General features: G+C 60.1%; 441 protein-coding genes, 5 tRNA genes, 2 pseudogenes and 2 riboswitches (1 of these 450 cut by a window edge). Of the genes and pseudogenes, 199 read left to right on the forward strand and 249 right to left on the reverse strand.

Annotated elements, in window-relative coordinates; translation table 11 throughout:
• Window positions 1-422: 422 nt before the first annotated feature.
• The gene (locus tag J0F90_RS13800; protein ID WP_016927462.1) at window positions 423-740 is read left to right on the forward strand and encodes an antibiotic biosynthesis monooxygenase family protein; all 318 of its coding nucleotides are present in this window, start codon (window positions 423-425) and stop codon (window positions 738-740) included.
• Window positions 741-786: 46 nt separating this feature from the next.
• Here the strand turns inward: J0F90_RS13800 and zinT are convergent, their stop codons facing one another.
• Window positions 787-1,437 (reverse strand): metal-binding protein ZinT, encoded by a 651-nt coding sequence (gene zinT / locus J0F90_RS13805; protein ID WP_016927461.1) that lies wholly within the window; start codon window positions 1,435-1,437, stop codon window positions 787-789.
• Window positions 1,438-1,734: 297 nt separating this feature from the next.
• On the opposite strand from zinT, the gene J0F90_RS13810 reads away from it, so the two are divergent.
• Both J0F90_RS13810 and J0F90_RS13815 read left to right on the forward strand, forming a co-directional pair.
• Window positions 1,735-3,270: a SpoVR family protein gene (locus J0F90_RS13810; protein ID WP_016927460.1), complete on the forward strand. Its 1,536-nt coding sequence runs from the start codon at window positions 1,735-1,737 to the stop codon at window positions 3,268-3,270.
• 213 nt (window positions 3,271-3,483) lie between these two features.
• On the forward strand, window positions 3,484-5,448 hold the full coding sequence (locus J0F90_RS13815; RefSeq protein WP_072009660.1) for an acyltransferase family protein: 1,965 nt from the start codon (window positions 3,484-3,486) through the stop codon (window positions 5,446-5,448).
• A 268-nt stretch (window positions 5,449-5,716) separates the two neighbouring features.
• Here J0F90_RS13815 and fadR read toward each other — a convergent pair whose 3' ends face one another.
• Window positions 5,717-6,436, reverse strand: coding sequence for a fatty acid metabolism transcriptional regulator FadR (gene fadR / locus J0F90_RS13820; RefSeq protein ID WP_025303107.1), 720 nt, complete (start codon window positions 6,434-6,436; stop codon window positions 5,717-5,719).
• 243 nt (window positions 6,437-6,679) lie between these two features.
• Between fadR and nhaB the strand changes: the two genes are divergently transcribed.
• The 3 genes from nhaB (at window position 6,680) to J0F90_RS13835 (ending at window position 10,359) form a co-directional block, all read left to right on the forward strand.
• Window positions 6,680-8,245, forward strand: coding sequence for a sodium/proton antiporter NhaB (nhaB, locus tag J0F90_RS13825; protein ID WP_016927458.1), 1,566 nt, complete (start codon window positions 6,680-6,682; stop codon window positions 8,243-8,245).
• 120 nt (window positions 8,246-8,365) lie between these two features.
• A complete protein-coding gene (dsbB, locus tag J0F90_RS13830) occupies window positions 8,366-8,896 on the forward strand; it encodes a disulfide bond formation protein DsbB (RefSeq protein WP_033640107.1) in 531 nt (176 codons plus the stop codon).
• A gap of 701 nt (window positions 8,897-9,597) precedes the next feature.
• On the forward strand, window positions 9,598-10,359 hold the full coding sequence (locus J0F90_RS13835; RefSeq protein ID WP_033640106.1) for an aspartyl/asparaginyl beta-hydroxylase domain-containing protein: 762 nt from the start codon (window positions 9,598-9,600) through the stop codon (window positions 10,357-10,359).
• A gap of 113 nt (window positions 10,360-10,472) precedes the next feature.
• On the opposite strand, the gene J0F90_RS13840 is transcribed toward J0F90_RS13835, so the two are convergent.
• The 4 genes from J0F90_RS13840 to J0F90_RS13855 form a co-directional block, all read right to left on the reverse strand.
• Window positions 10,473-10,919: a YcgN family cysteine cluster protein gene (locus J0F90_RS13840; protein ID WP_004932284.1), complete on the reverse strand. Its 447-nt coding sequence runs from the start codon at window positions 10,917-10,919 to the stop codon at window positions 10,473-10,475.
• A gap of 122 nt (window positions 10,920-11,041) precedes the next feature.
• Window positions 11,042-11,698, reverse strand: a complete 657-nt coding sequence (locus tag J0F90_RS13845) for a fumarylacetoacetate hydrolase family protein (protein WP_016927455.1) — start codon at window positions 11,696-11,698, stop codon at window positions 11,042-11,044.
• Window positions 11,699-11,756: 58 nt separating this feature from the next.
• Window positions 11,757-12,779, reverse strand: coding sequence for a lytic murein transglycosylase (locus J0F90_RS13850; protein ID WP_042705494.1), 1,023 nt, complete (start codon window positions 12,777-12,779; stop codon window positions 11,757-11,759).
• Between the two features lie 28 nt (window positions 12,780-12,807).
• The gene (locus J0F90_RS13855; RefSeq protein WP_004932294.1) at window positions 12,808-13,080 is read right to left on the reverse strand and encodes a YcgL domain-containing protein; all 273 of its coding nucleotides are present in this window, start codon (window positions 13,078-13,080) and stop codon (window positions 12,808-12,810) included.
• 136 nt (window positions 13,081-13,216) lie between these two features.
• On the opposite strand from J0F90_RS13855, the gene minC reads away from it, so the two are divergent.
• The 3 genes from minC to minE are packed head-to-tail and all read left to right on the forward strand — an operon-like array spanning window position 13,217 to window position 15,023.
• On the forward strand, window positions 13,217-13,912 hold the full coding sequence (gene minC, locus J0F90_RS13860; RefSeq protein ID WP_004932297.1) for a septum site-determining protein MinC: 696 nt from the start codon (window positions 13,217-13,219) through the stop codon (window positions 13,910-13,912).
• A 25-nt stretch (window positions 13,913-13,937) separates the two neighbouring features.
• Entirely contained in the window at window positions 13,938-14,750 is an 813-nt protein-coding gene (gene minD / locus J0F90_RS13865) for a septum site-determining protein MinD (protein WP_016927452.1), read from the forward strand.
• Window positions 14,751-14,753: 3 nt separating this feature from the next.
• A complete protein-coding gene (minE, locus tag J0F90_RS13870; protein ID WP_004932303.1) occupies window positions 14,754-15,023 on the forward strand; it encodes a cell division topological specificity factor MinE in 270 nt (89 codons plus the stop codon).
• Between the two features lie 237 nt (window positions 15,024-15,260).
• Here minE and rnd read toward each other — a convergent pair whose 3' ends face one another.
• From rnd to yoaA, 5 genes are all read right to left on the reverse strand, one after another.
• The gene (gene rnd, locus J0F90_RS13875; RefSeq protein WP_016927451.1) at window positions 15,261-16,382 is read right to left on the reverse strand and encodes a ribonuclease D; all 1,122 of its coding nucleotides are present in this window, start codon (window positions 16,380-16,382) and stop codon (window positions 15,261-15,263) included.
• Window positions 16,383-16,463: 81 nt separating this feature from the next.
• Complete coding sequence (gene fadD, locus J0F90_RS13880) at window positions 16,464-18,152, reverse strand: long-chain-fatty-acid--CoA ligase FadD (RefSeq protein WP_016927450.1); 1,689 nt, start codon at window positions 18,150-18,152, stop codon at window positions 16,464-16,466.
• 209 nt (window positions 18,153-18,361) lie between these two features.
• Window positions 18,362-18,952: a Slp family lipoprotein gene (locus J0F90_RS13885; RefSeq protein ID WP_016927449.1), complete on the reverse strand. Its 591-nt coding sequence runs from the start codon at window positions 18,950-18,952 to the stop codon at window positions 18,362-18,364.
• 100 nt (window positions 18,953-19,052) lie between these two features.
• The gene (tsaB, locus tag J0F90_RS13890) at window positions 19,053-19,754 is read right to left on the reverse strand and encodes a tRNA (adenosine(37)-N6)-threonylcarbamoyltransferase complex dimerization subunit type 1 TsaB (RefSeq protein WP_028127474.1); all 702 of its coding nucleotides are present in this window, start codon (window positions 19,752-19,754) and stop codon (window positions 19,053-19,055) included.
• Window positions 19,755-19,832: 78 nt separating this feature from the next.
• Window positions 19,833-21,749 (reverse strand): DNA repair helicase YoaA, encoded by a 1,917-nt coding sequence (yoaA, locus tag J0F90_RS13895; protein ID WP_028127475.1) that lies wholly within the window; start codon window positions 21,747-21,749, stop codon window positions 19,833-19,835.
• 133 nt (window positions 21,750-21,882) lie between these two features.
• Between yoaA and J0F90_RS13900 the strand changes: the two genes are divergently transcribed.
• Window positions 21,883-22,227, forward strand: coding sequence for a RidA family protein (locus J0F90_RS13900; RefSeq protein ID WP_015378124.1), 345 nt, complete (start codon window positions 21,883-21,885; stop codon window positions 22,225-22,227).
• Window positions 22,228-22,289: 62 nt separating this feature from the next.
• On the opposite strand, the gene mdtI is transcribed toward J0F90_RS13900, so the two are convergent.
• The 4 genes from mdtI to zwf form a co-directional block, all read right to left on the reverse strand.
• Entirely contained in the window at window positions 22,290-22,619 is a 330-nt protein-coding gene (gene mdtI / locus J0F90_RS13905; protein ID WP_016927446.1) for a multidrug/spermidine efflux SMR transporter subunit MdtI, read from the reverse strand.
• Window positions 22,606-22,974 (reverse strand): multidrug/spermidine efflux SMR transporter subunit MdtJ, encoded by a 369-nt coding sequence (gene mdtJ / locus J0F90_RS13910; RefSeq protein ID WP_025303118.1) that lies wholly within the window; start codon window positions 22,972-22,974, stop codon window positions 22,606-22,608. The genes mdtI and mdtJ overlap by 14 nt, the downstream gene beginning before the upstream one ends.
• Window positions 22,975-23,526: 552 nt before the next feature.
• Entirely contained in the window at window positions 23,527-24,168 is a 642-nt protein-coding gene (locus tag J0F90_RS13915) for a bifunctional 4-hydroxy-2-oxoglutarate aldolase/2-dehydro-3-deoxy-phosphogluconate aldolase (protein WP_033640104.1), read from the reverse strand.
• 150 nt (window positions 24,169-24,318) lie between these two features.
• On the reverse strand, window positions 24,319-25,794 hold the full coding sequence (gene zwf, locus J0F90_RS13920) for a glucose-6-phosphate dehydrogenase (protein WP_028127476.1): 1,476 nt from the start codon (window positions 25,792-25,794) through the stop codon (window positions 24,319-24,321).
• A 447-nt stretch (window positions 25,795-26,241) separates the two neighbouring features.
• Between zwf and J0F90_RS13925 the strand changes: the two genes are divergently transcribed.
• The 3 genes from J0F90_RS13925 (at window position 26,242) to J0F90_RS13935 (ending at window position 29,713) form a co-directional block, all read left to right on the forward strand.
• Window positions 26,242-27,114 (forward strand): MurR/RpiR family transcriptional regulator, encoded by an 873-nt coding sequence (locus J0F90_RS13925; RefSeq protein WP_016927443.1) that lies wholly within the window; start codon window positions 26,242-26,244, stop codon window positions 27,112-27,114.
• 189 nt (window positions 27,115-27,303) lie between these two features.
• Window positions 27,304-28,746: a pyruvate kinase gene (pyk, locus tag J0F90_RS13930; RefSeq protein ID WP_004932339.1), complete on the forward strand. Its 1,443-nt coding sequence runs from the start codon at window positions 27,304-27,306 to the stop codon at window positions 28,744-28,746.
• Between the two features lie 85 nt (window positions 28,747-28,831).
• Window positions 28,832-29,713, forward strand: a complete 882-nt coding sequence (locus J0F90_RS13935) for a leucine-rich repeat domain-containing protein (RefSeq protein ID WP_016927442.1) — start codon at window positions 28,832-28,834, stop codon at window positions 29,711-29,713.
• A 49-nt stretch (window positions 29,714-29,762) separates the two neighbouring features.
• Here J0F90_RS13935 and lpxM read toward each other — a convergent pair whose 3' ends face one another.
• The 3 genes from lpxM to znuA form a co-directional block, all read right to left on the reverse strand.
• Window positions 29,763-30,731 carry a lauroyl-Kdo(2)-lipid IV(A) myristoyltransferase gene (lpxM, locus tag J0F90_RS13940; RefSeq protein WP_016927441.1) on the reverse strand — a complete coding sequence of 323 codons (969 nt, stop codon included), beginning with the start codon at window positions 30,729-30,731 and terminating at the stop codon, window positions 29,763-29,765.
• 150 nt (window positions 30,732-30,881) lie between these two features.
• Window positions 30,882-32,204: a murein DD-endopeptidase MepM gene (mepM, locus tag J0F90_RS13945; RefSeq protein WP_028127477.1), complete on the reverse strand. Its 1,323-nt coding sequence runs from the start codon at window positions 32,202-32,204 to the stop codon at window positions 30,882-30,884.
• A gap of 21 nt (window positions 32,205-32,225) precedes the next feature.
• Entirely contained in the window at window positions 32,226-33,170 is a 945-nt protein-coding gene (znuA, locus tag J0F90_RS13950) for a zinc ABC transporter substrate-binding protein ZnuA (RefSeq protein WP_033641400.1), read from the reverse strand.
• A 78-nt stretch (window positions 33,171-33,248) separates the two neighbouring features.
• Between znuA and znuC the strand changes: the two genes are divergently transcribed.
• Together znuC and znuB are read left to right on the forward strand one after the other, a co-directional pair.
• Window positions 33,249-34,007, forward strand: coding sequence for a zinc ABC transporter ATP-binding protein ZnuC (znuC, locus tag J0F90_RS13955; protein WP_004932357.1), 759 nt, complete (start codon window positions 33,249-33,251; stop codon window positions 34,005-34,007).
• A complete protein-coding gene (gene znuB / locus J0F90_RS13960; protein WP_016927438.1) occupies window positions 34,004-34,789 on the forward strand; it encodes a zinc ABC transporter permease subunit ZnuB in 786 nt (261 codons plus the stop codon). Before znuC ends, znuB begins: the two co-directional genes overlap by 4 nt.
• A gap of 61 nt (window positions 34,790-34,850) precedes the next feature.
• Here znuB and ruvB read toward each other — a convergent pair whose 3' ends face one another.
• The 7 genes from ruvB to J0F90_RS13995 form a co-directional block, all read right to left on the reverse strand.
• Window positions 34,851-35,855: a Holliday junction branch migration DNA helicase RuvB gene (gene ruvB / locus J0F90_RS13965; protein WP_016927437.1), complete on the reverse strand. Its 1,005-nt coding sequence runs from the start codon at window positions 35,853-35,855 to the stop codon at window positions 34,851-34,853.
• Window positions 35,856-35,874: 19 nt separating this feature from the next.
• Window positions 35,875-36,489 carry a Holliday junction branch migration protein RuvA gene (gene ruvA, locus J0F90_RS13970; protein ID WP_016927436.1) on the reverse strand — a complete coding sequence of 205 codons (615 nt, stop codon included), beginning with the start codon at window positions 36,487-36,489 and terminating at the stop codon, window positions 35,875-35,877.
• A gap of 112 nt (window positions 36,490-36,601) precedes the next feature.
• Window positions 36,602-37,123 (reverse strand): crossover junction endodeoxyribonuclease RuvC, encoded by a 522-nt coding sequence (ruvC, locus tag J0F90_RS13975; protein WP_004932367.1) that lies wholly within the window; start codon window positions 37,121-37,123, stop codon window positions 36,602-36,604.
• A gap of 57 nt (window positions 37,124-37,180) precedes the next feature.
• Window positions 37,181-37,924: a YebC/PmpR family DNA-binding transcriptional regulator gene (locus tag J0F90_RS13980; protein ID WP_004932370.1), complete on the reverse strand. Its 744-nt coding sequence runs from the start codon at window positions 37,922-37,924 to the stop codon at window positions 37,181-37,183.
• A gap of 19 nt (window positions 37,925-37,943) precedes the next feature.
• On the reverse strand, window positions 37,944-38,390 hold the full coding sequence (nudB, locus tag J0F90_RS13985) for a dihydroneopterin triphosphate diphosphatase (RefSeq protein WP_004932373.1): 447 nt from the start codon (window positions 38,388-38,390) through the stop codon (window positions 37,944-37,946).
• On the reverse strand, window positions 38,390-40,174 hold the full coding sequence (gene aspS, locus J0F90_RS13990) for an aspartate--tRNA ligase (protein WP_033640103.1): 1,785 nt from the start codon (window positions 40,172-40,174) through the stop codon (window positions 38,390-38,392). Before aspS ends, nudB begins: the two co-directional genes overlap by 1 nt.
• Before the next feature lie 74 nt (window positions 40,175-40,248).
• Window positions 40,249-40,479, reverse strand: a complete 231-nt coding sequence (locus tag J0F90_RS13995; protein WP_320204121.1) for an FmdB family zinc ribbon protein — start codon at window positions 40,477-40,479, stop codon at window positions 40,249-40,251.
• A 215-nt stretch (window positions 40,480-40,694) separates the two neighbouring features.
• Between J0F90_RS13995 and J0F90_RS14000 the strand changes: the two genes are divergently transcribed.
• The 5 genes from J0F90_RS14000 (at window position 40,695) to cmoB (ending at window position 44,454) form a co-directional block, all read left to right on the forward strand.
• A complete protein-coding gene (locus J0F90_RS14000; protein ID WP_033634190.1) occupies window positions 40,695-41,273 on the forward strand; it encodes a hydrolase in 579 nt (192 codons plus the stop codon).
• 53 nt (window positions 41,274-41,326) lie between these two features.
• Complete coding sequence (locus J0F90_RS14005) at window positions 41,327-42,142, forward strand: DUF72 domain-containing protein (protein WP_089185335.1); 816 nt, start codon at window positions 41,327-41,329, stop codon at window positions 42,140-42,142.
• A gap of 102 nt (window positions 42,143-42,244) precedes the next feature.
• A complete protein-coding gene (locus tag J0F90_RS14010; protein ID WP_004932387.1) occupies window positions 42,245-42,640 on the forward strand; it encodes an MAPEG family protein in 396 nt (131 codons plus the stop codon).
• A 102-nt stretch (window positions 42,641-42,742) separates the two neighbouring features.
• On the forward strand, window positions 42,743-43,486 hold the full coding sequence (gene cmoA / locus J0F90_RS14015) for a carboxy-S-adenosyl-L-methionine synthase CmoA (RefSeq protein WP_033640101.1): 744 nt from the start codon (window positions 42,743-42,745) through the stop codon (window positions 43,484-43,486).
• Window positions 43,483-44,454, forward strand: coding sequence for a tRNA 5-methoxyuridine(34)/uridine 5-oxyacetic acid(34) synthase CmoB (gene cmoB / locus J0F90_RS14020; RefSeq protein WP_033640100.1), 972 nt, complete (start codon window positions 43,483-43,485; stop codon window positions 44,452-44,454). Before cmoA ends, cmoB begins: the two co-directional genes overlap by 4 nt.
• 37 nt (window positions 44,455-44,491) lie before the next feature.
• On the opposite strand, the gene J0F90_RS14025 is transcribed toward cmoB, so the two are convergent.
• From J0F90_RS14025 to cutC, 3 genes are all read right to left on the reverse strand, one after another.
• Window positions 44,492-46,336 (reverse strand): FKBP-type peptidyl-prolyl cis-trans isomerase N-terminal domain-containing protein, encoded by a 1,845-nt coding sequence (locus J0F90_RS14025; protein WP_042705480.1) that lies wholly within the window; start codon window positions 46,334-46,336, stop codon window positions 44,492-44,494.
• Complete coding sequence (locus J0F90_RS14030; RefSeq protein WP_033640098.1) at window positions 46,333-46,737, reverse strand: hypothetical protein; 405 nt, start codon at window positions 46,735-46,737, stop codon at window positions 46,333-46,335. Before J0F90_RS14030 ends, J0F90_RS14025 begins: the two co-directional genes overlap by 4 nt.
• A 430-nt stretch (window positions 46,738-47,167) precedes the next feature.
• The gene (cutC, locus tag J0F90_RS14035) at window positions 47,168-47,926 is read right to left on the reverse strand and encodes a copper homeostasis protein CutC (protein WP_004932400.1); all 759 of its coding nucleotides are present in this window, start codon (window positions 47,924-47,926) and stop codon (window positions 47,168-47,170) included.
• Between the two features lie 101 nt (window positions 47,927-48,027).
• On the opposite strand from cutC, the gene J0F90_RS14040 reads away from it, so the two are divergent.
• On the forward strand, window positions 48,028-49,176 hold the full coding sequence (locus J0F90_RS14040) for a MalY/PatB family protein (protein ID WP_033640097.1): 1,149 nt from the start codon (window positions 48,028-48,030) through the stop codon (window positions 49,174-49,176).
• On the opposite strand, the gene J0F90_RS14045 is transcribed toward J0F90_RS14040, so the two are convergent.
• On the reverse strand, window positions 49,173-49,739 hold the full coding sequence (locus J0F90_RS14045; protein WP_033640096.1) for a VOC family protein: 567 nt from the start codon (window positions 49,737-49,739) through the stop codon (window positions 49,173-49,175). The genes J0F90_RS14040 and J0F90_RS14045 overlap by 4 nt on opposite strands.
• 828 nt (window positions 49,740-50,567) lie before the next feature.
• Between J0F90_RS14045 and argS the strand changes: the two genes are divergently transcribed.
• A complete protein-coding gene (argS, locus tag J0F90_RS14050) occupies window positions 50,568-52,298 on the forward strand; it encodes an arginine--tRNA ligase (protein WP_033640095.1) in 1,731 nt (576 codons plus the stop codon).
• Between the two features lie 62 nt (window positions 52,299-52,360).
• Here the strand turns inward: argS and murJ are convergent, their stop codons facing one another.
• The 4 genes from murJ to rimJ form a co-directional block, all read right to left on the reverse strand.
• Window positions 52,361-53,896, reverse strand: a complete 1,536-nt coding sequence (murJ, locus tag J0F90_RS14055) for a murein biosynthesis integral membrane protein MurJ (protein WP_033640094.1) — start codon at window positions 53,894-53,896, stop codon at window positions 52,361-52,363.
• A 106-nt stretch (window positions 53,897-54,002) separates the two neighbouring features.
• Window positions 54,003-54,923, reverse strand: a complete 921-nt coding sequence (locus tag J0F90_RS14060) for a Gfo/Idh/MocA family protein (protein WP_033640093.1) — start codon at window positions 54,921-54,923, stop codon at window positions 54,003-54,005.
• On the reverse strand, window positions 54,916-55,563 hold the full coding sequence (locus tag J0F90_RS14065) for a YceH family protein (RefSeq protein WP_033640092.1): 648 nt from the start codon (window positions 55,561-55,563) through the stop codon (window positions 54,916-54,918). The genes J0F90_RS14060 and J0F90_RS14065 overlap by 8 nt, the downstream gene beginning before the upstream one ends.
• A 9-nt stretch (window positions 55,564-55,572) precedes the next feature.
• Window positions 55,573-56,157, reverse strand: a complete 585-nt coding sequence (gene rimJ, locus J0F90_RS14070) for a ribosomal protein S5-alanine N-acetyltransferase (protein WP_028127485.1) — start codon at window positions 56,155-56,157, stop codon at window positions 55,573-55,575.
• A 346-nt stretch (window positions 56,158-56,503) separates the two neighbouring features.
• Here rimJ and mdtH point away from each other — a divergent pair, with 346 nt between their 5' ends.
• The 5 genes from mdtH to J0F90_RS14095 all read left to right on the forward strand — a co-directional run bounded on the left by mdtH (window position 56,504) and on the right by J0F90_RS14095 (window position 61,195).
• Window positions 56,504-57,709 carry a multidrug efflux MFS transporter MdtH gene (gene mdtH / locus J0F90_RS14075; RefSeq protein WP_033640091.1) on the forward strand — a complete coding sequence of 402 codons (1,206 nt, stop codon included), beginning with the start codon at window positions 56,504-56,506 and terminating at the stop codon, window positions 57,707-57,709.
• 73 nt (window positions 57,710-57,782) lie between these two features.
• Window positions 57,783-58,031: a hypothetical protein gene (locus tag J0F90_RS14080; RefSeq protein WP_016927419.1), complete on the forward strand. Its 249-nt coding sequence runs from the start codon at window positions 57,783-57,785 to the stop codon at window positions 58,029-58,031.
• A 127-nt stretch (window positions 58,032-58,158) separates the two neighbouring features.
• Window positions 58,159-58,806 carry a glutaredoxin 2 gene (gene grxB / locus J0F90_RS14085; RefSeq protein ID WP_033640089.1) on the forward strand — a complete coding sequence of 216 codons (648 nt, stop codon included), beginning with the start codon at window positions 58,159-58,161 and terminating at the stop codon, window positions 58,804-58,806.
• Between the two features lie 32 nt (window positions 58,807-58,838).
• Window positions 58,839-60,479, forward strand: coding sequence for an ABC1 kinase family protein (locus J0F90_RS14090; protein WP_033640087.1), 1,641 nt, complete (start codon window positions 58,839-58,841; stop codon window positions 60,477-60,479).
• A gap of 152 nt (window positions 60,480-60,631) precedes the next feature.
• Complete coding sequence (locus J0F90_RS14095; RefSeq protein WP_016927416.1) at window positions 60,632-61,195, forward strand: lipoprotein; 564 nt, start codon at window positions 60,632-60,634, stop codon at window positions 61,193-61,195.
• A gap of 57 nt (window positions 61,196-61,252) precedes the next feature.
• Here the strand turns inward: J0F90_RS14095 and yebF are convergent, their stop codons facing one another.
• From yebF to cspE (J0F90_RS14120), 5 genes are all read right to left on the reverse strand, one after another.
• Window positions 61,253-61,612: a protein YebF gene (yebF, locus tag J0F90_RS14100; protein ID WP_016927415.1), complete on the reverse strand. Its 360-nt coding sequence runs from the start codon at window positions 61,610-61,612 to the stop codon at window positions 61,253-61,255.
• A gap of 70 nt (window positions 61,613-61,682) precedes the next feature.
• On the reverse strand, window positions 61,683-61,991 hold the full coding sequence (gene yqfB / locus J0F90_RS14105) for a N(4)-acetylcytidine aminohydrolase (RefSeq protein ID WP_004927562.1): 309 nt from the start codon (window positions 61,989-61,991) through the stop codon (window positions 61,683-61,685).
• A 39-nt stretch (window positions 61,992-62,030) separates the two neighbouring features.
• A complete protein-coding gene (locus J0F90_RS14110; protein ID WP_033640085.1) occupies window positions 62,031-62,354 on the reverse strand; it encodes a YebG family protein in 324 nt (107 codons plus the stop codon).
• Window positions 62,355-62,442: 88 nt separating this feature from the next.
• Complete coding sequence (dbpA, locus tag J0F90_RS14115) at window positions 62,443-63,825, reverse strand: ATP-dependent RNA helicase DbpA (RefSeq protein WP_033640084.1); 1,383 nt, start codon at window positions 63,823-63,825, stop codon at window positions 62,443-62,445.
• A gap of 147 nt (window positions 63,826-63,972) precedes the next feature.
• The gene (gene cspE / locus J0F90_RS14120; RefSeq protein ID WP_004927572.1) at window positions 63,973-64,182 is read right to left on the reverse strand and encodes a transcription antiterminator/RNA stability regulator CspE; all 210 of its coding nucleotides are present in this window, start codon (window positions 64,180-64,182) and stop codon (window positions 63,973-63,975) included.
• Between the two features lie 246 nt (window positions 64,183-64,428).
• Here cspE (J0F90_RS14120) and purT point away from each other — a divergent pair, with 246 nt between their 5' ends.
• On the forward strand, window positions 64,429-65,607 hold the full coding sequence (gene purT, locus J0F90_RS14125; RefSeq protein ID WP_033640083.1) for a formate-dependent phosphoribosylglycinamide formyltransferase: 1,179 nt from the start codon (window positions 64,429-64,431) through the stop codon (window positions 65,605-65,607).
• A gap of 34 nt (window positions 65,608-65,641) precedes the next feature.
• Here the strand turns inward: purT and J0F90_RS14130 are convergent, their stop codons facing one another.
• Entirely contained in the window at window positions 65,642-65,881 is a 240-nt protein-coding gene (locus J0F90_RS14130; protein ID WP_033640082.1) for a YoaH family protein, read from the reverse strand.
• A 70-nt stretch (window positions 65,882-65,951) separates the two neighbouring features.
• Complete coding sequence (locus J0F90_RS14135) at window positions 65,952-66,953, reverse strand: glycosyltransferase (protein ID WP_028127489.1); 1,002 nt, start codon at window positions 66,951-66,953, stop codon at window positions 65,952-65,954.
• A 522-nt stretch (window positions 66,954-67,475) separates the two neighbouring features.
• Here J0F90_RS14135 and pabB point away from each other — a divergent pair.
• From pabB to J0F90_RS14155, 4 genes are all read left to right on the forward strand, one after another.
• Complete coding sequence (gene pabB / locus J0F90_RS14140) at window positions 67,476-68,849, forward strand: aminodeoxychorismate synthase component 1 (RefSeq protein WP_033641398.1); 1,374 nt, start codon at window positions 67,476-67,478, stop codon at window positions 68,847-68,849.
• On the forward strand, window positions 68,846-69,424 hold the full coding sequence (locus J0F90_RS14145; protein WP_033640081.1) for a CoA pyrophosphatase: 579 nt from the start codon (window positions 68,846-68,848) through the stop codon (window positions 69,422-69,424). The genes pabB and J0F90_RS14145 overlap by 4 nt, the downstream gene beginning before the upstream one ends.
• Before the next feature lie 446 nt (window positions 69,425-69,870).
• Window positions 69,871-71,235 carry an L-serine ammonia-lyase gene (gene sdaA / locus J0F90_RS14150; protein ID WP_004927589.1) on the forward strand — a complete coding sequence of 455 codons (1,365 nt, stop codon included), beginning with the start codon at window positions 69,871-69,873 and terminating at the stop codon, window positions 71,233-71,235.
• A 268-nt stretch (window positions 71,236-71,503) separates the two neighbouring features.
• On the forward strand, window positions 71,504-73,090 hold the full coding sequence (locus J0F90_RS14155; protein ID WP_033640080.1) for an EAL domain-containing protein: 1,587 nt from the start codon (window positions 71,504-71,506) through the stop codon (window positions 73,088-73,090).
• Window positions 73,091-73,106: 16 nt separating this feature from the next.
• Here the strand turns inward: J0F90_RS14155 and J0F90_RS14160 are convergent, their stop codons facing one another.
• A complete protein-coding gene (locus tag J0F90_RS14160; protein ID WP_033640079.1) occupies window positions 73,107-74,651 on the reverse strand; it encodes a TerC family protein in 1,545 nt (514 codons plus the stop codon).
• Between the two features lie 562 nt (window positions 74,652-75,213).
• Here J0F90_RS14160 and manX point away from each other — a divergent pair.
• From manX to mntP, 5 genes are all read left to right on the forward strand, one after another.
• The gene (gene manX, locus J0F90_RS14165) at window positions 75,214-76,173 is read left to right on the forward strand and encodes a PTS mannose transporter subunit IIAB (protein WP_004927601.1); all 960 of its coding nucleotides are present in this window, start codon (window positions 75,214-75,216) and stop codon (window positions 76,171-76,173) included.
• 56 nt (window positions 76,174-76,229) lie between these two features.
• Window positions 76,230-77,030, forward strand: coding sequence for a PTS mannose/fructose/sorbose transporter subunit IIC (locus J0F90_RS14170; protein ID WP_015378156.1), 801 nt, complete (start codon window positions 76,230-76,232; stop codon window positions 77,028-77,030).
• Window positions 77,031-77,045: 15 nt separating this feature from the next.
• Window positions 77,046-77,888 (forward strand): PTS mannose transporter subunit IID, encoded by an 843-nt coding sequence (locus J0F90_RS14175; RefSeq protein ID WP_015378157.1) that lies wholly within the window; start codon window positions 77,046-77,048, stop codon window positions 77,886-77,888.
• 54 nt (window positions 77,889-77,942) lie between these two features.
• Window positions 77,943-78,401, forward strand: coding sequence for a DUF986 family protein (locus tag J0F90_RS14180; RefSeq protein ID WP_016927403.1), 459 nt, complete (start codon window positions 77,943-77,945; stop codon window positions 78,399-78,401).
• Between the two features lie 218 nt (window positions 78,402-78,619).
• Window positions 78,620-78,802, forward strand: a riboswitch (yybP-ykoY riboswitch).
• Between the two features lie 11 nt (window positions 78,803-78,813).
• Window positions 78,814-79,383: a manganese efflux pump MntP gene (gene mntP / locus J0F90_RS14185; RefSeq protein WP_025159822.1), complete on the forward strand. Its 570-nt coding sequence runs from the start codon at window positions 78,814-78,816 to the stop codon at window positions 79,381-79,383.
• Window positions 79,384-79,445: 62 nt separating this feature from the next.
• Here the strand turns inward: mntP and rlmA are convergent, their stop codons facing one another.
• Window positions 79,446-80,264, reverse strand: a complete 819-nt coding sequence (rlmA, locus tag J0F90_RS14190) for a 23S rRNA (guanine(745)-N(1))-methyltransferase (protein ID WP_033640078.1) — start codon at window positions 80,262-80,264, stop codon at window positions 79,446-79,448.
• 161 nt (window positions 80,265-80,425) lie between these two features.
• On the opposite strand from rlmA, the gene pgeF reads away from it, so the two are divergent.
• Window positions 80,426-81,142 (forward strand): peptidoglycan editing factor PgeF, encoded by a 717-nt coding sequence (gene pgeF, locus J0F90_RS14195; protein WP_033640077.1) that lies wholly within the window; start codon window positions 80,426-80,428, stop codon window positions 81,140-81,142.
• A gap of 52 nt (window positions 81,143-81,194) precedes the next feature.
• Here the strand turns inward: pgeF and cspE (J0F90_RS14200) are convergent, their stop codons facing one another.
• The 3 genes from cspE (J0F90_RS14200) to J0F90_RS14210 all read right to left on the reverse strand — a co-directional run bounded on the left by cspE (J0F90_RS14200) (window position 81,195) and on the right by J0F90_RS14210 (window position 83,279).
• Entirely contained in the window at window positions 81,195-81,404 is a 210-nt protein-coding gene (gene cspE, locus J0F90_RS14200) for a transcription antiterminator/RNA stability regulator CspE (protein ID WP_002221949.1), read from the reverse strand.
• 41 nt (window positions 81,405-81,445) lie between these two features.
• The gene (locus J0F90_RS14205) at window positions 81,446-81,562 is read right to left on the reverse strand and encodes a DUF2627 domain-containing protein (RefSeq protein WP_002211058.1); all 117 of its coding nucleotides are present in this window, start codon (window positions 81,560-81,562) and stop codon (window positions 81,446-81,448) included.
• 682 nt (window positions 81,563-82,244) lie between these two features.
• Window positions 82,245-83,279, reverse strand: coding sequence for an MBL fold metallo-hydrolase (locus J0F90_RS14210; protein ID WP_016927400.1), 1,035 nt, complete (start codon window positions 83,277-83,279; stop codon window positions 82,245-82,247).
• A gap of 220 nt (window positions 83,280-83,499) precedes the next feature.
• Here J0F90_RS14210 and J0F90_RS14215 point away from each other — a divergent pair, with 220 nt between their 5' ends.
• The gene (locus J0F90_RS14215) at window positions 83,500-83,790 is read left to right on the forward strand and encodes a hypothetical protein (RefSeq protein ID WP_033640076.1); all 291 of its coding nucleotides are present in this window, start codon (window positions 83,500-83,502) and stop codon (window positions 83,788-83,790) included.
• Between the two features lie 46 nt (window positions 83,791-83,836).
• Here J0F90_RS14215 and J0F90_RS14220 read toward each other — a convergent pair whose 3' ends face one another.
• The 3 genes from J0F90_RS14220 to J0F90_RS14230 all read right to left on the reverse strand — a co-directional run bounded on the left by J0F90_RS14220 (window position 83,837) and on the right by J0F90_RS14230 (window position 85,987).
• On the reverse strand, window positions 83,837-85,198 hold the full coding sequence (locus tag J0F90_RS14220; protein WP_016927398.1) for an amino acid permease: 1,362 nt from the start codon (window positions 85,196-85,198) through the stop codon (window positions 83,837-83,839).
• A 175-nt stretch (window positions 85,199-85,373) separates the two neighbouring features.
• Complete coding sequence (locus tag J0F90_RS14225) at window positions 85,374-85,610, reverse strand: DUF4060 family protein (RefSeq protein WP_004927680.1); 237 nt, start codon at window positions 85,608-85,610, stop codon at window positions 85,374-85,376.
• Window positions 85,611-85,684: 74 nt separating this feature from the next.
• Entirely contained in the window at window positions 85,685-85,987 is a 303-nt protein-coding gene (locus J0F90_RS14230) for a phage protein NinX family protein (RefSeq protein WP_016927397.1), read from the reverse strand.
• A 170-nt stretch (window positions 85,988-86,157) separates the two neighbouring features.
• Between J0F90_RS14230 and fos the strand changes: the two genes are divergently transcribed.
• Window positions 86,158-86,565 carry a fosfomycin resistance glutathione transferase gene (gene fos, locus J0F90_RS14235; RefSeq protein ID WP_015378164.1) on the forward strand — a complete coding sequence of 136 codons (408 nt, stop codon included), beginning with the start codon at window positions 86,158-86,160 and terminating at the stop codon, window positions 86,563-86,565.
• 39 nt (window positions 86,566-86,604) lie between these two features.
• On the opposite strand, the gene J0F90_RS14240 is transcribed toward fos, so the two are convergent.
• The gene (locus J0F90_RS14240; protein WP_033640075.1) at window positions 86,605-86,880 is read right to left on the reverse strand and encodes a YebO family protein; all 276 of its coding nucleotides are present in this window, start codon (window positions 86,878-86,880) and stop codon (window positions 86,605-86,607) included.
• A gap of 81 nt (window positions 86,881-86,961) precedes the next feature.
• On the reverse strand, window positions 86,962-87,078 hold the full coding sequence (gene mgrB / locus J0F90_RS14245) for a PhoP/PhoQ regulatory lipoprotein MgrB (protein WP_019452853.1): 117 nt from the start codon (window positions 87,076-87,078) through the stop codon (window positions 86,962-86,964).
• Between the two features lie 203 nt (window positions 87,079-87,281).
• Here mgrB and J0F90_RS14250 point away from each other — a divergent pair, with 203 nt between their 5' ends.
• The gene (locus J0F90_RS14250) at window positions 87,282-87,515 is read left to right on the forward strand and encodes a YobH family protein (RefSeq protein ID WP_004927690.1); all 234 of its coding nucleotides are present in this window, start codon (window positions 87,282-87,284) and stop codon (window positions 87,513-87,515) included.
• A 40-nt stretch (window positions 87,516-87,555) separates the two neighbouring features.
• Here J0F90_RS14250 and J0F90_RS14255 read toward each other — a convergent pair whose 3' ends face one another.
• A complete protein-coding gene (locus J0F90_RS14255; RefSeq protein ID WP_004927692.1) occupies window positions 87,556-87,795 on the reverse strand; it encodes a DUF2766 family protein in 240 nt (79 codons plus the stop codon).
• Window positions 87,796-87,980: 185 nt separating this feature from the next.
• Between J0F90_RS14255 and J0F90_RS14260 the strand changes: the two genes are divergently transcribed.
• Window positions 87,981-88,193, forward strand: coding sequence for a YccJ family protein (locus J0F90_RS14260; RefSeq protein ID WP_004927694.1), 213 nt, complete (start codon window positions 87,981-87,983; stop codon window positions 88,191-88,193).
• Between the two features lie 446 nt (window positions 88,194-88,639).
• Window positions 88,640-89,026: a helix-turn-helix domain-containing protein gene (locus tag J0F90_RS14265; RefSeq protein WP_004927697.1), complete on the forward strand. Its 387-nt coding sequence runs from the start codon at window positions 88,640-88,642 to the stop codon at window positions 89,024-89,026.
• 20 nt (window positions 89,027-89,046) lie between these two features.
• Here J0F90_RS14265 and J0F90_RS14270 read toward each other — a convergent pair whose 3' ends face one another.
• From J0F90_RS14270 to lysM, 5 genes are all read right to left on the reverse strand, one after another.
• A complete protein-coding gene (locus J0F90_RS14270) occupies window positions 89,047-89,400 on the reverse strand; it encodes a DUF1304 domain-containing protein (protein ID WP_033640074.1) in 354 nt (117 codons plus the stop codon).
• 427 nt (window positions 89,401-89,827) lie between these two features.
• A complete protein-coding gene (locus tag J0F90_RS14275; RefSeq protein WP_033640073.1) occupies window positions 89,828-90,769 on the reverse strand; it encodes a pirin family protein in 942 nt (313 codons plus the stop codon).
• Window positions 90,770-90,874: 105 nt separating this feature from the next.
• Entirely contained in the window at window positions 90,875-91,039 is a 165-nt protein-coding gene (locus J0F90_RS14280) for a hypothetical protein (protein WP_004934557.1), read from the reverse strand.
• A gap of 23 nt (window positions 91,040-91,062) precedes the next feature.
• On the reverse strand, window positions 91,063-91,218 hold the full coding sequence (locus J0F90_RS14285; RefSeq protein ID WP_016927390.1) for a hypothetical protein: 156 nt from the start codon (window positions 91,216-91,218) through the stop codon (window positions 91,063-91,065).
• Window positions 91,219-91,483: 265 nt separating this feature from the next.
• Complete coding sequence (gene lysM, locus J0F90_RS14290) at window positions 91,484-91,930, reverse strand: peptidoglycan-binding protein LysM (RefSeq protein ID WP_016927389.1); 447 nt, start codon at window positions 91,928-91,930, stop codon at window positions 91,484-91,486.
• A 228-nt stretch (window positions 91,931-92,158) separates the two neighbouring features.
• Here lysM and J0F90_RS14295 point away from each other — a divergent pair, with 228 nt between their 5' ends.
• Window positions 92,159-92,350: a YdfD/YebW family protein gene (locus J0F90_RS14295; protein WP_004934567.1), complete on the forward strand. Its 192-nt coding sequence runs from the start codon at window positions 92,159-92,161 to the stop codon at window positions 92,348-92,350.
• Between the two features lie 123 nt (window positions 92,351-92,473).
• The gene (locus J0F90_RS14300; protein ID WP_016927388.1) at window positions 92,474-92,698 is read left to right on the forward strand and encodes a biofilm development regulator YmgB/AriR family protein; all 225 of its coding nucleotides are present in this window, start codon (window positions 92,474-92,476) and stop codon (window positions 92,696-92,698) included.
• 82 nt (window positions 92,699-92,780) lie between these two features.
• Here the strand turns inward: J0F90_RS14300 and ompC are convergent, their stop codons facing one another.
• The 6 genes from ompC to J0F90_RS14330 all read right to left on the reverse strand — a co-directional run bounded on the left by ompC (window position 92,781) and on the right by J0F90_RS14330 (window position 100,592).
• A complete protein-coding gene (ompC, locus tag J0F90_RS14305) occupies window positions 92,781-93,863 on the reverse strand; it encodes a porin OmpC (RefSeq protein WP_016927387.1) in 1,083 nt (360 codons plus the stop codon).
• A gap of 568 nt (window positions 93,864-94,431) precedes the next feature.
• Window positions 94,432-95,415 (reverse strand): succinylglutamate desuccinylase, encoded by a 984-nt coding sequence (gene astE / locus J0F90_RS14310; RefSeq protein WP_033640072.1) that lies wholly within the window; start codon window positions 95,413-95,415, stop codon window positions 94,432-94,434.
• Between the two features lie 10 nt (window positions 95,416-95,425).
• The gene (gene astB / locus J0F90_RS14315; protein WP_033640071.1) at window positions 95,426-96,766 is read right to left on the reverse strand and encodes an N-succinylarginine dihydrolase; all 1,341 of its coding nucleotides are present in this window, start codon (window positions 96,764-96,766) and stop codon (window positions 95,426-95,428) included.
• A gap of 52 nt (window positions 96,767-96,818) precedes the next feature.
• A complete protein-coding gene (gene astD / locus J0F90_RS14320) occupies window positions 96,819-98,291 on the reverse strand; it encodes a succinylglutamate-semialdehyde dehydrogenase (protein ID WP_033641396.1) in 1,473 nt (490 codons plus the stop codon).
• A complete protein-coding gene (gene astA, locus J0F90_RS14325; protein ID WP_004934585.1) occupies window positions 98,291-99,325 on the reverse strand; it encodes an arginine N-succinyltransferase in 1,035 nt (344 codons plus the stop codon). Before astA ends, astD begins: the two co-directional genes overlap by 1 nt.
• Window positions 99,326-99,377: 52 nt before the next feature.
• Window positions 99,378-100,592, reverse strand: coding sequence for an aspartate aminotransferase family protein (locus tag J0F90_RS14330; RefSeq protein WP_015378175.1), 1,215 nt, complete (start codon window positions 100,590-100,592; stop codon window positions 99,378-99,380).
• Between the two features lie 647 nt (window positions 100,593-101,239).
• On the opposite strand from J0F90_RS14330, the gene J0F90_RS14335 reads away from it, so the two are divergent.
• A complete protein-coding gene (locus J0F90_RS14335; RefSeq protein WP_016927382.1) occupies window positions 101,240-102,214 on the forward strand; it encodes an alpha/beta hydrolase in 975 nt (324 codons plus the stop codon).
• Between the two features lie 2 nt (window positions 102,215-102,216).
• On the opposite strand, the gene J0F90_RS14340 is transcribed toward J0F90_RS14335, so the two are convergent.
• From J0F90_RS14340 to J0F90_RS14365, 6 genes are all read right to left on the reverse strand, one after another.
• Window positions 102,217-103,185: an ABC transporter ATP-binding protein gene (locus J0F90_RS14340; RefSeq protein WP_016927381.1), complete on the reverse strand. Its 969-nt coding sequence runs from the start codon at window positions 103,183-103,185 to the stop codon at window positions 102,217-102,219.
• Window positions 103,175-104,161 (reverse strand): ABC transporter ATP-binding protein, encoded by a 987-nt coding sequence (locus J0F90_RS14345; RefSeq protein WP_033640070.1) that lies wholly within the window; start codon window positions 104,159-104,161, stop codon window positions 103,175-103,177. Before J0F90_RS14345 ends, J0F90_RS14340 begins: the two co-directional genes overlap by 11 nt.
• Complete coding sequence (opp4C, locus tag J0F90_RS14350; RefSeq protein WP_016927379.1) at window positions 104,158-105,108, reverse strand: oligopeptide ABC transporter permease; 951 nt, start codon at window positions 105,106-105,108, stop codon at window positions 104,158-104,160. Before opp4C ends, J0F90_RS14345 begins: the two co-directional genes overlap by 4 nt.
• Window positions 105,109-105,112: 4 nt before the next feature.
• Entirely contained in the window at window positions 105,113-106,069 is a 957-nt protein-coding gene (locus tag J0F90_RS14355) for an ABC transporter permease (RefSeq protein ID WP_004934604.1), read from the reverse strand.
• Between the two features lie 48 nt (window positions 106,070-106,117).
• Window positions 106,118-107,773 carry an ABC transporter substrate-binding protein gene (locus tag J0F90_RS14360; protein WP_042705455.1) on the reverse strand — a complete coding sequence of 552 codons (1,656 nt, stop codon included), beginning with the start codon at window positions 107,771-107,773 and terminating at the stop codon, window positions 106,118-106,120.
• A 187-nt stretch (window positions 107,774-107,960) separates the two neighbouring features.
• Window positions 107,961-109,379 carry an aminotransferase-like domain-containing protein gene (locus J0F90_RS14365; RefSeq protein ID WP_033640068.1) on the reverse strand — a complete coding sequence of 473 codons (1,419 nt, stop codon included), beginning with the start codon at window positions 109,377-109,379 and terminating at the stop codon, window positions 107,961-107,963.
• Window positions 109,380-109,523: 144 nt separating this feature from the next.
• Between J0F90_RS14365 and J0F90_RS14370 the strand changes: the two genes are divergently transcribed.
• Genes J0F90_RS14370 through J0F90_RS14380 form a run of 3 tightly spaced genes read left to right on the forward strand, consistent with a single transcriptional unit; the run spans window position 109,524 to window position 112,101 of the window.
• Entirely contained in the window at window positions 109,524-110,924 is a 1,401-nt protein-coding gene (locus J0F90_RS14370; RefSeq protein ID WP_016927376.1) for a cytochrome ubiquinol oxidase subunit I, read from the forward strand.
• 2 nt (window positions 110,925-110,926) lie between these two features.
• Window positions 110,927-111,934 carry a cytochrome d ubiquinol oxidase subunit II gene (gene cydB / locus J0F90_RS14375; protein ID WP_016927375.1) on the forward strand — a complete coding sequence of 336 codons (1,008 nt, stop codon included), beginning with the start codon at window positions 110,927-110,929 and terminating at the stop codon, window positions 111,932-111,934.
• Window positions 111,935-111,948: 14 nt separating this feature from the next.
• A complete protein-coding gene (locus J0F90_RS14380) occupies window positions 111,949-112,101 on the forward strand; it encodes a DUF2474 domain-containing protein (RefSeq protein WP_004934619.1) in 153 nt (50 codons plus the stop codon).
• Between the two features lie 9 nt (window positions 112,102-112,110).
• Here the strand turns inward: J0F90_RS14380 and J0F90_RS14385 are convergent, their stop codons facing one another.
• The 27 genes from J0F90_RS14385 to J0F90_RS14515 form a co-directional block, all read right to left on the reverse strand.
• Complete coding sequence (locus tag J0F90_RS14385) at window positions 112,111-112,377, reverse strand: hypothetical protein (protein WP_033640067.1); 267 nt, start codon at window positions 112,375-112,377, stop codon at window positions 112,111-112,113.
• Window positions 112,374-112,598, reverse strand: a complete 225-nt coding sequence (locus J0F90_RS14390) for a hypothetical protein (protein ID WP_033640066.1) — start codon at window positions 112,596-112,598, stop codon at window positions 112,374-112,376. Before J0F90_RS14390 ends, J0F90_RS14385 begins: the two co-directional genes overlap by 4 nt.
• 109 nt (window positions 112,599-112,707) lie before the next feature.
• Complete coding sequence (locus J0F90_RS14395; protein WP_033640065.1) at window positions 112,708-113,790, reverse strand: acyl-CoA desaturase; 1,083 nt, start codon at window positions 113,788-113,790, stop codon at window positions 112,708-112,710.
• A complete protein-coding gene (locus tag J0F90_RS14400; RefSeq protein WP_033640064.1) occupies window positions 113,787-114,869 on the reverse strand; it encodes a fatty acid desaturase family protein in 1,083 nt (360 codons plus the stop codon). The genes J0F90_RS14395 and J0F90_RS14400 overlap by 4 nt, the downstream gene beginning before the upstream one ends.
• Complete coding sequence (locus J0F90_RS14405) at window positions 114,862-115,995, reverse strand: sterol desaturase family protein (RefSeq protein WP_033640063.1); 1,134 nt, start codon at window positions 115,993-115,995, stop codon at window positions 114,862-114,864. The genes J0F90_RS14400 and J0F90_RS14405 overlap by 8 nt, the downstream gene beginning before the upstream one ends.
• Window positions 115,992-116,609: a phosphatase PAP2 family protein gene (locus tag J0F90_RS14410; RefSeq protein WP_033640062.1), complete on the reverse strand. Its 618-nt coding sequence runs from the start codon at window positions 116,607-116,609 to the stop codon at window positions 115,992-115,994. Before J0F90_RS14410 ends, J0F90_RS14405 begins: the two co-directional genes overlap by 4 nt.
• A complete protein-coding gene (locus J0F90_RS14415; RefSeq protein WP_033640061.1) occupies window positions 116,606-117,892 on the reverse strand; it encodes a F390 synthetase-related protein in 1,287 nt (428 codons plus the stop codon). Before J0F90_RS14415 ends, J0F90_RS14410 begins: the two co-directional genes overlap by 4 nt.
• Window positions 117,889-118,695, reverse strand: coding sequence for an MBL fold metallo-hydrolase (locus tag J0F90_RS14420; RefSeq protein WP_016927366.1), 807 nt, complete (start codon window positions 118,693-118,695; stop codon window positions 117,889-117,891). Before J0F90_RS14420 ends, J0F90_RS14415 begins: the two co-directional genes overlap by 4 nt.
• Window positions 118,688-119,704 (reverse strand): NAD-dependent epimerase/dehydratase family protein, encoded by a 1,017-nt coding sequence (locus tag J0F90_RS14425; protein ID WP_033640060.1) that lies wholly within the window; start codon window positions 119,702-119,704, stop codon window positions 118,688-118,690. Before J0F90_RS14425 ends, J0F90_RS14420 begins: the two co-directional genes overlap by 8 nt.
• Complete coding sequence (locus J0F90_RS14430) at window positions 119,701-120,708, reverse strand: 3-oxoacyl-[acyl-carrier-protein] synthase III C-terminal domain-containing protein (protein WP_033640059.1); 1,008 nt, start codon at window positions 120,706-120,708, stop codon at window positions 119,701-119,703. Before J0F90_RS14430 ends, J0F90_RS14425 begins: the two co-directional genes overlap by 4 nt.
• A 273-nt stretch (window positions 120,709-120,981) precedes the next feature.
• A complete protein-coding gene (narI, locus tag J0F90_RS14435; RefSeq protein WP_033640058.1) occupies window positions 120,982-121,659 on the reverse strand; it encodes a respiratory nitrate reductase subunit gamma in 678 nt (225 codons plus the stop codon).
• Between the two features lie 2 nt (window positions 121,660-121,661).
• Window positions 121,662-122,384: a nitrate reductase molybdenum cofactor assembly chaperone gene (narJ, locus tag J0F90_RS14440; RefSeq protein ID WP_016927362.1), complete on the reverse strand. Its 723-nt coding sequence runs from the start codon at window positions 122,382-122,384 to the stop codon at window positions 121,662-121,664.
• Entirely contained in the window at window positions 122,381-123,925 is a 1,545-nt protein-coding gene (gene narH / locus J0F90_RS14445; protein ID WP_033640057.1) for a nitrate reductase subunit beta, read from the reverse strand. Before narH ends, narJ begins: the two co-directional genes overlap by 4 nt.
• Complete coding sequence (locus tag J0F90_RS14450; protein ID WP_033640056.1) at window positions 123,922-127,683, reverse strand: nitrate reductase subunit alpha; 3,762 nt, start codon at window positions 127,681-127,683, stop codon at window positions 123,922-123,924. Before J0F90_RS14450 ends, narH begins: the two co-directional genes overlap by 4 nt.
• Window positions 127,684-127,975: 292 nt before the next feature.
• Window positions 127,976-129,835: a carbohydrate binding domain-containing protein gene (locus J0F90_RS14455; protein ID WP_033640055.1), complete on the reverse strand. Its 1,860-nt coding sequence runs from the start codon at window positions 129,833-129,835 to the stop codon at window positions 127,976-127,978.
• Window positions 129,836-129,846: 11 nt separating this feature from the next.
• Window positions 129,847-130,590 carry a glycosyltransferase family 2 protein gene (locus J0F90_RS14460; RefSeq protein ID WP_015378195.1) on the reverse strand — a complete coding sequence of 248 codons (744 nt, stop codon included), beginning with the start codon at window positions 130,588-130,590 and terminating at the stop codon, window positions 129,847-129,849.
• 7 nt (window positions 130,591-130,597) lie between these two features.
• The gene (locus tag J0F90_RS14465) at window positions 130,598-131,653 is read right to left on the reverse strand and encodes a glycosyltransferase family 4 protein (RefSeq protein ID WP_033640054.1); all 1,056 of its coding nucleotides are present in this window, start codon (window positions 131,651-131,653) and stop codon (window positions 130,598-130,600) included.
• A 1-nt stretch (window position 131,654) separates the two neighbouring features.
• Complete coding sequence (locus J0F90_RS14470) at window positions 131,655-132,560, reverse strand: glycosyltransferase family 2 protein (RefSeq protein ID WP_033640053.1); 906 nt, start codon at window positions 132,558-132,560, stop codon at window positions 131,655-131,657.
• A 3-nt stretch (window positions 132,561-132,563) separates the two neighbouring features.
• Entirely contained in the window at window positions 132,564-133,718 is a 1,155-nt protein-coding gene (locus tag J0F90_RS14475; RefSeq protein WP_033640052.1) for a hypothetical protein, read from the reverse strand.
• A gap of 6 nt (window positions 133,719-133,724) precedes the next feature.
• Window positions 133,725-134,573: an ATP-grasp fold amidoligase family protein gene (locus J0F90_RS14480; protein ID WP_028127496.1), complete on the reverse strand. Its 849-nt coding sequence runs from the start codon at window positions 134,571-134,573 to the stop codon at window positions 133,725-133,727.
• Window positions 134,554-135,852, reverse strand: coding sequence for a flippase (locus J0F90_RS14485; protein WP_033640051.1), 1,299 nt, complete (start codon window positions 135,850-135,852; stop codon window positions 134,554-134,556). Before J0F90_RS14485 ends, J0F90_RS14480 begins: the two co-directional genes overlap by 20 nt.
• A gap of 4 nt (window positions 135,853-135,856) precedes the next feature.
• Window positions 135,857-138,037, reverse strand: a complete 2,181-nt coding sequence (locus tag J0F90_RS14490; protein WP_016927353.1) for a polysaccharide biosynthesis tyrosine autokinase — start codon at window positions 138,035-138,037, stop codon at window positions 135,857-135,859.
• Window positions 138,038-138,064: 27 nt separating this feature from the next.
• Window positions 138,065-139,198, reverse strand: a complete 1,134-nt coding sequence (locus tag J0F90_RS14495; protein ID WP_028127497.1) for a polysaccharide export protein — start codon at window positions 139,196-139,198, stop codon at window positions 138,065-138,067.
• 45 nt (window positions 139,199-139,243) lie between these two features.
• Window positions 139,244-140,293, reverse strand: a complete 1,050-nt coding sequence (gene wecA / locus J0F90_RS14500; protein WP_033640050.1) for a UDP-N-acetylglucosamine--undecaprenyl-phosphate N-acetylglucosaminephosphotransferase — start codon at window positions 140,291-140,293, stop codon at window positions 139,244-139,246.
• A 174-nt stretch (window positions 140,294-140,467) separates the two neighbouring features.
• Window positions 140,468-141,430 (reverse strand): NAD-dependent epimerase/dehydratase family protein, encoded by a 963-nt coding sequence (locus tag J0F90_RS14505; RefSeq protein WP_016927350.1) that lies wholly within the window; start codon window positions 141,428-141,430, stop codon window positions 140,468-140,470.
• Window positions 141,431-141,609: 179 nt separating this feature from the next.
• Window positions 141,610-142,509 (reverse strand): winged helix-turn-helix domain-containing protein, encoded by a 900-nt coding sequence (locus J0F90_RS14510; protein ID WP_033640049.1) that lies wholly within the window; start codon window positions 142,507-142,509, stop codon window positions 141,610-141,612.
• Between the two features lie 771 nt (window positions 142,510-143,280).
• Entirely contained in the window at window positions 143,281-144,675 is a 1,395-nt protein-coding gene (locus tag J0F90_RS14515; RefSeq protein ID WP_033640048.1) for a NarK family nitrate/nitrite MFS transporter, read from the reverse strand.
• 349 nt (window positions 144,676-145,024) lie between these two features.
• Here J0F90_RS14515 and narX point away from each other — a divergent pair, with 349 nt between their 5' ends.
• The gene (gene narX / locus J0F90_RS14520) at window positions 145,025-146,809 is read left to right on the forward strand and encodes a nitrate/nitrite two-component system sensor histidine kinase NarX (RefSeq protein WP_033640047.1); all 1,785 of its coding nucleotides are present in this window, start codon (window positions 145,025-145,027) and stop codon (window positions 146,807-146,809) included.
• Between the two features lie 10 nt (window positions 146,810-146,819).
• Complete coding sequence (gene narL / locus J0F90_RS14525) at window positions 146,820-147,470, forward strand: two-component system response regulator NarL (RefSeq protein WP_016927346.1); 651 nt, start codon at window positions 146,820-146,822, stop codon at window positions 147,468-147,470.
• Here narL and J0F90_RS14530 read toward each other — a convergent pair.
• Window positions 147,467-148,978, reverse strand: coding sequence for a YchO/YchP family invasin (locus J0F90_RS14530; protein ID WP_033641395.1), 1,512 nt, complete (start codon window positions 148,976-148,978; stop codon window positions 147,467-147,469). The genes narL and J0F90_RS14530 overlap by 4 nt on opposite strands.
• A gap of 429 nt (window positions 148,979-149,407) precedes the next feature.
• Between J0F90_RS14530 and J0F90_RS14535 the strand changes: the two genes are divergently transcribed.
• Window positions 149,408-150,076, forward strand: a complete 669-nt coding sequence (locus J0F90_RS14535; protein ID WP_033640046.1) for a prepilin peptidase — start codon at window positions 149,408-149,410, stop codon at window positions 150,074-150,076.
• Here J0F90_RS14535 and J0F90_RS14540 read toward each other — a convergent pair.
• From J0F90_RS14540 to chaB, 10 genes are all read right to left on the reverse strand, one after another.
• A complete protein-coding gene (locus J0F90_RS14540; protein ID WP_033640045.1) occupies window positions 150,073-151,683 on the reverse strand; it encodes a hypothetical protein in 1,611 nt (536 codons plus the stop codon). The genes J0F90_RS14535 and J0F90_RS14540 overlap by 4 nt on opposite strands.
• A 231-nt stretch (window positions 151,684-151,914) precedes the next feature.
• Window positions 151,915-153,489 carry an ABC transporter substrate-binding protein gene (locus J0F90_RS14545; protein ID WP_033640044.1) on the reverse strand — a complete coding sequence of 525 codons (1,575 nt, stop codon included), beginning with the start codon at window positions 153,487-153,489 and terminating at the stop codon, window positions 151,915-151,917.
• A gap of 132 nt (window positions 153,490-153,621) precedes the next feature.
• Window positions 153,622-154,293: an ABC transporter ATP-binding protein gene (locus J0F90_RS14550; protein ID WP_033640043.1), complete on the reverse strand. Its 672-nt coding sequence runs from the start codon at window positions 154,291-154,293 to the stop codon at window positions 153,622-153,624.
• Window positions 154,290-155,132, reverse strand: coding sequence for an ABC transporter ATP-binding protein (locus J0F90_RS14555; protein ID WP_016927340.1), 843 nt, complete (start codon window positions 155,130-155,132; stop codon window positions 154,290-154,292). The genes J0F90_RS14550 and J0F90_RS14555 overlap by 4 nt, the downstream gene beginning before the upstream one ends.
• Window positions 155,122-155,991 (reverse strand): ABC transporter permease, encoded by an 870-nt coding sequence (locus J0F90_RS14560; RefSeq protein ID WP_033640042.1) that lies wholly within the window; start codon window positions 155,989-155,991, stop codon window positions 155,122-155,124. Before J0F90_RS14560 ends, J0F90_RS14555 begins: the two co-directional genes overlap by 11 nt.
• Window positions 155,988-157,043, reverse strand: a complete 1,056-nt coding sequence (locus tag J0F90_RS14565; protein WP_033640041.1) for an ABC transporter permease — start codon at window positions 157,041-157,043, stop codon at window positions 155,988-155,990. The genes J0F90_RS14560 and J0F90_RS14565 overlap by 4 nt, the downstream gene beginning before the upstream one ends.
• Window positions 157,043-158,611 (reverse strand): ABC transporter substrate-binding protein, encoded by a 1,569-nt coding sequence (locus tag J0F90_RS14570; RefSeq protein ID WP_016927337.1) that lies wholly within the window; start codon window positions 158,609-158,611, stop codon window positions 157,043-157,045. The genes J0F90_RS14565 and J0F90_RS14570 overlap by 1 nt, the downstream gene beginning before the upstream one ends.
• 174 nt (window positions 158,612-158,785) lie before the next feature.
• Entirely contained in the window at window positions 158,786-159,739 is a 954-nt protein-coding gene (gene cbl / locus J0F90_RS14575) for an HTH-type transcriptional regulator Cbl (protein WP_004934716.1), read from the reverse strand.
• A gap of 300 nt (window positions 159,740-160,039) precedes the next feature.
• Complete coding sequence (locus J0F90_RS14580) at window positions 160,040-160,735, reverse strand: gamma-glutamylcyclotransferase (RefSeq protein ID WP_016927336.1); 696 nt, start codon at window positions 160,733-160,735, stop codon at window positions 160,040-160,042.
• A 252-nt stretch (window positions 160,736-160,987) separates the two neighbouring features.
• Window positions 160,988-161,215: a putative cation transport regulator ChaB gene (gene chaB / locus J0F90_RS14585; RefSeq protein ID WP_016927335.1), complete on the reverse strand. Its 228-nt coding sequence runs from the start codon at window positions 161,213-161,215 to the stop codon at window positions 160,988-160,990.
• A 130-nt stretch (window positions 161,216-161,345) separates the two neighbouring features.
• On the opposite strand from chaB, the gene J0F90_RS14590 reads away from it, so the two are divergent.
• Together J0F90_RS14590 and chaA are read left to right on the forward strand one after the other, a co-directional pair.
• Window positions 161,346-162,164: a siderophore-interacting protein gene (locus J0F90_RS14590; RefSeq protein WP_033640040.1), complete on the forward strand. Its 819-nt coding sequence runs from the start codon at window positions 161,346-161,348 to the stop codon at window positions 162,162-162,164.
• 294 nt (window positions 162,165-162,458) lie between these two features.
• The gene (gene chaA, locus J0F90_RS14595; RefSeq protein WP_004934723.1) at window positions 162,459-163,562 is read left to right on the forward strand and encodes a sodium-potassium/proton antiporter ChaA; all 1,104 of its coding nucleotides are present in this window, start codon (window positions 162,459-162,461) and stop codon (window positions 163,560-163,562) included.
• A gap of 36 nt (window positions 163,563-163,598) precedes the next feature.
• Here chaA and lpxO read toward each other — a convergent pair whose 3' ends face one another.
• The 6 genes from lpxO to putP all read right to left on the reverse strand — a co-directional run bounded on the left by lpxO (window position 163,599) and on the right by putP (window position 171,283).
• On the reverse strand, window positions 163,599-164,501 hold the full coding sequence (lpxO, locus tag J0F90_RS14600; protein ID WP_033640039.1) for a lipid A hydroxylase LpxO: 903 nt from the start codon (window positions 164,499-164,501) through the stop codon (window positions 163,599-163,601).
• A gap of 234 nt (window positions 164,502-164,735) precedes the next feature.
• Window positions 164,736-165,524: a phosphate starvation-inducible protein PhoH gene (phoH, locus tag J0F90_RS14605; RefSeq protein ID WP_015378226.1), complete on the reverse strand. Its 789-nt coding sequence runs from the start codon at window positions 165,522-165,524 to the stop codon at window positions 164,736-164,738.
• A gap of 718 nt (window positions 165,525-166,242) precedes the next feature.
• The gene (gene efeB / locus J0F90_RS14610) at window positions 166,243-167,541 is read right to left on the reverse strand and encodes an iron uptake transporter deferrochelatase/peroxidase subunit (RefSeq protein WP_033640038.1); all 1,299 of its coding nucleotides are present in this window, start codon (window positions 167,539-167,541) and stop codon (window positions 166,243-166,245) included.
• An 11-nt stretch (window positions 167,542-167,552) separates the two neighbouring features.
• A complete protein-coding gene (efeO, locus tag J0F90_RS14615) occupies window positions 167,553-168,689 on the reverse strand; it encodes an iron uptake system protein EfeO (RefSeq protein ID WP_016927331.1) in 1,137 nt (378 codons plus the stop codon).
• A 20-nt stretch (window positions 168,690-168,709) separates the two neighbouring features.
• Complete coding sequence (gene efeU, locus J0F90_RS14620; protein ID WP_016927330.1) at window positions 168,710-169,555, reverse strand: iron uptake transporter permease EfeU; 846 nt, start codon at window positions 169,553-169,555, stop codon at window positions 168,710-168,712.
• Between the two features lie 243 nt (window positions 169,556-169,798).
• A complete protein-coding gene (gene putP / locus J0F90_RS14625; RefSeq protein WP_015378228.1) occupies window positions 169,799-171,283 on the reverse strand; it encodes a sodium/proline symporter PutP in 1,485 nt (494 codons plus the stop codon).
• Window positions 171,284-171,853: 570 nt separating this feature from the next.
• Here putP and putA point away from each other — a divergent pair.
• Together putA and J0F90_RS24895 are read left to right on the forward strand one after the other, a co-directional pair.
• Window positions 171,854-175,825: a trifunctional transcriptional regulator/proline dehydrogenase/L-glutamate gamma-semialdehyde dehydrogenase gene (gene putA, locus J0F90_RS14630; protein ID WP_033640037.1), complete on the forward strand. Its 3,972-nt coding sequence runs from the start codon at window positions 171,854-171,856 to the stop codon at window positions 175,823-175,825.
• A 197-nt stretch (window positions 175,826-176,022) separates the two neighbouring features.
• A pseudogene (locus J0F90_RS24895) lies at window positions 176,023-176,121 on the forward strand (type II toxin-antitoxin system HicB family antitoxin); the annotation flags it as partial.
• A 29-nt stretch (window positions 176,122-176,150) separates the two neighbouring features.
• Here J0F90_RS24895 and tcyN read toward each other — a convergent pair.
• The 7 genes from tcyN to J0F90_RS14665 all read right to left on the reverse strand — a co-directional run bounded on the left by tcyN (window position 176,151) and on the right by J0F90_RS14665 (window position 182,154).
• Complete coding sequence (gene tcyN, locus J0F90_RS14635; RefSeq protein WP_015378232.1) at window positions 176,151-176,903, reverse strand: L-cystine ABC transporter ATP-binding protein TcyN; 753 nt, start codon at window positions 176,901-176,903, stop codon at window positions 176,151-176,153.
• Window positions 176,904-176,906: 3 nt separating this feature from the next.
• The gene (gene tcyL, locus J0F90_RS14640) at window positions 176,907-177,569 is read right to left on the reverse strand and encodes a cystine ABC transporter permease (protein WP_016927326.1); all 663 of its coding nucleotides are present in this window, start codon (window positions 177,567-177,569) and stop codon (window positions 176,907-176,909) included.
• A complete protein-coding gene (gene tcyJ, locus J0F90_RS14645; RefSeq protein WP_016927325.1) occupies window positions 177,569-178,369 on the reverse strand; it encodes a cystine ABC transporter substrate-binding protein in 801 nt (266 codons plus the stop codon). The genes tcyL and tcyJ overlap by 1 nt, the downstream gene beginning before the upstream one ends.
• A gap of 115 nt (window positions 178,370-178,484) precedes the next feature.
• A complete protein-coding gene (locus J0F90_RS14650) occupies window positions 178,485-179,477 on the reverse strand; it encodes a D-cysteine desulfhydrase (RefSeq protein ID WP_033640036.1) in 993 nt (330 codons plus the stop codon).
• 125 nt (window positions 179,478-179,602) lie between these two features.
• Window positions 179,603-180,112 (reverse strand): flagella biosynthesis regulatory protein FliZ, encoded by a 510-nt coding sequence (fliZ, locus tag J0F90_RS14655; protein WP_004934751.1) that lies wholly within the window; start codon window positions 180,110-180,112, stop codon window positions 179,603-179,605.
• Window positions 180,113-180,166: 54 nt separating this feature from the next.
• Window positions 180,167-180,889, reverse strand: coding sequence for an RNA polymerase sigma factor FliA (locus J0F90_RS14660; RefSeq protein WP_016927322.1), 723 nt, complete (start codon window positions 180,887-180,889; stop codon window positions 180,167-180,169).
• Between the two features lie 182 nt (window positions 180,890-181,071).
• Window positions 181,072-182,154 (reverse strand): flagellin FliC, encoded by a 1,083-nt coding sequence (locus tag J0F90_RS14665; protein WP_021504080.1) that lies wholly within the window; start codon window positions 182,152-182,154, stop codon window positions 181,072-181,074.
• Window positions 182,155-182,435: 281 nt separating this feature from the next.
• On the opposite strand from J0F90_RS14665, the gene fliD reads away from it, so the two are divergent.
• The 4 genes from fliD to J0F90_RS14685 all read left to right on the forward strand — a co-directional run bounded on the left by fliD (window position 182,436) and on the right by J0F90_RS14685 (window position 185,810).
• Window positions 182,436-183,836 (forward strand): flagellar filament capping protein FliD, encoded by a 1,401-nt coding sequence (gene fliD / locus J0F90_RS14670; RefSeq protein WP_015378237.1) that lies wholly within the window; start codon window positions 182,436-182,438, stop codon window positions 183,834-183,836.
• Between the two features lie 26 nt (window positions 183,837-183,862).
• A complete protein-coding gene (gene fliS, locus J0F90_RS14675; protein ID WP_004934758.1) occupies window positions 183,863-184,273 on the forward strand; it encodes a flagellar export chaperone FliS in 411 nt (136 codons plus the stop codon).
• A complete protein-coding gene (gene fliT / locus J0F90_RS14680) occupies window positions 184,273-184,641 on the forward strand; it encodes a flagella biosynthesis regulatory protein FliT (RefSeq protein WP_016927319.1) in 369 nt (122 codons plus the stop codon). Before fliS ends, fliT begins: the two co-directional genes overlap by 1 nt.
• A gap of 308 nt (window positions 184,642-184,949) precedes the next feature.
• Window positions 184,950-185,810: a helix-turn-helix transcriptional regulator gene (locus tag J0F90_RS14685; RefSeq protein WP_033640035.1), complete on the forward strand. Its 861-nt coding sequence runs from the start codon at window positions 184,950-184,952 to the stop codon at window positions 185,808-185,810.
• A gap of 465 nt (window positions 185,811-186,275) precedes the next feature.
• On the opposite strand, the gene J0F90_RS14690 is transcribed toward J0F90_RS14685, so the two are convergent.
• Window positions 186,276-187,205, reverse strand: coding sequence for a LysR family transcriptional regulator (locus tag J0F90_RS14690; protein ID WP_033640034.1), 930 nt, complete (start codon window positions 187,203-187,205; stop codon window positions 186,276-186,278).
• Between the two features lie 128 nt (window positions 187,206-187,333).
• Between J0F90_RS14690 and J0F90_RS14695 the strand changes: the two genes are divergently transcribed.
• Complete coding sequence (locus J0F90_RS14695) at window positions 187,334-187,933, forward strand: FMN-dependent NADH-azoreductase (RefSeq protein WP_033640033.1); 600 nt, start codon at window positions 187,334-187,336, stop codon at window positions 187,931-187,933.
• A 172-nt stretch (window positions 187,934-188,105) separates the two neighbouring features.
• Here the strand turns inward: J0F90_RS14695 and J0F90_RS14700 are convergent, their stop codons facing one another.
• Window positions 188,106-188,309, reverse strand: a complete 204-nt coding sequence (locus tag J0F90_RS14700) for a hypothetical protein (protein ID WP_126186666.1) — start codon at window positions 188,307-188,309, stop codon at window positions 188,106-188,108.
• 77 nt (window positions 188,310-188,386) lie between these two features.
• Complete coding sequence (fliE, locus tag J0F90_RS14705) at window positions 188,387-188,701, reverse strand: flagellar hook-basal body complex protein FliE (protein ID WP_004934773.1); 315 nt, start codon at window positions 188,699-188,701, stop codon at window positions 188,387-188,389.
• A gap of 315 nt (window positions 188,702-189,016) precedes the next feature.
• Here fliE and fliF point away from each other — a divergent pair, with 315 nt between their 5' ends.
• The 14 genes from fliF (at window position 189,017) to sra (ending at window position 200,247) form a co-directional block, all read left to right on the forward strand.
• Window positions 189,017-190,711 (forward strand): flagellar basal-body MS-ring/collar protein FliF, encoded by a 1,695-nt coding sequence (gene fliF, locus J0F90_RS14710; protein WP_033640031.1) that lies wholly within the window; start codon window positions 189,017-189,019, stop codon window positions 190,709-190,711.
• Window positions 190,708-191,700, forward strand: a complete 993-nt coding sequence (gene fliG, locus J0F90_RS14715) for a flagellar motor switch protein FliG (protein ID WP_004934775.1) — start codon at window positions 190,708-190,710, stop codon at window positions 191,698-191,700. Before fliF ends, fliG begins: the two co-directional genes overlap by 4 nt.
• Window positions 191,693-192,397 (forward strand): flagellar assembly protein FliH, encoded by a 705-nt coding sequence (gene fliH, locus J0F90_RS14720; RefSeq protein WP_016927310.1) that lies wholly within the window; start codon window positions 191,693-191,695, stop codon window positions 192,395-192,397. The genes fliG and fliH overlap by 8 nt, the downstream gene beginning before the upstream one ends.
• Window positions 192,397-193,758 (forward strand): flagellar protein export ATPase FliI, encoded by a 1,362-nt coding sequence (fliI, locus tag J0F90_RS14725; RefSeq protein ID WP_004934781.1) that lies wholly within the window; start codon window positions 192,397-192,399, stop codon window positions 193,756-193,758. Before fliH ends, fliI begins: the two co-directional genes overlap by 1 nt.
• 21 nt (window positions 193,759-193,779) lie before the next feature.
• Entirely contained in the window at window positions 193,780-194,226 is a 447-nt protein-coding gene (gene fliJ / locus J0F90_RS14730; protein WP_016927309.1) for a flagellar export protein FliJ, read from the forward strand.
• Window positions 194,223-195,452, forward strand: coding sequence for a flagellar hook-length control protein FliK (locus J0F90_RS14735; RefSeq protein ID WP_033640030.1), 1,230 nt, complete (start codon window positions 194,223-194,225; stop codon window positions 195,450-195,452). The genes fliJ and J0F90_RS14735 overlap by 4 nt, the downstream gene beginning before the upstream one ends.
• A 165-nt stretch (window positions 195,453-195,617) precedes the next feature.
• Window positions 195,618-196,103, forward strand: coding sequence for a flagellar basal body-associated protein FliL (fliL, locus tag J0F90_RS14740; RefSeq protein ID WP_016927307.1), 486 nt, complete (start codon window positions 195,618-195,620; stop codon window positions 196,101-196,103).
• A 5-nt stretch (window positions 196,104-196,108) separates the two neighbouring features.
• On the forward strand, window positions 196,109-197,113 hold the full coding sequence (fliM, locus tag J0F90_RS14745; RefSeq protein ID WP_004934798.1) for a flagellar motor switch protein FliM: 1,005 nt from the start codon (window positions 196,109-196,111) through the stop codon (window positions 197,111-197,113).
• Window positions 197,106-197,522, forward strand: a complete 417-nt coding sequence (gene fliN / locus J0F90_RS14750; protein ID WP_004934799.1) for a flagellar motor switch protein FliN — start codon at window positions 197,106-197,108, stop codon at window positions 197,520-197,522. The genes fliM and fliN overlap by 8 nt, the downstream gene beginning before the upstream one ends.
• Entirely contained in the window at window positions 197,522-197,926 is a 405-nt protein-coding gene (fliO, locus tag J0F90_RS14755) for a flagellar biosynthetic protein FliO (RefSeq protein ID WP_033640029.1), read from the forward strand. Before fliN ends, fliO begins: the two co-directional genes overlap by 1 nt.
• Window positions 197,923-198,684 (forward strand): flagellar type III secretion system pore protein FliP, encoded by a 762-nt coding sequence (fliP, locus tag J0F90_RS14760; RefSeq protein WP_004934802.1) that lies wholly within the window; start codon window positions 197,923-197,925, stop codon window positions 198,682-198,684. The genes fliO and fliP overlap by 4 nt, the downstream gene beginning before the upstream one ends.
• Window positions 198,685-198,705: 21 nt before the next feature.
• Window positions 198,706-198,975 (forward strand): flagellar biosynthesis protein FliQ, encoded by a 270-nt coding sequence (fliQ, locus tag J0F90_RS14765; RefSeq protein WP_004934803.1) that lies wholly within the window; start codon window positions 198,706-198,708, stop codon window positions 198,973-198,975.
• Window positions 198,976-198,977: 2 nt separating this feature from the next.
• Window positions 198,978-199,760 carry a flagellar biosynthetic protein FliR gene (fliR, locus tag J0F90_RS14770; protein ID WP_033640028.1) on the forward strand — a complete coding sequence of 261 codons (783 nt, stop codon included), beginning with the start codon at window positions 198,978-198,980 and terminating at the stop codon, window positions 199,758-199,760.
• A gap of 352 nt (window positions 199,761-200,112) precedes the next feature.
• A complete protein-coding gene (sra, locus tag J0F90_RS14775; RefSeq protein ID WP_193159216.1) occupies window positions 200,113-200,247 on the forward strand; it encodes a stationary-phase-induced ribosome-associated protein in 135 nt (44 codons plus the stop codon).
• Window positions 200,248-200,519: 272 nt separating this feature from the next.
• Here the strand turns inward: sra and flgL are convergent, their stop codons facing one another.
• The 11 genes from flgL to flgB all read right to left on the reverse strand — a co-directional run bounded on the left by flgL (window position 200,520) and on the right by flgB (window position 210,674).
• Complete coding sequence (flgL, locus tag J0F90_RS14780) at window positions 200,520-201,479, reverse strand: flagellar hook-associated protein FlgL (RefSeq protein WP_016927302.1); 960 nt, start codon at window positions 201,477-201,479, stop codon at window positions 200,520-200,522.
• 59 nt (window positions 201,480-201,538) lie between these two features.
• A complete protein-coding gene (flgK, locus tag J0F90_RS14785; protein WP_033640027.1) occupies window positions 201,539-203,188 on the reverse strand; it encodes a flagellar hook-associated protein FlgK in 1,650 nt (549 codons plus the stop codon).
• A gap of 285 nt (window positions 203,189-203,473) precedes the next feature.
• Window positions 203,474-204,418: a flagellar assembly peptidoglycan hydrolase FlgJ gene (gene flgJ / locus J0F90_RS14790; protein WP_033640025.1), complete on the reverse strand. Its 945-nt coding sequence runs from the start codon at window positions 204,416-204,418 to the stop codon at window positions 203,474-203,476.
• Window positions 204,418-205,518, reverse strand: coding sequence for a flagellar basal body P-ring protein FlgI (locus J0F90_RS14795; protein WP_004934816.1), 1,101 nt, complete (start codon window positions 205,516-205,518; stop codon window positions 204,418-204,420). Before J0F90_RS14795 ends, flgJ begins: the two co-directional genes overlap by 1 nt.
• A gap of 10 nt (window positions 205,519-205,528) precedes the next feature.
• Window positions 205,529-206,230, reverse strand: a complete 702-nt coding sequence (gene flgH, locus J0F90_RS14800; protein ID WP_004934817.1) for a flagellar basal body L-ring protein FlgH — start codon at window positions 206,228-206,230, stop codon at window positions 205,529-205,531.
• Window positions 206,231-206,313: 83 nt separating this feature from the next.
• The gene (gene flgG / locus J0F90_RS14805; RefSeq protein WP_004934819.1) at window positions 206,314-207,096 is read right to left on the reverse strand and encodes a flagellar basal-body rod protein FlgG; all 783 of its coding nucleotides are present in this window, start codon (window positions 207,094-207,096) and stop codon (window positions 206,314-206,316) included.
• An 18-nt stretch (window positions 207,097-207,114) separates the two neighbouring features.
• Complete coding sequence (locus J0F90_RS14810) at window positions 207,115-207,870, reverse strand: flagellar basal body rod protein FlgF (protein ID WP_016927299.1); 756 nt, start codon at window positions 207,868-207,870, stop codon at window positions 207,115-207,117.
• A 12-nt stretch (window positions 207,871-207,882) separates the two neighbouring features.
• Complete coding sequence (gene flgE / locus J0F90_RS14815; RefSeq protein WP_016927298.1) at window positions 207,883-209,106, reverse strand: flagellar hook protein FlgE; 1,224 nt, start codon at window positions 209,104-209,106, stop codon at window positions 207,883-207,885.
• Between the two features lie 54 nt (window positions 209,107-209,160).
• Window positions 209,161-209,838, reverse strand: a complete 678-nt coding sequence (gene flgD, locus J0F90_RS14820) for a flagellar hook assembly protein FlgD (protein WP_016927297.1) — start codon at window positions 209,836-209,838, stop codon at window positions 209,161-209,163.
• 12 nt (window positions 209,839-209,850) lie between these two features.
• On the reverse strand, window positions 209,851-210,255 hold the full coding sequence (gene flgC / locus J0F90_RS14825) for a flagellar basal body rod protein FlgC (RefSeq protein ID WP_004934826.1): 405 nt from the start codon (window positions 210,253-210,255) through the stop codon (window positions 209,851-209,853).
• Window positions 210,256-210,260: 5 nt separating this feature from the next.
• The gene (gene flgB, locus J0F90_RS14830) at window positions 210,261-210,674 is read right to left on the reverse strand and encodes a flagellar basal body rod protein FlgB (protein WP_015378256.1); all 414 of its coding nucleotides are present in this window, start codon (window positions 210,672-210,674) and stop codon (window positions 210,261-210,263) included.
• Window positions 210,675-210,834: 160 nt separating this feature from the next.
• Here flgB and flgA point away from each other — a divergent pair, with 160 nt between their 5' ends.
• The 5 genes from flgA (at window position 210,835) to J0F90_RS14855 (ending at window position 213,303) form a co-directional block, all read left to right on the forward strand.
• On the forward strand, window positions 210,835-211,488 hold the full coding sequence (flgA, locus tag J0F90_RS14835) for a flagellar basal body P-ring formation chaperone FlgA (protein WP_033640024.1): 654 nt from the start codon (window positions 210,835-210,837) through the stop codon (window positions 211,486-211,488).
• A 129-nt stretch (window positions 211,489-211,617) separates the two neighbouring features.
• Window positions 211,618-211,929, forward strand: a complete 312-nt coding sequence (flgM, locus tag J0F90_RS14840) for a flagellar biosynthesis anti-sigma factor FlgM (protein ID WP_016927295.1) — start codon at window positions 211,618-211,620, stop codon at window positions 211,927-211,929.
• Between the two features lie 39 nt (window positions 211,930-211,968).
• Window positions 211,969-212,403, forward strand: coding sequence for a flagella synthesis protein FlgN (locus tag J0F90_RS14845; protein WP_016927294.1), 435 nt, complete (start codon window positions 211,969-211,971; stop codon window positions 212,401-212,403).
• A 230-nt stretch (window positions 212,404-212,633) separates the two neighbouring features.
• The gene (locus J0F90_RS14850; protein WP_033640023.1) at window positions 212,634-213,008 is read left to right on the forward strand and encodes a type II toxin-antitoxin system RelE/ParE family toxin; all 375 of its coding nucleotides are present in this window, start codon (window positions 212,634-212,636) and stop codon (window positions 213,006-213,008) included.
• Window positions 213,001-213,303: a helix-turn-helix domain-containing protein gene (locus J0F90_RS14855; protein WP_015378258.1), complete on the forward strand. Its 303-nt coding sequence runs from the start codon at window positions 213,001-213,003 to the stop codon at window positions 213,301-213,303. Before J0F90_RS14850 ends, J0F90_RS14855 begins: the two co-directional genes overlap by 8 nt.
• Window positions 213,304-213,305: 2 nt before the next feature.
• Here J0F90_RS14855 and J0F90_RS14860 read toward each other — a convergent pair whose 3' ends face one another.
• From J0F90_RS14860 to flhD, 17 genes are all read right to left on the reverse strand, one after another.
• Window positions 213,306-213,710 (reverse strand): flagellar protein FlhE, encoded by a 405-nt coding sequence (locus J0F90_RS14860; RefSeq protein ID WP_033640022.1) that lies wholly within the window; start codon window positions 213,708-213,710, stop codon window positions 213,306-213,308.
• Window positions 213,710-215,788, reverse strand: coding sequence for a flagellar biosynthesis protein FlhA (gene flhA / locus J0F90_RS14865; protein ID WP_016927291.1), 2,079 nt, complete (start codon window positions 215,786-215,788; stop codon window positions 213,710-213,712). The genes J0F90_RS14860 and flhA overlap by 1 nt, the downstream gene beginning before the upstream one ends.
• On the reverse strand, window positions 215,781-216,932 hold the full coding sequence (gene flhB / locus J0F90_RS14870; RefSeq protein WP_033640021.1) for a flagellar biosynthesis protein FlhB: 1,152 nt from the start codon (window positions 216,930-216,932) through the stop codon (window positions 215,781-215,783). The genes flhA and flhB overlap by 8 nt, the downstream gene beginning before the upstream one ends.
• A 126-nt stretch (window positions 216,933-217,058) precedes the next feature.
• Entirely contained in the window at window positions 217,059-217,457 is a 399-nt protein-coding gene (gene vapC / locus J0F90_RS14875) for a type II toxin-antitoxin system tRNA(fMet)-specific endonuclease VapC (RefSeq protein ID WP_033640020.1), read from the reverse strand.
• Complete coding sequence (gene vapB, locus J0F90_RS14880; protein ID WP_033640019.1) at window positions 217,457-217,690, reverse strand: type II toxin-antitoxin system VapB family antitoxin; 234 nt, start codon at window positions 217,688-217,690, stop codon at window positions 217,457-217,459. Before vapB ends, vapC begins: the two co-directional genes overlap by 1 nt.
• 149 nt (window positions 217,691-217,839) lie before the next feature.
• Window positions 217,840-218,484: a protein phosphatase CheZ gene (gene cheZ / locus J0F90_RS14885; protein WP_004934858.1), complete on the reverse strand. Its 645-nt coding sequence runs from the start codon at window positions 218,482-218,484 to the stop codon at window positions 217,840-217,842.
• Window positions 218,485-218,494: 10 nt separating this feature from the next.
• On the reverse strand, window positions 218,495-218,884 hold the full coding sequence (cheY, locus tag J0F90_RS14890) for a chemotaxis response regulator CheY (RefSeq protein WP_004934862.1): 390 nt from the start codon (window positions 218,882-218,884) through the stop codon (window positions 218,495-218,497).
• A gap of 102 nt (window positions 218,885-218,986) precedes the next feature.
• Window positions 218,987-220,036 carry a protein-glutamate methylesterase/protein-glutamine glutaminase gene (locus J0F90_RS14895; protein WP_033640018.1) on the reverse strand — a complete coding sequence of 350 codons (1,050 nt, stop codon included), beginning with the start codon at window positions 220,034-220,036 and terminating at the stop codon, window positions 218,987-218,989.
• Complete coding sequence (cheR, locus tag J0F90_RS14900; protein ID WP_025159837.1) at window positions 220,036-220,908, reverse strand: protein-glutamate O-methyltransferase CheR; 873 nt, start codon at window positions 220,906-220,908, stop codon at window positions 220,036-220,038. The genes J0F90_RS14895 and cheR overlap by 1 nt, the downstream gene beginning before the upstream one ends.
• A gap of 37 nt (window positions 220,909-220,945) precedes the next feature.
• Window positions 220,946-222,562 carry a methyl-accepting chemotaxis protein gene (locus J0F90_RS14905; protein WP_033640017.1) on the reverse strand — a complete coding sequence of 539 codons (1,617 nt, stop codon included), beginning with the start codon at window positions 222,560-222,562 and terminating at the stop codon, window positions 220,946-220,948.
• A gap of 76 nt (window positions 222,563-222,638) precedes the next feature.
• Entirely contained in the window at window positions 222,639-224,309 is a 1,671-nt protein-coding gene (locus J0F90_RS14910; protein WP_004934873.1) for a methyl-accepting chemotaxis protein, read from the reverse strand.
• Between the two features lie 194 nt (window positions 224,310-224,503).
• A complete protein-coding gene (cheW, locus tag J0F90_RS14915) occupies window positions 224,504-225,004 on the reverse strand; it encodes a chemotaxis protein CheW (protein WP_025303271.1) in 501 nt (166 codons plus the stop codon).
• A 32-nt stretch (window positions 225,005-225,036) separates the two neighbouring features.
• Entirely contained in the window at window positions 225,037-227,058 is a 2,022-nt protein-coding gene (gene cheA / locus J0F90_RS14920; protein ID WP_033640016.1) for a chemotaxis protein CheA, read from the reverse strand.
• Window positions 227,055-228,119: a flagellar motor protein MotB gene (gene motB / locus J0F90_RS14925; protein ID WP_016927283.1), complete on the reverse strand. Its 1,065-nt coding sequence runs from the start codon at window positions 228,117-228,119 to the stop codon at window positions 227,055-227,057. The genes cheA and motB overlap by 4 nt, the downstream gene beginning before the upstream one ends.
• On the reverse strand, window positions 228,116-229,006 hold the full coding sequence (motA, locus tag J0F90_RS14930) for a flagellar motor stator protein MotA (RefSeq protein ID WP_015378266.1): 891 nt from the start codon (window positions 229,004-229,006) through the stop codon (window positions 228,116-228,118). The genes motB and motA overlap by 4 nt, the downstream gene beginning before the upstream one ends.
• Window positions 229,007-229,151: 145 nt before the next feature.
• Window positions 229,152-229,736: a flagellar transcriptional regulator FlhC gene (flhC, locus tag J0F90_RS14935; RefSeq protein ID WP_016927281.1), complete on the reverse strand. Its 585-nt coding sequence runs from the start codon at window positions 229,734-229,736 to the stop codon at window positions 229,152-229,154.
• On the reverse strand, window positions 229,736-230,086 hold the full coding sequence (gene flhD / locus J0F90_RS14940) for a flagellar transcriptional regulator FlhD (protein ID WP_004934891.1): 351 nt from the start codon (window positions 230,084-230,086) through the stop codon (window positions 229,736-229,738). The genes flhC and flhD overlap by 1 nt, the downstream gene beginning before the upstream one ends.
• A 1,345-nt stretch (window positions 230,087-231,431) precedes the next feature.
• On the opposite strand from flhD, the gene ydgT reads away from it, so the two are divergent.
• From ydgT to J0F90_RS14955, 3 genes are all read left to right on the forward strand, one after another.
• Window positions 231,432-231,647: a transcription modulator YdgT gene (ydgT, locus tag J0F90_RS14945; protein WP_004934895.1), complete on the forward strand. Its 216-nt coding sequence runs from the start codon at window positions 231,432-231,434 to the stop codon at window positions 231,645-231,647.
• Between the two features lie 197 nt (window positions 231,648-231,844).
• Window positions 231,845-232,264, forward strand: coding sequence for a universal stress protein UspC (gene uspC, locus J0F90_RS14950; RefSeq protein WP_016927278.1), 420 nt, complete (start codon window positions 231,845-231,847; stop codon window positions 232,262-232,264).
• Window positions 232,265-232,348: 84 nt separating this feature from the next.
• Complete coding sequence (locus J0F90_RS14955; protein ID WP_016927277.1) at window positions 232,349-233,380, forward strand: NADP-dependent oxidoreductase; 1,032 nt, start codon at window positions 232,349-232,351, stop codon at window positions 233,378-233,380.
• Between the two features lie 45 nt (window positions 233,381-233,425).
• Here J0F90_RS14955 and pcp read toward each other — a convergent pair whose 3' ends face one another.
• A complete protein-coding gene (gene pcp / locus J0F90_RS14960; RefSeq protein WP_033641394.1) occupies window positions 233,426-234,073 on the reverse strand; it encodes a pyroglutamyl-peptidase I in 648 nt (215 codons plus the stop codon).
• 97 nt (window positions 234,074-234,170) lie between these two features.
• On the opposite strand from pcp, the gene J0F90_RS14965 reads away from it, so the two are divergent.
• The 33 genes from J0F90_RS14965 (at window position 234,171) to J0F90_RS15125 (ending at window position 272,957) form a co-directional block, all read left to right on the forward strand.
• Window positions 234,171-235,103, forward strand: a complete 933-nt coding sequence (locus J0F90_RS14965) for a LysR family transcriptional regulator (RefSeq protein ID WP_033640014.1) — start codon at window positions 234,171-234,173, stop codon at window positions 235,101-235,103.
• Window positions 235,104-235,615: 512 nt separating this feature from the next.
• Window positions 235,616-237,955, forward strand: coding sequence for a type VI secretion system Vgr family protein (locus tag J0F90_RS14970; RefSeq protein ID WP_033640013.1), 2,340 nt, complete (start codon window positions 235,616-235,618; stop codon window positions 237,953-237,955).
• Between the two features lie 10 nt (window positions 237,956-237,965).
• Window positions 237,966-238,355: a DUF3592 domain-containing protein gene (locus J0F90_RS14975; protein ID WP_016927272.1), complete on the forward strand. Its 390-nt coding sequence runs from the start codon at window positions 237,966-237,968 to the stop codon at window positions 238,353-238,355.
• Between the two features lie 86 nt (window positions 238,356-238,441).
• Window positions 238,442-238,942 carry a hypothetical protein gene (locus J0F90_RS14980; RefSeq protein ID WP_033640012.1) on the forward strand — a complete coding sequence of 167 codons (501 nt, stop codon included), beginning with the start codon at window positions 238,442-238,444 and terminating at the stop codon, window positions 238,940-238,942.
• 171 nt (window positions 238,943-239,113) lie between these two features.
• Window positions 239,114-241,666: a DUF2169 family type VI secretion system accessory protein gene (locus J0F90_RS14985; RefSeq protein ID WP_033640011.1), complete on the forward strand. Its 2,553-nt coding sequence runs from the start codon at window positions 239,114-239,116 to the stop codon at window positions 241,664-241,666.
• A complete protein-coding gene (locus tag J0F90_RS14990) occupies window positions 241,663-242,730 on the forward strand; it encodes a pentapeptide repeat-containing protein (protein WP_033640010.1) in 1,068 nt (355 codons plus the stop codon). The genes J0F90_RS14985 and J0F90_RS14990 overlap by 4 nt, the downstream gene beginning before the upstream one ends.
• A 30-nt stretch (window positions 242,731-242,760) precedes the next feature.
• Window positions 242,761-243,396, forward strand: a complete 636-nt coding sequence (locus tag J0F90_RS14995) for a DUF3540 domain-containing protein (protein WP_033640009.1) — start codon at window positions 242,761-242,763, stop codon at window positions 243,394-243,396.
• 16 nt (window positions 243,397-243,412) lie between these two features.
• Window positions 243,413-243,805 carry a DUF4150 domain-containing protein gene (locus tag J0F90_RS15000; RefSeq protein ID WP_004934933.1) on the forward strand — a complete coding sequence of 131 codons (393 nt, stop codon included), beginning with the start codon at window positions 243,413-243,415 and terminating at the stop codon, window positions 243,803-243,805.
• Window positions 243,806-243,853: 48 nt separating this feature from the next.
• A complete protein-coding gene (gene tagV / locus J0F90_RS15005) occupies window positions 243,854-244,354 on the forward strand; it encodes a type VI secretion system accessory protein TagV (RefSeq protein ID WP_033640008.1) in 501 nt (166 codons plus the stop codon).
• Window positions 244,355-244,383: 29 nt separating this feature from the next.
• Window positions 244,384-244,914, forward strand: coding sequence for a type VI secretion system lipoprotein TssJ (tssJ, locus tag J0F90_RS15010; protein WP_042705419.1), 531 nt, complete (start codon window positions 244,384-244,386; stop codon window positions 244,912-244,914).
• 40 nt (window positions 244,915-244,954) lie between these two features.
• Window positions 244,955-246,301 carry a type VI secretion system baseplate subunit TssK gene (tssK, locus tag J0F90_RS15015; RefSeq protein WP_028128110.1) on the forward strand — a complete coding sequence of 449 codons (1,347 nt, stop codon included), beginning with the start codon at window positions 244,955-244,957 and terminating at the stop codon, window positions 246,299-246,301.
• A gap of 21 nt (window positions 246,302-246,322) precedes the next feature.
• Window positions 246,323-247,525, forward strand: a complete 1,203-nt coding sequence (locus tag J0F90_RS15020; protein ID WP_049272050.1) for a DotU family type VI secretion system protein — start codon at window positions 246,323-246,325, stop codon at window positions 247,523-247,525.
• Window positions 247,525-251,160: a type VI secretion system membrane subunit TssM gene (gene tssM / locus J0F90_RS15025; protein ID WP_033640007.1), complete on the forward strand. Its 3,636-nt coding sequence runs from the start codon at window positions 247,525-247,527 to the stop codon at window positions 251,158-251,160. The genes J0F90_RS15020 and tssM overlap by 1 nt, the downstream gene beginning before the upstream one ends.
• 18 nt (window positions 251,161-251,178) lie before the next feature.
• On the forward strand, window positions 251,179-251,898 hold the full coding sequence (gene tagF / locus J0F90_RS15030) for a type VI secretion system-associated protein TagF (protein WP_028128112.1): 720 nt from the start codon (window positions 251,179-251,181) through the stop codon (window positions 251,896-251,898).
• Between the two features lie 23 nt (window positions 251,899-251,921).
• On the forward strand, window positions 251,922-252,953 hold the full coding sequence (tssA, locus tag J0F90_RS15035; protein ID WP_033640006.1) for a type VI secretion system protein TssA: 1,032 nt from the start codon (window positions 251,922-251,924) through the stop codon (window positions 252,951-252,953).
• A gap of 121 nt (window positions 252,954-253,074) precedes the next feature.
• Window positions 253,075-253,611, forward strand: coding sequence for a type VI secretion system contractile sheath small subunit (gene tssB / locus J0F90_RS15040; RefSeq protein WP_016927260.1), 537 nt, complete (start codon window positions 253,075-253,077; stop codon window positions 253,609-253,611).
• A gap of 3 nt (window positions 253,612-253,614) precedes the next feature.
• Complete coding sequence (gene tssC / locus J0F90_RS15045) at window positions 253,615-255,120, forward strand: type VI secretion system contractile sheath large subunit (protein WP_016927259.1); 1,506 nt, start codon at window positions 253,615-253,617, stop codon at window positions 255,118-255,120.
• Between the two features lie 304 nt (window positions 255,121-255,424).
• Window positions 255,425-255,907 carry an Hcp family type VI secretion system effector gene (locus J0F90_RS15050; protein WP_004961372.1) on the forward strand — a complete coding sequence of 161 codons (483 nt, stop codon included), beginning with the start codon at window positions 255,425-255,427 and terminating at the stop codon, window positions 255,905-255,907.
• 50 nt (window positions 255,908-255,957) lie between these two features.
• Window positions 255,958-256,461, forward strand: coding sequence for a type VI secretion system amidase effector protein Tae4 (locus tag J0F90_RS15055; protein WP_071525932.1), 504 nt, complete (start codon window positions 255,958-255,960; stop codon window positions 256,459-256,461).
• Window positions 256,458-256,916 carry a T6SS amidase immunity protein Tai4 family protein gene (locus J0F90_RS15060; RefSeq protein ID WP_016927257.1) on the forward strand — a complete coding sequence of 153 codons (459 nt, stop codon included), beginning with the start codon at window positions 256,458-256,460 and terminating at the stop codon, window positions 256,914-256,916. The genes J0F90_RS15055 and J0F90_RS15060 overlap by 4 nt, the downstream gene beginning before the upstream one ends.
• A 12-nt stretch (window positions 256,917-256,928) precedes the next feature.
• Entirely contained in the window at window positions 256,929-257,282 is a 354-nt protein-coding gene (locus J0F90_RS15065; RefSeq protein WP_042705545.1) for a T6SS amidase immunity protein Tai4 family protein, read from the forward strand.
• Window positions 257,283-257,327: 45 nt separating this feature from the next.
• Window positions 257,328-257,717: a T6SS amidase immunity protein Tai4 family protein gene (locus tag J0F90_RS15070; RefSeq protein ID WP_042705409.1), complete on the forward strand. Its 390-nt coding sequence runs from the start codon at window positions 257,328-257,330 to the stop codon at window positions 257,715-257,717.
• Window positions 257,718-257,820: 103 nt separating this feature from the next.
• Window positions 257,821-259,551: a type VI secretion system-associated FHA domain protein TagH gene (gene tagH / locus J0F90_RS15075; protein WP_033640004.1), complete on the forward strand. Its 1,731-nt coding sequence runs from the start codon at window positions 257,821-257,823 to the stop codon at window positions 259,549-259,551.
• Window positions 259,551-260,324 carry a PP2C family protein-serine/threonine phosphatase gene (locus J0F90_RS15080; RefSeq protein ID WP_015378289.1) on the forward strand — a complete coding sequence of 258 codons (774 nt, stop codon included), beginning with the start codon at window positions 259,551-259,553 and terminating at the stop codon, window positions 260,322-260,324. Before tagH ends, J0F90_RS15080 begins: the two co-directional genes overlap by 1 nt.
• Before the next feature lie 28 nt (window positions 260,325-260,352).
• A complete protein-coding gene (locus tag J0F90_RS15085; RefSeq protein ID WP_016927251.1) occupies window positions 260,353-261,339 on the forward strand; it encodes a hypothetical protein in 987 nt (328 codons plus the stop codon).
• 15 nt (window positions 261,340-261,354) lie between these two features.
• Window positions 261,355-262,176 (forward strand): type VI secretion system accessory protein TagJ, encoded by an 822-nt coding sequence (locus J0F90_RS15090; RefSeq protein WP_033640003.1) that lies wholly within the window; start codon window positions 261,355-261,357, stop codon window positions 262,174-262,176.
• A gap of 2 nt (window positions 262,177-262,178) precedes the next feature.
• Window positions 262,179-262,754: a type VI secretion system baseplate subunit TssE gene (locus J0F90_RS15095; protein WP_016927249.1), complete on the forward strand. Its 576-nt coding sequence runs from the start codon at window positions 262,179-262,181 to the stop codon at window positions 262,752-262,754.
• Between the two features lie 4 nt (window positions 262,755-262,758).
• Window positions 262,759-264,645 carry a type VI secretion system baseplate subunit TssF gene (gene tssF / locus J0F90_RS15100; protein WP_033632721.1) on the forward strand — a complete coding sequence of 629 codons (1,887 nt, stop codon included), beginning with the start codon at window positions 262,759-262,761 and terminating at the stop codon, window positions 264,643-264,645.
• Window positions 264,642-265,712, forward strand: coding sequence for a type VI secretion system baseplate subunit TssG (gene tssG / locus J0F90_RS15105; RefSeq protein ID WP_033640002.1), 1,071 nt, complete (start codon window positions 264,642-264,644; stop codon window positions 265,710-265,712). The genes tssF and tssG overlap by 4 nt, the downstream gene beginning before the upstream one ends.
• A gap of 56 nt (window positions 265,713-265,768) precedes the next feature.
• Window positions 265,769-268,423, forward strand: coding sequence for a type VI secretion system ATPase TssH (gene tssH / locus J0F90_RS15110; protein ID WP_033640001.1), 2,655 nt, complete (start codon window positions 265,769-265,771; stop codon window positions 268,421-268,423).
• A 49-nt stretch (window positions 268,424-268,472) separates the two neighbouring features.
• Window positions 268,473-269,918: a serine/threonine protein kinase gene (locus J0F90_RS15115; protein WP_033640000.1), complete on the forward strand. Its 1,446-nt coding sequence runs from the start codon at window positions 268,473-268,475 to the stop codon at window positions 269,916-269,918.
• Window positions 269,919-270,063: 145 nt separating this feature from the next.
• Complete coding sequence (locus J0F90_RS15120; RefSeq protein WP_033639999.1) at window positions 270,064-271,992, forward strand: type VI secretion system Vgr family protein; 1,929 nt, start codon at window positions 270,064-270,066, stop codon at window positions 271,990-271,992.
• Between the two features lie 587 nt (window positions 271,993-272,579).
• A complete protein-coding gene (locus tag J0F90_RS15125; RefSeq protein ID WP_033639998.1) occupies window positions 272,580-272,957 on the forward strand; it encodes a hypothetical protein in 378 nt (125 codons plus the stop codon).
• A gap of 181 nt (window positions 272,958-273,138) precedes the next feature.
• Here the strand turns inward: J0F90_RS15125 and sbmC are convergent, their stop codons facing one another.
• A complete protein-coding gene (gene sbmC, locus J0F90_RS15130) occupies window positions 273,139-273,606 on the reverse strand; it encodes a DNA gyrase inhibitor SbmC (RefSeq protein WP_033639997.1) in 468 nt (155 codons plus the stop codon).
• Window positions 273,607-273,629: 23 nt separating this feature from the next.
• Window positions 273,630-274,472 (reverse strand): tryptophan 2,3-dioxygenase, encoded by an 843-nt coding sequence (gene kynA / locus J0F90_RS15135; RefSeq protein WP_033639996.1) that lies wholly within the window; start codon window positions 274,470-274,472, stop codon window positions 273,630-273,632.
• 295 nt (window positions 274,473-274,767) lie between these two features.
• On the opposite strand from kynA, the gene J0F90_RS15140 reads away from it, so the two are divergent.
• The 4 genes from J0F90_RS15140 (at window position 274,768) to J0F90_RS15155 (ending at window position 278,559) form a co-directional block, all read left to right on the forward strand.
• Complete coding sequence (locus J0F90_RS15140; protein WP_033639995.1) at window positions 274,768-275,802, forward strand: LacI family DNA-binding transcriptional regulator; 1,035 nt, start codon at window positions 274,768-274,770, stop codon at window positions 275,800-275,802.
• A 269-nt stretch (window positions 275,803-276,071) separates the two neighbouring features.
• Window positions 276,072-277,307: an MFS transporter gene (locus J0F90_RS15145; protein WP_016927236.1), complete on the forward strand. Its 1,236-nt coding sequence runs from the start codon at window positions 276,072-276,074 to the stop codon at window positions 277,305-277,307.
• Window positions 277,308-277,328: 21 nt separating this feature from the next.
• The gene (locus J0F90_RS15150) at window positions 277,329-278,093 is read left to right on the forward strand and encodes an SDR family NAD(P)-dependent oxidoreductase (protein WP_033639994.1); all 765 of its coding nucleotides are present in this window, start codon (window positions 277,329-277,331) and stop codon (window positions 278,091-278,093) included.
• Between the two features lie 49 nt (window positions 278,094-278,142).
• A complete protein-coding gene (locus tag J0F90_RS15155) occupies window positions 278,143-278,559 on the forward strand; it encodes an RbsD/FucU domain-containing protein (protein WP_016927234.1) in 417 nt (138 codons plus the stop codon).
• Between the two features lie 52 nt (window positions 278,560-278,611).
• On the opposite strand, the gene J0F90_RS15160 is transcribed toward J0F90_RS15155, so the two are convergent.
• Window positions 278,612-279,775: a colicin-like pore-forming protein gene (locus J0F90_RS15160; protein ID WP_227944596.1), complete on the reverse strand. Its 1,164-nt coding sequence runs from the start codon at window positions 279,773-279,775 to the stop codon at window positions 278,612-278,614.
• A gap of 491 nt (window positions 279,776-280,266) precedes the next feature.
• On the opposite strand from J0F90_RS15160, the gene J0F90_RS15165 reads away from it, so the two are divergent.
• Window positions 280,267-281,346: a transketolase-like TK C-terminal-containing protein gene (locus tag J0F90_RS15165; protein ID WP_033639992.1), complete on the forward strand. Its 1,080-nt coding sequence runs from the start codon at window positions 280,267-280,269 to the stop codon at window positions 281,344-281,346.
• Here J0F90_RS15165 and J0F90_RS15170 read toward each other — a convergent pair whose 3' ends face one another.
• Window positions 281,347-281,784, reverse strand: a complete 438-nt coding sequence (locus J0F90_RS15170) for a MarR family winged helix-turn-helix transcriptional regulator (protein ID WP_028128123.1) — start codon at window positions 281,782-281,784, stop codon at window positions 281,347-281,349. It lies immediately after the preceding gene.
• A 154-nt stretch (window positions 281,785-281,938) separates the two neighbouring features.
• Here J0F90_RS15170 and aceE point away from each other — a divergent pair, with 154 nt between their 5' ends.
• Window positions 281,939-284,614 (forward strand): pyruvate dehydrogenase (acetyl-transferring), homodimeric type, encoded by a 2,676-nt coding sequence (gene aceE / locus J0F90_RS15175; protein ID WP_033639991.1) that lies wholly within the window; start codon window positions 281,939-281,941, stop codon window positions 284,612-284,614.
• Between the two features lie 27 nt (window positions 284,615-284,641).
• On the opposite strand, the gene umuC is transcribed toward aceE, so the two are convergent.
• Both umuC and umuD read right to left on the reverse strand, forming a co-directional pair.
• On the reverse strand, window positions 284,642-285,958 hold the full coding sequence (gene umuC / locus J0F90_RS15180) for a translesion error-prone DNA polymerase V subunit UmuC (protein ID WP_033639990.1): 1,317 nt from the start codon (window positions 285,956-285,958) through the stop codon (window positions 284,642-284,644).
• A 2-nt stretch (window positions 285,959-285,960) separates the two neighbouring features.
• Window positions 285,961-286,395: a translesion error-prone DNA polymerase V autoproteolytic subunit gene (umuD, locus tag J0F90_RS15185; protein ID WP_033639989.1), complete on the reverse strand. Its 435-nt coding sequence runs from the start codon at window positions 286,393-286,395 to the stop codon at window positions 285,961-285,963.
• A gap of 294 nt (window positions 286,396-286,689) precedes the next feature.
• On the opposite strand from umuD, the gene fdhD reads away from it, so the two are divergent.
• From fdhD to J0F90_RS15200, 3 genes are read left to right on the forward strand one after another with little or no spacing between them, the layout of a single operon-like run.
• Window positions 286,690-287,532 (forward strand): formate dehydrogenase accessory sulfurtransferase FdhD, encoded by an 843-nt coding sequence (gene fdhD, locus J0F90_RS15190; RefSeq protein WP_033639988.1) that lies wholly within the window; start codon window positions 286,690-286,692, stop codon window positions 287,530-287,532.
• 59 nt (window positions 287,533-287,591) lie between these two features.
• Window positions 287,592-288,509 (forward strand): bestrophin family protein, encoded by a 918-nt coding sequence (locus J0F90_RS15195; protein WP_016927223.1) that lies wholly within the window; start codon window positions 287,592-287,594, stop codon window positions 288,507-288,509.
• Window positions 288,510-288,543: 34 nt separating this feature from the next.
• Entirely contained in the window at window positions 288,544-289,506 is a 963-nt protein-coding gene (locus tag J0F90_RS15200) for a Dyp-type peroxidase (protein ID WP_016927222.1), read from the forward strand.
• A gap of 32 nt (window positions 289,507-289,538) precedes the next feature.
• Here J0F90_RS15200 and arsC read toward each other — a convergent pair whose 3' ends face one another.
• From arsC to J0F90_RS15215, 3 genes are all read right to left on the reverse strand, one after another.
• Window positions 289,539-289,964, reverse strand: a complete 426-nt coding sequence (gene arsC / locus J0F90_RS15205; protein ID WP_033639987.1) for an arsenate reductase (glutaredoxin) — start codon at window positions 289,962-289,964, stop codon at window positions 289,539-289,541.
• A 14-nt stretch (window positions 289,965-289,978) separates the two neighbouring features.
• Window positions 289,979-291,268, reverse strand: a complete 1,290-nt coding sequence (locus J0F90_RS15210) for an arsenic transporter (RefSeq protein ID WP_016927220.1) — start codon at window positions 291,266-291,268, stop codon at window positions 289,979-289,981.
• 69 nt (window positions 291,269-291,337) lie between these two features.
• On the reverse strand, window positions 291,338-291,664 hold the full coding sequence (locus J0F90_RS15215) for a metalloregulator ArsR/SmtB family transcription factor (protein WP_016927219.1): 327 nt from the start codon (window positions 291,662-291,664) through the stop codon (window positions 291,338-291,340).
• A gap of 151 nt (window positions 291,665-291,815) precedes the next feature.
• Here J0F90_RS15215 and J0F90_RS15220 point away from each other — a divergent pair, with 151 nt between their 5' ends.
• From J0F90_RS15220 to J0F90_RS15235, 4 genes are all read left to right on the forward strand, one after another.
• A complete protein-coding gene (locus tag J0F90_RS15220; protein WP_033639986.1) occupies window positions 291,816-292,925 on the forward strand; it encodes a YbdK family carboxylate-amine ligase in 1,110 nt (369 codons plus the stop codon).
• A gap of 95 nt (window positions 292,926-293,020) precedes the next feature.
• Window positions 293,021-293,200: a hypothetical protein gene (locus J0F90_RS15225; protein WP_004935085.1), complete on the forward strand. Its 180-nt coding sequence runs from the start codon at window positions 293,021-293,023 to the stop codon at window positions 293,198-293,200.
• Between the two features lie 213 nt (window positions 293,201-293,413).
• Window positions 293,414-294,010: a hypothetical protein gene (locus J0F90_RS15230; RefSeq protein ID WP_033639985.1), complete on the forward strand. Its 597-nt coding sequence runs from the start codon at window positions 293,414-293,416 to the stop codon at window positions 294,008-294,010.
• 2 nt (window positions 294,011-294,012) lie between these two features.
• The gene (locus tag J0F90_RS15235; protein ID WP_016927216.1) at window positions 294,013-294,786 is read left to right on the forward strand and encodes a DUF3307 domain-containing protein; all 774 of its coding nucleotides are present in this window, start codon (window positions 294,013-294,015) and stop codon (window positions 294,784-294,786) included.
• Window positions 294,787-294,834: 48 nt separating this feature from the next.
• Here J0F90_RS15235 and mgtA read toward each other — a convergent pair whose 3' ends face one another.
• The 3 genes from mgtA to J0F90_RS15250 all read right to left on the reverse strand — a co-directional run bounded on the left by mgtA (window position 294,835) and on the right by J0F90_RS15250 (window position 299,020).
• Window positions 294,835-297,534 (reverse strand): magnesium-translocating P-type ATPase, encoded by a 2,700-nt coding sequence (gene mgtA / locus J0F90_RS15240; RefSeq protein WP_033639984.1) that lies wholly within the window; start codon window positions 297,532-297,534, stop codon window positions 294,835-294,837.
• Between the two features lie 243 nt (window positions 297,535-297,777).
• Complete coding sequence (locus tag J0F90_RS15245) at window positions 297,778-298,476, reverse strand: MgtC family protein (RefSeq protein WP_025303346.1); 699 nt, start codon at window positions 298,474-298,476, stop codon at window positions 297,778-297,780.
• A gap of 268 nt (window positions 298,477-298,744) precedes the next feature.
• The gene (locus J0F90_RS15250) at window positions 298,745-299,020 is read right to left on the reverse strand and encodes a hypothetical protein (RefSeq protein ID WP_154232125.1); all 276 of its coding nucleotides are present in this window, start codon (window positions 299,018-299,020) and stop codon (window positions 298,745-298,747) included.
• Window positions 299,021-299,133: 113 nt separating this feature from the next.
• Here J0F90_RS15250 and J0F90_RS15255 point away from each other — a divergent pair, with 113 nt between their 5' ends.
• Window positions 299,134-300,519 (forward strand): CoA transferase, encoded by a 1,386-nt coding sequence (locus J0F90_RS15255; RefSeq protein WP_033639983.1) that lies wholly within the window; start codon window positions 299,134-299,136, stop codon window positions 300,517-300,519.
• On the opposite strand, the gene J0F90_RS15260 is transcribed toward J0F90_RS15255, so the two are convergent.
• Window positions 300,516-301,391: a LysR substrate-binding domain-containing protein gene (locus J0F90_RS15260; protein WP_033639982.1), complete on the reverse strand. Its 876-nt coding sequence runs from the start codon at window positions 301,389-301,391 to the stop codon at window positions 300,516-300,518. The two genes, J0F90_RS15255 and J0F90_RS15260, sit on opposite strands and share 4 nt — an antisense overlap.
• 101 nt (window positions 301,392-301,492) lie before the next feature.
• Here J0F90_RS15260 and J0F90_RS15265 point away from each other — a divergent pair, with 101 nt between their 5' ends.
• Window positions 301,493-302,908 (forward strand): pyridoxal phosphate-dependent decarboxylase family protein, encoded by a 1,416-nt coding sequence (locus J0F90_RS15265; RefSeq protein ID WP_033641392.1) that lies wholly within the window; start codon window positions 301,493-301,495, stop codon window positions 302,906-302,908.
• 13 nt (window positions 302,909-302,921) lie between these two features.
• Here the strand turns inward: J0F90_RS15265 and J0F90_RS15270 are convergent, their stop codons facing one another.
• Window positions 302,922-303,563: a GNAT family N-acetyltransferase gene (locus tag J0F90_RS15270; RefSeq protein WP_016927209.1), complete on the reverse strand. Its 642-nt coding sequence runs from the start codon at window positions 303,561-303,563 to the stop codon at window positions 302,922-302,924.
• 797 nt (window positions 303,564-304,360) lie between these two features.
• On the opposite strand from J0F90_RS15270, the gene rcsA reads away from it, so the two are divergent.
• Window positions 304,361-304,990, forward strand: a complete 630-nt coding sequence (rcsA, locus tag J0F90_RS15275; protein WP_004935115.1) for a transcriptional regulator RcsA — start codon at window positions 304,361-304,363, stop codon at window positions 304,988-304,990.
• 217 nt (window positions 304,991-305,207) lie between these two features.
• On the opposite strand, the gene dsrB is transcribed toward rcsA, so the two are convergent.
• Together dsrB and cspE (J0F90_RS15285) are read right to left on the reverse strand one after the other, a co-directional pair.
• Window positions 305,208-305,408: a protein DsrB gene (gene dsrB / locus J0F90_RS15280; RefSeq protein ID WP_033639981.1), complete on the reverse strand. Its 201-nt coding sequence runs from the start codon at window positions 305,406-305,408 to the stop codon at window positions 305,208-305,210.
• A gap of 320 nt (window positions 305,409-305,728) precedes the next feature.
• Complete coding sequence (cspE, locus tag J0F90_RS15285) at window positions 305,729-305,941, reverse strand: transcription antiterminator/RNA stability regulator CspE (protein WP_004935122.1); 213 nt, start codon at window positions 305,939-305,941, stop codon at window positions 305,729-305,731.
• 377 nt (window positions 305,942-306,318) lie between these two features.
• Between cspE (J0F90_RS15285) and J0F90_RS15290 the strand changes: the two genes are divergently transcribed.
• The 3 genes from J0F90_RS15290 (at window position 306,319) to J0F90_RS15300 (ending at window position 308,580) form a co-directional block, all read left to right on the forward strand.
• A complete protein-coding gene (locus J0F90_RS15290; protein ID WP_033639980.1) occupies window positions 306,319-306,696 on the forward strand; it encodes a hypothetical protein in 378 nt (125 codons plus the stop codon).
• 513 nt (window positions 306,697-307,209) lie between these two features.
• Window positions 307,210-307,419 (forward strand): hypothetical protein, encoded by a 210-nt coding sequence (locus tag J0F90_RS15295; protein WP_004935132.1) that lies wholly within the window; start codon window positions 307,210-307,212, stop codon window positions 307,417-307,419.
• A gap of 153 nt (window positions 307,420-307,572) precedes the next feature.
• Window positions 307,573-308,580, forward strand: coding sequence for an NAD(P)H-quinone oxidoreductase (locus tag J0F90_RS15300; protein WP_033639979.1), 1,008 nt, complete (start codon window positions 307,573-307,575; stop codon window positions 308,578-308,580).
• Between the two features lie 44 nt (window positions 308,581-308,624).
• Here the strand turns inward: J0F90_RS15300 and J0F90_RS15305 are convergent, their stop codons facing one another.
• Complete coding sequence (locus tag J0F90_RS15305; protein ID WP_033639978.1) at window positions 308,625-309,677, reverse strand: SDR family oxidoreductase; 1,053 nt, start codon at window positions 309,675-309,677, stop codon at window positions 308,625-308,627.
• Between the two features lie 110 nt (window positions 309,678-309,787).
• Here J0F90_RS15305 and J0F90_RS15310 point away from each other — a divergent pair, with 110 nt between their 5' ends.
• Window positions 309,788-310,720 (forward strand): LysR family transcriptional regulator, encoded by a 933-nt coding sequence (locus J0F90_RS15310; RefSeq protein WP_033639977.1) that lies wholly within the window; start codon window positions 309,788-309,790, stop codon window positions 310,718-310,720.
• A 3-nt stretch (window positions 310,721-310,723) separates the two neighbouring features.
• Here J0F90_RS15310 and J0F90_RS15315 read toward each other — a convergent pair whose 3' ends face one another.
• From J0F90_RS15315 to J0F90_RS24900, 3 genes are all read right to left on the reverse strand, one after another.
• Window positions 310,724-311,116, reverse strand: a complete 393-nt coding sequence (locus tag J0F90_RS15315; protein WP_016927203.1) for a YidB family protein — start codon at window positions 311,114-311,116, stop codon at window positions 310,724-310,726.
• A 95-nt stretch (window positions 311,117-311,211) separates the two neighbouring features.
• The gene (locus J0F90_RS15320) at window positions 311,212-311,460 is read right to left on the reverse strand and encodes a GlsB/YeaQ/YmgE family stress response membrane protein (RefSeq protein ID WP_004935146.1); all 249 of its coding nucleotides are present in this window, start codon (window positions 311,458-311,460) and stop codon (window positions 311,212-311,214) included.
• Window positions 311,461-311,474: 14 nt separating this feature from the next.
• Window positions 311,475-311,672 carry a glycine zipper domain-containing protein gene (locus J0F90_RS24900; RefSeq protein WP_004935148.1) on the reverse strand — a complete coding sequence of 66 codons (198 nt, stop codon included), beginning with the start codon at window positions 311,670-311,672 and terminating at the stop codon, window positions 311,475-311,477.
• Window positions 311,673-312,300: 628 nt separating this feature from the next.
• Here J0F90_RS24900 and J0F90_RS15325 point away from each other — a divergent pair.
• Together J0F90_RS15325 and yjdN are read left to right on the forward strand one after the other, a co-directional pair.
• Complete coding sequence (locus tag J0F90_RS15325) at window positions 312,301-313,221, forward strand: Kdo(2)-lipid IV(A) acyltransferase (protein ID WP_033639976.1); 921 nt, start codon at window positions 312,301-312,303, stop codon at window positions 313,219-313,221.
• A gap of 176 nt (window positions 313,222-313,397) precedes the next feature.
• Window positions 313,398-313,817: a VOC family metalloprotein YjdN gene (gene yjdN / locus J0F90_RS15330; protein WP_016927200.1), complete on the forward strand. Its 420-nt coding sequence runs from the start codon at window positions 313,398-313,400 to the stop codon at window positions 313,815-313,817.
• 15 nt (window positions 313,818-313,832) lie between these two features.
• Here the strand turns inward: yjdN and J0F90_RS15335 are convergent, their stop codons facing one another.
• Window positions 313,833-314,027 carry a hypothetical protein gene (locus J0F90_RS15335; protein ID WP_016927199.1) on the reverse strand — a complete coding sequence of 65 codons (195 nt, stop codon included), beginning with the start codon at window positions 314,025-314,027 and terminating at the stop codon, window positions 313,833-313,835.
• Window positions 314,028-314,187: 160 nt separating this feature from the next.
• Between J0F90_RS15335 and J0F90_RS15340 the strand changes: the two genes are divergently transcribed.
• Together J0F90_RS15340 and kdoO are read left to right on the forward strand one after the other, a co-directional pair.
• Window positions 314,188-315,741, forward strand: coding sequence for a sensor domain-containing diguanylate cyclase (locus J0F90_RS15340; protein ID WP_033639975.1), 1,554 nt, complete (start codon window positions 314,188-314,190; stop codon window positions 315,739-315,741).
• Window positions 315,742-316,219: 478 nt separating this feature from the next.
• A complete protein-coding gene (gene kdoO, locus J0F90_RS15345) occupies window positions 316,220-317,113 on the forward strand; it encodes a Kdo hydroxylase KdoO (RefSeq protein WP_033639974.1) in 894 nt (297 codons plus the stop codon).
• A 43-nt stretch (window positions 317,114-317,156) separates the two neighbouring features.
• On the opposite strand, the gene paaZ is transcribed toward kdoO, so the two are convergent.
• A complete protein-coding gene (gene paaZ / locus J0F90_RS15350; RefSeq protein ID WP_033639973.1) occupies window positions 317,157-319,223 on the reverse strand; it encodes a phenylacetic acid degradation bifunctional protein PaaZ in 2,067 nt (688 codons plus the stop codon).
• Window positions 319,224-319,539: 316 nt separating this feature from the next.
• Between paaZ and paaA the strand changes: the two genes are divergently transcribed.
• From paaA to paaY, 13 genes are all read left to right on the forward strand, one after another.
• The gene (gene paaA, locus J0F90_RS15355; RefSeq protein WP_033639972.1) at window positions 319,540-320,478 is read left to right on the forward strand and encodes a 1,2-phenylacetyl-CoA epoxidase subunit PaaA; all 939 of its coding nucleotides are present in this window, start codon (window positions 319,540-319,542) and stop codon (window positions 320,476-320,478) included.
• 21 nt (window positions 320,479-320,499) lie between these two features.
• Window positions 320,500-320,787 (forward strand): 1,2-phenylacetyl-CoA epoxidase subunit PaaB, encoded by a 288-nt coding sequence (gene paaB, locus J0F90_RS15360; RefSeq protein WP_004935173.1) that lies wholly within the window; start codon window positions 320,500-320,502, stop codon window positions 320,785-320,787.
• A gap of 8 nt (window positions 320,788-320,795) precedes the next feature.
• Window positions 320,796-321,554 (forward strand): 1,2-phenylacetyl-CoA epoxidase subunit PaaC, encoded by a 759-nt coding sequence (paaC, locus tag J0F90_RS15365; RefSeq protein WP_033639971.1) that lies wholly within the window; start codon window positions 320,796-320,798, stop codon window positions 321,552-321,554.
• Between the two features lie 9 nt (window positions 321,555-321,563).
• Window positions 321,564-322,061, forward strand: coding sequence for a 1,2-phenylacetyl-CoA epoxidase subunit PaaD (paaD, locus tag J0F90_RS15370; RefSeq protein ID WP_033639969.1), 498 nt, complete (start codon window positions 321,564-321,566; stop codon window positions 322,059-322,061).
• A gap of 13 nt (window positions 322,062-322,074) precedes the next feature.
• The gene (gene paaE, locus J0F90_RS15375) at window positions 322,075-323,133 is read left to right on the forward strand and encodes a 1,2-phenylacetyl-CoA epoxidase subunit PaaE (protein WP_033639968.1); all 1,059 of its coding nucleotides are present in this window, start codon (window positions 322,075-322,077) and stop codon (window positions 323,131-323,133) included.
• Window positions 323,134-323,141: 8 nt separating this feature from the next.
• Complete coding sequence (paaF, locus tag J0F90_RS15380; RefSeq protein ID WP_033639967.1) at window positions 323,142-323,915, forward strand: 2,3-dehydroadipyl-CoA hydratase PaaF; 774 nt, start codon at window positions 323,142-323,144, stop codon at window positions 323,913-323,915.
• A gap of 3 nt (window positions 323,916-323,918) precedes the next feature.
• Window positions 323,919-324,710, forward strand: coding sequence for a 2-(1,2-epoxy-1,2-dihydrophenyl)acetyl-CoA isomerase PaaG (gene paaG / locus J0F90_RS15385; RefSeq protein WP_015378353.1), 792 nt, complete (start codon window positions 323,919-323,921; stop codon window positions 324,708-324,710).
• A 2-nt stretch (window positions 324,711-324,712) separates the two neighbouring features.
• A complete protein-coding gene (locus J0F90_RS15390) occupies window positions 324,713-326,245 on the forward strand; it encodes a 3-hydroxyacyl-CoA dehydrogenase (protein ID WP_033639966.1) in 1,533 nt (510 codons plus the stop codon).
• Window positions 326,242-326,682 carry a hydroxyphenylacetyl-CoA thioesterase PaaI gene (gene paaI, locus J0F90_RS15395; protein ID WP_033639965.1) on the forward strand — a complete coding sequence of 147 codons (441 nt, stop codon included), beginning with the start codon at window positions 326,242-326,244 and terminating at the stop codon, window positions 326,680-326,682. Before J0F90_RS15390 ends, paaI begins: the two co-directional genes overlap by 4 nt.
• Window positions 326,679-327,884 carry a 3-oxoadipyl-CoA thiolase gene (pcaF, locus tag J0F90_RS15400; protein WP_033639964.1) on the forward strand — a complete coding sequence of 402 codons (1,206 nt, stop codon included), beginning with the start codon at window positions 326,679-326,681 and terminating at the stop codon, window positions 327,882-327,884. Before paaI ends, pcaF begins: the two co-directional genes overlap by 4 nt.
• A gap of 15 nt (window positions 327,885-327,899) precedes the next feature.
• The gene (paaK, locus tag J0F90_RS15405) at window positions 327,900-329,207 is read left to right on the forward strand and encodes a phenylacetate--CoA ligase PaaK (protein WP_033639962.1); all 1,308 of its coding nucleotides are present in this window, start codon (window positions 327,900-327,902) and stop codon (window positions 329,205-329,207) included.
• Between the two features lie 78 nt (window positions 329,208-329,285).
• Window positions 329,286-330,224: a phenylacetic acid degradation operon negative regulatory protein PaaX gene (paaX, locus tag J0F90_RS15410; protein WP_033639961.1), complete on the forward strand. Its 939-nt coding sequence runs from the start codon at window positions 329,286-329,288 to the stop codon at window positions 330,222-330,224.
• A gap of 12 nt (window positions 330,225-330,236) precedes the next feature.
• Entirely contained in the window at window positions 330,237-330,833 is a 597-nt protein-coding gene (paaY, locus tag J0F90_RS15415; RefSeq protein ID WP_033639960.1) for a phenylacetic acid degradation protein PaaY, read from the forward strand.
• Between the two features lie 37 nt (window positions 330,834-330,870).
• On the opposite strand, the gene J0F90_RS15420 is transcribed toward paaY, so the two are convergent.
• From J0F90_RS15420 to J0F90_RS15440, 5 genes are all read right to left on the reverse strand, one after another.
• Window positions 330,871-332,268: an amino acid permease gene (locus J0F90_RS15420; protein WP_033639959.1), complete on the reverse strand. Its 1,398-nt coding sequence runs from the start codon at window positions 332,266-332,268 to the stop codon at window positions 330,871-330,873.
• A 20-nt stretch (window positions 332,269-332,288) separates the two neighbouring features.
• Window positions 332,289-333,476 (reverse strand): amino acid aminotransferase, encoded by a 1,188-nt coding sequence (locus J0F90_RS15425; protein ID WP_033639958.1) that lies wholly within the window; start codon window positions 333,474-333,476, stop codon window positions 332,289-332,291.
• A 58-nt stretch (window positions 333,477-333,534) separates the two neighbouring features.
• The gene (locus tag J0F90_RS15430; RefSeq protein ID WP_033639957.1) at window positions 333,535-333,906 is read right to left on the reverse strand and encodes a RidA family protein; all 372 of its coding nucleotides are present in this window, start codon (window positions 333,904-333,906) and stop codon (window positions 333,535-333,537) included.
• A 1-nt stretch (window position 333,907) separates the two neighbouring features.
• Window positions 333,908-334,705, reverse strand: a complete 798-nt coding sequence (locus J0F90_RS15435) for an alpha/beta hydrolase (RefSeq protein ID WP_033639956.1) — start codon at window positions 334,703-334,705, stop codon at window positions 333,908-333,910.
• A gap of 124 nt (window positions 334,706-334,829) precedes the next feature.
• On the reverse strand, window positions 334,830-335,765 hold the full coding sequence (locus J0F90_RS15440; RefSeq protein ID WP_033639955.1) for a LysR family transcriptional regulator: 936 nt from the start codon (window positions 335,763-335,765) through the stop codon (window positions 334,830-334,832).
• A 98-nt stretch (window positions 335,766-335,863) separates the two neighbouring features.
• Between J0F90_RS15440 and J0F90_RS15445 the strand changes: the two genes are divergently transcribed.
• Window positions 335,864-336,481, forward strand: coding sequence for a glutathione S-transferase family protein (locus J0F90_RS15445; RefSeq protein WP_033639953.1), 618 nt, complete (start codon window positions 335,864-335,866; stop codon window positions 336,479-336,481).
• Between the two features lie 4 nt (window positions 336,482-336,485).
• Entirely contained in the window at window positions 336,486-337,400 is a 915-nt protein-coding gene (locus J0F90_RS15450; protein WP_033639952.1) for a PNPOx family protein, read from the forward strand.
• A gap of 37 nt (window positions 337,401-337,437) precedes the next feature.
• On the opposite strand, the gene J0F90_RS15455 is transcribed toward J0F90_RS15450, so the two are convergent.
• Window positions 337,438-337,653, reverse strand: coding sequence for a glycogen synthase (locus J0F90_RS15455; RefSeq protein ID WP_004935234.1), 216 nt, complete (start codon window positions 337,651-337,653; stop codon window positions 337,438-337,440).
• A 214-nt stretch (window positions 337,654-337,867) separates the two neighbouring features.
• Between J0F90_RS15455 and gabD the strand changes: the two genes are divergently transcribed.
• The 3 genes from gabD (at window position 337,868) to J0F90_RS15470 (ending at window position 340,238) form a co-directional block, all read left to right on the forward strand.
• Window positions 337,868-339,343, forward strand: coding sequence for an NADP-dependent succinate-semialdehyde dehydrogenase (gabD, locus tag J0F90_RS15460; RefSeq protein ID WP_033639951.1), 1,476 nt, complete (start codon window positions 337,868-337,870; stop codon window positions 339,341-339,343).
• 90 nt (window positions 339,344-339,433) lie between these two features.
• On the forward strand, window positions 339,434-339,847 hold the full coding sequence (locus J0F90_RS15465) for a GyrI-like domain-containing protein (protein WP_016927177.1): 414 nt from the start codon (window positions 339,434-339,436) through the stop codon (window positions 339,845-339,847).
• A gap of 22 nt (window positions 339,848-339,869) precedes the next feature.
• Window positions 339,870-340,238 carry a glyoxalase superfamily protein gene (locus J0F90_RS15470; RefSeq protein WP_025159860.1) on the forward strand — a complete coding sequence of 123 codons (369 nt, stop codon included), beginning with the start codon at window positions 339,870-339,872 and terminating at the stop codon, window positions 340,236-340,238.
• A 6-nt stretch (window positions 340,239-340,244) separates the two neighbouring features.
• Here J0F90_RS15470 and J0F90_RS15475 read toward each other — a convergent pair whose 3' ends face one another.
• A complete protein-coding gene (locus J0F90_RS15475) occupies window positions 340,245-340,640 on the reverse strand; it encodes a (R)-mandelonitrile lyase (protein ID WP_033639949.1) in 396 nt (131 codons plus the stop codon).
• A 172-nt stretch (window positions 340,641-340,812) separates the two neighbouring features.
• Here J0F90_RS15475 and J0F90_RS15480 point away from each other — a divergent pair, with 172 nt between their 5' ends.
• Entirely contained in the window at window positions 340,813-341,706 is an 894-nt protein-coding gene (locus tag J0F90_RS15480) for a LysR family transcriptional regulator (protein ID WP_033639948.1), read from the forward strand.
• On the opposite strand, the gene J0F90_RS15485 is transcribed toward J0F90_RS15480, so the two are convergent.
• Window positions 341,703-342,692, reverse strand: coding sequence for an aldo/keto reductase (locus J0F90_RS15485; RefSeq protein ID WP_033639947.1), 990 nt, complete (start codon window positions 342,690-342,692; stop codon window positions 341,703-341,705). The genes J0F90_RS15480 and J0F90_RS15485 overlap by 4 nt on opposite strands.
• Window positions 342,693-342,997: 305 nt before the next feature.
• Here J0F90_RS15485 and pqqU point away from each other — a divergent pair, with 305 nt between their 5' ends.
• The 3 genes from pqqU (at window position 342,998) to J0F90_RS15500 (ending at window position 348,235) form a co-directional block, all read left to right on the forward strand.
• Window positions 342,998-345,136, forward strand: a complete 2,139-nt coding sequence (pqqU, locus tag J0F90_RS15490) for a TonB-dependent receptor PqqU (protein WP_181817268.1) — start codon at window positions 342,998-343,000, stop codon at window positions 345,134-345,136.
• A 147-nt stretch (window positions 345,137-345,283) separates the two neighbouring features.
• Window positions 345,284-347,656, forward strand: a complete 2,373-nt coding sequence (locus J0F90_RS15495) for a glucose/quinate/shikimate family membrane-bound PQQ-dependent dehydrogenase (RefSeq protein ID WP_033639946.1) — start codon at window positions 345,284-345,286, stop codon at window positions 347,654-347,656.
• 399 nt (window positions 347,657-348,055) lie between these two features.
• Window positions 348,056-348,235 (forward strand): hypothetical protein, encoded by a 180-nt coding sequence (locus tag J0F90_RS15500; RefSeq protein WP_015378373.1) that lies wholly within the window; start codon window positions 348,056-348,058, stop codon window positions 348,233-348,235.
• A 23-nt stretch (window positions 348,236-348,258) separates the two neighbouring features.
• Here J0F90_RS15500 and J0F90_RS15505 read toward each other — a convergent pair whose 3' ends face one another.
• From J0F90_RS15505 to J0F90_RS15515, 3 genes are all read right to left on the reverse strand, one after another.
• Window positions 348,259-349,692: an EmmdR/YeeO family multidrug/toxin efflux MATE transporter gene (locus J0F90_RS15505; protein WP_004935263.1), complete on the reverse strand. Its 1,434-nt coding sequence runs from the start codon at window positions 349,690-349,692 to the stop codon at window positions 348,259-348,261.
• Between the two features lie 114 nt (window positions 349,693-349,806).
• The gene (gspS, locus tag J0F90_RS15510) at window positions 349,807-350,205 is read right to left on the reverse strand and encodes a type II secretion system pilot lipoprotein GspS (protein WP_033639944.1); all 399 of its coding nucleotides are present in this window, start codon (window positions 350,203-350,205) and stop codon (window positions 349,807-349,809) included.
• A gap of 76 nt (window positions 350,206-350,281) precedes the next feature.
• Window positions 350,282-350,482 (reverse strand): hypothetical protein, encoded by a 201-nt coding sequence (locus J0F90_RS15515; RefSeq protein ID WP_016927170.1) that lies wholly within the window; start codon window positions 350,480-350,482, stop codon window positions 350,282-350,284.
• 217 nt (window positions 350,483-350,699) lie between these two features.
• Between J0F90_RS15515 and J0F90_RS15520 the strand changes: the two genes are divergently transcribed.
• Window positions 350,700-351,134, forward strand: a complete 435-nt coding sequence (locus tag J0F90_RS15520; RefSeq protein WP_033639943.1) for a DoxX family protein — start codon at window positions 350,700-350,702, stop codon at window positions 351,132-351,134.
• 51 nt (window positions 351,135-351,185) lie between these two features.
• Here the strand turns inward: J0F90_RS15520 and J0F90_RS15525 are convergent, their stop codons facing one another.
• The 5 genes from J0F90_RS15525 to J0F90_RS15545 form a co-directional block, all read right to left on the reverse strand.
• Window positions 351,186-352,148: a hypothetical protein gene (locus J0F90_RS15525; protein ID WP_033639941.1), complete on the reverse strand. Its 963-nt coding sequence runs from the start codon at window positions 352,146-352,148 to the stop codon at window positions 351,186-351,188.
• A gap of 263 nt (window positions 352,149-352,411) precedes the next feature.
• Window positions 352,412-353,044, reverse strand: coding sequence for an ECs1377 family protein (locus tag J0F90_RS15530; RefSeq protein ID WP_033639939.1), 633 nt, complete (start codon window positions 353,042-353,044; stop codon window positions 352,412-352,414).
• Between the two features lie 119 nt (window positions 353,045-353,163).
• Window positions 353,164-353,634 carry a MarR family winged helix-turn-helix transcriptional regulator gene (locus tag J0F90_RS15535; protein ID WP_033639938.1) on the reverse strand — a complete coding sequence of 157 codons (471 nt, stop codon included), beginning with the start codon at window positions 353,632-353,634 and terminating at the stop codon, window positions 353,164-353,166.
• Entirely contained in the window at window positions 353,624-355,111 is a 1,488-nt protein-coding gene (locus J0F90_RS15540) for a UbiD family decarboxylase (protein WP_033639937.1), read from the reverse strand. Before J0F90_RS15540 ends, J0F90_RS15535 begins: the two co-directional genes overlap by 11 nt.
• Window positions 355,112-355,581: 470 nt before the next feature.
• Window positions 355,582-355,671 (reverse strand) — tRNA-Ser (locus J0F90_RS15545).
• Between the two features lie 92 nt (window positions 355,672-355,763).
• Between J0F90_RS15545 and mtfA the strand changes: the two genes are divergently transcribed.
• The gene (gene mtfA, locus J0F90_RS15550; protein ID WP_033639936.1) at window positions 355,764-356,564 is read left to right on the forward strand and encodes a DgsA anti-repressor MtfA; all 801 of its coding nucleotides are present in this window, start codon (window positions 355,764-355,766) and stop codon (window positions 356,562-356,564) included.
• A 99-nt stretch (window positions 356,565-356,663) separates the two neighbouring features.
• Window positions 356,664-356,739: transfer RNA gene (locus J0F90_RS15555), tRNA-Asn, on the forward strand.
• 54 nt (window positions 356,740-356,793) lie between these two features.
• On the opposite strand, the gene gap is transcribed toward J0F90_RS15555, so the two are convergent.
• The 4 genes from gap to J0F90_RS15575 form a co-directional block, all read right to left on the reverse strand.
• Window positions 356,794-357,804, reverse strand: a complete 1,011-nt coding sequence (gene gap / locus J0F90_RS15560; protein WP_033639935.1) for a type I glyceraldehyde-3-phosphate dehydrogenase — start codon at window positions 357,802-357,804, stop codon at window positions 356,794-356,796.
• 78 nt (window positions 357,805-357,882) lie between these two features.
• Window positions 357,883-358,857 carry a GlxA family transcriptional regulator gene (locus J0F90_RS15565; RefSeq protein WP_028128346.1) on the reverse strand — a complete coding sequence of 325 codons (975 nt, stop codon included), beginning with the start codon at window positions 358,855-358,857 and terminating at the stop codon, window positions 357,883-357,885.
• 126 nt (window positions 358,858-358,983) lie between these two features.
• Window positions 358,984-359,718, reverse strand: coding sequence for an SDR family NAD(P)-dependent oxidoreductase (locus tag J0F90_RS15570; protein WP_033639934.1), 735 nt, complete (start codon window positions 359,716-359,718; stop codon window positions 358,984-358,986).
• Between the two features lie 13 nt (window positions 359,719-359,731).
• Window positions 359,732-360,754, reverse strand: a complete 1,023-nt coding sequence (locus tag J0F90_RS15575; protein ID WP_033639932.1) for an LLM class flavin-dependent oxidoreductase — start codon at window positions 360,752-360,754, stop codon at window positions 359,732-359,734.
• 149 nt (window positions 360,755-360,903) lie between these two features.
• A riboswitch (TPP riboswitch) is annotated at window positions 360,904-361,006 on the forward strand.
• A gap of 62 nt (window positions 361,007-361,068) precedes the next feature.
• Here J0F90_RS15575 and J0F90_RS15580 point away from each other — a divergent pair.
• Genes J0F90_RS15580 through J0F90_RS15595 form a run of 4 tightly spaced genes read left to right on the forward strand, consistent with a single transcriptional unit; the run spans window position 361,069 to window position 364,224 of the window.
• The gene (locus J0F90_RS15580) at window positions 361,069-361,752 is read left to right on the forward strand and encodes a TenA family protein (protein WP_033639931.1); all 684 of its coding nucleotides are present in this window, start codon (window positions 361,069-361,071) and stop codon (window positions 361,750-361,752) included.
• Window positions 361,749-362,489 carry an ABC transporter ATP-binding protein gene (locus tag J0F90_RS15585; RefSeq protein ID WP_033639930.1) on the forward strand — a complete coding sequence of 247 codons (741 nt, stop codon included), beginning with the start codon at window positions 361,749-361,751 and terminating at the stop codon, window positions 362,487-362,489. Before J0F90_RS15580 ends, J0F90_RS15585 begins: the two co-directional genes overlap by 4 nt.
• The gene (locus tag J0F90_RS15590; protein ID WP_033639929.1) at window positions 362,486-363,253 is read left to right on the forward strand and encodes an ABC transporter permease; all 768 of its coding nucleotides are present in this window, start codon (window positions 362,486-362,488) and stop codon (window positions 363,251-363,253) included. Before J0F90_RS15585 ends, J0F90_RS15590 begins: the two co-directional genes overlap by 4 nt.
• Before the next feature lie 35 nt (window positions 363,254-363,288).
• Window positions 363,289-364,224, forward strand: coding sequence for an ABC transporter substrate-binding protein (locus J0F90_RS15595; RefSeq protein ID WP_033639928.1), 936 nt, complete (start codon window positions 363,289-363,291; stop codon window positions 364,222-364,224).
• On the opposite strand, the gene J0F90_RS15600 is transcribed toward J0F90_RS15595, so the two are convergent.
• Window positions 364,225-364,965, reverse strand: a complete 741-nt coding sequence (locus tag J0F90_RS15600) for a transporter substrate-binding domain-containing protein (protein ID WP_033639927.1) — start codon at window positions 364,963-364,965, stop codon at window positions 364,225-364,227.
• Between the two features lie 284 nt (window positions 364,966-365,249).
• Here J0F90_RS15600 and opgB point away from each other — a divergent pair, with 284 nt between their 5' ends.
• Both opgB and J0F90_RS15610 read left to right on the forward strand, forming a co-directional pair.
• Entirely contained in the window at window positions 365,250-367,553 is a 2,304-nt protein-coding gene (opgB, locus tag J0F90_RS15605) for a phosphatidylglycerol--membrane-oligosaccharide glycerophosphotransferase (RefSeq protein WP_033639925.1), read from the forward strand.
• Between the two features lie 137 nt (window positions 367,554-367,690).
• On the forward strand, window positions 367,691-369,154 hold the full coding sequence (locus J0F90_RS15610) for an AMP nucleosidase (protein WP_015378406.1): 1,464 nt from the start codon (window positions 367,691-367,693) through the stop codon (window positions 369,152-369,154).
• A 36-nt stretch (window positions 369,155-369,190) separates the two neighbouring features.
• Here J0F90_RS15610 and nac read toward each other — a convergent pair whose 3' ends face one another.
• Window positions 369,191-370,114, reverse strand: coding sequence for a nitrogen assimilation transcriptional regulator NAC (gene nac / locus J0F90_RS15615; protein ID WP_033639924.1), 924 nt, complete (start codon window positions 370,112-370,114; stop codon window positions 369,191-369,193).
• Window positions 370,115-370,165: 51 nt separating this feature from the next.
• Entirely contained in the window at window positions 370,166-370,390 is a 225-nt protein-coding gene (locus J0F90_RS15620) for a hypothetical protein (RefSeq protein ID WP_126186879.1), read from the reverse strand.
• A 62-nt stretch (window positions 370,391-370,452) separates the two neighbouring features.
• Between J0F90_RS15620 and J0F90_RS15625 the strand changes: the two genes are divergently transcribed.
• Window positions 370,453-370,528 (forward strand) — tRNA-Asn (locus J0F90_RS15625).
• A 57-nt stretch (window positions 370,529-370,585) separates the two neighbouring features.
• Here J0F90_RS15625 and J0F90_RS15630 read toward each other — a convergent pair.
• A complete protein-coding gene (locus J0F90_RS15630; protein WP_016927118.1) occupies window positions 370,586-371,026 on the reverse strand; it encodes a DMT family transporter in 441 nt (146 codons plus the stop codon).
• Between the two features lie 17 nt (window positions 371,027-371,043).
• Window positions 371,044-371,562 (reverse strand): GNAT family N-acetyltransferase, encoded by a 519-nt coding sequence (locus tag J0F90_RS15635; protein WP_033639923.1) that lies wholly within the window; start codon window positions 371,560-371,562, stop codon window positions 371,044-371,046.
• A 38-nt stretch (window positions 371,563-371,600) separates the two neighbouring features.
• On the opposite strand from J0F90_RS15635, the gene J0F90_RS15640 reads away from it, so the two are divergent.
• Entirely contained in the window at window positions 371,601-372,170 is a 570-nt protein-coding gene (locus J0F90_RS15640) for a helix-turn-helix domain-containing protein (RefSeq protein WP_015378410.1), read from the forward strand.
• Window positions 372,171-372,183: 13 nt separating this feature from the next.
• Here the strand turns inward: J0F90_RS15640 and J0F90_RS15645 are convergent, their stop codons facing one another.
• The 3 genes from J0F90_RS15645 to J0F90_RS15655 all read right to left on the reverse strand — a co-directional run bounded on the left by J0F90_RS15645 (window position 372,184) and on the right by J0F90_RS15655 (window position 374,161).
• Window positions 372,184-372,477 (reverse strand): DUF2623 family protein, encoded by a 294-nt coding sequence (locus J0F90_RS15645; RefSeq protein WP_016927116.1) that lies wholly within the window; start codon window positions 372,475-372,477, stop codon window positions 372,184-372,186.
• A gap of 130 nt (window positions 372,478-372,607) precedes the next feature.
• Entirely contained in the window at window positions 372,608-373,195 is a 588-nt protein-coding gene (locus tag J0F90_RS15650) for a nitroreductase family protein (RefSeq protein WP_015378412.1), read from the reverse strand.
• Window positions 373,196-373,264: 69 nt separating this feature from the next.
• Window positions 373,265-374,161, reverse strand: coding sequence for a LysR substrate-binding domain-containing protein (locus J0F90_RS15655; RefSeq protein ID WP_033639922.1), 897 nt, complete (start codon window positions 374,159-374,161; stop codon window positions 373,265-373,267).
• A 115-nt stretch (window positions 374,162-374,276) separates the two neighbouring features.
• On the opposite strand from J0F90_RS15655, the gene J0F90_RS15660 reads away from it, so the two are divergent.
• The gene (locus tag J0F90_RS15660) at window positions 374,277-374,912 is read left to right on the forward strand and encodes a flavodoxin family protein (RefSeq protein ID WP_033639921.1); all 636 of its coding nucleotides are present in this window, start codon (window positions 374,277-374,279) and stop codon (window positions 374,910-374,912) included.
• Between the two features lie 8 nt (window positions 374,913-374,920).
• Here J0F90_RS15660 and J0F90_RS15665 read toward each other — a convergent pair whose 3' ends face one another.
• The 8 genes from J0F90_RS15665 to ssuD all read right to left on the reverse strand — a co-directional run bounded on the left by J0F90_RS15665 (window position 374,921) and on the right by ssuD (window position 384,421).
• On the reverse strand, window positions 374,921-376,138 hold the full coding sequence (locus J0F90_RS15665; protein WP_033639920.1) for an acyl-CoA dehydrogenase family protein: 1,218 nt from the start codon (window positions 376,136-376,138) through the stop codon (window positions 374,921-374,923).
• A gap of 17 nt (window positions 376,139-376,155) precedes the next feature.
• The gene (locus tag J0F90_RS15670; RefSeq protein ID WP_033639919.1) at window positions 376,156-377,589 is read right to left on the reverse strand and encodes an MFS transporter; all 1,434 of its coding nucleotides are present in this window, start codon (window positions 377,587-377,589) and stop codon (window positions 376,156-376,158) included.
• A gap of 183 nt (window positions 377,590-377,772) precedes the next feature.
• Entirely contained in the window at window positions 377,773-378,648 is an 876-nt protein-coding gene (locus J0F90_RS15675; protein WP_033639918.1) for a MetQ/NlpA family ABC transporter substrate-binding protein, read from the reverse strand.
• A gap of 2 nt (window positions 378,649-378,650) precedes the next feature.
• On the reverse strand, window positions 378,651-379,355 hold the full coding sequence (locus J0F90_RS15680; RefSeq protein WP_016927110.1) for a methionine ABC transporter permease: 705 nt from the start codon (window positions 379,353-379,355) through the stop codon (window positions 378,651-378,653).
• Window positions 379,352-380,371, reverse strand: a complete 1,020-nt coding sequence (locus J0F90_RS15685; RefSeq protein WP_033639917.1) for a methionine ABC transporter ATP-binding protein — start codon at window positions 380,369-380,371, stop codon at window positions 379,352-379,354. Before J0F90_RS15685 ends, J0F90_RS15680 begins: the two co-directional genes overlap by 4 nt.
• A 7-nt stretch (window positions 380,372-380,378) precedes the next feature.
• Window positions 380,379-381,785, reverse strand: coding sequence for an LLM class flavin-dependent oxidoreductase (locus J0F90_RS15690; protein WP_025303423.1), 1,407 nt, complete (start codon window positions 381,783-381,785; stop codon window positions 380,379-380,381).
• An 84-nt stretch (window positions 381,786-381,869) separates the two neighbouring features.
• Window positions 381,870-383,249, reverse strand: a complete 1,380-nt coding sequence (locus J0F90_RS15695) for an FAD/NAD(P)-binding protein (protein WP_033639916.1) — start codon at window positions 383,247-383,249, stop codon at window positions 381,870-381,872.
• Window positions 383,249-384,421, reverse strand: coding sequence for an FMNH2-dependent alkanesulfonate monooxygenase (ssuD, locus tag J0F90_RS15700; protein ID WP_033639915.1), 1,173 nt, complete (start codon window positions 384,419-384,421; stop codon window positions 383,249-383,251). The genes J0F90_RS15695 and ssuD overlap by 1 nt, the downstream gene beginning before the upstream one ends.
• Window positions 384,422-384,699: 278 nt before the next feature.
• On the opposite strand from ssuD, the gene J0F90_RS15705 reads away from it, so the two are divergent.
• Complete coding sequence (locus J0F90_RS15705; RefSeq protein WP_033639914.1) at window positions 384,700-386,616, forward strand: sigma-54-dependent Fis family transcriptional regulator; 1,917 nt, start codon at window positions 384,700-384,702, stop codon at window positions 386,614-386,616.
• Window positions 386,617-387,337: 721 nt separating this feature from the next.
• Here the strand turns inward: J0F90_RS15705 and J0F90_RS15710 are convergent.
• Window positions 387,338-388,186, reverse strand: a complete 849-nt coding sequence (locus tag J0F90_RS15710) for a helix-turn-helix domain-containing protein (protein WP_227944589.1) — start codon at window positions 388,184-388,186, stop codon at window positions 387,338-387,340.
• Window positions 388,187-388,851: 665 nt separating this feature from the next.
• On the opposite strand from J0F90_RS15710, the gene J0F90_RS15715 reads away from it, so the two are divergent.
• The 4 genes from J0F90_RS15715 to J0F90_RS15730 all read left to right on the forward strand — a co-directional run bounded on the left by J0F90_RS15715 (window position 388,852) and on the right by J0F90_RS15730 (window position 395,037).
• Window positions 388,852-389,739, forward strand: a complete 888-nt coding sequence (locus J0F90_RS15715; protein ID WP_033639913.1) for a helix-turn-helix domain-containing protein — start codon at window positions 388,852-388,854, stop codon at window positions 389,737-389,739.
• A 495-nt stretch (window positions 389,740-390,234) separates the two neighbouring features.
• Window positions 390,235-390,408 (forward strand): hypothetical protein, encoded by a 174-nt coding sequence (locus J0F90_RS15720; protein WP_153297017.1) that lies wholly within the window; start codon window positions 390,235-390,237, stop codon window positions 390,406-390,408.
• Window positions 390,409-390,865: 457 nt separating this feature from the next.
• The gene (locus J0F90_RS15725; RefSeq protein WP_042706867.1) at window positions 390,866-393,205 is read left to right on the forward strand and encodes a membrane-bound PQQ-dependent dehydrogenase, glucose/quinate/shikimate family; all 2,340 of its coding nucleotides are present in this window, start codon (window positions 390,866-390,868) and stop codon (window positions 393,203-393,205) included.
• Between the two features lie 191 nt (window positions 393,206-393,396).
• On the forward strand, window positions 393,397-395,037 hold the full coding sequence (locus tag J0F90_RS15730) for a Na+/H+ antiporter (RefSeq protein WP_033639912.1): 1,641 nt from the start codon (window positions 393,397-393,399) through the stop codon (window positions 395,035-395,037).
• Between the two features lie 102 nt (window positions 395,038-395,139).
• On the opposite strand, the gene J0F90_RS15735 is transcribed toward J0F90_RS15730, so the two are convergent.
• Window positions 395,140-395,895, reverse strand: coding sequence for a glycosyltransferase family 2 protein (locus tag J0F90_RS15735; RefSeq protein ID WP_033639911.1), 756 nt, complete (start codon window positions 395,893-395,895; stop codon window positions 395,140-395,142).
• A 321-nt stretch (window positions 395,896-396,216) separates the two neighbouring features.
• Between J0F90_RS15735 and J0F90_RS15740 the strand changes: the two genes are divergently transcribed.
• The gene (locus J0F90_RS15740; RefSeq protein WP_016927098.1) at window positions 396,217-396,459 is read left to right on the forward strand and encodes a hypothetical protein; all 243 of its coding nucleotides are present in this window, start codon (window positions 396,217-396,219) and stop codon (window positions 396,457-396,459) included.
• Window positions 396,460-396,473: 14 nt separating this feature from the next.
• On the opposite strand, the gene J0F90_RS15745 is transcribed toward J0F90_RS15740, so the two are convergent.
• Window positions 396,474-397,103 carry a serine-tRNA(Ala) deacylase AlaX gene (locus J0F90_RS15745; RefSeq protein ID WP_033639910.1) on the reverse strand — a complete coding sequence of 210 codons (630 nt, stop codon included), beginning with the start codon at window positions 397,101-397,103 and terminating at the stop codon, window positions 396,474-396,476.
• Window positions 397,104-397,188: 85 nt separating this feature from the next.
• Between J0F90_RS15745 and J0F90_RS15750 the strand changes: the two genes are divergently transcribed.
• On the forward strand, window positions 397,189-398,124 hold the full coding sequence (locus tag J0F90_RS15750; RefSeq protein WP_033639909.1) for a LysR family transcriptional regulator: 936 nt from the start codon (window positions 397,189-397,191) through the stop codon (window positions 398,122-398,124).
• Here the strand turns inward: J0F90_RS15750 and alkB are convergent.
• Entirely contained in the window at window positions 398,107-398,754 is a 648-nt protein-coding gene (alkB, locus tag J0F90_RS15755; protein WP_033635177.1) for a DNA oxidative demethylase AlkB, read from the reverse strand. The genes J0F90_RS15750 and alkB overlap by 18 nt on opposite strands.
• Before the next feature lie 139 nt (window positions 398,755-398,893).
• Here alkB and rarD point away from each other — a divergent pair, with 139 nt between their 5' ends.
• Window positions 398,894-399,772 carry an EamA family transporter RarD gene (gene rarD / locus J0F90_RS15760; protein ID WP_033639908.1) on the forward strand — a complete coding sequence of 293 codons (879 nt, stop codon included), beginning with the start codon at window positions 398,894-398,896 and terminating at the stop codon, window positions 399,770-399,772.
• A gap of 1 nt (window position 399,773) precedes the next feature.
• On the opposite strand, the gene dhbA is transcribed toward rarD, so the two are convergent.
• The 11 genes from dhbA to citC all read right to left on the reverse strand — a co-directional run bounded on the left by dhbA (window position 399,774) and on the right by citC (window position 410,938).
• The gene (dhbA, locus tag J0F90_RS15765) at window positions 399,774-400,532 is read right to left on the reverse strand and encodes a 2,3-dihydro-2,3-dihydroxybenzoate dehydrogenase (RefSeq protein WP_025303452.1); all 759 of its coding nucleotides are present in this window, start codon (window positions 400,530-400,532) and stop codon (window positions 399,774-399,776) included.
• A 103-nt stretch (window positions 400,533-400,635) separates the two neighbouring features.
• Window positions 400,636-401,826: an isochorismate synthase gene (locus J0F90_RS15770; protein WP_033639907.1), complete on the reverse strand. Its 1,191-nt coding sequence runs from the start codon at window positions 401,824-401,826 to the stop codon at window positions 400,636-400,638.
• A 188-nt stretch (window positions 401,827-402,014) separates the two neighbouring features.
• A complete protein-coding gene (locus tag J0F90_RS15775; RefSeq protein WP_033639905.1) occupies window positions 402,015-402,707 on the reverse strand; it encodes a 4'-phosphopantetheinyl transferase family protein in 693 nt (230 codons plus the stop codon).
• Window positions 402,708-402,868: 161 nt separating this feature from the next.
• Window positions 402,869-404,098 (reverse strand): bifunctional glucose-1-phosphatase/inositol phosphatase, encoded by a 1,230-nt coding sequence (gene agp, locus J0F90_RS15780; RefSeq protein WP_033639904.1) that lies wholly within the window; start codon window positions 404,096-404,098, stop codon window positions 402,869-402,871.
• Window positions 404,099-404,244: 146 nt separating this feature from the next.
• The gene (locus tag J0F90_RS15785; protein WP_015378437.1) at window positions 404,245-405,708 is read right to left on the reverse strand and encodes an anion permease; all 1,464 of its coding nucleotides are present in this window, start codon (window positions 405,706-405,708) and stop codon (window positions 404,245-404,247) included.
• 25 nt (window positions 405,709-405,733) lie between these two features.
• The gene (gene citG, locus J0F90_RS15790; protein WP_033639903.1) at window positions 405,734-406,618 is read right to left on the reverse strand and encodes a triphosphoribosyl-dephospho-CoA synthase CitG; all 885 of its coding nucleotides are present in this window, start codon (window positions 406,616-406,618) and stop codon (window positions 405,734-405,736) included.
• The gene (gene citX, locus J0F90_RS15795) at window positions 406,599-407,147 is read right to left on the reverse strand and encodes a citrate lyase holo-[acyl-carrier protein] synthase (protein WP_033639902.1); all 549 of its coding nucleotides are present in this window, start codon (window positions 407,145-407,147) and stop codon (window positions 406,599-406,601) included. Before citX ends, citG begins: the two co-directional genes overlap by 20 nt.
• A gap of 3 nt (window positions 407,148-407,150) precedes the next feature.
• Complete coding sequence (citF, locus tag J0F90_RS15800; RefSeq protein ID WP_033639901.1) at window positions 407,151-408,656, reverse strand: citrate lyase subunit alpha; 1,506 nt, start codon at window positions 408,654-408,656, stop codon at window positions 407,151-407,153.
• The gene (gene citE, locus J0F90_RS15805; RefSeq protein ID WP_016927085.1) at window positions 408,656-409,576 is read right to left on the reverse strand and encodes a citrate (pro-3S)-lyase subunit beta; all 921 of its coding nucleotides are present in this window, start codon (window positions 409,574-409,576) and stop codon (window positions 408,656-408,658) included. Before citE ends, citF begins: the two co-directional genes overlap by 1 nt.
• Window positions 409,560-409,868, reverse strand: a complete 309-nt coding sequence (gene citD, locus J0F90_RS15810; protein WP_019452464.1) for a citrate lyase acyl carrier protein — start codon at window positions 409,866-409,868, stop codon at window positions 409,560-409,562. Before citD ends, citE begins: the two co-directional genes overlap by 17 nt.
• A complete protein-coding gene (gene citC / locus J0F90_RS15815; protein ID WP_028127715.1) occupies window positions 409,868-410,938 on the reverse strand; it encodes a [citrate (pro-3S)-lyase] ligase in 1,071 nt (356 codons plus the stop codon). Before citC ends, citD begins: the two co-directional genes overlap by 1 nt.
• Before the next feature lie 313 nt (window positions 410,939-411,251).
• On the opposite strand from citC, the gene dpiA reads away from it, so the two are divergent.
• From dpiA to J0F90_RS15830, 3 genes are all read left to right on the forward strand, one after another.
• On the forward strand, window positions 411,252-411,938 hold the full coding sequence (dpiA, locus tag J0F90_RS15820) for a two-component response regulator DpiA (RefSeq protein WP_004940807.1): 687 nt from the start codon (window positions 411,252-411,254) through the stop codon (window positions 411,936-411,938).
• Between the two features lie 102 nt (window positions 411,939-412,040).
• A complete protein-coding gene (locus J0F90_RS15825) occupies window positions 412,041-415,130 on the forward strand; it encodes a beta-galactosidase (protein ID WP_033639900.1) in 3,090 nt (1,029 codons plus the stop codon).
• Window positions 415,131-415,244: 114 nt separating this feature from the next.
• Window positions 415,245-415,320 (forward strand) — tRNA-Asn (locus J0F90_RS15830).
• Between the two features lie 95 nt (window positions 415,321-415,415).
• Here the strand turns inward: J0F90_RS15830 and J0F90_RS15835 are convergent.
• Window positions 415,416-416,249 (reverse strand): oxidoreductase, encoded by an 834-nt coding sequence (locus J0F90_RS15835; RefSeq protein ID WP_033639899.1) that lies wholly within the window; start codon window positions 416,247-416,249, stop codon window positions 415,416-415,418.
• Between the two features lie 105 nt (window positions 416,250-416,354).
• Here J0F90_RS15835 and J0F90_RS15840 point away from each other — a divergent pair, with 105 nt between their 5' ends.
• Together J0F90_RS15840 and J0F90_RS24720 are read left to right on the forward strand one after the other, a co-directional pair.
• Window positions 416,355-417,275, forward strand: coding sequence for an AraC family transcriptional regulator (locus tag J0F90_RS15840; RefSeq protein WP_033639898.1), 921 nt, complete (start codon window positions 416,355-416,357; stop codon window positions 417,273-417,275).
• 165 nt (window positions 417,276-417,440) lie between these two features.
• Window positions 417,441-417,575, forward strand: a complete 135-nt coding sequence (locus J0F90_RS24720) for an Lrp/AsnC ligand binding domain-containing protein (RefSeq protein WP_315902113.1) — start codon at window positions 417,441-417,443, stop codon at window positions 417,573-417,575.
• On the opposite strand, the gene J0F90_RS15850 is transcribed toward J0F90_RS24720, so the two are convergent.
• Both J0F90_RS15850 and J0F90_RS15855 read right to left on the reverse strand, forming a co-directional pair.
• Complete coding sequence (locus J0F90_RS15850) at window positions 417,572-418,699, reverse strand: MFS transporter (protein ID WP_033639897.1); 1,128 nt, start codon at window positions 418,697-418,699, stop codon at window positions 417,572-417,574. The genes J0F90_RS24720 and J0F90_RS15850 overlap by 4 nt on opposite strands.
• Before the next feature lie 138 nt (window positions 418,700-418,837).
• Window positions 418,838-419,896: an alpha/beta hydrolase gene (locus J0F90_RS15855; RefSeq protein WP_126186870.1), complete on the reverse strand. Its 1,059-nt coding sequence runs from the start codon at window positions 419,894-419,896 to the stop codon at window positions 418,838-418,840.
• A 262-nt stretch (window positions 419,897-420,158) separates the two neighbouring features.
• Between J0F90_RS15855 and J0F90_RS15860 the strand changes: the two genes are divergently transcribed.
• Window positions 420,159-421,043 (forward strand): LysR family transcriptional regulator, encoded by an 885-nt coding sequence (locus tag J0F90_RS15860; protein ID WP_033639896.1) that lies wholly within the window; start codon window positions 420,159-420,161, stop codon window positions 421,041-421,043.
• A 150-nt stretch (window positions 421,044-421,193) separates the two neighbouring features.
• Here the strand turns inward: J0F90_RS15860 and leuE are convergent, their stop codons facing one another.
• Window positions 421,194-421,838 (reverse strand): leucine efflux protein LeuE, encoded by a 645-nt coding sequence (gene leuE / locus J0F90_RS15865; protein ID WP_033639895.1) that lies wholly within the window; start codon window positions 421,836-421,838, stop codon window positions 421,194-421,196.
• Window positions 421,839-422,042: 204 nt separating this feature from the next.
• Window positions 422,043-422,615 carry a hypothetical protein gene (locus tag J0F90_RS15870; protein ID WP_033639892.1) on the reverse strand — a complete coding sequence of 191 codons (573 nt, stop codon included), beginning with the start codon at window positions 422,613-422,615 and terminating at the stop codon, window positions 422,043-422,045.
• Window positions 422,616-422,743: 128 nt separating this feature from the next.
• On the opposite strand from J0F90_RS15870, the gene J0F90_RS15875 reads away from it, so the two are divergent.
• The gene (locus J0F90_RS15875; RefSeq protein WP_033639891.1) at window positions 422,744-423,634 is read left to right on the forward strand and encodes a LysR substrate-binding domain-containing protein; all 891 of its coding nucleotides are present in this window, start codon (window positions 422,744-422,746) and stop codon (window positions 423,632-423,634) included.
• On the opposite strand, the gene J0F90_RS15880 is transcribed toward J0F90_RS15875, so the two are convergent.
• From J0F90_RS15880 to J0F90_RS15895, 4 genes are all read right to left on the reverse strand, one after another.
• Entirely contained in the window at window positions 423,631-424,359 is a 729-nt protein-coding gene (locus J0F90_RS15880) for a PA1136 family autoinducer-binding transcriptional regulator (RefSeq protein ID WP_033639890.1), read from the reverse strand. The genes J0F90_RS15875 and J0F90_RS15880 overlap by 4 nt on opposite strands.
• Window positions 424,356-425,231 (reverse strand): glyoxalase III HchA, encoded by an 876-nt coding sequence (gene hchA, locus J0F90_RS15885; RefSeq protein ID WP_033639889.1) that lies wholly within the window; start codon window positions 425,229-425,231, stop codon window positions 424,356-424,358. The genes J0F90_RS15880 and hchA overlap by 4 nt, the downstream gene beginning before the upstream one ends.
• 225 nt (window positions 425,232-425,456) lie before the next feature.
• Window positions 425,457-426,401 (reverse strand): NAD-dependent epimerase/dehydratase family protein, encoded by a 945-nt coding sequence (locus J0F90_RS15890; RefSeq protein WP_033639888.1) that lies wholly within the window; start codon window positions 426,399-426,401, stop codon window positions 425,457-425,459.
• A 67-nt stretch (window positions 426,402-426,468) separates the two neighbouring features.
• A complete protein-coding gene (locus tag J0F90_RS15895) occupies window positions 426,469-427,299 on the reverse strand; it encodes an alpha/beta fold hydrolase (RefSeq protein ID WP_016927061.1) in 831 nt (276 codons plus the stop codon).
• 204 nt (window positions 427,300-427,503) lie between these two features.
• On the opposite strand from J0F90_RS15895, the gene J0F90_RS15900 reads away from it, so the two are divergent.
• From J0F90_RS15900 to J0F90_RS15920, 5 genes are all read left to right on the forward strand, one after another.
• Window positions 427,504-428,928 (forward strand): coniferyl aldehyde dehydrogenase, encoded by a 1,425-nt coding sequence (locus J0F90_RS15900; RefSeq protein ID WP_227944590.1) that lies wholly within the window; start codon window positions 427,504-427,506, stop codon window positions 428,926-428,928.
• Window positions 428,929-429,187: 259 nt separating this feature from the next.
• Window positions 429,188-431,383, forward strand: a complete 2,196-nt coding sequence (gene katG / locus J0F90_RS15905) for a catalase/peroxidase HPI (RefSeq protein ID WP_033639886.1) — start codon at window positions 429,188-429,190, stop codon at window positions 431,381-431,383.
• A 629-nt stretch (window positions 431,384-432,012) separates the two neighbouring features.
• Window positions 432,013-432,810, forward strand: a complete 798-nt coding sequence (locus tag J0F90_RS15910; RefSeq protein ID WP_162835078.1) for a VOC family protein — start codon at window positions 432,013-432,015, stop codon at window positions 432,808-432,810.
• 41 nt (window positions 432,811-432,851) lie between these two features.
• Window positions 432,852-434,141, forward strand: a complete 1,290-nt coding sequence (locus tag J0F90_RS15915) for an alginate export family protein (protein WP_033639884.1) — start codon at window positions 432,852-432,854, stop codon at window positions 434,139-434,141.
• A gap of 502 nt (window positions 434,142-434,643) precedes the next feature.
• A complete protein-coding gene (locus J0F90_RS15920) occupies window positions 434,644-436,026 on the forward strand; it encodes a serralysin family metalloprotease (RefSeq protein WP_033639883.1) in 1,383 nt (460 codons plus the stop codon).
• 107 nt (window positions 436,027-436,133) lie between these two features.
• Here the strand turns inward: J0F90_RS15920 and J0F90_RS15925 are convergent, their stop codons facing one another.
• From J0F90_RS15925 to J0F90_RS15950, 6 genes are all read right to left on the reverse strand, one after another.
• Window positions 436,134-437,186 carry an NAD(P)H-dependent flavin oxidoreductase gene (locus J0F90_RS15925; protein WP_033639882.1) on the reverse strand — a complete coding sequence of 351 codons (1,053 nt, stop codon included), beginning with the start codon at window positions 437,184-437,186 and terminating at the stop codon, window positions 436,134-436,136.
• Window positions 437,187-437,282: 96 nt separating this feature from the next.
• Window positions 437,283-438,893 carry an MFS transporter gene (locus J0F90_RS15930; protein WP_033639881.1) on the reverse strand — a complete coding sequence of 537 codons (1,611 nt, stop codon included), beginning with the start codon at window positions 438,891-438,893 and terminating at the stop codon, window positions 437,283-437,285.
• Window positions 438,886-439,311: a DoxX family protein gene (locus J0F90_RS15935; RefSeq protein WP_033639880.1), complete on the reverse strand. Its 426-nt coding sequence runs from the start codon at window positions 439,309-439,311 to the stop codon at window positions 438,886-438,888. The genes J0F90_RS15930 and J0F90_RS15935 overlap by 8 nt, the downstream gene beginning before the upstream one ends.
• 9 nt (window positions 439,312-439,320) lie before the next feature.
• Complete coding sequence (locus tag J0F90_RS15940; protein WP_016927049.1) at window positions 439,321-440,151, reverse strand: alpha/beta fold hydrolase; 831 nt, start codon at window positions 440,149-440,151, stop codon at window positions 439,321-439,323.
• Between the two features lie 142 nt (window positions 440,152-440,293).
• On the reverse strand, window positions 440,294-441,688 hold the full coding sequence (locus tag J0F90_RS15945; RefSeq protein ID WP_028128351.1) for an MFS transporter: 1,395 nt from the start codon (window positions 441,686-441,688) through the stop codon (window positions 440,294-440,296).
• A gap of 155 nt (window positions 441,689-441,843) precedes the next feature.
• Complete coding sequence (locus J0F90_RS15950; RefSeq protein ID WP_033632605.1) at window positions 441,844-443,034, reverse strand: sugar transporter; 1,191 nt, start codon at window positions 443,032-443,034, stop codon at window positions 441,844-441,846.
• 261 nt (window positions 443,035-443,295) lie between these two features.
• Between J0F90_RS15950 and J0F90_RS15955 the strand changes: the two genes are divergently transcribed.
• Window positions 443,296-443,982, forward strand: coding sequence for an aspartyl/asparaginyl beta-hydroxylase domain-containing protein (locus J0F90_RS15955; protein ID WP_033641388.1), 687 nt, complete (start codon window positions 443,296-443,298; stop codon window positions 443,980-443,982).
• A 17-nt stretch (window positions 443,983-443,999) separates the two neighbouring features.
• On the opposite strand, the gene J0F90_RS15960 is transcribed toward J0F90_RS15955, so the two are convergent.
• Window positions 444,000-444,947, reverse strand: coding sequence for an aromatic alcohol reductase (locus J0F90_RS15960; protein WP_033639879.1), 948 nt, complete (start codon window positions 444,945-444,947; stop codon window positions 444,000-444,002).
• Window positions 444,948-445,033: 86 nt separating this feature from the next.
• Here J0F90_RS15960 and J0F90_RS15965 point away from each other — a divergent pair, with 86 nt between their 5' ends.
• Complete coding sequence (locus J0F90_RS15965; RefSeq protein ID WP_033639878.1) at window positions 445,034-445,456, forward strand: winged helix-turn-helix transcriptional regulator; 423 nt, start codon at window positions 445,034-445,036, stop codon at window positions 445,454-445,456.
• Window positions 445,457-445,486: 30 nt separating this feature from the next.
• Here the strand turns inward: J0F90_RS15965 and J0F90_RS15970 are convergent, their stop codons facing one another.
• The 5 genes from J0F90_RS15970 to J0F90_RS15990 form a co-directional block, all read right to left on the reverse strand.
• Window positions 445,487-446,203: an ABC transporter ATP-binding protein gene (locus J0F90_RS15970; protein WP_004928599.1), complete on the reverse strand. Its 717-nt coding sequence runs from the start codon at window positions 446,201-446,203 to the stop codon at window positions 445,487-445,489.
• Window positions 446,200-447,075, reverse strand: a complete 876-nt coding sequence (locus J0F90_RS15975) for an ABC transporter ATP-binding protein (protein ID WP_016927043.1) — start codon at window positions 447,073-447,075, stop codon at window positions 446,200-446,202. Before J0F90_RS15975 ends, J0F90_RS15970 begins: the two co-directional genes overlap by 4 nt.
• Window positions 447,072-448,358 (reverse strand): high-affinity branched-chain amino acid ABC transporter permease LivM, encoded by a 1,287-nt coding sequence (livM, locus tag J0F90_RS15980; RefSeq protein ID WP_033639877.1) that lies wholly within the window; start codon window positions 448,356-448,358, stop codon window positions 447,072-447,074. The genes J0F90_RS15975 and livM overlap by 4 nt, the downstream gene beginning before the upstream one ends.
• A gap of 10 nt (window positions 448,359-448,368) precedes the next feature.
• Window positions 448,369-449,283 (reverse strand): ABC transporter permease subunit, encoded by a 915-nt coding sequence (locus tag J0F90_RS15985; protein WP_033639876.1) that lies wholly within the window; start codon window positions 449,281-449,283, stop codon window positions 448,369-448,371.
• A 123-nt stretch (window positions 449,284-449,406) separates the two neighbouring features.
• Window positions 449,407-450,525, reverse strand: a complete 1,119-nt coding sequence (locus J0F90_RS15990; protein WP_016927040.1) for a branched-chain amino acid ABC transporter substrate-binding protein — start codon at window positions 450,523-450,525, stop codon at window positions 449,407-449,409.
• A gap of 455 nt (window positions 450,526-450,980) precedes the next feature.
• Here J0F90_RS15990 and J0F90_RS15995 point away from each other — a divergent pair.
• Window positions 450,981-451,056: transfer RNA gene (locus J0F90_RS15995), tRNA-Asn, on the forward strand.
• Window positions 451,057-451,129: 73 nt separating this feature from the next.
• Here the strand turns inward: J0F90_RS15995 and J0F90_RS16000 are convergent.
• From J0F90_RS16000 to J0F90_RS16010, 3 genes and pseudogenes are all read right to left on the reverse strand, one after another.
• A complete protein-coding gene (locus tag J0F90_RS16000; RefSeq protein ID WP_033639875.1) occupies window positions 451,130-452,338 on the reverse strand; it encodes an aldose 1-epimerase family protein in 1,209 nt (402 codons plus the stop codon).
• A 424-nt stretch (window positions 452,339-452,762) separates the two neighbouring features.
• Complete coding sequence (locus J0F90_RS16005) at window positions 452,763-453,065, reverse strand: helix-turn-helix domain-containing protein (protein ID WP_016927038.1); 303 nt, start codon at window positions 453,063-453,065, stop codon at window positions 452,763-452,765.
• Between the two features lie 4 nt (window positions 453,066-453,069).
• Window positions 453,070-453,422: pseudogene (locus J0F90_RS16010) on the reverse strand (type II toxin-antitoxin system RelE/ParE family toxin).
• A 438-nt stretch (window positions 453,423-453,860) separates the two neighbouring features.
• On the opposite strand from J0F90_RS16010, the gene tcuC reads away from it, so the two are divergent.
• Entirely contained in the window at window positions 453,861-455,156 is a 1,296-nt protein-coding gene (gene tcuC, locus J0F90_RS16015) for an MFS transporter (RefSeq protein WP_033639874.1), read from the forward strand.
• A 27-nt stretch (window positions 455,157-455,183) separates the two neighbouring features.
• Entirely contained in the window at window positions 455,184-455,990 is an 807-nt protein-coding gene (locus tag J0F90_RS16020) for a substrate-binding domain-containing protein (RefSeq protein WP_033639873.1), read from the forward strand.
• Here J0F90_RS16020 and psrA read toward each other — a convergent pair.
• Window positions 455,965-456,340, reverse strand: the 3' end of a protein-coding gene (gene psrA / locus J0F90_RS16025) for an L-proline-binding transcription factor PsrA (RefSeq protein ID WP_016927033.1). The gene runs 524 nt beyond the window's last position; 376 of the gene's 900 nt are visible here — the last part of the coding sequence; its start codon lies off the right edge, out of view; its stop codon occupies window positions 455,965-455,967. The genes J0F90_RS16020 and psrA overlap by 26 nt on opposite strands.

Below are 456,340 nucleotides of genomic sequence, written 5' to 3' on the forward strand. Positions count from 1 at the left end.
TATCGTCGATGAGCCATGCATTTGCAATAGCCGTCTGAAAATAGCGATAAGATGCGGTTTAGAGGGGATTATGGCGTCATACCGCCACTGAATTGATATCAACGCTATCAATGATAGCACTCAAAAAAGGCGTGATAAGTAACATTGATTTAACAGAATATAAAAATACCAGCCAACAATTAAACGGAATAAAAACCCAATAAAATAAAGAATACCAACATAACAAACAAAGAGAGCCCCCTCCCTCCGCAGCAGAAAAATCGCGCAAAATTTCAGCTGCCGTTAACCTTGCTTTCACTACTGGAATAAAACACCCGAGCCCTTCGCCCGCCCGCTTATGTTGAACGCTGCAGCACGATATGAACGTTAAAGCCAGAAGCAGCGCCTAAAGTTCACACTGTCGCTATTGTGGAGAACGCCTTATGTTCATCGCCATTTACCAGTTTTCAGTCAAACCCGGACACGAACACGCCTTTCGCCAGGCTTGGCTAGCGTTGACCCAAGGCATCTATCTGCAGCGCGGCAGCCTCGGCTCGCGCCTGCATCGGGATATGGGCGGGCAGTTTATCGGCTATGCGCAATGGCCAAGCCGAGTCGCATGGGAAAGCGCCGGTGATATTCAATTGGATGAACGCTACCGGCAAGCCCGGGAACGAATGCGTGCGACCTTGTTGGCAGATAAAACGCTATTTGAAATGGAAGTGACGGACGATTACCTGCAAATCAGACCGTTTGACTGAGCACAAGCCCACACAGGCGGGCTTGTGGTTGCGGGAGCGAGCGGCATCAATGATGCAGCATCTCATCCACGACTTCTTTGGTTTGCAGTTGGAATGGGTAGTAAGTCGGCCAGTTATCCATCTCTTTCAGCAACGCTTCCTGCGACGTGTTGCCCATAAAGATATGGAAATGCGCCGATTTGCGCGGGCCGATAATGTGATCGCTGAACTGCACGAATTTCGGCGCCAGGCTGCCGGCATCCTGGCATTCAAACAGATAACGCACGCCCTTTTTACCGGAAACATACGTCAGGATCTTATGCCCGGCGTACTTATACTGACAGGCGCTGGATTGGTCACCGCGGTGAAATTCCATGACGCCATTTTCAATGCCGATGGTATCTACATCGGTGGCGTACCCTTTGCGGTAATACGCCTTCACTTCGGCGAAGGTCTTGCGCTTGTCCTGTGCCGCTTTCTTCTTGAACACCGGGTCAAGATCCCCATTGAGCAGATAGGGATACACGGATTGCCACACCCCCTCCCAATCCGCCAGGTTGCGATCTTTGACGTCCTTATCGTCGAATACACCCGCCTCCGCCTTTTTTTCCACCTCCGTCAGCGGCTTGCCGTGTGAATGATGCCCGTGGGCGCACGCCTGCCCGCTGATAAACAACGCGGCCAGCGCCACCGCCAGTTTGCCAAAATGCCTCGCCAAAATGCGCTCCTTGTCCGTTACCATGAAAATTAAAAGTTACAATATAACATAACAATTTTCAATCCTTGTCGTGCAACAGGCATTGTGTTGCGCCCCCCTGCCGCAGGGTTATACTCGAAGAGGGAGTACGGTGCCGCGCCGCCTTCTGCCGGGACGGGCGCCGGATCGACCGCCGTTCGCTCCTTTGCGTACCGGCATTTTTATTTCACTGATTTGCAATGGTTAATTATGACTTGAACTATGCTTGTTACAGGGTCTGCCGTTTGAGCAAGACCCGTGAATAATGAGGGTGCGCTGATGACTACTTCAACACATGAAAAGGTTAAGGATGATAAACGTCTGAGCGATGGACCGGACTGGACGTTCGAACTGCTGCAGGTGTATTTGGAGCAGATCGACCGCGTCGCCAAGCATTACCGACTCGACACCTACCCCCATCAGATCGAGGTGATCACCTCCGAGCAGATGATGGACGCCTATTCGAGCGTCGGCATGCCGATCAACTATACCCATTGGTCCTTCGGCAAGAAGTTCATCGAAACCGAACAGCGCTACAAACAGGGCCAGCAAGGGCTGGCGTATGAAATCGTCATCAACTCCAATCCCTGCATCGCCTACCTGATGGAGGAAAACACCATCACCATGCAGGCGCTGGTGATGGCGCACGCCTGCTATGGCCACAACTCGTTCTTCAAGAATAACTATCTGTTCCGCAGCTGGACCGACGCCAGCTCCATCGTCGATTATCTGCTGTTCGCCCGCCACTACATCAGCCAATGCGAAGAACGCTACGGCGTCGATGAAGTGGAGCGACTGCTGGACTCCTGCCACGCGCTGATGAACTATGGGGTCGACAGGTACAAGCGCCCGCAGAAAATCTCCCTGGTGGAAGAGAAAGCGCGCCAGAAAAGCCGCGAAGAGTATCTGCAAAGCCAGGTGAATACGTTATGGAAGACCTTGCCGCGCGTCGAACGTGAAGAGTCGCCGGAGCAGGCGCGCCGGTATCCGAGCGAACCGCAGGAAAATATCCTCTATTTTATCGAAAAGAATGCACCGCTGCTGGAACCCTGGCAGCGTGAGGTGTTGCGCATCGTGCGCAAAGTCAGCCAGTATTTCTACCCGCAAAAGCAGACTCAGGTGATGAACGAGGGTTGGGCCACCTTCTGGCATTACACCATCCTCAACCATCTGTACGACGAGGGCCGAGTGACCGAGCGGTTTATGCTGGAGTTTTTGCACAGCCACACCAACGTGGTGTATCAGCCGCCGTACAACAGCCCGTACTATAACGGCATCAACCCTTATGCGCTGGGCTTCGCCATGTTCCAGGACATCAAGCGCATCTGCCAATCGCCGACCGAAGAAGACCGCTACTGGTTCCCGGACATCGCCGGAAAAGACTGGCTGGAGACATTGCACTTCGCCATGCGCGACTTCAAGGACGAGAGCTTTATCAGCCAGTTCCTGTCACCCAAAGTGATGCGTGATTTCCGGTTGTTCACCGTGCTGGACGACGATCGCAACAACTATCTGGAGATTGCCGCGATCCATAACGAAGCCGGTTACCGGGCGATCCGCCAGGAGCTGTCGGCGCAATACAACCTGAGCAACCATGAGCCGAACATTCAGATCTGGAACGTGGATCTGCGCGGTGACCGCTCGCTGACATTGCGTTACATCCCGCAGGAACGCGCGCCACTGGATAAGAGCCGCCGCGACGTGTTGAAGCACCTGCATCGCCTGTGGGGCTTCGACGTGATCCTCGAGCAGCAAAATGAAGACGGCAGTGTAGAGTTGCTCGATCGCTGCCCGCCGCGGCCTACGCCGCTGTAACCGCCCTTGCCCCGCCACAACCTATAAACATAGTCAGGGAGTGGCAGGGGCACATTGAGCGCCTCTACGACTATAGACACAAGGGAAAATTCCTAAAGCGTGACATCCCCCTTTTTCACTTTACAAAATTGACTTACCTTTGCATTATGCCAACGTATTTACTCCAATACGCTCAGTGATTATTTAATACTCAGCGAGTATCCAGGTGGACTAATGGAAAATGTAGTAAAAGAAACAGTAAAAAACTATAGACGTGATATTGACGGCTTACGTGCCATTGCAATAATTCTGGTTGTTCTCTATCACTCGGGAGTCGGTTTTCTCAGTGGTGGTTTTATCGGTGTCGACGTTTTCTTTGTTATATCAGGCTTCTTAATTGGCGGAATTATCTATACAGAAACAACACAGAATAAATTCTCTTATTCAAAATTCTATGTCCGTCGAATAAAACGAATCGCACCGGCCTTGATTGCAATGCTGATAGTATGCTCTGCCTTTGCCTTTTTCTATCTATCTGCATTAGAGCTAAAAGACTTCAGCCTTTTTTCCAGCGCGACAATCTTATCCGTTCCTAACATAATGCTTTGGCATAAAACAAACTATTTTTCGCCAAGCGCAGAGTTAAACCCGTTATTAATGACGTGGTCATTAGGCGTTGAGGAACAGTTTTATATTTTCCTGCCAATTATTTTCTCAATTATTGTCAAGACAAATATTAAAGTAGTTAAAACTATTTCTGCACTATCGATAGCCTCTTTTATTCTTTGCATTATCCTTACAAAATCATCACCTCTCTTTTCGTTTTTCATGCTCCCAACTCGGGCATGGGAGTTGGGTGCTGGCGTAATTATTTCAATAATGCATAAAGAGGGACGATTCAACAGTTTGAAAGCTTCACATAGAGAATGGCTTTTTTTGGCCGGGCTCGCAATGATATTATTTGCAGCGCTAACTTTTGACAAAAAAACAGAGTTCCCAGGTTATTCCGCCACCTTACCCGTGCTCGGTTCTATTTTTTTAATTTTAAGCAACGGTAAGTTAAGCTCAATCATTCTTGGCAACCGTGTGATGGTGTTTATTGGATTAGTATCTTATTCTTGGTATCTGTGGCACTGGCCTCTGCTTTCTTTTGCTCGTATAGGTATCGACGAGAGACTGTCATTACATGCCGGCTTACTGATATCAGCCGTTGCCTTATTTATTGCTTACCTCTCCTATCTCTTTGTTGAAACTCCATTCAGAAAAAGGATTCACCTATCCAATCCGAAGATCATTCTTGGTTACATCTTGGTTTCAGCAGCATTGCTCTTACCGACCGCTCTCGGTTATCTCTTGAAAGGTATACCACAAAGACTCAGTCCCGAAGTCGTTCAAGTCGACAAGGACAAGTTAGAGAGAGTTGCTGACCGTTGTCTGGTAGGGTATGGAGCAAAAACCTACTCTAGAGATGAAAGCTGCCTCCCAAACTCCAGTCAGGATGCCGTTGCTCTCGTGGGTGATAGCCATGCAGCGGCCTTACGAGGCGGCGTTGAAAAGTATGCGAAAAAAAACAATTTAGTCGTGTATCAAATTAATAAAGCTTCATGCCCAATGCTGGTTGGCGCAACACGAACCATTAATACCTACCCAGCACATGGTGCTGAATGTGATGAGTTTAATAAAAATGCATTGAACCTTATAAGTGAAAACAAAAAAATCAAAACTGTTATTATCTCCGCCTTGTGGGACTCGGCCATCTATGATAATAGTGGAAGTTACAAAAGTACTGTAACGACAGAAACCGGAATATCTGCTTTAAGCTCTGGCCTTAATGAGTTAGTAAACCAATTAAAAGCCGCTCGCAAGGAAGTTATAATAGTCAGTGATGTCCCCCAACTTGACTTCGATGCAGTTAAAAATATCGACAATCAACAAATACCGCTACGCAAATTAATAAACAGTTTACTTTCAAGAGAAAAATCAGCAGGTGAATTTACCGATCGCTATCAACTGCCACACTCGGACGTAAACGACTTATTGACTTCTATTGCACAAGAAAAAGGCATTAGAAAATTCGACCCTGCTGATAACTTATGCGATAATACCGGCTGCAAGTTTAAGTCAAAAGTTCGTCCGTTTTATTATGACAACCAGCATTTAACTACGTTAGGCAGTATATATGCTCTACACGGGCTATAACGAAGTTTAAAACTCCCCTTGGCACCGGTTCTTTCGGTGCCCTTCATGATAATCTAATAAACCACCTAAAAACCACTAACATGAATTTCACGGTTCTATTTTAAGCTAAAGTTTTAACAAGCTGTAATTAAAGAGAAAATAGTTCATCTAAAAAACACCACATCATCTCCTGATAATAAAGACATCCTGAAAAATTAGAAAAAAACTCACAGTATAAAAATTACACTATGAGTTAATATCTATTAAATAATTGCTATGAGAGCCGCAATCAGCGGCGCGCTTCGGTCAGATCGCTCGGCATGGTGCCCTGCATGCTCTGCCAAATCGCCCCGCTGTCCTTACCGTAGTTGCGCACGGTGTCCATCACCTGGTCGTACAGCTTCTCATGGCACAGCGTGGACAGCTTGCTGTAGAAGGTCAGCGCCAGCTTGCGCGCTTCCGGGTTGGAGAAGTAGTAACGGCCCACGCGGGTGTACAGCCCTTTCAGACCGTTGAAGATCAGGCCGTAGATCGGGTTGCCGGAAGCGAACGCCAGACCGCGGAAGATCTCGTAATCGAGCAGATTGAAAGCGTCCGCCTGATCTTCAACCTCGGCGGCCTTCGCCAACACTTCCTGGGCCTGCTCCGGATGATTGCGCACCGCGGCGCGAATAAAGATCGACGCGATATTGGTGCGCACGGACAGCAGGTTATCGATCAGCTGAGGGACGCTTTTGTGATCGAGACGGGCCACCGTCTCAAGGATATTGAGGCCGGACGTTTCCCAAAAATTGTTCACTTTGGTCGGTTTGCCATGCTGAATGGTCAACCAGCCATCGCGGGCCAGACGTTGCAACACTTCACGTAACGTGGTGCGCGTGACGCCAATCAACTCCGAAAGCTCACGCTCCGCGGGCAAAATAGAGCCAGGGGGGAAGCGATTATTCCAAATACTCTCAATAATGTACTCTTCCGCGAAACCGGCAGGACTCTGCGCCTTTATGACCATGTGTTTGACGTTCCGTTGCGACGATAAAATCAGTAAAAGTAATCAGCTCATCATACCAGATCGTGCTGACATGACATAGCGTGAGCGAAAAACAATAAACGAAAGTGTGCATAACGTGGCAAAAAACGAGCAAAAATACCGGTCGGTGGAATTTTCCCATGGTAAAACAAGCTCAGGTTGCGCACGCCCCCACCGCATTGTTAGGGTACGTGCTACGACTGATTGAAGGATGCATAGAGCACAATGGAAACAACCCTGCGTAGCGCCCTGCTCAAAAATTTTCTGGGGCAATCTCCCGACTGGTACAAACTGACCATTCTCATTTTTCTGGCGATCAACCCCCTGGTGTTCTTTTTCGCCAGCCCGTTTATCGCGGGTTGGCTGCTGGTGGCCGAGTTCATCTTTACCCTCGCGATGGCGCTGAAATGCTACCCGCTGCTGCCGGGCGGCCTGCTGGCGCTCGAGGCCGTGGCCATCGGCATGACCAGCCCGGCGCAGGTTTCGCAGGAAATCGAACATAATCTGGACGTGTTGCTGCTGCTGATCTTTATGGTGGCCGGCATCTACTTTATGAAGCAGCTGCTGCTGTTCGTGTTCACCAAGCTGCTGCTCAACATCCGTTCGAAAACGTTGCTGTCGCTGGCGTTCTGCCTGGCCGCCGCCTTCCTTTCCGCCTTCCTCGACGCGCTGACGGTCGTGGCGGTAGTGATCAGCGTGGCCACCGGCTTCTATTCCATCTATCACAACGTGACGTCAAACCGCCCTGACGGCGACATTGGCGATGACAGCGATTTTACCGGCGAAGAGCGTAAACAGACGCTGGAGCAATTCCGCGCCTTTCTGCGCAGCCTGCTGATGCACGCCGGCGTCGGCACCGCGCTCGGCGGGGTCATGACCATGGTGGGCGAGCCGCAAAACCTGATCATCGCCAAAAACGCGGGCTGGGGTTTTATCGATTTCTTCCTGCGTATGGCGCCGGTCACGCTGCCGGTGTTGGTGTGCGGCCTGCTGGTGTGTTGGCTGGTAGAACGTTTTCACCTGTTTGGCTACGGCGCGCAGCTACCGGAAGCGGTGCGCGACGTGCTGAAAGAGTATGACCGCAAGGCCACTGCGGGCCGTAGCAAACAAGAACGGCTCAAACTGGTGATGCAGGCGCTGATCGGCGTTTGGCTGGTGCTGGCGCTGGCCTTCCACCTGGCTGAAGTGGGGCTGATTGGCCTGTCGGTGATCGTCCTCGCCACCTCCCTGTGCGGCGTGAACGACGAGCACGCCATCGGCAAAGCGTTCCAGGAAGCGCTGCCGTTCACCGCGCTGCTGACGGTGTTTTTCACCGTGGTCGCGGTCATCATCGAGCAGCACCTGTTCAGCCCGGTGATCCAGTTTGTGCTGCGCGCCGAGCCCGCCTCTCAGCTTTCGCTGTTCTACCTGTTCAACGGCCTGCTGTCGTCGGTTTCCGACAACGTGTTCGTCGGCACGGTTTACATCAACGAGGCGCGCACTGCGCTGGAAACCGGCGCGATCGGGCTGAAGCAGTTCGAGCTGCTGGCGGTCGCCATCAATACCGGTACCAACCTGCCATCGGTCGCCACCCCTAACGGACAGGCGGCGTTTCTGTTCCTGCTGACGTCGGCATTGGCGCCGTTGGTGCGTTTGTCGTATGGCCGCATGGTATGGATGGCCCTGCCTTATACGGTGGTGCTGACGGTGGTTGGCCTGCTGTGCGTCCAGTTCACCTTGGAACCGGCGACCGAGCTGTTGACGCAGTGGCATTGGCTGACGCTGCCGTCCATCGACGCCGTCGGCCACTGAGACGGCGCCGGCAGGGTGAACCGACTATTTTTACGCTGAATCCGGCCCAGGTGGCTGGCAGCGAAGAGGAATTGGTTTACACTGCCGGTTCAATTGCTTACTGCATGGAAGAATCTAGATATGTTGCAATTCTTTAACCGCTGTTCACAAGGACGCGGCGCCTGGCTGCTGATGGCCCTGACAGCGTTGGTGTTGGAACTGGTCGCGCTCTATTTCCAGCACGTTATGCTGCTGCAGCCGTGCGTGATGTGCATTTACGAGCGTTGCGCGCTGTTCGGCATCCTCGGCGCCTCGCTGGTGGGCGCCATCGCGCCGAAAACTCCGCTGCGCTACGCGGCGATCTTGCTGTGGATCTACAGCGCCTGGGAAGGCGTACAGCTGGCGTGGAAGCACACCATGATCCAGTTGCATCCTTCGCCATTCAATACCTGCGATTTCTTCGTCAGCTTCCCGTCCTGGCTGCCGCTGGACAAATGGCTGCCGGCGGTGTTTCATGCTTCCGGTGACTGCTCCGTGCGTCAATGGCAATTCCTGACGTTGGAAATGCCGCAATGGTTGGTCGGCATCTTCGGTGCCTATCTGTTGGTGGCGCTGATTGTGCTGGTCGCGCAGTTTGTTCGCCCACGCCGCCGCGACCTGTTCGGCCGCTGATCGGCAGACAAACAAAAAACGGCGCCGGAAGGCGCCGTTTTTTTAGGTATTGCTGTCACATTCCGAGATAAAGCCACCTCAGGTATGTGTAAGGAAGTAAACGAGCACGATCAGCGCTCCAGCTACGGCAAACAGGCGGATCATTTTCATTGTTATACTCTCGAACTTGCGGGAGAGCGGCCAAATTACCCAACTTATCGTTTAAAAAGAAGCATCCCGGCACGGCTAAGGGCGTAATTTACATAACATTAAACTTCTGCCATATCGGCGACTAAAAACGGGCCGCTCTGGCGCATTCCTTTCAGCCTTCGAGCATCAATAAATTACCGTTACTTATGAACGACTGCGCCTTTGTCACATTCAGAGCACAATATTTTGGTGAAGTTTACCCATAAAATCCTTATAGTATCGGCAAAGTGAGTACTACCGATTTCCCTGGTGTTGTTGTGTGTCTTGCCCCTCATCTTTGCAGGGGCTTTTTTCCCCCTTCCCCCCTCACGCAAGCCCTTACCATCGTTAAATAAATTGTTGGAATTTCTCTCTATCCGGCACCAAGCATCAACGCCATTCGCGCACTAAAGATTAAAATCGTTCGCGATGCTTTCCCTATGCTGAATGACGTGTTGACTTTCGCCCTTTCTTCCTGTGAGCCAGGTTTTGGCTGACTACAGCACATCATATGACATCAAGGACACGATACTATGCCGGATACCACATTGCCGCCTTCGTCTCAGCGCCCCTTCCTGCGGCGCATGCTGCTCAAAGCCGGGAAAAAATTCCTGCGCTGGAACGGCGAATTTCAGACTCGCCATTCGCTCATCTCCACCACGCCGCGGATCGGCAATCATGAATTTAATTGGGTGACGGCGCTGGAAGCCCGTTGGCCGGCCATTCGCGAGGAGTTGGATCGGTTGCTGGAACACCCGGAGGATATCCCAGCGTTCCACCAAATATCACCGGATCAGAAACGCATCTCTAAAGGCGATAACTGGAAAACCTTCGGGCTGTTTGTCTACGGGCAACGGGTTGATGAAAACTGCGCCATCTGCCCGCGCACAGCAGAGGCGGTCAGCGAGATCCCCGGCATGCGCACCGCCATGTTTTCGATTCTTAAACCGCACTATCACATCGTGCCTCACAAAGGCCCGACTCGAGCCGTCGTGCGCGCGCATCTGGGATTGATCGTGCCAAAGGATCGGGACAAGCTCTGGATCCGCGTTGACGACCAAATTCTGCACTGGGATGAAGGCAAGGTGATTTTGTTTGATGATTCCTACGAACACGAGGTTCGCAATGATACCGACGAGCTGCGCGCTGTGCTGTTTCTCGATGTCGACCGGCCAATGGACAAAGTGGGCACGGCGGTGAATAAACTGCTGTTCAGCCTGATCAAAGCCAGCCCGTATGTGAAGCAGCCGTTGAAAAATCTGGCCAACTGGCATCGCCGCGCCAAAAAAGCGTGAAGCAAGAGTCTCACGCGCGTGAGCTCAATAGCCAAGAGGGCGGGATGTCTTAACACGCCGCCCTCTGGCATTAAAACTCGTGTTGCCGAGCAACATCTGTCAAGGCATCCGCGTTATCTGGCCCAGTCCGGCTTGTTGAGGATATGATCCTGCCAGTCCACCACTTCGCTCTCGCGCACCGCAATATGCCGCACCGTGATGCGCTCGCCGTGCATCGCCGCTTTGGAACCGCTGATCAGCGGGTGCCAGGGAAACAGCGGCTTGCCTTCGCCGATCAGGCGATAGGCGCAGGTCGGCGGCAGCCAATCGAAGGTAGTGAGGTTCTCGCGCGTCAGTTTGATGCAGTCTTCTTCCAGCTCGAAGCGCCGCTCATAGTTACGGCATTGGCAGGATTTGATGTTGAGCTGGTTGCAGGCTACGTTGGTAAAATAAATCTCGTCGGTATCTTCGTCGATCAGCTTATTCAAACAGCATTGCCCGCACCCGTCGCACAGCGATTCCCACTCTTGTTCTGACATTTCCGCCAGCGTTTTCTGTTGCCAAAAAGCGAGTTGTGACATGTTAGCGTCCGGTTTCGGTAAATGGATAAGTCACCTGCGCACAGGTTCGAGGGGGGACTATATAGACATATTAGCCGCAAGATGCAAGCTTTGCCGCCGACGATGCCGGCGGCGAAGACAGGTCAGATCACCCGGGTGCTGAGCGTTTTGCCGTTCAGGCTGATTTTCAACATGTCGCCGGAGGCCATCGGGCCCACGCCCTGCGGCGTGCCGGTCAGGATGATGTCGCCGGCGCGCAGCGTGAAGAAGCGGCTCATGTAGCTGATAAGCGGCAGGATTGGCGTGATCATGTCGCGCGTATTGCCCTGCTGGCGCAATTGATCGTTGACGGTCAACGACAGCTCGGCGTTTTGCGGATCGCCGAATTCCGCCACCGGGATAAATCCCGACATCGGGCAGGAACCGTCGAAGGCCTTGGCCTTTTCCCACGGCTGGCCGGCCTTTTTAAAGCCCGCTTGCAGATCGCGCAGCGTCAGATCGAGCGCCACGCCATAACCGGCGATCGCCCGCGCAACGCGATCTTCGTTGGCCTGTTTCAACGGTGTGCCGATCAATACCGCCAGCTCCACTTCATGATGCACCGCACCGAACTCTTTGGGGATGGCCACCGGCTGGCGAATATCGCACAACGCCGTTTCCGGTTTGATAAACACCACCGGTTCGACGGACGCCGCGCTGCCCATTTCCTTGATGTGATCGGCGTAGTTGCTGCCGACGCAGACCACCTTGTTCACCGGGAAATCGAGCAGCGAACCCTGCCAGTCTCTATGTTGATACATACCGCTTCTCCCAAACTGTAGAGGCTTGGCGCGCCAAGCCGATTATTGGTGTGCCGGATCAATGCCCGATCGCGTCTGCCATCATACCCACGGCGAGGGCGAAATAGTAAGAGCGATTCCAGTGCATGAGGGTGCGGAAATTATCATAGACCAGGAACGTCCGCCCCTGCAGATCATCCGGCGCGATAATCCAACCGCGCTGCACGGCATGCGGCAACGCACTGCCATCCACACGGCGCACGCCGCGTTTCTGCCAGTCGTTGACGCTGCGCGCCTGCGCGTCTTTCAGGCCCAGTTCGGTCGGATTGAAGCCGGCGGGCAGTTTGACCTCGCGCCCCCAACCGATGCCGGGCTGCCAGCCCTCTTTGGACAGATAGCTGGCTGTAGACGCGAAAACGTCGTCAATGTTGTTCCAGATATCGATGCGCCCGTCGCCGTCGCCATCCGCCGCGTAGCGCAAGAAGGAGCTCGGCATAAACTGGCATTGCCCCATCGCGCCGGCCCAGGAGCCTTTCAGCGGCGTATCGCCGACGTGCCCCTGCTCGACTATCCGCAGCGCCGCCATCAGTTCCTGGCTGAAAAAAGCTTCACGGCGCCCTTCAAACGCCAAGGTCGCCAGCGCAGACACCACGTCTTCCCGCCCCTGAATCTTGCCGTAGGCGCTCTCCATTCCCCACAGCGCGATGATATAACGCCCTGGCACCCGATAGCGCTCGCTGGCCCGCAACCATTGCGTATGGCGCTGCCGATACCGTTCTCGCCCCTGGCGCACCTTGGCGGGCGACATCACCCGCCGCAGGTAATCGTCCAGGGTGATCTTCTGCTCCGGCTGATTGCGATCGGCCTTGATCACTCGATCGACGAAGTGGATTTGCGCAAACGCGCGATCAAGAGTCGCCTGACTGATGCCCTGTTCCCGCGCCCGGCGTTTAAGTTGATCGACATACGCCGGGAACTGCGCCGGATCGCGGCCGCTCGCCGCCAGCGTCGTCTCCTGCGCCGCCTGCGATGCGCCGGGCATCAGCACTCCGCCCAGCGCCAACCAGGCGGCCAATACGGTCTTTCTCGCCGAACGTGTCATCGCGCCTCCCCTGGCCGTGGCGACTGTCTCAGGCCTTATCGCCCGCCAGATGCTGATTGAGCAGGTTTTCAACCGGCGGCGGGAACTGCAGATAATAGCCTTCGTCTTTCAACGCCTGCTTTACCTTTTCGATATCCGCCGAGGCCAATTTCTTGCGCTCATCGAGCGACAGCATCATGGCGAATTGCGGCACGCCGAAACTTTTCATCAGCTCTTCCGGCACACGAGAGAAATCGTCTTTTTTTTCGACATAAAGATAAGTTTGATCGCGTTTCGGGCTTCTATAGATCACACAAAGCATTTTTTTAACTCTATTTAATTGAGGGAGCGTCTTGCCTGGATATAACTCTGACTATAACATGCTTATAGTACATCGGAATATCGCACCCCGAGTGGTATTCCGGGGATTTAAAGTTGCTGAGACTGAGTCAGGATAGATGTCACAATCGCCAATTGAGCTAAAAGGCAGCAGTTTTACCCTATCGGTTGTTCATTTGCATAATTCGCAGCCCGAGGTAATACGCCAGGCGTTACAGGAAAAAGTTGAGCAAGCGCCCGCTTTTCTGAAAAACGCTCCTGTTGTTATCAACGTCGCAACGCTGGAAGGCGATGCGAACTGGAAAGAACTTCAACAGGCTGTCGCGGCGGCAGGTCTGCGCGTTGTGGGTATCAGCGGTTGCAGAGATGAGCGTCAAAAGCGCGCGATAGCCCGCGCCGGGCTGCCGCTGCTGAGCGAAGGCAAAGGCCAGAAAATGGCGGCGCCGGAGCCTGCGCCAGCGCCCGTGGTGGCGGATAACGCCCCCGCCAAAACGCGCATCATCAGTACGCCTGTCCGTTCCGGCCAACAGATTTACGCCCGCAACAGCGATCTTATCGTGACCAGCAGCGTCAGCGCCGGCGCCGAACTGATTGCCGACGGCAATATTCATGTCTACGGCATGATGCGCGGTCGCGCACTGGCAGGCGCGTCAGGCGACACGCAATGTCAGATTTTTTGCACCCACCTGGCGGCTGAGCTAGTCTCTATCGCAGGGCAGTACTGGTTGAGCGACCAAATCCCGTCCGATTACGTCGGGCAGGCCGTACGACTCAGCCTGTTGGATAACGCTTTAACCATACAACCTTTAAATTAAGCCCTTTTGACAAGGAATCCATTTCATGGCACGCATTATTGTTGTTACATCGGGTAAAGGGGGCGTTGGCAAGACCACTTCGAGCGCGGCCATCGCTACCGGCCTGGCCCAGAAAGGCAAGAAAACCGTCGTGATCGATTTCGATATCGGTCTGCGTAATCTTGACCTGATCATGGGCTGCGAACGTCGGGTAGTTTATGATTTCGTGAACGTGATTCAGGGCGATGCCACGCTGAATCAGGCGTTGATCAAAGACAAACGCACTGAAAACCTCTATATCCTGCCGGCTTCGCAGACACGCGACAAAGACGCGTTGACCCGCGAAGGCGTTGAAAAAATCCTCAACGATCTCGGCGAGATGGATTTTGACTTCGTGGTCTGCGACTCACCGGCCGGTATCGAAACCGGTGCGCTGATGGCGCTGTATTTCGCCGACGAAGCTATCATCACCACCAACCCGGAAGTGTCTTCGGTACGCGACTCCGACCGTATCCTGGGCATTCTCTCTTCCAAATCACGCCGCGCCGAGAAAGGCGAATCGCCTATCAAGGAACACCTGCTGCTGACCCGTTATAACCCGGGCCGCGTCAGCCGTGGCGACATGCTGAGCATGGAAGACGTGCTGGAAATCCTGCGCATTCCGCTGGTGGGCGTGATCCCGGAAGACCAGTCCGTGCTGCGCGCTTCCAACCAGGGTGAGCCTGTCATTCTGGATGCCGAGTCAGACGCCGGTAAGGCGTATGACGATACCGTTTGCCGCTTGTTGGGGGAAGAACGCCCATTCCGCTTCATTGAAGAAGAGAAGAAGGGTTTCCTGAAACGCCTTTTTGGGGGATAAACCATGGCCTTATTAGACTTCTTTCTGTCCCGCAAAAAACAGACAGCCAATATAGCCAAGGAACGGCTGCAGATTATCGTCGCAGAGCGTCGCCGCGGGGACAGTGAGCCCCCGTATCTGCCTGATCTAAAACGCGATATTCTGGCGGTTATTTGCAAATACATTCAGATCGATCCTGAAATGCTGCACGTGCAGTTCGAGCAGAAAGGGGACGATATTTCGGTACTTGAACTTAACGTGACATTGCCGGAATCGGAAGAAGCAGCTAAATGATTGCGACGCATTAATTACCCCCTGTATATTTTATGCAGGGGGTAACTGTATGTGCATCCAGTTATTAAGCTTTATCGGTAGCAAAAAAGCGATTTTTCCCTTTGGGACTATTCCCAATTAACTTTGCCGCCGCCTCGTTTAAAGTAAATTCTGGCCAGATTTACCTTCAACGCATTATTTCCTGCCTATATTCACCCGAGCAGAGTTTCCCTACCCTGCCCAGGTGATAATCAGCGATTAATAATCTTTCAGGATGTCCTGTAACGGCGCCATTAATAAATCGCCGCGCCAGCCGCTGATTAATTCAGGGCGACTTTCGCCGTCCTTCAGTTTCCAATGCCAGTTCAGCAATTGGTTAATTTGGCGACGGGATGCCAGCAGCTCGCTGCTCAACCCGCTTTGCTCGCTGACGGTAGCGATCGCCGCCTTGATGTCTTTGAACACCTTCTTGTAGCCCGGCTGATCGATAAGGTTGGCCAACGGCGCCGGCAACTCGGACTCTTCCAGCGCTTCGGCCTCCGCCACTAGCGCCAGCAGCGTTTTGCCGTGATAACGGATCTCCGGCCCGCTCAGCCCCAGAGAATCCAGTTCTCCCAGCGAAGACGGCATATAGCGCGCCACCTGCCACAGGTTCTCCTCACGCACCACGAAGTTCACCGCCAGATCGCGCTCACGCGCCTGGCGCAGGCGCCATTCCGCCAACTTCTGCAAACAACCGAGCTGACGCGGGCGCAGCTGCCAGGCATTGCTGATTTCGCGGTAGGCGACTTCCGGCGCCAGCGCCTCGCTACGGCGTTGACACAGCAGCAGGCACTCGTTATTGGCCGCCGCGGTCCAACCGGCCTCTTCGGTCTCCTGCACCAGCTGTTTAGCCATCGGCAGCAGATAGAACACGTCGGCGGCCGCGTACACGCATTGCCTTTCGGTCAGCGGGCGCGCCAGCCAGTCGGTGCGCGACTCGCTCTTGTCCAGCTCAACCTTCATGTACTCCGCCACCAGCGTCGCGAAGCCGCAGGAGAGCGGCCGGCCGGTGAACGCCGCCAGGATCTGGGTATCGACCATCGGCGTCGGCAGCGTTTTAAAGGCGTTGAGAAACACTTCGAGATCTTCACTGCCGGCATGCAGGAACTTCACCACGGCGGTGTCGGCCAGCAGGTCGACAAACGGCTGCCATTGCTTGATCGGCAGAGGATCGATAAGGGAGAGTTGTTCACCGTCGTAGAGCTGGATCAGGCCCAACTGCGGATAGTAGGTGCGCGTTCTGACAAACTCGGTGTCCAGCGCAATCTGGGCATGCTTTCTCGCCTGCTCGCAGACCTGCTGCAATCCGGCATCGGTAGTGATCAACTGATAATTCAAAACATCATTCTCTTGTAGGATTCAAACACAACAACGCCGGCATTCACCGGCGTTGTTGATAGTCAGGCGCGAGAGCGAAAGCTAGGCGGCATCGGCCGGCTTCGGCGTTTTTAGCTCATCGCGCAGTTCTCGCCGCAAAATCTTGCCGACGTTAGACTTCGGCAGTTCATCGCGGAACTCAACAATTTTAGGCACTTTATACCCGGTCAGGTGCCGACGGCAATGGGTCAACAGCTCTTCCTTGGTCAGCGAGGCGTCTTTCTTCACCACGCAGATCTTCACCGTTTCGCCAGAGGCCTCGCTGGGCACGCCGATCGCCGCACATTCCAGCACTTTCGGATGCTGGCTGACCACATCCTCGATCTCGTTCGGGTAAACGTTGAAACCGGAGACCAGGATCATGTCTTTCTTGCGATCGACGATGCGCACAAACCCCTGCTCGTCCACGGTCACCACATCACCGGTCGCCAACCAGCCGTCTTTCAGCACTTCGTCGGTGGCTTCCGGGCGCTGCCAATAGCCTAACATAACTTGCGGCCCTTTGACCCACAGTTCGCCCGGTTCGCCCGGCGGCACATCGTGGCCATTGTCGTCCACCAACCGAATGTCCGTCGACGGCACCGGCAGGCCGATGCTGCCGCTGTAGTGTTTCAGATCGTAAGGGTTACCGGCCACCAGCGGCGCGCACTCCGTCAGGCCATAGCCTTCCAGCAGGTGTTTACCGGTAGTTTTTTCCCACTTCTCGGCCACCGCTTTTTGCACCGACATGCCGCCGCCGACCGAGAAACGCAGCGTAGAGAAATCGAGCTTGTGGAACTCTTCATTGTTCAGCAACGCATTGAACAAGGTATTCACCCCGCTCATGGCGGTGAACGGGTATTTACCCAACTCCTTCACCAGCCCCGGAATATCGCGCGGGTTGGTGATCAGCAAATTGCGCCCGCCCAGATCGATAAACAGCAGGCAGTTCACCGTCAGCGCGAAAATGTGATACAGCGGCAACGCCGTCACCACCAGTTCCTGCCCTTCGCGGAACAGCGGCGAATAGGCGGCTTTGGCCTGCTCGAGGTTGGCCTGCATATTGCGGTGCGTCAGCATCGCGCCCTTCGCCACCCCGGTGGTGCCGCCCGTGTATTGCAGGAAGGCCAGATCGGCATTAATGATGTCCGGTTTTACATATTGCAGACGGCGGCCGCGCTGCAGCGCGCTGCGGAATGAAATGGCATCCGGCAGGTTGTATTTGGGCACCAGGCGCTTGACGTATTTGACCACGAAGTTGACCAGCGTGCCTTTGGCGGCTGACAGCTGATCGCCCATGCGCGTCAGGATCACGTGCTTGACCTGAGTGTTGAACACCACTTTTTCCAGCGTATGGGCAAAGTTGGAGACGATGACGATGGCGCTGGCGCCGCTGTCGTTCAACTGGTGTTCCAGCTCTCGCGGGGTATACAACGGGTTGACGTTGACCACCACCATGCCGGCGCGCAGAATGCCGAACAGGGCGATGGGGTATTGCAACAGGTTAGGCATCATCAGCGCGACGCGGTCGCCCTTCTTCAGGCCCAGTTCATTTTGCAGGTAAGCCGCGAAAGCCCGGCTGCGTTCTTCCAGTTTGCGGAAGGTCATCACCTCGCCCATATTGATAAAGGCGGGCTGATCGGCATAGCGCTGCACGGCATGCTCAAACATTTCGATCAACGACGAATAGCGATCGGCATCAATCTCTGCGGGCACATCTGCCGGATACCGTTTTAACCAGACCTTATCCAAGGTATTACTCCTGAAATCATTACTAATTATCATCGCAGCCCTCAAACTCGCAGCCTAACCATAACAATATTTTAACTCAGCAGACCAGTTCGGGTTTTAAACATTATTCAGGTTGCGATGTACGTCACTAATTGTCGGATATTCCTTATCCCAAAAAACAAAAGGGCGGCCTGAGCCGCCCTGTCAAATGTGTTCACATCAAGCGTATGCTACTCGGTTACGATGGTTTGCACCTGTGCCGGGCCAGGGTTGTACCAGCCATAGCCTGCGCCCCAACCGGGTCCCCACGGACCTCCGCGCCAGCCCCAGGGGCCCATTGGCGCAGGCGGCATCACCACCTGCTGCACCAGATGCCAGCGTTTGAAACCGGTCACGTTCATCGTCACGAAGCGATACGGCGTCATGCCGATTCGCCCCTCTTTCAGGCCGGTAATGGCGCCGACGACGGTCACCAGCTGGCCTTTGAAATCGACCGGTTCGAGGAAGCCGTTTACCGTGGCCAGCAAGCGGCCGCGCGACGGTTCGCCCAGTATCGGCCGCGCACCGCTGTCGAGCGGCACCGCCGCAATCTCCAGCACCGTGCGCCCTTGTTCGTTGGCGACGTTTACCACAGTGCCGCCGAAACGGGCTTCCGCGCCGGTAAACAGGTTGGGTGCATTTTGTACCGAGGAAAGCTGAGTCACCGGCGAAGGGCTGGAGCCTTTGATCGCATCCGGTACGGTGACGCACCCGGATAAAACCAGCGCGCCGCAGGCGACGGCCAGCAGCGACAGCTTTTTACTTGCAGTGCGGATTAACATGGTCGCAATCTCCTGAAATGGCTGTAACTTTGACCGCGTTTCATCGTTCAAGTTGCAGCCCCTCATCGCCCGGCATCAACATCAGCACAATACGCCGCGATCAGTCGCGGCCCGGCAGTTTTTTCCAGGTGACTTCATTGCGCAGATAGGTCGGCTCGGCGTTTTCCACCGCTACCGCCAACCCTTCTTGCCAGGCTTGCAGCGCCAGCGGCAGCATGTCTTGCGCCTGCGGCAACAGCATTTGGCCGTCACGTAGGCTCAACGCGGAACCCTTGACCAAGTCGGGGTAGGTTTGCCACCCGGTGCCAACATGGGCCCATTCGCCCTGCAGGCGCTGCGCACGCTCCAGCGCCTGCGCGGGCGACAGCACGGCCTCGCCTTCGCTTTCCAACCAGCTGCCGTCCGCCTGGCGCTCGAACTGCCCCCAGTAAACTTCACCCATGCGCGCATCGATCGCCGCCAGCACGCGCTCCGCGCCGCTGACGCGCCAGGCGCCCTGCGCCATGGTTTGCAGCGTGGAAACGCCTATCATCGGCAGATCGGCGCCCAGCGCCAGGCCTTGAGCGATGCCGATACCGATGCGCACCCCGGTAAAGCTGCCGGGGCCGCGACCGAAGGCCAGCGCATCGAGCTGGTTGAGCGCCAGACCGGATTCCGCCAGCACCTGCTGCACCATAGGTAAAATTCGTTGCGTATGCTCACGTGGGCACAGCTCAAACAGGGCGTGGGTTTCGCCTTGATTCCAGACGGCGACGGAACAGGCTTCCGTCGCGGTATCGATCGCTAAAATTCGCGTGGACATGCCAACCTCTGGCGGGAATAAAACTGGGTTTTTCATAAGGGCGCGCATTGTAGCACAGCCCCGTAAGCCCTTCATCTTTCACGTGGCCGACGCATCGGCGGCCTGCAGGAAGGCGATGGCCTGCTTCAGATCGCGGGTACGCGGCGTGGGCGGCAGGCTATTGAGGAACACCTCGCCGTAAGGACGCATCACCAGACGGTTATCGCAAATCACCAGCACGCCGCGATCGTCGGTGTCGCGGATCAAACGGCCGACGCCCTGTTTCAGGGTGATGACCGCATCCGGCAACTGCACGTCATTGAACGGGTCGCCGCCGCGCAGGCGGCAATCTTCAATGCGCGCCTTCAGCAACGGATCGTCCGGTGAAGTGAACGGCAGCTTATCGATGATGACGCAGGACAGCGCATCGCCGCGCACGTCCACCCCTTCCCAGAAGCTGCTGGTCGCGACCAGCAGCGCGTTACCGGCGGCGACGAACTGCGCGAGCAGTTGCCCTTTGCTGGTTTCCCCTTGCAACAGCACCGGCAGCGTCATCGTGGCGCGGAACTCTTCCGCCAACTCGCGCATCATCTGGTGCGAGGTGCATAAGAAGAAGCAGCGGCCGTTGTTGGCTTCGATTAATGGCCGCAGCATGCGCGCCAGCTGGCGCGCCCCGCCGGGCTGATTCGGCGAAGGCAAAAAGCGCGGCACGCACAGCAACGCCTGTTTGGCATAGTCGAACGGGCTCGGCAGCAGCAACGTTTTGGCCTTGGTCAGCCCCAACCGTTCGGTGAAGTGGCCCAGCTGATCGTTGACCGACAGCGTGGCCGAGGTAAAGATCCAGCTGCCCGGCTTCTCGTCCAGCATTTCACGGAAACGGTCGGCCACCGTCAACGGCGTCAGCGCCAGCACGAAGTGGCGCGAATTGCACTCATACCAATAGCTGTAGCCCGGTTCCGTTACCGCCTTGAGGCGTTTGAGGCGCGCGCGGTACAGCGTGGCGCGTTCAAAGGCGGCGTCCAACAGCGCCGAACGCCCCAGCGACAGCTTCATCACGTCATAACACAGCTCCAGCGCATCATCGAGCAGCAACAGAGCGCGCTGCACGTTGGGTTCGCCGAGCACGTCGCGCAGATTGCCGCGGAATCCCGGCTCTCCCAGATTCAGGCGAAAATCTTGCGTGCTCAGGCTGAGACGGTCGGCGCTTTTTTGCAGTTGAGCGGCATCGCGCACCTCGGTGCGGTAGGCGATGGTGATATCCTTCGCCAGATCCAACAGTTGGCGGCTGGTGAGCTGCTGGCCGAAATACTGGCTGGCGATGTCGGGGATTTGGTGCGCCTCGTCGAAAATCATCACCTCGGCTTCCGGGATCAGCTCGGCGAAACCGCCCTCTTTCACCACCATATCCGCCAGGAACAGGTGATGGTTCACCACCACCACATCCGCATCCATCGCGCGGCGGCGCGCCTTGACCACGAAGCAATCCTGATACAGCGGGCAATCGCTGCCCAGGCAGTTGTCATTGGTGCTGGTCACCAATGGCCAAACGAAACTGTCTTCCGCCACTTCGCTGCAGGTGCTGATGTCGCCTTCTTTGGTCTGTGACGACCACTTGCGCAACTGCACCAAATCGATCAGCGTCTGCCCCGCCAGTTCGCCGCCGGCCATCGACTGCTGCTCCAGCCGCTCCAGGCACAGGTAGTTGGAGCGCCCCTTCAGCAGCGCCAGCTTGCCTTTGTACTTCAACGCCTTGGCGACGGTGGGCAGATCGCGCGCATACAGCTGATCCTGCAACGCTTTCGAACCGGTGGAGATGATCACTTTGCGATCGGCGCGCAGCGCCGGCGCCAGATAAGCGAAGGTTTTGCCGGTGCCGGTGCCGGCTTCCACCACCAGCTCCTGCTTGAAATTGATCGCCTCGGTAACGGCTTGCGCCATCTGCCGCTGCGGCTCACGCGGTTTGAATCCCTTGATAGCCTGCGCCAATGCGCCGTCTGTTGCAAAATCGTCTGTCACGCTGTCTCTCTGCCGGTGTCATTCAGCGGTGATTATGCCAAGCCTGCCGCCCGGCTACCACCCACTTTATCGCCGCGCTTTTTCATCACCGGCTGTGCTACCCTTAGCGGGACTATGATATGGAGATAAGCAAATGAATATCGAAAGAATTGATCCCGATCAGCGCTGGTCCGAAGCCGTAGTGCACAACGAAACCGTTTACTACACCAGCGTGCCGGAGAACCTGGATGATGACGCGACCGCGCAGACCGCCAACGCCCTCGCCGCCATCGACGTGCTGCTGGCGCGCGTAGGCTCGGACAAAAGCCGTATTCTGGATGCCACCATTTTCCTGGCCAATACCGCCGACTTCGCCGCGATGAACGCCGCCTGGGACGCCTGGGTCGTCGCCGGCAGCGCGCCGGTGCGCTGCACCGTGCAGGCGCAGCTGATGAATCCGAAGTACAAGGTGGAAATCAAAATCATCGCCGCGCTGTAAGCCTGAGCGCAGACGAAAAAAAACCGCAGGCGTTGCCGTCTGCGGTTTTTTATTGCCCGCTATCAGGACAGTTTAAGGATCACCATTCCCGTCAACAGCAGCGCCAAGCCAATCCAGCCTTTGGCGTTCAACCGCTGGCCGAACATGATCCAGCCTGCGGCGATGGTGGCGGCGATTCCGAAACCGCCCCACAGCGCATAGGCGATCGACAGATCGATGCCCTTTACCGCCTGCGCCAGGGCGCTGAACGCGCCGAGCACCGACAGCAGCGACAGCAATCCCAGCCAAATTTTACGGAAGCCGTCCGACATCTTCAGGAAGATGTTGGCGATGATTTCCAACACGATGGCCAGCCCCAGGAACCCGATGTGGTACAACTCAAACTGTTGCATGGTTGTCACCTCGCGGGCTGACCTGTTTTCGCTCTTTGCGAGTGCCGGATTTCACCAGCATGATGCCGGCGATCAGCGTAGCCAGGCCCAGTACTTTCAGCGCCGAAATGGGCTCGTCGAACCACAGCACGCTGAACAGGGTGATGAACAGGATGCCGATACCTTCCCACAGCGCATAAGCCACGCCCAACGCCACGCGTTTTATCGCTACCGACAACAATACATAAGACGCGGTGATCATCACGTACATCACGATATGCCCGATCATGCCGCCATTGACGCTGGCGTATTTCATCGACAAGGTGCCGATGATTTCGGTCATGATGGCCAAACCTAAAAAGATCCAATAAATCATAATTTTTCTCCCAAACGGCGAATAATGCGCGCCAAGGCATATTTATCCCGATTTATCTCGTCGAACGGCCGCCATGCGGCGCGCAAGACGCAGAGATCCCTGGGGATAAATTGACCCAAACGCAAAAAGAATGTTTGCCCGGCTGAACGGTGACGCGAAGGCCTAAGCCCGCTACCAGCACCGGTTAAGGGAGAAAGACGCTATAGTTCGCTGCACCAGTGATGCTCACTGGCAAGGATTGCAGACAGGAAGAGTTGGCACGTAGAGGTTCTGAGGGTAGTTCCGTTAATAGTCATCATAATAGTTCTCTATTATCAGCCGCACACCGTGCGATTTGCCCAATATCCTCATAAAAGTAAAATTTTCAACTGAGATATTTTTACCACAGCCCAAATAAGAAAGCAAACCGCCGTTTTCATGAAAAAGCAGAAAAAAACGGGTTAAAAATAAGAAAGTTAATCGCGATAAAAATTAAAAAAGGCCCAACGGAGCGTTGAGCCTTGCGAGATCCGCGGGTGAGCAAATAAGCGCCAACCCCAGGCCTGGTGCGGGTTACAACGCGGCACCGCTGACGGCGCTGCGCGCCAGTTCAGTGATGCGCGCATAGTCGCCTTTTTCGAGCGCGTCCGCCGGCACCAGCCAGGAACCGCCGATGCAAAGCACGCTTTTCAGCGCCAGATAATCGCGGTAGTTGTTCGGCGTAATGCCGCCGGTCGGGCAAAAACGCACCTGCGGAAACGGGCCGCCGATCGCCTGCAGCGCCTTCACGCCGCCGTTGGCTTCCGCCGGGAAGAATTTGAATTCGCGCAGGCCGTGATCCATGCCTTGCATCAGTTCAGACACGGTGCTGATGCCCGGGATCAGCGGGATGGTTCCCGCCGTCGCCGCCTGCAGCAAGGCTTCGGTCAGCCCTGGGCTGATGGCGAACTGCGCCCCCGCTTCGGTCACCTGCCGCAGTTGCTGCGGGTTGATCACCGTACCGGCGCCGATGATCGCCTCCGGCACCTCTTTGGCGATAGCGCGGATAGCCTCCAGCCCGCAGGCGGTGCGCAGCGTCACCTCCAATACCCGCACGCCGCCGGCAACCAGCGCTTTCGCCAGCGGCACCGCCTGCTCCAGCTTGTTGATCACGATAACAGGCACCACCGGCCCCGCCGTCAGGATCTGCTCGGCGCTGGTTTTCCAGTTTTTCATCGTTATTTCTCCATTACTCGCGGTTAACAATGGCACGCCCCTGCCACAGGGCTCCGCATGCGCGGACGTCCGGCCGTACCGTAAGTGATGTGGCCCACGCGCAGATCGCAGGCAAAAAAAAGCCGGCAGACAGGCCGCCGGCATTACGCATTATTCGAACTCGTTCCAGGAGCGGCCGTCACGGGTGATCATCGCCACCGAGGCCACCGGCCCCCAGGTGCCCGCCTGGTAAGGCTTAGGCGCCTCGTTGTCGGCTTTCCATGCGTCCATGATGGAGTCGACCCACTTCCAGGCTTCTTCCACTTCATCGCGGCGCACAAACAGCGCCTGAATGCCGCGCATGGTCTCCAGCAGCAGGCGCTCGTAGGCGTCCGCCACGTGCTCCTGGTTGAAGGTTTCCGAGAAGCTCAGGTCCAGCTTGGTGGTCTGCAGACGGTGCTTGTGATCCAGCCCCGGCACCTTGTTCAGTACCTGAATTTCGATGCCTTCGTCCGGCTGCAGGCGGATGGTCAGCTTGTTCTGCGGCAGCTGCTGGTAAGAATCGCTGAACAGGTTCAGCGGCGGGTTTTTGAAGTACACCACCACTTCCGAACATTTGGTCGGCAGGCGTTTACCGGTACGCAGGTAGAACGGCACTCCGGCCCACTGCCAGTTGTCGATATCCACGCGGATAGAGACGAAGGTTTCGGTGCTGCTGCTCTTGTTCGCCCCTTCCTCTTCCAGATAACCCGGCACTTTCTTGCCCTGGACGAAGCCGGCGGTGTACTGACCGCGCACGGTGGTTTCCCGGACATTGGTCTGATCGATGCGGCGCAGTGAGCGCAGCACCTTGACCTTCTCGTCGCGGATGCGGTCGGTCGTCAGATCCGCCGGCGGCGACATGGCGATCATGGTCAGGATCTGCAGCAGGTGGTTCTGGATCATGTCGCGCATCTGGCCGGCCTGGTCGAAATAGCCCCAGCGCCCTTCAATGCCCACCTCTTCCGCCACGGTGATCTGCACCGAATCGATGGTGCGGTTATCCCAGTTGGATGCGAACAGCGAGTTGGCGAAACGCAGCGCCAACAGGTTCAGCACCGTCTCTTTGCCGAGGTAGTGGTCGATGCGGTAGACCTGGGACTCATTGAAGAACTCCGCCACCTGATCGTTGATCACGCGGGAGGACGCCAGATCGGTGCCCAGAGGTTTCTCCATCACCACGCGCGCCGGCTCATGGTTCAGCTTGGCTTCGCCCAACCCTTTGCAGATGGCGCCAAAGGTGCTTGGCGGCATGGCGAAGTAGTTGATGGTGGTGCGGTGCTTCTGATCCAGCATTTTACCCAGTTTGGTAAAGTTCTTGCTGTCGTTGACGTCCAGGTTGCAGAAGTCCAGGCGCGCGCTTAGCGTGGCCCAGAGTTCATCATCCAGTTTTTCCTTCATGAAGGTGCCAAGCGCTTCCTTGACCACTTCGGTATAGGCTTGTTTATCCCACTCCGCGCGGCCGACGCCGATGATCCGCGTATCCGGGTGGATGTGTCCGGCTTTCTCTAACTGGTACAGGGAAGGCAGCAGCTTACGGCGCGCCAAATCACCTTTCGCGCCGAAAATAACCAGGTCACACGCCTGGGCTGTAGAGGTTACCGCCATGTTCATCTCCTCGTTGCAGGATATTTGTAATTTTCTTACATTACTAATGTACTCTGTTTGACTACGGCCAGCAAACCCGGAGCAAAGCAGAAAAAAAGGCCTCAAGATTCCAGTGGAAAGCGCCAATCTACGCCAACGCCCTCACCACGGGCAAAACTGTAATTTTTCGTCTTTTTTGACGCTCTGTTACCATTATGAAAGTTAGACACAGGTCATATTCTGGTGAAAAAACCCTGCATACGCCGTGTCGAGACTGCCAACGGTTACCAGCACGTAGTATATTTTCACTAAACCGGCATTGATTTCTCCTTTGTTTGAAATCGACATACCCTATCGATTCCAGGTTACAGCCGCTCGTTTGGCGTCTGCTTGCACGGCGAACACGGGCGAAATTCGACGCTGTTGCTTGAAAGCCACAGGGATAAAACCATGAGTGACTCTCGTTATATGAATACGCTGGACAAAATCCAGAGCCATCTGGAACGCCTGAGCAAATCTGAAAGGAAAGTCGCCGAGGTGATCCTGGCCTCCCCGCAGACCGCCATTCACTCCAGCATCGCCACGCTGGCGCGCATGGCCGACGTCAGCGAACCTACCGTCAACCGCTTTTGCCGCCGCCTTGATACCAAAGGCTTTCCCGATTTCAAACTGCATCTCGCCCAAAGCCTGGCTAACGGCACGCCCTACGTAAACCGTAACGTTGAGGAAGATGACAGCGTCGATTCCTATACCAGCAAGATCTTCGAATCGGTAATGGCCAGCCTGGATACAGTAAAGGCAAATTTGGATATTGCCGCAATCAATCGTGCGGTTGACCTGCTCACCCAGGCAAAAAAGATCTCTTTCTTCGGGCTGGGCGCCTCCGCGGCAGTGGCGCACGATGCGATGAACAAATTTTTCCGCTTCAACATTCCGGTGGTCTACTTCGATGACATCGTCATGCAGCGCATGAGCTGCATGAACTCCGGCGAAGGCGACGTGGTGGTGCTGATCTCACACACCGGCCGCACCAAGAATCTGGTGGAGATGGCCCACCTGGCGCGGGAGAACGACGCCACGGTACTGGCTATCACCTCGCGCGACACCCCGCTCGCCCAGGCGGCGACCCTGGCCCTGCTGCTCGACGTGCCCGAAGACACCGACGTTTACATGCCGATGGTGTCGCGGATCGCGCAATTAACGCTCATTGACGTGCTCGCCACCGGATTTACCTTGCGCCGAGGGGCTAAATTCAGAGATAACTTGAAGCGGGTCAAAGAAGCGCTCAAAGAATCGCGCTTTGATAAAGGCGTGGTCATTCCCAACAGTTTTGATTCGTGACCCGACGAAGAAAAAATCGCCGTTCAACAGACATTTGAATGACGGCATCAGAGGCGGTACCCTGTTAACATGCTCATGCGGGTAACCCGGGTGAAATATCAGTGTTGTAAAATTACATTTCACGCCTGGTTTCGTTATCCGACGTTATCGCAACACCAATATTTGCTTCACCAGTCAACGGAGTAATACATGTCCAGACGGCTCAGAAGAACCAAAATCGTTACCACCCTGGGTCCGGCTACAGACCGCGACAATAATCTGGAAAAGATCATTGCCGCCGGCGCCAACGTAGTTCGGCTTAACTTCTCCCACGGCAGCCCGGAAGATCACCAGGCTCGCGCTGACAAAGTGCGCGAAATCGCTGCCAAACTGGGGCGTCACGTCGCTATCCTCGGCGATCTGCAAGGGCCGAAAATTCGCGTCTCCACCTTCAAGGAAGGCAAAATCTTCCTCAACGTGGGCGATAAATTCCTGCTGGACGCCAACCTGTCAAAAGGCGAAGGCGATAAAGAAAAAGTCGGTATCGACTATAAAGGCCTGCCAGCCGACGTGGTGCCGGGCGACGTCCTGCTGCTCGATGACGGCCGCGTTCAGCTGAAAGTGCTCGAAGTTCAGGGCATGAAAGTGTTTACCGAAGTGACCGTCGGCGGCCCGCTGTCCAACAACAAGGGCATCAACAAACTCGGCGGTGGCCTGTCGGCCGAAGCCCTGACCGAAAAAGACAAGGCGGACATCGTGACCGCCGCCAAGATTGGCGTCGACTACCTGGCGGTCTCCTTCCCGCGTACCGGTGAAGACCTGAACTATGCCCGCCGTCTGGCGCGCGATGCGGGCTGCAACGCCAAGATCGTGTCCAAGGTTGAGCGCGCCGAAGCGGTTTGCACCGACGAAGCGATGGACGACATTATTCTGGCCTCCGACGTGGTGATGGTTGCCCGTGGCGACCTGGGCGTCGAAATCGGCGATCCGGAACTGGTCGGCATTCAGAAGAAACTGATCCGCCGCGCCCGCACTCTGAACCGCGCGGTGATCACCGCGACCCAGATGATGGAGTCGATGATCACCAACCCGATGCCGACTCGCGCCGAAGTCATGGACGTGGCGAACGCCGTGCTGGACGGCACTGACGCCGTCATGCTGTCGGCGGAAACCGCCGCTGGCCAATACCCGGCGGAAACCGTGGCGGCGATGGCGCGCGTTTGTCTGGGCGCCGAGAAGATCCCGAGCATCAACGTTTCCAAACACCGCCTGGACGTACAGTTCGACAACATCGAAGAGGCGATCGCCATGTCTTCGATGTATGCCGCCAACCACCTGAAAGGCGTCACCGCGCTGATCGCCATGACCGAATCCGGCCGCACTGCGCTGATGATGTCGCGCATCAGCTCCGGCCTGCCGATCTTCGCCATGTCGCGCCATGAGCACACGCTGAACCTGACTGCGCTGTATCGCGGCGTGACGCCGGTGTATTTCGACAGCCACAAAGACGGCGTGATCGCCGCCAATGAAGCGGTCAATCGCCTGCGCGACAAAGGCTTCCTGGTCTCCGGCGATCTGGTGATCGTCACCCAGGGCGACGTGATGGAAACCGTCGGCACCACCAATACCAGCCGTATTCTGCGCGTCGAGTAATCCACACCGCAGACGACATGCCGGCCGGCTCACGTTGGCCGGCATTTTTTTTGCCCCGGTACCGCCATAAACGACGGAGAACACCATGCTCCACCAACGCAATCCCGCAGCGAGCGGTGATGAGCTCGATCTCGATGGCCACGGCCTGACGCAGCTCGACGCGTCACAGTTAGCCGGCCACGCGCTGCGCAAGGTAAGCCTGTACGACAATCAGTTGGCGGCCATCCCCGCCCCCCTCTTCCGGCACCGCAATCTACAGGTGCTGAACATCTCCTGCAATCAGCTCGACCGCCTGCCGCCGGAAATTGGCCAGTTGCAACAGCTTGAGATGTTCGACTTTGGCCACAATCGCGCAAGCGAACTCCCCGAGGAACTGGGGCAGTTGCACCGGTTGAAATACCTCTATCTGAGCGACAACGGCTTTAGCGATCTGCCACACTCGCTGGCGCAGCTACAGCAGCTGGTTTACCTCAATGCGACCGACAACCGCCTGGCCGTTTTGCCTCTGGCGATACCGAGGCTTGCGGCATTGCAGGAGCTGCGTTTATACAACAACCGCATCGGCAATCTGCCCGGCGAAATCGGGCAACTGCGCGCGCTGCGCGAACTGCATATCATGAAAAATGCCCTGACCGCGCTGCCGGCGGAAATGGCGCAGCTCGGTGAGCTGGAGATACTCGACGCGGCCAACAACGCCATCGCCGAACTGCCGGAAGCCTTCTGCCGGCTGCCGCGGTTGAGCGAGCTGAATCTGCGTTTCAATCAGCTGACGCGCCTGCCGAAAAATATCGGTGAGCTGACGGCGCTGAGAAGTCTGGATCTGCGCGCCAACCGCCTGAGCGACCTGCCGGAAAGCCTCGGCGAACTGAGCCGGCTGCGCAAGCTGGATCTGCGCTGGAATGATTTCACCCACACGCCTAAAATCGTCGACATCCTGCGGGCTCGCGGCTGTATGGTGCACATCTGAAGTGACGCCGGCCGGGGTGTAGCCCGACCGGCGTTAGCGGTAGAAAGGATTAACGATACAGATCGTCGCGCGAGTAGGGTTCAATCTCCCCTTCCTTGCGCGTCTTCAGCAGTTTGAGGATCCAGGTGTACTGCTCCGGATTCGGGCCCACCAGGTTTTCCACTTCTTCATTCATACGGCGGGCAATCCGTGGGTCATCAGCGTCGGCCAGATCGTCCATCGGCTCGCGAATATAGATATCCAGCATGCTGGTTTTGCCGTCGTACACCGGGAACAACGGCACGATCGCCGCACGGCATACCTTCATCAGCCGTCCGACCGCCGGCAAGGTCGCCTTATAGGTGGCAAAGAAGTCGACAAACTCGCTGTGCTCAGCGCCGTGATCCTGATCGGGCAGATAATAACCCCAATACCCCTGGCGAACTGAACTGATAAACGGTTTGATGCCGTCATTGCGCGCGTGCATGCGGCCGCCGAATTTACGACGCACGGCATTCCACAGGTAGTCGATCAGCTGATTGCGCTGGTTGTGGAACATCGCCGCCATCGGTTGGCCGCGCGCGGCCATCAACATCGCCGGCACATCTACCGCCCAGCCATGAGGCACCAGAAAAATCACGTTGCGCCCTTCCGCCCGGATCTTGTCCAACACCTCTTCACCGTGCCAACGCACGCGCTTGAGCACTTTCTCGGGCTTGGTGCAGGCCAATTCCGCCATCAGCACCATCGACTGCGGCGCGCAGGCAAACATCTGGTCGATGATGTGCTCACGGTCGCTTTCCGGCAATTCCGGCAAGCAATACAGCAGGTTGATGCGGGCACGACGGCGCGCGCCTTTCGCCAGCTTGCCGGCCAGTTTGCCGACCGCCCCCAGCACCGGATCGCGCAGACGCGCAGGCACCAGCGAAACGCCGGCCATCAGGCCGGTTCCCAACCACACGCCCCAGTAGCGCGGGTATAAAAAGGCTTTTTGAAACTGCGGGATGAACTCTACGTTCGATTTCTTCTCGTTTTGCATGCACGTGCTCTTCGCTTAGCGATTCGGCTAATCATAATTGCCAGCACCGATTTTGCAATTAACAACCGCGAACCGCCCAGATAAAACAGCATCGGCCCGCAATCAGGCCGATGAAATTAACGGCGCCGGAGCGCCGGAAAAAGGGGGACGTTAATCCAACTGCAACTGAGGAACCACTTCCTTCACCTGTGCCAGATAATCGCTGCGGTCTTTGCCGCCCAGCCCTTCGGAACGCGGCAGTTTGGCCGTCAGCGGGTTCACCGCCTGTTGGCCGGTCCACAGTTCAAAGTGCAGGTGCGGCCCGGTGGAGCGGCCGGTGTTGCCGGAGAGCGCAATGCGATCGCCGCGTTTCACCTTCTGCCCTGGTTTCACCAGCAGTTTTTTCAGGTGCATATAACGCGTGGTGTACTGGCGGCCGTGGCGGATCGCCACATAGTTGCCCGCTGCGCCGCTGCGTTTGGCGATCACCACCTCACCGTCGCCGACCGCCAGCACCGGCGTGCCGACCGGCATGGCGAAATCGACGCCCTTGTGCGGCGCCACGCGGCCAGTCACCGGGTTCACGCGGCGCGGGTTGAAGTTGGAGGAGATGCGGAACTGTTTCATGGTCGGGAAACGCATGAAGCCGCGCGCCAGGCCAGAGCCTTGGCGATCGTAGAATTTGCCGTCTTCGGCGCGGATCGCATAGTAATCTTTGCCGCCGGTGCGCAGACGCACGCCCAACAGCTGGCTTTGCGATTTCTTACCGTCGAAATGCTCGCGCGACATCAGCACGGAGAACTGGTCGCCTTTGCGCAGCTTGCGGAAATCGAGCTGCCACTGCAACGCCTTGATCACCGCATTGATTTCGTTGCGGCTCAGCCCGGCGTCGCCGGCGCTGCTGACGAAGCTGCCGTTGACCCGGCCGCTGATCACGTTGTTGCGCCATTCGCCCTGCTGCGCCTCTTTAGACTCTTTGAAGCTATTGCCGACGCGGTCATAGGTGCGGGTTTCGCGGCGCGATACTTCCCAGGTCAACTGCTGCAGATCGCCCGCATCGTTCACGGTCCACGACAGCTGTTGGCCGATCTTCAGATTACGCAGATCGCGGTTTTGCGAAGCCAGCAAGGTGACATCCGACATATCGATGCCGTACTGCGTCAGAATGCTGCCAAGGGTGTCACCGGTGGAAACCACATATTCATGCACGCCGTCGTCGCCGGCATCTTTCTGATCCAGCTCATCCTGCGGGATTTCGTCATCGGGGGTGGGTTGGTCGGCATCTATCGGTTCACTGGCTTCGGGGAGCAATGACCGCATCTGGCTGGATTCTAACTCGACGCTCTTGGCGATGGGATTGTGTTCTGGGTGGTAAACAAAAGGCCGCCAAACAGCGACGGCCAATGTGACGACTGTCAGCGACCCCAGCATGACGCGGTGGGGCCGTGGCAGGTTGTTATACGCCAGAGCGATAGTTCGGACTATCTGCTGCACTCGATATTATCCTCATAAGCTTTACTTCAGGCAGCTCACGTACTGGTTTGACAGCTGAGCCAGGAATTTCCCGTAGCTGTCCTTCCCCAGCGCGATGCCGGTGCCCAACGGGTCCAGCGTTCCGGAACGCACTTTGGTACCCTTGGCGACGGCATTGATTACGGCCGGCCTGAATTGTGGCTCAGCAAAAACGCATACCGCTTTCTGCTCAACCAACTGTGTTCGAATTTGGTGTAGGCGCTGTGCTCCAGGCTGAATTTCGGGATTGACGGTGAAATGGCCCAGCGGACTCAAACCGTAGTGTTTCTCAAAGTAGCCGTAAGCATCATGAAAAACAAAATAACCCTTACCTTGCACAGGCGTAAGCATGTTACCAACATTTTTGTCAGTTTGCGTCAGCAGATTCTCGAACTGGCGCAGGTTTGCGTCTAATTTGTCCTTATTTTGCGGCATAAGTTCCAACAATCTGTCGTGAATCGCGATCGCGGTCACTTTTGCTATCTCCGGCGACAGCCAAACGTGCATATTGTACTCGCCGTGATGATGCCCATGATCGTCATCGGCATGGTTATGCGCTTCGCCTGCATGATCATGATCGTCGTCCTCTTCGCCTTTCATCAGCAACGGCTTCACCGCCGACAGTTCGCTGACAGCCAGCTTTCGGGTCGCCGAGATAGGCACCAGCGCCTTGTTCAAGAACGCTTCCATGTCCGGCCCAACCCATAGCACCAGGTCCGCAGAGCGCAAACGCTGGATATCCGAAGGGCGCAACGCAAAATCGTGCGGCGAAGCGCCGTCCGGCAGCAACACTTCGGTCGGCGTCACGCCGTCGGCGATGGCCGAAGCGATAAAGCCTAATGGGCGAATCGAGGTCACCACCGCAGCGGAAGCGCTGCTCAGCGGGCCGGCCATCAACAGTGCGCTGGCCAACAGCGTACGCTGCAGCCATTTATTTTTCTTTGCCATCATCAGTAATCCCATCGTTTTCATCAACAAGGCGTGATATTATAACATTCGCTTCGTTCTGCAACCTGTAATCTCGAGATGTCTACACTGATAACGCTAAAAAATATCTCCGTCGCCTTCGGCAGCCGCAAGGTGCTGTCGAACATTTCCCTCAGCCTGCAACCCGGCCGTATTCTCACGCTGCTTGGCCCGAACGGCGCGGGCAAATCCACGCTGGTGCGCGTGGTGCTGGGATTGGTCAAACCGACCGCCGGCACGCTGGAGCGTGAGCCCGATCTGCGCATCGGCTATGTGCCGCAAAAGCTGCACCTCGACGCCACCCTGCCGCTGACCGTCAGCCGTTTTATGCGTCTTAAACCTGGCGTAAAGAAAGCCGACATTCTGCCGGCGCTCAAGCGCGTGCACGCCGCCCACCTGCTCGACCAGCCGATGCAAAAGCTCTCCGGCGGTGAAAACCAGCGCGTGCTGCTGGCGCGAGCGCTGCTGAACAAACCGCAGCTGCTGGTGCTGGACGAACCCACGCAAGGGGTGGACGTCAACGGTCAACTGGCGCTGTACGATCTGATCGATCAGCTGCGTAAAGAGCTGGGCTGCGCCGTGCTGATGGTGTCGCACGATCTGCATCTGGTAATGGCGAAAACCGACGAGGTACTGTGCCTCAATCAGCACATCTGCTGCTCCGGCGCGCCGGAGGTGGTCTCGATGCATCCCGAATTCATCGCCATGTTCGGCAACCGCGGCGCAGAGCAGCTGGCGGTGTATCGCCACCATCACAACCACCGCCACGATCTGCAGGGAAGAATTGTCTTGAAGAAAACCGGGAGCCGCGAAGCATGATTGAACTGTTACTTCCCGGCTGGCTGGCCGGCGTGTTGCTGGCTAGCGCCGCCGGGCCGCTGGGTTCCTTCGTGGTCTGGCGCCGCATGTCCTACTTCGGCGACACCCTGGCGCACGCCTCGCTGCTCGGCGTCGCCTTTGGTCTGCTGCTCGACATCAATCCCTTCTATGCGGTGATCGCCATTACGCTGCTGTTGGCTTTGGCCCTGGTGTGGCTGGAACGCCGCCCGCAGCTTTCGGTGGATACGCTGCTCGGCATTCTGGCCCACAGCGCCCTGTCGCTGGGGCTGGTGGTGGTGGCGTTGATGTCCAACGTGCGGGTCGATCTGATGGCCTACCTGTTCGGCGATCTGCTGTCGGTCACGCTGAGCGACATCGTGATGATCGCCGGCGGCGTCGCCGTGGTGCTGTTGGTGCTGTGGTGGCAATGGCGCGATCTGCTGTCGATGACCATCAGCCCGGAGCTGGCGCACGTCGATGGCGTCAATTTGGCGCGGGCGCGCACCGTGTTGATGCTGGTCACCGCGTTGACCATCGGCCTGGCGATGAAATTCGTCGGCGCGCTGATCATCACCTCGCTGCTGATCATCCCTGCAGCCACCGCCCGCCGCTTCGCGCGCACGCCGGAACAGATGGCCGGCGTCGCGGTGCTGCTCGGGATGGTGGCCGTCACCGGCGGCCTGACCTTCTCGGCGTTTTACGATACGCCGGCCGGCCCTTCGGTGGTGCTGAGCGCCGCCGTACTGTTCACGCTGAGTCTGTTCAAAAAACAGCAGGCTTGATTAAAGCCGGGGTATGACAAGGGCCGCATCTGCGGCCCTTTCTTATTGGCGGATTAAAAATTTACTCTTCGCGTTCGAGACCAAAGTGCCGGTAGGCATGCTGCGTCGCCAGGCGGCCGCGCGGCGTGCGCTGGATAAAGCCCTGCTGGATCAGGAACGGTTCAATCACGTCTTCGATGGTTTCGCGCTCTTCACCGATCGCCGCCGCCAGGTTGTCCAACCCGACCGGGCCGCCGGTAAACTTGTCGATAATCGCCAGCAGCAGTTTGCGATCCATATAGTCGAAGCCTTCGGCATCGACGTTGAGCATATCAAGCGCCTGCGCCGCCACCGAACCGCTGATCACGCCGTTGGCGCGCACTTCAGCGAAATCACGCACCCGGCGCAACAGGCGGTTGGCGATACGCGGCGTGCCGCGCGCGCGGCGGGCCACTTCATGGGCGCCCTCGTCGGACAGCTCCAACCCCAGGCACCCGGCGCTGCGCGAGACGATGTGCTGCAGATCCGCCACCTGATAAAACTCCAGCCGCTGGACAATGCCGAAGCGATCGCGCAACGGCGAGGTCAGCGAACCGGCGCGGGTGGTGGCTCCCACCAACGTGAACGGCGGCAGATCGAGCTTAATCGAACGCGCCGCCGGCCCTTCGCCGATCATGATATCCAGCTGATAGTCTTCCATCGCCGGATACAATACTTCTTCCACCACCGGTGACAAACGGTGAATTTCGTCGATGAACAACACGTCGTGCGGTTCGAGGTTGGTCAGCATCGCCGCCAGATCGCCCGCCTTCTCCAGCACCGGGCCGGAAGTGGTGCGCAGATTCACGCCCATTTCGTTGGCCACGATATTGGCCAGGGTGGTTTTCCCCAGCCCCGGCGGGCCGAAGATCAGCAGGTGGTCGAGCGCGTCGCCGCGCTGCTTGGCCGCCTGGATGAAGATCTCCATCTGCTCGCGTACGTGCGGCTGACCCACGTATTCGGTCAGCAGCTTGGGACGAATGGCGCGATCGAGGACTTCTTCCTCATTGATCGGTTCGGCGGAGATCAGGCGATCGGCTTCAATCATTATCTACCTCTTAGCGGCCTTACAAAGCAGCGCGCAACGCGTCACGGATCAGGGTCTCGCAGTCGGCACCCGGCTTGGCAATTTTGCTGACCATGCGGCTGGCTTCCTGCGGCTTATAGCCCAGCGCTACCAGCGCCGAGACCGCTTCGGCCTCCGCGTCAGCCTCAGGCGCTTTCTCCGCGGCGGACGGCAGGCTGATCTCGCTGCTGCTGTTGAACAGATCGCCGTTCAGCCCTTTGAAGCGGTCTTTCATCTCGACCACCAGGCGCTCGGCGGTTTTCTTGCCTACGCCCGGCAGCTTGACCAGCGCGGTGATTTCTTCGCGCTCCACCGCGCTGACGAACTGCTGCGCGGACATGCCTGACAGGATGGCGAGCGCCAGTTTCGGCCCGACGCCGTTGACCTTGATCAGCTCGCGGAACAGCGCGCGCTCCTGCTTGTCGTTGAAACCGTACAGCAGCTGCGCATCTTCACGCACCACGAAGTGGGTAAACACGATGGCCTCTTGCCCCAGTTCCGGCAGCTCGTAAAAGCAGGTCATCGGCATGTGCACTTCATAACCCACACCGTTCGCCTCCAGTAACACCAGCGGCGGCTGCTTTTCCAGAATATTTCCTCTGAGACGACCTATCATTTACCCTCCTGCGGAATGACCGGGCATGGCGCCCTGCCATGCCGTTGCTGGTAAAGCTTATAACATAAAAAAGGCTGGATGAATATCCAGCCTGAGCAATCATCGCTTCGCGTCAGCGCAAACGCCCGCGCGCCAGGTTCAACCGCCCTTCGCTCATCCGCAGCACGTTCTGGCTGAGATGGCAATGGGTGATGGCGATGGCCAGGGCATCCGCGGCATCCGCCTGCGGGTTGGCCGAGAGTTTGAGCAGCGAACGCACCATGTGCTGCACCTGCGCCTTTTCGGCTGCGCCGGTGCCGACCACGGTTTGTTTGACTTGCCGCGCCGCATATTCGAACACTTCCAGATTCTGATTCACCGCCGCGACAATCGCAACGCCGCGCGCCTGACCGAGCTTGAGCGCCGAATCCGGGTTCTTGGCCATAAATACCTGTTCGATGGCGAAGAAATCGGGCTGAAACTGGGTGATGATCTCGCTGACGCCGGCGTAAATCAGCTTCAGCCGCGTCGGCATGTCGTCCACCACCGTGCGGATGCAGCCGCTGGCGATATAGCTCAACTGACGCCCCTGCTGGCGGATAAGGCCATAGCCGGTGACGCGCGAGCCGGGATCGATACCGAGTATGATCGCCATATCTACATCCACCTTGCATGCACGGCGCCGCCGAACGGCGGCGCCCGTTTTACCGGATTACAGCGTCGCCGCCACTTCGTCGGAGATTTCACCGTTATGGTAAACTTCCTGCACGTCGTCGCAGTCTTCCAGCATATCGATCAGGCGCAGCAGCTTAGGCGCGGTTTCCGCGTCCATGTCGGCCTTGGTCGATGGGATCATCGACACTTCCGCCGCTTCAGCTTCGAAGCCCGCCGCGGTCAGCGCGTCTTTCACCGCGCCCAGGCTTTCCCAGGCGGTGAACACGTCGATGGCGCCATCGTCATAGGTCACGATGTCTTCCGCACCGGCTTCCAGCGCCGCTTCCATTACGCTGTCTTCATCCAGGCCCGGTGCGTAAGTGATTACGCCCTTCTTGGTGAACAGATAAGCCACGGAACCGTCGGTGCCGAGGTTGCCGCCGCATTTGGTAAAGGCGTGACGCACTTCCGCCACGGTGCGGTTGCGGTTGTCGCTCAGGCATTCGATCATGACGGCGGTGCCGCCAGGGCCGTAACCTTCATAGATGATGGTTTCCATATTGGTATCATCATCGCCGCCCACGCCGCGCGCGATCGCGCGGTTCATGGTGTCGCGCGTCATGTTGTTCGACAGCGCCTTGTCCATCGCCGCGCGCAGACGCGGGTTGGAATCCGGATCGCCGCCGCCCAGCTTCGCGGCGGTGACCAGCTCACGAATAATCTTGGTGAAAATTTTACCGCGCTTGGCGTCCTGCGCCGCTTTACGGTGCTTTGTGTTGGCCCACTTACTATGACCTGCCATAAAAAATCTCCGAAAAAAACTACTGGACTGAATTGATCACGAACTCTTCAATCGCCTGCTGATTGCTCCACGACTTGGTCAACTTCACGGCCTCGGCCGCCTCAAGCCATTGGTAAGCGTGATGCTCGGTAATTACCGGATCGCGCTCCTCGGGCAACGCCAGACAGAACCAGTGCTCTTTATTGCGCGTGGTTCCCGGCGCATAGCGATGTCGCAAATGGACAAAGAGTTCAAACTCCACGCAGCGCTGGCAATCGAACAACGGCAGGTGCTCTGCTTCGATATCGATGCCCACTTCTTCCATGACCTCACGCCGTGCGGCATGCGGCGGCGACTCATCCTGTTCCAGGCTGCCGGTGACCGACTGCCAGAACTCGGTATCGTCGCGCCGCTGTAACATCAGCACCCGACCACTGGATTTCGCGTAAATCACTACCAGGATAGATTCAGGGCGCTTGTAACTCATCACTCGCTCTCTTGTTCCGCACCGGCTTTCTTTACCACACTGATCGCCAGCTCCTGCAGCGACGCCGGGTTGGCGAAGCTCGGTGCGTCGGTCATCAGACAGGCCGCAGCGGTGGTTTTCGGGAAGGCGATGACGTCGCGGATGTTGTCGGTGCCGGTCAGCAGCATCACCAGACGGTCCAGGCCGAAGGCCAGGCCAGCGTGCGGTGGCGTACCGTACTTCAGCGCGTCCAGCAGGAAGCCGAACTTCTCGCGCTGTTCATGTTCGTCGATGCCCAAAATGCTGAATACCGTCTGCTGCATTTCGCTGCGGTGAATACGCACCGAACCGCCGCCCACTTCGTAACCGTTGATCACCATGTCATAGGCGTTGGCGATAGCGTTGACCGGCGCGGCGGCCAGCTCTTCCGGGCTCATGTCGCGCGGTGAGGTGAACGGGTGGTGCATCGCCGCCAGGCCGCCCTCTTCGTCTTCTTCGAACATCGGGAAGTCGACCACCCACAGCGGCGCCCAGCTGTCGAGTTGGGTCAGCCCCAGATCGCGTCCCAGCTTCAGGCGCAGCGCGCCCATCGCATCGGTGACAATCTTGAAACTGTCTGCGCCGAAGAACAGGATGTCGCCGGTCTGCGCGTCGGTGCGCGCCAGGACAGCTTCCAGCACTTCCGCGCTGAGGAATTTGGCGATCGGGCTCTGCACGCCTTCCATGCCGGCGGCGCGGTCGTTGACCTTCAGCCAGGCCAGGCCTTTGGCGCCGTAGATGTTGACGAAAGCGCCGTACTCATCGATCTGCTTGCGGGTCAGCTGTACGCCGCCCGGTACGCGGATCGCCGCCACGCGGCCTTTGGCGTCGTTGGCCGGGCCGGAGAACACTTTGAACTCGACGTCCTTGACCAGGTCGGCCACGTCCACCAGCTCCAGCGGGTTACGCAGGTCCGGCTTGTCGGAACCAAAGCGACGCATCGCTTCGGCGAAGGTCATGACCGGGAAATCGCCCAGTTCCACGCCCTTCACGTCCAGCCACAGTTCACGCGCCAGTTTCTCCATCACTTCACGCACCTGCTCGGCGGTCATGAAGGAGGTTTCGACGTCGATCTGGGTGAATTCAGGCTGACGATCCGCACGCAGATCTTCATCGCGGAAGCATTTGACGATCTGGTAGTAACGATCGAAGCCGGACATCATCAGCAGCTGTTTAAACAGCTGCGGAGACTGCGGCAGCGCGTAGAATTTGCCCTTGTGCACGCGGCTCGGCACCAGGTAATCGCGGGCGCCTTCCGGCGTCGCCTTGGTCAGCATCGGCGTTTCGATGTCGAGGAAGCCGTGGCTGTCCATGAAGCGGCGCACGAAGCTGGTGATTTTGGCGCGAGTCTTCAGACGCTCGGCCATTTCCGGACGACGCAGATCGAGGTAACGGTATTTCAGGCGCGCTTCTTCGCTGTTGACCTGGTTGGAGTCCAGCGGCAGCGGCTCGGATCGGTTGATGATCTCGAGCGCGTGGGCGAACACTTCCACTTCGCCGGTGGCCATATCTTTATTGATCTGGCTGTCCGGACGCGCACGCACGGTGCCGACGATCTGGATGCAGAATTCATTGCGCAGGTCATAGGCCTTGTCGAACGCCACTTTCTGGTCCGGATCGAAGAACACCTGCACGATGCCTTCGCGGTCGCGCATATCAATAAAGATCAGGCCGCCCAGATCGCGACGACGATTGACCCAACCACACAGAGTGACTTCCTGGCCCACGTGGGACAGATTCAACTGCCCGCAATATTCAGTACGCATACGCTATCCTTTTACACAGCCGATGCCGCGCCGGGCTACTGCGCCCCTGTCGCGCGGCTGTTATCTGATAAATTCTACTTGTTACCCGGTTTAAAATCCGTCGCATACCAGCCGGTGCCCTTAAGCTGGAAGCCGGAGGATGAGATCAACTTGGTCAACGCGGGCTGCCCACACGCCGGGCAGTCTGCCAGCGGCGCATCGGAAAATTTTTGCAATTTCTCTAACCGATGGTTGCAAGCACCACATGCATATTCATAAATCGGCATAGGTCGTTGGATTAAAGAGTGTTGAAAAAAGGGAGTCATTATAAAGGAAATTCATCCGCCCGATAAGTGCGAACACAGCATTGTTACTGCACTAAATGGCGCGTTTTTGTCCGAATCAACACATCGGTTAACAAATTTCCCATTAACCTGCGACAGTTTTTTCACGTAGCCTGATTCTCCCCCGGTTTTGCGCCGAACGCAGCTCGTCCGACGCGCCGAACAGTTTTTATCCACTTCGCAACGAGATGAAATCCATGCTGAAACTTGACGCCCAAACCACCGCTCTGGTGCTGATCGATTTGCAAAACGGCATTCTGCCCTACGCCGGCGGCCCGCACGGCGCCGACCAGGTGGTGGCGAACGCCGCCCTGCTGGCCGCGCGTTTTCGCATGCTGGGCGCGCCGGTGCTGTTGGTGCGCGTCGGTTGGTCAGACTCCTTCGCCGAGGCGCTGAAACAACCGGTGGATAAACCGGCTCCCGCGCCCGCCGGCGGTTTGCCGGCCACCTGGTGGGAGTTCCCCGCGCCGCTGGCGGTCTGCGACAACGATATTTTGATCACCAAGCGCCAATGGGGCGCCTTCTACGGCACCGATCTGGACTTGCAGCTGCGCCGTCGCGGCATCAAATCCGTAGTCTTGGGCGGCATATCCACCAATATCGGCGTGGAGTCCACCGCCCGCGCCGCCTGGGAACACGGCTATGAGCTGGTGATCGCCGAAGACGTCTGCAGCGCGCAGAACGCGGAAATGCACCGTTTCGCGTTCGAACACATCTTCCCGCGTTTGGCGCGGGTGCGCGACACCGGCGAAATTCTTGCCGCGCTCGACCGGTAACGTTAAGTTGTAGCCTGATAATCCAAGCACAAGTAAAGGAAGACGACGCCGTGATCTACATCGGACTGCCGCAGTGGCAACATGCAGCCTGGAACCGTATCGGGCTGCGTGATTTGGCGGATTACAGCCGCTACTTCAACTGCGTGGAAGGCAACACCACCTTCTACGCGCTGCCGAAACTGGACATCGTGCAGCGCTGGCGCGACATGACCGGCGACGATTTTCGCTTCTGCTTCAAATTCCCGTCGGACATCAGCCACAAGGCCGCCCTGCGCAACTGCGCCGCCGAGCTGCAGGCGTTTTACCACTGTCTGAGCCCGGTGCATCAGCGCATCGGCCAGTTGTGGCTGCAGCTGCCCGCGGCCTTCGGCCCCGATGAGCTGCCGCGCATGTGGCAGTTCTTCGAAAGCCTGCCGCAGGAATTCACCTACGGCGTAGAAGTGCGTCATCCGGCGTTTTTCGCCAAGGGCGAGGAAGAGCGCGCGTTGAATCAGGGGTTGCACCAGCGCGGCATCAATCGGGTGATCCTCGACAGCCGCCCGGTGCATCACGCCGCCCCCAACACCGCTGCCGTACGCGATGCCCAGCAGAAAAAACCGAAGCTGCCGGTACACGCGCTGGTCACCGCGGACCAACCGTTGGTGCGCTTTATCGGCGGTGACCAGTTGGCCGATAACCTGCGCTGGTTCGAAGCCTGGCAGCAAAAACTGCCGCTGTGGCAGCAACAGCATCAGCCCTATCTGTTTATTCATACGCCGGACAACGGCGATTCGCCCCAGCAGGCGCAAAAAATTTGGCAGCAGTTGCGCCTGGCGATCCCTGATTTGCCTGCGCCGCCAGACTGGCCAGAACAAGATGCACTGTTTTGACCTATTAATCTGACCAATAACATCAAATATTTCCCCGCGACAGTGAATACAATGACGGCTATGATGCTGACTGCCAGTTTTGGTTAGGGAACGGAGTTAAAAATGGTAAGCGCGCTTTATGTGGTGCTCGGCGCATTGTTGTTGATCAAACTCTCTTATGACGTAGTCAGATTAAGGATGCAGTACCGCGTAGCCTACGGCGACGGCGGTTTCTACGAATTGCAGACCGCCATACGCGTGCATGGCAACGCCGTTGAATACATTCCTATCGCTGCCGTATTGCTGGTGATCATGGAAATGAACGGCGCGGAAATCTGGATGATTCACCTCTGCGGCCTGATGCTGATGGCCGGGCGGCTGGTGCATTACTACGGTTTACGCAACCGTGAGGTTCGCTGGCGCCGTTCCGGCATGGCCGCGACCTATATCTCTTTGTTGTTGATGGTTCTGGCAAATATCTTCTATCTGCCTTGGGATCTGATTTTCAGCCTGCACTGATCCCGTTTTATCATCAGGCGGCCGCGCCGCCTGCTTCCGCTCCGCTTTTTTGCGCTTTTCTGTTAGACTACGCAGCTTCGAATTCTGAACTGATTTGCCGCTATGCCAAACCGCGATACCCTTTTCTCCGCTCCCATCGCCAAATTGGGCGACTGGACCTTCGACGAACGCGTCGCCGAAGTGTTCCCCGACATGATCCAACGCTCGGTTCCCGGCTATTCCAACATCATCTCGATGATCGGCATGCTGGCCGAACGCTTTGTGCACCCCGACAGCCGAGTGTATGACCTGGGCTGCTCGCTGGGCGCAGCGACGCTGTCAATGCGGCGAAATATCAAGGTGCCCGGCTGCACTATCATCGCCGTCGATAATTCGCCGGCGATGGTGGAACGTTGCCGCCGCCATATTGACGCCTTCCGCGCCGACACGCCGGTTGATGTCATCGAAGCCGACATTCGCGACATCGACATCGAAGACGCCTCGATGGTGGTACTGAACTTTACGCTGCAGTTCCTCGAGCCGGCCGATCGCCTGCGCCTGCTGGAGAAAATCTATCGTGGCCTGCGCCCGGGCGGTGCGCTGGTGTTGTCGGAAAAATTCAGCTTTGAAGACGCCGAAGTCGGCGAGCTGCTGTTCAACATGCACCACGATTTCAAACGCGCCAACGGATACAGCGAGCTGGAGATCAGCCAAAAACGCAGCATGCTGGAAAACGTGATGCTGACCGATTCAGTGGAAGCGCACAAAGCGCGTCTGCAACAGGCCGGATTCGAGCATGCTGAGGTGTGGTTCCAGTGCTTCAACTTCGGTTCGCTGATCGCCCTGAAAGCGGGGGATGCGCAATGATCGAATTCGGTGATTTCTATCAGCGCATTGCCAAGAGCCCTCTCAGCCACTGGCTGGATACGCTGCCCGCACAGCTGAGCGCCTGGCAACGCGAATCGCTGCACGGCAAATTCAAGCAGTGGTTCAACTCGGTGGAACATTTGCCGACGCTGACCCCCACCCGTCTCGATCTGCTGCACGGCGTGCGCGCTGAGATGGAGCCCGGCCTGTCGCCGGGCCAGCTTGAAGGCGTCGAGAAAATGCTGCGCACCCTGATGCCGTGGCGTAAAGGGCCGTTCTCGCTGTATGGCATCGATATCGATACCGAATGGCATTCCGACTGGAAATGGGATCGCGTGCTGCCGCACATTTCTCCGCTGGCCGGACGCACCATTCTCGATGTCGGCTGCGGCAGCGGTTATCACCTGTGGCGCATGATCGGCGCCGGCGCACATCTCGCCGTAGGCATCGATCCGATGCAACTGTTCCTGTGCCAGTTCGAAGCGGTGCGCAAGCTGTTGGGCGGCGATCAGCGCGCCCACCTGCTGCCGCTCGGCATCGAGCAATTGCCGGATTTGGCGGCGTTCGACACCGTGTTCTCGATGGGGGTGCTGTATCACCGCCGCTCGCCGCTCGATCATCTGTATCAACTGAAAAATCAGCTGGTAGCTGAAGGCGAACTGGTGCTGGAAACGCTGGTGGTGGAAGGCGATCGCCACCAGGTGCTGGTGCCGGGCGATCGTTATGCGCAGATGCGCAACGTGTATTTCATCCCTTCCGCCGAGGCGCTGAAATGCTGGCTGGAGAAGTGCGGTTTCGTCGACGTGAAGATTGCCGATATGTGCGTCACCAGTCTCGAAGAGCAGCGCCGCACCGACTGGATGACCAGCGAATCACTGGCCGAATTCCTCGATCCGAACGATCGCAGCAAAACGGTGGAAGGCTATCCGGCGCCCCTGCGCGCCGTGCTGACTGCAAAAAAACCCTAGCGCTCGCTTAATCGGGCCGGCCTGCGCCGGCCCCCAGTTACCCGTTGCTGGCATCGACAATCCGCAGCTCATACACCATCGTCGCGTTCAGCGGGATCTGCGGCGCATAGCCCGTTTCACCGTACGCCAACGCCGGCGGCACCACCATCGTCAGCGAACCGTGATTTTTCAGATGACCGATCGCCTCGCGGAACAACGGCGGATAGGCGGAGAGCGGCTGAGACATCACCTTTCCACTGCGATCCATATCCTGAATCACGCTGCCGTCGGTTAAGCTCTCTTTCACCACGATGTCTACCCGCGCGTTTTCCGCAATGGTTTCATCACCCGCATAATCGATGCGATACCAGAAGCCGGAAGGCGATTTCTGCGTGCCCTTCTTCTTTTTGAACTCGGCAACGAACGCCTCACCCTTGCTGGTCTGCGTCTTCGCCGCCTGGTTTCTGGCGTCACTCACCGCTTTTTCCGACTCCGCCAGCGCGCGGGTCAGCTGCGCATCGCTCAACTGGTAATGGCCGTTGAAGGTATCGATCACGCCGGCCAGCAACATGGTTTTATCGGGTGTGATGCCCCAATTTTTACGCTCAGCCAGCATCGTTTGGATATCGCGCCCCAAGGCGACGCCGGCAGCATAGCTCTGTTGCTCCGGTTTTTTCTTCAGCGTTTTCACTTCCGGCAACCATTTGGCCCGCGATCTCAGCCCGCTCAGTTCGTCTTGCAAAGCTTGCTGAGCCTGATGGGCGGCAGCCAGCTCCGCTGCCGTTTTATCCGCCCGTTGCGTCGCTTCATCCCTCTTCTGCGCTGCCTGCGCGCTTTCCGCCGTCACCGCCGCCAGACGTTGTTCCAGCATTTTGGCCTGCTCGGTTTGCGCTTTGTTTTTTTCCTGCAGTTGCGCCAACTGCCGCTGCAGTTCCTCCGTCGCTTTGGCGGCTTCTATCGCCTGCTTTGCCAACGACGCCTGCAGGCTTTTCTCTTGTTGCTCGGCCTGCCGACGTTGGTCATCACGCTCTTTCTGCAGCTGCGCCAGCCGCTGTTGAAGCTCGCCCACCGCCTTGGCGGCTTCGGCTTTTTGTTGTTCCAGCGCCGTCTTCAGGCTTTTCTCTTGTTGCCCCTCCTGCTGTCGTTGGACGCCCTGTTCTTTCTGCAGCTGCGCCAGCTGCCGCTGCAGTTCATCCGTCAACTTGGCGGCCTCGACCTTTTGTCGTTCCAGCTCAGCGGCGGCCGCTTTTTTGTCCTGCTCATAACGCTGACGCGCTTTATCATTGGCGGTTTGCGCCGCCGCCAGCTTCTCCTCCCAAACCTGCTGCCGAACGTTTTCCGCCTGTTTGGGCAAGGCCGCCAGCCGTTGTTCCAGCAAGGCAATGCGCCGATCTCGCTCCGCGGTTTGTTGCTTTTGCCGCTCTAACGCGGCTTGCGCCTCGGCGATCTGCGCCTGAGCCTTGCGCTCCTGCGGCGTCAGGTTCAGCGCCTGTCGCACGCCGCTGGCGAAGTCGCTCAACGCGCTCAGATCGGGAGCCGGTGCCGGTTTATCGGCAACCGTCAGGGATGACGCAACGCGCAGCGCGGTCAGCTCCTGCTGCAGTGATTGAATAGCGGCTTGCTGTTGTTCCAATCGAGTCTCTTTCTCACGCAGCGCCTTTTGCAACTGCGTCAGTTGCTTTCTCTGCGCAGCCGTTTCACGAAGTTGAACCGGCCGGGACGCCGGCTTTTGGATTTCCCGGGGCGGGGTAACCGCGGCGTCAGCCGCCGGTGCATCCTGTTGCTGGTAGCGCTCGGCAAACTGCAATAATGCAGGCACATCGTCATCCGCCACGGCCAGCGTTGGCGCAAGCGCCAGCGATATCATCAGGCTCAGCAGTGCCTTTCTCGCACGAGGGATCATTGGGCGCGTTCTCCGCGCTCAGCCAGACCGGTCATCATTGCAGAACTGATGTCTGCGCAGAGACGGCTGGTGCGATAACGATACAGCGCATCGACGGTTTCCTGCGTGCCCGTATTGATCCGCTGGCGCACGCCGGCATACTGCGCCGCACCGCTCATCAAGGTATCGAACTCGCGTTTGAATTTCTGATATTTCTCGTTATCCATGCCGCGCATGGCATCCAGTTCGCGTTGGCACTGCTGCATGCGCTCGGCCTCACGCTGCCGCTTATCCTGCTCCGCAACTTCTTCTGCGCTGGGCGGCTTACTCAATGTAGAAACGGGCCGCTTGGCGGTCTGGCAGCCGGTCAGGGCCAACGTCAGTAAAAGCGCAGCGGTCCAACTGTGTGCCGTTCGGGTCATTATCATTATCTCCTTGTTAAGTCCGCCGCCAACGCGCTCTGCAGTCGAGCTGACGGCTCTCCTCATTGATGCTGTGATGTTCCGGCCATCAGCCAAGCCGTGTTCGGACATGAAAATGCAGACGCAGCATTGAGAGGCATGGCGCCAACAATTCACTGCATCAATGCATATCAAAAAATCATTTAATATTATGATATTTAAAGGATTTTAATTCACAAACTTATCAGCAGGGCATGACGATCGCAAGAAGAGATGGGGGGTTGGTCGACCGAGATACCGCGTTGAAACGGGCTAATGGTCTTAACAAAACATAAAAAAAGCCCCGGCAAAACGCCGGGGCCTGGTACTTGCGTGATCGCCGAGGGCTCAGTGACACGCAAAGGGGTCTTACGGCCCGGAAACCGGTTGTCAAACGCGGCTAACTGCGTGTTTATGCGCTTTGCGCCAGAGGATCAACCAAGGCCAGCGCGTTTTTCATCGCCTCCACCATTTCGCCATCCACGCAATAATGGCTAAATTCGTCAAACTCGTTATCGGAGCACATGGTGACGCCCGCCTTGCGATAACGCATGGTCGACGGCACCAGATGGCCGGAAGAGCTGTGCAGTTCATGCAGGCCGATATCGACAAACTTATGCAGATTGCTGAGGCGCACGCCGGCACCCGCCATGATCACCGGGCCTTGGCTGGCCTGGCGCAAATCGCGCAGCAACGGCAGGCCAAGTTCGGCGCTCTGCTGCTGGCCGGAGGTCAGAATGCGCGCCACACCCAGCTCGGTCAGTTGCTCCAGCGCCACCATCGGATTCTGGCACATATCGAACGCGCGATGGAACGTCACCGCCATGCCTTCGCACAGCCTCATCACTTCGCGCATGCGCGGCAGATCGATGTGCCCTTCGTCGTCCAGCATACCAACCACCACGCCGGGGAACCCCATCTCGCGAATTTGGCGGATATCTTGTTTGATCACTTCGAAATCCACCGCGCCGTAGCAGAAATCGCCACCGCGCGGGCGAACGATCGGATGCACCGGGATCGAAACCCGCTCACGCGCCAGACGCAGCGTGCCATAGCTCGGCGTCAATCCCCCTTCGCTCTGGCTGGCGCACAACTCGATGCGATCGGCGCCCGCCCGTTCGGCCGTCAGCGCACAGTCGACGCTAAAGCAACAAACTTCCAGTTTTATCATTGTCACCCCCAGATAACGGCCAACATACGGCGGCAATTGTTCATTTCTTCATTTCTCACGTAGGCTCATGCATAGGCATAAACCGGCTCAGGGTTATCACTATGGCATTCAATTTTGATCAATGGGTAGACCGCAGTCACAGTGACAGCGTTAAGTGGGATAAATATCGCGGCAGCGACATCATCCCACTTTGGGTCGCCGACAGCGATTTCACCTCACCGCCGGCGGTGATCGAAGCCTTGCAGCGCCGCGTAGCACACGGCGTATTCGGCTACACCCACCCATCCCCTGATCTTATTGAGGTTTTTACCCGCCGCATGGTAGAGCGCTACGATTGGCACATCAAGCCTGAATGGATCATTTTCCTGCCTGGCCTGGTGTGCGGCCTGAACCTGTGCGTGCGAGCCTGCACCGAAAAACATCAGAGCACGCTGGCCCCCTCGCTCATTTATCCGCCGTTTCGCAAAGCGGCCAAATTCGCCGGGCGTAAACACCTTTCGGTATCGCTAACAGCGGTCAACCAGCGTTGGGGGCTGGATTTTTCCTCGATGCATGATCGGCTCAACGGCAACGAAAAACTCCTGTTGCTGTGCAACCCGCAGAACCCCGGTGGCACCGTGTATCGCCGAGAGGAGCTGTTGCAGCACCACCGGTTCGCTCGCGAACACGATTTAATCGTCTGTTCGGATGAAATTCACTGCGAACTGCTGCTTGAGCCCGGCGCGCGCCATATCCCCTTCGCCACCCTGAATGAAGACGCGGCCCAACGCAGCGTGACGCTGATGTCACCGTCAAAGACGTTTAATCTCGCCGGGCTCGGCGCCTCGATGGCGATCGTCCCTAATGAGGCGCTGCGACAAAAGCTGAAACGCGCGCGCAGCGGCATCGTGCCGGAGGTCAATCTGCTGGCGCTGGTCGCCGCCCAGGCGGCCTATCAATACGGGCAACCCTGGCTGGACGAGCAGTTGATTTATCTGCGCGCCAATCGCGATCGGGTGACAGCACGCATCAACGCCATGCCGGGATTGAAGTTGTTGCCGATTGAAGCCACCTATTTGGCCTGGATCGACTGCGGCGCGTTGCCGGTGGACAATCCGCATCAGTTCTTCGAGCGCGCGGGCGTTGGATTAAGCGCCGGTTTGGATTTCGGCGATCGGCGCTTTGTGCGGCTTAACTTTGGTTGCAGATGGGCCCTGCTCGATGAAGCGCTCGATCGCATGGCGCGAGCCTGTGCGGCGCTGCCTGGCTAACCTTGTTCGCTGGCGACGATGTCTCGAATGGAATACGGATGAAACTTGATCGTGACCGTTCCGTCGGTGATGGCCAGCGTCGGGTTCGGTAGCCGCTCGCCCTCACCTTTTGGCGAGCTTTGCTTCAGCTTGATCCCTGGCGCCAACAATGCTTCATCGGCAAGGTGGCTCAACGCCCGAGCGTACAGCGTCTGAGGATCGCCACTGAGCACTAATTCGACGTGTTCCCAGCCTTCGTGCGGATAGCGTTTCTCCCCTGGATACGGCAGTTCGATGCAGTCTATCCGCCACGGCCCTACGGCCAGCGGCTGAGACAAATCGAACAGGCAGATAGGCCGCCCGTTGATCATCGATTCGGATAGCAGTGTCCCGCACTGCATCAGCCCCTGGCGCCAACGTTCAGCGGTGGCATTCTGGTGACAGCGCAGGGAGATGTGATCGGCGGTAAACGCGGCCAGATCAAGCCGCAATTTGGCGGCAAATTGATGCAGCGCCTGCTCGAAACGCGGCAAATCGAGCGTCAGATCGTCAAGCTCGGCAACGGCCTGCAAGGGAGTGGTCATAGAAACCTCAAAACAACGGAGCGCAAAGTTAAACGCCGTAATTTACACGGTGGCGGCAGCGCTCGCCACCGTGGCGACGTTTTTCGGCGGCGGTGCAGAATGATTTTTGGTTGCGGACGGGGAGAATAAAAACCAGTTTCTTATTAAGATGACAGCTTATTAAAGCAACAGAAAAATAAAAAATAAGATTTTTCGCAAGCCATTATACCTTCTCTTCATGACGTTATGATTTAAGTTATTTTGCACAAAACCCTCTGCACTCCATTGGCCAAGTCGATTGAATAGTCTGGTTTAATCAAACCTGATTCACTTATCGAAGCCACATAAAACCATAAGCACAACCTATTGTAAAAAAAGAAAATAAACCCCATTAATTGATGGGAAGCTAAGGATTATCTTAATTTACCCCCAGACAATTGATTCACCAAGACAACTCCGCTACTTTGGAGGAAATTTAAATTCGAGATGATCATTATGTTATTGCTGACGATATCCTTGGTGTTGATAATTATCGCCGTATACGCCATCTACCGTCATTTCAAATCACGCAGCGTCAACACGCTGGATGCTGGTCGCCGCAATAAAAAACGCTAGCTTCGCAACTCTCCCCTTCGTACATTCTGTTCAGGTCATTCTGCTTTCACCTTCCGGCAATCAACGCGCCGCACCCGACAACTGTTTCATCGCAGCGGCCGCGCCAACTGCTGACGGGCTTCGTCAGATCGGTTACAATTACAGGCTGTTTTGTGGCGGTCGCCCATCGCGCCCGCCACCGTTGAATCCCGCAGGGGCTGGCTTCAGCCCCTCGTTCGTCATTAAGGTAACCCGGTGAATATTCAGGTTCTTCTTTCAGATAAAGTCAGCCAGGCGCTGATCGCCGCTGGCGCGCCAGCCGATTGCGAAGCGCAGGTCCGCCCTTCCGCCAAGGCGCAGTTTGGCGATTACCAGGCCAACGGCGTGATGTCAGTCGCCAAAAAGCTGGGCATGCCGCCCCGTCAGCTGGCGGAAAAAGTGGTGCAACTGCTGGATCTCGGCGACGTCGCCGGTAAAGTGGAAATCGCCGGTCCCGGCTTTATCAACATTTTCCTGAACAGCGACTGGGTCGCCCGCCAGGCCGATCAGGTGCTGAACGCACCGAAATTGGGCATTGCGCCGGTTGAACCGCAAACCATTGTTATCGACTACTCCGCGCCGAACGTGGCGAAAGAGATGCACGTCGGCCACCTGCGCTCCACCATCATCGGCGACGCCGCGGCGCGTACCCAGGAGTTTTTGGGCCATAAAGTGATCCGCGCCAACCATGTCGGCGACTGGGGCACTCAGTTCGGCATGTTGATTGCCTACCTGGAAAAAATGCAGAACGAAAACGCCAGCGATATGGGCCTGTCCGATTTGGAACAGTTCTATCGCGAAGCCAAGAAACACTACGACGAAGACGCCAAGTTCGCCGAGCGCGCGCGCGCTTACGTCGTGAAGCTGCAGGGCGGCGATCAGTACTGCCTGAAAATGTGGCGCAAGCTGGTCGACATCACCATGGCGCAAAACCAGCTGACCTATAACCGCCTGAACGTCACGCTGACCGAAGACGACGTGATGGGCGAAAGCCTGTATAACGCGATGCTGCCGGGCATCGTCGCCGATCTGAAAGCCAAAGGGCTGGCGGTGGAAAGCGAAGGCGCCACCGTGGTGTTCCTCGATGAATACCAGAACAAGGACGGCGACCCGATGGGCGTCATCATCCAGAAAAAGGATGGCGGCTACCTCTACACCACCACCGATATCGCCTGCGCCAAGTATCGCTACGAAACTCTGGGCGCCAACCGCGTTCTGTATTACATCGACTCCCGCCAGCATCAGCACCTGATGCAGGCCTGGACCATCGTGCGCAAGGCCGGTTACGTGCCGGAGTCCGTCTCGCTGGAGCACCACATGTTCGGCATGATGCTGGGCAAAGACGGCAAGCCATTCAAAACCCGCTCGGGCGGCACGGTGAAGCTCTCCGATCTGCTGGATGAAGCCATCGAACGCGCCGAACAGCTGATCGCCGGCAAAAACCCGGACATGCCGCAAGATGAAATGAAGACCGTGGCCCGCGTGGTCGGCATCGGCGCGGTGAAATACGCCGATCTGTCGAAAAGCCGCACCACCGACTATGTCTTCGACTGGGACAACATGCTGGCCTTCGAGGGCAATACCGCACCTTATATGCAATACGCCTATACCCGTGTGGCATCGGTATTCAAGCGCGCCGGGATCGACGAAAGCAGCCTGACACTGCCGCTGACGCTGACCGAAGAGCGTGAAATTGCGCTGGCTACCCGCTTGCTGCAGTTCGAAGAGGTGCTCACCACCGTTGCACGTGAAGGCACGCCTCACGTCATGTGCAGCTACCTGTATGATCTGGCCGGCTTGTTCTCCAGCTTCTACGAGCACTGCCAGATCCTGAACGCCGACAGCGAAGAAACCCGTCAGAGCCGCCTGAAGCTGGCGCTGCTGACCTCTAAAACGCTGAAAACCGGCCTGGACACGCTGGGCATCGAAACCGTCGAACGCATGTAAGCCGCACCGCGCGGAAAGTAAAAAGGTCGCCAAGGCGACCTTTTTTTGTTCTTGCATTCGGCTCAGGCGACGCGGCGCGCAAAATCACGCGGGCGGAAGCCCAACCCGGCCAGCACGCCAAAGTAGGCCACCACACCGGCCACCACCACCGCAGCCAAACGCAGCAAACGTTCCAGCATATTGCCCTGATCCCAAGCCGGCATCAGCCACATCACGCCAATCAGCACCGCCGACATCGCCAGCACGGCGATCACCAGCTTAGTGAGGAACAGCGCCCAACCCGGCTGTGGCTGGAAAATCTTCTGCTTGCGCAGCTGCCAATACAGCAGCGAGGCGTTCAGGCAAGCCGCCAAGCCGATCGACAGCGCCAGGCCGGCATGCTTCAACGGACCAATAAACGCCAGGTTCATCACCTGCGTCATGATCAGCGTGATGATAGCGATCTTGACCGGCGTTTTGATGTCCTGCCGCGAATAGAAGCCCGGCGCCAGCACTTTAACCACGATCAGCCCCATCAGCCCCACCGAGTAAGCCACCAGCGCGCGCTGCGTCATCGCCGCGTCAAAGGCGCTGAACTTGCCGTACTGGAACAGCGAGACGGTCAACGGTTTGGCCAATATGCCCAGCGCGATGGCGCTCGGCAGCGCCAGCAGGAAACACAGGCGCAGCCCCCAATCCATCAGGCGCGAATACTCGTCGTGGTTGCCGCTTGAGAAACTTTTGGCCAGCGACGGCAGCAGGATGGTGCCTAATGCCACACCCAACACGCCGGAAGGAAATTCCATCAGGCGGTCGGCATAGTACATCCAGGACACCGAGCCGGATACCAGGAACGATGCGAAGATAGTGTTGATGATCAGCGAGATTTGGCTGACCGACACCCCAAGGATCGCCGGCCCCATCTGACGCATTACCCGCCAGACTCCGGCATCGCCCAATTTGAGGCGCGGCAGCACCAGCATGCCGATCTTGCGCAGGTGCGGCAGCTGGTAGCCCAGTTGCAGCACGCCGCCCACTACCACCGCCCAGGCCAGCGCCAGCACCGGCGGGTGGAAATACGGCGCGGCGAACAGCGCGAAGCCAATCATGCTGACGTTAAGCAGCGTTGGCGCAAAGGCCGGGATCGAGAAGCGGTTCCAGGTATTGAGGATCGCCCCCACCAGCGACGCCAGCGAGATCAACAGAATATAGGGGAACGTGATGCGCAGCAGCGCCGACGTCAGGGCAAACTTGTCGGGCGTATCGGTAAAGCCCGGCGCGGTGAGATAGATAACCCAGGGCGCGGCCAACATCCCCAGTACCGTCACCACCGCCAGCACCAGCGTCAGCAGCCCGGAGACATAGGCGATAAAGGTGCGCGTCGCTTCTTCACCCTGCTGGCTCTTGTATTCGGCCAAGATCGGCACGAAGGCCTGCGAAAACGCGCCTTCGGCAAAGATACGGCGTAACAGATTCGGGAGTTTGAACGCCACGAAGAAGGCGTCCGTTGCCATGCCGGCCCCGAACACCCGCGCGACGATCGCATCGCGGGCAAAGCCCAACACCCGCGAAAACATCGTCATCGAGCTGACGGCAGCCAAGGATTTGAGTAGGTTCATGTGGTTGTCTGATAGGTACCGTAAATATCAACGCCTGCAACAGCAGGCGTCAGTGAAACAATCGGCTCAGTTTACGCATCCGGAAAAGAATAGCTACCGCCATATGTTACATAGAGTTATCCCGTAGCAAACGCTCGACCACCCGCTGGGCAAGCAGCGCCTGTTCGCCGCCGGTTTCCGGCGCGCTCTGATTGGCGACGGCATCAAGGAAATGCCGCACCGCACCGTCGAAGCCGCGTTGCACCAGCGTACTTTGCCAGCCCGGCACCGGTTGTTCCAACTCGCCCTGCGCATCTTCACGCAGCCAGTGGCGCATATCGGTCAACTGATACAGCGCGCCGTCGGTCACCGCCTGCACGCTTTCGCGCTGGCTGCCGCCGCGGCGATGCATACTGGTCGTCACCTGCGTGTCGCCGCAGGCGAAGTGGTGCTCGGCGTACAGCATTTCGCCTGCGGCGTTGGCGCGCACGCTGCCGCTCAGCAGTTGCTCGCCTCCGCCCGCCAGCCACAGCGCCGTGTCCACCACGTGCAGGTAATCATCCAATAGGGTAAAACGCAGATCGTGCGGGCCGACGCTGTCCGCCCGATGTTTATCCATGCGAATGGAGGCCGGCTGATTCATTTGCTGCTTGAGCTGCCGGTAAAGCGGTGCGAAACGGCGGTTGAACCCCACCATCAGCGTTTTGCCCCGCCGCTCGGCCAACTCAAGCAACTGCTCGCCCTGCTCCAGCGTCTCCGCCAGCGGTTTATCGACGTAAACGTGCACGCCGCGGTTCAGCAGCTCGCCAATGACCGAAAAATGGCTGGCGGTGCTGCTGTGAACAAAGACCGCGTCGCACTGTTCGGCCAGGCTGTCCAGCCGGGAGAAACAGGCCATGCGGTAGCTGTCGCACAGCGGCTGCGCTTTTTGCTGATTGGGCGAAAAACCGCCCACCAGAGTCCAATCCGCCGCCTGACCGAGGATTGGCAGGTAAGCCTTCTGCGCGATACTGCCCAATCCCACCACGCCTACACGCAATTTAGTCATTCGCATCCCTCACCAACAGGTGTTGCAACTGCCGTTTCAGTTCCGCCACTTCGCTTTCCAATGCGCTAACCCTGGCGCTCAGTTCGCCGTCGTCCTCGGATTCGAACGCCGCGGGCGGCGCTTCATCAATCTGGCCGCTGAACAGATGCATGAATCGGCTTTCGCGCTTGCCCGGCTCACGCGCCAGGCGCACCACGAACGGGCCATCTTCTCGCGTGGCCAGCTGTTGCAACACCTGTTCGACTTCCCTGACATCGCTGAACTCGTGCATCCGATTGGTACGGGTGCGCAGCTCGCCGGGCGTTTGCGCGCCGCGCAGCAGTAAGGTGGCGATCACCGCCAGTTCGGCGGGCGAAAGTTTCAGTTGGCCGAACTCGGAGTTGCAAAACCGCTGTTCGTACTTCACTACCCGGTTGCCGAACCCGCTGAGGGTGCGCAGGAAATGTTTGCGCAGCAACAGATCGAGGAGCTGCTGCACTTCGCTTTCGCTCAGATCCATCACCGGTTCACGGTTGGTTTTTTGGTTACATGCCAGCGTAATGGCATTCAGCGAAAGCGGGTATTGATCCGGGGTCGTGACCTGTTTTTCCAACAGGCAGCCGATAACCCGAGCCTCTCTGGCGTTCAATTCATATTTCATCGTTTGGCCTCAACGTGGGGGGAGCCACTCTTTATTGGTGTATGCCGTCAAAACGTGGTCTTGCCACTGGCCGTCGATCAGCAGGTAATCCTTGGCGTAACCTTCGCGTTCGAATCCCAGACGCGTCAGCAATGCGCCGCTGCGCTGGTTGTGCGGCATATAGTTGGCCATGATGCGGTGCATGCGCTGTTGGCGCAGCATATAGCGGATGGCGGACTGCAAGGCTTCGAACATCAGCCCCTGTCCCTGCCATTTCTCCCCCAGCGAATAACCGAGGAAACAGGCGTGAAACGAACCGCGCAGCACGTTGCTGAAGTTCGCCACGCCGCGCACTTCCTGCTCTTGCGGATCGAGCAGGATAAAATAGTAGGCGCTGCCCTGCTTTTGCATTTCAGCGATCATGCCCAGACGCGCCTGCCAGCCGGAAGGATAACAGTGGCTTTCGTCGCGCACCGGCTCCCAGGGTTTGAGAAAGGCTCGGTTCTCGGCATAATAATCCGCCAGACGATAGGCGTCCCGTTCATGCACTAAACGGACCACCATCCGGTCGGTAGTAAGACGTACTTTTGGCGATGCAGAGCGGTAGCCGAACATCATTTCCCCCGCAGTCAAAACGGTTCGATAAGAAGTATTTATTGGGAAGTCGCATGGTTAATTATCCGGCGCCGATCTAATGCCATGACTTTATTTAGCCAATAGCGCCTCAGAACCGCACTTCCCTGCATTCAATATAACCGTAGCCCGCCCTCGAGGTAAAATCCCGGTCGCTCAGTAAATCACCGAATACGCGTTTTACAGCGTTTTTCCGCCTATTTTGCAGCGCAGGTAACACCTTGACGATAAAAAAATATTATCTACTCCGCCCCTGTCGCCGTCCGGCAATTGGGTAGAGAATGGTGGGGTTGCCTTCCCCCTCTCTCTTAATTGCTCATGGTGATGCATGTCTCTGGTGTCGCAAGCGCGCAGCTTGGGTAAATATTTTCTGTTGCTCGACAACCTGCTGGTGGTTTTAGGCTTCTTTGTCGTGTTCCCGCTTATTTCGATCCGCTTTGTCGATCAATTAGGATGGGCGGCGCTGATCGTCGGCATCGCGCTGGGTTTGCGCCAGCTGCTGCAACAAGGGCTCGGCATCTTTGGCGGCGCCATCGCCGATCGCTTCGGCGCCAAGCCGATGATCGTCACCGGCATGCTGCTGCGCGCCGCCGGTTTCGCTACCATGGCGATGGCGGATGAGCCTTGGATCCTGTGGTTCTCCTGTGCGCTGTCCGCCCTCGGCGGCACGTTATTCGATCCGCCGCGCACCGCTTTGGTGATCAAACTGACCCGTCCGCACGAACGCGGCCGTTTTTTCTCGCTGCTGATGATGCAGGACAGCGCAGGTGCAGTGGTCGGCGCGCTGATCGGCAGTTGGCTGCTGCAGTACGATTTCCACTTTGTCTGCTGGGTGGGGGCGGCGATCTTCGTGCTCGCCGCTGGCTGGAACGCCTGGCTACTGCCGGCTTACCGCATCTCTACCGTGCGTATACCGATGAAGGAAGGCATGCTGCGGGTCGTGCGCGATCGCCGCTTCCTCACCTATGTCCTGACGCTGACCGGTTATTACATGTTGGCGGTACAGGTGATGCTGATGATGCCGATCGTGGTTAACGAAATCGCCGGCTCACCGGCGGCGGTGAAATGGATGTATGCGATTGAAGCGGCGCTGTCGTTGTCGCTGCTCTATCCGCTGGCGCGTTGGGGAGAGAAACACTTCCGGCTTGAGCAGCGCCTGATGGCGGGCCTGTTGCTGATGACGCTCAGCCTGTTGCCGATCGGTCTCGCCACCAGCTTGCAGGGCGTGTTCACGCTGATCTGCTGCTTCTATCTGGGATCGATCATCGCCGAACCGGCGCGCGAGACGCTGAGCGCTTCGCTGGCCGATCCACGTGCGCGTGGCAGCTATATGGGCTTCAGCCGCCTTGGTCTGGCGCTGGGTGGCGCGTTAGGTTACACCGGCGGCGGCTGGATGTACGATACCGGACGGACGATGAACATGCCGGAGTTACCCTGGTTGCTGCTTGGAGCCGTGGGCTTCGCTACGTTGCTGGCGCTGTACTGGCAGTTCAGCCCGCGGCGCAGTGCATCGATGATGCTGCGCGGCGGTTAACGCCATAGAAATCCGGCCGAATCGGCAACAGCTGCTATCCTGTTAGTAAAAACACCCACAGGAGCCCGTCGGCATGAACGAAGAAGCAAAATTACCGCAACTACTCGAACATATGATACTGAACTTGCGCATGATTTATGCGCGTTCCACCCTGGTGGAAAAGGCCCTGGCCCATATCCTCGCCAGCGACGCCGGCCTGAAAAACGATATTATCAAACAGCTGCAGGTCGTCACCGCCACCAACGAACGTGACAAAATCGACTTGGAAGAAGCTCGCATTCACCTGATCGATGTGCTCAACTCGGTACCGGCCAAGAAATAACGCCCCCTAGCCCGCGCCGGTGCGCGGGCAATATCGCAATAACGCACCATCCAACACACGCACGTCAAGACAGCCTCGATAAGCTGTGGTAACTATTGCTGTTAAAACCTGACAACCCGGAGCAAGCATGAAACTGTTCATTTACGATCATTGCCCATTCTGCGTTAAAGCCCGCATGATTTTCGGCCTGAAACGTCTGCCGATTCGCCTGGTCACGTTGCTCAACGACGATGAGACGACCCCGCTCAACCTGATCGGCCAAAAAATGGTGCCTATCCTGGTCAAAGACGACGGCGAAGCGATGCCGGAAAGCCTGGATATCGTACGCTATGTCGATAACCTGGACGGCAAGCCGGTGCTGACCGGCCGCACCAACCCCGCCATTGCCGAGTGGCTGCAGCGGGTCGGCGAGTACAGCGCAAAATTGCTGTTGCCGCGTATTGCGCATGCCGATTTCGAAGAGTTCGCCACCGACAGCGCCCGCCGTTATTTTATCGATAAAAAGCAGGCGTCAATCGGTGATTTCGCCGAGCATCTCGCCAACAGCGCCGATCTGATCGCCCAGTTGGAGGCCGATCTGCAAACCCTGTCACCGCTGATCGTCTCCGCCGAAGCGGTAAACGGCGAGCTGTCCGAGGACGACATCCACCTGTTCCCGCTGCTGCGCTCGTTGTCGATCGTCGCCGGGGTTGCGCTGCCGGACAACGTGGAAACCTACCGCAACCGCATGGCGCAACGCAGCGAAGTGCCGTTGCTGCTGGACATGGAACAATAACGTTTGAATAACCCAAAGGATATGGCGTACTGATGCTGAAAATGGTGCTCGCCACCGCTCGCGATCGGGCGCGGCTGAAGGAAATTACCTCCGTTCTGATTCGTTACGGCCTGCAAGACGTTCTGCGTCTGCTGGGCCTGGGGGCTTTGCTGCGCGGCGCCCGCGCTGAACCCGCCCAATTGGACGCCCAAACCCTGCCCGAGCGGCTGCGCGAAGCGCTCGAGGCGCTAGGCCCAACCTTCGTCAAATTCGGCCAGATCCTGGCCACGCGTTCTGACCTGTTGGATCCGGCCTGGACCGACGAACTGGATCGCCTGCACAGCCAGGCGGCGGTGCTGCCATGGGAAACGCTGGCGCCGCAGATCGTTGCCGATCTCGGCGATGATCCCGAGCAACTGTTTGCCGAATTCGATCGCACACCGCTGGCGGCGGCGTCGATGGCGCAAATCTACCGCGCGCGCCTGCACAGCGGCGAACAAGTGGTGGTGAAAGTGCTGCGGCCCGGCCTGGCGAAAACCATTCACGCCGATCTGCGGCTGCTGGCCTCGCTGGCGGAAACCGTAGAGCAGCAGAGTCAGGCGCTGGCGCGCTATCGACCACGGCAGATGGTCAGAGCGCTAGCGACGGCGCTCAATCATGAACTGGATTTGACCCATGAAGGGCATAACTGCGATCGCGTCGCCGGCATGTTCGCGCGTGAACCCGACGTGGTCGTGCCAAAAATCTATTGGCAATGGTCTTCCCCGCGTCTGTTAGTGCAGGAGTACTTGCCCGGCACCGCGCCGGAGAACCCCCGGCAGTTGGCGGAAGCGGGCTTTGACGGCCCGCTGCTGGCGCAGCGCGGCGCCCGCGCCTTTATGAGCATGGTGCTGGAGCACCGGCTGTATCACGCCGATCCGCACCCCGGCAACGTGATGGCGCTGAGCGGCGACCGCGTCGGCTTCATCGACTTCGGCATGGTGGGCCAGCTGTCCGAACGGCGGCGCAACCAGCTGCTCCTGCTGCTGCAGGCCATTGCCGATCGTCAGTCCGAAGGCATCGTCAACACGCTGATCGCCTGGTCGGACAGCGAGCCGCTGGATCTGATGGATCTGGAGCTGGCGGCGCAAAACTTTCTCGACAAACAGGCCGCCGCCACCCTGACGTTGGGCAAGGCTCTGACCGACCTGCTGGTGATGGCGCGTGAACACCAGTTGGCGCTGCCGCCCGATCTGGTGCTGCTGTTCAAGGCGTTAATCACCGCCGACGGCGTGCTGCACCGATTGGATCCGGCCTTCGACATCGTCGCCACCCTCAAACCGATGCTGCAACAAACGGTGCTGCAACGCTATGCCCCTGACGCCGTGCGTCAGCGGTTGTTGGCCCTGGGTGGGGAAGCGCTCGACGCCGGGGAAGAACTGCCGCAAACCCTGCGGCTGTTGGTGCGCCGCCTAAAACGCGGGCAGCTCAATGCCGATATCAACATCAGTAATCTCGGCCAGTTGAGCAAGGCGTTGGAACGCGCCGCCGTCACCCTGGCTATCGCCATTGTCACCGCCGCTTTTGCCCTGGGCCTGGCGCCTTATCTGATGCACTCCTCACTGCAGCTGTGGGGCATTCCGCTGTTCCCGCTGTTGGGGGGAGCGGCCTGCCTGGCCGGCGTGATCCTCTTGGCGCTGCGATTGCGGCGCTGACGCTTTCGGCGTTATCCGATAGGTGTCGCCCGCTTTTGCGCGCACTATCCTCTGCACATCGCCGCCTGCCGTTTTCACGCGCAGGCGGAACGTTTATAATGATTAATCAATTATCTGCAGCACTTTTCGCCAGCAGTCGCAATGAGGCATTAATGAAGAAGATCCTGATGGGCGCAGCCGCCCTGCTGTTCGCCGGCGTATTGGCCGGTTGCAATCAACTGACCCAGTACACCCTGAGCGAGCAGGAAGTGAATGATTACCTGCAGAAACATAACGACTACCAGAAGCAGATCGGCGTGCCCGGCCTGCTGGACGCCAACATCGTGCTGACTCAGTTGCAAAGCCAAATCGGCCGCAGTGAACCGGGTAAAGTCACCCTTTCCGGCGACGCCAAGGTCAACATCACGTCGATTCTCGGCCCGCAGACCGCGGATCTGAAGCTGACGCTGAAGGCGCAGCCGGTCTACGACCGGGCGCAGGGCGCCATTTTCCTGAAGGACATGGAGCTGACCGATTACAGCGTGCAGCCGGAAAAAATGCAGACGGTAATGAAAGCGCTGACGCCGTATCTGAACCAGTCGCTGAAATCCTACTTCGACCAAAAGCCGGCTTATGTGCTGAATCCTGACAACAGCAAAACCGAAGCGCTGGCGAAAAAACTGGCGAAAGGGTTGGAAGTGAAACCGGGTGAATTGGTGATCCCATTCAGCGACTGACGCCGTCTGAGGACATCAAGCCCGCCGCTCGGCGGGCTTTTTATTGCCGGGAAAGCGTTACTGCGGGGCGCTGTAGGCGATTTCACCGGTGTTGCAGTTGAGCGTCACGTTGTAGGTTTTATCTGCCTTGGTGCCACGCACCGTCAACGGCACCTGCCATATCTGATCCTTGCCGCTGATGGCATCCGGGCTAACCCAGGCGATCGGCGTTGCGGTGCCCAGCAGCTTTTTGTCCGACTCCCAGCGCGTAATGCGGTTCTGCAAGAAGTCGCGCTTGACCTGGGCGGCGATATCCGCCGGTTGCAGACCCGCACACTGGCCTACCTTGGCGGCGCGCTGTTCGTGATCCTGCGCCCACACCGCCGTCGATGCTCCCATCATGGCCAACAAGGCGATAGCCAAACCCGTTTTTTTCATATGTCCTCCCGTTGTGATTAGCGCTATCCGGGCGCCCATCCCTGGCTCACAACAGGGCGTCGGCAAAGGGTTACCGTTTGACGAACTCAATGACAAACAGCGCATCCAGGCCCGGATAGATTTCCTTGATCACCTGCTTCAGTTCGCCGAGCGACATGTTCTCCTGCTGCGCGTGGCGTTCGGTCAGCGCATCCAGACGCACCGGCGTTACCGACAGCACTTCGATAAAGCAGAAAAATACGCCGTCCTCATTGCGACTGACGCGCAATACCTCGCCCGGTTCGAAATGCGACTCACTGGCATCCCGAATGGTGATGGTTTTGCGCCCGGCCAGAATGTCTTGCTCAAAGCGGCTGAAGAAAGTTATTTCACGGCTCATTTTAGATCCTTTTTCATCACAACACCGCAACATAAGTCATTATGCCGCCTGCTTTTCTGACGCAGATCCCTCTTTTGGGTTAGAGGCCGCTTTTTTCGCTTTGCTTTCCGCCGGTGTCTTGAGGGTTTCCGCCGGCGATGCGCCGCGCAGAATCAGACCCAGCGCATCTTTATTTTCCGCCAGGAAGAAGCTCAGCCCTTCGCGCTGTTCGTCATCCAGGTTCAGCGGCGCCTGCAGCAGCCACTCCCCAAGGTTGTCCGCCAGATCCAGCATTTTGTCGTAGGCGTCGGCTTCTTTCTTGCTCGCGAAAGTCATTTTTTCCTCACCGTTTCTCACCACCACATATTTAACTTCAACCGCCATGCGTGCGTCCTCAAATACTCAAATTACTGTAATTATGTACAGTATAAATAGATCGTGGCGGGAAGGCAAACCGCCGCCCGCCTTCGGCTTATTTCAGCAGCCGCACCTTGCAGCTTTTGCCTTTGATTTTGCCCTGCTGCAACTGTTGCAGCGCCTTGCGCGCGCTGGCTTTGCGGATCGCGACGTAGGCATGCACCGGGAACATGTCTATCTTGCCCACTTCCGCCGCCGTCAGCCCGGCGTCGCCGGTCAGCGCGCCAAGGATATCGCCGGGACGAATCTTCGCCTTGCGGCCGCCGTCGATGCACAGCGTCACCATTTCCGCCTCCAGCGAGCCGTTGGCCGCCCCGCTCAGCTCGGACACCGGCGACCAGTCGACGCTCATCTGCAGATAGTCTTCAATCGCGTGCGCACGCGCCATTTCCTGCGGCGTGCACAGGCTGATCGCCAGCCCGCTCATGCCGGCGCGGCCGGTGCGGCCGATACGGTGTACATGCACTTCGGGATCGAACGCCAGTTCGTAGTTGACCACCAGCTCCAGCTCTTTAATATCCAGCCCGCGTGCGGCGACGTCGGTCGCCACCAATACCCGGCAACTGCGGTTGGCGAAACGCACCAACACCTGGTCGCGGTCGCGCTGTTCCAGATCGCCATGCAGCGCCAGCGCGCTGATGCCGCGGGCCTCCAGGGCCTCAAGCACCGTCTGACAGTCGCGTTTGGTATTGCAGAACACCACGCAGGACGCAGGTTGATGATAGCGAATGGCCGACACCAGCAGCGCTGGGCGCTGATCGCGCGTAGTCTCATAAAAGCGTTGTTCGATGGAGGCCTGCGCTTCGCCATCGTCCACCTCGACGCTTAGCGGCTGGCGTTGAACGCGCGCGCTGATGCGCTCGATGCCTGCCGGGTACGTGGCGGAAAACAGCAACGTCTGACGTTGCGGCGGCGTATAGCTGATCACATCGTCGATGTCGTCGGCGAACCCCATGTCCAGCATGCGATCGGCCTCATCCAGCACCAGCACCTTCAGCTCGTCCAGCTGCAGCGTTTTCTTGCGCAGGTGTTCCTGGATACGGCCCGGCGTCCCCACCACGATGTGCGGCGCATGCACCAGCGAATCGAGCTGCGGCCCCATCGGTTGGCCGCCGCACAGCGTCAGAATTTTGATGTTTTGCGTGAAACGCGCCAAGCGACGCAGCTCTTTGCTCACCTGATCGGCCAACTCGCGGGTGGGACAGAGCACCAGCGCCTGTGTGGCAACCTGCGTAACGACGATGTTATTCAGCAAGCCAATGCCAAATGCCGCCGTTTTGCCGCTGCCGGTTTTCGCCTTGGCGCGCACGTCTCGCCCTTGCAGGATAGCGGGCAACGCGGCGGCCTGCACCGGCGTCATTTCGGCGTACCCCAGTTCGTTGAGGTTGGCCAACTGTTCGGCTGGCAGCGGCAGGGAAGAAAAAGAAACTGTGCTCACGGCGATAACTCTTATATGACGAATGGAATGGCGGCGCGCCCGCAGGTTGGCGCCGAATCAGCGGTAAATGATAACAGAGATGGGCGGCGTTACGGGCTGCGGGCATAAAAAAACCCGCCGGCGGCGGGTTTCTTGGCAACGCAGTCGTTAAATCGCAACGACGTTGGCTGCGGCAGGGCCACGTTGGCTGTCCTGGATGGAGAATTCAACCTGCTGGCCTTCAGCCAGGGTCTTGAAACCATCGCTAACGATAGCGGAAAAATGAACGAAAACGTCTTTAGAACCGTCGGCAGGCGTGATGAAGCCGAAGCCTTTGCTTTCGTTGAACCATTTAACGTGACCAGTGATCTTGCTCATTTGTGTTTCCTTTACTTGATAAACCTGCCTTGACGGCACGAGACGCGAAAACCTTGCTATATATAGGCCTTCTTTCGCCGTCGCTTATTAACGCACAATCGCCCAGGCAGGGCAAATATTTCTGCTTGTTATAAAAACAGTAAGTTAGCAACAAACCTGGCGTGGCGGCTGTGAACGCAATCGTTTTCGTATATACTGCCCGCCGATCATCAATCCGCTTACTTTCACCGATCCAGGTACGAAACTATGTTAACGATTGGAACCGCCCTGCGTCCTTCCGCCACCCGCGTCATGTTGCTCGGCTCCGGGGAGCTGGGTAAAGAAGTCGCCATTGAATGCCAGCGCCTCGGCCTGGAAGTGATCGCCGTCGATCGCTATGCCGACGCTCCCGCCATGCATGTGGCGCACCGCAGTCACGTCATCAATATGCTGGACGGTGACGCGCTGAAAGCCGTTATCGAACAAGAGCGGCCGGACTATATCGTTCCCGAAATCGAAGCGATCGCCACCGCCATGCTGGTCGAACTTGAACGTCAGGGCCACCGCGTGGTGCCCTGCGCCGAAGCCACGCGCCTGACCATGAACCGCGAAGGCATCCGCCGTCTGGCGGCGGAAGAACTTGGCCTGCCCACCTCCAGCTACCGCTTTGCCGACAGCGAAGCGACTTTCCGGCAAGCGGTCGAGCACATCGGCTACCCGTGCATCGTCAAACCGGTGATGAGTTCTTCCGGCAAAGGACAAAGCCTGATCCGCACGCCTGAGCAGCTGCAAAGCGCCTGGGATTACGCGCAACAGGGCGGACGCGCCGGCGGCGGCCGGGTGATCGTCGAAGGGTTGGTAAGATTTGATTTTGAAATTACGTTGCTGACCATCAGCGCCGTGGACGGCGTACATTTCTGCGAGCCGATCGGCCATCGTCAGGAAGACGGAGATTATCGCGAATCCTGGCAACCGCAGCGCATGTCAGCCACGGCGTTGAGCCGTGCTCAGGCTATCGCGGAGAAGGTGGTGAAAGCCCTGGGCGGGTTCGGACTGTTCGGCGTGGAGCTGTTCGTCTGCGGCGACGACGTGATCTTCAGCGAAGTGTCTCCGCGGCCGCACGATACCGGCATGGTTACGTTGATCTCACAGGATCTGTCCGAGTTCGCCCTGCACGTTCGCGCGTTTCTCGGGTTGCCGATTGGCGCCATCCGCCAGTTCGGCCCTTCCGCTTCAGCGGTGATCCTGCCGCAGCTCACCAGCAGCGATGTGCGTTTCAGCAGCCTGGAAAATGCGCTGCGCGGGCACAACCAGCTGCGTCTGTTCGGCAAACCGGAGATCGACGGGCAGCGTCGCCTGGGCGTGGCGCTGGCGACGGCGAGCACGACGGAACTGGCGGTGGAGCAAGCGAAACAAGCCGCCGCCGCCGTGGCGGTCAACGGCTGATACTCACGGGGCCGCTTGCGCGGCCCCGATAACGTCAATAGTCTTCGTCTTCTTCAGCATCGTCATCCGGCGACGCCTCCGGTGCGGCCTCATGCTGCTCGTCTTCATCATCGAACAGTACCGCAACCTGAGCGCCCTGATGCTTCTCGCGAATTTCCTGCGCAACGCGAGCAATGGCCTCACCGCTGCTCATGCCCTGCTCCATCAGTTGATGGATGCGATCCGCCGCTTCCTGCTGCTCCGCGTGATTCAGTAATGGCATACCTGCATGCATGTGTCGTTCTCTCCGGCAAAAGGGAGAAGGAGTATACGCGCTAACGCGGCGGATCCCAACGTCTGGTGCCTCAGGCCGGTTGCGAACAGCCGTTATCGTTGCGCCACTGCTTCAGGCGATGCCGCCACAGCATGACATGCCACCCCTGCTTCAGGCCGCGCGCATTGGCGAACATCGCTCTGTCGATGCCGCGCTGATAGAATTCTTCGGTGATCTGACTCTGAGCGGCCGGTTCCGGCTCACGACGAATGCTGTGGCAAATGCCCAGCGCTTCGCGGGTGATTTGCCAATGGAAAGCCGGACGAATGGCGACAGTGCCCGCATAGCGCTGGTTGAGCCGCTCCAGCATTTCGACGATTTTCATATAGTGGCGTTGATACTCCACGTTCGCCTTACCGATGCGGCGACGGTTACTGATCGACTTGTCGTGCACCCGTTGACGGTACAGCGGCGTACTTAAATATTTGACCCGTTTGGCATTAAACATGACTTCCGTCGTCCAGGGAATATCCTGGTGATGTAATCCCGGCTCGAAATAAAGCCGATGCTGGCGAATAAAGTCGAGGCGATATATTGCCAGCCATACAACGTGAATAAACTTTCGCGATTTCAGCGCACGTTCAAACCACTGCACGCCGGTGATAACGTCGGTGGTGCGCAAACGCGCCTCAGGAAAAATCAGCTGCAATTCATCTTGGCTGGTAAAATAGCGTTCGCCATTACATTGCATCACGTCTAATTGATGTTGTTCCGCCTGTTCCAGCAGCGTGGAATACATCTCCGGCGCCAGCAAGTCGTCGGCATCGGGAAACGCCACATATTTGCCTTGGGCAACGGCAAGCCCGGCATTACGCGCGTTAGAAACACCGGCATTGGCCTGATCGATCACACGAATATGCGGATGTACCGCCGCGTAACGGTGTGCGATCTCTCCTGAACCGTCGGTGGAACCATCATTGACGATGATCACCTCCAACCGTTGCTCACGCTGGGCCAGCAGCGAGGCCAGGAAAGGCTCCAATAACTCCCCCGCATTGTGCATCGGGACGATCACGCTCAGCATTAACGACATAGTCAGCTCTTCAATGATAATGTAACAAAATAATAATTTTATTTTTCTAAAAGGCTCATTCGGTCAGCGTACGCTTGGGATAGGCGTGAAACCTGCAAATTCCCGCGGTGACTAATGGGACCGAACCGGCCTTTCTTTCTCAAACCAGCGCCAGAAAAGCGCTGAGTAATTAAGCCATTAATTCCAAAGGGCAGCGACGTTGGCTAAAATCGGGCATAACAACATCTCTCCCGCTTCTAATAACAAGCAGAAATAATAAATTTATGAAATTAACGAATCTTTTTTTATATTTCTCGGGTATTGCGCCCTCGATAAATAGGCTTCCAGTGCATTTGATGTTAAATTTTTAACATATCGAAGTATAATCAATGGCGCAAAAAATGCCTTATTTCAGGTTTATTGAACTGCCGTTTATGTGAACTGTGCTGCATGTCGCGCATGGCAAAACATGCATGACGTGACCGTCTATGGCACACTAGCCGCCAGATATCGCCGTCCTCACAGCCAGGTTTATTGACGTTCATGAGCGTAACCGCCCCAAACATAAAATCTTTGCCCTACAGCCGCCGTGCCCTGATGACGCTTTTCGCCCCGCTTTCATCGCAACCTTGGGCGATGCTGCTGCATTCGGGCTTCGCCGACCATTCGCATAACCGTTTCGATATCCTGGTCGCACAACCGCGCGTTACACTCACCACCCACGGTGCCGGCACGACAATTGAAAGTGACAGCGTCACCATTCAGTCGCAGGAAGATCCGTTCTCCCTGCTGCAGCAGCAACTGGCGGCGCAAGGCTGGCAGCCGGCGTTTAATCCGGACCTGCCGTTTCAGGGCGGAGCTCTGGGGCTGTTCGGCTACGATCTCGGGCGCCGGGTGGAAACCCTGCCGCAGTTGGCCGAAGCCGACCTCGCCTTGCCGGATATGGCAGTCGGCATTTATGACTGGGCAGTGATCGCCGACCACCAATTGCAAACCCTGACGCTGCTCAGCTATGGCGATGTCGAACAGCGCTGGCGCTGGCTCAATAGCCAAACTGCGCCTACAGAACGCCCTTTCACGCTGCTGAGCGACTGGCGCGCCAATATGAGCCGGCGGCAATACGGCGAGAAGTTCCAACGTATTCAGCACTACCTGCGCAGCGGCGACTGTTACCAAATTAATCTGGCACAACGGTTCTCCGCCGACTATCTGGGGGATGAATGGCAGGCGTTCCGCCGCCTGAGCGCCTGCAACCGCGCGCCATTCTCGGCCTTCCTGCGCTTGCCGCACAACAGCGTACTGAGCGTCTCTCCCGAGCGCTTCCTGTGGCTGGAGCAGCAACGCATCCAAACCCGCCCGATCAAGGGCACGCTGCCGCGGTTGGCGGACGCGGAACAGGACGCCGCGCAGGCTCGCCGTTTGGCCGATTCACCCAAGGATCGCGCTGAAAATCTGATGATCGTCGATCTGCTGCGCAACGATATCGGCCGCGTCGCCCAACCAGGCAGCGTACGGGTGCCGGAACTGTTCGCCGTGGAGCCGTTCCCCGCGGTGCATCACCTGGTGAGCACCATCACCGCGACCCTGCCAAACCATACCTCGGCGGCCGAACTGCTGCGCGCCTGCTTTCCCGGCGGTTCGATCACCGGCGCGCCCAAGGTGCGAGCGATGGAAATCATCGAAGAGCTGGAGCCGCAGCGCCGCAACGCCTATTGCGGCAGCATCGGTTACCTGAGCGCCTGCGGCACCATGGACACCAATATCACCATTCGCACGCTCGTCACCGAAAACGGTCGCATCCACTGCTCCGCCGGCGGCGGCATCGTGGCGGACAGCCAGGAGCAGGCGGAATACCAGGAGACCTTCGACAAGGTTGGCCGCATTTTGCCGCAGCTAGGGGAGTATGCCCTGTCGTGATCCCATCGAACTCACCGGCCTCACTGCACGCCTTTATCAGCCGCTTTCAACTGCAGTTGCCGCAGGCGACGCAGATTTCGCACAATGTGCGCCCGGCGGCGGTGCTGATCCCGATCGTCTGCCGCGCCGAGCCGACGCTGCTGTTGACCCGTCGTGCCGACTCGCTGCGCAAACATGCCGGTCAAGTGGCCTTCCCCGGCGGAAAAACCGACGCCGAAGACGGATCGGCGATCGTCACGGCGCTGCGAGAAGCGCAGGAAGAAGTGGCGATACCGCCGCAAGCGGTGACTGTCCTCGGCCAAATGGCGCCGCTCGACAGCAGCACCGGATTTCAGGTTACCCCTATCGTCGGCCTCATCCCGCCGGACGTGCAGTTCCACGCCAATGAAGGCGAAGTGGCGGACGTGTTCGAGATGCCCCTGCGGGAAGCGCTGACCCTGTCGCGTTACTATCCGCTGGATATTCATCGCGCCGGCCATACCCACCGCATCTACCTCTCCTGGTATCACAGCCAGTTTATCTGGGGGCTGACCGCCGCCATCATTCGGCGCCTGGCGCAACAGGTCAGTATTTAGCCCGCATTACGTGATCTGACTCGCAATCTGGCACGGTTGCCTGCCTCCTCGGCGGGTAAAGCGATCGCTATCACTTCATTTGATCGCTTTTTCAACTACCGTTCCGTTTGAATGGTTTTAAAAAAACTGTAAACCCTCTCTTAAACCTTACGAAATACCTGTAAAATACCACCGTCCGAGATAAACCACTGTAGAAACAGGGATTAAGCCGGCGGCGTTCAGCACGGAAAGCTGGCGCGATTACCGCTAATGGAGCTTGGGCGAAAGCGGATACCCCGCACAAGGGTTCGCCCCGGGTAATCAGTAAAAAAAGCGACACCACGGATTATTTAATTTCATGCGAAAAAGGCAGCCGAACCCGCACGGCCCTTTTACAATATCGCTGTTCCCTGCGCGGTTTTTGACCGCCGCAGCCATAACAATACGTCTCTTTAAGGAGTTTTAGCGTGATTAGCGTTTTCGACATGTTTAAGATCGGCATCGGCCCGTCCAGCTCTCATACGGTTGGACCGATGAAAGCCGGCAAACAGTTTGTCGACGATCTGGTAAATAAAGGCCTGATGCCTTCTATCACGCGTGTTGCCGTAGACGTTTACGGCTCACTCTCATTGACCGGCAAAGGTCACCATACCGATATCGCCATCATTCTCGGCCTGGCCGGCAACATGCCGGACACCGTCGATATCGATAGCATTCCGGGTTTTATTCGCGATGTAGAACAACGTCAACGCCTGATGCTGGCCAACGGCCTGCATGAAGTCGATTTCCCTCGCGACGGCGGCATGGTCTTCCGCAGCGACAACCTGCCGCTGCACGAAAACGGCATGCAGATCCACGCCTTCGCCGGCGATAAAGAAGTGTACAGCAAGACCTATTACTCTATCGGCGGCGGTTTCATCGTCGACGAGGAGAATTTCGGCAAGGCCGCCGAGCAAGAACTGCAAATGCCATATCCGTTCAACTCCGCGCGCGAAATGCTCGACCACTGCCGCGAGACCGGCCTGTCGCTGTCCGGCATGGTGATGCAGAACGAACTGGCGCTGCACAGCAAGCAAGAGATCGAGACCTACTTCGGCAACGTGTGGCAAACCATGCGCGCCTGTATCGATCGCGGTCTGAATACCGAAGGCGTACTGCCGGGGCCGCTGCGCGTACCGCGCCGTGCCTCCGCGCTGCGCCGCATGCTGGTGGCGTCGGACAAACTGTCCAGCGATCCGATGAACGTGATCGACTGGGTCAATATGTTCGCGCTGGCGGTTAACGAAGAAAACGCCGCCGGCGGCCGCGTGGTCACTGCGCCAACCAACGGCGCCTGCGGCATCGTGCCTGCGGTGCTGGCTTACTACGATCACTTCATCGAGTCCGTCAGCCCGGATATCTACATCCGCTACTTTATGGCGGCGGGTGCCATCGGCGCGTTGTACAAGATGAACGCCTCCATTTCCGGCGCCGAAGTCGGTTGCCAGGGTGAAGTCGGCGTTGCCTGCTCCATGGCGGCGGCCGGTCTGGCCGAACTGCTGGGCGGCAGCCCTGAGCAGGTCTGTGTGGCGGCGGAAATCGGCATGGAACACAACCTGGGTCTGACCTGTGACCCGGTCGCCGGCCAGGTGCAGGTGCCGTGCATCGAGCGCAACGCCATCGCCTCGGTCAAGGCGATCAACGCCGCCCGCATGGCCCTGCGCCGCACCAGCGAGCCGCGTGTTTCGCTGGATAAGGTGATCGAGACCATGTACGAAACCGGCAAAGACATGAACGCCAAGTACCGCGAAACGTCACGCGGCGGCCTGGCAATCAAGGTGCAATGCGACTGACAGACAACCCCGCCATCCGGCGGGGTTTTTTATGGGTAATCAATTCATTGGCCGCTTTTTGTGACAATGTCACCAGAAAAAATCCTGCATTTCTCTCATCGATCCGGCGGTTAGCCTGCAAATTGACCTTCTGTTTTGCCAAATCGAAATAATTTACTGAGTTACCATCAATCTTGTATAACCTCAGGCTAGAATTAGCCGAGCGCAACTTAAGGATCTATGACCTGACCGTGACTCGGGGCTGGATTACCGAACAAGGATTTACCGGATGTTGATGACCCACCTCGCCGCGTCCCGATATCGTTATTACCGTTGGCTGCTGGCCGGAGCGGTGGGCGCGGCTATTCTGTTGGTATCGCTGTATACCCGTTATTATCAAGAGGTCAAAAGTATCGAGCTGAGCCAACAGACATTGGCCACCCGCACCGTCGGCAAGCTCAACCAGCTGCTGACACCGGCTCAGCTGCAGGCAGAGCGCAGCATGGACATGCTGGACCAGCCCTGCGAGAACGTTTCGTCGACCCTGCGCTTTCGCGCCGCGCAGAATCAGGCGCTACGCGCCATGTTGCTGGTAAAAAACGGCATTATTTACTGCTCCAGCCTGTTTGGTTCCCGTCATTATCAGCTGGCCGCGGTCATGCCGACCTTCGTCAACAGCAACGCCAGGCTGGCGCTGCGCCCCTCGCTGGCGGTGAGCAAAGGCCTGCCCACGCTGGTGATGTGGACGCCATCCTCCCGCGATAAAACCAGTGGCGTGCTGCACGTGTTTAATATCGAGCTGCTGTCCAACTTTTTACTCGAGCCGCAGGAGCCTTACGTTCAGCGCGTGGTGCTGAACGTGGCTGACAGCAGCCTGGAATACGGCCGACGCGAAATCCTGAGCCGCGACACCCTGACCAACGATCTGCGCTACACCGCCGGCTCTGCGCTATACCCGTTCTCGATTTCGCTGTTCGGCCCGCAGATCGGCATGCTGGCGCTTTCCGCACTGCCGCGCCATATCCCGCTGGCGCTGCTGATCAGCCTGTTGGCCGCCTATGTGGTCTATCTGCTCACCGCTAACCGCATGAGCCTGTCTTATCACATCGGCCATGCCATCACCCATCGCGAGTTCCGCGTCTATTGCCAGCCCATCATTCATAGCGACACCGGGCGCTGCGCCGGCGTCGAAATGCTGCTGCGCTGGAAAAAGAAGCGTCAAGGGTGGATCTCCCCCGACGTGTTTATTCCGCTGGCCGAGCAGCATGAGCTGATCATTCCGCTGACCCGTTATCTGATGAACACCGTAACGGAAAATCTGCAGCTGTTCCCGCCGCGACCGTCGTTCTACATCAGCATCAACGTCGCCGCCGAACACTTTAAAACGCTCAACATCATCGACGATATCCGCCGGATTTGGCTGCCGGCGCATCCGATGCCGTCACTGATGCTGGAGCTGACCGAGCGCACCGCGCTGTCGGCGATCCAGCATGACCAGATCCGGACGCTGAAAGACATGGGGATCATGCTGGCCATCGACGATTTCGGCACCGGCCACAGCTCGCTGAGCTACCTGAAGAACCTTAGCCCGGACGTGTTAAAGATCGACCGCGGGTTTACCGCGGCCATCGGCACCGACGCGGTCAACGCCACGGTGACCGATACCATCATTACGCTGGCGCAGCGGCTGAAACTGAAGCTGGTGGCTGAGGGGGTAGAAACGGCGGAACAGGCCGACTATCTGCGCTCACGCGAGGTCAATGCCCTGCAGGGGTATTATTTCGCCAAGCCGATGCCGATCCACGTTTTCCCGCTGTGGTTGCAGCAGTACGAATCGCGCGTGAGGAAAGCGGAAGAGCATCCGCCGGAGGCCTGAGTCTCCGGCGGGTGGGTTACGAATGCGCCGGTTCGTCGAAGACGGCGCGGGTGACACGCACCAACTCGATGCGATAGTCGGAGACCTCGACAATATCGAAGCGCAGGTGGTTCAGTTCAATGGTGTCCCCCACCACCGGCATCTGGCCGTAGTAGGCTAACAGCAGCCCCGCCAGAGTGGCGTAGTCTGCGGTTGGGCTGACCAGGTCGTCACAGGCCAGCGCCTGTTCCAGCGAGTGCAGGTCGGTCCCGCCCTTGACCAGCCAGCCGTCGCCTTCCGCCACGATGTCCGGCGTTTCATCTTCGTCCGGAAACTCGCCGGCGATCGCTTCCAGCACGTCCAGTGGCGTCACCAGCCCCTGCACCACGCCGAACTCGTTGGTGACCACCACCAGGCGCCCTTTGGCGCGGCGCAGCACCGCCAGCAGCTTGATGACATCCATGGTTTCCGGCACCACGATCGGCGGCGTGCGCGCGGCAAACTCGGCGATATCTTCCCCTTGCTCCAGCGCCACCAGCAGATCCTTGGCGCGTACCACGCCGACGATCTCATCCACCGAGTCGCGACACACCGGGAACAGGCTGTGCGGCGTATCCAGCAACTGTGCGCGCACCTCCTCACGGGAGCGCTCGCAGTCGACCCAGGAGATATCCGTGCGCGGCGTCATCACGCTGCGCAATGAGCGCGAGGCCAGCGTCAGCACGCCGCTGATCATATAACGCTCTTCCGCCGCAAAGGTTTCATCCCGCGGCAAGGCGACCTCATCGTCCGCCTGCTGCGCGCGCTGCTGCCCCATCAGGCGCATGATCGCTTCCGCGGTGCGCTCGCGCATCGGGCGACGCGCCTGATGCTTGATGAAGTTGCGACGCGCGATCTGATTGAACAATTCAATCAGGATCGAGAAGCCGATCGCGGCGTACAGATAGCCTTTAGGAATATGCAAGCCGAAGCCTTCGGCGATCAGGCTCAGACCGATCATCAACAGGAAGCTCAGGCACAGCACCACAATGGTCGGGTGCGCGTTGACGAAGTTGGTCAACGGTTTGGACGCCAGCAGCATCACCGCCATCGCGATCACCACCGCCGCCATCATCACCGGCAGATCGTTCACCATGCCTACGGCGGTAATCACCGCATCGAGCGAAAACACCGCGTCCAGGATCACGATTTGCACCACCACCGCCCAGAACTTGGCGTAACCGCGGTTGGCGCCATCCTGGTGCGTCTGCCCTTCCAGCCGTTCATGCAGCTCCATGGTGGCCTTGAACAGCAGGAATACCCCGCCGAACAGCAGGATAAGATCGCGGCCGGAGAAGCTGAAATCGCCGACGCTGAACAGCGGCGTGGTCAGGGTTACCATCCAGGAGATCACCGACAGCAGGCCCAAACGCATCAGCAACGCCAGCGACAGGCCGATGACGCGCGCCTTATCGCGCTGCTTAGGCGGCAGTTTGTCGGCCAAAATGGCGATGAACACCAGGTTGTCGATGCCCAACACGATTTCCAGCACCACCAGCGTAAGCAACCCCGCCCAAATAGAGGGGTCCATTAAAAATTCCATATCAGACTCCAGAGAAAAGTGGGAATGAGCGCACGCCGCTCAAACGTGACGATGCCGCCGCTGCATGGGCGCAGTCGACAATAGCAAAGTGACGGGATGGGATTACCGGGAGATGGCCGAAGGGCCGAACAGCATATGCAACGCCAGCAGGTGGCGGGTGAAACCTGGAAAAACAGTTACTTCGGTGACAGTCCATAGGGAGGGCTGAGGCCCTTCACTCCTTAGTGATGAAAGAGGAAATTACTGTATCAGGATTTTTCTGGGGGACAAAGCGGCTTTTTCAACGGCGGTTTAGGGTGACGCCACGCCATATCGTCTGCGACAGCTAAGATTTCTCCGAGCATTCAATAGCGGAGCAGCGTCACAAAAAATATTTTTTCACTCACTAAAATAAATCTCGCGTTCGTGAAGTATCACGCACAGGCATTTGAAACTGCGTGAGAAATGTTAGGCGTGCGTTTCTTTTTTTCTACCATAATGTATCTGAACCGCGGAAGTGACTGCCAAGACGGCGCGGAGAAACGACACAAACCGCGTCTGGAGTTCAACGAGGAGGTAGCGAGTGGCAATAGCTATTATCATCGGCACACACGGGGCTGCAGCGGAACAACTGCTGAAAACGGCGGAGATGCTATTGGGCGAGCAGGACAACGTCGCCTTTATAGACTTCGTTCCCGGTGAGAATGCCGAAACGTTAATCGTCAAGTACAACGAGAAAATCAGTGGATTGGATACCAGCGGCGGCGTGCTGTTCCTGGTGGATACCTGGGGCGGCAGCCCGTTCAACGCCGCCAGCCGCATTGCGGTCGACAAAGAAAACTATGAGGTCGTCACCGGGGTCAACATCCCGATGCTGGTGGAAACCTTCATGGCGCGGGACGACAACCCCGCTTTCGATGAACTGGTGGCGCTGGCGTTGGAAACCGGCCGAGAAGGCGTGAAAGCGCTGAAAAAACCGCAGGAAGAACCCGCAAAACCCGCAGCGCCCGTCGCCAAAGCCGCTGCCCCTCAGGCGCCGTTGGGGCCGAACGACCACATGAAAATCGGCCTGGCGCGCATCGATGATCGCTTAATCCACGGCCAGGTCGCTACCCGCTGGACCAAAGAGACCAACGTCAGCCGTATTATCGTCGTCAGCGATGAAGTCGCCGCCGACCATGTGCGCAAAACCCTGCTGACTCAGGTTGCCCCGCCGGGCGTCACCGCCCACGTGGTGGACGTGGCGAAGGCTATCCGCGTCTGGAACAACCCCAAATACGCCAACGACCGCGTGATGCTGTTGTTTACCAATCCGACCGACGTCTGGCGTCTGGTGGAGGGCGGCGTGGATATTCAATCCGTCAATATCGGCGGCATGGCGTTCCGCCAGGGGAAAACCCAGGTGAACAACGCCGTTTCCGTCGATGAAAAAGATATCGAAGCGTTTAAGAAACTGAACGATCGCGGTATCGAGCTGGAGGTGCGTAAGGTCTCGTCCGACAGCCGGCTAAAAATGATGGACCTGATTAACAAACTCAATTAGTGGCGCCAGCCGCTGATTATTTTACTCAGAGCTTTTTTGGTCATAGGAGAAGTGCAATGGAGATCACCACTCTTCAGATTGTGCTGATATTTATCGTTGCCTGTATCGCCGGGATGGGTTCCGTCCTCGACGAGTTCCAGTTCCACCGTCCGCTGGTCGCCTGTACCCTGATCGGCTTCATTCTCGGCGATATGAAAACCGGCATCATCATCGGCGGTACGCTGGAAATGATCGCGCTCGGCTGGATGAACATCGGCGCGGCGGTCGCGCCGGATGCCGCCCTGGCGTCCATCATCTCGACCATCCTGGTCATTGCCGGTGGGCAAAGCGTCGGCGCCGGTATCGCCCTGGCCATTCCGCTGGCGGCGGCCGGCCAGGTGTTAACCATCATCGTGCGAACCCTCACCGTGGCCTTCCAGCACGCAGCGGACAGCGCGGCGGAGCGCGGCAGCCTGCGCGCCATTAGCTGGATCCATGTCGGTGCCCTGCTGCTGCAGGCGATGCGTATCGCCATCCCGGCGGTCATCGTCGCCATCTCGGTGGGCACCGCTGGGGTGCACGCCCTGCTCAACTCGATCCCGGAAGTGGTCACCAGCGGCCTGAACATCGCCGGTGGCATGATCGTGGTGGTCGGTTACGCAATGGTGATTAACATGATGCGCGCCGGCTACCTGATGCCGTTCTTCTATCTCGGTTTCGTTACCGCCGCCTTCACCAACTTCAACCTGGTGGCGCTCGGCGTCATCGGCGTGGTGATGGCCGTGCTGTATATCCAGCTCAGCCCGAAATACAACAAGTCTCAGGTTGTCCAGGCCGGCCCGGCTAACGCGAACGATCTCGATAACGAACTCGACTAGGAATAGGTGAGAGAAATGGTTGATACGACTGCTCAAAAGAAACTCACGCCGGCCGATATTCGCGGCGTATTCCTGCGTTCGAACCTGTTCCAGGGTTCATGGAACTTCGAACGCATGCAGGCGCTGGGTTTTTGTTTCTCGATGGTGCCGGTGATCCGTCGCCTGTATCCGGAAAACAATGACGATCGCAAACAGGCGATCAAGCGTCACCTGGAGTTCTTCAACACCCACCCTTACGTGGCGGCGCCGGTGCTCGGCGTGACCATGGCGATGGAAGAGCAACGCGCCAACGGCGCGCCGATCGACGACGCCGCAATCAACGGCATCAAGGTCGGTTTGATGGGGCCTCTAGCGGGCGTCGGTGACCCGATCTTCTGGGGCACCGTGCGGCCGGTATTCGCCGCGCTTGGGGCGGGTATCGCCATGAGCGGCAGCCTGCTTGGACCGATCCTGTTCTTCGTGCTGTTCAACCTGGTGCGCCTGCTGACCCGCTACTACGGCGTGGCCTACGGTTACCGCAAAGGGGTCGATATCGTCAACGACATGGGCGGCGGCTTCCTGCAGAAACTGACGGAAGGAGCGTCCATTCTCGGCCTGTTTGTCATGGGGGCGCTGGTCAACAAGTGGACGCACGTGAATATCCCGCTGGTGGTGTCCAAGATAACCGACCAGACCGGGCATACCAACGTCACCACGGTGCAGACCATCCTCGATCAGCTGATGCCGGGCCTGGTGCCGTTGCTGCTGACCTTCGCCTGTATGTGGCTGCTGCGCAAGAAAGTCAACGCGCTGTGGATCATTATCGGCTTCTTCGTCATTGGCATCTTTGGCTATTGGATTGGCCTGCTGGGCCTGTAATCGTTCGAAACGGCCGGGGGGCAACCCCCGGCTTTTTTATGTGTGGAGCAAGAGATGTCACTGACCGACGCCGTACTGATGCTGTTTATCGCCCTGCTGTTGCTGTATTCGCTGTATGACGAATTCGGCATGGATCTGCTGAAAGGCAAAACGCGGCTCAAAGTGCCGCTCAAACGCCGTAACCGCCTCGACAGCCTGATTTTCGTCGGCCTGATCGCCATTCTGATTTACCGCAATGTCACCGACAACGGCGCGGTATTAACCACCTATCTGCTTATTTCTTTGGCGCTGCTCGCTATCTATGTTTCTTATATTCGCGCGCCCAAAATGGTGTTTAAAGCGCACGGATTTTTCTTCGCCAATGTGTTTGTCGAATATAACCGCATTAAAGCCATGAATTTATCGGAGGACGGCATTCTGGCCGTCGACCTGGAACAGCGCCGGCTGTTGGTTCAGGTGACGCACTTGGACGACCTGGAGAAGATTTACCACTTTTTCATTGATAATCAATAAATAAAGAAAAACTCATTTTACTTTCGCTCAAACCTTGCGCTGCTTATGGATAATTAATCGGCAGCGCCATTTCCTTTCTGACTATTATTTCCGCAACATTGTTACCCGCGCCTACATTATATTCCCCCATGAACTCAGATTAATGAAAACGAGTCTCAATTAAGAACAAAAACCACACCAGAATAAAGTTGTCGGCACCGGAAATAATATGGTATGGTTGCGCCGTCATTGGGGAGTAGCCGGTTTCTGGAGAATAAAAACCAGAAACGCCCGTATCAACATACTCGTTTCGCCGTATGAAACGTGGTGCGGGCAGCCAGGTAAGGTTGGCGAGACCATAGACACGTAACTCCGTCGTTTGGTTGGGGGTGGGTTACGTGTATATGGAGCCACCCGGCCGAGGCTATTTCACATGAACCTTTCAGCAACGCTTATTCTCGCTTTCGGCATGTCCATGGATGCTTTCGCCGCTTCGATCGGCAAAGGTGCCAGTCTGCATCAACCGCGCTTTCGCGAAGCGATCCGCACCGGCCTGATCTTCGGCGTGGTCGAAGCGATCACCCCGCTCATCGGTTGGGCCATCGGCCTGTTCGCCAGCCAATACATCATGGAATGGGATCACTGGGTCGCCTTCTCGCTGCTGTTTATTCTCGGCATGCGCATGATCGTCGAAGGGGTGCGCAACAGGCCCGACGAAGAAGAGAAGGTCAAACGTCATGGTTTCTGGTTGCTGGTGGCCACCGCCATCGCCACCAGCCTCGACGCCATGGCGATCGGCGTCGGTCTGGCCTTCCTGCAGGTGAACATCGTGCACACCGCGATGGCCATCGGCTGCGCCACCATGATCATGGCGACCCTGGGCATGATGATCGGCCGCTTTATCGGCCCACTGCTGGGCAAACGCGCCGAAATCCTCGGCGGCGTGGTGTTGATCGGTATCGGCGTCAACATCCTGCTGGAGCACCTCGGCTACCTGGCCTGAGGCGACCGCACTGCAAAAAAACCTGCCGCGGCAGGTTTTTTTGTTTCTGAGTTCAACGCCCCTTAAGCGCGACGTCGGTACAACGCCAGCACGAAATCCGTCTCGCACACAAACTCGCCGCCCTCGGCCAACCGCTGTTGCACCTCCGGCGTAGCGCGCCAGGCGAACGGCGTCATCTGCAGCAGATTGGCGGCCTGCGCGCCCGGTAGGGTCATCGTATAGGCCAGCGCCTCTTTGCGCTCGCAGTCGAATCCGTCGAACTGTTCATCCTGTTCGGCATGCAGCTGCACCTGCTGGTACACCTGCTCTTTCAGCTGGTACAGATGACGCGGGCCCGGCGACACCGTCAGCACCACGCCGCCCGGCTTCACTACTCGCGCCAGCTCCTCCGCCTTGCAGGGTGCATAAATGCGCAAGACCGCATCCAGCGCCCCGTCGGCGAACGGCAAACGGTGACTGGAGGCAACGCAGAACGAGACCGCCGGATAACGTTTAGCGGCATAGCGGATCGCCACCTTGGCGACATCCAGCCCATAGACCGCCATAGTGCGCTCCTGCGCCAGCCTGGCGGCCACGGCGGCGGTGTAATACCCTTCCCCACAGCCGATGTCCAATAACGTGCCTGCATCGGCCGCCAGCGCCAAATCCAGCCACTCGGCCACCTGCGCTTGCAACGGCTGATAATATCCACCGTCGAGAAACGCTCGCCGCGCCTGCATCATTTCCGCGCTGTCTCCCGGCTGCTTCGATCGTTTGTGCTGCACCGGCAGCAGATTCACGTAGCCTTCTTTGGCTTGATCGAACTGATGATTGCCGTCACAACGCCAGTGTTGTGATGAAAAATACAGCGGTTGATGACACAGAGGGCATTGATAAGACATGAATGGGCTTCCAGAAAGACAGGGCGCGGCTAGTCTAAAGAAGGCGTCGGCTTGATGCAAGGCGCATCCCCGCTCGCTTTCGCCGCCAACAACACCTGGCCAAGCGGGGAAAAAGCTGGCTACACTGAGAGTCTGTTTTCTCACGCAGGTGAACATAACTTATGAGCGATCGTTCCGCGCTGCTCGATGCGGTGCCCCATATTCAGCACGGCTTCGGCAGCAAACTCGCGCTGCTACCCGGGCACCTGCTGCCCTACAGCGCCACATTGCCGGAAAAGAAGCAGGTGCACGGCACCCGCATCGTCGACGTGCTGCAGCCGGCGCAGGCGTGCGGTGAAGCCGATGGTTTCTACACTCGCCAGCCCGGCATTCTGCTCAGCGTACTGACGGCGGATTGCCTGCCGGTGCTGTTCAGCCGCCGTGACGGCGGCGCCATCGCAGCGGTTCACGCCGGCTGGCGCGGACTGCTTGACGGTATTCTGGAACAGATGGCAGCGCGCATTCGCCAGGACGGCGGCACCGCCGATTGGGTCGTCTCCATCGGCCCCGCCGCCGGCCCGTGCTGCTACGAAGTCGATGAAGCGCTGGTGGAAAGTTTTAAACAGCGCCTGCCGCTGCCCGCCACGCTGATCAGCCCGCATTACCGGCATCTGGATCTGGCCGCAATTGCCGAATACAAGCTGGCGGCGCTCGGCTTCGCCGCCGTTGACCGCGCCGGCAGTTGCACCATCTGCACGCCGGACGTCGACCCGCAGCGGCCGCAGCGGTTCAAATACACCAGCTATCGCCGCAACAGCCACCGGCGCGCGCAGGATCCGACGCATCCGGGGATCAAAGGCCGCAACCAGTACGCCGGCATCATCATCGCCGCCGGATGACGGAAACGAAAAAGCCCGCGCGAAGGCGGGCTTTTTGTACAGCTGACGCTGATTAGATAGCAGTAACGTTTACTGCAGATGGGCCTTTCTGGCCATCTTGGATTTCGAACTCAACGTTCTGGCCTTCAGCCAGGGTTTTGAAGCCGTTACCCTGGATTGCAGAGAAGTGTACGAACACGTCTTTGCTGCCGTCAGCCGGGGTGATGAAACCGAAACCTTTAGACTCGTTGAACCACTTAACTTGACCTTTGATCTTTGCCATCTTGAGTATTTCCTTTGGATTGTTTAAACCGCCCGAGGGCGTTACATAGACAAACTAGAGTCGTTACTGCTTGAGGCACTAAGATAAGGATCGGCAGAGAAGCGGTATTCAACGCTAACGTCTTTACTCAGAACTTCTTTACTGAAAATGCCACACATATACAGAACTGTACCTCGTTTTACCCAGATGCGTTATCACATACTCTGTATGCGATGGCAAGCCATTTTTAATCACTGAACGACATGTCGCACATATTTGAAACGGTCGAGCGCCACATTTGCTTAAATAGGCCAAAAGATGTTGAAGCATCGGCTATTTTCTGCTTGCCAAAATCACTGCGCCAGACCCCGCATTCTGCTGGAGTTTTAACAAAACTTTCATCGTATTGACGCCTTTCCGTCTCATCATTTCCGCTTTTTTGCCGCTTATAGCGTTAAAAAATTTGAATCTTTATGGAATTTGATATGCAACATCTGAATATCGATGAACGGGGGCCAATTTATTCATCGCTCCTCCGACCATTTACCGCCGGAAAGCCCATTCATCATCGGCTTTCAGCCCTGCCGCCACACCGCGCGAGCAGGAGCAGCACACAGGCGGGCGATGATGTTACCGTCCTGCACAACGGTTGCATAAGCATGCAACGTCCAGACGCCTCTCCCGCTTGCCTGTGGTTCCATCATAAATAATCCGAAGGTCATTATCCCCAATAGCCGGAATAATCTTATGAATAGCAAAAGTGTGGCGTTGAATTAAATCCTGAAGATCGGGTGGTTATTTGAATCACCCCCCGATCTTATCAATTTTGCTAATTACTGCCGCGCTTTCAAACCGTTGCTCTTATTCTTTCCTCTGTACCGCAGGGCGAAGAGACAACGCTTGCTGAGCATCCTGCAACGCGATGCGCTCGCCAATCTTCAGCGGGAGGAATTGATGCTGCTCCAACCCCGCCTCGCTCAGGGCCAGGTTCAACTGCTGCGGCGGTTCGTCCAGCGATTCATCCGCCAGTTCGAATACCCCCCAATGGATGGGAATGGCGCGCGGCTGATTCAGCTCGCGATACAGCGCCACCGACTGCTGCGGATCCATATGCTGCTCCTGCATAAACCAGCGCGGCGCATAGGCGCCAATCGGCAGCGCAGCCACGTCGAACGGCCCCAGCCGTTGACCGATCTCCGCCAGCCGTTCCGAATAACCGCTGTCGCCGGAAAAATAAAACCGCAGTGCCGGATGGTGGATCACCCACCCGCACCACAGCGAGCGATTGCGATCCCACAGCGTGCGCATGCTCCAGTGCCGCGCCGGCGTGGCGTAGACCGTCAGCTCGCCCAACGGCAGACTCTGCCACCAGTCCAGCTCATGCGCCTTCAGCCGATAACGGCGGAACCAGCGCTTCAAGCCAAGCGGCACGATGAACTCGGCCTGGGGGAAACGCCGCGCCAATTGCCGCACCGTGCGCCTGTCAAGGTGGTCATAATGGTTATGGGAGATCAGCACCGCATCCACCGCCGGCAGTTGCTCCACCGTCAGCGGCGGCGGCGTTCTGCGCTTCGGGCCATAAAAGCTCAGTGGCGATGCGCGTTCGGACAACACCGGATCGATCAGGATATAGCGCCCGCTCAACCGCAGCAGCATCGAGGCATGCCCCAACCACCAAACGCAGTCGTCGCTGCCGCTGAGATCGGCAGGTTGCCACCAGCGTTCGGTAAATTGTGCGTAGCCCTGCTGCGGCGGTCTGGGCAGCCCCTGCCGCTTGCGTTCATCTTGCCAACGCTGAAGATCGCCCTCCTGACGCCGCGAAGGTTCCAGGTTGCGAAATCCCTCCGGCGTATGATGCGCCTTGGCCGCGTCGTAATAACGGTTGATTCTTTTCATCCTGCCTTTTCTCCCGACCACTGCGCCCTGCGCGGGCATGACTTTCAGTGTAACAAACCCGATGAAGCTCGCACTTTGTCAGCCGTGCGCTGCATCTCGGGACCTTTTGCCGTATGCTGTTGTCTCACTCCGGTGAGACAGCCAGGGCCGCCAAGAGCCCGTTAAGACTCTCTTAAGATCTTTGTGATTGACTTGTAGGGCATACAGAAAAGGAGAAGTTATGAGTCGTTCTACATCCCGCAAATCAGGCTCAAGCCTGGGGCGCCGTATTCGCAGCGCGCTGCTGGCGCAGAAGCAATACTGGAAAATGTATTTCGCCATGAAGTTGCGCCGGCTGCGCGTGCCTGCACCGTTGGTGCTGCTGGGCGGTTCGCTGCTTGGATTCTTCATGTTGACTCTGCTGATGCTCAGCGTAGTCGCCATCGACGTGATCAGCACTCTGCTGCTGCTGTGCCGGAAACTGCTGGGGCGGGGTCACGGTGAGGGCCGCGCCTTTATGCCGCGCGGCTAACGAGAAAAGGAGCGGAGGCGCGCCATACGCCTCCGCAGCACACGGATTAGCGCTTGCCGCCTTTGCGGCGCGTCAGCATAAACCCGCACCACAGCACCGCAACCCACACCGGCATCAGCAACACCGAAATGCGGATCCCTTCGCTGAAATACATGATCACCAGAATCAGGCCGAGGAACGCCAGACACAGGTAGTTGCCGAACGGATACCACAGCGCCTTAAAGCTGGGAATGACGCCCTGGCGGTTCTTGGCGGCGCGGAATTTCAGGTGCGCCAGGCAGATCATCACCCAGTTGATCACCAACGTTGAAACCACCAGCGCCATCAGCAGCTCAAACGCCTTGCCGGGCATCAGGTAGTTGATCAGCACGCCGATCGAAGTAATCAACGCCGACAGCGCGATGGACAGCACCGGCACGCCGCGTTTATTCACGCGCGTCAGCGCCTTCGGCGCATTGCCCTGGCTGGCCAGCCCGAACAGCATGCGGCTGTTGGCATAAACGCCGCTGTTGTAGACCGACAGCGCGGCGGTCAATACCACTACGTTGAGCACCGTTGCCACCAGATTGCTGTTCAGCGCATGGAAGATCAGCACGAACGGGCTGCCGCCCTCCACCACTTGCCCCCACGGATAGAGCGACAGCAGCACGGTCAGCGAGCCGATATAGAAGATCAGGATGCGGTACACCACCTGATTGGTGGCTTTGGGAATGCTGCGACGCGGATCGGCGGCTTCCGCCGCGGTGATGCCGACCATTTCCAGGCCGCCAAACGAGAACATGATCACCGCCATCGCCATCACCAGCCCCGAGAAGCCGTGCGGCATAAAGCCGCCCTGCTGCCACAGGTTGGTGATGCTGGCCTGCGGCCCGCCGTTACCGCTGGCCAACAGCCAGGCGCCGAAGACGATCATGCCGACAATCGCCACCACCTTGATGATGGCGAACCAGAACTCGGTTTCGCCGTACAGGCGCACGTTCACCAGGTTAATCAGATTGATCAGCACGAAAAACAGCGCGGCGGAGGCCCAGGTGGGGATCTCCGGCCACCAGTACTGAATGTAGATGCCGACGGCGGTCAATTCCGCCATGCCGACCAGAATGAACATTGCCCAGTAGTTCCAGCCGGAAAGGAAGCCGGCGAAATCGCCCCAGTATTTATAGGCAAAGTGACTGAAAGAGCCGGCGACCGGCTCCTCCACCACCATTTCGCCCAGCTGGCGCATGATCAAAAATGCGATAAAACCGCCGATGGCGTAGCCCAGCAGCACGGCGGGGCCGGCCATTTTAATGGTTTGCGCAATGCCGAGAAATAAACCGGTACCGATGGCGCCCCCGAGGGCAATAAGCTGTATGTGTCTGTTTTTTAAACCGCGTTTTAGCGGAGTATCCTGATGCTGACCGCCCATCTTATCCTCATATGGCGTATACCCTTGCCGCTATCGGCCAAGATTTCACCAATCAATAAATGTATCTGCGGGCGGCTTTTTAACACTTAACCCCGTGAGCATCAAGGAGAAGCGCCCCGAGACGGCAGGCCGGAGCGCGATTTTTTTACCGCGAGAAAGCGGATAACGGCAGCGTTCAGCCAGGCATACCGCACAGTTTGGTCAGATTGCGCGCGCCGATCATCAGCGTGGCGACATAAGATTGGCTACGCGTGACCACTTCCACCGCCACGCGATCGTTTTGATATTTTATCAGGTAGGTCGAGGGCCAGCCCTGACGGCGCTGGCCGAAGCTTTCGGCATGACGATCGATCGCCGCATGGGCAATCACCAGATGAGACAAGTTTTTATCACCTTTGATAATGCGCTTCATAAACAGCCTCCGCCAACGACAGCTCTGTTATTAGAAAAAGGAGAAACTCTTACCAATCACCGGTATTGTTCGACTCAGTTAACCTGTCGGCTCATCAGGAAGCAGATCATCGCCGCGCGCAGCGGGCTGGCGCTGTCCGCCTGCCATTCACCGCCCTGAGTGCTCATGCGCGCCTGCCACTGCGGGCTGTCGCTTTGGTTGTCGGGGTTCAGACTGATTTTGTTGGCGCAAATGATCGGCCAGGCATCGGAGGGATTCTTGCAGTAATCTTTACCTTTCACACCACCGTAGGGATACCACTTGTCCGGGTTCTCTCCGGTCAGCAGCGCAATGCTGCGGTTCACTTCGGCATCGCTTTCTTCGTACCATTTAATCATCGGCTTCATCCATCTTTCGTAAGGTTCGCGCTACATTACGATGTCTGTACGACAGTTTTATGACAGCGCCGCCGGTTTTCACATTATCTCTACTAATGCTTTGTCCCCTTTATCTTTCCTTAGCGCCTGCGTAAACTTTTCGCCCTGTTCAGCGCCCAGAGAACGCATGTATGTTGACCGGCCTTAACCATCTGACGCTCGCCGTCAGCAATCTCGATCGCAGCTTCGATTTTTATCGTCATCTGTTGGGATTTATCCCGCACGCCCGCTGGCAAGGCGGCGCCTATCTTTCGTTAGGGCCGTTGTGGCTATGCCTGTCGCTGGATGAAACGCGCATGCAACAACGCGAACGCGATTACACCCATTACGCCTTCAGCGTTGCGCCGGAACACATTGAGCAGGTCAGCGAGCGGTTGCGCCAGGCCGGCGTCGAAGAGTGGAAAAGCAATCGCAGCGAAGGCGAATCACTCTATTTTCTCGATCCCGATGGGCATCAATTGGAGATCCATGCCGGCGATTTGGCCAGCCGCCTGGCGGCATGCCGGGAAAAGCCGTATCAGGGCATGGTGTTTTACTGAGGCGCCCCGGCGACGCAGCCGTCGGCCGGGGCATCATGCTCAACGTTCGGGGATGAAACCTTTGAAATCCAGCGCGGGGTTGAGATCGTCGTCAGCAGCAGCGGCGCCGTCTGCGCCGGCGCGGTGCGCCATACGCTTCAACAGCGCAGTTTGCTGGCGTTGTTGCTCGGCAATCTCCTGCAGCAGGCGAATCTGCTCGTTGGCGCGCACGCTGGCGCGGTTCACCAGGAACCAGACCCACAGCCCGGCCAGCAACGCCACGGCGGCGAGGGCCAGCGACAACAGGCCGTTCTGGCCAAAACCTAAATCGTACATGGACAACCCTATCTACTGCGAAATTCAGGCCGCCATCTTAACACTCGCGGCGGCCGTGCGAACATCCCTGCCAAAAATTGCTTACCAGGGCACGAAGCGGGTCACCGAACAGATGCCCAACGCAAAATTTCCACCATCGTCGCAATAGCTGTCCAGCGCCAGTAGGTAGAAAAACAGGCAGGCAGCGACGGCCGTCATTATCACGAGGATTTTTTTTCGCAACAAATTTAGCAGCCTCATTGTTATCTTGGTAATCTATCGCGCATGTTATCACAGCGAAGTTAAACGAAGTTTAACTTTCCGTTTAGATTTCTGGCTATCGCCCGGTTTTCAGACTGTTACCCTTGCCCTCGCATAGGCGCCGTGGCTAGATGAACCCTCAGGGATAACGAGGAAATACGATGAGCAAATTGATTAAGTGGGTATTGGTGTTGGCGGTCATTTACGGCGGCTTTTTGATCTCGGGCTACGGCGTGCTGATCGGCAGCAACAAAAACGTTGGCGGGTTGGGATTGCAGTGCAAATACCTGACGGCGCGCAACGTGGCGATCGCCCAGTACGTGAATGGCGACAACGGTTTCATCGGCGTAGCCGACTGCCCGCTGTTCAAGAAAATCGAAACGGTGGTGGATTAACCGCCACCGCCCGACGCCGCCGCTCTGCGGCGGCCCCGCCTCAGTTGCGGGTAAACTTCATCTCGATCAGCGCAATCGCCTTGTCAATCGCTCGGCGGGTCACCGGATCGGCGCCGGCAGGATGCGTGGAGAAATCGATGCTTTTGAGCTGACCCGCCATCTTGTCGCGCACTTCGGTCGGCGCAATCACGTCGATAACGTCCAGAATCTGTTTGATGACCAGTTGGCAAGCGACCAGATCGGAAGCCAGTTCCTGCTCGTTGCTCAGCATGTCAGACATAATAAATTTCCTTCTTGATTCAAACGCCGCACAGAATAGCATGGCGTCCGCGCCATTGCCCGCTCTCCCCGTCTTTTTCCCCCATTCTGCGCACCGGCGGGCAAAAGCCTGCGGCGGATTGGCCTATACTTGCTGCATGGCGGTGGTAAAAACCACCCACAAGCCACAACCAACAGGAGAAAGTTATGGCGAATCACAATGTGAAATCCTGGGCGACAGTGCGTGAAACTTCGGTGGAAATCGCCGAAGCCATTTTTGAGCTGGCAGGGAACGATGAAGTGTTGGCGCAGAAAATCTGGGAAGAAGGCAGTGATGAGGCGCTGGAGAAGGCCTTTGCCAAAACCACCGCCGACCAGCTTTATTGGGGAGAGGAAACCGTCGAGCGGAAAAACGTTTGAGCGGTTACGCAACAAAAAGCCCGGGTTTCTGACCCAGGCTTTCCCGATTAGCGCTCGCCCCGCTCAGCGGCGTGCCTGTCTTCTTGCTCTCACGGTTCTTCACCTCCCACACCTTCCGCATTTTTCATGCTCATCACCGGCGTCGCCATAAAAGCGCCGACGCCCACGATTACAACCAGAGTAATAATCACTGTCATTAACATGCGATCACCCCATCAACGTTGAGTTGTTACGGCTGACTCTGTTTTGGCGGTTCTTGCTGCGGCTTTCTTTGCGTCCCCCACCGCGGCGGCGACAGTCCCAGATTAGCCGTTTTTCCTTTCTGCTGACAAGCGGCGGTCAAACGGTTTTTCCGAATAATTGCCCCCCGTCACCGGCGGCATTTTTGTCCACGGCGGCAAGTTGTGTATACTTCACCGCTATGTAGGTCTCACACTGACGCACTGATGATACAAGAACACCACCTCTCGTTGGTCTGCGCCCTCAGCAAATGGGTCGAAACTCACCTCGGACGAGTGATCCATCTCGAAGAGCTGGCCGAGTACTCCGGCTACTCGCTGTGGCACATGCAGAAGCTGTTCAAAGAAGCGACAGGGATTTCGCTCGGTAAATACATTCGCGAACGCCGTCTGGCCGGCGCGGTCTATCAACTGCGCAGCAGTGAAGCGTCGATCTTCGACATCGCCCTGGACTTTGGCTTCGGTTCTCAGTCCCACTTCACCTACATGTTCAGAAAGCGTTTTAATATCACACCCTATGATTTCCGCCAGGATTTGAGCGTTGATCTGCACATCGATCCGCCGCTGCACGTCATTCACCAAAAATCCGCCTGAGCCCGCCGCAAATCGGCGGGTTAACGCGCCCCCCAGACCGCCAGCATCGCGATCGCGGCCGGCAGCGCCTGCACCCACAGAATTTTGCGGCTGGCGCTCAACCCGCCGAACACCCCGGCCGCCAGCACACACCCGAGAAAGAACAGCTGCAGTGCCATATCCTCACGCCAGTAGCTCCATGCCAACCCCAAGGCCAGAAAGCCGTTGTACAGCCCCTGATTGGCGGCCAACACCCGCGTGGCTGCGGCGAACTCCGCCGTTGTGCCGAATGCGCGCCTGCCGAGTGGCGTACGCCACAGGAACATTTCCAACACCAGGATATAAAGATGGAGCGCTGCGATGAGCAGCAGCAAAATATCGGCAAAGAACTTCATGGTGGTTCCAGTCGTTTATTGAAGATGTCATCAATTATAAACTCCTTCGCTCACCACCCTATCGGCGGAGATAAAAAAACCCGCCGAAGCGGGTTTATGCAGGAGTCATTTTTTGAGGTTAGTTTAATACGGCGACCAACAATGCCGCGACAGAGACCCAAAACAGCGCCGTGGCAACCACGACATGGGACAATCTTGCACGATAAAGTACCTGGCTCATAATGACCTCACTGACATCTGACTAACGGGAGACAACCTGACTTCCTGAGGATTATCCTAAACTTCTTCTCACTGTCGTTATATGCGCCAGATCACTTTTCCGCCGAGAACCCTTATATTGTCGTAAAGCTGGAGCCGCGATCACATTAATTACGCCTTATTAGAGCGAAATAAGCCGAATAATCGCGGCGATTATATCCTAACGCTATCAAACATCGTTCCAAGGCAGGCGTGGTGCGGTCATGCGCTCACCAGAATAACCGCTAACCGTCGGGAAACGCGGCGCGCCTTGTTCCCAATCATGCTGAGCCCGAGTAATTTCAGCCTTGGTATGGCCAACGAAATTCCACCAGATAAGGATCTCTTCGTTTAATGGCGCCCCACCGATAAGTAATCCCCGGCTCCCCTGCTGTGCATTTAACCCAATAGAGTTATTCTTCATGCCCAAATAGGCGAATTCATCAGGTGAAAAGATTTCACCATTAAGTTCAAATGCACCAATAAGGGGCAAAAAGCCGATTTCATAATCATCGCGCAACGGCAATTCGATTCTTGCCGCTTCTTCCCATTCCAGATCAATGGCGATTAATGGCGAAAGAGTAAACACCGGTGAACGATAAGCGCCAAATTCCCCGACCAACAAACGATGATTCACGCCGTTATTCTGCCATTGCGGCAAGTCAGGATAATGATCGAAGCGTGGCGCCATGTCGGCATGTTCGGCCGGCAGCGCGATCCATAATTGCGCAGCATGCAACCGCCGCTGCTCGCCCACCGACTGTTCCGTATGCGCAATGCCGTGCCCCGCGGTCATCAGGTTAACCTGCCCCGGGCGAATCACCTGCTCACTGCCGAGGCTGTCTCGGTGCAGCACCTCCCCCTCTATCATCCAGGTGAACGTTTGCAGCCCGGTGTGCGGATGCTGCCCCACATCCATGCCGGGCGAAGTGCCGTTGAACACCGTCGGCCCGGCGTGATCGAGAAAACACCAGGCGCCGACGGTGCGCCGCTCCCGGGTTGGCAACGCACGGTTGATCGGAATGCCCCCCACTTCGGCGTTACGCACGGCAATACGTTGTATCTGGCGCACGCCGTCAACGACGGGGCACTCGCGTGAAGGTGAAGAGAGCGTAGGACGTGGCTGACTCATCGCAAAGACCTCCTGAATGGCGCCGATTCGCCAAGGGTAACCGCCCAAGCTTAACACAGGACAGCTCCCCCGCAGAGCGACGACGTGCAGGCACGTCCGCGCGGTTCAGGGTGCTTTGATATAGCAGCTCTTGATGTCTATATCGTCATGCGCGTGCCTGAGATCGGAGAAATAGGTCACGCCAAAGAGAATTGATACCACCAGCAGCACGGACACCAACAGGCCGATGATCGCCAGCAGTTTGGTTTCATCATGGAGATTAGGCTCCATTTTATCTCCCCTAGTTAATCGCGTCAGGTCACCCACAGCGTGACCGCCAGCGTAAAGATAATCAGTGAGCAGGACGCCACCGCCAACACGACGATCGCAAATTGCGCATCACCCAAGGTTTCTCGATAATTTTTATCCGTTGAGGCGTTACGCTGTTGTTTCACTAAATCGGTTTTCACTCGTTCAACTGCTGCATTGCTGTTTGACGGGGCAAAACATCCCCTCAGAATAAGGCGCCAATGTCGCTGACTTGGTCGCTCCGGCCTCAACCGGGGGATGACGCTATCAATTTTCCCCATCAGGGTCAACACCGCGCCCGCCGGCGAGCGAGCAAGTACACAGGGGAGATGTAACTGGAATGGAGATCGCAGGGAAATAAGAGACGCCTATTGCAGAGGACAAAAAAAAGCCCGGTACGTAACCGGGCCTGGGTAGACCGATGCGTTATTGCGGGATACGCAACACCTGCCCCGGATAAATCTTGTCCGGGCTCGACAGCATCGGCTTGTTGGCTTCGAAAATCTTGTTGTACAGATTGGCGTTGCCGTACATCTCTTTAGAGATCGCGCTCAGCGTATCGCCCTTCTTCACGGTATAGAAGCGGCTCTCGGCGTCGGATTGCGCTACCGCCACCTTGTCTTCCACACCGCTGATCCCCGCCACGTTGCCGATAGCCACCAGGATCTTCTCTTTTAACTCCTGGCTGACGGCGTCGCCGGTCACTACGGCTTTACCATCGACCACCTGCACATCAACTTTGTCGGTGCCCGGCAGGCCGCTCTTATCGAGATGTTCCTTGAGTTTGGCGCTTTGATCTTCGGCGGAGGCATTGCCGGTGACTGTATCCCACAGTTTTTCGCCCGCTTCTTTGACGAAGTTAAACAAGCCCATATTCACTCCTTTTGATGGTTGCAGTAATGCGTTTAAGTAAGGCTTGTTAAGCTTAGCATCGACAAAAGGATATGCCATCCGCTTACGGCGTCAGAAACGGGTAGAGTATTCCGAAAGTGTCGTCAGCGGCGTTTCCATGGCGATTAATCGCGCAATGATGCTGAAAAATCGCGCTTTTCTACCTACACTGTTGCAGACAAGGCAACTCGACGAAGGAGGCGTGCAACGATGTACGCATTGGTGATGTTTGTCTGTTATCTGGATGGCGGCTGCAGTGAAATGGTGGTCGATATATTGCGCGACGAGCCGCAATGCCTGGTCGCGATGAAGGAACAGAACTTGCGACACGCCGGCTGTTATCCCATGGAAGAGTTTATCGACGGCTTCTGGTTGCCAGCCAGCGAATATTCCGATTTTTAACCTTCTCCCCGCGCGATGCTGAGGAATTTCTGATTTCATCGGAAACTTCGTCTTCCTCCGAGGCATAAGGCCGCTGTTTTGCTAAATTGCGGCTCCCGAAGAAGAGAGAGACAGAGAAAGGTCATGCCAGCATCGGCTCATTCCAACGAGCAATATGAAACTCTGCTGCGCGACGTCAGCCTGGCGTTAGGCGACGCAGTGTTGCAGTTAATCAAAAACCATAAAAAGGTATCCGGCGGCAATATTCTTTCACAGCTGGTGACCGAAATAGAGCGGGAGCAGGATCAGCAACGTTTCGCCGCGCTGCGTTCCGCCATTGAGCTGGTCGGGTTGGCGCCTAAAGGCTGAGCTCCCGATAAAACAAAGGCAGGGCTTGCGCCCTGCCTGATTACCAATCCCGACACAGGATGAAGGTAATGAAATTGCAGAATTAGAAACGATACGTCAGGCTGACGGCAACGATATCATCGTTGGCCAGTTTCAGTTTGTTATCGTCGCTCAGCTGGTTGATTTGATAATCGACGTAGGTGTACATATTTTTGTTGAAGTAGTAAGTCGCCCCCACTTCCACGTATTTCACCAGGTCGGCATCACCGATCCCTTCGATATCTTTGCCTTTGGACTGCACGTAGGCCACGGAAGGACGCAGGCCGTTCTCGAATTGATACTGAGCCACCACTTCGAAGTTTTGCGTTTTATTGGCGAAGCCGGAAGTGCCGTTGACGCTGATCGGCGTCATGTTACGGGTTTCGGCATACATCGCGGCCAGGTAAACCTGGTTGGCGTCGTATTTCACTGCGGTGGTCCAGGCGGTAGCGCTGTCACCCTTGCCATACTGCAGCTCTTTTTGCTTGCTGGTGCGGTTGGAATCAGAGAACGCCGCCGCTACGCCGATGCCGGTGCCGCCGATGTCCTGGTAGTCCAGAGACAGGCCGTAACCGTCGCCGTTTTGCTTGGTCACGCTGCGGCCGTCACCGTCGTTTTTACCCTGATACTGCACCGCCAGGTTCAGGCCTTCCACCAAACCGAAGAAATCACGGTTGCGGTAGGTGGCCAAACCGTTGGAACGGGCGGTCATAAAGTTATCGGTATAGCTGTAGGAGTCGCCGCCGAATTCCGGCAGCATGTCGGTGTAAGCCTCGGCGTCATACACCACGCCGTAGTTACGGCCGTAGTCGAAAGAACCGTAGTTGCCGAATTTCAGCCCCGCGAAGCCCAGACGCGTTTTGGTGCCGGCGGTGCCCTGCGCTTCGTCGTGATTGGCCTGGACGTTGTATTCCCACTGGCCGTAGCCGGTCAACTGGTCATTGATTTGCGTTTCGCCTTTGAAGCCCAGGCGAACATAGGTCATATCACCGTCGTTGGACTTACTGTCGCTGAAATAATGCTTGGCGTTAACGCGGCCGTACAGGTCGAGTTTATTGCCATCCTTATTGTAGATTTCAGCCGCGTTGGCGAAGGAGGTGATCGCCCCGAGGGCGACAGCTAAGGCTAATACACTGCGTTTCATCATTTATTTTCCTAGATATTATAATTAGAACCCTGCCCGTCACGCCCAATTTATAATTTGGGCTGTGATTTTATCTTTTGGTATTTTATGAGATCCCCTAATGCTGGGGTGATGTGACATTAGCATCATGAATCAAAACTTAAAATCAAAAAGTTCATGAAACAACGAGGAGAAAGCATGTTTATGTGTAACCAAATATTACAAAAAAGAAACCACTCAACTCATTGAATATAAGAATTTTTTATCACATAAGTTATAACCAAAACGGTGCAATGCACCATTATTGTGCAATTCAGTTTCGTTTTGCGTGCTTTCTGCGCGATTCAAAAGTAACAACAAAATTAGCATGGTTATTAAAAACGTTACTTATTTCACATTTTTATCTTAACAAACTCACCAGGCAATTAAGGCTTTCAGATAACGATCTGACACTGCCTTCTATTCATTCGCACAAAGACACGGATTCGTGACGAATAAAACTCGCCTTACGGGAATAAAAATAGCGGGAAATAGCAGATTAAAATAATGAAAGGAATAACGGCGGCGCGCTGACGGCGCCACCGTGGATAAATCAATACAGCGTAGAGCGGGAAACTTCGCTCAACAACATGCCGGCACGCAGGCCCAACGCCACGCTGGGGTTAGGGAACAGTATCCACGCCCCCTCCTGGCCGACGCGATAGTCCTCCTGCGGCTGCTCGCACAGCAACATGCCCGGTTCCAGCTCGGTGAAGTTGGCCGTGTCATCGTCCAGATGCAGTTTGAAATCTTCGCTGTGCTTGATCAACGAGTGCATCACACGGAAAACCCGAATCTCGGCGCCCGCACGCGCCGGCAGCGCCCCTTCGCTGACCGCCGCCCGCAGAGCGCGATCGATGGTGGCGAACTGCTGCAGATCGTTGCTGCCGAACGGCCGCGCCTTGCCCAGCTCGAGCGTACAGCTCGCCGCATTGAGATGTTCGCTGGAGTAATGGCTAAACGTCCCGCCCGGCGCACTGTGTACCACCAACGCATCCAGATCGGCGGCATCCAGCAGCTTCAACATCGGCTCACTGTACGGGCGTTTCTGAAAGGGCAGAATGCCGAAACGCGGCAAACGCGATTCGCGGATGGCGGTGTGCAAATCGTAATGGAAACGCGCCGCCTGCTCCCCATCGAAAAAGGCGGCGAGCGCACGCTCCAACTGCTGCGCGCGCACGGTTTCGCCGCTGGCGGCGAAGTTGCGGTAGCGGCCGCCAAACATGCGGTTCATATCGCTGTGCAGATAACGCTTGCCGGCCCGCATCGCCGCCGGGTTGCCCAACACCACCAACAGTCGCGCCGTCAGCGGCAACCGGCCGGCAAGGAGATCGCCGACCAGCTGATTGAGCAGCTCAATCGGCGCGGTTTCATTGCCGTGCACGCCCGCCGACATCACCATCGCCTGGCGGTAAGGCTGTCGCGGCGTAAGCTCCAGCACCCCTTCCCCCTGCCAGCGCCACCGCAGCTGCGGTGTTTCACCTTGCCATTCGACGGGTTCGTTCCCTTCCAGCGTCAGGGGCAGTAGATCGATCATGCTGCCTCCCTTAGCGTTGGAACGGATAAATGGCGCCGAGACCGAGGATCGACGTCAACGCATCCAGCGCCTCGCGCCCTTCGCGCAGCAGCAGCGGATCGGCCAGGTCATCCTGCGTCAGGCGGTCGCGGTAATGACGATCGACCCACTCGTTCAACGTTGCGAACAGCCGATCGTTCATCATCACGCGCGGATTGACCGCTCTCAGCTCTTGTTCGTTAAGCGCCACCCGCAACCGCAGGCAGGCAGGGCCGCCGCCGTTGCGCATGCTTTCACGCAGGTCGAACACGCGGATTTCATCGATCGGGCCGCCGCTGCCGACCATGTCGTTGAGGTAACGCCACACGCCGGCGTGCTGACGCGACTCCTCCGGCACGACGATCATCATCTTGCCGTTCGGTTTGGTAAGAATTTGGCTGTTGAACAGATAGGTCGCCACCGCGTCCGCTACCGAGACGCGCTCTGTCGGCACTTCGATCGCCACCAGCTCGCTGTCCAGCGTCGCCATCTTGCGGCGCACTTCATCCAGCGCCTGTTGCTGGCGGTAGAACGCCTGCTGATGATGGAACAGCACGTTCTGGTTGCTGACCGCAATCACGTCGTTATGGAACACGCCCTGATCGATCACCGCCGGGTTTTGCTGCACGAAGACCGTATGCTGTTCATCCAACTGGTGCAGGCGAGCGATCGCCTCGCCGGCTTCGCGCGTCTGGCGCGCCGGATAACGCGCCGGCGCCGTTTCGCCGCCGAATTCCTGACGACCATAGACGAACACCTGCACGCTGCGCTTGGCGTAATCACCGCCCAAACGGTTATGGTTGGCCGCCCCTTCGTCGCCGAACAACGCCACCTGCGGCAGCGCCTCGTGGTGGGCGAAATGCCGATCGTCGCTGAACATCGCCCGCAATACGGCGGTGGTGGTTTCCGCTTCGATGGCGCGGTGGAATTTGTTGTTCAGGTTGGCGGCGGTGAAGTGCACCTTGCCGTCGGCGCTGTCCGCCGAAGGCGACACGGTGGCCGCATTGGCGGTCCACATGCACGACGCCGAGCTGAGCGCCGACAGCAGGCGCGGCGACTGACGCATCGCCTGCGCCAGCACCGCCTCATCGCTGCCGCTGAAACCCAGGCGACGCAGCATCGGCAAATGCGGCCGCTCCTGCGGCGGCAAGACCCCTTGCTGGAAACCGAGATCGGCCAGCACCTTCATTTTCAGCAAACCTTGTTTCGCCGCCAGCTTCGGGTTCGATACGCTGTTTTGATGCAGCGTTGACGCCTCGTTGCCGAACGACAGCCCGGCATAGTGGTGCGTCGGCCCCACCAAACCGTCGAAATTGACTTCATATCCTGACATGTTTATCCCCTGGGGATAGCGTGCGGCAGCGCCATCGCGCCGCCGCAGACGATTAACGGAACGACAAGCCCGGCGAGAGCGTGGCCGGCAGCGACAGGCTTTCGCTTTCCAGCGAAGCCATCGGCCAGGCGCAATAGTCCGCCGCATAGAAGGCGCTTGGGCGATGGTTGCCGGAGGCCCCCACGCCACCGAACGGCGCCGCGCTGGAGGCCCCGGTCAGCGGCTTGTTCCAGTTGACGATGCCGGCGCGCGCTTCCAGCAACAGCCGCTCGAACAGCTCGCGCTGCGGCGATACCAGCCCCACCGACAGGCCGTAGCGCGTCCGGTTGGCGAGCTGCAGCGCCTCGTCAAAATCGCGATAACGCACGATGGTGGTCAACGGCCCGAAATACTCTTCGTCCGGTACGCCGGCCACGCCGGTCAGATCGACGATGCCCGGGCTGAGCAGCGAACTGCCCGGCTCCAGCAAACGCATGCTCAGCAGCGATTTGCCGCCCAGCGCCAGCAAGCGCTGCTGCGCTTTCAGCATGTTCTCCGCCGCGGCTGCCGACACGACGCCGCCCATGAACGGCTGCGGTTCGGCATCCCAACGGCCGACGCGCAGCTCGCCCGCCACCTGAACCAAACGCGCGATAAAGGCGTCGCCTTCCGCCCCCTGCTTCACCAGAATGCGGCGTGAACAGGTACAGCGTTGGCCGGCGGAGATAAACGCCGATTGGATAGCCAGGTTGACCGCCGCGTCCCGATCCTCGAAGCCGTCGACGATCAGCGCATTGTTGCCGCCCATCTCCAGCGCCAGGATCTTCTCCGGCTGCCCCGCCAATTGGCGATGCAGGTGATAGCCGGTGCCGGCGCTGCCGGTGAACAGCAAACCGTCGATATCCGCACTGGCCGCCAACGCTTCGCCGGTTTCGCGGCCGCCTTGCACCAGATTGATCACCCCGTCCGGCAGACCGGCCCGCAGCCACAGTTTCAGGGTCTCCTCGGCGGTCAACGGCGTCAGCTCGCTCGGTTTGAATACCACGCAGTTACCGGCCAACAGCGCCGGCACGATATGGCCGTTCGGCAGATGGCCGGGGAAATTGTAAGGCCCAAACACCGCGAGCACGCCGTGCGGACGGTGGCGCAGCACCGAAGCGCCGTCGGCCATCGCCGTCTGGCTAAAACCGGTGCGCGTCTGATAGGCCTGCAGCGAAATGCCCACTTTGCCGATCATCGCCTGAATTTCAGTCAGCGTTTCCCAACGCGGCTTGCCTGTCTCGCGGCTGATGGTTTCCGCCAGCAACTGCTTGTGTTCTTCCAGCAAGGCGGCGAAGCGTTTCACCAGCTGTTCGCGCTGCTCGAACGGCATGCGCGCCCAAGCGGGGAACGCGGCGCGCGCGGCTTCGCAGGCGGCGGCGACGTCGTCGGCGTCGGCGGCGTTAGCGCGCCACAGCGGCTGGTTGCCGACCGGATCGGCCTTGCCGAACTCGGCGCCGCGGCCCTGCCGCCAGACGCCGTTAATCAACAGAGCAGGATGGGACATCATGCTTTCTCCTGTGCAATAAGGGGGAGCACCCGCACCGGGCTGCCCTGTTCGACGCCCAGCGCCGCAGCGGTGGCGGCGTTGATATGCAGGCGGTCGTCATACAGATCGGCATTGACCAACAGTGCGCGGTAATTCTGATAGTTGTCGTTGGCCACCAGATGCACCGGCGCATCGGCGCGCATCGGCGTGTCATCCAGCACCACTTTCACCAGGCGGCTCTGCTTGACCGCGCGGATATGGTCGATCTCCGCTTCCAGCGTCGGACCGCCGTCGAAGATATCGACGTAGCCCTGATAGCTCAGGCCTTCCGCCTCCAGCAACCGGCGCGCCGGCAGGGTTTGCGGGTGCACTTCGCCAATCACTTTCTGCGCATCTTCGGCCAGAAAATCGACATACAACGGGTGTTTCGGCATCAGCTCGGCGATAAACGCCTTTTGCCCGGTGCCGCTCAGGTAGTCCGCCTTGGCGAACTCGATGGAGAAGAAACGGTGGCCGACGCTCTCCCAGAACGGCGACCGGCCGTTTTCATCGGAGAAACCGCGCATCTCGGCGATCAGACGGCGGGAGAAGCGTTCACGGAACGCGGCGATAAACAGGAAACGCACCTTCGACAGCAGTTTGCCGTTCTCGCCGTGGCGATAATCCGGATCGAGGAACAGCGTGCACAGTTCCGAATGCCCGGTATGGTCGTTGCTGAGGAACAGCGTCGGCACCGATTTATAGACGTTCAGCTGTTTGGAAGCGTGCACCTGCGTGCCGACGCGGAAGCTGTACCAGGGTTCCGCCAGGCCGACGGCCACTTCGATCGCGCAGACCCCCACCGCCTGCCGGCGCTCGCTGTCTTCCAACACGAACAAATAACACTGGTCACTTTGCGGAAGTTCGCCTTGCCAGGTTTTTAACGCCCGCTCAATGCGTGCCGACAAGGTATCTTCATTCTGCGGCAGTGAAGTGAGACCGATGCCGGATTTACCGGCAAGCGTCAGTAAATCCGCCAGATCGCGACGCTCTATAGGGCGAATAATCATCATAATGCGAACCTCTTCTGAATCAGGCTGCGCCGGTGAAGGCGCAGCCCGCTGATTAGCTGCAAATGCGCGCCACGGCGCGCGCGAATCGCGCCAGCCCCTCTTTCACATCCTGCTCAGGGATGATCAGCGACGGCGTGAAACGCACCACGTCCGGGCCGGCGATCAGCGCGATAACGCCTTCTTCGTTGGCCAGTTGGGTGATCTGCTTCGCTTTGCCGGCATAATCTTTCTTCAATTGGCAGCCGATCAGCAAACCGCCCCCGCGGATCTCGGCGAAGATCGGGTACTGGCGGTTGATGTCGTTCAACCCGTCGATGAACCACTGGTGACGTTGCTTGACGCCTTCCAGCACTTCCGGCGTGTTGATGATGGAGAACACTTCCCCCGCCACCGCCGTCGCCAGCGGGTTGCCGCCGTAGGTGGTGCCGTGGGTGCCGACGCCCAGCGTTTTCGCCAGCGCATCGGTGGTCAGCATCGCGCCGATCGGGAAGCCGCCGCCCAGCGCTTTGGCGGTCGTCAGCACGTCCGGCACCACGCCGTACTGCATGTAGGCATACAGGTGGCCGGTGCGGCCGACGCCAGTCTGCACTTCGTCGAAGATCAGCAGCGCGTTATGGCGATCGCACAGTTCACGCAGCCCCTGCAGGAAACTGGCCTCCGCCGGCAGCACGCCGCCCTCGCCCTGGATCGGCTCAACGATCACCGCGCAGGTGCGATCGTTGATAAGCTCGGCCGCTGCGGCCAGATCGTTATACGGCGTATGGGTGATGCCGCCCGGCAGCGGCGCAAAATCCTGCGAATATTTCGGCTGGCCGCCGGCGGAAACGGTGAACAGCGTACGGCCGTGGAACGCGTTGTTGAACGCCACAATCTGATCTTTACCGGCGCCGTGTTGGTCGTGCGCATGCTTGCGCGCCAGTTTCAGCGCCGCTTCGTTGGCTTCTGCACCCGAATTACAGAAAAACACCTTGTCGGCGAACGTGGCGTCGATCAGTTTTTTGGCCAGACGCAGTACCGGTTCGTTGGTATAACCATTGCCCAGATGCCACAGTTTGCCCGCCTGCTCCACCAGCGCCGCCTTGACCGCCGGGTGCGCATGGCCCAACGCGTTAACCGCGATGCCGCCGGCGAAATCGATGTAAGACTTACCCTGCTGATCCCACACCTGCGATCCTTCGCCACGCACCAGAATAAAATCGGCAGGGGCATAAACCGGGACCATCCAGTCATCGAAAGACTGGCGGGTAACTGCGATTGGCTGTTCCATAGTGACCTCATAATCTCAGCAAAGGCTGAATTTTGACTGTAAGGGCCGCTCAAGCCCGGTTAGACCGCCACAATGCAAAAAAACCGTTATTCAAAACCGACTTTCGCGGCGGAGAAAATGCTGTCCCTCACCGCTGATTTAGAAACAAATCTGTTACATAAAATCGGTTTTTCACTATTTATGGCGTATATCCGGTCCCTGAGCGGGGAGTAAATGTTAACGAGCAGTTAAAATACATGTCGTTTGATAAAGAGTGTAGAGCAGCTATCGTGCCAAAACGGGATTTTTGCCGGATTTTGCTATTTTTTACGTTAAAACAACGGCTTATAATGAATATTTATTCATTTTCTATGCATTGGTAATGCATAAATTAAAAAATAAGGCCTAAAATCATCATTGCGTGCGAAATCCTATTCAATTACGAAAAACTTCAGGATTTCTGATCGGGCTCGCAAAAATAATTTCACCCAATTTGCTCGCTATCACACTTTTTGCCCCCATCGGGTGCGGCGGCGCGCCAGCATGGTGCAACGCGGCAGCGACGCCACCCGATAAAGGAGCCGCGTTGACCGCGGTTCCTGCTTTGTACGCCAGCGACTACACTGTGATCCTGACCGCCCCTTCTCTTCTGCGCACAAGGAGCCACCATGCCCAAGAAAACCGTCGATCTCAGCCAGCCGCACGCCCAACACGACATCCGCGCGTTTCTCGACGCGCTGAATGCCGCCGGCGGTAAACCCATGGAGCAGATGAAGCCCAAAGAGGCGCGCAGGGTTTTGGAGGACGCGCAACGCAGCGTCGAGGTACCGCTGCGCGAGGTGGAAATCAGCGAGAAAACCATCCACGTTGAGGGCCAGGATATTCTGCTGCATCTGGTGCGACCGGCCAGGGTCAAGGAGGCGTTGCCGGTATTCATGTTCTTTCACGGCGGCGGCTGGGTGCTGGGCGATTTTCCCACCCATGAACGGCTGGTGCGCGATCTGGTTTACAGCTCCGGCGCGGCGGCGGTGTTCGTCAACTACCCCCGTTCCCCGGAAGCGCATTACCCACAGGCGATCAATCTGGCCTATGCCGCCACGGAATGGGTGGCCGAGTACGGCGAAAAAATCAACGTCGATGGGTCACGGCTGGCGGTGGTCGGCAACAGCGTCGGCGGCAATATGGCGGCGGTGGTCAGCCTGATGGCCAAAGAGAAAGGCATACCGGCGCTGCGTTGCCAGATCCTGCTGTGGCCCGTCACGCACGCCCATTTTGATACCGATTCCTATCATCAGTTCGCCGAAGGCCATTTCCTGACCCGCAACATGATGAAGTGGTTTTGGGACAGCTATGCGCCCGATAAGGCGCAGCGCAAAAACATCTACGCCTCGCCGCTCAACGCCACGTCGGAACAGCTGCGGGGCTTGCCGCCGGCGCTGGTGCAAACCGCCGAGCTGGACGTGTTGCGCGATGAAGGGGAAGCTTACGCGCGTCTGCTTGACGCCGCCGGCGTCGAGGTCACCGCCACCCGCTACAACGGCCTGATCCACGATTACGGCCTGTTGAATCCGCTCGCCCACGTCCCGGCGGTGCATTCGGCGATCCACCAGGCCGGGCGCGCGTTGAAGCACTATCTGTCCTGACGCTAGCCAACCACGTGGCAAGCCACCTGATGGCCGGGAGCCACACTGCGCAGATGCGGCGCCTGTTCACGGCATTGCGCCGTGGCCAGCGGGCAGCGGGGATGGAAACGGCAGCCGCGCGGCGGGTTGGCGGGGTTCGGCGGCTCGCCGCCGGCCGCCCACGCCGGCGAACGTTGCGCATCCAACGTCGGCACCGCCGCCAACAAGGCCTGCGTGTAGGGATGCAGCGGCTGGCGAAACAGCGAATCGCGGTCGGCGCTCTCGACGATCTGCCCCAGATACATCACCGCCACGTCCTGGCACAGATGCTCCACCACGCCGAGATCGTGCGAAATAAACAGCAGCGTCACCCCCTGCCGTTCCTGCAAATCGGAAAACAGATTGATGATCTGCGCCTGGATCGACACGTCGAGCGCCGATATCGGTTCATCGGCGACGATAAATTCCGGTTGCAGGATCAGCGCGCGCGCGATGCCGATGCGCTGCCGCTGGCCGCCGGAAAACTCATGTGGAAACCGCCCGTAATGCTGCGGCGACAGCCCGCAGATCGCCAGGGTATCGAGCACCCGTTCGCGCAGTTCCGCCTTGCTTGCCAGGCCGTGCTGCAACAGCGCTTCGCCGATGGCGTCGCCCACGCGCAGACGCGGGTTCAGCGAGCTGTACGGATCCTGAAACACCAGCTGCATTTTCGGCCGCAGGGCGCGCAGCGCGTCTTTGTTGAGGCTATCCAGCGCCTGCCCTTTGAACAGCACCTCGCCGGCGGTTTTATCGTGCAGGCCGAGCAGCGTGCGGCCGACGGTGGTTTTGCCGCTGCCGGACTCGCCCACCAGTCCGAAAACGCGGCCCTTGCGGATGCTGAAGCTGACGTCGTCCACCGCCTTCAGTTGGCCGGTGGTGCGCCCGAACAGCCCGTCGCGCAGCGGGAAATATTTCTTTAATCCTTTCACTTCCACCAAGGGTTCAGTCGACATGCGGGCGCCCTCCGGCGTTGAGGAAGCAGGCGGATTGGCGCTGCTGAGTCCCGTACAGCGGCGGAATGCCATCGCGGCAGCGCGCGGTGGCCTGCGCGCAGCGCTCGGCAAACGCGCAGTGTTCAGGCAGCCGCGCCAGATCCGGCACCTGGCCGGGAATGGAGTACAAACGGCGACGCCGCTGTCCCGGCACCGGCCGCGAGGCGATCAGCCCCTGAGTATAAGGGTGCCGCGGTTCGGCCAGCACTTCCCGCGTCGTGCCCTGCTCGACGACGCGCCCGGCGTACATCACCGCCAGCCGATCCGCCATTTGTGCGATCACCCCAAGATCGTGGGTGATCAAGATCATCGCCATATTGTGTCGCCGGCTCTGCTCGCGCAGCAACGCCAGGATTTGCGCCTGTACCGTGACGTCGAGCGCCGTGGTCGGTTCATCGGCGATCAGCAGCGCCGGCCGGCACCCTATCGCCATGGCGATCATCACGCGCTGCAGCATGCCGCCGGAAAGCTGGTGCGGGTAGCAGCGCATCAGCGCCTCCGCGCGCGCCAACCCCACCTCCTCCAGCCGTTGCACCGCCTGACGCCAGGCCGCTTTCGGCGACAGAAGTAAGTGCCTGATCAGCGGCTCCACCAGTTGTTCGCCGAGCGTCAGCACCGGATTAAGCGCGCTCATCGGCTCTTGAAAGATCATCGCCAGCCGGTTGCCGCGCAGATCCGCCATCTTGGATGCCCGCAGCGACAGCAGGTTTTGCCCTTCAAAGCGAATCTCACCGCCGTCTACCTGCGCCAGCGGCTGCGGCAACAGCCCCATCAGCGCCATGGCGGTCACGCTTTTGCCGCAGCCCGATTCGCCGACGATCCCCAGCGTTTGCCCGGCCTGCAGTTCCAGGCTGACCTGCTGCACCGCCCGCACCGGCCCCTGCTCGCCCTGAAACGACACCGACAGTCGGTCGAACGCCACCAGCGGTTGACTCATCGTTTTACCCCGCTCATTTTCGGATCGAGCGCGTCCCGCAGGCCGTCGCCCAAGATATTGATCGCCACCACGGTGACGAAGATCGCCAGCCCCGGCGGCATCCACAGCCAAGGGCGGCGCTGAAAGTCGATCAGGCTGTTGGCGGCGTCCATCATGTTGCCCCACGACGGCGTCGGCGGCACCACGCCCAGCCCAAGGTAGCTCAACGCCGACTCGCTGAGGATGGCGTTGGCCACCGCCATGGTGGCGACCACCACCAAAATCGGCACAGTATTAGGCAACAGATGGCCGAAGAGGCGCCGCCGGGTGGAGAGCCCCAGCACTTCGGTGGCCAACATGAAATCCCGCTCGCGCAGCGACAGGATCTGGCCGCGCACCAGCCGCGCCAGCGACGGCCAGCCCAGCAGGCTCAGCATGATCATCACCATGTAGATGCGGTAGTCCGGCGACACGTCGAGTTCGGTCAGCATCGCGCCCATGATGATCAACAGCGGCAGGCCGGGAATGGTCATCAGCAGATCGGCGAAGCGCATGATCAGCCGGTCCGCCACGCCGCCCAGATAACCGGAAAGCGCCCCCAGCACGTAGCCCAGCGTCACCGACAGCAGCATCGACACCAGGCCGATGGTCAGCGATATCCGCCCCGCCAGCAGCAGCCGGGTGCAGATATCGCGGCCGAGAAAGTCGGTGCCCAACCAGTGCGCGCCGCTGGGCGCCTGATTGATATTCAGCACATCGCCGGCATCGTCGCGCCACGGCGACAACGACGGCCCAATCAGGCACAGCAACGCCAACAGCACCAGCAACGCCAGCGAAATCATCGCCGGCCGGTGGCGGCGCAGCCGTCGCCAGGCCTGCGCCGCGGGCGGTGGCGACAGTTGCGCCAGCGCCGGCAGTTGCGCCTGGCGCCAGCGGCGACGGCGGCCGAAAAACAACGTAGCCAACATCGTGTTACCTCAAGCGAATGCGTGGATCGGCGTAGGCGTACAGAATGTCCGCCAGCAGATTGCCGAGAATGGTCAAGGCGGCCAGAAACAGCGTGAACCCCATCAATACCGGGTAATCACGCGCCGCCAGCGAATCGATATGGATATGTCCGGCGCCCGGCCAGTTGAAGATTTTTTCGGTGATCAGCGCGCCGGAGAACAATCCCGGCAGCTCGAACCCCAGCAGGGTGATGATCGGCAACAGCGCATTGCGCAGCGCGTGTTTGAGGATCACCGTTTTCTCCCTGAGCCCTTTGGCGCGCGCGGTGCGAATATAGTCCATGCGGATCACCTCCAGCATGCTGGCGCGGAAATAGCGCGTCAGGCTGCCGGCCTGCAGCATCACCAGCGCCAGCACCGGCAACAGCAGGTGCGCCGCCACCTCCAGCGCCCAGGCCAGCCCGCTCGCCTCGCTGCCGGTGCGCAGCATGCCGCCCGCCGGCAGCCAGTGCAGATCGACGGCGAACCATTTGATCAGCAACAGGCACAGGAAGAACGTCGGAAACGACATGGCGGCGAACACCGCCACGGTGATCAGATGATCGAACAGCGAATAGGGTTTCATCGCCGAGATCACCCCCACCGCCAGCGCGATGCCCCAATACAACACCATCGCCACCGCCGCCAGCAGGAACGAGTTCCAGATGTATTGGTTCAGCAACGTGCTGACAGGGATCTGGTACTGCAGTGAAAAGCCGAGGTCGCCCTGCAGCAGCCGGCCAAGCCAGTGCAGATAGCGGCTGAACAACGGCTGATCCAGCCCGTACAGCGCCCGCAGCTCGGCGGCGCGTTGCGCGGTCAGGTTGATGTTGCCGTCGATAAAGTCGCCGGGCGCCAGGGCGAAAATGCAAAAAATCAGCAAGGAAGCCAACAACAGCATCGGGATAGTCTGCAACAGACGGCGCAAGATAAAGTTTCTCATCGCGGGTTCCATCGCCGCCGCCCGGAATGGCGCGGCGGCGTCAGGGCGTTACGGCGCCGGTTTGACGTTCGGCAGGCTGCCGACCAATCCGTTGTAGATATCCGGTTTAAAGCCGGTGACGCGCGCGCTGCTGGCGCTCAAAATCTCGCGGTTACCGAGCAGGATCACCGGCGGATCGTCCGACAGCGCCTGATACAGCTGGTGGTACAGCGGCTTGCGCTGGGCGATATCCAGCGTGGCGTTGGCCCTGGCGATCAGCGCATCCACCTGCGGGTTGTGGTAGCCGGTCTCGCTCTCGCGGCTGATGAAATCGCGCACGCCGTCGTGCGGATCGTTCAGCGTGCTGGTGCTGAGGGACGCCAGGTCGTAATTGCCCGCCTTGCGCTGCGCCAGCAGCGCGTTGAAATCCAATACCTGCGGTTTCAGCACCACGCCGAGCCGGCGGTAGTTATCCTTGGCGATCGGCACCAGCGCGTCGTTGATCAGCTTTTTGGTCACCAGCAGCGTCAGCTCCAGCTTTTTACCGTCTTTCTGCCGGATACCGTCAGCGCCCACCTGCCAGCCAGCCTCTTCCAACAGCTTTTTGGCCTTATCGAGATCGTAAGCGTAAGGATTGATGCCGTTGGCGTCGTAAGCCCAGGAGATCGGCGAAATCGGCTGGTTGGCGACCTTGCCATACCCTTGGTACACCACGGCGATCAGTTTTTGCCGATCCAGGCCGTAAATCAGCGCCTGACGCACCCGCTTGTCCTGCAGGGCCGGGCGTCTGAGGTTGAAATCAACGCGGCTGTAATCGCTTGAGCTGTAAAGGTTGATATTGGCGAAGCCGAGCAGCTTGAGCTGTTCGATATCGTCCGGCTTGGCGGTAAAGGCGTCGTAGTCGGTCTCACCGGTCTGGAACAGCTGGAAGTTGGTGGCCGGGTTGGTGACGCGGTAGATAAAGCGCGCCATCGGCGGCGGGCCGAGGTAGAAGTTCGGATTGGCGTGGAAGCGGATCTCCTGCCCCGGCACGTACTTGTCGTAAATATAGGGGCCGTTGCCGAGCGGCTTGCCGTTCAAGGCGCGCACGCTGTCGAGCTTGCCGCGCTGATAGTCTTTGCCGTAGTAAGCCCGCGACAATACCGGCCCGCCAATCAGTTGCAACGTGGTCGCGCCCGGCTGGGTGGTGACGATCTGAATGGTGCGATCGTCGATCACCTTCAGCCCGCTGATGCCGGCGGCGGTACCGTTTTTATACTCGGCGCCGCCCTGGATGTGCGCCGGCGTGATATCGGTGTCGCCGTCATAGGCCGGATCGTGCAGCAGCGTCAGGGTAAAGGCGATATCGTCGGCTTTCAGCGGCGAGCCGTCGCTGTAGACCAGATTCGGCCGCAGCCTGATGGTATAGGTCAGATTATCGGGGCTGACCTGCCAGGATTCCGCCAGGCGCCCTTCCGGCTTGCCCTGGCTGTCCAGGCCGATCAGGCGGCTGAAGATCACGTCGGTCACGTTCTCGTCCCAGCCGTTGGTGAACAGATACGGGTTGAAAATCCCCTGCGGTTCCGAGATGCCCGCCACCACGGTGTCTTTGCGCAGCTTGGCGGCGGCCGGCACCCGGCTGACGTCGCTGGCCGGCGTGATGCCTTCGGCCAGCGTTTCCGCCTGCGCGCCGGCGCTCAATCCCAGCGCGCAGATCAACGCCAGCGGCGTCAACCGATAACGCAACAGTTTGTTTAGCTTGTTTTTTATTCTACTCACCCACTGCCCCTCGTCTACCCGTTGATAAAAATGTGACAAAATTTATCGCAGAGTAATGGGCGGCTGGAGGGCTGTCTAACAACGAAACCGGCATTCCATTGCCGAAAAAAGCATTATGAATTTTTCTGGGGCGAAGCGGCGGGAGAAATGCGATTCAGCCGGCCGCCGCCAGCCCCCGGATAAGTTTGGCTAAGGTTTTTATCGCCTCTTCAAAGCGGTCATTCCATTCAAAAGAGGCGTTGAGACGGAAGCAGTGGTTGAAATGGTCGCCGGTGGTGAACATGCGCCCCGGCGCGATGCTGATGCCCCGGGAAAGGGCCCGCCGGTACAGCTCCATCGACGACAGCGCCGGATCGAGCTCCAGCCACAGGAAGTAACCGCCGTCGGGCTGGCTGACCTTCACCGTCGGCGGGAAATGGTGGGCGATCGCCTGACGCATCGCGCTTTGGCGCTGGGCCAGCAGGCGGCGCAACCGCCGCAGGTGGGTGTCGTAGCCGCCATGCAGCAGATAATCCGCCAGCGCCATCTGGGTCGGCACGCTGGTGGAAACGGTGCTCATCAGCTGCAAACGCTGGATCTGCTGCGCATAACGCCCCGCCGCCACCCAGCCGACGCGAAAGCCCGGCGCCAGGCATTTGGAAAACGACGAACAATGCAGGATTTGGCCGCCGCTGTCGAGCGCCTTGGCCGGCAACGGCCGTTCGGCGCTGAAGTACAGCTCGCCGTAGACATCGTCTTCGATCAGCGAGATCTGCCGTTCGCGCAGCAGCGCCACCAGACGCTGTTTGTTGGCTTCTGGCAGGGTGGCGCCCTGCGGGTTCTGGAAGTGAGTCATCAGCCAGCAGGCTTTGATCGGATACTGTTCCACCGCCTGCTGCAGCGCGTCCAGATCGATGCCGTCCTGCGGATGGGTGGCGATCGCCACCGCCTTCAACCGCAGCCGTTCCAGCGCCTGCAACGCGCCGTAAAACGCCGGCGACTCGATCGCCACATAGTCGCCCGGTTGGGTCACCGCCTGCAGGCTGAGGCTGAGCGACTCCATCGCCCCGGCGGTGATGACGATTTCGTCCGGCGCAACCTGCATGCCGCTCAGCGCATAACGTTGGGCAATGTGCCGCCGCAGCGCGTCGTTGCCCGGCGGCAGGTTGGCCAGCGAACTGTGCGGCGTGAACTTGCGCGCTACGCTGCTCAGCGCCCGCGCCAGCTTCGGCTGGGCGAACAGCGTGGCGTCGGGAAACGCCGAACCGAAAGGCACGATGTTCGGATCCTTGCTGGCCTGCAGCACGTCAAAAATAAAGGCGTTGATGTCCACCTGCTCGCTCAGCAACAGTTTCTCGCCGCGCGAAGGCTGAGGCAGCGGCTGCGGACGCGCCGCCACGTAGTAACCCGACTGCGGCCGGGCGACGATCCACCCCTGGCTCTCCAGCAGTTGGTAAGACTGCACCACCGTCATCAGGCTTAATCCGGCGCGTTTGCCGCTCTCGCGCAGCGAAGGCAGCTTGTCGCCCGCCCGCCACACCCGGTTCTGGATCTGTTCTCTAATCTGCTGCGCAAGCTGCTCGTATCGGGTCATAACCATTAACTGTTATATGAAAAAGTAAAATAACTGTCACTATTATAGTCACTGTACTTCGTGATTAACTTAACGCCAAGCTTTTCACATAAAAATGACAGCTATACTCAAGAGGTTAATTTATGTTCAACCCTAGGAGGCGCCATGCTGGGTCTTGATGCACTGGAACTCGCCAGAATACAGTTCGCCTTCACCGTGTCTTTCCATATCATCTTCCCCGCCATCACCATCGGTTTAGCCAGCTATCTGGCGGTGCTGGAAGGATTATGGTTGAAAACGCACAATGAAGCCTACCGTGAGCTTTACCATTTCTGGTCAAAGATTTTCGCCGTTAACTTCGGCATGGGCGTGGTGTCCGGGCTGGTGATGGCCTATCAGTTCGGCACCAACTGGAGCTTCTTCTCCGAGTTTGCCGGCAGCATTACCGGGCCGCTGCTGACTTATGAAGTGCTGACCGCCTTCTTCCTCGAAGCCGGTTTCCTCGGCGTGATGTTGTTCGGCTGGAACCGCGTCGGCCCAGGGCTGCACTTCTTCGCCACCTGCATGGTCGCGCTCGGCACACTGATCTCCACCTTCTGGATCCTGGCCTCCAACAGCTGGATGCAGACGCCGCAGGGGCATGAAATCATCAATGGCCAGGTGGTGCCGGTCGACTGGCTGAAGGTGATCTTCAACCCGTCCTTCCCGTACCGCCTGTTACACATGTCCACCGCCGCCTTCCTCTCCTCGGCGTTCTTCGTCGGCGCCTCTGCCGCCTGGCATCTGCTGCGCGGCCGCGACACCCCGGCGATGCGCAAAATGCTGTCGATGGCGATGTGGATGGCGCTGATCGTCGCGCCGGTGCAGGCGATGATCGGCGATGCGCACGGCTTGAATACGCTGAAACATCAGCCGGCGAAGATCGCCGCCATCGAAGGCCACTGGGAAAACCCGCCGGGCGAAGCCACGCCGCTGATCCTGGTCGGTTGGCCGGACATGCAGCGTGAAGAGACCCGCTTCAAGCTGGAGGTGCCCTACCTCGGCAGCCTGATCCTGACGCACAGCCTGACCGAGCAGGTGCCGGCGCTCAAATCCTTCCCGCCGGAAGATCGCCCCAACTCCACCGTGGTGTTCTGGTCGTTCCGCATCATGGTCGGGCTGGGCATGCTGATGATTCTGGCCGGGGTGTGGAGCCTGTGGCTGCGCTGGCGCGGCGGGCTGTATCAGTCGCGTCCGTTCCTGTACTTCATTCTGTGGATGGGCCCTTCCGGACTGCTGGCGCTGCTGGCGGGCTGGTTCACCACCGAGATAGGCCGCCAGCCGTGGGTGGTGTATGGCCTGCTGCGCACCAAGGATGCGGTCTCCGCGCACGGCGATCTGCACATGAGCATCAGCCTGCTGGCGTTCATTATCGTCTACTGCTCGGTGTTCGGCGTGGGGTATTCCTACATGATGCGCCTGATCCGCAAAGGGCCGCAGCCGCATGAACACCAAGAAGACAATACCGAGGGCCGCCCGGCGCGTCCGCTGTCCGCGGTCAACGACACTCTGGACGACAGGAGCTGAACATGGGTATCGATCTTCCGCTGATTTGGTTTGTCATCATCGTGTTCAGCACCATGATGTACGTGGTGATGGACGGTTTCGACCTGGGCATCGGCATCCTGTTTCCGTGGGTGAAAGAGAGCGGCGACCGCGATCTGATGATGAACACCGTCGCCCCGGTGTGGGACGGCAATGAGACCTGGCTGGTGCTGGGCGGCGCGGCGCTGTTCGGCGCCTTCCCGCTGGCCTATTCGGTGATCCTCGACGCGCTGGCGATCCCGCTGACGTTGATGCTGATCGGGCTGATTTTCCGCGGCGTGGCCTTCGAGTTTCGCTTCAAAGCAACGCCGGAGAAGCGACATATCTGGGACAAGGCGTTTATCTGGGGCTCACTGTTCGCCACCTTCAGCCAGGGTGTGGTGGTGGGCGCCGTGATCAACGGCTTCCCGGTCGAAGGCCGCACCTACGCCGGCGGCGCGCTGGACTGGCTGACACCGTTCGCGCTGTTCTGCGGGCTGGGGCTGGTGGTGACCTACGCCCTGCTCGGTTGCACCTGGCTGGTGATGAAAACCGCCGGTGATCTGCAAGCGCGCATGTATCACCTGGCGACGCCGCTGCTGGCGATCCTGTTGCTGGTGCTGGCTGCGGTCAGTGTCTGGACGCCGATCGCCCATCCGGAAATCGCCGCCCGCTGGTTTACGCTGCCTAACCTGTTCTGGCTGCTGCCGGTGCCGCTGCTGGTGCTGCTCAGCGCCTGGGGCATTCACCGCGGGGTGAAACGCGGCGCGCACTACTCGCCGTTCATGCTGACGCTGCTGCTGGTGTTCCTCGGCCTGAGCGGGCTTGGCATCAGCATCTGGCCGCACCTGATCCCGCCGGCCATCAGCCTGTGGGACGCCGCCGCGCCGCCGCAGAGCCTCGGCTTTATGCTGGTGGGCGCGCTGTTCATCATCCCGATCATTCTGGTCTACACCTTCTGGAGCTACTACGTGTTCCGCGGCAAGATCAGCCATGAACACGGCTATCACTGAGGAGGGAGGACGCTATGCAAGATAAAACGGCGGCAGCCGCTCCGGCGCCCTGGTGGAAACGCATCGGTTGGCTGGTGATCATCTGGAGCGCCAGCGTGCTGGGGCTGTTCGTGGTCGCCTCGCTGTTCCGCCTGCTGATGACCGCGGCGGGCATGAAGTCGCATTGACGCGGCGCCTTATCTGGCCGCGCTGTTGGGAAAGTAAAAAGAGACCACCAGCGTGACCAGCGGCAAGGCGCCGATCTTCACCAGTTCGAAAACTTGTCCGAGCGCTTCGTTTTTCTCCCAATACGCGTGGGCGGCGAATACGCCCACGCTGACCGCGAATATCCCGCACAGCACCTGGCGCGCCAGGCGCAGCCGCTCCATTTCGTCGAAGACCAAGACCTGCTCCAGATAAACCTGGCTGGCCTCATCGCGCAGATTACGGCTTTCGATGTTCATGGGAAGATCTCCACGACCCGCCCCACCGCTTCAAGCTGTTCACCATTCTCCCGTACAATGCCAAGAGAAGTACCATCCTGTTTCATCCAGTACTTATCGGCAATGGTAATCAGTGCAAACGCCATTTTGATGACCTCGGTTTTTTCCATCCCGTGACGCCGGGCGATATCGTTCAGATCATCATCAATTTTGTTCGATAACCGAATCGGCAAGCTGCGCATACTCCACCTCCTGTGGCCGTTGATTTACAGGGGGAAAGTCTACTGGAAGGGCAAATATCGTTCAATTAGTGAACTGCGTAACGCCTCGCACAATCCGCATGCAACGCTATTACGGCTTGCGCCCCATCGCGCTGAGGAAACGTTGCTGCAGGCGCAGCAGCTCCTCCAGTTCCAGCAGGCGGTAGTCGATGCCGAAACGCGGCGCCACCTCGCCGATGATGCGGCTCAGCGCCGGGTAATGGCGGTGGCTCCAGTGCGGGAACAGATGATGCGTCAAATGCAGGTTCGCCCCGCCGAGCCAGTATCCCAGCCAGCGCGGCCGGGTCAGCCAGTCGAAGGTGGTGGCAAACACGTGGTGATACCAGCCGTGCGGCATCGCCCCCTGCGCCGGCGCCTGATAAAAATTGGCTTTGGCCCAGTGGGTGCCGATGATCAACATCACGAACAGCAATGAAGAAAGCATCTGGCTCAGCAAGTAGACCAGCAGGATTTGCCCGATGCCGATGGCCGGCGGCAGCAGCCAGCACGGGATCGCCAGCGCCAGCAGCAGGTGCGCCGCCTTGCCCGCCAGAAATCCGCACCAGCCGCGCGCGCCCTGCTGCGCCATGCGCGCCGCCACGCGGGTGCGGCCCGCTCGGTCCAGCCAATCGAACAGCCAGATGTAGTACGGGAACGTCAGCGCCGCCACCAGCGGCCAATAGTAACGCTGGGCGCGCATAAAGGGCCGCCAGCGCTGGAACGGCGTTTGCCGCAGCACGCCGTTGGCATCGATGTCGGGATCGTAATGTTCGATATTGTTATGGGCATGATGGAACAGCACGTGGCGCACGCGCCAGCAGTCGGGGTCCAGTCCCAGCGGCACACTCACCAGGGCGTTCAGCCAACGGTTGGCCCAGGGCCGACGGAAAAACGCGTTGTGCGAGGCGTCGTGCACCACGTTCACCGTCAGGAACATGCCGATAAAGATAAAGCCGAAATAGCAGGCGAAAAACGCCCAGCCGTTTTGCTGCTGCAGGCTCAGCCCATAACACAGGCCGCACAGCGCCAACAACAGCGCCACCTTCGCCAGCATGCCCCCGTCGGCGAAACGGTGATCGCCGTTGGCCGCCAGATAGTGCTGGGCGGCCTGCATCAGCGCGCGGTGCAACCCGCTGTCGTCGCGCCGATAGGCTAACGGACGCAGCGGTTTCATGGCTGCCCCATCCGGCGCAAGAAGCGCTGTTGTTGCGCCAGCAGTTCGCGATAGCCGATGCAGCGGTATGCCATGCCGTGCCGCTGCGCGATCTCCGCCACCGCGGCGGCCAGCGCCGGATAGTGGCGGTGATTCCAGCCGGGAAACAGGTGATGGGTCAGGTGATAGTTCAGCCCGCCGGTCAGGTGCTCCAGCCAGCGCGGTTCGGGCTGCCAGTCGCAGGCGGTGGCGAAATTGTGCCGGTACCAGCCTTGCGGCATGCTGTCGCCCGTCGGCGCCGGGTAAAACTCGGCCTGCGCCCAGTGGGTGCCCAGCAGCAGGAACACCACCAGCAGCGAGGCAAACATCTGGCTGAGCGCGTAAGCCAACAGCACCCAGCCCCAGCCGATGCCGTGCAGGTGGCCCACGATCAGCGGCACCACCAGCACCAGCGCCAGATGCGCGAGCTTGCACAGCACGAACAGCGCCCAACCGCCGCGCCCCGCCAGCACGCGTTTTTCCCGCAGCGGCGTTTTATCGAGCCGATCGGACCAATCGAAAATCCAGGCGATATAGGGCAAGGAAAGCGCGGCGATCAGCGGCCAGTACAGATGCTGATAGCGCATATGGGGCCGCCAGCGCTGGAACGGCGTCTGGCGGAAAAACCCGTTCTCTTCGGTATCCAGATCGTAGTGTTCGACGTTGGCGTAAACGTGGTGGTAATCCACATGCCGCGTGCGCCAGTAGTCCGGATCGACGCCCAGCGGCAGCGTCACCACCCGTCCCACCAGACGATTGGCCCAGGGCGCACGCAGGAAGGCGTTATGCGAAGCATCGTGGTTGACGTTGACGTTGAGCAACATGCCCATGGTCACGAACAGGAAATAGCAGAAGAAAAACGCCCAGGGCTGATGCTGCATCAGGCTGAGCGCGTAAAACCCGGCGCACAGCGCCAACAACAGCGCGGCCTTGACCAGCCGCGCGGCATCGGCATAGCGATGATCGCCCGCCAGGCAGGCGTGCGCCGCGCGCTTGAGATCGCGATGAAACGCCTGCTCGCCATCGGCGGGAAAACGCAGCGGCGGCAATGACTCAGCCATGCGGTTCCTCCACGGCGGCCGATGCGGCCCCCCGTCCCCAGCCCAGCGCGACGCACAGAGCATGCAACGCCACGGCGGCCATGGCGATATGCCAATAGCGCTGCGGCCAGCCAAGATAGCCGATAAACAGCAGCGGCATGCCCAACGCGACCAGCAACCAGACGGCGCTCGCCCAAGATCGCCCTTCCGTCATGCCGCCCAGCGCCACCGAGCCCAACGCCAGCAGCACCAGCAGCGCCATTTGCGGCCAGCTGATGTCGCCGTAGCCGTAACCGTATTGGTAGACGTAACCGACCACCAGCGAGAACAGCAGCATGGCGCCGCTGAATACGCTGAGCGCCGAACGGCGGTCGCGTGGCCGGCCCGGCGCCGGGCGCCATGCCATACGGAAATAGCGCAGGAACGGCAGATTGCTCGCCCAGAACGGGTTGGCGGATGGCCTGTCGCCGCTGACGCCATAGCTGAACGGCGTGGTCGGCAACGCCGGGCAGAAGGTGCCGAACAGCTTGTCCCAGAAGATAAAGCTGCCGCCGAAGTTCTTATTGGAATACGCCATATCCTTGACGTGGTGCACCCGGTGGTGCGCCGGCGTGACCAGAATTTTTTCCAGCACGCCAAGCTTCGGCGTCAGCGCGTTGTGATTGAACAGCTGAATGCTGTAGTGAAAAATCGAGACCGCGACGAACACCGGCAATGGCACGCCCGCCAGCGCCAGCAGCAAAAAGAACGGGATGGACGTCAGTGACGAATACCAAGAGTTGCGCACCCCCAGCGACAGATTGAAATGCTCGCCCTGATGGTGCACCACATGCACCGCCCACAGCAGGCGGAAACGATGATGCAGACGGTGCAGCCAGTAAAAACCGAAGTCCCACGCCAGCAAAGCAAACAGCCACATCAACAGCGGCGGCCAGGCGTCCAGCAGCCCCAGGCTGAAATGCGCGGCCACGTAGCCGTAGCAGGTGATCTCCAGCCCGCGGAACAGCCACAGCATGATATGGCCGGAGTTCAGGTTGAACACCAGATCGTGCCAGTTGACCGGCTCGCGACGCCCCCACTGCAGCGCCACCGCCTCGGCCACCACGATGAACAGCATGAACACTATCGGCAATGCCAGATCGCTCATCCCACTTCTCCTTTAACCGCGCGCCGGCGCAGGGTGTTCATGCGCAGGGCCAGCCAGCCGGCGAACAGCGCCAGCAGCGCGCCGCCGGCCAAATCGACAAACAAATGCCGGCGCAGTTGCAGAATCGAGAACGCGATCGCCACGCCCCACAGCATCCACAGCGCCGTGCGCACTTTGCGCTCGCCGTCGCTCAGCGCCCACACCGCCAGCACCGTCAGCGCCATATGCAGCGAAGGCAGGCAGTTCTGCGGCGAGTCCACCTGGGTTAACGCCGCCAGCAGTTGCGCGCTGATCCCGACGCCATCGTTCTGCGGATAAGCCATGGTGGTCGGCCACAGCAGATAAACCGCCCCGGCGCCCAGCGCGGTGAGCTGCATCGCCCGCGTCAGCCATGTGACCCGCTGCAGCGGCGCCAGCAGATAACCCGCCGGAACGATGAGGAAGAAAGAGAGATAGAGCCAGATGGCCGAGGGGCTGAACGGGATCGCCCGGTCAAGCGCCGACGGCGGCAGCAAGGTTCCCGCTCCCTGCAAGCGATCGGTCAGGCTATACACCACCCCGACCGTGCCCCAGCCGAGCAACATGTGCCCTAGTCTGAACAGCGTATTTTTCATGTTTCCTCCGCCTGGCGAACGATGCGCCGCCGCTTGCGATCGAACTGCGGCAGTACCGTCTGCGCCGTCAGCCGCCATTCGAGGCGCTCGGTGGCGATGCCCTGGCGAGCGAACAGCGCGATCAGCTGCGCCTGACAATGCGCCAACGCCGCCGGGCTGCAATCGGCAATCAATTCCAACCGCCGTTCGCCGCGCTGGATCAGGCGGTAATCGCTGGTCAGCGGCAGCGCATTGGCGATCGTTCGGCTGCAGGCATCGGCGAACACCGCCTGCGGTTGCCGCTGCGCATCGGGCAGCATCAGCTGATCGTCGCGCCGCCCCTCGATACGGGCGATCGCCCGCGTCGGTTGCCCGCACGGGCAGGGTTCCTTGCGCAGCACCAGTACATCGTCCAGCCGATAACGCACGATCGGCTGCGTGCTGCGGGTAAAGTCGGTGATCAACGGCGTAAAGCGCCGTTCGTCGATCCACTGCGGTTCGATATGCAAAAACTCTTCGTTCAGATGCAGCGTACCGTGCGCGCAGGTCGCGGCAAGAAATCCTTCGGTGGCCTGATACACTTCGCCGACCGCCGGAAATACCTGCAGCAGCAGGCGGCGGTCCTGCTCTTCCAACACCTCGGCCACCGAGATCGCTTTTTTGACCGGCAATTTCACCTGCCCGGCCAGCACCGCCAGCGCCAAGGCGCGCAGCACCTGCGCCGGGGCCACGATGATGCTGGGCGCCTGCCGTTCCAATGCGGGCAAATGCTCGCTGAACGGCGCAAGCAGATCGTAAAACGCCAGGCTCAGCCAACGGTTGTTCACGCTGTGATAGAGATTATTGTCCGCCCGCAGAAACAGCGCAACGCGCTCGCCGGCCAACAGCCCGTCCGGCAGCATCTTCGCCAGCATGCCGCCGGCCCACACCTGCTGCTCGCGCGGGCTGACGACAAACACGCCGCGCTGCCCGGAGGTGCCGGACGATAATCCGACGCTGTAGCGCCCGATCTTCGGTGTGAAATCGCGATCCGCCTCGCTGCGCTGCGCGCAGGCCAGCACCGCATCGCGCTGCAGCCCGGCGGTGTTCATCCGGTCGAACTGCGCCATCATCAGCGCCTTGTCCATCTGCGGCCATTCGGCGAACGGCCGGCGGCTGAAACGCTGAAAATAGGGGCTCTTGCTCAGCACCCGGCGGGCAAAGCTCTCAAGCTGCCGGGCCTGATGCGCCTCCAGCGCTGCACGATCGCCAAAGCGCAGGCGCCTGGCGCGGAAATAGTGCCAAAGGGTCATGAAAGGGATCACAGATCCCCCTCGTGGCACAGCAAAATGTTGACCTGCCCGCCCGCCCACAGCTGGTTAAGCCGCTCCAGCGTGCGGGTGTACGCCGCCGCATCGTCCATCACCAGATTGGCCAGGCGCGAAGGCCCGCGCAGCGTTTGGTAACTCTGCGGCGACCAGGCCGCGTCGCTGGCCAGCAGCGTCCAGCCGGCGTCGGTGAGAATAAAGGCGCCGATATGGCCGGCCGCATGCCCCGGCAGCGGCACCAGCACGATCTGCCCTTCACTGCCCGGCAGCGCGTAACCGCGATCGAACGGCGCCAACAGCGCGGGCAACGCCACCGAGGGAAAAGCCTCCATAAACTGCAGACGGCTCTCGAAATCCGCCGGGATCAGGCCGGGAATAAAGGCGCGCTTCAGCGCCGCGAAACCGCGCAATCCACGGGTTTGCCGCCAGCCTTCGCCGGAGCAAATAAAGTCGAGTTGGCTAAAATCCTGCAGCCCGGCGATATGGTCCGCGTGAAAATGCGAGACGATCAGCGCCTGAATATCGCCCTCGGCGTAACCGGCTTCGCGCAGTTGATGCGCCAACGACTCGGCGGGATCGAAATAGACCGGCGTCATGCGGCGATAAAGGCTGAACACCCCCGACTGCGTGTGCTGCTGAAAATAACGCGCGTAGCCGGTATCCCACAGCCAGCGGCGCTCCCCCACCTCCAGCAGATAGGCGCGCGCCGGGAATTTGCATACCCGGAACCCGGCGCCGCGCAGCGCCATGCAGCCGATATGCGTGCAATAGCCCACTTCAAAAACGGTGACCTTAGCCATGCTGTCCGCCTTCTTGCCGCCGCAGCCACTCGCCGGTCAGACGAATGCCCTGTTCCATCGAATAACGCGGCCGATAGCCCAATTCTTCGATCGCACGGGTCTGGTTCAGCGTCATGTCAAAATGCACCGCCGCCACGCTGTAGCGCGTCAGCAGCGGTTCCTTGCCGCTCAGCGTCGCCCACAGCTCCATGCCGCCGGCCAGCGTATGCAGCAGCGGATAGGGCACGGCCTGCAGCCGGTAACTCAGCCCCAGCTCCTGACGCAGCAGCGCATCCAGCATCTCCGCCAGCCGCTGCGGTTGGTGGTTGGTGATGTTGTACACGGCGCCGGACGGCAATCCGCGCTGCCGACTGGCCAGATCCATCGCGTGCACCACGTTGGGGGCAAAGGTCAGATCCAGCAGCGCTTGTCCGCCGCCGGGCAATCGCAATACGCCGCGATCGCGTTCGAGCTGCTGCAACAGCCGCGGCACGATCACCCGATCGTGCGGGCCAAACAGGCCGCGTGGCCGCAGCATAATGTAGGTGGTTTGCGGATAGATCTTCGCCTGCGCCAACAGGCGTTGTTCGGCGGCGTGCTTGCTGGCGGCATAGTGATTGGCGAAGCGCCGGGCGCGGTAACCCTCGTCAAGATCGTAATGCGGCTGAAAATCGAAGTAGATTGCCGGCGTGGAGATATGCACGAAGCGCCGCACGCCGCAGCGCCCCGCCGCCTCCGCCAGCTTCTCCGTCGCCGCGGCGTTGATGCGGTGAAACTCCGCTTTGCCGCCCCAGGGGGAAGACTTGGCCGCGCAGTGCCACACCCACTCGCAGTCGGTCACCAGCTGCCGGCACTGCTGCGGCGTCGCCTGCGCCAGATCGAGCGCGCAAAACTCGGCGCCCAGCTGACGCAACGCTTCGCCGGCCCGTTCATCGCGGCCGGTGGCGCGCACCTGATGTCCGGCCTCCAGCAGCCACTGCGCCGCGTTGCGCCCCAGCCCGCTGGTCGCCCCGGTGACCAGCACCCTCATGGCAGCAACACCATGCCGGCCAACGCCAGCCCCGCGGCGGTGCCGATCAGCATCACCGGCTGGCCGGGGTTGAAGCGCCCGGTGGTCACGGCGGCATGCAGCGCCGTCGGGATGGACGCCGCCACCTGGTTGCCGTGGTGGCGGTAGATATCTACCAGCGCCTCGCTCGAAACGTGCAGCCGCTTGCGCATGTGTTCGAGCGACAAATGGCTGGCCTGGTGTGGCACCACGGTGGCGATCTGCGCCAGGGTCAAGCCGCTGGCGCTCAGCAGCCGATCGAGGTAGCCCTCAATCAGCGCCGACGCCTGACGGAACAGCGGCTTGCCCTGCATATGAAACAGGAAGTCTTGCTCGCACATGCCGGCGCGCGGGTTGCGGCGCGTGCCGCCGGCGCGGATCTCACAAAGTTCGCTGCCGGCGGGGTAGGTTTCCACCAGGCTGGCGAGGATGCCGCTGGCGCCGTCGCCGCGCTCTACGATGGCGCAGGCGGCGCCGTCGCCGAAGATAAGCGACGACTCTTCATGCTGCCAGTCGATGCCGCGTGAAGCGAGATCCGCTGAGACGATGGCGATACGCCGATACGTTCCAGCGTTCAGCAGCCCCGCCGCCACCTGCAGCGCAGAGATAAAGCTGACGCAGCTGCTGTTGATGTCGAAGCCGGGCGTGCCCGCCGCCAGCCCCGCCACCTTGAGAATATGCGCGGCGGTGCACGGCAATGCCTGCACCGAAATCGCCGAGGCGGAGATCAGCAGATCGATCGAGTCTGCCGGAATGACGCGGCGAGCCAGCGCATCTTGCAGCGCAGCGGCAGCGAGCTCGGCCTGGCTGGCGTCGTCGGCGGCGTGATAGCGATAAACGATGCCCGAGCGTTTTTCAACGTAACCGGCCGGTTTCCCCAGGCGAGCGTCGAGCGTAGAGGAGGCCACGCGGTTGGGCGGCAATGCGGCCCCGGTGGCGATGATTTTCAGAGGCAACAGCTCGGGTGAGCGACATTGTGTGGTCATTATTGTTATTGATTAACCTGACTATCCATAAAGCGATTCTCCCGCACGGCACGAAGGCCACGCGGATCATCCCCGGTTTTTATGTCCCAAAAAGCCTTTCATCAAGGCGGTATCTCTTGTTATCGGCTACCACGGGCCGACGTCCGTCGGCGGAAGCATAAGCGTAACATGACTGAGATAATTAGTTTACGACAAGGCGGCGAGAATGGGCAGACGGCGGGGGAATTATCGGAATAGCGCCGCCGCTGGCGATCGGCGGCGGCGGGGTCAGGCTCAGCGGCGGTTGCGCACCAGTTGATAACGGCGGGTCAGGTACTCTACCGGCGCGCTCCAGATATGCACCAGGCGGCAGAACGGGAACAGCACGAACAGCGTCATGCCCAGCACCATGTGCAGTTTGAAGATAATCGCCACCCCTGCCAGGTGCGCAGAGGCGCCGGCGTGGAAGGTCACTACCGCCTGCGCCCAGGCCACCAGCTTCATCATTTCGCTGCCGTCCATATGCTGGGCGGAGAACGGAATGGTCAGCAGCCCCAGACACACCTGCACCACCAACAACGTCAGGATCATGATGTCGGCGAAGCTGCTGGTGGCGCGTACCCGCGGGTTGGTCAACCGGCGCTTCAGCAACAGCGCGCCGCCGATCAGCGTCATCAGGCCGCAGGCGCCGCCGGCGATCATCGCCAGCTTCTGCTTCACGTCGATCGGCAGGAAGGCCTCATACATCCAGTGCGGCGTCAGCATGCCGAGGAAGTGGCCCGCGAAGATGCCGATAATGCCGATGTGGAACAGGTTGGACGCCAGCCGCATGCCCTTTTTATCCAGCATCTGGCTGGAGCCGGCGCGCCAGCTGTACTGCCCGTAGTCGTAACGCAGCCAGCTGCCGATCAGGAACACCGCGCCGGCCAGATAAGGGTAGATATCGAAGAAGAACTGATTCAAAAATTGCATGATTAGCGTCCTTTGGTTCCGGTTAACGCATCCGTCAGGTCCAGATACTGTGGCGCTACCGCGCCGGCGAAGCGCCGCTGGTGCGCCGTCTGCTGGGCGGAGGCGCAGCCTTGTTCGCCGAGAAACTTGATCTGCTCCTCTTCCCACACCGCATCCAGCGCCTGCGGCGTATCGTCGCGCGCCTCTTGCGCCACCTGCGTCTCCAGCGCCTGGGCCTGCACCTCGCTGCCGGACAGCGCCAGCAGCAGATCAAACAGCACCGCGTACGGGCTTTCGCGCTGCTGCAGACGCGCGCCCAGCAGCGCCAGGATCGGCGCGATGTCCCGCAGCCCTTCCCGCGCCTGCGCCGCGCTGCGGCTGGCCAAATACTCCAGGTACAGCGGCAGGAAGTCCGGCAGCTCACGGCTGTCGATCTCCAGCCCGGCGGCGCGGTACTGCGCCATCAGGTCAACCATCGCCTGGCCGCGATCGCGCGACTCGCCGTGCACATGCTCAAACAGCAGCAGCGAGGTGGCGCGGCCGCGATCGAACAGTTCGCAATAGTCAGCCTGCGCGTCCAGCAACGGGCGCGCGCACAGGCGGCGGATAAACAGAATCAGCTGCGCGCTGTGGTGCAGATCCAGCTCGCTGGCCGGCTCCAGCGCTTCGATCAGCGCCTGCTGATGGTCAAACAGCGCCTGCTCCGGGTAATCCAGCAGGCGGGCGATCACTTTCAGGCTGATCATGAGGCATCCTCCGGCCGCGCGGTTTTCGCGGTCACGTCGATGGCATCGATACGGCGGCTGTTGAACAGATTGAACTTGCCGTCGCTGCCGTGGCAGCCGTCGCCGAAGCTGAAGCCGCACCCCTTGCTTTCCGGGAAGGCTTCGCGCGCCAGCTCGCGGTGGCTCGACGGCACCACGAAGCGATCTTCATAGTTGGCGATCGCCAGGTAGCGATACATCTCCTGCGCCTGCGCTTCACTCAGACCAACCTGCTCCAGCGCGCTGGTGTCCACCACGCCGTCGACGGTTTCCGCCCGCTTGTAGTGGCGCATCGCCAGCATGCGTTTCAGCGCCAGCAGCACCGGCTCGGTATCGCCGGCGGTCAACAGGTTCGCCAGATACTGCACCGGGATGCGCAGGCTCTCGACGTCCGGCAATACGCCGCTGTGCGCCAGCTCGCCGGCGTCGGCGGCCGATTGAATCGGTGACAACGGCGGCACGTACCACACCATCGGCAACGTGCGGTATTCCGGGTGCAGCGGCAGCGCCAGCTTCCAGTCCATCGCCATTTTGTACACCGGCGACTGCTGAGCGGCTTCAATGACGCCCTGCGGCACGCCGTCCGCCAGCGCCTGAGCAATCACCTTCGGATCATGCGGATCGAGGAAAATATCGAGCTGACTCTGGTACAGATCCTTGTCGTTCTCCACCGCCGCCGCCTGCTCGATGCGATCGGCGTCGTACAGCAGCACGCCGAGGTAGCGGATGCGGCCCACGCAGGTCTCCGAACAGACCGTCGGCTGGCCGGCTTCGATGCGCGGGTAGCAGAAGATGCACTTCTCGGACTTGCCGCTCTTCCAGTTGAAGTAGATTTTCTTGTACGGGCAGCCGGTCAGGCACATGCGCCAGCCGCGGCACTTGTCCTGGTCGATAAGCACGATGCCGTCTTCGCCGCGCTTGTAGATCGCCCCGCTCGGGCAGGTGGCGACGCAGGCCGGGTTGAGGCAGTGCTCGCACAGGCGCGGCAGATACATCATGAAGGTGTTTTCGAACTGGCCGTACATCGCCTTCTGCAGGTTGTCGAAGTTCTTGTCCTGCGAACGTTTTTTGAACTCCCCGCCGAGGATCTCTTCCCAGTTCGGGCCGCTTTCGATCTTGTTCATGCGCTGCCCGGTGATCAGCGAGCGCGGGCGCGCCACCGGCTGGTGCTTGCCCTGTTTGGCGGAGTGCAGATGCTGGTAGTCGTAATCGAACGGCTCGTAGTAGTCGTCCAGCGCCGGCACATCCGGGTTGGCGAAGATTTTCGCCAGCACGCCGACGCGGCTGCCCATGCGCGGTTCCAGCTTGCCGTTGATTTTGCGGATCCAACCGCCCTTCCATTTTTCCTGATCTTCCCAGGCGTGCGGATACCCGACGCCCGGCTTGCTTTCCACGTTATTGAACCAGGCGTACTCCATACCCTCGCGGCTGGTCCATACGTTTTTGCAGGTGACCGAACAGGTGTGGCAACCGATGCACTTGTCCAGATTCAGCACCATGCCGACTTGCGAACGAATTTTCATTTGCTGTTCTCCTGCTGACTGCCCTGCGCGTAGTCGTTGCCTTCGTCGTCCAACCAATCAATGCGGTTCATCTTGCGCACCACCACGAACTCGTCGCGGTTGGAACCGACGGTGCCGTAGTAGTTGAAGCCGTAGGCCAACTGCGCATAGCCGCCGATCATGTGGGTCGGCTTCGGACAGGCGCGGGTCACCGAGTTGTGGATGCCGCCGCGTTGGCGAGTGATCTCCGAGCCCGGCAGATTCACGATGCGCTCCTGTGCGTGGTACATCATGGTCATGCCGGCCGGGATACGCTGGCTCACCACCGCGCGCGCCGTCAGCGCGCCGTTGGCGTTGAAGGCCTCGATCCAGTCGTTGTCCGCAATGCCCAGATCGTTGGCGTCGTCTTCGCTCAGCCAGACGATCGGCCCGCCGCGCGACAGCGTCAGCATCAGCAGGTTGTCGCTGTAGGTGGAGTGAATGCCCCACTTCTGGTGCGGCGTCAGGAAGTTCAGCGCCTTCTCCTTGTTGCCGTTCGGCTTGCTGTTCAGCAGCGGCTGCGCGGCGCGGGTGTCGATCGGCGGCCGGTATACCAGCAGGCTTTCACCGAAGGCGCGCATCCACTCATGGTCCTGATACAGCTGCTGACGGCCGCTGAGGGTGCGCCACGGGATCAGCTCGTGCACGTTGGTGTAGCAGGCGTTATAGGAAACGTGTTCGTCCTCCAGACCGGACCAGGTCGGGCTGGAGATGATTTTGCGCGGCTGCGCCTGAATGTCGCGGAAGCGAATTTTCTCGTCTTCCTTGTTCAGCGCCAGGTGCCGATGATCGCGGCCGGTGACGTTGCTCAGGGCTTCCCAGGCTTTCACCGCCACCTGGCCGTTGGTTTCCGGCGCCAGCGACAGGATCACTTCCGCCGCGTCTATCGCGCTCTCGATCTTCGGCCGCCCCACCGCCGGGCCGTCGGCCTTGACGTAGTTAAGCTGCTTGAGGAAGTCGACCTCGGTTTGGGTGTTCCAACTGATGCCCTTGCCGCCGTTGCCCAGTTTGTCCAGCAGCGGCCCCAGTGAGGTAAAGCGCTCGTAGGTGGCCGGGTAATCACGCTCCACCGCGATGATGTGCGGCGCGGTTTTACCGGGGATCAGATCGCATTCGCCCCTCTTCCAGTCCTGTACGCCGTAAGGCTGCGCCAGCTCGGCGGCGGAGTCGTGCTGGATAGGCAGGGTCACCACGTCGGTTTCCTGGCCCAGATGGCCGACGCACACCTCGGAGAAGGCCTTGGCGATGCCCTTGTAGATTTCCCAGTCGCTCTTCGAATCCCAGGCCGGATCGACCGCCGCCGACAGCGGATGAATGAACGGGTGCATGTCGGAGGTGTTCATGTCGTCTTTTTCGTACCAGGTGGCGGTCGGCAGCACCACGTCGGAGTACAGGCAGGTGCTCGACATGCGGAAATCGAGCGTCACCACCAGATCCAGCTTGCCTTCGCCGCCCTGCTCGCGCCATTCCACTTCCTGCGGCATCACGCCGCCCTGCTGGCCGAGATCTTTCCCCTGGATGCCATTTTCGGTGCCCAACAGGTATTTGAGCATGTACTCATGGCCCTTGCCGGAGGAGCCCAGCAGGTTGGATCGCCAGACGAACAGGTTACGCGGGAAGTTCTGCGGATTGTCCGGCTGCTCGGCGGCGAAGCCCAGCGAGCCGTTCTTCAGGCTGTCGACGGTAAATTCGACCGGCGATTGGCCGGCCGCGCGTGCCTGCTCCGCCAGGCGCAGCGGGTTAGCGCCCAGCTGCGGTGCCGACGGCAGCCAGCCCATGCGTTCGGCGCGCACGTTAAAGTCGATTAGGCTGCCGCCGAAGCGCGATTTGTCCGCCAGCGGCGACAGCAGCTCGTCGGTGCCGACGGTTTCATAGCGCCATTGACTGGAATGGTTATAGAAGAACGAGGTGCTGTTCATGTGGCGCGGCGGGCGCTGCCAGTCGAGGCCGAACGCCAGCGGCAGCCAGCCGGTTTGCGGCCGCAGTTTTTCCTGGCCGACGTAGTGCGCCCAGCCGCCGCCGCTCTGGCCGACGCAACCGCAGAAGATCAGCATGTTGATCAGGCCGCGGTAGGTCATGTCCATGTGATACCAGTGGTTGACGCCGGCGCCGACGATGATCATCGAACGGCCGTGGGTCTTCTCGGCGTTTTCCGCGAACTCGCGGGCAATGCGGATGATGTTGTGGCGCGACACGCCGGTGATCTGCTCGGCCCAGGCCGGGCTGTAAGCCTTGACCTCGTCATAGTCGGCGGCGCAGTTGGCGTCGCCCAACCCGCGCTCCAGGCCGTAATTGGCCAGCGTCAGATCGTACACGCTGGTCACCAGCGCTTCGCTGCCGTCCGCCAGCCGCAGGCGTTTCACCGGCAGCTTGTGCAGCAGGATCTCGTCCAGCGCCACGCTGTTGAAATGCTCGCTGTCGGCGCCGCCGAAGTACGGGAAACCCACCTCGGCGACGTCGTCATGCATGCCCAACAGGCTGAGCTGCAGCTCGACTTCCTGTTGCGATTTGCCTTCGCGCTGTTCCAGGTTCCACTTGCCCTTCTCGCCCCAGCGGAAGCCGATGGAACCCTGCGGCGCCACCAGATCGCCGCTGCGGCTGTCGATAGCGACAGTTTTCCACTCGGGGTTGTTTTCCTGGCCCAATCCGTCCACCAGATCGGCGGCGCGCAGCAGGCGGCCGGCGGCGTAGTGGCCGCCTTCACGCGGCTCCAGCAGCACCAGCATCGGCATGTCGGTATAGCGGCGCACGTAGTCGCGGAAGTAGCCGACTTCGCGATCGAGATGGAACTCTTTCAGCATTACGTGGCCCATCGCCAGCGCCATCGCGCTGTCGGTGCCCTGCTTCGGATTCAGCCAGTGGTCGCACAGCTTGGCGACTTCGGCATAGTCCGGCGTCACCGCCACGGTTTTGGTGCCCTTGTAGCGCACTTCGGTAAAGAAGTGGGCGTCCGGGGTGCGCGTCTGCGGCACGTTGGAGCCCCAGGCGATAATGTAGGAGGAGTTGTACCAGTCGGCGGATTCCGGCACGTCGGTCTGCTCGCCCCAGGTCATCGGCGAGGCCGGCGGCAGATCGCAATACCAGTCGTAGAAGCTCAGGCAGGCGCCGCCGATCAGCGACAGGTAGCGGGCGCCGGCGGCGTAGGACACCATCGACATCGCCGGGATCGGCGAGAAGCCGATAATGCGGTCTGGGCCGAAGGTTTTGGCGGTATAGACGTTGGCGGCGGCGATCAGTTCATTGACCTCTTGCCAGCTGGAACGGACGAAACCGCCGCGGCCGCGCGCCACCTTGTAGCTTTTGGCTTTTTCCGCATCGCCGACGATAGAGCCCCAGGCCGCGACCGGATCGCTGTGCTGCGCTTTCGCTTCGCGCCACAGTTTGAGCAGACGCTTGCGCATCAGCGGGTATTTCAGCCGGTTGGCGCTGTACAGGTACCAGGAGTAACTGGCGCCGCGCGGGCAGCCGCGCGGTTCATGGTTGGGCAGATCGGGACGGGTGCGCGGATAGTCGGTTTGCTGGGTTTCCCAGGTCACCAGACCATTCTTCACGTAGATTTTCCAACTGCAGGAACCGGTGCAGTTCACGCCGTGGGTGGAACGCACCACTTTGTCGTGCTGCCAACGGCTGCGGTAGCCGTCTTCCCAGTCGCGGTTAGTGTTCAAGGTCTGGCCGTGCTCGCCAGAAAAAGGCTCCGCCAACTGCTTGAAATAGCGGAAACGGTCTAAAAATTTGCTCATCCGGAATGCTCCTGAAGGCTCTTGTCGTTATAAGAAGACATGCTCAATCTGCCGCCAGCCTACTGACGGCCAACCGGCGGCAAATTGATTGCGATCAAGAGAAAGCGGGAGGCGACGCGCGCGTCAGGGGTGAAATACCACCAAAGTATAGGTGCGATAAATGAGGTTAATTAATTGAATTAAAATGAATAAAGGAGAATATCAAGATGAAGGGGGACAGCTGGGAGGCAAGGCGGGGTATTTGGGGGTAGGACGCGGGAGAAACCTCCCGCGTGATGCTGACTCGTCGCTTTCAGCGTTGAAGCCACAGCGTCGCGGTACCCACGGCGGGCAACGTCAGCTTGACCTCCGTGCCCTCTCCCTGCTGCCGCCAACCCGCCGGAAGGCGCAAGCGGGTGCTCCCCTCTCGATAGTAAGGATTGGCTACCAGCAGCAAGGCGCGATCGCCCAGAATAAACATCCGCGCCGGCATTTGCGGGTCGCTTCCCGCCAGCGGCGTCGATTTTCCCGTCAGCAGATAAGGGGTGAAGGCGGCGATTTGCTGCGACACGGCAGCCACGCCACGCCAGGTGGCGTCAAACTCCCGTTGGTCGAAGCGGCCGGTTTTACGCTTATAAAACAGATCGGTATAAGAATAAAATAACAGCCCCTTGGCGCCGCCGATCAGCGCCTGCCAGGCCTGATTGCGAATTTCCGCCTCTGACGGCGGATGTGGCTTGCGGCGGGCGTCATAAGCGGCGTGATCCATGATTTGCATCACCACCCATGCCCCGCGTGCCTGGCGGGCGGCCTGCACCGTCAGTTCGGTATAACGCGTCGTGCGCGTCAGATCGCGATCGTTCCCCACTGGGTAAGGGTCGGTCGCCAAAATGTCGCTGCTGTTAAAGTAGGCGTCCAACTCCCCGGTTTTGTTCAACACCTGGAAGGTGGGATGATCGCCGTCAAGCCGCTTTATTTGCAGGTTTTTTTCCTCGATCTTATCGAGATATTCCGGCCCCAGTTCATCGTTGATGTACCAGGCGAGCAGGTTGGGCTGAGAGCGCAAGCGCTGCACGTACCAGGCCGTCATCGCCGCGTAGTCGCCACCGCGCGCGGCCGGCGCGAAGCGGCTGCCGCGGTACTGATCTTTGACGGAGTAAATGACCAGCAGCCCGCGCTTGCCTGCGTTGCGGAAAAAGGCGTAAGGATCTTTCTTTTCCCCATAATCATAATTCAGCACCGTGTTGAATCCCGCCGAGGCGATGCGCGCCAAATGCTCATCGGTAGCCACGTTGGCGTAAATGCCCAACGGGAAAAGCCGTTGACCATCGCGCAGGGTAAAGCCTTCGCTGTCGATCGCGACTTTGGCCGCAGGCTGCCCGACGCGAAAAGACAGCTCGCTGCCCTGTGCCGGCTGGGATTGCTGACCGGTGACCTGCTGACGCAGGCGGTATTCCCCCTGGGCCAGGCCGGCCGGCGGTTGGTATTCGATACGGCGCTGCCCTTCAACCTGATAACGGTCGCGGCTACGGTGAACAACCTGCCCCTCGGCATTGAGCAATTCGCTGTCGACCTGCAAATGCTGCGGCTGCGCAGTGACGACCAACGTGTCGACCTTTCCCTGCGCCGACGCGCCGAGCTGATACAACGCCGGCATAGACGCGCGAGCACACGCATAGGCGTCGTCAAACCAGGCGGTACCGGTGCTCCCCTTACGCAGATAAACGCCAAAAGTGATTCGCGCCGCCTGCGGCGGCACGGTATAGCTGGCGTTCACCTGCCGCCAGCCGCTGTCGCCGGTCACCCCAGCCGGATAACTGCCTTCCAGAAAGCGCCCCTGCGCATCAAAGCTCTGCAGATAAACCCCAGCCCCGCCGTCGCGGCTTTGCCCGCGCACGCCGCGGGTCTTGAGCCAGACGCCGAAATCTATCGTCTGTCCGGGCTCAACCTGCAGCGCCTGGTTGAAGGTACGGTATCGCGCTATATCTGCATTGTCATAACGCAGACTCCCCCTGCCACTGTGCGTATCGCCGTCGGCCTGCGCGCCCTGCGCTCGCCAGCCGCTGAGCCCCTGCTCAAAGCCGGGGTTGGTCAACAGATTGGGTTGGCAGTTCTGCGCCAGAGCCGCTGCGCCCCACAAGGCGCAACAGCCCAGAGCCGCCCGCTGATACATCCCCCTCATGGTCATTTCCTTTTCACCACGGCATTGAACAGATAGGTGGCGAACAAATAGCAGGATTTCTGGTAAGACAGCCCCAAATGCTGACGGTAAATCCGCCATTGCCAGTCCGCAGCGCGGATTTTGTTGCCCGACAGCGAATGGGTAGACAACCGGTAACAGGCCAGCGGTTCGGGAATGCAGTAGGCCAGGCCGTTACGCGCCTTCTGCAGCACCGCCAGCCACATCAAGTAGTCCTCATGCCCCACTTTTTGCTGATACACCTTACCGATGCGCTTCTGGTTATAGATGCCGGTGAGATTGCCGATCCAGTTGCTTTTCAACATGTCCTGATAGCCGATAAGCTCATCCGCACCACGGGTGTTTTTGATCAATTTCAGGTCGTCTTCGAAGGTGTAATAATGGGAACACACCACGTCATAGCGGCGGGTTTGCAAAATGCTCGCCTGGCGCGACAGCTTGTTGGGGAGCCATACGTCATCACTGTCGCAGAAGGCGATATAGTCCCCGCTCGCCGCCTCAATGCCGATGTTGCGCGTTTCCGCCACGCCCTGGTTATGCTCATTGCGTATATAGGTGAGGCGATCGTGGATAAACGGCCGCACCACCTCGGCGGTGTTGTCGGTGGACGCATCATCGATCACATACAGGTGATAGTCGGTAAATTGCTGGTTCAGCACGCCAAGGATCGATTCTTTGATAGAGTTTGCCGCGTTGTAGGCGGGCATTATCACGGATATCTTTTCCATTCTGTCCTCACTCAATGAGCTGTTGCCACTGGGGATAAATACGTTCGGGAGAAAAACGGCGAGACTTATCTAGCGCAGCGACAGAAAAGCGATCGCGCAGGTCCGGGTCGCGCATCAGTTCGAGCACGCCTTCGCTGAAGGCGGCGGCATCGTCATCGGGCACCAGATAGCCGTTGACGCCGTTGTCTATCAGCTCGGCCGGGCCGGTCTTGCAATCGTAGGCCACCAACGGCAGGCCGAAACTCATGGCTTCGATCAGCACCATCGGCAACCCCTCATAGCGCGACGTCATCAAATACAGACTGGCCTGGCGATAATAGGCCGCCACGTCGGCGGTGGCCGGCAGCAGGCTCACCTGCCGCTCCAGCCCGGCGCCTTCAATCTGCCGCCGCAGTGCGTCACGCTCAGGGCCGTCGCCAATAATCAACAGCCGCCAATCCGGCATTTGCGCCGCCACCCCGCGCCACAGCGCGATCAGACGATCGAAGCCTTTCTGATTACTCAACCGCCCCACCGCCAGCGCCACCTTTTCCTGCAGCGCCGGCGTCGGCGCCTGTGCGCCGAACGGCGAAACGTTCTCGATCACCCGGCATTTCCCGGCGCCCACCCAGCGAGCGATGGCGTCGCGATCTTGCCGCGTCAGGAAAATCACGCGATCGCCCAACCGGTAAACCAACAACTTCAGCCATTTAAATACGCGCGGATACTGGTGAAAGCTGACGTGCTCGCTCAATAACAGCCGGCTGCGGGCACAGAACAAACGTAGAAAAGGCGTCATCACCACCGACAGTTTTCCCATGGAAACGGTAATGATCGCGTCCGCGCGTTCACGCCGCAGTGCCAACGCCAGCCGCCATGGCCAGAACAGCGAATCGCCGCCGCCACAGCGTAGCCGGACGTCGCTCGCCAGCGGAAAGAAGCTCCGCTCGCCACACAGCGAAAACACCGCCACCTCGTAATTCGGCAGACGCGCCAGCGCATTGGCCAAACCGCTGGCGACCCGTTCAGTGCCGCCCTTGCCCGCCATATTTTCGATGACGATGATTACCTTGCGTGCTTGCATATCATCTCCTGAATCCCTGGCGCACATTGCGCAACAGCCGGCCGCCAACCGAGAACAACCCCAGCCGCGTCAGACAATCGCCATACCATTTGATCATCTTGAACTTGCCGCTCAGGCTGTGCCGCACGATGCGCGACGAGTAATAATTGAACGCCTGGGCGTTTTCCGAATACAGCGAGGCCAGCAGGTGCTTGCAGGCGAATCCGCTGATATGGCGATCGCTGGGACTGAGGAAGGTATTGATAAAGCGGTCGCTGGCCTCCAGATTAAGCTTCGCCGTCATGCGTCCGTAACGCCCCACGTCGAGAAACACCCCGCCGCCGGCGTCATACGCCACTTGCGCGCCCAAATTGGTGGCGTTGACCAGAAAGCCCCAATCCTGATGCTTGTTGAGAAACTCGGGAAATAAAAAGCGGCGATCGCTTTTTTTACGCATGCTGATGGTGGATGATCGAATATCGCCCATTTCCAGAAAAAGAAAATCCTCGCCGGAAGAACCGGATTTGTAGTGAAAGTTGAAGTCGCGTACCGAATCGCCGCTCACCTCTGCATAATTACCGAAGATAATATCAATATGGCGATCTTCATGCTTCTTCATGCGGCGAATAATATAGTTGGTAGTGAAGTAATCATCCGAATCGAGAAAAAACACGATCTCCGATTGCGCTAAATTGGCGCCCAGGTTGCGCGATACCGCCGCATTGCTCTTCTGTTTTTTCTCATGTAGCATCACGTTGCTATTAGTCGCCGCTATCTGGCGAATATATTTGATATCATCCTCGTCAGAGCAATCATCAACCAAAATCACCTGATAGTCGAACCCTTGGCAAGCGCTGAAAATCCGCTTCAGAGTTTTAGGCAGGTAACGCGCACTATTATAAATAGGGATCACGATCGAGAAATCCATTTCTTAACCCTCCAACTTAGAATTTATCATTTCTTTTCCACGGCAAAGCAGCAATAACGACACGTTAAATACCGGGACCAAAAAATAGGTTTCCGTAAAAGTTGTCAGCAGGAAAACAACCACCACCCAGCGCATGAATCGACTCAGCCTGCGCATATTACCCAACAGGTGAAAATAACAAAAAAGCATGACAACAGAGGCGATCCCACCAGCCGAATAAAACATGGCGATGAAGAAGAAATCGACCGGCTTATAGGGTTCGATATTCATGCCGAACAGCGGATTGGGTAGCCCCACCGCCTGAAACATCTGCCAGGAGAACCAGATGCGCCCGGTCAACGCCTGGTTCAACAGCGCATCCAATGCCGGATTGCTCCCCCAGCGTATAACGCTGGCGAACTGGAAGCCTACGATGACCAACGTCAGCGCAATGCAGACTTTTCTATTGGGGGTAAAACGCAGCAGCGGCGCCAGCCAAAACAGCAACAACATCAACAGTGCCAACATAAAACAGGTGCGGGAATAGGAATACATCAGCACCGGGATAATTAACGCCGACACCGCCAGTGAGGCGATATTTTTCATTCCACGCGTTAATTTCGCATGGTCGATCAGGCACAGCAGCATGGCGAACAAGGCAAAAGAATAATACGCCAAGGTATTCGGGTTATCGAAACCCAGCGTTAATCTGTTGCCATAGCGCTCATCAAGGTAAACAAATCCATTGGTGTAAAAGGTATAAGGGATAACCATCAACAGCCCGGCAACCACAAAAGCGATAGCGAACATTTCAGCGCCGCGCACCATCTCGATGCGGCGGAATAAAATTATCACCGCAGAGCTGAATACCGCGCCAAAAAGGTAATCGCCATGTCCGGTGGCGATATTAACCAGAAACAGCAGAACCAAAAAACCCGCAACCGCTTTTTCCGCCATCGTAGCGATGAAAAATGCATAGCCGACATAGAGCAACATCAGGGCATTGAGCCCCATCACAGTTTTATTAATCAGCTCGCTGTTGAACGATCCCGAGGTCAGGAAAGTTTTCACGAAAAAGATCAACAGGAAGGTCAATATGATTGATTGATTGACCAAATCCCGCGACTGATTATAACCAACATTGGCATGCATGTGAAAATTGGAGGCGACTCTCTGCATAAGCGTTTACTCAGTAAAATAACTGCCCCATTCCTGCTCGATGTTTTCCGGCTTAAGCTTGCTTAATCCCGCACCAGGCGTAAACGTCAATTCACCGAAATAGACCTTCTCACCGACCTGGTAGAAATCCACGCGGACATAAGAGAACTGCTGCGCAACCTGGCGAGCCAAACGCGTCATTTCTTCCAGCCGCGTAGGTCGCGGCATCGGTTCGTCGGCATTCGGCAAGTTGATGCGGATTTCGGTGCGGTTCCAGTCGAGATCAAAAATATCGCGCCGATGGGTGCCGAAACGCTGGTAATCCACCTGGATAAACATGCGAATTTCATGGTTGTCGTTGAAACAATGAAACTTGATATCGTTCGGCACCTGCTCACCATCCAGCAACATGCGTTCCACCATGATGCAGGGTTCGATGTCCAGATAATGCTTTTCGCGACTCTGCTCGTAAAAGTTGCTGCGCATCCACGAACTGCTGAGATCGTACAATTCCGCGTAGCTAACCTGTTGCTTGTCGAACACCAACCGGTTATAGCCGCTGCCATGGTTGGCCTTCAGCACGAAGGCGTCTGGCAACTGCCTGAACGTGTCGTAGCTGAGTTCAGTGCCATGCGCATACAGCTCCACCAGATACTCTTCGCCCCACAGGCCGGCAATAAATTCGCGGACCTTGTATTTGTCCGACAAGGTGGTGTAGATGCTGCGCGGATAAATTTTGCGGCGCATGATCTTTTCGCTGAAGCCGGTCGGTTTTGACAGGTGCGGCAATTTTTTGAAATAGAGCGCGTATTTAACCTGATGGTGCCAGGCATCGGGCAGGCGCTTGGAAATGCTTTTAACCAGGGTGTTTAACATGCTCTCTCCTTAATTTGCTGACGAGACGCGGCAGGCAGTAAAAACAGGTCAGCTGCAGTCGGGTAATTTTCCCGCCACGGAATAAACTGTTCAGAACGAAGAACGAAATGAATTCCGCCAGTAGCGTAGACACCGCAGCGCCGGTCAGGCCGTAACGCGGGATCAGCAGCAGATTCATCGCCACGTTCAGCAGAGCCACCAACGGCATCTTGATGGCGATAAAGCGATAACCGGCGAACAGCACGATGCTGCGATACGAAACCGTCCCCATCACTGAGAACAGCGAGGTCAGCGTACAAATAGCCAGGATGTCGGCGGCCGGTTGAAAAGCGGCGCCATACAGCAGCGCAATAGCCGGGTGGGCGAACCACCACAGACCCAGCAGCACCGGCAACGACAGGCCCAATACCACCAGATAAAGCACCCGGATGCGGTACTCCTGCTCCAACGGGTCGCGACAGTTGGCAATACCCGGCATCAACGAGGTGATCAGCGCCATCGGCACAAAAACCCACCCCTGACTGAGGGTGGTCGCGGCGCTGAACCAGCCCACCGCCTGCTCGCCGACCAGATTGCCCAGCATGATTTGATCGATGCGGGTATAAATCACTATCGCCAGACTGGAGATGGCCAACGGCAGGCCCACTTTCAGTAAATAACGGCCATAGCGCCCGGCCTGGCGCGGCATAACCCGCGGCGAGGCCGCAGCTTCCCCACGAAATAGCCAGAGGCGCACCAGATAAGGTACGGCGCTGCTGAGGATGTAGGGTACCGCGAACCACACCAGCGGCAGCGCGGCGCTCACCAGCGCCAGCCGCAGTCCGATCGACAACAGCAGCGCCAGGTTGTTGATCAGCGTATTGCGTTTCGACTGCAGGCGGGCATCGTAATAAATTTTGTACACGTCCTGAATCGAGAAATAGGCGCTGATAAGCAGCAACAGCGTCATCAGTTGACCGGCTGGCGGCTGGCTGAAATAGCTCCATATCAGCATCGGCAGCGCCACCACCAGGAACAGCCGGCGGCGCAAACGCATCGAAGCCAACATCAGGCGAATGCCGCTCGGCGGGCGGCGGGCGACGCGGTTGAAAATGATGCTGTCGGCGCCCAGCTGCACCAGCGGCACCACGATGGCGATCGTCGCCAACAGATAGTTGAGAGCGCCAAACTGGGCGGGCCCCAGATAGCGCGCAACGTAAATGGAGACGAAGATGCCGGACAGGCTGAGCGAAACGCGTTCCAGCATCAGCCACAGGGCATTGGTGATAATGGCCTTCACCCGCTTATTCCTCTGCCTGCCGCTGATCTTCCCGATGGCTTGGATAGGCGAAGTTGTAATAGCTCATGTCGGTCGCCGCCCTTTTCACGATGCCGTTGAGGATTACGCCTCTGATCGCCACGCCATTCTGTTCGAAACGGCGCATGCTGGTTTCGATCTGCTTGACGGTGTTCACCTCAAAACGCACCACCAACAGTGACGTACCGGCGTGATTGCCGACGATGGCCGCGTCCGTCACCGCCAGAATCGGCGGCGTATCGATCAGCACCAGATCGTAGTTTTGCCCGGCCCAGCGCAGGAAATCGGCGAAACGGCGATGCATCAGCAGCTCGGACGGGTTCGGCGGCACCTGACCACGTGGCACGAAGTCCAGATTGGCGATGGCGGTTTTCCGCACCGCCTGTTCCGTCATCACTTTGCCCACCAGCATGTCGGACAGCCCTTGATGAGCGTCGTCCGATAACCAACGATGCAAAAATCCTTTACGCATATCCGCATCGATCAACAGCACCCGCTGCCCGGCCTGCGCCACCACCACCGCCAGGTTGGTGCTGGTAAAACTCTTGCCGCTTTCCGGACTGGCGCCGGAGACCATCAAAATGTTGTTTTTGGCCTCCAGCATGGCGAAATGCAGGCTGGTGCGCAGGCTGCGAATGGCCTCCACCGACAGATCCGCCGGCTCAACCGCCGCCAGGATCGGCAGGCGACGACCGCCGGATTTGGGCAACAGCAGGCGTTGTTCGCGATTGCGTTTCGCCTGCCATGGCGACAGCGGCACGGTGGCGTAGACGTTGATGCCTCGCTTCTCCAGCGTATCGATATCATTGATGCCGCGATGGAAGGCGGTGCGCAGCAGCACCACGGCCGCGGTGCCCGCAGCGCCCAGTATCAACGCCAACAACACGATTAGCATCTTTTGCGGCTGAATCGGTCGGATAGCGGTTTCCGCCTCGTCGACGATGCGAATATTGCCCACCGTGCCGGCCTTGCTGATGCTCAGCTCCTGCTGTTTGTTCATCAGTTGCATGTAAACCTGCTGATCCACCTGCACGTCGCGGGTGAGACGCAGGATCTCCTGCTGCATTTTCGGCAGCGTCTGTACCTGTTTGCCGAGCCGCGCCTTTTCCGCCTCCAGCGTGGCGCGCTTTTCCATCAGCGCCCGGTAAGCCGGGTGCACGCGGGTATAAAGCTTGGAAATCTCCGCCTCCTTGAAGGTCAGCTCGTTGAGCTGGGCTTCGAGCTGCACCTGAGTGTCCAGCACCGACTTGGCTTCCAGCGACAGATCCACCGAATCGTTTTGCTGGCGGAACTGGTTGAGCTGGTTTTCGGCGTTGTTCAACGAGGTTTGCGTTTGCGGCAGCTGCTCCTGCAGGAAGGCCAGCATTCTCTGCGCCTCTTCCGTTTTGCGATCCACGTTCTGCTGCAGGTAGTTATCGGTGATGTTCTTCAGCACCGCCTCGGCACGCTGCGGATCTTCGCTCGGCAGCGTAAACGTCATGATGCCGCTGTCCTTGCCGCTCGGCACTACGCCCAGGTATTTACGCAGATCGTCCACCGCTTCTTGACGCGCGACTTTAACCACGGTGAAACTGGTGCCCGGCGCCGCATCCAGCGCCGAAACGGTCATGCTCCACTCGCCCTGCGCCACCGGTTGCCCAACCACGCCGCTGAACAATTTGGCGCCGTCATGGCTCAGCTCGTAATGTTGCCCATCGCGCACCGTCAGCGTCAGCGCTTCGCCCTGCATGTCCGCCGGCGTTGTCAGCGTACCGATGTCCAATACCGGCGTCTTTTCACCGCTCAGTCGGGCGAAACCTTTACCGAATACCGGGAAATAGTCTGGTTCGACGCGCACCGTCAGGCCGAGGGCATCCACCGTTTTGCCGAGCACGTAGCGCGACTTGACCAGCGTCACCTCATCCTGCGTCGTCGAATTTTGCCCCAGCGAACTGTCCAGCGTTTCACGCAGCAGCGAATCGCCGGACAGCTGATTCTCCACCTGCACCACCGCCGTGGCCTGATACACCGGGGTAGCCAACAGGGCGTAGGCGACGCCCAGCGCACCGGCCACGCCGGTCACGACGGCGATCCGCCAGCGGTTATCCCACAGCGGCCCTACCAGACGCTCCCACTCCAGCTTTTCATCTTGTTCGGCCACCATCACGGACAGCGCATTGTTTTTCATCTTCTGTTCCTTATTCACCCTGCGGAGTTACCAGTTGCGCACGCGCAAGGTAGCCTCGCTGAGATCGTTAAAACTGCTGATGGTCGGCACCAGCTGGCTGATCAAACGGTTCCAGCGCGCGATAGGCGCCGCGGTGACGTACACGACGTCGTAAGGGTGCAGCTGAAATTCAGCGCCCATCGCCAGCGCGCTGGCGTCGGAGAGATCGAACTGATACAGCGTCGCCAGCCGCTGCGGGGGGTTGCCGCCGCTCGGCCGGATCACGAACACCCCGGTCGCATCCGCCACCGTCTGGCTGATCCCTTCGGAAGATCCGAGGGCTTCGGTCAGGGTCATGCCGCTGCGATCCATCTTCAGCGTCGTTTGCTTGCCCACCTCGCCCATCACGAACACTTTCAAGTTGTCATTGCGCGGAATGTAGAGGATGTCGCCCGGCTGCAGCAGCGCGTTCTGGCTGATGTCGCCACGCTGCATCAGCGCCTGCAGCGAGATGGCCCGCTCTTTGCCCTGATGCGTCAGCACCACGTTGCGCCAGTCGGCATTGTCCGTCAGGCCGCCGGCGGCGTTGATCGCATCCAGAATGGTCAGCGGCACGTTGGTGATCGCCTGCTGACCGGAGGTTTTCACCTCACCGGTCACATAAGCCTTCTGCGAGCGGAACGCGGCGATGCTGACATCCACCTGCGGGCTTTCCACATACTGCGCCAGACGGCCGGCGATCAGGCTGCGCACTTCGGTGACGGTTTTACCCACCACCGCCACGCGCCCGATATAGGGGTAAAAGATCGTGCCATCCGCATGCACCCAGTTACCGGTGTCGCTGGCGCTGCGATATTGCCCGGCCGGCGTGGTCAACTCGGGGTGATCCCAGACGGTGACGTTCAACACGTCGCCGACGCCGATACGGTATTGGTAGCTCTGCAACCGCTGGTCCAGCGCCGGATTCGGCTGGGCGACCGGTTCAACGCGCCGCATTTTCTGCAGCAGCATCGGTGACATGCGGTAGACCTGTACCTGGCTGTTCAAATCGAAATCGTCGTCTTGTTGCACGACGATGGCTTTTCCGCTGGTCGGTAAATGTGAGCCGGGAACCACCGTACAACCGCTCAATAACGCGGAGGTGAAGGCCAACGGCATCAAAAGAGGCAAATGAAAATTCATGGAAGTACCGTGATAAACGGGCTGCTGCCGCAGCCCGTGAGAGGATTAACGCCCGACGGTTGGATTATCGCTGAGCATCGTCGCCTGACGCGGTTCGCGCAACATGGCGAAATAACCGCAAAAACAGAACAGAAACGCCACCAGCATCAGGCTTTCCTGCAGTTGCAACACTTCACTGCAAATGCCGATGCAGGCCAGCGTCACCGCCAGCATGGTGCTCATTGCCAGTGCCTGACGCGCATTGAGTCCGCGACGCATCAGAATATGGTGCAAATGATCGCGGCCCGCTTTGAAGGGGCTTTGGCGGCGCAACAGGCGGCGCACCATCACGGTCACCATGTCCATCAGCGGAATGGCGATCAGCCACAGCGCGGTGACCGGGCGCATTACCGCCTGCTGTCCCTGCGTCGCCAGCAACACCAGCCACAGCACGCTGAAGCCGATCACCATGCTGCCGGCGTCCCCCATAAAGATTTTGTTACGCGCGCCGAACAGGCTCAGGTTGAACAGCAGATAAGCCGCCAGCGCGACGATCATGCCCAGGCACCACAGCGCCAGATCTCCCCGGCCACCCAGTCCGAACACGATGGCCAGCGCAATGAAGGTCACGCAGGATAAGGCGCCCAGTTGCCCGTCGATGCCATCCACCATGTTGTAGGCGTTGATCGCTCCCCATACCGCCAGCGGCGTGAGCAGCAACGCGCCATAACCGAGCATCACTTCCTGATGGCCCCAGGCATGGCCCAATGAGGAAAGCTGCATCCCTGCCGCCAGCATCATCGCCAGCGCGATCCCTCCCTGCACCATGACGCGCGGCGCCACGGGCAGATCAAAGCGGTCATCCAACACGCCCAACACCACCAGCGCCGTAATGCACAGCAGATAGACGGTGCTGTCGGGCAGCCAGGCGGGTTGCCACAGCGCCATCAGCATCAGCGTCAGGTACACGGCGATGCCGCCGACCAACGGAATATGTCCCAGATGTTGCTTGCGCGCATTGGGCTTATCCACTAATCCCACCGTCAAGGCGACCCGGCGGGCAATAAGGATCCACGCGACCGCCAGCACAAATATCACGCTCAGTTGATATAACATCGTTCCTCCAGCGAATAAGCACGCTACCGCCCTTGAGTTACAGCTCCCAATGCGCTATTAACAAAAACAAAATTGATCCTGCCAGGATATAAGTCAGCATGAATTAATCCTGAAAAATACAGATTTATCCGCTTGTCGGCGGAAATAAGTAAATAACGTCAGCGTGCGGTTAAGTTATCTATCAGAAAACTCATGTTTAATGGTTCTTTCGATTGCCGAATCAAGTTCAACAGGCGCCACGAAATTATTTTGCACATTACTTTTAAACTGCGTTCTGGCGCAGAATTTCTGTACTCTGACGCGGCTTATTGGGAATTTCTTTCGACTTATTTTACTCACAACATCCAATGCGGTTGCGCCGCATATGCCTACGGCATAAGGAATGCGAATTGTCTTATTTTTTCTCCCCAATGAAGAGGAAATGACGTCGACCAATTGATTCATCGTAAAGTCCGGTTTATCGACGTAGTTGCTGACCTGATAACTTGACTGTTGATCCAGCGCATGTTCCAGCCGCGCGGCAATATTTTCAACGTAGGCCATCGACTTCATATTATTGCCGCTGCCAATCATCACGAAACGTCCGCTGGCGATCTGCCGGAACAGGTTATACACGTTGCCGCGGTTGCCTTCGCCGAATACCACCGTTGGACGGATGATAGTCAACCGATTTTCCACATCGGCCTTGCGCCAGGCTTCATAAACGTATTCCGCCTCGAGCTTGGACTTGCCGTAATGGTTGAAAGGCTCGAAACTTCCTTCTTCGCCGGTTTCCTGTTTGACGAAGCCGTAAACAGCGACGGAGGAGGTGAAAATGATTTGGCGGATATTCAGGGCGGAGGCTGTCATGCAGACATGCCGCGCGCCTTCGACATTGACCTGATAATAGAGCGAAATGGGATCGACGTTGTCCTGATGTTCCGCCGCCAGATTAATGATGGCGTCGCAGCCCGTCAGCGGTTCTTGCAAAGTCTGAGGTTGCGTCACATCGCCATACTGATAGAGCGCGGGAAAATGTGCGCTGGGTTGCTTATCCACGATGACCAACGTCAGATCATCGCGCGCACTGAGACGTTTCGCCAGGCGTGTTCCGATAAAACCGGAACCCCCGATAATAGCTACTTTACGCTTATCCATAATTTGTCACTCAGCAGGTTCTCATTATTCCTGTCGCACCATTGGGACAGGACGCTAATACGCGTTAGGTAATGAGTTCCAGACTGGACAAATCGAACCTGGCTTTCAAATAACAAATAATGAAATAAAAGATTTCATCAAATGTAAAATTATCGCTAAAGATAAAACCTCATTCAGCGCTAATTTTTAACATCGTAAGCAACTTGATATTGCAAGGTTTTATTCGGCAATATGAGATTAATCCGACCTTTGCCCGGCGTCGAAGAGGTCTCATATTTTACCGGCAATTTAAGCTGCCCTTGCTTAGGATCGACACATTCGATGGTGGCTTGATCCATGTTCTCTCCCTGGTAAAGGCAGAGCAGAGTTTGCGGGCTGTTGGTATGGGGGTTATTCAGCGTCAGCGTCAACACCACGCGCGTGTTGTTCTGAATATCATTGATCACCGGGGGGCGGGTTTGGTTGCCGAGCACATATGAAAAATGTGAAATAACCAGCAAAGAGGCGAATACCGTCAGGTATTTCACTACACGGCTGGCGGGTATGCTGAAAAAGCGACGCACCGCCGCCGACTTTTTTTCACGCACCGGTTCTTTGGATGACTCCACCGTTGCAACAGGCGCAGCAACCAGCGTCGATTTATGCAGCTTATCTATTTTTTCATCGTTTGTTTCAGACGACTCACTTTCACTTTCAGAAAGTTCCGCTTGAATATCAACACCAATATCTTCACCGCCATTTAATATATCATCATCAGCGTAGTCTTCATCCTCGGATATAAAGTGAAAAGCCGCTTGATTTTCCACCTTGTAACCCAAACGAGGAATGGTTCTGATAAGCGTGTGTTCCGTGTCGCTAATCTTTTGGCGAATAGATTTAATTGTTTGATTTATCGTTGAATCTGAGCAATAGGTTCCTTTCCAGATATTTTCTATAATTTCCGTTCGGGTAACCAGTTCTGGTGATCTGGCGACAAGCAGCGAAAGAATTTGATACTCCTTCCAACGCAGACGAAATTTCTCCCCGGCAGGAGTCAGAACATCGAGATTCCTAATCTTTATTCTTTTATCAAGATTCACTTTTAATTTCCTTAGCGTGCCTGTCCTGCACACTTTGTATAGAAATATCAAAAAATGTTCAAGAAATTAAATGTAAACTCAACAGGTTGCATTCATCGGATATTGGCCTTTATAAAAATTTTCTGATTTCATTTTTTACATTAGGCCATATTAAGGATGTTCCGTTTATCCAAATGACTCTTTTTCCCTGTTGGCAACATGGATTTCTTTCATGGTCACCGTAAAATTCAAATGAACACCTCATTGATTTAAAAAGGAAAAACTAACCATGTTGTTCGATTGTTAATCGAATGAAATTGTGAAATTTCATTCTTATCCGTGAATTCATTGTGTTTTCCCACCTAATCTGATTGTCAGATAGACTACAAAAAGCCGAAAAAAACAGAATGAGAGTTATCTGATTTAACCCCGTCACACATTCCACTCGGCGTGTGCAGCATCTAAGACAAAACCCTATTACTGATTTTATAACAATCGCACTAATTATGCCTTCCCCTCTCGGAAATTTCATTTAATCTGCGAAAAGACATTAACGCCTTAATGTAAGAATACTCTCAATAAAACGAAAAAAACGTGCAAATAATATAATCCGTTTTGGCGAAAATATTCCCACATTGAGAGATAGTGCTATAAAAAAAGAAAAAAACGGCAAGCGAAGATGAGAATTTTACCTAAAGGCAGAAAATTTCACTGAGGAGGCGAGGAGAGATGACTCGGAATGAGAGAAATATCCCTCCCCTGTCGGGAGGGATTGAGAAAGCGATTTGATACTCAGGCCTTTTTCTTGCGGCCATACACCGCCCAGGTGATGACCACACACAAGATATAGAACACCAGGAATACTTTCATTGCCCCCGCCGGCGAACCGGTCAGCGCCAGCGAGGTGCCGAATGCCTGGGGAATAAAGAAACCGCCTGCGGCGCCGATCGCTGAGATAAAGCCCAATGCGGCGGCGGAGTCCGTCACCGCTTCACGCTGTGCGCTCTCGTCACTGCCGCCGGCCGCTTTCACGCGATCGACAGTGATTTTACGGAAAATGACGGCGATCATTTGGAAAGTCGATCCGCTGCCCAGCCCCGCCGTGAGGAACAACACCATAAAGATGCCGTAGAAGGCGATAAACGAACCGCCCTCGCCCGCTGTCGGCAAGGTCAGGAACAACAGCGCGGCGAACACGGCCATCACCACAAAGTTGATCAACGTCACCCGCACGCCGCCGAAACGGTCAGACAGCGCGCCGCCGACCGGCCGTGCCAGCGCACCGAGGAACGGCCCGAAGAAAGCGTAATGCAGGATCACGACCTCCGGAAATTGCGTCTTCGACAGCATGGCGAAACCGGCGGAGAAACCGATGAAAGAACCGAAGGTCGCGAGGTACAGCAAACTCAGCATCCACAAATGCCCACGTTTGAGCACTGGCAGTTGCTGGCGCAGCGATGCCTTGGCAGCCGCCAGATCGTTCATGCCGAACCAGGCCGCCAAGGTGGCGACCAGCAGGAACGGTACCCAGATCCAGGCGGCATTTTCCAGCCACAGCTGCCCCCCTTCTGCCTGATCTTGCGCCGTGCCGCCAAACAGACCAAACAGGCTGAAAGAGATCGCCAACGGCGCGACCAGTTGCATGACGCTGACGCCCAGATTCCCCAACCCGCCGTTGAGACCCAACGCGCCACCCTGACGCGCTTTCGGGAAGAAGAAGCTGATATTGGCCATGCTGGAGGCAAAGTTGGCGCCCGCAAAACCGCACAGCAGGGAAATGATGACGAATACACTGTACGGCGTGCTGCTGTCCTGCACCGCGAATCCCAGCCACAGGCACGGCACCAGCAGGAAGCAGGTGCTGATAGCGGTCCAGCGACGGCCGCCAAACAGCGGGATCACGAAGGAATACGGCACGCGTAAAATGGCGCCCGAGACCGACGGCAGCGCTGTCAACAGGAACAATTGGTCAGTGGAAAAGTTGAAGCCAACCTTATTCAGGTTGACCGCCACGGCGCTGAACAGCATCCAGACGCAGAAGGCCAGCAGCAGACAGGGAATGGAAATCCACAGGTTGCGGGTGGCGATGCGATGGCCACGCTGCAGCCAAAAGGCGCTGTCTTCAGGATGCCAATCCTGAATCAGCGCACCGGTTTTCTTTGATGAAGGCGTTGCAAGTTGCGACATAAAAACCTCAGACACGGGGGATTATTCCGACACCCTAGGGGGCGGCCCCGGCGGCAAAGTTGATGTATATCAACCCGAATGCAAGTAGTTGGCGGCACAAATAGCGCCTTCATCCCCTTAGGGGTACGTTCTGGATAAAAATTAAATCATTTACAATCAATAAATTAGAATGAAGCACTTCGTCATCCTCACCGCCTCGCCGCCCCCCTGGAAACTAATGGGTACTTCATTCGAGGTATGGGGTTATGCTCAGGGATAATCAAAAATACGGCTGAATCGTTACTTGTTTACCCCGTCGCCGCCTTCGCCCCTGAGCTTCAGCGGCGCCAAATGCCAGGAACCCGCGCTTATGAAACGCCTGTTGGCCCCGCTTTCGATCGTGAATCAGGTCGCCCTGCTGATGTTGCTGTCGGGCATTCTGGGCGTGGCCGGCATGGGGATTTCCGCCTGGATGTCGCAAAGCATTCAGGGCAACGCGCATGCCATCAACAAGGCCGGCTCGCTGCGTATGCAAAGCTACCGTCTGCTGGCGCAGGTGCCGCTGGATGAACGGCATGAAGCGTTGATCCGCGAACTGGAGCGCGACGAAAACAGCCCCGACCTGCAGCGTTCGGTGGAACAGGAAGGGTTGACGCAACCTTTCGACGCCTTGCGCGACTACTGGCAACAGACCCTGCAACCTCGCCTGCGCAGCGCGCAGCGCCCGGCCGACGCCGCGCCGCAGGTGGCGCACTTCGTGCAGCTGTTGGATAAGCTGGTGTCGGATATCGACAGGCAAACCGAGCGCCGCCTGCTGATGGTGACGCTGGTGCAGGCCGGCTTTATCGCGCTGACGCTGCTGCTGCTGATCGGCACCACCTGCTACCTGCGCCGCCGGTTGCTGCATCCGTGGCGACAGCTGGTGGAGATGGCGTTGGCGGTGGGCCGCGGTGATTTTAGCCGCCGCTTCGCGCAGCGCGGCCATCAGGATGAAATGGCGTCGCTCGGCGGCGCGTTGAACACCATGTCCGACGAACTGTCGGCCACCTACAGCGGGCTGGAGCAGCGCGTGGCCGAGAAGACCGCGGACCTGCAGCAAAAAAATCAGATGCTGAGCTTTCTCTATCGCGCCAGCCGCCTGCTGCACGCCAGCGAGCCGCTGTGCAGCCGCCTGACGCCGCTGCTCAACCAACTGCAAATCCTGACGCCGCTGCGCGCCATTCAGGTGCGGCTGTATGAAAACGACAGCCGGGAGCCGCTGCTGCAGCTGAGCGGCAACCAGCCGTTGCGGCCGGAGCATTGCCATAATCCGGTGTGCAGCGCCTGCCTGCACGACAGCGACCGCCAGCATCCCGACAGCCCGTCGCTGAGCTGGAGCCTGAGCGACAAGCTTGGCGACTACGGCGTGATCGTGGCGCAACATGCGCCGCAACAGCCGCTGAACGATGAGCACCGCCAGCTGGTCAACACTCTGGTGGAGCAACTGACCAGCGTGCTGGCCATCGAACGTCAGGTAGACCACCAGCAGCAGCTGATGTTGATGGAAGAACGGGCGGCGATCGCCCGCGAGCTGCACGACTCCATCGCCCAATCGCTCTCCTGCCTGAAAATGCAGATCGCCTGCCTGCAGATGCAGGGCGAAACGCTCTCGCCCGCCAGCCAGGCGCTGGTGCAGCAGATGCGCGAAGAGCTGAACGGCGCCTATCGCCAGCTGCGCGAGCTGCTGACCACCTTCCGCCTGCAGCTGACCGAGCCGGGCCTGCTGGCGGCGCTGCAATCGACGGTAGCGGAGTTCAATCCCAAACTGGGCCTGAACATCAGCCTCGATTACCAACTGGGGCCGCGCACGGTGCCCGCCTATCAGGCCATTCATCTGCTGCAGATCGCCCGCGAGGCGCTCAGTAACATCCTTAAGCATGCCGCAGCCAGCGAGGTGAGCATTCAGGTCATCAACAAACGGGGCGAAGTGACCCTGAGCGTATGCGACAACGGACGCGGCCTGCCGGCCGAAACATCCCGCCCCGACCATTACGGCTTGATCATCATGCGCGATCGCGCCAAGAGCCTGCACGGCCGCTGCGACATTTTACCGCGCGGCGGCGGCGGCACCGAGGTGCGGGTCAGCTTCACGCCGGATAACCACGCCATCGACTAACGGAGACACCATGACGACAGAAACCGCCGCCACAATCTTACTGATCGACGACCACCCGATGCTGCGCAACGGCGTAAAACAGCTGATTGGCATGGACGCTCGCCTGCAGGTCATCGCCGAAGCCAGCAACGGAGAACAAGGGGTCACGCTGGCGGAGCAGCACGATCCGGATCTGATCCTGCTCGACCTCAACATGCCCGGCATCAACGGGCTGGAAACGCTGGATCGCCTGCGCCAGACCGACCTGTCGGGGCGCGTTGTGGTGTTCAGCGTGTCCAACCATGAAGACGACGTCGTCAGCGCGCTCAAACGCGGCGCCGACGGCTATCTGTTGAAAGACATGGAGCCGGAGGATCTGCTGAAGGCGCTGCATCAGGCGGCGGCCGGGCAGATGGTGCTCAGCGAAACGCTGACGCCGATCCTCGCCGCCAGCCTGCGGGAAAACCGCCCCAGCGCCGATCGCGATATTCAGCAATTGACGCCGCGCGAACGGGATATCCTGAAGCTGATCGCCCAGGGGCTGCCGAACAAGCTGATCGCCCGCCGCCTGACCATCACCGAAAGCACCGTCAAGGTGCACGTCAAACACCTGCTGAAAAAGATGAAGCTCAAATCCCGCGTCGAGGCCGCCGTGTGGGTGCTGCAGGGTAAAAACGGTTAATCGCCGCCGTACAGCGGCCCGGTTTGCGCCGGGATCGGCGGCGGTGTCAGGGTTTTGATCGGCGGCAGGCCCGCTTCATCACCGGCGGTCGCCGTCAGCGGCGGCGCCACTTTCAGCTCTATCCAGTTGGACGTCACGCGCTGCTGTTTATCGTCCTCCAGCGTGACCGATAGCCGGTAGCTGTTGGCGGCGCCCGGCGCGTCGTCCCACGGCGGCACGATCGCCGTCCAGCCCTGCGGATCGTTGGCGTTGTGCGGCGGCGTCAGGCTCAGCGCCTGCGTATCCCCCTGCCAACTGACGTGAGCGATGCCGTTCAGCGCCTTGATTTCCAACACCAGCGGCACGGTTTCCCCCGCCTGCAGGCTCCACGGCGGCGTGGCCAGGAACACCTGCAGCGTTTTGCGCTGGCGGAACTCCAGCACCGGCACGTTCTTGCGTTCGATAGGATCGTAGCGGCTGCCGCGCAGCGACTTGGCCTGCGCCACATACTCCGGCGAAATCTGCTTCACCAACGGCACCCCGAGCCGATAGCTCAGCGCCAGCTCGACCTGATCCTGGCTCTGCCCGTCCGCGCCAATCTTATGCAGCGCCTTCATCGTCACCAGCGGCACCGGGGTGTAATTGAGCCCCAGCTGCATCGCGCGCGGATCGTTTTGTTTTTTGCCGCTGCCGAACAGATCGACATTATCGCCGAGATACTGTTCATAGCTGAGCGAACCGCCGATCTGGCGATAAAACGGCAGATAGCCTTGCGTCGTGATGTCGTAACCGCGCGCCGGGCGGCTGAAAAACACGCCATCGCCAGGCTGTTGCGCCAGCGCCGACAGCGGGTAGTAATAGTTGGTGGAGAAACGCAGGTAGTCTCCCCAGGCCTCCGCGCCGACGCTGCCGCGATTGCGCTGCCGGGCGAAATCGCTGTCGAGCGCCGTGTTGTACCCCAGCAGCCAGTCACCGGCGATCCAGCGCTGCCCCAGCGCGAAATTACCGAGCGCCCCGGCGCTTTGCTGCAACCAGCCGATCTGGCTATAGGTCAGCAATCCGTCGACGTCGTACAGCGGGCTGAATAACTGCCCGTTGCTGCCGGTAAAGTCCCCCTCACCGGTCATCTTCAGCGATAACCGGGCGGTGCCCAGCGGCGACAACAGCGCCTGCGCCTGCTGTTGCAGCGCGCCGGTCGCCTGGCCCAGCAGATAATCCTCAGCGCGGCTGCGCATCTGCTGACGGGAAACGTTATTCAGATCTTTTTCGCCGAACTGCTTGGCCATCTCGGCCCACTGCTTCTCGCGCGCGGCGTCATCGGGCGCGCCGCCCAGTTCGGGCAAATTCGCGACCGGATCTGCGGCGGCCGGTTCGGAAGAGACAACGCTCGCCGGCGCCGGCGGGGATTCGGCGCATGCGGGCGCCGCGCCGGCCAGCCACACCAGCGTCCCGGTCAGCCACACCGTCTGGCGGCTGTGCCAGAGTCGTTTTTTGGTTTTGATGAGTCCCGCCTGAATTTCGTCTTTCATGGCACCGTTGGCCACCCTCCCTCCTGGAGCGTGCCAACCCACTGCTTTGCTGTCGCCTTTCCCGCGGCAGATCTGGATACCCTACGCCCCATCAAGGCCGGGGCGCCTCTCCCTTAAAGCCTAACGGCTTGACGAACAGAAACAATAGGATAAACCCCAATCGCTCCCCAGTGACGCCGTCACTTACGTCATTTACCGATCCATTCCGGCCGCCAGGTGAATTCACACTATTTCAGCGCCGATTTTGCCGATAAACAACGCAACACCCCACTGCTGCGCGCCTCCGCGCATGACATTGCATCACTCTGCAATACGTGAAGTGGCGATGCGTACGACTGCGCATTCCTCGCCACTCACCGCATTTCACCCCGATGAAATACGCATTTTGCCGTTATTTTAAACATCTATTTCACGACTGACGGAGTCTCGATGTTTCTTTCCTTACTGTGGCCCGCGCTGTTTTTCACCGCGCTGCTGTCGGCAGGTATGGTCGCCTTCGCGCTCATCACCCGGTTGGAGCGAACGGTGGCCGTGCGCGCCAGCCCACCGAGATTGCGCCGCCGCAGCCTGCTGCTGACGGCCTTCGGTTTGGCATTGACGGCGCTGCCCTTCGACCTGCCGGCAGCGCACCGGCTGTGGTTGCCGCCGGCCGCGGCGCTGCTGATCGCCCTGGCCTGGCTAGACGGGCGCCACCGGTGGCTGCCGGACCGGTTGACCCAGCCGCTGCTGTGGGGCGGGATGCTGTGCAATCTTGACGCTCGCTGGGCGACGCTGAGCGACGCGGTTATCGGCGCCGCCGCCGGCTACGGGGGGTTGTGGCTGCTCAACGCGCTTTATCGACAAGTGCGGCGGCGTGACGGCATCGGCCAGGGTGATTTCAAACTGCTGGCGGCGCTGGGCGCCTGGCTCGGTTGGACGATGCTGCCGCTGTTGGTCTGTCTGGCGGCCATGTTCGGGTTAGGCATGGCATTGACCCGCGGCCGACGCAACCGCCGCGCCTGGCGAACGCGGCAACCTTTCGGCATCGCCTTGGCGGCCGCCGGCTGGCTGTTGCTCTTGATGGACGCCGGCCAGAACGCGCCGGCGTTATTCGGTTAGTTCTTCAGTGTCTCGATCAGCCGATTGAGCAATCCGGCCACTTCCGCCGTGCTGGCTGTTGTCGGATTGGTCAGTGGCTGGATCACCGCGAGCCTGGTCGTGGATAACACCTCATCGCTGCGGATTTCCAACGCATCGGAGGGGGGCGTGCTCAATGAAACGCCGTCCGGCCGCCAGTAACTGCCGCGCGTAGTCTGCACCTGATAACTGCCAAAGCCGAAATCTTTCTCGACGCGGTAATATATTTCGCAGCTCAACGGCCCGGTGCGCCGCAACATAAAGGCGCCTTTCGCGCTATAGCTGCCTTTATTGACGACAAAGGCGGTCGCCTGCGAAGACAGATCGAACGTGATATATAAATCGCACGCCAGCACCTTGGTGCTTACGCCCTGTTGAAGAGTAATGCGCGTTGTAGGTTGCCGATCCGGCGCGGTCAGGGTGCCTAAAAAAGTCCACGATTGCTGTTTCGAGATATTGCGCGGCAAATGGTTGCTGGTGGCGGAAGGGGCAATTCCCCGCTCGCCCAGACTGTACATCGCTTCGACCCCGCTTAAAAACGATGTCACATCGACGGTGCTTTTGCCGGCCACCGGGACGCCGCCGTTGTATACGTTACTGAAGGTTACCTCGGTATTGTTGCTGCAGGCGGCGATCGCCGCCGGGAAAGGCGTCTTAGAACCGCTGTAAAGAGTCAACTGACCGATATCCCAACGAGATTCGTTGATGAATCGGCACAACACGCCCCCGCTCTCCACATTCTGCGCGTCCTGGATATTGATATTGCCTATCGTGCCCTGGGCAAAGTTGGTGGACAACACGCTGACATTGGCGGCGCGCTGCGTATTGCGGTTCTCGCAACCCAACGAATTGATCGTGCCATTAAAATCTTTGAAAGAGTAGATATCGCCGATGCAGTCATCCGCAGCCAACGAGCCGATAGTAGAGTAAAACCCTGAAATTCTGAACGCAGTCCCCTTGGCGCGAGCGGCGTAGAGGCCGTCTATAAAATTGGTGGTGCCGGACTTGTCCATCCACAGCACCCCATCGCCCGGGCGATTGGCATTTGCCTCCATCTGCACGTTCACCAGCCAGTTAATGAACATGTCGCCCGAGACAAACAGCGAATAACCGCCGACCTTGGTGTAGATGTCGCGAATATCAAACTTCGTCATGTTGCGATCGCTGAACCACACGCCGTGGGTGTCATCTACGCCGGTATCATCCCGCAGCGTCAAGCCGTGCAGCGTCAGATTGGCGAAGCCTTTCACCACGATCACCGCTTTCTTCGTTTCGCCCTGTTCGTTGGTGTAACTGCTGTCCGCAGTCTTGACAATTTTGGTCGCCCGCCCCAATCCGACCACCCGCAAACCGATGCCGCCGTAGATGTCCGTTGTCGTCTGAATGAGTACGTGTCCAGCGACCGTATACACCCGCTTCCCCAGGGACAGCGTACCGCCGGCTTGCAGCGCCGCCGCCGCCGCTTTGTTGATCGCCGGCCCCCAGTTGCTTCCGTCGCTGTCCTGATAAAACTGTTCCGGCGTAACAACCTCACCGGCGGCGAGCAAGCTTGCTGCGCGCGCTCCTGAAGCGTTTTCGTTATTGTCCATAATATCTCCTGACGTGATGTGTCCGCATCATTGCGGACGACCGCGGTGAAAGGCGTAAACAACGCCGCCTTTCAGTGCCAATCTATCACCGTCATATGAGCGCGTTATGAAATTTCATTTTATTTCACCCTGACACAACATCTCGCGATTCGAGGTGGCAACAGCAAGCGATTTCACTCGCTGTTGGCCTTTGGTGCGACAGAAAGCTCGGCCAGGCGCGCGGCGTTGCCGCTACTTGCTGACCCGATCCAGATACAGCATGCTGTTGGCGATATCCAGCCGGGCACCTTCGACGTTGTCCCGCAATGCCACCAGCGTTTGCCCCTGCAGCGCCACCACATAGGGCGAGCTGGCCTGCAATTCCCGTTGCAACGTGACGTAACGTGCGCTGCGCGCGGCGCTGTTCCCCTCCGCAGCCGCGGCGCGCGTTTCCGCGCTGATGGCGGGAATGCCCCACTGGGTGCGCCAGGCCAGGGTTTTCGGCCCACCGGGCACGTTATAGGCAAAGGCGCTGGCGTTGGTGTTCGGATCCAGGTAGTCGGCGCCCCAGTAGGTGAAGATCGCCTGAAAATCGCGGCCGCGCATCTTGCCCCACAGATCGCTTTCTACCACCGGATGGATATCCAACCGCAGCCCGGCCTGCGCAAAACTGGCCTGCAGCGCCTGCGCGATGTCGGTATACGGCGGTTGGTTGATGACGATAAGATCGATGCGCGTACCTTCAGCGATGCCGGCATCGCGCAGGATCTGTTTGGCTTTGCCCACGTCGAGCTTAAACGGCCGATCGTCGAGTGCCCCGTCCAATCCCTGCGGCAAGAAGGCCTGATGCACGCGATATTGCCCTTTCAGCAGTTGCTCGGCGATGCTCTGATAATCGACCAGCCAGCGCGCCGCCTGCCACAACGCCGGATTGCCCAGCGCCGGATTGTCTTTGCTGCCGGTGTTGAAACCGAGGTAATAGATCCGGGGCGCATCAGCCTGCTCAATGCGCACGCCAGACGCGTTGCGCAGTGAGTCGAACTGGTCGGCGCCCAGATCGTAGGCCACGTCGGCATCTCCTTTCAGCAACAGCAAACGGCGGGTGCCGGCGTCGCTGACGTTCTTGAACAACACCGTTTTCAACCTTGCCGGCGACGGGGCGTACTCATTGCGGCCAAACAGCAGCGCTTCATGCGGCACATAGTTATTCACCCGATACGGGCCGCCACCGGCGGAATGGCTGCGCAGCCAGGCGTTACCGTAGTCCCCCTGCTGCGCGTGCTCGTTCAACAGCTTTTCATCCACGATCGAAGCCACATTCGCCGTCAGCAGCCGCAGCGCCAATTCGCTGCCGATGTTGGCGGGCCAACTGAGTTGCACCTGGTTATCTCCCACCTTCTTCAGCTGCTGCTCAACGTTATCCGGCGTCCAGCCAAACTCGCCGAGAATAAACGACGGCGCCTTGTTCAACTTCACCGCGCGAACCAGCGAAAAAATCACATCTTCTGGCCGCAGCGGATTGCCGGAAGCGAAACGCTGCTGCGGTTTCAGGGTAAAGGTCAGGCTGCGGCCATCGGCGCCCGCTTGCCAACTGCCTGCGGCGTCCGGCGCCAGCTTTTGCGGCGCGGCGCGATCCGGCGCCACCAGGCGCTGATAGAGGTTGACCAGATTGGCCGAGCTGACGGTTTCAAAGCTCTCCGCCGGATCGAGGCTGATAATGCCCTCCAACGAACTGACCACCACCAAGGTATCCTGCGGGGTGGCAGCCTGCACACCGAAAGCGGCCGCCAGCGCGCCATACAATAAGGTTGGGATTAACCGTTTCATCGATACACTCTCCACAATCACGCGGTTGCGTTGTTTTTCGAGTGTAGGGGGTAAGAATTAACAGAAGAACGACGATAAATTGCTTTATTTATTACCAAGATGGATATGCCCGCCGCATTGGCGGGCATTGGGTCAAACGATGATGCGGCCGTGCGCCATTGCCACCGAACGATCGCACATGTGGTCAATCACGTCCGCATCGTGGCTGACCAGCACCATAGTCAGATCGCCCGCCTGTTTCAGCTCGTTGAGCAGATTGAGGATCTCCGCCTGCACCGACATGTCCAACGCCGAAGTCGGTTCATCCAGCAGCAGCAACTTCGGCCGCAGCAACAATGCGCGCACGATCGCCACGCGCTGCCGCTGGCCGCCCGACAGCTGATGCGGGTAGCGATCCAGCAGGCGCGGATCCAACCCCACCTGGCGAAAGCCCGCGCTGATCTTGCGTTCGATGTCGCTTTCCTGCATCAATTTGAGCGGTTCCGACAGCGTACGCAACAGCCGGTGCTTGGGGTGTAGCGAAGCATAGGGATCCTGAAACACCATCTGCACCTCGCGCCGCAGTTCGCCGGTAAATGCCTGCCCCGGTTGCAGCCGCCGCCCCAGCAGCTCAAAACCGCCCTGCCAGTTGCCATTCAGCCCGGCCAGCACCCACAGCAACGAGGACTTGCCGCAGCCGGAAGGCCCCACCAGCCCGAAACACTCACCCGGTTCGATGTGCAGGTTAACCTCATGCACCACGGTGCGCAGCTCGTAGCCCTGGCGGTGACTGACGCTCAGGTTCTCCAGTGCAATTACGCTCATTTCAACGTCTCCAACAGCGCGCGGTCCAGCACTGGCAGCGGTTTGCCGCGCGTCTCGCGGCTCGGCCGGCACGCCCACAGCGTGCGAGTATAAGGATGCGTGGCCTGCGCCAGCTCTGCTGCCGGCAGTTGATCCAACAGCTCGCCTTTGTACATCACCAGCACCCGCTCGCAGTGGTGCGCCACCTGCTGCAAATCGTGGCTGATCAGGATCAGCCCCATGTTGCGTTGCGCCACCAGATTGTCTATCAGTTGCAGCACCTGATCGCGCATCTGGTGATCCAGCGCCGAAGTCGGTTCATCGGCAATCAACAGCTGCGGATCGTTGATCAACGCAATAGCCAGCATCACCCGCTGCCCCATGCCGCCGGAGAGCTGATGCGGATAACGGCCGCACAGCGCCGCCGGATCGGGCAATCCCACCGCCGCCAGCATCTCCAGCACTTTTTCACGCCGCTCGGCGCGGCTCAGCTTGGCATGCAACACCAGCGGTTCCTCCACCTGACGGCCGATCGGCTGATTGGGATTCAACGCATGCTTGGGATCTTGCATCACCATCGCCACCCGGTCGCCGCGCAGGCGGCTCCACTGGCGCTCGCTCAGGCGCGTCAAGTCTTCGTCGCCCAGCGTCAGGCGCTGCGCCTGCAGCTGCAACGGCGGCGGCAATAGCCCCATCAGCGCACGCGCGGTCAACGATTTGCCGGAACCGGACTCGCCGACCAGCGCCAGCCGCTCCCGCCCCATGCTGAACGAGATATTCTTCACCAGCGCCGCCGGCTGCGGCCCCGGCACGCCGATCGCCAGCCGTTCAACGGTCAATAACGTGTTATCAGTGCCCATGACGAGGATCCATTTTGTCGCGCAGGCCATCGCCCAGCAGGTTAAACGCCAGGCTGGCGAACAGGATCGCCCCGCCTGGCGCGGCGGCGACCCACCATTGGTCGAAAATCACTTTACTGCCTTCGGCCACCATCGACCCCCATTCGGCGGTCGGCGGCGCGACGCCCATGCCGAGGAACCCCAGACCGGCGGCGGACAGGATGATGCCGCCCAGGCTCAGCGCCGCACGCACCACCGCACTCGGCAGGCATAAAGGCAAAATGTGGCCGACCATCAGCCGCAACCCGTTGATGCCCTGCATGCGCGCCGCCGCCAGGTAGTCACTGCGGCGCAGCGCCAGGGTTTCGGCCCGCGCCTGGCGGGCAAAGGCCGGCCAGCTGGTCAATGCCAGCGCCAGCGCGCCGTTCATCAGCCCCGGTCCCATGACCGCCACGAACGCCAGCGCGATCACCAGACTCGGCAGCGACAGGAAAATGTCGGTCAGACGCATCAAAATGCGCTCGACCCAGCCGCCGAGGTAACCGGCGCAAATGCCGACCAGCAGGCCGATGGGAATGGTCAACACCAAAATCAGCGACACCAGGATCAGCGTCGGCCGCGCGCCGTAAATCACGCGGGAGAGCAAATCGCGGCCAAAGCCGTCGGTGCCCAGCCAATGTGCGGCGGAAGGCGGCAGTAACCGCAGCTCGATATGCTGCAGATTGGGATCGAAAGGCGCCAGCCACGGAGCCAGCAGCGCGGTGACGATCAGGATCGCCACCAGCGCCGCGCCCAGCGTCAGCGTGGTCAGACGTCGACCGCGGCGGTAACCGACGACCGGCTCGCTTTGCGGTTCGTGTTCAGAGAGATATTGGCTCATCGGGTTCGCGGATCCACTAAATAGGTCAAGGCGTCGGCCAGCGCATTCAACAGCACGAAACAGGCGCCGATCAGCAGCGTGGCGCCGAGGATCGCCGGCGTGTCGGCGGCAAACAGCGCCGAGGTCAGGTAACGCCCGACGCCGGGCCAGGCGAACACCGTTTCGGTCAATACCGCGCCCTCCAGCAGGCTGGCGTAGGAGAGAGACAGTACGGTGATCAGCGTGCCCAGCACGTTGGGGAACACATGGCGCAGCAGAATGCGCAGGCGGCCGGCGCCCTTGGAACGCGCCAGCGTCACGTATTCCTTGTTGCACTCTTCCAGCATCGCCGCCCGCAGCAGCCGAGTGATGCCCGCCATCGACAGCAGCGCCAACGCCACCACCGGCAGCCACAGGTGGCCGATGGCGTTGTAGAACATTTCACGATCGCCGGACAGCCAGCTGTCGATCAACACGAAACCGCTGCGCGGCTCCATGCTGTACAAGTAAATGTCGTCCAGCCGCCCCGGCCCCGCCGACCAATGCAGCGTGGCGTAGAACAGCAACAGCCCAAGCAGGCTCAGCCAGAAAATCGGCACCGAATAACCGATCAGCGACAGCAGACGCGCCGCGTTATCCAGCCAGCTGCCCGGTTTGAGCACCGCCAGAAACGCCAGCGTAATGCCGCCGAGGGCGCCGAGGATAATGGCGCAGGTGGCCAGCTCCACCGTCGCCGGGAAGGTGCGCAACAGATCGCTCAACACCGGCTGCGCGGTAATACGCGAAATGCCCAAATCGCCGTGCGCCAGGTGCACCAGGTAACGCCAAAATTGCACCGGCAGCGGCTGATCCAACCCCAGCTCGTGCCGCACCTGCGCATAGGTGGCTTCGCTGGCGTGATCGCCCGCCACCTGCAGCGCCGGATCGATCGGCGCCAGGTGCGACAGCATGAAGGTGAACAGCAGCAGGCCAAGCAACGTCAGCGCCAGAGACAGCGCGCCGCCGAGCAGCCGCCCGCCCCAGCGCCAATACCGCCGGGCCGCCCCGGCGCCGGCGGACAGGTCAGCGGCCATTACTTGCTGACCTTGCTGTAGAACACCATGTCAGGGTTGATGCCCTGCACATAGCCCTTGAGGTTGTCACGCACCGCAATCAGGCTGCGCGCCTGCAGGCCGATGACAAACGGCGAGCTTTGCTGCACCTGTTTTTGCAGTTGCTGGTAGTCTGCCACCCGTTTGGCAGTGTCATTTTCCGCGGTGGCGGCCAGCGTCAGCTTGCTCAGCGCCGGGATCTGCCAGTTGGCGCGCCAGGCCAGCGTCTTGCTGCCGTCTTCCGGGTTGTAGGCGAAGGCGGCGGCGTTGGTGTTAGGGTCGAAGTAATCCGGCCCCCAGGAGGTCAGCGTCGCATCGTAGTTAAGCGCTTTCACCTTGGTGGAGACCTGCGAACTGATGCCCGGCACCAGTTCGACCTTCACGCCGCCCTGGGCAAAACTGGCCTGCAGCGCCTGGGCGATATCCAGATACGGCGGCTGGTTGTTGACGTCCAGGCGGAAACTGACGTTGCTCAGCCCCGCTTTGGCCAGTATTTCTTTGGCTTTCTGCGGATTGAAGCTGTACGGCTGATCCTTGAGCGCGCCCAGATAACCGTCCGGCAGGAATGCCTGATGGCTCTGGAATTGCCCTTTCAGCAGATCGTCGGCGATGCCTTGGTAATCGAACAGCCAGCGCGCCGCCTCCCAGAACGCCGGATTGCCGAGCGCCGGCGACGCCTTGGCGTTGAACTGCAGGAAATAAAGCGAGGCGTAAGGAATGGCCAACGGTTTGACGCCCGGCTTACCCTTCAGGGCCGCCATCTGGTCCGCCCCCAGGTTGCGGGCGATATCGGCATCGCCCTGCTCGATCAGCAAACGGCGCGCCGCCGGATCGGGCACGTTTTTGATCAGGATGGTTTTCAGCGTCGGCGCCCCTTCCGGCGAGCCGGGATTGGCGTCCAGCACCACCACTTCGTGCGGCACATAGGTGCGGATTTTGTAAGGGCCGCTGCCGGCGGAGTGGCTGTTCAACCATTGATGCCCCAGATCGTCGCCCTGCTGGTGCGCCAGCGCCTCTTTGGCGTCAACGATCGAGGATACCGGCGCCGACAGCAGGCTGAGCACGAAGGCCGGGCTGACGTTCTCACTCCAGCTGATTTTTACCGTATGTTCGTCCACCTTGCTCAGGTGTTGCTCCACGTTCTTCGCGTTCCAGCCCAGCTGCGTCAGGATAAACGACGGTTCGAGATTGAGTTTAACCACCCGTGAAAGCGAGAAGATCACGTCTTCCGGCCGCAGCGGATTGCCGCTGGCGAACGTGGCGTCCGGGCGCAGGCTGAAAGTCAGGCTGCGATCGTCGGCGCCGGCCTGCCAGCTGCTGGCCAGGGTTGGTTTAAGATCGATGGGATTGTGCGGATCTGACTGGATCAGACGTTGATACAGGCTGTTGAACGACTGCACCGTGGTTAACTCAAATCCCTGGGCCGGGTCAAAGCTGACCACGTCATCGATAGATTGCGCGATCACCAGCGTGTTGGCCGGCGTCGCCGCCTGTGCGTTTACGCTGGCCGCCACGGCCAAAAACAGCAAAGAAGGAACGAGCGCTTTCATCTGAAACTCTCCAAGCGGATGGAATTTATAATAATTTTGCGAGTGTATGCGAGCACGATCGGCAGCTGAAGGTACTTAAATCACTATAGATATTCTTTTTATGTATATAGATGGGATTTTGATTATTAGGCAGGCGATGCAGCATGTGCGGCAGGCATTGCCTGCCGCTATCGATTAAATCTGGTAGTCAATCACCGCATCCAGCTGCGACGAGAAGACCTTGTCTTTGATTTCGGTCAGCGACAACGTCGGGTTGCACAGCTGAATAAAGCGCCAGGCATAGTTGCGCTGCAGCTGGCTGCGTTTCAGGCCCAGCCAGACCGTATTGGGTTCAAACAAATGCTCGGCGTTGAGGCTGACCAACCCGCGATCGCGCTCTTTTTCATACGACATGTCCGCCAGCACGCCCACGCCCAACCCCAGCTCGACATAGGTTTTAATTACGTCGGAATCTTGCGCGCTGAGCGCGATGTCCGGCGTCAGGCCCGCCGATTTGAACGCCGCATCCAGCTTCGCGCGGCCGGTAATGCCCTGGCGGTAAGTGATCAGCGGCAAGGTGCTGAGCATCTCCAGCGTCACCTGCGGCTGCCGCGTCAACTCGTGCCCTTCCGGCACCAGAATGGTGTGATGCCAGCGGTAGTAAGGGAACGCCGCCAGCGACTCGTCGCTCATCAGCCGTTCGCTGGCAATACCGATGTCGGCTTCACCGGCGGCCAGCATCGAGACGATCTCCTCCGGGCTGCCCTGATTGAGCACCACCCGCACCCGTGGGTAAAGCGCGCGAAACTCTTTGATCACCCCCGGCAGGCTATAGCGCGCCTGGGTGTGCGTCGTCGCGATATGCAGCTGCCCCGAATCGTTGCTGCTGAAGACATCCGCCAGGCGACGGATGTTGTTCGCGTCGTTAAGAATGCGCTCCGCCACCACCAGCAGCTCTTTGCCGGGCTCGGTCATGCCCAGCAGCCGTTTGCCGCGGCGAATGAATATTTCGATGCCCAGCTCTTCTTCCAACTCGCGAATATGCCGGCTAACGCCGGACTGCGAAGTAAATAAGGTATTGGCGACCTCGGTCAGGTTGTAGTTGCAGCGCGCCGATTCGCGAATAATTTTTAATTGTTGAAAGTTCATCCCCGTCTCCCTGTTTCTTGCAGTAGCGTCTGCCATATTGATACGGAGTCCTGCGGGGCTGAACAAATAAGAAATAACCTTTACTTATGCAATTTAATACTAAGTGAATTATTTATCGTGGCTCTCGGGGGATGAGGACGGGGGAAAATGATGAATGGCTTTAAAAATAAAGAGATAAATAACCACACAAATAAAGCGACTTAAGTCATCATGCAAAATAAAGTTATTAAATAGAGGCATTAGATATAAAAAAGGGCCCAGCATGCTGAGCCCCTCACCGTTCGCATTCCCGCAGCAGCCTCAGGCGGTGGCCTCGCTGCCGATGCCGCCGGTGCGGTTCTGCTGCAACCATTGCTGTACATAGCGCACCAGATCGCCGATGCAATCATCCTGCATGCCGTGGTGCTTCAGCTCGTTATCCAGCGCAAACAGGTATTGCGCGTTGGTGCCCAGCGGGCCGCTGGCGCTGGCGATCAATGGCGCGATCACCTGGTGGCTGGTGTCTGCTTCAAACAGCGGGTGCTGCGCGTTCATCACGAACACCAGCGCCGTGACGGTCTCTCCGCCATCCAACTGCAGTTCACACCAGGTCGGCACGTAGCAATCGGTCACCATTTCGCGCTTCCAAAGCAGCTCCAGCTCTTCACGCAGCTTGCCTTCCGGCAGACGAAACGCCAATCCGGTGGTCTGGCCGCCCTCTTTCAGCGCCAGCATGCGCCCCGGCTGGTGCAGCGTGCCGCGCCCGGCGGTCAAACGCATGCAGAACGCCCGATGCCAGCCCTGCAGCATGGCGGGCCGCACTTCTTCAGATTCGAAAACCGGATTCCACATCAGCGAACCGTAACCGAATACCCATACCGGGCTGTGATCCGGCCGGCGCGATAGCGTGCATTCCAACGAGGCTGCGCGCTGTTCAGGCGTCAGCAACAGCGACTCCTCAATAGCGCCAAAGGCGGTTTTGCAATCCGCTTTTTGCAGAAAATCTCGCGTTAACACTGTTACAACCTCCCGGGAATACGATTTCTCGTCCTCCCTCGCCACTACTGAACCTTTGCAATTTTATTTTTTGGTGCGGAATTTTATTAATTCAATAACCGCGCCGATTAATAATGACCATATTCTTTTCCCGCCGCGCAATCAAGTTGCAAAGCGGCGTTAACGTGGAAAAGTATTTGTACTGAGCAGCAACAATATTAATTGCCGAGGTCAGCATAACGTCTGCGCGATTCTTACCGGGGCATAGAGGCGTTACTTTTTATGCCAGCGTTCGTCGTCGCCCTTGCGATAGCTTTGCTTGACCGCCGCCCAGGCTACTTTATGCGCCGTCTCCTCCCGGCTGTCGTCACCGCGCCGATCGTCGGGATCCCGGTATTGTTGCCAGGCGCTGTTAAACGCTTCTTTATAGATCGCCTGCGCATGTTCCGGCAGCACATGCTTCACATTGTCCGGCAAGTCGTTCGTGTCTTGGTATGGCATCACATCCTCCCGTGCGTATTGCGTGAACCTTAAGCCTAGCCCACACGCGGTTACGCCTCAATGAGCAAACAATTCTCATTATCAAACGGCATGGTATACTCACCGCCAAACGACTTATAAGGAGATCCCCGTGACTACCGAAGCCCCTCGCTCACGCGCCCCCTACCTGATCGCCGTCAGCGCCGTACAGGACATTACGCCGCACCTGCGCCGCATCACCTTTACCGCGCCCGATCTGCGCTACTACCCGGCCAACGCCGCCGCCGCGCACATCAAGGTCTTTTTGCCGCTCGCCGGCCAAACGCAGCCGGATCTGCCGACGCTGACCGAAAACGGCCCGCGCTGGGCTGCCGATGCCGTGCGCCCGATCGTGCGCACCTATTCCATTCGCGCCGTGCGCCCGGAACAGGCGGAAGTGGACATCGAATTCGCCATTCACGATCACCAGGGACCGGCGGTCGACTTCGCGCGCCAGGCGAAAATCGGCGATAAAATCGGCATCAGCAATCCAGGCGGCCCCAAACCGATGCTGCCGGCCGCCGACTTCTACTGCCTGGCGGGCGATCCTTCCTCGCTGCCGGCGTTGGCCGCGCTGCTGGAAAACCTGCCGCCGCACGGCGCCGGGCGCGCTTTCGTCCGCGTCGATAGCACTGCCGACGTGATTGACCTGAAAAAGCCTGCCGGCGTTGAGGTGAATTGGGTCGTCGGCGGCACAGAGAAAACCGACGAATTGGTCGCTAGGTTCCGCGCGCAGTCCGTGCCGCAGGGTGAAGCGCACTTCTGGCTCGCCGGTGAAGATCGCCTGGTAGTAGAGTTGCGCCGTTACCTGCGGCGCGAACGTCAATGCGATCGTAATCGTCTTTATGCCGTGCCTTACTGGCGTGAGGGGCTAAATGAAGAGGGTTACCACAATAAACGGCATGAAATCATGGATAATATTGACGACTGACCGTCTCATTCTCCTTGATTAACCGAGCAGTAAACGAGTAAACACGACTTTTCTCAAATCTAACGTTAAAAATTAGCGTTATTGCGTAAAAGTAAGTAAATAAAACCGCACCCCGTGCGGTTTTTTTGTTACCCTGATCACATAAAGCAAGCAATTGCTTTCTCAGATAAAAACAACATCACACCGGCGCCGCGGGTGTATCCTAATATAAAATACCTACTGGAAACGCAGAGTTGCCGCATCACGGCGACCGGCGCTGACGGGCTACGCTGTTTGAGAAGGAGTGCCACCCTCATGAAGTCGCAACACGATCCTGGCCGATCCACCAAGTCTCGCCACACCGAATACTCGCTGATCTTCCCCATCGCCGCGCTGGTGGTGTTGAATTTATGGGGCAGCACCGCTAACTTTCCGCTGATTGTCGGCATCAATATTCTCGCGCTGGTGGGGATCCTCAGCAGCGCCTTCAGCGTGGTGCGCCACGCCGACGTGCTGGCCCACCGATTGGGCGAACCCTACGGCTCGCTGATCCTCAGCCTGTCGGTGGTGATCCTCGAAGTCAGTCTGATCTCGGCGTTGATGGCCACCGGCGACGCCGCGCCGGCGCTGATGCGCGACACGCTGTACTCCATCATCATGATCGTTTCCGCCGGCCTGGTCGGCTTCGCGCTGCTGCTCGGCGGGCGCAAGTTCGCCACCCAGTACGTCAACCTCGGCGGCATAAAGCAGTATCTGATGGCGATTTTCCCGCTGGCGGTGATCGTGCTGGTATTCCCGAGCGCGCTGCCGGGCGGCAACTTCAGCACCGGGCAAGCGCTGCTGGTGGCGCTGATTTCCGCCGCCATGTATGGCGTATTCCTGGTGATCCAGACCAAAACCCACCAAAGCCTATTCGTGTACGAGCATGAAGACGACGATGGCGATCCGCATCACGGCAAGCCCTCTTCGCACAGCAGCGCCTGGCACGCCGCCTGGCTCATCGTGCACCTGATCGCGGTTATCGCCGTCACCAAGTTCAACGCCAATCCGCTGGAAGGCCTGCTGACCAAGATGAATGCGCCGGCGCAGTTCACCGGCTTCCTGGTGGCGCTGCTGATCCTGTCGCCGGAAGGCCTGGGCGCGCTGCGCGCCGTGTTGAACAACCAGGTGCAACGCGCCATGAACCTGTTCTTCGGTTCGGTGCTGGCGACCATCTCCCTGACCGTGCCGGCGGTCACCATCATCGCCACCCTGACCGGGCAGACGCTGATCTTCGGCCTGCAAACGCCGCATATCGTGGTGATGCTGACGGTGTTGCTGCTGTGCCAGCTGTCGTTCTCGACCGGCCGCACCAACGTGCTGAACGGCACCGCCCACCTGGCGCTGTTCGCCGCCTACATGATGACGATCTTCGCCTGATCAAAAAGGGGCGCACTCTGTGCGCCCCTGCCTTCGTTATACCGAGAAGAATATCGCCGCGGCGATCCCCCCGAACAAAATCCACTTGATGATGTAATAACCGGTACGGTTCCAGGCCTTCAGGCGTTTCCCCACCCGGCGTATCGCATAGATGTATTTGAACATCTTGTTGACGCCGCCGGTGCGATCGCCCTCTTCATTCGGCGCGGTGGCGGCGCTCATCAGATTGCGCCCCAGCCAGTGGTTAACCGCCTGCGCCCAGCGGTAGCGCATCGGCCGTTCGATGTCGCAGAACAGGATCAGACGATTCTGCCCGCTCTGATTTTCCGCGTAGTGCAGATAGGTTTCATCGAACATCACGCCTTCACCGTCGCGCCAGCTGTAGCGTTCGCCGTCCACCTCAATAAAGCAGCGGTCATCGTTGGGGGTAATCAGCCCCAGGTGATAACGCAGCGAACCGGCGTAAGGGTCGCGGTGGCGCGGCAACCGGCTGCCATCCGGCAGTTCGGCAAACATCGCCGCCTTGACCGAAGGCAGGCTGCGCAGCAGTTCCGTGGTCTGCGGGCACAGGGTCATGGCGGACGGATGGCTGTCCTCATACCATTTCAGGTAAAAGCGCTTCCAACCGGTCTTGAAGAACGAGTTGAAACCGGCGTCGTTGAATTGATCGGACGCCTTGATCTGCTGGATCTCCATCAGCTTCTGTCCTTCGTCGCGGATGGTCTCCCAGTTATCTCTCAATACCGTCAGCTCAGGAAACTGCTCCGGCTTCAGGTACGGCGTGGTCGGCACACGGGAAAACAGATACATGAAGACGTTCAGCGGTGCGGTAAAGGTGGAATGGTCAGACAGCTGACGCCACACGTTGTAGCGCACCCGCCCGCGGTAATGCACATAGACGACGCATAAAATAAGCAAAAGCAGAATGATGTATTTCATGTTTGAATCGCATCAAGGAACCCACACGCTATGCGCCGCGCGGCGCACACCCCAGATAATGTCCTTTTGGCGGCACAGGCAAATTGCGCGCCAATCTGGAACCCATTAATCATTAACGCTAACTCAACGAAAATCTATACAGAAAACCACAATAATTTACACAAAGGTTAAACGAGAGGGGAAATTGCGGAGATAAAAAAGGCCGCCGAAGCGGCCTTTCCATTAGCGGATAGGTTAACTGTAAGCGTTGAGCGTGCGCTGGCACAGAGCGGAACGCACGCAGTCCTGTTTTTCAAAGCGGATAACGCCGATCATCTCGTCCTCTTCGAAGCGTTCCAGGGCATCGCTGAGGCCGGATTTCACGCCGCGCGGCAGGTCGCACTGGGTTACGTCGCCGTTAACGATAACCGTCACGTTTTCCCCCAGGCGGGTCAGGAACATTTTCATCTGGCTGGCGGTCACGTTCTGGGCTTCATCCAGGATAACGACCGCATTTTCGAAGGTGCGCCCGCGCATATAAGCGAACGGCGCAATCTCCACCTTGCCGATTTCCGGGCGCAGGCAGTACTGCATAAAGGAAGATCCTAAACGGCGCACCAGAATGTCATACACCGGGCGGAAATAAGGCGCGAACTTCTCGGAGATATCCCCCGGCAAGAAACCGAGATCTTCATCCGCCTGCAAAACAGGACGGGTAACGATAATCCGATCCACCTCTTTATGGATCAGCGCCTCCGCCGCCTTGGCGGCGCTGATAAATGTTTTGCCGCAGCCGGCTTCGCCGGTGGCGAAGATCAGCTGCTTATTCTCTATGGCTGATAAGTAATGACCCTGAGCTTCGGTTCTAGCCTCGATGGGTGAGCTATCGCGCTTGTCTCGCGCCATGCCGATAGACTCGACTCCCCCCATTTGCACCAGCGAGGTCACAGACTCTTCTTCCAGCTGGCGATGACTACGAGCGTCACGACGAATAACGCGTTTCGCTTCACGACGTGCTTTGATCACTGCTTTCTGTCTACCCATAGTGGCACCTTACAGTTTGTTTCACCTACCGCAACGGCCAGGCCGCGCGATTATGTTTCACACACGTATTAGGTTTTGGCCTCCTCCGAGCCAATAAGAGCCAAGGGACAAGGTGAATCGACGGCAACGCTTAAGCGCCGTGTCTTCACGGGACAACGCGGACTGCATCAATAAACGTGGAGTAAAAAGCGATGAGATTCGGTAGCGATAAGAGTGCGGAGTTGCCGGTAAAAGAGAGTCGGAGAGAGAACCCTCGTTACAACGAGAAATCAGGGGAGATGTGTTATTTTTTCTTTCCAGCCCAACCAAGGACTTTACCATTAGCGATCCCCGCAGTGATATTTACAGCTTCAAGCTGTGCACCGTGTGAAAACTACCGCCAGATGATTACAGTATAATGACATTCAATCCCACGTCGTTACTAAAATGTAAAAAAATTTAATATTTTTTGTTTTCAGTTAACGCAAAAACACTATATCACGCCCAAGACGTCATTCCATAGAAAATTATAATCAATAAATATCAATGTATTACAATTAAAACCCGCGAATGACACTTTGGTTTCCCGATTAAATTTTGCGCAATCAAAAACAGCATGACTGCGTGTTTTTTAATCTGCCGGCAAAGCATTGAATTGCGTTTCATCGTTCACTGCCCCCCTGCAGCGGGTAAGACAAACGTAAAACGAGGCGGAAGATCCCGCCTCGTCATTCCGGCTTCAGGCCTTGAGCAGGCCGCTGGCCAGATAATCGCCGCCCTCTTTCACGCCCGGCAACACGAAGAAATACCCGCCGCCAATCGGCTTGATGTATTCCTCCAGCGCTTCGCCGTTCAGCCTTTTTTGCACCGTCAGGAAACCTTTCTCCAGATCGGCCTGATAGCAGACGAACAGTAGCCCCATTTCCAGCTGCCCGGCATTGGAGACGCCAAGGGAATAACTGTAGCCGCGCCGCAGCATCAGGTTGCTTTGGCTTTCCGGCGTGCGAGGGTTAGCCAGCCGGATGTGCGCATCCATCGGGATCACCTTGCCGTCGGGATCGTTCGCGTAGTCCGGCTCGTCATGTTCATGCTTCATGCCCAGCGGCGCCCCGCTGTGCTTCTCGCGGCCGAAGATGGTTTCCTGCTCCTGCAGCGGCGTGCGATCCCAAAACTCGACGCGAAAACGAATAATGCGCGCCGCCTGATAGCTGCCGCCCGCCGTCCACGCCGGCTCACCGACGTTGTCGCCGACCCACACCACCTTATCCATCAGCGGTTTGTCGTCGGTTTTCGGGTTGGCGGTGCCGTCTTTGAACCCCAACAGGTTGATCGGCGTCTCTTTGCCTTTGCTGCGCGCCGCGTGCGCGGAGATGAATCCCTCCCGCTTCCAACGCACGCTGAGCAGATCCGGCGAATGCTTAATGATGTCGCGCAGCGCGTGAATCACCGTTTCGTTGGTGTTGGCGCAGATCTGCAGCAGCAGGTCGCCGTGGCAAAGCGCGGCGTCCAACGCATCGTTGGGGAAACGGGTCATTTTCTGCAGCCGCAGCGGCTTTTGCGCCTGCAGACCAAAGCGTTCATCAAACAGCGATGCGCCGACCGACACGGTGATGGTCAGGTTGTCCGGGTAAATCTCCGGCCCCATGATGCCGGAATCGAGCGGCGGCAGCTTGGCGTCCACCTCCGGCGCCTTGCCGCCGTGAGTCAGGAAGGCGATGCGATCGGTCAGCAGCCGGAACAGGCGCTCCAGCCCCGCTTTGTCGGTCGCCAGCACATCGAACGCCACCAGCATCATCGCCGCCTGTTGCGGCGTCAGCACCCCAGCCTGATGGCGGCCATAAAACGGCTGTTTCTGCCAGCGCTCATCCTGCGGCGTCGCCAACGGCTCCGCCGCGTTGCCCGCCGCTTGAGCCAGGCGGCTGCCGCCCAGCGCCAGCGCGCCCAGCCCCAGCCCTTGCAGCAAACGGCGTCGCGAAGGCGATGCCGCCCCCTGCGATTGCGGATGCGGCCCGTTATGCGGGCCTGCCTTGTTGCTCATAACCGTATGCCTCAGTCCAGACCCAATACGCCGCGCAGCTGGGAAAGATCTTCCGCCAGCGTGGTGATCGGCCCTTTCAACGCATTGCGATCGGCATCGGTCAGCTTCTCATAGGACTCATAACCCTCTTTGGTTTGGTACTTCGCCAAAATGGTGTCCACGGTTTTGAAGTTGGCGTCGATCTTGTCCAGCAGCGGCTTATTGGCCTTAACCAGCAGCGGGCGCAGCAGATTGACTATCTTTTGCGCGCCGTCGACGTTGGCCTGGAAGTCCCACAAATCGGTGCGGCTGTAACGGTCTTCTTCACCGCTGATCTTGCTGGCCGCCACTTCTTCGATCAGCCCAGCTGCGCCGCCCACCACCTTGCTCGGCGGGAAGGTCAGTTCACTCACGCGTTTTTGCAGCTCAACGGTGTCGTGATACAGACGATCGGCATATTTGCCCATGTCTTTGGTCGAGTTGTCGGCAAAAAGCGCCTTCTCCAGACGGTGGAAGCCGGTGAAGTTCGGGTCCGCCGCTTTCTTCTCGTAGTCGTCTTCGCGGGCGTCGATGCTGCCGTCCAGATCGGAGAACAACTCGGCGATCGGCTCGATGCGCTCATAGTGCTGGCGGGTCGGCGCATACAGCTTGCGCGCCTGCTCCACGTTGCCGGCCTTCACCGCGTCGGTAAACAGCTTGGTCTGTTTCACCAACCCATCGACTTCTTTGGTGACGTAAACCTTGTATTCGGCGATCGGGCCGACCAGGTCCAGCGCGTTCGGCTTGCCGTCGGTGGCGCCGTTGGCCGCTGCGGTGACGATCAGTTTGCCTTTCGGATTGCTCAGCAGCCCGCAGGTCATGTCATATTCGCCCGCTTCCAGCGTGGCGGTCATTTTCTGGGTAAAGCCCGGCGCGATGTTCTCGCGCTCTTCCACCACCATCACCCCTTTCAGGATTTCCCATTCGACGTTTTTCTGGCTGGTGTTGTGCACCACAAACTGCGTCTTGCCGGCCGGGACCGTCAGCTGCATCGGTTCGCACTGCTTGTCGTTAACCGTAACCTTGACCTGCGGCACGTCCGCCGCCAAGGCGTCGAGGCTCAGCGCAAACGCCGGGATAGCCAGTAATGCTGCGTGCAACGCCTTGCGGCGAAATAACGGAGTAGACATACGAGATTCCCTATTAAACATTAATGATTGATTTTACGTTGCGCCGGGGCCGCTGCCGGCTCCGCGCGCTGCGGCAGGAAAAAGAAAATCAGCGCCGGGATCAGATACAGGAAGTAGACCGCCACTTCGCTGACCGTCGGCGCTTCCTGGTAACCGAGAATGCCTTCCAGCAGGGTGCCGAACAGCGAATGGGTCGACAGGGTGCTGCTGAAATCGAAGGCGATGTCCTGGAAGTGGTTCCATAGACCGGCTTCGTGGAAGGCGCGGATCGCCCCGGCGGCCAGGCCGGCGGCGACGAACAGAATGAACAGGCTGGTCCATTTGAAGAATTTGGCCAGGTGCAGCTTCACCCCGCCCCAGTAAATCATCATGCCCAGCACGATGGCGGCCACCAGGCCGAGCACCGCGCCGATCGGCGCCGCGGCGCCCACGTCTTGCTGAAACGCCGCCAGCAGGAAGAACACCGACTCTAGCCCTTCGCGCGCCACGGCGAAGAACACCATCGCTACCAGCGCCCATCCCTGACCTTTACCGGCGCTGAGCGCCTGATCGATAGCCCCTTCCAGATGCACCTTGACCGATTTGGACACCTTACGCATCCAGAACACCATATAGGTGAGGATCAGCACCGCCACCACCGCCACGATGCCTTCGAACAGCTCCTGCTGCTTCTGCGGGAACTCGCCGGTGGTTTCATTGATGAAGATGCCGAGCGCCAGACACAGCGCCGCGGCGACAATTACGCCGATCCACACCGCGCCCAGCCATTGGCTGCGCTGCGTGCGCTTCAGGTAGCTGGCGATCAGGCTGACGATCAGCGCGGCCTCCAGCCCCTCACGGAACATGATAAGAAAGGGAACGAACATAACTAATCACCCCTGAAAAGACCGCGGCGGCAGAGCAAACCGGCTCGAAATGAGCCGCGGCGAGTATGTAAAGAAACGTAAAATACAACGAGAGTGATTATCATTCTGGCAAAAAGAAATACAAGAGGCGCAAGCGTGATTTTTTCTAATCAAATGTCGCCAGGTGTTACAGCCGAATGACGGGCAAACAGGCAAAAAGAAGGGGCGCTCTGCGCGCCCCTTGCCGACTGACATCGAACGGCGTTATACCGTTTTGTATTCGGCTTCCGCCTGATCGAAACGTTCGGTCATGGTTGAGGATGGCTGGCGGCCCATCAGGCTCACCACCACGATGGCCAGGCAACCCAGGATGAAGCCAGGGATGATTTCGTACAGGCCCAACCATTCGTACTGTTTCCAGACGATCACCGTCACCGCACCGACCAGCATACCGGCCAACGCGCCGTTGCGGGTCATGCGCGACCACATTACCGAGATCAGCACAACCGGGCCGAAGGCGGCGCCGAAACCGGCCCAGGCATAGCTCACCAGGCCCAGTACGCGGTTCTCCGGGTTGGCCGCCAACGCGATGGCGATCAGCGCCACCACCAGCACCATCACGCGGCCGACCCACACCAGCTCACGCTGGCTGGCGCCCTTGCGCAGAAATGCCTTGTACAGGTCTTCGGTGATCGCGCTGGAGCACACCAGCAGTTGGCAGCTCAGGGTGCTCATGACCGCCGCCAGAATCGCCGACAGCAGCACGCCCGCCACCCATGGGTTGAACAGCAACATCGCCAGTTCGATGAACACGCGTTCGCCGTTCTGCGACACGTTGCCGGCCTGATCCGGGTTATTGGCGAAGTAAGCGATGCCGAAGAAACCGACGGCGATGGTCCCGGCCAGACACAGGATCATCCAGGTCATGCTGATGCGGCGCGCGCTGCGGATGGTGCGGTGAGAATCCGCCGCCATGAAACGCGCCAGGATGTGCGGCTGGCCGAAGTAGCCCAGGCCCCAACCCAGCAGCGACAGGATGGCGACGAAGTTCAGCCCCTTCAGCATGTCGAGGTTGGCCGGGTTCTTCGCCTGGATCACCAGCATCGACGTATCGATGCCGCCGACGGCGAAGATCACGATCACCGGCGTCAGGATCAGCGCGAAAATCATCAGGCTGGCCTGTACGGTGTCGGTCCAGCTCACCGCCAGGAAACCGCCGATAAAGGTATACAGGATGGTCGCCGCGGCGCCGGCCCACAGGGCGGTTTCGTAGCTCATGCCGAAGGTGCTTTCGAACAGGCGCGCGCCGGCCACGATGCCGGAGGCGCAGTAAATGGTGAAGAACACCAGAATGACGATGGCCGAGATCACCCGCAGCAGCTTGCTGTTGTCTTCAAAACGGCTGGTGAAATAGTCCGGCAGCGTCAGGGCGTTATTGTTGGCTTCGGTATGCACGCGCAGCCTTCCTGCCACCAGCTTCCAGTTCAGGTAAGCGCCGATGGTCAGGCCGATGGCGATCCAGCTTTCAGAGATGCCGGAGAGGAAGATGGCGCCCGGAAGGCCCATCAGCAACCAGCCGCTCATGTCGGAAGCGCCGGCGGACAGCGCGGTCACCACGCTGCCCAAACTGCGGCCGCCGAGAATATAGTCATCAAAGTTATTGGTTGCCCGGTAGGCAAGCAGGCCGATCAGCACCATCCCGAAAATGTACACCAGGAAGGTCACCAGCATAGGTGTGCTCATTGTCATTTAATTCTCCACTTTCATTATTATTCGCGTTTCGCTCCGGCCATGCCGGCGCCGGTAAACCCACGCGCAATGCATTTCACTGGCCGCCGCGCCGGAACGTGGCGCAGCCTGCTAGCGAGTGCAGGTAAAATAGTTTCTGCCCGTAATTGTTGACCGTCGGTTATCCTAGATGAGCCTTTCATCAACCAACAAGATATTTAACAACAAAGTTACACAAAGTTTACCCTGCGTCACATTTACCGGGCTCAAAGGTTGCACTCACGACAAGCAAAATGAGTTGCACCTTGCTATTACCCTTATATACCGCAAGGTAAAGCGCCTGCGGCGTAATAAACCCTGCCGCATTCGCTCAATAACGCAACATTCATGCCAACTGCCCGTGTTAAAAAATCGATGAAACTCACACTTCGCTCATCAGCCTGATTTAACAAGGTTGCACAAAGTTGCAACATGCAGGATATTGTCTGCATTCTTAACCCACACATCTCACGAACCTATCCCAACAGGCTTTCCGGCCTGCTGTTTGTCTAGCCTGATGGGATAGGTTCTAAACACAGGAGTTGGACAGGCATGGGCACTACCACAATGGGCGTGAAACTCGACGAGGCAACACGCGACCGGATCAAGAGCGCCGCGCAGCGCATCGATCGCACGCCGCACTGGCTCATCAAGCAGGCCATCTTTAATTACCTCGAGCGTCTCGAGAGCGGTACCGATATTCCTGAAATTCCAGCGCTGGCCGCAGCGGGCCAGCCTGAAGCGGACGACATTATGCCGCAAGCGCAGGAAGAGTCACACCAGCCATTCCTCGATTTTGCCGAACAAATTCTGCCTCAGTCGGTGACCCGCGCCGCCATCACCGCCGCCTATCGCCGCCCAGAGACCGAAGCGGTGCCGATGTTGCTCGAACAGGCGCGATTACCCGCCGATCTTGCACAGGCCACTCACAAAATGGCCTATGGCATCGCCGAGAAGTTGCGTAACCAAAAAAGTGCAAACGGCCGCGCCGGCATGGTGCAAGGCCTGCTGCAAGAGTTCTCCCTCTCCTCGCAGGAAGGCGTGGCGCTGATGTGCCTGGCGGAAGCGCTGCTGCGCATTCCGGACAAACCGACCCGCGATGCCCTGATCCGCGACAAGATCAGCAACGGCAACTGGCACTCGCACCTGGGGCGCAGCCCGTCGCTGTTCGTCAACGCCGCGACCTGGGGCCTGCTGTTCACCGGCAAGCTGGTGTCCACGCATAACGAAGCCAATCTGTCCCGTTCGCTGAACCGCATTATCAGCAAGAGCGGCGAACCGCTGATCCGCAAAGGCGTGGACATGGCGATGCGCCTGATGGGCGAGCAGTTCGTGACCGGCGAAACCATCGCCGAAGCGCTGGCCAACGCGCGCAAGCTGGAAGAAAAAGGTTTCCGCTATTCCTACGACATGCTGGGCGAAGCCGCCCTGACCGAAGCCGACGCGCAGGCCTACCTGGTTTCCTACCAGCAGGCGATCCACGCCATCGGCAAAGCCTCCAACGGCCGCGGCATCTATGAAGGCCCCGGCATTTCCATCAAGCTGTCCGCCCTGCACCCGCGCTACAGCCGCGCACAGTACGAACGCGTGATGGAAGAGCTTTATCCGCGCCTGCTGTCGCTGACCCTGCAAGCGCGCCAGTATGATATCGGCATCAACATCGACGCCGAAGAGGCCGACCGCCTGGAAATCTCGCTCGATCTGCTGGAGAAGCTGTGCTTCGAGCCGCAGTTGGCCGGCTGGAACGGCATCGGCTTCGTGATCCAGGCCTATCAGAAACGTTGCCCGTTCGCCATCGACGCGGTGATCGACATGGCGCAACGCAGCCGCCGTCGCCTGATGATCCGTCTGGTGAAAGGCGCCTACTGGGACAGCGAAATCAAACGCGCCCAGATGGACGGCCTGGAAGGCTACCCGGTATACACCCGCAAGGTGTACACCGACGTTTCCTATCTGGCCTGCGCCCGCAAGCTGCTGTCGGTGCCGAACCTGATCTATCCGCAGTTCGCGACCCACAACGCCCATACCCTGAGCGCCATCTATCACCTGGCCGGCAACAACTACTACCCTGGCCAGTATGAATTCCAGTGCCTGCACGGCATGGGTGAGCCGCTGTACGAACAGGTGGTGGGTAAAGTGGCCGACGGCAAACTGAACCGCCCTTGCCGCATCTACGCACCGGTCGGCACCCATGAAACGCTGCTGGCTTACCTGGTGCGCCGCCTGCTGGAAAACGGCGCCAACACCTCGTTCGTCAACCGCATCGCCGACGCCACCCTGCCGCTCGACGAACTGGTGGCCGATCCGGTCAGCGCCGTGGAAGCGCTGGCGGCCAACGAAGGTCAGATTGGCCTGCCGCATCCGCGCATCCCGCTGCCGCGCGAGCTGTACGGCGAGAAACGCGTTAACTCCAGCGGTCTGGATCTGTCCAACGAACAGCGTCTGGCCTCGCTCTCCAGCGCCCTGCTCACCAGCGCCAGCCATCCGTGGCGCGCGGAACCGATTATCGACGCCGAATTGGATCAGGGCGTGGAGCAGCCGGTGATCAACCCGGCCGAGCCGGGCGATGTGGTCGGCTACGTGCGTGAAGCCACCGAAGGCGAAGTCAGCCGCGCGCTCGACGCCGCCGCGGCCGCCGGCCCAATCTGGTTCGCTACGCCGCCGACGGAACGCGCCGCGATCCTCGAACGCGCCGCCGAACTGATGGAAAGCCAGCTGCAAAGCCTGCTGGGCATTCTGGTGCGTGAAGCGGGTAAAACCTTCAACAACGCCATCGCCGAAGTGCGTGAAGCGGTCGACTTCCTGCACTACTACGCCGGCCAGGTGCGCGACGACTTCGCCAACGACAGCCACCGCCCGCTGGGCCCGGTGGTCTGCATCAGCCCGTGGAACTTCCCGCTGGCGATCTTCACCGGCCAAATCGCCGCCGCGCTGGCGGCGGGCAACAGCGTGCTGGCCAAACCGGCCGAGCAAACGCCGCTGGTGGCCGCGCAGGCGGTGCGCATCCTGCTGGAGGCCGGCATTCCGCAAGGCGTGCTGCAGCTGCTGCCGGGCCAGGGTGAAACCGTCGGCTCGACGCTGGTCAACGACGCCCGCGTCCGCGGCGTGATGTTCACCGGCTCCACCGACGTCGCCGGCATTCTGCAGCGCAGCATCGCCGGTCGTCTCGATCCGCAAGGCCGGCCGACGCCGCTGATCGCCGAAACCGGCGGCCTGAACGCCATGATCGTCGACTCTTCCGCCCTGACCGAGCAGGTGGTGACCGACGTGGTGGCCTCCGCCTTCGACAGCGCCGGCCAGCGCTGCTCCGCGCTGCGTATCCTGTGCATTCAGGAAGACGTGGCCGAGCACACGCTGCAAATGCTGCGCGGCGCGATGGCCGAATGCCGCATGGGCAACCCGGAGCGCCTGTCCACCGACGTGGGCCCGGTGATCGACGCCGAAGCCAAAACCGGCATCGAACGCCACATCCAGGCGATGCGCGCCAAAGGCCGCAAGGTGTACCAGGCCGCCAAAGGCAGCGCGCAGGATGAGAAAGAGTGGGCGCGCGGCACCTTCATCAAGCCGACGCTGATCGAACTCGACAGCTTCGACGAGCTGCAGAAAGAGATCTTCGGCCCGGTGCTGCACGTGGTGCGCTTCCAGCGCAACAATCTGGACGCGCTGGTCGATCAGATCAACGCCGCCGGTTATGGCCTGACGCTGGGCATTCACACCCGTATCGATGAAACCATCGCCCGGGTGACCGAACGCGCCAAGGTCGGCAACCTGTACGTCAACCGCAACATGGTCGGCGCAGTGGTCGGCGTGCAGCCGTTCGGCGGCGAAGGCCTGTCGGGCACCGGCCCGAAAGCCGGCGGCCCGCTGTACCTGTACCGTCTGCTGGCCAACCGTCCGGACGACGCGCTGCAACGTACGCTGCACCGTCAGGACGAAGAGCGTCCGATGGAAGCCACCGCGCGGCCGCAACTGTTGGGGGCGCTGCAATCGCTGGAGAAATGGGCGGTCACCAGCCAGCACGGCGAACTGGCGGCATTGGCGCAGCGCTATGCGGAACTGGGCCAGGGCGGCACCGTACGCCCGCTGCCGGGCCCGACCGGCGAGCGCAATACCTATGCCCTGCTGCCGCGTGAACGCGTGCTGTGCCTGGCGGATAACGAAGCCGACGCGCTGATCCAGCTGGCCGCCGTGCTGGCGGTTGGCAGCTGCGCGCTGTGGCCGGAAGCGGAACTGCAACGCGACCTGTTCCGCCGCTTGCCGAACGATGTGCAGGCGCGCATCGCCTTCAGCAAAGACTGGCAGCAGGACAAGATCGAGTTCGATGCCGCCATCTACCACGGCGATGCCGACCAGTTGCGCACCCTGTGCGAGCAGATCGCGCAGCGCGGCGGCGCCATCGTCTCGGTGCAGGGCTTCGCCCACGGTGAAACCAACATTCTGTTGGAACGCCTGCTGATCGAACGTTCGCTGAGCGTCAACACCGCCGCCGCCGGCGGTAACGCCAGCCTGATGACCATCGGTTAACGCATCCTCAAGGCGGCAATCCATTGCCGCCTGATTTGCTCGCCGCTACGCAAACCCTGCGCTCGTGCAGGGTTTTTTATTGTCCGCAGCCCGATCGGCCGTTAGCGCCTTGTTATCCTTACAGGGTGGGGCGTCGCTCATGGACGATCACAACATAGACGGATTACTCTGCTTGAAAGCCGCATCAGAGCGCTACGAGACGCATTGACTCTCTGGTTCGGCAACATCCGGGATACGGCAGCCGCAGCGGATTTCTCGCCGCCGCCGCGCGCAATGAATGGTTGAAAGCGGAGTGAATGCGGTCGGGGGAAACGCCCCCGACGCCTTATTGATTCCGGAACTTATCGAGGAATTGCTGGGTACGCTGATGCTGCGGATTGGCGAACAGCGCTTTGGCCGGGCCCTGTTCGACGATGCGGCCGTGATCCATAAAGATAACCCGATCGGCCACGTCGCGGGCGAAGCTCATTTCATGGGTGACGATCACCATGGTGCGTTTCTCTTCCGCCAGTGAACGCATGGTATTGAGCACTTCCCCCACCAGCTCGGGATCGAGCGCCGACGTCGGCTCATCGAACAAAATCACCTCCGGCTGCATCGCCAGCGCGCGCGCGATTGCCACCCGCTGCTGCTGCCCGCCGGACAGCCGACGCGGATAAGCCGCCTCTTTGCCGCTCAGCCCCACCTTGGCCAGCAACGCACGAGCGCGCTGTTCGGCGCTGGCTTTCGCCTCGCCTTTAACGATAACCGGCCCTTCGATGATGTTTTCCAGCACCGAACGGTGCGGAAACAGGTTGAAGTTCTGGAACACGAAACCGACCTGCTGGCGCAGCGCGCGCACCTGATTTTTCTGTTTGCTCAGCGGCTTGCTGCCGTCGATCAGGATATCGCCGACGCGAATGGTGCCGGAATCCGGCTCCTCCAGCAGGTTGATGCAGCGCAACAAGGTGGTTTTCCCTGAGCCGCTCGGGCCGATGATCGCCACCACTTCACCGGCGTCCACCGCCAGATCGATCCCATGCAGCACCGTCTGACCTTTGAACTGCTTGGTCAATTGCTTAACTTCAATGGCACTCATGCGTTACTCCTGATCCTGGCGATTAACGTGGGCTTCCAGACGGTTTTGCAGTGCGGAAAGCAGGGTCGCCATCACCCAGTAAATCAGCGATGCCGCCAGGTACATGGTGAACACTTCCAGCGTGCGCGAGGTGATGAGCTGCGCCTGGCGGAACAGTTCCGGCACCTGAATGGTGGCGGCCAGCGAGGTGTCCTTCACCAGGCCGATAAAACTGTTGCCCAGCGGCGGCAAGGCGGTGCGCGCCGCCTGCGGCAGGATCACCCGGCGCAGGGTTTGCCAACGGGTCATGCCGATGCTGGCGGCGGCTTCCCACTGCCCTTTGTCGATCGACGAAATCGCCGCGCGCAGCGTTTCTGAGGTGTAGGCGGCGGTATTGAGCGACAGGCCAATCAGCGCCGCCGGGAAGGGATCGAATTCAACGCCGAACTGCGGCAGACCGTAATAGATCATAAACAGCTGGGCGATCAACGGCGTGCCGCGGAACAGCGACACGTAAATGCGCGACAGCCACGACAGCGGCCACAGCGGCGAAAGGCGCATCAGCGCCAACAGAAAACCGAGCAACAAGCCTAGCGCCATACCGCCCAGGCTCAGCTGCAGCGTCAGTATGGCGCCCTTCAATAAAAATGGCGCTGAATCCAGCGCCAGTTGAATACTTTCGTGCATTATTTAGTTACGTCCGCGCCAAACCATTTTTCGGAGATCTTCGCCAGCGTGCCGTCTTTTTGCATCTCGGCGATCGCCTGGTCAATCGCGGCCAGCAGCTCTGGGTTATTTTTGCGCAGCGCCACACCGGACTCCTGGCGGGAGAATGCCGGGCCGGCCACCGCCAGCGTATCGCCGGTTTTCTTCACCAGATCCAACGCCGCCAGGCGATCCACCAGGATGGCGTTGATGCGGCCGACGCGCAGATCCTGATACTTGGTCGGGTCGTCGTCGTAGGTACGCACGTCCACGCCCTGCACGTTCTCGCGCAGCCATTGCTCATAGTTGGTGCCCAGGCCAACGCCGACCTTCTTGCCCTTCAGGTCTTCCGGCTTGGTGATGGTGCCTTCGTTGCCCTTTTTCACCAGCGCCTGAATACCGGAAACGGTGTAAGGGGTGGAGAAGTCATATTTCTTCTTGCGCTCATCGGAGAGCGTCACCTGATTGATGACCACGTCGATGCGCTTCGAATCCAGCGAAGCCAGCATACCGTCCCACTTGGTCGGGTTCAGCTTGGCTTTCACGCCCAGATGTTCCGCCAGCGCGTTGGCGAAATCCACTTCGAAACCGGTCAATTTGCCGTCTTCCCCCTGGAAACTGAACGGCGGATAGGTGCCTTCCAGCCCGACGATCAGCGTGCCGCGCTGCTTCACCTGCTGCAGCAGATTGTCGGCGGCGTAGGTTTGAGTCGTCAAACCGGCGGCCAACGCAACGCCCACCACGCCCAATAACCATTGGCGACGAACTTTTGCAAACATCATAAACACCCCTGTATGTTGTTTATCTTTTTTGATATCAGCACTTTAACAGTGCAACCGCCCGCATAAAGGAATATAACCTTATAAATATAGTTCAAAATGGAATAACAAGCGGTATTTACACCTGCGGATGGTAGGCGAACAGCGCCGGCGCACCGCCGGTGTGAACGAACAGGATGGGCCCTTCGTCGCGGAAACGCCGCTGGGCAATGCCGTCGATCAAACCGGCCATCGCTTTGCCGGTGTATACCGGATCCAGCAACACGCCCTCCTGCTGCGCCAGCAGCTGCACCGCCGCCATGCCCTCTTCGTTCGGCATGCCGTACTGCGGCGCGAAATAATCGTCCCACAGCGCTATCGGCGCCAGTTCGTCGATATTCAGCGAACAGGCCAGGGCTTTCTGGATCTGCTCCACCTTCGGCAGTTGATCGATCACGGTGCGCGAGACCGTCACGCCAATCAGCTCAGTTTCAGGCAGCAGCTGTTGCAGCCCCACCGCCAGCCCAGCGTGAGTGCCGGCGCTGCCGGACGCCACCACCACCGAACTGAACGCCACGTTGCTGCACCGGCTCTGTTCGGTGATTTCCAATGCGCACTGCACGTATCCCAGCGCGCCCAGGGCATTGGAGCCGCCCACCGGCACCACGTAAGGCCGGAAGCCCTGCGCCTCGAGGCGCGTCGCCAGTTCCGCCAGTTGCTGCTGTGGATCGTGCAGCGCTTCGCACATCACCACCTCGGCGTTGAACAGGCCGAGCAACAGGCGGTTGCCGTTGGTCAGGTAGTTTTCCGCACGGGTATCGATGGGGTTTTCCAGCAGCGCGACGCAGTGCAGGCCCAGTTTCGCCGCCACCGCCGCCGTCTGGCGCACGTGGTTGGATTGAATGGCGCCGGCGGTGACCAGCGTATCGGCGCCTTGTCGCAGCGCGTCGGCGGCCAAAAACTCAAGCTTTCTCAGCTTGTTGCCGCCCATGGCCATAGGAGTGACATCGTCACGTTTAAGGTAGATTTCGCGGCCGAGGTAATCGGAGAGACGGGACAGTTTTTCCAGCGGTGTGGCGGTGCCAACCAGATCCAGACGCGGAAATTGCGCCAGTTGTTGTTGCAGGTTCACTACTTCCCCCCAGGGAATCGAATATCAACATCTGATAACCGATAGATTTAGCAGATGTGAACTGAATAATCATCCTTTATCACGGGGGGATACGGCAGACCCCGGCCCAGCGGCCGGGGAAAGTCTCAGTAGCTGCGCTGCCAAGCGAGATACTGATCGTACTTGCGCAGCGCAATGCGGTAGTTGTTGTGCGCCGCGGTAGGCAGATCGTCGATGATGCGCTGATGACTGGCGCTGTTGGCGAATTTGTCCGCCGGGTAATTCCGCGCCACCAGCATTTCGTCCAGACGGCGCAACCGCACCACATACTCGCGAATGGTGCTGTGGCTCATCTCGGTCTGTTCGAACAGATACTGCTTGAACGCCATAATGTCGAAATAACTCGGGTGGCTGTTGCAGGAAATCTCGCTGCAAAAGCGGCACAGCGCGGTCAGTTCGTGCTGCACATTTTGCCAGACCGCATCGTCGATCGGCTGATCCATGCGCGCGATGGCTTCTTTATTGATTATCTTGCCGCGAAACACCAGCGCCATGCGGTCCAACAGTTTGCCGCACTGGGAGCAATGGGTCTGGCTGTGCTTGTAATCTTTCAGGTAACGGCTAAGCGGCCGTTTCTTCAACAGTATTCCTGGCATAAGGGGCAGTCCGATTGTCGCATGAGTCATCGAGTTGGGGGCGGCGCTCCGCCGTCAGGTATCGTTCGCCAGCCGCGCACGCAGCCGTTTGATCGCCTGACTGTGCAGTTGGCTGACGCGGGATTCCCCGACGTCCAGCACGGCGCCGATCTCTTTGAGATTCAACTCTTCCTGGTAATACAGCGTCAGCACCATTTTTTCGCGCTCCGGCAACGCCTCGATGGCGTCGATCACCCGCTGGCGCAGGCTGCCTTCCAACAGGTGATGCAGCGGGTTGGCCTCCTCATGCCCTTCCAGCATCGGTTCCGCGCTCTCGCCATGCTCCTCGCGCCATTCGTCGTAGGAGAAAAGCTGGCTGTTATTGGTGTCCAACAGAATTTGACGGTACTCATCCAGCGAGATGTTCAGCGTCTGCGCCACTTCCGTTTCGCTCGCCGGGCGGCCGTAACGCTGTTCCAGTTGCCGCATCACCTGCGCGACCTCGCGCGCGTGGCGCCGCACGCTGCGCGGCACCCAGTCGCGGCTGCGCAACTCGTCGAGCATCGCGCCGCGAATGCGCTGCACCGCATAGGTGGTAAAGGCGGTTCCCTGTAGGGCGTCATAACGCTCAACGGCGTTTAATAGCCCGATTCCCCCGGCCTGCAGCAGGTCGTCAAGCTCCACGCTGGCGGGCAGCCTGACCTGCAGGCGCAACGCCTCGTGGCGCACTAACGGCACGTAGCGCAACCAGAGAGAATTTTTGTCCATCACGCCTTCGGCGGTATACAGATCGCTCACTATGTCTTAAACCTGCGGATAAGAGAGTCAGCGCTATTATGCGTAGGGGGCGAAATGCCAATCGGCAGAACAGTCGCACAAAACAGGCTTTATTTGCGCCATGTAATAACCGCGCGGGGCGCGAGCATAAAAAAACCCCGCCGAAGCGGGGTTTCTTTGCGACAGTTAATCGGGAGAGACGATTAACGCAGCAGGGACAGAACGTTCTGAGTAGACTGGTTAGCCTGTGCCAGAACAGAGGTGCCAGCCTGTTGCAGGATGTTGGCGCGGCTCATGTTGGACACTTCGGTCGCGTAGTCAGCATCCTGGATACGGGACTGAGAAGCGGACAGGTTGTTCACGGTGCTGTTCAGGTTGTTGATAACAGAATCGAAACGGTTCTGTACCGCACCCAGGGAAGAACGCAGGCCGTCAACCTGAGACAGCGCTTTGTCCAGGGTAGCCAGCGGATCAGGAATGTCCACTGCAGTGGTGCTTGCAGCAAATTTCACGGTATCAGCTGCACCGCCAGTACCTGCAGTGAAGGTTGGAGTCGCTGAAACGTAAGATTTTTTACCGTCGGTGGCAGTGGTTTCGACCATGTAGATGGTTTTGCCATCTTTATCAGAACCTGATACCAGCTTCTCATTCGCCTTCAGACCAGATGCGTCAACTTTAGCATCGCCAACGGTACCTGCGTTGTCATACTTGATAGTTGCGCCATCAGCGATCTGAGAACCAACTTTGTTGCCTTTGGTCGTCACATTAAAGGTATCCAGACCCAGCTCTTTAGCGTCGATCTTTTTCAGATCGATATCGATGGTTTCACCGTCGTTAGCGCCAACCTGGATGGTCAGTTTCTGATCGCTGCTCAGCACTTTCACGCCGTTGAAGTCAGTCTGCTCGGAGATACGGTTGATTTCAGACAGACGCTGAGTGATTTCGTCCTGGATGGATTTCAGGTCGCTGGTGGAGTTGGAACCGTTCTGCGCCTGTACGGTCAGACGACGGATGTTCTGCAGGTTGTCGTTAACTTCGTTCAGTGCGCCTTCAGTGGTCTGCGCCAGAGAGATACCGTCGTTGGCGTTGCGGGAAGCCTGAGTCAGGCCTTTGATGTTAGCGGTGAAACGGTTGGAGATCGCCTGACCCGCAGCATCGTCTTTCGCGCTGTTGATACGCAGACCGGAAGACAGACGCTCAATCGCAGTGCCCAGAGAAGACTGAGATTTGTTCAGGTTGTTCTGCGCCATCAGAGACAGGCTGTTAGTGTTGATTACTTGTGCCATTGTTTGCTTTCCTTACGAGTCAGTTGCGTTCTTCGCAACACGGTTAAAAGGTTCGGGCTTGTTTGCCCACGGCGTCAACCACCGTCCCCTCAGGTATCGGCCCTCCCCTAACAACCTTTAGCAATTTTTTAAAATTTTTTGCGCCCGCTGCAATGGCGGAAATAACGCGGTTTTTCCCTCCTCTATTGCGCCATCGTTTTTTTGTTTTTTTCGGTAAACTTTTTCACCACTGGGCCGATAACGCGTAAAGCGAATAAAGTCATCATCAAGGAGAATTACTCATGGCAACGATCAGTTCATTAGGTCTCGGCTCAGGGCTCGACCTCAATGGCTTGCTGGATAAGCTGACCAAAGCGGAACAACAGCGTCTGACCCCTTACACCACCAAGCAATCCAGCTACAACGCCCAGCTGACCGGTTACGGCACGTTGAAAGGCGCACTGGAAAAATTCGACAATCTCAGCAAAGAGATGGCGAAAGAAGATTTCTTCAAGGCCACCACCGCCACCGAACACGACGCCTTCAAGATCACCACCAACGCCAAGGCGGTGCCGGGCAACTACGTGGTGGAAGTGAACAAACTGGCGCAGGCGCAAACGCTGACCACGCAGGCGAAAGTCAGCGATCAAGGCGCTAAATTAGGCGCTGAAGGCGTCACCGACCGCTCCCTGACCATCACCGCCGGCAACCCGCCGAAAGAAACCAAAATCCCGCTCAGCGACGATCAAACCTCGCTGGTTGAGCTGCGTGACGCCATCAACGGCGCCAAAGCCGGCGTCACCGCCAGCATCATGCGCGTTGGCGACAACGACTATCAGTTGGCGGTCAGCTCTTCCACCACCGGCGAAAACAACAAGATTTCTCTGCAGGTCGATAACGACGACCAACTGGGCGATATCCTGAACTACAACGCCACCCGCGGCACCGGCACCGCCATGAAGCAGACGGTCGCGCCGCAGGATGCGGAGCTGACGGTGAACGGCACCGCTATCAAGCGCAGCACCAACTCGATCAGCGATGCCCTGCAGGGCGTCACCATCGATCTGAAAACCAAAACCAAAACCGATGAACCGCAACACCTGGTGATCAGCACCAACACCGCCGGCACCACCGACAAGATCAAAGAGTGGGTCGACAGCTATAACTCCCTGCTGGACACCTTCAACGCATTGTCCAAGTTCACCCCGGTGAAAACCGGCGAAGCGCCAAACCCAACCAACGGCCCGCTGCTGGGCGACAACACCCTGCGCGGCATTCAGTCGTCGATCAAAAGCGCGCTGAGCGCAGCCCAGGACAACCCGGAGTTGAAAGGCCTGGGCAACCTCGGCATTTCCACCAACACCAAAACCGGCAAGTTGGAAATCGACAGCGCCAAGCTGAAGAAAGCGATGGATGAGAAGCCGGATCAAGTCAGCAACTTCTTCGTCGGTAACGGCAAAGACACCGGCATGGCCACCGAGATCCACAACGAGATCCAGAGCTACATCAAATCCGGCGGCATCATCGAAAACTCGACCAAAAGCATCAACACCAACCTCGATCGCCTGAACAGCCAGATCACGACGGTCACCGCCAGCATTCAGAACACTATCGATCGTTATAAACAACAGTTCGTTCAGCTGGATACCATGATGTCGAAAATGAACGGCACCAGTAACTATTTGGCTCAACAGTTCAAGTAACCCTTTAACAAGGTAAAGAAAACAGCATGTATAACCGTAGCGGCACTCAGGCCTATGCACAGGTCAGTCTGGAAAGCGGCGCCATGAGCGCCAGCCCGCACCAGTTAATCGTGATGTTGTTCGACGGGGCGCTCAGCGCCCTGCTTCGCGCACGCATCCTGATGAACCAGGGCGATATCGCCGGCAAAGGCATGGCGCTGTCCAAAGCCATCAATATCATCGACAACGGCCTGAAAAGCGGCCTCGACCCTCAACAGGGCGGCGAGATCGCCGAAAATCTGGCGGCATTGTACGACTACATGAAGCGTCGGCTGATGCAGGCCAATCTGCACAACGACGAAGCGGCGATCGCCGAAGTGGTTAAACTGCTGGAAAACATCGCCGACGCCTGGCGCCAGATCGGCCCTAACTACCAACCTTCGCAGGACGCCGTGTAATGGAACGTCAACAGCAGCTGTTAGCCGCTTATCAACAAATTTACAGCCTGAGCAGCCAGATGATCGCGCTGGCGCAAACCGGGCGCTGGGAGGAGCTCGTCGAGCTCGAATTCGCTTACGTGACGGCGGTGGAAAAAACCGCCGCCTTTACCGGGCAAGCCGGCCCGTCCATGGCGCTGCAGGAGATGTTGCGCAATAAGCTGCAACAGATCCTCGACAACGAAACCGAACTCAAACGTCTGTTACAGCAGCGTATGGATGAGCTGAAAATGTTGATCGAACAGTCCACGCGCCAGAACGTGGTCAACAATGCCTACGGCCAGTTTCATGATCGTGCGCTGTTGCTGGGGGAACCACAGGTCCGATAAGATCGACAATACTGACGAAAATGGATTAAATAGCACTATGCGCTATTACTCTCGGGTTACGTTAGGATATTAATCTATGGCATTTGAATTATTCAGCTTATGGGTAATTGGTAAAATGCGCGCTTCGAGCCTGGCTCTCACTTTAATGGATAAACATCATCCCGACACGGACGTTTTCTGTTCAGCAGGAAATTGATTTTTGATAGATAAAACTCGCCGCTGTGTTTCACGGCCCATGGAAAAATGTTGCTCCAGCGCGGATCAAAGCGTAAAGATATTCCCAGATAATGGCTGCGAAATGAATATCGATGGAACGTACAATTAATCTCTGTCCTGGAATTGGCGCCTCAGCGCACATCATTCAGTATACTGAATTATTATTCCCTTCAGTCTATTTTGAGCAACCACATCTGTATCTGATACAACAAGGCCATAAGCGCGTACGCTGGCAACAACACGAAGTGGTCGCTCATCCCGGCGAGCTGTTGATTATCGACGGCGGGCAAACGGTGGACATTATTAACGGCCCGTCCGAAGACGGCGTATTCAGTTGCCAACTGCTAACCTGCGATCCCCTGTTGCTCACCGTCCAACCTCCGGCCGAGGAAACGCCAGCGCCGATGCCGTTCGATGCCGTCCTGGCGCTGCGCAACCTGCCCTGCGCCCTAAAGCACAGTTTTGAAACCACCGGCCTGGCGCTGACGCTGCGGCAACGCTTTCCCACCATCATCGTGCGGCACAAAATGCTGGAAATTCTGTTGTGGCTGGCCCAATTCGGCATTCGCTTTATTCACAACGAAGCCAAGGATCTGACGCAGCGCGTGCGCCGCTGCCTGGCGACCGATCCGCACAGCATTTGGACGGCGGCCAAAGTCGCGGAGAGCCTGTCGATGAGTGAAGTGATGTTGCGCCGCAAACTGTCGATGGAAAACACCGCGTTGCGCAACCTGATGATTGACGTGCGCATGAGCAGCGCGCTGGCCCTGCTGCAGTCGACCGACTGGCCGATCTCCGCCATCGCGCAACATGTGGGTTATGAAAGCGCCTCGCGTTTCGCCGAACGTTTTCGCAAACGCTTCGGTTTCGCCCCTACCGCCATTCGCGGTCATCAGAGGATTATGGAACCCGGCTCTCAGGGCGTTGAGGCGATGGTCGCCGGAGAAACATAAATAGACGCGCAACAAATGGCTTTATTTAACACAAGTCCCTAACGGTTGTAACAACGCTGAGATACGCTAAGCAATGCCCCTCCGCCGAAGAGCGAATTAAATGATGCGTAATGAAAAGCGATTATTTTCTCTGGCAATAATTGTGTTGGGGCTGTGGCTGCTAGCCTTACTGAATGAAGAAGAGATGATGCGTTTACTGGCCGTACAATAAAACGGCCAGATTTTTTATCGTCTGGTCAGACTTCAGTCCAGTTTAACCAGAACGCCAATTAATACCGCCAGCAGCGCCAACATTAAAATACTGATCAGACGCCATCTGGATTCGCTTTTCGTGCTCATTGACCTGCCTCGAATAATAACCCTACTAATCACGTCATAATAAACGATCACCTGCGCATTCAATAAACCTGACAGCACCATTTTCGGCCCTCTATTCGGTACATTAGTCGGTTGTGGCACCGGCCATTAGCGAGACGATACCCACGGTGCTGCAAGCGCCAATTTTCCCGGCAGCTCCGCCACCAGTTTGTCTACCGCCAGCCGCACCTTGAGCGGCTGGTAAGGCATATAGGGCCACACGACGTTCACCGGGAAACTGAGGCTGGACCCACCGCGCATGATCTCCACCAACGTCCCCGCCATCAAGCGCTCGCGCACCAGCCACTCCGGCAGCCAGGCAATACCGGCGCCGGCGGACACCGCATCGACAATCCCCTGCATGTCATCCATCATCATCTTGGCCGGTGGCCTGAACGGCCGCAGCTCGCCGTTTTCGCCGCGAAGCTGCCAGGGCAGCACGGCGCCGGCGTGCAGATACCCCACCGCCTGATGTCGGCTTAACGCCTCTACCGTTCTCGGCTCGCCGCAGCGCTGCAGATAATCGGGCGAGGCGCACAGCAGCATGCCGTGTTCGCCCAAGCGCCGGGCAACCAGGCTGCCGCTGTCCGCCAGCTCGCCAATGCGAACCGCCAGATCGAACCCCTCGTCGATCAGATCGATCCTGCGGTCGCTGAATGAAATTTCCAGCGTCAGCAAGGGATGTTCATTCGCCAGCGCCGTCAACACGGGCGCAATGCACAAATGGCCGAACAGCACCGGCACCGAGACTCTGAGCCGGCCGCTGACCTGCATCTTGCCGCTGTCGAGCTGGTTTTCCGCCGCCTGAACGTTTGCCAACGCCTGCCGGCAGTGCTCATAGTACAGCGCCCCTTCATCCGTCAGGCTCAGGCTGCGCGTGGTGCGCATAAACAACATCACGCCAAGCCGAGCCTCGAGACGCGATACGATTTTGCTGACCGCAGAGCGCGTCAGATGCAGTTTCTCTGCGGCGGCGGCGAAACTGCCGCCTTCCGCCACGGCGACAAACGCCGGCAGTGCGCTGAGATCGCTTTTCATCTTAATGCTTCCAAATTGGAATCAATTTGGTGAAAACCTATCACCACTGGTGAACATCAAGCAATGATAACCTGCAGTCATTCCGAATCCCCGGTGAAAACCACAGATGACCGTCAGAGGACAACAGCATGAAAAAAATACTGGTACTCAAATCCAGCATTATGGGAAATGACTCGCAGACCAATAACCTGATTGACCGCTATCTGGCGGCGCGTAAGGCGAAAGGACACGAAGATCGGATCGTCGAACACGATCTGACGGCGTTGGATCTGCCGGTATTGGACGGCGAGCTGTTCGGTGCGCTGCGCGGCGCGGAAAACATCAGCCCACGCGCCAAAGCAGCGGTGGCGCTCTCCGACCGGCTGATTGCCGAACTGAAAGAGAGCGATCTGCTGCTGCTCGGCGCGCCAATGTACAACCTCAACGTCCCGACCCAGTTGAAAAACTGGTTCGATCTGGTGGCCCGCGCCCGGATGACCTTCAACTATACCGCCACCTACCCGGTGGGGTTGGTGGAAGGCGTCAATGCGCTGATATTCAGTTCACGCGGCGGCATGCACGCCGGGCATCCGACCGATGCCGTAACGCCCTACCTGCGTTCGGTGCTGGGGTTGATGGGGATCGGTGACGTGCAATTTATCTATGCCGAAGGGCTGGATATGAGACCGCACGGCCTCGCGCAGGGGCTGGCGAATGCCCACCAGCGGATCGCAGAATTGGCGGGCTGAAGCAAACGCGCGGCAGCATTGATTTGTTATAACATAACAAATATGATAACCGCGTTGACGCACCTCGAACGTGCGTCGACGCTCCTACATCAAGTACATAAATGTTTTATCGCACCTTCAACCAGCTATTTCGATAGCTGGTTTTTTTTGCCCATCGACTGGCGTCACGGCTTCAGTATTGCCGGGTGGCGCGTTTCATTTCTCGCTCGCCTGGCGACTGTGTCTTCACCGACAGCGGCGCGACAAACGCCTTCCACTCTTTGCCGGCCTCCTGATGAGCCGCGTTTTTTTGGGCCGATGAATAGTCATCGTTTTGCCCGGCGCATCCAGACAACGCCATGATACCCAGAGCAAGATACAGCGATTTGTACATCATCCTATCCCGATAAATGACCGTCGCTATAAAGTAACAGCGCCGACCCAAATTTCACTGAAAAATGACCGGCAAGTTCATCACACCGGCATATTCATAATATCCTGGTAGGCCGCCACCAGCTTGTTGCGCACCTGCACGCCCAGCTGCAAAGACACCGACGATTTCTGCAGATCGACCATCACATCGTTCAAGCTGATGCCTGGCGCGCCCAGCTCGAAATCCTGCGCCTGCTTGCGCGCCGTTTGTTGGGTCTCGCTGATCTTGCCGAGCGCCGCGGTCAGTTCGCTGGCGAAGCTGACGCCCTGCGGCGCCGCATTCTGCCCCATCTTGCCGGCCTGAACCGCCATGGTCTGCATCTGCTGCAGCACCCCTTCAATGCCCTGAATCGCCATCTGGTCCTCAATCATCTCGTCTCGCCGGGTGACGTTTTCACCCTGCACTTCTCCAATGATGCACACCCTAGCACAGCGTTTTCGGACCTAAAGCGGTTAATTAACTGCAAAAAACCCGGCTTATCGGGCAATCGGAATTGTCTGATAAGGCGAATAATGGCCTGCCCAGAAATGGGAGCGCCGCTATTTAGAAGATATGTGTATCAGGGAGTCTGTTTTGTCACACAACGCTAACCATACCGTTCATCAGCCTGGCAGGGAGCTGCTCAGCGGCCCGTACGGGATCGTGAGCGCCATTGAAGGACGAGACCTAAAATGAGTGCTTCGATAACCGCCGGCGAAAGCCGCGACAACGGCCTGCAGGCCATCTGGAACCGTCTGCGCGCCAACCCGAAAATTCCGTTGCTGGTCGCCGCTTCCGCCGCGATCGCGATCGTCGTCGCGCTGCTGTTGTGGGTGAAAAGCCCCGACTACCGCGTGCTGTACAGCAATCTGAACGACCGCGACGGCGGCGCCATCGTCACCCAACTGACGCAGATGAACATCCCTTACCGCTTTGCCGAGAATGGCGCGGCGCTGCTGATCCCGGCGGAAAAGGTGCATGAAACCCGTCTGCGTCTGGCGCAGCAAGGGCTGCCGAAAGGCGGCGCCGTCGGCTTCGAACTGCTGGATCAGGAAAAATTCGGCATCAGCCAGTTCAGCGAGCAGATTAACTATCAGCGCGCCCTCGAGGGCGAGCTGTCGCGCACCATCGAATCGCTGGGGCCGGTGCAAAACGCCCGCGTTCACCTGGCGCTGCCTAAACCTTCGCTGTTCGTGCGCGAACAGAAATCCCCTTCCGCCTCGGTAACGCTCACCCTGCAACCCGGCCGTGCGCTGGACGACGGCCAGATCAACGCCATCGTTTATATGGTGTCGAGCAGCGTCGCCGGCCTGCCGCCGGGCAACGTGACCGTGGTCGATCAGGCCGGCCGCCTGCTGACCCAGTCCGACGGCACCGGGCGCGATCTCAACGCTTCGCAGCTGAAATACGCCAACGAAGTGGAAAACGGCTTCCAGCGCCGCATCGAAGCGATCCTCGCCCCGGTGGTCGGCAGCGCCAACGTGCGTGCGCAGGTCACAGCGCAGATCGACTTCGCCACGCGCGAGCAAACCGATGAACAATACCAGCCGAACCAGCAGCCGGACAAAGCCGCTATCCGCTCCCAGCAAACCAGCCTGAGCGAACAGATCGGCGGGCCGCAGGTGGGTGGCGTGCCAGGCGCGCTGTCCAACCAACCGAGCGCGCCGGCCACCGCGCCGATTGAAACCGCCAAGCCCGCGGCAGTCAACAATGCCAACGCCACCGCGCAAAACGCCGCAACCACCCGCAGCGCGGCGGCCAGCGGCGTGCCGCAAAATACCCGACGCGACGCGACCACCAACTACGAGCTCGATCGCACCATCCGCCATACCCAGCACAAAGCCGGCACCGTGCAGCGTCTGTCGGTCGCCGTGGTGGTCAACTACCTGGGCACCGGTAAAGACGGCAAACCGCAGCCGATGGGCAAAGAGCAGTTGGCGCAGATCGAAGCGCTGGTGCGTGAAGCGATGGGCTACTCCAGCAGCCGTGGCGATACCCTGAACGTGGTCAATACGCCGTTTACCGACACTCAGGTGACCGGTGGCGAACTGCCGTTCTGGCAAAGCCAGTCGTTTATCGATCGCCTGATCGACGCGGGCCGCTATTTGCTGGTGCTGCTGGTGGCCTGGCTGCTGTGGCGCAAACTGGTGCGGCCGCAGCTGCAACAGCGCCAGGCCGCGCAACAGGCCGCCATCGCCGCCGCCAACGCCCCTGCCGCCAAAGCGGTCGACAGCAACAAACCGAGCAACGAGGAGCTGGCGCAGCGTCGCAAATCGCAGCAGCGCGTCAGCGCAGAAGTCCAGAGCCAGCGGATCCGCGATCTGGCTGACAAAGACCCGCGCGTGGTCGCTCTGGTAATCCGCCAATGGATGAGTAACGAGATATGAGCCTGACCGGAACCGACAAAAGCGCCATCTTGCTGATGACGCTGGGTGAAGATCGCGCGGCGGAGGTGTTCAAACACCTCTCCTCGCGCGAAGTACAGCTGCTGAGCGGCACCATGGCCGGCATGAGCCAGGTTTCACACAAACAGCTCGGCGAAATACTGACCGAGTTTGAAGACGACGCCGAGCAATACGCGGCGCTGAGCGTCAACGCCAGCGACTACCTGCGCTCGGTGCTGGTCAAGGCGCTGGGCGAAGAGCGCGCCGCCAGCCTGCTGGAAGACATTCTCGAATCGCGCGAAACCACCACCGGCATGGAAACGCTCAACTTTATGGAGCCGCAGAGCGCCGCCGATCTGATCCGCGACGAACACCCGCAGATCATCGCCACTATTTTGGTGCACCTCAAACGCGGCCAGGCGGCGGACATCCTGGCCCTGTTCGACGAACGCCTGCGCAACGACGTGATGCTGCGTATCGCCACCTTCGGCGGCGTGCAGCCGGCGGCGTTGGCGGAGCTGACCGAAGTGCTGAACAACCTGCTCGACGGCCAGAACCTCAAGCGCAGCAAAATGGGCGGGGTGCGCACCGCCGCCGAGATCATCAACCTGATGAAAACCCAGCAGGAAGAAGCGGTCATCGACGCGATGCGCGAATACGACGGCGAGCTGGCGCAGAAGATCATCGACGAGATGTTCCTGTTCGAAAACCTGGTGGAAGTCGACGATCGCAGCATCCAGCGCCTGCTGCAGGAAGTGGAAGGCGAGTCGCTGCTGATCGCGTTGAAAGGCGCCGAACAGCCGCTGCGCGAGAAGTTCCTCAAGAACATGTCGCAACGCGCCGCCGACATCCTGCGCGACGATCTGGCCAACCGTGGGCCGGTGCGCATGTCGCAGGTGGAGAACGAGCAGAAAGCCATCCTGTTGGTGGTAAGACGCCTGGCGGAAACCGGCGAAATGATCATCGGCGGCGGCGAGGACACCTATGTCTGATCGCATTAACACCCTGCCCTGGCAGCCCTGGTCGCTCAACGATTTGGGCGAACAGAAACCGGCGTTCGAACTGCCGCCGCTGCCGGATCTCGAACAAAGCGATCCGTCGCCGGACGCGCAGGCCGAATTGCAGCAGCAGTTGGCGACGCTGCGGCTGCAGGCCGAGCAACAGGGCCAGCAGTTGGGCTATGCCGACGGCCAGCAAAAAGGCTATGAAGCCGGTTTTCAGTCCGGTCTGGAAGAAGGCCGTCAGCAAGGGCTGCTGGAAGCGCAGCAGCAGCAACAGCCGCTGACCGCCCACTGGCAGCAGTTGGTTACCGAATTCCAGCACACGCTGGACGCGCTCGACAGCGTGATCGCTTCGCGGCTGATGCAACTGGCGTTGACCGCCGCCAAACAGGTGCTGGGCCAGCCGCCGGTGTGCGACGGCACCGCCCTGCTCGCGCAGATCCAACAGCTGATTCAACAGGAGCCGATGTTCAACGGCAAGCCGCAGCTGCGGGTCCACCCGGACGACTACCCACGCGTCGAGCAGCAGTTGGGGGTGACCCTCAGCCTGCACGGCTGGCGCCTGTTGGCGGACGGCGAACTGCATCCGGGCGGCTGCAAGGTCAGCGCCGAGGAAGGCGATCTCGACGCCAGCCTGGCGACGCGCTGGCATGAACTGTGCCGCCTGGCGGCACCGGGAGAAGTCTGATGACCGCGCGTCTCGGCCGCTGGCTGAGTTCTCTGGATACGCTGGAAAAACGCATCGCCCGCGCGCCGACGGTGCGCCGCTACGGTCGCCTGACCCGCGCCACCGGGTTGGTGCTGGAGGCTACCGGCCTGCAGCTGCCGCTCGGGGCGACCTGCCTCATCGAACGGCACGACGCCGGTGAGGTGCAGGAAGTGGAAAGCGAAGTGGTCGGCTTCAACGGCCAACGGCTGTTCCTGATGCCGCTGGAAGAAGTCGAAGGCATCGTGCCGGGCGCGCGGGTTTACGCCCGCATCGCGCCGGAAGGCCAAAGCGCCGGCAAACAGCTGCCGCTCGGCCCGGCGCTGCTGGGGCGCGTGCTGGACGGCAGCGCCAAACCGCTCGACGGCCTGCCTTCGCCGGAAACCGGTTACCGCGCGCCGCTGATCACCGCGCCGTTCAACCCCTTGCAGCGCACGCCGATCGAGCAGGTGCTGGACGTGGGGGTGCGCACCATCAACGGTCTGCTGACCGTCGGTCGCGGCCAGCGCATGGGCCTGTTCGCCGGCTCCGGCGTCGGCAAGAGCGTGTTGCTCGGCATGATGGCCCGTTATACCCAGGCGGATGTGATAGTCGTTGGCCTGATCGGCGAGCGCGGCCGCGAGGTCAAAGACTTTATCGAGAACATTCTCGGCGCCGAAGGCCGGGCGCGCTCGGTGGTGATCGCTGCGCCGGCGGACGTGTCGCCGCTGCTGCGCATGCAGGGGGCGGCCTACGCCACCCGCATCGCCGAAGATTTCCGCGATCGCGGGCAGCACGTGTTGCTGATCATGGACTCCCTTACCCGCTACGCCATGGCGCAGCGTGAGATCGCCCTGGCCATCGGCGAACCGCCGGCGACCAAAGGCTATCCGCCTTCGGTCTTCGCCAAGCTGCCTGCGCTGGTGGAACGCGCGGGCAACGGCATCAGCGGCGGCGGCTCCATCACCGCCTTCTACACCGTGTTGACCGAAGGGGACGATCAGCAAGATCCGATCGCTGACTCGGCGCGCGCCATCCTCGACGGCCACGTGGTGCTGTCCCGGCGCCTGGCGGAGGCCGGCCACTACCCGGCGATCGACATCGAAGCGTCAATTAGCCGCGCCATGACGTCGCTGATCGACGAAGAGCATTACCGCCGGGTACGCACCTTCAAGCAGATGCTGGCCAGCTATCAGCGCAACCGCGATCTGATCAGCGTCGGCGCCTACGCGGCGGGCAGCGATCCGTTGCTGGACAAAGCGATGACGCTGTACCCGCAGATGGAAGCGTACCTGCAACAGGGCATCTTTGAACGCAGCGGCTACGATGAAGCCTGTCAACAGCTGCAGCAGTTGATTGTTTAACGTCACCAGAGGCGCACAGCGATGAAATCACAATCCCCCCTGATTACCCTGCGCGATCTGGCGCAGGATGCGGTGGAACAGGCCGCGCAACAGCTTGGCCAGGTGCGGCAGGCGCAGCAGGCGGCGGAGCAACAGCTGTCGATGCTGCTCAACTATCAGGACGAATATCGCCAGAAGCTGAATCATACGCTTTGCGACGGCATGGACAGCTCTCGCTGGCAAAACTACCAGCAGTTTATCGGCACGCTGGAACAGGCCATCGACCAGCACCGCCAGCAGCTGCTGCAGTGGGGGCAGAAAGTGGATCATGCGGTGAAGCAATGGCAAGACAAACAACAGCGGCTGAACGCTTTCGAGACTCTGCATACCCGCGCCATAAATGCGGAGCAGCAGCAGGAGAATAAACGGGATCAAAAACTGATGGATGAGTTCGCTCAACGCAGTGCACAAAGGAATATCAACCCATGAATCTGAACGCCCTGCCCGGCCTGGCCTTACCCGGCGATGCCGGCGGTCTGGCCGAACTGACGTCGGCGCTGGATGAGAGCCAGCTGTCATCCGCTTTCGCCCAACTGCTCGGCGCACGTTTCGCGCCCGCCGCCGACGGCAAACAGCCGCCGGTCGCACTGAGCACGGACGATGAACGCGCCCCGGCCCTGAGCCGCAATCAGCTCAATCAACTGCTGGCCACCTTCGGCGAGCGCGGCGGCCTGCTGCCGGGTCTGGCAACCCCAGCCGACGCGCTTTCATCTGAAGGCGCCGAGAGCGAGACGCTCGTGGCCGGCGATAAACCGGCGCAGCCGCCGATCGCCGCCGCCAAAGAGCTGGATGCCGCGACGCTGCAGGCGCTGTATGCCATGCTGCCGGCCGCGATCGTCGCCCAGCCTCAGCCAGCCGATGGCCAACGGCCGCTGCCGGTGGAAAACGCTGACGATGCGGCCGCGCTGCAGACCGGCAATGGCCTGCTGAACATTGCGGCGGCCGGTGATAACACCGCCGCGCGTTCATCGGCATCCCCTGCTCCGACAGGAACAGGCACGAAAACGCCTGCAGCCGATGGCGATAACGCCACGGCGGCGCTCCCGCAATCGACCAGCGGCGAGCGCGCAAGTGCCGCACAGCCGCTGCCGGCGGGCGATACCCAGCAGCAGCCGACGCTCAATCACGCCGTCGCCCTGGCCGCCGCCAGCCCAACGCAAACGGCCGCCCCGGCCGGCTCACTGGTGACGGCGCCGCCTACGCCGCAGTTAAACGCGCAGTTGGGTAGCCCGGAATGGCAGCAGGCGCTGAACCAACAGGTGCTGATGTTCCATCGCAACGGCCAGCAAAGCGCCGAGCTGCGTCTGCATCCGCAGGAGCTGGGCGCCTTGCAGATCAAGTTGAAACTGGACGATCAGCAAGCGCAACTGCACATCGCCTCCGCTCACGGCCAGGTGCGCGCGGCGGTGGAAGCGGCGATGCCGCAACTGCGCCACGCGCTGGCGGAGAGCGGCATCAACCTGGGGCAGAGCAGCGTGGGCGGCGAGTCCACGCCACAATGGCAACAGGCGCAGCAGCAGGCCTCCAACAGCCAGGGGCGTTCCAGCTATGCTGAACACCCTGGCGATGAGGCTGCGGCCGCCGACGGCGTCAGCGCGCCGATGGCGCTGCAGCGCATGGCCAGCGCGGTCAACGGCGTCGATATTTTCGCCTGAGCCGCCGCAAACGCCCAAGCTGGCACCCATTTGCGCGTCTATTCAGGCTATTGCACGCCGCGATAGACGCGATAATACCTTTACATGTCATGCGTGCGGCTTTGCCGCGCGCCATGCCCGCCGCCTCGCCGGCCGCGGGTGGAACAACAGGAATTAGATTTGGCTATGTCTCAGAACACCCTTCCGGCAGCACCGAAACGCTCCCTTCTGGTCATCCTGCTGGTGTTGATCAGCGTCGTCGCCTGTGGCGCCGCGGGCTACAGCTGGTGGCTGCTGCAACAGCATAAAAACGGCGCCGAACCGGCCGCCGCCAAACAGCAACCGCCGGCCGCGCCGGTGTTCATGCCGCTCGACACCTTTACCGTCAACCTGGTGACGCCGGACAACAACCCGGATCGCGTGCTGTACATCGGCCTCACGCTGCGTCTGCCGGACGAAAGTACCCGCCGTCAGCTGAACGATTTTCTGCCGGAAGTGCGCAGCCGCTTGCTGATGCTGCTCTCCCGCCAGGAAGCGAGCCAGTTGGCCAATGAACAAGGGAAGCAACAGTTGGTGGCGCAGATTAAGGACGTGCTCAGCCCGCCGCTGGTTAAGGGACAACCGAAGCAGGTGGTCAGCGACGTGCTGTTCACCGCCTTCATACTGCGGTAATCACTATGGGCGATAGCATTCTTTCACAGGCAGAGATCGACGCCTTGCTCAACGGCGACAGCGCGGGTGATGAACCCGAGGCGGTGGTCGGCAAAGAGAGCGAGGTCAAGCCTTACGATCCGAACACCCAGCGCCGCGTGGTGCGCGAGCGTCTGCACGCGCTGGAAATCATCAACGAACGTTTTGCCCGGCAGTTCCGCATGGGGTTGTTCAACCTGCTGCGCCGCAGCCCGGACATTACCGTCGGCCCGATCAAAATCCAGCCGTATCACGAGTTCGCCCGCAACCTGCCGGTGCCGACCAACCTGAACCTGGTGCATCTGAATCCGCTGCGCGGCACTGCCCTGTTCGTGTTCGCGCCGAGTCTGGTGTTCATCGCCGTCGACAACCTGTTCGGCGGCGACGGCCGCTTCCCGACCAAGGTCGAAGGCCGCGAATTCACTCCGACCGAACAGCGGGTGATCAAACGCATGCTGCGCCTGGCGCTGGACGCCTATGGCGACGCCTGGAGCGCCATCTACAAAATCGACGTGGAATACGTGCGCGCCGAAATGCAGGTGAAGTTCACCAACATCACCACCTCGCCGAACGACATCGTGGTCACCACGCCGTTCCAGGTGGAGATCGGCGCGCTGACCGGCGAGTTCAACATCTGCATTCCGTTCGCGATGATCGAACCGCTGCGCGAGCTGTTGACCAACCCGCCGCTGGAAAACTCGCGGCAGGAAGACAGCCACTGGCGCGAAACCCTGGTGAAGCAGGTGCAGCATTCCGAACTGGAACTGATCGCCAACTTCGTCGATATCCCGATGCGGCTGTCGAAAGTCCTGAAGCTGCAACCGGGCGATGTATTACCGATAGACAAGCCGGAACGCCTGATCGCCCATGTGGACGGCGTACCGGTTCTGACCAGCCAATACGGCACGTTGAACGGGCAATACGCCCTGCGTGTTGAACATTTGATTAACCCTATTTTGAATGCTCTGAGTGAGGAACAGCCCAATGAGTGATCCTAAGCAACCGTCTGGCGAAGGAAAGGAATCCGTAGACGATCTGTGGGCTGATGCGTTTAACGAGCAGCAGTCTTCAGAGAAATCCGGCGCGAGCACCGAAGGGGTGTTCAAGTCGCTGGAAGCTCAGGATGCGCTCGGCAGCCTGCAGGATATCGACCTGATCCTGGATATTCCGGTCAAGCTGACCGTGGAACTGGGGCGCACCAAGATGACCATCAAAGAGCTGTTGCGCCTGTCGCAAGGCTCAGTGGTGGCGCTGGACGGCCTGGCCGGCGAACCGCTGGATATCCTGATCAACGGTTACCTGATCGCACAAGGTGAAGTGGTGGTGGTGGCCGACAAGTTCGGCGTGCGCATCACCGACATCATCACCCCCTCCGAACGCATGCGTCGACTGAGCCGCTGATGACCGCCGCGGCGCCCGTTACCGTCCAAAGCACCCAACACCCCGCCGCGCCGGCCTTGCCGGCCGGTTCGGTGTTGATGCAGGTCAGCAGCGCGCTCGGCGGCATTCTGCTGCTGATCCTGCTGGCCGGTTGGCTGTTCCGTCGGCTGGGTTTCGCCCCGCAGGCGCGCAACAACAAACTGCTCAACCTGCGCGCCAGTTGCCAGGTCGGGCAGCGCGAACGCGTGGTGGTGGTGGAAGTCGACGACACCTTGCTGGTATTGGGCGTCACCGCCCAGCAGATCACCCCGCTGCACACCCTGCCCGCCCCGCCGAAAGACGAGGGCGCGGCCGACGCGGCGACACCGGCGGACTTCCGTCAACTGATGCAAAAAGTTCTGAAACGCCCGGAAAAATCGGCATGACCTCGACTCTTCATACCCTCGTCCGCCGCCCGGCGGTTTGGCTCCCCGCCGCCCTGCTGCTGATCAGCCCGGCGGCTTTTGCACAACTGCCGGGGCTGATCAGCCAGCCGCTGGCCAATGGCGGCCAAAGCTGGTCGCTGCCGGTGCAGACGCTGGTGCTGTTGACTTCACTGACCTTCCTGCCGGCCATGCTGCTGATGATGACCAGCTTCACCCGCATCATCATCGTGCTCGGCCTGCTGCGCAACGCGCTGGGCACGCCGTCGGCGCCGCCGAACCAGGTGATGCTGGGGCTGGCGCTGTTCCTGACCTTCTTCATCATGTCGCCGGTGTTCGACAAGGTTTATCAGGACGCCTATCTGCCGTTCAGCCAGGACAAGATCGGGCTGGAGGTCGCGCTGGATAAAGGCGCGCAGCCGCTGCGCGAATTCATGCTGCGGCAAACGCGCGAAACCGACCTGGCGCTGTACGCCAGACTGGCCAATCAGCCGCCGCTGGCCGGCCCGGAAGCGGTGCCGATGCGCATCCTGCTGCCCGCCTACGTCACCAGTGAACTGAAAACCGCCTTCCAGATCGGCTTTACGGTGTTTATTCCGTTCTTGATCATCGACCTGGTGGTCGCCAGCGTGCTGATGGCGCTGGGGATGATGATGGTGCCGCCGGCCACTATCTCGCTGCCGTTCAAGCTGATGCTGTTCGTGCTGGTCGATGGCTGGCAGCTGCTGCTCGGCTCGCTGGCGCAGAGCTTCTATTCGTAACCCCTGACCGGAGAACGCGAGATGACACCTGAATCGGTTATGGCGCTCGGCACCGAGGCGATGAAAGTCGCGCTGGCGCTGGCCGCCCCGCTGCTGCTGGCGGCGCTGATCAGCGGCCTGGTCGTCAGCCTGCTGCAGGCCGCCACCCAGATCAACGAAATGACGCTGTCGTTCATCCCTAAAATTCTGGCGGTGGTGGCCACCATCATCATCGCCGGCCCCTGGATGTTGAACCTGCTGCTGGACTACATGCGCACCCTGTTCAGCAACCTGCCAACCCTGATCGGCTGACCGTGCTCGCCTTCGACAGCGCCCAACTCACCGTTTGGCTCAGCCACTATTTTTGGCCGCTGCTGCGCATTCTGGCGCTGATCGGCACCGCGCCGATATTCAGCGAAAAGCAGATCAGCAAAAAGGTCAAAATCGGCCTTGGCGGGCTGATCGTCATCCTGATCGCGCCGACGCTGCCCGCCAGCAATATCCCGATCTTCTCCGCCGCCGGCCTGTGGCTGGCGATCCAACAGATTCTGATCGGCGTGGCGCTGGGATTGACCATGCAGTTCGCCTTCGCGGCGGTGCGCCTGGCGGGCGAAGTGATCGGCATGCAGATGGGCCTGTCATTCGCCACCTTCTTCGATCCCAGCGGCGGCCCGAACATGCCGGTGCTGGCGCGCCTGCTCAACCTGCTGGCGATGCTGCTGTTCCTCAGCTTTGACGGCCATCTGTGGCTGATTTCGCTGCTGGCGGACAGCTTCCACACCCTGCCTGTCCAAACGCAGCCGCTGAACGGCAACGGCTTCCTGGTGCTGACTCAGGTCGGCTCGCTGATCTTCATCAACGGCATGATGCTGGCGCTGCCGCTGATCTGCCTGCTGCTGACGCTCAACATGGCGCTCGGCCTGCTCAACCGCATGACGCCGCAGCTGTCGGTCTTCGTGATCGGCTTCCCGGTCACCATGACCTTCGGCATCATGACGCTGGGCATGATGATGCCGATGCTGGCGCCGTTCTGCGAACACCTGTTCGGCGAAGTGTTCGATCGATTGGCGGCGGTGATCGGCGGCATGACCTTCTGAATCCGGCGGCCCCTTCCTTCCCCCTCTTCCGCCTAAGACAAAATGGCAATAAAAACGCTTTCTTGGGACAAAAGCCTGAGAAACGGCTTTTATCCGGATTAAGGTTCAAATGTCTCCGGCGGCTTGAATAAATAAAACCCCGACCTAGAATAGACCCGGCAACAGAAATATCGCTTGTACCACGCTAGCCATCAGCGGCGATAAAAACGTTGACTCCCAAGTGAAAATAAAAAATAACGCAGTCACGCAGGGTTAAATGCGCGACAGATAACTTACACCCTGAATAAATGCGTCCGGCGCCCGCCGGCTGCAGGGCGCAGCATCGACCTTTGCTAACCACAGGAGCGAGTTCATGATTAAAGCGAAAAGCAACCGCAAAGCACGCCGGTTATTCGGTTTGACCCACTGGAAAAGCAACAAGTTTAGAGTTTCGTTTACCGAGATGGCCGACGGCGGAAAATGGAAAGTGGAGAAGAAAAAGAAATAGCAGCGCTATTTATCGTCAGGAAAATAATATCTATCGCGATTTTTCCGCCACTGATTTCAATAATGCCGTTACGCATTAAACAGCGGTGACAATCTTATTATTACTTTCCTGATGAAAAAACGGCGCGTCACTCAGTCAGTAGTGGGAGAACGAGTGACGCGCCAAACGAGTGCGCCCGGTTTCAAGAAGCCTCCCTCCCCGCGGGGCGGAGAAGGCGTTTTCTAAGCGCACTAAAGGGAAACCCGTCGCGGTCAGGCAACGGGGTATTGCTCTTAACGATTCATCTGGAACAGCGACATGCCCTGCATATCGCTGAAGGTTTTATACGACGCCTGCAGCGCCGCCTGCTGCATGAAATAAGACGAGATAGACTCGGCCAGGTCGGCATCCGTCAACGCGCTCATCTGGATCTGGTTGGTCATGTCACGCTCTTTACCGATGCTGTCCAGTTGATCCATCTCCTGCAGCTGGCTGCCCAGCTCGGCGCGCACGCTCAGCACGTTGTTGTAGGAGTTGTCCAGGCCGCGGTTGGCTTTCGCCAGCGCATCGTTCACCTGCTGCTTGGTGGCCTCGTCGGCGCCCTGCAGCGGGGTTTTCAGCGCGTTCAGCGCGATATCGATGCTCTCGAATACGTTGCTGACTGGCGCGCTGCCGTCCGGCTCGGGCTTAGGGTTGCTGGTCAACGACATGAACACCGCGTTGCCGGTATGGCCGATGGTCATGGTGCGGTTGGCGTCCACTTTCTGCTGAACCGTCTTGTCGCCGCCCTGATAGCTGACGGTGCCGCCGTTATCGACGAACGGCGCCTTGTCGTTCACGTATCCGCCGAACATATAGCGGCCGTTGCCGTCGGTGCTGTTGGCCTGATTCAGCAGCTGATCTTTCAGCCCCTGCAGCTGGGTGGCCAGCGACTGGCGATCGTTATCGCTTTCGGTGCCGCCGGCGTTGACGATCAGCGCCTTCATGTCCGCGATGGTGGAGGTCGCGCCGGCCAATACCGTTTCTTCCATCGACACGTTCTGACGAGCGAAGGTGCGCGCCAGCGTGTACTGGCTGTTTTCCGCCTGCGATTGCGACAACATCACCGCGCGTGACGCCGCCAGCGGATCGTCGGACGGGTTGATCACCCGCTTGCCCGAAGAAAGCTGCTCGGCCGCCTTCATGAACAGCGACTGGTTGCCCGTGATGCCGTTCATGTTCTGTTGGTACATCATGCTGGTGCTCATGCGCATGCTGTGGGTTCCTTACTCTGAGCGACCGGCGCCGTTATCGGCGCCGATTAACAATGAAATCAACGAATATTCAGCAGCGCGTCGAACAGCGAGCTGGCGGTCTGAATCACCTGCGCGTTGGCCATGTAGTACTGCTGGAAACGCAGCAGCTCGCCATACTCTTCGTCAAGGTTGACGCCGGACATCGACTGCTGTTGCGCGCCCAGTTGCGTGACGATCTTGGCCTGCGACGTGGCGATGGCCTTGGCGGCAGCGGTCTGGTTGCCGACGCCGCTGACGATGCCGGCGTAAGCGCCGCTCAGGGTCACCTTGCCGTCCACCAGGTTTTTGGTCTGCAGATCCAGCAGCTTCTTGGCGTTTTCGTTATCGCCGCGCCCGCTGTCGTCTTTACCGGCGGCGGCGATCTTGGACGAATCGGTGATGGCCACTTTCAGGTTGCCCGCCACGTCGCTGACCGGCTTCACGGTGAAGCTGTCTTTGGCTTGCGCATTGCCGTCGATGCTCACTTCCAACCCGTCGAAGTTCAGCGTCGGTTTGCCGTCGGCGCTGGTGCCCGGCGTCGCGTTGACTTTCACGTTGTCCGGCAGGCGGCTGACCTGCCAGTTGCTGCCGTCGAACTCGACGCGATAATCGTTGGCCTTCACCTTGCCGGTATCGGTGTAAGCGACCGACAGCGACGCGTCGCCGGTGTTGCGGGTGTTATCCACCACCCGGCCGCCGCTGAAGCTGAAGAAGTCGCCGCCCGCATCGCCGTTCAGATCGAAGCCGGCGCGATGCTGTTGGTTAAAGCTGTCCGCCATCGCCAGCGCCAACTGGCCCAGTTGATTGCGCACGCCGTCCAGCGTTTCGCTGCGGAATTTCAGCACGCCGCTCAGCGTGCCGCTGGTGATCTGGCCTTCCGGCACTTCGCTGGCGCCGTTGCCGCGGTTATAGCCGATGGTCAGACGGGAAGGATCGCTGCTGGAAGGCACGGCTTCCACCTGATAGGTGTTGCTGCCCTGCACCAGCGTCAAGCCGTTGGCGAAGGAGACGGTATAGGCGTCGCCGTCCTGTTGCGTGACCTGTACGCCCACCAACTGGTTCAATTCGGTGACCAGCTGATCGCGCTGATCCAGCAACGCATTCGGCTCGCCGGCGGCGCTGCCGCGCAAACGGGTGATCTCGTCGTTCAGCTTGGCGATCTGTTGGCCGTAGCTGTTGATCTGCTGCGCCGTATCGCTGATCTGCTGATTAACGCCGTTATCCATGTCGCGCAGGAATTTATCGGTATTGTTGAACTGGTTCACCAGGCCGTTAGCCTTGCCCAGCACCGTCTGGCGCGCGGCGTCGTCACCGGCGTTGCTCACCAGGTTCTGCAGGTTGGTAAAGAAGTCCTGCATGTTGGTCGACAGCGGGTTGGTCTTGCTCGCCAACAGGTTGTCGATCTGTGAAATCTTCTCGTAATAGGCGTTTTGCGCCCCGAACGAGCTTTGTGCGCCGCGCAGCTGGTTGGTGATGAACTGGTTGTATTCGCGGTTGACGCTGGTGACGGTCACGCCGTTGCCGATAAAGCCGCTCATGGTGGCCATGCCGCCGTTCTGCGCCAGGATCGCGGTCTGGCGGTTGTAGCCCGCCACGTTGTAGTTAGAGATGTTGTTGCTGACGGTACTGAGCGCCACCTGAGCCGCATTCAGCCCGCTCATCGCGGTATTGATTAAGCTATTGGACATCGGAATTCCTTATGCTGCGGCGCCGGTGGCCCACAGGGTTCTTAATTGAGCTGCTGAGCCTGTTCGCTCAGCCTGTTTCGGTTATCGGCAAAAATGAGAAGAACTTGAGGAAAAAAAGCGGCAATGCGGTCAGCATCCAGCGAGCCTCCATTACCGCCTACCCCCTAAATAATTGGCGCCGCAGCAAGACGACAAGCAAGGGAGACCCCGGGAGCTTGGTTAAGCCAAGTGACCGGGGCGAGCTTGTGCAATCAACGCCGCTGCGGCGTCAAGAATGACGGGGATTTAGAACAAATCGTTCAGATCGTGGGTATAGGCTTTCACCGCCTGCTCCCCCGCGTTCTTCATCTGCTGAATCACGCTGACCAGTTTGCTGGCGTACTGCGGGTCGGTGGCGTACCCGGCGCGTTGCAGCGCATGCGCCGCCTGCTCCGGGCTGCGCGCAGCGGCCACATCGGCGTAGCGCGGGTTGTTGGTCAACAGCTTGACGTAATCGGCGATCGCTTCCACATAGGAACCGTAGACGCGGAACTTCGCCTTCACCTTCTTCGCCGCACCCTGTTCGAACTCGGTGGTGGTGATCTCCGTCACCGGCCCGCTCCAGCTGCCGCCGGCCTTGATGCCGAACAGGTTGTAGCTAGGCGTGCCGTCTGATGTCGGGATCTCGCGCTGCCCCCAACCGGACTCCAGCGCCGCCTGCGCGACGATCAGCTGATGCGGAATGCCACTCTGCTGGCTGGCGACCTTCGCCGGTATCGATAGGCGAGCGACGAAGTTGCCGTTGTTGAGCGACAGCGGCGCGGCGGCCGGCGGGGCCTTCGGCATCGCCCGGCGCACCATTTGCTCCAGCGCCTGGTTCGGCAGCGTTTGCAGCACCTCATTGTCCAGCGCCATCGGCGACAGGCCCGCCGTTTCGCTCGGCACCGCGTTGGCGTTGCTCATCTGCTTGACCATCATGTCGGCCAGCCCCAGCCCTTTTTGCGACATCTGCTGGGCGATTTGCTGGTCGTACATCGAGGTATACAGCCGCGTTTGGTCGCTGCTCAACACCCCGTCCTGCGGCAAGGCGGAACGCATGCTTTTCAGCATCATCTGCACGAACATGCCTTCTACCTGCTGCGCCACCTGCTTGAGGTTGCCCTGCGGGTCGGCCGCCGCGTCGCGCTTCAGGCCGTTCAGCGCCTTGGCGTCATAGGCCGCGCCCGACATCGCCATCAGATCGCCGGCCATCAGATGATTTCCAGCTTGGCGCGCAGGCAGCCGGCGCTCTGCATCGCCTGCAGGATCGACATCAGATCGATCGGCGTGGCGCCCAGCGCGTTCAGCGCCCGGATCACGTTGTTCAGGTTGGCGCTGGCGTTCACTTTCTGCAGCGATCCGCCCTGCTGTTGCACCGAGATCTGGGTGTTAGGCGTCACCACCGTCTGGCCGCCGCCGAACGGTGTCGTCGGTTGGCTGACGGTGTTCTGCCGATCGACCACCACCGACAGGTTGCCCTGGGCGACGGCGCAAGAATCGAGGATCACATCGCGGTTCATCACGACCGAACCGGTGCGCGAGTTGATGATCACTTTGGCGTCCATCGCCCCGACGTTGACGGTGATGTTTTGAATCTCCGCCAGGAAGCGCACCTGAGAGCTGTTGCCCTGCGGCACCAGCACCTGGATCGTGCGGGCGTCGAGCGGCGTCGCGGTGCCGCCGCCGCGTTGGCGGTTGATGGCGTCGCTGATCTGCTGCGCCAGCGTGAAATCCTCGTCGTTCAGCTGAAGGTTGAGAACGCCGCCGCTGCCGAAGGTGGTCGGCAACTCGCGCTCGATGGTAGCGCCGTTGCTGATGCGCCCGCCCGCCAGCTGGTTGACCTGCACGCTGCTGCCGCCGGCCGCCGCGCCCGCGCCGCCGACCAGCACGTTGCCCTGCGCCAGCGCATAGACCTGATTATCCACGCCTTTGAGCGGCGTCATCAGCAAGGTGCCGCCACGCAGGCTCTTGGCGTTGCCCATCGAAGAAACCACCACGTCGATGTTCTGCCCAGCGCGTGAGAACGGCGGCAGTTTGGCGGTCACCATCACCGCCGCCACATTTTTCAGCTGCATGTTGGTGCCCGGCGGCACGGTGATGCCCAGCTGCGACAGCATGTTGCTCAAGCTTTGGGTGGTGAACGGCGTCTGCATGGTCTGGTCGCCGGAGCCGTCCAGCCCCACCACCAGGCCGTAGCCGATCAGGGCGTTGTCTCGCACGCCCTGCACCGTCACCAGATCGCGGATGCGCTCCGCCGCCGCCGGCAAGCACACCAGCCCGACGCACAGCGCGATAAACCATTTTTTCAGCATCAGTCAATCCTTAGAACGGTGAAACATTTAAGAAGAAGCGCTGCAGCCAGCCCATGGTCTGCGCTTCGTTGATATAGCCATTGCCGACGTATTCGATACGCGCGTCCGCCACCTGCGTCGAGGTCACCGAGTTGTTGCCGCTGATGGTGCGCGGGTTGACGACGCCGGAGAAGCGGATGAATTCGGTGCCCTGGTTGATGGCGATCTGCTTTTCCCCCACCACGTGCAGGTTGCCGTTGGCCAGCACCTGGTTGACCGTCACCGTGATGGTGCCGTTGAAGGTGTTGTTGGCGTTGGCGCCGCCCTTGCCGCCGAAGGTGCTGTCGCCGGAAATGTCCATATCGGCGCGCGCATTGCCCAACAGGCCGTCGAGGTAACGCGGCGAGGTGGCGACGCCGAACTTGCTGGCGCCGTTGCGGCTGGCGTTGGCGGAGGAGCTTTTGCTGGCGCTGACGTTTTCCTGCAGCACGATGGTCAGGGTGTCGCCGACGTTGCGCGGCCGGCGGTCTTCGAACAGCGGCTGATAGCCGTAGTTCATCGGCTGCACCGTCTGGAAGATCGAGCCGTTCGGCATCGGCGCGCTGGCCGGCGCGGGTTGCGCCGTGGTCGCGCCGTCCACCAGCGGTTTGTGCGGAATATAAGCGCAGCCGCTCAGCGTCAGCATCACCATTCCCGCCAGCCAGCGTTGTCCCTGCCGCGGCAGGATTGCCATCGAATATGTGGTTACCACGGGTATCGCCTTTGTTTCACGAAAGAGAATGACGGGCGCGGCAAGCCGGGCCCGTCAATGACAGATTACAGTTGCGTCAGCTTTTGCAGCATCTGATCGGAGGTCGATACCGCTTTGCTGTTGATCTCGTAAGCGCGCTGAGTCTGGATCATGTTGACCAGCTCCTCCGCCACGTTAACGTTGGAGGTCTCCACGTAGCCCTGATACAGCAGACCGGCGCCGTTCAGCCCCGGCGTGCTCTCGTTCGGCGCGCCCGAGCTTTCGGTTTCCTGATACAGATTCTCGCCCACGCTCTCCAGACCGCTGTCGTTGACAAAGGTCGTCAGCGTCAGTTGGCCCACCTGCTGGGCGGCGGTTTGCCCCTGCTGGGTGACGCTGACGATGCCGTCGCGGCCGACGGTGATGGACAGCGCGTTCGCCGGAATGGTGATCGCCGGCTGCACCTGGAAACCGCTGGAGGTGACCAACTGGCCGTTCTGATCGATCTGGAACGACCCGTCGCGGGTGTAGGCCTGGGTGCCATCCGGCAGCATCACCTGGAAGAAACCCTGTCCCTTGATGGCGACGTCTTTACTGTTGTTGGTTTGCGACAGGTTGCCCTGGCTGTGCAGACGCTCGGTCGCCACCGGACGCACGCCGGTGCCGATCTGCAGACCGGAAGGCAGCGTAGTCTGCTCGGAGGACTGCGCGCCCGGCTGACGCATGGTCTGGTACAGCAGATCTTCAAATACCGCACGCTGGCGCTTGAAGCCGTTAGTGCTGACGTTCGCCAGGTTGTTGGCGATCACGTCCATGTTGGTCTGCTGCGCGTCCAGACCGGTTTTGGCAATCCATAAGGATGGAATCATCGGTTATTTCCTTGCTGCTTAGCTCACTGAGAGCAGTGAGTTGGCACGCTGTTCGTTTTCATCCACGCTGTGGATGACCTTCATTTGCATTTCAAAACGGCGGGCGTTGGCGATCATGTCGACCATGGTCTCCATCGGCTTGACGTTGCTGCCTTCCAGCACCCCGGGCATCACCCGCACCTGCGGATCGTTTTGCAACTGATTGCCGCGCTGCTGTTGGGTTTCCGGCGTCAGGCGGAACAGCCCGTCGTCACCGCGCATCACTTCGCGCGCATCGGCCTTCACCAGCTTCAGGCGGCCGATCTGCGCGATGGTGTTCGGCGGATCGCCGGCGTTCAGCGCCGAAATGGTGCCGTCGGCCGCGATGGTGATCTCCGCCGACGGCGGCACCTCGATCGGGCCGCCGTCGCCCATCACCGGCATCCCCTGCACCGTCAACTGCCCGGTGGAGGAAATCTGAATGTTGCCGTTGCGGGTATAGGCCTCACCGCCGCCCGGCAGGCTCACCGCCAGGAAACCGTCCTGCTGCAGCGCCACGTCCAGCGGGCGCGCCGTGTAGTTCAGCGCCCCCTGGCTCATGTCGGCGCCCGGCGTCGACGCGGTTACCAATGTGCGGGTCGCCAGGCTCGGCCCGTCGACCGGCACCGCGCGCAATGCGGCGAGCTGGGCGCGAAAGCCCGGCGTCGACGCATTGGCCAGGTTGTTGGCGGTAATGGACTGCTGTTCCAGCGTTTGGCGCGCCGCGCCCATCGCGGTATAAATCGCGTGATCCATAACTCGGCCCTATCAGCGCAGGCTAACCAGCGTCTGCAGGATGGAGTCCTGCGTCTTGATGGTCTGGGCGTTGGACTGGTAGTTACGCTGTGCGACGATCATGTTCACCAGCTCCTGGCTCAGATCGACGTTGGAAGACTCCAGCGCGCCGCTGGTCAGCTTACCGAAGCCGCCGCCGCCCGACAGACCGACGCGCGGCTGACCGGACGCACCGGTTTCTTGCCACACGTTATCGCCCTGCGACGCCAGCCCTTCGGGGTTGGAGAAGTTGGCCATGACGATCTGGCCCAGCACTTGAGTCTGCTGGTTGGAATAGATGCCCACCACTGTGCCGTCGTTGTTGATCTGGAAGTTGGTGTATTCACCGGCGGCATAGCCGTCCTGCGCCACTTTGCTCACCGAGTCGCTGCCCACGTTCTGCTGCATGCTGCCGGCGAAGCTCAGGGTGAAGTTTTGCGCCGGCGCGCCGTCTTTGGCGGCCATCGGGATCACCATGCTGAACTCGCCCGGCGCGCCGTTGGTGCTGGTGGTTTTGACCAGGTTGCCGCTGGTGCTGAACTCCATGGTGCCGGCATCCACCGGAGCCGCGCTGCCGTCCTGGGTGTAGACCTGCCACTTGTTGTCTTCGGTCTTCACAAAGTAGGCGTTGATGTTGTGCGCGTTGCCCAGTGAGTCGTAGGCGGTGATGGTGTTGACGTAGTTGTAGCTGTCCTGTTTGGTCGGATCGAAGGTCTTGTTCTCCGGCACTTTATGGGTGGACTTCAGGTTGGCCACCATCTCGCCGGAGGTGGACGCCTTGGCGTTCATCATGCCTTCAGGAATGCTCAGCGGCACCGGGTTGGCGCCCTGCTGGATGGTCGGCGGAGAGCCGGCCGCCGGGTAGCCGGTCAGCTGCAGGCCCTGCATGTTGGTCAGGTTGCGGTTCTCGTCCAGCTTGAACTGGCCGTTGCGGGTATAGAAGATGCCGCCATCTTTATCCTGCATGCGGAAAAAGCCGTTGCCGTTGATGGCCACATCCAGCGCGCGGCTGGTGCCGGTGGTGGTGCCGCCCTTGAAGTTCTGGGTGATGCCGGACACTTTGACGCCCAGCCCGACCTGCGAACCGGCGAACATGTCGGCGAAGGAGACGCTGCCGGATTTGAAGCCCGCAGTCGCGGAGTTGGCGATGTTGTTACCGATCACGTCCAGGTTGGTTGCTGCCGCGTTCAAGCCGCTGACTGCCTGAGAAAAGGCCATGTTATTCTCCGAATAGTGGTCAGGCTATCGTCCGATTGAGCCTGATGCTTGGGGTTATAAGATCTGTCGCACGTCTTCCAGGGTGGCGTTGCCCGCCAGGCCGAGATCCAGCTTGGCGCCGTTGCCGTCGCGGATCACGCCGTTCACCAGCCCGAAGTGCAGGCTGCGCGCCACCAGTTGCTCGCCGTTGCCTTTGGCGTTAATCGCCACTTTGTAGGCGCCGTCGGGCGCGGTGGAGCCGTCATCCAGCGAGCCGTCCCAGGTGAAGGCGTGCACGCCGGCGGTCAGGCCGCCGATTTCAATGGTGCGCACCACCTGCCCGCTGGCGTTGGTGATGGTGGCGGTCACCTGATCGGCGGCGCGCTCCAGTTCCACGCCGAACGGCGTGGTGCTGACCTTGCCATCCTTGCTGCCGACCAGAATGTTGTTGCCTGGTACCATCACGCCGTGACCGATCAGCGCGGTGGCTTGCAGCGACTGGTTGCTGTTGATCTGGCCGGAGATCGACCCCAGCGTGGTGTTAAGCTTTTCGATACCCTGAACGGTGTTGATCTGCGCCAGCTGCGACGTCAGCTCGTTGTTCTGCATCGGATTGGTCGGATCCTGGTTTTTCAACTGCGCCACCAGCAGCGTCAGGAAGCTGTTGTGCAGATCCTGGCTGTTGGTATTTTTGCTGTTGTTACCGATGACGGTGTTATCCAACGACTCGTTGGTGGTTGCGGCAATAGCCATGGGAAGCTCCGGTTACTGACCCAGCGTCAGGGTCTTCATCATCATCGACTTGGTGGTGTTGAGCACCTCGACGTTGGCCTGGTAGCTGCGGGAAGCGGAGATGGTGTTGACCATTTCCCCTACCACGTCGACATTCGGCATGCGCACATACCCCTTGGCGTCCGCCAGCGGGTTGCCCGGCTGATACACCAGACGCTCGGGCGCCGGATCGTCCACCACCTGGGCGACGCGAACGCCGCCGGTCGGTTGCCCCGGCGCCGCCGCGACCTGGAACACCACCTGCTTGGCGCGGTAAGGTTCGCCGTCCGGGCCGGTCACGCTGTCGGCGTTGGCCATGTTGCTGGCGCTGACGTTCATGCGCTGGGATTGCGCCGATAACGCCGAGCCGGAGATATCAAAAATATTCAGTAAAGACATGCGCCTTATCCTTGTTGCAGCACGGACATCATCCCTTTGATCTGCCCATTGAGCAGCGTCAGGTCGGTCTGATATTTCAGGCTGTTATCGGCAAAGTTGGTGCGTTCGCGATCCATGTCCACCGTGTTGCCGTCCATCGACGGCTGGTCCGGCACTCGGAACAGCAGATCGAGCTGTGGCGGCTGCAGGGTCTGCGCCGGGATGTGGCGCGCCGCCGTCAGGTTGAGCGCCATGCCGTTGCCGCTGACGCGCCCCTGCTCCAGCACCTTGTTCAATTGGCTGGCGAAATCGATATCCCGCGCCTGATAACCCGGCGTGTCTGCGTTGGCGATGTTGGCGGCCAGAATTTCCTGCCGCTGGGCGCGCAAGTTCAGCGCCTCTTGGCCAAAGCGCAGAGCCGCGTCCAGTTTGTCGAGCATGCTCCCTCCGCGAGGTTAGAATTTGGAGTCGACAGCATAAACGCCCCCTGCGCCACCCTATCGCGGGAATAAACGCAAAATGGGGCGCTATTTATCTGCTTAGCCTGCGCGCGCTGCGGGTACACTTACGCGTATCCCGATGAAGCTTGAGAAGATGACGATGAAAGGTAAAATGCTGCTGCTTATCGGCCTGCTGTGCAGTCTGAACGCGCGCGCCGACGATCTGGCGACGCAAATCGAAAGCTTCATCCAGGGCAAGTTCAGCGGTGAACCGGTACAGGTAAAAGTGCGGGTGCGCACGCCGCCGAACCAATGGCCCGCTTGCGAACTGCCGCAGCTGTCGCTGCCGCCCAACGCGCGGATCGGCGGCAACGTCAGCATTTCGGTGCGCTGTGGCCAGGAGCGGCGTTTTATCCAGACGCAGGTGCAGGTGTTCGGCCGCTATCTCGTTTCGGCGCGCGGCATCAGCGCCGGCAGCCGGTTGACGGCGGCGGATCTGGCGTTGAAAGCAGGCCGGCTCGATACCCTGCCGCCGCGCGCGCTGACCGAAGCGGGCAAAGCGTTGGGCGCCGTCAGCCTGCGCAACATCAGCCCCGGTCAGCCGCTGACCCTCGCCATGCTGCGCCGCGCCTGGATTATCAAGGCAGGGCAACCGGTGCAGGTCAACGCACAGGGCGAAGGATTCAGCATCAGCGGTGCGGGCAAGGCGATGAACAACGCCGCCGCCGAAGACAGCGTGCGGGTGCGCATGGCCTCCGGGCAGATCGTCAGCGGCGTGGTCGGGGACGACGGCGCGATCCGTATTACGTTATAAAAAAGTAAAGGTTCCGCAAACCTTGCCGATAAGACAAATCAAGCAGCATTTTATTGGCCACCAGGGCCGCAAAACTTTCATTGCAGCGTCGTCGCCCGCGAGCGGTCACGGCGTAAACGGAGATGGACCATGAGTATCGATCGCACCCAGCGGTTACAGCCGGTTTCCACTGTGCAACCGCGAGAAACCCCGGCCGACAACCCGCTCCAATCGCGCAAGGCCGCCGTGGCGGAAACCGCCGTCAGCGGCACGCAGGTCAAACTGAGCGAGGCGCAGGCGCGCCTGATGCAGCCGGGCACCCAGGATATCGATATGGGTCGGGTCGAGGCCATCAAGCAGGCGATCCGCAACGGCGAACTGAAGATGGACGCCGGCAAAATCGCCGATGCGCTGCTGCAAGACGCGCAGAGCGATGTTCAATGGATCGCCGGACGCGACTGACAGCGCGCGGCGAGTAGCGGTAAAGGATAAGTCATTACTATGGAAAACCTGGCACAACTGCTGGACAAACTGTTGGAAACGCTGCAGGCGCTCAACGGCGTGCTGGAGGAAGAGCACGACTTGCTGTGCTCCGGCCAGTTGCCGGGCGTGGCCTTGCAGCGCGTCACCGATGCCAAAAGCCAACTGCTGGCGACGGTCGCTTACCTCGAGCAACAGCGCCTGGGGCAGGAAAAAACCTGCGGGCAACGCGCCCCCTATGCCAGCCAAGCGCCCCTGGCCGATCGTTGGCAGCGCGTTCAGTTGCTGAGCCAAACGCTGCGCGAAAAGAACCAGCACAACGGTCTGCTGCTCAATCAGCAGATCGACCATAACGCGCAGGCGCTGGCCATCCTCAGCAAAAACAACAAATCGCTGTATGGCCCAGATGGCCAGTCGCACGCCGGCAGCCTGCTCGGCAGAAAAATCGGCGTCTGACCTGACTCATTTCGCCCGGTGAGCCTATCACCGGGCGCGCGTTAACCGGCTTCTGCGCATCCCCTCGCATTTTCTCCCTATCACTCTTTGAATTCACTTAAGACTTTGCGCCAGGCTGCGCATGGCGTGAATTTGGCTGTTTCTTTCCCTTTGGCCGCTTGTCACCCTGTGGTTATTTTTAAACCACTTGAAATATACCCTTAACGGGTATAGATTCGCAGGGAGAGCGAATGGTCGACATTTATCTCACCAAAACCTTTCAGGGTTTTGCCGCACGCGAGCGCATCAGTGATGCCACGATAGTGAAAGCGGCGCGAGAGATGCAACATCAGCTGTACGACGCCAATCTTGGCGGTTGCGTATACAAAAAGCGCATCGCTCGGGCTGGTGCGGGCAAACGTGGCGGCTATCGGGTACTGATCGTTTTTCGCGATGAAGAACGCCTGTTTTTTATGCGCGGCTTTGCCAAAAGTGAGAGAGAAAACATCAGTACGGATGAGTTACAGGGATTGAAACATCTGGCTGCGCTGTATCTGGATTATTCGCCATTCAGACTCTACCAGCTGGTCAACAACAGGGAGTTACGGAGGCTAAGCGATGAGTAAAATTCTTGCCGAGATCCACCAGGAAGTTCAGGGGCTGCACCGCGCCGGTTTCGTCGACGACGTGACCATGCGCACCTTCGACATGCTGTGCCTGCGGCCGGTGAAGCAGTTCGGGCCGGCCGAGATCCGCGCGCTGCGCGAACGGGAAAACGTCAGTCAGCCGGTATTTGCGCTGTATCTCAACGTCAGCAAAAAAGCGGTGCAGAAATGGGAGCGCGGCGAAGCGCAACCGAACTCCGCCGCGATGAAACTGCTGACGCTGGTGGAACGCAACGGCCTGCAAATTCTGGCCTGATGTTACTGATAATTGACGATCACCTGATTGCCAATCACCCGCAGCGGCGGGTTCAACCCGCCTTGCGACTGCACGTAATAGATAAAGCGCAATTCCGCATTGGCCGGCTCGCCCTGCAGACCGTCACTGCTGCCGCTGCCGCCGCCCAGTGGAATGCAGCGGTTCACCGTACACAGCTGCGCCTGCAGCCCCACTGGCTCCGGCCCCAGCAAACGGTAGCGCCAGCTGACGCGGGTGATGCGCGCATGGGCATCCGGCAGCGCGTTCGGCGGCCGCAAAGCGGCGGATTCATCACGCATGCCGCCCTGTTCCAGCGTCACGCCCGCCCCTTCGGCCACCCAGGAGCCGGACACCGCATAGGCGGCGAGCGGCGCCAGCAAACAAAATACGAACAAACAGCGTTTCATCAGGCGGCTCCAATGGTCGAGGTCATGCGAATCTGGCGATCGTCGTTAATCTCCAGGTTGGACAGCACCACGAGCTGCGGCAGGCTGCGACGCAGGAAGCGCGCCAGTAAAGGACGCAGCGCATGGTTAACCAACAGCACCGGCGGCGCGCTGAGCATCTCTTGCCGCTGCAGCGCCTGGCGCGCCTGATCCAGCAAGCGATCGGCCAGCCCCGGCTCCAGGCCGCCGCCGCCCTGCAACGCCTGCAACAACAAGCGCTCCAGCTGGGTATCCAGCCCGATAACCTGAATCTCGCCGTTGCCCGGGAACCACTGCTGCGTGATCGCCCGGCCCAGCGCCACCCGCACCACGGTCGTCAGCTCATAAGGATCGCTCTGCGCCGGGGCATGTTCCGCCAGCGTTTCGACGATGGTGCGCATATCGCGGATAGAGACGCGTTCGGCCAGCAGGTTTTGCAGCACCTTGTGCAACGTCGTCAGCGACACCACGCCCGGCACGAAGTCTTCGGTCAGTTTAGGCATCTCCTGCGACACGCGATCCAGCAACTGCTGGGTCTCCTGGCGGCCGAACAGCTCGCTGGCGAACTGGCCGATCAGGTGATTGAGGTGTGTCGCCACCACGGTGCTGGCTTCCACCACGGTAAAGCCCTGGATCTGCGCCTGCTCGCGCAAGGCGCTATCGATCCACACCGCCTCGAGCCCAAAGGCCGGATCGACGGTTTTGTCTCCCGCCAGCTCCCCAACGGCATTGCCGGGGTTGATCGCCAGCCAACGGCCCGGCTGCGCTTCACCGCTGCCGATCTCGACGCCTTTCATCAGGATGCGGTAGCTGGCTGGCGGCAGTTCCAGGTTGTCGCGAATGTGCACCACCGGCGGCAGATACCCCATGTCCTGGGCAAATTTCTTGCGGATCCCGCGGATACGCCCAAGCAGCTCGCCGTTCTGTTGAAAGTCGACCATCGGAATCAACCGGTAGCCCACTTCCATCCCCAGCGGATCTTCCAACTGCACGTCGGCCCAGCTGGCCTCGGCGGCCTGCGGATTCTCCGGCATCACCGGATCTTCCACCGTTTTCGGCGCCTGTTGTTCACGGCCGCGCAGCCACCAGGCGAGGCCCAGCAGAGCCGCGGTAAACAGCAGGAACACCAGGTTCGGCATGCCCGGCACCAGCCCCAGCAGGCCCAGCACCCCGGCGCTCAGCAGCATCACGCGCGGATTGTTGAACAGCTGGCCCACCATCTGCTCGCCGACATCCTGATCGGTCGCGACGCGGGTGACGATAACGCCGGCGGCGGTGGAGATCACCAACGCCGGGATCTGCGCCACCAGGCCGTCACCGATGGTCAGCAGCGTATAGCTTTCCGCCGCCGCCCCCAGTTCCATGCCGTGTTGCACGACGCCGACCAACAGGCCGCCAACCACGTTCAGCACCATGATCATCAGGCCGGCGATGGCGTCGCCGCGCACGAATTTACTGGCGCCGTCCATCGAGCCGTAGAAGTCGGCCTCCTGGGTCACTTCGGCGCGGCGTTTCTTCGCTTCGTCTTCACCGATCAGGCCGGCGTTCAGATCGGCGTCGATCGCCATCTGTTTACCCGGCATGCCGTCCAGGACGAAACGCGCGCCCACTTCGGCGATACGCCCCGCCCCCTTGGTGATCACCATGAAGTTGATTAACACCAGGATGATGAACACCACGATGCCGATGGCGAAGTTGCCGCCCACCAGGAAGTGGCCGAAGGCTTCCACCACGCGGCCGGCGGCGGCGGAACCGGTATGCCCCTCCAGCAAGATGATGCGCGTCGACGCGACGTTGAGCGACAAACGCAGCAACGTGGAGAACAGCAGGATGGTCGGGAAAGCGGCGAATTCGAGCGTGCGCTGGGTGAACATCGCCACCAGCAGCACCATGATCGACAGCGCAATGTTGAAGGTAAACAGCAGGTCGAGGATAAACGCCGGCAACGGCAACACCATCATCGACAGAATCAGCAGGATCAGCACCGGGCCGGCCAGCACCTGCCACTGCGTATCTTTAAAATTGCCCGGCAAACGAAGCAGGGAGGCCAAATTAGCCATCAGAGTCACTCTCTCTTGCAAAATCCAGTGCTTCCGGCACCGGTAAACGTTCAGGTTTTTTCGGGATCAGGCCGCCCTCGCGCCGCCAGCGGCGCAGTTGGTATACCCAGGCCAACACTTCGGCGACCGCGGCATACAGGGTGGCCGGAATATGCTGGCCGATCTCGCTGTGCCGATACAGCGCACGCGCCAGCGGCGGCGCTTCCAGCATCGGGATGCGGTGCTCCGCACCGAGCTCGCGAATGCGCAGCGCGATTTCACCGGCCCCTTTGGCCAGCACTTTCGGCGCACTCATTTTTTTGTCGTTGTACTGCAACGCGACGGCGTAGTGAGTCGGGTTGGTGACGATCACGTCCGCCTTGGGCACATCGGCCATCATGCGGCGCCGGGCGATCGCCCGCTGCTGCTGACGAATGCGCCCCTTGACGTGCGGGTCCCCTTCCTGATCCTTGAATTCGTCGCGGATATCCTGCTTGGTCATCTTCAGCTTTTTGAAGTGGCTCCACAGCTGATAGAACACGTCGAACGCCACCATCGGCGTCAGCCCCAGCACCACCAGAAAACCGCAGAACAGGATCATCTGCAGCGCATTGCCCAGCGCATCGAGCGGCTGCTGGGTCATCAGATGCAGCATCGCCGCCCAGTTGTGCCACAGATAGAGGCCGGTCACCCAGCCGACCAACGTCGCTTTCAGGATCCCTTTCAGCAGCTCGGCCAACACCTGGCTGGAAAAGATGCGTTTCAACCCGGACAGGGGGTTTAGCCGCTTCATATCGAACTTGATCGACTTGCCGCTGAACAGAATGCCCCCCAACAGCATCGGCGCGGCGAGCGCCACCAGCACCAATCCCGCCATGATCGGCAGCAGCGCCAGCACAGCCTGTCGCAACAGCATGCCGAGCTGGCGAAGCATCTGCTTGTCGTTACTGACCATGCCGTGGTCAAAGTTCAGACCTTGCGTGAGCATCGCCGCCAGCTGTTGCGCCATGTTGCTGCCGGACATCAGGATAATCGCCAGGCCGGAGAGCAGCATCAGCACCGAGGTCAGCTCGCGGGAGCGCGGGATCTGGCCGTCTTCACGCGCCTTCTCCAGCCTGTGGGGCGTGGGGGCCTCGCTTTTTTCCAGATCGCTGTCTTCAGCCACGAAACGCCGTTCCTGTATCGGGAGGGTAAAGAATGGCGGTCAGCATGCCAAAAAATTGGCGATGTCATTGGCGGAACAACGGGGAAAAAGGCGGGTTATTTAGGGGATGAGACCATCAGGGAGACGTTACAACCAATTTTCCAGCCGCAAACCCTCAACGCGCTCAAATTCGCGTCGATTATTGGTCACCAGGATCAATCCTTCGCTGCGCGCATGCCCGGCAATATGTAGATCGTTTACGCCAATAGGCGTTCCCTGTCGTTCCAGCGCAGCCCGGATATTGCCGTAGTGCGATGCCGCTTTGGCGCTGTAATCGAGAATGTCCAATCGGGAGACAAAATCCTCAACGACTCTGGCGTTCACCGCTGGACGAGCGCTTTTCTCCACCCCGTGAACCAATTCGCCATAAGTGATCGACGAAATGACCATTTTACCTGCATAGCGATTGAATGCCTCCAGCACTTCCAGCGGCCGGCGCTTGATGACATAGATAACAATGTTGGTGTCCAGCATATGACTGAACATCAAAACGCTTCCCGCTCGCGCTGGTGCTGTCCGGCACGTTCATTGAGAAAATCATCGCTCACCTCATTTTCCGCACAGAAGAAACTGTCCCAGGTATTCTCCAGGGGGGCAAGAATGCGCTCTTTACCCACTACGCGAACGGTCACTTTAGAAACGGTATCAGGGAAACGCGCCTCTGCAGGCAGGCGTACAGCCTGTGTCCGATTATTAGTAAAGACAGAACCTAACGTCATGGTGACCTCCTTTAATTGGAGTACAAATTATAACCGCCATGATGTATATAGCAATGCTATATACTCAAATCTTTGCGCGACGCTGCGCAACTTTCGGGGCGCGACGCTGCGCAACTTTCGGGGCGCGCCGTCGCGCGCCCCGAAAAGCCTCAGAAACCGAGGCTGTCGAGCAGATCGTCGACCTGCGCCTGGTTGGCGATCACGCCGACGCCGTTCTGGTCGAGCTGCGGGCCGTTCAGCAGGCTGTCGTTCGGCCGTTTTTCCTTCACCGGCTGCTCCGGCATGTTTTCCATCAGCACCATCAGCAGCTGCTTTTCGATCTCCTGCACCACGTCCATCATGCGCTTGATCACCTGGCCGGTCAGATCCTGGAAGTCCTGCGCCATCATGATTTCCAGCAGTTGGGCGTTGGTAAAGGCCGTATGGCCCGGCACCTGATCCAGATACTGACGCGTGTCGTTGACCAGAGAACGCGCGTCGTCCAGTTCGATGGGATTGGCGAACCACTCGTCCCAGCGCCCTTTCAACGCGTTGGCGCCGGATTCCAGCTCCGCCTGGCGCGGTTGCGCCGCCTCCACGCAGTTCAACGCCCGTTCCGCCGCCTGCGCCGTCATGGTTACGACATAGTCAAGACGGTCGCGCGCATCCGGGATCGCCTCTGCCGCCTGGGCGATCGCCTGATCGAGCCCCAGTTCGCGCATGCTGTCGCGCAGCATTCGGGTCAGTTGGCCGATGCGGGAGATGATCTCTCCCGCGGTCGCTGCATCGCTGGCAGGCATTGGAATGTCTCTCATCGCCCTCTCCTTACATGCCCAATTTTTCAAAAATCTTGTTGAGCTTTTCTTCCAGCGTCGCCGCCGTAAATGGTTTCACTACATAACCGCTGGCGCCGGCCTGCGCCGCCGCGATGATATTTTCTTTCTTGGCTTCCGCCGTCACCATCAGTACCGGCATCGCGGCCAGCGCGCTGTCGGCGCGGATGGTTTGCAACAGCTCGAGTCCGTCCATGTTCGGCATGTTCCAATCGGACACCACGAAGTCGAAACCGCCGGCGCGCAGCTTGTTCAGCGCATCCGCGCCGTCTTCAGCCTCTTCGACGTTGTTGAAGCCCAACTCTTTGAGCAGATTTCTGACGATGCGGCGCATGGTGGAGAAGTCGTCCACAACCAGAAATCTGAGGTTTTTGTCTGCCATTGTTACTCCTGAAATAGTTAACCGTTTAATGATGCAACACCGCAGGCCGCCGCGCGGCGAACCTGGGTCATATCGCCGCCGGGTAGACCCTGCGGACTAAAATCAAATGCGCAATGCCTGGCCGCCGGCGATCTGCGCCAGCATGCGCTGGCTCATTCTGTCCAGCTCGACCACTTCGCTGACGCCGCCGCTGGCGATCGCCTCGCGCGGCATGCCGAACACCACGCAGCTCGCCTCGTTCTGCGCCAGGGTATAGGCCCCGGCGCGGTGCATCTCCAGCATCCCCGCCGCCCCGTCGTTGCCCATGCCGGTGAGGATCACCCCCACCGCATTACGGCCGGCGTATTGCGCCACCGAGCGGAACAGCACGTCGACCGACGGGCGATGGCGGTTGACCGCCGGGCCGTCATGCAGCTTCACCTGATAGTTGGCGCCGCTGCGCGTCAGCTCCAGGTGGCGATCCCCCGGTGCGATATAGGCGTGGCCCGGCAGCACGCGCTCGCCGTCCTCCGCTTCTTTCACCGTGATCTGGCACAGCTTGTTCAGCCGCTCGGCGAACGAACGGGTGAATCCCGGCGGCATGTGTTGAGTGATCAGCAGCGCCGGGCTGGTGGCCGGCAGCGGCTGCAGCACCTGGCGAATCGCTTCGGTGCCGCCGGTGGAAGCGCCGATGGCGATCAGTTTTTCACTGCTCAACAGCGGCGCATGGCTGAGGATCGCCGGCGCCGGGCTGCTGGAGCGCTGCGGCAGGCGCGCTCTGACGGCGGTGCGGATCTTCTCGGCAATCAGCTCGCTGTAGGCCAACATGCCCTCGCGAATGCCGAGCTGCGGTTTGGTGACGAAGTCCACCGCGCCCAGCTCCAGCGCGCGCAGCGTGATTTCCGAGCCTTTTCCGGTCAGCGAAGAGACCATCACCACCGGCATCGGCCGCAGGCGCATCAGCTTCTCGAGGAAATCCAGCCCGTCCATGCGCGGCATCTCGACGTCCAGCGTCAGCACCTGAGGATTAAATTTTTTGATCAGATCGCGCGCCACCAGCGGATCCGGCGCGGTCGCCACCATTTCCATGTCGGCATGGCCGTTCACGATTTCCGTCATCAGCTGGCGCATCAGTGCCGAATCGTCTACGCATAACACTCTGATTTTACTCATTACCTCTCCTTGGTCAGCCCATACACGGTCTGCCCACGCAAGTAGAAATCCCGGCTGATCTGGCTGAAATTCTCGGAGTGGCCGGCGAACATCAGCCCCCCCGGCTTAAGCAAGGGAACGAAGCGGCGCAGGATGCGCTCCTGCGTCGCCTTATCGAAATAGATCATGACGTTGCGGCAAAAAATGGCGTCGAATTGCCCCGGCAGCGCCCACTCCGGCGCCAGCAGATTCAGCGGCTGAAAGTTCACTCGCGCCGCCAACTCCGGCCGCACGCGCACCAACCCCTGATGCGGCCCGGTGCCGCGCAGAAAATAGCGCTGCATTTGGGTCGGCGTCAGGGTGCGCAGATCTTCCTGGCGGTAAACGCCCGCCTCCGCTTTTTCCAGCACCTGCGTATCGATGTCGCTGGCCCAGACCTGGCAACTGCCGGCCCGCTGGCCCAATGCATCGCTCAGCGTGATGGCGATCGAATACGGCTCTTCACCGGTCGAGGCCGCGGTGCTCCAGACGCTGTAGCCGTTCGGCCGCGAGCGCGCATGCTCCGCCAGGATCGGGAAGTGATGCGCCTCGCGGAAAAAGGCCGTCAGGTTGGTGGTCAACGCGTTGATGAACGCCTGCCATTCCGCGCTGTTCGGATCGCTTTCCAGCAGCGCCAGGTAGTCGCCGAAATCGTGCAATCCCAACAGCCGCAGCCGGCGCACCAGGCGGTTGTAAACCATCTCGCGCTTATGCTCCGCCAGCACGATGCCGGCGCGTTGATAAATCAACTGGCTGATACGGCGAAAATGCACGTCCGACAGCGGCAGACGCTGCACCATTTGCGTCAACATCGACGCTGTATCCCGGTTAGAAGTTGACGGCGCCTGTTTCATGCCGCCTCACCGGAGAAAAACGTGCTGCTTATGCGGTTTAACAATCTTGGGCTTCCTTTACCACGGGTGAAACTGCGTTGCTGCTGTTACCTGACGCGACGAAGTTATCGTCCGCCAGACGGAATACCGCGACCGCGTCGGCCAGGGTAATGGCCTGCTCTTCCAGCGCGGTGGCGGCAGAAGCGGATTCTTCCACCAGCGCGGCGTTCTGCTGGGTGACCTGATCCATCTGGGTCACCGCCTGCGTCACCTGCTCGATGCCGCGGCTCTGTTCATCCGATGCCGAGGCGATCTCGCCCATGATGTCGGTTACGCGCGTCACCGAACGCACGATGTCCTGCATGGTGGCGCCGGAATTTTCCACCAGCACCGAGCCGTGTTTGACGCGGCTGACCGATTCGTCGATCAGCACCTTGATCTCTTTCGCCGCCTGCGCGCTGCGGCTCGCCAGGTTGCGCACCTCGCCGGCGACCACGGCGAAACCCCGCCCCTGTTCGCCGGCGCGCGCCGCTTCCACCGCCGCATTGAGCGCCAGAATGTTGGTCTGGAAGGCGATGCCGTCGATCACGCTGGTGATGGCGCCGATTTTCTGCGAACTGTTGGCGATATCGTGCATGGTGGTGACCACGTCCCCGGCCAGTTCGCCGCCCTTGGCCGCGGTGGCCGAAGCGTCGCGCGCCAGCTGAGAGGCCTGCCGCGCATTGTCGGCGTTCTGCTTCACCGTCGCGGTCAGCTGTTCCATGCTGGCGGCGGTTTCTTCCAGCGAAGCGGCCTGCTGCTCGGTACGGGAAGAGAGATCGTTATTGCCTTCGGCGATCTCCTGCAGGCCGATCAGAATCGACTCCGCACCGTCGCGCACCGCGCCGACGGTGCCGATCAGCGACTGCTGCGTGCGTTGCAGGCTGGCGAACAACATGCTGATTTCATTGCGGCCATACACTTGAATCGGCGTCGCCAAATCGCCGGCGGCGATGCGTTCAAAGTGGCTGCGGATTTGGTTCAGCGGCTGTACCAACATGGTGCGCAACCACCACATGGCGCTGCCGGTCACCACGATCAGCATCAAGACCGCCCCCGCCAGCATCAGGCCCGCCAGCGTGAAGGAGAATTGGTTGGCGTCTCGAGCCTCGCTGATGTCGCCGTTGACCAACTGCAAATACTGCACGAAGTCAGCCTCAAACAGGTCCTGGGTTTTCTGCGTCGGCTGATCCATAAACGCCTGCAGCTCGCCCTTTTCCAGGAAACCGATCAGTTCACGCAGCGCGCCGCGCAGCCGCTCGTAGCTGGCCTTGGTGGTGGCCGTCTGCTGGTTCTGCTGTTCACTGCTGCGTTCAACCGCCATGAACTGATTGAAATAGAGGTCGGCCTTCTGCAGCGAACTGCGGGCGCTGCTCATCAATTCGTTCACCTGCTCCTGCGGCAGTTTCAGCGCCGCGCGGGTGCCGGCGCGGTTCAGCGTATTGCGGGCCTGCAACAGCGACACCCAGCTCAGGCTGAGCGAATCGCGCTGCTGGCTGCCGAGGGTGATGATGTCGAGGTTGTGGTTATCGGAGCGAAACGCGGAATACGACAGGCCGCTGCTGGCCAACTGCAGAACGCAGAAGGTCATCAACAACAGGAACAAGCTGGTAGAGATACGGATTCGGTTAAACACTGTGAACCTCCTTGCAGCCGGCCGGCGACCGGCCTACGTAGGGAAAAGGGCCTCTGCGAGAGAGGCCCGATACCGGTCAGAACGTTTCCCAGTTATCCTGCAGATCGCTGGCGTTCATTTTCTTATGATTGATTACCGGTGTTACCGGCGCCTTGCTGGTGACAGGCGCCTTAAACTCTTCCTGGCCTTCCGACCTCAAGCGGAATACCGCTACCGACTGGGTCAGCATGCTGGCCTGTTCTTCCAGCGCCGCCGCCGCCGAGGCGGATTCTTCCACCAACGAGGCGTTCTGCTGGGTGACGCGGTCCATTTCCGCTACCGCCTGGCCAACCTGATCGATGCCGCGGCTCTGCTCGTCCGAAGCCGAGGCGATTTCGCCCATGATGTCGGTCACGCGGGTGACGGCGTTGACGATGTCGCCCATGGTTTCCCCGGCGCTTTCCACCAGCACGGAGCCCATATCGACGCGGCTGACCGAGTCTTCGATCAAGCCTTTGATCTCTTTCGCCGCCTGCGCGCTGCGCTGCGCCAGGTTGCGCACTTCACCGGCCACCACCGCGAAGCCGCGGCCCTGTTCGCCGGCGCGCGCCGCTTCCACTGCGGCGTTCAACGCCAGGATGTTGGTCTGGAAGGCGATGCCGTCGATCACGCCGGTAATATCGGCGATCTTCTGCGAACTGCCGGCGATGTCGTGCATGGTCTGCACCACGTTGGCCACCACCTTACCGCCTTTCTGCGCGGTTTCGGAGGCGCTCAGCGCCAGCTGTGAAGCCTGACGGGCGTTTTCGGCGTTCTGTTTCACCGTCGCGGTCAGCTGTTCCATGCTGGCGGCGGTCTCTTCCAGCGACGCGGCCTGCTGCTCGGTGCGGGAGGAGAGATCGTTGTTGCCCGCGGCGATTTCTGACGCGCCGCTGTAGATGGCGTCCGCGCCCTGACGCACGCCGCTGACGGTTTCGATCAGTTCGCTTTGCATGTGTTTCAGGCTGGCCGCCAGCACGCCCATTTCGTTGCGGCTGTTGACGACGATCTGCTGAGTCAGGTCGCCGGCGGCGATCTGTTTGATGTGGTCGATCATGCGGTTCAGCGGGCGCACCAGGATGTGATGGATACCGGTCCAGACCAGTACGATCACCGCCAGCACCACCACCAGCACCACGATCAGCGTCCAAATGGCCGAGTTGTACGAGCTGTTGCTGCCGTCGACCGCGATTTGGTACAGCTTGCCGTTTTGCTCCAGATAAACGTTGTAGCTCTGCTCAAAGTTGTCCTGGTAACTCTGCGTAGGCTGATCGAAGAACGCGTTGATTTTGCCTTCGCCCAGCAGTTGGATCAGCTCGGAGAGCGCGCCGTACAGCACATCGTACTGCTGCTTGAGGCGTTCCGCCGACTGAGGATCCTGGCGCGGGTCCTGAGGAATTTTCTCGTACGCGGCGTAGTGTCTTTCCGCTTCACCCAGCTCTTCCTTCGCTTTGGCCAGCAGTTCATCAATGGTGGCGCCGCTGCCGATCTTGTTGGTATCCATCATGTAGCGAATACCGGCGCGGTTCAGGGAGTTACGCGCCTGCAGCAGGTCAACGCGGCTTTCACTCAGCTGCAGCTGCTGCTGGCGGATCGTTTGCAGGACGGTAAAGTTTTCCTTATCGCTTTTCAGCGAGGAGAAAAAGAGTCCGCCCGAAATCAACTGCAAGGCGCCAAACAGCACCAACACCAGCAACAGGCTGGTGACCACCTTCATACGATTTAACATGATTTCCCTTGTTGAAGCCCGCGCAGACAGGCTCTGATGACGTTGAATGTGAGAGTTATCGGCGCCGTGCGGCAAAACTTTATGCGGGAAAGTAACTATTTTTAGTGGGGGTTCCGGGCGCGGCTGAGGCCATCGCGACAGATCAGGGAAAGTGAAGGTTAAAGGGGGCGGCGCCCCGCCCCTTGAGTCTGAAATCAGACGCTTTTCGCCACGCTGTCGACCAGCGACATCTCTTCGCTGCTCAGCAGCTTTTCGATATCCACCAGGATCAGCATGCGCTCGCCCAGCGAACCGAGGCCGGTGAGATATTCGGTCGCCAGCGTCACCGCGAACTCCGGCGCCGGACGGATCTGTTCGGCGGTGAGCGACAGCACGTCGGAGACGCCGTCAACCACGATGCCCACCACGCGCTGGCCAAAGTTCAACACGATCACCACGGTGTTCTCATCGTAGGAAACACTCTGCTGCGAAAACTTCACCCGCAGATCGATGATGGGAACAATCACGCCGCGCAGGTTGGTGACGCCCTTGATGAACGCCGGGGTGTTGGCGATGCGGGTCACCTGATCGTAGCCGCGAATTTCCTGCACCTTGAGGATATCGATGCCATACTCCTCGTTGCCCAGGGTAAAAATCAGAAACTCTTGCCCTACCGTTTCGCCAGCCAATTTGCTGACGGCTGCCAATCCTGCCATATCATTCACCTTTTAAATCAATAAACTCATTATTATGCGGCGGCGTCCGTCAGACGCTTTTCACGGTTCAAGGTTTGCAACGCCGAGACATCAACGATCAAGGCCACGCTGCCGTCGCCCAGAATGGTCGCGGCGGAGATGCCCGGCACTTTGCGGTAGTTGCTTTCCAGATTTTTCACCACCACCTGATGCTGGCCAATCAGTTGATCTACCAGCAACGCATAGCGGCGGCCGGCGCTTTGCAGGATCACCACGATGCCCTGCGTGGCGTCGGTTTTGGCGCCGTCCACTTCGAATACCCGATACAGCTCCACCAGCGGCAGGTATTCGCCGCGCACCTGCAGCACGCGTTCGCCCCCGGCCAACGGATGCAGATCTTCCGCCTGCGGCTGCAGCGATTCCATCACCGCGTTCAGCGGCAGGATAAAGACTTCGTCGTTCACCTTGACCGACATGCCGTCGAGGATCGCCAGCGTCAGCGGCAACAGGATGCGGATGGTGGTGCCTTTACCGGCCTGCGAACGGATCTCGACGTGGCCCCCCATCTCCTGAATATTCCTTTTCACCACGTCCATGCCGACGCCGCGGCCGGAAACGTCGGTCACCTGTTCGGCGGTGGAGAAGCCCGGCGCAAAGATCAACATGCCGACCTCTTCGTCGCTCATGCTGTCGCTGACCGCCAGCCCTTGCGAAGCCGCCTTGGCGAGAATTTTTTCGCGGTTCAGGCCGGCGCCGTCGTCGATGACCTCAATACAGATGTTGCCGCCCTGGTGTTCGGCCGACAGCACCAGATTGCCCACCGCCGACTTGCCGGCGGCGATGCGGGTGGCCGGCTCTTCGATGCCGTGATCGAGGCTGTTGCGCACCAGGTGCGTCAACGGATCGATAATGCGTTCGATCAGGCTCTTGTCCAGTTCGGTGGAACTGCCCTGCAGCGTCAGCTCCACCTGCTTGTTCAGCTTGCCGGCCAGATCGCGCACCAGGCGCGGGTAGCGGCTGAAGACGTATTCCATCGGCATCATGCGGATCGACATCACCGACTCCTGCAGATCGCGCGCGTTACGCTCCAGCTGGCTCATGCTGTTCAGCAGATCGCCGTGGTTCACCGGATCGAGCGTGCCGGAGCGTTGCGCCAGCATCGACTGGGTGATCACCAACTCGCCCACCAGGTTGATCAGCTGATCCACCTTTTCCACCGCCACGCGAATGCTGGTGGACTCGCTCGCCTTGGCGCGCGCTTTTGGCGCTTCGGCCGCTGCCGCGGCCGGTTTGGCGGCAGGCGGCGCGGCGTCCGCGACCGCCGCAGGCGCAGGCTCCGGCACGGCGACCGCTTCCGGTAAGCTCGCTTCCACGGCGGCCGGTTCGCTCTGCATCGGCGTCGAGAAGCTGATTTGTTCCGGTTCCAGCACGAAGCACAGCACGGCGCTGATGTCGTCTTCGCTGGCGGAGGTGAGCAACGTCACGTCCAGACTGTGTTCCGTCTGATGCGGGTCTTTAACCTCGCCGAGGTTGCCCAGCTCTTCCAACATCAAGGGGATTTCACTGGCTTTCAGCCCGTTCAGGCTGATGCGCATGCCGCCCTCGATCGCCGCCGGCGCGGCCGATGGCTTAACGACAGGCTGCTGAACGGCCGGTTGAGCCGCAGGCGCCTCCTGCTGCTGTTGCGCTTCCAACGCCAGCTGGCGCAGCGCCTGACAAATGTATTCAAAGCTTTCAGCGTCAGGCTGTTGCGAGGTTTTATAGGCGTCCAGTTGCTCCTGCATAATGTCTTTGGTTTCCAGAAACAGGTTGATAATCTCGGTGCTCAGGCTCATTTCCTGGCGTCTTGCACCGTCCAGCAGGTTCTCCAGCAGGTGGGTGGTTTCCTGCAGCACCGAAAAACCAAAGGTCGCCGCGCCGCCCTTGATCGAATGCGCCGCGCGGAAGATGGCGTTCAACGGCTCGATATCGGGGGCCAGCGGATCCAGCTCCAGCAGGTGTTGCTCCATGTCGGCCAGCAACTCGTCTGCCTCATCAAAGAAGGTCTGATAAAAATCGCTAATGTCCATGCTCACGGGGTCACCTCTGGCTGTGAGTCGCGGTTAGTCGGTGCGGGTGCGGAAGCCGGTTGTTCCGGCGCCTGATCGGCCGGTGCTATCGCCGGGGATGCCTGCGGTGGAGCGCTTGGCGTTGGCGCCACCGGTTCCGGGGCTGTCGCCGAGGGTTCCGGCGTTTGGCTGGCCGGCGCGGTCGCCGACGGCGCCAGCTGCTTCAGACTGTCCGGTTGGGCGATATCCAGCGCGTTGCTTTCGGCATTTTCGTGCTCGATGCCCTCTTGCGTTTGCTTGTTCAGCACCAACACGGTGATGCGTCGGTTAATCGCGTCATCGGCGCCGTGCTGTTTCAGGCTCATGGTGGCCGCCATGCCCACCACCCGCAGCACCTTGCCTTCCGCCAGGCCGCCGGCGATCAGCTCGCGTCGGGAGGCGTTGGCGCGATCGGCCGACAATTCCCAGTTGCTGTAGCCGCGCTCGCCGGTGGCGTAAGGGATATCATCGGTGTGGCCGGACAGGCTGATCTTGTTCGGCAAGTCGTTGAGGATCGGCGCTATCGCCCGCAGAATATCGCGCATGTAGCTCTCGACCTGCGCGCTGCCGGTTTTGAACATCGGCCGGTTTTGGCTATCGATAATCTGAATACGCAACCCCTCGTCCATCATGTTGATCAGCAGATGCGGGCGCAGCGCCTTCAGGCGCGGATCGGACTCAATCAACTCATCCAGCTTTTCGCGCAGCTTGTTCAGGCGCAGCTCTTCGGCGCGCGCGTCCGGCGAATCGACCTGTTTTCTCACCAGGCCGTGCTGCTGCGTGGGATCGTCGCCGCCGCCAGGGATTGGGCTGCTCTCGGAGCTGCTCTTGTCGCCGCTGGTCAGGGCGACCTTGAGCGGCGTACGGAAATATTCGGCGATTTGCGTCAGCTCCTGCGGGCTGGCGATCGCCAGCAGCCACATCACCAGGAAGAACGCCATCATCGCCGTCATAAAGTCGGCATAAGCGATCTTCCAGGAGCCGCCGTGATGAGCGGCATGATGCGATTTGCGCTTTCTGACCAGAACGACCGGATGATTCTGTTTCATGCTTCTTCTTCTTCCGTCGCCTGCTGCGCCGGCGCTTTCACACGGCGCACGTGTTCTTCCAGCTCAACGAAAGAAGGACGTTCGGTGGTATACAGCGTTTTGCGGCCAAACTCGACTGCGATCTGCGGCGCGTAACCGTTCAGACTCGACAACAGCGTGACCTTGATGCATTGCATCATCTTGACGTTTTCGGCGCTCTTCTGGCGCAGCAACGTCGCCAGCGGCGAGATGAAGCCGTAGGCCAACAAAATGCCGAGGAAAGTACCGACCATGGCGTTAGCGATCAGCGCGCCCAGTTCAGCGGCCGGACGGTCAGCCGAAGCCAGGGCGTGCACCACCCCCATCACCGCCGCGACGATGCCGAACGCCGGCAAGGAGTCGCCCACCATCGCCAGACTGCCGGCGGGCACTTCGCTTTCCTGCTCGTAGGTTTCGATCTCTTCGTCCATCAGCGCTTCGATCTCGAACGCATTCATATTGCCGCTCACCATCAGCCGTAAATAGTCGGTAATGAACTCCACCAGGGTGTTATCGGCAAGGATGCGCGGATAATTAGAGAAAATTTCACTTTCTTGCGGATTATCGATATCAAACTCGAGCGACAGCATGCCCTGCTGACGCGATTTGGCCAGCAGACGGAACAGCAACGCCATCAGATCCATATACAGATCTTTGTTGTATTTGGAACGGCGCATCAGGCGCGGCAGGGCGCGCAGCGTGGCTTTGATCGCTTTGCCGTTGTTGCCGACGATGAAAGCGCCGACCCCCGCCCCGCCGATAATCAGAAACTCCGCCGGCTGATATAGCGCACCGAGATGACCGCCCACGATCAGGTAGCCGCCAAACACCGCGCCCAATACCACGAGATAACCCAAAATAACTAGCACACGCATTCCTTAAATTAACAATGTGGATGGAAGGTGGGGCAAACGCGCCCTGGCGCGACAGACCAGGCTGCATGTCTGGGGGCGGCATGCCGCCCCTGCGTATCACACGTCGGTATTCATTGCCGAGAGCCGGCAATGTGGCGGCTCAAATGGCGCGTTTGACCTGCTCGTCCAGCAGTTGAGGAATAATATCGGCCAGTTGCGGCGAAAGTTTACGTCTTTTTACGGCGCGGGATGGGGGTTGGCATAAACTGCAGATGAAACCATTCAGCGGCTGGTGCGCGTGGGTGATAAATGCGCCGCCGCAGCAGCTGCAGGCGGAAAGCTGCAACATGCCGCTATCGACGAAGCGCACCAGCGTCCAGGCGCGGGTCAGCGCCAGCAACGGCGCCTCGCCGGCCTGCTGCGGACACTGCTCGAGATAGAGGCGATAGGCTTTGATCACCGCCTCCACCCCGCTGCACTGCCCGCTTTTCATTAAAAACAGGTAAGCGTTGTAAAACATCGACGAGTGAATATTTTGTTCCCAGGTCATAAACCAGTCGGTTGAGAACGGTAACATTCCTTTTGGCGGCGGGCTGCCGCGTAACTCCTTGTAAAGTTTAATCAAGCGCCCGCGGCTGAGCTGGGTTTCACTCTCCAGCATCTGCAATCGGGCTCCCAGCGAAATCAGCTCCATGGCGAGCTGAATGTCCTTGGCTTCTTGAACGATACTTTTCTCAACCATCATCAGGCTCTTTTCTTCGTCGGGCTAGCGTCTTTACTCGATAGCTCTTGCAGTAAATGGCTTGATAGCAAAATGCCGGTATGGATTTGTTGCAGATCGTCGACGCGCGACTCTTTGGTCAGGCGTTCGATGGTCTGGCTTTCGTTAAAGCGGAAGTGGCAAACCAGCTGGTTGGTCTCGGCCAGTTTAACCATTTGCGGCAAAGTCAGCTGCGCCAGCGCATCGGCCATGGTTTCATCAATACCCAGGCGAAACATTGCGGACGCTTTTTCATCGTTGATCAAACGCTGTGCTAAAAGTAAATATGACAGATTGATGTCATAAATATGCTTAAGTAATTCAGACGTACCCATATTCCCCATCCCGACAGACTATGTTTAAAAACATACGCTGGGTGATAAATTTTATCGCCCGTGACTTGGGTTGTTTCCCAAAGTTGGCAAATTAATCTCTCAAAAACGACTGCTATAATTTTCGACAATCGCTAAATTCGACCACTGTTCAGTATTTGCTACGAGCGTAAACCAACGTGTATGGATGTACAGCATTCTGCTTCGATAGTGTTTAGTCACCATGAAACTATTTTTACAAATTTAATAAGATTATTCCTAAAGCAGCGCAACTCTACCCCCGAACCATTAGCACACACAATGTAAGTGAGAGGCAATTTTAAATACAATGTGACATAGATCACAAAAATAAAAAATAATTAAGCCAAATACACCCAAATACGTTCATTTATTGACCGCCAATTTGCTCACAAAACAGCCATAGGTAAAAAAACGTCTTAAAAACAATGTTTATCCGCCAAAAAATTATCTTTTTTAGATCAATTCGAACAAAAGCATCACCAAACCAAAATAACAGAACAAAAATCTGCATATAGGCAACAAACTCAGTATAAATAACCATTTGAGTTACTAAAAAATATCCAAGCTGAAAAATAACCAATGTAAACTATAAGGTTATTAGCTATCGGATTTGACTTAAGCCCTCCGCCTGAGGCTGTTCTAATTTTCAACATCAGGTGATTATGGCTTATCAATGATTCGCAGGCGTAGTGAACAAGCTAACAGACGTAACGATATGTTTCCGTATTAGCACGATGCAAGAATGCTTTTTTTTGAGTTAAATTTCCCCAAAACGTTATATCGGCGGCAACTCATAAAACTTTAATGCTTTTTATTTCTTTTTCTGACGCCGAGATAATTCCCCCTCACCCCAGAGATTATTTACATGGCTTTGGCTTTCATCACTTCATTGTCATAAAATAAAACGCAGTTTTGTTTTACTGTTGATATTTCGTCATCGAAAAAACGGTTTTTCAACGCAAGCAGCGGCGACAAACACCGCCCAATGCCGCGACGGCGCCACGGCCGGGTGAAAAAATCACCGCAAAAGAGGCCCGGCACGGCACCGCGCGCTGGTGCCCAGCACGAATGACGACGCGTCGGCCGTCAACCGCCCTGAGACTTTCCCTATTTCTCCATTAATCAGCAGGCTGAGATTGCTGACGGCGCACTGGCATATTATGATTTATCAAAGCGCCGCTACGGGCGGCGTGACATCATTACCCAGTGCAATTTATCTAATTGAAATGATTTTTGTCAGGTCGTACATCGCTGCCTCGACGGCGTCGCCGTGAGTCGCCATGTGTTATTCACCCGGCTTTAACTATTAACAGGCTATATTTTAATCATGACTGATACGCTCGAATATCTGCTGACATTTCGTAAATGCTCCTCTTTGGACAGCCTGGAGAAGGTGTACGACAAACTGAACTACTCCATTGAAAACGATACGGAAATGAGCAATATGTACCGTGCCGCCGATCACCGTCGCGCCGAGCTGGTTGCCGGTAAACTGTTCGATCTGGGCAAGGTGCCGAAAACGCTGTGGGCACAGGTGCTTTAATTCAGTGAAATTACGTGCGGCAACGGTTTTATCTTTTATTGCTATATAACCGGGATAAATTCAGCTTTTATTGCCGCGCGTGATATGAAACACATTTATTAGGCTCACCAGGTTCTACCCTTTATCCGACGCAGTGCTTCCACCAAGGCCGCCGATGCGGCAGCCTGAAACACGATGGATACAACAAGGAGTCGGATATGGGGTATCAAAACGTTCTGGTCACCGTCGCCGTTGCCCCTGACAGCCACCGCCTGGTGGAAAAGGCCGTCTCCATCGTTCGCCCTTACGGCGGCAGCATCACCCTGTTAAGCACCCTCGCCAATCCGGAAATGTACAATAATTTCGCCGGGCCGATGCTGGGCGATTTGCGCTCGCTGATGGAAGAGGAAACCCGGCTGTTTATGGAAGAACTGCGCCAACGCGCCGGCTACCCTATCGCCGATACGCTGATCGTGCATGGCGAGCTGGGTGACAGCCTGGCATTCGCCAGCCGCCGTCAGCCGTTTGACCTGCTGCTCTGCGGCAATCACCGAGACAGCATGATGAACAAAGTCTCCTGTTCCGCCGCCCGCTTTATCAATATCAGTCATATCGACGTGCTGATCGTTCCGCTCTGAGCTAAGCACATTCGGTCACGTCCCCTTAGCGCCCCTGGACTAGGCTTAACGGACCTTGTTTGCCGCAACACAAAGGAGCTTTCGATGTCCCCTTCTCAACAGAACCGCCGCTTCCTGCTGGCCTCGCGTCCGCACGGCGAACCGACGGCGGCGAACTTCCGTCTCGATACCGTCCCCGCACCGCAACCCGGTGCCGGCCAACTGCTGCTGCGCACCGTCTATCTGTCGTTGGATCCTTATATGCGCGGACGCATGAGCGATGCCCCCTCCTATGCGCCGCCGGTGGAGATCGGCCAGGTGATGGTGGGCGGTACGGTATCGCGCGTGGCGGCCTCACAGCATCCCGATTTCAACGTCGGCGATTGGGTGTTGGGATATGACGGCTGGCAGGAATATGCGCTGTCCGACGGCAGCGGCCTGCGCAACCTCGGCCCGCATTTGCCGCACCCTTCCCGCCTGCTGGGCGTGCTCGGCATGCCGGGATTTACCGCATACATGGGGCTGCTCGACATCGGCCAACCGCAGGCGGGTGAAACGCTGGTGGTGGCCGCCGCCAGCGGTGCGGTTGGTTCGGTGGTCGGCCAAATCGGCAAACTGAAAGGCTGCCGCGTCGTCGGCGTCGCCGGCGGTGCGGAAAAATGCCGCTATGTAGTGGAAGAGTTGGGTTTCGACGCCTGTATCGATCACCGCGCCCCAGACTTTGCCGAACGGTTGGCCGCTGTCTGCCCACAGGGTATCGACATCTATTACGAGAATGTCGGCGGGGCGGTGTTCGACGCCGTACTGCCGCTGTTGAACACCAAAGCGCGCATTCCGGTATGCGGCATCATCGCCCATTACAATGCCACCGGATTACCCGCGGGGCCGGACCGCTTGCCGCTGCTGGAGGGGCTGATCCTGCGCAAACGCATCCGCATGCAGGGCTTTATCATCTTCGACGACTACGGCGCTCGCTTTGACGAGTTCTTGCAACAAATGAGCAGTTGGGTCGAACAGGGGAAAATCAAGTTCCGCGAAGACATCGTCGACGGGCTGGAGCAGGCGCCGCAGGCGTTTATCGGCCTGCTGCAGGGCAAAAATTTCGGTAAACTGGTGATCCGCGTCGCCGACGAATAACCCGCAGCAGGGCGTGGTACGCCACGCCCTGCTTTTAATGTACGGCTAATGTACGGCGCCATCGCCGAATCGCACATCTTCCTCTACCGTCAGCGTCACCTGCACGACAGTGCGCACCGCTTCCACCATCGTCGCCAGCGCCATGCTCGGCTTGCCCGGGTGCGCTGCCGCCAGTTCATGGCTGTACGGAATATGCACGAACCCGCCCCTGACCCGCGAATGATGCGTCTCCAGATAGTGACGCAGACCATAAAAAATATGGTTGCAGTTGTAGGTGCCTGCCGTATAAGAGACCGCCGCGGGGATCCCCTGCCGGCGCAGTTGCTGCACCGCGGCCTTGACGGGCAGCGTACTGAAATAGCCCACCGGCCCGCCGGCCACCACCGGCACGTCAATCGGCTGTTTACCGGCATTGTCGGGAATGCGGGCATCGATCAGATTGATGGCCACCCGTTCCAGGGATATCTCGGCCCGGCCGCCGGCCAGCCCCAGACAAATCACCGCCAGCGGCTGCAATGCCTCAATCGCCGCGATCAACTGCTGATTGGCCACGCCCAATACGCAGGGCAGCTCGAGCACCACGATCTCCGCGCCGGCAATATGTTCACCGGCCAACGCCTGCGCAATCTGCCAGGAAGGATTCACCGCATCACCATCGAACGGCTCAATGCCGGTGATCAAGACTTTGTTCATCATTTCCCCTGATTGAAGGCTAAATTCGTGTACTTCCAGCCTAAAGAACGCAGTATGATTCTGGAAATGGATTATCTTTATATAGGGTATTCATGAAATGAATTTATCCAGCGTCGATCTCAACTTGCTGGTGGTGTTTGAGGCGTTGTATCAGACGCGCAACGTCACCGCCGCAGGCCGGCGTCTTAACCGCGCGCAACCTTCCGTCAGCAATGCATTGGCGCGGCTGCGCATTCTTCTGAACGATCCGCTGTTTATTCGCAGCGGCGGCGCCATGGCGCCCACGCCGCGCGCCCACCAGCTGATGCCGCAAATACAGCGGGTGCTTGAACAGATCCATCTGGCGTTGGCGCCCCCTGCCCATTTCGACCCGGCCACCGCCGGGCAGCGGCGTTTTACGCTGGCGGCCGGCGACTATGCCGATATCTTGCTGCTGCCCGCCATCATCAGCCGGTTGCGTCAGACTGCCCCCGGCATCGATATTCGCGTTTCGCGCCTGGATCGCCACAATATTTACCGGCAGCTGGATCGCGGTGAGGTGGATATCGCGCTGGGAGGGCACCTTTCCGGTGCGGAAAGCCACTATGTGCGCACGTTGTTTGAAGAACATCTGGTGTGTATCGCCAGCCGTTCACACCCACAGCTGGCGGACGGCCGCTGGGATCTGGCGCGCTACCTCAGCCTGCCGCATGGGCTGTACGCACCGGCAGACGACGGCTCTGCCAGAGGGTTGGTCGACCGGCGTCTGGCGGAAATCGGCGGCCAACGGCGCGTTGCCGTGACCTTTTCACACATTGCCGCTCTGCCGGCCGTGGTCGCCGACAGCGATCTGATCGCCACGCTGGCCGCCAGCGCGGCCAGGCATTTTTCCGATCCGCAACGCGTACGCATTCTCCCGCTGCCTGACGAGTTGGCCATCGCGCCTTTCCCCATTGAGCTGATCGCCGGCCGGCAGGCGCAACGCGACCCGGCTTTAATCTGGCTCTGCGAGCTGATAGGTCAACTCTCCTTCGCCTCCTCTCCACGCTAACGGCGGCATTCGCTGCATTTTCAACCGTTCAAACGCATGTTCCCAGGCCCGTCGGCGGGCCCTGGGACGCCCACCAAATAGGAATCATCCGAATTAACATTCGCCAAATTTATATATTTGATCATCTTTAACTGGCAAATGGTAAGGATAAAAAACAGTCAGTGACTTTTTTTACGTAAAAAAAGAGTTGTTTTATAAGCACGTTGACTTATGTGTTAGACATTTATTTTTTGGTATTACCAATTGCCCAATAATTTGAGATAAAAAATGATCTACCCGCATCCATATGTTTTAAATGATAAAAAACAAGATCGTGAGCAAGTTAACGAATTGAGCATTGATCCACAAGGCTATTTTGCAAATGCAGTGCTCTATTGTAGACTGCACAAATCGTGCCTTTGTGTAAACTTTGTTAAATCTTTCGTCAGTTCCTGTCTCCATTCGTGACAGATACGCCATCGGGATCGCGCGTCAATTCTCGTGCGGTAGCTATGCCTAAACCGGGGAATAGTATGGATCGTCTTATCATTGCGCACACGCCTTTGCCCGCCCATCAGCTGTTGTTCAGAAGCCTTTCCGGTGAGGAAAAACTGGCCGGCCTGTTCGAATTCGACGTCGAGCTGCTCAGCCCCGACAATCGGCTCGATCTGAAAGCGCTGCTGGGACAAAAAATCACGCTGGAGCTGCGGGGCAATCCGTTGGCGCCGCGTTATCTCAACGGCAATATCACGCGCATGACCCTCTCCGGGCGAGAAGCCGGCGGCAACCGTTACTATATCTACCGCGCCGTGCTGCGCCCCACGCTGTGGTATCTGACGCAAAACCGCGATTTTCGCATCTACCAGGAAAAGACCGTTCCCGACATCCTGACTCAGGTGCTGGGGCAGTATCAGGTGAAAATCGATAACCGCCTGAGTTACGACTACCGTATCTGGGGGTACTGCGTGCAGTACCAGGAGAGCGATTTCGATTTCATCAGCCGTCTGATGGAACACGAAGGCATCTATTACTATTTCACGCACCAGCAAGACGGCCATACGCTGGTGCTGGCTGACGCGCCGGCGGCGCATCAGGAACTCGCCGGCTACGCCAGCATTCCCTATCAGCTCGCGGAAGGCGGCCTGGTGGAAAACAAAGACAGCATCAATAGCTGGAGCGTTTCTGACGCCATCACGCCCAGCCTGTATAGCCTGGATGACTACGATTTTCGCAAGCCGCGCGCGCGGTTGCTGGAAGCCCGGCAAAATCCCGCCTCGTTCGCGCAGGACAAAGCCGAGGTGTTCGACTGGCCCGGCCGTTATACCGATCACGCCCATGGCCAGTTTTACGTCAAGGTTCGCCAACAGGAGTTCGAAGCGCAGCATGAGCAGATGAGCGGCGAAGGCAATTCGCAGGGCATTGCGCCCGGCTACCGTTTTCAACTGACCCAGGCGCCGCGTATGGAAGACAACCGCGCCTACCTGGTGGTCAGCGCGCATTACTTCATGCAGGAAAACAGCTACGCCAGCAACGATAACGACGTCGGCGAGCAGCGAACCGAATTTCAGGTCGTTCCGGCGGACATCAATTGGCGCCCGGCGCGCACCACGCCCTGGCCGAAAACCCATGGCCCGCAAACTGCCGAAGTGGTGGGCCCGGAAGGCGAAAGCATCTGGACCGATAAATATGGCCGGGTGAAACTCAAGTTCCGTTGGGATCGCCACGGCAGCGGCAACGAAACCAGCTCCTGCTGGGTGCGCGTCTCCAGCGCCTGGGCCGGCTGGAAATACGGCGGGATCCAAATCCCGCGCGTCGGTGAGGAAGTGGTGGTCGACTTTATCAATGGCGATCCGGATCGCCCCATCATCACCGGCCGCGTTTACAACGAAGACAGCATGCCGCCTTGGGATCTGCCCGGCGACGCCACCAAAATGGGCTTTATGAGCCGCAGCAAAGGCGGCGGCGTCGACAACGCCAGCTTCCTGTTCCTGGAAGACTCGCCCGGCAACGAATCTTTCGACATGCACGCCGAACGCAACATGAACATGACGGTGGAAAACGACAAGAACGTCAATATTGACGGCAGTCGCACCACCATCATCGGTCGCCAGCAGGACGACACCGTCACCGGCGACGCCACGTTCCTGTACAAAGCGAAACGCACCACGACGGTCAATGGGCTGGAAACCGCCAACCTGAACGCTCATCAGACGGTGAACATCAAAGGCGGCCGCGACCTGACGATTATCGACGGCGGCGATAAAATCGACATCACCGGCAATCAGTCCTTCAAGCTCGACGGCGCGCAGACGCAAAACATTACGCAAACCCAGCATGTCACGGTCAAAGGCAACCAGACCCTCGACATTACCGAGGGGCAACAAACCAGCACCATCAAACAAGGGCAAACGGTCAACATCACTTCCGGCGGGCAGCACACCACCATCTCCGCCGGCGGGCAGGAATTGACGATTAAAGGCGGCGGCCAAACCGCCACCGTAACCGGGAATGTCACCGAGACCTACAAAAACGATCAGAGCACAACGATCACCGGCACGCTGACCATCAAAGCGAAAACGATCAATATCACCAGCAGCGACGGCGTATCGGTGCAAACACCGAGCTGGAAAGACAACTGCCACGGCTTGAAATGGGTGGCGACCGGGGCTAACTTCGCCTTTTACGGTTCAAATCTTGCGTTGACAGGGGCCAGCCTGAAACACACGATGCTCGATATTTCGCACAACCCGCTGTCGATCAGCAAAACCAATTTCAAGCTCAGTAATGATCCCATGACGTTCACGCAGCTTGGCGCGCTGGTGACCAACGGTGCCTTACGATTGAGCACCAAGGCGCTGGCGATCTTCTTGTAAAGGGACACCCATGTCGAAGGCCAAAAATGTTTTCACCGTTATCGGTTTGATTTTATTGGCTCCCATTCTCAGCCTGGTGGGCTTTTTCAAATTCATCACGGTCGATATCTGGGGTTATTTCAAACATATCGGTTCTTCCCTCAGCGTGATGGAGAACGGTATTTCCGCCTCAGGGCAAATCGTCAGCATTCGCCAGACCAACCTGTGGGACGGGAATCGGCCGGTCTGCGAAGTCGAAGTCAAGTACATCGCCCAAGACGGGAAAAACCGTACGGCCGTGGCGAAAGGCCCGATCAGCGTCGTGGATCTGCCGCGTTATCAGCCGGGCCATTTCATCGCGATAAAGTACGATCCGAAGAATCCCAAAAAAGCGGTGATCGAAGAGCTTTCCCGGCTTTGAGCGAAAAGCATCCCTTCAATCACGCGATCCGAAACGGCTTATCGTTCATCAGTTCGCGAAATCACCTTGCATAAGGAAGTGTCACGATGGGCACGTTCATTGCCTTTTCGACGCAGGACAGCCTCTGGGGACAAATCCTGTTTACCTTCTTTGGCATCCTGGTTGGCTGCGTATTGCTCGCTGCGATCGGCAAAACCTTTTTGTCGGCCAACCGAGCGGCCACGTTGCCTTTGCGGCTGCTGATCTTTGTCGCGCTGATGCTGGCGCTCCTGAAATACAACCAGCAGGTGATGTCTGCGGTGAATGCCCCCGCAGAACTGATCGGATTGCTGATTTTTCCCGGCTTTTTGATGAGTTACCTGGGTACGGCGCCCACCGGCCGCCTGGCGCTGGCGATAGAGCTGCCCTGTTTTGCGGCGCTCGCCGCGCTGCTGATCCTGGGCACCGCCGACGTCGGCTTCTTTGCGCCCTATCACCTGGAGAGCGCCGGCCAATTGCTCGCCAAGGCGATCGCCGCGGCGTTGTCCGTGGCGGCTGTCCTGCTGGCTCGTGGAATAAGCGGAAAGGACAACGCACTGTCCTCTTGATCATCCATTTCGAAGCGGGGCGCTCCCCGCATTGGCGATCGGCTCTGAACGCCGCATCGTTTTCTTCATCTGTTGTGACATAGCCTGATATCTATTAAACCGAAAAACGGATTGTTTTTGAGCAAGCAGCCTGGCTGCCGGCTGATATCCACAGGAAGCTTTACACACACAATGAAAGTCGTAAAACCTCTGCGCCTCAGCGCGCTTCATCGACCCTTCTCTTGGCAAGGGCAAAACCATCTAGGCGTTTCCGTTTTGGCCTTGGCCGACATGGGGGCAGCCCCGCGCCTGCGTCCCGAACCGGAGTTGTGGCAGTTGGCCGCCGACGAACTCACGTTGAGCGGCGGCGTGCTCGATTTGGCTATCCCAAAAGCCTGCGCGGAGTTTCTCGCCACCGGCAACGCCTACACCCATCATCAACAAGACAAAACCGCTTGCGCCGTGAAGATCCAGCTTGATTCGCTGGAAAAAACGCTGGTGGTTTTCGGCGATCGCCATTGGATCAACGATCGCCCCTCTACTCCCCTCCCTTTTGCAGAGATGCGTCTGGACTGGCGCCGGGCTTACGGCGGCGCACAGTTCGCCGATAATCCGCACGGCATCGGCGCCACCCCAGAAACATTTCCGCAAGGCCGCATCCATCGCCTACCCAATGTTGAACCCCTGCAGGGGCGCCTTGCGTCTTCTCGGCAAAGCGCGCAACCGGCAAGCTTTGACGCGTTGGATATCACCTGGCCGCGCCGCTTCTCCCGCATCGGCAAAAACTACGACGCCGACTGGTTGAAAAACGGCTTTCCCGGCTTCGCCAACGATATCGACTGGCGCCTGTTCAACATGGCGGAAAGCGATCAGCAGTTTCCTCAACGCGACAGCTTGCCGCCCCGGGCCGCCTATCGGATTTGGAACATGCACCCTTCAGAACCGGTGCAGCAAGGGCATTTGCCGCCGTGGCGCGCGCGCTGTTTCATCAACCGGCTGCGCGGCGGCGAAACGCATTTCGAAGAGATCGCGATGCGCCACACCACCGTCTGGTTCTTCCCACATCGGGAACAGATGCTGCTGATTTATCAGGGCAGCACACGCATCAATGAAGACGATGCCGCCGACGTGATGCAGCTGATGCCGGCCCTGGAAACCGAAGGCGAGCCCCGCTCCACCGCGCATTATCGGCAGGTGTTGGCCCAGCGGCTGGATAAAGAACGGGGTGCTCTGCACGCTTTTCGTGAACAAGAGTTGCTGCCGGAGGCGTGCATCGGCGCCTGGCTGGATACGGAAACGCCGACGCAGCAAAGCCCGATGGCGGAAAATATCGCCGCCTACGAGCACCAGCAACGCGAAGAGCATCGCCAGCGTCTGCTGCGCGAGGGGCAAGACATCGATGAACTTTTCCCGCGCCCGTCGCAAGAGGCGCCGCCGAAGCTTGACCAGCTCGCCGAATTCGTCGAGCGCCTGGAAAACCAGGCCGAGGCGCAGTATCAGGACATGCTCAAGCTGACGCAAGCCGAGGGCATCGATCCGCTCAACCCCGGTGGGGATCACGTGCCGCCATCCGGTGCGGAAAGCTACCAGCAGCAACGCGATCTGCTGTTCCAGGAGGCGCGCCGCCATCCCGACGCGTTTAGCGCTAAACAGCGTGGGGAAAGCGAGCGCGCGCTGCATCAAATGTATTTAATGTCGGCGCAGGCGCAAAGCCCTGCACTGCGTTTGCGTGGCGATCTGGCGCAAATCATTCGCCAACGCGTCGCCGCCGCCATACTGCGCGATAAGGATCTCAGCGGTCTTGATCTCACCGGCGCCGATCTGTCCGGCATGGATCTCTGCCAGGCTAACTTGCGCGGCGCTTTGCTGGAAAACGCCGATCTGCGCCAAACCCAATTGGTGGGTTGCGATCTTCGCGAGGCGATGTTGGCGCGCGCCGATCTCAGCGGCGCCGTCTTACAGCAGGCCGATTTGAGCCACGCCTCCTTGGCCCTGGCGAAATGCGAAGCGACGGATTTCGGCGGCGCGCGGTTGCACGAAACCAACATTCAGCAAACGTTGTTTCAACGCTGCGATTTCACGATGGCGTCGTTACGCGACTTGCTGGGATACGAAACCCTGCTCGGGCAGTGTGACTTCAACCGCGCCACGCTGGCCAACATTACGCTGATGGAGCTGCAACTGGAGCAGCTGACATTCAGCCACGCCCGGCTCGACAAAGTCAGCTTCGTCAAATGCCGGCTGCTGGCGGTGAACTTCGATCGGGCGCGGCTAGAGAGCTGCGCCTGGGTTGATACCGAGACGCAAAGCCTCAGCTTCCGCGCCGCACGCCTCACCGCCTGCGCCTTCGCGGCCAAGACGCTGTTGCCGCAGGCGGATTTCAGCGACGCGACGCTGAACCAGTGCAATTTGCGCCAGATGCCGTTGCAGCGGGCGAATTTCAACCGCGCGCGCCTCGACAACTGCGACCTGTCGGAAACCCGGCTGAACGAGGCCGATTTCCGTCAGGCCAACGGCAGCGGCAGCCTGTTCATTCGCTGCGATCTGTCCCAGGCCAACCTGCGCGACGCCAATTTCATCGCGGCGATCCTGCAAAAATGCGTGCTGTCAGGCGCCGACCTGCAGGGCGCCAATCTGTTCCGGGCCGATTTGTCGCAGTCGCAAGTGGATCAGGCGACCCGGCTCGACGGTGCCTATACCGCCAGGGTGAAAACATTGCCTCGCCATAACGGGAAGGAAGTATGACGTCAAAACCTGAGCAGATACGCCAGCGCGTGAAACGCGGCGAGCTGATTGCCGGTGAGGATTTGCACGGCCTGTCATTCGCCGGTATGGATTTGGCCGGCGGCATGTTCAACGAACTGAACCTGAACGGCGTGAACTTCTCCGATTGCGATCTGCGCGACAGCGTCTTCAGCGATTGCCGGCTCGAACACGCTCAATTTGCGCGGGCGAACCTGAAGCAAACGGCCTTCAATCAGTGCGTCATGGCGGGCGGCCGCTTCAGCGAGAGCCATATCGAACTGACGATGTTCAACGGCTGCCGGCTTGAACAGAGCGACTTCAGCCGGCTGTCGCTCAACCAAAGCCACTGGATGTCATGCCAATTGGCCGGCGCGAATTTTTCCGCCACTCAGCACGATCGCACCACCTTTTACGAAAGCCCGCTCGACGGCGCAGATTTAAGCCATACGAGGCTGTCACTTGTCACATTCTTTCGATTAAATCTCTGTGAAACAAGGTTTGAAGGGGTTGATTTCGACCGCGTCACGTTTTTCGAATGTGACCACCGCGGCAAAAGTTACGCCGGGCAGCGTCTCATCGCCTGCCAGTTTACCGATAACCAACTGGACGACGTCGATTTCAGCCAGGCGACGTTGCGCCAAAGCAACTTCAAGGGCGCTTCGCTGCGGCGCGCCAACCTGACGGGTGTGCAAGCGCAGCAGTCACTGTGGCTGGAAGCCAATCTGACCCACGCGCAGTGCCGCAGCGGGCAGTTCGATCAGGCGATCTTCAGCGAAGCGACGCTGGACGCCGCCAACTTTAGCCAGGCGCGCCTGTATCAATGCGTGTTCCAGCGCAGCCGCGCGGCGCGCTGTGATTTCAGCGACAGCGACCTGACCTACGCCGACTTCTGTTACGCCGACATCGGCGCCGCCGATTTCCGGCGCGCGCGTTTTATGCGCACCCGCATGCACCGCGCCCACCAGCAGCAAACGCGCTGGGGCGATCGCAGCGGCATTCTCGAGAGCGACGAAGAGCTGTACGCCGCTGAAACCTGGAGCGCACAGCGCCAGAGCCGAATCTGAATGCATTGACCACTTCACGAGGGGATCACCATGAGCGTTGCCAACACAACTCGCGCCGTCAACATCGCACCGCCCCAGCAGGCCGCCGGCCAGGTCGTCAACCTGTTGCCGGACGGCAGCCTGGTGGTGGAGTGCGAAGGCCGCGGCTGGCATTGCCGCCGGGCGGCGAGCTGCCTGCTGACGCCGGCCCTCGGCGATAACGTGCTGGTCGCCGGCTGCGGCCACCAGCTGTGGGCGATCGCTGTCCTCGAGCGCGCGGAACCGCAAAACGCAGCGCGGCTCTGCGTCGCAGGCGATCTGCACATTGAAACGCCGAACGGTTCGCTGTCGCTGCATGGCGCGCAGGCGCTGAACCTGAGCGGCGACGCCATGACGCTGCAGGCGAACAGCGGCGACTGCCACGTCGACAAGATGAAATACAGCGGCGAAGAGCTGTCGGCCTTCGTCAGCCTCAGCCGCCTGGTCGGCAAACGCTGCGAGTCGCTGTGGCATTCAGTCAGCCAGATCAGCCATTCGCTGTTCCGCAAAGTGCGCCAGACCGAGCACGTGCGCGCCGGGCAGCTGGATTACCAGGCGGAAGATTATGCCCGCATTCATGCCCGCAACACGCTGATTACCTCGAAAGACATCACCAAGCTGGATTCGGAACAAATCCACGTCGGATAACCTGCGGAGGCCTTTTATGTTTGCCAACAGCCAAATGATCGGCGTGGACCTGGCGTTTCCCGACGTCTGTCTGACGCCAAGCCCGGCGCCGGTGCCCGTGCCCTACCCGGATATCGCCCTCGCGCCGACCGCCATCCCGAACGCATTCAATATTCTGTTCGTCGGCACCCCGGCGCACAACATGGCGACGGTGACGCCGCTGACCAACGGCGACAACCCCGGCGTGGCCACCGGGGTCGCTTCCGGGACGGTGATGGGGCCGTCCCGCCACCTGACCGGCGCCTTTACCGTGCTGCTCAAAGGCACCCCGGCCACCCGGCTGACCAGCCTCAGCCTGCAGAATTCCACCAACGCGCTCGGCATGCGCATCGTGCCGAGCCAATTAAAAGTGTTGCTGCTTGCGCCCTGATGACGGCGCCTTATTACACAGCCATTCAATCAAGAAGAAGAGGATATTGTGAAAACACGGATTACCCTGACGCTGCTGACCGCCCTGACGCTTGCCGGTTGCTCCACCCCTCCGCCACCGCCGCCGGCGCTCAATAACGACGCCATCGTCAGCAGTGAAGTCAATGGCGTCACGCTAAAGCACCGCGCCGCGGTAAGCACGCCGAAACAGTTCAAACCGATCGGTGAGGAATACCGCAGCCTGTACGCCGCCAGCATCATGAGCAGCCCCGATTATACCGGCACCGCCGTCGGCAGCCTGGACAACGCCGCCGCGTTCTACGCGCTGGGCGAAGTGGAAAACAATTGGCTGGCGATCTCCGCCATCCGCGGCGGCGATCTGGTGGGTTATATCCAGGCCAACGCCGGCGTGCCGGAAGCGCGCTACAAATCGACGCTGCGCAAAGATCTGCCGCGCCGCGCGCGCGCCGCCAAACAGGACTGCGTCAAAGTCGGCGGCGACAGCAAGGCGTGTAAAAACGCCGGCTCAGCCACCTGGATCCTCCAGTAGTCAGTACGCCTGCGGGCGACGAGATTCCCATGATGACGACCCCTATCGCTTCCCGCTGGTGCGGGATGCTGTTTCTGCTGCTGGGCGCGTTGGCGCTCGGCGGTTGCATGTCTTCCGCCAAAAGCGTGCCGTCGCGCTACAGCCTGGTGTTCGATGCCGATCGCCAGGTCAACGCCGCCGCCGGCGCGCAACCGGCGCCGATAAAAATTCGCGTGCTGCTGCTGCGTTCGGATGCGGAATTCATGGATGCCGACTTCTTCAGTCTGCAAAACGACGCCAAAAGCGTGCTCGGCAATAGCCTGCTGGACAGCGATCAGTTCTTCCTGACGCCGGGCCAGACCGGCAAGACGCTCGGCGGGCAAAGCGCGTTGGACGCACGTTACATCGGCGTAATCGCCGAGTATCAAAACCTGGACGGCAAGACCTGGCGCATTTCGCTGCCGCTGCCGGAGCCCACCGAAACCAATTTCTACAAGGTATGGCAATTCTCGCCGGATGAGCTGGAAGCGCATATCGTCGCGGGCGTGAATGGCCTGCGTCCCGTAAAAAAGGTCGACTGACCTACCGCTGCGCTGAAGCGAAGTAACTATAGGTGTGATGATGAAAGATGCTCATAAGGTTGTCTGGACTGAGGGGATGTTTTTGCGCCCTCACCATTTCCAGCAGGCGGAAAACTATCTCGAAGGCTATATGCGCAACTGGGGTCAGGCCCACAGCGGCTGTTTCTGGGGGTTCCTCACCCTGGATCTGGACCAAACGCTGCTGCGCCAGGGCAAAATTGCGCTCAACGCCGCCAGCGGCATCATGCCGGACGGCACGCCGTTTCGCTTTGCCGGCGCCCAGCAGGCGCCCGCGCCGCTGAGCATCGCCGAAAACAAGACCGGTGAAAACGTGGTGCTGGCCCTGCCGACTTACCGCGCAGGGCGTGAAGACGTGATCTTTCAGGAAAGCCCGGAGGCGCTGGCGCGCTATCTGGCTTACGAGAACGAAGTCGACGATCTTAATGCCGTCTCGGTGGGCAGCGCGGCGCTGCAATTTGGCCGCCTGCGCCTGCGGCTGATGCTGGAGAGTGAACTCAACGCCGAATGGACGGCGCTCGGCGTTACCCGCGTGCTGGAAAAGCGCGGCGACAACAGTCTGCGTCTTGATACGGCGCAAATCCCGCCGATGCTGAACTGCCAGGGCAATCCGGTACTGAAAACCTTCATCAACGATCTGCAGGGCCTGCTGCAGCAGCGCAGCCAGCAGATGAGCCAGCGCCTGCTGCAGCCGGGGCGCGGCGGCAGTTCCGAAATGGTCGATTTCATGCTGCTGCAGCTGATCAACCGCCATCTTGGCCAGGTGAGCCATGCCTATCACCTCGACCATCTGCACCCGGAACGCCTGTTCGCCGATTGGCTGCAGTTCGCCACCGAGCTCGCCAGCTTCTCGGCGCAGCGCACCCCGGAAGGCCGCCTGCCGGTGTACGACCACGACAACCTGGCGCTGTGCTTCGGCAAGCTGATGCTGTTGCTGCGTCAAGGATTGTCGGTGGTGCTGGAAGACAACGCCATTCAGCTGACGCTGGTCGAACGATCCCACGGGCTGAACGTCGCCACCGTGCAGGACGCCAAAATGATGCGCGACTTCGGCTTCGTGTTGGCGGTGCGCGCCGACGTGGCCGCCGAGGTGTTGCTGACCCACTTCCCGGCGCAGATGAAGATCGCCCCGGTCACGCGCATCCGCGATCTGGTGCAGCTGCAGCTGCCGGGCATCGGCCTGCGCACCATGCCCGCCGCGCCGCGTCAGATCCCCTATCACGCCGGCTACACCTATTTCGAGCTGGAAAAAGGCGGCGACCTGTGGAAACAGATGGAAAAATCCAGCGCCTTCGCCCTGCACCTGGCCGGCGAGTTCCCGGGGCTGGACATGGAATTTTGGGCGATTCGCAGCCATACGGACCGGTAACCTATGACTCAGGAAAATAGCATGGCGCCGGCGGCCAATCCGCTGGTGGACGCCGCCAACCCGCTGCTGAACGCCATTTCGCAGATCCGCCAGTCGGCTACGCACGCCAACCCGGCGCAGCTGCGCCAACAGCTGATCGACGAAATGCGCCGTTTCGAGATCCGCGGCCAACGCGCCAATCTGCCGTACGAAGTGATCATCGGCGCGCGTTATTGCCTGTGCACCGCGCTGGATGAAGCGGCGGCGCTGACCCCGTGGGGCAGCAACAGCGTGTGGTCCGGCAGCGGGCTGCTGGTGACCTTCCATAACGAAACCTGGGGCGGCGAAAAGTTTTTCCAGCTGCTGGCCAAGCTGTCGCAGAGCCCGCGTGAGCACATCAACCTGCTGGAGCTGATCAATTATTGCCTGCTGCTGGGCTTTGAAGGCCGCTATCGGGTCATGGAAAACGGCCGTTCTCAGCTGGAAACCATGAAGCAGCGCCTGCTGCAGCTGATTCGGTCGGTGCGCGGCGGCTACGCCCCGCCCCTGTCGCCTCATGCGTTGGATCTGCCGGTACAACAGAAACTGTGGCGTCCGCTGGTGCCGCTGTGGGCCTGCGTGGCGCTGACCGGCTTCCTGGCTTCGCTGCTGTTTATCGCCCTCAACTGGCGGCTGGGCGACAACACCAGCCCGGTGCTGGCGGCGATTTACCAAACCAATCTGCCGCAGGTGGCGATCGGTAACCCGGCGCCGGCCGCGCCGCCGACGCTGAGCCTGAAAAGCTTCCTGCGCAAAGAGATCGCCGAAGGGTTGGTGGTGGTGCGCGACGAAGCGCAGCAAAGCGTGGTGATCCTGAAAGGCGACGGGCTGTTCGACTCCGCCGCCACCACGGTGCGCGCCAACTATATCCCGGTCATCGACCGCATCGCCGCCGCCATGAACGGCGTCAGCGGCAAGATCCTGGTCACCGGCTACAGCGACAACGTGCCGATCCGCAGCGCCCGTTTCGCCTCCAACTGGGAGCTGTCGCTGGCGCGCGCCGAAGCGGTCAGCGCCCGCTTGCAAAAACACCTCGCCAACCCGCAGCGGGTCAAGGCCGAGGGCCGCGGCGAGAGCAACCCCGTCGCGCCGAACGATAACAAAGTGAACCGCGCGTTGAACCGCCGGGTAGAAATTACGCTGTTGGTCGCCCCGGAAAACACCCAGGCGGAAATCAACGGCTTGCCGCAAGGAACCGGAAAGTAATGCTCAGTACGTTATTCTCCATCATCACCAGCCGCCTGCTGTGGGGCTTTGTCGGCATTACCGCGCTGGCGTTCATCATCTGGATGATCGGCCCGCTGGTGGCCATCGGCGACTATCGCCCGCTGGAGCCGGAACTCAACCGCCAGATCGCCATTGGCGTCATCTACCTGATCTGGTTCCTGTGCCGCCTGATCCCGCGCCTCTACAGCGCCTGGTTCAACAGCCGCCTGCTGAGCAACCTGCGCGCCGCCGAAACGGTGCCGGCGGAAGACGGCAAGCCCGAGGTTAAACAAGACGATCAGCTGGCGCAGCGCTTCGATGAAGCGGCGCAGCTGCTGAAAAAGGCGCGCTTCGCACCGGGCCAGGGCGACGGCAAACACCGCTGGATGACCCGCTTTAGCCGCCAATACCTCTACCAGCTGCCGTGGTATGTGATCATCGGCGCGCCCGGCGCCGGCAAAACCACCGCGCTGGTCAATTCCGGCCTGCACTTCCCGCTGGCGGATCGCTTCGGCAAATCCGCGCTGCGCGGCGTGGGCGGCACCCGCAACTGCGACTGGTGGTTTACCAACGACGCCGTGCTGCTCGACACCGCCGGCCGCTACACCACCCAGGAAAGCCAGCGCGAAGAAGACGCCGGCGAATGGCAAAGCTTCGTCGCGCTGCTGAAAAAATATCGCACCCGCCAGCCAATCAACGGCGTGATGGTCACCATCAGCGTCGCCGATCTGCTGAGCGACAGCGCCGAAGCGCGCGCCGCCCAGGCCAGCGCGCTGCGCAAACGCCTGATCGAACTGCATGAACAGCTGGGCATTCACTTCCCGGTCTATGTGCTGGTGACCAAAACCGACCTGCTCAACGGCTTTATGGCCTATTTCGGCAGCTTCGACAAAGCGCAGCGCGACCAGATCTGGGGGTTCACCTTCCCTTACGAGCGCTCGCGGCAGCCGGACTTCAACCTGAACGCCGCCTTCGAACAGCACTACGCCCTGTTGCAACAGCGGTTGGACGCGGCGCTGCCGGATACGCTGCTGATGGAACACGACGCGCGCCAGCGCGCCGAAAGCTACCTGTTCCCGCAGGAATTCGCCGCGCTGCGCCCGCTGCTCGGCCACTATCTGGAACAGGTGTTCGCCACCTCCAGTTTTGAAACCCGCTTTACCCCGCGCGGCATCTATTTCACCAGCGGCACCCAAGAGGGGCTGCCGTTCGACCGGGTGATGGGCGAACTGAACCGCTACCTGCAGCTGCCGACGGCCAACTCAGGGGCGCAGGCCAACGCGGCCTGGGACAGCGTGGGCCAGGAAACGCCGATCCCGGCGGCCAAGGGCCAGAGCTTCTTCCTGAAAGAGACGCTGGAATCGGTGGTCTTCCAGGAGTCCGGGCTGGCGGGCAGCAACCGTTGGTGGGAATACCGCAACCGCGCCCTGCACTGGGCGGGGTACATCGCGCTGGCGGTGGTCCTGGCGGTGCTGGCGATGCTCTGGTTCACCAGCTACGGCAACAACAAGGCCTATCTGGCGGAAGTGGCCGCCAAGGTGCCCGGCGTCGAGCGCCAGGGACAAAACCTGACGCAGGTGGGCAACGGCGACATGTTCTCGCTGCTGCCGTTCCTCAACAGCCTGCTGCACCTGCCGGACAGCCAGAACTTTTCGCTGGACGATCCGCCGTTCACCTACCGCATGGGGCTGTTCCGCGGCGATCAGGTCGGTGACGCCGGCAATGCCCTGTACCAAAAAGCGCTGAAAGAGCTGCTGCTGCCGCAGGTGGCGCAACAGATCGCCACCACGCTGCGCAACGACAACCACGGCGACGCGGACTTCAGCTATGAAGCATTGAAGGCCTACCAGATGCTGTATCTGCCGAAGCAGTACGACGGCAAATTCCTGCGCGCCTGGGTGATGCTCAACCTGCAGCGCAACCTGCCGCAGGGCAGCACCCAAAAACAGCTGCAACAGATCGAATGGCACCTGAGCCAACTGCTGGATGCGCAGATCCAGGCCTCGCCCTACGCCAAAGACGAACAGCTGGTGGCGCAGGCGCAGGCCGCCATCAACCGGGCACCGCTGTCGCAGCGCGTCTATGGCCGCCTCAAGCGCCTGTTGCTGAAACAGACCGACATCAAGCCGGTCAGCCTGGTCGATTTGGCCGGCCCGCAAACCGAGCTGGCGTTCAGCCGCAAAAGCGGCAAACCGGTCACCGACGGCGTGCCGGGCCTGTTCACCTCACAAGGGTACTGGAAAGCGTTCAACGACAACATCGACCCGGTGACCGACACCCTGCGCAAGGAAGACGTCTGGGTGTTGAACAGCCAGACGCCGGAGCAGAAGAGCGCCGATTTGACCAAGACCATCCGCCAGCTGTACATGCAGGACTTCATCAGCGCCTGGGATGAGCTGCTGGGGGATATCCAACTGGCCAACATCGGCAACCTGACCCAGCGCATCAGCAGCGCACGCCTGTTGTCCGGCAATCCGTCGCCGATGCGCAACCTGCTGGTCAACGTCAGCAAAAACGTCACCCTGCGCGACGAGAAAAGCGACGCCGACTCCCGCTCGCTGCTGGCCAAAACCGAAGACAGGCTGAACCAAAACGCCAACCGCACGCTGGAGGCGCTGTTCACCAACCGGCCGGCCAACGCCGACGGCGACGTGTCGGCCCAGCCGGAACAGCTGGTGATGGCGCACTTCGCGCCGCTGCTGGAGCTGGCGCAAAGCCAGGGCGAAGGCAATAAGGCGATCCCTTTCGACAGCGTGCTGAAGCAGGTCGATGAGCTGTACAGCTATCTGACGGCGGTTCAGGGCGCGGCCAACAGCGGCATGTCAGCGCCGCCGAGCGACATCATCCCGCGCCTGCAGGCCGAGTCCGGCCGCTTGCCGGTGCCGTTCAAACAGATGCTGCTGTCGCTGGCGATCGGCGCCAGCAGCGACACCCAGCGCAAAGAGATGGAGAACGTGAAAAAACGCATCAGCTTCGAGGTCGGCAGCTTCTGCCGCCAGGCGATCGCCGGGCGTTATCCGCTGGTGGCCCGGGCGCGCCAGGAAGTGACGCCGGACGATCTGGCGCGCATGTTCGCACCGAACAGCGGGCTGATGGACAGCTTCTTCCGCGACAACCTGCAGGGCAAGGTCGACACCACCCGCGCCAACTGGCGTTTCACCCCCGGCGTGGACGGCAAGACGCTGCCCGGCGGCGAAGGCATCCTGCGCTCGTTCCAGCAGGCGCAGCGCATCCGCGACGCCTTTTTCGCCAACGGCACCGCGACGCCCTCTTACCGCGTGACCGTGCGGCCGGTGCGGATGGATAACGACATCCTCAACCTGACGCTGGATATCGACGGGCAGCTGTTCAAATACAGCCACGGCCCACAGGTGCCGCTGGTGGTCAGTTGGCCGGGCACCCGCAATACCAACCAGGTGCATCTGCAGCTGGCGCTGGCCAACGGCACCACGGCCAGTCTGGTGACCAGCGGGCCGTGGGCGCTGAACCGTCTGGTGGACATGGCGCAATCGTCGGGCACCGCCGGCCTCGGCCGTCAGGCGACCTTCAATCTCGACGGCCACCGCGTCACGCTGGAGTTTACGCCCAACAGCATCCGCAATCCGTTCCAACTGCCGGCCTTCTCGTGCCCGTAGCCCCGAAAGGACATGACCATGAGCACTGATTCAAGCGCCCCGACGAGCATTGGCTGGTACGGCAAACTCCCCTCCGCCGGCGATTTCCTGCAACGCCGCTTGCCCGATCCGGTGGTCAACAACTGGGCCCACTGGTTCCATAACGGGCTGGTGAATTTGCAGCGCGATGCGCAAGGGCCTAACGATCACCCATTCAGCAACGCGCCGGTGTGGAACTTCGTGATCCCCGCCACGCTCGGCAGCCAGTACGTGCAGATGGGCTGCCTGTTGCCGGCGCGCGACCGCGTCGGGCGGCGCTACCCGATCTGCGCGCTGCGCCTGTTCAGCCAGCAGGATTGGCGATCGCAACAGTTGAACATGGCGGCGAGTTGGTACCAACAGCTCGGTCATACCCTGCTGAACGGCGTGCGCAACGGTTTCTCCGCCGAGCAGATCGACCGCGCGTTGCAGGCGATCCCGGCGCTGCCCAGCCCGCCGGCGGAAGCGGATTCCGAAATATTGTCGATTATCGGTTTCCAGCATCCGGACGTGCCGGGCCTCGGCTGGCAACAGGCCGCCGACTGCTTCGATCCGGCGCAGTACACCAGCTTCTGGTGGACCAATCAGGCAGACGGACACCCGCTCTACACTCACGTGCACAGCGGCAACCTCACCGTGCAGCTGTTTTCACTGCTGTTCGAGCCCAACGGCTGGGCGCGCCCTGGCCGTGGCGGCCAGTACCCGCAAATGTTTGATTAACATCGTTCGTTGAAGGAAATTTTATGGCTATCGATACCGATACCCTGCTGGCCCCGGTTGACGCGGACAATCCCTGCGGCGACAACCTGGAATACGACGCCGACTTTCTGGCGATGGAACAAGCCGCCACCGGCAAGGCCGAACAACAGTTCGGCAGCACCATCATTCCGGAAGAAGCGCCGGACTGGGTGCAGGTCGAGCGCCTCGCGACCTCGCTGCTGACGCGCACCAAAGACCTGCGCGTCATGCTGTATCTCACCCGCGCCTGGACCCAGTTGCGCGGGTTGCCGGGCTACGCCGACGGGCTGACGCTGGTCCACCAGTCGATGATCCGTTACTGGGACACCCTGCAGCCGCCGCTGGAGTTCGATGGGGAAGCCGACCCGCTGTTTCGCATCAACGCGCTGGCCGACCTTGGCGACAAGGCCGCGCTGGCCGCCAGCGTGCGCGCCGCCCCGCTGCTGAAAAGCGCCGCCGGAGAAATCTCGCTGCGCGATGCCGGCGCCCTGCTCGACGGCAGCAAGCAGGAGTGCCCCAATTTTCCCGGCGGCCGCGCGCGGCTGCAGGATGAACTGGCGCAGCAGGATCGCCCCGAGGGCGCCTTGGTGACGCGCATCGCCAACACCCTGAGCGCCATCCGCAGCGAAGTGACCCGCCATCTGGGGGAAAGCGCGCTGCCGGAAATGAGCGCGCTGACCAAGGTGTTTTCTCTGGTGGCGCTCGCCGGCCAGAGCGAGGCGCCCGCCGCCGCCGAAGCGGACGCGACGCCTGAAACGGCGGCCATGCAGCAACCGGCCGCCGTACAGAGCGCCACTGCCCCGCTCAACTGGCGCAGCGCGCAGATCCAGTCGCGCGACGATGCCCAGTTGATGCTGGATAAGGTGAAAAATTATTTTCGTCTTCATGAGCCGAGCCACCCGGCGCCGCTGATGATCGATCGGGTCCAGCGGTTGATTACGCTGGACTTTATGCAAATCGTCCGCGATTTGGCGCCCGATGGGCTTAACCAACTGGAGACCATTCTCGGTCGCCCCGACAACGAGGAGAACAGCTAGCCGCCGACCTTTGTTCTCTTGACGCATCCGATACCGTCTGCCCCTGCGCAGACCCGAATCAGAACCTGACTCTCCCAGCCGGACGAGGCGCGTTCCCAATCGCCATTAGATGGAGTAAATCATGTCAAACTCGAAATCCCGCAGCGGGCAGAAATTCATCGCCCGCAACCGCGCGCCGCGCGTACAGATTGAATACGATGTCGAAATTTATGGCGCAGAGCGCAAAATCCAGCTGCCGTTCGTGATGGGCGTGATGGCGGATCTGGTGGGGAAAGCGGTCGATCCGCAAGCCAGCGTGGAAGAACGCAAATTCATGGAAATCGACGTCGACAACTTCGACGAGCGTATGAAGTCGCTGAAACCGCGCGTCGCTTACCAGGTTGACAACACCCTGACCGGCGAAGGCAAGCTGAACATCGATCTGACCTTCGAAAGCATGGAAGACTTCTCCCCCGCCGCTATCGCCCGCAAGGTCGACGCGCTGGACAATCTGCTGGACGCCCGCACCCAGCTTTCCAACCTGCTGTCCTACATGGACGGCAAGAACGGCGCCGAAGAGCTGATCTCCAAGATCCTGCAAAACCCGGCGCTGCTGCAATCCCTGACCGACGCGCCGAAGCCGGCGGTTAACGATGACAACAACGAGCGTGAGGATTAATCGATGAGCAACTCGCCTCAGCAACAGAATGCGTTGCAAACCACCGAGACTTTTTCCAGCGATGAATTCAGCGCGCTGTTGAACAAAGAGTTCCGGCCAAAGACCGACCAGGCCAAAGAAGCAGTCGAGAACGCGGTGAAAACCCTGGCGCAGCAGGCGCTGGAAAATACCGTCACCGTTTCTTCCGACGCCTACCGCACCATCCAGGCGCTGATCGCGGAAATCGACGAAAAGCTGTCGCAGCAGATCAACCAGATCATTCACCACGACGATTTCCAGAAGCTGGAAGGCGCGTGGCACGGCCTGCACTACCTGGTCAACAACTCTGAAACCGACGAGATGCTGAAGATCCGCTTCATGAGCATTTCCAAGCAGGAGCTGGGTCGCACGCTGAAGCGCTATAAAGGCGTGGGCTGGGATCAGAGCCCGATCTTCAAGAAAGTCTACGAAGAAGAGTATGGCCAGTTCGGCGGCGAACCGTTCGGCTGCCTGGTGGGCGACTACTACTTCGATCACAGCCCGCAGGACGTGGAGCTGCTGGGCGAAATGGCCAAGATCGGCGCCGCCTCGCACTGCCCGTTCATCGCCGGCACCGCGCCGAGCGTGATGCAGATGGAGTCCTGGCAGGAGCTCTCCAACCCGCGCGATCTGACCAAGATTTTCCAGAACACCGAGTACGCCGCCTGGCGCAGCCTGCGTGAGTCGGAAGACGCGCGCTACCTGGGGCTGGTGATGCCGCGCTTCCTGGCGCGCCTGCCGTACGGCATCCGCACCAACCCGGTGGACGAGTTTGACTTCGAAGAAGACACCGACGGCGCGACCCACGGCAACTACACCTGGACCAACGCCGCCTACGCCATGGCCGCCAACATCAACCGTTCGTTCAAAGAGTTCGGCTGGTGCACCGCCATTCGCGGGGTGGAGTCCGGCGGCGCGGTGGAAAACCTGCCGTGCCACACCTTCCCGAGCGACGACGGCGGCGTGGACATGAAGTGCCCGACCGAGATCGCCATCAGCGACCGCCGCGAAGCCGAGCTGGCCAAAAACGGCTTTATGCCGCTGGTGCACCGCAAAAACTCCGACTTCGCCGCCTTTATCGGCGCGCAGTCGCTGCAGAAGCCGGCGGAATACTACGACGCCGACGCCTCCGCCAACGCCCAGCTTTCCGCGCGCCTGCCGTATCTGTTCGCCTGCTGCCGCTTCGCGCATTACCTGAAGTGCATCGTGCGCGACAAAATTGGTTCCTTCCGCGAGCGCGACGACATGGAGCGCTGGCTGAACGACTGGATCATGAACTACGTGGACGGCGATCCGGCCAACTCCTCGCAGGAAACCAAGTCGCGCAAACCGCTGGCCGCGGCGGAAGTGCAGGTGGAAGAGATCGAAGACAACCCAGGCTATTACAGCGCCAAGTTCTTCCTGCGCCCGCACTACCAGCTGGAAGGTCTGACCGTCTCCCTGCGCCTGGTGTCGAAGCTGCCTTCGCTGAAACAAAACGACGCGTCCTGATGGGCTGAAGTCAGGCCGCGGTAGTGCGGCCTGGCTGATACATCAACCTCATCGTCAGCCTATCGCAGAAAACCCGGATCGCATGTGGAACCAAGATAACGCGAAATAATTAAGCATTGAGCCATTAGCACTTAATAGTGGCTCGGTAACCCGTACCGATAGTTTTCGGTATTTAAGAAGGTGCATGGCACAAGGATATAAATTGGTAATGCATTACCACACTTGCAATTCCTGCTGCTATTACCTGAGTTTTTCAACGTAACGTTAATACTACTGTTAACCCTTAATAAAGAGTGAAGAAACTATGGCTATTGATATGTTCCTGAAAGTTGAAGGTGCCAGCGGCGAATCTAAAGATTCGAATCACAAAGGCTGGACCGACATTACTTCTTTCTCCTGGGGCGCTTCTCAACCGGGCAATATGGGCGTTGGCGGCGGCGGCGGCGCCGGTAAAGTGTGCTTCAACGATCTGCACGTTAACGCGCTGGTCGACAAGTCAACCCCGGCGCTGCTGAAGCACTGCTCCAGCGGTAAGCACCTGACCAAGGTTGAGTTGTCTGTCTGCAAGGCGGGCGGTACTCAGGTTGAGTACGTTAAAATCACCCTGGACGACGTGCTGGTCACCGCCGTGCAGTACACCGGCGCAGGCGGCGAAGACACCGTGGGCGTCACCTACTCCTTCCAGGCGGCGAAAGTGAAACAGCAATACTGGGAGCAGAGCGACAAAGGCGGCAAAGGCGCCGAAAGCAGCGCAGGTTGGAACATCAAGGAAAACCGCGAAGCTTAATCTGCATGCCCCCCGGTTACGGCCGGGGGGATTAATATAGGGAAATAACAATGAATAATAATCGCCCCATTTTTTCAGCAGCATGGGCTGCAAGCACTAAAATATATAACGCGCAATATTCAGCTCAAAATGTTGCCAAGATTATCGGCGGGCGTGTCGCCATGAATATTGCGCCCAATGGAAAGTGGGAAAACACCTGCGCTGTGCGTATGAGCTACATCTTGAATAAATCTGGCTTCCCCATTCCTTATGTAAAAGATCAGACCGTATCAGGCGCCGATCGTCAATGGTATTTTTTTAGAGTTAAAGATCTTATCGCTTATCTGACAAAGATCTGGGGCAAACCCGACCTTCGAGTCAAATTCCCTCCTCCAGGTGGTGGTGAATTAGCCGGAAAGAAAGGGATCATACTGTTTGAAATTGCAGGTTGGAGCGATGCTGGAGGACATGCTACGCTTTGGAATGGGAACGGCGATTGTTATGATCATTGCTATTTCAATGAACCAGAAGCTCGCTATACAACAAATTACGCTAACTTTTGGGTATTGAGATGAAAAAAATCCTTATCTCTTTTCTTTGTATATATGCTACTTGTGCTATAGCACAGAAAAACCAAGAAGAACCCATTGAAAAGTGGCCACCGCAAGCGGCGTACCGAAACTATTTGCAAAACTACAAGGATATTGCTCTGACCTACTGCATTTCCGTCGCTTATAAGACATCACCAGAGGCTAGCAAAGATGCAATTGCCTCATCGAATGGTATCGATGCTTGGTCATACTATGCAATTCGTGATGAAGAATCCCCTATCATCAAGCTGACAAAGCAGTATTTGCAAAAGAATTACAATGCTAAGGATGGGAAAAGCCGCTTAGACTTAATGAAGTGCATGGATATGTACCACAGTGAAGAGCTTGATAAACTTGCGAAAGATTATGTACAGCGCCCTAATGATAATTGGGTGAAAGACAATCCGGACAGAGTAAATGAAAACCCTCCTCGGAAATAATCAGTGAAAAAAATCTCACTGACTGTGGCCATCGCCGCAACGTTGAACGTCAATGCAGCGACAGAAATTGACTATTCCCCTGCCGAGTACCTCAAAAACTACGCGCTTAGCGTTTGTATCGCCGAGGGGTACTCAGCAAAAGAAGTCAAAAACGATGCCACCGCCACCGCCAGGGGTTACATGGAGTTCGGCGATTATTCTCTGGAAGCGCATACCGCTGTCAGGACGCTGGCAAAAGAATTTCTGGCAAAGCACTATGACAGCATGTCTGGGGAGCCGATGACGATGGCAAAGTGCATCGATCTTGTACATAGCCAAGCACTGCAAGCCATCATCAAAAAATATCATGGAAAAGACGATAATTGATATCCGGGGTTATTAAACGAGGGATTTTCTTAAAGGTGATCTTGGATGAGAAAACACAATAACTTTCTGGTGTTTCTACTGCTCGCAAGTCAGATGGCCTTTGCTGAAACCTCTGTTGACTCTCTACCGCAAGAAACATTGTATAAAAATTGGTTAATCAGTCGTTGTTTGGGAAAGTTTACAGATTCAGAAAACACTAGGAAAGACGCGTTTAGAAGCGCCAGCGCTTATCTGGAATTTAGCAAGCTGCCCCTTTCCGCGTTTGAAGAGGGTGAGAAGCTGGTGGAGAGTTATTTAACACAAGAGCGTCAAGCGGCTACCACTGATAGTTATCATACGCTTGAATGCCTCGCTTTATCCCAATCAAAAGACGCTCATAAAATCTTCATCAAGAATAAAGCAATTCACGCAGCGAAAGAAAACAATAAACCTTAGTCACAAAATCACTTTACGGCTTGCCAAAATACCCGCCAATTTTGGCAAGCCAAAGATCGAATCATTAATTATTGCACTACCTCCTAATCAGCAGGAATGCCTTATGCGATTTTCCATTGTAAAAAATAAAAGCGGCCAGGTTCCGCCGCAGAGCAGTTGCGATTTTCTGCCGCCGGGCGGCACCATCGGCCGCAGCGTGGACAACAACCTGGTGCTGCCGGACGAAGAGCGCGCCATTTCCCGCCTGCAGGCGATCGTGCATATTTCCGCTGACGGCGAATGCCGCATCACCAACCGCGGCAACGTTACCCGCGTGCTGCTGAATGACATTCCGCTGGAACGTGGCCGCCAGGTTGAACTGCAGGACGGCGACGTGCTCGGCATCGACGATTACCAGATTGAAGTCAGCGCGCTGCACCAGCACGCCGCGCCACAGGCTCAACCGGTGGCCAAGGCTGTTGCCTCTGCTGTGCCCCCTGCCGCCGCCGCTAAAGAAAAATCCGCCGCGCCAATCCCCAACGAAATCTGGGACAGCCTGGTGGAAGAATTTACGCCGAATGCGCCGGCCGCCGTCACGCCGCCGCCGGCCGCCAATCCAGACAGCCATCCGCTGTTGGACACCCCCGCTCGCGAGCTGAACCCGGCCGATCCGCTAGCGCAGCTGGCGGGCGAGGTCGATCTGCGCCAGCTGCAACAGCAACAAACCGATCCGGCGGCGCTGTTCAACACCGACACCACTTTTGAACGCGAACACATTCTGGCCGATACCACCCCCAGCGCGCTGCTGGCGGAGCAGGCTGCGCCGCCGCGTCCGGCAACTCCGGCCCGGAATGCGCAGCAACCGGAGCAGGAGTTGGATCCGCTGGCGCTGTTCGGCGGTTCATCCGCGCCCGCTTCGCCAGAGACGTTAAACAGCAACGATCCGCTGGGTCTGCTGATGGGCGGCGCCGTGCCACTGGCACAGCCTGAGGAGCCGGTACAGCCGCCCGCGCCGCCGTCTCCGCCACCGATGGCCGCACAACCACAAGCGCCGCGCCCTCAGCCGACGCCGCCGCCCGTGCAGATCCCCGAGCCACAGCCCCAACCTGCACCGCAGTTCAGCCAGCAGGAACCGCCTGCGCAGCCGCCGCGTCCGCGCCAGGGCAACCGCCTGGGCATCGATCCGGTCGCCTACCAGTCCGCTCAGCGGCAGCACGCCGCCGCGCCGAGTGGCGACGCATTGGAGGGGCCGTTGCTGGCGGCGCTGCTGCAAGGCATCGGTCTCGACGATCTGCAACCGCAGCCGCACTTTGACGAACAGCAGATCCGCCTGGCCGGTCGCCTGCTGAGCCTGTTCTCGCAAGGCACCGTCGCCCTGCTCTCATCCCGCTCGATCCTCAAGCGCGGCGTGAAGGCCGAGATGACCATGATCCTCGACGAAGCCAACAACCCGTTCAAGCTGCTGCCTTCGGGAAAAACGGTGCTGATGCAGATGTTCGGTAGCCAGATGCCGGGCTTTATGCCGCCGGAACAGGCGGTGCGCGACGCGCTGATCGACCTGCAGGCGCACCAGCTGGGGATGATCGCCGGTATTCGCGCCATCATCGCCGCCATGCTGCAGTCGTTCAACCCGGAGCGCCTCGAAGAGGAGGCGCGCAAGGAAGGCGTGGCGCCGCGCCTGTCGCTGCCCGCCAACCGCAAGGCTGCGCTGTGGGACTACTTCGTGAAGAACTATCAGCAAACCTCCGGCGAGATCGAGGACGATTTCCACACCCTGTTTGGCGAAGCCTTCCTGCACGCCTATGACGTTGAAGTGAATCAATACAAAGACTCACAGACCAAACCGGACGCGTAATGAATATCACCATAGCCTCTACCTCCAACCAGGGCGGCCGCGCCTCCAACCAGGATCAGACCGGCGAGGTGCTCGGCAACCGCGCCGCCTGCTTCGTGGTGTGCGACGGCATCGCCGGTTTTCCGGGCGGCGATATCGCCGCCAAACTGGCGCGCGACACCATTTTGCAAAACTTTGACGGCGAAAAGCACCTGAACGCCCAGAGCATTCGTCAGCACATCACGCGCGCCAACGCCGCCATCCACCAGCAGCAGCGGCAGTCGGACGAATACAGCAAGATGGGCACCACGCTGGTCAGTCTGTTTATCGATCGCGATTACCAGCTGGCCTACTGGGCGCACGCCGGCGACAGCCGCCTGTACCTGTTCCGCCGCGGCTACCTGCATGCCGTCACCACCGACCACAGCCTGATCCAACAGATGCAGGACGCCGGCTATCAGACCAACGGCATCAACAGCAACCTGCTGTATTTCGCGCTGGGGCTCAACGAAGAGCGCGACGCCACCTACAGCGACGTGCTGCAGCTGGAAGACGGCGACGTTTTCCTGCTGTGCACCGACGGCTTCTGGCACAGCTTCAGCCAGGCCGAACTGGAACAGTCGCTGCACATGGTCAACTCCCCCAGCGAGTGGATCGCCCTGATGCAGCAGGCATGGAAGAAAAACAATAACAGCGATAACTACAGCGCTATCGCCGTCTGGATTGGCTCACCGCAGGAAACCACCCTGCTGCATTCGCTGGCGGATGCGGAGCGGTTTCTGAGCCGCGACTGAGCAGCGCACATTCACAGCAAGGTTCACTATGAAATATTGGATGCCGGGGCTCGTCGCCCTGATGGCGGTACCGACCGCGCAGGCGATGAACTATCGCCTGGTTTACTCCCCCAGCCAGAAGCTGGAAGTGTTTATCGATGACGTCAAAAACAGCAATCCGGCAAGCTGGTGCGGCAAGAGCATCCCGCTGCGCATCGTCTCGGCGCAAAGCCAGGATCCGGCGGTACTGAACGACTTTCTGCCGCGCGTCGGCAATCTGTTGGAAAAGCAGTGCCCGAAAGCCGGCCACCTGCCCTGGACGCTGACCGACAAGCGTGGAGAGAAACTGGCCAGCGGCGAAGCCGCCAAAGCGCGCGGCTGGAAACCGGTGGTCAAACAAGAGGCCTCCGAGCCGCCGGAAACCCCACCGCAACCGGCGATCCCTGCGGCGGTGGCCGTGACGTCTCCGCAGGCGGACAGCGCGCCGGCTCAGCGTTTCAGCCTGCCGCAGGGCTGCCACTTCCGCACCTACTGGAGTGACGAGGCCAACGGCGGCGCGCTGTTCATTCCCGCCGGCGCGGCGCTGCGCTGCGGCGAGGACGGCTGGCTGCAGGGCCGCGGCGCGGTCACGTTGCAACAAGGCGGCCAAACCCTCTCGCCGACGCTGTGGTTCCTGCAAGGTTACCCGCTGGCGCAGGTTAACGGCGGCGATCGCGCGCTGACCGTCGTCAGCGCCAACGCCCAACGGCTGGTTCTGGGCGGCAACCCGCAGGCGCCGGGCAGCTTCCTGCTGCTGAGCTTCGAACCGAAGCTGCACGCCTGGGCGTTCAACGGTGAAGCGATCGTTGAAATGCCGCGCGTCGACGCCGCCGATGAGAACAAGATCAAACAGCGCGTGCAGCAGGCGCAAACCGCCTGGCAGCCGCTGCTGAGCGCCCCCGCCCCGCTGACTTTCAAGCTGGTGGAAAAGCTGGCCACAGACCGCGTTGATCCCGCCAGCGGCAGCTACCTGTCGGTTAACGGCGCCCCTCACTGATTATAAGGAAAGCCTGTGAAATCATTAGCAAGCATGCTGCAAGGCCAGTCGATCGGCGCGGCCATCACCACCGTCGAAAACGATATCAAGGCGAAACCGGCGGATGCCGACCTGCGCGCCGCGCTGGTGCAACTGCTGTGCCTGAGCGGCAACTGGACGCGCGCCAACGCGCAGCTGAAATCCTGGCAGGCGCTGAAACCGATCGCCCAACCGACCACGCTGCTGCTGATGCAGTCGGTCGACGCCGAGCTGCAACGCCAGGCGGTGTTTGCCGGCACGGCCGCACCGGCGCTGCTGCGGCAGGATCAGTCTTGGCTGAAACTGATGGTGCAGGCGCTGCATCTGGATGCGCAAGGGGCGGCCGAACAGGCCCAGGCGCTGCGCGATGAAGCGCTGGAGGCCGCCCCGGCCGGCGCCGGGCGGTTAACGCTGGCCGAAGGCGCCCAAGAACGGCAGCTGCGTTTCGACTGGCTGACCGACGGTGACGGCCGCCTCGGGCCGGTATGCGAACTGGCGCTGAACGGCGTTTACTACTGGCTGCCGTTTGCCGACATCGCCGCGATCCAGTTCCAGGCGCCGCAGAGCGCCATCGACCTGGTGTGGAGCCATGCGCTGGTGCGCCTGACCGATGGCCGCGAACAGGTGTGCCAACTGCCCGCCCGTTATCCGCTGGCAGAGGGCAGCGACGACGCGCTGCTGCTGGGCAAGCGCACCGAATGGCAACCGCTGGGCGATGGCACCCACTATGCGGGGTTCGGCCTGAAAACCTGGCTCAGCGAAAGCGATGAATTCCCACTGCACAGCCTGCGGCAGCTGAGCTTCGACGCGAGCGCCTGACCATGAACGATAAGCGCCCACCCCACTACGACGGCGGCGATCTGCGCCACCAGGGCTATCGCTATCGTCAGGACAGCGAACGCCTGACCTCGCGCGACAAAATGCAGCCGGTGCTGCTCGATATGCTGACCGACGACGAACCGCAGAAAAAGCAGGAGGCGCAGGCGCGCAACCTGGTGTCGCACAGCGAGCTGCGCCGCCGGGTATTGCGCGATCTGCAGTGGCTGTTCAACTGCGTCAACAGCGAATCCAATCTGGATCTCGGCGATTTTCCGCAGGTGCGGCGCTCCACCCTGAATTACGGCATCGCCTCGCTGGCGGGTAAGCGCATGTCGGACATCGAATGGCTCGACATTCAGCGCGCGCTGACCGAATCCATTCTCCATTTCGAGCCGCGCATTTTGCCCGAGGGGCTGCAGGTGCGCTGCATCTCGGATACCGGCTCGCTGGAGCTGCACAACGTGCTGTCGATCGAAATCAAGGGCCGCCTGTGGTGCGTGCCCTATCCGCTGGAGTTTCTGTTCCGTACCGACGTGGATCTGGAAAACGGCCACTTCGATCTGAAAGACATAGGGTAAGGCGATGGACAGTAAACTTTTAGATTATTACAACCGCGAACTGGCCTATCTGCGTGAGATGGGCGCCGAGTTCGCCGAACAGTACCCGAAGGTTGCGGGCCGCCTCGGCATGCGCGGCATCGACGTGGCGGACCCTTATATCGAGCGCCTGATGGAGGGCTTCGCCTTCCTCACCTCGCGCGTGCAGCTGAAAATGGACGCCGAATTCCCGCGTTTCTCTCAGCGCTTGCTGGAGATCATCTACCCCAACTACCTGTCGCCGACGCCGTCGATGGCGATCGCCGAGCTGCAGCCGGACAGCAGCAAAGGCGACATCAGCAACGGCTTCGTGGTGCCGCGCGGCACCATGATGGACAGCCAGACGCTGAAGAAAAGCGGCATCACCTGCAGTTACACCACGGCGCATGACGTCACGCTGCAGCCGGTGCGCATCGCCGGCGTCGAGCTGGGCGGCATTCCGGCCGATATCCCGCTGGCCTCACTGGGGCTGCAGCACAGCGGCTGCGTCAGCGCGCTGCGCATTCGTCTCGAGTGCTACGAAAGCGTGACGCTCAACAACCTGCAGCTGGATCAGCTAATGTTTTACCTGGCCGGGCCGGACATGCAGGCGCAGCAGCTGCTGGAACTGCTGATGCAGCACAGCGTCGGGCTTGTCTGCCAAACGGTGGAACCGCAACCGCAGCGGCGGGCGCTGGCGCTGGACGGACTGCGGCAGGAGGGCTTCGCCGCCGAGCAGGCGCTGCTGCCCAACGACCTGCGCAACTTTGAAGGCTACCGGCTGCTGCAGGAGTATTTCGCTTTCCCGGCGCGCTTCCAGTTTTTCAGCGTCAACGGCCTGCGTCCGCTGCTGCAGAGCGTGCGCGAAGGGAAAAAGGGGCTGCGCCAGTTCGAGATCGTGGTGCTGCTGGATCGGCATGACGCCGCGCTGGAACGGGTGGTCGACGCCGCCCATTTGGCGCTGCACTGCACGCCGGTGATCAACCTGTTTCCGAAGGTCGCCGAACGCATCGCGATCAACGAAAAAAACCACGAATACCATCTGGTGGTCGACAATATCCGGCCGCTGGATTACGAAGTGTTTTCAGTGCAGCGGCTCGGCGGCAGCGCCAGCGAAAAACGCTACGAGCAAGAGTTTCGGCCGTTTTACAGCACCCTGAGCGCGGACGACGGCAACTATGGCGCCTACTTCTCGCTGCGGCGCGAACAGCGCACGCTGTCGGAGCACGCCCGCCGCTACGGCACCCGCACCGGCTACGCCGGTTCGGAAGTGTTCGTGTCGCTGGTGGACGAGCGGCAATCGCCGTGGCACAGCGATCTGAAATACCTCACCGCCGACGTGCTGTGCACCAGCCGCGACCTGCCGTTGATGTTGCTGCAGCAAGATCAGGGCAACTTCGTGATGCCCGATTCGATCCCGATCAAGCAGGTCTCGCTGCGCAAAGGCCCCACCCCGCCACGCCCGGCGCTGGCCGAAGGGATGATCACCTGGCGGTTGATCAGTCAGCTGCAGCTGAATTACCTCAGCATGATGGACGGCGATCCGGAACAGGGCGCCGCCAGCCTGCGCCAGCTGCTGGGGCTGTACGGCAACCTGAGCGAGCCGGCGATCGCCAAACAGATCCAGGGCGTGCGCCACTGCAACCTGCGGCCGGTCTATCGGCGAGTACCTGAACCCGGCCCCATCGTATTCGCGCGCGGCATCGCCATCGATCTGACGGTCGATGAGCAGGCGTTCTCCGGCAACAGCCCTTACCTGCTCGGCAGCGTGCTGGAGCGCCTGTTCTCGCGCCTGGTGGCGATGAACACCTTCACCGAGATGACGCTCTCCAGCCAGCAGCGCGGCGAGATCGCCCACTGGCAGGCGCGCATGGGCAAAAGGACGCTGATATGAGCGCGGAGATGATCGCCACCGAACTGGCGCCGCCGCAGATCAACGCGCTGTATCGCCTGCCGGACAACTTCTGGCCGCGGCTGCGCAGTGCGCCTTACAAGCACGATCTGTTTCAGCTGCTGCGCCGCATCGACGCCCAGGGCGGCCAGCCCTACCTGCTGGGGCGCGCGCCGCTGCCGCGCCACGAGATGCTGCGCCTGGGCCAGGAGCCGTCGCTGTCGTTCGCGCCCTCCACGCTGGCGCAGGTGACGCCGCGCGCCAACGGCCCGCTGCACGACGTTTCGATCTTCAGTTTCGGCCTGTTCGGCCCCAACGGGCCGCTGCCGCTGCACTTGACCGAATACGTGCGCGAACGGGTATACCACCATCAGGACACCACCCTGCTGGCGTTTACCAACCTGTTCCATCACCGCCTGACGCTGCTGTTTTACCGTGCCTGGGCCGACGCGCAGCCGACGGTATCGCTGGATCGCCCGGACAACCGGCGCTTCGACGATTACCTGTCGAGCCTGATCGGCATCGGCCAGCCGGCGCAGCAGGAACGCGACAGCATCAACGCCCACGCCAAGCATTTTATGGCCGGTCATCTGATTCGCCACAGCCGCGATCCGGAAGGCCTGAGCAAAATTTTGCAGCAGTATTTCAAGGTGCCGGTGCGCATCGTCGAAAACGTGCCGCACTGGCTGCGGGTGGAGCCGCGCGAGCAGGCGCGGCTCAAGGCCGGGCGCGGTGCGCCGCGGCTCGGCGAGTCGGCCTTTCTCGGCATCGCGGTGCGCGATATTCAGCACAAATTCCGCATCGAGCTGGGGCCGATGCCGCAGCAGGACTATGACCGTTTCTTGCCGGGCGCAGACCTGTGCCGGCAACTGCGCGACTGGGTGCGCCAATATCTGGGCATCGAGTTCGTCTGGGAAGTGCGCCTGATCCTGGCGAAGGAACAGGCGCACGGCACCCAGCTCGGCGGCGCGCAGCGATTGGGCCTGAGCAGTTGGCTGGCCAACCATCGGCGACAGCGCGATCTCGACGATCTGATCTTCAGCCCTGAACCGCTGGAAAATCCGTTCTGACCCTATTTCGGCCGACGCCCCGCGGCGTCAGGCCACCCTGAGACCTGAGGAAAACCATGTCTGAAATCAGCCGCTCGGTATTATTTGGCAAACTGGATAGCCTGTTATTCACCTCTCTGGAAAGTGCGACGGCGTTTTGCAAGCTGCGCGGTAACCCCTACGTCGAATTGGCGCACTGGCTGCATCAGCTGATGCAATCGCCGGACGGCGATCTGCAGCAAATTGTTCGCCACTTCGCGCTGGACGAGGCGCAACTGGCGCGCGACATCGTCGAGGCGCTCGATCGCCTGCCGCGCGGCGCCAGCGCCATTTCCGATCTGTCCGAGCACATCGACAGCGCGGTAGAACGCGCCTGGGTCTATGGCTCATTGAAATTCGGCGCATCGCGCATCCGCGGCGGCCACCTGCTGCTCGGCATTCTGAAAACCTACAGCCTGCGCCATCTGCTGAAGGCCATTTCCCCGCAGTTCGAGCGCATCAACGCCGATCTGTTGATGGAGCAGTTCGCCGCCATTACCGCTCACTCGGCGGAAAACGCCCAGGATGCGCCGGCGGAAAGCCGCGCCGAGAACGCATCCGGCGCGGCGCGCAGCGGTGAAAGCGTGCTGGCGCAGTATGCCCAGGATCTGACCGCCAGAGCGCGCGACGGCGAAATCGACCCGGTGGCCGGCCGCGATGAGGAGATCCGGCAAATCATTGATATCCTGATGCGCCGCCGCCAGAACAACCCGCTGCTGACCGGCGAGGCCGGCGTCGGCAAAACCGCGGTGGTGGAAGGCCTGGCGCTGCGCATCGTGGCCGGCGACGTGCCGCCGCAGCTGCGCGACGTGAAGCTGTGCCTGCTGGACATCGGCATGCTGCAGGCCGGCGCCGGCGTTAAGGGCGAGTTTGAAAAACGGCTGCAGGCGGTGATCGACGAAGTGCAGTCCAGCCCGACGCCGATCATCCTGTTTATCGACGAAATTCACACCCTGATCGGCGCCGGCGGCGCCCAGGGAACAGGCGACGCGGCCAACCTGCTGAAGCCGGCGCTGGCGCGCGGCCAACTGCGCACCATTGGCGCCACCACCTGGTCGGAATACAAGAAATACATCGAGAAAGACCCGGCGCTCACCCGCCGTTTCCAGGTGGTGCAGGTGCACGAACCGAGCGAAGACAAAGCGCTGCTGATGCTGCGCAGCACCGTCAGCCCGCTGGAGCAACACCACCGCGTGCTGCTGCTGGATGAAGCGGTGGACGCCGCGGTGCGGCTGTCCCATCGCTATATTCCAGCCCGCCAGTTGCCGGACAAGGCGGTAGCGCTGCTGGATACCGCCTGTGCGCGCGTGGCGGTCAGCCAACACGCCGAGCCCGCCCAGGTCGAAGACTGCCGCCACCGCATCGATGCGCTGCAGATCGAATTGGATATCGCCCGCCGCGAGGCCAAGGTCGGCATTGGCGATCCCCTGCGCCCGCAGGAGATTGAAACCCAGCTGACCGCGCTGCGCCAGGAGTTGGAACAGCTGACCGACCGCTGGCAGCAGGAGCTGGCGCTGATCCAAGAGATCATCACGCTGCGCGCGCAGTTGCACCAGCAGGAAGCGGAGCCTGCCGGCGAAGAAACGGAGGCGGCCCCTGACGCCGACGCGCTGCGCGCCCAGCTGGGCGAACTGCAGCAGCAGCTGAGCGCGCTGCAGGGCGAAGCGCCGCTGATCTTCGCCGCCGTCGACGCCAACATCGTGGCGGCGGTGGTGGCCGACTGGACCGGCATCCCGCTGGGCCGCATGGTGAAAAACGAGATTGAAGCGGTGCTGCAGCTCTCCGACACCCTGAACCAGCGCGTGATCGGCCAACGCCATGCGCTGGATCTGATCGCCCGCCGGGTGCGCACTTCGCGGGCGCGGCTGGACGATCCGAACAAGCCGGTCGGGGTGTTCCTGCTGGCCGGGCCGTCCGGCGTCGGCAAAACCGAAACCGCGCTGGCGCTGGCGGAAACCCTGTACGGCGGCGAGCAGAACGTCATCACCATCAACATGAGCGAATTCCAGGAGTCGCACACCGTTTCGACGCTGAAAGGCGCGCCCCCCGGCTATGTCGGCTACGGCGAAGGCGGCGTGCTGACCGAGGCGGTGCGCCGCCGTCCATACAGCGTGGTGCTGTTGGACGAGATCGAGAAGGCGCACCCGGACGTGCATGAAATCTTCTTCCAGGTGTTCGACAAGGGCTGGATGGAGGACGGCGAAGGCCGCCATATCGATTTCCGCAACACCATCATCATCCTGACCTCCAACGTCGGCACCGATCTGATCGCCGGGTTGTGCAGCGATCCGGAGCTGCTGCCGGAGCCGGAAGCGCTGAGCGGCGCGCTGCGCCAGCCGCTGTTGTCGGTGTTCCCGGCCGCCTTGCTCGGCCGCCTGCTGGTGGTGCCGTATTACCCGCTGACCGACGCCACGCTGGGCAACATCGTGCGCCTGCAGCTGGGGCGCATCCAGCGTCGCCTGGCGGAGAATCACGACATCGTCTGCACCTTCGACGACGCGGTCATCGAGCAGATCGTCAGCCGCTGCACCGAAGTGGAGTCCGGCGGCCGCATGGTCGACGCCATCCTGACCAACACCCTGCTGCCACAGATCAGCCGCACCCTGCTGACCGGCAGCGCCAACGACCAGCGCTATCGCCAGCTGCACATCGCGCTGCAGAACCACGAATTCATTTGTCAATTTCAGGCATAACGCCGCGGCCGCCGAGACGGCGGCCCTTTGAATACAGAGAGTCATCACTATGTCGGGAACCGGGATAACCAAACCGAATTCGAACAGCCTGCCGAGCGGCTATCGATTCAACGAATTCGAGATCCAGGAAGCGATCGGCGAAGGCGGCTTCGGCATCGTCTACCGCGCCTACGATCACCAACTGGAACGCACCATCGCCATCAAGGAGTACATGCCGACCTCGCTGGCGAAACGCAACGACGATCTCAGCATCGGGCTGCGCGGCGAGCGCTTCGGCAAAACCTTCCAGGCCGGGCTGAACAGCTTTATTCAGGAGGCGCGCCTGCTGGCCCGCTTCTCGCATCCCGGCCTGCTGCACGTGTTGCGCTTCTGGGAAGAGAACGGCACCGCCTACATGGGCACCCAGTTTTACAGCGGCACCACGCTGAAAAACCTGCAGGCGCAGCAGCCGGAGAAAATCGACGAGGCGTGGATCCGGCGGCTGCTGCCGCCGCTGTTCAGCGCCATCAACACCATCCATCAGGAAGGCTATCTGCACCGCGACATTTCGCTGGATAACATCCAGATCCAGGAGAGCCAGCTGCCGGTGCTGCTGGACTTTGGATCGGCGCGCAAAGAGATCGGCAACCTGTCGGACGAAACGGAGATCATGCTCAAACCGGGCTTCGCGCCGATCGAGCAGTACACCGAGAACAGCGACGGCGAACAGGGGCCGTGGACCGATATCTATGCGCTGGGCGCCGTGCTGCACACGCTGATCGTCGGTTCGCCGCCGCCGGTCAGCGTGGTGCGCAGCATCGAAGACAGCTACCAGCCTCTGGCCGAGCGCCGTCCCGCCGGCTACTCGCCGGAGCTGTTGCGCACCGTCGATCGCGCGCTGGCGCTGAAGCCGGAAGACCGCCCGCAGACCATCGATGAAATGGCCGAGCTGTTGCATCTGCCGATCGCCGATGAAAACGAAATCATCAGCACCCCGGCCGCCGCGCCGGAGAACTTGTTGGTCGCCGCCAACCCGGCCGCCGCTGCGGCTGCCGCCGGCGCCGTTACCGCGCGCGGCACCCAATTCTCGCGCCCGATGATGGCCGGCGCCGGCGTCGCGGCGCTGCTGGTGATCGGCGCCGTCGCCTGGCTGAGCGGCGGCAAGGACGACGCCCAGGCCGTCGCCCAAAACACCGCGGCGTCACCGGCGCAGAAAACCCTGACGGAGCAGCCGAGCGCGCCGCAAGCCGCGCAGCCTGCCGCGGCGGAACCTGAAAAAGCGGCGCCGCCACCGCAGCCGGTGGCGCTGGTGTACTTCAAACTGCAACCGGGTGAGCAGGTCAGCCTCGACGGCAAGCCGCAGCAGGTCACTGCGGGCGAAAATGGCTTTGCCAGCCTGAACCTGGCGCCGGGCCGTTATCAGTTGGAGATCCGCCACAACGATCGGCTGCGCCGCCAACAGCTCAGCATCGACACCGCCGGAACCTGGCTGGTCAACCCGGCCACCGCCGGTTAATCCCGTTCTGAAACGCCGCCGCGGCGGGGTTTTCCCTATTTCATGAGACTGGCGCACCACTGCCCATCCTCATTGGCCGCACGGCACAAAGCCGCTGCAACGCCGGAGTATGCAGGGCATGACGTCAATCACAGAGGACGTTCTCATGTTGGATCGCATTATTGCGCACACGCCGCTGGGCCAGGAGCAACTGCTGTTCCGCTCGCTGGACGGCATCGAAGCGCTTTCCACTCCTTTCGACTTCTCTATTGAATTGCTGAGCACCGATGCGCGGCTCGATCGCAAAGCGCTGCTCGGCCAACCGCTGACGCTGGAGATCCCGACCCAGGGCTTTCTCAGCGCCCCGCGCTACCTGAACGGCAAGATCACCGCCATCGCCGTCAGCAGCGAAGAGATCGGCGGCACGCGCTACGCGGTGTATAACCTGCACGTGCAGCCGGATCTGTGGCCGATGACCAAAGACCGCAACTTCCGCATCTTCCAGGAACAGACGGTGCCGCAGATCGTCAAGACCCTGCTGGCGGAGCACAACGTGCAGCTGGAAGATCAGCTGACCGGCGACTATCGCCTGTGGGGCTACTGCGTGCAGTACAACGAAAGCAGCTTCAACTTCATCAGCCGCCTGATGGAGCAGGAGGGCATCTATTACTATTTCAAACACGAAATGGGCAAACACACGCTGGTGCTCGGGGACGCCCCCCACCATCACCAGCCCTATCCCGGCTACGAGATGATCCCCTACCACCTGACGCCGTCCGGCGGCAGCACCAGCGAGGAAGGCATCAGCCAGTGGACGTTGTCCGATCGCGTCACGCCGGGCATCTACAGCCTGGACGACTACGATTTTCGCAAACCAAACGCCTGGCTGTTCCAGGCGCGGCAAAATCCGGTCTCGCCGACGCCGGGGCAGATCGACGTTTACGACTGGCCAGGCCGCTACACCGAGCATCAGCAGGGGGAGTTCTACGCCCGCGTGCGCCAGGAGGCCTGGCAGGCCGAGCATCAGCAGATCCGCGGTACCGCCACCGCGTTGGGCATCGCTCCCGGCAGCACCTTTACGTTGTATAACGCCCCGCACGCCGACGACAACCGCGAGTACCTGACGCTGCAGGCCAACTACCATCTGAAAGAGAACCGCTACGCCAGCGGCGACGATCAGAGCAGTGAACACCGCATTGACTTCACCGTGCTGCCGGCGGACGTGCCCTGGCACCCGCCGCAGCAGGCCACCTGGCCGAAAACCCACGGGCCGCAGACCGCACGGGTGGTCGGCCCGGCCGGCGAATCGATTTGGACCGACAAATACGGCCGCATCAAGGTGAAATTCCACTGGGATCGCTTCGGGCCAAAAGACGACGGCAGCTCCTGCTGGGTGCGCGTCTCCAGCGCCTGGGCCGGCCAGGGCTATGGCGGCGTGCAGATCCCACGCGTCAACGACGAAGTGGTGGTGGACTTTATCAACGGCGATCCGGATCGACCGATCGTCACCGGGCGCGTCTATAACGAAGCCAGCATGCCGCCGTGGGCGCTGCCGGCCGCCGCCACCCAGATGGGCTTTATGAGCCGCACCAAAGACGGCACAGCCGACAACGCCAACGCCCTGCGTTTCGAAGACAAGGCCGGCGCCGAACAGGTGTGGATCCAGGCGGAACGCAACATGGACACCCAGGTGAAAAACGATGAGAGCCACACCATCGATAATGACCACACCCACCTGGTGGGCGGCAACCAGATCAAACGGGTGGTGCTCAATCAGGCCACCGGCGTCAAAGGCGACGCCTCCGCGCTGACCGGCAAAACGCGCAGCGACGCCGCAGTCAACGCCTTTACCCTCGGCTCCGGCGAATCGCTGCGGCTGGAGTGCGGCGAAAGCGTGATCGAGCTACTGGCGAACGGCCAAATCAACATCACCGGCACCAGCTTCAATATCACGGTGAAAGAGGACGGGGAGATCAATACCGGCGGCCAACTGGATCTCAACCAGCCCGGCGGCGCCGCACGCACCGCTGCACCGGGCGGCGGCCATCAGGCGGCGATCCAAAGCGCCGTCGATCAGCTGTTCCCGAAATCCTGATGCCGACGCGGCCCTGCGCCGCGCCCTTTCCCCCTGATGACTTGCAAAGACATCCATGGATTACCTTTTCCAGGATCAGTACAAAAAAAGAAAAAACCGGCGATATATATATAATTGCCGACTTCTCCGAGGCCTTCATTACAGATGCAGTGCTTTGCAGTTGGCGTTTTGCGCCTGAAAAACTCATGATGGGAATACAAAAAAAGTAGAAGGTGCTATTACCAAAAATCTTCGAACATTGTTTTATGAGAAAACTCATATACAACTTCCAGTTAGTGGTTCATGGGGGCATATTGACGCTGCTTATGACCCACATAATTTAACGGGAACAATAGTGTGCAACTATCGCAGTGCATTTCACACTGAGGATGAATGGCGAAAATATTGCAAAAGGAATAACATAATTTATTAAAAAAGAGGGAACTCATCCACATTATTATATAAAAATTCACACACTCATTCCATAATGCAGAGTGTGTGTGATTTTTCACCCCCCCTCGAATATCGCAAATAATTACATCTTCACTTCGCACACTAACAATCAATAAAGGCATGAATCATTTATTCACTAGATCTATTTAAATATTATGAACAAAGAGAAAATTGTCATTATCCCATCAAACAGGCAACTGTTTGATGGTAACGAAGAGCAGTTTCACTTATTTAAAAAAGAAGTATCCATCCCTAACTCTAACGAAAAAGTACTTTATGATAACAGCTCTGCGATACCCATATGGGATATAGATGAAAACATCAGGAAGGCGATCGCAGAAAAAATAAGCGGAATAAAAGTCATAGATTACCCATATGACCCAATACCTTCATATAAAAATGAAAATCTGGATATCTATGTTCAACCAGTAGAGTCGGACATGCACAAAAAAAGAATAACAATAATCACGGCGACGGGTGAATCACAACCAGCAAGATATAAGATAAAGTTGCTGGGTTTCATTTTTCACTAGCATTCTATTAAGTTCGCTTACTGCAAACAATAGATTTTATAAAAAACCTTAAACATACATTCCATGATATAGATATGGAATAATTATTCTTATGACTTTTCCGCTTTTAAATGAGTCTTTAAATACCCCATCAAAAGGCTCCCAAAGAGCCTTTTGATACGCTATCGCGCCGTTAGCCCCTTCACCACTTCTTCACCGTCTGGTAAATCTCGAGGTCGAAATAGCCGTCGGCCTCGCAGTCGTTGAGATAGTGTTCGTAGCTCCCCCCCTCAACCGGCTGGTAGCCGCTGGCCGGCAGCAGCTTCTGATAGAACTCGCCCCACACCCGCTCGAAATCGCCATCGCTGATGCGCACGTGGTAGACCGCGTACTGCCCGGCGGGCAGCGTCTGCACGGTGACGCCCTCGCTGCCCGCCGGCAGCGCGAAATCGTCCGCCACACTCATCACCACGTCGGCGCGCAGCTTTTCCGGCGCCACTTCCGCCGGATCGTCCCAATACAGCACCAGCCATTTGCCAAACGGCACGCCGTGGCGCTGCCGCCATGCCAGCAGTTGCTGCGAGCCCTGCGGGATGGTCTGCGGATACGGCCCCACCACTCTTACCCCCACCACCTTCTCCGCCGCCTTATCGATAATCCTCAGGCTCATCGCCCTTATCCTCTCTCATTATCTCAGGCGCCGATTTCGGTGCGCACATCCAGCAGCTCGGGGAAAAAGGTCAGATCCAACGCCTTTTTCAGGAAGCTGACGCCGCTGGAACCGCCGGTGCCCGACTTAAAGCCGATGATCCGCTCCACCGTTTTCATATGGCGGAAACGCCACAGGTGAAAACTCTCTTCGATATCCACCAGCTTCTCCGCCATTTCATAGGCTTCCCAGTAGGTCTGCGGGTTGTCGTAGATCACTTTAAACGCCGGCAGCAGATCCGGATTGCGCTGGTAGGGCTGCGTCCAGTCGCGCTCGAGGCACTCCTGCGGGATCGGCAGGCCGTGGCGCGCCAGGTACAGCAAGTATTCGTCGTACAGGCTCGGCGCTTCGAGGATCGCCTTCAGCGCGGCGTGCTTTTCCGCGTCGTTGCTGAACACCGCCAGCATCGCCGCATTCTTGTTACCGAGCAGAAACTCGATCGACCGGTATTGGTGCGACTGGAAGCCCGATGAGCTGCCCAGCACGTCGCGAAACTCGACGTACTCCGACGGCGTCAGCGTTTCCAGCACCGCCCACTGCTCGAACAGCAGCCGCTGGATCTGTTTGACGCGCGCGAGGATTTTGAAACAGTGGCTGAGTTTGTCCTGCTGCACCAGCCGCAACGCCGCCTGCAGCTCGTGCAGCATCAGCTTCATCCACAGTTCGGAGGTTTGGTGCTGTATCACGAACAGCATTTCGTCATGATGCGGCGGGTTGGAGAGCGGGTGCTGGCAGTCCAGCAGCGAGTCCAGGCACAGGTAGTCGCCATAGCTCATGCGTTTGGAAAAATCGGTGACAATCGCGCTTTCTAAGTCCCGTTTGTTCATCTGTGATCTCCGTTGCGCCCAGCGCCCCATCGGCCTGGAATGTGCCGCAAAGAGAAAACAATAGTACAGAACCCGCCGCCCCGAAGGACGATAAACGAGAGGTGCTTCGCAGATCTCACTCATCTGCGTTAACACATGCCCCCTGCTCCTTTGTTGTTTAGTAAACAACACGGCTGCCGCCTGACGACTCTCACAAATGCGCAATCCCATGCGTGCGGCGCCCCGGTTGCGGCTTGCCTGCGGCCGGCTTCCCTTATAGATTGCAGGCTAACGGCAGGCAGCAAGGTATCGGCAAATGGCAAATATTCGTGATGTGGCGCGGTTGGCCGGCGTGTCCATCAGCAGCGTGTCGAACCTGCTGAACAATCGCAGCCACCAGATGAGCGCGCAGACCCGTGAGCGCATCGAACGGGCGATGGAAACCCTGGGATACCGGCCGGCCCGAGCGGCGGCGCCCGCGCCGCAGGCGAAGATCATCGGCCTGCTGCTGCCGTCGATCGTCAACCCGAGCTTTTCGGCGCTGGCGCATGCGGTCGACGGCGCGGCGCGGACTCACCGTTACCGCGTCTTGCTCGGCAACGCCTACCGCCAGGAACAGGAAGAAGCCGCGTTTATCGACGATATGTTCCTGCACGGCGTGCGCGGCATCATCGTAGCGGCGAGCGACATTCGCCAGACTCATTTTGTTCGGGCCGCCGAGCGAGGCATGAAGATTGTCAGCTACGACAGCCCGTTCGCCGAGCCGATGGCCACCGATACCCGACTGTTCGACAGCGTGTCGATGGACAATATCGCCGCCGGGCGCCTGGCCGCGCAGCACCTGCTCGAGCGCGGCTGCCGACACATCGTGTTCGCCACCGAAGCGACGCTGACCGTCGGGCGCAGCCACAAGATCGACGGTTTTCTGAGCGCGCTGGGGCACAGCCTAAGCGAACGCCAACGGGTGATCGAAGGCAAAGCCACCAGCGCCTACGGCGACACGGAAATGTTCGAATTGGGGCTGACGCTGGCGCCGCGCGTTCTCGCGTTGGCGCCGCGCCCGGACGGCATCGTGGCGATTAACGATGCGCTGGGCATCGGGCTGATGGTGGGGCTGCGCGCCGCCGGCGTCCAGGTGCCCGCAGACATCTCGGTGATCGGCATCGACAATATCGCGCTGGCCGGCCTGGCCGAACCGGGGTTGACGTCGATTGGCCCGCCGCTGGCGGAGATGGCGCAGCTGATGGTCGAACGCCTGATCGGCCGCATCAACAATGATTCACAACCGCCCGGCGAGTTTCTCTTCCCGCCGACGGTCATCAGCCGGCGCTCGGTCAAAGCCGCCGGTTAATACGGTAAAAACGGCTTACCCAGACGATGCGCAGATAGCATCGTCCGGCTCGCCGCAGCCAAAATCAGAAAAAACAGCGTCGTCGCAATAAATAAACGGCGCGACGCTTTATGCACGCAACGTCGTTATTCAGCTCTCCGCTCATGGCTTTGGGCAGGGACGCTATTATTCCGATTAACCACATGGGAAAAACCATGATGAAAAAAACAATGCCAAAGGATATTGAACGCAGCGCCATCAGGAAATTGACGCTGCATATTGTGCCCCTCATGATTTTGTTGTATTTCCTGGCCTTTCTCGACCGCAACAATATGGCCTACGCCGCCAAAGCGCTGGAAGATAATTTGGGATTGACCGCCTCGGCTTTCGGCTTCGCCTCCGGAATTTTCTTTATCGGCTATTTCCTGTTTGAAATACCCAGCAACGCCGGCACCATTAAATTCGGCCCGCGCATCTGGTTCGCCAGAATATTAATTTCCTGGGGCATCTTCGCGACCCTGCTCGGTTTTGTGCGCACGCCGCTGGAGCTGTATATTTGCCGTTTTATGCTGGGCGTGTGCGAAGCCGGTTTCTTTCCCTCGGTGGTGTATTACTTCACGGTCTTCTTCCCGGAAAAGTACCGCACCAAAATTCTCGGCATGTTCATCATCGTCCAGCCGCTGTCCAACGCGGTCGGCTCGCCGATTTCCGGCTTTATTCTCAATATTCAGCATGACTGGTTCGGCTTCGCCCCCTGGCAGCTGCTGTTTATCCTCGAAGGGCTGCCGCCGATCGTCATCGGCCTGCTGATCCCGTTCCTGATCAAGAACTCGCCCAAGGATGTCGGCTATCTGAACGTGGAGGAAAAAGCCTGGCTGATGAGCAACGCCGGCCGCTCCAAATCCGGCTCTAAAATCACGCTGGCCGACTTCCTGAAAGGGATTAAAAACAAGAAATACCTGCTCTACGCGCTGCTCAACTTCGGCATGGTGTGCGGCATTTACGGCTTCGGCACCTGGCTGCCGTCGATCATCAGCGCCCTCTCCGGCGGCGATATCTTCCGCGTCAGCCTGCTGGCGCTCATTCCCTACGGCCTGGCCGCGCTGTTGGTGTATCCGTGGAGCCTGTGGGCCAGCAAAACCAAAAAACTCGGCGTGTTTGCCGGCCTCAGCATGGTGGTCGCCGCCATCGGCCTGATGGGGGCGGTGACGTTTTTTAAATACGACCCGCTCGTTGCGCTGTCGTTCCTGTGCATCGCCGCCATCGGCATCTACACCGCCGTGCCGCCGTTTTTATCCATGCCCGCCAATATCTCCACCGGCGCGGCCGCGGCCGCCGGGCTGGCGGTGGTCAGCTGCATCGGCAATATCGGCGGTTTCGTCGCCCCCTATGCGGTGGGCGTGCTGAACGATCTGACCGGCAGCAGCGCGCCGGGGCTGTTTTTCCTGGCCTCGTGCCTGCTGGCCACCGGGCTGATCTGCATTTTCTACTGCGCCAAACAGCGTGAAGGCGTCATCAATTCTTAACGAACCAATAAGGAGTCAATCATGGGCGATCTTGCGGGCAAAAAGGTCTTTATCACCGGGGCGGAACAGGGCATCGGCCGCGCCACCGCGGAGCGGCTGATCAAGGCCGGTTGCGACATCTATTTTCACTATCACAGCGACGAAAGCGGCCCCAAAGCGCTGGTGGCGCTGGCCCATTCATTGGGGCAAAAGGCCGCTTACGGCTACGCCGATCTCATCGATACCGACGAAACGCAGCGCTGCGTCTCGGCCGGCGCCGAGTTTCTCGGCGGCATCGATATCCTGATCAATAACGTCGGCGGCATCGTCGGGCGCAAATGGCTGGGCGAGATCGACCGCGCCTTCTGGCAAACCGTGATCGACGTGAACATGACCACCATGCTGAACGTCACCCAGAGCGCGCTGCCGCATCTGAAAGCGGCGCCGGACGGCGCCACCATCGTTAACCTGGCCTCACAGGCGGGCCGCGCCGGCGGGCACTCCGGCTCGCTGGTCTATTCCGCCACCAAGGGCGCGGTACTCACCTGGACGCGCTCGCTGGCGGCGGAGCTGGGCGAGCACGGCATTCGGGTGAATGCGGTCGCGCCCGGCCTGATCCTCGGCACCCGTTTCCACAATCGCCACACCACCCAGGCATCGGCGGAGGAAACCGTTCGCGCCATCCCGCTGGGCCGCGCAGGCGCACCGGACGACGTGGCGCGCGCCATCGCCTTCCTGGCGGCGGAATACGACGGCTTCATCTCCGGCGCGACTCTCGACATCAACGGCGGCATCTACCGCATGTAATTCAGCTGCGGGCGGCGCGCTTGCCGCCCGCCCATTCAGGAATCGCTTTATGATCAAATCCGCCATCACTCACCCGCCGCTGCTTGCCGCGCTGGCGCAATGCGGGCATAAAACCCAGGTATTGATCGCCGACGGCAACTACGCCTGCGTGACCCACGCGCCGAAAGACGCCACCGTGGTCTATCTGAACCTGGCGCCCGGCACGCTCGCCGCCCCGCCGATCCTGGAAAAACTGCTGGCCTGCATCAACGTGGAAAGCGCGGCGCTGATGGCCTGCCCGCCGGACTTCACCAACACCATCGAAGCCGAATACCGGCAGCTGCTGCCAGAGCATTGCCCGATCGAATACCTGCCGCGCGAGGCGTTTTACGCCGCGGTTAAATCGGATCGGACGCTGCTGGTGATCGCCTCCGGCGAACAACGCCGTTTCGCCAACCTGCTGCTGACGGTGGCGCCGGTGGTGTGAAAGAGGTAGAGGGTGTGAGGGGTAAAATGAGGGGGCCAGCCCCCTCATGCCGTTACAGGTCAGCGACCCACTTCTCCAGCTCCCCCGCACGTTCCGCATCGATATAGCTGGTGGCCCAGCCAAACAGGTAAGCGAAGGCGAAAATGCCCACCGTCGACGACACCAGCGTCGGCGCGAAAAACGCGGCGATAGCGGAAAGCGTATACCCTGCGCCGATCGACAACCCGAGCGCTTCGAGCTGGTTGCGGAACGCTTTCCAGTTGCCGGTTGAGAAACCTTCAATCGCGGCGTTTACCAGATCCGCGCCCTTGATCGCCCAGTCCACCCCGGTGAAGACCTTGCCCAATACCCGCGCATTGCGGGCATACTGTTCCGCATCGATCATTTTCAGCCAGGCGACAATCGCCGCTTTGTCCTGAGCCTTGAGCTTTTTGTTCAGGCCCTTCGTCAATTGCTCGTAGGTTTTCTCCGCATCTTGCACGTTGCGGATATATTTTCCTTGAATTCCCGCCTCCAAATCTTTGGCGAGTTTAGCGTATTTCGCGCCGATCTTTTCCGCGATATCTTTATTGATACCTGCGGCCAGGCTGACGCCATCCTTGATGGCTTTTAATTCCGCATTTTGATATTCGACGAATTCCTTAACGATCGTTTTTACCGAGCCGGGCGATTTTACCGGCTTGCCGTTGGCATATTTCACCTCCATGGCATTCAGGTTATCCCCTCTCACCACGGCGATAAACGCGGGCCGGTTCTTATTGGCCTTATAGTAGAGGTTGTAGGTCGCCACTCCGTCTTGCTTTTCCACCTTTAAATGATGAAAACCGTAGTAACTCCCGGTCGTGCGGGTCGTCGAGAATTCGCCGGTTTTGCCGTTGCCATGCCAGCCGCTGACGGGCCGATCGCGATGCGAGTCTGTCACGAAACTGCCTAACGAAGAGGCGCCGATCTGCCCGGCATTCAGGCCATTGTTCCCGCCTTTGCCAGGGGGTGAGGGCTTGCGCGCATGGCCGGTTTCGATATCCCCGATCGCCACTGTCACCCCCTTGGCGTTGACCCCCATCACCAGCCCTCCCAGGCCAATGTGCTTCGCCTGATCGGCCGTCAAACCGGTGGCGGAAAGGCTCAGCGTGCCGGATGGGCTGACGCTTTCAATATGCAATTTCGCATCCGGGTTAATTCTGCGCGCCGCCTTAATCACCGCCTCCAGCTTCATGCGCAGCGCCGGATCGTTTTGGATCGCCGCTATCTGTTGCTGTTCCGGGCTGTTGCCAACGCCGGCGCCGCCGCGATCGCGATCGCCGGAATGGCCTTTATCGCCGCCCCCCGGCTCAGAGCCCGTACCGCGTTCAGAACTCCAGTTAGTCCCATCTCCTTTACCGCCATAATTAAATCCAGGCATATGCTTTCATCCTTATTTCGTTTTATTTTTAAGATGCCGATATTCTCGTTTAACGCGGATTGACACGCGCATTATCCCTATCGGCAAACCGTTTTTAGCTGCCCGTTATTTATAAAAAACCGCAGAAATAAGGACAACGGATGGCGGCTGTCTGGTCGGTGAAACAAATAGGATCGCGTCTGCAGAACCTGAATATATCGCCGCGGGTCACGCCTGGATGGCTGCGACTTGTTCAGAAGTCATTGGCACACGCAATGAATTGCAATTACAATCATCGCACTTGCAACTTAAAGGGAATGCTCCGCATGTCGTCTCAACGTATAACACTGCCCGCCGCCTCGGCCAGGACCAGAACCCTGGCCGAAACCTGTATCCGCAAGATGACCTCCGTCTGCCAAAAAGCCGGCGCTTCGCGCCCTTCCTCCAGCGCCTGGACGGCGCAAACGCTGGGCGAACTCAACGCCAGCGGCGACATCTGGCTTATCGACGGCAGAAGGCGCGCCGAGCCGCCGAGTTCCCGCTACGCCACCGCCTGGCCGCTCTGGTTTGGCCATCAATCGGAGCGTTATGAGAAGCCGTTGTTTTACTTCGTCAACACGCCCTCGGTGGACATGCTCCGCGGGCTTGAGCCGGAAACCAATCGCAAGGGGATTTTCATCAGCGATGCAGATACCGGCAGTGCCGATTTGCCGAAAGGCGTTCAGGCCTGGTTCCCGCTTCAGCTCACGGCCATGCCGGGCTGGTTGCCTTTCGATCCGGCCAATGCCAGAGAAACCGGCGCGATACTCCATCACGCCCTGCGCGCGCTCTATCTGGAGGGAACGAGGAAGATGGTGTATCTCGCGACCAACGCAGACAATGGCCCCCTCTCTTCAGGGGAGCCGTTTGTCGCAGAACAGGCGTTCAGGGGAATGTATCGCGTCGCCGCCGCGGCGGACTCGCCGTTGCAGGTTCGTCTGTGCGGCGCCGGCCGTGCGCTCGCCCGCGTTCAGCAAGCGGCCGAGGTGTTGAAAAACTGGGGGATTGCGTCTGAAATCTGGAGCTGCCCCAGCTACACGCGGTTGGCGCAGGACGCCGAACTCGCCGACATGCAGCGCCAGGACACCGGCGGCGAATGCCATCTGAAAACGTGCCTGGGTGCCGGGAATGCCCCCGTCGTCGCCGTCACCGACTACTCGCACCTGATTGCCAATCAGCTCAAGCGATTCATTCCCGCACGCTTTGCCGCGGTGGGCTCAGATTCACGGGTGCGCGGCGAAATCCACTACCCGCAGGCGGAATGGATTGCGCTCTGCGCCCTCAAACTGCTGGCCGACGAGCAGAAAATCCCTTCGGCGCTGATCGCCGATGCGCTGCGCGTTCTGCACATCACGCCCGATGCCTGATCATTCTCTGGCCAGCTGCATCGCATTGTTCAACGCGTCGGAGAAGCGTGCGATCTCTTCTTCGCTGAACTGGTTGAGAAAGTGAGTGTTGACCACCGAACGGTAGATCTCCCACATCTTTTTCCGCAGGGCCTTGCCTTCCTCGGTGATAGTCGCGAAGGAGGCCCGGCGATCGTCATCCGATCGAAAACGCGTGACCAGCCGCTCTTTTTCCAGGCGATCCATCAGGCGGGTCAGGTTGTAACGCTCAATCACCAACACGTCCGCCAGCTCATGCATACGGCGTGTGCCGTTTTCCCCGCTTTCCAATCCCCATAACACGTCATACCAGGCGTAAACCGGCAGCCCCGCTTCCGACAACTTCGCCTCTATCTTTCTGATCATCGCCCGATGCGCGCGCACAAAGGAGAACCACAGGTCGGGTTGTTTATCTGTCATGTCATTTTTCTCGTCAAAACCGGTGAGTTGCAATTGCAATTGTAAAGGGATAGAGTGGCTTTCGCTATTGTTGCATTTGCAACTCTTGCACTTGCAACTCACTAAATCCCTGTATCGCTCAGCGCCTTATCAGGTAAGTACATTTGGAGCCTTTATGAACCAACCCGCGGTAAAAGCAGATCTTGACCCACAGGAGACGGCTGAATGGCTTGAGGCATTTGAAGGTGTCACTGACATCGACGGCCGTGAACGCGCGCATTTTTTGTTGGAAAGAATGGCCGAGGCCGATCAGCGCAAGCACGGTGATTTCTTCAGCCTGGTCACCACGCCCTACGTGAATACGATCCCGGCCTATAAGCAACCGACGTATCCCGGCGATCTGGCCGCTGAAGCGCGCATCAATGCGTTTATTCGCTGGAACGCCATGGCGATGGTGCTGCGCGCCGGCAAACATTCCAACGTCGGCGGGCATATCGCCACCTATCAGTCGGCCGCGGTGCTTTACGATGTGGGATTCACGCACTTTTTCCGCGGGCGCACCGATGAGTTTGCCGGCGACATGGTGTATATCCAGGGCCACTCCGCCCCCGGCATTTATGGCCGCGCCTATCTCGAAGGCCGCATCGACGAGGAACTGCTCGACAACTTTCGCCGCGAATCCACACGCCGCGGCCTCTCCTCCTACCCGCACCCGCGGCTGATGCCGGATTTCTGGCAATATCCCACCGTTTCGATGGGGCTGGGGCCGCTGACCGCCGCCTACCAGGCGCGCTACATGCGCTATCTGGAATACCGCGAACTGAAACCGCACCAGGGGAGAAAGGTGTGGGCGTTTCTCGGCGACGGCGAGATGGATCAGCCGGAATCGCTGGCGGCGATTGCGCTGGGCGGGCGAGAAAAACTCGATAACCTGATCTTCGTCGTGAACTGCAACCTGCAACGGCTGGATGGCCCCGTGCGCGGCAACGGCAAGATTATTCAGGAGCTGGAAGGCACCTTCAAAGCTGCCGGCTGGCAGGTGATCAAAGTAATTTGGGGCAGCGGCTGGGACAAACTGCTGCAAAAAGACCGCTCCGGATTGCTGATGCAGCGCATGATGGAGTGCGTCGACGGCGATTACCAAACCTTCAAGTCGCAAAGCGGCGCCTATGTGCGGGAGCATTTCTTCGGCAAGTACCCGGAATTGCTCGAGCTGGTCGCCGACCTGAGCGACGATGAGATCTGGGCGCTGCACCGCGGCGGCCACGATCCGCAAAAGGTGTACGCCGCCTACCATCAGGCGGTGCATACCACGGGCAGACCGACGGTGGTGCTGGCCAAAACCGTCAAAGGGTTTGGCATGGGGGAAGCCGGTGAAGGGCAGAACATCAACCACCAGCTGAAAAAAATGAGCCGGGATGCGGTGAAAGCCTTCCGCGACCGTTTAGGGCTGACCATCTCCGACGCCCAACTGGCAGAGATCCCTTACCTGAAGCCCGAACCCGACAGCGCGGCGGCGAAGTACATCACCGCGACGCGCACTGCGCTGGGCGGCTACATTCCTGCCCGCTTCGGCCAATCCGCTCCGCTGGCGATACCGGAACTATCGCGCTTCGAGGGCCTCCTGAAAGGCAGCGGCGAACGCAACATGTCGACCACCATGGCTTTCGTCAATATCCTCGGCACGCTGCTCAAAGACGCCAACATCGGCAAACTGATCGTGCCCATCGTGCCGGACGAGTCGCGCACGTTCGGCATGGAAGGCCTGTTCCGCCAGATTGGCATCCATTCCTGGCTCGGCCAGCTGTATACCCCGCAAGACGCCGGGCAGCTCAGCTACTACAAAGAGGCCAAAGACGGCCAGATTTTGCAGGAAGGCATCAACGAATCCGGCGCAATATCGACCTGGATCGCCGCCGGCACCGCCTACAGCAACCACGATGTCGCGACGATCCCGTTCTATATCTTCTACTCCATGTTCGGGCTGCAGCGGGTGGGCGATCTCGCCTGGGCGGCGGCCGACGCGCGCACCAAGGGTTTCCTGCTCGGCGCCACCTCCGGCAGAACCACCCTGATGGGCGAAGGCTTGCAGCATGACGACGGCCACAGCCACGTGCTGTCTTCGGTGATCCCCAGCTGCGTCTCCTACGATCCGACCTATGCCTATGAACTCGCGGTGATCGTCCAGAGCGGCATGCGCAGAATGTTCGTTGAACAAGAGGATATTTACTACTACATCACCTTGCTCAACGAGGGCTACCCGCAGCCGTCGATGCCGGCGGGCGTGGAGGACGGGATTATCCAGGGCGCCTATTTGCTCAAACGGAACGAAGCGGCAAACCAAGAGAGCCCGCGCGCTCAACTGGTCGCCAGCGGCGCCATCATGCGCGAGGCGCTGGCGGCGGCGGAGCTGTTGGCGGCGGACTTTGGCGTCGCCAGCGATATCTGGAGCGCCACCAGCCTGAGCGAGCTGCGCCGCAACGGCATGGCGGCCGAACGCTGGAACCTGCTGCATCCGGAAGATCCGCCGAAAGTTCCTTATATTCAGAGCCTGCTGGCGGCGCATCCCGGCCCGGTGGTGGTGGTAACGGACTATATGAAGATCGTCGGCGATCAGATCAAACCGTTCTTGCCCGACCGTACCTTTATCGCCTTGGGCACCGACGGCTTTGGTCGCTCGGACACCCGCGAGGCGCTGCGTGAGTTCTTCGAGGTCAACCGCCATTTCATCGCGCTCGCCGCGTTGAAGCTGCTGGCTGACGAAGGCCGTATCGCCCGCAGCGAGGTCAACCGCGCCATGGTACTGTATGGCATCGCCCCCGATAAGCCGGATCCGGCGACGGTGAAGTAACACTCGGCCTACCCACGCCGCCGGTTGTCACCCGCGGCGTTTTTCTTCCTTCGATTCAGCGGTGCGCGGCGCCCGCTCCCCCAGCCGCGCCACCGGGATATCCGCCAGCCGGGTGGTGTAGGCCGGCGACAGCATGTCGCGCTTCATTTGCCACGGCTTGACGATCCCCTGCCCGGCGAACCATACGCGCCCGCGCCCTTCCTGATTCAGGCGATCGAGAGTCGCCATCAGCCGTTCGCTGTTGCGGCGCGGCGGGCAGTCGTCGAACAGGTCGATCTGCGCCATGGCGGCGGCGCTGAAATCCCCCAGCACCACGCCGCCCTTCAGGTAACGTCGCCCCTCCTGCCAGATGCTCTCCAGCGCGCGCACCGCCATGGCGATGATGTCGCGGCTGTCGTTGCTCGGGGTTTGCAGCCGGGCGGTGCCCATATTGCTGTAATACCCTTCGCCCGCCGAATGCGGGCTGGTTTTGATAAACACCGAGACGTTGCGGCAGTAGCGCTTTTCCTGCCGCAGCTTTTCGGCGGCGCGTTCGGCGTAGCTGCAAATCGCCTCGCGCATGTGCGGATAATGCGTCAACCGCTGGCCGAACGAACGGGAACAGATGATCTGCTCTTTCGCCGCCGCCTCATCTTCCCACTGCAGGCATGACTCGCCGCGCAGCTCGCGTATCGTGCGTTCCAGCACTACGCTGAAGGTTTTACGCGCCAGCCGGGTATCGCAGTCCGCCAGCTGTAGCGCGGTGTGAATACCCATCGCCTGCAGCTGGCGAGTCAGGCGGCGCCCCACGCCCCACACCTCTTCCACCGGAAGCAACGCCAGCAGTTTACGCTGGCGCACCGGATCGGATAAATCCACCACGCCGCCGGTGCCGCGCCATTTCTTGGCGGCGAAGTTGGCCAGCTTGGCCAGCGTTTTGCTCGGCGCAATGCCGACCCCGACCGTCAAATGCAGCTCGCGCCGGATGCGATCGCGCACCCGCTGGCCGAACGGCTCCAGCGCCTCGCAGTGGGCCACGCCGTCCAGCCGCAGAAAGGCTTCGTCCAGCGAATAAATCTCCACCGCCGGCGCCATCTCCTCCAGCGTGTCCATCACCCGGCGGGACATATCGGCGTACAGCGCGTAGTTGGAGGAGAACACCGCAACGTTGCGACGGCGCATCTCCGCTTTGATTTTGAAATAAGGCGCGCCCATCGGCACGCCCAACGCCTTCGCCTCGGCGCTGCGGGCGATCACGCAGCCGTCGTTGTTGGACAGCACAATCACCGGTCGCCCCCGCAGGTCGGGCCGAAAGATGGTCTCGCAGGAAGCATAGAAACTGTTGACGTCTACCAGGGCGAACATGGCTACCGCGCCGCGTAGACGATAAAGGTCACCACGCCGAAAATCTCCAGCTGCGCTTCGTCGTCGAACACGATCGGCGCGTAGGCGGGGTTCATCGGCAACAGCCGCACATCGGGGTGGCGCTGCAGTTTTTTGACGGTGAATTCGCCGTCCACCGCGGCGATCACGATATTGCCGTGCTCCGGCGTCAGGGCGCTGTCGACAATCAGCAAATCGCCATCCCGGATATTGCCGTCGATCATCGATTCGCCGCTGGCGCGCACGAAATAGGTGGCGTTGGGGTGCCGCACCAGCAGCCTGCCGATATCCAGCCGCCCTTCGACGTAGTCCTGCGCCGGGGAAGGAAAACCGCAGGCCACGCGATCGGCAAACAGCGGTAACGTTAGGGGCTCACCTGGTGAAAAAGCATACAACCTTGAATTGCTCAGCATAATCATAACCAAACTGTATATTTATACAGTAAAGCATAAACAAAACGCGAACGCGTGCAACCCCCTATCCCCCTGCGGATCGCGCTTTGTCGCGTAATATAATAATTTTCTGAGCGATTTTTTTTTACGCCTGCTAAGTGTTTCACTGCCCCTTGCACACACGTTATCCACCAAAACTGTGGATAACCTGCAGGGCGTGATTCCCTACGCGAGCGGGATCAGAATCCTGTATAATCCCCACACCTGCTAATAAGAATTCATCCTCGTCGGCGCCTCGTCACCGACGGTCACGAGAACGTTATGAACAAGCACCTACTCCTCGCAGAAACCGACGATATCAAACAGGAATGCCTGTCGCGCCACGCGGTCTGGCAGCGCAACGATCTGGCACAGGCGCATCAGGATTGGCTGGCGGAAGAAGTGCCGGTCGCCCTGGTGTACAACGGCATTTCCCACGTGGTGATGATGGCGACGCCGAAAGATCTGGCGGCCTTCGCCATCGGTTTTTCGCTGTCCGAAGGCATCATCGCCTCCCCCGACGACATCTACGACATCCGCCAGCAACCGGCCTGCAACGGCATTGAAGTGCATGTGGAACTCTCGAGCCGCCGCTTTATGCAGCTGAAAGAGAAGCGCCGCAGCCTGGCCGGCCGCACCGGCTGCGGCGTCTGCGGGGTGGAACAGCTGCAGGAGGTTGCTCAGCCCATCGCGCCGCTGCCTTTCACGCAACGTTTCGATTTGGCGCTGCTCGACCGGGCGTTGGCGCAGCTGCAGGACGTGCAAACGGTGGGGAAACTGACCGGCTGCACCCACGCGGCGGCCTGGATCCAGCCGGACGGCGCGCTCAGCGGCGGATGTGAAGACGTCGGCCGCCACGTGGCGCTCGACAAGCTGCTGGGCTACCGCAGCCAACAGGCGTGGCTGCAGGGTGCGGCGCTCGTGTCGAGCCGCGCCAGCTATGAAATGGTGCAAAAATCCGCCATGTGCGGCGTCGAGATCCTGTTCGCCGTTTCCGCCGCCACCCGCCTGGCGGTGGAGGTGGCCGAGCGCAGCAACCTGACGCTGGTGGGCTTCAGCAAGCCGGGGCGCGCCACCGTCTATACGCACCCGCAGCGGCTCTGGCAATCGACAACGGCGGCCTAACGCCGCCGGAGTAAGAATCGACTATTCTCAATAGCAGGACACCAGGAAGCATCCACGTCATGATAATTCGCCCGCACCAGAACTGGTTTTTTCGCCTGTTCGCCTGGCACGGTTCCGTGCTGTCAAAGATCACCTTTCGTCTGTCGCTGAACGTGCTGATGTCGATAGTGGCGGTGATCAGCTACCAATGGTACGAACAGCTCGGCGTGCATTTAACCATCGCGCCGTTCAGCCTGCTGGGCATCGCCATCGCGATTTTTCTCGGCTTTCGCAATAATGCCGGCTACAGCCGCTTTGTCGAAGCGCGCAACCTGTGGGGCTCGTTGCTGATTACCGAGCGATCCCTGCTGCGACAGATCAAAAGCCTGCTGCCGGACGAACCGGCGGTGCAGCAAAAGGTCGCCAAGCTGCTGATCGCCTTCAGCTGGAGCCTGAAGCATCAACTGCGCGCCACCGATCCCACCGCCGATCTGTACCACAATCTCAGCAGCAAAGAGCTGGCCGAGGTGATCGCCAGCCCGATGCCGACCAACCGCATCCTGCTGATGCTGGGCCAGGAGATCGGCAAGCTGCGCCGACAGGGGCTGCTGAGCGACATCACTTTCGAGCTGCTCGACAACAAGCTGAGCGAACTGTCCCACGCCCTCGGCGGCTGCGAACGGCTCGCCAGCACGCCGGTGCCGTTCGCCTATACCCTGATCCTGCAGCGCACCGTTTACCTGTTCTGCAGCCTGTTGCCTTTTGCCCTGGTGACCGACCTGCATTACATGACACCGTTTGTTTCGGTGTTCATTTCCTATACCTTCTTATCCTGGGACTCACTGGCCGAAGAGCTGGAGGATCCGTTTGGCGTGTCGGCCAACCATCTGCCGTTAAACGCCATCTGCAACACCATCGAGCGCAACCTGCTGGAAATGAATGACCAAAGCCCGCTGCCACCGCCGATGAAACCCGACGAGCACTTTAATTTGATCTGATCTATTTCACCCGAACACACTGGAGCCGAATGCAATGAATGCAAATACCCCCCTGCCGCAAGCCGTATTCACGCCGGTGACGCGCCATGCCATCTTTATCGTCGCCACCCTGTCGCCCGTTCCCGCCCATCTGGCGGCGGTGCGCGCCTGGTGCGGCGACATCGCCGCCGTGGTGCGTTCGGTCGGCAAACGCGCGCCGGCGGGCAACCTCACCTGCGTCTGCGGCTTCGGCTCCGAGGCCTGGGATACGCTGTTCGGCGCGCCGCGCCCTCGCCAGCTGCATCCGTTCAGCCCGATCGGCAGCGGGGAACGCGTCGCCGTCGCCACGCCTGGCGACATCCTGCTGCATATCCGCGCCGATGAAATGGATCTGTGTTTTGAACTGGCCTCTCAGTTGACCGCCAAGCTCGGCGACGCCGTGACGGTGATCGAGGAGGTGCACGGCTTCCGTTACTTCGATCAGCGCGCCATGATCGGCTTCGTCGACGGCACGGAGAACCCGGAAGGGCACGAAGCCTTCGACTACACGGTGATCGGCGACGAAGACGCGGCGTTCAGCGGCGGCAGCTATGTGCTGGTGCAGAAATACCTGCACGACATGCAGGGCTGGAATTCGCTCAGCGTGGAAACGCAGGAGAAGATCATCGGCCGCCATAAGCAGTCCAACATCGAGCTGGATGAAGCGGTCAAACCGTCGTCGTCGCACAGTTCGCTGACCACCATCACCGACGAGCAAGGCAACGAGGTGAAAATTCTGCGCGACAACATGCCGTTCGGCCGCCCCGGCCTGCGCGAGTTCGGCACCTACTTTATCGGCTATGCGCGCTCCCCGCAGCCGATCGAGCAGATGCTGGAAAACATGTTTATCGGCCGCCCGGCCGGCAACTACGATCGGCTGCTCGATTTTAGCCGCGCGGTGACCGGCACCCTGTTCTTCGTGCCTTCCGCCCCGCTGCTGGAAGCGCTGGCCGATCGCAGCGGCGCCGAACTGCACTGATTGGCCGAAATGCGGGGCCGCAGCGATCAGCCTTAGGTGATCCTGCGGCCCTGCGCGTCGATCACCGGCTCGCCGTCTTCTTTGCTGAAGGCGCCGCGCTGCGGATCCGGCAGAATCTCCAACACCGCCTCCGACGGACGGCATAGGCGCGTGCCAAGCGGCGTCACCACGATGGGGCGATTGATCAAGATCGGCTGTTGCACCATGACGTCGATCAGTTGTTCGTCGCTCCAGGCGCTGTCGTCCAGCTGCAGCTCGGCGTAAGGCTCGACGTTTTTTCGCAACAACGCGCGCGGCGGCATGTTCATGTCGGCCAGCAACGCAATCAACCGTTCGCGGCTGGGAGGCGTTTCCAGATACAGAATCACCTCCGGCTCAACGCCGCTGTTGCGGATCAGCGCCAACGTATTGCGCGACGTGCCGCAGGCCGGGTTGTGATAGATCTTGATACTGCTCATGACGGTTTCTCCGGTTAGGATAAAACGGACAGCCGCAGCGCCAGCGCTGCCAGGGTGACGAACAGAATTGGCAGCGTCATCACCAGTCCTGCGCGGAAATAATAGCCCCAGGTAATGACGATGTTTTTCCTTGCCAACACATGCAGCCACAGCAACGTGGCCAGGCTGCCGATCGGGGTGATTTTAGGGCCGAGATCGCTGCCGATGACGTTAGCGTAAATCATCGCCTGCCTGATGACGCCTTCCGCGCCGCTGCCGTCGATCGACAGCGCCCCCACCAGCACCGTCGGCATGTTATTCATGACGGAAGAGAGAAACGCACTCAGGAAGCCGGTGCCGAGCGTCGCCGCCCACAGCCCCTGCCGCGCCAGCGCATCCAGCACGCCGGACAGCAGATCGGTCAAGCCGGCATTGCGCAGCCCATAGACCACCAGATACATGCCCAGCGAGAAAATCACGATCTGCCAGGGCGCCCCGCGCAGCACTTTACCGGTATCGATCGCCCGCCCGCGTTTCGCAACCGCCAGCAGCACCAGCGCGCCGCTGGCGGCGACCAAACTCACCGGCACGCCGAGCGGTTCCAGGGCGAAAAAGCCAATCAGCAACAGCGCCAATACCGCCCAACCGGCTCGAAACGTCGCGCGATCGCGAATCGCTTCCCGCGGCGCCGGTAAACGCGTCAGCGCATAGCCCGGCGGAATATCCTTACGGAAGAACAGATGCAACATCACCAGCGTCGCCGCCACGGCGACGAGGTTGACCGGCACCATCACCGCCGCATACTCCGTAAAGCCCAAGTGAAAGAAATCCGCCGAAACGATATTCACCAGGTTGGACACCACCAGCGGCAGGCTGGCGGTATCGGCGATAAAGCCCGCCGCCATGACGAAAGCCAGCACCGCAGCAGGGCGAAAACCGAGCGCCGACAGCATGGCGATCACGATCGGCGTGAGGATTAACGCGGCGCCATCATTGGCGAACAGCGCCGCCACAGCCGCGCCCAACAGGAGCATATAGGTAAACAGCCAGCGCCCCCTGCCGTTGCCCCAGCGCGCGACGTGCAAAGCGGCCCAGGCGAAAAAGCCGCTTTCATCCAGCAACAGGCTGATGATGATGACGGCGATAAAGGTCGCAGTCGCATTCCAGACTATCTGCCATACCACGGGGATGTCGCCGACGTGCACCACGCCGCTCAATAATGCCAATCCCGCCCCGATCGACGCACTCCAGCCAATACCCAGCCCTTTCGGTTGCCAGATGACCAAGATCAACGTCAGAATAAAGATCGCCCCTGCCACTATCATTGCAGCCCTTCCGCCCTTTTAAGTTTACATATTCGATTTTTCATATGTATTTGCGTAAATTTTTTACCGTTACGGACAACCTTTCGCCACGCGTTGCGCTAACTCCGACATCTGTTCTGGCCGGCACTGATAAGCCTGCTCAATAATCGCCGCCGCCCAGGCCGGCATATGCGGCGACAGGCGATAATGTATCCATTTTCCATCGCGCCGATCGAGCAGCAGCCCGCTTTCACGCAGCATCGCCAGATGCCTTGAAATCTTGGGTTGCGGCAGCGCCAGTGCGCCCGACAGCTCGCACACGCACAGTTCACCGGCGTGGCGCAACAGCAGCACCAAGGTCAGGCGCGTCTCGTCAGACAGGTTTTTAAACAGCTTCAGCGGCGTCAATGACGGCATGTCACACTCCCGTTAACCTTTCTCTTCATCACAGCTCGCTCGTGAAGATACCAGCTTCACATTCGAAAAAACAAATATAAAATGCAAAACGTTGCCCTCCTCACCGAGACATATACTTATCTTTATGCCGTTCTTGCAGGAAGGAGGTACCATGCCGCTCACATTCAAACGTTCGGAAAGGCTCTCCATCGGCACCGAAATAGAGTTACAGCTGGTCGATGCCGAGCACTACGATCTTACGGATCGAGCCGATCGGGTGGTCAGCGCGGTCGGCGACCGCCGGCGCGTCAAGCATGAGCTCACCAAATCGATGGTGGAGCTGAACAGCTCGGTGCACCGCGATCTCGATGAGCTGCACACCGAGCTGCGCGCCCTGACCCATACCGTCCGGCGCTGCGCGCAGCGCCTGGGCTGTGACGTCTGCGGCGGTGGCCGCCACCTGAGCAACGACTGGCGCAAGCAGGTCATCAGCGACAACGCGCGCTACAGGCAGTTGGCCAGCCGTTTTGGCTATCTCTCCAAGCTGGCCTGCGTGTTCGGCCAACACATTCACCTCGGCGTCAACGACGGGGACGAGGCGATGTACCTGTGCCATGCGCTGACGCCCTACTTTCCGCAGCTGATCGCGCTCAGCGCCTCGTCGCCGCTGTATCAGGGCGTCGACACGCGCTTTGCCAGTTCCCGCTTCAGCGCTCAGAACTCCTTCCCCAACTACGGATGCCTGGAACACATCTACAGCTGGCATGAATTCAACGCCTACTACGAACGGTTGAATGCCGCCGGCGTGATTGAAAGCGTCAAGGATATTTACTGGGATGCGCGGCCAAAACCGGAGCTGGGCACGGTGGAGATCCGCATCTGCGATACGCCGCTGCGCCTCACCCACGCCGTGCTGCTGGTCGGTTACTGCCGCCTGCTGGCCGATTTTCTGTTGCAGCGCCGTTCGCCGATCGCGCCGGAATACGATGCCTTCACCAATTACAACAAGATCAACGCCTATCGCAGCGGCTTTGCCGCCGAATACGTCGATCCCGCGACGCTGCGCCGCAGCAGCCTGACCGCCCACATCCTGCACACTCTCGAAGCGCTGAGCGGTTTTGCCGAGCGACGGGAGGATCGTGCCCTGCTGCAGGCCATCGAGTGCCATGTCCGCCAGGGCATCAGCGATTCGGAGCATATCCGCCAGATGTTGCACAACGGCCTGCCGCAAGCTCAGGTGATCAAGCGCCTGTGCGATGAGCTGTTGCAGCCTGCAAGTTAAGTTTCGGCTATCGATTCCATACGCCAAAGCCGCTGTTCATTATGTGCTCTTTCGCTACAATCGTGAGCACTGACATTCACCGTATCGAGGACACCATGTACAACTTCTCCCGCTATCAGGCAAAAGAACTGGCGCTGGCTTACATGAGCGGCAAAAAACACGATCTGTCGCCGCAGGAATTTTTGCAGCAGCTGAAAAGCAGCGAGCGATCGTTTGAGCATCTGCTGAAACACGGCAGCGAAATGCCGCGTGACGTGCTGGTTAAAAGCTTCTGAACAGCCGGTTGCCGGCCATTTTCCCTCTACGCCGCCGGTGGCGAGCCTGACAGGCCCGCGCATTCCCGGCCGTTCATTCCCCGTTCCTCATCCTGCCTCGTTTCGTCCCCATAGGCGAAAACCCCGTAAATTCGTACCCAGAGGCGAATTATTGACATATTCGTATTCAGGTGCGAATTTATAGTTATCTCTCCACAAACAATGGAACGCGCCATGCCGACGCCAATCAGCGTAATCAGCGGCGATCTGGTGGATTCCCGCCGATCAGACACCGTCAACTACCTCGATGGGCTGCATAACCTGCTCGATCGACTGCGGCGTGACGGGCGGCTGCATCAGGTGGAAATCTTTCGCGGCGATGCCTTCCAGGCGCAGGCCGCCCCGGAGGACGGGCTGTTGCTGGCGGTGTACATTCGCCTCGCGCTGCGAGCGATGGGCGCCGCGCACTGGGATGCGCGCATCGCCGTCGGGCTGGGCAGCCAACGGCCCGACGCCGCCGGTTACGGCAGCGCCTTTATCAACTCCGGCAGCGCGCTGGACGCCATGGCAAAAAATTGCCGGCTGGCTCTGAAAACCGACAACGATCGGACAAACGCCATTGTCAGCGATCTGCTGCCGATGTTAGATCATGTGATTGGCCGTCTGTCACAGGCCGAAGCGCGCATCGTTCAGGCGAGAATGTTCGCCGACAGCGGCGCCGCCGTGGCGGACCAGCTGCAAAAAGCCGCCTCCACGGTCTCCGCCGCGCTGAAACGCGCGGCCTACGAGGAAATCATGCGGTTTATTCACGCCATTAACAGGATCGTCTGACCATGGATCTGACCTATGCGCCTTTGCTGGCCTGGCTGTTGCTCGTCCATCTGCTGGCGGATTTTCCGCTGCAGCCGCTGAGTTGGGTGGAAGATAAAATTCGGCATCGCGCGCGTTCGCGTTTTCTGGTGTTGCACGCGTTGCTGCACGGGGTGCTGGCCGCCTGGGCGGTGGCCGGTTTCGGCCTGCTGCATGGCGGGCTTTCTTCACTGCAGGTGCTGGCCAGCCTGCTGGTCATCGCCGTCAGCCACTACCTGATCGATTTGCTGAAAGTCACCGCGATGAACCGCCTGAGCCCGGCCCGCAGTTTCCTGCTCGATCAGGGATTGCATCTGGCGGTGATCGCCTTGCTGTGGCTGGGGCTAACGCCGAACGCCGGTGAACTGCTCGCCGCGCTGGGGCGGCAGCTGGGGCGTTGGCAAACCGGGCTGGTGCTGGTGGCCTACAGCCTGATTTATCTGCCGATGAGCCTGCTGATCGGGCAACTGCTGGCGCACTGGACGCCGCAAATGCCGCCTTCGGCCAAGGCCGACAACGACTCGCTGCTGCGCGCGGGCAAACAGATTGGTTATCTGGAGAGAACGCTGATCCTGACCTTTGTGCTGCTGGGGCAAATCCCGGCGATCGGCTTTTTGCTGGCGGCCAAATCTATCTTCCGTTTCGGCGATCTGCGCCAGAGCGACGATAAGATGCGTACCGAGTATGTGCTGCTCGGTACGTTGTTTTCCTTCACGCTGACCATCATGCTCGGCCTGCTGGTCAACAAACTGCTGTAGCGGTGCAGGGGCGAAGAATTTCGCCCCTGCAGCGAACGCCGAGGCGGCTTACAGCCACTCGCCGAAGCGGCGGATATAGAAACGCTTCATCAACTGGGCGACCACGCAGTAGCTGACCAGCGTAGCGGCCAACCACGGGAAGTATTCCCACGGCAGCGGCTGCAGGCCAACCAGGGCGCCGAGCGGCGAGAACGGAATATAGATGCCGAGCGCCATCACCAACCCGGTGGTCAGCAACACCGGCAGCGCCGCGGTGCTCTGAATGAACGGGATCTTCTGGGTGCGCAGCATATGCACCACCAGCGTTTGCGACAGCAGCCCCTCAATGAACCAGCCGGACTGGAACAGCGCCTGGTGTTCTACGCTGTTGGCGGCGAAGACGTACCACATCAGCGCATAGGTCGTAATATCGAAGATCGACGAGGTCGGCCCAATCCACAGCATAAAGCGCCCGATGTTTTTGGCATCCCACTTGCGCGGCTTGCGCAGGAACTCTTTGTCCATCTTGTCCCACGGCAGCGACAGCTGGGAAATGTCGTACATCAGGTTTTGAATCAACAGGTGGATCGCCAGCATCGGCAGGAACGGGATGAAAGCGCTCGCCACCAGCACCGAGAACACGTTGCCGAAGTTGGAGCTGGCGGTCATGTTCAGGTACTTGATGATATTGCCGAAGGTTTCGCGCCCTTTGATCACCCCCTCTTCCAGCACCATCAGGTTCTTTTCCAACAGGATGATGTCCGCCGATTCCTTGGCGATGTCGGTGCCGGTGTCGACCGAGATGCCGACGTCGGCGTCGCGCAGCGCCGGCGCATCGTTGATGCCGTCGCCGAGGAAGCCGACGGTATGGCCGTTGCTCTGCAACATTTTCAGCACCCGCGATTTCTGCAGCGGCGTCAGCTTGGTGAAGACCGTACGCTGTTCCACTTCGCGCGCCAGCTCTTCGTCATCCATCTGTTCAATCTGCAGCCCGGAGAGCGGCTCGCCCGGCTCCAGGCCGACATCGCGGCAAATCTTACAGGTGATCACCGGGTTGTCGCCGGTCAACACCTTCACCGTCACACCGTTTTCCTGCAGCGCGGCGATCGCCTGCTGCGCGCTCTCCTTCGGCGGATCGAGGAAAGTCAGCAACCCTTGCACCACCATGTCGCGCTCGTCGGCCACGCTCAACGGTTCGGCCGGGCGCTGCGCATCCAGTTCGCGCGTCGCCAGCACCAGCACGCGGAAACCGTCTTCGTTATACTCGCGAGCCAACGCCTGCAGCGCCGCACGGCGCGCGTCGTCCAGTTCCAGCGTTTTGTCGCCTTCGCGCACGTGAGTGGCGATCTCCAGCATCTCCTCTACCGCGCCCTTACAGATCAGCTGCTGCTTGCCATTTTCGTCCGCCACCACGATCGACAAACGGCGGCGCACGAAATCGAACGGCAGCTCGTCCACCTTGCTGAAACGCCCCAGGGCTTCAATCCCCGGTTTGCCGCGGCCAAAGCGGATCACCGCCTGATCCATCAGGTTCTTCATGCCGCTCTGATGGAAGCTGTTCAGCCAGGCCAGGTGCAGCACCTCGTTATCTCTGGCGCCAGTAACGTCGATGTGGTGCTCGAGAATGATGCGATCCTGGGTCAGCGTGCCGGTCTTGTCGGTGCAGAGCACGTCCATGGCGCCGAAGTTCTGAATGGCGTTCAGGCGCTTCACCACCACCTTGCGGCGCGACATGGCGATCGCCCCTTTCGCCAAGTTGGAGCTGACGATCATCGGCAACATTTCCGGCGTCAGACCGACCGCCACCGCCAGTGCGAACAGCGCCGCCTCGCTCCAGTCGCCTTTGGTGAAACCGTTGATCAGCAACACCACCGGCACCATCACCAGCATGAAGCGAATCAGCAGCCAACTGACGCTGTTCACCCCGCGATCGAACGCGGTTTGCGCCCGCGAACCGACGATCGACTTGGCCAGCGAGCCGAAGTAAGTGCGCCCGCCGGTCGCCACCACCACCGCCGTGGCGGTGCCGCTGGCGACGTTGGTGCCCATCAGGCAGATATTGGACAGCTCAAGCAGCGCGTTCTCGCTGGATACTTCCCCTTCGCTCGACTTCTGCGCCACGTTGCCCATGGCATCGTATTTCTCGATCGGGATCGCTTCGCCGGTCAAAATCGCCTGGCTGATGAACAGATCGCGCGAGGCGATAAGACGCACGTCGGCCGGCACCATGTCACCGGCGGAGAGCTGAATGATATCCCCCGGCACCAGTTCACGGATCGGCACTTCCAGCGTCAGCGGATGCGCGCTGTAGCTGCTGCGGCGCAGCACCGTGGCGGTGGTGCGCACCATCGACTTCAACGCTTCCGCCGCTTTGTTGGTGCGGTATTCCTGCCAAAAACGCAGCAGCCCGCTCAGCGTGACCATGGTCAGAATGATAATGACGCCGGTGAGTTCAGTTTCTTCACCGTTCTGGCGCGGCAGCCAATAATCGGTAAAGAAACTGATCGCAGCCAGCACCATCAGTACGAAGATAAACGGGTTGTTGAAGGCCTTGATCAGCTGAATCAAGGCATGCGGTGCCTTGTCGTGGGCGACCTGGTTGGCGCCGAACTGCTCCAGCCGCTCATCGGCGTCGTCCTGGGTCAAGCCGTTGCGGTTGCACTTCAGGTTCGCCAGCGTTTGGGCGATGCTGTTGGTCGCCTCTTGCGCAATGGCGTAGGCCGCCGCATCTTTATCACGGCGACGCATTCTTTCATTAATCTGAGTCATAACGCTATTCTCTTATTTTCGTTCTACGCACAGGGATATCCCGCCCGATAAACAGGTGACTCTGCGCAGAGTGGAATTTTTAATTAGCGTGACTAAATGGCGGAATTATCCTGTCAGCCACGCAAGAATCATTTCCCTTCTGGGGTCATCGTCCATAACGCCTCCTTAATGCCCCACGTTATTCAAGGTGCTCATGAATAAAACCGAACATATAATCAAGTTAATCAATATTTATATTATTATTCAGACCGGTAATTCGGACGCGACGCGCCAGCGAACGGCACTCACGCTTTTTTCCAGACTGACGCGGCAAACAATACCTTCGATTTCTTTTTGCGCGGCCGGGGTGGCGGTAATTTCCGCGCACACTTCCAATTGCCCCGGACTGGAAATATCGGCGCTGCGCAAGGATTGCAGCCGCAAGGCGACGCCGTTCAGCGCCTGCAGGATCAGGGTGCGCACCAGAATTTCGTCCTGCTCGCCGCAGGTCACCTGAATGCGGTAGCACAGTTCCAGATCGGTCGCCTGCTGATGCGGCTGCAGATTGATGCGCTGCGCGGCTTCGCGCAGCAGGATATTGGCGCACAGGATCACCAGCGTAGCGACCACCGCATCCCAATGCTGGCCCAGGCCGCACAGGACGCCAATCCCCGCCGAACACCACAGCGTGGCGGCGGTGTTGAGGCCGCGAATGTTCAGCCCTTCACGCATGATAACGCCGGCGCCGAGGAAACCGATACCGGATACGATCTGCGCGGCCACCCGGCCGGCGCTGGCCGGATCGGTGGACATGGAGCTGAGAATAAAGACCGCCGCACCGGTCGCCACCAGCGCATTGGTGCGCAGGCCGGCCATGCGCTGGCGCCACTGGCGCTCAGCGCCAATTACCGCGCCCAGGCACATCGCCAGCAATAAATTTAAAACGAAAGGAGTCATCGCCATGACTGTCCCCTTAATTAACCGCAGGAGATAAAATCATGTGCTGTTTAGCACACGCGAAAGCGCGCTGAAAATAAATCAGCGAATCAGCGTGTCGTGCCTGGAGGGAAAAGGCTGTGGCTGCAAAATACCATAATAACGTCCAACTCGATTCACCTGAAACCGTCAGGCATCAGGAAACGTTTATTACTCGGGTATGCACAGCTCAGAAATAACTGGAGAGGGGTGCTGCCCGCCGATAACGGCAAGCAACAAATCAGAAGAGAATTGATCAGCTTGCCTTATTTGTTTTATTACAACTACAACTGTCCAATTGGGTTTCTCCACCGAAATTTTGGCTGAGTATAGTGACGTCGGATAATGAAGTAAAGGCTAATTTATTAAACGAAAAATAAACTGGAATACGGCGATGATATTTCGATGTCACAAATAGAAGATGGCGACATTGGGCGCCGACGCCGCCTTCCGGCCGCTGCATCAGGCCCTGTGGGACAAAGCGCTGACCGCCAATTTCAGCGCGCAACCTTTCGCCGGCATCGCGGCCCACAGCCTGCGCGCCACCACTGGCCGACGGCCGCACGTTCGGCGTTGCGCCTTAGCAAGGTCGCCGGCGGTGGACTACGCTAGGCTATATTTCCGACGACCCGCAAGGAGTGGCCGATGACGCCTCTGATCCACACTCTGCTCGACGAAATTTGGCAAAGCCTGGGGCAGCGCCCCGCCCCCGCCGACCGGCTAACCGTAAGCGGCACCGGCGCATTGCCTTCGGCGTTTCCCGTGACCGAATTGGCTACCGCCGCCTGGGGCGCCGCCGGTTTGGCCTGCGCCGAGTTGCTTCGCCGCGAGGCGGCCGACGCGCCGCAGGTCTGGATCGATCAACGCCTGGCCTCGCTCTGGTTCGGCTGGACGCTGCGTCCGCTGGGGTGGACGCTGCCTGCGGCCTGGGATGCACTGGCCGGCGACTATGCGACGGCGGATGGCTGGATACGCCTGCATACCAATGCGCCGCACCATCGGCGAGCGGTGGAGCAGGTGCTGGGTTCGGCATCGGATAAAGGCACGCTGGCGGAACGCGTGCTGGGCTGGAAAAAAAGCGAGCTGGAGGAAGCGGTGATCGAGGCCGGCGGCTGCGCGGCCCAAATGCGCTCGGCGGCCGCGTGGCGACAACATATTCAGGGCAAAAGCGTGGCGCTCGAACCGCTGATCCACGCCTCACTGCAGCCGGAAGCGCCACCGCCGGGCTGGGCGCTACCCGTCGCCCGGCCGCTGCACGGCGTGCGGGTGCTGGACCTGACGCGCATTCTCGCCGGGCCGATCGCCACGCGTTTTCTTGCCGGTTTGGGCGCCGACGTGCTGCGCATCGATCCCTACGGTTGGGATGAGCCCGGCGTTGAACATGAAGTCATGCTGGGCAAACGCAGCGCGCGCCTCAACCTGACCAATGCGCACGATCGCCATACGTTTGAACATCTGCTGAGAAACACCGACGTGATCGTGCACGGCTACCGTGCCGGTGCGCTGGAGAAGTTGGGCTATGGCGCGGAGGAAAGACGCGCGCTGGCGCCGGGCCTGATAGACGTCTGCCTGAATGCCTACGGCTGGAGCGGGCCGTGGCGCACCCGGCGCGGTTTCGACAGCCTGGTACAGATGAGCTGCGGGTTGGCGGAGGCGGGCATGGTTTGGCGCAGCGCCAGTTTGCCGGTGCCGTTGCCGGTACAGGCGCTGGATCACGCCACCGGCTATTTGATGGCGGCGGCGGTGCTGACCGGTATGGCGCAGCGCCTGAGCCGCGGCACCGGCTACCACGCGCGGCTGTCGCTGGCGCGCACGGCGCAGTTGCTGCTGGCGCATCCCTGTTCGGCAGACTATCGGCCGGAACCGCTGGCGCCAGCCGGAACCGCCGACGAGAACCCGGAAACGGAATTGACTTACTGGGGGGCCGCGCAACGCCTGCGCGCCCCGTTAAGCCTGCAGGGCACGGCGCTGCAGTGGGCGCTGCCGGCGACTACGCTCGGCACCTCGCAACCGGAATGGCTACGCTGCTAAATCGCCGCCAACTGTTGCTGCAGCCACTGCAGCAAGCGGGTGACCGCCGGCGTCAACCCGGCGGTCTGCGGCCACACCAGATAAACGTCGTCATCGCTCAGACGACGGGGCGCGGCCAACGCCACCAGTCTCCCCGCGTCGAGAGCATCCTGGACCAGCAGCTTTTTCGCCAACGCGATGCCAAACCCTTGCTCCGCCGCGCGAATCAACAACCCGGCATCGTTGAACAACGCCTGTTGCCGCCCGCATAACGGCCGCCCCTGCGCGTTGAACCAGTCGCGCCAGGGACTGACGTCGTGCTCGAGCAACGGAATATCGCCACCGTTCTCGAACGCCGCCCCCCATTCTCGCGCCATATCCGGCGAAGCGACAGGCAGCACGTCACCCGACGCGATGCGCTGCGCCTGCAGCCCCGCCCATTGACCGCTGCCGATGCGGATCGCCGCATCGAACCCTCGCTGCGACAGATCCTGCAGCGCCAGCGACGCATCGATATCCAGCGCAATATCGGCGCAGGCCTCATGAAAAGCAGGCAGACGCGGCAATAGCCAATAATGGGCAAAAGACGGCAACACGCTGATGCGCAGCGTCTGGCTTGTCGCCGCACGCCGGGCGCGGGCGACGCCCTGCTGCAGCGCCTGCAGCGCCGGCTCTACCGCCGCCAGCAACTCTCGCCCGGCCGCATTCAGGCGCACGCCGCGCCCGCGCCGTTCAAACAGCGGATAGCCGACCGCCTGCTCCAGCAGCTGAATTTGCTGGCTGACCGCACCGTGCGTCAAATGCACCTGTTCCGCCGTAGCGCGCAAATTTTCCAACCTGGCGGCGATCGCAAAGGTCGGCAAGACATGCAGGGGAATGCGTTCATTCATCATTGGTTAACCAGGCTATCCAAAAAGGTTATTTTTCATCGATTTTGACCGGCAGGCAAATGTTCTATGTTTACCCCATCATCCCTGACGCTTTCGGAGCCACCATGCACCCACGTTTACAACAGGATCTCGCGCAGTTTCCGCAGATCCTCGACCACACCCGCCAGTTGGCGGAAGATTTCCTGACCGGGCTGCAGCAACGCTCGGTCTGCCCGCCGCTCGAGCATCAGCAGCTGCAACCGGGCGACGATCGACTAGATGAAAACGGCGAAGGCGCCCTGGCGGCGCTGGAGCGCTTTTGGCAACGTTATCAGGCCGGCATTTCCGCCAGCGCCGGCCCGCGTTATTTCGGCTTCGTCACCGGCGGCGGCACCCCGGCGGCGGTCGCAGCGGACTGGCTGGTTAGCGTGACAGACCAAAATAGCTTGCTCAGCCATGATACCATCGCAGCCACGATCGAGCTGGCGGCCGTGACGCAGTTGAAATCCCTGCTGGGCCTGCCGGAAACGTTCAGCGGCAGCCTGGTCAGCGGCGCGACCATGGCCAATTTCACCGGGCTGGCCATTGGCCGGCAGTGGCTGGGACAACAGCACGGCGTGGATATCGCCCAACAGGGCCTGGCGGCGCTGGGTTCCATCCGGGTATTGTCGGCCAATCCACATTCCAGCAGCGTGAAGGCGCTCAGCATGCTCGGTATCGGCCGCGAGGCGCTGACGACCGTCGCCAGCCTGCCGGAGTCTGAAGCCATGGATATGGAAGCACTGGAACGGCAGCTCGCCGCCGGCGCCGGCCAGCCAACGTTGGTACTGGCCAGCGCCGGTACGGTCAACACCGTCGCTTTCGACGACCTGCCGCGTCTGCTGGCGCTGCGGGAGCGTTATCCGTTTTGGCTGCATGTCGATGCGGCATTTGGCGGCGTGGCGGCCTGCTCGCCGCTCTACGCTCCAAGACTTGAGGGCTGGCAGCATGCCGATTCCATCACTGTCGACGCACACAAATGGCTGAACGTGCCTTATGACAGCGCGATCCAATTTACCCGCCATTTGGATCTGCAAATGCAGGTATTTCAGAACCATTCGGCCTACCTGGAAGCACCAACATTGCGGCCAGACAACTATCTGCATCTGACGCCGGAAAATTCGCGCCGCTTCCGCGCCCTGCCGCTTTGGCTGACGCTGAAAGCCTATGGCCGCAGCGGCATACGGGATATCGTCGAGCGCAACGTCCGATTGGCGCAGGCGCTGGGGGCGGCGCTGGCAGCCGATGACGGTTTCCAACTGCTGGCGCCGGTGAATTTGAACGTGGTGTGCTTCGCACTCAGCCATCCACAGGGCGACAGCGAGGCGGCGCGCGATCGCTTTCTCGAGCGCCTGAGCCGGCACGGCGTGGTGCGCTGCACCCCTACGCGTTATAACGGTCAGCCGGGGATCCGCGCCGCGCTGGTCAACTGGATGACGGAGGAACAGGACATCCGGCTGGCGTTGGACTCGCTGCGCCATTGCCTGGCGGAAACGGCCTAGCGCGCGCGGCGTATTACCCGAGTTGGAAGGCCTGCAAACGCCGTTCTTGCCGCCCGTCATCGCCGATGTTATCCGGCGACAGCCAGGCGGCAAACGCCGCGCGCCGCGCCGGCCATTCCCCGTCGACGATCGACAGCCAGTCGGTGTCGCGCGTGCGTCCTTTGACGACGACGGCCTGGCGGAACGTGCCTTCATAGCGGAAACCCAAGCGCTCGGCGGCCTGGCGTGAAGGCAGATTGAGGCTATCGCATTTCCATTCGCAGCGCCGGTAGCCAAGATCGTCGAACAGATGCCGCAGCATCAGGAAAATCGCCTCGCTGCCCAGCGCGCTGCGCTTCATCAGCGGCGACCAGTTGATGGTGCCCAGTTCGGCCACGCCGTTGGCAGGATCGATGCGCAAAAAAGCGCAGCTTCCCACCGCGCACCCGTTTGACTGATCGATCACTACCATCGTGTTTCTGTCAGCGCTGGACGCCTGGGCCTGAAGATAACGCTGGAAATCTGCGCGCGACTGCGGCCGTTCCCAAAACAGATAAGTCCAGTCGCGATCGTCCTCGGCGGATTGATAAGCCTGATAAAGCGCCTCCCCCCAGCGCGCGAGGTTAAGCGGTTCGAGGCGGCAAAACCGCCCTTGCAGCGGCGAGTGCCCGGGCATGCCTGCCGGCTGCCAATGAGGGAGGGCTTCGCCTATCGGCTGCCCATACTGATTCCGTCTCACCGCGACATCCTGTTTTTGAAAGGTGGAGAGGCAAGTTAAAACCAACGCGAGCCAGAGACAACTCCGACCTGCCATTCCTCCCCTGCGGATCGGGCCGCAGGATGATAGTTTAGAGAAATCACTGAATCACCGTTAAACATTCACGAAAACTATTTCATGTAAAATAAATATCCAGATAACTCATTGTAAAACGGTGATTTATAGCAACAAATAAGCTACACATTCCGGCCATAATGTTAACTTTCGTTTGCCGTTATGATAAAAAAAGAAGTGCTAATCATTAGCATGGAAAGCAGAAAAACACCATAACATAATGATTTTTAAATAAAAAAAACGAAAAACATCAGAGAGAGCGTTTTTTGTCCACTCAAAAAATGCGCTGAAAGACGTCAAAAAAACGACACATGAATTTTTTTTAAGACTTTTCCTAGCAAACTAAAATTTTGTTTCGTGACATGATGAACAGATTCGCGGCAAGCAATGCAGACAGGCACGGGCGCCAAGCGCAGATCAGGCTCAACATGCCGAAGCTGGACGAGCAGCAGATCGCTCTGACTTAAGCCAAACTTATAGATTCATGCAATTAATAAGTTTAGTATGAAAATATCATTGAGTGACGCCGTGTTTATTGATAGAACACTCGCTACACTGAATTATTGCTCCATTTTGCCTTTCGGCTTTTTAGGCTTTTTCTCATATTACCGCAGTAAAACGGATTTAAGTGGGGGTGCGATATGCCAACGATTATCATGGATTCATGTAGCTATACCAGATTGGGGTTAACCGACTATCTGACTTCGCATGGCGTGAAGAAGCGCCATATTAATGCCATCGAGGACATTGACAGCCTGCATGAAAAATGCAGCAAGTTGAATCCGAGCCTGGTGTTTATTAACGAGGACTGCTTCATCCACGAAGCAAACGCCACCGAGCGAATAAAACGGGTCATTTCACTGCACCCGGATACGTTATTCTTCATCTTCATGGCCATTACCAACGTACATTTCGACGATTATTTATATGTTCGCAAGAACGTCATCATATCGTCAAAATCCATCAAGCCAGAGACTATGAATCAGCTACTTAGTCACTATCTCGAGAGAACGTCTCTGCGTACGGAGAAATCCTCTCTGGATCAAACGCCGGTAACGCTGAGCCAGACTGAATCAAACATGTTACGCATGTGGATGTCCGGTCAAGGCACCATCCAGATATCAGACCAGATGCAAATAAAGGCCAAAACGGTCTCTTCCCACAAGGGAAACATCAAGCGGAAAATAAAAACGCACAACAAGCAGATCATTTATCACGTTGTTCGTTTGACCGATACATTGACCAGTGGAATATTCGTCAATAGCCGCTGAACCACAGAGAACGCCCCCGCTCTGTTTTACCAGCCGTTAAATACCCGGTGATAATGTCATCTGGATAGCAGCCGCTGGAACCACAAAAAAATACCTGCTGCGTTATCCCCCGCTAGCGCAACGGGTATTTTTTTGCCGTCGATAAAAAAAATCCTACCGCAATGAAATAATCTCAAAATGGACAATTTCATTAGCAAATTAATGAGATTAGCCTAAGTTAGTGCCCGTGCTCGCGACAGGGCTCCACAAACGTGCCGTCACGGCTGTCGATTTCATTAAAAAACCAGACGCCCGCCGGGTAGTCGTCAAGAGAAACCAGGTACATGGTGCCTTCGTTGAACACCTCTACGGCCAGAATGACGCCTTCACGCCGCGGGCCGCCGTCTGTTTTTACCGTCACTCGATCGTTAACCTGCATACCCTTCTCCATTATTTGCGATTGCCGTCAGTGTATTACAAAACCGGAGGCGATGGACACCGCTCCAGCCCTGCCGGCCTCTGCTATCAGCGTAGCAGCCGCCTGGATTTTCACTTTCTTAACGGTTTGGCCGCAGAATCTTAAGCCGGTCTCGCGTAGCCTGTCTTCAGGCGTTTCCCCCCCAGAGAAGCGCTCGCAAATGAAGAAGTAACAAGGAACTTTTGCCCGCAGACTTGCGGGCTTTTTTTTGCGCACCGCTGAATTGCAGGCATAAAAAAACCCGCCGCGGCGGGTTTTTCTCAATCAGCGCCAGGCGCCAATTAGATAGCGGTAACGTTAGCCGCAGATGGACCTTTCGCACCGTTCTCGATAGAGAACTGTACGTTCTGGCCTTCAGCCAGGGTCTTGAAGCCTTGATCCTGGATAGCAGAGAAGTGTACGAATACGTCTTTGCTGCCGTCTGCTGGGGTGATGAAACCAAAACCTTTAGCTTCGTTGAACCACTTCACTTGACCTTTGATCATGTTAGACATGTCTAATTTCCTTCAATAATAAATGTAAGCCGCCATGGGCGAGGTAGCCGGTCATCAGTTACTTATGGAGGCACTGGAAAGGAAATTCGTCAGAGAAGGGCTATCCGGGATAACGCTTTAAATTTGAACTACTTTACTCAAAATGTCGTGCATAAATAGGTCTGTACCACAGGCCGACATCATTAACTCATGAGCGAGCGGCAATAGCAACCTTTTTCGCCGCAATGGGGCGCTAATCTCGGCTAAACGCACAGGAATTGACCCTGTCTGCCGATAGGGCCGCCGCCTGACTCGCCCGTAACGCCCAAGGCAAATGATAGTAATTCTCGTTCTGCTGTTTTATAGTTGCCTGACGAAATCATTCAGGGAGATTCACCATGCCGAGATGGCTTACATTACCGGCTGTCAGTACCGCCGCCCTGCTGGCCTTTGCCGCTTACAGCGCTCCGCAGAGTGCACTGGAGCTCAATTATCAAGCCCCCGACCCCAGCATGGCTCCCGCGCCCAAGCCGCCTGCCTCCTCTGAGCCGGCCCCCAAAACGGGAAAACCGCCGATCGCCTGGACAGAGGCGAGAGATAAAAGCGGTTTTCGCGTCGATATTGAGTGCGATCATCCTGGCTGCAGCAAACCGCGCGCCAAACCTTATCCCGCGTATGAAGGCCCGGTGAAGAAAACCGATCGCCGCCGCCAGTCTGATCCTTATTCCACCAATCAGGATCCCGATTACAACATTCAGTTGGGCTATGAGTGGTAGTGGCGCTTTCGGAGTAATGCCTATATCAGCCTCCTTTGCCGCTGCATAGAATATGCCTCAGTTCACCACTCCTCCTGGTGTTGAACACAACAAGCTGTGTTGCAAATCTTTATGCGCCTCCCTATAGGCGCTTTTTTTTTGGGGCCTATCCCTCAAAGCGTCTTCCGATTACAGATTGCTCTCATTGCCCCACAAAGTGATGAATGTCACAAATACGCCTCCTTGCCATTCTTATTCGGAGGTAACGTTCATGGCCACAGGATCCCTTGCCCTCCTGGCCGTCTTGGCCGGCATTGCGGGCTTCGCCCTCTACAAGCATTTAAAATCTCAGAAAAAAAGCACACTCGTCCGCCCGCACGATCGGTAACCGACAACGCGCTTTCACCGCGAAGGCCCGGCACATCGCACGCCGCGCCTTCGCGGGCTGTCATGCTTTCATCACAAAATTGTCACATTATGGCCATATGATGATTCGCGTTTATCCGCTCTGGCTTAACACCAAGGATTTCGCCCATGACCATAATTAAAGCTGCAAACCATCAGGAAGCAGAAAAACTCATCCGCGCCGGCACCGCCAAGAAAATCGAACTGGCCTACGATATCGGCAGCGACGACTTCTTCCAGCTTGCCAGCCTGTGGTGCGATAAAGGCGCCAAAATCTCCAAAGGAAAAGAACACTTCATCGTCTCGTTGAAAGGGTTCCGCATCCCGCCTAACGATTAATGCCCAGCCGCCCATCGCGGCGGCTTCGCCCCTTCCTCGCAAAACCGCTCTATTCAACCACGCGCGCCTCATTCGATTTCGCTAAGCTAACAGCAGACTTTATTGCGGACGTTTCGCCTGATAATCACGTCCGCCACGATGAGGAGAGTAACCATGTCAACAAATGCAGCGCTGCCCGGCACGATGAAAGCGATTGAAATCAGCCAACCGGGCGCTCCCGACGTTCTGGTCGTTACCGAACGCCCAGTGCCCGTTCCGCAAGCGGGCGAACTGCTGGTGAAAATCGCCGCCGCCGGCGTTAACCGCCCCGACGTGCTGCAGCGCCAGGGGAACTATGCCCCGCCGCCCGGCGCCTCGGATATCCCCGGCCTGGAAATTGCCGGCGAAGTGGTGGCCATCGGTGAAGGCGTGACCCACTTCGCGCTCGGCGATCGGGTTTGCGCCCTTATCGCCGGCGGTGGCTATGCGGAATACTGCACCGTGCATGAAAGCAATGCGTTGCCGGTGCCGGCGGGGCTGAGCCTGACCGAGGCCGCCGCGCTGCCGGAAACCTTCTTCACCGTCTGGGTCAACGTGTTCCAGCGCGGTCATCTCAAAGCCGGCGAAACCGTGTTGATCCATGGCGGCACCTCCGGCATCGGCACGGTCGCCACCATGCTGGCGAAGGCCTTCTGCGCCCAGGTGATCACCACCGTCGGCTCCGAAGAGAAACGTCAGGCCAGCCTGGCGCTGGGCGCCGACGTGGCGATTAATTACCGCAGCGAAGACTTTGTCGCACGCACCAAAGACGCCACCAACGGTAAAGGCGCCGACGTCATCGTCGACCTGATCGCCGGCGATTATGTCGCCAAAAACTATCAGGCCGCAGCGATGGAAGGCCGCATCGTGCAAATCGGCACGCAAAACGGCGTGGTGAAAGAGCTCAATCTGATGCCGCTGCTGCTGAAACGCCTGACCCATACCGGGTCGACGTTGCGCTCGCGCAGCGTGGCGGACAAAGCGCAGATTGCCGCCGATCTGCGCGAAAAGGTTTGGCCGCTGCTGGAGCGCGGCGTGCTGAAACCGCAAATTTTCAAAACCTTCCCGCTTGAGCAGGCCGCCGCCGCGCATACGCTGATGGAGTCCAGCGAGCACATCGGCAAGATCATGCTGACGTTCTGAGCCTATTCCCCGCGGCCGGTGCCGCGGGGAAACCGATGCCGCACTCAGGGAATGATGCGGCGGCGGCGGAACTCATCGAACAGCGAGAAAAACATGGCTTCGGTTTCGACAAACTGGTGGAAACCGAAGCGCCGCGCCTTGCTGCCATCCGCGAACATGTCATAGTCCCAGGAAAAGACGAAATCGGCGAAACGCCAGCCGGCCACCGCGCGATAGTCCGGTTCGGCCAATTGGTGCCGCTGCGCCAACTCCCGCCACAGCGACGCTTTGTCCGGCATCATGCTCTCCAGCGGCATCGGCAGCGGCGGCGCACATTCCAGCCCAAAGTAAGCGGCGATTTTCGGCCACATCTCGCTCCAGCGAAACAGATCGCCGTTGTTGATATTAAACGCCTGATTGGCCGCCGCCGGTTCGGTCGCCGCCCAGAGCGTGGCACGCGCCAACAGCCCGGCATCGGTCATTTCCAGCAGGCGGTGGTAAGCGCCCGGTTTACCGGGGAAACGTAACGGCAGCCCAAGCGCTTTACTGATCGACGCGTAAACCGCGATGCTTAACGCCAGATTCATCGGATTGTCGAGGGAGAAGCCCCCCACCACGCTTGGACGGATGGCGCTCCAACGCCAGCGCTTGCCGGCCTGCCGCTGCACCAGATACTGCTGCTGCGCCACGTTAAACTCCGGCGGCATATGCCCGGCGTCGCTTTCGCGCGCCGGCGTTTTAAACGGCCCCAAATGCGCGCCATACACCTTATAGCCCTGCATCAGGCTGATATGTTCCAACGCCGGCGCGACCGGCTCCAGCTCCTCGACGACGTGTTGCAGCATCTGCAGGTTCGGCGCCACCAGCCCCGCCCAGTCCGGCGCATCCTGATAGGCGGCATAGAAAACGTGGCTAATCGCGCTCAGCGGCCGCAGCGCGTCGCGCGTCGCCGCTGCATCCAGCAGATCAACCTGAAGGTGGCGCACCCCCGGCGCCGGTTGCCCACCCCGCCGCGAGACCCCCACCACTTGCCAGCCCTGTCCGGCCAGTTCCTCAATCAATCGGCGCCCAATCACGCCATTGGCGCCGATCACCAATGCCTGCCGCTTTGCATTCATCTTGTCACTCCTCGGGTTATCGATGCCCTGAGTGTCATTGATTAGCAATGCTTGCGGTAGAAGAGACTTTCCACTAACACTTATAAGAAAAATCTAGAGGCAAGATCGACATGGATAAGCTGAACGCCATGAAAACCTTTATGCGGGTGGCGGAGCTGGGCAGCCTGTCGGCCGCCGCTCGCGATCTGCGTTTGACGCAGCCGGCGGTCAGTCAGCAAATCGCCGGCCTGGAGCAGCAACTCGGGGCCCAACTGCTGTTTCGCAGTACCCGGGCGGTCACCCTGACCGATGCCGGCAGCAGTTATTATCAGCGCCTCAAACCGATTCTGGCGGCGGTCGACGAAGCGGAAGAAGCGCTGCGCGGCCAGCGCCACCAGTTACAGGGCAATCTGCGCATTCATGCCCCGACCGGGTTCGGGCAGTTGCACGTCACGCCGCTGGCCATCGCTTTCCAGCAACGTCATCCGAGCCTCGCCATCGAGCTGTTGCTGGATGATCGTCGCGCCGACGTGATCGGCGAAGGCATCGACGTAGCGCTGCGTTTCGGTGAACTGCATGCGCCCGGCATGGTGGCGAAACGTTTGGGCGAGCTGCAACGCCTGCTGGTGGCGTCACCGGCCTATCTGGACAAACATGGCACGCCCCGTTCGCCGGCGGAGCTGGCTAAACATGCGCACATTCGTTACAGCGGTTTGAACGACGGCGATACGCTCACTCTGTTCGGGCCGCACGGCCCCGAGATGGTTGCAGTGCGGCCCACGTTCCGCGCCAACAATACGCTATCGCTGCTGGCCGCCATTGAGGCTGGAGCCGGTATCGGCGGCGCCCAACGGCCGTTAATCGCCGAGCAGCTGGCGACGGGGGCGCTGGTGCCCGTTTTGCCGGAATACCGCTACCCGCCCATGGCGCTGCACGCGGTCTATCCCGCCTTACGTTTTATTCCGGAGAAAGTGCGCGCCTGGGTGGCGCATCTGCAGCAGGCGTTGACGGCGATCGAGGGAATTAGCGGAGTGAAGGCTCCCGGCCAGGCGCCGGGAGCCTAATCATTATTTGAACAGTTTACCGACCATATCGCCCAGCTCGTTGCTGTCTTGCTGAACTTCACCGTTTGGTGAGGCGGCATCCGCGACCGTTGGCAAGAACTGCGCAATGGTGCTGGACGCCTGTGCCGGATCGATGCCCAGCTTTTCAGCCAGTTGGTTGATGGCGTCGCTACCCAACGCCTGCTGCACATGGTCGCCGGTAATCGACTGATTTTCGCCATTGCCGAGCCAGGAACCGACGATATCGCCGAACTGCCCCTGACGGAACTTGTCCAAAATGGCCTGCAGGCCGCCTTGTTGCTCGACCCACTGCATAATGGCGATGTAGTCGATACCTTTACCACCGTTGGCGCCGCCGCCCAGAATGTTACCCAATACGCTATCGAACAGACCCATGATATTCCCCTTTCAGCGGGTACGGCCCGCGCCGCACCGCCGGATTGATTTCACGAAAAAGGGCCGCCGCGGCGACCCTGTTGAGCAACGGCTGCTTAGCCTTTGATCTTCCTGTAGACAAAAAGCACCACCAGAGCACCGATTACCGCCACCACAAAGCTGCCCAGGTTAAAACCGTCAACGCGGCCCATACCGAAGAAGGTGCTGATATAGCCGCCGACGACGGCGCCCACGATCCCCAATATAACGGTCACAATAAAGCCGCCGCCGTCTTTGCCCGGCATAATCCACTTGGCCAGGATACCGGCGATTAAACCAAAAATGATCCAGGAAATGATGCCCATCTTTACTCTCCCTATTACCTTTTGCCTAACAGAAATCCTATTACCAGGCCCACGACGGCGCCGGCGCCTATCCCCGCCCAAGGGTTATCCTTAAGGCAGGCACATGATTGCTCGAGCGCTGCTTTTACACCGCTGCTCACTTCGCAGGCGGTGGTTTTCACGTAGTCGCTCGGTTGCTCAACACCGTTTAGATCGTCATTTTCATATGACATGTCAAACCCTTACAGACCAACTCTCTGAGAATTTCGTCACATGTTTCGCGCCAGGCGCCGTCCGCTCCGCGATCTTGCTCTGGGCAATCTGCCCGCTGCCGCTCAATGCGGAGGCGTCCGGCGGCAAACGCACAACTTCACACTATGACTATAGTAAAAAATCAGCGGTTTACCCATTTCCGTCCGTCTGAATTTCACCATACAAAAAACGATCTGATTTCATCCCGCTGTCATCTTGCAAGGCTAAACTTTAAACACATCCTCCTGGAGGAAACGCCAATGTTCAATGCCCCCGTTGTCCTGATCCTCGCGCTACTGTACGCACTGGCCGCCGCTTGGGACGGTTCCGCGGCGTTACTGTTTCATTGAGGTTACATAGCCGTTGTCACTTTTGCGATGCGCTTAATTGTGTCTTTATTTTTCAATTTCGCCAGCCGGTTGAAATAGCGGAAAATATCCCCTCCTCCCTCGGTAAAAATCCTATTTCGCTTCGTTTTTCGCCTGCGTTTAAATAAAGCGTAAAAAAAGCATTAATGGAAAATCCTGTTTAGCACAAAATATTCTATCATCTTCCTTATGGAAATTTGGGTTAAGGTCCCATTGGGAAAGAAAAGGAATAACAGGAAAAATGCTTTATAACCAACGCTTTGAGCGCGAATTCTTGCGCCCTCGTTATTGGTTGTTGTGGATAGGACTGGGAATACTCTATCTCTTGGTATTACTGCCCTACCCCCTCATTTATCGGCTCGGACACGCCCTTGGCAGAATAGCCATGCGCCTAATGAAACGCCGGGTAAAAATAGCGCGCCGCAATTTAGAACTCTGCTTCCCCGCGATGCCCGCCGCCGAGCGCGAGGCGCTGATCGTCAAAAATTTTGAGTCCGTCGGCATGGGGCTGTTCGAAGTCGGCATGGCCTGGTTCTGGCCCGACTGGCGCATCGCCCGTTGGTTCAAGGTGAGCGGCATGGAAAACATGCGGTTGGCGCGTCAGGACGGCAAAGGCGTTCTGCTGATCGGTCTGCATTTCCTGACGCTGGAACTGGGCGCGCGCATTTTCGGCATGCAAAACCCCGGCATCGGCGTGCATCGCCCGCACAACAACAAGCTGATGGAATGGGTACAGACCCGCGGCCGGCTGCGCTCGAATAAATTCATGATCGATCGTAAAGATATCAAAGGCATGATCCGCAACCTGAAACAGGGCGAAATCCTGTGGTACGCGCCGGATCACGATTATGGGCCGCAAAGTAGCGTATTCACACCGTTCTTCGCCGTGGAAAATGCCGCCACGACCACCGGCACCTTTATCCTGGCGCGCATGGGGCGGCCGTCGATCGTGCCTTTCGTGCCGCGCCGCCTGCCAAACGCTCAGGGCTATGAGCTGATCGTGCAGCCGCCGTTGACGGACTTCCCGCTGGATGATGAAACGCGCGCGGCGGCCATGATGAACCGCGTGGTGGAAGAACAGGTGCTGCTGGCGCCCGATCAATACATGTGGTTGCACCGCCGCTTTAAAACCCGCCCACCCGGCGAGCCGTCGCTGTATTAACCGCGTTCGCGCCTTTGCCCGTCCTACCGGCGGCGAAGGCGCTCACCTCGCACGAGCATTCTACGTCAGGGGGACTACACTAATAAGTCACCGACGGCAATTATTGCCGCCAGCAATCATTTCTTCCCGCCCGAGGGCCGGTCGTTGCCTGTCGGGCCACAACCGAGGTCAATGTCATGCTGGTACAACCCTATTTGTTCTTCAGCGGCAACTGTGAGCAAGCGATTAACTTCTATGTACAGCAGTTGAATGCCAAAATTGAAATGGTCATGCGCTTCAAAGACATGCCCGAAGAAGCCCGCCAAGGCGGGCCGGAGGACGTCAATCCTGAAGCGATCATGCATGCGCGCCTGCTGATCGGCGACGGCGTACTGATGGCCTCCGACGGCTGTCCGCAAGATGACAGCGGCGGTGCTTCCCACAAAGGTTTCTCGCTGTCGCTGAACCCCAGCGATGCGGAACAAGGACGCAAACTGTTCGACAATCTGGCGCAGGGCGGCCAGGTGACGATGCCTTACCAAGCCACCTTCTGGGCCAAAGGTTTTGGCATGCTGACCGACAAATTCGGCGTCAACTGGATGATCAACGTCGAATAACCCCGCATGGCGCCGCTAGCTGTAGCGGTGCCAGTCATACGCCGCTTTGGCGAACAGCGCGAACAGCAGCGCCAACAGCGCCAATCCCAACCGCCAATAGGGCGACCGGCGGCGGCGCCAGGCGAAGTACATCATCACCGCCAGCGTTCCCAGCGTAAGGGGGTAATACACCGCCAGCGTCAGTAAAGCGATAATGATGTAATCAGACATTGCTCTTTCACTCCGAGGTGCTCACACCGCCGCTGATGCGGGCTGCGATCGACCTTTCGCCTTATCGCCTCGTTAAAGGCTAGAGGTCTGGCGCATTTATGCATAAAATATAAGATTGCTCTTAACTCAAACTGAATAGTAATCACACAACAAGGGTGACATGACTCAGCAGCAACCCATACAGGATGCCGTGCCGGCGCGCAGCGTTAAAAGCTCCCCATTATTATTTCAGGCCGGCGTGTTTGTCATCATCGTTGCCGCCACGCTGATCCTCTTTAACAGCTGGCAAATCTGGAACGCACACCAGCGCGATCTGCGCAGCGCCGAGCATGAATCCGCCAACCTCGCCCGCTCGCTGGCGCAGCATGCCGACGATACTTTCATGCAGGTGGACGGCAATCTGCTCGATCTGACCGAACGTCTCCAGAACGACGGATTGGGGCCCTCGCAATTGACCCGGCTGCAGCGGGTGATGCAAACGCAGGTCGGCAACCTGCCGCAGCTGCATGGGCTGTTTCTCTACGATGCGCGCGGCCGCTGGCTGGCGACCTCCTCGGGCAAATTCATCAAGAACGCCAACAACGCCGATCGCGATTACTTCATATACCATCAAAACCGCGACGACGGCGGCCTGTACATCGGCAAGGTGATCCGCAGCCGCACCACCGGCGATCTGATCATTCCCGTTTCGCGGCGCTTCAACAACCCGGACGGCAGCTTTGGCGGCGTGGTGCTGGCGACGCTGTACATCGATTATTTCCGCCAGTTTTACGACAGCTTCGCCCTCAACACCGACGCCTCACTGAACCTGCTGCTGGCGGACGGCACCATCCTTTACCGCCGCCCTTACTCGGCGGCGTCGATCGGTAAAAACATCGCCAAGGGCGTGCTGTTCAGCGAAATTTTGCCGCATTCGGAATTCGGTAACGCCACCATCACCTCGCTGTACGATAAAGTAGAGCGCATCTACGGCTATTCGCGGGTCAACCGCTTTCCGCTGGTGATCGCCGCCGGGCTGTCGAAACGCGACGCGCTGGCGGACTGGCGCACCGACGCCGGGCTGTTCGCCGCCGGCGGCCTCTCGCTGCTGGTGATCCTGTTGGCGATGGGCATGGTGCTGCTGCGGCAAATCAAGCACAGCATGCAAACCGAAGCTGAGCTGATGCGTACCCGCGATCAGTTGACCAGCATCAACCAGATGCTCGAAGAGCTGGCGCTGCTGGACGGCCTGACCGGGCTGGCCAACCGCCGCCAGTTTGATATCGCGCTGAAGAACGAGTTGGCGCGGGCTTCGCGCAACTACCGCAGCGTGGCGCTGCTGATGCTGGATATCGACTATTTCAAACAGTACAACGACAGCTATGGCCACGTCGCCGGTGACCAATGCCTGCAGCAGATCGGCCAAACGCTCAAAGGGTTGGCGTGCCGCAGCAACGACGTTCTGGCGCGTTACGGCGGCGAAGAGATGGGGATTATCCTGCCGGATACCGACGTCCAGGGCGCACTGATTTTCGCCGAACGCGTCATCAACGCGGTGCGCGATCTGAAAATTCCGCATCAGGGTAATCCGCACGGCATCGTCACCATCAGCATCGGTATCTGCGCCAAAGTGCCGCATATGTATAACGATACGCCGATCAGCTTTATCAATGAGGCGGACAGCGCGTTGTATCAGGCCAAGAAAAAAGGCAAAAACTGCATTTACGGCGCTTAATCATTAATCGGGCCACCAAAATTTGGCGGCCCGATTTATTACCAACCCAAATGAAATAATTCCCCTCCGCAACATTATTTCCCCGGTTTACCCTGCGCTCTGGATAAAATAACGCCAATAATAAGCGCAATATTTATTTCTATTAAAATTCAATGAGATAAAAACTCGCCATTCCGCAGACAATTCGTGCCATTTTTGATTATTCGTGCCTACACGCAGCTCCGTTTAGCCCTCGTTTACTTTTCATTGGTATTGCCGGTGATACTCTTATCAGGACTATTCTCTATATCAGGAAGCCATCGCACGCTTCGGCGCACTGCGCCCTGCTGATACATCCATAATAGAACCCACAAATTTCACGTTGCAATTGGGCGGCCTGTTGACGCCGCTCCAGCCAGCCACGGCGCAAGCCAGTGCAGCCAACCACGCGGCAACCTGAAAGCGGGAATAAAGCGATATAGATTTGCGAGGAGATCTCATGCCTACTGGCGATATTATGCGTGAACAGGCCGTCCTGACGCTGCCGTTGCGACAATGGGCGGCAGCGGAAGCATCCAGCGCGGTCAGCGAACTGGAACAGGGCAAGGTGCTGTTTCTGCCCGAGCTGGCCTTCACTCTATCTGATCAGGAAATGCCGCTGCTGGATCCGACGTTGGTCGATCCGAAGCGCAAAAACATCAGCTATCAACCGCTGTCCGGCAAACTGAGCGGCGTGGCCGTCGCGGAACGCCGGCAACAGGTTCAGCAACTGCTGGAGCGCTATTATCAATCTTGCCGCCAGCTGATCGCCGGGCTGTTGCCCGAGTATCAGGAGGCGCTGCACCACCCCACCGGCAGCCTGCGTTTGCACCCGGTTTCCGCCTGGCGGGCGACCAGTTCCTGGCGCAAAGACGACAGCCGCCTGCACGTTGACGCTTTCCCGTCGCGCCCGAACTACGGCGAACGCATTCTGCGCATTTTCACCAACATCAACCCGCACGGCGAGCATCGCCAATGGCGCGTCGGCGAGCCGTTCCCTGAACTTGCGCAACGCTTTATGCCGCGCCTCGCTCGCTATTCCGCCTTCAGCAGCTGGCTGCAGCACCAGGTGCGCATCACCAAAACCCGGCGCAGCCATTATGACCACCTGATGCTGCAGTTGCATGACGCCATGAAGGCCGACGGTGATTATCAGCAACAGGGTCCGCAGCTGGCGCTGGAATTCCCGCCGGGCAGCAGCTGGATTTGCTTCTCGGATCAAACGCCGCACGCCGCGATGGGCGGCCAGTTTATGTTGGAACAGACCTTCCTGTTGCCGGTGAACAAGATGCAGGATCCGCAGCGTTCGCCGCTGAAAGTGTTGGAACAGCTGCGCGGGCAGCCGCTGATCTGAATGACTCGCCGCCGCCGGGATGCCGGCGGCGGCGAAACGCGCATTATGCCTCGAAGTCCCCTTGCTGGCGCGCCACCAGCGTCAGGATGCTGTACAGCGCCACCGGTTGCTGTTCCTGATTCAACACCTGAACATCCCACACCACCACGCCGTGCGGCCGATCTTCGGCGGTTTTTTGCGGCTTGCGGATTTTCTTTTTGCAGGTCAGCCGCACCTGAATGGTGTCGCCGATCTTCACCGGTTCGATAAAGCGCAGATTCTCCATGCCATAGTTGGCGATCACCGGCCCGACGGCGGCGTCGACAAACAGCCCGGCCGCGGCGGACACCACAAAGTAACCGTGCGCCACCCGCTCGCCGAACAGCGAATCGGCAGCGCCGATCTTGTCCATGTGCGCGTAAAAGTGGTCGCCGCTCAGGCAGGCGAAGTTGACGATATCCGCTTCGGTCACGGTGCGGCGCGCGGTCAACAGGCTGTCGCCCAGCTGCAGCTGCTCGAAGTATTTCCGGAACGGGTGCACCGGGTGTTCGGCGACCGGCGCGCCGCGCACCCATTCGCCGCCGATGGCCGCCAGCATCGCCGGGCTGCCCTGGATCGCCGTGCGCTGCATATAGTGCTTCACCGCGCGCAGTCCACCCAGCTCTTCACCGCCGCCGGCGCGCCCCGGGCCGCCGTGCACCAGCATCGGCAGCGGCGAACCGTGGCCGGTGGACTCCGCCGCCGCCTGTTCATCCAAAATCAACATGCGGCCATGGGCGCACGCCGCCGCGCGAATGAAACGCTTGGCCAATGCCGGATCGGCGGTCACCAGCGATCCCGCCAGGCTGCCCTGCCCCAGCAACGCCAACGCGATCGCCTGCTCGGTATCCGCATACGGCATCAGCGTCGCCACCGGGCCGAAGGCCTCAGTGCCGTGCACCGCCTGATGGGTGAACGGATCGGCGCAATACAGCAGGGTCGGCGGATAAAACGCCCCGCCGCGCGCGCCGTCGCCCATGATTTCCAGCTTATCCAGCGACGCGCCGCACAGCGGTTCGCAGCCGTTGCGCAGCAGGAACTCCACCTTGCTTTGCACATCATCACGCTGCTCGTGGCTGACCAGCGCCCCCATGCGCACCTGCTCCAACTGCGGGTCGCCCACCGTCACTCCCGCCAGACGCTGCAACAAGGCCTGACGTACCGCCGCCACCTGCGCCGCCGGCACGATGATGCGGCGGATCGCGGTGCATTTCTGCCCCGCCTTGGCGGTCATTTCACGGCACACTTCTTTGATAAACAGCGCAAATTCCGGCATCTCCGGCGTCACGTCTTCCGCCAGCACGCAGCAGTTGAGCGAATCCGCCTCCATGGTGAACGCGATCGATTTTTCCAACAGGCGCGGATGCGCCCGCAGCCGCTGCCCGGTCTGCGCCGAGCCGGTAAAGGTCACCGCATCCTTGTAATCCAGGTGCGCAAACATGTCGCCGACGCCGCCGCATACCAACTGCAGCGCCCCTTCCGGCACCAGCCCGCTGTCGACGATCAGCCTGACCATCGCCTGCGTCAGTTGCGCGGTGGCGGTGGCCGGCTTGATGATGGCCGGCATGCCCGCCAGCCAGGTCGGCGCCAGTTTTTCCAGCATGCCCCAGCAAGGGAAGTTGAAGGCATTGATATGCAGCGCCACGCCGGGGCGCGAGGTCAATACGTGGCGGGCGGCGAACTGCGCCTGCTTCGACAGCGGGATCAGCTCATCTTCCGGCCACAGCGTATCATCCGGCAGATCGCGGCCGGCCATGCCGGCATAGGCGAACAGCGTGGCGATGCCGCCTTCGATATCGACCCAGCCGTCGCCGCGCGTCGCGCCGGTTTGATAGGAAATCTGATACAGCGCCTCTTTATGCGCCAGCAGGTGTTTCGCCACCGCTTTCAGCATCTGGGCGCGCTGCTGGAATGTCATGTGCGCCAGCGCCGGGCCGCCGTGGCTGCGCGCATAGCTCAGGCTCGCCGCTAACGGCAGGCCGTCGGAGCAGACCTGGTACAGCGCTTCGCCGGTCACGGCGTGACGGATCTCGCGCGCCTCTCCCTGCCCGTACACCCAGGCGCCAGAAAGATAACTGTGTAACTGCTGCATGTGCCCTCCGGAATTCATAAATTTTCACCATACAGCTTAATTACGTATCACATAAATGCCAGTCGACGCCAAACTCAATTTTAACAAAAAGAGAACAAGAAGCGCTTTCAAGCCGATTTCCCGGCGTTAACACGGAGTCATTGCTTTTATTTATTAAATATAATCAAAAAGTTAATACAAACACTTGTGAGTGAGCTCGCAAAACCACATAAATCTCGTTTGATCTTTTTGTTATCAGTTTGTAGCCTTATGGTTAGTTAAAGTGATTCACATTTTTATATTTAATGTGAAAAATACGAATCACCAAGAGGCAAGCATGACAACTGACGCACAGTATCAGCAGCATTTCGACGACAAGATCGCGGCGGATATCGCCATTGAGGCCAAGGACTGGATGCCGGACGCCTATCGTCAGAACCTGATTCGGCAAATCGGCCAACACGCCCACTCGGAAGTCATCGGCATGCTGCCGGAAGCCAACTGGCTGACGCGCGCCCCCACGCTGCGCCGCAAGGCGGTGCTGCTGGCCAAAGTGCAGGATGAGGCCGGCCACGGTCTGTACCTCTACAGCGCCGCCGAGACCCTCGGCTGTTCGCGCCAGGACATCTACCAAAAGATGCTCGACGGCAAGATGAAGTACTCCTCCATCTTCAATTACCCCACGCTCAACTGGGCGGATATCGGCGTGATCGGCTGGCTGGTCGACGGCGCCGCCATCGTCAACCAGGTGGCGCTGTGCCGCGCGTCCTACGGCCCCTATGCGCGGGCGATGGTGAAGATCTGCAAAGAGGAAAGCTTCCACCAGCGCCAGGGCTACGAGGCGGTAATGGCGATGGCCAACGGCAGCGATGCGCAGCGCGCCATGCTGCAGGACGCCATCGATCGCTTCTGGTGGCCGGTGCTGATGATGTTCGGCCCGAGCGACGCCGACTCCCCCCACAGCGCCCAGAGCATGGCGTGGAAGATCAAACGCCACAGCAACGATGAGCTGCGGCAGAAGTTCGTCGACAACACCGTACCGCAGCTGGAAGCGCTGGGCATGACGGCGCCGGATTCGGATCTGCACTGGGATGCCGCCGCCGGCCACTATCGCTTCGGCGAGATCGACTGGAGCGAGCTGCATGAGGTGATCAAAGGGCGTGGCCAATGCAACCACGAACGCCTGCAGGCCAAACGCCGCGCCTGGGAAGACGGCGCCTGGGTGCGTGACGGCGCCATGGCCCACGCCGCGAAAAACGCCGCTTCCGCCGCATAGCCAACATAAGGAACCGAGATCATGAGCCACGTTGAATGGCCGCTGTATGAAGTGTTTATCCGCAGCAAACAAGGGCTGGCGCATCGCCACGTCGGCAGCCTGCACGCCGCCGACGACCAAATGGCGCTGGAAAACGCCCGCGACGCCTACACGCGCCGTAATGAAGGCTGCTCAATTTGGGTGGTGCAATCCCGCCATCTGATCGCCTCGCAGCCGGAAGACCGCGGCGCCTTCTTCGATCCGTCCGAAGACAAGATCTACCGTCATCCGACGTTTTACACCATTCCCGACGGCATCAAGAACATGTAGAGGCGACCATGACGGTTAACGATCCGCGCATCAGCTATTTGCTCCGCCAGGGCGACACGCCTTTGATCCTCGCCCAGCGTCTGTGCGCCTGGTGCGGCCACGCGCCCGAGCTGGAAATCGATCTGGCGTTGGCCAACATAGGGCTCGATCTGCTCGGCCAAGCGCGCAACTTCCTGAGCTACGCCGCCGAACTGGCCGGACCGCCCTGCAGCGAAGACAGCCTGGCCTTCGGCCGCGACGAACGCCAGTTTCATAACCTGTTGCTGGCGGAACAGCCGAACGGCGGTTTCAACGACACGTTGGTGCGCCAGTTCCTGCTCGACGTCTACCACGTGCAGCTGCATCAGGCGTTGAGCCGCAGCGGCGATGCGCAGATCGCCGCCATCGCCGCCAAGTCATTGAAGGAGGCCGATTACCACCTGCGCTTCAGCCGCGGCTGGATGATCCGCCTCGGCGACGGCAACGACATCAGCCACCGCAAGATCCAGCAGTCGCTGGATAACCTGTGGCGCTTCACCGCCGAGCTGTTCCACGCCGACGCGCTGGAGCTTGAGCTGGCGGAACAGGGCATCGCCGTCGATCCGCGCCAGCTGCAGGCTCCCTGGCAAGCGCAGGTGGAGGAGACGCTGCGCCAGGCGACGTTGACGCTGCCCGCCGAGCAGGCGTTCCGGCACGGCGGCAAACAAGGCCAACACAGTGAACACCTCGGCCCGCTGCTGGCGGAGATGCAGTTCCTGCAACGCGCCTATCCAAACGGCCAATGGTAGGAGGCGGAGATGAACGTCACTCGTTTGCAACCCGCTGAAATCCCGCAGATTTGGCACTGTCTGCAACAGATCAGCGATCCCGAACTGCCGGTGCTGTCGATCACCGATTTGGGCATGGTGCGCGACGTGGCCCGCGACGGCAGCGGCTGGCGCGTGACCTTCACCCCAACCTATTCCGGCTGCCCGGCCACCGAATTTCTACTCAACGCCATTGAGCAGCGGCTGACGGCCGCCGGCTTCAGCCCGGTGCAGGTGGACATCCGTCTCAGCCCGGCCTGGACCACTGATTGGATGAACGCCGACGCCCGCGAGCGGCTGCGGCAATACGGCGTAGCGCCGCCGCAGGGCCACACCTGCGATCGGCAGCATGCCCACGGCCCGGTAGCCTGCCCGCGCTGCGGCAGCACCCACAGCGAGAAGATCAGCGAGTTCGGCTCCACCGCCTGTAAAGCGCTGTACCGCTGTTGCGACTGCCGGGAACCGTTCGACTATTTCAAATGCATATAGGAGCGCTGACACCATGACGGTCTTTCATCGCCTGAGCGTCGCCGCCATCGAGCGCGAAACGCCGGACGCCGTAGCCATCACCCTGCGGGTGCCCGACGAGCTGCAAAACCAATACCGCTATACCCCCGGCCAGCACCTGACGCTCAAGGCGCTAGTCAACGGCGAAGAACTGCGGCGTTGCTATTCCATCTGCAGTTCGCCGCAGGAAGGCCTGCTGCAGATCGGCGTAAAAGCGATTGATCAGGGCCGTTTCTCCGGCTTCGTCAACCGCATGCTGAAAGTCGGCGATGCGCTGGAAGTGATGGTGCCGCAGGGGCGCTTCGGCTACCAGCCGCAGGCGGAGCGCCGCGGCAACTATTTGGCGATCGCCGCCGGCTCCGGCATCACGCCGATGCTGTCGATCATCAAGGCGACGCTGCAGTTCGAACCGGGCAGCAGCTTCACCCTGATCTACGGCAACCGCAACAGCCGTTCAATGATGTTCAAAGAGGCGCTGTCGGATCTGAAAAACCGCTATCCGCAGCGTTTTCAGCCGCTGTACCTGTTCAGCCAGGAGAGCCTCGACAGCCCGCTGCTCAGCGGCCGCATCGACCGTGAACGCCTGGCGGCGATCGGCGGCGCGCTGCTGGATTTCCGCGACTATGACCACGCCTTTATCTGCGGGCCGGAATCGATGATGGACGACGCGCAGACCGTGCTGGAGCAGGCCGGCGTACCGGCCAATCACATCCACAGCGAACGCTTCAACACCAGCGGCCTGGTCACCCGCCCGCGCCACAGCGGCGATCGCAACGCCACCCGGGTGGCGATCCTGCTCGACGGCCGCCGGTTGGATATCGAGGTCGGCGAACAGGACGACAGCATTCTCGATGCCGCGCTGCGCCAGGGCGCCGATCTGCCCTACGCCTGCAAAGGCGGCGTGTGCGCCACCTGCAAATGCCGTCTCAAGGCCGGCCAGGTGGAGATGGGCGTCAACTACAGTCTGGAGCCGGATCAGTTGGCGGCGGGCTATGTATTGAGCTGCCAGTCGTGGCCGAAAGGCGACGGCGTGGTGTTGGACTTCGACGTCTAGGAGCCGCGATGGACACCCCCTTTATTTTGCATCAGCAGCAACACCGCGTGGTCACGCTGACGCTGCATCGCCCGGAGGCGCGTAACGCCCTGAGCACGCCGTGTCTGGAACAGCTGGTTGCCCGGCTGGAGCAGGCCGACGCCGACAGCGGCGTGGGCGCCGTGGTGATCGCCGGCGCGGCGCGCTTCTTCGCCGCCGGCGCCGATCTGCGCGAACTGCAACAGCAGGATCTGCCGGCCACGCTGGCGGATCGCCGTCCGCAGCTGTGGCAGCGGCTGGCGCAGTTCAGCAAACCGCTGCTGGCGGCGGTGAACGGTTATGCCCTGGGCGCCGGCTGCGAGCTGGCGCTGGCCTGCGACATCGTCATCGGCGGCGAAAGCGCCCGCTTCGGCCTGCCGGAGATCACCCTCGGCCTGATGCCGGGCGCCGGGGGCACCCAGCGCCTGATCCGCTGCGTCGGCAAGGCGCGCGCCAGCCAGATGGTGCTGACCGGCGAAGCCATCGACGCCCGCACCGCGCTGCAGGCCGGCCTGATCAGCGAAGTATGTGTCGATGCCCTGACGCTGGAGCGCACGCAGCAGATTGCCGATCGCATCAGCCGTCAGGCGCCGCTGGCGCTGCGCGCCGCCAAACAGGCGCTGAAACAGGCCGAGGAAATCGGCCTTAGCCAGGGGCTGGCGATGGAGCGTCAGCAATTTGTCACCCTGGCCGCCACCGACGATCGCCGCGAAGGCATCGCCGCCTTTTTCGAAAAACGTACGCCAAACTATCAGGGGCGCTGATTTATGGATAACGCATTGATTCTCAGCCATCTCGACGCCGGCGTGTTGACGCTGACCCTCAACCGGCCGGATCGGCTCAACAGCTTTAACGACGAGATGCATCGCCAGCTGAGCGAAGCGCTGACGCAAGCCGAGCGCGACGACAGCGTGCGCTGCCTGCTGATCGCCGGCGCCGGGCGCGGTTTCTGCGCCGGGCAGGATCTCAACGATCGCAACGTCAGCGCCGATCAACAGGCGCCGGATCTCGGCCTGTCGGTCGAACGTTTCTACAACCCCCTGATCCGCCGCCTGACCGCCCTGCCGAAACCGGTGGTATGCGCAGTCAACGGCGTGGCGGCCGGCGCCGGCGCCGCGCTGGCCCTGGCGTGCGATATCGTCATCGCCGCCGACAACGCCGGCTTTATTCAGTCGTTCTGCCGTCTGGGGTTGGTGCCTGATTCCGGCGGCAGTTGGTTCCTGCCGCGGCTGGCCGGCCACGCCCGCGCGATGGGCATGGCCTTGCTGGGTGACAAAATCAGCGCTCAACAGGCGCTGGAGTGGGGCATGATCTGGCAGGTGGTGCCGGCGGATGAATTGGCCGACCGCACGCAAACGCTGGCGCGCCATCTGGCCACCCAGCCGACCTACGGTTTGGGGCTAATCAAGAAAGCCATCTACAGCTCGGCCACCAACAGCCTCGATCAACAGCTCGATCTGGAACGCGATCTGCAGCGATTGGGGGGCCGCAGCGACGACTATCGCGAAGGCGTCAGCGCGTTCTTCGCCAAACGCACGCCAAATTTCAGCGGGAAATAGCCATGAACGCGCCCCTTCTTAATGGCCAGGTGGCGGTGATCGGCGCCGGCACCATGGGCATCGGCATCGCCCAGGTGGCCGCCGCCGCCGGCCACCCGGTACGGCTGTTCGATATCGCGCCCGCCGCCGCCCAGCGCGCGATCGACGAACTCGCTCGCCGCCTGCGGCAGCGGGTCGACGGCGGCAAGGCCGACGCAAACGCCACCGAGGCGCTGCTGGCGCGCCTCGAACGCGCCGACTCGCTCGAGCAACTGGCCGACTGCGCGCTGGTGATTGAAGCGGTGGCGGAAAATCTGGCGATCAAGCAGAGCCTGTTCCGCGATCTGGAAGCGGTCTGCTCGCCCACGGCGCTGTTCGCCAGCAATACCTCCTCGCTGTCAATCACCGCCATCGCCGGCGCCTTGCAACACCCGGCGCGCATGGCCGGGCTGCACTTCTTCAACCCGGCGCCGCTGATGAAGCTGGTGGAGATCGTCAGCGGTCTGGAGACCGGGGCCGAGACCCTCGCCGCGCTGCAGGCCCTGGCGCAGCGCTGGGGTAAGCAGAGCGTCGTATGCCGCTCGACGCCGGGATTCATCGTCAACCGCGTGGCGCGGCCATTCTACGCCGAAACCCTGCGCGCGCTGGAGGAACGGGTGGCCGACGCCGCCACCCTGGATGCAGTCATGCGCGATGCTGGCGGCTTCGCCATGGGCCCGCTGCAGTTGACCGATCTGATCGGCCAGGACGTCAATTACGCCGTGACCGACTCGGTGTATCAGGCCTTCTACCAGGATCCGCGCTTCACCCCCTCACTGGTGCAGCAGGAGCTGGTGGCCGCCGGACATCTCGGCCGCAAATCCGGCCGCGGCTTCTACCGCTACGACGCGCAACGCCCCGCCGCAGAGATGATCGCCTTTGCGCCGCCGGCGCAGGCCGCGCCGCCGCAACGCGTCACGCTGCACGGCGACTGGTCTTCGCTGGCCGATTTGGCGGAACTGTTGATCGAAAATGCGGGGGCGATCAAACAACCTGGCCAGACCAGCCCGTACCTCACGATCGACGACGTTACACTGATGTTAACCAATGGTAAAACCGCCGGCCAACTGGCCGACGAACGTGGAACGCCCGTGGTGCTGTTCGATCTCTGTGCCGACTATGCGCATGCCTCCGCCATCGCCATCAGCTGCGCGGCGCAAAACGGCGCGCAACACAATGCCAACGCGATTCGCCTGCTGCAGTCCCTCGGCAAGCAGGTCATTCAACTGCCGGATTATCCCGGCCTGCTGACGATGCGCACCCTGGCCATGCTGGCCAACGAAGCGCTCGACGTGGTGAACAAAGGCGTCGCCGGCGCCGAAGATACCGATCTGGCGATGCTGCGCGGAGTCAACTATCCGCGCGGCCCGCTGGCCTGGGGCGCCGCACTCGGCTGGCGTCACATTCTGACGACGCTGGAAAACCTGCAACGCTATTACGGCGAAGCGCGCTATCGCCCGATGCCGCTGCTGCGCCGCTACGCTTCCCCCGCCTCTTTCTCAGGAGCCGAACGATGAACGCCAATACGCCGCGCGCGCTGGCTCAGCGCTGCGCCGAACAGATGTTCCAGCAAGATACCTGCGCTCAGGCGATGGGGATGCACATCGACGCCGTCGACGCCGGGTACGCGCAGGTCAGCATGACCGTCGGCCCGCAGATGCTCAACGGCCACCAAACCTGCCACGGCGGCCAACTGTTCAGCCTGGCGGACACCGCCTTCGCCTACGCCTGCAACAGCCAGGGGTTGGCGGCGGTGGCCTCCGGCTGCAGCATCGACTTCGTCCGCCCGGCGCTGGCCGGCGATCGCCTCACCGCCAGCGCGCAGATGCGCCACCAGGGCAAAGCCACCGGGCTGTATGACGTCGAAATCGTTAACCAACGGGGCAAAACCGTCGCCTGGTTTCGCGGCCGCGCGCACCGCCTTGGCCACAGCATTTTAGGAGATCAGGCATGAATCAGGCATTTATCTGCGACGGCGTGCGCACCCCGATCGGCCGCTACGGCGGCGCGCTGGCGCAGGTGCGCGCCGACGACCTCGCCGCCCTGCCGCTGCGCGTGCTGCTGGAGCGCCATCCGCAGGTGGATTGGGCACAGCTGGACGACGTGATCCTCGGCTGCGCCAACCAGGCCGGGGAAGACAACCGCAACCTGGCGCGCATGGCGCTGCTGCTGGCCGGGCTGCCGGTCGGCGTTTCCGGCACCACCGTGAACCGCCTGTGCGGTTCGGGCCTGGATGCGCTGGCGATGGCGGCGCGCAGCATCAAGGCCGGCGACGCCGGGCTGCTGCTGGCCGGCGGCGCGGAATCGATGACCCGCGCGCCGCTGGTGATGGGCAAGGCCGACAGCGCCTTCAGCCGCCAGGCGCAGCTGTACGACACCACCCTCGGCTGGCGCTTCGTCAATCCGCGGATGCAGGCCGAGTTCGGCACCGATTCGATGCCGGAGACCGCCGAAAACGTCGCGGCGCAGTTCAATATCAGCCGCGCCGATCAGGACGCCTTTGCGCTGCGCAGCCAGCAGCGCGCCGCCCGGGCGCAGGCGCTGGGCCACCTGGCGCAGGAGATAGCCCCGGTCAGCCTCACCGGTAAAAAAGGCGCGGTCACCCTGTTCAGCCAGGATGAACACCCGCGCGCCGACACCACCTTCGAGCAGCTGCAGGCGCTGAAAACCCCGTTCCGTCAGCCCGGCAGCGTCACCGCCGGCAACGCCTCGGGCCTGAACGACGGCGCGGCGGCGCTGATCGTCGCCTCCGAAGCGATGGCGGCGCGCCAGGGGCTGACGCCGCGCGCGCGCATCGTCGCCACCGCCACCTGCGGCGTGGAGCCGCGCCTAATGGGCATCGGCCCGCTGCCGGCCACCCGCAAGGTGCTGGAGATCGCCGGGCTGAGCCTGGCGCAGATGGACGTCATCGAACTGAACGAAGCGTTCGCCGCCCAGGCGTTGGCGGTGATGCGCCAGCTTGGCCTGCCGGACGATGCCACGCAGGTTAACCCCAACGGCGGCGCGATCGCTCTGGGGCACCCGCTGGGCATGAGCGGCGCGCGCCTGGCGCTGGCCGCCCTGTTTGAACTGGAACGGCGAGCCGGCCGCTATGCGCTTTGCACCATGTGCATCGGCGTCGGCCAAGGCATCGCCATGATCATTGAGCGTGTCTGACCCCTGAGGCTAACCATGACAATAAATCCACAGCCCCTCGAAACGATCGAATTCGCCTCGCGCGATGAGATTGAAGCGTTGCAGTTGGCGCGTCTGAAGTGGACGCTGCACCACGCCTACAACAATGTGCCGATGTACAAGCGCAAATTCGACCAGGCCGGCGTACACCCCGACGATCTCAAACAGCTGAGCGATCTGGCGCGCTTCCCCTACACCACCAAGCAGGATCTGCGCGACAACTACCCATTCGACACCTTCGCAGTGCCGATGGAGCAGGTGGTGCGCATCCATGCCTCCTCGGGCACCACCGGCCGCCCGACGGTGGTCGGTTACACCCAGCGCGACATCGATAATTGGGCCGATATCGTCGCCCGCTGCCTGCGCGCCGGCGGCGCCACCGCCAAAGACAAGGTGCACGTCGCCTACGGCTACGGCCTGTTCACCGGCGGCCTGGGCGCGCACTACGGCGCGGAGCGGCTCGGCGCGACGGTGATCCCGATGTCCGGCGGCCAGACGGAACGCCAGGCGCAGCTGATCCTCGACTTCAAACCCGACATCATCATGGTGACGCCGTCCTATTGTCTGACGCTGATCGACGAACTGGAACGCAAAATGGGCGGCGACGCACGCGGCTGCTCGCTGCGGCTCGGCGTGTTCGGCGCCGAACCCTGGACCGAAGCCCTGCGCCACGAAATCGAAACCCGCATGGGCATCAAGGCGCTGGATATTTACGGCCTGTCGGAAGTGATGGGGCCGGGCGTGGCGATGGAGTGTCTGGAAAGCGGCGGCGGCCCCACCATCTGGGAAGACCACTTCCTGCCGGAGATCATCTGTCCGGAGACCGGCATCGCCCTGCCGGACGGCGAACACGGCGAACTGGTGTTCACCACCCTGACCAAAGAGGCGCTGCCGGTGATCCGCTACCGCACCCGCGATCTCACCCGGCTGCTGCCGGGCGACGCGCGCCAGATGCGCCGCATGGGCAAGATCACCGGCCGCTCCGACGACATGCTGATCATTCGCGGCGTCAACGTCTTCCCGTCGCAGGTGGAAGAACAGATCATGCAGTTCGAGCAGCTGTCGCCGCACTATCAACTACAGGTCAGCCGCAGCGGGCATCTGGACACGCTGGCGGTGCGCGTCGAGCTGAAAGAATCGGCGCTCAGCCTCAGCCATCAGCAGCGTTGCGATATCTGCCACCAGCTGCGCCACCACATCAAATCGATCGTGGGCGTCAGCACCGACGTCAGCATCGCCAACTGCGGCGATATTCCGCGCTCGGAAGGCAAAGCGCAGCGCGTGGTCGATCTGCGGCCGCGCTGAGGCGCACGGCGTCACGGATGACGCCGCCCTAAATTATGGTAATGTTGTGGCTCATCGAAGGCTAACCCATGGAAAAATATGGAACATAAACTGGATGAGTTCATTCGCCATGCCGTCGACGCCCAGCCGATCAGCGGCACGTCGCTGATCATTTCACTGTACGGCGACGCGCTCAGCCACCGCGGCGGCGAAGTGTGGCTCGGCAGCCTGAGCGCGCTGCTGGAGGCCTTCGGTTTCGGCGATCGTTTCGTGCGCACCTCGGTGTTCCGCCTGCAGAAAGAGGGGTGGCTGGCGGTGGAGAGAATCGGCCGCCGCAGCTTCTACCGCGTGACCGAGCAGGGAATGCGTCAGTTCCGCCACGCCGAATCGAAGATCTATCTGCGCGAGCAGCCCGCCTGGGACGGCAAATGGGAGCTGCTGCTGCTGGAATGCGCCGAAAAAAGCGCGCGCGCGCGGCTGAAAAAAGAGCTGGGCTGGCTCGGGTTCGGGCAGATCGCCAACAACCTGATGGCCGCCCCCACCCATGCGCAGACCGACGTGACGGCGCTGCTCGGCGAACTGAACGCCAGCGAGCAGGTGATCTACTTTCGCGCCGATTACCCCTATAACCGCTCCGAGCAAACCCTGCAGAAATTGGTGGCCGACTGTTGGTCGCTCAGCGACGTGGCGGCCGGTTATCACGAGTTTATCGTCTCATTCCGGCCGCTGATGGCGCTGCTGCGCGAAGTCGACCCGGCGGCGCTGACGCCGCTGCGCTGCTTCCAGATTAAGCTATTATTGATTCACTTCTTCCGTCGCGTGGTGTTGAAAGATCCGTTGCTGCCGGACGCGCTGCTGCCCGCGCAGTGGGAGGGCCAGATCGCCCGCAACCTGTGCATCAATCTCTATCAGCAGGTCGATCGCGCCGCGACGGAATACGTCAGCGCGCTGGCGGAGACCACCATCGGCGCCCTGCCCGCGCCGGCCGCCGGCTACTATCGGCGCTTCGGCGGCCTGCCGCGCGACCCTACATATTAAGGAACTCACGCTATGCCTGTGTATCAGATTGACGGCCTGACGCCGGTCGTTGACCCCAGCAGTTACGTGCACCCGACCGCGGTGCTGATCGGCGACGTGATCGTCGGCAAGCACGTGTATATCGGCCCGAACGCCAGCCTGCGCGGCGATTTTGGCCGCCTGGTGATCTGCGACGGCGCCAACATTCAGGACAACTGCGTGATGCACGGCTTCCCGCAGCAGGACACGGTGGTGGAAGAAGACGGCCATATCGGCCACGGCGCCATCCTGCACGGCTGCCGCACTCGCCGCAACGCGATGGTGGGCATGAACGCGGTGGTGATGGACGGTGCGGAGATCGGCGAGAACACCATCGTCGGCGCGATGGCGTTCGTCAAAGCCGCGGCGGTGATCGAAGCCAACAAGCTGGTGGTCGGCAGCCCGGCGCGCGTGCTGCGCGATCTGACCGAACAGGAGCTGGCCTGGAAGATCGCCGGCACCCGCGAGTATCAGGATCTGGTGCAGCGCTGCAAATCCTCGCTGCACGAAGTGGCGCCGCTGGCCGAAATCGAACCGGGCCGCCAACGCCTGAGTTTCGGCGACCACCTGATCCCGAAAAGCCAGCTTTAATCCCCGGGGCTGAGATGCGCCTCAGCCCCTCCCCTTATTACTCCACCTCCGGCGCCTTGAACGGCGACGGCGCAGCCGCGCGGCGGCTCTGGAAGTGATAAGCCACCACCAGCAACAGGGTGAACGGAATACCGAACCACAACGTCATGCGGAAAAATTCGGTAAACGCGGTCGAGATCATCAGCGCCGCCATCAGCCCGGCGCCCAGCAAGGTGGTATAGGGGAACCCCCACATGCGGAACTTCAGGTGAGTCAGCCGATGCCGGCGGCGGAAAAACAGGTGGGTGACAAAAATCATCAGCCAGGTAAAGCAGGCGCCATACACCGAAATAGACATCATGGCGGCAAACGAAGTCTCCGGCGCCACCAGGCTCAGCACGATAGACACTACGATACCGATGCACGACATCGCCAACGCATTGACCGGAATGCCGCGCCGGCTGACGCGCCCCAACGCCGCCGGCGCCTGCCCGGCGCGCGACAGCGAGAACATCATGCGGGTGGTGATATACAGTTGGCTGTTCATCGCCGACAGCGCCGCCACCAGCACGATAAAGTTGAAAATACCGGCGGCGGCGGGCAGATGGATCACGTTCATCGCCATCAGGAACGGGCTTTCGCCGGTGCCGGATTGGCGCCAGGGCACAATAGCCAGCATCAGGGCGATCGACAGCATGTAGAAGATGAACAACCGCACGATGGTGCCCTTGAACGCCGCCTTCACCGCAATCACCGGATTCTTGGCCTCGCCGGCGGCCACCGCGATCATTTCAATGCTCAGGTAGCTGAAGATGGACACGATCACAGCGAACCACATGCCCTTGACGCCAAACGGCATGAAGCCGCCGGCGGTCAGGTTGCGCAGGCCGTAGGCCGGGTTGCCCGAGAATGCCAAAATGCCGATGCCGATCAAAATAAACGCCACGATCGCCGTCACTTTGACGGTGGACAGCGCGTATTCCACCTGACCGAACGACTTCACGCCGATCACGTTGACGACGATCACCGCCGCCGAGAACAGCAGCACCCACGACCAGGTCGGCGTCGCCGGGAACCAGAACTGCATGTACATGCCGATGGCGGTGACTTCGGTGCCCACCGCCAACACCACGCAGGACCAGTAAGAATAACGCACCAGAAAACCGAACAGCGGGCCGAGATAGAATTCAGCGTAATCGCCGAACGAGCCGGGCGTCGGGTGTTCGGAGGTCATTTCCGCCAGGCTCCCCATCAGCAGCAGCGCAATGACGCCGCCGATCAGGTAGCTCAACAATACCGACGGCCCCGCCATCTGAATGGCGTAGGCGCTGCCGAGAAACAGCCCGGTGCCGATGGCGCCGCCGATCGCCAGCATCGACATCTGTCCGGCGGTAAGATGCTTGTTCAACCCGCCCTGACGGCGGGCGATATGCTCAAAATCATTCATCTGTGGCATGGCTGTGCTCCCGGGCGGAGTTAGGCGGTACGGGTGACGTCGAGAATGGCGGCGGTCACGTAGTCAATGTTGCCGGGATTGAGCCCCGGCAAGCACATGCGGCCGGGTGAGACCAGATAGATGGCGTAGCGCTGTCGCAGAGTCTGCAGCTGCGCTTCGTTCAGGCCGGTATAGCTGAACATGCCGCGCTGATCGCGTATGCGCCGATGATCCAGCGAAGAACCGCCCTGCGCCAGGCCGGCGGCCAGTTGTTCACGCATCTGCTTGATGCGCACGCGCATTTCCGCCAGCTCATTGCGCCAAAGCCGGCCGAGTTCGGCGTCACCGAGCAGGGCTTCCACGATCTGGCTGCCGTGCGTTGGCGGGCAGGAGTAGCTGCGGCGGATCAGCGTTTTTAACGCCCCTTTGACGTTGACGGCGTTTTCCGCATCGGCGCAACGCACCGACAGTGCGCCCAGACGCTGGCCATACAGCGCGACGTTTTTGGAAAACGAGTTGCAGACTAAAAACGGCAGCTCGGTTTTCAGCGCTTCGCGCAACGCAAAGCAGTCCTCCTCCAGCCCATCGCCGAAGCCCTGATAGGCGATATCGAACAGCGGCAGCAGGTTACGCCGCTGCAGCACCGCGAGCGTGGCGCGCCACTGCTCCGCCGTCAGATCGGTGCCGGTCGGGTTATGGCAACAAGGATGCAACAGGACCACGCTGCCGGGCGGCAGGCTGTCCAACGCGTCGAGCATGGCGGCGAAACGCAGGCCGCCCGCCGCTTCATCAAAGTAGGGATAGGTATTCACCCGCAGCCCGGCGCCTTCGAAAATCGCCCAGTGATTGGCCCAGGTGGGATCGGACACCCAAATTTCACCGCGCGCCAGAAAGTGGCGCAAAAAATCCGCCGCCAGCTTCAACGCGCCGGAGCCGCCGACGGTCTGCACCGTGGCGATCTCGGCCGCCTGTTGCTCACCGAACAGCAGCGTCTGCACCTGGCGAGCGAACTGAGGCGAACCTTCGATCGGCGGATAACCGTGTGGGCGACGCAGCGCCAGCAACCGCTGCTCGGCGGCCTCAACCGCCTGCATCAGCGGAATATTCCCCTGTCGGTCGTAATACAGCCCAATGCCTAAATTCACTTTTTTCGGATTGGGATCCTGCAAATAGGCCTCCATGAGCGACATAATAGGATCGGCGGCGGAAGGTGTAATCTGTTTAAACATGACTCATCCTTAACTCGTTATTGAATTAATATTAAGACTGACTTAAGAAGAAATTAAATCAGGCGATGGCGCTGACGGTAATTTCTATTTTCATTCCCGGCACTACCAATTTTTCGACAATGACCGTGGAGCGATTGGGATAAGGATAATTAAAGTATTTCCGGTAAATATCATCGAGTAATTTAACGTCATTGACGTCGGTGAGATACACGATCACCTGCAGAACCTTATCGCTGTGGCTGCCCGCCGCCTTCAGCGTCTGCGCCAGATTATCGAAGGTCAGCGTAATCTGTCGCTCCGGCGCACCGGTGTCGATGCTGCCGTCCGCCCGCACCGGGCCGTGAGCGGTAAACAGCATGCCGCCGCCCCGGGTGGCCCAGGAAAAAGGCTGGCCGATCTCCGGCAGCCCGGTTTCTACGATCTCGCGCATGTCAGTGGTTCCCGTGGTGGTTAAGTTGGCGAAGCAGCGCGCCGTCGGCGGCGAACAACGCATCCAGAATGGTAAAATGATTGGCGCCGGGCACCGCGACCAGGTCGGCCGGCAACCCGCGTTGGCGCAGCGCCGCATGATAGTGTTGCGACTGACCTCTCAGTTCCGGCAGCTCCAATGCGCCGTAATACAGCGTAAGCGGCTTGCCGCGCGTCGGCAGGCGGCGCGCCGGGCTTAGCATTTCAATTTGCCGCGCGCTCAGCTGCAGCGCCCGATTGACATAGCTTTGTTGCAGCGGCGCCAGCTCGAACAGGCCGCTGATGGGAAAGACAGCATCCACCAACGCATGCTGCTGCCAGAACGCCGCCAGATGCCCGCCGGCGGAATGGCCGCACAGATAAACCGGATGGGCATAGTGCGGCGGCAGGCGGCGCTGAATGGCATTCAACGCCACCCCGATCTGTCGGCATATTTCGTCAAGATCCACCGCCGGCGCGAGCGCATATTCCACCAGCACCACGTCAAAACCCAACGCCAACGGTTCGGCGGCGATAAAGGCAAAATCCGCCTTATCGCAGAATTGCCAATAGCCGCCGTGAATAAAAATTAACGTCCCCTGGTGCTGCTTTGCAGAATAGAGCCAATCAAATGTTTCGCGTTCGCTGTCGCCATACGCAATATTCTTTTCATGCTTTGCCTGATGATAAATATCTGCACTGCGGGTTTGAAATGAAGTCAAAACAGCCTCTTCATTATCCACCGCAGCGCCGTTATCATAGCTTCCCGCAAGATGTCTCATATATTAAACTTCGTTTATTATTTAAAATATGAGTTAACTATTAACACCGACAAAATTATTGTCAAGACGGGCGCATCAGCAATGCGCGCCCGGTAAAATAAAACCTGAAGAATAATGAAAAAGTTTAACCAATGAAACTTTTTGCGCTTATTTCCCCCCTTCCGTCCGGCTGAATTTGCGGCAATGCGCTGAGCCGTTCAAACGCATAATCCCAGAAGGCGCGCACCTTCAGCGGCATGCGTTGCGCCTGCTGCGCCACCAGCTGCACCGGCATCGGCAGCGGCTCATGATCCGCCAGCAGCCGCACCAGCGTACCGGCGGCCAAATCGTCCGCCACCTGATAAGAGAGCAACCGGGCGATGCCCTTGCCGGCGCGCACCGCCAGCAGCTGCGCTTCCACATCATTCAGCAACAGCCGGGGAGCCAATCGCACCCGTTCGCCGTTTTCCTGCGGGCCGAAGCGCCATTCGCGCAGCGACGGCCGCTGGGTGCCGACGATGGTGGCATGCTCCGCCAGCTGCGCCGGCGAGCGCGGCTCGCCGCAGCGCGCCAGGTAATCCGGGCTGGCGACCGTCATCCGGCTGACCTGCCCCAGCCGCCGCGCCACGCGGGAAGAGTCCTGCAGATGACCGATGCGCACCGCGATATCCAACCCTTCGTCAATCAGATCGAGATTGCGATCGTTCAACACCATTTCGATCTGCATCTGCGGGTAGTCATCGAGAAACGCCATCACCACCGGCGCCACGTAGCGGCGGCCGAACTGCACCGGCGAAGTAACGCGCAGCAAGCCGCTCAGCTGCGCTTCTGCGGTATCCTGCACCACCGCCTGATAATCCTGCAGCAGCTGTTGCGCGCGTTCCAACAGCCGCATACCCGCTTCGGTGGGGGCCAGCCGTCGGGTGGTGCGCTCCACCAGCCGGGTGCCAAAACGCTGTTCCAGCGCGGCGATCGCCCTGGTGATCGCCGGCGCCGAACGCCGCAGTTTGCGCCCGGCCGCCGCCAGGCTGCCCTGCTGCACCACCGCCACGAAGATGGCCAACTCGTCTAGCCGATCCATAAATTCTTCCGAAAAGTGAAATTATCAATTTCCACATTGCCGTATTCCGCTCACTCAGCGCAAGAGTATGCTGACAAAAAGCACTGAGGAGAAACGCCATGTCCGCCATCACTCTCTACGGCACCCCGCTTTCCGGCCACGTTCACCGCGTAGCGTTGCTGCTGCGCATGCTGGCGCTGCCCTATGAATGGGTAGAAGCCTCGGCAGAGGTGCGGCAGAGCGCAGCCTTTCGCCGGCTCAACCCGTTAGGCCAGATCCCGGTCTTGCAGGACGGCGATCTGACGCTGGCCGACAGCAACGCCATTCTGGTCTATCTGGTGAAGCGCTATGCGCCGGACAGCCACTGGCTGCCGGAACAGCCGGCCGCGGCGGCGCGAGTGCAAGCCTGGCTTTCCAAAGCCGCCGGTGAAGTTCGCTACGGCCCGGCCTCTTGCCGACTGATCGCCCAATTCGCCGTGCCGGAGGATTATCAGGCGGCGCGGGCGGTCAGCGATCGTTTCCTGCCGCAGATGGAACAGCACCTGAGCGAGCGCGACTACCTGGCCACCGAACACCCGACCATCGCCGATCTGGCCTGCCACAGCTACGTGGCGGTCGCGGCCGAAGGCGGCATTTCGCTGGCACCTTACCCTGCGATACGCCGCTGGACGGCGCGCATCGCGGCGCTTCCCGGCTTCTTCGCCATGCCGGCCCTGCCGGCACCGGCGGGGAGCTGAAGCCATGATCCCGCAACTGTTCCATCCCGACGAGCTGCGCGCGCAGACGCTGGCCGGGTTTGGCGGCGTAGGCGGCGGCATCTATCCCGCGATGCCGGATCAGCACCGCGCGTTTTTCGCCGCGCTGCCCTACCTGTTCGTCGCCACACTGGATGAACAAGGCTGGCCGATCGCCACCCTGTTCACCGGCCCGCCCGGATTTTTACGCGCGCCGGACGACACGCATTTACGCATCAGCGCGCCGCGTCGCAGCGACGATCCCGCCCAGGCGCTGTTGCTGCCCGGCAAACCGATCGGCGCGCTCGGGCTCGACTTCAGCAACCGGCGGCGCAACCGCGCCAACGGCACCGTCGGCCGCACCGACAAAAACCGGGTGGAGATCATCGTTCAACAAAGCTTCGGTAACTGCCCGCAGTACATTCAGCGCCGCGAACTCTATCCGGTGGACAGCCGGCCACAGCCGGTTGAGCATTTAGCCTCGCTGGATGCGGCGGCGCAGGCGCTGATCCGCGCCGCGGATACCAGCTTCGTTGCCAGCTGCGCGCACCTGGAACTGGCGCAGGGCGGCGTCGATATTTCTCATCGCGGCGGCCGCCCCGGCTTTATCCACTTGGAAGGTGACACGCTGTGGATGCCGGACTTTCGCGGCAACCGCTATATGAACACGCTGGGCAATCTGCTGGCCGAACCGCGGGCGGCGCTGCTGTTCATCGATTTTGAACGCGGCGACGTGCTGCATCTGCAGGGGGAAACGCAGATCCTCTGGCAAGCGGAGGGGCATCCCGCCGTTGAAGGCGCGGAACGCTATTGGCGGTTTGACGTTCGCCGCGCCTGGCGTTTTACGGCAGCGTTGCCGTGGCGGGGGCGCAATCTGGAGTATTCGCCGGCGACGCTGGCGACCGGGGTGTGGCAGCGCTGAAATGAAAAGCCCCGCTGCGGCGGGGCTGGATCGGAAATTACAGGCTGTGTTCGGCCGCCGATGCGGCCTGATAAAGCTGACGAAAATAATTCAACCGCGCAAAGAACAAGCGGCTTTGCTGCTCCGACATATTGCCGGCCACCTGCCCGGCGTCAATCTGCCGCCCTTGCCATTCCATCAGAGCGATGCTCGACGCCAAAAAATCCATTTCGCTGCCGTAGGCCGCGAGATGTCTGTCCACTGATTTCATCATTCGCACACTCCTTTTAATTACATCGAAAAGGGTCATATGCCTGCTCTTTCAGTATCGGCCCGGCGGAGGGTATTTTTTGTACAGAAGGTGCGCATAAAGAAAACGATCATCTTGTTGCCGCGCGGGCAAACGGCGGCGGCAAAATTTGCTAGGGTAAAGGGTAGCCGTATGGGATAGACCACTCTGTTGAACTCAGCAAAGAAGGAAGAGACTCATGAGCACCAGCATCTGCGCTACCCTCAAGGATCCCGCGCTGTTCCGCGAGGCCAACTACATCGACGGGCAATGGTTGCCGGCCCAGGAAGGCCGTTCGATCGCCATTCATAACCCCGCCAACGGCGAGCTGGTTGGCCATGTGCCGGCCTTCGGCGCCGAAGAAACCGCACGCGCCATCGCCGCCGCCAAAAAAGCGCTGCCCGCCTGGCGCGCGCTGACCGCCAAAGAGCGCGCCGGCAAGCTGCGGCGGCTGTTTGAATTGATGATGGAAAATCAGGAAGATCTGGCGCGCATCATGACGGCGGAACAGGGCAAACCGCTGGCCGAAAGCCGCGGTGAAATCGCCTATGCCGCCTCCTTTATCGAATGGTTCGCCGAGGAAGGCAAGCGGGTGTATGGCGACACCATTCCACAGCCCCAGGCCGGTCGCCGCATCATCGTGCAAAAAGAGCCGATCGGCGTGTTCGCCGCCATCACCCCGTGGAACTTCCCGGCGGCGATGATCACCCGCAAAGCCGGCCCCGGCTGGGCGGCGGGCTGTACCGGGGTGATCCGCCCCGCCAGCCAGACCCCGTTCTCGGCGTTGGCGATCGCCGTGCTGGCGGAGCGCGCCGGGCTGCCCGCCGGGGTGTGCAACGTGATAACAGGCCCCAGCAAGGGCATCGGCGGCGAACTCACCGCCAACCCGGACGTGCGTAAACTCTCCTTCACCGGCAGCACCGAAGTCGGCGCGCAGCTGCTGGCACAGTGTGCGCCCACCATCAAGAAAACCAGCATGGAGCTGGGCGGCAACGCGCCGTTTATCGTGTTCGACGACGCCGATCTGGACGCCGCCGTGGCCGGCGCGGTCGCCTCGAAATACCGCAATGCCGGCCAGACCTGCGTCTGCACCAACCGTTTTCTGGTGCAGGACGGCGTGTACGAGGCCTTCGCCGCCAAACTGAAAGCCGCCGTCGCCAAGCTGAAAGTCGGCAACGGCCTGGATGACGGCGTCACCATCGGCCCGTTGATTAACCCGGACGCGGTGGAGAAAGTGCGCGAGCATATCGCCGACGCCGTCGAGCACGGCGCCTCGGTGCTGCTGGGCGGCAAGCCTGACGCGCTGGGCGGCAATTTCTTCACCCCGACCATCCTGACCGACGTGCCGCGCACGGCAAAAATCTTCCGCGAGGAAACCTTCGGCCCGGTGGCGCCCCTGATCCGCTTCAGCCAGGAAGCCGACGCCGTCGAGATGGCCAACGACACGCCATTCGGCCTGGCCGCTTACTTCTACAGCCGCGACATCGGCCGGGTGATGCGCGTGGCCGAAGCGCTGGAGTACGGCATTGTCGGCATCAACGAAGGGTTGATCTCCACCGAGGTGGCGCCGTTCGGCGGCATGAAGCACTCCGGTTTGGGCCGCGAAGGGTCCAAATACGGCATCGAAGACTATCTCGAGATCAAATACCTGTGCCTTGGCGGCCTGGGCGCCTGATGCGATCGGCCCCCGCACCTGCGGGGGTTCTGTCTGGCGTTTGCTATCTTTAGGTTAGGCATCTTTGTGCGGTTAAAAGGGATTGTCTCTATGCGGCCCATCTCGGTACATCTGCCCGGCTTTTACGTCGCCGGCCAAACAGTCAGAACCACCAACCAGAACGAAACCCAAGCCGAAACGGCAAAGATTCCCGCGCTGTGGTCGGATTTTTTCGCTACCTCACCCGCCCTGCCGGTATACGGGGTCTATTCCAATTACGCTTCCGACGCCAGCGGGCCGTTTGACGTCACCGCCGGCAGTGAGGCACAGAGCGGTTTACACATCCAACCCGGCCGCTATCTGGTCTTCCCCGCCCGTGGCGCGATGCCGGCGGCGGTCATCGCAAGCTGGCAGCGCATCTGGGCCTACTTCGAACAACACCCTGAGATCGAACGCCGCTTCCTGACCGACTTCGAAGCCTATACCGGCCCCGACGCGGTCGATATCCACATCGGCTGCCGCTAACGCGACAATGAGGTCAACGATGATCGCCTTCTCGCCCGCCATTCCGATCCTGCGTATCTTTTCGGTCGACAAGGCCAAAGAGTTTTACCTGGATTTTCTCGGTTTCACGCTGGAATGGGAGCACCGTTTCAGCGAAGACCTGCCGCTGTACATGCAGATTGCCCGCGCCGGGCTGACGCTGCACCTGAGCGAACACTACGGCGACAGCACGCCCGGCGCCGCCATTTTCATTCCGATGCAGGACATCGATGCGCTGCACCGGGAGCTCACGGCCAAAAACTACCGCTATGCACGGCCGGGCCTGGAGATTGTCGATTGGGGCAAGGAACTGAACCTCACCGATCCGTTCGGCAACCGCCTGCGGTTCTGCGAACAGAACCGCAGGTCCTGAGCGCCGTTATTGCCGGTACTCCGCCTCGCTGACCGGCTCCAACCAGATCACCGGAGTGCCGTCCAGCGCTTCGGCGATGGCGATATGAGTCATGGCGGTGTCCGGCGTCGCGCCGTGCCAGTGTTTGACGCCTGCCGGGATCCAGACGATATCGCCGGGATGCATTTCCTGCGTGGCCTCGCCCCACATCTGGATCCACCCGCGCCCCTGAGTGACGATCAGCGTCTGGCCGAGCGGATGGGTATGCCAGGCCGTGCGGGCGCCGGGTTCGAAGGTGACGGTCGCGCCCCCCACCCTGGCCGGCGCGTCACCGGCGAAGGGTGCGTCAATGCGTACCTGCCCGGTAAAGTAATCCGCCGAACCGCGCTGTGATGGGATAGAACCGCTGCGTTGTATTTTCATCTGTCGTGTCCTCCACGTCGGCTTTCCAACCGACGCTGATAGTTATGAGTCAGTGATGCCAAGATAGCGCCGTGTTTTTCCGGCGACTAGCGGGTAAAATGCGCAAGGAGCTATGAGCTCAATTCATAAATCTACGCGCGGCAGCGCCCCAACCTAGCTCTCCGGTGCCGGTATGTTGAAAGAAAACTTTAACGATCTGATCGCTTTCCTGATGGTCGCCAGGGAACGCAGCTTCACCAAAGCGGCGGCGCAGCTTGGCGTTTCCCAATCGGCGCTCAGCCACGCCATTCGCGGCCTGGAAGAACGCCTGGCGCTGCGTTTGCTCACGCGCACCACCCGCAGCGTCGCCCCCACCGAGGCCGGTGAACGGCTGCTCAACAACATCGGTCCACGCTTGGCGGAGATAGAAAACGAGCTGAACGCGCTGGGTGAAATGCGCGATCGGCCCGCCGGCAACATCCGCATCACCGCCGGCGAACACGCGGTGGATGCGGTGCTGTGGCCGGTGCTGCGCACTTTTCTCGTCGATTACCCGGATATCAACGTGGAAATCACCGTCGACAACAGCCTGACCGACATCGTCGCCGGGCGATTCGACGCCGGCATCCGGCTGGGGGAACAGGTGGCGAAGGACATGGTTGCGGTGCGCATCGGGCCGGATATGCGCATGGTGCCGGTCGCCTCCCCGGCCTATTTCGCCCGTTGCGGCCGCCCCGCCACACCGCAATCACTGCAAAACCATCGCTGCATCAACATGCGCCTGCCCACCCTCGGCGGGCTGTACGCCTGGGAATTTGCCCGCGATGGCCGGGAGATTAAAGTGCGGGTGGAGGGGCAACTGACCTTCAACAGCCTGCGCCAGCGGATCGACGCCGCGCAGCTCGGCCTCGGCATCGCCTTTGTGCCGGAAGATACCGTCGCCGAGCCGCTGGCCGACGGGCGGTTGCAGATGGCGCTGGAGGACTGGTGCCCGCCGTTTCCCGGCTATTACCTCTATTATCCAAGCCGCAGGCAGCACACCACCGCCTTTGCGCTGCTGATTGAGGCGCTGCGACGCGGGGCTTAGCGCCCGACGTTCTTCTGCAGATACGCCGGGTAGCGCTCGCCGATCACGTCGATAGCGCAGAGCGCACGCTCAATCTCGCCCAGTTCGTCCGCCGCCAACACCACCGACTCCGCCGCAAGGTTTTCTTCCAGCCGGTGACGCTTGGTGGTTCCCGGGATCGGCACGATCCACGGCTGCTGCGCCAGCAACCAGGCCAGGGCGATCTGCGCCGGCGTCACGCACTTGCGCTGCGCTATCTGCCCCAGCACGCTCACCAGCGCCTGATTGGCCCGGCGCGCTTCGGCGCTGAAGCGCGGCACCAGGTTGCGAAAATCGCCGCTGTCAAAGGTGGTGTCCTCGGTGATGGCACCGGTGAGAAAGCCCTTGCCGAGCGGGCTGAACGGCACCAGGCCGATGCCCAGTTCTGCCAGCGTCGGCAAGATTTCACGCTCCGGCTCGCGCCACCACAGCGAATATTCGCTTTGCAGCGCCGTGACCGGCTGTACCGCGTGAGCTCGCCGAATGGTTTGCGCGCCGGCTTCCGACAGACCGAAATACTTCACTTTCCCTTCGCGAATCAGTTGCTGCACCGTACCGGCCACCTCCTCGATAGGCACCTCAGGATCGACGCGGTGCTGATACAGCAAATCGATCGTCTCTATCCGCAGGCGCTTCAACGAGCCTTCCACCGCCCGGCGAATATGCTCCGGACGGCTGTTCAACACCTGCTGCCCCGCCGGCTGCGGCAGATCGAAACCGAATTTGGTGGCGATGACGACCCTATCACGCACCGGTGCCAGCGCTTCGCCCAGCAGCTCCTCGTTCGTGAACGGGCCGTAAATCTCCGCGGTATCGAAGAACGTCACGCCTTCGTCGACCGCAGCACGGATCAGATCGATCGCCTGCCGTTTGTCGGTGGCCGGGCCGTAGCCAAAGCTCAGCCCCATGCAGCCCAACCCCAACGCCGAGACTTCCAGCCCTTCGCGCCCCAACTTGCGTGTTTGCATCTTCACTCTCCCGCTGATTGATACCGGCCCCGCCTGACGCGGAGCCGCTCCGGTGTGGTGACTGTAAAACGCGACTGCCGCCATGACTATGGGGCGAAATACGCTTGGGCTTATGAGCCAGGCTCATGAATCCGTTAACCGCCGCTGGGAGCGGTGTTTTTGCGGGAACGTTCCTGCCCGAGATACTCTATACTGATGTCAGGATGCCTTACCCTTTTCGTTTAGCGTCATGTAGATGGAGCGACAGATGGCTAACTCTGAATCGACCTGCGATTCCCTTTCAATACCAGTGGCAGATTTATTCCATGACCAATAAGAAAAGCGCCGTGCTGACCCCGGCGGCAATGCTATTGCTACATCCCATGTTTGCCAGCCAGGCGCTGGCGGCAGAAAATAATGAAGAGAAAAGCGACACCCTGGTGGTGATGGCGCAACCCACCGGATTGACCGAGCTGGGATCGCCGGTGTCCGTCAGCGTGATCGACGGCCAGGACCTGCGCAACGCCGCCCCGCAGATTAACCTGTCGGAAAACCTCGGCAGCGTGCCGGGCCTGCAGCTTCAAAACCGGCAAAACTATGCGCAGGATCTGCAGCTGTCGATACGCGGGTTCGGCAGCCGTTCGATGTTCGGCGTGCGCGGCGTGCGCATGTACGTCGACGGCATTCCCGCCACCATGCCCGACGGCCAGGGACAAACCTCCAATATCGACATCAATTCCGTCGAACGCATCGAGGTGCTGCGCGGCCCCTATTCCGCGCTGTACGGCAACGCCTCGGGCGGGGTGATCAATGTTGATACGATTACCGGCACCCAGCCGCCGACGCTGGAGGCCGGCGGCTATTTCGGCAGCGACAACACCTGGCGCTACGGGGTGAAAGCGACCGGCGCCACCGGCGACGGCACCCAGGCCGGCGACGTCAACTACGCCATTTCGGGCACCCGCTTCACCACTCAGGGCTACCGCGATCACAGCGCCGCGCGGAAAAACCTCGGCAACGGCAAGCTCGGCGTGCGGCTGGACGACGTCAGCACCCTGACGCTGATGTTCAACAGCGTCTCAATCGATGCCGGCGATCCGGGCGGCCTGACCGAAGCGGAATGGAAGGAAAACCCGCGCCAGGCGCCGCGCGCGGATCAATACAACACCCGCAAATCGCTCGATCAAACCCAGGCCGGCCTGCGCTATCAGCGCCAGATGAGCGAGCGCGACGAACTGACGCTGACCGCTTACCACGGCGAACGCCACACCACGCAGTACCAATCGATCCCGATGGGGCCGCAGCTCAACCCCACCCACGCCGGCGGGGTGATCGTGCTGGAAAGAAAATATCAGGGCATTGACACTCGCTGGAAGCATGAGGATACTCTCGCATCGTTACCGGTAACACTGATCGGCGGTCTGGATTATGAAACCATGACCGAACGCCGCCAGGGGTTCGAAAACTTTATTCTGCGAGACGGCACAGTGGACTACGGCGAGAAAGGCGACCAGCGGCGCAACGAGAAGAACCGCATCTGGAACCTGGATCCTTACCTGCAAACCTCCTGGCAACTGACGCCACACTGGACGCTGGACGCCGGCCTGCGCTACAGCACGGTCAGCTTCGACTCGACCGATTACTACATCACGCCGCGCAACGGCGACGACAGCGGCAGCAAACGCTACCACCAGTGGCTGCCGATGGGCTCGCTCAACTACAAGATCAACCCGGCGTGGAACGTTTATCTCTCCGCCGGCCGCGGCTTTGAAACCCCGACCATCAACGAACTCTCCTACCGCCCCGACGGCCAGACGGGCCTCAATATCGGCCTGCAGCCATCCACCAGCGACACCGTCGAACTGGGCAGCAAGCGGCGCCTCGGCAACGGCCTGGTGAGCGCCGCGCTGTTCCAGACCGATACCGACAACGAGCTGGTGGTGGCGGAAAGCAGCGGCGGACGCACCAGCTACGCCAACGCCGGCAAAACCCGGCGGCGCGGCCTGGAGCTGGCGCTGGATCAGGAGTTTGCGCTGGACTGGCGGCTGCATATGGCCTGGACGCTGCTGGACGCCACCTACCGCAGCGAAATGTGCGGCAAAGCCGGCTGCACCCCCGCCGGCAATCGCCTGCCGGGCATCGCCCGCAACATGGGCTACGCCTCGCTGGCGTTTGCGCCGCCGGAAGGCTGGCACGCCGGCGCGGAACTGCGCTACATGAGCGACATTCAGGCCAATGACGCCAACAGCGCGCAGGCCCCCGCTTACACCGTGGCCGGCGTAAACGCCGGCTATCGCTTTACCTGGGACCGCTGGGCGCTGGACGTGTTCAGCCGGGTGGACAATGTTTTCGATCGCCGATACGTCGGTTCGGTGATCGTCAACGAAGGCAACGGCCGCTATTTCGAGCCGGCGCCGGGGCGCAACTGGGGTGGCGGCGCCACCTTGTCTTATCGCTTTGAATAAGGCAAAGCACCTTAAGGTTAAAAAACGGGATGGGTTTTACGTCACCCTAGCGGCTTCTCGCTGAAATAATAGGGAGAAACCGCGTGTTTTTTCCGATTTGGCTTAATCTCTAAATCGGGGACTTTCATTTTTGGTAAGGGTATTGCTATGCAAAATAAAGCGTCACTATCGCCGCTTATCGTCATAACGGCGCTGTTTGCCGCGCTGAGCGGGCTTTATCTGCTCGGCGGCGGCATCTGGCTGGCCAAGTTGGGCGGTTCGCTGTATTACATCATCGCCGGGCTGGTGCTGCTGGCGACCTCCTGGCTGCTGTTCCGCCGCCGCGCCACCGCGCTGCTGCTGTACGCGGTATTCCTGCTGGGCACCACCATTTGGGCCCTGTGGGAAGTGGGCCCGGACTTCTGGGCGCTGACGCCGCGCCTGGACGTCACCTTCTTCTTCGGCCTGTGGCTGGTGCTGCCGTTTATCTACCGTAAGCTGGTGGCCAACGGCAAGTTCGCCTACGGCGCGCTGAGCGCGGCGCTGGCGATCACCGTCATCGCGCTGGCCTATGCCGTATTCAACGATCCGCAAGAGATCAACGGCACGCTCGACGCCGCTCAGGTACAGCCGAAAGACGCCACCGGGTCCGACTGGCCGGCCTATGGCCGCACCCAGGAAGGCACCCGTTACTCGCCGCTGAGCCAGATCAACGACAAAAACGTTGGCCAGTTGCAAGAAGCCTGGCGCTTCCAGACCGGCGATCTGAAGACCGCCAACGATCCGGGTGAGATCACCAACGAAGTCACGCCGATCAAAATCCGCGATACCCTTTACATGTGTACGCCGCACCAGAAGCTGTTTGCGCTGGATGCCGCCACCGGTAAAGAAAAGTGGAAATTTGATCCGCAGCTGAAGTACAACCCGACCTTCCAGCACATCACCTGCCGCGGCGTGTCTTACCACGAAACCGCCGCAGCCGCGGGCGCCGCCGGCGATGCCGCACCGGCGATGTGCGCACGCCGCATCATTCTGCCGGTCAACGACGGCCGCCTGTTTGCGCTGGACGCCGAAACCGGCAAACCGTGCCCGGACTTCGCCAACAACGGCGAGCTGAACCTGCAGAGCAACATGCCGTATGCCACTCCGGGCCACTACGAGCCGACTTCGCCGCCGGTGATCACCGATAACGTGATCGTCGTCGCCGGCGCCGTGACCGACAACTACTCCAACCGTGAGCCTTCCGGCGTGATCCGCGGCTTCGATGTCAACAGCGGCAAGCTGCTGTGGGCCTTCGATCCGGGCGCGAAAGATCCGAACGCCATCCCGGCGGATGAGCATCACTTCGTGCCGAACTCGCCGAACTCCTGGGCGCCGGCCGCCTATGACGCCAAGCTGGATATCGTCTATCTGCCGATGGGCGTCGCCACGCCGGACATCTGGGGCGGCAACCGCACGCCGGAAATGGAGCGCTACGCCAGCGGCCTGCTGGCGCTGAACGCCTCCACCGGCAAACTGGCCTGGTTCTATCAGACCGTCCACCACGACCTGTGGGATATGGACGTGCCGGCGCAGCCAACCCTGGCAGACATTACCGACAAGAGCGGTAAAAAAGTGCCGGTCATCTACGTGCCGACCAAAACCGGCAACATCTTCGTGCTGAACCGCACCAACGGCGAACTGGTGGTGCCGGCGCCGGAGAAACCGGTACCGCAGGGCCCGGCCAAAGGCGATCGCCTGTCACCGACCCAGCCGTTCTCCGAGCTGACCTTCCGTCCTGAGAAGAAACTGACCGGCGCCGACATGTGGGGCGCGACCATCTATGATCAGCTGGTCTGCCGCGTGATGTTCCACAGCCTGCGCTACGAAGGCACCTTCACCCCGCCATCCGAGCAGGGCACGCTGGTGTTCCCGGGCAACCTGGGCATGTTCGAGTGGGGCGGCCTGGCCGTCGATACCGATCGCGAAATCGCCATCGCCAACCCGATCGCGCTGCCGTTCGTCTCCAAACTGATCCCGCGCGGCCCAGGCAACCCGATTGAGCCGCCGGAAGGCGACAAAGGCGGCAGCGGCACCGAATCCGGCGTACAGCCGCAGTATGGCGTGCCGTTCGGCGTCACCCTGAACCCGTTCCTGTCACCGTTTGGTCTGCCATGCAAACAGCCGGCCTGGGGTTACATTTCCGCCGTGGATCTGAAAACCAACGACATCGTGTGGAAAAAACGCATCGGCACCGTGCGCGACAGCTCACCGTTGCCGCTGCCGTTCAAAATGGGCATGCCGATGCTGGGCGGCCCGGTGACCACCGCCGGTAACGTGTTCTTCATCGGCGCCACCGCAGACAACTACCTGCGCGCCTTCAGCGTGACCAACGGTGAAAAACTGTGGGAAGCGCGCTTGCCGGCCGGCGGCCAGGCGACGCCGATGACCTATGAGGTCAACGGCAAGCAGTACGTGCTGATCTACGCCGGCGGCCACGGTTCCTTCGGCACCAAGCTGGGCGACTACGTGGTCGCTTACGCTCTGCCCGATCAGAAGTAACCACCGCCGTTAGTACCCCGCAAAGCACGCCGCAAGGCGTGCTTTTTCTTTTTACGCCACCGCCCGATGCCCCCTTGCAATACCCTTAATTTTTTCACCCCCCCACCATTGATAATGGTTATCATTCGCAATATTATGGATGCATGGCCCCGGCAGCGGCCTGTAATCCTTGCAATACAGCGATCGGCCGCCTGCCGGCGGCCTTATTCGGAGGCGCATGGTCGACCATACTCGGAAACATCGAAAGAAAATTCTGCAAGCGGCGGTGAGGACACGGCGCGCCGGTCTGCCGTTCGCAGCGGACTCCCCAGCCACCCCGCCCTTTATTGCGTTGCCCCATCAGCCGAAGGCCGTGCTGGTGCACCTGGTCGGCCATGATGGCGCACAGGAGGGGCGAGAATGAACCTGCAACCCTTTACCGCCATGCTGATGTTCGCCTACGTGCTGCTGATGGTGCCGCTGCTCTACGTCATCGACAGCCGCCTGAGCGCCAGTAAACTGGTGCGCAAAGCCACGCAAAACCTCATCATCATCGCCTTGACGCTGTTGTTCTTCAGCGCGATGACGCTTTTATACTGAGGCCGCCGGTGCCCCGCGGCCGGTTACCCGGCCTCCCGGCGTTTGGCCCGCGGATATTTCCACAGCCAGCGTCCGCTGACCATGCGCCAGTAGAACAAGGCGCCGCGCACCGCCCAATCGAGGAACATCCCCAACCAGACCCCCACCACGCCCATGCCCAGTTCGATACCCAGCGCGTAGCCCGCCACCACGCGGCAGCCCCACATGCCGAGCATCGTCACCCACATGGCAAAGCGGGCGTCGCGCGCGCCTTTCAGCCCGGCGGGCAACACCCAGGAAGCGGCCCAGATCGGCATAAAGGCGGCGTTGAGCCAAATCAGGGTTTTCACCACCGTTTTCACGTCATCCTGCGAGGTATAAAACGCGGCGAATACCCCGGCCAACGGCGCCGTGCCCCAGGCGATAGCGGTCAACCCAAGGGTAGACAGCCAGAAAATATGGCGCAGCTGCCGTTCCGCCTGACCGATCTCGCCTTTGCCGAGCCGCCGGCCGACGATGATGGTCGAAGCCGACCCCAGCGCGTTGCCCGGCAAGTTGATCAACGAAGCGATGGAGAAGGCGATGAAGTTACCGGCGATCACGTTGGTGCCCATGCCGGCGACGAACATCTGCGTCAACAGTTTGCCGCCGTTGAACAGCACCGATTCGACGCTGGCGGGAATGCCGATCCCCAGCACTTCCCACAGGATGCTCATCTTCAGCGGCGTGAAATAGCTTTTCAGCGTGATGTGCAGCGCCGGATTAAAACCGATCGCCAGCACATAGAGGATGGCAATGGCGCCGATATAGCGGGAAATCGTCAGCCCCAGCCCGGCGCCGACGAAGCCCAGCCCGTGCCAGCCCAGCATGCCGTAAATCAGGATGCTGCTGATGATGATATTGAGGATATTCATGCCGCCGTTGATCAGCAGCGGGATCTTGGTGTTGCCCGCGCCGCGCAACGCGCCGCTGCCAATCAGCGCAATCGCCGCCGCCGGGTAGCTCCACACCGTGGTTTGCAGGTAAGAGAGCGCCAGCGCTTTCACCTCCGGCGAGGCCGCACCGGCGATCACATCAATGATAGGTTCACCCGCCAGGTGAATGCCCGCCGCCAACAGCAACGCCACACCGGTCATCAGGACCAGCGACTGACGCGCCGCCGCCCGCGCGCGCCGGCGATCCCGCTTGCCGAGGCTGAAGGCCACCACCACGGTGGTGCCGAGATCCACCGCGGCGAAAAAGGCGATGATCACCATGTTGAAGCTGTCCGCCAGCCCCACCCCGGCCATCGCCTCTTTGCCGAGCCAACTCACCAGAAAGGTGCTCAGCACCCCCATCAACAGAACGCAGGCGTTCTCCAGAAAGATCGGCACCGCCAGCGGCGTGATTTCGCGCCAGAACAGCACGCGGTAGCTTTTCCGTTTGGCGTACCAAGGCGTATTTTCCACGCGCTGACGCAGTGCGGCATACAGGTTCAAGGTGGGCTCGATGGATAAAAGTGAAACATCATTTCAAATGATGAGCGATAAATCGTTATCCTGCAAAGAATTTTTGGGCGCCCGTGGCGAGCGCCCGACAGGCACACCGTAGCGCTACTCCATGTAGTCTTCCTGATCGGCCTGCGCCGCCGCAATAAAGCGCGCGGTGCTGCGGCTGAGCGTGGCGCATTTGTCCGTCAGCAGCTGATTATCCTGTTGCAAAGTCAGGTAACGCGCCTGGGTGAGCGCCGGCAACTGCCGATACCCTGCCGCATGCGTATCCCAGCCGCGGTGCTGCGCTGCACGCATCGCAGTGCGTTGCAATTTCACGTCGTCCGGCACGTCGCTGCGCCCGCAGTCCACGCGCAGGAAATGCCCGCCGGCCAGCATCAGAGCGATGTGATCCAATTGCGCCTGCAGCGGCGGCGCCGGTCGATGCGCCGTCTGCTGACAACCCGCAAGCAGCAGCAACGCCGCCGCGCCGCAAAGAGACGTGCGAAACAAAGTAGACATGGGCGCTCCCGGAAACCTGTGGGTGATGCAATGATCTTAGGTGAGCGGATGCCGGGCGGCAAGGTGGGCAGCACGCTTAGCGCCGGCCGCTGCTGACCTTGGTGGCGCGGGCGGGGTTGCCGGCGACAAATTCCAGCGTGGGGGAATAGTAAAACGGCAGCCAGGCGTTATAGCCGCTCTCCCACTCCCATTTGACCGGGCAGGGCCACAGCATGTCTTCATGCAGGATGTAATAAATCCACCGCCCGGGCGGACGGCGCGGTTTGCGCATTTTCATAGCGAGTACGACGGCCTGATGACGTGCGATAAGGTGAACTGCTGCATTTTACCGCGATTTGGGTCGCGGGGACAGCCTGCGTTGCCGCGTGAAGCGCCCGCTAAATCTCACCCGGTGATTCGGCGTAAAGTCCGCCGTTTTACTGATCCAGAACATCTTTCTCATTCACCTTATTGATATATTGATTGAAAATCATTCCTATTCAGGAGGAAGGGCCATGGTTAAGTCATTGAATGCGGTGTTCACGCGCCTTTTTGATCGTCCGGACGCCGGCAAGTTGGCGCTCAGACTGACCTTCGGCGGACTGATGCTGTTTCACGGCGTGGCGAAGATTCAGCACGGCGTCGGTTGGATCGCCGGTGCGTTGCAGGATCACGGGCTGCCCGCCTTCATCGCCTACGGCGTGTATGTGGGGGAGATCCTGGCGCCGATACTGATCATTTTGGGGCTGTTCACCCGCCCCGCCGCGCTGGTTTACGCCTTTACGCTAGTGGTGGCGTTTTTGATGGTGGGCACCGGCAAGGTGTTCAGCGTCACCGACGTCGGCGCCTGGGGCATTGAAAACGAGCTGGTGTTCTTTATGGGCGGGCTCGCCATCCTGCTGCTGGGCAGCGGCAAATACGCGATCGCGCGCAATGAAGCCTATCGGTAAGCCGTGCAATCCATAAGGAGGTTCCTGATGGCGAACCTCCTTTTTGCACGCTTAAGGTTGGGTGAGCAGCGTGTTCGCCATGAAAGACAATAAGGCGGTCGATTCGGGGAAGGCCGCGCGATTCTCGGTGACCGCGCGATCAAACCGCCAGTTCATGATGTAAACCACGGGCGCAGTCGGATATTGATTAATAAAATCCCAATACAGTTGAATTTGCGCATGCAGTTGCTGGTCGTTCATTCCTAACGATGCCGTAGAAGGCGGTACCAACACCCACTTTTGTCCGGCTGCGCTTATCGGCGCCAGGCGATTGTAGGTACTCCACATATCCGCCACCGACCAGTTGTAGTTATCCACCCCAACCCAATCTGGCGTGCTTTTGACGTTGGCCGGGCACGCGGTCGCGGGCGCGCCCTGCTGTATTTCACGGATCCACTCGGCGTTGTTGGCATGTCGGTAGGACAAGATGGTGTAGACGGGGATCGCGACCCCGTACTGCTGCATGGCCTGTCGCAGGGTGCAAACATAGCTGGAGTATTGGTAAGCGTCATATTTTCCCCCGGTCTGTAAGGCAGGAACGTCGAACGGCTCATCGATAAAATAAATGGCGCCGGGCTTATATTTGGCTTCGGCGATCTTCTTGACCACCGTCCAGATGGCGTTCCAGGAACCTGCGGCCTGGCAGCTGCTGTTCGAGACCGCCCCAGGGCAGATATCGATAAACGGCGAGCCCGATACCGCCCCCGAACCAGCCTGAATGTTCACGGCGCAGGTGCCACCGGCGCAAACGGGCAGATTGAGACTTGCCAACGTGTGCACCACATTCAGATTGGTCATACTGAAGCCGGTGCCGGTAATCGCCTTAAGCGCCTCTGTGGCGCTGAAAGACGGCGTGGCGGTTTCATAAAAGTCCAGCCAGTCATAGCCGTAATACTTGATATTGGCGTTGGGGCCCGCCGCCAGCGCATTGGCGCCGATCAGGCACCAGCACAACAATGCGAAACGTTTCAACATACTCTTCTCCTTCAAACCCTCGTCGATGTTAGCCAAAGGTGGGCGGCAAACGGCGCCGCCAACCGGAAACACCATCGTGGCACCGGCTATCGGCGGTGGCCCGTCGTTTGCGTTGTGCTACGGCAGAACGAACACAGGTCAGATTTTAGGAATATGTCACGTCGGTTTTCTTGCTGAGCGGCAAGGAGATGCGGGTAAAAAAGAACCGTAGAGGAGCCCGGCGGGAATCGCGCTTCATAAGCTGAACCGCCGACTATCGGTCATCAACTCTCGGCCAGGCGGTATACCGGAACCTTGCGCGTGGTGCCGGTCAGGGTGTCGAAGATCTCCGTTTCCGCCGTCACGATCGCCATGCCGGTTTTTCTTAGCCTGCGCACCTCGGCGGCAATGCGCTGTATGCCGAACCAGAACAGTCCGTCCAACGCCGTGACCCGCAGCCCCTGCTCCAGCGCCAGCTTAAGTCGCTCACGCGGCGCCTTGAGCGCTTTGGCGATTTCCCGGTAAGGCAACGCGTCCACGCCCGACGCCGAAGTGCGGTGAATACGGGTCGACAGGCCGTATTGAAAGGCCTCAGGCACGTCGCTTAAATCGCTTTTCAGGCTGTAAACGCAGCCAAAGCGCTTGCCGTTGAACACCACATTTTTTTGACTGATCGACAACTCATCGCGCAGGCCGGCAATCAGCTGCGGCGCCCGCACCAGCAATAAACGAAACGGCAATTCGAAACTGGTCACATAGTCCACGTTGAGCAGCGCAATGCGCAGACGCTGTTCCGCCCCGGCCTGCGTCTGGCGACACTCGTTCAACACCTCGCTCCACTGGCGCGCGAGCCGCGGGGTTTCATCCAGCGGCGCGAAGTGGTATTTCTCGATGTGGTAGTCGATCCTTTCATTCATGTCCGTTGGCCCCTGCGTCAGTCATCATGCCCTCAGCAAATTACCTTACCCGCGGGCAACAGTACAACACCGCGATGAGGTCACTCGGGAAATACGGCGCTGGCCTTCGCCGGAACGGACTACGCGGTCTCGATGAACAGCATCATGCGTCGCAGTGCGTCATCCAGGGCACTGAGCCCGGCATCGTCCAGACAGGCCATCAGCTGTGCGTCATAATCCGCCACCCATTGCCTCGCCTGGTCAAAAATGGGACGAGACGCCGGCATGACGCGCAGATATACCGCGCGCTTATCTTCCGGATCGGGGAAGCGCGCGACCCACCCCCGATTAACCAGTTGGGTGATCGTACGGCCTAGCGCGGTGCGATCGGTCTGCGAATGCGCGATCACCTCACTCATGGCCACGTCGCCCGGAAAACTGTAGAGAATGCGCAACGCGCGCCACTCATGGAGGCTGAGTCCTTGCAAAGCGAGTAACGCAGACAGCCGTTTTTCGCGGTGACGCACCACCTCAGTCATCCTGTAAAGCGCACCATTGGGCAATCCCATTCCCCGTCGGCCGCTATGCCTGTCTTTTTTTTCAGAACCCATACTGTTTCCAATTAGCCTCGACTTTTGCCCTGACCTGTTCAGGATAAGAGTGCCTGTAAGAGGCGGTACCCGCACGTGTTACGCCGCTGAACTGCTCGGGGAACAGGCAGTTGATGATGGCTTTGCCGCCGCTGCCGCGCGCCTTGTCTTCTTCCGTCAGGTACGGCACCATCGGGAACTCACGTACGTCCGGGAAAATAAAATGATCGCGCGCCGGATGTGAGCGCGTGGCCAACGCCCAAACCACCTGATCGATATCGACAATATCAATGTCATTGCCGACCAGGATCAGTTTGGGGATCAGGTAGCCCGCATGCGAGCCGAAGACCACCTCCGCCACCTTGCCGGCAAAATCCGCCGCGGTGGTATTCATTCCGGCCAGTTTTTCGATATCGACGGAGACCACCGCCCAACAGGTCGCCGCCTCATAGGAACACCAGACAAAGTCAACGGGCAAGGCCGCGCTCTGCAGGGTTTCCAGCAATTGAGCTGATATCATGGTGCCCCAGATCGTATGATTTTCTTCCGGCGGCGTGCCGGCGACGCAAATCGGCAAAATGGGGTCATCGCGAAACGTTACCGCACGCACATGGAACACCGGCTGTTCATGGCCTTGCTGGTGTTGATAGCCGTGATACTCCCCCATCGGCCCTTCCAGCGCCGTCTCCGTCAGGCTGATTTCACCTTCCAGCACAATTTCCGCATTGGCCGGCACCCAGAGATCGTTGGTTTCCGCTTGGGTGAGCGTGACGCTTTTACCGAGCAGCGCGCCGACATAGTCAGGCTCACTGACGCCGGCCGGCAACGGCATCCCCGCGACCGCCACCGCGGCAGGCGGCGCCCCGAGCACCATCGCCCACGGCGTAGGTTTCCCTTCTCGGCGCCACATTTCACGGATCATGCCGATGTGCTGGGTGGGGATTGCCGGGCCGGTGAGACGATTGCGATCGAGCATCATGAGTCTGCCGACGCCCCAGCTATGCCACTTTCCGTCCGGGGATTGCACGACATGGAACCCGTAGGTGCCGAAATAGCGCCCGCCATCCCGTTCATGCAACAGCGGCACCGGGAAACGTTCCAGATCAACCTCGTCACCACGCCAAATATTCTCTTTCACCGGGCCGGTCGAGCAATAATCCGGCGCAAACGGCTCCGCCTTCACCGCCCGGCGAATCGCCGCCACAATATCCCGCGGGGAGCTCTCTGGCGGCAGCCCAAAATGGAGGGCGAGGCGAGAATAGGCATGTTCCGCAGAAGCGAGCATGCCGGCCGGCGCGCCGAGGATGCGGGCTCCCGGCATCGCGCCCGCCACATGATGAAATAGCGGAGCCGAAAGCCGTTGCTCATAGACCCGGCGGCAGACAGCCGCTATCTCCAGGTCGGCGGAAACGGCCTGATGCACGTCGACCAAATCGTTTCGGCGACGCAATTCCTCAATGAAGTGACGAAAATCCAGTGCGCAATCGAGCAAACTCATGGCAAGTCCTCCGGTTTCCAGGCGTTCAGTCCCTGCTATTCCCATCGTTTCAGGGAGGAGACTGACATTTATGTGCATGTGCACACATATTATTGTACGAAAAATCGCGTGTAAATACACGCTACCCTGGAGACGTGTGGGCATGTTGTCAGTCTGGCAAACTCTTCAAGGGATAGCGGACTCGGGCCATACACGCCCCTGCCGGCAGACATTATCGCCGTGACGGTTTCACACCTTCAGCATGATCGGCATGCATAGCACTGGGCTTGCCGCAAGCGCCGCGCCGGGTTCAAGCGCAACATGGCTCACAAAATGAAGAACATAATCGCAAAATGCTATTCGTTGATATTGCACGGGTTATAATGCGGAAAAGGATCTCTGCCAACGCAAACCGGTTTCAGATCGAACGGTTTACAAGCATTAGCGAAAGAAAAGGATTTTGATTCGATGGGGAACAACGAGGGGTAAAGTGGCGGAGAGAGGGGGATTTGAACCCCCGGTAGAGTTGCCCCTACTCCAGTTTTCGAGACTGGTCCGTTCAGCCGCTCCGGCATCTCTCCTGACAACGCTTGCTATCATGCCCGCTTTTGCGGCATTTTTACAGCATTAGCATACCGCTGAACGTTCAAGTGACGACTTTACGAGCAACCTGATGATTAAATGGCCGTGGAAAGCGACTCAACCCTCTCAACCCCAGGCAGACATCGAGGCCCAGTGGCAGGACGCGCTGGCGATCCCGCTGCTCTCGCCGCTGAATGAGCAGGAGCGGCAGCGGCTGGTGGCCGTCGCCGGGCAGATCTTGCAGCAAAAGCGCATCGTGCCGCTGCAGGGGCTGCAGCTCACCTCGCAAATGCAGGCGCGCATCGCCCTGCTGTTCGCCTTGCCGGTGCTGGAACTCGGCGCGGAGTGTCTCGACGGCTTCAACGAAATTCTGCTCTACCCCACCCCGTTCGTGGTGGAAGACGAATGGCAGGACGAGATCGGCCTGGTGCACTCGGGGCCGGTGGTGCAGTCCGGCCAAAGCTGGGAACAGGGGCCGATCGTGCTCAACTGGCAAGACGTGCAGGACTCTTTCGATCTCTCTGGTTTCAATCTGGTGATCCACGAAGCGGTGCACAAGCTGGATATGCGCAACGGCGGCGTCGCCACCGGCGTGCCGCCGATCCCGCTGCGCGAGGTGGCCGCCTGGGAACATGATCTGCATGCCGCGATGGAAAGCCTGCAGGACGAGATCGACATGGTCGGCGAAGAGGCCGCCAGCATGGATGCCTACGCCGCCACCGATGCGGCCGAGTGCTTCGCCGTGCTGTCGGAGTATTTCTTCAGCGCTCCCGAACTGCTGGCCGAACGCTTCCCGGCGCTGTATCAGCACTTTTGCCGCTTCTACCGCCAGGATCCGCTGGCGCGCCTGCTGCGCGGCCAGGCGGAAAACGACGCGCAATGGACTGATTGACGGGCTTATTGCTCAGATACCGAGCAGTCGCACCGCCCGGGGCAATTTAGCGTTGACACACCCGGGGCCGCTGGATATCATGCGCCCCGTTCACACGATTCCTCTGTAGTTCAGTCGGTAGAACGGCGGACTGTTAATCCGTATGTCACTGGTTCGAGTCCAGTCAGAGGAGCCATATTTAGAGAAGCCCGCTTAAGGAAACTTAAGCGGGCTTTTTGCTATGGGGCGTTTACAGCCCGCGTTGTTCCATCAGCAGCGCCAGATCGACCAAGCGGTTGGAGAAGCCCCACTCGTTGTCATACCAGGCGAGCACTTTCACCAGGTTGCCGCCGATCACCAGCGTGGACAGGCCGTCGATGATCGACGAACGCGCATCGCCCCGGTAGTCGCTCGACACCAGCGGTTCATCGCTGTACCCCAGGATCCCTTTCAGCGGGCCGGACGCCGCCGCCGCGCGGAAAGCGGCGTTGATCTCCTCCACCGTCGCCGGGCGTTTCAGCGTCACCGTCAGATCGACGATGGAAACCACCGGCACCGGCACCCGCAGCGAATAACCGGTCAGGCGGCCGTCCAGTTCGGGGATCACCTTGCCGAGCGCCTTGGCCGCGCCGCTGGAGTAAGGCACGATCGATTCCGCCGCCGCCCGCGCGCCGCGCAGATCTTTTTCCGGCTGATCGTGCAGCGCCTGGCTGTTGGTGTAGGCATGCGTGGTATTCATCAACCCGTATTCGATGCCGAACGCCTGATGCAATACCTGCGCGGCGGGCGCCAGCCCGTTGGTGGTGCAGCTGCCGTTGCTGACCACCTTATGCAGAGCCGGATCGTAGAGGTGATCGTTAACCCCCATCACCAGCGTGATGTCGTCATTCTTGGCCGGCGCCGAGATAATCACCCGCTTGGCGCCGCCGTGCGTGATGTGCACTTCCGCCTTGGCCTTGTCGGTAAAGAAGCCCGTCGCTTCGATCACCACGTCCACGCCCGCGCTGCGCCAGGGGATCTCGGCGGGATCGCGCTGCGAAAACACCTGAATCGGCCGGCCGTCCAGCAGCAGCTGGTTGTCGCCGGCTTCCACCGTGGCCGCCAGCGTGCCGGAAAGCGTGTCGTATTTCAGCAGGTGCGCCAGCGTCTTGCTGTCCGTCAGATCGTTGATCGCCACCACTTCAAAATCGCTGCGCCCCAGCGCCGCGCGCAGCACGTTGCGCCCGATCCTGCCGAAGCCGTTAATGCCTACTCTCACCATGATGCACTCCTCGTTTTTGGGCTTTGCCTAAAATCTAGCGCCGACCAGAAACGGCGTAAATGACGTTTACCAATCAATTTACGCCAAATTGCGCGCATGAAAGCGCTCGCGGTATTCGCTCGGGGTCAATTGCAGTTTGCGTTCAAACACCCGCCGCAGGTTAAGGCCGTTGCCGAAGCCGGTGGCCAGGGCAATCTGCTCGATGCCTTCCGCGCTCTGTTCGAGGCGCTGCCTGGCGGTATGCAACCGCCCCTCTTCGACGAATTTGGCGGGAGAAATGCCCGTCTCGCGGGTGAACACCCGGGTAAAGTTGCGCGGGCTCATCGCCACGCGCTCGGCCAACCGATCGACGCTGAGATCGTCGGCGAGGTTTTCCAGGATCCAGGATTGCAGGTCACGGATCGGCCCCGGCGATTTGGCCTGGTTGAGCGGGTAGCGGCTGAACTGCGCCTGCCCGCCGGGGCGACGCAGAAACATCACCAGATCCTGCGCCACTTCGCGCGCCTGCACGAAGCCGTAATCATCCTCCACCAGCGCCAGCGTCAGATCGAAGCCGGAGCTGACGCCGCCGGAGGTCCAGATCGGCCCGTCCTGCACGTAGATTGGGCCGTTTTCGACCTGCACTCGCGGGAAGCGCGCCTGCAGCGTCTCCGCCAGCCGCCAGTGGGTGGTCGCCCGCCGCCCGTCCAGCAACCCGGCTTCGGCCAGCAGCAGAGCCCCGCCGCAAACCGAAGCGATACGGCGCGCCTGCGGCGCCGCGCGACGCAGCCAATCGGCGACCAGGGCGCCCTCTTCTTCGGTCGCCCCCTTGCCGGCGACGATCACGGTATCGCGCGGCTGGGCCGGATCGAGATCCGCCAGGCGATGATCGGCCAACAGGCTCAGCCCGGACAGGCCGTGCACCACCCGGTGAGATTGCGTGGTGGCGACCGCGATCTGATACAGCGGCGTCTCGGCAGGGCTCAGGCGATTAGCCTGCATCAGGATATCGGCGATGCCCGCCGCTTCGAACAGCATGCCCCCTTCAGGGACGATAATCAGGAATGAGTGCATGGCGATAATATAAATAACAATCAAAACAGGCCAGGCGACCACTGTATAAGAAAAGCCCCGTCGGTTCACCCTGCGGGCATAAAAAAGCCCGCCGATAATCACCGGCGGGCCAGGAAGGAACGGCCATCAAGCCTGCGGCAGGTGCACCCCGCCGGCGCGCGCCAATTGCGCCAGCAGCGCCGTTTGAAACGCCTCATCGTGCACCGCCGCGTGAGGTTCAAACCGCTGCTGGTGGTGCCAATAGCCGCCGGACGCCAGGGCCTGCGGTTCATCGCTGGTCACCAACCACGCCTGCGTCACATGCCCCAGCGCCAGATCGTCGGGCGCGTCCGCGCCGCCCATTTTGGTCGGCACCCAACCGGGATCGACCGCGCTGCTGATCACGTCAGGCCACAGGCGCGCCACGGCGGCGGCCAGCGCGGTGACGAACAGCTTGCTGTCCGAATAAGAGCCTGCGGCGCCGCCAAGCCAATCCACGCCGTTCAGTTCCGACACACCGTCAAAGTGCATACTGCTGCTCAGATAGACGATACGCTTGGGGCGTTCGATCAGGGCCGTCAGCAGATAAGGCGCTATGACGTTCACCGGCATCACCTGCGGCCCGGTAAACATGCCGGCATTGTGGATCACCGCGTCCGGGCGGCCGAGGCGATTGACCTGCTCGGCGAGCTGCCGGATCTGCTGCACATCGGACAGATCGCCGTTCGCCGCCTGCGCGCCCCGATCCAGCAAATCGCGCACCGCGGCCAAACGGCCAGGCTCACGCGCATGCAGGATCACCTGATGCCCTTCGTCCAACAGCGTTTGCGCGGCGGCGCGGCCCAGCCCGTCGACCGAGCCGGTAATGAAAATGCGTGACATGCCACTCCTCCGTTTAGCGCCAGCCGAGCGCCGGCGCGACATGGGTTAAAATCGATTCGATGACGTGCGCGTTGTAATCCACGCCCAGTTGGTTAGGCACGGTCAGCAGCAAGGTATCCGCTTCGGCGATGGCCTCGTCCTGCGCCAGCTGCTCGATCAGCACATCCGGCTCAGCGGCATAGCTGCGGCCGAAGATCGCCCGGGTCTGCGCGTCGATATACCCCAGCTGATCGCCCTCCTTGCCGCCGCCGCCGAAGTAGTTGCGATCCCGCTGATCCACCAGCGCGAAGATGCTGCGGCTCACGGAAACCCGCGGCTCGTGCGGGTGGCCCGCCTCTTGCCAGGCGGCGCGATAGGCGCGGATCTGCTTGGCCTGCTGGATGTGGAAGGGCTCGCCGGTCTCGTCATTCTTGAGCGTCGAGCTTTGCAGATGCATGCCCAGCTTCGCCGCCCAGACAGCGGTGGCGTTCGAACCGGCGCCCCACCAGATGCGATCGCGCAGCCCGGCGGAAAACGGCTCCGGCCGCAGCAGCCCAGGCGGATTCGGGAACATCGGCTGCGGATTGGGTTCGGCGAACCCTTCACCGCGCAGCGCTTCCAGGAACACTTCGGTATGGCGGCGGGCCATGTCCGCGTCGGTCTCGCCGTCGGCCGGGGCATAGCCGAAATAACGCCAGCCGTCGATCACCTGCTCCGGCGAACCGCGGCTGATGCCGAGCTGCAGCCGCCCGCCGGCGATCAGATCCGCCGCGCCGGCGTCCTCCACCATGTACAGCGGGTTTTCATAACGCATGTCGATCACGCCGGTGCCGATCTCGATGCGTTGGGTTTTGGCGCCGATGGCGGCCAACAGCGGGAACGGCGATCCCAGCTGGCGCGCGAAGTGGTGCACGCGAAAATAGGCGCCGTCCGCCCCCAGATCTTCGGCGGCGACCGCCAGATCGATGGACTGCAGCAGCGCATCCGCTGCGGAACGGGTGCCGGACTGGGCGGAAGGCGACCAGTGGCCAAACGAGAGAAAACCAATTTTTTTCATCGGGCATCATCCTCAGAGGCAAAACATGGGCCTACAGTGACAAAAACCGCGCGCTCTGCGCCAGCAAAATCGCCCCCGATCGCACTAAACGAACCGATTGCCGCCGCGCCGCCCGGCGATTGTAATCAAAAAACAAATGTCGTATAACAAGCAGCTCCGAGGGGTGTCCTGTTACGGGCTGAGATGGCGCAAGCCGAACCCTTTGAACCTGATCTGGGTCATGCCAGCGAAGGGACGGTTAGGCAACAATGCGATCACCCGTTGCCTGTTCATACCCCAGCGTGCCCGGATCTCCACTGACTCAAGGAGGTCCCATGTCCATCACTACCCTGTTCGAAAGCGGTCTTTACGGCCGGCTGCGCCGCCATGCCGGCAGCCACTGGCAAGATTACGTCGATCATCCGTTTCTGCAGCAGCTGGCCGCCGGCACCTTGCCTGAACGCGCTTTTCGCCGCTACCTGACCCAGGACTATCTGTTTCTGCTGCACTTCGCCCGCGCCTACGCGCTGCTGGTCAGCAAGCTGCGCACTCTGCCGGAGATGCGCGCCGCCACCGCCTCGCTCAACGGCATCGTCGCCGAACTGCCGCTGCACGTGGCCTACTGCGCCGAATGGGGGCTGAACGAAGCGCAGATCGCCGCCCAGCCGGAAGCGGCGGAAACCATGAACTACACCCGTTACGTGCTGGATATCGGCCATGCAGGCGACGCCCTCGATCTGCTGGCCGGCCTGCTGCCCTGCGTGGCCGGCTATGCCGAAATCGGCCTGCGGCTGCTGCACGATCCCGCCACTCAGATGGAGGGCAATCCTTACGCCTCCTGGATCCGCAACTACGGCGACGAGGGCTATCTGGCCGGCGTGCGCGCCGCCATCGAACTGCTGGAAACCGTTGGTCAGCAGCGCGGCGCACAGGGCCGCTTCACCGAGCTGGCGCAGATTTTCACCACCGCCACCCAGCTGGAGTCGGCATTTTGGCAGATGGGGCTGAACGCCTCATGACCTCCCCGCTTCTCCCGCCCGGCATCCAGGTGCGGGATCTCAGCCTGCGTTTCGGTCAGCAAATCGTCTTCGACCGGCTGAGCTTCGACATCGCCGGCGGCAGCTTCGTCGCCCTGCTCGGCGCCAGCGGCGCCGGCAAAACCAGCCTGCTGAAGATCATCGCCGGCCTGGCGCAGGCCAGCTCTGGCTCGGTGACCGGCAGCGACGGCCTGCCGATCGCCGGGCGCATCGCCTACATGGGGCAAAAAGACCTGCTCTACCCGTGGCTGACCGTTGAAGAGAACGTCGCCCTCGGTTCGCGGCTGCGCGGCGAAGCGCCGGATCAGGCGTGGACGGCGCACCTGCTCGAACGCGTAGGCCTGGCCGCGCATGGCCGCAGCCTGCCCGCCTCGCTGTCCGGCGGCATGCGCCAGCGCGCCGCCATCGCCCGCACGCTCTACGAACGCCAGCCGATCGTGCTGATGGACGAACCTTTTTCCGCGCTGGACGCCATTACCCGCGCCGAGATCCAGAGCCTGGCCGCCGAGCTGCTGGCGCAAAATACCGTGCTGTTGATCACCCACGATCCGATGGAAGCCTGCCGCCTGAGCCACCGGCTGCTGGTGCTGTCTCCCTGGCCGCTGGGCCTCGACGATACTCACCGCATCAGCGGGCTACCGCCGCGCGCGCCGGATGACGCCGACCTGCTGAAAAGCCAGGCCGAGCTGCTGCAGCAACTGGTGAGGGCGGCGCAATGAATATCGCCAAAGAGCGTGGACTCACCCGCCTGCGGCGCGGGCTGACGGTGTTCGTCGGCCTGCTGCTGCTGTGGTGGCTGGCGGCGCAAAGCGGCATTCCGGCCTTTCTGCTGCCCACGCCGGGCGCTGTGGCGCAGGCGCTGTGGGACGGGCGCGGCTATCTCGCCTGGCACACGCTGGTCACCGCTTCGGAGATCGTCAGCGGGCTGGTGCTCGGCGTGTTGCTCGGTGCGGCGCTGGCGCTGTGCATGATTTTCTCGCCGCGCCTGCAACGCTGGCTGATGCCGCTGGTGCTCACCAGTCAGGCGATACCGGTGTTCGCCCTGGCCCCGCTGCTGGTGCTGTGGTTCGGCTTCGGCATGAGCGCCAAGGTGGCGATGGCGGTGCTGGTGATCTTCTTTCCGGTGGTGTCGGCCTTTTTTGACGGGCTGCGCCGGGTCAACAACGACTATCTCGATCTGGCGCGCACGATGCGCGCTTCGCGCTGGGCGCAGCTGCGGCACGTGCGGCTGATGGCGGCGCTGCCGGCCTTCGGCTCCGGCCTGCGCATGGCCGCCGCGGTCGCGCCGATCGGTGCCATCATCGGCGAATGGGTCGGCTCGGCCGAAGGGCTGGGCTACGTGATGCTGAACGCCAACGCGCGCATGCAGACCGACGTCTGCTTCGCCGCGCTGTTTATTTTGGTGCTGATGACCGTGCTGCTGTGGGCCGCGGTGGATGCGCTGCTGCGGCGCCTGATCGCCTGGGCGCCGGAAAACGAGTGATGATTGCAACCATAACCAGGGATAAAGGAACGACCATGATCAAACAAACCGTTTGCGGGCTGCTGCTGGGCGCCGCCCTCACAGGCCAGGCAGGCGCGGCCGACAAGCTGACGCTGGTGCTCGACTGGTACATCAACCCCGATCACGCGCCGATTATGGTGGCCGAGCAGATCGGCGCCTTCAAGGCCGCAGGGCTGGACGTCAAGATCGTGCCGCCGTCCGATCCGGCGCTGCCGCCGCGGCTGGTGGCCGCCAAACAGGCCGACCTCGCCATCACCTATCAACCACAGTTGCACTTCTTCGCCGATCAGGGTCTGCCGTTGATGCGCGTCGGCACGCTGATCAACACGCCGCTGAATACGGTGATCGCGCTGGATAAAAACATCACCTCGCCGGCGGATCTCAAGGGCAAAACGGTAGGTTACTCGGTCAGCGGCATCGAACAGGCGACGCTGGCCACCATGGTCGAACACGAGCGCCTCAAGCCGCAGGACATCAAGCTTATCAACGTCAACTTCCAGCTGACCAGCGCCCTGCTGGCGGGCCAGGTCGATGCGGTGATCGGCGGCTACCGCAACATCGAAGCGCTGGAGCTGAAGCTGCAGGGTAAAGAACCGGTGGTGTTCAACGTCGAAGATTACGGCGTGCCGGCCTACGACGAGCTGATCATCGTCGCCAACCGCGATGCGGTGAACGAGCCGAAAATCCGCAAATTCCTCGCCGCGCTGAAGCAAGGCAGCGACTACCTGCACGCGCACCCGCAGGACACCTGGCTGGCGTTCGCCAAGGCGCACCCGGAGCTGAATACCGAGCTGAACAAACAGGCGTGGCAAGCCAGCCTGCCGCTGTTCGCGCGCGATCCGGCCAAGTTGGATCGCGCCCGCTACCAGGCTTACGAACAGTTCCTGTTCGACAACAAGCTGATCAAGAAAATCACCCCGGTGGAACAGTACGCGGTGGAGCTGAACTGATCACGCCGAGGCGGCCGGCGGCGCCACCGTCACCTCGCCCTGGCCGCTGCGCTGCAAGGCCGCCTTCACCAGCCCGTTGGCCTTGCAGCGTTCGATAAACGCGTTCACGTAGGCGGCGCCCTGCGTTTTTTGCCGCGGCACCGCCATCGCCTGGCGGATAGCGGTGAAATGCCCGTCCAGCACCCGGTAGCCGGGATGGGCGGCCGCGGCGGCCAGCAGCGGTTGACGCACGCCGGCCGCCGCCTCCAGCCCCCGTTCGAAAAACAGCGCGATCGCCTCGGCGGAGGTTGCCGCCCGCACCAGCTGCGCCTGCTGCAGCGTGCGCGATAAAAACAGATCGTACGCCGCCCCCTGGCCGACCGCGATGCGCACCTCCGGCCGGTCGAGCTGCGCCGCCTCAAAGTAAGGCGCGTCGTTCGCCACCAGGTAAGTCCCCTCGATGATCACGTAGGGTTCGCTGAAAGCGATTTGCGCCGCGCGCACCGGCTCGATAGCCATAAACGCCAGGTTCCAGGCGCCGCTGTCCAGGTCGGCGAACACCTTGCCCGCCGCGTCATAGGTGACCAGTTCGAGCGCCACGCCCAGCTCCTGGGCCAGCGCGGCGGCCAGCTCCACCGAAGCGCCTTGCGGTTTACCGCCGGCCCCGGCCTGCGCCAGCACCGGATTGCCGTAGTTGATCGCCGCGCGCAACACGCCTTGCGGGGCCAGATCGTCGAGTACCGCTGCGGGGATTGTCTGCATACTTCCTCCTGAATGGCTGATGGGCGCACCGTCCGGCGCTCATTAAGCGTAGAGCGAAACCTCCGACCAGCAAGCTTTCGCCGCCGAGGCCGCCGTCGGCGTGATTAACGTCACACTATTGTCATAAAAATGTACAATAGCCGCCGTTCGTCGGCCGTAGCGGGAGATCGCGCGTTGTTCCGCCGCCGGCAATAGGCTATACCCTTCACTTTTCGCGCCGCGGCACGGTCGGCGGCGCAGACCAGGGCAGCAACGTTTTTTTCCAATCAGACAAGGTTTGGCGGATGGTTTTAGCAGTCGTTTCGTTTGTTCTCTTTTTGGCGTCGATTTTGATTTATCGCACCCGGGCCGCCGCCAACCGCTGGTGGTTCGCCATTTTGCTGACGCTGCTCGGCAGCTATCTGGTGCTGAACGTCATCCTGATCGCCAGCAACTACTTTACCGGCGACGGCATCACCGACGCGGTGATTTACACCGTCACCAGCAGCCTCAAAGGCGCGGGCATCAGCAAATACGTGCTGCCGTTCATCGGCCTGCTGGCGGCGTTGGGGCTTATCTTCGCGGTGCTGGCCCGCAGCCTGCTGCGCCGCAAAGCCAAAGGCAGCAGCGTGGCCTACAGCATCGTCGCCGTGCTGCTGGCGCTGTTTTCGGTCGGCACCACCCCGGCATTTCAGGACATCTCGCTGCTGGTCAAGAGCCAGATCGTCGGCGATACCGCCGATTTCACCACTTACTACAAAGCGCCGAAAAAAACCGTACAGGGCAAGCGGCCGAACCTGGTGTACATCTATGCCGAGAGCCTGGAACGCACCTACTTCGATACCGAGCTGTTTCCCGGCCTGGCCGACGAGCTGAACGCCCTGCGCGCGGGCAGCATCGATTTCAGCAATACCCAGCAATTGCCGGGCACCGGCTACACCATCGCCGGCATGGTCGCCTCACAGTGCGGCATTCCGCTGTTCGCGCCCTTCGACGGCAACGCCTCCAGCGCGGTCTCCACCTTCTACCCGGAGAACGTTTGCCTGGGCGACGTGCTGAAGGCCGCCGGCTACAGCAACTATTTCTATCAGGGCGCCGAGCTGGCGTTCGCCGGTAAAGACACCTTCCTGAAATCCCACGGCTTCGACCACGTTTACGGCTTCAAAGAGCTGCGCGATCAGGTCGCCGATCCGAGCTACAAAAACGACTGGGGCTGGTACGACGACAGCGTGCTGGACGTGGTGTACGGCAAGTTCGTCGAGCTGTCCAAACAGCGCCAGCCGTTCTCGCTGTTCACCCTGACCGTTGATACTCATCACCCGGACGGTTTTATTTCCGCCGGCTGCAGCAAGAAAAGCTACGCCTGGCAGAACAAGGAAAACCGCTCGCTGAGCGCGGTAGCCTGCAGCCAGCAACACATCGCCGCGCTGATCGACAAAATCAAACGCTCGCCCTATTTCAGCAACACCGTGATCGTGGTGTCCTCCGATCATCTGGCGATGAACAACACCGCCTACGACATCCTGACCAAACAGAAGCGCCGCAATCTGTTCTTCATCATCGACGGCACCCGGCCGCTGGCGGAACAGCGCAACGAGAAACGCAGCACGCTGGACAACGGCGCCACGGTGCTGGACGTGATGGGCGGCGACAATTACATCGGCCTTGGCCGCAGCAGCCTGTCGGCGCCGTCGCTGTCTACGGTGTTCCTGAATATCGAAGAGAAGATCAACGGCTGGAAACCGGCGGTGATCAACCAGTGGGGCCTGCCGAACCGCATCAGCGACTACAGCGTGGACACGCGCCAGCGCAGCTTCAGCTTCTCCGGCGTCACCTACAAGGTGCCGTTCATCCTGCGGGTGGGCGATAACCGCATCGAACCGATGTTCAACGTCTACCTCTCCACCCCGCTGCGCAAACAGCTGGCCGGACTGGGGGCGGGGGAGAAATTCGTCTGGGTCGATAAATGCTACGAGATCGGCCGGGTCTGGGCGCCGCAGCTGGCGCTGAGCACCGACATCTGCGTGGCCTCCGGCACCCTCGCCTCGCCGCCGCAGATCGTCCAGGCCAGCGGCGAACGCTTCAACGGCAAGGTGAATTTCACCGGCCCGGCGGCGGACAGCGTCGCCGATTACCAAAACGCCGTCGCCCGCCTGCAGGTGGACGACGCGGCGGTGAAATACCGGGCGGACGCCATCGAGTTCATGCTGCCCGGCATGCCGGAACAGGTGAGGGCCATCACCGGCGTCTCCGCCGTCGAGGAATGGGGCCGCTGGTCCGACGCCAATCTGGCGCCAGCGGTCGACATCGATTACGTCGACCCGCTGCCGAAAAGCTTCGATCTGGTGCTGCGCGCCCGCGCCTACGGCAACAACGTCGGCGAACCGATTTCGGTGCGCGTCGGCGACGAAGAGCGCTTCGTGTCGCTCGGCGAACAGGACAGCACCGTCACCCTGCGCTTCGATAACCCGCGCGGCGCGCAGAAGATCAGCATTACCCCGCCGGCGCCGACCGAGCCGAAAGAGAACGCCAGCGGCGGCTTCACGCCGAAGAAGCTGGGCATCGGCCTGGTGTCGCTGAAGGTCGAAGCGGCAAGTCCCGCCTCCTGATCTCCCCGCCTTCACGGGCGCGGTAATTTCTTTGCCGCGCCCGTCATTTCAACCAAGCTTTTACGCCCTTCTTCGGCTAACCTGTGACGGTGAAACGCCGCCAATCCCGCCAGAGCCGGGACATCGAAGGAGAAAGTATGAGCTATGCCCCACCTCGCAGCGGCCTCAGCGCCGATCAGGCACTCGATCAACTGGAAGCCCTGTATGACGCCGCGGTAGACGCGCTGCGGCAGGCGGTCAGTGACTTTATCAGCCACGGCACCCTGCCGGATGCGCAAGCGCGCGCCGCCGGACTGTTCGTGTATCCCGAACTGCGCGTCAGCTGGGACGGGCAGCAATCCGGCCCGAGCAAAACCCGCGCCTTCGGCCGCTTTACCCATCCCGGCAGCTACAGCACCACCGTGACCCGGCCGCAGCTGTTCCGCCACTATCTGGCCGAACAGCTGGCGATGCTGGAACACGACTACGCCGCCCATATCGAAGTGGCGCCGTCGCAGCAGGAGATCCCGTTCCCTTATGTCATCGACGGCTCCAGCCTGGCGCTCGATCGTTCAATGAGCGCCGGCATCGCGCAGCATTTCCCCACCACCGAGCTGGCGCAGATCGGTGACGAGACCGCCGACGGCCTGTACCACGCCACCGACAACCATTTCCCGCTGTCGCATTTCGATGCGCTGCGCGCGGATTTCTCGCTGGCGCGTCTGCGGCACTACACCGGCACGCCGGTGGAGCATTTCCAGCCGTTCGTGCTGTTCACCAACTACACCCGCTATGTGGATGAGTTCGTGCGCTGGGCCTGCGCCCAGATCGCCGATCCGGCCAGCCCGTACATCGCGCTCTCCAGCGCCGGCGGCACCTACATCACGCCGGAAACCAGCGCGCCCGAGCAGGCGGTGTCCGATCTGGCGTGGAAAAACCACCAGATGCCGGCCTATCACCTGATCTCGCGCACCGGCCAGGGCATCACGCTGATCAACATCGGCGTCGGCCCGTCCAACGCCAAAACCATCTGCGATCACCTGGCGGTGCTGCGCCCGAGCGCCTGGCTGATGATCGGCCACTGCGGCGGCCTGCGCGAAAGCCAGAAGATCGGCGATTACGTGCTGGCCCATGCCTATCTGCGCGACGATCACGTGCTGGATGCGGTGCTGCCGCCGGATATCCCGATCCCGAGCATCGCCGAGGTGCAGCGCGCCCTGTACGACGCCACCAAGATGGTCAGCGGCATGCCCGGCGAAGAGGTTAAACAGCGTTTGCGCACCGGCACCGTGGTCACCACCGACGACCGCAACTGGGAGCTGCGCTACTCCGCTTCGGCGCGCCGCTTCAATCTCAGCCGCGCGGTGGCGGTCGACATGGAGAGCGCCACCATCGCCGCTCAGGGTTATCGCTTCCGGGTGCCGTACGGCACGCTGCTGTGCGTCTCCGACAAACCGCTGCACGGCGAGATCAAACTGCCGGGCCAGGCCAACCGCTTCTACGAAGGGGCGATCTCCGAACACCTGCAGATCGGCATCTGCGCCATCGACTTGTTGCGCGCCGAGGGCGATCGCCTGCACTCGCGCAAGCTGCGCACCTTCAACGAACCGCCGTTCCGGTAACGGTGCTCAGGCCCGCTGCGGCGGGCCGTTTTTTCCTCAACGCACCAGCGCCAACGCGCGCTTCTCCTGGCAGCGGCCGCCGGCGATCGACAGCAACAGGTCTTTCACCAGCAGCGCCGGGGCGGACAGCGCCTGTTGGCTCGACATGCACAGTGACAGCGGCACCGACATCGTCGGCGCATTGATGCGCGCCATCCAGGCCTTGGCCGGGCCGATCATCGCGCGCGCCACCGATTCCGGCAGCACGGTCGCCCCTAACCCGCTGGCGATCGCGGCGCTCAGCGCGCCCGAGGATTCGATCTCCCCCACCACGTTGGCAGCCAGCTTGCGCAGCGCCATCGCCTCCTCCAGCTGGTTGCGCACCGCATCGCCCTCACGCGGCAGGAACAGGTTCAGCCGCGCCACGTCCAGCAGCTCGACGCTGTTGCCGGGATGCGGCACCGCGCGCGTCGCCACCAGATAAAGATCTTCCCGCATCAATGCGATGGCGTGCAGCCCGGCGGGCATTTTGGCGCCGTAGACCATCGCCATGTCCAGCGTCTGGTTAGCCACCTGCCCGGCCAACGCCGCGCCGCCGTTTTCATGCAGGCTGAGCAGGATGCCCGGCTGCTGATCGCGCAGGGTCTGCAACAGCGGCAGCGCCAGCTGCGCCGCGGTGCTGCCCGACGCCAGCCCGAGCGACACCTGGCCGCTCATCGCCTGCCCGGCGCTGTTGACCGCGCTCTGCGCCTGCTCGCACTGGCGCAGAATGGTCTGCGCGTGGGCATACAGAATGTTGCCGGCCTCGGTCGGCTGCACCCCGCGCTTGGTGCGGATCAGCAGCTGTTGCTTCAACTCTCCTTCCAGCGTCGCCAACTGCTGGCTGAGCGCCGGTTGGGCGATGTGCAACACCTCCGCCGCCTGAGTCAGGCTGCCGATATCGACGATTTTCACGAAGTACTTCAGACGTCTGAAATTCATAGTGCCTCCAGCGAGCCGCTAAATTGAGAATGCCGAAATCCGGTCATGCAATCACAGCAAGATCCAGGCCAGAGTCGGTAAACGGCCGTGGAAGCGGGGTACAAGGCGGTAAATGGCCGTTCGCCGGGCGGCGCGCGCCACCGCGCAGGGCAACCGTTGCACCATCGGCAGGCAACGGCGCCGATCAACGGGCAATTCGGCGACGCTGCGCGCGGGATAAGCGACAAAAGCGAGAAAAAGCAGCAGGTTGGGCAATCTTGCAGCAAACGAACGCATCGGACGTCTTCACGCTTTACAAGCCGCAACCGCCCCGCTATTATTCGCCCCGTTCACACGATTCCTCTGTAGTTCAGTCGGTAGAACGGCGGACTGTTAATCCGTATGTCACTGGTTCGAGTCCAGTCAGAGGAGCCATATTTAGAGAAGCCCGCTCAGGGAAACCCGAGCGGGCTTTTTGCCTTTTAGCCGCCGTCAAAAGCTGCGTTTCGCCACCAGATAGGCGCCCGCCACCAGCAGCAGAGCGCCGACCAGCGCCGGCAGATTCTCGCGCAGCGCCGCCGGGCCGGCGCGGTAGACGTCCGCCAACAGCCCCATGCACAACTGGCTGGCGACCAGGATCGAGATGGTCGCCGCCGCCCCCAGCTTCTGGTAACCCAGAATGCCGGCGAACACGAACAGCGATCCCAACAGCCCCGGCAACAGCATCCACCACCTGGCGGCGCCAGTCACTTCCGCCACCGCGCCGAGGCCGTTTTTGGCCAGCAGCAGCCCCACCAGCAACAACAAACCGACGCTGGAGTTGATCACCAGCGTAATGAGGATGGTCGAAACGCTTTCGGTAATGCGCACCATCAGCAGATTCTGCACCACCAGCCCCATTCCCGCCGCGATCAGCAGTAACAGCATATTCATCGCCCTGCCCCCCGGGATCAGCGCGCGGGCGGCGTCGCCCGCTCGTCGAGCGTCAGCTGCAGGAACGTCAGATCCAGCCATTGGCCGAATTTGGCGCCCACCTGTTCCATGCGCCCCACGTCGCGGAACCCCAGCGCCAGATGCAGCTTAATCGAGGCCTGATTGCCGGATTCGATGCCGGCCACCATCACATGTTTGCCGATTTCCCGCGCCCGTGCGATCAGCGCCAGCAGCAGCGCCTTGCCAATCCCTGCGCCGCGATGCGCCTGATGAACATACACCGAATGTTCCACGGTATGGCGATAGCCATCCCAGGCGCGCCAGTCGCCGAACGACGCATAGCCGATCGCCTCGTCCGCGGCGTTCACCGCCACCAGCACCGGGTAGCCCGCCGCCTGGCGTTCGCCGATCCACGCCGCACGGTTGGCCGCATCCACGGTTTGTTCATTCCAGATGGCGGTGCTGTTCAACACCGCGTCGTTATAGATAGCGGCAATCGCCGCGCTATCGTTGAGCGTCGCATTTCGTATAATCATGGTTTACCCCGGCCAATTGTCCACTATAATACTACGATATGAATATTAAATTAGACAATCTAAATCAGCTGATCGGCGCGCGCATTCGCATTGAACGCGAGGCGCGCCACTGGTCGCTGTCCGATCTGGCCGAACGGGCGGGCGTCTCACGGGCGATGGTGCATAAGATCGAGCGCGGCGAGAGCAGCCCGACGGCGATGCTGTTGGGCAGACTGGCGGGGGCGTTCGGCCTCAGCATGTCCAAACTGATCGCCCGCGCGGAAACGCAAGAAGGCCGGCTGCTGCGCCGGGAAGATCAACCGGTCTGGGTCGATCCTGAGAGCGGCTACGTGCGGCGCCACGTGTCGCCGCGCACCGATCTGCCGCTCGATCTGGTGCGCATCGAACTGCCGGCCGGCGCGGCGATCCCGATGCCGGCTTCGGTGTATGCCTTCAAGCGTCAGCTGATCTGGGTTTTATCCGGCGAGCTGGTCTTTCTTGAGGGCGACGCGCGCCATGAAATGGCCGAAGGAGACTGCCTGGAGCTCGGCCCACCGGCGGACTGCCGCTTTGAAAACCAAAGCGATGAGGCATGCGTGTATATGGTGGCGGTGCTGAGCGCCGCCTGACGGCTCGCCGGCGCTATCCCTGCGTCGGCTGGTTATAGCCGGCGTGGAAAAACTTCTCCGCCAACCGGCTGTCGCCGCCGGAGAAGAACTCGCTCATCGGCTCGCTGCCGAGGCCATAGGCGCGGCTGAGCTGCCCGGCCTCGAACGCCGCCCGGTTCTCGTCGCCGCAGCGCTGCGCCAAATGGTGCGCATAACCGAGCACGAAACCGCGCTTGTAGTCGGAGCAAAAGCGCGACAGCTCCGCCTCCGGCTTCAGGTTCTCCGCCTTTAACCCCGCCAACAGCCCTTTGCCAAAATGATCTCCCACGGGTTCCTCCTCACCACGCAATCGCTATATAACAAAATATATATCGAATGAGCGAACGAGAACATACTTCCTAAGTTTTACTCGCCGCATAAAAAAGGCCCGCCAAGCGGGCCTGCGAGAAAGCGGGCAATCACAGCGTGAAATTCAGCCCTTCGCTGACGGTCTTGCCCAGCGGCAGGCGGCCCGACGGCGCCTCTTTTTCCTGCAGGAAATCCGGCAGGCGGGCTTTGTCGCCCGGTTTGCCGATCGCCACCATAGCGTGCACCGCATAGTCGTCCGGCAGCTGCAACGCCGCTTTGATCTTGTCGTGGTGAATGCCGCTCATGCAGTGGGTCAGCCAGCCTTTCAGATGCGCCTGATGCGCCAGGTTGGCCCAGGCCGCGCCGGTGTCGAACGCATGGGTCGGGTTGTCCACCAGCCGCTCGCCGTTCAGGCTGGTGGTTTTGGAGACGATCACCACCAGCGCCGAGGCGTGTTGCGCCCAGCCGCGGTTGAAGTCGATCAGGAACTCCAGGTAGTTCTCCCAGCTGTCGGAGCCGTGCTTGCTGTAGGCAAAGCGCCACGGCTGAATGTTGTAGGCCGAAGGCGACCAGCGCGCCGCTTCAAAGAAGCTCAGCAGCGTTTGATCGTCGATGGCGTCGTTGGTCATCGCGCGCGGCGACCAACGCTCGATAAATTGCGCGTCAATCGGGTAATCGGAGATTCTTGGCTGGCTCATGATAGGTTCTCGCAGTGAAGTAAAAACAAAAGTTCGCTGATATTCCCACAGCTTAGGACGGTAAAACTTTTATTTCGTGCCATTGCCTTGCGGCAGTTCCCGCTGCAGCCAGGCCAGAAACGCCCTGACCGGCGGGTGCCGCTCGCGCCCCGGCGCGCACAGCACGCTGTAGGCGGCGCCCGGTACGCGCACCTCCGGCCGGTACGCCACCAGCAGACCGTTGTCCACCATCTCGGACACCATCACCGAGCTGGCGAGCACCCATCCCTGCCCGGCCACCGCCGCCTGCAGGGCGTAATGCTCCTCGTGATAGCTGCGCATCGCCGCATGGCGCTGCCACCAGTCCACGCCGGCGGCCCGGCACCAGTCATGCCAGCCGCTGTCGTACAGCGCCGAATCCCCCCACTTGACGGTGATCAGCACCGGGTTTTCCGGTTCGGCGGCGGCCAACCCCGGCGCGGCGTAAACGCCAAAGCTCTCCTCCAGCCGCGCCGCCAGATGCAGCGCGGGATATTGCGCGCGGCTGTAGCGCACCGCCACATCCACGCTGGCGTCCTGCTGCAGATCGATCACCTCGGCGCAGGCCTCCAGGCGCACCAGATAGTGCGGGTACGCCTGGTAGAAACGCCCCAGGCGCGGCACCAACCACAGCGCCGCGAACGAGTGCGTCACCGAGACGCACAGCGAGCCGCTGCTGGGCTGCGGCCGCAGACCCTCAAGCGTGGCGGCGACGTCCAGCAGCGCGCCATGCACTCCGGCAAACAGCGTTTCGCCCTTCGCCGTCAGCCGCACACCGCGCGGCACCCGCTCGAACAACGCAAAACCCAGCTGCTGTTCCAGCGCCTTGATCTGGTGCGAAATCGCCGTCGGCGTCACCGCCAGCTCGGCCGCCGCCAGCTTGAAGCTGCGCAGGCGAGCGGCGGATTCAAAGGTGCGTAACGCGTTGACGGGCAGCGTGGCGAACATGGCGAAGCCTCTTGGGATGAGTTGAATTCATCCTGGCAGAAAAACCGTCATTTGTCGCCTGCGGACGCTTGCCTCTAGATTAAGGCTGAGTTCACTTCACACCAAGGAACATGACATGAATACAACTCATCAATCCAAACGCCTGGTGGTGCTGGTCGGCAGTCCGCGCCGCGACGGCAACAGCGCCACGCTGGCGCAGGCGATCATGGCGGGCGCCGCCGAAGCCGGCACTTCCGCCAGCCTGCATTTTCTCGACGATTACCTGAGCGGTTTCCTGAGCGATGAACGCCATACGCCGCCGCCGACCGATCGCTACGCCGAGCTGTTCCTGGAGCACTTCCTGCCGGCCGACGGCGCGGTATTTTGCACGCCGATTTACTGGTACGGCATGTCGGCGCAAACCAAGGCCTTTTTCGATCGCTCGTTCAGCTTTTATTCCAACGCCTACCCTCAGGCGGAACAGGTGCACCAACGCATGAGCGGCAAACGCATCGGGCTGGCGGTGGCGTCGGAAGAAACTTATCCCGGCGCGGCGCTGGGCATCGTGCATCAGATCCAGGAGTTCAGCCGCTACACCCATTCCGCCTTCGTCGGGCTGGTGCACGGCGCCGGCAACCAGCGCGGCGAGATCGCCCGCGATCCGCGCAACCCGCTGCGGGCCGCCCGCGAGTTGGGGCGCGAGTTCTTCACCCGCCCCTACTCGGATTATCAGATGGACAGCCCGCGCAGCACGCAGGTTTGGACGGAATAGCCTCGGCCTCAACCGCCACTGCCGATTTGCCAGATAAAGGTCGGCGTATGGCGGTTAATTTCCCAGTCACCGATATTGCGCGCCTTGTAGATCACCGGATTATGTGAAGAGAGCGTGCGCGCATTGCGCCAGTGGCGATCCAACGCCTTGCCGGTACGGGTATCTGAAGCGCCGAGCGCATTGAACAATTCACCGGCGGCGCGCTGCACCCACTCCCCGGCGATGACCTGCGCCCTGGCGGCGTCCAGCTCCGCCGTCACGTTAAGCGCCTGCAGCAGCGCTTCATCGCCGGATCGATGCGCCTCGTAAGCCTGCTGCAGCGAGGACGTCGCTTTTAGCACCGTCGCCTCAACCGCATAGGCCCAGGCGCTGATTTGCCCCACCACCTGCTGGATCTGCACGTCGTCCTTCACCCAACCGGCGTTGCCGTGGCTATAGATCCTTTTACGTTGCCTCACGCCCTCGCCGACGTCTCGCAGCACCGCGCGGCCGATCCCCGCCAGCGTCGCCAGCAACACATGCTGATAGAACGCAGTTTGGTAGCGGAAGCGCTCGGCAAAGTCATAGACGTGCGCCTGCTCGACCCGCGCATCAATAAAACGCGTGGTGCCGCTGCCGGTAGTGCGTTGGCCAAATCCGTCCCAGTCGTCGTCGCGCTCTACGCCCGGCTGGGCGACGTTCACCAAAGCGATCACCGGGCCGCCGCTGTCGCTGCGCTCGGCATACACGTCGATCCAATCGGCAAACAGACTGCCGGTGCTGTAAAATTTCTCGCCGTTGAGCGACCAGCCGTCGGCCTGCGGCGTTACCCGGGTATTGACCTGCCCCAGCTTCACGCCGCCGATCTCGGTCCAACCGCTGCCGACCAGCTCGCCGTCGAGAAAGCGTTCGAACCAGCGATCGCGCTCCGGGCCGTCCGGCGCGTTCAGCCGATCTTCCACGAAGGCGAAATGCGCCCGCAGCGCCTGCGGCAGGTTAGAGTCCGCCTCCGCCAGTTCGGCCAGCAGTTCGAACAGCTGCGGCAACGAAGCGCCGTCGCCGCCCTTTTCACGCGGGAGGCGCACCCTGCCGAACCCCGCTTCTTTCAGCCAACGGATCGGTTCATGCGGCAGCGTGCGCGACAGCTCGCGCTCCACCGCCCCGGCGGCGATTTCGGCGAAGATCGGCCGAAATCGCGCGGCCAGCTGTGCGTAGTCTGCTCCGGTGGATAACAGGTGTTGCGTCATGTCAGTGTCCTCTGTGGTTAAGCGCGATCGGCCAGATCGTCAATATCGCGCGCCGTCGGTTCAAAGCGAATGATCAGTAGGAAGACGATGGGGATCGCCGCCGCCAGTGAAACAATCCAAAACATGTCGGTGCCGAAGCGCGCCTGCAAAATCGGCAGAATAAACAGCGCCAGCGCGCTGCCGATACCGGACAGCGAACGGCCGAAACCGACGCCGGTGGCGCGGATCGCCGTCGGGTAAGAGAGCGCCGGGTAAATCATCATCTGCGCGCCGGGGCCGAATCCTTCGGCGAACAGCCATAGGCCCAACATCAGGATCGCCAGCCCAACGCCGAACGCCGCCTGCGGATGTCCGATCAACGCCAGGGCAATCAGCGCGATAAACTGCAGCGCGAATCCGGCAATCGCCACGTGGCGCGACGGATACTTCCATGCCAGACGCATGCCGAGCAGGCCACCGGTAAAAGCGAACAGCACGTTCAGCCCGAGCGAAGCGGAGATAGTTTCAAACACCCCGGCGCCGAGAAACTGCGCCAGAATCGACGGCAGAAAGAAGGCGATGGCGGTGTATTCAAAGGAAATGCAAACGTTCATCACGCTGGCGACCAGAGTGCGCTCGCGGTACGGCTTGCGGAACAGCACGCGGAAGCTGACCTTCGGCGGCGGCGCCGGTTGGGCGGCGTCAGGTTCCGCCTCATGGGCGGCAATGCCGTATGACTCGCGCAGGATGCGCGCCGCCTCTTTCAGATCGCCCTGGTTAGCGGCCCACAGCGGCGACTCGTTCATAAACTTGCTGCGCACCATGATGATCAGCAACGCCGGCACGGCGCCGAAAATCAACGAGGCGCGCCACAGCCAGTTCGCGTATTCGGCCGGCAATAGAAAATAGAGCGCAAAGATGATCAGAAAACACACCGACGAAGCGGCGTACCACATCGGGCACCAGGCCGCCAGGCGCGACGCCTTGTTGGCCTTGCCGGTGAATTTGGAGAATTCGGCCAGATAGGCCATCGCCACCGGCAAATCAATGCCGACGCCGATACCCATCAAAAAGCGCGCGCCGATCAGCACCCAGACGTTGGGCGCCAGCCCGGCGGCGATGGCGGAAACCACAAAAAACAGCATATCGGCCATAAACACCTGATAGCGGCCATACTTGTCGGTCAACCAGCCGCCGACCAGGTTGCCGAGAATGGTCCCGACCATGATCGAAGAAGTTACCACCCCGGTCAGCAGCGGGCTGAGGCTGAATTCACGCACCACGTCATCGATGCCGTAAGACAGCGTGGTCAGGTCATAGGCATCGAGAAAAACACCGCCCAGCGCCAACAGCACGATCATGCGCGCATGGGTATTTTTCTCGCTGCGCTGGTTAATCAAACGCGCCACATCGCTGGCCGAGCCGATGGGCGCAGATAACGGCGGCGCGGTATCGATATTTAAGGTACTCATAGCTTCCTCGTTGTAATTGGCAGGTGACACCTCGTTTATAGGGTGAAAAAATTACGCCGACAAACAACAATTTCTTCTATAAATATCATTAATATCAATAAATTAAACACGGTTACAGCGTAACAAAAACGCCGGATTAACGCGCGTTAATCCGGTCTTTATCACGGTCATTTCGGGCGGGGATTATTCTGCCGAGACCGGCACCAGCACGCCTTTCACCCGCGGGTCGTCGGTGCTTTTCAGCCACGCCTGCAACCTGGGATCGGCAAACACCCGCTGCAGCTTGCGAATATTTTCGTCCTGCAGATAGGGCGTGCCAATCACCAGCTGCGAAGCGAAGGTTTTCGGCGCCGGTGGGAACAAGATGCCCTTCTCACGCGGCACCTTGCCGGCGTCGAACTGCGACACATAGCCAATGGCCGCATCGACCGAATTCAGCGCGCGCGGCATGGTCAGCAAATCCAGCTCCTTGAAGTTAAAATGGCGTTTGTTCTCGCGAATGTCTTTCAGCCTGGCGGTGCGCGCCTCGATCGCCGGATCCAGCCCGATCAGTCCAATGCGCTGCAGCAGCCACAACGCCTGCCCCTGATTGGCGCCGTCGTTGGGCACCACGATCTCCGCGCCGTCCGGCAACTCCGCGATCGACCTATAGCGGTCGGAATAAATGCCAAACGCCCACTGAAACACCGGCAGCGTCGGGGTCAGCTTAAAACCATTGGCATCTACCACCTGTTTTAGCCACCATTGGTGCTGGTAGATCGTGGCGGCGTACTGCCCCTGCGCCACCGCACGATCGGCCTGCACCGGATCCTGCAGGCCAACCGCCTCCAGCCTAAGGCCGTAATCCGGCGCGATATGGTCGCCGACGTACTCGATCACCCGCTGCTCTCCGGCCATCGCCGGCTCAAAGTGCACTTTCAACGTGCTGCCGAACTGCACCGTCTGCTGCTGGCCGGCGCTGAAGTGCCAAACCGCGGCGGCGATAATTGCCACCGCCGCGATACCCACCGGCCACGGCCAGCGTTTCTTCTTCACTATCTCAAAATCGTGATTAGGCATGATTAAAAGGTTTCCTGATGATGACGCAACGCGGCGACCAGGCGGTCACCAATAAACTGAATCAGTTGAATCGTGGCGATCAGCACCACAATGGTGGCGATCATGATGTGATTGTCGAAACGCTGGTAGCCGTACACCACCGCCAGATAGCCGATGCCGCCCGCGCCAATGGTGCCGGCGATGGCCGAATACTCGATCATCGAGATGACGTTCAGTGTGATGGCGGCGACGATCGCCGGCAGCGCCTCGCTGAGCTGCGCGCGGGTGACTATCTGCCAGATCGAACCGCCGGACACCAGCCCCACCGCCGTCACCTCCGGCGGCAGTTCGCGCAGCGCGTTCTCCACCAGCCGGCCAAAGAACGGAATGCCGGCGACGATCATCGGGATCACCGCCGCCGGAATGCCGATGGTGGTGCCGGTCAACCAGAAGGTGAACGGAATAATCGCCGCCATCAGCACCAGAAACGGCAGCGAACGGCCCATGTTCACTAACCAGCTCAGCGCGCGATTCAGCGCCGGACGCGGAAACAAGCCGCGCGATGAGGTGTTGAACAACACCACGCCGACGGCGCCGCCGATCGCCACCACAAACAGCATCACGATGCCGACCATCAGCCAGGTTTCGCCGTAAGCCGGCAGCATCAACCGATGGATCTCGCGCCAGGGTGTGTCCTGGCTCATCACGCTGTCAGACAGATTTTTCATACCGCCTCCTGCAAGGCCGCCGGCTGTTCCAGCACCTCGGCGAGAATGCCCAACCGCCGCAGTTCGCCCTGCAGTTCAGCCACCGAACGCGAACCGCCGCCAAAACGCACCGCAATCTCTAACCGCCCGGCCAGGCTGCCGCCCACCACTTCAACGTGGCCGCCCAGCAGATCGATCTGCAGGTCGAGTTGGCGGCTGATGCGGCTGATCCAGTCGGTGACCGCCGGCTGACGGGCGGAATAGGTTACCTGCAGCCGCAGCGCGGCGTCGGACGCCAGCGTCTTCAGCGGGAACAGCCGGCGGCCCAGCGAGGAATCGGGCGCCGCCAACAGCTCGCGCACCGGCCCTTGCTGCACAATCACGCCGTCGCGGATCTCGGCTACCGCGTCGGCGGCGTCGCGCACCGCATCCATCTCGTGGGTGATCAGGATGATCGACAGGCCATACCGATCGCGCAGCTGTTTAAGCAGGCTGAGAATGGCCCCGGTGGCGTCCGGATCCAGCCCGGAGGTGGCCTCATCCGCCAGCAGCACCGACGGATTCAGCGCCAGCGCGCGGGCGATGCCGACCCTTTGGCGCTGGCCGCCGGACAGTTGAGCCGGGTAAAACGCCGCCTTGTCCGCCAACCCTACCGCTGCCAGCAGGCTCTTTACCCGCTTGTCGATATCGCGCGGCACCACGCCCAGATAGGTCAACGGCAGCGCCACATTCTGCCAGGCGGTTTTACGCTGCAGCAGCGCGGAAGACTGGAACACCGTGCCTATCGCCCGCCGCTCCCTGCGCAGCGCCTCGCCCGCAAGCCGCGACAAGTCCTGGCCGTTCACCCGGATACTGCCGCTGCTCGGCCGCTCCAGCAGGCTGATGCATTTCGCCAGCGTCGATTTGCCCGCCCCGCTGGGGCCGACCACGGCGGTAATCGATCCGGCCGGCACCTGCAGCGAAACGCCCTTCAGCACCTCAATCCGTCGCCCGTCCGGCGCGCGGTAAGCCTTGTGCAATCCTTCAATCTCTATCATCGCATCCTCACTTGACGCTCAGTGCATCGGCCAAGAGCGCGCCGGCCGGCCAGCGGTAGCCCACCGCCGGGTGCGGCTCTGCCAGGCGCGGCCCCTGATTGAACAATTTTTCTCGCAGAGTGCCCGCTGTGTAGTCGCGCTTATACACTCCGCGTTTTTGCAGCTCGGGGATAAGCAGTTCCACCACGTCGGTGAAGGTTTCATGGGTAACGGCGTAGGCCAAATTGAAACCGTCAACATCCGTTTCCTCCACCCACGCCTGCAGTTCGTCGGCCACGGTTTGCGGGCCGCCCACCAACAGCGGGCCGAAACCGCCGATGCCGACCCATTCAGCGATGCCCTGTACGGTCCATTCACGGCTGGGATCGGCGCTGGAGAAAGTTTCCACCGCCGACTGAATGGCATTGGTGTGCAGATGCTTCAGCACCTGATCCGGCTGATATTGACCGAAATCGATGCCGGTCCAGCCGGACACCAGCGCCAGCGCGCCTTCGTAGCTGGTATAGGATTTGTATTCCCGCCATTTTTCCTGCGCCTGTCGGTCAGTTTCACCGACGATCACCGTCTGCAGGTTGAAGATCAGGATGCTGCGCGGGTCGCGCCCGGCCTCGGCGGCGCGGCGGCGGATATCGGCCACGGTTTTTTTCAGCAATGTTTTCGAAGGAGAAGCGACAAACACGCATTCGGCGTGCTCCGCGGCAAACTGCTTGCCGCGGCTGGAAGCGCCGGCCTGATAAAGCACCGGCGTGCGCTGCGGCGAAGGCTCGCTCAGATGAATGCCCGGCACCTGGAAGAACTCACCTTTGTGGTTGATCGGATGAATTTTCGCCGGATCGCTGAAGATGCGCCGCTGACGATCGCGCAAAATCGCGCCGTCTTCCCAACTGCCCTCCAGCAGCTTGTAAACCACCTGCAGGTATTCATCGGCGTAGTCGTAGCGCGCATCGTGATCGGTCTGCGCCCGGTGGCCAATATTGCGCGCGCCGCTCTCCAGGTAAGAGGTGACGATATTCCAACCGATGCGCCCCTTGGTCAGGTGATCAAGCGTCGACAATCTGCGGGCGAAAGGATAAGGGTGCTCGAATGACAGCGAGGCGGTCAGCCCGAAGCCGAGATGTTCGGTAACCAGCGCCATCGGCGTCACCAGCGCCAGCGGATCGTTAACCGGCACCTGCGTCGCCTGGCGGATCGCCGCGTCGCCGCTGCCGTTAAGCACGTCGTAAATCCCCAGCACGTCGGCGATAAACAATCCATCGAACTTGCCGCGTTCCAGCAGGCGCGCCAGATCGGTCCAATATTCGAGATCCTTATACTGCCAGGAACGGTCGCGCGGGTGCGCCCACAGCCCCGGCGACTGATGGCCGACGCAGTTCATATCAAAAGCGTTAAGACGAATTTCACGTTGCGATGACATAGCGAGCTCCACAATTATCTGCCGGCCACGGGCGGAGCCAGGCCGGATGGGGGGTCTTAGGGTGTTAAAAACGGGAATGGACGATCAGTTTGCCGCCGGACATCGCGCCAACAGGTATTGCGCGACGCTTTGGGCGTGTTCCGCCACCTGCGGCAGCCCCATCAGTTCGCCGAAGCGGCCACGCGCCGCCGGGCCGGCCACCAGCAGACGCGGGTTGGCAAGGCCGTCGCCGCCGATCGCCTGGCTGTCGGCATTGACCCACAGCCCCAATCCCAGCGGATCGGCGCGCAGCGCCCCCTGCTCCGCCAGCGAGCTGAGCAACGGGCTGGCGGCGATCAGGCCGGCATGGGCCGGACCCGTAGCGATCAGCAGCCGCTGCGCCTGCAGCGCCCGCTCTGCGCCCTGGCGCGGCAGAATCGTCAAACGCACGCCCTGCGGCGTGGGTTCTGCCCGCCGCAGACGAGCGGCCAATACCTGCAGCGTGCCCGCCGCCTGTTGCTCCGCCAGCAGCGTGCTCACCTGCGGCGCAAGGCGATAGCGATGCACGTCCCAATAGGCGCGCAAATGCCGCAGAAAGCGCTGCTGTTCGGTCGGCGTCAACGCTTGCCACAGGCGCTGCCCCTGGGCGCGCACCGCGTCCAACACCGCCTGCCACGGCACCCGTTGCCGAGCAGCGCGCGCCACCTCAAGGCGCACCTGCCGCACCCCATCGCGCAGTCCGGATGGCGGGGCAAACGACCATGTCGGGTACTCCCCTTCGGCATTGGCACGCGGCAACAGGCCGTGACGAGAGAACGCGGTAATCGGCCCGCGATGCCCGCGGCGGTGCAACGCCGCCACCGCATCGGCCATCGTCAGCCCGCTGCCGACGATCGCCAACGATTCATCGGGTTCAATCTCATTCAGCGCTCCCTCCGCCCAGGGATTGGCGATCAACCGCGCATCGCGCGCCAGTTCCGGGGCGATTTGCCGCGGCAGCGCGGGCGGCGGATGGCTGGTCGCCAACACCACATAATCGCCCCACAACCGTTCGCCGCCGGCGGTGATGACGGACGCACCCTGCGCCTGCGGCTGCAGGTGCTGCGCCCGATCGCGCAGGTGCCGCACGCGGGCCTGGCCCGTCTGTGCCGCCTGATGAAAACGTTCCTCGACATAGCGGCCGAAGGCGCCGCGCTGCGGATAGGCCTTACCGTCGCGCCATAACGCCTGCGGATCGGCCGTCAACCCGCCGCCCTGACGGAACCAGCGGTCAAAATCCCCCGCCGGTTCATCCGCCAACTGCATCCTATCGGCCGGGACGTTGATGCGGTGGGTCGGATCCGTGGTCGAATACGCCACGCCATAGCCCGGCGCGGCGCGCGGTTCAATCACCGTGACATCCACCGCTCCGCGCGCCAGCTGGATCGCCAGCGCCGCGCCGGTGAAACCGCCGCCGATAACGATAATATGGGCACGCTTCGCCATCAGCCCTCCCGCTGCGCCGGGGCGGGACGACGATCGCCGCCGATGGTTTCGCCAAACGGGCCGGTATTGATCGTGCGAGCCGTCTGATGAGCCGACTGCGCCAGCGGCAGCAGCGGCATCACCAGCTCGGCGAAGCGGTGAGCCTCTTCCAGATGCGGATAGCCGGAAAGGATGAAATTGTCGATGCCCAGCGCCTGATACTCGCGTATGCGCGCCGCCACCTGCTGCGGGTTGCCCACCAATGCGGTGCCGGCGCCGCCGCGCACCAGGCCGACGCCGGCCCACAGGTTGGGGCCGATGCGCAGACTCTCGCGCGAGCCGCCGTGCAGCTCGCTCATGCGGCGCTGGCCGGTGGAGTCCATGCGAGCAAAGATCTGCTGCGCCGCCGCGATGGTGTCGTCATCCAGATGCGCGATCAGTCGCTCGGCCGCCGCCCAGGCTTCGTCTTCAGTTTCGCGCACGATAACGTGCAGGCGAATGCCATAGCTGAGTTTACGCCCCTGCCGCTCGGCGCGCTGGCGCACCGCCGCCAGCTTTTCCGCCACCTGAGCCAGCGGCTCGCCCCAGGTCAGGTAGGTGTCGATCTGCCCGGCGGCGATATCGATCGCTTCCGGCGATGAGCCGCCGAAATAGAGCGGCGGGCCGTTTTCCTGCACCGGCGGGAACAGCAATTCGGCGCCTTCGACGCGAATATGCTTACCGCTGAAGTCCACCTTTTCTCCTTGCAGCAGCCGTTGATACACCGTGAGAAATTCCTGAGTCACCTCGTAGCGTTCGGCATGGCTGAGGAAGATGCCATCCCCTTTGTTTTCCACCGGATCGCCGCCGGTCACCACATTGATCAGCAGGCGTCCGTCCGACAGCCGATCCAGCGTCGCCGCCATGCGCGCCGCCAGGCTCGGCGGCTGCAGGCCGGGGCGCACCGCCACCAGGTAGCGCAGCCGGCGGGTGATCGGCGCCAGCGCCGCCGCCACCAGCCAGGAATCCTCGCAGCTTTTACCGGTTGGGATCAGCACGCCGTAATAGCCGAGGTTGTCGGCGGCCAGCGCCACCTGCTGCAAATAAGGCAGGTCCACCGGGCGCCCGCCCTGCGCCGTGCCCAGATAGCGGCCGTCGCCGTGGGTCGGCAGAAACCAGAAAACGTTGATGCGCTCTTTCACTGACTCAGTCATTTATGCCTTTCCTATATAACTATTTTCAGTATTTATCGATAGAAAAACTTTGCTTGGTTATAAAAAGAAAAGCAGGATGCATGCCACATTGCAGATTTTAAAAAACCAATACATATCAATAGATTGATGAGATATCGACGTAAAAACACTGCTGCATTGGCAGCAGGCGGCGGCGGAAGGCTGTTGCCAATGCAGCACCGTGCGCCTTTTATCCTCTCGCGGCTGCTCATTGGCTGGGATAAGATTTTTTCCCCATCGTCGTCAGACAGGAGACGCCCATGTACGATCCTCAACCGTTCGCCGCCGACAAGCCGGTGCTGATCGATCCGGCGTCGCTCGCTCTGCAAAGCGTGCTCGATCGGCTGGCTCCCACCGACGCCACCGTGCTGATCGTCGGTGAAACCGGCACCGGCAAAGAAGTGGTGGCGCGCTATCTGCACCACCACAGCGCGCGCCGCCATCAACCTTTCCTGGCGGTCAACTGCGGCGCGCTGACGGAAAGCCTGGCGGAAGCCGAACTGTTCGGCCATGAGAAAGGCGCCTTCACCGGTGCCGTCGGCACTCATCAGGGCTGGTTCGAAGCGGCGGAAGGCGGCACCCTGCTGCTGGACGAGATCGGCGAGCTGAACCCGTCGCTGCAGGTCAAGCTGCTGCGCGTGCTGCAGGAGCGGGAGATCACCCGCGTCGGTTCGCGCAAACCGCTGAAGATCGATGTGCGGGTCATCGCCGCCACCCACGTCGATCTGGCCGGCGCGATTCGCCAACGGCGGTTCCGTGAAGATCTCTATTACCGCCTGAACGTGGCGGCGGTGACGTTACCGCCCTTGCGCCAGCGGCCGGACGATATTCCGGTGCTGGCCAGACATTTTCTTGCGCTGTACGCCCGCCGCCTGGAACGGCCACTGCCGCGGTTGACGGAGGAAGCGCAGCAGGCGCTGCTGGACTACCCTTGGCCTGGCAACGTGCGCGAGCTGGAGAACACGCTGCATAATGCGGTCTTGCTGAGCCAGGAGGGGGCGATCGCACCGCAGCAACTGCAGCTCACCCATCGCCTGACGGATAACGACGGCGGCGACGACGCCATCGACCGCTTTGTGCAGCGGCAGTTGCAAGGCGACAGCGCACAGCTTTACCAACGGGTGCTGGATGCGCTGGTGCGCAACGCCTTCGAACGCAGCGGCGGCAACCAGTTGCAAGCGGCGTCGTTGCTCGGCGTCAGCCGCAATACCCTGCGCACCCATTTGGCACATCTTGGTCTGATCAAACCGCGCCGTCGCAGCGCCGGCGCACCCGCACATTCACCGGTCATCGCCGCAGCGTCTCTGCCCGAACGCGAACTGCGCATCGGCTATCAAAAGTTCGGCAACCTCGGGGTGCTCAAGGCGCGGCAAAGCCTGGAACAGCTCTTCGCCACACAGCGCATCAGCGTGTTGTGGAGCGAGTTTCCCGCCGGGCCGCAGCTGCTGCACGCGCTCGACGGCGATGAGATAGACTTCGGCACCACCGGCGAAGTGCCGCCGATCTTCGCCCAGGCACAGGGCAATGCGCTGGTGTACGTCGGTTTTGAGCCGCCGGCGCCGCAGAGCGTGGCGATGGTGGTGCCGCAAGACAGCCCGATACGCAGCGCCGCCGATCTGCGCGGCAAACGCATCGCGCTCAACAAAGGCTCCAACGTGCACTATTTATTGCTGCAGATGCTGGACGAACAGGGATTGACGTTGAACGACGTGCGTATCGTCTACGCGCCGCCGAAGTATCCGCTGTCGGCGACCGACCTGCAGGCGGTGGACGCCTGGATGATGTGGGATCCGCTGCTCAGCGACGCGCAGCGCAACGGGGAACTGCGCGTGATCGCCGACGGCACCCAGCGGGTGCTCAATCAGCAATTCTACCTGGCGCGCCGCGGCTTCGCCGAGCGTTCGGACGATCTGTTGCGGCCGCTGATGCAGGCGCTGCAGCACACCGGCCGTTACATCGCCGCGCAGCCGAGAGAAGCCGCTCGTCACCTTTCCAACGAACTGGGGCTGGCGAGCGCCTCACTGGAACTCGCGCTGTCGCGCCGCAGCCATGAGGTTCGCGCCATGGATTTACAGGTGATCCGTCAGCAGCAAAGCATCGCCGACCGCTTCTACGCCCTCGGGCTGCTGCCCAGAGCAATCGCCGTGCGCGAGGCGGTCTGGCCGCGGGGCTCTTAGCCTGGCTTCGAGGGGGAGCAGCATCGGCCGCCCTTTCGCTTCTCCACGCAACCCCATACCGCCGCTGGAACCGAGCGGTAAGGCCAATGCCGCAAAGACATTTTTAGGTAAAATATACCGCCGATGTCAGTGCTAGGATTAATTCGCTATCATTTTATGTGCACTTTCAATTAACGTTACCCTGTTATTTTCGCATTCGCCGGTCGTCATGACCGGCTTTTTTATTTCTCCGTCTCACCGGCCAAAAATATCGCTTTTTGGTAAAAAAAAGCGCGCCAGGTAGGGTTACATAGGAACTGCATGACCTTATTTCCCGTATAGGGGTCGTGCATCTCAGAGAGATTGTCGATGTTTCATTGGCCGGCGTTAATCGCCGGCTTTTTTTATCTTCATTTTATGACGCCTGCGCTGCGCAGGCCCCCCGTCTTATTGCCGGAGAGGATGCGCGCACGCCGGGTCTATTGTTCCGTGAGATAACACTTTTCGGTAAATAAAAACCCCCAACGCGCGCTATTATTTAATTGTAGTGTTGTCATACCTATTGAATACCCCATGCTTACCGACCCTCGCGGTCGGTTTTTTTTTCTTCCTTGCCAACCGTTCCGTTGGTTGAAACAGGCTTATGGGGCGTTGACAGGTGGACGCCATCAAAATATCGATGGCATAACCAAAGCTTTCCGTTGTAATCAGGCAACCCTCTGCCGCGTACGATAAACAAAGCTCATTTTATCGGGATGAAATACCACATGCTGACGTTTTCCTTTTCACCTGGGCAGTGATCGTGGATTTTAAAGATTACGCTTTGCGTGATGAAGATATCCAAAGAAGCCAACACCCCCTCATAGAGCGATAGGATGAACTCGTTTTCACTCATCTTTTTTTCTTTGCGCCTGATCGCAATGTACTTTGCCGATGCGTTGTACAGGCTACAGGTTATTGGATTCTTTACGTTTACCTTCATCTGCCCCCGGCTGATTACCGGCGAAAGCAGTTGCACGATCCTTTTTTTCTCGTAATACTCATGCAAATTCAAGTACACGATGCTGCTGGGGAAAGGCTCTTTATCGAAGCCAATAATCGGTTGGTAATTGAGAAAAGGCCAATCGCGCAGGGTTCTGAATGTTCTCGGCGGGCAACCGAACTGATTTGAAAACGCACGGCTAAATGATTGCTGAGAGCTAAATCCAGAGAGCAACGCGATTTCATAGATCTTCATATCGGTACATTTCAGCAATAACGTCGAGCGGCTTAGTCTGCGCTTTCTGATATAGGTCCCTATCTTCATCCCTTCATACAAATAGAACATCCGTTGTAAATGCCCGATGGAATACCCTGACTTAACGGATAACGCCCTTATTGATACATGGCTTTGTGTATCAATGGCTTTTTCAATGATAGCGATTATCTCATCTAAAATATTGCGTCTGAACTTGTTAGAACAATCCATAGTAAAGCCTGTCATCTTGCTATTTTTATTATTGAATGCATCCCTCTTCTTGCAGAACCAAAAGCTGCCCGACTTGCTTTCTTTCGAAGAATGGCATTCCCATACCCGTTCAAATATATCCACGCATCACGTTGCATAAAAATCATTTCCAAGGTGAAAGATGCCGATTCACCTCTCGCACAAGATGAGACTCGCAAAGAAGTCGTGTGGAAAAACGCTGATAAACCACGAGCGCCAAGACAGAAAAACGCAGGCCACAGCCAGAAGATAAATAGCAATCGCTATTTTTCGCGAAAATAACCCCCCATATTCCTCCCTGAATGTCATTAGCCTTGATACCCCCTTGAATTAACCATTATTTAATTTCACAACCCCCTGCCGGGCCTATTTTCCGCTTCCCCCTACTCTTAAACATAGAATAGTTAATTATTTCGATTCGAAAAGATGTTACTGTCAATAAATTGGCAGCCATATAGTGTTTTTATCTATCAATGAGCAAAAATTGTGCTCCCACCAGCTTGGTTCATTCATATAAATTAATAAAAATCAACAAATTAATATACTTAAAATGTATCCATACACTTTCTACTTCTTCGCCATACGCTGCTATTTGGTAAATGACACTTTTAAGTACATTTTTTTTAATTTACCGCGTTAATATTGCACGCGTTCTATACTCAGGATATTGCCTAAAAGATCGGATGAATTGGGGCTTATCGCTGAATACCGATATCGCGTTATTTTACCCAACGCAACCATTAGGCAGATAACTAAAAGGGAGCTCCTGCATGTTTATAACTAAAGTCATTGAGGAGCTGCTCGCCTGGGTGGAAGAAAGTGGGTTCAATGAGAAGCTCACCGTTGAGATGCTGTCAGAAAAAAGCGGATATTCACGCGGGCATATCCAAAAAGCGTTTAAAGATGAAACAGGGATGACTTTCGGAAGCTATGTGAGGGGCAGAAAACTCATTCGCGCCGCATTTATGTTGAAAGCGACTAACCTCTCTATTTCCGATATCATTAAAGCGCTGAACTTTCAGTCCTATCAATCCTTTGAACGGGCCTTTCGCAAGCAATTCAGAACCTCGCCGATGCAGTATCGCAAAAGTAAATCGTGGGACGTGTCCTCCGCCATCCCATTGCTGTTTCTCGACGGCATTCCCGAGCATCGCTATGTGCACCTGCCAAAATTTTTCGACGATTCAGGGGATGGCGTTGATGCAGAGATACATCACTTCCATCCTGCGGTTTCCGCGCTGCGATTGGCGGCAATTGATAACATGAAAAAAACGGATAGCGGCGTGATTAACTTTTTCAATTTTGGCGCGAGCATCAGGAAAGAGAATTACGTCAGCATCTATTTGAAGACCCTCTATATTTCTGAGGAAGACTGTCTTGGCAACGTGCTTGCCTCTCTGGCCGACGCCCAGGGAAAAAAAGACATGCAACTTTTTGCAGAGTTCAGTTTTGATGGCGCAAGCGATGAGGCGCAAAAATTCACGCAAAGCATCTACACCAAATCATTCCCGATAAATAAAGTTGGCATGATCGATCGCTTTCTCATTGAAATTATCAACCCCAAAGGCGGCGATAGAATAGAGATGAAGACCTATATCCCCATTGTCTTCCCGATCAAACACAGAGAGAAAGAGGTAGCGCCAGGGCCAGAGCGGTAACCCTGTCACAATCGGCGTTGCTATCTATTAAAAATGGTAATAATTTATATTTATCAATAAAGAATTATGATGAATTTAGGCTCAAAACCACGCATTATCCACTTGCCAAAAAGCACCAACTTTAAGACTTATCTAATTGGAAAACACGTTAATATCTCCCTGAAAATCGCGCCAAGATGGGATCTTCTCGCCCCCACAAGGAATAACCGCTTATCCGTCAAGCGTTCTCTTCGATATGACTTACGTACCAAAACCTTAAATATCAATACGTTACCTACATTTGCTTTTTGTGCGATCGATCAGGTAACCTATTGTTTTTATTTAATTTTTTCTAAACCCCTCGCCTGAGCGCAGCCGACATTTTTCGCTTTATCCCGCCCGCACGCTTATAGACATCCCCAGATAGTGACGATATTTTATTTCCACGAGACTTATTTTTACGGGTGCTATCAATATGCCTTAAACAAGAATAAAGCGCGTCAGGAAAATAGAGTTATGAGTATTCAATTATGGTCTAAAAACCTAAAAAAACACTATCCTAATGTTAATGTTGAAAAAGTCACCGTCGGCGAACGCGGGAAAGGTTATATTGTCTATGTCGATGGAGAAAGAATGGCATTGAATCATTTTTTTCGCCGCTTCTACCGACACCGGCTTGATAAAGAATGACGTTTCACTCTGAACTCAACGCAGGGTAAACCTCTACGCAACCTCGTGATTAAAAGCGATTCCGCATTCATCATCACTCTAAATAATTAGTCCAGAGAGGCTCTTTCATTCAATGCGTTTATCACTGCACTAGAATATCGGATTGCCCAGCACACCCAAAACCGTATCTCTGCGAAACGGTTACAACCCGGTATTAAATAAAAACATTGATGGTTATTTTTATCGCGCGCGTTCTGTCATCGCCCAATAAAATCCCCTTATCTTGGTCCGGCGACTGATCCAAACCGCAATGGCCACTGTTGAAATGGATATCAAAACGACAACTCAATGCCCCTAAAGCGTTAAAGAATAAAAAGTCTCAAGGCGGGAAATGCCTTGCCTTTCGCGCCGGCATTTTCACACGTTGGCAGCGATGGGATGGTGATCCAATGTGGATTTAAAAGTCAAAGGAAAACATATGATTAGAACATCGTTTGGTAAGAGAGCCGCTATAATCACGTTCTTTTGCTTGCTGGTTTTTTCTGGCGTCGCGTTAACCGTGGGGGGAGTTTGGCTTATCGCCCTCGGCGGATCGTTCTACTATGCCATTACCGGGATAGGCTACATCGCCGCCGCAGTGCTGGTCCTCAAGCGCAGCAAATCAGCTTGTTACTTAACCGGCCTGCTGTTTTTGATGACGGTGCCGTGGGCGCTTTGGGAGTCGGGGCTTAACTACTGGGCATTGTTCCCTCGCCTGCTGGTGCCCGCCGGCCTCTCTATTATCGCCGCGTTTTTACTTCCCTCGTACCTGCACAGCGCCAAGAGTCAAAAGCAGGCTTACATCGCCGGTTCGGTATTATCCGTGGCATTTGTCGCTTTCTTTGTCGGCGCCTTCTTTCCCCATGGCGAAATTACCCCTTCTGGCGACGTGACGTTTATCGAGAGCAAAAGCGACAATGCGCCAGCCGATTGGAGCGCCTATGGCCGCACGACGGAAGGAACGCGCTACGCGCCGTTCAATCAGGTGAACCGTTCAACCGTCAAAGACCTGAAACTCGCCTGGGTTTATCGCACCGGCGATTTCCGGCCGGGCGTGGACCAAAATACCCCGCTCGCGATCGATGATTTGGTGTATAGCTGTACGCCCAACGGTCTTATCACCGCTATCGATGCCGATACGGGTAAAGCGCGCTGGAAATTTGACTCGCATTCCACCTCCCCCGTTTGGCAACGCTGCCGCGGGCTTGGCTACTACAAAAATGAGGATGTTGCGCCAGGCGCTCTGTGCGAGAAAGCGATCGTTCACACCACGATCGATGCCCGACTCATTGCGCTGGATGCCAAAACGGGCCAGAAATGCCCCGCCTTCGGTCAAAACGGTGAGGTGAATCTCGGTCAGCATATGGGGGAAGTGAAACCGGGTTATTACTTCCAAACCTCGGCGCCGACCATCGCCAGAGGGAAGATTATCGTCGGTGGCTGGGTTATCGATAACGTGATGAAAGGCGAGCCTTCCGGCGTCATCAGGGCGTTCGACGCCAAAACCGGCGAGTTGGACTGGGCGTGGGACTTAGGCAACCCGGGCATCACCAAGGCTCCGCCGGCCGGAAGCACCTATACGCGCGGTACGCCGAATATGTGGACCACCGCCGCCTATGACGACAAATTAGGCTTGTTGTATGCGCCGCTTGGCAATGCAACGCCCGACTATTACGGCATGAATCGCCCGGAAAATTCGGATGAGTACAACTCTGCCCTGGTCGCCATTGATATTGAAACAGGCCGTGAGCGCTGGAAGTTCCAAACCACGCATCACGACATTTGGGATTATGACCTCGCATCCCAACCCGCGCTGGTGGACGGTTTTGATGAGCAACATCGCCCGGTGCCCGCCCTTTTGCTCGGCACCAAACGCGGGCAGATTTTCTACCTGAACCGGGAGACCGGCAAACCGCTGGCGCAGGTTGAAGAGAAAGCCGTGCCGACCCAAGGCGCCGCAGAGGAAGAGCGCCTCTCGCCAACCCAGCCGTTCTCCGTCGGCATGCCGACCATTGGCGCCGAACGCCTGACCGAAGAAAAAATGTGGGGCACCACCCTGTTTGACCAGATGGCCTGCCGCATCCTGTTCAAACAGATGAATTACCAGGGCGACATGACCCCGATCGGCACCCGCCCAACGCTCGAGCAGCCCGGCAATTTAGGCGGACTCAACTGGGGGAGCATGTCGATTGATCCTGTGAACCATATGGCTTACATGAACGATGTGCGCATTCCGAACGTGTTTTGGTTAGTGGCGCGCGACAGCTATGAACGCGTCGCGAAACAGTACCCGCAAAAAGTGATCGATGGCCACGGGCCTTCCCCCATGATCGGCACGCCATACGGCATGATCACGTTGATGTGGATGTCGCCGCTCGAAGTGCCTTGCAACCAACCCCCTTACGGCACGATCACCGCCGTCGATTACAAAAACAAAAAGATCGCCTGGCAGATACCGGCCGGCACCGCCGAAAAAATGGGGCCGCTGGGCATCAGATCGCACCTGCCGATGCCGGTTGGCATGCCCACCTACGCGGGCACTATGACGACCGCCGGCGGCCTGGTCTTCTTCGCCGGCTTCCAGGACTATTATCTGCGCGCCTACGACAGCAGCACCGGCAAAGAAGTCTGGAAATATGCGCTGCCGGTCGGCGCGAGCGCGACGCCAATGAGCTACGTTTCGCCTAAAACCGGCAAGCAATACATCGTTATTGTGGTCGGCGGCGCCGCGCATTCGACAGAAACCGGCGATTACGTGATGGCGTTTGCGCTGCCTTAACCCGTTGCCCCGTTTGTCTGCGCCATCCCACAGGCAAGCGGGGCGAACCGGCCTTGCTCAACTGCGCTATCTTTATCGACAGCGGCCGCCATGGCCGCTGCTCAGCCTTGGCTGGCGAGCCCGCCTGACGCCGGCATGCAGAAAAACCGTTTGATAACGGCGAGAAAAATTAAATCCACAAAAGGTTCACGATGGAAACATTCTTCACCATATTGATCTTATTGCTCACCGTCTCGTTGTCCGGCGTCGTGACGCGCATCTTGCCCTTCCAGATCCCGCTTCCGCTGATGCAAATCATCGTTGGCGCCGTGTTGGCCTGGCCGCAGTTTGGATTGCATATCGACTTCAATCCCGAGCTTTTCTTGATGCTGTTTATTCCCCCGCTGCTGTTCGCCGACGGTTGGAAAACGCCGGCGCAAGAGTTCATCCATTACGGCAGAGAAATCCTTTGTCTGGCCCTGGTGCTGGTGATCATCACGGTCGTCGGGGTGGGTTATCTGATTCACTTCCTGCTCCCGTCAATCCCCCTCGCCGCCGCATTTGCCCTGGCCGCCGTTCTGTCGCCAACGGACGCCGTGGCGCTGTCCGGCATCGTCGGTAAAGGACGCATGCCCAAACCCGTGATGAGAGTGATCGAAGGGGAGGCGTTGATGAACGACGCCTCCGGTTTGGTTTCCCTCAACTTCTCTATCGCTGTCGCGCTCGGCGCGATGGCGTTTACCCTGGAGAGCGCCTTTCTGACCTTTCTGCAGGTATCGATTGGTGGGGTGCTGTGCGGAATCATTATTGTTTTTCTCTATAATCAAATGGTTAAGTTCATCCATAAATGGATGTATAACGATTCCGCCACTCAGATTATTTTCTCGCTGTTACTGCCCTTTTCCTGCTATCTGATTGCGGAAAGAATCGGCGTATCCGGCATCCTGGCCGCCGTCAGCGCCGGCATGATGATTGGCCAATCCAAAGTGAATCGCAGCATGCCGCTGGTGCGTTTACGCACCAATAATATTTGGGAAATGCTCGAGTTCGTGTTTAACGGCATGGTGTTTATTCTGCTTGGGCTGCAGCTGCCGGGCATCTTGAACTTCACCGTGGCGCAAACCGGTATCGATCATTCCATCAGCCTGGAGACGCTGCTGGCTTACGTGGTGATCATCTATTTTAGTTTGATCGCCGTGCGTTTGATTTGGCTGTGGCTGATGAAGGTCGGCAGCGCGACCCTGATGCGCAAAGATCCGCTGTTATTTTCGAAATTCAGCACGCGCGATCTGTTCGTCGCCGCCTTTGCCGGGGTGCGAGGGGCGGTGACCCTGGCGGGCGTGCTGTCAATTCCGCTGTTTTTATTGGATGGCTCGCCATTCCCGGGGCGGTATCAACTGGTGTTTATCGCCTCGGGGGTCATCCTGCTGTCGATCGTCGTCGGCATCGTCACGCTGCCCTTCCTGTTGCGCGGCAATCTGCCGCCGGAAGAAGATCAGGAAGAGGCTTTCTCCGTTTCAGAAGCCTTGGCGAGCGCGGCGACCAAGGCCGTCAACGAAACCAAGGAAAAGCTGCTCGTCGCCCCGCCGGACGACGCCACGCCGGAGCTGATTGAAGAAACGACGCGGCGGATGCTGGACGTGCTGCAACGTAAAATTCTGACCAAAGAAGACGTTAAGAATATCGTGGCGCTGAAGCGGCTGGAAAAGCAGCTGTACTTAGCCTCGTTGCACGCGGAAAGAGAAGAGCTGTACCGGCTGCGCCGCATGAAGAAAATCAGCCATGAGAAACAGAGAAAGCTGCTGCATCGCATTGATATCACTGAGGTGCTGATCGCTGAAGACAGCGTTTAAACGAGGAGATGAAGGCGGTTCGCCCCCCGCCTTCGGCGCGCGGTCGCCGCCGCAATCGCGCGCCGCAATCGAACGAGTGCTCACGCCACGCCCGTCGTTCGGCTATCTGTGGTACCACGCCTTGAAATACTTCAAAAAGCTGTAGAACACCGCATAAACGCCGGTCACGGCCCCGACCCGGCCCGCTTTCCAGGCGCCGCTGAAAATGTACCACTTGAAAAATGCGCCGATGGCGCTAATCACCCCCCGGAGAATCGATGGCCTTATCGCCTTGTATTTCACCACGCGCGCCGTATAGCTGTTCAGCTTGGCAAACACTTCCTCGATTGAGAAAAAAGTGTCGTGTTTAACGTGCCCGGCCAGTATCAAGGTGGATGCGCCCCCTTCCGCCGCATCATCTACCGGCGCATCATTGAACTTCACCACCTGGCGATGAAAAAAGCGAATGGGGTAATCCGGTGACGAGACGGGATAAAGCGTTCTGACCGCCTGTCCCAACACAAACCAATCGCGACGAATGCGATAGGCGTTGTTTTTGTCAGGGCCTGGGGTGCGCTTGAAAAGCCGCATCGCGTCGACCGCTTCATCATCCATGATCTCATCGCTGTCCAGGCACAAAACCCAGTCATGCCGCGCGCGGGATATGGCGTAATTCATTTGCCGGCCATGGGTTTCAAACGGGTGATAAAGAGGCTTGATATTGAAGTCGTCGCAAATGGCCAACGTGCCGTCAGTACTGCCCGAATCCACCACGATGATTTCATCGGCGAACGCCGCCACAGGTTGCAACACGTCACGCAGCAGGCGCGATGAATTAAACGTCAATAAACACACGGAAATCCGGTTACAAAAATCCATTTTACATTCCACGACACTGAGAAAATGCAGTCCATGCCAAAAACGGCGGACGCGCCGTGCAAAAGCGCGCTCCCAAAGCGCTTCTCCTGCCCCGAGCGCCTCTTCGATTAAGTATTTAGAATATTGGCTGCCCTGTCATGCCCTGGATGATGGCATCTGACTATTTCATCAATTTCAATTAAATCAAAGAGAAAGGCGGATTAAACACGGGCGTTCACCGCACCGGCTCACGCGCTGGCGGGCGCCGAGCGCGAGCGCGGCGCTTGGCGGCGCCTTGGTTTTGTTATAACGTATCAAAAAACAAGTAAAGGGAAGACGACGATGAAAATCCAGCTGTCGCTGTTGTTTCTCAGCCTGCTGGCCGGCAAGGCCGCAGCGTTTCAGTCGAAAGTGCCCGAACCGCGCCCGGAGCAGGCGCGGGCGGCGGAACAAAACATCGAAAATCTGTTTTACGGCTTTCACGCCATGGACGCCCAGCCGGTGAGCATCGGCAGTTGCGCGGCGGTGCCGGTAGCGGGATGCCAATGCGCGTTCTGCACCCAGCTGCGGCAGGCCGGGCGCTGAGCCGCCCCCCTCATTCAACCCAGCTCATATTGCACGTTCAACTGCCCTTTCTTCATCTTTAGGCCGGTAATCGCGATCGCGCCCACCTCGCCCAGCGTGGCGACATGGGTGCCGCCACAGCCGTAGGCGGGCAGCTCGCCGAAACCGACCTGGCGCAAACCGTCCACCGCCTGCTGGCGGCGCGGCAGATCGGCGGCGATCAAGCGCGCCAGCTCCGCCTGCAAAAAATCCGCTTCTATCGTCTGCGCATCCGGCCCCGGCGCGAAAGTGATGCGCCCTTCACCCGGCCAATGATGAGCCTTGACCGGCCGCCAGCCCCGGGTTTCGCCCAACCAGCCGATCAGATGCCCAGCGGAGTGCCAGCGGGCGTGCAGCCAGCGCTGCGCTTCATCGATTTGCATCGTAACCGGCCCGTTCGGCAGCGGCGCGGCGGTAAAGTGCACCACGGTATCCCCCTGCTGCTGCACCCGCAGCACGGTGACGCCGCCTAACGACCCCACATCGGACGGCTGGCCGCCGCCCTGCGGGTGGAACAGCGTGGCGTCCAGCTCCACGGCGTAAGCGACCGCCTCGGCCGGCGCACAGCTCAACACCTGCGCCTGGCCCTGTAAATCGTCGCTGTAGTAATAACGTCGTTCGGTCATCATTTTTCTCCTCGGTTCGAAGAGCCATTATATTCATGTCATAATCGGAGCATAATCCGCCGCCATCACAATGGACCTTTGCGTCATGAGCACAAATCTTTCTTACGCGCTGTTGGCCGAAATGGCCGTTTTCGTTCAGGTGGTAGAGAGCGGCAGTTTTTCCGCCGCCGCCCGCAAGCTGGGCGCTTCGCCTTCCGCCGTCAGCCGCAGCGTGGCGAAGCTCGAGCAGGCGCTGGCGCTGCAGCTGCTGCACCGCACCACCCGCAAACTGCGGCTGAGCGAAAGCGGCGAAGAGGCGTTTGCGCACTGCCGCACCCTGCTGGCGGCGGCCGACGCGGTCATGGCGATCGGCGGGCGCGGCGCCGCGGAGCCCGAAGGGCTGGTCAGCGTCAGCGTACCCAAAGCGGTGGGCCGCTTCGTGCTGCATCCGCACATGCCGGAGTTCCTGCGCCGCTACCCGAAGGTGGACGTGAGGCTGCGGCTGGAAGATCGTTACATGGATTTGATCGACGATCGGGTCGATCTGGCGCTGCGCATTACCGATCGCCCGTCGCCCGGATTGGTCGGCCGCCAGTTGATGAGAATAGACCATCTGCTGTGCGCCACGCCGCACTACCTGGCGCAACACGGCACGCCGCTGCACCCGCACGATCTGGCGGCGCACAGCTGCATCTATCTGGGAGAAACGCCGAGCGACGCGCAATGGAAATTCCGCCGCAGCGGCAAAACGGTGACGGTCAGCGTGCGCGGCCGCTACGCCGCCAACCACACCGGCGTGCGGCTGGACGCGGTGAAACGGCATATCGGCATCGGCAGCCTGCCGTACTTTACCGCCCGCCAGGCGCTCGACGACGGCGAGATCGTGCAGGTGTTGCCGGAATGGGATTTCCTCAGCAGCTATCACGGCGGCCTGTGGTTGCTCTATGCGCCCAACCAGTATCTGCCGCCCAAACTGCGGGTGTTTATCGACTATCTCGTCGCCTGCCTGGCGCAGGAGCCGCAGTTAAAGCGCCTTGCGTAGCGTGATGTTGATGCGGTGCGGCCCCACCAGCGAGTGGTAGCCTTCCTTGACCGGCAGGATGCCGTGAAAACAGAGCCGCGATGGGCCGCCCCACACCACCACATCGCCGTGCGCCAGCGGAATGCGCCGCGCCCGGTCGCTGCGTTGCAGGCCGCCGAACTGAAACACCGCCGGCAGCCCGAGCGACACCGAGACGATCGGCGCGCCGAAGTCGTGTTCGTCTTTATCCTGATGCAGCGACAGCTTGCTGCCCGGATCGTAACGGTTCATCAGGCAGGAATCCGGCACGAAGGGGCCGAAGCCCGCCTGCTGCGCAGCTTCGTCCGCCAGCGCCATCAGGATCGGCGGAATGGCCGGCCAGCGTTTGCCACTGCGCGCGTCGCGTTCCGAATAGCGGTAGCCCCGGCTGTCGCTGGTCCAGCCGTTGCCGCACCAGCTCATCGCCACCGACATCACGTGCCCGCCGGGGGTGGTCAAATGCCGCCACGGCACCTGGGCCACCACGCCCTGCACCGCCGCCAGCAGTTCCGGCCCGTGATCGCGCACAAAGCCGTGCATCACCACCGCGCCGGGGGCGATCTCTTCGCGCCACGGCGGCGGCAGCGCGTCTTCAAAAAGATCGATTGTCATCGCCAAAGCCTGTATGAATACACAGTATCCATTGTAACCCGCCGCCGCCGATTGTCCAGCGCCCGGCGGCGCCATTGTCGTTAGCGGCAAATTTCTCTACAGTAGCCGCCATAAAATCAATCACTCACCAGGAACGCGTGTGATTAAGGGCATCACTCTTTCAGTCGTCGCCTCCATCTTGTTCGGCGCGATGTATTACTTCACCTCTACCCTCACCCCGCTGAACGGCGAGCAGGTCTACGGCTGGCGCACGCTGCTGACGCTGCCGTTCCTGACGCTGTTCATGGCGCTGTCCGGCGATTGGCGCAAGGTGGGCGACACGCTGGCCTGGATCGGCCAACGGCCGCGGCGCCTGCTGGGCCTGCTGCTCACCTCGGCGCTGCTGGGGGTGCAGCTATGGCTGTTCCTGTGGGCGCCGCTGCACGGCAAGGCGCTCGACGTATCGCTCGGTTATTTTCTGCTGCCGCTGACCATGGTGCTGGCGGGCCGTTTGATCTACCGCGACCGGCTGTCGCTGCTGCAAAAGCTGGCGGTGGCATGCGCCATGGTGGGGGTAGGCAATGAGCTGTATCAGGCGGGCGGCGTGTCGTGGCCGACGCTGGTGGTGGCGCTGGGTTATCCGCTCTACTTTATTTTGCGGCGGCGTTTCGGCACCGACAATCTCGGCGGGCTGTGGTGCGAGCTGGCGCTGATGCTGCCGGCGGCGGCCTGGTTCGCCTTCGGCGACGGCGGCGCAGCGGCGTTGCCGATCAATGCCGAGCTGTATTGGCGCATTCCGCTGCTCGGCGTCATCAGCGCCGTGGCATTGGTGTGTTACATCCTCGCCAGCCGCCTGCTGCCGTTCAGCCTGTTCGGCCTGCTGAGCTATGTGGAACCGGTGCTGCTGGTGATCGTCGCGCTGCTGCTCGGCGAAAGCATCGGCCAAAGCGAATGGCCGACCTATCTGGCGATCTGGCTGGCGGTGCTGCTGCTGGCGGCGGAAGGCGCGCGGCACCTGCTGCGCCGCCAGCGGGTCTGACTCAGGCGGCCAGCGTCGCGCCGCCGTCGATCACAATGTCCTGCATGGTGATGTGGCTGGCCAAGTCGGAGGCCAGGAACAACACCGCGTTGGCGATCTCGTCCGGACGCGCGATTTTGCCCAGCGGGATCCCCAGCTTGAACATCTCGGGGAAGCCGGCGATGGTGCGTTGCTGCGCATCATCGGTCTGCCACATGCCGCGCTGCATCGGGGTGTCGGTCGAGCCCGGCGACACCAGATTGCACCGCACGCCGAACGGCGCCATCTCCAGCCCCACGCAGTGGTTCAGGCTGGTCAACGCCGCCTTGGAGGCGCAGTAGGCCGCCATCTGCGCGCGCGGCACGTGCGCGGCGTTGGAGCCGATGCTGACGATCGCCCCGCTGCGCTGCGCCTTGAAGTGCGGCAGCACGGCGCGGAACAGGTAAAACGCCCCCGAGGCGTTGACGTTGATGCACTGGTGCCAGTCATCCACGCTCAGATCTTCGGTATTGCCCATGCGCAGAATGCCGGCGGCGTTGACCAACACGTCCAGTTGCGGGTTTTCCGCCAGCTGTTGGCGGCACACCGCCTCCACCTGCTCCGGCCGGCTGATGTCCAGCGTCACGCAAGGGTAAGGCAAATCCGGGTTGGCGAACTCGCGGTCAAACCCCACCACCTCGGCGCCCTGCGTCAAAAAATGCCGGGCGATCTGCTCGCCGATGCCGCGCGCCGCGCCGGTCACCCACACGCGTTTGCCGGTGAAATCCATCTGAATGCTCATGCGCGCACCGCCATCCGGGCGCACAGCCGGGTCATGTTGTTGTTCATCGTTGTCTCCTGCGAAAAGGATAGGATGCGGCGCGCGCTGCGCCGCAAAAGTGGCCCTACAGCGCGCCGCTGTTCAGGCCGAAAGCGTTGAGCATGGTGCCCAGTTTGGCGGCGGTTTCCAGCCACTCGGACTGCGGCGTCGAGGCGGCGACGATCCCCGCGCCGGCGAACAGCCGCACCCGGTTGCCGCGCAGCAGGCCGCTGCGGATGACGATCGCCCACTCGCCGTCGCCGTTGGCGTCGCACCAGCCGACGATGCCGCTGAACAGGCCGCGATCGTGCGGTTCCAGATCGGCGATCAGCTGGCGGGCGCTCTCGGTCGGGAAGCCGCACAGCGCCGGCGTCGGATGCAGCAGGCAGGCCAGTTGCATCACGTTGAGATTCGGGTTCAGCAGCTCGCCGCGAATGCGGGTGGACAAATGCCACATGGTGCCGGTACTGAGCAGCGACGGGCCGCTGGGCACGCTCAGGCTGGCGCACAGCGGTGCCAGGTGCCGACGGATGTCGTCGATCACCAGCTTGTGTTCGTATTTGTCTTTGGTCGAGCGCATCAGGCGCTCGCTGCCGAGGCGATCCTGCTGCGGATCGTCCTGACGGCGCGCCGAACCCGCCAGCGGGTTGGTGTGGATCTCGCCGCCCTGCTTGCGGATCAGCAGTTCCGGGCTGGCGCCGATCAATACGCCGCCATCGGCCAGCGGCAGGGAAAAGTGGTAACCGGTCGGGTTCTGCACCATCAGGTTATTGAGGATCTGGTGGCCCGCCACCGGCTGCTCAAGCTCGATGTCGAGGATGCGCGACAGCACCGCCTTGTCCAGCTTGCCTTGTTTAAAGCGGCTGACCGCTTCCGCCACCGCGTGCTTGAAGCGCGGCTCGTCCGGAATGCTGGTGCAGGCGGCCAGGCGATGCGGCTGTTGCAGCATCGGGCGCGCGGCGCGGGTAAAGCTGTCGTTGGCGACAAACTCGTAACTTTCAGGCACATACAGGCAGGAAGGCCGGCGCGTGTCGAACGGAATGGCGCCCACCACCACCGGCGTCTCCTGGCCGGCGGCGTTGGCTCGCGCCAGCGCCTGGCGAATATGCTGCGCCAGCGCGCTGCCTTCCCGCTCGCCGCCGAACGCCGGCGTCTCAATCCGTTCGAACACGCCGCTGGCGGAGAGGGAACGGAATTCGGACCGGTACAAAAAGGTCGATTGTTCGGCGTACGCAAACCCGGGGAAGGTTTGGTTTTCTGTCGTCAGTGTCGCCACAGACCACTCCTTTGTTGCGCCTCACCAATGATAATGTTTATGCGAATAATTATCATTAGCTGTAAAAGGAGGATAAATTACACCGATTCCCCACCGAGGGTCAATCTCCGATGAATGAATCTTTCCGCTCGCTGCGGCAAATCCACGTTACGGCGCAGCAAGAAATAACACACTGTTATTATTGTATTTTAGCAAAAAATAAAGGTCGTGACATCGTCACCTTCGCGCCAAAAATGCCCGCTGAACCGGCGGCCGGCGGGGCAATTTGGCGTCAAGGTCTTAAGCAACGCTAATACGAACGTCTGCCGCTGCGTATCCACGGCGACCATGCGCGCATCGAGAAAATCGAAGTAACAGCGCACCTGCGGATAAAGCGCCTTGAACAGGCTCTCTTTGGCGGAAAACGTCAGCGTCAGCAGCTCGTTGAACGGCAGCGTTTCGCGCAGCAACGCCTCGCGCTCCCCCGCCGAAACGATCGCCCCCCACAGCTCCTCCGCCCGCACGTCGGAGAGCAGCGTCTCCACATCCAACCCAACGCCGCCCAGCCCGCTCTCGCGGTGTACGGCGCACAGCGCGGTATCCGAATTATGGCTCAGCGCCCCGGCGATGCCCGGCGGCCACTGCGGCGCGCGATCTTCGCCGCGCGTCAGGGTGAAATCGGCAAAACCGAGCGGCGCCAATAGCTGGCGCGCGAGAACACGCCCGGCCAAATACTCCGCGCGGCGTTTCGGCACCGCGCGCGCCAGATGGTCCGGCAGCGCAAAGCCCGCCTCGGGAAAACTCTCGTCGCGATACTCCGCCAGCGCAAAATGGCAGCGCGCCACCTGGCCCGGATAGCCGTCCGGCGTGAAAAATTCGATATTGCGGATAAAAGTGGGCAACGGCGATATCCATGATAAGCAGGCAGGCTGATGATGTTAGCCCCCGAAACCGCCTGCAACAATGACCCTGGGCAAAATAAATGGCGTTAAGGCTCGTACGGCGGCACGTTAGCCGGGATGGGGAGAGGCCTCTCCCCCGCGATCGGGAGAGAGGCTGGGCATTACAAGATGCCTTTCATGGTCTTTTCGAAATCGCTCCAGGCACAGAAACCGTCCTTGTCGATCGGGCAGCCTTTCAGCGCCAGCGTCACGCGCTGCGGCGGGGTTTGCAGCGTCAGCGGCGTCGCCTTGCGCAGCTGTTCGGTGGACTGATAGACGTACTCAATCTTCAGCAATTCACGGTTGTTTTGCGCGTCGCGCCAGCGCTGGAACACCAGTTTGCCGCCTATCGGCGTTTTCTCGTACTGCTGCGGCAGCTGATACGGCTGGAACTGCATGGCCGACAGCAGCGAGGCGATATTGGAGTCGTGGCCGACCAGCACCGTCAGCTTCGGCGCGTCCGGTTTGCGCTCGCCGAGCAGCGCGTTGTTGATGTAGGTCAGCAGCGGTTTGGCGACGTTCTGCGCCACCACCGGCGAGGTGAACAGCGAATCCTGATAGCCGTCTTTCAACTGCGCCAGCTGCTTCCACTGCTGCGGGGTGGCGATTTTGCCCCAGGCCACCTCTTTCATCGGGAAACCTTCGTAATACTGCAGCATAAAGGCGTCCACCAGCGAGTTGCCCACCCGCAGCGGGCCGGAGACGCCCGGCTCTTTGCCCGGCACCGCGCTCATCACGCTGGCTTCTTTGGTCAGGTCGCAGTGTTTGTCGGTCTTGCAGGCGGCGGAATCCTTGTAGTCGATGATCTTCGCCAGCTGTTGGTAAGAGGCGTCCAGCTTCAGCGAGCCCAGCGCGGCGTTCATCGCCGCCAGCGCCTGCTGGTTGAAGGCTTCGCTGGTATCGGTGATGATCGGGTTGAAGGTCGGATCCATCTCGCCCATCTTGTCCTGATGGTGCACGCTGACGTCGCAGCCGGGGAACGCGCCGTTGCTGAAGAACTGCGCGGTGGCCACCGTGCGCTGCAGGCTGTTGGCGTAGACGTACACGCTGCCGGCGGTCGGGCAGCCCTCTTGCGGCAACAGGCCGGTCTGCTTCAGCCAGGCGTTGAAATAGTGTCCCATATACACTTCCAGCACCCCGCCCTTGGTGGTCAACTGGCCGCCCGGCGTTTCCCAGACCGGCCAGGCCTTCGGCGTGGACTGCGCCAGCACGCTGCCGTTGTTGGCCAGCGGCGCGCGCAGGTTATGGCGGCTCATCACCAGCACCTGTTCCAGTTGATAACCGCCGGCGTCCGCCAGCGCGTTCCCGGTGAATAACAAGGGCAGGCACAGCAATAACGTTTTTTTTCTCATCCGCAGAGGCTCCCGGAAAATGATTATTTTTAAGGTGTTAGCGTTTGCCTGCGTATGATGGCGGGGTTAGTGTGACAAGTGTGTGACAGGGTTCACGGGAAAAGATCGTACCAGCGGCCACCGGGCGGCGGCCGCTGTGCGTCAACTCAGTACCACAGGCTCATGATCGGCCAGCCGATCAGCAGCAGCGCGGCGATGTACACCACGCCGAGAATGCCGCCCAGGCGCCAGTAGTCTTTCGATTTCACGTAGCCGCAGCCGTAGATGATCACCCCCGGCCCGGTGGCGTACGGCGTCAGCACGCCCATGATGCCGATCGACAGCACCAGCAGCATCGACAGCTGCTCCATCGGCACGCCCGGCAACCCTTTGCCGACCGCCAGGATCACCGGCAGCATGGTGGCGGTGTGCGCCGACAGGCTGGCGAACAGGTAGTGGGCGAAGTAGAACACCAGCACCAGCGCCACCACCGTCATGTTCGGCGAGAAGCCGTCCAGGTGGGTGCTCATGGTCTGGGCGAACCAGTCGATAAAGCCGGAGCGCGTCAGGCCGTTGGCCATCACCACCAGCGTCGCCAGGTTAACCAGCGTATTCCAGGCGCTGGAATATTTGGTGATCTCTTTCCACGACACCACGTGCAGCGCCAGCATCAGCGACACCGCCAACAGGCACACCGCGGTGGCGTCCAGCACCTTGCCGCCGAACACCCACAGGCACAGGCTGAGCAGCACCAGTCCGATCAGGGTGTACTCCTTGCGCGTCAGCTTGCCCATTTCCCCCAGCGCGGTATCCGCCCAGGCGGCCACTTCGCTGCTGTGGGTCACGCCCGGTTTGTACAGGTAGTAGGAGATCAGCGGCGCGATGATCAGCAGCAGCAGGCCGACCGGCAGGAACGCCAGGAACCACTGCATCCAGCTGATGTGCACCCCGGCTATCTTGCCGACGAACTCGATGCCCAGCACGTTCGGCGCGGCGCCGGTGACGAACATCGAGGAACTGATGCTGGTGCCGACCACCATCATCCACATCAGGTAACCGCCGATGCGGCGCGAAGAGGGATCGTTAGGGAAGGAATCGAACAGCGGCGGCAGGTTTTTCACCACCGGGAACACCGTGCCGCCGGTGCGCGCGGTGTTGGACGGCGTGAATGGCGCCAGCAGAATATCGATGATCACCACCGCATAGCCCAGCGTCAGCGTGCGCTTGCCCATGAACTTCACCAGGAACAGCGCGATGCGCCGCCCCAGCCCGGTGGCCTCGTAGCCCAGCGCGAAGATAAAGGCGCCGAACACCAGCCAGACGGTGGTGCTGGAGAAGCCCGCCAGCCCCCATTTCAGCGCCTCTTTACCGGCCTTGAAGCCCGGCTCCGCCAGTTCCTGCGCGCCGAACAGCACCCAGTTGGCGCTGAGCACGCTGACGGTCACCGCGATAAAGCTGATGGCGGTGGCCGGGATCGGCTCCAGAATCATGCCGACGATCATCGCCACGAAGATGGCGAAATAGTGCCACGCCTGCGGCGGCATGCCGTCGGGCACCGGTATCAATAACAGGATCGCGAGCACCGCCAGCGGCGCTATCGCTTTCCAGATCTTTTCCTGGGTTTGGGACATAGGGACTCTCCTGAAGGCTTGGTTATTATTCTTGGGCACCCAGCTGCGCCAGCAGCCAGGTCACTATCAACAAGTCGGCGCTGCCGCCGGGGCTGAGGTTGCGGGCAATGCAGTCGGCATCGAAGCGCCGCAGGCGCGCCAGGCCCGCTTCCCCCGCCGAGCCGCCCTGCGCCAGCAGCCAGGCCGCCCGGCGCCGCAGCCAGCGCAGCCCGCGCAGGCCGCCGCGCGAGGCGACGTTGGTGTCATCGTTGTGGGCCATCAGCCACAGCAGGCTGTCCAGCAGCGCCCGCTGTTCGTCGCCGCCGGCGGCCAGCCGTTGCCGATACAGCGGCAGCGCGCCGTCAAGCACCAACCGAAAACCGGACTCCGCCTCGCCGCGCGCGCCGCTGAGGCCATACGCAGCGAACAAGCGCTGGCCGGCGGTCTGCCCGGTGTTGTTGCGCCGCAGCTCACGGTCCATCAGCCCCCGACACATCGCCGCTACCTCGCCGCACAGCGCCTCCGCGCCGATGTCACGGCCCTGCTGCTGCAGGCGGCCGAAGGCGGTGCACAGCAACCCGAGTGAGAACACGCTGCCCTTGTGGGTGTTAATGCCGCCGGTGGCGCGAAACATCTGGTTTTCGCAGGCCAGGCCCAGCGGCCGCAGCCGCGCCAGCTGCTGCTCTGCCGGCAGAGCCGCGTCTTCGCGCCCGCGTTGGATAAAGCGCGGCAGCCACACGCCGATGGCGCGGGCGCTGCGGTAGAAGTGCCCGAGATCCATGTCGCGGTGGGCGCCGGTGTTATGACGATCCACCAGCCCCGGTTTGGGCGTGAGGTTGACCTCCACCAGCAGCGCGCGGAAAGCGGCGCGGGCGAAGTCGCAGGCCGGCTCGGCTCGGCGGGCGGGTGGATTAATCGGCAGAGATCGCATCGTTGAACATCCTTTCCATTTCTTGCAGCAGCTGCTCGCTGCCATGCCGCCGCTGGCGGGCGCAGATCTTGGCCGGTTGGCCGCACAGCAGGCAGCGCCGTTCCGGCAGGCCGATGTCGCGGCGCGACAAAATGCGCCCCTGCGCATCCAGCACGTCGATATCCCACAGCCGGCCGATCGGGCGGCTCACCTCCAGCTGCATGGCGCAATCTTTCACCCGCTGGGCGTCGGCGCGCAGCGCCACAAACCCTTCGCAGCCGGTGGAAAGCGCCAGCGCCTCGGCCTGCGGGCTGGGCCAGCCCTGCTCGGCGCACAGCCGCAGCAGCGCCGCCCACCCGAGGTTGAAGATGCCGCGCGTCAGCGCGCTGTCCTTCACCGGGCCGGGGACGACCAGCGTCAGCACCAGCAGCGTGCACTCGTGCTGCGCCAGCCACGCCTGCTGGCGCGCCTGGCGGCATTCGCGGCTGGTGAGCAGCTCCGGCAGGCTGACCGCACGTTCGGCGGCCAGTTGGGGATCGACGGCGGCCATCGGTTACTCCGCCACCTGATGCACCACGTCGATCACCGAACCGTCACGGTAGCGCACCACCGCCACCACCTTGTCGGTAAAGGCGATCGGCTGCGGTTCGCCGGTCAGCTGCAGCGCGCGGGCGCGCAGCCAGTCGATGCTCACCACCTCGAGCCCGGCTTCCCGCAGGCGCTGCGCCAGCTCCGGCCGCGCCGGGTTGACGGCGATGCCGTGGTCGGTCACCAGAATGTCGATGCTGGAACCCGGCGTGACGCAGGTGGTCACCTGCTCCACCAGCGTCGGGATGCGCCCGCGCACCAGCGGCGCGACGATGATCGCCAGCCGCGCGGCGGCGGCGGTGTCGCAGTGGCCGCCGGACGCGCCGCGCAGCACGCCGTCGGAACCGGTCAGCACGTTAACGTTGAAGCCGGTGTCGATTTCCAGCGCGCTCAGCACCACCACGTCGAGCCGATCGACCGACGCGCCCTTGGAGCTGAAGTTGGCGTACTGGTTGGCGCTGATTTCGATATGGCGCGGGTTGCGCGCCAGCGAGGTCGCCGCCGCCCGATCGAAGCTCTGCACGTCCAGCAGCTTGCCGATCAACCCTTTCTCGTGCAGATCCACCATGGTCGAGGTGATGCCGCCAAGGGCGAACGCGGCGCGAATGCCGCGGGCGCGCATCTTGTCCTCCAGGAAACGGGTCACCGCCAGCGAGGCGCCGCCGGTGCCGGTTTGCAGCGAAAACCCTTCGGTGAAGTAGCCTGAACCGGCGATCACCTCGGCGGCGCGGCGGGCAATCAGCAGCTCGCGCGGGTTCGAGGTCATGCGCGTGGCGTCGGCGCCGATCTTGTCGGCGTCGCCCACCCGCTCCAGCTGCACGATCAGATCCACCCGATCCTGCGCCAGGCTGGCTGGATGATGCGGATACGGCACCCGCTGCTCGGTCAGCAGCACCACGGTGCCCGCCGCCTCGGCGTCCACCCGCGCATAGCCGAGCGAGCCGCAGCAGGCTTCACCGCTGTAGCCGTTGGCGTTGCCGAACTCATCGCAGGCCGGCACGCCGAGGAAGGCCACGTCTATCTTCAGCTCGCCGGATTCAATCAGGTTGACCCGGCCGCCGTGCGAGTGAATTTGCACCGGCTCCGCCAGCAGGCCGCGCGAAACGGCGTCCGCCAGCGGGCCGCGCAGCCCGGAGGTGTAAATGCGGCTCACCACGCCGTGGCGGATATGCTCAACCAACGGCGCATGGCAGTCGGTCAGCGAACTGGAGGCCAGCGTCAGGTTGCGGAACCCCATCGCCGCCAGCGTCTCCATCACCTGATTGAGCGCCAGATCGCCGCCGCGAAACGCATGGTGGAAGGAGATGGTCATGCCGTCCTGCAGCCCGCTGCGGCGCACCGCTTCCTGCAAGGAGTCGCACAGCTTGAGATCGCGCGGTTTGCGCGCCTGCAGGTTGGCTTTGGACACGTCCTGATAGCCCGGCAGATCCGCCGGGTTGGCGAAGGTCATCAATCGTTGTTGGCGGTTCATCATGCTTCCTCCCCGTGCTGCGCCGGTTCTTCCCGTAAGCCGGACAGCGCGGCGCGCTCCAGCACCAGCCGGGCGCGTTCAATCACCGGGCTGTCGACCATTTTTCCGTTGAGCGACACCACGCCGCGCCCTTCCCGCTCCGCCGCCTCGGCGGCGTCCACCACCCGCTGCGCGTGCGCCACCTCTTTGGCGGTCGGCGCGTACAGGTTGTGCAGCAGCTCAATCTGGCGCGGGTTGATCAGCGATTTGCCGTCGAAGCCGAGCTGTTTGATCAGCGCCGCTTCCTGCAGGAAGCCGGCCTCGTTGTTGGCGTCGGAGTAGACGGTGTCGAACGCCTGAATGCCGGCGGCGCGCGCCGCCTGCAGCAGCGAGCAGCGGGCGAACAGCAGCTCGATGCCCTCAGGCGAGCGTTCGGTGCGCAGGTTGCGCACATAGTCTTCCGCCCCCAGCGCGATGCCGATAAGACGCGGTGAAGCGTGCGCGATCGCCACCGCGTTGGTGATGCCCTGCGCCGATTCGATCGCCGCCAGCAGCCCGGTGCTGCCGACCGGCCGGCCGCAGGCCGCTTCGATGGCGGCGATCTCGCGCTCCATGTCGACAACGTCCTGCGCGCTGTCGGTCTTCGGCAGGCGCACGATGTCCGCGCCGCCGCGCACCACCGCCTGCAAGTCCGCCAGGCCGTAGGCGGAGTCGAGCGCATTGACGCGCACGATGGTTTCCACCTCCTGATACAGCGGATGCTGCAGCGCGTGGTACACCAGCCGGCGCGCCGCGTCTTTTTCACGCAGGATCACCGAGTCTTCCAGATCGAACATCAGCGCATCGGCCTGGTAGATAAAGGCATTGCTGACCATCGCCGCATTGGCGCCGGGAACGAACAGCATGCTGCGACGCAGCCGGGTTTTATTCAGCGTTTTCATCTTTCGCCTCCCACGGCAGTTGGCCGCCCTCGCAGGCGCGCATCAGCGCGGTTTCCAGCCGGGCGCGCAGCACGCAGTCCAGCGCCCCCTTGTCGTCGACGATCACCTGCACCGGCTCCACCTCATAGCGCTGCAGTACCTCCAGCAGGGTGTGGCGGATCGCCGCGCCGAACTGTTTTTCCACGCTGCTGGCGATCAACAGATCGTGCTGCGGCCCCTCGGCGGGCGCGATGCGCACCATGACATCGCTGGATTCCAGCGTGCCGGCCATTGCTTCTCGGATAATTTTCATCATTCACCTGATTGTGCGGACTCAAAAGGATGCGGGGCCGCCTTGGCCCGGCGCTGCGTTTGCAGATCCTGCAGGTAGTACAGGGTGTCCGGCGGCACCAGCGGCGCGGCGGCGTGGAAGTCCCCCGCCGCCAGCAGCTTGCGCACCCAGGAGGCGGAGATCGCCGTGCCCTGATATTGCAAACGCTCGATTTCCACCAGCGCGATCGGCGGGCTGGGCAGCGCCGGCGTTTCCAGCCAGTAACGCATGTCGCGGTTGTATTTCGCGGTCACCGCGCAGAACGGCTCGTTGCCGACGAAGCGGTGGGTGATGCCCAGCGCGGGCGCCAGATACTGGCGGAAGATCTTCAGATCGATTTCGGTGTAACAGTCGTCGGCCACGCCCTGATCCTTGATGAAGTAACAGGGGAAGGTGGCGCGCGAGATCACGTACTGCGAGCCTTCGTGTACCGTGAGGTTGGGGATATCGGCGGTGCCGGCCAGCACCAGCCGGCGCCGGTCTTCATAGCTGAAGCGCGAGGTGTTTTCCTTTACCAGAAACAGGTGCAGCCAGTCGCAGCGCTTGGCCGCCTGACGCACCAGATACTGGTGCCCGCGGGTAAAGGGGTTGGCGTTCATCACGATGCTGCCGATGGTCTCGCCCGGCCGGCGCTGGCTCGCCAGCTGGGCAGCGTAGCGCTTCAGGCGGCACGGGCTGTTTTCCATCAGCACCACGATGCCCGGCACGGTGGCGATCGGGTAGAAACCGCACTGGCGGAACAGCGGCTCGTTCTGCACCTTGGTGTAGATAAACAGCTGGGTGTGGTGGCGCTCGTAGGCCAGGTTCACCAGCTCGGTCGCCAGCGCCAACGCTAACCCTTCGCCGCGCATCAGCGGGCTGATGGCGACGCATTTGATAATATTGTCGGCGATGCCGCCGCAGGCGACCAATTTGTCGTGCTGGGTAACGGTAATAAATATTTCAACCGTGGTGTCGATATTCAGATCGTTACTGCGCAAGAAGGCGCTTATTTCCGAAATCGCTTTATGATCCGATCGCTTTACCCGATTAAATACGGCATCGCCTAACATAACACGCTCTCTGGGTTAACTGGCAAACAACAAGTTAAATACAAAAAGGCATTTTAATTAACATCAATGACGGCAATTAAAACCTTAAAAACCATGAAGATAAACGCCGTTTCGCGTTCGATAAATCAATGGTAAACAGAAAAAAAACGCCGATTATTGACCTATTTCACAAACCGATCCCGGTTAATAAGTTATTTAATGTTCTTTATTTGCTTAATTAATCTTATGGTGTTTATTATTGAGATAATCTTTATTTAGCGCCGCAATTTACTTACATTCATTTAGCATCTTGATTGCAATAGTAGGTTTCATTATGGAATGGCTGAACATCCTGATCGTTGAAGACGAAACGCCGCTGGCGGAGATGCACGCGGAGTTTATCCGCCAGAACGGCGGCTGCCGCCAGATTTGGCTGGCCGGCACCCTGGCGCAGGCGCGCGCCATGACCGAGCGCTTCAAGCCGGACCTGATCCTGCTGGACAACTTTCTGCCCGACGGCCAGGGCATCACCCTGCTGCGCGAACTGACGCTGAGCGGGTATCGCGGCGGCATCGTGTTCATCACCGCCGCCAGCGACATGGCCACCGTGGCCGAGGCGTTGCGCTACGGCGTGTTCGACTACCTGATCAAACCGCTGGCCTATGACCGGCTGAGCCAGACATTGCAGCGCTTCAGCCAGCGCCGCGAAGCGTTGAAGGACAAAGCGCGCCTCAACCAGCGCCGCATCGACGAGATGTTCAACACCTATGCCCGCGGCGAGCAGCAGGCGGCGCTGCCCGCCGGCATCGACGAACTGACGCTGGGCAAGATCCGCGCGCTGTTCGCCGAACCCGCCGCGCGCCACACCGCTGAAAGCGTTGCGCAAAAAATGGGGCTCAGCCGCACCACCGCGCGCCGTTATCTGGAGTTTTGCACCGCCGCACAGCAGCTGCGCGCCGAGATCATTTACGGCAAGGTCGGCCGCCCACAGCGGATCTACCGCGCCGGCGAACCGCATTAACGGTTATTTGATCGCCCTAGCAAGGTTGCGTGTAACCGCTTTACTTTTTATGCGCTGGTCAGCATCTTGGTGAGCATCACCTAGCCGACTGGACGATCGCCGATGCCTGCTGCGCCCCATGCTTCCCTGACCGAAATCCTCGCCCGCCGTGACTGGCAAAACCCGGCCTGCACCCACTACCGCCGGCTGGACGCTCACCCGCCGTTCGCCAGCTGGCGCACGGTGGAAGACGCGCGCGATGACGCCCCCAGCGCCAGCCGCCGGTCGCTGAACGGCGAGTGGCGCTTCAGCTATTTCCCGCGCCCAGAGGCGGCGCCGGAGAGCTGGCTGCAGCAGGATCTGCCGGACGCCGCCCCGCTGGCGGTGCCTAGCAACTGGCAGCTCGCCGGCTACGACGCGCCGATTTACACCAACGTGCGCTACCCGTTCCCGGTCGATCCGCCGCGCGTGCCGGAAGACAATCCGACCGGCTGCTATTCACGCACCTTCAACGTCGATCCGGCCTGGCTGGCCGCCGGCCAGACGCGCGTCATCTTCGACGGCGTCAACTCGGCGTTCTATTTATGGTGCAACGGCCACTGGGTCGGCTATTCGCAGGACAGCCGCCTGCCGGCGGAGTTCGATCTCGGCCCGTGGCTGCAGCCGGGTGAAAATCGGCTGGCGGTGATGGTGCTGCGCTGGTGCGACGGCAGCTATCTGGAAGATCAGGACATGTGGCGCATGAGCGGCATCTTCCGCGACGTCAGCCTGCTGCACAAACCCGCCGCGCACCTGAGCGATGTGCGCATCACCACCCCGCTGCATGACGGCTTTACCCGCGGCGAACTGGTGGTGACGGCGCGCGCCAGCCGGCCCGGCCCGCTGCTGGTGCAGGTTCAGCTGTGGCGCGATGGCGCGCGGGTGGCCGAACGCACCCAGCCGCTCGGCAGCGAGATCGTGGACGAACGCGGCGCCTATGACGATCGCGTCACGCTGCGCCTGCCGGTGGAACGCCCGGCGCTGTGGAGCGCCGAAACGCCCGCGCTGTATCGCGCCACCGTCGCCCTGCTCTCGCCCGAAGGGGAGATTATCGAGGTGGAAGCCTATGACGTCGGCTTTCGCCAGGTGGAAATCAGCGGCGGGCTGTTGAAGCTCAACGGGCAGCCGCTGCTAATCCGCGGCGTTAACCGCCACGAGCATCACCCGCGCCACGGCCAGGTGATGGACGAGGCGACGATGCGCCACGATATCCTGCTGATGAAGCAGCACAACTTCAACGCGGTGCGCTGCTCGCACTATCCCAACCACCCGCTGTGGTATCGGTTGTGCGACCGCTACGGGCTGTACGTGGTGGACGAAGCCAATATCGAGACCCACGGCATGCAGCCGATGAACCGCCTGGCTGACGATCCGCTGTGGCTGCCCGCGATGAGCGAGCGCGTCACCCGCATGGTGCAGCGCGATCGCAACCACCCTTGCATCATTATCTGGTCCCTGGGCAACGAGTCCGGCCACGGCGTGAACCACGACGCGCTGTACCGCTGGGTGAAAAGCCAGGATCCGACCCGCCCGGTGCAATATGAAGGCGGCGGCGCCGACACTGCCGCCACCGACATTATCTGCCCGATGTATGCGCGGGTGGATCAGGATCAGCCGTTCCCGGCGGTGCCCAAATGGGCGATCGGCAAGTGGATCGGCCTGCCGGAGGAACAGCGCCCGCTGATCCTGTGCGAATACGCCCATGCGATGGGCAACAGCTTCGGCGGCTTTGAGCGCTACTGGCGCGCGTTCCACGCACATCCGCGCCTGCAGGGCGGCTTTGTCTGGGACTGGGTCGATCAGGCGCTGATCCGGCGCGACGAACGCGGCGAAGAATTCTGGGCCTACGGCGGCGACTTCGGCGACACCCCCAACGATCGCCAGTTCTGCCTGAACGGGCTGGTGTTCGCGGATCGCACCCCGCACCCGGCGCTGTTCGAAGCGCAGCGGGCGCAGCAGCTGTTCCGCTTCGCCTTCGACGCCGCCTCGCTGACGCTGACCGTCACCAGCGACTACCTGTTCCGCCACACCGACAACGAGCAGCTCAACTGGCGGCTGGAGCTGGACGGCGTGGAGCGCGCCAGCGGCAGTCTCGATCTGGCGCTGCCGCCGCAGGGCAGTGCTAGCTTCACCCTGCTCGACCGGCTGCCGATGCTGCATCAGCCCGGCGAACTGTGGTTGAACGTGGAGGTGGTGCAACCGCAGGCCACCGACTGGTCTGAAGCGCACCACCGCTGCGCCTGGGATCAGTGGCGGGTGCCGCGCGCGCTGCATCCCGCGCCGCCGCCGGCGCAGGGCGTGCCGCCAACGCTGATTGAAAATGATGAAGGGCTGACGCTTACCCACGGCGACCAGCGCTGGCGCTTCGAGCGCAGCAGCGGCCATCTGACGCAGTGGTGGCAGAATGAGCAGCCGCAGCTGCTGACGCCGCTGCGCGACGGCTTTGCGCGCGCGCCGATCGATAACGACATCGGCGTCAGCGAGGCGAACCATATCGATCCCAACGCCTGGGTCGAACGCTGGAAGCTGGCGGGCCTGTACCGGATGGAAGAGCGCTGCACGCGGCTGCAGGCGGATGCGCTGCAAAACGGCGTGCGGGTGGTGAGCGAACACCAGTTCGGCGTGGAAGGGGAGATTTTGCTGATCAGCCGCAAACAGTGGCTGTTCGACGCGCTGGGCGCGGTGAGCGTGAACGTGGAGGTCGAGGTGGCCGACGCCCTGCCGCCGCCGGCGCGCATCGGCCTGCACTGCCAACTGGCGACGGTGCAGCCGCAGGCGGAATGGCTGGGCCTGGGCCCACACGAGAACTACCCGGATCGCCGCCTGGCCGCGCAGCACGGGCGCTGGCGCCTACCGCTGGCGGATCTGCATACGCCGTATATTTTCCCCGGCGAGAACGGCCTGCGCTGTGACACCCGCAGCCTGCGCTACGGCGGCTGGCGCATCGACGGCCGCTTCCACTTCTCGCTCAGCCGCTACGGCCTGCAACAGCTGATGTCCTGCAGCCACCAGCATCTGCTGCAGCCGGAAGCAGGCACCTGGCTGCACCTGGACGGCTTCCATATGGGAGTGGGCGGCGACGACTCCTGGAGCCCGAGCGTGCACCGGGATTACCTGCTCACCGCCGGCGTTTACCGCTATCAGCTGCGCCTGCAGCGAGCGCCAGAGGGCTAAATCTGCCAAAAAACTCAACGGGTTGCGCATTCTGTAAGCAAACAGTCACAGAATGTGTAATCCGCCTTTGACATGCCGACGGCGCCTCGCTATTATTCGCCCCGTTCACACGATTCCTCTGTAGTTCAGTCGGTAGAACGGCGGACTGTTAATCCGTATGTCACTGGTTCGAGTCCAGTCAGAGGAGCCATATTTAGAGAAGCCCGCTTAAGGAAACTTAAGCGGGCTTTTTGCTGTTGGGCGGTCATAATCGGTGATCCCTACGCCCTCCCTACCCGACACCGTTCAGCCATCCGTTGAACGGGTCAGTTTCTCCCATTGTTTAATTTCCTGACCTAACGCCTCGAGCTTTTGCCGCACCAAACTTAATGCGTCACTGCCTAACAACAGATGCGTTGGCGGGGTCTGGCTCTCGATCAATGCCAGCATGGCGTGAGCCGCCTTCACCGGATCGCCGAGTTGCTTGCCGCTTTTTTCCTGGCGCGCCTGACGAACAGGTTCAAATAACGCGTCATAGTCCGGGAGACGGCGAGGGCTGCGTACCATTGAACGCCCGGCCCAGTCCGTTCGAAACGAACCGGGCGCCACTGCGGTCACGTGTATGTTGAACGGGGTAAGCTCCTGACTTAACGCTTCTGATATCCCTTCCAGTGCAAATTTGCTGCCGCAGTAATAGCTGATACCGGGCAAGGTAATGAAACTGCCCATTGAGGTGATATTGATAATGTGGCCGCGACGGCGCTGGCGCATGCCCGGCAGCGCGGCTTTGATCATCGCCACCGCGCCAAACACATTGACGTCAAACTGGCGGCGCAGCTCTGCGAGCGGAGATTCTTCCAGAATGCCTTCATGACCGTAACCGGCATTGTTCACCAGCACATCTATCGGACCGACGGCGGACTCTATCTCTCCAACCACCTCATCAATACGCTCAACGTCCGTGACATCAAGCAGATAGCCAAAAGCCCGCTGCGTATCGAGCGCGCCGAAAGCCTGCAGCGCTTCGCTGTTGCGCACCGTCCCTACAACCCGATGCCCTACGGCGAGGGCTTCCCGCGCCAGCGCCTGGCCAAAGCCACTGCTGACGCCAGTGATTAAAATCGTTTTTGCAGATGCCATAAAAAGAACTCCCATGAACCAAGAAGGTTGCATGGTATTCTCTGCTCTGCCGCATTTTTAGGCCGTATCTTCTCTTTTTCTTGCCTGATTTTATGAGGTGGTGGGATGTCCGACATGATTGCCCTGATGAATAGACTTGCGGTGCAAGAGGGATACAACCTCACTGCCCTACCTGATGTGCGAATTTTGCGTTCCGATCGCCCGCTTGCCAGAACGCCGGTGCTGTACGATCCGGGGATCGTGATTGTCTGCCAGGGCAGCAAACGCGGTTATTTCGGTCAACAGACCTATTTATATGATGAGCAGCACTACCTGGCGGTTTCGGTGCCGGTGCCGTTTGTGATGGAAACCGACGCGTCGGCAGCGCATCCGCTGCTGGCGATTTATATACATCTGGATTTTCAGCTTGCCGCTGAACTGATGTTGCAGATTGAACAGCATGGCGCCCCGTATCCTCCCGTCGCGCCGCAAAGCATGATGTCGAGCCCCATGGACGGCGCGGTAAAAATGGCCGTACTTCGCCTACTTGACGTCCTGGACAACCCGCTTGAGGCGGCGATCCTCGGTCCGGCGCGGGTGCGTGAACTCTATTTCCGCGTGCTGACAGGCGCACAGGGCAACGCGATGCGTGCCGCGCTGGCCTTGCAAGGCCAGTTTGGCAAAATCGGTAAAGCGTTGCAGCACATCCACGCCACTTACGCGGAGCCGTTAACGCTGACGCAGCTGGCGATGCTGGCCGGCATGAGCGTGCCGACCTTTCATAGCCATTTCAAAGCGATAACGCAGATGCCGCCGATGCAGTATGTGAAATCGGTACGCCTGCACCAGGCACGGATGCTGATGGTGCGCCAACAAATCACCGCCGCCGCCGCGAGTTACGCCGTTGGCTATGAAAGCCCATCGCAATTTAATCGCGAATTCAAACGTCTGTTTGGCCTGCCACCGGCAGAGGAGATAAAACGCATGCAGCGTCACTTCGCCATTCCGCCCGCGCAGCCTGCGTCGGTATTTGTTTCATCGCACTGAGGCTTATTTGGTATGGCGAACGCGACCTTGAGGTATGAAGTGGTAACGTTTTTGGTGACCGATACCAGCAGCTTAGCTATCAAGCAACGCGCGCCCTTTTGCAGTTCACCAGCCGCAAGGAAGTAGAAGAATTGCATACCCTTTGCCGGGGACGGTTGCGTCTTTATCAAAGTACGCGCCGCCGATACCGAATCGCTGGAGAATTTCCTGATGAAGATCCAGAGCTTTGAGGGCGTACGCTCTGTGCGCAGCGACATCTCGCTTTCCACGTTTCTGGCGCGCGGGCCTTCGCCGGATTAAGGCGCTCTGCTCTTCTGGCGTGAGGTGAAAAACGTCAACACTCCGGCGCAAAGCAGCAGCATGCTACTGATGGCAAAGGCGCTCTGCCAGCCGAGATGGTCAAACACCATGCCTCCTGTCGTTGAACCAAGCGCAATCGAGAGCTGAATCACCGCAACCATCAGTCCGCCCCCGGCTTCCGCATTGTCGGGAAGCGTGCGGGCAATCCATGTCCACCATCCCGTTGGGGCGGCGGTGGCCAGCATGCCCCAGAGACCTAACAGCAGCGAGACAGCCCAAACGTGATGCCCGGTAAGAATCAGGGCGACGGCAATGACGGCCATCATCCCAGGGATAACCATCAGCGTTAGGTAGAATTTCCTGTTGAGGAATGCCGAGACAACCAGCGTGCCAATAAAACCGGCCACGCCGATAATCAGTAAAATCAACGACAAGCCAGAGGAATCAACACGCGTCACCGTCTCCAGGAATGGGCGCACATAGGTAAATAGCGCAAACTGCCCCATAAAGAACAGGCCACAGGCCAGCATGCCAAGAGAGACAACAGGACGAGCGAACAGGCGGAGTACGGTTCCACGTGATGCAGGAGCTTTATTGCCGTTCATACCAGGCAAACTAACGCACTGCCAGATAAAGGCCACCACCGCGATCGGAACCAGGCACAAGAAAGCGCCTCGCCATCCGACAGTGGCGCCAAGGTAGCTCCCCAGCGGGGCTGCCACTACCGTCGCCAGCGCATTGCCGGCGTTGAAAATAGCCAGGGCACGCGCGACTTGATGTTGTGGCACCAGACGAATCGCCGTTGCCGCAGACATCGACCAGAACCCCCCGATCGCAATACCTATCATCGCGCGACCTGCCATATACACCAGATAACTGGAGGCCAGTGCGATAACGAGCCCCGACACGGCCATCAGAAACGTCATCCCCAGTAACAGGGACTTGCGATCCCTGTTTCCAGCCAGCGCCGAAAGCGTCAGGCTGGTCAGGACGGCCAGCGCGCCGGAGATGGCAATCCCCTGTCCTGCCAGTCCCTCCGTCACGCCTAAATCACGGGCAATCGGCGTAAGCAGGCTGACGGGCATAAATTCCGATGCAATCAGCACAAAGACGCATAGGGTCATGGCAAAAATGGCGCTCCAGTGAGCGTGCTGATTATTCGGTGATGGTGTTTGGCTAAGTATAGACATAGTCAGATTTCACAAAAGTCAGAATAAAGCCACCGCGTAGACAGGTGGCTTTTAATGTTGTCAGTAGAGGGTTTATTTCAGATTGGCTTTGAAAAATTGTTCGAACTTAGCGAAAGGTATTTTTCCGGCAACGTTATCGTACAGGTCCACATGATTTGCACCGGGGACAATCACAAGCTCTTTGTCTTTACTGCCGACCGCCTTATAAGCATCTTCGGCAAAATAGCGTGAATGCGCTTTCTCGCCGGTCACGATAAGCGTCGGGATGGTGATTTCACTGGCGTAGCTCAGCAGCGGCATATTCATAAACGACAGCGGCATCGTTGCCGTCCACGCTCCCTTAGAGTTAACGGAACGCGCGTGGAAACCGCGCGGCATGCGGTAGTAATCAAAGAACTCCTTCAGCACCGGATGCGGATCGGCCGGCAGGGTTTCTGGCAGAATGCGCTGACCCGCGCTGACCTTGCCATTTCTGTCGACGTTAATATCATGAGCGCCGTGAGCGAACGTTCCACTTTCCGCATCCTTCCAGCGCTGTTCATTCAGATACTGCAGAACGGCACGACGGTCAGCGGTGGAATAACGGTCTTTGCCATCCCCCACGCCATGGCCCATCGCCCGACTCATATCGTACATTACGCTTGTTGCCACTGCTTTAACGCGGGTATCCATCGCGGCGTCGTTTAACGCCATGCCACCCCAGCCGCAAATGCCGAGCAGCCCGATACGGTTGCGGTCCACCTCTTTTTGCAGCCCTAAGAAATCCACCGCCGCGCTGAAATCTTCCGTGTTGATATCCGGTGAGGCGACGTTTCGCGGATAGCCGCCGCTTTCCCCCGTGTAAGAGGGATCAAACGCCAGGGTAATAAACCCTTGTTCCGCCAGCGTCTGCGCATACAGACCGCTGGATTGCTCTTTCACCGCGCCAAAAGGCCCACTGACCGCAATCGCCGCCAGCTTGCGATCGCCGCGATCTTTGGGCAGGTAAAGATCGCCCACTAAGGTGATGCCATATCGATTCTGGAACGAGACTTTATGATGATCGACTTTCTGGCTCTCGGCGAACGTTTTATCCCATTTATCTGTCATGGAAACAGGGGCGTTCGGATTGGTTGAATCAGCATAACTCATTGTCGTGACTCCACTTAATGATGCGAATAACAGCATGGCCGGCATCGCGGTTTTTAGCGTTCGGGTGAAGGTTTTCATAAAAATCCCCATGAAAAACAAGAGAGATACAGGTTTCCTACGGACAACGCTGCGGTGCTTTGTTTTGATGGGGTCATTATAGCGAGCAGAATTAGTGCTGATTAGAGGGGTATTACTGCTAAGATTGATACCATATTGTTATAAATTAATGCTGAGTTTGCTGTCGTTCAGGAGGGATTATTCAATGGCGAAAAGGGAGAACTACAACGAGTTGTACCTATTTATGCAAGTGGTACGGGAAGGCAGTTTTACCGCGGCGGCTCAGCGGCTGGGGCTTGCTCAATCAGGGGTCAGCCGTTCCGTTCGTGAGCTTGAGGAAAGGCTGGGTGTCCAGCTACTGATGCGCACCACGCGTAAACTGTCGCTGACGCAAGCGGGCGAGCAGCTCTACCAGAAGACGGCATCTGGATTTGATACGCTAGATTTAGGGCTTGCCACGCTGGCACATTATCGCGAGACCCCTTCCGGCACGGTTCGTATCAATGCCAGCCAGCACGCGATTGATAAATGCCTGCTGCCAAAGCTTGCGATATTTAAACAGCGCTATCCTGATATCAGGCTGGAACTCATAAACGAGAGCAGGTTCGTCGATATTATCGAAGAAAGATTCGATGCGGGCGTTCGCCTGGGGCCCGAAGTAAGCCCTGGCATGGTTGCTGTACGCATTACGCCCGATATGGAGATGGCCATTGTGGGTACCCCTGAGCATTTTCGTCGCTACGGTTTTCCGCAAACCCCGGCGGATTTAACAACGCATCCCTGTATCGCCTATCAGTTTGCCGACGGCAGCGTGTACCAGTGGGAACTCAGTCAGGATGATAAAAAAATCACTCATCGGCCTGAAGGGCAATGGGCCTTATCTGACAGTTATATGGAAGCAGAAGCCGCCCGGCTGGGCTTGGGGCTGGCCTATGTTCCTGTCGAACTGGTCACAGATGATCTGGAACGCGGGGCGCTTATCAGAGTTTTACAGCGTTACAGCCTGCGAATGGAGGGGTTGTTTCTCTATTACCCTCATCGCAATGTATCCCCCGCTCTGCGAATGGTCATTGAAACATTGAAAATCTGAGCGTTTAGCGATGACCGAGCCTTCACTGTGCAGAATGGTGTTAGGTCGTATTTTTGTACTTTCAATCCTAAGGGCTGCTATACGAAGAGCGGACGTCCCATCCAGCGAAAGAACGTAAAAAAACCGCCTCGCGGCGGTTTAGTTATCCAGTCAGGAAGTTGCGCTTGCGAGCCGTGCTGCAAATCCAATGAAGAACATACCTACCAGCGCGTTTCCAGTGGCAGATAACCTACGGTTGCCTTTCAGACGACTGAGCAGATAAGAGCCGCAGAAAACGAGGAAGCCGAAATAAACGAGAGTAATCGCGAACATCACTGCAGCAAGAATGATAAACGCCATCCAGGAGTGCTCAGCCTGAACATTGATGAACTGGGCGAAGAAAGAGATATAGAACAGCAGCGTCTTTGGATTCAATAGCGTAACCAGCATTCCGCGCCCGATGATCCCCTTAGCATCAGCTGAAGATTTCTTTTCCTCACTCGTTTCGACCGCTGGCTTAAAGATAGCGCGTATCGTCTGGACTCCGAGATAGAACAGATAAGCAGCACCTGCATATTTGATGGCGTTAAACAAGGCTGGTGTTGAGCTGATAACTGCCGCCAGCCCGCACCAGGCCAAAAGAACAAGGATAACGTCGCTCAGGAGGATGGAAAATATTGCAGCAAAGCCTCGCTTGATGCCGCTGGTAATGCTCGTTTTAATCACGAACATGGTTTCAGGGCCTGGCACAAGGACTATCAGCGTCGCACCAAGCAGGTACGTCCAGAAATTCACGACACCAAAATCAGCAAACATTTTCACTCCAGTTCTCTCGTTTTCAACGAGGCTATTCTAATTAAAGTTACGTTAATGGAAACACATCACCACAGCTTTCAATTCACAATCAATGTCTGCTTCTGGCACAAACCCGCCCTATCAGATTGCTAACCCTACCAATCCCCACAAACACCTAAAGGCCCGCCTCGTCCTCCAGGCAGGCCTTTAACCTTCAGCCATTTCTCAGCCCCCATCCCGCTCCGCAACCCGCGCCATCAATGCCCCCAGCAGCGCCAGGTCGACCAGCAGCGCCAAGGCGAAACAGGCTCCCTTTATCCCCGGTGCGGCATAGGTTTGCACCAGCGAAGCGGCAACGACTACGGCCACGATAGTCACCACCGTCGTCAGCCTGCACGCCACGGCGAACGCCGCTTGCTCCCCCACTGCCGTGCGGTAGGCGACGCCCTGCCCCAGACCGCCGAGGGCGATGCCCGGCAGCAGGGCCGGCCAGCCGTGGCCGCCGAACAGCATTAGCAGCATCAATAGCCATCCCGTCGCCGCCAGCAAAAAGCCGTAGCGGAGAATCGCCAGCGCAGGCCGGTTCCGCAGCGGCCGTAGACGGGCCAGCGCGGCGCCGCCGAGAAACGCCAGCGCCAATGCCGTCAGCAGCATCAGGGTCGCGCCGATGCCCAGCAGATTTTCGGTCTTCAGCAGCAAGGCACCCGCCGCGACCGGCACGCTGAGCGCCAGGGCGCTCGCCGCCGTTCCCGTGTGTTCCATGGCGCCCAGGGCGCCGTTGTTGATATAGAGGCTCATCGTTCACTCCGACATGATGGAAATGATGAAATAAATTCATTTCCCTGTTCACATGTCAGTAGCCTATCTCTTGTATAATCGGTCAGACAAACTCATAGTTTTCAGCCTTGGATGAGAATAATTCAGCCATGAGAAAAACCCGTTTGCCGCCGCTGGGCGCGCTGCGCGCTTTCCACGCCGTGGCCGGCTGCCGCAGCTTTAAACATGCCGCCGAGGAGCTGGGCGTCAGCGCGACGGCGGTCAGCCACCAGATCAAGCTGCTGGAGTCAGTGCTGGAATGCCGGGTGTGCGAGCGCAGCGCGCAGGGCGTCAGCCTGACCGAGACCGGCGAGATCCTGTATGCCGGCACCCAGCGCGCCTTCGCCGCGCTGGCGCAGTCCGTCGCCCAAATCACCCGCGCCCAGCAGCCGCCGGCGCTGACCGTCACCACCACCTCCAACTTTCTCACCCACTGGCTGGTGCCGCGTCTGGCGGATTTCAAGGCGGAGTTTCCCGCCATCGATCTGCGCCTGCACACCAGCGTCGAGCGCGTCGATCTCAACCAGCGCACCGTGGACGTCGCCATCCGCTACCGTGAAACGCCGGAAAGCGATCTGCACTGTACCTTGCTGCATGAGGATCGTTTTATCGTGGTGGCCAGCCCGGCGCTGGCGCTGGAGCGCATCGAAGATTTGCAGCGGGTGACGCTGTTTCACGTGGAGCATCGGCAGGTGCCCGCCGACTCGCCGACCTGGGAGAACTGGCGACGGCGCTACGGGCCGGAAGGATTGAACGTGGAAGCCGGGCTGACCTTCAGTGACGAAACCCATGCGCTGCAGGCGGCGGTGGCCGGCCAGGGGGTGGTGATCGCCAGCCGGCTGCTGGCGCGCGATTTGTTGCAGCGCGGCGTGCTGGCCGCGCCGTTCGAGATGGCGTTACCCGGCGCCAACTACTATCTGATGGCCACCGAAGAAACTGCGCAGCGCCCCGATATCATTGCGCTACGCGAGTGGTTGCTGCGGCAAATGGCGGCGGGCTAACGGCTCTCGGGGGCGATTTCGCCCAGGCGGATCGCCACGCTGATCGCCTGCGCGGTGGTGGCGGCGCCGAGACGCTGGCGAATGCGGCGCAGGTGGTTTTCCACCGTGCGTTCAGACAGGCCGAGCATCGCGGCGATATCCGCCTGCCGCCGGCCAATGGCGGTCCAGCTAAGCACCTCGCGCTCGCGCGCCGACAGCCGGCTCCCCCCCTCACCGGCTGCCGGTTCGAACAGCCGCCGCGCCGCCAGAAAGGCCGCCGAACCCACGAGCGACAGCGCCAGCCGCACCGGCGGCGAGGTGTCGATGCGCTCGCCCCCCAGGCTGACGGCGCCCTCCAGGCCGGCGGGGCCGAACACCGGGATCTGCACGCCGTGCAGACCGGCGCCGCGCGGCGTGCGCACAATCCGGTAGCGCTCGCCTTGGCGCGCCCGGGTCTTGGTCCAGAAGAACGGCTCGGTAGCCCGCAGCATGTGCCGCGTCACCGGGCAGTGCCGCACGTAGGTCAGCGCATCGACCGCCTCCCCCTCGCCGAACCAGTCGCCCTCGACCCAATAGATATGCTCGATCCCCGCCTCCGCCGCGGCGGAAGCGGAATACAGCACAAAGCGATCGAAACCGAACGGCGCGGCGAAGGCGCGAATCCGCCCCTGAATGGCGGACAGGGTTCGCTCGTGGTCCATCGCCAACGCCGTCTGGAAAGCGCGCTGCGCGATCTCGTCGCTCATCGCGCGGCGACGTCGGCCAGCAGCGTTTCCGCCGCCAGTTTGCCGAGGTTGTTGGAAGCCAGCGGGCTGTCGCCGGTCAGCAGGCGCCGATCTTTATGCACCCTGCCGGTGATGTCGGCGTTGACGATCTTCACGCCCCGCTCGCGCAGGCGTTCGCCCACCAGCCAGGGCATCGGGCCGGGGATATAGCCGATATCGATGTTGGCGCCGGTATCGAGCGAGTCCGGGAACACGCACATCTCATAGCCGCGATAGAGGAAATCGTCTTTGCTCTCGCCGATGCCCGCCGCCAGCAAACCGGCCGGCCCGTGACACAGCGAAATCACGTAGCGATCGTGGTCATGGGCCCAGTGCAGGGTCTTTTTCACCTCTTCGCTGAACGGGATATCGTTGAGCACGCCGTGGCCGCCGGGGATGAAAACGCCGAGGTAGTTGCCGCCATCCAGATCCTTCACCACTTCCGTCAACTTTTTCGGCTGCTTGAGTTGGCTGCGGTACTTCTCGTAGGTGGCCTTGACCGCTGGGTCTTCATGCGGGAACGCCCACATCTCCAGCTTCACCGGATCGCCGGACGGCGTGGCGATGTCGATCTCGAAACCGGCCAGATCCAGGTGATACATCGGCAACAGCATCTCGACCGGGTGGTTGCCGGTGGAGAAGAACTTGCCGTTTTGCATCAGCAGGTAGCGCTCCTGCGAGGCGATCATCAGCACCTTCCACTTGCCGCCGCGATAGGCGTTCGGGTAGCTGGCGCCCGTGAAGTCGGTTTTGGACGAGGTGTACTGGCTGAGGGAGTAAGGCGATGGGAAGAACGCGTTGTCTTCCGCCACATCCGGGGTGGGATTACGATCGTTGGATACTGAATCAGTCATGATTATCTCCATATTCACCGTTGCATTTCTCTTTCAGCTTAAATAACCGCCAGCGGGGCCGCAATGAGGGATATCCCTCAATCACCCTCGCGCTGGCGGCGCTCAAGCGGGGTGCCATAACCAATAAAAAGCCCCGCCCGGTGAGGGGCGAGGCTCGCTTAATGACTCGAGTGGGCCGGCAGCCCAGCGTAGCGCGCTATGGCTAGCCCTGGCGCGGTGAGTATCTTAACGCCGCGCTTGCGCGTTCTTCCACTCCCGCCAAATCGTTTCCAGCCCGGCGCGATACGTCGTGACGGCGAAGTCGGGAAAACGCTGTTTGAACTTGGTCGAGTCGAACAGGTTATCGTGCTCGTAGCGCGGCAGCAGCTCGCGCATCTCTCGCGCCCCGGACGAAAACAGCCCTGCGGCGATCAACGCCCATTTGCCGATAACGGAATATGAAATGTCCTTCCCAAACACCTCACAGGCCAACGCGGCGAACTGCGCATAGGTGAGCCGCTCATCGCAGCACGGGAGATGCCACGTCTGGCCGAACGCGTCGGGCGTATTGCCGAGCCGAGCTAACCCGCGGCTGGCGTCGGGCGTCCAGATCAGCGTGCGCAGCCTGTCATCGCGAACCGGCACGCGCGGTTTTTCCCCCGCTTTCAGCCTGTCGACGATCAGCGCATTGGTGAAGCTCTGCGTTTTCCCCGGCCCATAAAACTCAGGAGCACGGCCGATCAGCACGGGGATCTGCTTGCGCTCCATCTCGTTGAGCACCTTCTCGGTCATCAGGGCACGCACCCGTCCCTTGCGCCCCCGAGGCGCGAACGGCGTCGATTCCGTCTGCGGCTCGCCGTTCTGCGGATACATATAGGTATTGTCGAAATAGACAAAGGGCACGCCCGCGGTACGGCTGGCGTCCAACGCATTCTGCAGCATGGTCGGAAATTGCCGCTCCCACAGCGCCGAATCCGGCGGCAGGCCGGCGGCGAAATACACCAAGTCGCTGCCCTTCACCGCCGTCAGGGTCTGCTGTGCATCGAGCAGGTCGGCCGCGACCAGCGTATCGCTGTCGTTGACCTTCCTCGGGTTGCGGCTGACCAATCTTAAATCATCGGTGTACGCGCGCTTCAGTTCACGCGCTAGCTCTTGGGCGATCTGGCCACTGGCGCCCAGGATCGTTTGCATTGGCGTTCCTTATCGCAATGAAAAAAACTCCGCCCACTCAGGGCGGAGCAAAAGTGCTTGTTCGCGCTTAACTGTTCACGAACGCCAGCAGATCGGCGTTGACCTGATCGGCATGGGTGGTCGGTATGCCGTGCGGCGCGCCCTTATAGGTATGGAGCGTGCCGTTTTGCACCAGCTTGGCCGACAGCGCGCCGGAATCCTGATAAGGCACCACCTGGTCGTCGTCGCCGTGGATCACCAGCACCGGAATGGCAATCTTCTTGAGATCTTCGGTGAAATCGGTCTGCGAGAAGGCGACGATGCCGTCATAGTGCGCCTTGGCGCCACCCATCATGCCCTGCCGCCACCAGTTCCAGATAATCGCCTCCGACGGTTTGGCACCCGGGCGGTTATAGCCATAGAACGGGCCGGCCGGCACGTCGTAATAGAACTGCGCCCGGTTGGCGGCCAGCTGCGCCTGGAAATCATCGAATACCGATTTTGGGGTGCCCTGCGGATTGGCGTCGGTTTTCACCATCAGCGGCGGCACCGCGCTGATCAGCACCGCTTTGGACACCTTGTCCTCGCCGTGGCGCACGATGTAGCGCACCACCTCGCCGCCGCCGGTCGAGTGGCCCACGTGCATGGCGCCCTGCACGCCCAGGTGTTTTACCACCGCGGCGACGTCATCGGCGTAGTGATCCATGTCGTGCCCTTCCCACACCTGGCTGGAGCGGCCATGGCCGCGACGATCGTGCGCAACCACGCGGAATCCTTTGTTCACGAAGAACAGCATCTGGGCATCCCAGTCATCGCTGGACAGCGGCCAACCGTGGTGGAAGTAGATAACCTTGCCGTTTTTTGGGCCCCAATCCTTGTAGAAAATCTCGACGCCATCGCTGGTCGTTACATAACCCATGTCGTTTCTCCCATTTACACTATGGTTAAAAAAGAAGGTTTATACTGCGCACGGCACCGGGATCTCTGGCTCCCTCATCCCGGTTGGCCGACGATCTTGCGTTGATCGTTTAACGAGTATAGGTTTAAAGTTCACTTTAAGGTCAATAGTGGCCCGGCAAGCGGTATTTCCCTCAGTAACGCGATCGGCATCAGGAGTATTCAAGTGCAAGGAGATGACACCGCCACGACGATGGAGCAACGGCTTGCCGCCCAGCGCCACGCCTTCCTGCGCGACGGCGCGCCGACGTTGCAACAGCGCAAGGCCGCCCTGCGCCGCTTGCGGAGCGCCATTCTGGCTCAGCGCGCCGCGCTGGCGGCGGCCGTCAGCGCGGACTTCGGCCACCGTTCGCCTTACGAAACCGACATTCTGGAGATTCTGGTCACCGTGCAGGCGATCGATTACCTGCTGCGCAACCTGAAACGTTTCATGCAGCCGGAGCGCCGCCACGTCGCCCTGCCGTATCAGGCCGCGCGCGCCTATGTGCAATATCAGCCCAAGGGCGTGATTGGCGTCATGGCGCCGTGGAACTACCCTTTATCGTTGACCTTCATCCCGCTGGCCACCGCCCTGGCCGCCGGCAACCGCGTGATGCTGAAACCTTCGGAGCTCACGCCGCATACCAGCCAGCTCATCGAAACGATGCTGGCGGCGCGGTTTCCCGCCGATGAGGTCGCCGTCGTGACCGGCGGGCCGGACGTCGGGGCCAGATTCAGCGAGCTGGCGTTCGACCATCTGGTGTTCACCGGCAGCACGGCGATCGGCCGTCAGGTCATGCAGGCGGCCGGCAAACATCTGGTGCCGTTAACGCTAGAACTGGGCGGCAAAAGCCCCGCCGTCATGGCGCGCGGCGCGGTTAACGCCAGAAACGTCCAGAGCGTGGCGTTCGGCAAGCTGTCGAACGCGGGCCAAACCTGCATCGCGCCCGATTACCTGCTGATCCATCAGGACGATCTGGCAAGCTTCATGGCGCTCTACGACGCGGCGGTCAAAACCTTTTATCCCGACGGGCCAACCGGCGACGACTACGGCGCCATCATCAACGACAGGCACTACCACCGCTTGCACGATCTGCTCGCCGATGCCCAGGCGCGGGGTGCGCAAATCATTCCGGTCGGCCATCGCCCGGACTCGGCGTCTGAACGGCCGAAAACCCTGGCCCCCACGCTGGTCGTCGGCGCCCCCGACGACAGCCGGATCATGCAAGAAGAGATCTTCGGGCCGCTGCTGCCGGTGCGCACCTACGCCGCCTTTGATGAAACGATCGACATTATCAACGCCGGGCCGCGCCCGCTGGCGCTGTACTACTTTGGCCCGGCAGACGCGCAGCAGGATCGGCTGCTGGCGCGCACCGCCTCCGGCAACGTCAGCATCAACGCCACCCTGCTGCACTTCGCTCAGGACGACCTGCCGTTCGGCGGCATCGGCCCCAGCGGCATGGGAGCCTGTCACGGCATCGAGGGATTTCGGGCGCTGAGCCACGCCAAGGGCGTTTTCATCCAGAGCCGCTGGCGCTTTACCGACCTGCTGCGCGCGCCGTTCGGCAAGCTGGCGGACGCAGTGCTCGCGTTCATGCTGCGGCGCCGATAACGCGGCGTGTTGACTATCAATAGCACACCCATAAATCGCCGCAAGCTATCACAATATTCACTCATTCCTATTTTATCTCTCCGCCGCCGCTGACTAAGCTTAGCCATGAGTCACCCTTTGCCCGTTGGCGGCGAGGATGACGTAAATCGATTGAGTTCAGTTATTTAGCGCAATACCCGACGCAAGCCTTACCCGCATGCCTTGTTAACCGCTCCACGCCCGGCGGCTGGAGCATCTTTACGGAAGCAGAGAGCGCATTATGACAACTGAAAGCAAATGCCCGTTTTCGGGCGGCAAGCAGCCCGCACCGCAGAACGGCCCCACCAATCAGGATTGGTGGCCTAATCAGCTCAGCCTGAAACCGCTGCATCAGCATTCCCCCCTGTCCGATCCGATGGATAAAGACTTCAACTACGCCGATGCCTTCAACAGCCTCGATCTGGCGGCGGTCAAACAGGATCTGCACGCCCTGATGACCGACTCGCAGGAATGGTGGCCGGCGGACTTCGGCCACTACGGCGGCCTGTTCATCCGCATGGCCTGGCACAGCGCCGGCACCTACCGCATCGGCGACGGCCGCGGCGGCGCGGGCGAAGGCCAGCAGCGCTTCGCCCCGCTCAACAGCTGGCCGGACAACGTCAGCCTCGACAAGGCGCGCCGCCTGCTGTGGCCAATCAAGCAGAAATACGGCCGCAACATCTCCTGGGCCGATCTGCTGATCCTGACCGGCAACGTGGCGCTGGAATCGATGGGCTTCAAAACCTTCGGCTACGCCGGCGGCCGCGCCGACACCTGGGAGCCGGACGACGTCTACTGGGGTTCTGAGAAGATCTGGCTGGAACTGAGCGGCGGGCCGAACAGCCGCTACTCGGGCGACGGCGATCTGGAAAACCCGCTGGCGGCGGTGCAGATGGGCCTGATCTATGTTAACCCGGAAGGCCCGGACGGCAATCCCGATCCGGTGGCCGCCGCGCGCGACATCCGTGAAACCTTCGCCCGCATGGCGATGAACGACGAAGAAACCGTGGCGCTGATCGCCGGCGGCCACACCTTCGGCAAGACCCACGGCGCCGGCCCGGCGTCTCACGTCGGCGCCGATCCGGAAGCGGCCGGGCTGGAAGCGCAGGGCCTCGGCTGGCACAGCACCTTCGGCACCGGCGTCGGCAAAGACGCCATCACCAGCGGCCTGGAAGTGACCTGGACTACCACCCCGACCCAGTGGAACCACGACTTCTTCCGCCACCTGTTCGAATACGAATGGGAGCTGAGCCAAAGCCCGGCCGGCGCGCACCAGTGGGTGGCGAAAGACATCGGCGAAACCATTCCCGACGCCTTCGACCCGAACAAGAAGCGCCGCCCGACCATGCTGACCACCGACCTGTCGCTGCGTTTCGATCCGGCCTACGAGAAGATTTCGCGCCGCTTCTATGAACACCCGGAGGAACTGGCCGACGCCTTCGCCCGCGCCTGGTTCAAGCTGACCCACCGCGACATGGGGCCGCGCGCGCGCTACCTTGGCCCGGAAGTGCCGCAGGAAGAGCTGATTTGGCAGGATCCGATCCCGGCCGTCGATCATCCGCTGATCGACGAGCAGGACATCGCCGCGCTGAAAAACGCCGTGCTGGCTTCCGGCCTGTCGGTGTCCGCGCTGGTCTCCACCGCCTGGGCTTCGGCTTCCAGCTTCCGCGGTTCAGACAAACGCGGCGGCGCCAACGGCGCGCGCATTCGCCTGGCGCCGCAAAAGGACTGGGCGGTCAACCAACCTGCGCAGCTCGCCGCGACGCTGGCCAAGCTGGAGAGCATTCAACGCGCCTTCAACGATGCGCAGACCGGCGGCAAGCGCGTCTCGCTGGCGGATCTGATCGTGCTGGCCGGCGCGGCGGGCGTGGAACAGGCGGCGAAGAACGCCGGTTTCGCCCTGACGGTGCCGTTCGCGCCGGGCCGCATGGACGCTTCGCAGGAACAGACCGACGTGGACTCCTTCGAGGCGATGGAGCCGCTCGCCGACGGTTTCCGCAACTTCCTGAAGGGCAAATACCGCGTGCCGGCCGAAACGCTGCTGGTCGACAAGGCGCAGTTGCTGACCCTGACCGCGCCGGAAATGACGGTGCTGGTCGGCGGGCTGCGCGTGCTCGGCGCCAACGTCGGCGGCACGCAGCACGGCGTGTTCACCCAGCGGCCGCAGGCGCTGACCAACGACTTCTTCGTCAACCTGCTCGACATGGGCACCACCTGGCACCCGGTCGGTGAAGACGGCCTGTTCGAAGGCCGCGATCGCCGCAGCGGCGCGGTCAAGTGGACCGGCACCCGCGTCGATCTGGTGTTCGGTTCGCACGCACAGCTGCGCGCGTTGGCCGAAGTCTACGGCAGCGCCGACGGGCAAGAGAAGTTCGCCCACGACTTCGTCGCCGCCTGGAACAAAGTGATGAACCTCGATCGTTTCGATCTGGCGTAACGTCCCCCCAACGGCCTGCTTCGGCGGGCCGTTTTTTCTCCCGAGATCAACACCGCCTCCGCTCCACGTCAGCCCTGTCAGGCGCTGCGATATTCTCTTTTCCCGCTTATTCGCATTTACTCAACAAGTCATATAAAAATTTGATGGGCGGCAATTCTTTTAATGCTGTATTTATATTTAGAGGGCAATGAAGAACGTAACTTCAGCGCGCTAATACGATATATCCCATCAAGGAGAACACCGTTATGGATTATCCTCGACTCACCTCAACACGCGGCGAGGCGGGCCTAATGACCATCGCCATTCCTTAGCGGCAATGGGTTTGGCCGGCAAAGGCGCCCCATCGTTTTACGCCATAAAAATAGATGATCTGCACCTGCGCGATATTCGTTCAGGCGTCTGACGTTCGCCCTTCGTTAATGTTTCACGGCGCACGTTGCGTTTTTAGCTTTTATTTTTCAGCCGACGGGAAAGCTCATAGGAAATGACGTTTCACTCAGGAAAATAACCGCTACCTGGAGGTCAACATGCAACATACTATCGGTATTTCTTCTCGTCGGCTGAGGATATCGGCCCTTGCGCTGCTGCTCCCTGCCGTATCATGGGCGGCCGATACGGCGTCTCTTGCCGTGGGGCCGCAATATGACACCACCCATGTCTACGTCGAACGCGGGAAGATGGACGCCTTTGTCGACAGCATCCTGAAAACCTTCGGCGGCACCAGTACTGAACGCGTGCTGGTCAACGTCACGCCCACCCCCAGCGAAACTTACTCCCAGCTGATACTGACGCCGGCCGGCAGCTTCTCGGTGTTCGATTTCAAAACGCCGATCCCGTACCCGTTCGGCGCCGAGCGCAACGGTTTTCTGGTCAGGGATATGGACGCCGCCATCCGGCAGGCCAGGGCCGCCGGCGCCGATGTGCTGGTCGAACCCTTCGACGATCCGATTGGGCGCGACGCAGTGATCCAGTGGCCCGGCGGCGTCAACATGCAGCTCTATTGGCACACCAAAGCGCCCAACTACAAACCGCTGCTGAGCCTGCCGGAAAACCGCCTGTACCTCTCCGCTTACCGCATCGATGACTTCCTGAAAAGCTATCAGACGTTCTCGCACGGCAACGTGGTGAGCGACGAACAGGTCAGCGATGCGGCGATCGGCCGCAACGATAACGGCAAAATCCGCCAGATCGAACTGGACTCGCGCTTTGGCAAAACGCGCATTTTCGTCACCGATGGGCATCTGCCTTATCCGTTCGGCCATGAGCGCACCGGCTATGGCGTCGAGGATCTGCAGGCCACGCTGGCCAAAGCGACGGCCACCGGCGCGCAGGTGCTGTGGCGTTCGACGGCGGCGGAACGCCGCGCCTCGGCGCTGGTGCGTTTCCCCGGCGGCTACATCGCCGAAATTCACCAGACGGCTAAATAAACCCAAGGCGCGCTGCGGCGCGCTTTTTTCTTCGGATATTCATGATGAAACGCACGCTACCCGCACTGTTGCTGTTTTCCACGCTCCCCGCGCTGGCGGCGGAGCCCGCCGCTTCCCCCTGGAAAAACATCCCGTTGGGCGATGCGGCCACCTTATCTTTCGACGGTTCACTGCGCGAGCGCTATGAATGGACGGATCAACGGGATCTGAATGGCGGACGCGACGACACTTTCATGCAGCGCTTGCTGGTTGGCGCGCGCCTCGACTACGGCGACTATTTCGGCGCCTATGTGCAAGTGGGATCGTCGCTGGCCACGCCGCGCGATCGCGGGCGCAAGCCGACCGACGAAGATCATGCCTACCTCGGCCAGGGCTATGTGGATATGAAACTGCCCACTGCCTACGGCCTCGGCACCCTGCGGGTCGGCCGCCAGGAGATTGCGCTGGGCTCGCTGCACCTGCTGGGCACCCGCGACGGCCCCAACGTGCGCCGTTCCTTCGATGCTATCCGCGCCAGCTGGGTCAAGGATAAAAACCGCCTCGATGCCTTTATCGGCCATCCTGTCACCCTTAAAACCGGCAGTTTCGACGACGATACCGACAACAGCCAAAAGGTGTGGGGGCTGTACGGCACCACGCCGCTGACGCCGCTGGCGTCCTCGCTCGATCTCTACACCTTTGGCTTTGAGGATAACGATGCCCACTACGCGCAGCTCAGCGGGCAAGAGCGGCGCTATACCGTCGGCGCGCGCATTTTCGGCGCGGCGCAGGGGTTCGACTGGGATAATGAAGCCGCCTGGCAGTTCGGCAGCGCAGAGCAGCGTGATATCCGCGCCTGGTCGGCGTCGGCGCACGCCGGCTATACGGTGAGCGACTGGCGCTGGCAGCCGCGCTTTGGCGGCAAGATTGGCATCGCCAGCGGCGATAAAAACGGTCACGATGGGCAGCTTAACACCTTTAACGCCATGTACCCCAAGCTGCCCTACCTGACCGAGAACGGGCTGGTGGCGCCGGCTAACCTGATCGCCATCCATCCTTCGGTCACGATTACGCCGTGGCAAACCCTGGCCATCGACTTCAGCTGGGACGCCTTATGGCGGCAACGCCGCGAGGACGCCTTCTACCTCGGGCCAATGCGCCCGGTGAAAGGCAGCGAACAAGGCTCGCGCTTTATCGGCAACCAGTACCAGGTCGAAACCACCTGGACGCCGAGAAGCGATCTTCAGTTCAAGGTGGCCTACGTCTACTTCGACGTCAGCAACAGCCTGCAGCAACATGCCGGGCTGAAAAACATGAACTTCGTGCTGGCGCAGGGCACCTACAGTTTTTAAGTATCAGGTAAGTTAATCGGTGTACGCGGGCGCCCTTAATAATCCCGTACTCAATTAATGACGACAGCCGGCGTGCGGCCGCCTCTATGCGTTACGGCAATGGCGGCTACTCGCCGCCATCCACAGATAAAAGCTAAATAAAAGCAAAAAGATAAATCAATCACGTAAACTCCGCGAGCCAATTACAGTGTAATATTAAATAAAGATTTAATTCCACCTGGTTATTTAAGCACGCCTTTTACGCATATCTTATGTAAAAGATTCATATAAGAATAACTCATTAATAAAATAATTGTGTTTATACTGCTTTAACTCAATCACAGTGCACAATTAATTCCTCACCGTGATTAATGATAAGGATATATTCCGCTTGAACGCAATATTCAAGCCGGACCAAGGAGGCAAGCCAATGATATCACATTAATTACCCCTGATTTTCAAACCTGTGTACGAGCATATAGAGCGTTAGGTGCAATATTGTCAACGTCCAAAGGAGTTTGATATGTCATTAGCGACCGATAAGATTTCCGGTTATTTAACCAGTTATGAAAGAGGCGATCACGCGGGGAGCAGTAAACCGTCATATACCACGCAAGAAGTTTCAGATCTGCTGCTGAGGAGCCATTATTCCGCCAATGGCAAAGGCGTGACCGACCATGCGGCTACCTTGACCTACTCTTTCCCCGTCTATACCGGCAGCGACAAGACGGGCGCCGCGCAGCTTACCGCCGCCCAGCAAGCCCAAACCAAGCTTTCATTGCAATCCTGGTCGGATGTGGCCAACATCACGTTCACCGAGGTTAAAGGCAACGACGCGAAAAATGCAGATATAAAGTTTGGTTTTTATAAGGCGGCCAGCGGGGGCAATTACACCTCGTATGAAAGTACGCAGAGCAATCTCAAAAGCACCATTTGGATCAGCGGCAATAACGGCTACGACGCCTCCAATCCGCAAACCAATAACTACGCCAGGGATACGCTGACTCATGAAATAGGGCATGCGTTGGGGCTTTCTCATCCCGGCAATTATGATGCGTCAAATGCCACCTACCCCACCTACGCCAACTCGGCGAAGTATTATGAAGACGACCATCAATATTCTTTGATGAGCTATTTTAACGAACAATACACCAGCGCTGACTATAAAGGCGTTTGGCCATCAGGGCCGCAGCTGGATGATATTACCGCCATACAGAAGCTTTACGGCGAGAATACCACCACGCGCACCGGCGATACCACCTATGGTTTCAACTCGAATACGGACAGAGACTTTCTGAGCGTTAAGACGTCCACGGACAAAATCGTGGCGGCTATCTGGGATGCCGGCGGCAATGACACGCTGGATTTTTCAGGCTACAGCCAGGATCAGCGCATCAACATTAACGAAGGCGCATTCTCTGATGTGGGCGGCTTGAAGGCAAATATCGCCATCGCCTACGGCGCGCAGATTGAAAATATCATCGGCGGCAGCGGCGCAGACATTTTAGTGGGCAACGCGCTGAACAATACGCTAAAAGGCGGTGCAGGCAACGACATCATTTACGGTGCCGGCGGCGCCGATCAGCTCTGGGGCAATGCAGGCGCGGACACCTTCGTCTTCCGCGAAGCCGGCGACAGCCAAGCCGCCGCGCCGGATTGGATCCGCGATTTCCAGACGGCGGTGGATAAAATCGATCTGTCGTGGCTCAACCAGACGGCTAAGGCCGACGGGAGCGAGCTGCACTTCGTGGATAGTTTAAGCGGCTCGTTGTATGAAGCGGCGCTGAATTATGACGCGCAGCAGAATGTCACCGATCTGGCCATCAATCTCTCCGGCAATCAATTACCTGATTTCCTTGTCAAAATCGTTGGGCATGTCGACGCTTCCGCCGATATTCTCGTCTAGCAGGGGTAAACCCGCAGCCCGGCGTGAACGCCGGGCTGTTCATCTCTTCTCAGGCCTCACCCCGGCGTCTTTTTACATTGCCACAGCAATAAATCGCGCCGACGAGGTCACACCGCTTCCAGCTCCGCCGCCAGCGTGGCGACCAGCTCCGCCGCCGGCATCGGCCGCGCCAGGCCCACGCCCTGCCCGGCCCACAGCGACATAAACTCCCCGCGCCCGGCCTTGGCCGCCGCCTGGCGGATATCGCCGGTGAGCGCGTTCTGCACCGGATAAGGCAGGATCTGCGCCTCTTCCGCGCGCATCTGCCGCATGAAGTCATTGACGATGCCGCGCGCCGGGCGGCCGCTGAAGGCGCGCGTCAGGCGCGTGCTGTCATCGCCGGCATTGCGCAGCGCCGCTCGCCAGGCTTCGGCGATGCCCGACTCCGGGCTGCACAGAAACGCGGTGCCCAGCTGCGCCGCCTGCGCGCCCAGCAATTGCGCCGCCGCGATGCCGCGCCCGTTCATGATGCCGCCCGCGGCGATCGCCGGGATCTTCACCGCCGCCACCACCTGCGGTAACAGGGCCATCAACCCGACGCAGGACTGTTCGATATCGCCGAGGAAGGTCGGGCGGTGGCCGCCCGCCTCCGCGCCCGAGACGCAGACGAAGTCGGCGCCCGCCTCTTCCCAGGCGCGGGCTTCCGCCACCGTGGTGGCGGTGCCGATCACCCGCGAGCCGGCCTTCTTGAACTGTGTGACCGTGGCGCGCGGCAGCACGCCGAAGGTGAAGCTGACCACCGGCGGCGCAGCCTCCAGCAGGGCCGCGATCTGGTCGCGGTTGTTTTCGGCGAATTGGGTGGGGATCGGCGGCTCGCTCAGCCCCAGCGCTTCGCGGAACGGCCGCAGCAGGTGCTGGGCGCGCTTGAGCTCGGCGAGATCCGGGTGCTGCTCATCGAGCAGAAACAGATTGATGTTGAACGGCGCGGCGGTCTGCGCGCGGATCTGCTGCACGCGCTCGAGGATCACCGCCGGGGAAAACAGCGCCGCCGCGCATGATCCCAGCGCCCCGGCGTTGCTCACCGCCACCGCCAACGCCGGCGGCGACGCGCCGTTCATCGGCCCCTGAACGATCGGATAGCGCAGCCCAAGTTCGCGGGCAAAAGCAGAAGGTGCCGTCATCAATATGTCTCCCTGTGCTGACTACATTCGTCTTACGGCGGCCGCGCCGCCGAACCGACCAAAAGCATAGCACCTTCTCACCGCCTGGCCGTGCAGTTAATGCTTCACCTGACGCCGGTCGAGCGACAGGAAGTGATGCACCACCGGTTTCTCAGGGCCGATATGGAAGCGCAGCGCCTCCTGCTGCAGATCGGCGTCGGCGTGCGACACCCGTTGGTGCTGCCGCAGATGCTCCGCCCAGGATTCCACCAGGAACCACTCCATGATGCATTCCGGATCGCCGGTGTGCTCGGTGATGCCCCAGGCGTAAGCGCCATCGCGGCGACGCGCCCGCTCCAGCATCAGCAGCGTACGCAAGAACTGCGGCCGATCCTGCTCGCGAATGCGGTACTCCACCTGAATCATCACCGGGCCGCGATCGTTCTCGACCGGCGTGTTGACCAACGGCTCCGGCCAATGGTTCGACGGCTGCAGATCGGCCTCGCCGGTCGGCAGGCGCAGGCGGTGGAACAGCAGCCCCGCCGCCAACAGGCCGACGCCGCCGACCAGCAGCGTGGCGGCCACGCCCAGCTCCTGCGCCACCAGCCCCCACAGCAGGCTGCCCGCCGCCATCGCGCCGTTGAACACCATCAGGTAAATGGCCAGGCCGCGGCCTCGCACCCAGTTGGGCAGCACGCCCTGCGCCGCGCCGTTGAGCGTGGTCAGCGCGATAATCCAGCCGGCGCCCAGCACCAGCAGCAGCACCACCGCCAGCCACTGCGGCGGCGCCAGCGACAGGGCCGCCATTACCGCCGCCGTCAGCACCGCCGCCAACAACACCAACCCGTCGGCATTCAGCCGCTGGCGCAGGCGCGGCAGCGCAATCGCCCCGAGGATCGCCCCGGCGCCCACCGCCCCCAGCAGAACGCCGTAGAAACCGGCGCTGCCGCCCAGCATGCGGCGCGCCACCAGCGGCAGCAGCGCCCAGACCGAGCTGGAGAAGGCGAAGAACACCGCCGCCCGCAGCAGCACCACGTGCAGCTCGCGGCTGGAACGGGCATAGCGCAGCCCGGCGCGGAAGGCGCCGAAAAAGTGCTCCGACAGGCCGCTGTCCTCGGCCTTCGGCCGCTTCCACCACAGCAGCGCCGCGATCACCAGCACATAGCTCATCACGTCCGCGCCGTAGGCCGCGCCGGCGCCGAAGCTGGCCAGCAGCAGACCGCCGGCCGCCGGGCCGATGGAACGGGCGATGTTGATGCCCAGCGAGTTCAGCGCCACGGCGTTTTTCAGCTCGGCGCGCGGCACCAGCTCCGGCACGATCGCCTGCCAGGTCGGCCCCATCAGCGCCGCGCCGATGCCGCCGACGAACGTCAGCGCCAGCAAATATTCCACCGTCAGCGAACCGGTCTGCGACAGCACCAGCAGGCTGCCGCTCACGCAGGCCAGCAGAATTTGCACGAAGATCAGAAAGCGCCGCCGATCGAGAATGTCCGACAGCACCCCGGCCGGGATCGCCAGCAGGAACACCGGCAGCGTGGCGGCGGTTTGCATCAGCGCCACCGCCGAAGGGTTGCTCGACAGGTCGGTGATCAGCCACGAGCTGGCGACGTCGCGCATAAAACTGCCGACGTTGCCGAGCACCGTGGCGCCCCACAGCACCGCAAATAATGGAATTTTCAGCGGCGCGAAGCCGCCCGCCGTCGCCTTGTTTTCCGTCTGTTCAGCCATCCGTTCGCTCCTTCAAATCGTTAAATGCCACCAGCAACAGCGCGCCGGCCAGCCCGAGGTGTTCAAAAAATCCGTTCATCATCTGGCCGCGCTCCGCCCCGTCGAACTGCCAGAACGGATTGGCCATCAGCGTCGCCATCAGGGTAAAACCGGCCAGCGCCAACGCGCCGAGCCAGCGATAAAAGCCGCTCAGGATCAGCGCCGACGCGGCCAGTTCGAGCAGCGTCACCAGCACGGCGAACAGTGCCGCCGGCTGCAGGCCGAAGTGGGTCATTTCGGCAATCGCGCCCTCAACGTTCAACGCCTTGACCAGCCCGCCCTGAATATAGGCGGCGCAAATGGCGAGCAGCAGCAGCCAGCGCACCGCGGGCGCATGCAGCCGCTGTGCGCAGCGGGCGGCGATAGCAGTCAGGTTCATCGTGCCCCCTTAAAACGGCGAATTTTGGATGAAGGCCAGCAGATCGGCGTTGAAGCGATCGGGATCGACCTGCGCCAAACCGTGAGAACCGCCAGCGTAAACATTCAGCTCCGCCTGTTGCATAAGCTTAGCGGCTTTCAGCGCCGAGGCGCCGATCGGCACGATCTGATCGGCGTCGCCGTGCACCAGCAGCGTCGGCTTGTCGATCGCCAGCAGGTCGGCGGTGTAATCCACTTCGGAGAACGCGCGCACACACTCGTACTGCCCTTTCACGCCGCCCTGCATGCCCATCAGCCAGAAGTGGTCGATCAGCCCCGCATTGCTCTCCACCTCGTCGCAGTGGAGGCCATAGAATGGCACCGCCAAATCTTTGAAGAACTGCGAGCGGTTGCCCGCCACGCCGCTGCGAATACCGTCGAAGGCCGCCATCGGCGTACCCTCAGGGTTGACCGGCGTTTGCAGCATCAGCGGCGGTACGGCGCCGACCAGTACCACCTTCGCCACCCGATCGCTGCCGTGACGGCCGATGTAGCGCGCCACTTCGCCGCCGCCGGTGGAATGGCCGACCAGGATCAGATCGCGCAGATCCAGCGTTTCGATCAGCAGGGCCAGATCGTCAGCGTATTGATTGATGTCGTTGCCGTGCCAGGTTTGATCGGAACGGCCGTGGCCGCGGCGATCGTGGGCGATCACGCGGAATCCGCTCTGGCCGAAAAACAGCAGCTGGTTGTCCCAGGCGTCGGCGGACAGCGGCCAACCGTGGGAGAACAGGATCGGCTGGCCGCGGCCCCAATCCTTATAGAAAATGCGTGCGCCATCGGGCGCGGTAAGGGTGCTCATGACGTGTTCCCCGCTCGGTATCGAATTGGATTTTGTACGGGTTAACAGTACGGCAGGCGTAAAGGCAGTGATAACGGAATAATTTTCGCATGATCGCGAGTTTTTTTGCTGAAGAAGCCGGCGTCGCCGCCGGCGCAAAACGTCAGATGTTTTCCAGATCGATACCGCGCGTTTTTGGGCCGAACAGCCCGATCACCAGCATCACGATCAGCATGCTGGCGACGATAAACGCGATCACCCCCAGCGAACCGCCGTACTGCAAGATAATGCCGATGATGATGCTGCTGAATACCGTCGACAGGCGGCTGAAGGAGTAGCAGAAACCGACGGCGCGGGCGCGGATATGGGTCGGGAAGATCTCGGATTGATACGAGTGGTAGCTGTAGGTCAGCCAGGCGTTGGACCAGGTGATGAAGAAACCGCACAGGATCAGCCACAGTGGGTTGTTCTGCAGTGCGAACAGCGAGCCGAAGATCACCGTCACCAGGCAGGACAACACGATCTGCCACTTGTTCTCCATCTTGTCGGCGTAGAAGCTGCACAGCAGCGAGCCAAGCGGGTAGGCCAGCGTGATGAAGAAAGCGTACAGCAGGCTGTGGGTGACCGAAGCGCCCTTGCCCGACAGCAGCGCCGGCAACCAGTTGCCGAAGCCGAAGAAGCCGATGGCCTGAAAGAAATTCATCACTACCAGCATCAGCGTGCGATCGCGATATTGCGGCGCCCAGATGTCGCGAAAGCGGCCGCGCAGCGGCGCTCCCTCGGCATCGTCAACCGGGCGCGACGGGAAGTCCGCGGCCGCCACGCCGCAGCGCCGTTCCATGTCCCGCATCACCTGCCGGGCCTGCGCATAGCGCCGCTGTTGCACCAGCCAGCGCGGCGACTCCGGCAGCCCCTTGCGCACCAGCCAGATCACCAGCGAAGCCAGCGCGCCGGCGATCACCACATAGCGCCAGCCGCTCAGGCCCCAAATCGTCTGCGGCACCAGCCACCAGGACATCAGCGCCACCGCCGGCACCGACAGAAACTGCACGAAGAACGCGAAGGCGAAAGCCCGGGTACGCAGATGCGCGGGCACCCACTCCGTCAGGTAGGTATCGATGGTCACCAACTCGATGCCGAGCCCGACGCCCACCAGAAAACGCAGAAAGATCACCCATTCCGCCTGCTGTTGAAACGCCAACAGCAGCGAGAAGGCGCCATACCAGATCAGAGCGAACATAAAGGTGGCGCGCCGGCCGAAGCGATCGGCGTACGGGCTCAGCAGGCTGGCGCCGACGAACAGGCCGAGAAAGGTGGCGGAGGCGAAGGCCGCCTGATCCGACACGCCGAAGACGCCCTGCGCGCCGGTGTGGAAAATGCCGTCGGCGATAAGGCCGGTGCTGATATAGCCGGTCTGGAACAGATCGTAGAGTTCGAAAAAGCCGCCCAGCGACAGCAGAATGATAAAGCGCCACAGGCCGGCCGACGCGGGCAAGGCGTCGATTCTGGCCGCCAAATCCCGCGCATGGATCGGCGACGCCGCTACAGAGTCACTCACCGTTAACCTCGCATTAACATTTTTGATGACTTTCTATGCTAGCGAAGCGGCGTCGGAGTTAAATTTTTAATTAGCAGACTATGAAAAAAAGTTAAGCATAAAACGCTGCAGCAGCCTGTTTTATAGCAGGAAAATGCAGCGCGGGATGCCGCAGGTTAACGGCTGTGGTGCTGCTGCAGCCGTTCGCTGCGGTAGACGCTCAACAGGCACCAGCCGAGGGCGATCAGCGCCAGCGGCGCGGCGACGAAGCCGATGTTGCCCATGCCCAGATGCAGACTCACCTGGTTGCCCAGCAGCGCGCCGCTGCCGATGCCGAAGTTGTACAGGCCGGAGAAAATCGCCATCGCCACGTCGGTAGCGTCCGGCGCCAGGCTCAGCACTTTGGCCTGCATCGACAGGCCGATCGCCATGATCGCCATCCCCCAGAAGATGCACAGCACCGTCAGGTGGCTTTCGCTGCCGGCCGCCGGTAACAGCAGCAGCAGGCTCAAGGCCAGCAGCGTGATGGCGCCGATGAAGAAGCCGGAAGGAAACCGCTCGCTGTAGCGGCTGAACAGCAGGCTGCCGACGATGCCGGCGGCGCCGAACAGCAGCAGCATCAGCGTGGTGAAGTTCTCCGACAGCCCGGCCACGGTCTGGATAAACGGCTCGATGTAGCTGTAGGCGGTGAAGTGCGCCGTCACCACAATGATGGTCAGCATGTACAGCGCCACCAGCGCCGGGCGTTTGAACAGCAGCGGCACGCTGGCCAGCGAACCGGAGTGCTCGCTTTTCAGCACCGGCAGCAGGCGCCACAGCAGCACCAGCGCCAGCGTGGCGCACACTGCGATGCCGATAAAGGTCATGCGCCAGCCGAGCAGTTGCCCGACCACCCGCCCGAGCGGCAACCCGAGCACCATCGCCAGCGCGGTGCCGCCCGCCAGCAGGCTCAGCGCCTGGGCTTTCTTGCCCGGCGGCGCCACGCGGATCGCCAGCGAGGCGGTGATCGACCAGAACACCGAGTGCGCCAGCGCCACGCCGGCGCGCGAGATAACCAGCGTGGTGAAGTTCCAGGCCACGGCGGTCAGCACGTGGCTGGCGATAAACAGCATGAACACGCCGATCAACAGTTTGCGGCGCTCAATTTTGCTGGTCAGCAGCATGCACGCCAGCGAGGCGGCGGCGACGATCCAGGCGTAAATGGTGATGATCAGGCCGACCTGTTCGGTTTGCATCGAGAAGCTGGCGGCGATATCGCTCAGCAGACCGACCGGAATAAACTCGGTGGTGTTGAAAATAAAGGCCGAGACGGCGAGGATGACCACGCGCAACCAGGCGGTTGAGCGCGAAACGGGAGCGTGTTCCATGGTAAACAAAATCCGGACAGGTGCGGGCAAGTCGCGATATTTTAACCAACCGGCCCGCTAAATGCGATACGCGTCACACTTTAATTGTGTGGTTTTTTTCGCCGCATTTCGACACATTCGCAGACACACGGTTGCACAAATGCTGTGCTAATCTATTGAAGCGTACCAATTTTTCCTGCCGTTTCTCCCCCGGCCGTCCACGCGCCGCGCCGAAGAAGCGCGCAGTGTCCCTTTGGCGTTTCCTGAGGCGAGGTCATTATGATGTCCGCGATTTATGATTGGTCCGTACTTGCCCTGCGCAATGTTTACGATCGCCGCATCCAGGGCCAGCCGGTGCTCGACAGCGCAGCCCTCTTCCCCGACGCCGAACGCTTCACCGCCCAATGGCGGCAGATCCGCGAAGAGGCGCTGACGGTCGCCCACGATCTGCACAATATCCCGCGCTTTCACGAGATCATGAGCCAGCAGGCGTCCATCTCCGCCAACGACGCGCGCGACTGGCGCATGTTCATCATGAAGGCCTATGGCCAGCCCATCCCCCGCAACCTGGCGCGCTGTCCGACGCTGGCGGCGCTGATCGCCTCCTCGCCGGACGTGCTGTCCGCGTCGCTCTCCTTCCTGGCGCCCGGCAAACAGGTGCCGCCCCATCGCGGTCCGTTCCGCGGCATTCTGCGCGGCTATCTGGTGCTGGACATGCCCAAACGCGCCGACGGCGCGCCGGCGGCGGTGCTGAAGGTGGACGGCCGCGAATACCGGCTGCGCGAGGGGGAGTTCATGCTCTGGGACGATACCTTCGAGCACGAGGTATGGAACGACAGCCCGCAGGTGCGCACCGTGCTGCTGCTGGACATTCGCCGCCGCGACATGCCCGGCGGGCTGCGGCTGCTCTCCAGCGCCATCATCGCGCTGGTGCGGCTGAACGTGCGCTGGATGCAGCGCCAGTTCTGACTGCGGCGCTCAGGCGATTAACCGTCCTGAGGGATCGGCCATTGCTGCGCCAGCCACTGTTCGGCGGTGGTGGTGGCTATGCCCTGGCGCGCATTGAAGGTTTTCGCCTTATCCCACGCCACGCCGTCGGGCCGGGCGAAAGCCAGCCGGTATTTGGCGCCGACGTCACGCGGATGGTTCCGCACATCTTCCCGCAGCCGCTCTTTGTCCAACAGGATCCTGTTGACCTCCACGCCCCAGCGCGCCTGCATGACATCGGCAAGCTCGCGGTAGGTCAGCGTGTCGCCGGCGATATAGACCACCTGGTTGCGAAACGCGGGCCGATGGAAAAAAATCGCGGCCGTCAGCCGGCCAATGTCCTCGGGGGTGGTCAGCGTCACCGCGTAGCGCCAGTCGCCCAGCGCGCGCACCGTTTTGGTTGCCGCGTCCACCACGCCAAAGCCGGGGTCAAACAGGTAGCTGGTGAAAATGCCCGTGGAAACAATCACCCACTCCGTCGCACGCTGCGCACGCAGCAGGTGACGCACCTCGAGCTGTTCATCCCACACCTGTTGCCCGCTGCCTTTGCCGACAACATCGTAGTCCACGCCGAACTGCCACGGGAAGTAGCGCGCCACGCCCGCTTGCAAGACGGCCTGGGTGATCTTTATCTGCGTGCCCGCCCCGCCGACAAAGCCGCTGCAGTTGATCACCGCGTCGAAGGAACGGAATAGCGCACTCAGCGCCTCCACGCCGTTTTGCTGCAGATCGCCTTCCACCACGGCGATGCCGAGCCGCGCCAGCGCATCCCGCCGCGCCCGGAGCGGGCCGCTGACGGCGCGGGCGGCCTCCGGCCGGAGCAGCACGCTGATTTTTAAAGATGGGTATAACCGAGCCTGCCGGCTCATCGCACGCAATACCGGCAGCCCCAGTTCACCGGCGCCGAGTATGAGCACGGTATTGATGGATGGATTTGTGGATTTCATTCTTGCCTCCTGTCTTGACACTGCGTCATCCTGACAGCTGACAAAAACGGGTTCAATTAGGTACACGCGTGATACCGGAGAGGAATATGACGAGCGATCGGGAAGCGCTGCTGCAATTTTCGCAGGCGTTCTGTGAAGCATTGAGCAACGACGATGAAGGGCTGAAGCGCGAGATCCTCGCGCATGCGGGCAACCGTTGGTCGCTGGGGGTATTGCATATCCTGGGCACCCACGGGCCGCTGCGCCACGGCGAAATAAGCCGCCAATTAGCGGGCGTGACGCAGAGAATGCTGACGCGGACACTGCGCCATCTCGAGCGGGATGGGTTGATATCGCGCTGCGATTATCAGGAAAAACTGCCCCGCGTGGTTTACACCATCACCGACGCGGGGGAAGAGATGCTGCTCAACATGCTGCCGCTCTGGTCGTGGATTATCGCCTCCGCCGACGCCTTCAGAGCGGCCCGCTCGCACTACGATGATCAAGAGCGAAGCGCCATCGAGGGATAAACGCGGGCATCCTTGCCCGTGAGGCGGCGTTCAGCCGCCGCCCAGATAGGCCTTTCTCACCTCCGGATCGTTCAACAGCTCCTGGCCGCTGCCGGTGAGGCGGATCTGGCCGTTGACCATCACATAGCCGCGATCGGACAGTTTCAACGCGTGGTTGGCGTTCTGCTCCACCAGAAACAGCGTCATGCCGCTACGGGTCAGCTCGCGCAGCACCCCGAAGATCTGCCGCACCACGATCGGCGCCAGCCCCAGGCTCGGCTCGTCCAACAGCAGCAGCTTCGGCCGGCTCATCAGCGCGCGGGCGATCGCCAGCATCTGCTGCTCGCCGCCGGACATGGTCATCGCCCGCTGGTTGCGCCGCTCCTTGAGGCGCGGAAACAGCTCGAACATGCGCGGCAAATCCTCCTCCAGGTAGCGATTGCCGACGGTGATGGTGCCCATCAACAGGTTCTCCTCCACGCTCATGTCCGGAAAGATGCGCCGCCCCTCCGGCGCCTGCGCGATGCCGCTGCTGGCAACAAAGTGCGTGGAGCGGCGGCTTATGTCCTCGCCGCCAAACAGGATCTGCCCGCCGGCGATGCGCGGCTGGCCGAAGATCGACATCAACAGCGTGGACTTGCCCGCGCCGTTGGCGCCGATCAGCGCCACCGTCTCCCCGGCGTTCACCTGCAGCGACACCTGGCGCAGCGCCTGGATCGGCCCGTAAAACACATCCACTTCGCGAAATTCCAACATCGCTTCGCTCATCCCGCCAGCTCCTCTTCGTCCGCGCCCAGGTAGGCGGCGATCACCGCCTCGTTGTGCTGGATCTCTTGCGGCGTGCCGCGGGCGATCACATCGCCGTGATCGAGCACGATCACCCGATCGGAGATCTCCATTACCATGCCCATGTCATGCTCGATCAGCAGCACCGTGATGCCGTGATGCTGGCGCAGGAAGCGGATGATGCGGCTCAGCGCGGCCGTCTCCACCGGGTTCAGCCCGGCGGCCGGTTCGTCGAGGCAGATCATCTCCGGCGCGGTGCACATGGCGCGCGCGATCTCCAGCCGCCGCTGCTGGCCGTAGGACATCTCCCCCGCCAGCCGGTTGGCGCAGTCCGCCAGATCCACCACCTCCAACCAATAGAAGGCGTGATCGAGCGCGGCGCTTTCCGCCCGGCGGTAGCCCGGCGTATTCAGCACCCCGGCGATCAGGTTGCGGTTGCTCTGCATGTGCTGCGCCACCAGCAGGTTCTCCACCACCGACATTTCGCGGAACAGGCGGATATTCTGGAAGGTGCGCGCCAGCCCGGCGCGGTTGACCAGGTGGGTGCCGCCGAACATCTTGTAATAGAGGCGCGAACCGAGCCGCTTCGGGCGTATCCAGTCGCCGGCGCGGAACTTCTGCCCCAGCACCTGGATCACGTCGGTCGGCCGCTTGTGGGTATTGAGCAGGATCGCGCCGCCGCTGGCGCGGTAAAAGCCGGTCAGGCAATTGAACACCGTGGTCTTGCCGGCGCCGTTGGGGCCGATCAGGGCGGTGATGGAACCGCGCTCCACCTCCAGATTGACGTCGTTCAGCGCCTTGATGCCGCCAAAGCGCATCATCAGGTGTTCCACCCGCAAAATGGCGTCGCTCATGGCGCCACCCCCTTGCGTTCGGCGAAGCTGGATCGGCTGATGCGCACCAGCCCGCGCGGCCGCCAGATCATCATCGCCACCATCAGCACGCCAAACAGCAGCACCCGGTATTCGGCGAAGCTGCGCAGCAGCTCCGGCGCCACCGTCAGCACGAAGGCCGCCAGCACCACGCCGAGGGTGGAGCCCATGCCGCCCAGCACCACGATCGCCAGGATCAGGGCCGACTCGAAGAAGGTGAACGAAGTCGGGTTGACGAACCCCTGGTAAGTGGCGAAAAACACCCCCGCCAGTCCGGCGGTGGAGGCGCCGAGCATAAACGCCGACAGCTTCACCAGCACGTGATTCAGCCCCAAAGAACGGCAGGCGATCTCGTCCTCGCGCAGCGCCTCCCAGGCGCGGCCGATCGGCATGCGCGTCAGCCGGTGCTTGATGTACAGCACCAGCAGCACCACCAAAAACAGCATCGCGTAGATGAAGATGAACTTGAGGTTGGGATTGTAATCGATGCCGAGAAACTCGTGGATCGGCACTCCGCCGTCCTTGGCGCGCCGGCCGAACTCCAGGCCGAACACCGTCGGCGCCGGCACCGAAATGCCGTTCGGCCCGCCGGTGAGCGACATCCAGTTGTTCAGCACCAGCCGGATGATCTCGCCGAACCCGAGCGTGACGATGGCGAGATAGTCGCCGTGCATACGCAGCACCGGAAAGCCCAGCAGCGCGCCGGCCAGCGCCGCCATCAGCGCCCCGAGCGGCAGCATCGCCCAAAAACCGAGCCCGAGATACTGGTAGCCCAACGCCAGCCCGTAGGCGCCGATGGCGTAAAACGCCACGTACCCCAGATCCAGCAGCCCCGCCAACCCGACCACGATATTCAGCCCCAGCCCGAGCAGCACATAGATCAGGCCGAGGATCGCCACCGTCAGCAGGTATTTGGTGGCGACGAACGGGAACAGCAGCGCGATCGCCGCCATCAGCGGCAGGAACCAGCGCAGATTGGATTTATAGCCCAGCGGACGCACGTACACGCCGTCGTTGCCGCCGTCGAAGCGCGCCAGCACCTTGCGGCCCGGCGCGGTTTGCAGGAACAGGCTCAGCAACAGCCGCCCGGCCATCACCGCAACGATGATCCACACCAGCCGGCGCGGCTCGACGTTGAAGCTGTAGCCGTTCAGCACGATGCCGACAATCGGCCCGAACACGATCAGGGCGATCAGCCCGGCCAAAACGGCATCCAGCAGGCTGCGTTTAACGTCCAGCCCGCCGTTGATTACGGATTGCGACATGGCGTTCTCCTTAAACCTTGGCGATCAGCGGCCGGCCGAGCAGGCCCTGCGGGCGGAAGATCAGGATCGCCACCAGCAACCCGAAGGAGAACACGTCCTTGTAATCCGAATTCACCATGCCGGCGAACTGCGCCTCCGCCACGCCGAGCAGCAGCCCGCCGAGCATCGCGCCCGGCAGCGAACCGATGCCGCCCAGCACCGCGGCGGTGAAGGCCTTGATGCCGATGATAAAGCCGACGTAAAAATCGAAGGTGCCGTAGTTCATGGTGATCAGCACCCCGGCCAGCCCGGCCATGGCGGCGCCGATCACGAACACCAGCGAGATCACCCGATCGGTATTGATGCCGAGAATCGAGGCCATTTTGCGATCCTGCTGGGTGGCGCGGCAGATGCGTCCCAGCCGGGTGCGCTGAATGACGTAGGTGAGGATCGCCATGCCGAGCAGCGACGCCACCAGAATGAACACCTTGGTGTAGGTGATCTGGACCACGCCGCCGTCGAACTCCAGGCGGAACACGCCGCTCAGCAGCGTCGGGATGCCCTGCTGACGCGGCCCCTGGCTGATCTGCGCGTAGTTTTGCAGGATTAACGACATGCCGATGGCGGAGATCAGCGGCGCCAGGCGGGTGGAGTTGCGCAGCGGCCTGTAGGCGATGCGCTCGATCACCCAGCCGTACACCCCGGTGATGACGATGGTGAACACCAGCGTGCCGAGGATCAGCAGCGGGAACGAGTGCAGCCCGAAGAACGACAGCAGCGCCAGACCGATGGCGCACAGGTAGGCGGAGATCATGTACACCTCGCCGTGGGCGAAGTTGATCATGCCGATGATGCCGTAAACCATGGTGTAGCCGATGGCGATCAGGCCATACACCGCACCGAGGGTCAGGCCGTTGATCAGCTGTTGCAGAAAGAATACATCCATAATGAGCAGTCTCGCCTGGTAAGGCCGCCAACGCAGTCCGACGCGGCCAAAGGTAGTCGCGGAACGGGCGCGCCAGGGCGACGGCCCGTCTGTCATAGGGTTACAACTTCACGGTTCGGCCGTTTACAGTTGGTGATATTTGCCCTTGTCATCCCATTGATAGACCACGTAGTCGGAGACCTTCAGATCGCCCTTCTGATCCCAGGCTTTTTTACCCATCACGGTGTCCACGTCGTGCGACTTCAGCCATTCGGCGGCCTTGGCGCTGTCTTTGCCGCCGGTGGCGTTAAAGGCGGCGGCGATCGCCTGGATCGAAGCGTAGGAGTAAAGGGTGTAGCCTTCCGGCTCAAAGCCGCTGGCGCGGAACTTGGCGATCACCGCCTTGCCTTCCGCGATCTGGCGCGGATCGTTGCCGAAGGTCATCAGCACGCCGTTGGTGTACTGCGGCCCGCCGGCGGCGGTCACCAGCTCTTCGGTCACCACGCAGTCGCCGGAGAAGAACTTGGCGGTCACGCCCTGCTCGCGCATCTGGCGCACCAGCGGCCCGGCTTCCGGATGGCAGCCGCCGAAGTAGACCACGTCAGGTTTGACCGAGGCGATCTTGGTCACCAGCGCGTTGAAGTCTTTCTCGCCGCGCGACAGCCCCTCATACAGCACCTCTTTAACCCCGCGCTTGTTCATCGCCGCCTTCGCTGCGTCCGCCAGCCCCTGGCCGTAGGTGTCTTTATCGTGGATCACCGCGATGCGTTTGGCCTTCAGGGTATCCAGCATGTAGTTGGTGGCGATGACCCCCTGCTGATCGTCGCGCCCGCACATGCGGAACATGGTCTTCATGCCGCGCTCGGTGATCTGCGGGTTGGTGGAGCCGGGGGTAATGGCGATGATGCCGGCCTCGTCATACACCTCGGAGGCGGGCATGGTGGATGAGGAACAGAAGTGGCCGACCACCGCCGAGACCTTGTCCTGATCCACCAGCCGGTTGGCGACCGCGACCGCCTGTTTCGGTTCGCAGGCGTCATCCCCCTGCACCAGTTTGATTTTTTCCCCTTTGATGCCGCCGGCGGCGTTGATGTCCGCCGCAGCCTGCGAAGCCCCGCGCCAATACTGATCGCCATAGGTGGCATTCGGCCCGGAGAACGGCCCGGCAACGCCGATGACGATATCGGCCTGCGCGGAAAACGCCGTACCTAAACAACCGATGAGCAAAGCAGCGAGCGGACTTTTTATCAATTTCGATGACATTGTTATCTTCCTCAGCACTGTTGTAGCGAAACGCCCTAGGGCGCGGATCAGTCACTTTATGTGTAGACGGGGAAAATATTTTTCTTGAGAGCGCAGTCGCATTCCCCAAAAATGGGTAAGCAAAAATCCAGCCATTGTGACGACGAATACATATTGTTTGCTTATTCATCCTACATATCAGTTGCGGCGCGGCGTGTGGCGGGGATAACAGGGGCTGGGCCGTACGGCCAAGATGGGAAGGTGCAGGATAGCGAGAGTGACCCTGCACCATCGCCGTGCAAAGGCTTGTGCAAGCGGCGTCAAAACGATTTGGGATGCAAAAATCAACGCATAGCGATGGAAAATGCCGAAAAACAGCGCAAGGTGCTCATTCCCTCAGCAAACGCGCTTTTTTTGCAGTTTAGCGCTTTGACAAACCCCAGGCGCCCCGCTATTATTCGCCCCGTTCACACGATTCCTCTGTAGTTCAGTCGGTAGAACGGCGGACTGTTAATCCGTATGTCACTGGTTCGAGTCCAGTCAGAGGAGCCATATTTAGAGAAGCCCGCTTAAGGAAACTTAAGCGGGCTTTTTGCTTTAACGCTAAATGCATCGACAGGCAGCGTTACTCTGTGGCTATCGGCGCGTCATTCTCATCAATTTTTACCTTGCCCTGAATATCCGCAATCTTCTGCGCCAGATCCGTCACCTGCGCTTTGCTGTGCAGCAAGGTATAGGTCAGATCAAACTGCGCACTGGCGCCAGGCTGCAACTGCTTAACGCGTTTTTGTTCGCGCTCGACAGTGACCGGGTAGGCATAGCTGGTGCCCGGCTCAATCCCCGTTACATACCCCTGTTTTAACGTATCGGTATTCTTCCACAGCGTCAGGACGGGCAACTGGCGGGTATCGAACTGAATCGCCACCCCTTTGTCGCCCGCGTTATTGACCAGCGCCGCCAGTGCCTGATGATTCGGATCCGATAATGGCTTAATGTTAAAGACCATTTCATCGAACCCTTTGGTTGGACCGGCATAGGTTGCCCAGGTCTTCAGCCCGGCTTTGGCATAGTCGTTAAACGGGCTGATGCTGGCCATCGGCGCCAGGAAGCGGGCGCCATTTTCCAGAATCGGCGCGCCGAAATTGCTGTGATAAATAATCTGGTAATCATGGGGATAATCCGCCCGGTTGGTTAACACATCATGCAGGCGGAAACTGTTGCTGCCGGGCACATAGCGCAATTCGGTCAGGGTTTGCAGATCGGCTTTTTTGAATGTGCTCTCTTTGATCAGGCCGCGAACACGAATTTCATACGGCGCCGTATCCGCGACCTCAACCTCAACCCGCGAGGCCGGCGTATTGCCCGCTTTGCCGTGCAACGTGTAAATTTGCCCTCCTTCGGTCACTGGATGACCGGTCCACTCATAGCCACAACGCACCATCATCTCATTGAAACCTTCCAGCCAGCCGAGCCCATTGCGGCTTTCCAGGTTGATAAAGGCGGGGTTGACCACCTCTTTGACCGGGGAATCCCATCCCATTTTCGCGCCAAATCCTTCTGCCCGCAGGAGGTTCATGCCGCGGGTGGGGCTCAGCGTGATGGTCAGGCCATCCTCGCTGCGGATAATCACGACTTTGCTGCCTTCTTGCTTACCGCCGTGCAACACCTTCTGCTCAATGCTGAACGTTTTATCCTTCACCTTCAGCGCTTCGCTCGAAATCTTCCAGTTTCCTTTCTCCACGCCATCTTCAGCGCTGGTCAGCACCCAACTCTGCGCCGCCGCCTGCCCTGAAATCAGGGCCGAAAACACCGCCATCACCCATGTCTTTTTCATTTCCCTTCCCCTTTAGCTGAATCGATTTTTTATAAACAAGGAAAATCTACTGTTAAGCAGGTTAAAGAAATGTGATGAGCTTCACCGGGTGAGTATTTGAAGAAATAGCGCGATAAAAATACGAATTTCATCCCAGTTTTAATGAAAGACGTTGAGTTTTTGCACGAAAAATGAGCTACCTATCAACATAATTTGTATCGTTTCAGCTAAAAGACAAGGAGACGGCTCCGGGCAAGCAAGACATCGTGAAGGGAGTGCGGGTGGCTTGTTTAACGCTATCCGGCCCAAACGAAAGCGCTCAGACAGCCTGCCCGTCTTGCGCCTCTTTGCTTTTACGGCCGCCTGCTTGTGTCAAAGGAGCCCTGGTGCACAAAGCCCGCTCCGGGGAATCTGAGCGAGCTTTGTGCCTTTCTGCCGTTAGCGCTTACAGCACAAACTCGTAGTGAGAGCCGTCCGGCAGTTCAATGTCCAGGCGCAGTTTGCCGCCGGCCGCCTCAACATAGCGTTTAAGCGAAGACAGTTTCAGATCGCGGCCCGGTTTTTCCATCACGGCAACGGTCGGCTGCCTAATCCCCAGCGCCTGCGCCATTTCAACCTGCGTTTTCTGTACTTTTTCACGCAGCTCGGCAAGGTGAATGTTCAGCATGATGTCCGCCGCCAGCGCCTGCGCTTTGGCCACGACCTCGGGCTTTTCATCCGCAATAAGCTGTTCCAACGTTCTGCCCATCGCGTCACTCCTTCTCGTTTAATGTGTTCAGCCAGTTCGTGAATTCCCGATCGGCAACCTGGATCATCCCATCGTAAAAACGCTTTCATTACCGGCTTTATTGCCCGCGCAAAGCACAATGCCAATACGGTACGGATCGAAAGCGAAGAATGCCCGCAACGGTTCGCCTCGGCACTGAATGCGCAACTCTTTCATATTGCTGTAACGTGAGCCTTTAACCGTATCGGCATAGGGTCTGGGCAGCCCCGGCCCCTTTTCCCGCAGGACCATCAATGCGGCAAGTACGCCGGCCCGATCGGCATCGCTAAGTGATCTGAACCAATGATCAAATGCATCCGTTGTTTTAATTTCCCACACGGGACCGCCCTAAAATATAGATCAGCAACTATATAGATGTAAAGCTATAGCAGAGAGGCGCAGGGATAACATGCAAAGGCATACGTGGATACTGCAAGGCTGAACGTACATCCACGCATTTTGCAAACGCAGTGCGAGGCATTCAGCTTTTTAGGCGCGGTGTCGAACAATCGTTCAGAGGCACGGAACGTTTCCCCGCCGCCCCTTTATGAACCCTGTCACAAAAAGCGCATAACGTTTTCGACGTTCTACGCAGCGGGCGGTGAGCGGCAAACTTGTTAACGCCACGTTACATCGGGTTAGGCAACATTGTTAACGCCGATTGATGCGCCAAACGCATCGCGCCATGCGTTTATTGCGCTTATTTACTTTATTTTCCTGAGCGAGTCTTCAGCAACAGGCGCGGCGTCAGGCGCCAATAACAAACTGGAGATAAAGATGCATTCCTCTACCTCACCCATGACTCCCCGGGCCAGAGCCGGCGCGATATTGCGCGTCACCTCCGGCAACTTTTTAGAGCAGTTCGATTTTTTCCTGTTCGGCTTTTACGCCACCTACATCGCACACACCTTTTTTCCGGCCAGCAGCGAGTTCGCCTCACTGATGATGACCTTTGCGGTGTTCGGCGCGGGCTTTTTGATGCGCCCGATCGGCGCCATCGTGCTGGGCGCTTACATCGATAAAGTCGGCCGCCGCAAAGGGCTGATCGTGACCCTGTCGATCATGGCCGCAGGCACCTTCCTGATCGTGCTGATCCCCTCTTACCACAGCATCGGGCTTTGGGCGCCGCTGCTGGTGCTGTGCGGGCGCCTGTTGCAAGGCTTCTCGGCGGGCGCGGAGCTGGGCGGCGTATCCGTCTATCTGGCCGAAATCGCCACGCCGGGCCGTAAAGGCTTCTACACCAGTTGGCAGTCCGGCAGCCAGCAGGTGGCGATTATGGTGGCGGCGGCCATGGGCTTCGCGCTCAATGCGGCGCTGGAAGAAAGCGCCATTCGCGAATGGGGCTGGCGCCTGCCTTTCCTGTTCGGCTGCCTGATCGTTCCCTTCATCTTCCTCCTGCGCCGCAAGCTGGAAGAAACGCAGGAATTTACCGCTCGCCGCCACCACCTGGCGATGCGCGACGTGTTTAAAACCCTGCTGAAAAACTGGCCGGTGGTGATCGCCGGCATGTTGATGGTCGCCATGACCACCACCGCGTTTTACCTGATCACCGTCTATGCGCCGACCTTCGGCAAAAAGGTGCTGCTGCTCAGCGCTTCCGACAGCTTGCTGGTCACCCTGCTGGTGGCGATCTCCAACTTCATCTGGCTGCCCATCGGCGGCGCGCTGTCGGACCGTTTCGGCCGCAAACCGGTGCTGGTCGCCATGACGCTGCTGACGTTGGCCACCGCTTACCCGGCGCTGAGCCTGCTCGCCGCCGCCCCCAGCTTCGGCATGATGCTGGCCGTGCTGCTGTGGCTGTCCTTCATTTACGGCCTCTATAACGGCGCCATGATCCCGGCCCTGACGGAGATCATGCCAACGGAAGTGCGAGTGGCCGGGTTCTCGCTGGCCTACAGCCTGGCGACGGCGGTGTTCGGCGGCTTTACGCCGGTGATCTCCACCGCCCTGATCGAATACACCGGCGATAAGGCTTCACCGGGCTATTGGATGAGCTTCGCCGCGCTGTGCGCCCTGCTGGCGACGCTGTATCTGTATCGCCGCATCGCCATGCCGCTGCAAACCGCACGCTAACCCGCAATCGCAACAGGGAATCATGTCATGCAGAAACTCACTCGTTCGATCCTCGCCGCGCTGGTGTGCGCCTCCTGCAGTACGGCGGCGCTGGCCAAAGACGTGACCGTGATGATCTCAGGCGGCTTCAAAGCCGCGCTGGAAAAACTGGCTCCGGAATATGAAGCTCAAAGCGGCGATAAAATCATTCTGGTGTCCGGCTCCTCGATGGGCAAAACGCCGCAGGCGATCCCCGCGCGGCTGGCGCGTGGAGAGCAAGCCGATGTGGTAATCATGGTGGGCGACGCGCTGGCCCAACTGGACAAAGGCGGCTGGATCCAGCCGGGTTCGCGCGTAGAGCTGGCCGACTCGCCGATCGGCATGGTGGTGAAACAGGGCGCGCCCAAACCGGCGATAAAAACGGATGCCGAGCTGCGCAATGTCTTGCTGCAAGCTGACTCTTTCGCCTATTCCGACAGCGCCAGCGGCCGCTATGTCAGCGGCCAACTGTTCAAAAAGCTCGGCATCGAGGAACAGGTGAAAGGGAAAGCGCATAAGGTTGAGCGCATTCCGGTGGCCTCTGAAGTGGCGCAGGGGAAATACGCGCTGGGCTTCCAGCAGGTCAGCGAATTGCTGCCCGTGGCGGGCGTCACCTTTATCGGCGAGCTGCCGGAAAACGTGCAGTACATCACCCGCTTCGCCGGCGCGGTGACCGCCAAGGCGGAGCACCGCCGCGAAGGCAAAGCGCTGCTGAACTTCCTCGCCTCCTCTCAGGCGCAGCCGACCATTCGCGCGACCGGCATGCGAACCGTGCCGGCGCAGCAGCCGGTCAGGCAGAGTGATACTGTTCAGTAATCAGCTTTTCCAGCTCGGCGGCGACGAAAGACTGCATGCGGCCGCGGCGCCGGATCAGACCGACGGTGCGTTTCACCACCGGATCAACCAGCGACACCGACGTCAACACCGAATGTTCTGAAGCGGGCATCGACATGGCGGGCACGGCGGCAATGCCGATGCCCGCCTCAACCATGCCCAGCATGGTTGTCACATGGCGAGTTTCACACACGCTGGAGCGTTCCGGCACGAGGTGTTCCAGGCGCTGATCGAGCAGATTGCGATTGCCGGAGGTTTTATCCAGCGAGACGTAATCCTGCTGATAAAATTCCCGCCAGGTGAGGCTCTTTTTACCGGCGAGCGGATGGTCA

The sequence above is a fragment of the Serratia marcescens subsp. marcescens ATCC 13880 genome, from assembly GCF_017299535.1.
In the GTDB taxonomy this organism is placed as follows: Bacteria; Pseudomonadota; Gammaproteobacteria; order Enterobacterales; family Enterobacteriaceae; genus Serratia; species Serratia marcescens.

Coding starts and splice junctions, on each gene's coding strand:
- flgH (WP_004934817.1), bottom strand. CDS start 206,230: ATGGCAATCCTGCCGCGGCAGGGACAACGCTGGCTGGCGGGAATGGTG.
- J0F90_RS15985 (WP_033639876.1), bottom strand. CDS start 449,283: ATGGATGTATTCTTTCTGCAACAGCTGATCAACGGCCTGACCCTCGGT.
- J0F90_RS15890 (WP_033639888.1), bottom strand. CDS start 426,401: ATGCAAACGATCCTGGGCGCCAGTGGCCAGATCGCCCAAGAGCTAGCG.
- J0F90_RS15225 (WP_004935085.1), top strand. CDS start 293,021: ATGTACAACTTCTCCCGCTATCAGGCAAAAGAACTGGCGCTGGCTTAC.
- J0F90_RS14845 (WP_016927294.1), top strand. CDS start 211,969: ATGGAAAACCTGGCACAACTGCTGGACAAACTGTTGGAAACGCTGCAG.
- znuC (WP_004932357.1), top strand. CDS start 33,249: ATGTCTACACTGATAACGCTAAAAAATATCTCCGTCGCCTTCGGCAGC.
- flgM (WP_016927295.1), top strand. CDS start 211,618: ATGAGTATCGATCGCACCCAGCGGTTACAGCCGGTTTCCACTGTGCAA.
- arsC (WP_033639987.1), bottom strand. CDS start 289,964: ATGAGCAGTATCAAGATCTATCACAACCCGGCCTGCGGCACGTCGCGC.
- efeU (WP_016927330.1), bottom strand. CDS start 169,555: ATGTTCGTTCCCTTTCTTATCATGTTCCGTGAGGGGCTGGAGGCCGCG.
- paaY (WP_033639960.1), top strand. CDS start 330,237: ATGCCTGTGTATCAGATTGACGGCCTGACGCCGGTCGTTGACCCCAGC.
- J0F90_RS14335 (WP_016927382.1), top strand. CDS start 101,240: ATGCCCAAGAAAACCGTCGATCTCAGCCAGCCGCACGCCCAACACGAC.
- J0F90_RS15070 (WP_042705409.1), top strand. CDS start 257,328: ATGAGAAAACACAATAACTTTCTGGTGTTTCTACTGCTCGCAAGTCAG.
- pyk (WP_004932339.1), top strand. CDS start 27,304: ATGTCCAGACGGCTCAGAAGAACCAAAATCGTTACCACCCTGGGTCCG.
- opgB (WP_033639925.1), top strand. CDS start 365,250: ATGGTTTTAGCAGTCGTTTCGTTTGTTCTCTTTTTGGCGTCGATTTTG.
- J0F90_RS14260 (WP_004927694.1), top strand. CDS start 87,981: ATGGCGAATCACAATGTGAAATCCTGGGCGACAGTGCGTGAAACTTCG.
- fliI (WP_004934781.1), top strand. CDS start 192,397: ATGACCGCGCGTCTCGGCCGCTGGCTGAGTTCTCTGGATACGCTGGAA.
- tssB (WP_016927260.1), top strand. CDS start 253,075: ATGTCAAACTCGAAATCCCGCAGCGGGCAGAAATTCATCGCCCGCAAC.
- gap (WP_033639935.1), bottom strand. CDS start 357,804: ATGGTGAGAGTAGGCATTAACGGCTTCGGCAGGATCGGGCGCAACGTG.
- J0F90_RS14330 (WP_015378175.1), bottom strand. CDS start 100,592: ATGGAACAGCCAATCGCAGTTACCCGCCAGTCTTTCGATGACTGGATG.
- cmoB (WP_033640100.1), top strand. CDS start 43,483: ATGATCGAATTCGGTGATTTCTATCAGCGCATTGCCAAGAGCCCTCTC.
- J0F90_RS14695 (WP_033640033.1), top strand. CDS start 187,334: ATGAAAAAAATACTGGTACTCAAATCCAGCATTATGGGAAATGACTCG.
- J0F90_RS14265 (WP_004927697.1), top strand. CDS start 88,640: ATGATACAAGAACACCACCTCTCGTTGGTCTGCGCCCTCAGCAAATGG.
- J0F90_RS15265 (WP_033641392.1), top strand. CDS start 301,493: ATGCACCCACGTTTACAACAGGATCTCGCGCAGTTTCCGCAGATCCTC.
- J0F90_RS15060 (WP_016927257.1), top strand. CDS start 256,458: ATGAAAAAAATCCTTATCTCTTTTCTTTGTATATATGCTACTTGTGCT.
- J0F90_RS13835 (WP_033640106.1), top strand. CDS start 9,598: ATGCCGGATACCACATTGCCGCCTTCGTCTCAGCGCCCCTTCCTGCGG.
- J0F90_RS13850 (WP_042705494.1), bottom strand. CDS start 12,779: ATGACACGTTCGGCGAGAAAGACCGTATTGGCCGCCTGGTTGGCGCTG.
- J0F90_RS14550 (WP_033640043.1), bottom strand. CDS start 154,293: ATGAGCGTAATTGCACTGGAGAACCTGAGCGTCAGTCACCGCCAGGGC.
- flgC (WP_004934826.1), bottom strand. CDS start 210,255: ATGTCTTTACTGAATATTTTTGATATCTCCGGCTCGGCGTTATCGGCG.
- J0F90_RS15435 (WP_033639956.1), bottom strand. CDS start 334,705: ATGAGACATCTTGCGGGAAGCTATGATAACGGCGCTGCGGTGGATAAT.
- J0F90_RS14430 (WP_033640059.1), bottom strand. CDS start 120,708: ATGACCACACAATGTCGCTCACCCGAGCTGTTGCCTCTGAAAATCATC.
- J0F90_RS14395 (WP_033640065.1), bottom strand. CDS start 113,790: ATGAAACCGCTGCGTCCGTTAGCCTATCGGCGCGACGACAGCGGGTTG.
- J0F90_RS15215 (WP_016927219.1), bottom strand. CDS start 291,664: ATGCCGTCATTGACGCCGCTGAAGCTGTTTAAAAACCTGTCTGACGAG.
- J0F90_RS14535 (WP_033640046.1), top strand. CDS start 149,408: ATGTTTCTTTCCTTACTGTGGCCCGCGCTGTTTTTCACCGCGCTGCTG.
- J0F90_RS14090 (WP_033640087.1), top strand. CDS start 58,839: ATGCTGAAAATGGTGCTCGCCACCGCTCGCGATCGGGCGCGGCTGAAG.
- J0F90_RS15635 (WP_033639923.1), bottom strand. CDS start 371,562: ATGATTATACGAAATGCGACGCTCAACGATAGCGCGGCGATTGCCGCT.
- J0F90_RS15750 (WP_033639909.1), top strand. CDS start 397,189: ATGAGCACAAATCTTTCTTACGCGCTGTTGGCCGAAATGGCCGTTTTC.
- ruvC (WP_004932367.1), bottom strand. CDS start 37,123: ATGGCGATCATACTCGGTATCGATCCCGGCTCGCGCGTCACCGGCTAT.
- agp (WP_033639904.1), bottom strand. CDS start 404,098: ATGAGAAAAAAAACGTTATTGCTGTGCCTGCCCTTGTTATTCACCGGG.
- phoH (WP_015378226.1), bottom strand. CDS start 165,524: ATGGGTAGACAGAAAGCAGTGATCAAAGCACGTCGTGAAGCGAAACGC.
- J0F90_RS15590 (WP_033639929.1), top strand. CDS start 362,486: ATGAATATCGCCAAAGAGCGTGGACTCACCCGCCTGCGGCGCGGGCTG.
- tssJ (WP_042705419.1), top strand. CDS start 244,384: ATGATGACGACCCCTATCGCTTCCCGCTGGTGCGGGATGCTGTTTCTG.
- J0F90_RS13900 (WP_015378124.1), top strand. CDS start 21,883: ATGAATATCGAAAGAATTGATCCCGATCAGCGCTGGTCCGAAGCCGTA.
- J0F90_RS15430 (WP_033639957.1), bottom strand. CDS start 333,906: ATGCGCGAGATCGTAGAAACCGGGCTGCCGGAGATCGGCCAGCCTTTT.
- fliG (WP_004934775.1), top strand. CDS start 190,708: ATGAGCCTGACCGGAACCGACAAAAGCGCCATCTTGCTGATGACGCTG.
- J0F90_RS15895 (WP_016927061.1), bottom strand. CDS start 427,299: ATGGGTTATGTAACGACCAGCGATGGCGTCGAGATTTTCTACAAGGAT.
- tssC (WP_016927259.1), top strand. CDS start 253,615: ATGAGCAACTCGCCTCAGCAACAGAATGCGTTGCAAACCACCGAGACT.
- yjdN (WP_016927200.1), top strand. CDS start 313,398: ATGCTGGTACAACCCTATTTGTTCTTCAGCGGCAACTGTGAGCAAGCG.
- paaI (WP_033639965.1), top strand. CDS start 326,242: ATGAACGCCAATACGCCGCGCGCGCTGGCTCAGCGCTGCGCCGAACAG.
- J0F90_RS16020 (WP_033639873.1), top strand. CDS start 455,184: ATGCAGAAACTCACTCGTTCGATCCTCGCCGCGCTGGTGTGCGCCTCC.
- pabB (WP_033641398.1), top strand. CDS start 67,476: ATGAGCGTAACCGCCCCAAACATAAAATCTTTGCCCTACAGCCGCCGT.
- chaB (WP_016927335.1), bottom strand. CDS start 161,215: ATGCCATACCAAGACACGAACGACTTGCCGGACAATGTGAAGCATGTG.
- J0F90_RS15925 (WP_033639882.1), bottom strand. CDS start 437,186: ATGACGGCACCTTCTGCTTTTGCCCGCGAACTTGGGCTGCGCTATCCG.
- J0F90_RS14365 (WP_033640068.1), bottom strand. CDS start 109,379: ATGACCCGATACGAGCAGCTTGCGCAGCAGATTAGAGAACAGATCCAG.
- J0F90_RS14340 (WP_016927381.1), bottom strand. CDS start 103,185: ATGTCGACTGAACCCTTGGTGGAAGTGAAAGGATTAAAGAAATATTTC.
- J0F90_RS15155 (WP_016927234.1), top strand. CDS start 278,143: ATGATCAAATCCGCCATCACTCACCCGCCGCTGCTTGCCGCGCTGGCG.
- J0F90_RS15640 (WP_015378410.1), top strand. CDS start 371,601: ATGAATATTAAATTAGACAATCTAAATCAGCTGATCGGCGCGCGCATT.
- J0F90_RS14910 (WP_004934873.1), bottom strand. CDS start 224,309: ATGTTAAATCGTATGAAGGTGGTCACCAGCCTGTTGCTGGTGTTGGTG.
- livM (WP_033639877.1), bottom strand. CDS start 448,358: ATGTCGCAATCCGTAATCAACGGCGGGCTGGACGTTAAACGCAGCCTG.
- mdtI (WP_016927446.1), bottom strand. CDS start 22,619: ATGCAACAGTTTGAGTTGTACCACATCGGGTTCCTGGGGCTGGCCATC.
- J0F90_RS14560 (WP_033640042.1), bottom strand. CDS start 155,991: ATGAGCCAATATCTCTCTGAACACGAACCGCAAAGCGAGCCGGTCGTC.
- J0F90_RS15880 (WP_033639890.1), bottom strand. CDS start 424,359: ATGAGCGACGAGATCGCGCAGCGCGCTTTCCAGACGGCGTTGGCGATG.
- citC (WP_028127715.1), bottom strand. CDS start 410,938: ATGTTAGGCGATGCCGTATTTAATCGGGTAAAGCGATCGGATCATAAA.
- ompC (WP_016927387.1), bottom strand. CDS start 93,863: ATGATGAAACGCAGTGTATTAGCCTTAGCTGTCGCCCTCGGGGCGATC.
- J0F90_RS14455 (WP_033640055.1), bottom strand. CDS start 129,835: ATGTATCAGCGGGCGGCTCTGGGCTGTTGCGCCTTGTGGGGCGCAGCG.
- J0F90_RS15680 (WP_016927110.1), bottom strand. CDS start 379,355: ATGAAAAATCTGTCTGACAGCGTGATGAGCCAGGACACACCCTGGCGC.
- J0F90_RS14735 (WP_033640030.1), top strand. CDS start 194,223: ATGAATCTGAACGCCCTGCCCGGCCTGGCCTTACCCGGCGATGCCGGC.
- J0F90_RS14045 (WP_033640096.1), bottom strand. CDS start 49,739: ATGACCACTCCCTTGCAGGCCGTTGCCGAGCTTGACGATCTGACGCTC.
- J0F90_RS15745 (WP_033639910.1), bottom strand. CDS start 397,103: ATGACCGAACGACGTTATTACTACAGCGACGATTTACAGGGCCAGGCG.
- J0F90_RS15450 (WP_033639952.1), top strand. CDS start 336,486: ATGATCCCGCAACTGTTCCATCCCGACGAGCTGCGCGCGCAGACGCTG.
- leuE (WP_033639895.1), bottom strand. CDS start 421,838: ATGTTTGCTGATTTTGGTGTCGTGAATTTCTGGACGTACCTGCTTGGT.
- J0F90_RS14955 (WP_016927277.1), top strand. CDS start 232,349: ATGTCCCCTTCTCAACAGAACCGCCGCTTCCTGCTGGCCTCGCGTCCG.
- J0F90_RS15730 (WP_033639912.1), top strand. CDS start 393,397: ATGGAAACATTCTTCACCATATTGATCTTATTGCTCACCGTCTCGTTG.
- J0F90_RS15515 (WP_016927170.1), bottom strand. CDS start 350,482: ATGAAAATGCGCAAACCGCGCCGTCCGCCCGGGCGGTGGATTTATTAC.
- J0F90_RS15970 (WP_004928599.1), bottom strand. CDS start 446,203: ATGAGCGAAGCGATGTTGGAATTTCGCGAAGTGGATGTGTTTTACGGG.
- citG (WP_033639903.1), bottom strand. CDS start 406,618: ATGCGATCTCTGCCGATTAATCCACCCGCCCGCCGAGCCGAGCCGGCC.
- J0F90_RS15300 (WP_033639979.1), top strand. CDS start 307,573: ATGTCAACAAATGCAGCGCTGCCCGGCACGATGAAAGCGATTGAAATC.
- J0F90_RS15955 (WP_033641388.1), top strand. CDS start 443,296: ATGTCCGCGATTTATGATTGGTCCGTACTTGCCCTGCGCAATGTTTAC.
- J0F90_RS14555 (WP_016927340.1), bottom strand. CDS start 155,132: ATGGGCACTGATAACACGTTATTGACCGTTGAACGGCTGGCGATCGGC.
- J0F90_RS15920 (WP_033639883.1), top strand. CDS start 434,644: ATGTCATTAGCGACCGATAAGATTTCCGGTTATTTAACCAGTTATGAA.
- J0F90_RS15690 (WP_025303423.1), bottom strand. CDS start 381,785: ATGTCATCGCAACGTGAAATTCGTCTTAACGCTTTTGATATGAACTGC.
- rimJ (WP_028127485.1), bottom strand. CDS start 56,157: ATGTTCGGCTACCGCTCTGCATCGCCAAAAGTACGTCTTACTACCGAC.
- J0F90_RS14405 (WP_033640063.1), bottom strand. CDS start 115,995: ATGAGCGATCTGGCATTGCCGATAGTGTTCATGCTGTTCATCGTGGTG.
- lysM (WP_016927389.1), bottom strand. CDS start 91,930: ATGGGCTTGTTTAACTTCGTCAAAGAAGCGGGCGAAAAACTGTGGGAT.
- J0F90_RS14990 (WP_033640010.1), top strand. CDS start 241,663: ATGACGTCAAAACCTGAGCAGATACGCCAGCGCGTGAAACGCGGCGAG.
- fliH (WP_016927310.1), top strand. CDS start 191,693: ATGTCTGATCGCATTAACACCCTGCCCTGGCAGCCCTGGTCGCTCAAC.
- J0F90_RS15725 (WP_042706867.1), top strand. CDS start 390,866: ATGATTAGAACATCGTTTGGTAAGAGAGCCGCTATAATCACGTTCTTT.
- J0F90_RS15870 (WP_033639892.1), bottom strand. CDS start 422,615: ATGAGCCTCTATATCAACAACGGCGCCCTGGGCGCCATGGAACACACG.
- flgG (WP_004934819.1), bottom strand. CDS start 207,096: ATGATTCCATCCTTATGGATTGCCAAAACCGGTCTGGACGCGCAGCAG.
- J0F90_RS14000 (WP_033634190.1), top strand. CDS start 40,695: ATGCTGAAACTTGACGCCCAAACCACCGCTCTGGTGCTGATCGATTTG.
- fliJ (WP_016927309.1), top strand. CDS start 193,780: ATGAAATCACAATCCCCCCTGATTACCCTGCGCGATCTGGCGCAGGAT.
- wecA (WP_033640050.1), bottom strand. CDS start 140,293: ATGTTATATCAACTGAGCGTGATATTTGTGCTGGCGGTCGCGTGGATC.
- J0F90_RS14110 (WP_033640085.1), bottom strand. CDS start 62,354: ATGGCGGTTGAAGTTAAATATGTGGTGGTGAGAAACGGTGAGGAAAAA.
- J0F90_RS15485 (WP_033639947.1), bottom strand. CDS start 342,692: ATGCAAACACGCAAGTTGGGGCGCGAAGGGCTGGAAGTCTCGGCGTTG.
- znuA (WP_033641400.1), bottom strand. CDS start 33,170: ATGGCAAAGAAAAATAAATGGCTGCAGCGTACGCTGTTGGCCAGCGCA.
- fliF (WP_033640031.1), top strand. CDS start 189,017: ATGAGTGCTTCGATAACCGCCGGCGAAAGCCGCGACAACGGCCTGCAG.
- J0F90_RS14565 (WP_033640041.1), bottom strand. CDS start 157,043: ATGGCCGCTGACCTGTCCGCCGGCGCCGGGGCGGCCCGGCGGTATTGG.
- dsrB (WP_033639981.1), bottom strand. CDS start 305,408: ATGCAGGTTAACGATCGAGTGACGGTAAAAACAGACGGCGGCCCGCGG.
- J0F90_RS15390 (WP_033639966.1), top strand. CDS start 324,713: ATGAACGCGCCCCTTCTTAATGGCCAGGTGGCGGTGATCGGCGCCGGC.
- J0F90_RS14030 (WP_033640098.1), bottom strand. CDS start 46,737: ATGACCCGAACGGCACACAGTTGGACCGCTGCGCTTTTACTGACGTTG.
- J0F90_RS14795 (WP_004934816.1), bottom strand. CDS start 205,518: ATGCTGAAAAAATGGTTTATCGCGCTGTGCGTCGGGCTGGTGTGCTTG.
- J0F90_RS15055 (WP_071525932.1), top strand. CDS start 255,958: ATGAATAATAATCGCCCCATTTTTTCAGCAGCATGGGCTGCAAGCACT.
- J0F90_RS14295 (WP_004934567.1), top strand. CDS start 92,159: ATGTACGCATTGGTGATGTTTGTCTGTTATCTGGATGGCGGCTGCAGT.
- J0F90_RS15120 (WP_033639999.1), top strand. CDS start 270,064: ATGTTGGATCGCATTATTGCGCACACGCCGCTGGGCCAGGAGCAACTG.
- J0F90_RS14465 (WP_033640054.1), bottom strand. CDS start 131,653: ATGCAAGCACGCAAGGTAATCATCGTCATCGAAAATATGGCGGGCAAG.
- J0F90_RS15500 (WP_015378373.1), top strand. CDS start 348,056: ATGAACCTGCAACCCTTTACCGCCATGCTGATGTTCGCCTACGTGCTG.
- gabD (WP_033639951.1), top strand. CDS start 337,868: ATGAGCACCAGCATCTGCGCTACCCTCAAGGATCCCGCGCTGTTCCGC.
- J0F90_RS14255 (WP_004927692.1), bottom strand. CDS start 87,795: ATGTCTGACATGCTGAGCAACGAGCAGGAACTGGCTTCCGATCTGGTC.
- J0F90_RS15420 (WP_033639959.1), bottom strand. CDS start 332,268: ATGCCACAGATGAATGATTTTGAGCATATCGCCCGCCGTCAGGGCGGG.
- J0F90_RS15940 (WP_016927049.1), bottom strand. CDS start 440,151: ATGAGCACCCTTACCGCGCCCGATGGCGCACGCATTTTCTATAAGGAT.
- uspC (WP_016927278.1), top strand. CDS start 231,845: ATGGGGTATCAAAACGTTCTGGTCACCGTCGCCGTTGCCCCTGACAGC.
- yebF (WP_016927415.1), bottom strand. CDS start 61,612: ATGAAAAAAACGGGTTTGGCTATCGCCTTGTTGGCCATGATGGGAGCA.
- paaG (WP_015378353.1), top strand. CDS start 323,919: ATGGATAACGCATTGATTCTCAGCCATCTCGACGCCGGCGTGTTGACG.
- opp4C (WP_016927379.1), bottom strand. CDS start 105,108: ATGTTGGCTACGTTGTTTTTCGGCCGCCGTCGCCGCTGGCGCCAGGCG.
- tssK (WP_028128110.1), top strand. CDS start 244,955: ATGAAAGATGCTCATAAGGTTGTCTGGACTGAGGGGATGTTTTTGCGC.
- J0F90_RS15595 (WP_033639928.1), top strand. CDS start 363,289: ATGATCAAACAAACCGTTTGCGGGCTGCTGCTGGGCGCCGCCCTCACA.
- flgD (WP_016927297.1), bottom strand. CDS start 209,838: ATGGCTATTGCCGCAACCACCAACGAGTCGTTGGATAACACCGTCATC.
- J0F90_RS14060 (WP_033640093.1), bottom strand. CDS start 54,923: ATGACTAAATTGCGTGTAGGCGTGGTGGGATTGGGCAGTATCGCGCAG.
- fliN (WP_004934799.1), top strand. CDS start 197,106: ATGAGTGATCCTAAGCAACCGTCTGGCGAAGGAAAGGAATCCGTAGAC.
- tssG (WP_033640002.1), top strand. CDS start 264,642: ATGAGCGCGGAGATGATCGCCACCGAACTGGCGCCGCCGCAGATCAAC.
- citD (WP_019452464.1), bottom strand. CDS start 409,868: ATGAAAATTATCCGAGAAGCAATGGCCGGCACGCTGGAATCCAGCGAT.
- J0F90_RS15495 (WP_033639946.1), top strand. CDS start 345,284: ATGCAAAATAAAGCGTCACTATCGCCGCTTATCGTCATAACGGCGCTG.
- J0F90_RS16005 (WP_016927038.1), bottom strand. CDS start 453,065: ATGGGCAGAACGTTGGAACAGCTTATTGCGGATGAAAAGCCCGAGGTC.
- lpxM (WP_016927441.1), bottom strand. CDS start 30,731: ATGCAAAACGAGAAGAAATCGAACGTAGAGTTCATCCCGCAGTTTCAA.
- efeO (WP_016927331.1), bottom strand. CDS start 168,689: ATGTCTACTCCGTTATTTCGCCGCAAGGCGTTGCACGCAGCATTACTG.
- vapC (WP_033640020.1), bottom strand. CDS start 217,457: ATGTTCAGTCATATGCTGGACACCAACATTGTTATCTATGTCATCAAG.
- tcyN (WP_015378232.1), bottom strand. CDS start 176,903: ATGAGTGCCATTGAAGTTAAGCAATTGACCAAGCAGTTCAAAGGTCAG.
- alkB (WP_033635177.1), bottom strand. CDS start 398,754: ATGACAATCGATCTTTTTGAAGACGCGCTGCCGCCGCCGTGGCGCGAA.
- citX (WP_033639902.1), bottom strand. CDS start 407,147: ATGGCCGCCGTCGATCCCCAACTGGCCGCCGAACGTGCGGTCAGCCTG.
- fliE (WP_004934773.1), bottom strand. CDS start 188,701: ATGGCGATTCAGGGCATTGAAGGGGTGCTGCAGCAGATGCAGACCATG.
- rcsA (WP_004935115.1), top strand. CDS start 304,361: ATGCCAACGATTATCATGGATTCATGTAGCTATACCAGATTGGGGTTA.
- J0F90_RS13925 (WP_016927443.1), top strand. CDS start 26,242: ATGAATACGCTGGACAAAATCCAGAGCCATCTGGAACGCCTGAGCAAA.
- narL (WP_016927346.1), top strand. CDS start 146,820: ATGACGACAGAAACCGCCGCCACAATCTTACTGATCGACGACCACCCG.
- J0F90_RS14170 (WP_015378156.1), top strand. CDS start 76,230: ATGGAGATCACCACTCTTCAGATTGTGCTGATATTTATCGTTGCCTGT.
- J0F90_RS15235 (WP_016927216.1), top strand. CDS start 294,013: ATGGATCTGACCTATGCGCCTTTGCTGGCCTGGCTGTTGCTCGTCCAT.
- J0F90_RS15860 (WP_033639896.1), top strand. CDS start 420,159: ATGGCGAAAAGGGAGAACTACAACGAGTTGTACCTATTTATGCAAGTG.
- J0F90_RS15840 (WP_033639898.1), top strand. CDS start 416,355: ATGTCCGACATGATTGCCCTGATGAATAGACTTGCGGTGCAAGAGGGA.
- J0F90_RS14280 (WP_004934557.1), bottom strand. CDS start 91,039: ATGGAGCCTAATCTCCATGATGAAACCAAACTGCTGGCGATCATCGGC.
- J0F90_RS15610 (WP_015378406.1), top strand. CDS start 367,691: ATGAGCTATGCCCCACCTCGCAGCGGCCTCAGCGCCGATCAGGCACTC.
- J0F90_RS15080 (WP_015378289.1), top strand. CDS start 259,551: ATGAATATCACCATAGCCTCTACCTCCAACCAGGGCGGCCGCGCCTCC.
- J0F90_RS14475 (WP_033640052.1), bottom strand. CDS start 133,718: ATGCAGAGAGTCGCCTCCAATTTTCACATGCATGCCAATGTTGGTTAT.
- J0F90_RS14895 (WP_033640018.1), bottom strand. CDS start 220,036: ATGAGTAAAATCAGAGTGTTATGCGTAGACGATTCGGCACTGATGCGC.
- fliS (WP_004934758.1), top strand. CDS start 183,863: ATGTATAACCGTAGCGGCACTCAGGCCTATGCACAGGTCAGTCTGGAA.
- J0F90_RS14175 (WP_015378157.1), top strand. CDS start 77,046: ATGGTTGATACGACTGCTCAAAAGAAACTCACGCCGGCCGATATTCGC.
- J0F90_RS15685 (WP_033639917.1), bottom strand. CDS start 380,371: ATGATAGAGATTGAAGGATTGCACAAGGCTTACCGCGCGCCGGACGGG.
- J0F90_RS15165 (WP_033639992.1), top strand. CDS start 280,267: ATGTCGTCTCAACGTATAACACTGCCCGCCGCCTCGGCCAGGACCAGA.
- nac (WP_033639924.1), bottom strand. CDS start 370,114: ATGAATTTCAGACGTCTGAAGTACTTCGTGAAAATCGTCGATATCGGC.
- J0F90_RS14380 (WP_004934619.1), top strand. CDS start 111,949: ATGCAAGATAAAACGGCGGCAGCCGCTCCGGCGCCCTGGTGGAAACGC.
- J0F90_RS15230 (WP_033639985.1), top strand. CDS start 293,414: ATGCCGACGCCAATCAGCGTAATCAGCGGCGATCTGGTGGATTCCCGC.
- J0F90_RS13810 (WP_016927460.1), top strand. CDS start 1,735: ATGACTACTTCAACACATGAAAAGGTTAAGGATGATAAACGTCTGAGC.
- J0F90_RS15245 (WP_025303346.1), bottom strand. CDS start 298,476: ATGGCGATGACTCCTTTCGTTTTAAATTTATTGCTGGCGATGTGCCTG.
- nhaB (WP_016927458.1), top strand. CDS start 6,680: ATGGAAACAACCCTGCGTAGCGCCCTGCTCAAAAATTTTCTGGGGCAA.
- narJ (WP_016927362.1), bottom strand. CDS start 122,384: ATGATCAGCCTGAAAGTGATCGCCCGCCTGCTGGATTACCCGGAGCAG.
- cspE (WP_004927572.1), bottom strand. CDS start 64,182: ATGAGCAAGATCACTGGTCACGTTAAATGGTTCAACGAAAGCAAAGGC.
- murJ (WP_033640094.1), bottom strand. CDS start 53,896: ATGAACCTACTCAAATCCTTGGCTGCCGTCAGCTCGATGACGATGTTT.
- J0F90_RS15320 (WP_004935146.1), bottom strand. CDS start 311,460: ATGGGCATCATTTCCTGGATCATTTTTGGTTTAATCGCCGGTATCCTG.
- J0F90_RS15585 (WP_033639930.1), top strand. CDS start 361,749: ATGACCTCCCCGCTTCTCCCGCCCGGCATCCAGGTGCGGGATCTCAGC.
- J0F90_RS15540 (WP_033639937.1), bottom strand. CDS start 355,111: ATGAGTTTGCTCGATTGCGCACTGGATTTTCGTCACTTCATTGAGGAA.
- J0F90_RS15965 (WP_033639878.1), top strand. CDS start 445,034: ATGACGAGCGATCGGGAAGCGCTGCTGCAATTTTCGCAGGCGTTCTGT.
- J0F90_RS15565 (WP_028128346.1), bottom strand. CDS start 358,857: ATGCACTCATTCCTGATTATCGTCCCTGAAGGGGGCATGCTGTTCGAA.
- chaA (WP_004934723.1), top strand. CDS start 162,459: ATGAAGTCGCAACACGATCCTGGCCGATCCACCAAGTCTCGCCACACC.
- J0F90_RS14345 (WP_033640070.1), bottom strand. CDS start 104,161: ATGAGTCAACCGCTGGTGGCGTTCGACCGACTGTCGGTGTCGTTTCAG.
- fliO (WP_033640029.1), top strand. CDS start 197,522: ATGACCGCCGCGGCGCCCGTTACCGTCCAAAGCACCCAACACCCCGCC.
- nudB (WP_004932373.1), bottom strand. CDS start 38,390: ATGAGTTACAAGCGCCCTGAATCTATCCTGGTAGTGATTTACGCGAAA.
- fliD (WP_015378237.1), top strand. CDS start 182,436: ATGGCAACGATCAGTTCATTAGGTCTCGGCTCAGGGCTCGACCTCAAT.
- J0F90_RS14470 (WP_033640053.1), bottom strand. CDS start 132,560: ATGGATTTCTCGATCGTGATCCCTATTTATAATAGTGCGCGTTACCTG.
- cheR (WP_025159837.1), bottom strand. CDS start 220,908: ATGAAACAGGCGCCGTCAACTTCTAACCGGGATACAGCGTCGATGTTG.
- J0F90_RS14685 (WP_033640035.1), top strand. CDS start 184,950: ATGGAACGTACAATTAATCTCTGTCCTGGAATTGGCGCCTCAGCGCAC.
- J0F90_RS15915 (WP_033639884.1), top strand. CDS start 432,852: ATGATGAAACGCACGCTACCCGCACTGTTGCTGTTTTCCACGCTCCCC.
- J0F90_RS14965 (WP_033640014.1), top strand. CDS start 234,171: ATGAATTTATCCAGCGTCGATCTCAACTTGCTGGTGGTGTTTGAGGCG.
- J0F90_RS15930 (WP_033639881.1), bottom strand. CDS start 438,893: ATGGCTGAACAGACGGAAAACAAGGCGACGGCGGGCGGCTTCGCGCCG.
- flhA (WP_016927291.1), bottom strand. CDS start 215,788: ATGGCTAATTTGGCCTCCCTGCTTCGTTTGCCGGGCAATTTTAAAGAT.
- J0F90_RS14270 (WP_033640074.1), bottom strand. CDS start 89,400: ATGAAGTTCTTTGCCGATATTTTGCTGCTGCTCATCGCAGCGCTCCAT.
- J0F90_RS15270 (WP_016927209.1), bottom strand. CDS start 303,563: ATGCCCGGGCACTCGCCGCTGCAAGGGCGGTTTTGCCGCCTCGAACCG.
- cheW (WP_025303271.1), bottom strand. CDS start 225,004: ATGGCAGGATTGGCAGCCGTCAGCAAATTGGCTGGCGAAACGGTAGGG.
- J0F90_RS14980 (WP_033640012.1), top strand. CDS start 238,442: ATGGGCACGTTCATTGCCTTTTCGACGCAGGACAGCCTCTGGGGACAA.
- J0F90_RS14225 (WP_004927680.1), bottom strand. CDS start 85,610: ATGAAGCGCATTATCAAAGGTGATAAAAACTTGTCTCATCTGGTGATT.
- J0F90_RS15520 (WP_033639943.1), top strand. CDS start 350,700: ATGGTTAAGTCATTGAATGCGGTGTTCACGCGCCTTTTTGATCGTCCG.
- J0F90_RS15310 (WP_033639977.1), top strand. CDS start 309,788: ATGGATAAGCTGAACGCCATGAAAACCTTTATGCGGGTGGCGGAGCTG.
- J0F90_RS15160 (WP_227944596.1), bottom strand. CDS start 279,775: ATGAAGCTGGAGGCGGTGATTAAGGCGGCGCGCAGAATTAACCCGGAT.
- fliM (WP_004934798.1), top strand. CDS start 196,109: ATGGGCGATAGCATTCTTTCACAGGCAGAGATCGACGCCTTGCTCAAC.
- narX (WP_033640047.1), top strand. CDS start 145,025: ATGAAACGCCTGTTGGCCCCGCTTTCGATCGTGAATCAGGTCGCCCTG.
- J0F90_RS15655 (WP_033639922.1), bottom strand. CDS start 374,161: ATGTTCGCCACGCTGCCCGTCAACGCGTTACGCACCTTTGAATCCGCC.
- J0F90_RS14210 (WP_016927400.1), bottom strand. CDS start 83,279: ATGAAAAGAATCAACCGTTATTACGACGCGGCCAAGGCGCATCATACG.
- J0F90_RS13815 (WP_072009660.1), top strand. CDS start 3,484: ATGGAAAATGTAGTAAAAGAAACAGTAAAAAACTATAGACGTGATATT.
- J0F90_RS14690 (WP_033640034.1), bottom strand. CDS start 187,205: ATGAAAAGCGATCTCAGCGCACTGCCGGCGTTTGTCGCCGTGGCGGAA.
- J0F90_RS15695 (WP_033639916.1), bottom strand. CDS start 383,249: ATGGCGAAGCGTGCCCATATTATCGTTATCGGCGGCGGTTTCACCGGC.
- katG (WP_033639886.1), top strand. CDS start 429,188: ATGACAACTGAAAGCAAATGCCCGTTTTCGGGCGGCAAGCAGCCCGCA.
- J0F90_RS14130 (WP_033640082.1), bottom strand. CDS start 65,881: ATGCATGCAGGTATGCCATTACTGAATCACGCGGAGCAGCAGGAAGCG.
- J0F90_RS14230 (WP_016927397.1), bottom strand. CDS start 85,987: ATGATTAAATGGTACGAAGAAAGCGATGCCGAAGTGAACCGCAGCATT.
- mntP (WP_025159822.1), top strand. CDS start 78,814: ATGAACCTTTCAGCAACGCTTATTCTCGCTTTCGGCATGTCCATGGAT.
- paaA (WP_033639972.1), top strand. CDS start 319,540: ATGACAACTGACGCACAGTATCAGCAGCATTTCGACGACAAGATCGCG.
- znuB (WP_016927438.1), top strand. CDS start 34,004: ATGATTGAACTGTTACTTCCCGGCTGGCTGGCCGGCGTGTTGCTGGCT.
- J0F90_RS15220 (WP_033639986.1), top strand. CDS start 291,816: ATGCCGCTCACATTCAAACGTTCGGAAAGGCTCTCCATCGGCACCGAA.
- J0F90_RS15085 (WP_016927251.1), top strand. CDS start 260,353: ATGAAATATTGGATGCCGGGGCTCGTCGCCCTGATGGCGGTACCGACC.
- J0F90_RS14570 (WP_016927337.1), bottom strand. CDS start 158,611: ATGAAAGCGCTCGTTCCTTCTTTGCTGTTTTTGGCCGTGGCGGCCAGC.
- J0F90_RS15340 (WP_033639975.1), top strand. CDS start 314,188: ATGACTCAGCAGCAACCCATACAGGATGCCGTGCCGGCGCGCAGCGTT.
- J0F90_RS13840 (WP_004932284.1), bottom strand. CDS start 10,919: ATGTCACAACTCGCTTTTTGGCAACAGAAAACGCTGGCGGAAATGTCA.
- mdtJ (WP_025303118.1), bottom strand. CDS start 22,974: ATGATTTATTGGATCTTTTTAGGTTTGGCCATCATGACCGAAATCATC.
- J0F90_RS15290 (WP_033639980.1), top strand. CDS start 306,319: ATGCCGAGATGGCTTACATTACCGGCTGTCAGTACCGCCGCCCTGCTG.
- motB (WP_016927283.1), bottom strand. CDS start 228,119: ATGAAACAGAATCATCCGGTCGTTCTGGTCAGAAAGCGCAAATCGCAT.
- J0F90_RS14155 (WP_033640080.1), top strand. CDS start 71,504: ATGTTGATGACCCACCTCGCCGCGTCCCGATATCGTTATTACCGTTGG.
- J0F90_RS14425 (WP_033640060.1), bottom strand. CDS start 119,704: ATGAGGGTGCTGGTCACCGGGGCGACCAGCGGGCTGGGGCGCAACGCG.
- tssH (WP_033640001.1), top strand. CDS start 265,769: ATGTCTGAAATCAGCCGCTCGGTATTATTTGGCAAACTGGATAGCCTG.
- J0F90_RS14515 (WP_033640048.1), bottom strand. CDS start 144,675: ATGTCGCAACTTGCAACGCCTTCATCAAAGAAAACCGGTGCGCTGATT.
- tssA (WP_033640006.1), top strand. CDS start 251,922: ATGGCTATCGATACCGATACCCTGCTGGCCCCGGTTGACGCGGACAAT.
- J0F90_RS13800 (WP_016927462.1), top strand. CDS start 423: ATGTTCATCGCCATTTACCAGTTTTCAGTCAAACCCGGACACGAACAC.
- pcaF (WP_033639964.1), top strand. CDS start 326,679: ATGAATCAGGCATTTATCTGCGACGGCGTGCGCACCCCGATCGGCCGC.
- narH (WP_033640057.1), bottom strand. CDS start 123,925: ATGAAAATTCGTTCGCAAGTCGGCATGGTGCTGAATCTGGACAAGTGC.
- fliZ (WP_004934751.1), bottom strand. CDS start 180,112: ATGCCAGGAATACTGTTGAAGAAACGGCCGCTTAGCCGTTACCTGAAA.
- J0F90_RS14855 (WP_015378258.1), top strand. CDS start 213,001: ATGAGTAAAATTCTTGCCGAGATCCACCAGGAAGTTCAGGGGCTGCAC.
- J0F90_RS15785 (WP_015378437.1), bottom strand. CDS start 405,708: ATGTCCCAAACCCAGGAAAAGATCTGGAAAGCGATAGCGCCGCTGGCG.
- paaC (WP_033639971.1), top strand. CDS start 320,796: ATGACGGTTAACGATCCGCGCATCAGCTATTTGCTCCGCCAGGGCGAC.
- mgrB (WP_019452853.1), bottom strand. CDS start 87,078: ATGACGGCCGTCGCTGCCTGCCTGTTTTTCTACCTACTGGCGCTGGAC.
- J0F90_RS14370 (WP_016927376.1), top strand. CDS start 109,524: ATGCTGGGTCTTGATGCACTGGAACTCGCCAGAATACAGTTCGCCTTC.
- J0F90_RS15305 (WP_033639978.1), bottom strand. CDS start 309,677: ATGAATGCAAAGCGGCAGGCATTGGTGATCGGCGCCAATGGCGTGATT.
- J0F90_RS15665 (WP_033639920.1), bottom strand. CDS start 376,138: ATGACGCAACACCTGTTATCCACCGGAGCAGACTACGCACAGCTGGCC.
- paaX (WP_033639961.1), top strand. CDS start 329,286: ATGGAACATAAACTGGATGAGTTCATTCGCCATGCCGTCGACGCCCAG.
- dpiA (WP_004940807.1), top strand. CDS start 411,252: ATGGAATGGCTGAACATCCTGATCGTTGAAGACGAAACGCCGCTGGCG.
- J0F90_RS14390 (WP_033640066.1), bottom strand. CDS start 112,598: ATGCGCAGCTTGCCGATTCGGTTATCGAACAAAATTGATGATGATCTG.
- grxB (WP_033640089.1), top strand. CDS start 58,159: ATGAAACTGTTCATTTACGATCATTGCCCATTCTGCGTTAAAGCCCGC.
- dhbA (WP_025303452.1), bottom strand. CDS start 400,532: ATGAGCATTCAGATGGATTTCACCGGCAAACGCGTGTGGGTGACCGGC.
- J0F90_RS15325 (WP_033639976.1), top strand. CDS start 312,301: ATGCTTTATAACCAACGCTTTGAGCGCGAATTCTTGCGCCCTCGTTAT.
- J0F90_RS14540 (WP_033640045.1), bottom strand. CDS start 151,683: ATGGACAATAACGAAAACGCTTCAGGAGCGCGCGCAGCAAGCTTGCTC.
- zwf (WP_028127476.1), bottom strand. CDS start 25,794: ATGGCGGTAACCTCTACAGCCCAGGCGTGTGACCTGGTTATTTTCGGC.
- J0F90_RS14810 (WP_016927299.1), bottom strand. CDS start 207,870: ATGGATCACGCGATTTATACCGCGATGGGCGCGGCGCGCCAAACGCTG.
- J0F90_RS15875 (WP_033639891.1), top strand. CDS start 422,744: ATGAGAAAAACCCGTTTGCCGCCGCTGGGCGCGCTGCGCGCTTTCCAC.
- mtfA (WP_033639936.1), top strand. CDS start 355,764: ATGATTAAATGGCCGTGGAAAGCGACTCAACCCTCTCAACCCCAGGCA.
- pgeF (WP_033640077.1), top strand. CDS start 80,426: ATGAGCGATCGTTCCGCGCTGCTCGATGCGGTGCCCCATATTCAGCAC.
- J0F90_RS15020 (WP_049272050.1), top strand. CDS start 246,323: ATGGCGCCGGCGGCCAATCCGCTGGTGGACGCCGCCAACCCGCTGCTG.
- J0F90_RS14460 (WP_015378195.1), bottom strand. CDS start 130,590: ATGGAAAAGATATCCGTGATAATGCCCGCCTACAACGCGGCAAACTCT.
- pcp (WP_033641394.1), bottom strand. CDS start 234,073: ATGAACAAAGTCTTGATCACCGGCATTGAGCCGTTCGATGGTGATGCG.
- J0F90_RS14665 (WP_021504080.1), bottom strand. CDS start 182,154: ATGGCACAAGTAATCAACACTAACAGCCTGTCTCTGATGGCGCAGAAC.
- astB (WP_033640071.1), bottom strand. CDS start 96,766: ATGTCAGGATATGAAGTCAATTTCGACGGTTTGGTGGGGCCGACGCAC.
- aceE (WP_033639991.1), top strand. CDS start 281,939: ATGAACCAACCCGCGGTAAAAGCAGATCTTGACCCACAGGAGACGGCT.
- kdoO (WP_033639974.1), top strand. CDS start 316,220: ATGCCTACTGGCGATATTATGCGTGAACAGGCCGTCCTGACGCTGCCG.
- J0F90_RS14040 (WP_033640097.1), top strand. CDS start 48,028: ATGGCATTCAATTTTGATCAATGGGTAGACCGCAGTCACAGTGACAGC.
- J0F90_RS15740 (WP_016927098.1), top strand. CDS start 396,217: ATGAAAATCCAGCTGTCGCTGTTGTTTCTCAGCCTGCTGGCCGGCAAG.
- J0F90_RS14275 (WP_033640073.1), bottom strand. CDS start 90,769: ATGAGTCAGCCACGTCCTACGCTCTCTTCACCTTCACGCGAGTGCCCC.
- fadR (WP_025303107.1), bottom strand. CDS start 6,436: ATGGTCATAAAGGCGCAGAGTCCTGCCGGTTTCGCGGAAGAGTACATT.
- J0F90_RS15575 (WP_033639932.1), bottom strand. CDS start 360,754: ATGAAAAAAATTGGTTTTCTCTCGTTTGGCCACTGGTCGCCTTCCGCC.
- J0F90_RS15600 (WP_033639927.1), bottom strand. CDS start 364,965: ATGCAGACAATCCCCGCAGCGGTACTCGACGATCTGGCCCCGCAAGGC.
- J0F90_RS14215 (WP_033640076.1), top strand. CDS start 83,500: ATGAGTCGTTCTACATCCCGCAAATCAGGCTCAAGCCTGGGGCGCCGT.
- minE (WP_004932303.1), top strand. CDS start 14,754: ATGGCCTTATTAGACTTCTTTCTGTCCCGCAAAAAACAGACAGCCAAT.
- J0F90_RS14065 (WP_033640092.1), bottom strand. CDS start 55,563: ATGAAATATGAATTGAACGCCAGAGAGGCTCGGGTTATCGGCTGCCTG.
- J0F90_RS15315 (WP_016927203.1), bottom strand. CDS start 311,116: ATGGGTCTGTTCGATAGCGTATTGGGTAACATTCTGGGCGGCGGCGCC.
- flhC (WP_016927281.1), bottom strand. CDS start 229,736: ATGATGGTTGAGAAAAGTATCGTTCAAGAAGCCAAGGACATTCAGCTC.
- J0F90_RS13845 (WP_016927455.1), bottom strand. CDS start 11,698: ATGTATCAACATAGAGACTGGCAGGGTTCGCTGCTCGATTTCCCGGTG.
- putA (WP_033640037.1), top strand. CDS start 171,854: ATGGGCACTACCACAATGGGCGTGAAACTCGACGAGGCAACACGCGAC.
- J0F90_RS15140 (WP_033639995.1), top strand. CDS start 274,768: ATGGCAAATATTCGTGATGTGGCGCGGTTGGCCGGCGTGTCCATCAGC.
- J0F90_RS15115 (WP_033640000.1), top strand. CDS start 268,473: ATGTCGGGAACCGGGATAACCAAACCGAATTCGAACAGCCTGCCGAGC.
- J0F90_RS15000 (WP_004934933.1), top strand. CDS start 243,413: ATGTTTGCCAACAGCCAAATGATCGGCGTGGACCTGGCGTTTCCCGAC.
- tcyL (WP_016927326.1), bottom strand. CDS start 177,569: ATGCACGAAAGTATTCAACTGGCGCTGGATTCAGCGCCATTTTTATTG.
- mgtA (WP_033639984.1), bottom strand. CDS start 297,534: ATGACTCAGATTAATGAAAGAATGCGTCGCCGTGATAAAGATGCGGCG.
- gspS (WP_033639944.1), bottom strand. CDS start 350,205: ATGTCTACTTTGTTTCGCACGTCTCTTTGCGGCGCGGCGGCGTTGCTG.
- J0F90_RS14420 (WP_016927366.1), bottom strand. CDS start 118,695: ATGGCTAAGGTCACCGTTTTTGAAGTGGGCTATTGCACGCATATCGGC.
- J0F90_RS14545 (WP_033640044.1), bottom strand. CDS start 153,489: ATGAAACGGTTAATCCCAACCTTATTGTATGGCGCGCTGGCGGCCGCT.
- J0F90_RS15050 (WP_004961372.1), top strand. CDS start 255,425: ATGGCTATTGATATGTTCCTGAAAGTTGAAGGTGCCAGCGGCGAATCT.
- J0F90_RS14010 (WP_004932387.1), top strand. CDS start 42,245: ATGGTAAGCGCGCTTTATGTGGTGCTCGGCGCATTGTTGTTGATCAAA.
- ydgT (WP_004934895.1), top strand. CDS start 231,432: ATGACTGATACGCTCGAATATCTGCTGACATTTCGTAAATGCTCCTCT.
- J0F90_RS13855 (WP_004932294.1), bottom strand. CDS start 13,080: ATGCTTTGTGTGATCTATAGAAGCCCGAAACGCGATCAAACTTATCTT.
- paaK (WP_033639962.1), top strand. CDS start 327,900: ATGACAATAAATCCACAGCCCCTCGAAACGATCGAATTCGCCTCGCGC.
- J0F90_RS15335 (WP_016927199.1), bottom strand. CDS start 314,027: ATGTCTGATTACATCATTATCGCTTTACTGACGCTGGCGGTGTATTAC.
- paaD (WP_033639969.1), top strand. CDS start 321,564: ATGAACGTCACTCGTTTGCAACCCGCTGAAATCCCGCAGATTTGGCAC.
- J0F90_RS15705 (WP_033639914.1), top strand. CDS start 384,700: ATGTACGATCCTCAACCGTTCGCCGCCGACAAGCCGGTGCTGATCGAT.
- citE (WP_016927085.1), bottom strand. CDS start 409,576: ATGAAAACGCTGAATAAAACCCGGCTGCGTCGCAGCATGCTGTTCGTT.
- sra (WP_193159216.1), top strand. CDS start 200,113: ATGATTAAAGCGAAAAGCAACCGCAAAGCACGCCGGTTATTCGGTTTG.
- vapB (WP_033640019.1), bottom strand. CDS start 217,690: ATGACGTTAGGTTCTGTCTTTACTAATAATCGGACACAGGCTGTACGC.
- J0F90_RS14495 (WP_028127497.1), bottom strand. CDS start 139,198: ATGAATTTTCATTTGCCTCTTTTGATGCCGTTGGCCTTCACCTCCGCG.
- J0F90_RS15150 (WP_033639994.1), top strand. CDS start 277,329: ATGGGCGATCTTGCGGGCAAAAAGGTCTTTATCACCGGGGCGGAACAG.
- minD (WP_016927452.1), top strand. CDS start 13,938: ATGGCACGCATTATTGTTGTTACATCGGGTAAAGGGGGCGTTGGCAAG.
- J0F90_RS15255 (WP_033639983.1), top strand. CDS start 299,134: ATGACGCCTCTGATCCACACTCTGCTCGACGAAATTTGGCAAAGCCTG.
- J0F90_RS14995 (WP_033640009.1), top strand. CDS start 242,761: ATGAGCGTTGCCAACACAACTCGCGCCGTCAACATCGCACCGCCCCAG.
- tcuC (WP_033639874.1), top strand. CDS start 453,861: ATGCATTCCTCTACCTCACCCATGACTCCCCGGGCCAGAGCCGGCGCG.
- J0F90_RS15960 (WP_033639879.1), bottom strand. CDS start 444,947: ATGAAATCCACAAATCCATCCATCAATACCGTGCTCATACTCGGCGCC.
- kynA (WP_033639996.1), bottom strand. CDS start 274,472: ATGAACAAACGGGACTTAGAAAGCGCGATTGTCACCGATTTTTCCAAA.
- J0F90_RS15720 (WP_153297017.1), top strand. CDS start 390,235: ATGAGTATTCAATTATGGTCTAAAAACCTAAAAAAACACTATCCTAAT.
- sbmC (WP_033639997.1), bottom strand. CDS start 273,606: ATGAGCCTGAGGATTATCGATAAGGCGGCGGAGAAGGTGGTGGGGGTA.
- pqqU (WP_181817268.1), top strand. CDS start 342,998: ATGACCAATAAGAAAAGCGCCGTGCTGACCCCGGCGGCAATGCTATTG.
- J0F90_RS15295 (WP_004935132.1), top strand. CDS start 307,210: ATGACCATAATTAAAGCTGCAAACCATCAGGAAGCAGAAAAACTCATC.
- dsbB (WP_033640107.1), top strand. CDS start 8,366: ATGTTGCAATTCTTTAACCGCTGTTCACAAGGACGCGGCGCCTGGCTG.
- J0F90_RS15975 (WP_016927043.1), bottom strand. CDS start 447,075: ATGAGCGACGCCATTTTGCGGGTGGAACACCTGATGATGCGCTTTGGC.
- J0F90_RS14400 (WP_033640064.1), bottom strand. CDS start 114,869: ATGGCTGAGTCATTGCCGCCGCTGCGTTTTCCCGCCGATGGCGAGCAG.
- flgE (WP_016927298.1), bottom strand. CDS start 209,106: ATGGCCTTTTCTCAGGCAGTCAGCGGCTTGAACGCGGCAGCAACCAAC.
- J0F90_RS15425 (WP_033639958.1), bottom strand. CDS start 333,476: ATGTTTAAACAGATTACACCTTCCGCCGCCGATCCTATTATGTCGCTC.
- cmoA (WP_033640101.1), top strand. CDS start 42,743: ATGCCAAACCGCGATACCCTTTTCTCCGCTCCCATCGCCAAATTGGGC.
- J0F90_RS15125 (WP_033639998.1), top strand. CDS start 272,580: ATGAACAAAGAGAAAATTGTCATTATCCCATCAAACAGGCAACTGTTT.
- J0F90_RS15620 (WP_126186879.1), bottom strand. CDS start 370,390: ATGCGTTCGTTTGCTGCAAGATTGCCCAACCTGCTGCTTTTTCTCGCT.
- J0F90_RS14135 (WP_028127489.1), bottom strand. CDS start 66,953: ATGTCGTTAATGCTGAGCGTGATCGTCCCGATGCACAATGCGGGGGAG.
- J0F90_RS15440 (WP_033639955.1), bottom strand. CDS start 335,765: ATGGATCGGCTAGACGAGTTGGCCATCTTCGTGGCGGTGGTGCAGCAG.
- cspE (WP_004935122.1), bottom strand. CDS start 305,941: ATGTCTAACATGATCAAAGGTCAAGTGAAGTGGTTCAACGAAGCTAAA.
- J0F90_RS15525 (WP_033639941.1), bottom strand. CDS start 352,148: ATGTTGAAACGTTTCGCATTGTTGTGCTGGTGCCTGATCGGCGCCAAT.
- J0F90_RS14385 (WP_033640067.1), bottom strand. CDS start 112,377: ATGAACATCGAAAGCCGTAATCTGCGCGATGAGGCCAGCCAGGTTTAT.
- J0F90_RS14180 (WP_016927403.1), top strand. CDS start 77,943: ATGTCACTGACCGACGCCGTACTGATGCTGTTTATCGCCCTGCTGTTG.
- J0F90_RS13885 (WP_016927449.1), bottom strand. CDS start 18,952: ATGTTAATCCGCACTGCAAGTAAAAAGCTGTCGCTGCTGGCCGTCGCC.
- J0F90_RS15670 (WP_033639919.1), bottom strand. CDS start 377,589: ATGAGTACCTTAAATATCGATACCGCGCCGCCGTTATCTGCGCCCATC.
- mdtH (WP_033640091.1), top strand. CDS start 56,504: ATGTCTCTGGTGTCGCAAGCGCGCAGCTTGGGTAAATATTTTCTGTTG.
- J0F90_RS14975 (WP_016927272.1), top strand. CDS start 237,966: ATGTCGAAGGCCAAAAATGTTTTCACCGTTATCGGTTTGATTTTATTG.
- J0F90_RS15835 (WP_033639899.1), bottom strand. CDS start 416,249: ATGGCATCTGCAAAAACGATTTTAATCACTGGCGTCAGCAGTGGCTTT.
- flgB (WP_015378256.1), bottom strand. CDS start 210,674: ATGCTCGACAAACTGGACGCGGCTCTGCGCTTTGGCCAAGAGGCGCTG.
- J0F90_RS14250 (WP_004927690.1), top strand. CDS start 87,282: ATGAGCAAATTGATTAAGTGGGTATTGGTGTTGGCGGTCATTTACGGC.
- J0F90_RS15535 (WP_033639938.1), bottom strand. CDS start 353,634: ATGGGTTCTGAAAAAAAAGACAGGCATAGCGGCCGACGGGGAATGGGA.
- minC (WP_004932297.1), top strand. CDS start 13,217: ATGTCACAATCGCCAATTGAGCTAAAAGGCAGCAGTTTTACCCTATCG.
- putP (WP_015378228.1), bottom strand. CDS start 171,283: ATGACAATGAGCACACCTATGCTGGTGACCTTCCTGGTGTACATTTTC.
- yqfB (WP_004927562.1), bottom strand. CDS start 61,991: ATGAGCCGTGAAATAACTTTCTTCAGCCGCTTTGAGCAAGACATTCTG.
- J0F90_RS15935 (WP_033639880.1), bottom strand. CDS start 439,311: ATGAACCTGACTGCTATCGCCGCCCGCTGCGCACAGCGGCTGCATGCG.
- J0F90_RS24900 (WP_004935148.1), bottom strand. CDS start 311,672: ATGTCATATGAAAATGACGATCTAAACGGTGTTGAGCAACCGAGCGAC.
- J0F90_RS14860 (WP_033640022.1), bottom strand. CDS start 213,710: ATGAAACGCTGTTTGTTCGTATTTTGTTTGCTGGCGCCGCTCGCCGCC.
- J0F90_RS14700 (WP_126186666.1), bottom strand. CDS start 188,309: ATGATGTACAAATCGCTGTATCTTGCTCTGGGTATCATGGCGTTGTCT.
- hchA (WP_033639889.1), bottom strand. CDS start 425,231: ATGACTGATTCAGTATCCAACGATCGTAATCCCACCCCGGATGTGGCG.
- J0F90_RS14480 (WP_028127496.1), bottom strand. CDS start 134,573: ATGTTAAACACCCTGGTTAAAAGCATTTCCAAGCGCCTGCCCGATGCC.
- J0F90_RS14490 (WP_016927353.1), bottom strand. CDS start 138,037: ATGAAAAACAATGCGCTGTCCGTGATGGTGGCCGAACAAGATGAAAAG.
- J0F90_RS14080 (WP_016927419.1), top strand. CDS start 57,783: ATGAACGAAGAAGCAAAATTACCGCAACTACTCGAACATATGATACTG.
- J0F90_RS13915 (WP_033640104.1), bottom strand. CDS start 24,168: ATGAAAAACTGGAAAACCAGCGCCGAGCAGATCCTGACGGCGGGGCCG.
- J0F90_RS14530 (WP_033641395.1), bottom strand. CDS start 148,978: ATGAAAGACGAAATTCAGGCGGGACTCATCAAAACCAAAAAACGACTC.
- J0F90_RS15465 (WP_016927177.1), top strand. CDS start 339,434: ATGCGGCCCATCTCGGTACATCTGCCCGGCTTTTACGTCGCCGGCCAA.
- J0F90_RS15475 (WP_033639949.1), bottom strand. CDS start 340,640: ATGAAAATACAACGCAGCGGTTCTATCCCATCACAGCGCGGTTCGGCG.
- cbl (WP_004934716.1), bottom strand. CDS start 159,739: ATGAACTTTCAACAATTAAAAATTATTCGCGAATCGGCGCGCTGCAAC.
- paaZ (WP_033639973.1), bottom strand. CDS start 319,223: ATGCAGCAGTTACACAGTTATCTTTCTGGCGCCTGGGTGTACGGGCAG.
- ruvB (WP_016927437.1), bottom strand. CDS start 35,855: ATGATTGAAGCCGATCGCCTGATCTCCGCCGAACCGATCAATGAGGAA.
- tagF (WP_028128112.1), top strand. CDS start 251,179: ATGAGCACTGATTCAAGCGCCCCGACGAGCATTGGCTGGTACGGCAAA.
- efeB (WP_033640038.1), bottom strand. CDS start 167,541: ATGAGCAACAAGGCAGGCCCGCATAACGGGCCGCATCCGCAATCGCAG.
- J0F90_RS14205 (WP_002211058.1), bottom strand. CDS start 81,562: ATGTGTGGCATTTTCAGTAAAGAAGTTCTGAGTAAAGACGTTAGCGTT.
- J0F90_RS15195 (WP_016927223.1), top strand. CDS start 287,592: ATGATAATTCGCCCGCACCAGAACTGGTTTTTTCGCCTGTTCGCCTGG.
- cydB (WP_016927375.1), top strand. CDS start 110,927: ATGGGTATCGATCTTCCGCTGATTTGGTTTGTCATCATCGTGTTCAGC.
- lpxO (WP_033640039.1), bottom strand. CDS start 164,501: ATGAAATACATCATTCTGCTTTTGCTTATTTTATGCGTCGTCTATGTG.
- paaE (WP_033639968.1), top strand. CDS start 322,075: ATGACGGTCTTTCATCGCCTGAGCGTCGCCGCCATCGAGCGCGAAACG.
- J0F90_RS15580 (WP_033639931.1), top strand. CDS start 361,069: ATGTCCATCACTACCCTGTTCGAAAGCGGTCTTTACGGCCGGCTGCGC.
- narI (WP_033640058.1), bottom strand. CDS start 121,659: ATGCAATTTTTGAATCAGTTCTTCTTCGATATCTACCCTTATCTGGCC.
- umuD (WP_033639989.1), bottom strand. CDS start 286,395: ATGATTATGCTGAGCAATTCAAGGTTGTATGCTTTTTCACCAGGTGAG.
- J0F90_RS15095 (WP_016927249.1), top strand. CDS start 262,179: ATGAACGATAAGCGCCCACCCCACTACGACGGCGGCGATCTGCGCCAC.
- tsaB (WP_028127474.1), bottom strand. CDS start 19,754: ATGTCCACGCGAATTTTAGCGATCGATACCGCGACGGAAGCCTGTTCC.
- fdhD (WP_033639988.1), top strand. CDS start 286,690: ATGAACAAGCACCTACTCCTCGCAGAAACCGACGATATCAAACAGGAA.
- cheZ (WP_004934858.1), bottom strand. CDS start 218,484: ATGAGAGACATTCCAATGCCTGCCAGCGATGCAGCGACCGCGGGAGAG.
- J0F90_RS15660 (WP_033639921.1), top strand. CDS start 374,277: ATGAATACAACTCATCAATCCAAACGCCTGGTGGTGCTGGTCGGCAGT.
- J0F90_RS13935 (WP_016927442.1), top strand. CDS start 28,832: ATGCTCCACCAACGCAATCCCGCAGCGAGCGGTGATGAGCTCGATCTC.
- J0F90_RS14850 (WP_033640023.1), top strand. CDS start 212,634: ATGGTCGACATTTATCTCACCAAAACCTTTCAGGGTTTTGCCGCACGC.
- J0F90_RS14300 (WP_016927388.1), top strand. CDS start 92,474: ATGCCAGCATCGGCTCATTCCAACGAGCAATATGAAACTCTGCTGCGC.
- J0F90_RS15455 (WP_004935234.1), bottom strand. CDS start 337,653: ATGATGAAATCAGTGGACAGACATCTCGCGGCCTACGGCAGCGAAATG.
- J0F90_RS15530 (WP_033639939.1), bottom strand. CDS start 353,044: ATGAATGAAAGGATCGACTACCACATCGAGAAATACCACTTCGCGCCG.
- J0F90_RS15950 (WP_033632605.1), bottom strand. CDS start 443,034: ATGGAACACGCTCCCGTTTCGCGCTCAACCGCCTGGTTGCGCGTGGTC.
- paaF (WP_033639967.1), top strand. CDS start 323,142: ATGGACACCCCCTTTATTTTGCATCAGCAGCAACACCGCGTGGTCACG.
- J0F90_RS13980 (WP_004932370.1), bottom strand. CDS start 37,924: ATGGCAGGTCATAGTAAGTGGGCCAACACAAAGCACCGTAAAGCGGCG.
- J0F90_RS15715 (WP_033639913.1), top strand. CDS start 388,852: ATGTTTATAACTAAAGTCATTGAGGAGCTGCTCGCCTGGGTGGAAGAA.
- J0F90_RS15480 (WP_033639948.1), top strand. CDS start 340,813: ATGTTGAAAGAAAACTTTAACGATCTGATCGCTTTCCTGATGGTCGCC.
- J0F90_RS15170 (WP_028128123.1), bottom strand. CDS start 281,784: ATGACAGATAAACAACCCGACCTGTGGTTCTCCTTTGTGCGCGCGCAT.
- aspS (WP_033640103.1), bottom strand. CDS start 40,174: ATGCGTACTGAATATTGCGGGCAGTTGAATCTGTCCCACGTGGGCCAG.
- J0F90_RS15825 (WP_033639900.1), top strand. CDS start 412,041: ATGCCTGCTGCGCCCCATGCTTCCCTGACCGAAATCCTCGCCCGCCGT.
- flgK (WP_033640027.1), bottom strand. CDS start 203,188: ATGTCCAATAGCTTAATCAATACCGCGATGAGCGGGCTGAATGCGGCT.
- fliT (WP_016927319.1), top strand. CDS start 184,273: ATGGAACGTCAACAGCAGCTGTTAGCCGCTTATCAACAAATTTACAGC.
- ssuD (WP_033639915.1), bottom strand. CDS start 384,421: ATGACTGAGTCAGTGAAAGAGCGCATCAACGTTTTCTGGTTTCTGCCG.
- astD (WP_033641396.1), bottom strand. CDS start 98,291: ATGTCCCATCCTGCTCTGTTGATTAACGGCGTCTGGCGGCAGGGCCGC.
- J0F90_RS15850 (WP_033639897.1), bottom strand. CDS start 418,699: ATGACCCTATGCGTCTTTGTGCTGATTGCATCGGAATTTATGCCCGTC.
- tssF (WP_033632721.1), top strand. CDS start 262,759: ATGGACAGTAAACTTTTAGATTATTACAACCGCGAACTGGCCTATCTG.
- J0F90_RS14970 (WP_033640013.1), top strand. CDS start 235,616: ATGGATCGTCTTATCATTGCGCACACGCCTTTGCCCGCCCATCAGCTG.
- tagH (WP_033640004.1), top strand. CDS start 257,821: ATGCGATTTTCCATTGTAAAAAATAAAAGCGGCCAGGTTCCGCCGCAG.
- J0F90_RS14160 (WP_033640079.1), bottom strand. CDS start 74,651: ATGGAATTTTTAATGGACCCCTCTATTTGGGCGGGGTTGCTTACGCTG.
- cutC (WP_004932400.1), bottom strand. CDS start 47,926: ATGATAAAACTGGAAGTTTGTTGCTTTAGCGTCGACTGTGCGCTGACG.
- J0F90_RS14095 (WP_016927416.1), top strand. CDS start 60,632: ATGAAGAAGATCCTGATGGGCGCAGCCGCCCTGCTGTTCGCCGGCGTA.
- J0F90_RS14025 (WP_042705480.1), bottom strand. CDS start 46,336: ATGATCCCTCGTGCGAGAAAGGCACTGCTGAGCCTGATGATATCGCTG.
- J0F90_RS15145 (WP_016927236.1), top strand. CDS start 276,072: ATGATTTTGTTGTATTTCCTGGCCTTTCTCGACCGCAACAATATGGCC.
- J0F90_RS14410 (WP_033640062.1), bottom strand. CDS start 116,609: ATGAAAAATACGCTGTTCAGACTAGGGCACATGTTGCTCGGCTGGGGC.
- flhD (WP_004934891.1), bottom strand. CDS start 230,086: ATGGGTACGTCTGAATTACTTAAGCATATTTATGACATCAATCTGTCA.
- J0F90_RS15650 (WP_015378412.1), bottom strand. CDS start 373,195: ATGAGCCAGCCAAGAATCTCCGATTACCCGATTGACGCGCAATTTATC.
- J0F90_RS15990 (WP_016927040.1), bottom strand. CDS start 450,525: ATGTCATCGAAATTGATAAAAAGTCCGCTCGCTGCTTTGCTCATCGGT.
- J0F90_RS14240 (WP_033640075.1), bottom strand. CDS start 86,880: ATGTACGATTTAGGTTTTGGCCAGAACGGCCTGTTGTCGCTGGCCCTC.
- fliQ (WP_004934803.1), top strand. CDS start 198,706: ATGACACCTGAATCGGTTATGGCGCTCGGCACCGAGGCGATGAAAGTC.
- tcyJ (WP_016927325.1), bottom strand. CDS start 178,369: ATGATGTTTGCAAAAGTTCGTCGCCAATGGTTATTGGGCGTGGTGGGC.
- citF (WP_033639901.1), bottom strand. CDS start 408,656: ATGAACCGCCAACAACGATTGATGACCTTCGCCAACCCGGCGGATCTG.
- J0F90_RS15445 (WP_033639953.1), top strand. CDS start 335,864: ATGTCCGCCATCACTCTCTACGGCACCCCGCTTTCCGGCCACGTTCAC.
- ruvA (WP_016927436.1), bottom strand. CDS start 36,489: ATGATAGGTCGTCTCAGAGGAAATATTCTGGAAAAGCAGCCGCCGCTG.
- J0F90_RS15260 (WP_033639982.1), bottom strand. CDS start 301,391: ATGATGAATGAACGCATTCCCCTGCATGTCTTGCCGACCTTTGCGATC.
- paaB (WP_004935173.1), top strand. CDS start 320,500: ATGAGCCACGTTGAATGGCCGCTGTATGAAGTGTTTATCCGCAGCAAA.
- flgA (WP_033640024.1), top strand. CDS start 210,835: ATGAAAGGTAAAATGCTGCTGCTTATCGGCCTGCTGTGCAGTCTGAAC.
- cspE (WP_002221949.1), bottom strand. CDS start 81,404: ATGGCAAAGATCAAAGGTCAAGTTAAGTGGTTCAACGAGTCTAAAGGT.
- J0F90_RS15570 (WP_033639934.1), bottom strand. CDS start 359,718: ATGTCACGCATTTTCATTACCGGCTCGGTCGACGGGCTGGGCCGCGCC.
- J0F90_RS14220 (WP_016927398.1), bottom strand. CDS start 85,198: ATGGGCGGTCAGCATCAGGATACTCCGCTAAAACGCGGTTTAAAAAAC.
- J0F90_RS15630 (WP_016927118.1), bottom strand. CDS start 371,026: ATGAATATGCTGTTACTGCTGATCGCGGCGGGAATGGGGCTGGTGGTG.
- J0F90_RS15210 (WP_016927220.1), bottom strand. CDS start 291,268: ATGATAGTGGCAGGGGCGATCTTTATTCTGACGTTGATCTTGGTCATC.
- J0F90_RS16000 (WP_033639875.1), bottom strand. CDS start 452,338: ATGAAAAAGACATGGGTGATGGCGGTGTTTTCGGCCCTGATTTCAGGG.
- J0F90_RS15735 (WP_033639911.1), bottom strand. CDS start 395,895: ATGGATTTTTGTAACCGGATTTCCGTGTGTTTATTGACGTTTAATTCA.
- J0F90_RS14505 (WP_016927350.1), bottom strand. CDS start 141,430: ATGGATAAGCGTAAAGTAGCTATTATCGGGGGTTCCGGTTTTATCGGA.
- J0F90_RS15855 (WP_126186870.1), bottom strand. CDS start 419,896: ATGAGTTATGCTGATTCAACCAATCCGAACGCCCCTGTTTCCATGACA.
- fos (WP_015378164.1), top strand. CDS start 86,158: ATGTTGACCGGCCTTAACCATCTGACGCTCGCCGTCAGCAATCTCGAT.
- fliP (WP_004934802.1), top strand. CDS start 197,923: ATGACCTCGACTCTTCATACCCTCGTCCGCCGCCCGGCGGTTTGGCTC.
- J0F90_RS13995 (WP_320204121.1), bottom strand. CDS start 40,479: ATGACTCCCTTTTTTCAACACTCTTTAATCCAACGACCTATGCCGATT.
- J0F90_RS15200 (WP_016927222.1), top strand. CDS start 288,544: ATGAATGCAAATACCCCCCTGCCGCAAGCCGTATTCACGCCGGTGACG.
- flgL (WP_016927302.1), bottom strand. CDS start 201,479: ATGCGCATGAGCACCAGCATGATGTACCAACAGAACATGAACGGCATC.
- J0F90_RS14985 (WP_033640011.1), top strand. CDS start 239,114: ATGAAAGTCGTAAAACCTCTGCGCCTCAGCGCGCTTCATCGACCCTTC.
- purT (WP_033640083.1), top strand. CDS start 64,429: ATGTTAACGATTGGAACCGCCCTGCGTCCTTCCGCCACCCGCGTCATG.
- J0F90_RS14355 (WP_004934604.1), bottom strand. CDS start 106,069: ATGAGAAACTTTATCTTGCGCCGTCTGTTGCAGACTATCCCGATGCTG.
- astA (WP_004934585.1), bottom strand. CDS start 99,325: ATGATGATTATTCGCCCTATAGAGCGTCGCGATCTGGCGGATTTACTG.
- flgJ (WP_033640025.1), bottom strand. CDS start 204,418: ATGGCCGGCGATCTGATGGCGATGTCGGGCGCGGCCTATGACGCCAAG.
- rlmA (WP_033640078.1), bottom strand. CDS start 80,264: ATGTCTTATCAATGCCCTCTGTGTCATCAACCGCTGTATTTTTCATCA.
- fliL (WP_016927307.1), top strand. CDS start 195,618: ATGTCTCAGAACACCCTTCCGGCAGCACCGAAACGCTCCCTTCTGGTC.
- J0F90_RS14450 (WP_033640056.1), bottom strand. CDS start 127,683: ATGAGCAAATTTTTAGACCGTTTCCGCTATTTCAAGCAGTTGGCGGAG.
- astE (WP_033640072.1), bottom strand. CDS start 95,415: ATGATCGATCTACTGCCCCTGACGCTGGAAGGGAACGAACCCGTCGAA.
- umuC (WP_033639990.1), bottom strand. CDS start 285,958: ATGTTCGCCCTGGTAGACGTCAACAGTTTCTATGCTTCCTGCGAGACC.
- tssM (WP_033640007.1), top strand. CDS start 247,525: ATGCTCAGTACGTTATTCTCCATCATCACCAGCCGCCTGCTGTGGGGC.
- J0F90_RS15675 (WP_033639918.1), bottom strand. CDS start 378,648: ATGCCTAATCACGATTTTGAGATAGTGAAGAAGAAACGCTGGCCGTGG.
- cheY (WP_004934862.1), bottom strand. CDS start 218,884: ATGGCAGACAAAAACCTCAGATTTCTGGTTGTGGACGACTTCTCCACC.